Below are 399659 nucleotides of genomic sequence, written 5' to 3' on the forward strand. Positions count from 1 at the left end.
GCGGCGCGCGCTTCCGCCTCGATCGCATCGCCCGGGGTCTGATCGTCGCTCTCGCCCTCGGGGCGGTTGTTGACGATCCGCACGATTCCCATTTCCTTCGCTTCGGCGATGGCTTCGGTGCCGATTTGCGGGCTGGCGAAGACGGAGTCGGTGATCTGGCGGAACATGAAAGCGAGTCTCCGGTATGAAACGGGCTGTTTGCGCCCCGGTTCGGCCTGAAATTCGTCCACGTCAAGCGCCCTGTTCCCGCTAAAAGCAAGCCGGAACGTCGTGAAAATGCGTTATTTCGTCGATTGGACGGGATTCTGGACCGTAATTGTGTTCGCCATGTGGCAGAACCTCGTGTATGACTGGAGATCGCAGGTAGGATCCGGCTTGTCCCGGCTGTCTTGCTTGCCTCCCGGCGCGGTTCGTCCACGTGACCGGGTTTATGCTTTTTGGGGCGCAGCGAAGGTACGTTCGTAGACATGGGTTTTGACAGAGGTCGTCGCGGAAGGGGACGCGACAAGCGCGATGGTGGTTTTGGTGAGAACGAGTTCGATCCGTTCTTCGCCGGCCAGGATCGTTTCGGTGGCGGTGACCGTTTCGGTGGCGGCGGCGATCGCTTCGGCGGTGGCGGTGGTGACCGCGGTGGTTTCGGCGGCGGTGACCGCTTCGGCGGCGGCGGCGGTGATCGCGGCGGCTTCGGCGGCCCGCGCGGCGGCGGCGGTGGCGGCTTCGGCGGACCCCGCGGTGGCGGCGGTGGCGGCGGAATGCCTGCCCAGGTCGTCGGCCAGGGCAAGGGCGTCGTAAAGTTCTTCAACGGCGCCAAGGGCTTCGGTTTCATTCAGCGCGATGAAGGCGGCGAAGACGTCTTCGTGCACATCAGCGCAGTGGAACGTGCCGGCCTCGAAGGCCTGGCTGAAGGCCAGCAGCTCGAATTCCAGCTCGTCGACCGCGGCGGCAAGATTTCGGCCAGCGAACTCGTCGTCGTCGGCGACGTGATCCCTGTCGAAAAGCGCGAGCCTGCGCCGCAGCGTCAGCTGACCGGCGAAAAGGCCACCGGCACCGTGAAGTTCTTCAATTCCATGAAGGGCTTCGGCTTCATCACCCGTGATGACGGCCAGCCGGACGCATTCGTTCACATCAGCGCTGTCGAGCGTTCGGGCCTTGGCGCCCTGAACGAAGGCGATCGCGTTGAGTTCGACATCGAGGTCGATCGACGAGGCAAGTACTCGGCGGTCAACCTGGCGCCGCTCCAGGGCTGATCAGCCTGCAACGCTTCCGGTGTTTGACCGGGAGCCTGCAAACACCTAAAAGCGCGCAAATGGCGGTCCGGATAGGGCCGCCATTTGTCGTTTGCGATTCCCGTTTTCACTTCACTGTTTCGTTATCGAGGAATTCCGTCATGTCGATCACTCCGCTGATGCCCGTGTACCCCCGGTGCGGCGTTCGGCCCGTTCGCGGCGAACACTGCCACCTCATCAGTGAAGACGGTCGCCGATTCCTCGATTTCGCCAGCGGCATTGCCGTCAACCTGCTGGGCCATTCGCATCCCGGCCTGATCGGCGCGATCCAGAAGCAGGCCGAGACGCTGATGCATGTCTCCAATCTTTACGGCAGCCCGCAGGGCGAGGCGATTGCCCAGCGCATCATCGACCTGACTTTCGCCGATACCGTGTTCTTCACCAATTCCGGCGCGGAAGCGGTGGAATGCGCGATCAAGACTGCGCGCGCTTATCACCAGCACGTCGGCAACGACCACAAGTACGAGCTGATCACGTTCAACAACGCCTTCCACGGCCGGACCATGGCGACGATCAGCGCCTCCAACCAGGAAAAGATGCACAAGGGCTTCTTGCCGCTGCTGCCTGGTTTCAAGTACCTGGACTTCAATGACCTGGAAGCGGCCAAGGCTGCGATCGGCCCCAACACGGCCGGTTTCCTGGTCGAGCCGATCCAGGGCGAAGGCGGCGTGCGCATCGCCTCCGACGAATTCCTCCAGGGCCTGCGCCAGCTTTGCGACGAGCATGACCTCATGCTCGTCCTCGACGAAGTGCAGAGCGGCGTCGGCCGCGCCGGCACGCTCTATGCTTACGAGCAGTTCGGCGTGGTGCCGGATATCATGTCCACCGCCAAGGGCATCGGCGGCGGCTTCCCCGTCGGCGCCTGCCTCGCCACCGAGAAGGCCGCGCGCGGCATGTTGATCGGCGCGCATGGCTCGACTTATGGCGGCAATCCCTTCGCCATGGCCGCGATCGGCGCGGTGCTCGACGTGGTTTCGGACGAGGCCTTCCTCGCCGATGTCCGCGCCAAGGGCGAACGCCTGCGCGCACGGCTGGAACAGTTCATCGGCAATTATCCCGAGCTGTTCGAATCGGTCCACGGGCGCGGCCTGTTCATCGGCATCAAGCTGAAGAGCGAACCGCGCGCCTTTGTGGCCCACATGCGCGACAATCATCAGGTGCTGACCGTTTCGGCGGGCGACAACGTCGTGCGCGTGCTGCCGCCGCTGGTGATCGACGACAGCCACATCGACGAGTTCATGGACCGGCTTTCCGCGGCTGCGGCAAGCTACCAGCCTGAAGGGGTGGCCTGATGAGCCGGGATTTCGTAGACCTGAGTGACGCCGGCGGCCCCGTCCTGGCGGCGATGATCAACGATGCCATAGACCGCAAGGCGGCACGCAAGGGTTGGCCTAAGGGCAAACCCGATGCCGACGCCCCGCTGGACGGTCATGTGCTGGCGATGATCTTCGAGAAGAACTCGACTCGCACCCGCGTCTCTTTCGACATGGCCATGCGCCAGCTCGGCGGCAGTGCGTTGATCCTCGAATCGGGTTCGACGCAGCTCGGCCGCGGCGAAACGGTGGCGGATACCGCCCGCGTGCTCAGCCGCATGGTCGATGCGATCATGATCCGCACCGACGATCACGCCAAGATCGAGGAACTGGCGCGCCATGCCGACGTGCCGGTCATCAACGGACTTACCGACCTTTCGCACCCCTGCCAGATCGTGGCCGATCTGCTGACCATCGTCGAGCGCGGCTTCTCGCTGCCCGGGCTTCAGCTTGCCTGGCTGGGCGATGGCAACAACGTGGCCAACTCGCTGATCGAGGCGGCAGGGCTGATGAAGTTCACCATCCGTATCGGTGGTCCGGCAGGCTATGAGCCCGATGCCGGCTTCGTCGAGCGCGCCCGCGCAGCGGGCGGCGAAGTGATCTTCACGCAAGATCCGGTCGAGGCCGTTCGCGGCGCGCAAGTGGTCGTCACCGATACCTGGGTCTCGATGGGCCAGGCCGGCGGCGAGGTGCATGTCGCGGCGATGCAGCCCTACCAGGTCAACCCGGCGCTCATGGGCGCTGCGGCCGACAATGCCATGTTCCTGCACTGCCTGCCCGCGCACCGCGGAGAGGAAGTGACGGACGATGTGATCGACGGACCGCAGTCCGGCGCCTGGGACGAGGCCGAGAACCGCATCCATGCCCAGAAATCCGTCTTGCTCTGGGCGCTGGGCAAGCTGTGATCGACGATACGCTGCGAAGCGACGACACCGGGTTCGATCGCGTCCTGGCCTTCACGGTTCCCGCGCGCCACGCGCGCGGGCGTGTCGTGCGGCTGGGGCCGGTGCTGGAAACGGTGCTTTCCGCGCATAGCTATCCCAAGGTCGTCAAGCACGTCCTGGCCGAGGCGCTGGTGCTGACCGCGTTGATGGGCTCTCTGCTCAAGGAGGACGGCGCGCAGCTGACTTTCCAGGCCCAGGCCGAGGGCGGCGCGGTGGATCTGCTCGTCTGCGATTATCGTAACGGGGAACTGCGTGGCTACTTGCGCCACGATCCGGACCTGGTCGAGCGGCTTGAGGAAGATTGCTCGCTGGAGGCGATCTTCGGCGCCGGTTACCTGGCGATCACTTTCGATCTGGAAGCCTCGAACCAGCGCTATCAGGGCGTGGTGCCGCTGGAAGGCGCCTCGCTGGCGGAAGCCTGCGAGAACTATTTCGCGCAGTCCGAGCAGTTGCCTACCGTCATCCGCGTTTCGGTTCGCTCCAATGAACTGCGCTGCGTGGCCGGCGGACTGCTGGTGCAGCACCTGCCGGACGGCGAGGAAGGCAAGGAGCGGCTCCATGCCAAGGAGACGCATCCGGATTGGGAGCATGTCTCGATCATGACCCAGAGCGTCCAGCCGGCCGAACTGGTGGATCCGGTGCTGAATCTGGAGCAGCTCGTCTGGCGGCTTTTCCACGAGGAAGACGAAGTCCGGGTCGAGCCGCTGGAGCCGCTGGAGCGCGGCTGCCGCTGTTCGGTGGAATACTATCGGAACATCCTTGAACGCTTCCCCGAAAGCGAAAAGGCCGACATGCGAGACGAAACGGGTATGGTTCCCGTGGATTGTGCTTTCTGTTCCAAGATCTTGCACGTCCCCGTGTAGTAATTTTCATCCCGCCGACCGGCTTGTCTTGTCGGCGGGGAATGACGATATGGGGCCCATGACCAAGCCCCAGGCACGAAATACCTCCCGTTCGGCCCGCAAGGGCTCCCCTGTTTTACAACTGCGGATGCGGACGGCCCTTATCGTCCTGACTGTCGGCGCGGCGCTTGGCGCCGGGTCGGGGGTGATGGGACAGAAGCGGTCTCTGGACATGCTGGACCAGCTGGAGTCGGGCTCCTGGGAGCTGCGCGAGCGGGGGCAGGGCGGCTCCGTCAACGATGTCTGCGTTCGCAGCGGGCGTCAGTTGATCCAGCTCCGCCATGCCGGCCTGGCCTGCAATTCCGTGGTCGTCGAAGATTCGCCCGCCGAAGTCGTGGTGCAATATACCTGCGCGGGCCAGGGTTACGGCCGCACGCGCATTCGCCGCGAGACCGATGCCCTGGTGCAGATCGACACCCAGGGCATCGTCAATGGCCTGCCCTTCGCTTATGCGGGTGAAGGTCGCCGGCTGGGTGCCTGCCGCAACTAGGGTAAGCACATGGTTGTCATCGCTCCGGCGAAAGCCTAGCGCAGGGCCATGCAGCTTTCTCAAAATACCGAAGGCCGGAAGGCGGTCGTGCTTCTTTCCGGCGGTCTCGACTCCATGGTGGCGGCCGGCATAGCCCGCGAAACGGGTTTCGCCGTGAACGCGCTGACCATCGACTACAACCAGCGTCACCGCTGCGAGATCGACTCCGCGCGGACGATTGCCGCGTTCGTCGGGGCAGAGCGCCATGTCATCCTTCCGCTCGACTTGCGGCAGTTCGGCGGCTCCGCGCTGACGGACGATATCGATGTGCCCAAGGACGGCGTGGGCACCGACGTGCCGGTGACTTACGTTCCGGCGCGCAACCTGGTGTTCCTTTCACTGACCCTGGCATGGGCGGAAGCGATCGGCGCCTCGGATATCTTCATCGGGGTGAACGCGCTGGATTACTCGGGTTATCCCGATTGTCGGCCCGAGTTCATCGCCGCGTTCGAGGATATCGCGAAGCTGGCGACCAAGGAAGGCGACCAGGGCACGAACTTCCGCATTCACGCACCGCTGCAGTACATGGGCAAGGCGGACATCGCGCGCGAGGCGGCGCGGCTGGGCATGGATGCCGGAATGAGCTGGTCCTGCTACGATCCGCAGCCGGGTGACCTGGCCTGTGGTGCGTGTGACAGCTGCCGTTTGCGCAAGGCCGGTTTCGCCGATGCCGGGCTCATCGATCCGACGCCTTACGCGATCTGACCACTCTTTATTTCTGGAAACACACGAACGCCCCGCGCAAGCGGGGCGTTTTTTTGTGCCCTCAATAGAGGGCTTCATCCGGACCAGCCGTCTGAAGCAGGCAAAAGAAAAGGGGGCCGGATTGCTCCGACCCCCCAATCTGTAACCGTTGCCGGTTCGCTTACATGCCCGAACCCGGACCGTAAGTGATTTCGACGCGACGGTTCTGCAGCTCGCGCACGCCGTCAGCAGTCGGAACGCGCGGGTTGGCTTCACCGAAGGCCTGGCTCGAGATCGAGCCGTCCGGAATGCCGTGGCTGGTCAGGTATGCACGAACCGAGTCGTTACGGCGTGCCGACAGACCCATGTTGTACTTCGGGCTACCCGAACGGTCGGTGTAACCGGCCAGCATGATCGGAACGCTGTTGCAGTTGCCATAGGCACTGACGGCGCTGTCGAGGATGGTGGCGGCTTCCGGCGTGATGTCCGACTTATCCCAGTCGAAGAACACGATGTACGGACCCTTGTTGCATTCCACAACCGGCGGCGGCGGCGGCGGCGGCGGCGGCGGCGGCGGCGGCGGCGGCGGCGGCGGCGGCGGCGGCGGAGCTGCCGGTTCGCCGAAGTTGTAGCCCAGGGTCGCCATCAGCGAGTGCGAGCGCCAGCGGGTGCTGATCTCGTTGCCGGCAACATCGACGAAGTCGAGGTTGTTGACGTTGCTGAAGCGGTACTTCAGGCCGACGTCCACGTGGCTGCTGATCGGCGCGCGGATACCCGCGATTGCCTGCCAGGCGAAGCCCGTGTCCGAATCGTCGAAGATGTCGTAGTGAACGCGGCCAACGCCGGCGCCACCACCGACGTAGCCCTGAAGGCCATCATCGGGACCGAAGTCGAGCAGACCGTTGACCATGAAGGTCAGGTTGCTGGCATCCGGGCCATTGCTGCCCATGAACGAAGCCTGGCGGTAGCTGGCTTCGGTTTCCAGACGGAAGGGACCGAAGTCGTAACCGAGAGCAACGCCACCGTCGAAGCCGGTGCCGAATTCGGCGGTCGCGACGTTGTTCACGCCGTTCACGTCGAGATCGGCGTCTTCGACGATCATCGCGCCGGCGTCGAGTTCAAGATACCACGAGTTGTCGCGCGCAAGCGCGGGCGTGGCGATAGCTGTAGAAGCCAGCGCCAGGCCAAGGACGAGTTTCCTCATATGTTTCCCCTACTAAGAGATTTGGAGCCACCGAGTGCCTCGAGTGTCTACCCCCTCAGCTTTACGTGTGCAAGCGCACATTGAACGCGACTGTTGCAGAAATGTCGCGTTTTCGGGGGGTTGGTGAAGCGTGTGACCCCTTTATTGGAAATCGACTGCACCGTATTACCCCTGTTCAATGCCACTCATTATGCTGAAGGAACGATACCCAAGGCTTGCAGAACGACAATCACTTCAGCGATCGCCGCCCGAGCCTGAACATCAACTGTCATTCCGCCAAGTGGTTCCACGGGAAGGGAAGCTTTTCTCCAAAAAATGTCGAAGAGGCGTTCCTGGCGGGTGGATAAGTCGTAAATCCTGAGCCCTTCGCAGGGTTGCGCGAAGAGCCAGTTGCCGCCGTGAAAGCCGGCCAGACAGCCCTGCTTGCCGGACCACTCGCCCGTTGCGCCCTCCGCAACCAGCCAGGTCTCTCCCGCGGCGGGATCGCCGGGCGGATCGGCACGCTCGCCCGACACGGTGCCGTGCAGCATCATGTCGCAGCGCGACAGCGCTTCGTTGACGAACGCTTCCTTCTGGGCCTGACCCACCTGGAGAAGCGGCAGGGCGAATCGCGGGGTGGTGTTTTCGAAGGTAATGGAATCGCTCATCTAATGAGTCCTCGTACTCTGGTAGGGGCGGTGTTCAGGGCAGGCGGAAGAGAGGGAGCGGATCGGACAGGGCGTAAGTCCCCTGCTGGCGCACCCTCAGGATCTCACCGGGGGCAAGCGCCGCGAGATGGGCAAGCGTGCCGGGCGGAATGTCGAGGCGGGACGAGGATACGGTCCAGCTCGCCAACGGTGCTGCGAGGGGCCCGGCAGTGACCAGGTAGCTTTCCGCGTGTTCCATGAGAGGCACGTCGATGCCGTCCTGCCACACCCAGTTCCCTCGCGCGCGCCGGGTCCATTCCAGGCGCAGTGTGCCGTCCTGCAGCATGGCCGGGCGGGGATGGACGGGCGCCAGGGGGCGCAGGGTCAGGCCGCTTGCCTGTAGCGGAGCCGTGACAGGTCCCGCATCGCCGCGCCCCAGCGCAACGACTTTCCGGTTCATCGCCGTGCCGACCAGCGCGGGATCGAGCGCGACGGCGCTGCCGTCCAGCAGGACGAAATTCTCGCCGGCGACATGGCCTGACACCGCCCCCTCGGTGCCGCCGCGCCCGCGCAGCAGGCCCTCCAGGCGCCACCGGCCATTGCCGAGCGACGTGGCCCGGGCGAACTGGATCATTTCCTCGCCGAGGAATGCGAGGTTGGCCCCTTCTGCGAGCTGGCGGGTCGTGGCGGCAACAAGCTGCATCGCGGCATCCACCAGAGTGACCTCCAGGCGCGAGCGGCGATCGAACAGGAGCGGACTCATCGGCGGCAGCGCGTCTGTCGCCCTGCCCATAGTCGCCCGCTTGCGCCCGCTCGGTCCCAGCGGGTGAAGCGCGCCGTCGCCCCGGTCGGCGAACAGGGCCGCGCCGCTCCAGTTGCTGCCGGCCGAGGAAAGCGCGGCGAAGAGACGCGCCTCGCCCGTACCTGCCGTTGCCGGATCGCAGGGCAGTTCGAAGGCGGCCAGGACAGTGGGCATGGCCGGCAGGTCCTGCGGAGCATTGAGCCGCCCCGGATCGGCGGCCGACTGCTCCGGATTGTCGGCCCGGCCCGGCGCCAGCCGCTCGGCCGAGAGTTCGATATGATCGCAGCCTTCGCGCAGGAACGCCCGTGTGCCGGGGGGTGGTTGCCGGTCGAGCGGATCGCCGAGCGTCAGGCGGTCACCCATCCACCCGGCGATCTTCATCGTCATGCCGGCATAAGGACCCTCCAGCCAGCGCAGGCTGCCGCCTGCGAACAGGGCGGGATCGACGGTGGTGCCGAGCAGAAGCGAGGTGTCCTCCGCGTCCACGGCCGCGATGCTGACCTCGCGGGTGAAGCGCTGGGGATCGAGATTGCAGCCCGGTCCGCAGAAGGATGCGCGGCACGAGGGGCTGGTGCGCGGCACGGGATCCCGCGCAAGCTCTTCCTTGCGCGATGCCAGTTCGGCCGAGAACGTGCCGTCCTCCTGCGACACGGCGCCGATCGTGCCGGTGTAGAGCGTGGTGCGCTCCCGCGTTTCCCAATCGACCAGGCCGATGCGGACGAAGGCACCATCGAAGCGGCCCCCGGCCAGGTCCTCGGCCGAGATCGCCTCGTGAGTGAGCGTGCCGCGCACTTCGGCGCTATCGGCCTCGAACCCGGCGGACTTGCGGATCGACGAGGGCACCATGCCGGGCGCGGCCCGGTGGAGCAGCCCGTCGAACCAGAGGTCGGCGTCATGCGTGGTGAAGCCCAGCGTCACGCCGTCTCGGCGGTCGATGCGCCAGAAGGCGGCGGCGGTTTCGAGGTCGCCTGAAAACCAGATGCGGCTCATGACGCCTCCCGGATCTCTACGACAGGCACGCTGGGTGCTTCACCGGCGGCGAAAGCAGAGCCGGTGATTTCGAGCCGATCCTCGGCGAAGCGCACCGGGACGTCGAACAGATATCCCGCGCGGACGACGGCGCCTGCAGCCGGGGCATCGTCGAACAGCACGATACCCATCGGCTCCAGCGACCAGTTCCCCTCCTGCTCCGTGCCGCCGACCGAGACGCGCAGGGTGCCGGGCTGCGGCCGGGTGATGCGGCGGACCTGGCCAAGATCCTCCTGTCCTTCCGCGTCTCCGTAGCGCTTGACCAACGGGAAGCCGGCGCGGGCGCCGTCGCCGGTGCCCAGGTACTGGTCGTGCGGCGTCGGCGCGGCGACCATGTCGTTCGAGCTGAAGTCGCTGGGATCGCGCAGGCGGAAACCGCGTGCGGGGCCGCGGCGAGCGCGGAAGAAGGCGATCAGCGCGCCCAACTCGGCCTCGGATCGGACGCCCGGCCCCACGTCGAAGCGCAGGCGGGCGTTCGACCACAGACTGTTGCGCCGCTCGAAGCCGGAGGCAGTCACGGAGATCGAGGTGGAGAATTCGGGAATGACGGCAGCATCCCGGCCAAGCGCGAGGGGGTAGGGCACGTCGTCGAAAGCCTGCATGGGTTCGGCTCCTGAAGGCTGGAACGGTGGGGGGAGGCGGACGAAGCCGTCGCGGGCGACTTGCGGCAGAGCCCAGACGACCACCTCGTGCGGGGACCGGGCCAGGGCCTCGTCGATGCCCGCGTCGATCCGCCGCCAATGGTCGCTCTGCGCGGCGGTCAGCACGAAGCCGGCGAGATAGTCCTGGTCCTCGGGCGGGTAGCCGAGGCGCTCGTTCACCGTGGCATAGGCGCGGCGGCGCAAGACGTCGGCACCGGCGGTGAGCCAGTCGTAGTCCTCCACCTGCAGCCGGTCGAAGGCGGGCGCGGCCCAGCCCACCGGCAGGTTGGCGCGCCGCATCTCGGGCATCGCGGCGTCGAGCACGGTGGGCGTGAAGACCAGCGCCAGCGCTTCGGCCGCCGCGGGCGCCGCGGCGGCGCGCACGGCGGAGACCAGATCGGCGGTGGACCTGGCCAGCACCGCGCCGGCCGTGTCGAGCAGGGCCTGCTGGGCAGCGTCCAGCGGCGCGCGCATGTCGGGAATGACGGCGGGCGTGCCGCCAAAGGTGGCGAGAGCCTCGGCATCGTAGAGACAGATGCGGCCGTCCGCGAAGCACCACCACCAGGGCTCGCCCACCTGGAAGCGCACCGGCGCACCGGCCTCGATCATGATCCGCGCAAAGGCGGCGCCGACCGATTGCAGCCAGGCCATCGCCGCGCGGTTCGCCGGCGAGAGCAGGGTGGAGGGCGGTTCCCATCCGGTGAGCGCGGGATTGCCCAGATGATCGCGCTGCTTCCATGCGGGAGGGCAATGCTGGTCGAGCAGTTCGTAGGACAGCGAGGCCACCGGGCTGAAGCCCAGGTCCATGCATTCCCGGAAGAAGGCGCGGTGCCAGTTGCGCGTCGGCGCATTGAGCGGGTCGGCGGCCGCGCCGGCCAAATAGCCGCCATCCGCCGGGGCAAGCCGGAAGTAATGGCTCATGCCGACATAGTGGATCACCGAGCCCCGGTAGCCGAGCTGGCGCACGTTTCGCAGTAGGCGCGCGGGCGTCTGCACGCCCTGATCGTCGAAGCCCGTCGCCATGGCGAGGCCGTTGGGCGGCAGGATCACGTCGCCGATTTCCAGCATGGCCCGCGCGCCATCGGTGCGGATCTCGCTCAGTTCGATCCAGCCTTCGGCCTCGGCCGGCAGGGGTTCGGCGCTGCCGTCATAGCCGGGCGGGCAAAACGAGATGAACATGCGGTCGATCGCATGGGGCCATACCCGGTCGGCAGAAGGCAGCGAGAAACCGGCATCGAGTTCGGAGAAACGCAAGTCGATGCGGGCGTCCTCGCCGGTACCTTCCGCATAGTTCCAAAGGCGGACGTACCAGACGCGCGCCGCGCCCGCGGCGTCCTTGCCCTCGACGGTCAGGGTGGGGCCGATGCCGGAATCGAGCGGGATCACGCCCGATGAGCGCCAGCGAAAGCTCAGCGCGGTATGGGCGTAGTCGCGGTCGGTCCGGTAGGCGAGAAGCGGGTGGTCAAGGCTGTCGACACTGTCCCAGATCAGCCCCCCGAGATCGCCCTTGCGCAGGAACGCTGCGTCGAGACGCAGCGAATCGGGGCCTGTCGATATGAGGGAGGCCATCATCGGTCGCGGAAAGTTGACGGTCCAGAAACGCGGGTCGAAGCGCTTGATCCAGTCGCTCGCCTGTCCGTTGCGCTTGCTTGCAAGCCAGAATGCCATGTCGGTTGCTCCGGTGGTGTCAGCGGGCGGCGATCGCGCGGCGAACGGCGCTGGCGACCTGGCGCGAGGAGCGCTGAAGCGATTGGGGTGCGCTGGATCCGCGCGGGGCGTTGAGGTGGATGGCGACTTTCACGTCGCGCGCGGGGGCGCCCGGCATTGCCCGATCCGGCATAGGCCTGGGTCAGCTCGGTCTTGAGCCGGTCGAACTGGTCACCCGTGAGCGTATTGCCCTCGCCCGCCTCGTAGACGAGCGCCCCGGACGGACGGGCCGCATTTTCCAGAAGCTGGCGGTTCCACTGCGAGGCGGCGTTGTGCGTGGCGATCGCCTCGTCGGCGGCGGCCAGGCACCCCGCGCCGTAATGGTCATCCGCCGGGTGGAAATGGCGGATGTGGATGACGTTGGGCGCGGCGTCCTCGTCAAGCAGCGGGATTGTCAGGCGCCGCCCGGCCACGTCGTAGGCGAAAGCAGCGGGCCAGCCGTCCTCGCCCGCGACGATGGAGACGCGCTCGGGCCGCAAGGCAAAGAGTTCCACCGGACGGCCGCGCGCGTCCTTGAGCACCTGCACATAGGCATTGCCGTGGAGCAGGAGGTGGCAGGCGAGCGTCTCCAGCAGCGACTGTCCCGCGCTCGTTTCGGTCACGAGAGAGACAAGCCGCGGATCGGCAGGGCGCAGCGGCGCGCCGCCGATGCCTTCCGCAACCAGACGCACCGCGCGCTGGGCCACGGGATTCTCAAGATAGGCCCGGCGCACGGCCGAGCCATATTCGAAGGGAGCACGCCCGCCGCCGCTCTCGGCGAAAAACCATGGCGAGGCCGGTCCGCGCGCCAGCGGCACGCGGGCACTCTCACCCTTGAAGGCGGCGACGAGCGTTTCGAGGAAGGACACTGCAGGGTTTCCTTTCAATGGGTTTTCACGAGCGGATCGCTCCGCAGGCCGCTGAGGCCCGAAATGGCGCAGGGAGGGTTCTGCCTGGCGTCCAGGATGTCCGCGCAAAGGCGCGCAGATCCCCGGTTCGATGCGGGAAGCTCAGGCCAGCCGCACGCGAGGCTCGCCGTTCCGGCCGAGCATCAGTTCGCTCAAGGCCCAGACCAGGGCGTCGGCGCGGTCCGGCGAGCGTCCCGGGCCCTGGTAGGCACCTCCGGCGATGAGGCCGCACATCTCGTCTTCCAGCGCGGGAAACAGCCCGGCATGGCGGACCCGCCCGGCCTCGTATAACGCGGCGACCGGCTCGGCGCGGGCGACTTTGCCGCGGCTGGCGTGGACCAGCCGCAAGGGCAGAGAGAGCTGGGCCGCGCGCAGTACCGAGGCGACCATGGCGCCGCCCTGGTTGGCCTCCGCGATCACCCGGTCGGCATGCCAGGCCTCGGCGGTGCCGGCGACGGCGCGGGCCCAGCGTTCGGGACCCGCCTTCTCCACCGAGGCATCGGCCATGACATGCGCCGTGCCGTCCTGCCCCATGCCCACGACCACGATCCCGCAGGCATCGCCCCCGGCCGAGGCCGGCGGATCGACGCCGACGACCACGCGGTCGCATGCGGGCGCGGCGTCCTCCCGGCAGCCTTCCAGCAGGGCACGGCTCCAGAGCGCGCCTTCGACATCGGCGATCAGTTCGCCGTCGATCTCCTGCCGTCCCAGCAGGCTTTGCGAAAACGTCCGGCGCATGGCCCTGAGGAAACGGGCGGGCAGGTTGGCCGCATTGTCGAAGGTGCTGCCGCGCGTCACGGCGACTTCGCCGTCCTGGCTTTCGGCCAGCAATCGCGTGACCAGGGGTACGCTTCGGGGCGTCGTCGTGGCCACGACGCGGGGGTCATGGCCCAGCCGGAGACCCATGAGCAGGTTGTCCCAGCTCGCGACGGCCCTGCCCGAGGCATTGTCCCATTTGGCCACTTCGTCGCACCAGGCGTGGCTGTGCTGGGGGCCGCGCAGGGCTTCCGGCTCGGCCGCGCAATAGAGCGTGGCCTGCGCGCCGTTCGGCCATGTCAGACGGCGCAGCGAAGGTTCGAAAAGGGGCCGTCTCCAGGGCGCGCCTATCGACAGCAATCCGCTTTCACCTTCCACCATCACCGAGCGCGCCTCGCCGAGATGCGCGGCGACGAGCGCGATGCGGGCATCGGGATGATGCTCGGCAACCTCGTTCACCCATTCGGCGCCGCAGCGCGTCTTGCCGAAGCCGCGCCCGGCCATGACCAGCCATACGCGCCAGTCTCCGGCGGGGGCGATCTGCGAGGGCCGGGCCCAGAGACGCCAGTCCCAGCGCCATTCGCGCTGTCCGGAGGCACCAAGACCCGTCATGAAGGATTCCAGTTCGCCGTCTTCGGCTTCGGCCAGCCAGTGCAGGGGATCGGCTTCAGCCATGATCGGCCTCCTTGCCGGTTTCGAGCGCGCGGCGCGCCGTGATCTGCTGGCGCAGCTGCGCCAGCTTGGCGTGGATCGAGGCGCGCACGGCGGCCAGATCCTCATTCTCCCGCGCCGCCCGCTCGCGCGCCACGGTTTCGCGGTGGAGGCCGAGGAGGCGAAGGGCGGTGGCGTTGTCGAACTTGACCTCGCCGTCCCGGGGATCGCCGAAGCGCAGCCGATAGAGCACTTCCATCTCGAGGTTCTCGTAGCCTTCGAGCAGGGCGACGTGCCAGTCCCGGGCGAATTCCGGGTCTGTCCGGCGCAGTCTATAGGCCTTGCCCGGCAGCACTCCGGCGGCGGTGCTGGCGGCACTGACGTTCGAGGTCTCGGCCAGCGCGGCGAGGAAATCCGCACGCCACCGCCGGTTGTTGATGGGGCGCTCGTCCCCGGGCTCATGCGCCGTGGAGACAGGGCTGATCGTCTTGCCACGCCGGCACCGTGCAGCGCCGGACGTAGCCCGTTTCGGCTCGACCATAGGGGATCATCCCGGAGTTGATGTGGTGCGGATCGAAAGGAGAGCCGGACGAATCGGCTGCTTCCCTTGTTCCTGTTTTGTACCAATCCAGCGCCGTAATGTCAAGCAGATATAACCAAATGGGTTATAGCTTGCCGCCTCCGCGCCGGCCTACTAAGCACGGCACGCGTGCCGCCTTCTTGCGGCGCCCGATCTCATGACAGCCGGAGAACTCGATGCTGCGCCGCCTCTACGACTGGACCATGGCCAAGGCGGCGCACCGCCATGCCGAATGGTGGCTGGCCCTGTTCGCCTTCATGGAAGCCAGCTTCTTCCCCGTGCCGCCGCATCCGCTGCTGGGGCTGATGTGCCTGGCCGAGCCGAAGAAGGCGATTCGCTTCGCGATGATCGCCACGCTGGCATCGGTCGTGGGCGGCCTGCTGGGCTATGCCATCGGCCACTTCGCCTATGCCGCTTTCGGTGAGGCGCTGCTTCACGCGCTGGGGCTGGCGGACAGCTTCCCCAAGGCGGCCTGCTACTTGCGGGAATACGGCGCCGAGATCATCGTGGTGAAGGGCGCGACGCCGATCCCGTTCAAGCTGCTGACGATCACGGCCGGCTTCATCGGCATGAACCTGGGCGTGTTCATCGCCGCCTCGGTCGTCTCGCGCTCGATCAGCTTCATGATCGTGGGCGTGCTGTTCCGCTTGTTCGGGGCGCCGATCAAGGCCGTGATCGACAAGCACCTCGGCAAAGTCACGGCGGCCTTCGCCATCGCCGTGGTCGCGGGCTTCCTGGCGGTCGCCTTCCTGGGCGGCGGCACCAAGGAAGCCAACCAGAAGTGCGACTTCGCCGCCGCTGCCAGGGCCTGACCCGGCAGCCGCGCGCGGGGGAAATGACGGCGCCGTCCGCGACGGCGCCCTTATCGGCCTAGCCCTCGATCACCCGCGCATGGGGGTGATGCTTGGCGATATGCTTGCGGACGATCTTCAGGTTGCGGCTGTTGGAGCGGAACACGAAGTCGAACAGATCGCCGGCCACCGGAACCGCGCCCAGCAGCGTATCGACGCCGACATTGACGGTCATCCGGGCAAGCTGCCACTTCGGCATGCCCAGCCGCCGGGCTTCCCACACGATATACATGCCGAGCGCCGCCGAAACGAGATCGCCGGCCACGGGAACCAGGCCCATCACCGCGTCCAGCCCCACCTTGCGGCGGATGCCGGGAAGCGAGATGGCGCGCTCCAGCACGTGCTCGAGCATTTCGATGCGGCGGGAGATGGAAACCGGATCGGACCCGAGCGGAAGTTCCAGGTCCATGCGCCGTGCGGAAGTCTGTCCAGTCGCCAAAGTCGTACCTCTCCTCGAAAGGGATAGGCGAATTATCTGGGGACCCAGGCCAATGGCATCAAGGGGTGCCAGCCCCAGGTATTGGGTGCGAAGCCCGCGACGCTGCCGCGTACCAGCGACCAGCGGATCGGAGTTCCGAAGGGAATGAACACGTTGGCGGCCGTGAGTTCGGCCTCGGCCTCGGTCAGAAGCGCGGACCTTTCCTCGGGCGTGGTGGCCGTGGTGGCTTCCTTCACCCGCGCATCGGCCTCGGTGGAACAGAGGCCCTGTCCGTCGCTGCAGGCCAGGCGGTTGAGAAACCAGGCAGCGCGGGGATAGCGGGCGACATCGTCCACCAGCCGCAGGTCCGCAGCTTCGATGTCGCTGCTGCGCAGGAGATGGACGCCGATGGCCGCGAAGTCTGCGGCGAGCTTGCCGAACAGGGTATCCGATCCGTCGCCGGCCGGGAGCCAGATCGACAGATGCGGGCCGTTGGCGGCGGGCGGAACCGGCGCGGGGGCTGCGCCGCGCGTTGCCTTGGTCGCCTGCTTCGGCGCGGCACCTGGTGGCTGGGCGGCGGCCGGAGCGGCCGGAGCCGGGGCGCGCTCGCCGGTCGATCCGCTTGCGCCCGATGCCCAGCGGCGCACGCGCGCAGCGGCCACCGCGCGCCGGTCGTCGAGCGACTGTTCGCTCCACCGTTCGCCGATCGTGCCAAGGTCGCCATCGAGGCTGGGCGAAACGAGCCGGGTCGTGGGCGACCATCCACCGAGGCTGAACGGCGCGATCAGGCCCTCCCGGTCGATCGCCATGGCCAGGGCCTCGCGATTGGCGGGGTCGGCCAGGAAACCCTTGTCGCGCATCACCTTGAGGCCGAACAGGCCGACCACGGGATCGAGCTGGATCGTCCCGCGCAGGATGCCGACCGAGCGGGTGAGGGGGAAGTCCTGGATCTCGCCGCCCATCACGATATCGACTTCGCCCGCGTTGAACGCCTCGACCGCGGCTGGACCGTCGAGCACCCGCAAGTCGATGCGCCGGCTGCGCTGCGGCCAGTTTTCCACCGCAGGCAGCCCCAGGCTGGCGGGATCGATGGGCACGAGGCGGGCCGCGCTACCGGCGCGTTCCAGGCGCATCGGCCCGGCACCGCGGTTCTTGAAGGCCAGGCCGAGTTCCGGTTGGGCCAGCAGTTGCAGCAGATAGGGCATCGGCCGGCCGAGCCGGATCTCGACGACCCGCCCCGCCATCGTGCGGATTTCATCGATACCGGCCAGATCGCGCGCGAGCGGCGTGCCGTCCAGCGCATCGAGCGCGGTCTGCAGCGCCTTTTTGGCCGATTCCGCCGTCAGCGGCTCGCCCGATGGCCAATCGCCGTCGCGCAGCCGGAAGATGTAGCTTTGCCCGTCGTCGGTGACGATCCAGCGATCCGCGAGCGCGGGAATGACGCGGCCCTTCTCGTCGAAGGCCACCAGGCCCTCGGTGGTGGAGGCGCGCAGGAGCTGCCCGGCCAGGGTGGTGCTTTCGCCAATGTCGAAGGGCGCGCCCGAAGTGCCGCCGGACCTGCCGAGCACGGCGACGCTCAAGGCCGAATTGTCCGGAGAACCGCAGGCGGCAAGCGCCAGCGCAGTGGCCAGAGGGATCAGGCGGAAGGGAACCGGAGTTCGAAAGGCATGGCGCTTGGCGAACATGGCCTTGGGACTAGTCGATTTGCGGCAGAGCGCAAATGGCTGGCGCGCCGCGGGGTCGATTTTTCGCCGGGCGCGCAGAAATCAGAGCTTGCGCAGGTTTTTCGCGGGCGTTGTGGGGGGCGAATATTGCGCTTCGTACGTGCGCACGAAATTCGGCTTGTCGTCCGGGACCGGGGTTACGGCGGCACGGGCCAACTTGGGGTCGATTTCCTCGGTGAAGGCCACGCCGAAGCGGTTTTCCTGCACCCAGGCGACCGAGCCTGCGACCCAACCGATGTTACGGATGTTCACCGCGACCAGCGTGCCGCGCATGACCTGGATTCCGCCTTCGCCCATCATGCCGCCGGCGGAGAGGTTGCGGACCTTGATCCGGTATTCGCCGTCCAGCCCGTCGATGCGCAGATCGGCCATGAGGAACAGGCTGTCGCGCGCAATCTGGCGATTTTCGATCTCGGTCATGCGTTCTCGTCCGGCATTCGGTCAGGCAGATGATATCACGAACCTTGGCCCGCGATAGCCATAGCCTCACGCGCGAAGCGTGCTTACCGTCGATACCTAGAGGCGAGTGGCAAAGAAAGCCTTAACGCCCCGTCCGCTGTGGAAGGCCCGGCTTTTCATCAACCGGGCATCCCGTTCGGGCGGGGCGAAAAAGCTGTATTTGCGAGGGGATCACTCCTCGCGGGAGACCTTTTCGCGGCGCTCGTGCGCTTCCTGTGCCTCCACGGTCATGGTGGCGATCGGACGCGCCTCGAGACGGCCGAGGCCGATCGGTTCGCCGGTCACTTCGCAATAGCCGTATTCGCCTTCCTCGATCCGCCGCAGGGCGGAATCGATCTTGGCGATCAGTTTGCGCTGGCGGTCGCGGGTACGCAGTTCGATACCCCAATCGGTCTCGCTGGAAGCGCGATCGTTGAGGTCCGGCTCGCGGATCGGACCGTCCTGAAGCTGTGCCAGGGTGCCGGCAGAGGCGTCGAGAATCGATTTCTTCCAGGCCAGCAGAAGCCGCCGGAAGTAGTCTTGCTGAGCCTCGCACATGTAGGCTTCGTTCTCTACGGGAACATAAGAACCACCAAGCATGCGCTTGGCTTTGGCGAGGACATCAATTTCGTCAGCTAGGGCCGTTGCCATCCAGAGAATCTCCGCACGAATCCCCCCGGTCTGCCTACGCCCTGCGACCCCGGATTTTTCCAGTGGCCTCCCGGCAAACCGCGGTGCGGCGGCCTATAGGGCCGCCCCTCACCCTGCACAAGGCTATAACCATGGCAGTCCACAAAAAACCTGAATGCCGTTTCGGACAGGCACAAGTTTCTCCCGCGAGCTTGTAGCGTAAACTTACAGGGAATGTTTCAGATCTATCCTTAACGCTTTGTTGACCATGTCGGTGCCAGCCTTGCAGCACTGGACCGAAAGGACCGTAAACCGGGGGTTAGCTGACTATGGACCATGTCTGGATATCTGGAGAACACTTCACCGAAGTAACGGAAGGTCTTTCGGGGGCCGCCGAGGACCTGTTCCTGGCAGAGCGCCTGGCCGCTGCTGCGATCGGTGATTTTTCCGCCTGCTTCGATCTGGGCGTGGCCTTTTCCACCGGCAGCCACGGCGCGGCTTGCGATCTCATCGAAGCGCACAAGTGGTTCAATCTCGCCGCGGCCCGGGGCGACGAGGAAGCGGCGACCTGCCGCACCGAAGTGGCCGAGGACATGACCGCGCGCGAAATCGCCGAAGCCCAGCGCCGCGCGCGCCAGTGGCTCTGCGCGGCAGGACGAAAGGCGGCCTGAGGCCCTTTCCGGCCTAGCTCTTGCGGAAGGGCGTCCGTCCGTCCAGCAGCAGCTGGTCGCCCGCGATGCCGGAGCGCTCCTGCGTGAGATAGTCCGCGATGGCGGCGCGCAGCCCCGGATGGACGATGTAATGGGCCGAGATCGTGCGCACCGGCTCATAGCCGCGCGCAAGCTTGTGCCCGCCTTGCGCCCCCGCTTCCACGCGCGAGAGGCCGAGCGCGATGGCCGCGTCGATCGCCTGGTAGTAGCAAAGCTCGAAGTGCAGGAAGGGCTTTTCCACCACGGCGCCCCAATAGCGGCCGTAGAGCGCCTCGCTGCCGATGAAGTTCAGCGCCCCGGCCACGGGCGTCCCATCCATATAGGCCAGGACCAGCAGGATGCGGTCGGCCATGGTCCGGCCCATGAGCGAGAACGCCTCACGCGTCAGGTAGGGCTGGCCCCATTTGCGGGCGCCGGTGTCTTGGTAGAATTCCCAGAACGCGTCCCAGTGTTCCTCGCGCAGGTCGTCGCCGGTGAGCCTGCGGATCTCGACGTCTTCCTGCGCCTTTTCGCGTTCCTTGCGAATGTCCTTGCGCTTGCGCGAGGAGAGGGCACCGAGAAATTCGTCGAAGCTGGCATAGCCCCGATTTTCCCAGTGGAACTGGATGTCCTCGCGCAGCAGCCAGTCGGCCGCCTCGAACAGCGGCACTTGCGCAGGTTCGATGAAAGTCGCGTGGGCAGAGGACAGGCCATTGTCGCGGCAGACGGTTTCGGCGGCGGCGATCAGGGCCGGGGCCAGTTCCGGGTGCGGCGTGAGCAGGCGCGGGCCGGTGGCCGGCGTGAAGGGCGCGGCGATCTGGAGCTTGGGGTAGTACGATCCGCCGGCCCGGTGCCAGGCATCGGCCCAGGCATGGTCGAAAACATATTCGCCCTGGCTGTGTTCCTTGAGATAGGCCGGAAGCGCCGCGGCCAGTTGTCCATCGGGCCCGGCGATGGTGATCGGCACGGGCGTCCAGCCGCTATCGCCGCCGACGCTTCCCGATTGCTCCATGGCTGCCAGGAAGGCGTGGGAAACGAAGGGGTTGCCGCCGCCCGTCAGGGCATCCCATTCCGCTGCCGGAAGTCCGTCGACGCCGCCGTGGATCCGGGCGACGAATTCGCCGCCGGGCTTGCGCTTGTCTTCCTCCTCGCCGGACCCGGCGCTCATGCCGGTTCTTCCGAAGGGCGCTCGAAAATCACGGCGTCCGCATGGATGCCGGCGCGCTCGCGGTGGTCCGGCCTGCGCACGGTCCAGGTTGCGACCGGCAGGCCGCGGCGGCGCTGGGCAGCGGCAAAGCGGCTGGGCAGGTCGCGGATGTCGTAGGCCAGGAAGTCCGGCCGGGCCTGCCAGAGCGCGAGTCGGCGGCGGATTTTTCCGGCCAGGGCGCGGTCCTCGCCCTCGGATACGATAAGCCCGCGCACGGTGTGAGGCGAATGGCGCCGGTACCAGCGCGAGACGCGCGGGTCGAAGCTCATCACGGCATGGGGGCCGGTATAGCCCTCCAGCACCCGCCGCACCGCCAGGCAGAGCGCGGCGACCCGGGTCCCGCGCGAGGATTTCAGCTCGATAAGCACCGGCTTGCGGCCGCCGATCAGGGTGAGCGCCTGGCGCAGGCTGGGAATGCTCTCGGCCGTGCCGCCCAGGGTGAACGCGGCCAGTTGCGCCGCGCTATGCCGGGAAACTGCGCCGGCCTCGTCGGTCAGGCGCTCCAGCGTGGAATCGTGGAACACGACGGGTGTGCCATCCCCCGCGCGCTGCACGTCGAGTTCGATGCCATAGCCTTCCTCGATCGCCAGCCGGAAAGCCGCGAGCGAGTTTTCGGGAATCACCGCGCCGTGCAGCCCGCGATGGGCATAGTCATGCCCGCCGATCCACCCGACCTTGCGCGGATCGGGCGGCGGCGAGCACCAGCGGTCAAGCAGGGCGAACGGCAACGATGGCGTCCACTTCGACAGCGGCACCCAGCGGTAGGACCGGCACGCCGACCGCGCTGCGGGCATGCTTGCCCGCTTCGCCGAACACCGCGACCATCAGTTCCGAAGCGCCGTTGGCGACTTTCGGCTGGTCGGTGAAGTCGCCGGCCGAATTGACGAAGGCGCCCAGCTTGACCACGCGCTCCACGCGGTCGAGCGAGCCGAGCGCGGCCTTGAGCTGCGCCAGGATCATCACCGCGCAGGCCTGCGCCGCCTCGACACCGGATTCCAGGTCCACGTCTTCACCCAGGCGGCCGGTCACCAGCTTGCCTTCCACGAAAGGCAGCTGGCCAGAGACATGGGCGAGGCCGCCCGCGACCACCACCGGCACATAGGCCGCGACGGGGGCGGCGGGTTCGGGAAGGGTCAGGCCCAGTTCGGCCAGGCGGGATTCGATAGCACTCATCGTCGGCGTCTTCCTTGTGAGAGGAGCGGGATCAGGATTCGGTCTTGGTAGCGTCGCTGCGTGTCAGCCAGTCGATCAGCCAGGGCGCGGCGTCCTGCCAGCGGTCGATTCGCGCATGGGCATGGCCGGCGACATGGGCGCAGGCGATATGCGGGGCGAGCAGCGGTTCGGCGCAGAGGTGCAGGCGCCCGATCTCCGGCGCCACGCCTGCCACGGAGCCGTGGTGCTGGGCCAGATCGTCCACGAAGACCGCCCGCGAAGGCGCGTACTCGTCGAGAATCGCCTTGAGAGCAGGGCCTTTCGGTCCCTGGTTGGTGAAGACGCGCACGTCGATCCCGTGCTCCAGCAATTGCTGACGGCGGGCTTCCTGGCGGAAATCCATGAGGTTGGTGAGCACCACCACGTCGGCATGATGCGCGATCTCGCGAATCGCCGCGACGGCGCCGTCCACCGGGGTCTGCCGATGCATCTGGCCGTCGAAGAACTTGTTCAGGAGCGACCACATTTCCGCCTGTTCGAGCAGGTCGCCGCCTTGCGTGCGCCGCATCGCGCCGGAAAATTCGCCGCGCTCCATGGCGAAGGTGACGCCTTCGTCCTCCGCCAGCCAGTCCCGGAAATGCGAGATCATGTAGAGAAGCACTTCGTCGCAATCGGTGATGAGCAGCGGCCTGCCGGTGCGATTCGTCATGTGCCGAGCCTTTCCCTTGCGCGGACCAGCATTTCCGGCGCGACGTCCAGCGCTTCGGCCGCGGCGACGAGGTCCGGTTCGTGCGAGCAGAGAAACTCCAGGACCGCCGCCATCGTGGCCTGCTGTCCCAGCGAGGCGCGTAGGACATCGGGCGTCAGGCCGGTCAGCGCCAGGAAACGCTCGGCGCGGTCCTGGTCTGCCAGCACCCAACCGAGGGCATTGAGCGCAAGGGCCTGCGGGTCCTGCGATGGGGATGGCGACTCTCGAAGAATTGTCAGTCTCGCTTGCCTGTCATAGAGCGGGTGTCCCCGCCCTTAGATGGTGATCACGCGTCGAATGGCAAAGCGTATCCTAGTTGTCGAGGACAACGACCTCAATCGGAAGCTCTTTTGCGATGTGCTCAGGAGCCAGGGCTTCGCCGTGGAGCCGGTGGCCGATGGCCTCGACGCGCTGGAGCGCGCCCGGGAATTCGTGCCCAATCTCGTTATCATGGATATCCAGTTGCCCAACGTATCGGGCCTGGACCTGATCGAGGCGGCCAAGAAGGATCCGGTGCTGCGCACGATCCCGGTGCTGGCCGTCACCGCTTATGCCGGCAAGGGCGACGAGGAGCGCATCCGCGAGGCCGGCGCCGAAGGCTATCTGGCCAAGCCGGTGTCGATCGGCCCGTTCATGCGCGCGGTCCGCGACTTGCTGTGATATGGCGGCGATGTCGCAACCGTCTTCGCGGCGGAAGCGACAAGTGTCGCGCCTGTGCTTGACTTTACCCCCCGTCGCCGCTTTTGCGCCGCAATTATCGGCCAGAGCGCCGCCCGAAATTACCGGAGTTGAAATGACCATGGACCGCGCAGAGACCTCGGCCCGCATCGCCGCGCTGATCGAGCCCTTCAACAAGAAGGGCATCGAAGTCGCCGACGCGACCCGCTTCACTGACGACCTCGAGTTCGACAGCCTGACCGTCATGGACTTCGTGGCCGCGATCGAGGACGAATTCGACATCATCATCTCGATGAACCAGCAGGCCGAGATCGAGAACTACGGCCAGCTCGTCGATGCCGTGGTCAAGCTCCAGGGCTGAGGGATCCATCGCGATGACCGATATGCTCAGCGAAAACGAAACCCAGGGCCACGCGGACCTGTTCAGCAAGTTCGATCCCCTGATCGAAATGCGCCGCGATCTGCTGTCCACCGGCGTCACCGATCCGTTCGGCCTCGTCATGGAAAAGGTGATCTCGCCCACCGTCGCCCTGTGCAACGGGCGCGAGACGATCCTGCTCGGCACTTACAATTACATGGGCATGACCTTCGATCCGGACGTGATCGCGGCCGGCAAGCAGGCGCTGGACGATTTCGGCGCCGGCACCACCGGCAGCCGCGTGCTCAACGGCACTTACGCCGGGCACAAGGCGGTCGAGGAAGCGCTATGCGACTTCTACGACATGAAGCACGCCATGGTGTTCTCCACCGGCTACCAGGCCAACCTGGGCATCATCTCGACGATCGCCGGCAAGGGTGACTACATCGTCCTCGACATCGACAGCCACGCTTCCATCTGGGACGGCTGCAAGATGGGCGACGCCGAAGTCGTGCCGTTCAAGCACAATGACATCGAGGCGATGGAAAAGCGCCTGCGCCGCATTCCCGAAGGCGCGGGCAAGCTGGTCGTGCTGGAAGGCGTCTACTCGATGCTGGGCGACATCGCCCCGCTCAAGGAGATGATCGCGGTTGCCAAGAAGTACGGCGCCATGGTGCTGGTGGACGAAGCGCACTCGATGGGCTTCATCGGGCCCAACGGGCGCGGCGTGGCCGAGGACCAGGGCTGCCTCGAAGACGTGGACTTCGTGATCGGCACGTTCTCCAAGTCGGTCGGCACGGTCGGCGGGTTCTGCGTTTCGAACCACCCCAAGTTCGAGATCATGCGCCTGGTCTGCCGTCCCTACGTGTTCACCGCCAGCCTGCCGCCGAGCGTGGTCGCCACCGCGACGACTTCGATCCGCAAGCTGATGACGGCCGCCGAAAAGCGCGCCCACCTCTGGGAAAGCTCGCGCACGCTGCACAAGGGTCTGACCGATGCGGGCTTCCAGCTCGGCACCGAGGAACCGCAAAGCGCGATCATCGCCGTCATCATGCCCGATCTCGAACGCGGCGCGATGATGTGGGAAGCGCTGCTGCACGAAGGGCTCTACGTGAACCTCGCAAGGCCGCCGGCAACGCCTGCCAACATGACCCTGCTGCGCTGCTCGCTCTGCGCCGAACACTCGGCCGAGCAGGTCCAGCAGATCATCGGCATGTTCACCCGCGCGGGCAAGACGGCCGGTATCCTCTGACAAGAACGTCGTCCCGGATCGAAGTCCGGGACGACGATCTGCCTCAATCCCGGTGGCGGTCCACCAGCGCGAGGAACGCTTCAAGCCAGCCGCCGACGAACCCGGCCGACTGCTCGCCCACGGTGCCGTCCGGGGTGAGCAGGCCGTCCTTCCACTGGATGAAGGCTTCCGGCGCGCCCAGGGTGGGCATGTCGAGGTAGGCCAGCACGTTGCGCAAGTGCTGCTGGGAAAGCGCGGTCCCGATCGCACCGATCGACACGCCGATCACGCCTGCCGGCTTGCCCGCCCAAGCGCTGTCGCCATAGGGACGCGAGGCGTTGTCGATGGCGTTCTTGAGCACGCCGGGGATCGAGCGGTTGTATTCCGGCGTCACGAAGATCACGCCGTCGCTGCTGCGCACCAGCGCCTTCAGATCCTTCACCGGCTGCGCCTGGTCGCCATCATGGTCCTGGTTGTAGAGCGGCAGGGACCCGATATCCGCGAACACGAAATCGTGGCCCGAGGCCGCCGGCAGCCGGGTCAGGGCTTTCGCGAATTGGTGGTTGTACGATTCGGCGCGAAGGCTTCCGACGACGACGACGATCTTCGACATGACGACTCCTCATGGCTGGTTGCTGCCGACGACAGGTATCGGGGCAAACGGTGTCAGTGGGAAGTCCGGGGAAGCCTCAGGGTTGCGAGGGTCCTGGTGCGATGCTTGATTTCAGGCGTTTGAGATGGCGGCCGCGCTGGGTTAAGCAGCCTTTATGAGAACGCTCTGCTTCCTGATCGCAACCCTGTCCCTGGCGGCTTGCGGACAGTCCGATCCGCCGGGCCCGGACGGCGTCACGGTCGGCGAGGCGCGGGCGCTGGACGAGGCGGCGGAAATGTTCGATGCCCGGCCCGAACCTGCCTCGACCTCGGCGCCCACGGGCGCTGCCGCCACGCAGGCCGAGTGAGCGTCAGTCGAAGCTGACCTTGCCCCGCCCGGCCTTCACCGAGCCGCGCAACTTCTTGCCCTTGAGCCGCTGCTCCTTGCCGACCCGGTTGAGGCGGCTCTTCGCGCGCTTTTCCGGCAGCTTGTGAGCATCGCGCAGCATGTCCGCCAGGCGGTCACGGGCATCGGCGCGGTTGGCTTCCTGGGTGCGGAAGCGGCGGGCGGTGAACATCAGTTCGCCCGCCGCGGTCATGCGGCTGCCCGCCAGTTCCTTCAGCCGCGCGAAGACCGGCGGCGTCAGGCGCAACGCATAGACGTTGAGCCGCAATTGAACGGCGGTCGCGACTTTGTTGACGTTCTGCCCGCCCGGCCCGGTCGAAGCGATGAAACTCTCGCTCGCCAGGGCCTGGGCGCGGCCGATGGTCTCCTCAACCTCGCTCATTCATCGCTGAAGCCGAAAGCGGCGAAATCGGCCGGGAGCGGCGCGACGGCCACGATCGGCTCCTTGTCGCCGCGCGGCACGGTGAGGCCGGCCGCATGAAGCATGGTGCGCGGTGCGCCCTTGCTGCTGCCGTAGACCGGATCGCCGAGCAGCGGCAGGCCCAGGCCGGAAGCGGCGTGGACGCGGATCTGGTGGGTACGGCCGGTTTCGGGGCGGAATTCCACCAGGGTCAAGCCGTTCTTCTCGTCCAGCTTGCGCCAGTGGGTGACGGCGGGCTTGCCCTTCTTCGCCGGGATCATGCGCCAGCCGTCCTTGACCGTGCTGACCTTGGAGAGGTTGAGCGCGATCGTGCCTTCCTCTTCCGACAGGGTGCCGGCGACGATGCCGAGGTAGCGCTTCTTGACCAGCTTTTCCTCGAAAGCGGCGGAAAAGCGCTTCAGGGCCTTGGGATTGCGCGCCAGCAACAGGCATCCCGACGTGTCGCGGTCAAGCCGGTGCACCGGCATGGGCAGCCGCTGGAAGCCCAGCGTCAATTCCTCGAGCCGGTCTTCGAGGCTGCGACCGCCCGCGCGGGGCGTGTCGAGCGGAAGGCCGCCGGGCTTGTCGATGACCAGCGCTTCGCCGTCCTCGAAGAGGATTTCCAGTTCCATGTTACGTCAATGCTTTCTCTATGCGCCGAAGCGCTTCTTCGAGCCGCGCGTCGTCCGCGGCGAAACTGATGCGGAAGCCGTCACGCCCGCCGAAGGCGGAGGCGGGAACCAGCGCCACGCCGTGTTCCAGCAGGTGCAGTGTGAGCTTCATGTCGTCCCCGAAGCGGCCCATCAGCGGGGCGGCGTCGATCATGCAGTAGAACGCGCCGTCCGGGGTCGGGGTGGAGAGGCCGGGGATCGCGTTGATCGCGGCCACCACCTTGTCGCGCCGCTGGCGGAACCGTTCCCGCCATTCGGCCAGGAAGTCCTGCGGCCCCGCGAAAGCGGCGACGGCGGCGGCCTGGCTGATCGAACAGGGATTGCCCGAGGAATGCGACTGGAGCTTTTCCATCGCCTTGATAAGCCACTGCGGGCCGGCCGCCACGCCGATGCGGAAACCCGTCATCGCGTGGCTCTTGGACACGCCCGAGACCGTCAGGATGCGGTCGGCAAGATCGGGGCAGAGGTTGGCCAGCGTGGCATGCGGACGGCCGCCATTACTGTCGATGGCGTAGTTGATCGGCGCGTAGATATCGTCGGACAGCACCATCACGCGCGGATGACGGCGCAGCACTTCGCCGATGCCGCGCAGCATCTCCTCCGGGTAATAGGCGCCGGTCGGATTTCCGGGGCTGTTGAGCAGCAACCAGAGCGTGCGCGGCCCGATCTGCGCTTCGAGATCGGCGGCGGTGAAGCGGAAGTTGTCCTTGGCCGAAGTCAGCAGCGGAACGACTTTGCCGCCCGCGAAGCGCACGATCTCGGGATAGCTCACCCACCAGGGCGAGGGCACGATTACTTCGTCGCCTTCGCTCACCGTGGCCAGCATGGCATGGAAGATCGCCTGCTTGCCGCCCGCGCTGACCGTCACTTGCGAGGCGGGAACCTCGATCCCCAAGTCGCGCGCGAAGTGCAGGGCGGCGGCCTGCTTCAGCTGCGAGGTACCACCGACCGCGGTATATTTCGTCTGGCCGGCATCGAGCGCGGCCTTGGCGGCTTCGATCACATGGGGCGGAGTGGGGAAGTCGGGCTCGCCCACCGAGAGCGAGATGATGTCGAGACCGGATTCGCGCAGTTCGATCGCGCGGTCGGTCATCGCGGTGGTGCCGGAAGGGGCGATGCGCGCAAGGGCGGCAGAACCGTGCATGGTGCCGCCCGTCACGCCAGCAGCCGCGCGGGGAGCAGCCCGCGCAGGGAATTGCCGATGAAGAAGCCTTCCGCCAGATCGTCCAAAGTCAGTTCGGCTTCCACCGCGCGGTCTTCCTCGATCAGCGAGCGGCGCAGCACGCCGGCGAGCAGGCCCAGCGCCAGTGGCGGCGTCAGCAGCCGGCCATCGCGTTCGACGAAGAGATTGGTGAAGGTGCCCTCGGTAACCAGCCCGTCGTCCCGCAGGAACAGCGCTTCCTGTGCGCCGGCGGCCTTGGCGGCGGCCAGGCCCGCCTCATAGAAGCCGCGGTCGCTGGTCTTGTGGCGCAGGCGCCAGTCGCCGCTGTCCACCGGCAGGCGCAGCACGCCCACGCTGACCGGCTCGCCCATCGGCTGCGGCAGTTCGGACAATTCCAGCGCATAGGCGCCGCTGCGCGAGGCGACGAGGCGCAGCTTCGAGGGGCTTTCCGCATCGAAGCAGAGCGCCTGGATGGCATTGCGCACCGCATGGCGATCGAAGCTGAAGCCCAGCGTCTCGGCACTGCCGCGAATCCGCTCGAGATGATGTTCGAGCAGCGGGATGCCCTTTTCGGGCGTGAAGCACATCGTCTCGATCAGGTCGAAACTGGCGGGCGAGGATGCCCCTGCCGACTCTCTCACGAAACCCCCTTTGATCAGGCATTCCCGCCATTCGGGAAGCGCTTTTGAATCGGCGACCACGGCCGAGCCGACGCCGAGGACCGCACGGCCGGCCCCGTTCTCGCCCGGCGCCAGGCGCCCCGTTAGATGCAGAGTGCGAATTGCCACATTGAAGGCGGCATCGCCAGTAGGATCGATCCGGCCGATCGAGCCGCAATAGGGGCCGCGGGCATGGGATTCCCCTTCGGCGATCAGCTCCATGGCGCGGATCTTCGGTGCGCCGGTGATCGAGCCGCAGGGAAACAGCGCCCGCAGGATATCGACGGCGCCCTTGCTCTCCGCCAGATCGGCGCGGACGGTGGAGACCATCTGGTGGACGGTGGGATAGCTCTCGATCGCGAAGGCATCCTCCACGCGGACACTGCCGGCTTCGGCCACGCGTGAGAGGTCGTTGCGCATCAGATCCAGGATCATGAGGTTCTCTGCCCGGTCCTTTGCGGAGCCGGCGAGTTCCGCGCGCAGGGCCTGGTCCTGCGCCGCATCCTGGCCGCGCGGGCGGGTGCCCTTCATCGGGCGCACCGTCACCCGGCCGTTTTCCAGCGCGAAGAACAGTTCGGGCGAGAAGCTCAGCAGGTACTGCGCACCGTCGCAGACCACGCCGCCATAGCCGGCCGCGGCGGAAGGCCGGATCGCGGCATAGAGCGCCAGTGGATCGCCATGCCAGGGACCGGCCAGCGGGAACGTGAGGTTCGCCTGATAGATGTCCCCCGCCTCGATGGCGCCGTGAATCCGGGAAAAGACCCGGTCATAGTCGCCGGTCGTGATCTGCGGTTCCAGCGGTCCGATGCCGACGCGGCCCGGCGGGGCATGGCGGGCGAGCCAGTCCGGCACGTCCAGCGCGGCGATCGTCTCGTATCCGGCAAAGGCGCCGAACCACACGAGCGGGCCGGTCACCCCGGTGCGTCCGGGCAGGCGCCCCGCCAGCCGCGGTTCGAGGGCCAGTCCGGCCTCGTAGGCCAGGTAGCCCGCCAGGTGCAGCCCTTCCGCGGCGAGTTGCTCGATCCGCGCGAGCGCCGGCACCACCTCTTCGGCGCTGCGGGCGATCACGATCTCGCTCGGCGCGCGGTAGAGCCGGGCGTCGCCGGCGCCTTCGCGGCGGGCATCATCGAGGAGGACGAATATTTCGGACATGGTCTTGCCGCGCCTTTAGCGAGGGTTCGGGAACCGCACCAGCCCATGCGGCGCGGACGGCCGGGGCGATGAGCGCGCGCGTTCCCAGAATCCCTCTCGCGCTGGCGCCAAGGCCGCTCTATCACCATGGCGGGTGCAAGGAGCGGTGAATGGACGAGATTTTCCTGGGACTCGGGGCCAATGGTGAACGTCAGGTGCTGCGGCTGGACCGCGCCAACCGTCACGGGCTGATCGCGGGTGCCACCGGCACCGGCAAGACGGTGACCCTGCAGACCATTGCCGAGCAGTTTTCCGCAGCCGGCGTGCCGGTATTCCTCGCGGACGTGAAGGGCGATCTTTCGGGCATCTCGATGCCGGGGAGCCCGCAGTTCAAGAACGCCGCCGTGCTGGAAACCCGCGCGCGCGAAATCGGCATGGCGGACTATGCCTATTCGGACAATCCCGCGATCTTCTGGGACATCTACGGCGAGCAGGGCCATCCCGTCCGCACCACGATCTCGGAAATGGGGCCGCTGCCGCTGTCGCGGCTGATGGACCTCAACGACACGCAGGAAGGCGTGCTCAACGTCGTCTTCCGCTATGCCGACGAGCAGGGGCTGTTGCTGCTCGACTTGCCCGATCTCCAGGCGATGCTGGCCCATGTGGCGGAAAATGCCGCGGCGCTCTCGGCCAGGTACGGCAATGTCACCAAGGCGAGCGTCGGCACGATCCAGCGGCAGGTCCTGGCGCTGGACAGCCAGGGCGCGGCGCAGTTCTTCGGCGAGCCGGCGCTGGAAATCGCCGACTTCATCCGCTGCGACGACAAGGGGCGCGGCTTCATCAACGTGCTCGCCGCCGACAAGCTGATGCGCAGCCCCAAGCTCTACGCCACCTTCCTGCTATGGCTGTTGTCCGAGCTGTTCGAAGTGCTGCCCGAAGTGGGCGATCCCGAAAAGCCCCGGCTGGTGTTCTTCTTCGACGAGGCCCACCTGCTGTTCGACGATGCGCCCAAGGCGCTTCAGGACAAAGTGGAGCAAGTGGTGCGCCTCGTCCGTTCGAAGGGCGTGGGCGTCTACTTCGTGACGCAGAATCCCATCGACATTCCCGAGGACATTGCCGGACAGCTCGGCAACCGCGTGCAACATGCGCTGCGGGCCTTCACCCCGCGCGACAAGCGGGCGATCAAGGCGGCGGCCGATACGTTCCGCATCAATCCCGCGCTCGACGTCGAAACGGCGATCACCGAGCTGAAAGTGGGCGAGGCGCTGGTCTCCACGCTCGACGAGGAAGGCGCCCCCACCGTGGTCCAGCGCACGCTGATCGCGCCGCCACGCTCGCGACTGGGGCCGATCGAGCCCAAGGAGCGGGCGATCATCCAGTCGATCAGTCCTTTCGAGGGCAAGTACGACAGCCCCGTAAACCGCGAAAGCGCCGAGGAAGTGCTTGCCGCCAAGGCCGCCGATGCTGCGGCGACGGCCCAGGAAGTGGCGGAAAAGGGCAAGGAGGAAGTCGGCCGGCAGGAGCGCAAGAACCCCAGCCTGTGGGGCGGGCTGGGCGGCAAGGTCGCCAAGGCGGCGGCCGGCGCGGCGGCTGCCAGCGCGGGGTCGATCCTGGCGCAGTCGATGCAGGGCAAGAAGAGCCGCGCGGATCCCAAGGCCTCGGCCGCCAGCGCGGCCGCCGGCACCGTGGGCGACGCCTTCGGCAAGGCCATCGGCTTTCCGGGGCTGGGCCGCTTCGCCCGCAACCTTATCGGGGGCCTGATGCGCTGACCCGATGAGGGTCGGTCTCCGCCCGGTCGTGTTTGCCGCGCTGCTGGCAGCGTCCGGGGCGGCGCGCGCGCAGGATGCGGCATCGGGGCCGGTCGCGGAAGCGTCCGGCATCCTCGTCTCGGCGGAAAGACCGGACCTTCCCTTCGGCCGCCTCGACGATTCCGTCAGGCCCCTGGCCTATCGGCTGGACATGACGCTCGATCCCGCGAAGCCGCGGTTTTCCGGCCATGTCGAGATCGACCTGACATTGGCCGCCGGAACCTCGCGGATCTATCTTCATGGCCGCGATCTCGATGTCACGCGTGCGGAAGCGCGGATCGGCGCGCGCGGTGTCTCGGCGCACTGGCGTCAGCTCGATGCGAACGGGCTGGCCGAAGTGCGTTTCGACGAGCCGCTGCCCCCCGGCCGGCTCACGCTTTCCTTCGACTATTCGGCGGCGTTCGGTCAGGGCCCCGCCGGTCTGTTCCGGGTGGAAGTGGAAGGCGCGTGGTATGCCTGGAGCCAGTTCCAGTCGATCGACGCGCGCGCCGTATTTCCCGGTTTCGACCAACCGGGCTTCAAGACGCCTTTCGCCGTCACCTTGCGCACCCCGCCGGGCCTCATGGCGATCAGCAATGGCCTGGAAGTGGGTACCGCGGCGATCGAGAATGGCCTGGCCGTTCACCGCTTCGCCCCCGGCCCGCCGCTGCCGACCTACCTGGTGGCGATCATGGCCGGGCCGTTCGCCAGCGTGTCCGGCGAAGTGCCGCCTTCGCCCCAGCGGGCAGAACCCTTGCCGCTGCGGATCGTCTCCACCCGCCAGAACGCGGCGAACCTCGCCTTCGCGCTGGAGGGCAGCAAGCGCATCGTCACCCTGCTGGAGGACTATTTCGGAGAGCGCTTTCCCTTCCCGAAGCTCGACCAGGTGACCAGCCCGATCCTGCCCGGCGCCATGGAGAACCCCGGCGCCGACCTCTACCGCGACGACATCCTTGTCATGGACGAGAACGCGCCGGTGGAGCAGCAGCGCCAGTTCGGCATGATCGTGGCGCACGAACTCGGCCACCAGTGGTTCGGCGATCTCGTCACGCCGGACTGGTGGGACGATCTCTGGCTCAACGAGAGCTTCGCCAACTGGATCGGCTACCGCGTGGGCGAGCAGTGGCGGCCGGACCTTGGCATTGCGGGCGATGCACTGGGCACCGGGTATCAGGCGATGGACATCGACGGCCTGCTCGCCGGCAGGCCGATCCGCCAGCCCATCGAAACCAGCGAACGGATCGATTCCGCTTTCGATTCGATCACTTACGGGAAAGGCGGTCATGTCGTGGGCATGATTGCGCAGTGGCTGGGAGAGGAGCGCTTCCGCCAGGGTGTGCGCCGCTACATCGACGCCCACCGGCAGGGTAGCGCCACCAGCGCCGATTTCTTTGCCGCCCTGGCCGACGTGGCCGGAGACCCTCGCCTGGTGCCGGCCATGCGCAGTTTCGTGGAGCAGCAGGGCGTGCCGCTGCTCGCCATGCGCCAGGCCGGGGACCGGGTCACGGTGACGCAGCTTCGTTATACCACGGCCGGTGTGGCGCCGCCCGAGGCGCGCTGGACGATCCCGCTCTGCTTTCACCGCGGGCCGCAGCGCCTGTGCACGATCATGGACCAGGGCACGCAGGCCTTCTCGGTGCCCGGAGAAGGGCCGGTGTTCCCCAATGCCGGAGGCAGCGGCTACTATCGCTTCGAACTCACCGCCAACCACTGGAAGGCGCTGATCGCCGAGGCCGACCGCCTGCCCGGCGGCGAGGCCCTGGCGCTTGTCGATTCGCTCGATGCCTCGATCCGGGCCGGGCGCGGCAACGTGGCGGAAATGGCGGGGCTGGCCCGCAAGCTGATCCGCCATCCGGACCCTCACGCCGCCGATGCGCCGGACAAGGCACTGGCCCGCTACATGATGGAAGGCTTCGTCGGCACTCCGGCGCGGCGCAGCTTCGGTCTCTTGCGCGAGCGACTCTATGCGCCGCTGCTCAAGGAACTCGGCTTCGACCCTCGCCTCGGGGTCTATGCCCATGAGGCGCCGGCGCGGACCCAGCGCCGCGTGCAAGTGGTGGCCGCCCTGCTCAACACCGGGCGCGGCGCGCGCCTGCGCGACCAGCTCGCCGATGCCATGGCGGCCTATCTGGCCGGGGACCATGCCGCGCTCGACCCTGCCTGGCTGGACCATGCGCTCGATCTCTACCTCTATCGGCGGCCTGCCGAAGCGGCGCGGGATCTGGTCGACCGGGCGCTCGCCTCGGAGGACCCGGTGTTCCGGCCCGCGGCGCTGGCGGCCGCCTCCCGCACCGGAGATGCCAGGCTCGCGGCCTGGCTGCTCGCCATGGACGACCCGCGTCTGCGTGAAAGCGAAAGACGCGACCTGCTGGACGGCGTGATGGCGCGCAGCGCCACGCGCGAACTGGGTTACGATTGGGCGCTCGCGCATCTGGACGGGCTGCTGGACGGCAGCGATGGGCCGTTCCTGGTCCGGCGCCTGCCGCAGATGCTCGGGCGGTTCTGCTCGGTGGATAAGGCCACCCGGATCGCGCGCGACTTCAAGGCGCGGTTGGCGGGAACGCCCGGAGCCCTCGAACTCGACCGCGCTATCGAGCGCGTGCGCAATTGCGGGTTGCTCGACGACATGCTGGGCGCTCAGATCGACGCCGAGTTCGCCAAGCTGAAATGACGGCCTGAAGCGCCGTCCGCTGTCTGGAATTAACCGCCTGCGCCGCGAACGTCAGCCCAGAGGCAGCTCCAGCCGGGCGTTCAGGCCCTCGACGGCGCCGCTTGCCGAGAGCCGGTTGGACAGAACCAAGGCGCCGCCGTGCTGGTCGGCAATGGCGCGGGCGAGCGCGAGGCCGAGCCCGGCGCCGCCCGTGGCGCTGTTGCGCGAGGGGTCGCCGCGGGTGAAGGGGTTCATCATGTCCGCGATCGCATCGTCGGGAATGCCGGGGCCATCGTCCTCGATCAGGATGACGGCGCGGCCCTCCGCGCGGGAGAGCGAGACGCGGGCGCGTTCGCCGTAGCGCAGCGCATTGCCGATGAGGTTGCGCAAGGCGCGGCGGATCCAGGTGGGGCGCAGTTCCAGCGCCATCCGCGCGGTGTCGCCCACTTCGACCGGCTCGCCCATGTCCTCGTATTCCTCGATCACCGAGAACATCAGCGCGGAGAGTTCGGTGCGTTCGAGCGGATCGCTGGGTCGGCCGACGCGGGCGAGGGACAGGATGTCGTCCAGGGTGTGGACGATGTCCTCGATAGTGGCTGCCATGCGGCCGCGCTCGACATCGTCCGTCACCGATTCGATGCGGACGCGCAGTGCCGCCAGCGGGGTCTTGAGATCGTGGCCGATGGCGCCCAGCATGACGTTCTTCTCGTCCAGCAGGGCGGCGATGCGCGATTCCATGGCGTTGTGGGCGATGATGAGGCGCTGCATGTCCTCCGGCCCGGAAGGGGCCAACTGGCCCTCCACGTCCTGCGTGGCGGCGAAGCGTTCGAGGCGGCGCGTCAGGGCGGCGAGCGGCCGGGTGATGCGGCGCAGGATCAGCGCCACGGCGGCCATGACGACGATGTAGATGATGATCGTCTGGACCAGCACCGGCGTCAGCAGGACGTTTTCCGGCCTCGGCGCGCGCACCCGCGAGATGATCCAGCTGCCGTTTTCTTCCGTGCGCACGCCGACCACCAGCAGGTTGGCCCGCATGATGCGGTCGGTTTCCTCACGCGCGAGGCCGTAATTGGCGGCGCGATCCAGCGCGTTGCGGCGGGCGACGCGGTCGCGGCCGACGTCGCGGTGGACCACGACGATGTCGCGCACCGGGAATTCCTGGTCGGCCAGGATCTTGGCCAGGCCCACTTCCGCTTCCCGGTCGCGCGTTTCTCCGGGACCGGCGGGGGAGCGGGTGCTGTATTCGAGGTGATAGCCCTTGGGCGGCGGGCCGGAGAGCGGCACGCGCGGCCCGTCATGCCGGCGCGACAGCGCGCGGGGGCCGCGCGTTTCCATGATGAGGCGGAACGCGGAGGCATTGAGCATGCTCGCCTCGTAGCCCTCGCGCTGGGCGCGATAGACCAGGAACGCGCCCAGGCCCTGCACGAGCATCAGCGCGACGGCCACTGCCAGCAGCATCTGGCCCATCAGGCTATGGGGACGCGGCATCTTCAGGCTCGACATCTTGCGGGTTCCGCTCAGTCCGCGTCCAGCGGCACGCGCCGGACGTCCGTGGCCAGCATGTAGCCGCCGCCCCACACGGTCTGGATCAGCTGCGGGTTGCGCGAATCGACCTCGATCTTGCGGCGCAGGCGGCTGACCTGGTTGTCCACCGCGCGGTCGAACAGATGCGCTTCGCGGCCCTGCACCATGTCGAGCAGCCGGTCGCGGTTGAGCACCTGGCGCGGGTGTTCGAGGAAGGCCATGAGCAGGCGGAATTCGACCGAGGAAATCGGCACGGTCGCGCCTTCGGCATCGGAAAGGCGGCGCTTGAGCGGATCGAGCAGCCAGCCTTCGAAAGCGAAGGCCTCGTTCTCCGGCGCCTGCGCAGGCATGCGGGCGGCGCGGCGCAGGACGGAGCGGATGCGGGCGACCAGTTCGCGGGGCTCGAAAGGCTTCACGACGTAATCGTCGGCGCCGATCTCCAGCCCGACGATCCGGTCGGTCGCCTCGCCGCGCGCGGTGAGGAAGATCACCGGAATGTCCTGCGCTTCCACGAAGTGGCGGCAGAGCGAGAGGCCGTCCTCGCCCGGCATCATGATGTCGAGCAGGACGAGATCGGGCCTGTCGTCGCGCAGCTTGCTGCGGGCTTCGGCTGCACTCGTGGCCGGGGTGACGGCAAACCCCTGGCGCGACAGGTAGTCGGCCAGGGGCTCGCGGAGTGCAGCTTCGTCGTCGACCAGCAGGATGCGGGCGGGCGAGATGTCGTTCATTCCAATCCTTTTCCGTCCGGTCGCGCGGGCGGGGTCTCGGGTTACTTCGTCGCGGGTGCAGGGGCCGGGGGCGGCGGCGGGGTATCGCCCCGGCCGCGCCGGGCCTCCCCACGCTCGCCCTTGCGGGCCTGCCACTCGGCACGCATCTTGTCATGCGCGGCACGGCGTTCCTCGGGGGTGACCTTGCCGTCCTTGTTGGTGTCCGCGGCATCGAAGCGCTGGAGGGCGGCTGCGACGAATTCGGCGCGGGTCACGGAGCGATCGCCATCGGCGTCCGCCTTGCCGAAGCCCATCATCGGACCCTTCATGCCGCCGCGCGGACCGTCGTGGCGGCCATGGCGATCCTTTCCAGGGCGCCCCGTGGGGCCGGCCATGTCGGGGGCACCGGGAGGCGGCGGCATTGCGCCTTCCGCGCCGGGGGGCGGTGGGGGCATGTCGGCCAGTCGGTCACCATGGGGTCGGTCACCATGGGGCCGGTCACCATCGGGCCGGTCGCCATCGGGTCGGTCGCCATCGGGTCGGTCGCCGTCACCGCGCGGTCCGCGATCGGCCATGAATTCGGCCTTGGAGATCGATCCGTCCTTGTTGGTGTCGAGACGGTCGAACGCGGCTTCGCGCATCTGCTGGCGGCGGGCCTCGCGGTCTGCGCGGTCGAGCTTGCCGTCCTTGTTCACGTCGAGACGCGCGAACATTTCCTCCGCCCGGCTCTGGGCTTCGGCGCGCGTTTCGGTGCGCGTTTCGGGACGGTCGCGCTGCGGACCGGCAGGAGATTGGGCAGGAGATTGGGCCGGAGATTGGGCACAGGCCACCCCGGCAACGGCCAGCGCAGCGGCGGAGATGCCTACGGCGATCTTGCTGAAGCGGTTCATCCTCTGGGCTCTCTTTCTTCGGGCGAATAGGGCGAAAGCCGGGGGACGGGGAAGGGAGGGGGAAGAACAGCCCCGCGGCTTTCTGAGATCCCGTCTAACGACCGCTTGTCGCGCAGTTGTGCCGCCTTGCGGCTTTATTGTCGCCAATTGTCACAGGCTTGGCACTCTATTCATGCGGAGGCAAGCCTTGCGCCGTTTCATCGCGGCCGGTGCTGCGTTCCCATCCCCGCCGTCACGAACAGCGCCGTCGCCCGGCCGTCGACATCGGCGGTATGCCAGGCGCCGGGCGGGTTGATGGCATATTCGCCGGGCTGGAGCGACACGGTGCGCGCCGTGCCGTCCGCCAGTTCCTGGTGCAGCGTGATCGCCCCGCCCAGGCAGACCACGAGTTCGTCGCCGGCGGGGTGCATTTCCCAGCTGTCCCAGCTTTCGTCGAAATCGTACATCGAGACGAGGCGGCCCTCGGCCCCGTCGGCGGCACTCCGCTCGATATAGTCGGCGTACCATTCCATCCCGGTGAAAGCGGGCTGCGCCCTGGCCACCGCGCCGAGGCCGAGATGGACCGGATGGGTCCTGAGATCCTGCACTGCGTCCGTCATCGGGCGACTCCTCCCGGCCAGCCTGTTTCCGGGAGGAGGTTACGCCTGAGCCCGCAGGCTCACAACATCGGAAGCCGCGCGCTCAGAACGGGCGGCACTGCGCGTCGAGCCAGTGCTTCACTTCGCCCTCGACTTGCGGGCCGATCACCTGGAGCACTTTGGCATGGTAGGCATTCCACCAGGCCACTTCCTCCGCGGTAAGCAGCGAAAGGTCGACGAGGCGGCGGTCGATCGGCACCAGGGTCAGCGTCTCGAAGCCGAAGTATTCGCCGTCCGCTCCGGCGAACTGGCGCGGTTCGACGAGGATCAGGTTCTCGATGCGGATGCCGTATTCGCCGGCCTTGTAGTAGCCCGGCTCGTCGCTGAGGATCATGCCCGCGAGCAGTTCCTGCGATGTGCCGGCCTGGCCGCCCGCCGGCTTGCCGATGCGCTGCGGTCCTTCGTGAACCGAGAGGAAGCTGCCCACGCCGTGGCCGGTGCCATGGGCGTAGTCGAGCCCGACGGCCCAGAGGAACTGACGTGCCAGCGCGTCGAGCTGGCCGCCGTTGGTGCCCTTGGGGAAGACCGCGCGGTCGATGGCGATATGGCCCTTGAGCACGCGGGTGAAGCGGTCCTTCACTTCGGCCGGCGGGGCGCCGCTCTCATTTTCCGGGTTGCCGATCCACACGGTGCGGGTGATGTCGGTGGTGCCGCAAGGATACTGCCCGCCCGAATCGACGAGGTAGACGCTTTCCGGCGCCAGGGTCAGGCTCGATTCGTCCGAGACGCGGTAGTGCGGGCTGGCAGCGTTGGGGCCGGCGCCGGAGATCGTGTCGAACGAGAGGTCGCGAAGATCGCCGCATTCCTGGCGGAAGGCGTGGAGACGGTCCGAAGCGCTCATCTCGGTCACTTCGCCCTTGGGGCCTTCGACCGAGAGCCAGTGCAGGAAGCGCGTGACGGCCACCCCGTCGATGGCCTGGGCCTTGCGGTGGCCCTGCTGCTCGACCGGGTTCTTCACCGCCTTGGGCAGGATCGTGGGATCGCGTTCCTCGACGATCGCGGCGCCGGCGGCGCGCAGTGTTTCGAACACGGCGGCCACGGCATTGTCGGGATCGACCGAGACGCGCTTGCTCGCCAGCTTCCCGAGGCCCGCGACGAAGGCATCGCGCGGCTGGATGCGAACGGCATTGCCAAGGTGCTGGCGCAGTTCGGCCGTCACCTTTTCCTCGGCGATGTAGAGATCGGCCGTGCCGTCGGCATGGGCGACCACGTAGGAGAGCGCCACGGGGGTCCGCTCCACGTCCGTGCCGCGCAAGTTGAGCAGCCAGGCAATGGAATCGAGCGCCGAGATCACGGTCGCGTTGAGACCGCGCGCGGTCAGCCATTCGGAGACGGCGGCGCGCTTGGCCTTGCTCGATTCGCCGGCGAAGGCATCGTCATGGACGATCGCCGCAGCGGGCGAGGGGGCGGGCTGGTCCTGCCAGACGGCATCGATCGGGTTGCCGTCCACCGCCACGAGCGTGCCGCCCTTGTGCGAAAGCGCGGCCTGGGCGGCTTCCACCCATCTGGAGCCGTGAAGCCAGGCGTCGTAGCCGATCTTCGCACCCTTGGGCGCATTCTCGCCAAGCCAGCGGGCGGCGCTGGTCTGCGGCACGCTTTCATAGGCATAGGCCTTGCCGTCCACCTGCTCGCGCACCTGGAGGGTATAGCGCCCGTCCACGAACATGGCGGCGGCGGGAGAAAGCGTGGGATCGGTAAGCACCACGGCCGTTCCGGCCGAGCCGCCGAAGCCGGTGAGCCAGGCGAGGCGCTGTGCATAGGCGCCGACGTATTCGCTCATATGCTCGTCGGAAATGGGGATCACGAAGCCGTCGAGGCCGCGCGACTTGAGTTCCTGGCGCAAGGCATCGAGCCGCGCTTCGTGGGTATTCATCAACATGAGGTGGGTATCCGGCTTGCGGGGGTCATGTGTGCAACATAGATGGAGGCAATGGCAGATTCCACCCAGGCCCTTGCAGGTCCTCCACAGGCGGCGAAGAAGCCGCATTCCTTCACTCACCACGGCCTGAGCGTGGAAGACGACTACGCCTGGCTGCGTGACGCGGGTTATCCCGAGGTCACCGACAAGGCGGTGCTGGACCATCTCGAAGCGGAAAACCGCTGGTTCGAGTCGCGCATGGAAGGCCGCCAGGGGCAGATCGACGCGCTGTTCAAGGAAATGCGCGCGCGCATCAAGGAAGCCGACAAGTCGGTGCCGCAGAAGGACGGCGATTTCCTCTACTGGATCGAATTCGAGGAAGGCGCCGAATACAAGAAGTGGTGGCGCCGCCCCGTGGGCGCCAGCGAAGACGGCAGCGCCGACGAGCTGATCCTGGACGAAGTGGCCCTGGCCGAGGGCAAGGAATACTTCAACCTCGGCGCGATCTCCACCAGCGCCAACGGCAAGCTGCTGGCCTATGCCTATGACGACAACGGTTCGGAGCGCTTCACCGCGCGGATCAAGAACCTGGAGACGGGCGAACTCCTGCCTGACGAAATTCCCGGCACGCTCTCGGCGCTGGTCTGGGTGGCGCAGGACAAGGGCCTCGTCTACTCGCTGGCCAACGAGCAGTGGCGTACCGACAATGCCCGCCTGCACTGGCTGGGGCAGCCGCTGGAAAGCGATGTCGAACTCTATCACGAGGACGACGAGGGCTTCCGCGTCGGTTCTTCGCTCTCCTCCAATGAGAAGTGGCTGCTGATCGGCGCCAGCGATCACGAGACCAGCGAATGCCGCATGGTCCTTGCCGACGATCCGCTGGGCCCGCAGATCCTGGTCAAGCCGCGCGTCAAGGGCGTGGAATACGACGTGGATGAGCGCGAGGGCGTGCTCTACATCCATACCAACGACAGCCACGAGAACTTCCGCCTCGCCACCGCGCCGCTGGATAATCCCGGCGAGTGGAGGACGCTGATCGAGGGGGCCGATGCCTTCTACCTCACGGGCGTGGACCTGTTCCGCGACTTCTACGTGGTCGAAGGCCGGAAGACGGCCGGGCGCGGGGCCGGGCTCGACCAGATCGAGCTGCGCTACTACGACGATTCCTCCCGCGTCGAGCCGATCGTCTTCCCCGAGGCCAGTTACTCGGCCGGGCTTTCCAACAACCCCGAATGGCACATGGACGTGCTGCGGGTGACGTACGAATCGATGGTCAGCCCCTCGTCGGTCTACGACTACGACGTGAAGGACCGCACGCTGGAGCTGCTGAAGGTCCAGGAAATCCCTTCGGGCTACGACGCCTCGCTCTATGCCACCGAGCGGCTGGAAGTGACCGCGCGCGACGGCACGGCGATCCCGGTCTCGGTCGTCTATCGCCGCGACCGCACGAGTGCCGGGCCGCTGCATCTCTACGGCTACGGCGCCTATGGCATCTCCATCGATCCGGGGTTCTCGACGGCGCGCCTCAGCCTCGTCGACCGTGGGTTCGCTTATGCCATTGCCCATATCCGCGGCGGCGACGATCTGGGCCGCGCCTGGTACAAGGCCGGCAAGCTGGAGAAGCGGGCCAATACGTTCAACGACTTCGTCGATGTGGCCAAGGGCCTGATCGAGCGCGGCTTCACCGAGGCGGGCAAGATCTCGATCTCGGGCGGCTCGGCGGGCGGCGAACTGATGGGCGCGGTCATCAATTCCGATCCCGACCTGTTCGGCGCGGTGGTGGCGCATGTGCCTTTCGTGGACGTGCTGAGCACCATGCTCGACGACACATTGCCGCTGACTCCGGGCGAATGGCCGGAATGGGGCAATCCCATCGAGGACCGCGCGGCCTTCGAGCTTATCCGCAGCTACTCGCCCTACGATCAGGTCAAGGCCCAGGCCTATCCGCCGCTGATGGTGACGGCCGGGCTCAACGATCCCCGCGTGACGTATTGGGAGCCCGCCAAGTGGGTCGCCCGTCTGCGCGAATTGAAGACGGACGGCAACGAACTGATCCTCAAGACCAACATGGGTGCGGGCCACGGCGGCAAGTCCGGCCGGTTCGAGAGCCTGAAGGAAACCGCGGAGGAGTTCGCGTTCATCCTCTGGCAGCTCGGCGTTTCCGAGTGAAGCCGCCCTTCACCCGGACATTCACGGCGCAGGCCCATGACATCGACGTCATGGGCCACGTCAACAATGCGGTCTGGGTGCAATGGATGGAAGCCATGGCCACCGCGCACTGGGAAGCGGTGGCCCCGCCCGAGCACCAGGCGCTCTACGCCTGGGTCGTGACCCGGCACGAGATCGATTATCGCGGCAATATCCGCGAGGGCGAAAGCGTGACGGGAGAGACCTTCATTCCCGAAGGTCCGAGCGGCGCACGCTTCGTGCGCCGCGTGGATTTCCGCAACGAAACGGGCAAAGTGCTCGTTTCCGCCCGGACGACCTGGGCCATGATTGACATCGCCTCCGAACGCCTCATGCGCGTGCCACCCGAGGTCGCGGCGCCCTTCTGGGACGGGTCTGACTGATCCCGCGCAACGTTCCGCTGAACCCTTGGTATGGTCCCGTAAGTTCGGGCGGCTCTCGTCCCGGGACAAGGCCGGGACGAGAGCCGCCAGATCATCAGCCCAGAACGTCGCTCACCGGCACGTAGTCGTACCCCAGCTCGGTCGCCACGGCCTCGAAAGTCACTTTCCCGGCGTGGACGTTGAGGCCCTCGGCCAGGTAAGGATCGGCCTGTAGCGCGGCCTTCCAGCCGAGGTTGGCGATCGCCAGGGCGTGGGGCAGGGTGACGTTGTTCAGCGCGTAAGTGCTGGTGCGGGCCACGGCGCCCGGCATGTTGGCCACGCAGTAGTGGACGATGCCGTCGACCACGAAAGTCGGCTCGGCATGGGTGGTGGCATGGCTGGTTTCGAAACAGCCGCCCTGATCGATGGCGACGTCCACCAGCACGGCGCCCAGCTTCATCGTGCCGAGCATGTCGCGGGTCACCAGCTTGGGAGCGGCCGCGCCGGGGATCAGCACCGCGCCGATCACCAGGTCGGCATCGGCCACGCTTTCCGCCAGGTTGGCGGTGCTGGCGAAGCGGGTCTTGGCGCGGGCCTCGAAATAGATGCCCAGCCGTTCGAGCACGTCGGGGCTGCGGTCGAGGATGGTGACGTCGGCGCCGAGGCCCACGGCCATCTGCGCGGCGTTGAAGCCGACCACGCCGCCGCCGATCACTGCGACTTTGCCCGGCATCACGCCCGGTACGCCGCCCAGCAGCACGCCGCGCCCGCCATGGGCCTTCTCCAGCGCGGTGGCGCCGGCCTGGATCGACATGCGCCCGGCCACCTGGCTCATCGGCTTGAGCAGCGGCAACTGGCCGCCGGGGCCGGTCACGGTTTCATAGGCGATGGCGGTGACGCCGGACTTCACCAGGTCGGCCGTCTGCTCGGGGTCGGGGGCGAGGTGCAGGTACGTGTAGAGGATCTGGCCTTCCCGCAGCATGGCGCGTTCGCTCGCCTGCGGTTCCTTGACCTTCACGACCATCTCGCAGCCTTCGAAGATCTCCCGCGCGGTCGCCACGATCTTCGCGCCCTGGCGGGTATAGTCGGCGTCGCTGGCGCCGATGCCCTGGCCGGCACCGCTTTCCACCCAGACTTCGTGCCCGTGAGTCACGAGTTCGCGGGCACTCTCCGGCGTCAGGCCGACGCGATATTCGTGGTTCTTGATTTCCCTGACCGTACCGACACGCATATTATCGACTCCGCGAAAAACTCTCCTGCCGATGAGATACACCCGGGCCCCTGCAATGTTTCACCGAATTGGGGCTTGTCAGAAAGCGAGGCAGGAATATTTCCCAGTCCTGAAACAAACGACAAGAGAATTTTCCATGGACCGGGCAGACCGCGCACTCCTCGAAGCGTTGCAGGCCGATTCCTCGCGCTCGATCGCCGAACTGGCGGCTCTGGTGAACCTGTCGTCCTCCGCCTGCCACCGGCGCATCCGCGCCCTGGAGGAGCAGGGCCTGATCCTGGGCTATGCCGCGCGGGTGGATGCCCGGCGGCTGGGCCTGTCGATGGAAGTCTTCGTCGAGATCACGCTGACCAGCCAGAGCCGCGAGGCCATGGAGCGTTTCGAGCGGGCGGTGGGAGACTTCGACGATATCCTCGAATGCCACCTGATGTCGGGCGCGGCGGATTATCAGCTGCGCGTCGCGGCCTCGGACCTGGATCACTACGACCGCATCCACCGCGACTGCCTGGCGCGGCTGCCGGGCGTATCGTCGATGCGAACAAGCTTCGCGCTGCGGCGGATCAAGCGGTTCGAGGGCTATTCGGTGCCGTGAGCGCCCGCGGGCAAGGCGTCCCCCGAAGGGGGCGTTTCCCGGATGGATGCCGCCCGCCAGCGTCAATGCGCGTCGCGCAGGTCCTGGGTCAGGATGCGGTCGCGGGCGGCGCGCAAATCGCCGGTCTCGTGCTGGATCGACAAGCGCTCCCGGTCGCTGGCGCGATAGGTTTCCTCGGCATTGTCGATCTGCTCGATGGAGAGGCCAAGGTCGTCCAGCGCCTCGCGGGCCAGGGCGACGGCCGATTCCATCACTTCGCGGACCATGAAGGTGACGGGGGCATCCATCAGCCGGATCATCGCGCGGCGGTCATAGACACGGGCGAGGATGCGGGCATCGGGGAAAGCCTCGTGGACGTTCTGGAGGAAGCTGTCCGAGAGCTGGTCGCCGTCGATGCAGAACACGATCATCTGCGCGCCGCCGGCGCCGGCCTGCCGCAACAGGTCGATGCGGGTGCCGTCCCCGAACCAGACTTTCGCGCCGAAACCGCTGGCGACGTCGATCATCTCGATGTCGGTATCGATCAGCGTCACCTGGATTTCGGCGGCGATCAGCACTTGCGCCACGGTCTGGCCGAAGCGGCCGTAGCCCACCAGCAGGGCCTTGGCGCCGTCCTTGCGGGGCCCTTCGCGGGTTTCCTTGCTGGTCGGCATTTCGCGGATGCGCGCGGTGGCCATCATCAGGAACGGGGTGGTGACCATCGACAGGGTGACGATGGCGCTGAACAGGCTGGCGGCGCGCGGTTCGATCAGCCAGGCGCTCTGCGCCTGCGCGAAAAGCACGAAGCCGAACTCGCCGCCCTGGCTCAGCAGCAGGCCGAGTGCCAGCGCACTGCGCCAGTTCATGCGGAACAGCAGGCCCAGCCCGAAGATCACCGAAGCCTTCACCGCGATCAGGGCCAGCGCCATGGTGGCGACGAACAGCGGGCGCTCGGCAATGGCGGAAAGGTCCAGCATCATGCCGACCGACATGAAGAACAGGCCGAGCAGGATCGAACGGAACGGCTCTACGTCGGCCTCCAGCTCGTGGCGGTAAGGCGTATCGGCGAGCATGACGCCGGCGATGAAGGCACCCAGCGCGGTCGAAAGGCCGAGCGATTGCATCAGCGCGGCAGAGGCGATCACGGTGAACAGCGCGGCGAAGACGAACATCTCGCGTTCGCCCAGATTGCCGATCAGGCGGAACAGCGGGCGGATCACGAAGCGCCCGGCCAGGATCAGGCCGGCGATGGCGGCCAGGGTCTCCAGCACCAGGATCCAGCCCGGAGGGCCTTCGGGCAAATGCGGGTTGCGGTTCATCGCCGCGATGATCGTGATCAGCGGGATGATCGAGAGGTCCTGGAACAGCAGGATTGCGAAGGAGCGTTCGCCGAAAGGCGTGTTCAGACGCCCGGCGCTCTGAAGCATCGGCAGGACCTGCGCGGTCGAGGAGAGCCCCAGCGGCAGCCCCAGCGCCAGCGAGGCGGCCAGGCTGAACCCGGCCGAATAATAGATCACCGCAGAGACCGCGAGGCCGCAGAGCGTCACTTGCAGGAAGCCGAGGCCGAAGATCTCGTTGCGCATCCGCCAGAGCCGCCGCGGCGCCAGTTCCAGGCCGACGATGAACAGCAGCAGGGTGATGCCCAGCTCGGCGATGCCCAGCTTGTTCTCCGGATCGCCGACCAGGCCCAGCGCGTAAGGCCCGAGGATGGCGCCTGCGAGCAGGTAGCCCAAGGTCGCACCCAGGCCGAGGCGGCGGAACAGCAGGACGAAGGCAAGCGCCGTGCCGAGCAGCAGGAAGCCGTCGCGCAGGAGGAATGCCTGGGTATGATCTTCCATCGGGGCCTTTCGGGCGGGAAGCGAAAATTGCGTGCGGACGGTCTTCTTAGGGCGTCACGCTGCGGTGCGGAACCCTAGACGAAGGGAGGGGCCAGAAAAGCCCAACCGATCCGGGTGGCGCCAACCGGGCCGCGCCGGACTGGGCGCGCCGATCGGGGGGCGCGCCTATCGGGGGCCGGGCCTGCGATGGCTCAGCGCGGGAGCACGCCGGTGCAGACATATTTCAGCACCAGCCCGTCCTCGCCCGCCCATTGCACGCCGGAGACGCTTGGGCTGGCATCGCTCCAGTCCCGCAGCACCGTGCCGTTCGGGCGGACGATGCGCCAGTGATAGGACAGGGCGCGGCTGCCGGTGCAGTCCACCGCGCGCTCGGTGTAGAGCACGGTGCCTTGCGGATAGCCGGCATGGGCGCGCAGCAGGACCTGCATCTGCCGGAACTGCCGCCCGATCATGCCGGCCTTCACGCTGGCCTTGTCGACATAGACGCTGCGGCCGAGCGTGTTTTCCACGCTGGGCACGAACAGACGCTGCCATCGCGCCGCCACGCCCGTCGCCGCCACGCCCGTCGCGGCCCCGCTGGTCGTGGCCAGGGCGGGCGCGGCCAGCAGGCCGAGCAGGGTCAGACCGCGCTTTCCGGCCCGCATCAGAGCGGGCTGCCGTTCTCGTCGCGGTAGATGTCGCGGCGGCCGACGTGGTTGGCGGGGCCAACGTAGCCGTCGTTCTCCATGCGCTCCACCCACTTGGCGGCGGTGTTGTAGCCGACGCCCATCTGCCGCTGGAGCCACGAGACCGAGACTTTCTGGTTCTCGAACACCAGCTGGCAGACCTGCCGGTACTTGCGCTCTTCCGGCTGGTCCGACGCGGTGGCGTCGAGGTCGTCGAAGCCGAACGAGCCTTCCTCCGGCTCCTCGGTGACGGCATCGACGTAGTCCGGCTTGCCCTGGCCGCGCCAGTGATCGGCAACGTGCTCGACTTCCTCGTCCGAGACGAAGGGCGCGTGGACGCGTTTGATCGGGTCGGTGCTGGGCTTGTAGAGCATGTCGCCCTTGCCCAGCAGCTGCTCGGCGCCCTGTTCGCCAAGGATGGTGCGGCTGTCGATGCGGCTGGTGACGGCGAAGGAGATACGGGTGGGCAGGTTGGCCTTGATGACGCCGGTGATGACGTCGACCGAGGGGCGCTGCGTGGCCATGATGAGGTGAATGCCCGCCGCGCGGCTCTTTTGCGAGAGGCGCTGGATCAGCACTTCGATTTCCTTGCCCACCGTGACCATGAGGTCGGCCAGTTCGTCGACGATGAGGACGATCTGCGGCAGCGTCTCGTAATCGAGCTGGCGGTCCTCGTAGAGTTCCTCGCCCGTTTCCGGGTCGAAACCGATCTGGATGCGGCGACCGAGCGGCTTGCCCTTGGCGGCGGCGGCGCGGACCTTCTCGTTGAAGCTGGCAAGGTTGCGCACCGAAATCTCGCTCATCTGGCGATAGCGGCGCTCCATTTCCTCTACCGCCCACTTCAGCGCGCGCACGGCCTTCGGCGGTTCGGTCACCACCGGCGAGAGCAAGTGCGGAATATCGTCGTAGCTCTTGAGTTCGAGAACCTTGGGATCGACGAGGATCAGGCGGCACTGCGCGGGGGTGAGGCGGTAGAGCAGCGAAAGCAGGATGACGTTGAGGCCGACCGACTTGCCCGATCCGGTGGTACCCGCGACCAGCAGGTGCGGCATGGTTGCAAGGTCCGCCACCACGGGCTCGCCGGCGATGTCCTTGCCCAGGATGATCGGCAGCATGCCCTTGTGGTTGGCGAAAGCCTCCGAGGCGACCATTTCCTTGAACGAGACCATCTGGCGATCGGCGTTCGGAAGCTCGATGCCCATGACCGTGCGGCCGGGGATCGAGGCGACGCGCGCGGAAATCGCGCTCATGTTGCGGGCGATGTCGTCGGCCAGGCCGATCACGCGGCTGGCCTTGATGCCGGGAGCAGGCTCCAGCTCGTACATGGTGACGACCGGGCCGGTGCGCACGGCCGTGATCTCGCCCTTGACGTTGAAGTCGTCAAGCACGGTTTCCAGCAGCCGCGCATTGCGCTCCAGGCTGAGCTTGTCGACCTTGGGCTGCGAATTGGGCGGCGGATCGGCCAGGATGTCGAGCCCGGGCAGTTCGTACTTGTCGAACATGTCCTTCTGGCGGTTGCCCAGGTTGAGCTGCGCAGGGGCGGCGCTGGCCTTGGGATCGCTGATTTCGGGTGCCTTGCGCGGCTTGTCGGCCGCGGCGTCGAAAGCGGCGGCGGGCGCACCGATGCGGGGCGCGGGCTTGGCCATTTCCTCGCCCGTGTCGCGCGCGCTTGTATCGCGTGCCCCCTTGTCGCGTGATTTGGTCTTTTCGGACATGGCGGGCGCTGCCTCGCCTTCGCCGCGCAGGCGGCCGATCCGGCCCGGCAATGTCAGCAGGCGCACCCAGTCGACCGCGAAGACCTGTCCGGCCAGGGCCACGCCGGCCAGCGCGCAGAGCAGCGCCAGCACGAGCTTGATCCAGCCCTGGACGACTTCGGGCGCGAAGGCCGCGATGCCGGTGATGCCCTTGGCGCCCAGCAGGCCGGTGATGCCGCCCATCGAGGCGGGCAGCACGCCGCCCGGCGCCGTGAAGACCAGCGACATGACCGTGGCGATCAGCGTCATGGCGATCGCCAGCACTGCCACCGGGCGCCACCAGCGCTGGTTGGAATGCTCGATCTCGTTGTCGTCCTCTTCCACCAGCAGCCAGAGCTTGCGGGCGAAGACGTAGAGCAGCGGCACGAACAAGGCCGAAACCGGGCCGAACAGCACCAGCGCGCGCTCGGCCACCCAGGCGCCGACGGAGCCCATCCAGTTCTGCGCCGGCCCCCCTGCGGCCGTGGAGGCGGAAGGGTCGGTCTGGTGATAGCTGACGAGTGCCAGGGCCAGGAATGCCATGGCCGCGAACAGCGTCAGCGCGCCGCTCAGTTCGGAGGCGCGGCGCAGGGAGCGCTTGAGAACGGCGCGCCAGTTCGGCTTGGCGATCCGCCGTCCTGGTGCGATGGGCCGGGTGGCCATTAAGAATTCCCCCTGGAAATCGGGCCTCTGATCAGGCCCGGATAATGCGCTCTGGCGGGACTCGCCGTCAAGAATGGATCGGGAACAGCCCTGTGGGCTAGCGGGCAAGGCCCTGAATCGCGGCCCATTTCCTCGACGGCAAAGTGCGCGCCCGATGCACTGTCATGCCGCCCAGCGCAATCACTGGAACGGCGGAACGGGCGGCGAGCAAGTGAAAATGCACGCGGCCGAGCGTCGCCCCGCCGGGATGAGAGCGGGTCGGGAAGACCGGCGAGAGCAGGATGGCGTCGGCGCGGGCGCGGTGAGCCCGGCCCAGTTCGCGCAGGGAATGGACGGTGACGAGGCGCGGGCAAGCGGGCCCCCGCGCCAGCCTTGCGGGCGCGCCATAAGCGCCGTCTGCACCCCAGCCCCGCGCCTCCCGTGCCGGGCCCGACAGGAACACTCTGTGTCCGAAGCGGCGGGCCGCGCGCGCAAGCGCTACAAACCGGGCGCGGCGCGCGGCAGGGGCCAGGTGATAGTGCCGATAGACCAGCCCCGATCCCCGCGGCAGGCGGGCGAGGGTGCGCTCCAGGGCTTCGTCGTTGCGGGCGTCGGTGATGAGCCAGATGTCGGGAAGAGGCGGGTGGCGGTTCGGCACGAAGCCGCTATAGCAGCGCGCCATGGATCAGCCAGTATCTCCTCTCGACGACATCCGTGCCCGCATCGCCCAGGCTGCCCGCATTGCCGGGCGCGAGGCCGAATCGGTGGAACTCGTCGCCATCTCCAAGACTCACCCCGCCGAGGCCATTGCGCCCCTGATCGCCCAGGGCCAGCGCGTCTTCGGCGAAAACCGCGTCCAGGAAGCCGAGGCCAAGTGGCCGGCCCTGCGCGGCGAGCACGAGGGCGTTTCGCTTCATCTCGTGGGGCAGCTCCAGTCGAACAAGGCCGAGGATGCCCTGAACCTGTTCGACTGCATCCATTCGGTCGACCGGCCCTCGCTGGTGTCCGCGCTCGGCAAGGCGATGGACAGGACCGGCCGCCGGGTGCCCTGCTTCGTGCAGGTCAATATCGGCGCCGAGGAGCAGAAGGGCGGCTGCGCCATTGCCGAAGTGCCCGCATTGCTGGCTTCCGCGCGCGAGGCCGCGCTTCCGGTCGCGGGCTTGATGTGCGTGCCGCCGCAGGGCATCGAGGCAGCGCCGTTCTTCGCGCTCCTGGCGAAGATCGCGGCGGACAACGGCCTGTCGCAGCTTTCGATGGGCATGAGCGAGGACTTCGAGACCGCCATCATGCTCGGCGCCACACATGTCCGCGTCGGCAGCGCCCTGTTCGGCGCGCGGGGCTGATCTGAACTTTAAAGCGGGCGCGTCCCGGACTTGATCCGGGACCGCTGGCGGCTTGTGACGCGCGAACTCTCCGTCGCGCGGGATCGGTCTAAAGTCGCGGCGACTTGCGCGTTTTGAGCGAGGGAAGGCGGCTGGCGACTTGTTGTTCCAGCAGCCCGTCCAGCAAGGCCGCGATGGCATTGTTCGGATTGTCGCCGCAGAAACCGCTGAGCCAGTGAGCCCGGCCTTTCGTAAGGCGTTCGGTCACGAAGCCGGGCCCGTCCATGCAGATCCAGCGAACCTGCCCTCGGCTTTCCGGAGTGCCTTGGGCGAGCAGTTCGTCGATCGTCCCTGCAAGATCATCGTAGGCATCTTCGGAAAGAGCGAAACGCATTTCACCGTCCGGATCCCATCGGTCGATCCCATGGCGGAAGAAGCGTGCAAGGACTTGAGGGCCCTGATCCCGCGTCTTGCCGTGCAGTTCGATGATGTATCCGGGCGCGCCCAGGGCGGGCGTGGAGCTGAAACGGATGACGTCGTCCGCGATTTTGCGCAGCGGTCTGCTTCCGGTTCCGTTCAGGACATCGCGATGTGCGGCGTAAATTCCTTCGCCCAGGTTGAGCGCGCTGGGCGTTTCCGACGCCGACGAAGGGCTTGCTCCGGCTGCAAGCGGCGAACCCAGAAATGCGAAGAACGCCAGCAACGCGGCGGTGCGGTGCGGCTTTCTTCGCATCTCCGGATCGAACCTCAGTTCGGCGTTTCCAGCTCGTTGCCGGTCAGCGTCACCACATGCAGCAGGTTCGTCGAACCCGGCGTGCCGAAGGGGACGCCGGCCAGTGCCACCAGGCGCGTGCCGGCGGCGCCGAAGCCATGGCGCAGGGCCATGCGCTTGCCCTTGGCGATCATCTCCTCGAAGCTGCCGATGTCTTTGGTAGTCACGGCATGCGCGCCCCAGAGCAGGGCCAGGCGGCGGGCGGTCTTCTGCGAGGGCGTGAGCACCAGCATCGGCGCGGCGGGACGCTCGCGGGCGACGCGGCGGGCCGAGCCGCCCGAACCGGTGAAGACGATGATGCCTTCGATCGGCAGGGTGTCGGCAATGGTGGCGCAGGAGGCGGAGAGCGCGTCGGCCGTGGTGGCGTCGGGCGGGGTCTGGGCAAGGTGGATGCGCTCGCGATAGGTGGAGTCGGTCTCCACCTTGATGGCGATGCGGTCCATGATCGTCACCGCTTCCACCGGCCACTGGCCCGCTGCCGTTTCGGCCGAGAGCATGACCGCGTCGGCGCCGTCATAGACGGCATTGGCCACGTCGGACACTTCGGCGCGGGTCGGCGAGGGGCTGGTGATCATCGATTCCAGCATCTGCGTGGCCACCACCACCGGCTTGCCGATGGCGCGGGTCTTGGCGATGATGTGCTTCTGGATCGGCGGCACTTCTTCAGGCAGCAGTTCCACGCCCAGATCGCCGCGGGCGACCATGATGCCGTCCGAAAGCTCGATGATCCCGTCGATGGAATCGACCGCCGCGGGCTTTTCGATCTTCGACATGAGCGCGCAGGCACCGCCGATCAAGCGGCGCGCTTCGGCCACGTCTTCGGGGCGCTGGACGAACGACAGGCCGATCCAGTCGGCGCCCTGCTCCACCGAGAAGGCGAGGTCGCGGCGATCCTTGTCGGTCAGCGCGGGCACCGGCACGATCGCGTCGGGCACGTTCACGCCCTTGCGGTCGGAAATGAAACCGCCGACTTCGGCGGTGCAAAGGATCGAATCGGCTTCCGGCTTGATAACCACCAGGCGCAGCTTACCATCGTCGATCAGCAGGCGCTGGCCCTTCTGGAGAATGCCGAAGAGTTCGGGATGCGGCAGGCAGACGCGGTTCTCGTCACCCGGCGTGGGATCGCGATCGAGCGTGAAGTGAGCGCCGTGGCGCAGGAACACCTTGCCCTCGGCGAAAGTGCCGACGCGCAGTTTCGGGCCCTGAAGGTCGCAAAGGATCGCCACGGGGCGCATCAGGTCCTTTTCGACCGCGCGGATATTGGCGATGGTTTCGCGATGGGTCTCGTGATCGCCATGGCTCATGTTGACGCGGAACGCATCGGCGCCGGCCTTGAGCAGCTTGGCGATGGTCTCCTTGTCGCGGCTGGCCGGCCCCAGGGTGGCAAGTATCTTCACCTTGCGCTGGCGCTTGATGCCGCGATGGTGCGGCGAACGACGAAACGGAGGGGTGGTGGCCAAAATCTGTCTGCCTCTCTTTCGATATTTCGGCGACATATGGCAAAGGCGGCATGACAAACCAAGGACGATTGCCAGAAATATGAACGGAAACGACCAGATCGACCAACTCGACGACGCTGTGGCGGCTGCGGCGTTCCGTCGCCTCGTGCGGCACCTCCAGACCCGCCACGATGCGCAGAACATCGATTTGATGGGGCTGGCCGGCTTCTGCCGCAACTGCCTGGCGGACTGGATCCGCGATGCGGGCTACGATGGCGACAAGGCCGCGGCGCGCGAAGTGATCCACGGCATGCCCTTTGGCGCCTGGAAGGATGCCTATCAGAGCGAGGCCACGCCCGAGCAGATCGCGCGGATGGAGGAAAGCCTGAAGAAAAACGGCGGATCGCACTGACGCCCCGGGGCGATGTCCCGGGGCCGGTTTCGGGGGCGTGCCAGCGCCCTCAGGAACTCGCGAGCTTCATCATGACCAGCCCGGCCAGGATCAGCCCGGCCGCGGCGAGGCGCATGGCGCTGGCCGATTCCCCGAGCAGGACGATGCCGACGATGAAGGCGCCCAGCGCGCCGATGCCGGTCCAGACCATGTAGGCGGTGCCCAGCGGCAGCACGCGCATCGCCCAGGACAGCAGGCCGAAGCTTGCCAGCATGGCCGCGATCGTGACGATGCTGGGCCAGAGGCGGGTGAAGCCGTTGGACTGCTTCATCGCCGAGGCCCAGACCACTTCGAACAGGCCGGCAATGACGAGAACGATCCAGGGCATGGCAGTGGGCATTGGGGGGCAACCTCCTGAAATGGTTGCCGGGCCGTCCCGGTCTTGATGCTCCCGGGCGCGAGGTCGGTTCGGCCGGGGAGGCGGGAACGTGGTCGCCGCTCGCGGGGCGAATAACGCGGGCCCGTCGGGGATGCAACGGGGAAGGGCCGGGCGCCCTTGCTGCGGATTACACACAGGATTTCCACAGGTCGGCGCTTTGCCCGAATCCGGCGCAGTCGCTATCAGCCGCCGCCAAACCGATTCACGATTCCTATTGGAGCACTACACCGATGGCCGAAACCACCGACGATCGCCTGCGCCTGCTGATCGAGCGCGTCGAGCGCCTCGAAGAGGAAAAGAAGGGCATCTCGGACGATATCCGCGACGTCTACAACGAAGCCAAGGCAGTCGGCTACGACGTCAAGATCATGCGCCAGATCGTGCGCATCCGTAAGATGAAGCCGGATGACCGCCGCGAAATGGACATGCTGCTCGACACCTACAAGACGGCACTCGGCATCGATTGATGCCGCGCGCCTTCGACATCCGTCGAAGTCGCACCGAACAAGGATTTGGGCCGGTGCAGCAAGCTCGTCACTTTCGTGGCGAGCGCACCCGGCGAAGACTCCGGCGTCTCGCCCCGCCCTTGCGGCCGGGCAGAAACGCGCGTCACGTCCCGAAATGCACCAGCAGCATGGTCGCCGCATTGGCGCCGGCGTGCTGGAGCATGGCGGCGTGCAGGCCCACGCGCTGGCGGGTGAAGCCCAGCAGCAGCGCCGCCCACAATTGCGGCAGCACCAGCGGCAGCGTCAGCACCGAGACGGCAGGGTAGTTCGTCAGGTGCACGCCTGCGAAGACCAGCGCCACGATCCAGAATACCGCCGGATAGGCCGCAAGGAATCCGGCCATGGGCGCGCGCCGCTTGCGCAAGGCGATCCAGCCGCCCAGCGCCGCGAGGGCCAGCGCCGCCAGCGCGCCTGCCAGCACCATCGGCGCCATGCCTTTCGCGCAGACCACCAGGATCGCCAGCACCACGGTGCAGGCCAATAGCCAGAGCGCGCGGGGGCGCCCCGTCTGCCAGCCGCGGAAAAGCGCCTCTTCAGCAATCGGGGCAATCAGGATCGTGAAGGGGAGCAGCCAGCCTCCCGGCAGCTTGTCGAAAGCATCGGGCGGGGAAAGGTGCATGGCCTGCTGCCAGATCCCGATGAGCGGCAGCACCACCAGGAAAAGCCCGGCGATGTGAACCGTTTCCAGCACGCCGAGCGCCGCCCAGCCTTCGCGCCTGCGCAGGCCGATCGGCGTCAGCACGGCGGGCCGCCGCAGGAAAGACGGCAGTTCGCGCAGCATGCCCAAGGGTGCGAAGGGCGGCGCGGAACGGGCGGGCGGGTGGGTTCGGGTAGCCATGTCCGTTCCTGATAGCCCCGTCATCCTTGCCAATTCGTTGTGCGATGCGGCGCATGATCGGCGTGCGGAGCGGGCGGTTGCCCTCGGGTGCCGGCCTGTTGTAAGGCGCGCCCTGCGTCAATTGGCACACAACATTCACCGGACCTCATTCTCCGGGCCTCGCGGATCAGTCCGCAGGCAGGCAGACGAGCGAAGCAAGAGCGGACCCATGGCAGGCCATTCCAAATTCAAGAACATCATGCACCGCAAGGGCGCGCAGGACAAAAAGCGCTCGGCGCAGTTCAGCAAGCTCTCCCGCGAAATCACCGTCGCGGCCAAGATGGGCATGCCTGATCCGGACATGAACCCGCGCCTGCGCGCCGCCGTCAACGCGGCCAAGGCGCAGTCGATGCCCAAGGACAACATCCAGCGCGCGATCGACAAGGCGAGCAAGGGCGATGCCGAGAACTACGAGGAAGTGCGCTACGAGGGCTACGGCCCCGGCGGCGTGGCCCTCATCGTCGAGGCGCTGACCGACAACCGCAACCGCACTGCCACCAACGTGCGCACCGCCTTCTCCAAGAACGGCGGCAACCTTGGTGCTTCGGGCGCGGTTTCGCACGGTTTCGAACGCCTCGGCCTGATCGAATACCCCGGCAGCGTGGGTGACGAGGACAAGGTCCTCGAAGCCGCCATCGAAGCCGGCGCCGACGATGTCGAAAGCGATATGGGCGATGGCGACGAGAATCCCGGCAGCCACCAGATCTGGGTCTCGGTCGATTCGCTTCACGAAGTCGCCCGCGAGCTGGAAAAGGTCCTGGGCGAAGCCGAGGGCGTGAAGCTGGCGTGGAAGCCCAACCTCACTGTCGACGTCGATGCTGACACTGCCGGCACGCTGATGAAGCTGGTCGACACGCTCGAAGAAGACGACGACGTCCAGACCGTCTGGGGCAATTACGACATCTCCGACGAAGTCATGGAAAAGCTGGGCTAAGCCCAGCCGTGATCATCATCGGCCTCGATCCGGGGCTTACCTGCACGGGCTGGGGCGTGGTCGCCAAGAGCGGCAGCCGCCTCAGCCACGTTGCCAACGGGCAGATCCGCACCGACGCGAAGGCCGGCATGGCCGAGCGGCTGGTCGAGCTCGATGCCGCGCTCACCGACGTGATTCTCCTCCACCGGCCCGATGCGGGCGCGGTGGAGGAGGTCTTCGTCAACGTGAACCCGCAGTCGACGCTGAAGCTGGGGCAGGCGCGCGGCGTCGCCATGCTGTCGATCGCGCGGGCCGGTTTGCCGGTGGCCGAATACTCCACCAAGGTCATCAAGAAGGCGCTCGTCGGCACCGGCGGCGCCGACAAGAAGCAGATCCAGCACATGCTGAAAGTGCTGCTGCCCGGCGTGAAGCTGGCGGGCGAGGACGCCTCCGACGCCCTGGCCGTGGCCATCACGCATGCCAACATGCTCGGGAGCCACCGTTAGGTCGGCGCGTTGTGCGCGTCATGGAACCGCACGGCGAAGAACGAGGCAGCGATGAAGACCGGGCCGATGCCCGCTGGATGGCCGAGGCGATCCGCATCGCCGTGGCCGAAAAGGGCACCGATCCCGCCGACACCCCGATTGCCGCACTCGTCGTGCGCGATGGAAAGCTGATCGCGGCCGGGGTCAACCGCACGGCCGAGCGCTGCGACGCCACCGCCCATGCCGAGATCGAAGCCTTTCGCCTTGCCGGCCGGGCCGTGGGCGCGATGCGCGTGGAGGGGGCGACGCTCTATTCCACGCTGCAACCTTGCGGAATGTGCACGATGGCGGCGATCTGGGCGGGGGTCGGCCGGATCGTCTACGGTGCCGGCCGGGCGGACGTGCATGCCATGTATTTCGAGGATCGCCACCTTTCGACACTCGATTTCGTGACCGACGCCTGGAAGGACGACCTGTCGGTGACCGGCGGCGTGATGGCGCAGGCCTGCGCAGCGCTCTATTACCGCCCGTGGGACCAGGTTTCCGAAGATCAACAGGCAAACACCTGAAGGCGCCCGGCGGGGCTGGCGTCGCGCGATCGTTCCTGCCATAGGAACAAACCATGATCGCCAAGCTTACAGGTCTGCTAGACGACACCGGCCCCGACTGGGCGATCATCGACGTGAACGGCGTCGGTTATCTTGTCCATTGTTCGGCGCGTACGCTCGACCATCTCGGCATCCGGGGGGACAAGGTCGTCGTCCATACCGAGATGCAGGTTTCCGAGACCGACCAGCGCCTCATCGGCTTCACCAGCGGTGCGGAGCGCAACTGGTTCCGCCTGTTGACGGCCGTGCAGGGCGTCGGTTCGAAAGTGGCGCTGGCGATCCTCTCGGCCCTGACGACCGAGGAACTGCAGCGCGCCTGCGCCGGCGGCGATTCCGCCATGGTCGCGCGCGCCAACGGCGTCGGGCCGAAGCTGGCCAGCCGCATCGTCAACGAACTCAAGGACAAGGCGGGCGGCATGCCCACCGCACCGGGCACGCCCGGTCTGGCCTCGGCCGCCGCACCTGCCGGTTTTTCCAGCGCGGATGCCGTTTCCGCGCTCCAGAACCTCGGCTTCAAGCCCGCGGTGGCCAGCATGGCGGTCGGCAAGGCCGTGGAGGAACTGGGCGAGGATGCGGGGCTCAACGACCTCGTTCGCGTGGCGCTGAAGAAGGCGGCGGGGTGATGGCTGCAATCCGCCAGGCGCGGCTCCGTAGAGAACTTCGTCACCCTGCACCCGTTTCAGGTTCCATTCCTCGTCAGATGCCCAACCCATGACCGATAACCCTATCCTTACCCCAACCCGCCAGCCCGAGGACGCAGATGCGGCCCTGCGGCCCAAGACTCTGGCGGAATTCGTCGGGCAGGCGGCGGCGAAGGACAACCTTCGCGTCTTTATCGAGAGCGCCAAGTCGCGGCGCGAGGCGATGGATCATACCTTGTTCTTCGGGCCTCCCGGCCTCGGCAAGACGACCCTGGCGCAGATTATTGCGCGGGAACTGGGCGTGGGGTTCCGCGCCACCAGCGGCCCGGTGATCGCCAAGGCGGGCGACCTGGCGGCGCTGCTGACCAATCTCGAGCATGGCGACGTGCTGTTCATCGACGAGATCCACCGCCTCAATCCCGTGGTCGAGGAAGTGCTCTACCCGGCGATGGAAGATCGCGCGCTGGACCTCATCATCGGCGAGGGGCCTTCGGCGCGCTCGGTGCGGATCGACCTGCCGCCCTTCACGCTGGTGGGTGCCACGACGCGGCAGGGCCTGCTCCAGACCCCGCTGCGCGATCGCTTCGGCATTCCGGTGCGCCTGCAGTTCTACTCCGTGGAGGAGCTGGAGAAAGTCGTCACGCGCGGCGCCAACCTGCTGGGCATCGGCATGGACAAGGGCGGGGCGACCGAGATCGCGCGCCGCTCGCGCGGCACGCCGCGTGTCGCCGGGCGCCTGATGCGCCGTGTGCGAGACTTTGCCCATGTCGCCGGCTCCGACGTCATCACGCACGAAATCGCCGACGATGCCCTGACCCGGCTGGAAGTGGATTCCATCGGTCTCGACGCGCAGGATCGCCGTTACCTGCAGATGATCGCCGGCATCTACAAAGGCGGCCCGGTGGGCGTCGAAACGCTGGCGGCGGGCCTGTCCGAACCGCGCGACACGATCGAGGAAGTGATCGAGCCCTACCTCATCCAGCTGGGCCTCATCGCCCGCACGGCAAGGGGCCGTTGCCTCAACGACCGGGGCTGGACGCACCTGGGCATGACGCCGCCGAATGGCGGCAGCGGACAGGGGCCGCAGGGGGCACTGTTCGATTCGGACGGGGACTGAACGCGCACGCGTTCCGCGCAACAAACTGTCGGGGGCGTTTACAGATGGGCCTTCGGATAGTCCCGGTTCGGTACAGCTTGCGCGTTACCTCCGAAAACTAACGCATTTTCTGCCTCGGCGCTGTCGAATCTCGGTAAATGCCATTGTTCCGTTAACCGCTCTCTGCGTTTGTTCAGGGCAAGTCGGCTCCCGTGTTCCCCTTTGGGCATATTCCCGAACGGGCAGGGCCGAACAGAACGAAGAGAGAGACGATCATGTCGGTTCGTATGGCCCTCGCTAAACTGTCTGCCTGTGCGGCAGGCTGCGCTATCATCGGCGGTGGCGCGGTCCATGTGGCCGAGACGCAGCGCAAGTCGGTCGAGTACCGCAAGGTCAAGATGGCCAAGACGGCGAAGCCGCGCCATCCGGCCAAGCGGATCGTCCGCAAGGATCCGCCGCGCGAAGTGAAGCGCGCGCGCCGCATCATCCCGCGGCCCGACGTGCCGCAGATGGTCTCCGTCCCGCTTCCCCCGCCCTATATCCCGCCCGCCCCGGCGCCGTCCTATGCGGGTGGCAGCGGCGGTGCCCCGGTGGTGGTCGGCGGCGGTGGCGGCGGCTTCGGCGGTTTCGGAGGCGGCTTCTTCGGTGGTTTCTTCGGCGGCGGCGGATCGGGCGGCGGCAACGTCATCATTTCGTCCACTTCCAGCGGCGGCTCCACTTCGGGCTCTTCGTCCACCGGCGGCCTGACCACCACCACGACGGGCGGTTCCACCTCGTCCTCCAGCTCGACCGGCGGCCTGACGACCACGACCACCACCGGCGGACTGACCACGACGACCGGGGGCATCACCTCTACGACGTCGGGGGGAATCACCTCCACGACGACATCGTCCAGCTCGGGTGACGTCTCGACGAGCACCAGCTCTTCCAGCTCGGGCAACGTCTCGACCAGCACAAGCTCGTCCAGCTCCACGTCCTCGTCGTCGAGCAGCTCCAGTTCGACGTCGTCCTCGACCTCCAGCTCTACCTCGACATCCTCGGGCGGCGACAATCCGCCGCCGACCACGCCGCCGACCGACGTTCCCGCCCCGCCCATGCTGATCCTGTTCGGCGCGGCTGCGGCAGCGGTAGTCGGCCGCCAGCGTCTGGTGCGCAAGAAGTCCGGCTGAGGGCAGCCAGCCAGCGCGCTGCGATACGCGGCCAGCTGGAGACGGGGGTGAGCGTCGGGGGGCGCTCACCCCTTTTTCGTGTGCGGGGCGGGCGTGTGGAAGCAAGCCGCTTCGCGCGCCGGAAATGCTCTCTGCGGCCTGGCGGAGAGGCCGGACATCTTCTCCCAAAAGAAAACCCCGCCCCGCGCGAACGCGGGACGGGGTTTTTCTCAGCCTTGCGGCTGGCTGCTTTTTAGGCGGCCAGCTTGCGCAGCACGTACTGCAGGATGCCGCCGTTGTTGAAGTATTCCACTTCGTTGGCGGTATCGATGCGGCACAGCGCGGTGAAGGTGAAGGTCGAGCCGTCCGGACGGGTCACTTCCACTTCCACGTCCTGGCGCGGCTTGAGGCTGGCGACGCCCTTGATCGTGAAGGCGTCGTCGCCGGTCAGGCCAAGCGACTGGCGGCTGTCGCCGTCCTTGAACTGAAGCGGAAGCACGCCCATGCCGACCAGGTTCGAGCGGTGGATACGCTCGAAGCTCTCGACGATCACGGCGCGGACGCCCAGCAGGTTGGTGCCCTTGGCCGCCCAGTCGCGCGACGAACCGGTGCCGTACTCCTTGCCGGCCACGACCACCATCGGCGTGCCCTGCTCCTTGTACTTCTGCGCGACGTCGTAGACCGGCAGAACCTCTTCACCGAAGCGGCTCATGCCGCCTTCGATGCCGGGGACCATTTCGTTGCGGATGCGGATGTTGGCGAAAGTGCCGCGCATCATGACTTCGTGGTGGCCACGGCGCGAACCGTAGGAGTTGAAGTCCGCCTTGGCGACCTGGTGCTCCATCAGCCACTGGCCCGCCGGGCTGTCGGCCTTGATCGAGCCGGCCGGCGAGATGTGGTCGGTGGTGATCGAATCGCCGAGGATCAGCAGGGGCTTGGCCTCGATGATGTCGTTCACCGGCGCCGGGGTCATTTCCATGCCCTCGAAGTAGGGCGGGTTGGCGACATACGTCGAACCGGCGCGCCACGAGTAGGTGTCCGAACCGACGACGTTGATCGCCTGCCAGTGCTTGTCGCCCTTGTAGACGTCTGCATAGCGGGCCTGGAACATGCCGCGATCGACGCAGGCGTTCATCGTGGTGCTGACTTCGAGGTTGGTCGGCCAGATGTCCTTGAGGAACACGTCCGTGCCGTCCTTGCTGACGCCGATCGGGGTGGTGGTGAAGTCTTCCACCACGGTGCCCTTCAGAGCGTAGGCGACGACCAGCGGCGGCGAGGCCAGGAAGTTGGCGCGCACGTCGGGGCTGACGCGGCCTTCGAAGTTGCGGTTGCCCGAGATCACGGCGCTGGCGACCAGGCCGTTCTCGTTGATCGCCTTCGAGATCGGCTCTGCGAGCGGGCCCGAGTTGCCGATGCAGGTGGTGCAGCCGTAACCGACGAGGTTGAAGCCGATGTTGTCGAGGTGCGACTGGAGACCGGCCTTTTCGAGGTAGTCGGTGACGACCTGCGATCCGGGAGCGAGCGAGGTCTTGACCCAGGGCTTGGGCTTCAGGCCCAGCTCGTCGGCCTTCTTGGCGACGAGACCGGCGGCAACCAGCACGCCCGGGTTCGAGGTGTTGGTGCAGCTGGTGATGGCGGCGATCATGACGTCGCCGTCACCGATGTCGAAGTCCTTGCCTTCCACGGGAACGCGGGCGGCGGTCTTCTTGTAGGTCTCGGCCATGTCCTTGTTGAACACGTCGTCGACGTCGGGAAGCGCGACCCAGTCCTGCGGACGCTTCGGGCCGGCGAGCGAAGGCACGACGGTCGACATGTCGAGTTCGAGGGTCGAGGAGAAGATCGGGTCGGCGGCGGCCGGGTCGATCCAGAAGCCCTGCTCCTTGGCATAGGCTTCGACGAGGGCGATCTGCTCTTCCTCGCGGCCGGTGAGGCGCAGGTAGTCGATCGTCTTGTCGTCGATGCCGAAGAAGCCGCAAGTGGCGCCGTATTCCGGGGCCATGTTGGCGAGCGTCGCGCGGTCGGCCAGCGACAGCGAGGCGAGGCCCGGGCCGAAGTATTCGACGAAGCGGCCAACCACGCCGTGCTTGCGTAGCATGGCGGTGCAGGTCAGCACGAGGTCGGTGGCGGTCACGCCTTCCTTCAGTTCGCCGGTCAGCTTGAAGCCGACGACTTCGGGGATGAGCATCGAGACCGGCTGGCCGAGCATCGCGGCTTCCGCCTCGATGCCGCCGACGCCCCAGCCCAGCACGCCCAGGCCGTTGACCATGGTGGTGTGGCTGTCGGTGCCGACGCAGGTGTCGGGATAGGCGACCAGTTCACCGTTCTGGTCTTCGCTGGACCACACGGTCTTGGCGATGTTCTCCAGGTTGACCTGGTGGCAGATGCCGGTGCCCGGGGGAACGGCATAGAAGTTGTCGAGCGACTTCGAGCCCCACTTGAGGAAGTCGTAGCGCTCCATGTTGCGCTGGTATTCGATTTCCACGTTCTCTTCGAACGCCTTGGGGTGGCCGAATTCGTCGACCATGACCGAGTGGTCGATCACCAGGTTCACGGGGACCAGCGGGTTGATCTTGCTGGTGTCGCCGCCGAGCGTGGCGATGGCGTCGCGCATCGCGGCCAGGTCGACCACGCAGGGCACGCCGGTGAAGTCCTGAAGCAGAACGCGGGCCGGGCGGTACTGGATTTCCTCGCCCGTGGCAGGGTTCTTCTGCCAGTCGGCAATCGCCTGGATGTCCTTGGTGGCAACGGTGAAGCCGCCGTCTTCGAAGCGCAGGAGGTTCTCGAGAAGGACCTTCATCGAGAAGGGAAGGCGCGAAACGTCGCCGATCTTTTCGGCGGCTTTCTTGAGGGAGTAGTAGGCGATCTGCTTGCCGCCGACTGTCATGGTGCTGCGGGTGCCGAGCGTGTCCTGTCCGACCTGGGTCATTTGGGTATTATCCCCTTCTGTATGGAGCGTGCCACGAGAAGAGCGGCTATTTCGCAACCCACTAGCCCAGGTTCCGAAAATGATCGCCGTGCTGCATCGCGACAAGCGGATTCTTCGGCCCCGCCGATGCGCGCTCGCGGCCCTCAGGTCAAGGGGGGCTTGCGTGGTACCTGGGACTCGACTCTTGCGTTGCGTGCACCTGTCCAGCAGCCGATAACGATCAGTATCGTGCCGGCAACAGTTGCGAGATCAAGGCGCTCTCCGAACATCAGCCAGCCAAGCAGGGCGGCCCAGAAAAAGCCGGTATACTCGATCGGCAGCAGCACTTGCGTCTCGGCGCGGGCATAGCCCCAGGACAGGAACAGCAGCGCGCATGTCGCCAGCACGGCGCCGGCCAGGATCAGCAGCAGGCTGCGGGGATCGGGCATGACCGCAAGCCAGGGGGAAAACACCAGGAAAATCAACGTTACCAGCAGGTTCTGGAACTGCGCGATCTCTACCGGCCTGGCCAGAAGCGCCTGCTTGCGCTGGAGCACCAGGTTCATGGCGTAGAACACGGCCGAGAGGAGGATCGCCGCCGTGCCCGCTATCGCTTCGTCAGAATAGGCGCCCGATCCGAGCCGGCCGGCAGTGATCACCAGCACGCCCAGAATGCCCAGCAGCGAAGCGACGACGGCGCGCGGCCGGATCGTCTCGCCCAGGAAAAGCGCTGCGAAATAGAGCGCAATGATCGGGGACACGAAGGAAATGGCGATTCCCTCGGCCATAGGAATTCGTACCAGGCCATAGAAAAAGAGTGCGGCCATGGCCGAAGTGATCGCCGCGCGCAGGGCATGGACCTTCAGCACCGCGCGGGAAGGCAGCGGTCGCCCCGCCGAGAGCCAGAGCGGGAACGTCAGGACCGTGCCGAAGAGATTGCGCAGCAGCAGCGCCGTATAGACGCCCACCGCGAGCCCGGCGCCCTTTATCATCGCGTCCATGGCGCTGAACGTGGCGATCCCGGCAATGACGGCCAGCACCGGCAGCGCCGAGGGGCGACCGGCGGGGTGCAGGCCGAGCGGCGAGCCGGGCGAAGACTCTATATCAGGGGCGGCAGGAGCGCTCATCAGGCCCCGGCTCTCGTCTCCCGCGCGGCCCCGCGCAAGCGCCAATGCAAGCAATTCATCGCAGGGACAGGCGAAATCCTTGAAGAAGGCACTATATGGGGGCAAAGCGGCAAGGTCTGCAGCCAGTTATCCTTGGCTGCGTTTCCCTCGATATCATTCCAGCATCACCAAGGGCAGGTTCAGATCACAATGGCGAGTTTCATGAGGTTCGGTTGCAGCGTGCTGGCGGTCATGGCGGCGACGGGTCTTGCAGCGCAGCCGGCTCTGGCCCAGAAGTCGGACGGAAAGACGGATACCAGGACCGCGTCCTCCAAGACCGATGCGGCGAAGAAGAAGACCGTCTCGGCGCCCACCTCTATTCTGCCGACCACGCAGGCGACCCCCACGCCCACACCAACGCCCAAACCCACGGCGACTGCGAAGCCCGCCGCCAAGACGGCCACGCGCCCGGCAGCGGTGCAGCCGGTGGTCCAGCCTGCCGTGGTTCCCACCGCGATCCCCACGGTTTCGCAGCCGGTGGTGCAGGACGTCGTCGTGGCCGAGCCGGTCATGGCCTGGTCCATGGCGGACGCCAAGGCCCTGCTCGCCACGGTCGAATATATCGGCAAGGAAGGTCTCGTGCCGGCCGACTACCAGCCCTCGGCCTTGCGCGCCGCGATCGCCAAGGGCGAAGGCGACGAGCTTGACGCGCTGGCAAGCCGCGTGTTCGGCTGGCTGATCGAGGATCTGCGCGACGGCCGCACCCCGATGAAGGCCCGCGTGCAGTGGTTTGCGGTAGACCCCGACCAGGACGTGATGCCCACCGCGCAGATCATGGCGCAGTCGCTTTCCGAGCATGACGTGGCCGGCGTGGTGGACAAGCTCGCGCCGACCAACCCCGACTATGCCGCGCTCAAGGCCGATCTCAACGCCACGCCCATGGCCAACAAGGCGCGCCGCGCGCTGATCCAGGCCAACATGGACCGCTGGCGCTGGCTCGCCCGCGACCTCGGCGACGTTTACCTGATGACCAACATTCCGGAATTCCAGCTCCGCCTGGTGGTCAAGAACAAGATCATCCGCAGCTACAAGACCGTGGTCGGCAAGCCCGGCCGCACGGCCACGCCGCAGTTGGCCGAGACGGTGAGCGCAGTGGTCTTCAACCCCACCTGGACCGTGCCGCAGTCGATCGTGAAGGGCGAAGGCCTGGGCGCCAAAGTGCTGAACAACCCCGGCTGGGCGCGTTCGGCAGGCTACAAGGCCACCAAGAACGGCGACGGCACGATCACCGTGGTCCAGCAGCCGGGCGCCAACAACTCGCTCGGCCTGATGAAGATCGACATGCCCAACCCCCACGCGATCTACCTGCACGACACCCCGTCGAAGCAGTATTTCAACTCGGACGTGCGCGCCTTCAGCCACGGCTGCATCCGCACCGAGCGCGCCGTGGAACTGGGCATGACCATGGCGATCCTCGGCGCCAAGAAGACCGCCGCCGAAGCCGCCGAGATCTCCCGCTCGGGCGACTATACCAAGGTCGAGATGACGCGGACGTTCCCGGTCTACCTCACCTATTTCACGTATGCCCGCTCGATCGACGGCCAGCTCAAGCCGTTCGACGATCTCTATGCCCGCGACAAGCCGGTGCTCGACAGCTTTGCCGGCCCGCGCCAGCTCAAGACGACCCAGCGTGCCAGTGAGGAAGAGATCATCAAGCTCGACAATCCTCTCTGACCTGAGGAATCCGCGTCGATCGCGGAAAGACGTTCCAGGGCCCCGGTTACCGCGAGAGCGATTGCCGGGGCCTTGCCTCTCTTGGTCCCGGTGGCCACCTAGTCGTCAGGCGACAAGAACTATCCGGGCGCGGGAGACCAGAGCATGAGCGAACAGGCCAGCGAAGAAACCGGCGGCGGCGCCGGCAGTTCTTTGGGCGGCAACTCCTTGGGCGGCAGCTCCTCGGGTGACGGCGCTCACGGCGATCGTATCGCGGAAGCCACCTCGCGCATTGCCGAGCTGGAAGCCGAACTCGAAGCATCCGGCACCACGACCCGCGAAGCCTCCGAACTCGCACGCGCCAAGGCGCTGCTGCACGCTTGGGTGGACAGTGTCGTCGCCGTTGTGGCGACGCCGGGCGTCGGACGGGCCGTCCTGATCCACGACAACGGCACGGAATCGCGCATCGCCTCCCCCGACCTGCCATTCCGCCTGGCCGTGCCGGTTTCCTTCGACGGCCGCGAGGACTAGGCCGTGACCGCATAAGCGGCGCAATCTTGGCGGGCGGTCCGGATTTGCCCGAAAAGGTCTCTCGCCACGCCGGGAGCCTCTGAACCACCGGGTTATTCCTGCGGCTTGCCGCCTGGCACCGAACCATTTCACCTCAAACCTCGATGGCGCTATTCATGCGATCACGACCTTGGACCGGTTCGCGGTTTCTTGGGGAGGCCGATCATGGTGTGGGATCTGCGGCGGGCGCTGCTACGCAAGGAAGAGTTCGAATCCGGCCGCCTTACCGATTTCGAATTTCGCGAAACCGTACGCACTCTCAAGTTGATGGCGCGGGCTTTCGAAACCGATGAAGCGGCGGTGCTGGATGCGCTCGTCGAACACGGATACGAGGCGGCGCTTCGCGGATTTCCCGAAAGGCTGGGCGAAGAGGCCCGTGAAGAAGTCTGCCTGCGCCTGCGCAAGGAAGCACGGCAGATGCTGATCCGTGAACGCGGCGATCCCACGCCCTACCGGCTCGGCTAGGCGATCGTTTTCCAGCCCGCGTACCGGCCGCCGCGAAGCGCGGACCCGGGGCGGGTAGCCGTCTCCCGGTGGTCCGTCATGAGCCCGCGCGGCCTAGAACTGGCGGCGCTGCAATCGCACCAGCGTCTCATCCAGACTGGAGAGGAAGCGCGATCGGTCGGTCTTGCTGAAGGGCGGCGGGCCTCCCACCACGTCGCCACCTGCCCTGAGGTCGGCCATGATCGCCCGCGTGGCGATGGCGCTGCCGATCGAGGACGTGGTGAAAGGCTTGCCGTTGGGCGCGACCACTTCGGCGCCGAGCTTGAGGCAGCGGTCGGCCAGCAGGATGTCGGCGGTGATCACGACCGCGCCCGGGCCGGTGTTCTCGACGATCCAGTCGTCAGCGGCGTCGAACGCGTCGCTCACCAGCTTGCGCGAGACCAGCGGGCCTTGCGGAACGCGGATGGGGCTGTTGCTGACGACGACCACTGGCACCTTGTGCCGGGCTGCGACCTTGTAGGTCTCGTCCTTCACCGGGCAGGCGTCGGCATCGATCAATATGCGGATCATGTGGGCCCTTTAGCGCTTTGGGCGGCAAATGGCGACCGGAGGCGCGATCGAACTGGTTCGGCGCGGAACGGGAAGGTTCAGAACTGCCGCAGGACTTCGAGGAAGGCCTCGCCATAGGCTTCCAGCTTGCGGGCGCCGACGCCGCCGATCTCTCCGAGCTGTGCCAGCGACGATGGGCGCGCGGCGGCCATTTCGCGCAAGGTGGCGTCATGGAACACGACATAGGGCGGCACGCCCGCTTCCTGGGCGAGATCGCGGCGCAAGGCGCGCAGGGCATCGAACAGGGGATCACCGACCGGGTTGGCGCCGCCGTCCGCCGCGCCGCGTCCACCGCGGCGCTTCTTCTCGCGCTTGGGTGGGACGACGATCTGCACCGAAGCCTCACCCTTGAGGATTTCGCGCGCGTCTCCGCCCAGCGAGAGGCCGCCGTGCTCGGTCGGCAAGAGGCTGCCGCGGGCCTGGAGTGCGCGGGCCAGCGGCTTGAGCAGCGGCTGCTCTTCCTCGGTGAGAATGCCGAAGACCGAAAGCTGGTCGTGCCCGCGCTGCAGCACGCGGTCGTCGCTGGCGCCGGTCAGGACCTTTTCGAGATGGCCCAGCCCATAGCTCTGGCCGGTGCGATAGACGGCCGAAAGCAGCTTGCGCGCCACTTCCGTCACGTCGATCACGCCTGCCGGCTCCAGGCAATTGTCGCAGTTTCCGCAGGAAGGCGCGGGCGTCTCGCCGAAGTGGCGGAGCAGGACCGCGCGGCGGCATTCGGCGGTTTCGACCAGACCCGCGAGGGCATCGAGGCGCTGGCGTTCGCTTTGCAGCCGGTGCGGTTCGATCTCGGAGAGGCGCTGGCGGGCGCGGGCGAAATCGTCGGCTCCCCAGAACATCATCGCCACCGAAGGGTCGCCATCGCGCCCGGCGCGGCCGGTTTCCTGGTAATAGGCCTCGATCGACTTCGGAATGCCGGCATGGGCGACGAAGCGCACGTCCGGCTTGTCGATGCCCATGCCGAAGGCGACCGTGGCCACCATGACCATGTCTTCCGAGGCCACGAAGGCGGCCTGGTTGCGGGCGCGCACTTCGGGATCGAGCCCGGCGTGATAGGGCAGTACGCGCCGCCCGGTGGCGGAGGCCAGAGTCTCGGCCAGTTGCTCCACGCGGGCGCGGGTGGGGGCGTAGACGATGCCCGGGCCCGGGTTCTCCTCCATCACCGCTTTCAGCTGCCGCATCGCATTGTCGCGCGGGCGGATCGTGTAGCGGATGTTCGGACGGTCGAACCCGGCGACGATCAGCCCTTCTTCGGCAATGCCGAGCTGGGCGAGAATGTCGGTGCGGGTATGATGGTCTGCCGTGGCCGTCAGGGCGAGGCGCGGCACTTGCGGGAAAGCGTCCAGCAGGGGCCGCAGCAGGCGGTAGTCCGGCCGGAAATCGTGGCCCCATTCGGAAACGCAGTGTGCTTCGTCGATGGCGAAGAGAGCGACGCGCGACTGTTCGAGCAGCTCACGGAAATGGGGCTGGCTCGCGCGTTCGGGGGCGATGTAGAGCAGGTCCAACTCACCCGCGCGGAAGCGGTCCATGGTGAGGCCGCGATCGGCATCGGCGCTGGTCAGCGTGGCGGCGCGGATGCCGTTGGCAGTGGCCGAGCGCAACTGGTCGTGCATCAGCGCGATCAGCGGCGAAACCACCACGCAAGTGCCCTCCAGCATCACCGCGGGCAGCTGATAGGTCAGCGATTTGCCCGCGCCGGTCGGCATCACCGCCAGGGTGGAGCGGCCCGAAAGCGCGCGCGTGACCACCTGTTCCTGCACGCCGCGAAAGGCGTTGAAGCCGAATGTGGCATGGAGCGCTTCGTGCGCGTCAGGCAGGAGATCGGCAAGAGGGTCAGCGTCTGGCACGGGGCGCTTATGGCAGAGCGATGGCAGGTCTGAAAACCGCCGAACCGATGATTTCCTCCGTTTCCGGCCCAATCGCTTGCGGTTTGGCCGCGCGAGTAGTCGAAATGGCGGCAACGAGAAGCGAGAGGAGCGTGAAGCATGGGGTCTGGAGCAGAATCAGGGCGCGTGGCGGTGGTGACGGGCGCCAGTTCGGGCATCGGCCTGGAGACGGCAAAGGCTCTGGCGCGGCAGGGCTTTCGCGTGATCGGCGTGGGCCGCGATGCCGGGCGCTGCGCCGAAGCCGCGGCGGCGCTTGCGGCCGAGATCGGCGCAGGCGGCGGCGAAGCGGAGATGCTCCGCGCCGATCTCTCGTTGCTGGCCGACGTGGACCGTCTGGCGGACGAGATCGCCAGAAAGGTCGACCGCGTGGACGTGCTGGTTAACAATGCGGGCGGAATGGCGCGCGAACAGGCCATCACGGCCGAGGGTTTCGAGGCGAACTACGCGGCGAATTTCCTGGGGCCTTTTGCCTTGACCGCAAGACTGCTGCCGCTGCTGCGCCAGGCAGCGGCCAGGAGCGGCGGGGCAGGGGCCGGCAGCGTCCGGATCGTCAACACCGCCTCGGACGGCAGCGAGATGATTCCCGCGATCAATCTGGAAGACCTCCAGAACCTGGACAACTGGAGCCCCGGCGCGGCCTATTGCAGCGGCAAGCTTGCCAATGTGCTGCACGCGCGGGCTTTGGCGCCCCGGCTGGCGAAGGATGGGATCGTCGCGCACTCGGTCCATCCCGGCACGGTGGGCAGCAACTTCTTCTCCCACACGCCGGAAAGCGTCCAGGCCGCCTATGGCGACGCGCCCAAGCTGTCGCCGGCGCAGGGCGCCGATACGGTGATCTGGCTGGCGACGGCGGCAGAACCGGGCGAATCGAGCGGCGATTACTGGTTCGAACGGGCGCGCCGAAAGCCCAATCCCCTGGTCGAGGACGCGGCTTTCGTCGAGGCGTTCTGGCAGGCGGCGGAGAAACTGTCCGGCCGGGAAGGCGTGGGCCAGGTCGTCAACGGCCCGGGGTGAAATCGGCTTCCGGTCAAACGGCCCCGTCCTGCCCCATCCGGGCAAGGCGGGGCTTGACGATGGGCACGGTCAGCATGGTGCTCATGACCGCCATCAGCAGCAGGGCGGTGAAGGTCTCGGGCGTGATGATCCGCTTGTCGAGCAGCACGTTGACGAAGATGATCATGATCAGGGCCTTGGTCTGGAGCATCCAGCCGATCACCGTGGCATCGCCCTTCTTCCATCCCAGCAGGCGGCCGGCCAGGTGTACGCCGGCCAGCTTGCCTGCCACCGAGGCCAGCAGGAACAGCAGCGCCGCGCCCATGACCAGCAGGCCGCCCATGCCCCAGTCGGTGCGAAGCCCCGTGCTGAGGAAGAATACCGGCATGACCGTGAGCAGCAGGAATTCGCGGAACAGGTCCAGCTTCTCGCGGCTGAACCAGCGGGCGTCGAGCACGACACCGGCGAGGAAGGCGCCGACCATGAAGTGCAGGCCGGACCAGTCTGCGGCGAAACTGACCAGCGCCAGCCAGATCAGCGATACGAACCACCGGTCCTGTTCGCCCAGGCGCTTGAACAGGGCGCGGACCAGGAACGAGGCCGCGGCGAAAGCGAGAAGGAACAGGCCCTGCCGTCCCACGCGCTCCCAATCGACGAGGATCAGGGCGAGCACGCCCCAGATGGCGATATCGTCCAGGCTGGCATAGCGCAGCAGCCGCTGGCCGAGCGGTTCGCGGAACACGCCCAGCTTTTCCATCAGCAGCACCAGGATCGGCAGCGCCGTGACCGCACAGGCCATGCCCACGCCGAGCACGGCCTGCGGATAAGTGCCCTTCGGCCCGATCCATCCGGGCGTGCGCAGCAGCAGGGCCGCGGCGATCGATCCGAACAGCAGCGGCGTCAGCAAGGCGCAGGCGGCGGTGAGCGTGGTCTCGCCGCGGTGCTTCCAGGCGTCGGAAAGATCGAGTTCCACTCCGGCGACGAAGACGAACATCATCACCGCCCACCATGCCACGCCGTTAAGCGCGGTCATGACTTGCGGATTGAAGACGAAGGCATGGAATGCGGGCGCGGCATGGCCGAGCACGCCGGGGCCGAGCAGGATGCCGCCGATGATCTGGACGACGACCAGCGGCGCCCAATGTTCCGTGCGGAGCAGCCGCCATACCAGGTACGGCGCGCCGAGGATGATCGTCAACGCGATCAGATAGATTTCGGTCGTCCCCATCGGGTCCCCATTCCCATGTTTCTTATCGGGGGGATGGATGCCTCGCCCGGTCGGAATGGACAATCGGGACCGCCGGGTTTTTCCGGGAGTTTTCCGGATTGCAATCGAATGAGTGTGTTGCCGGCCGCCCTCACGCCTCATTTCCTGGAGCGTGAGACCCCCATTTCGTCGGGCGACGAAAAGAAGGTCTCCCGCTCATGTAATTCGGGCGATGCCCTACCTTGTTGTCAGTCGAGGTTGGGGCGCAGCCAGCGTTCAGCCACGGCAAGGTCCACGTCGCGGCGTTCGGCATAGTCTTCGAGCTGGTCGCGGCCGATGCGGGCCACGCCGAAATACTGGCTTTCCGGGTGGCCGAAGTAGAAGCCCGAGACGGCAGCGGTGGGCAGCATGGCCTGGCTTTCGGTCAGGGTGATGCCTGCATTGTCCTGCGCCTTCAGCAGGTCGAACAGCATCGGCTTCAGCGAATGGTCCGGGCAGGCCGGATAGCCGGGCGCCGGGCGGATGCCGCGATATTCCTCGCGGATCAGGGCTTCGTTGGTGAACTGCTCGTCCGGGGCATAGCCCCAGAGCGTCGTGCGGACATGCTGGTGCAGGCGTTCGGCGAAGGCCTCGGCGAAGCGGTCGGCCAGCGCCTTGAGCAGGATGTCCGAATAGTCGTCATGCGCGGCCTGGAAGCGTTCGAGGTGCGGTTCGATGCCGTGGATGCCCACCGCGAAGCCGCCCAGCCAGTCGCCCGCCGGATCGACGAAGTCGGAAAGGCAGTAGTTGGCGCGGCCGCGGCTCTTCTTGAACTGCTGGCGCAGGAACGGCAGGCGGACGAAGTCCGGGCCTTCATGGACGCCCTGCTGGATGGCGTCGTAGACGACCTGCGGGTCCATACCGCCGGCGCCGACGATCACGTCGTCATCCTTGGTCGCGGCGGGCCAGAAGGCGCAGACGCCCTTGGCGGTGAGCCACTTTTCCTCGACGATCTGCGCGAGCATCGCCTTCGCGTCGGCAAACAGGCTGCGGGCGCTTTCGCCCACCACGTCGTCCTCGAGAATGGAAGGATAAGTGCCCGCCAGTTCCCAGGCGCGGAAGAACGGCGTCCAGTCGAACACGTCGACCAGTTCGTCGAGGCTCCAGTCCTCGAAGACATGGAGGCCGGGCTTCACCGGTGCACCCGGCTTCTGCGCGAAGTCGGCGGAGAAGCCGTTGGCGCGGGCGTCGGCGATGGAGAGCAGTTCGCTTTGACCCTTGCCTTCGCGGGCCACGCGGACTTTCTCGTATTCGTCCGCCGTCGAGGCGATGAAGCCGGTGGCCTGGGTGTCGGACAGCAGCTGCGAGGCGACGCCGACCGCGCGGCTGGCGTCGAGCACATGGACGACGGGGCCTTCGTAAGCCGGGTCGATGCGCAGGGCGGTGTGGACCTTGGAGGTCGTGGCGCCGCCGATCAGCAGCGGAATGGTCATCCCGGCGCGCTGCATTTCCTCGGCCACGGTCACCATCTCGTCAAGCGAGGGGGTGATGAGGCCCGAGAGGCCGATGATGTCCGCCTCGTGCTCGTTGGCGGCCTCGAGGATCTTGCTCCAGGGCACCATGACGCCAAGGTCGATCACTTCGTAGCCGTTGCACTGAAGCACGACGCCGACGATGTTCTTGCCGATGTCATGGACGTCGCCCTTGACGGTGGCCATGATGATCCGGCCCTTCGCCTTGGTCTTGGCGTCCTTTTCCGCCTCGATGAAGGGGATGAGGTGGGCCACGGCCTTCTTCATGACGCGGGCCGACTTCACGACTTGCGGCAGGAACATCTTGCCCGAGCCGAACAGGTCGCCGACCACGTTCATGCCGCCCATCAGCGGGCCTTCGATCACTTCGATCGGGCGGCCGCCGCGAGCCGCGATCGCGGCGCGGGCTTCCTCGGTATCCTCGACGACATGAGCGTCGATGCCGCGTACCAGCGCGTGTTCGATGCGCTTGACCACGTCCCAGCCGCGCCATTCCTCGGCGGCCTTTTCGGCCACGGCGTCCTTGCCCTTGAAGCTCTCGGCCAGTTCGATCAGCCGTTCGGTGGAGGTCTTGCCATCCTCGCCCACGCCGGGGCGGCGCATCATGATGACGTCTTCGCAAGCCTCGCGCAGGGCGGGGTCGATCTGGTCGTAGACGTCGAGCTGGCCGGCGTTGACGATCGCCATGTCGAGCCCGGCGGGGATCGCATGGTAGAGGAATACGGAGTGCATCGCCCGGCGCACCGTCTCGTTGCCGCGGAACGAGAACGAGAGGTTGGAAAGCCCGCCCGAGAAGTGGACGTGCGGGCAGGCCTTGCGGATTTCCACCACGGCCTCGATGAAGTCCAGCCCGTAGCGGTCATGCTCCTCGATGCCGGTGGCGACCGCGAAGACGTTGGGGTCGAAGATGATGTCCTCGGGCGGGAAGCCGATGCCGGTCAGCAGCTTATACGCGCGCGAGCAGATCTCGATCTTGCGTTCGCGGGTGTCGGCCTGGCCGGTCTCGTCGAAGGCCATGACCACGACGGCGGCGCCATAATCCATGCACTTGCGGGCCTGGGCCAGGAACGGTTCGACCCCTTCCTTCATCGAGATCGAATTGACGATCGGCTTGCCCGACACGCACTTGAGCCCGGCCTCGATGACTTCCCACTTCGAACTGTCGATCATCACCGGCACGCGGGCGATATCCGGCTCGGCGGCGATCAGCTTGAGGTAGGTGGTCATGGCCTCAACCGCGTCGAGCAGGCCTTCGTCCATGTTGACGTCGATCACCTGCGCGCCGTTGTCCACCTGCTGGCGGGCCACGTCGACGGCGGTGGGATAGTCGCCGGCCATGATGAGCTTCTTGAACTTCGCCGAGCCGGTGACGTTGGTGCGCTCGCCGATGTTGACGAAACGGGCGCCGGAATGAATCGAGGTCATGGTGTGTGGTTCTCGTTGAATCAGTTGGCCAGCGAATCAGTTCGCTAAATTGAGCGCGAGCACGAAATCGTCGTAGGTCTTGCCGCCCACGTCGAAAGTCCGGGTGCCGATCGTTTCGAAGCCGTGCTTGGCGTAGAAGGCGAGGGCGCGGTGATTGTCGTTCTTCACGCCCAGCAGCAGCCGGGAGTGGCTGGTCGCGGCAGCCTCGCGCACGATCCGCATCATGGTGCCGGCCATCATCGAACCCTGGAAGCGCGAGAACAGATAGATGCGCTTGAGTTCGAGGTCGCCTTCACCCGCCAGTTCCAGTTCGGGCCGGCAGAGCAGGGCATAGCCGACCGGGGCATGGCCCGGTTCGACTTCGGCCAGCCAGGCCCGCGCGCCATTGGCCAGGTATTTGCGGTAGTTCTCGGCCGAATGCTGCTTGAGGCAGTGGGCGACGATGCCCGCGCCGTCGACGAGGCCGGCGAAGCTCTCGAGGAACGTCGCGGCGGCCACGAGGGACAGCGCATCGGCATCGTCGGCGCCCGCCGGGCGAATGCGCCAGATCGGAAATTCGGTCATCCCGTTAGCCGACCATGGTGAAAGGTTCAAGGCCGGCAAGGCGCGTGACCGGGGCCAGGGCGGGCAGGTGGCGCGGGGGCAGGCCCGCCACTGTCCGCGCCATGGCGGCGATGTGGTCCGGCGTGGAGCCGCAGCAGCCGCCCAGCACGTTGACTTGTCCCGCCACGGCCCATTCGCCCACGAAGCCCGCGGTGGCCTCGGGCATTTCGTCGTAGGCGCCCAGTTCGTTGGGCAGGCCGGCGTTGGGATAGATCATGATCAGCGTGTCGGCGAGTTCGGACAGCGTCTTCACATGCGGGCGAAGCTGGGTGGCGCCGAACGAGCAGTTGAGTCCGATCGTCACCGGACGGGCATGGCGCACCGCGTGCCAGAAGGCTTCCACCGTATGGCCGGAAAGGTTGCGGCCCGACAGGTCGGTCAGCGTCATGGACATCATGATCGGCACTTCGCGGCCCAGTTCGGCTTCGAGGTGGCGCACGGCCATGATCCCGGCCTTGGCGTTGAGCGTGTCGAACACGGTCTCGATCAGGATGAAGTCCGCGCCGCCTTCCACGAGGGCCGCGGCCTGTTCCTTGTAGACGTCGACCAGCTCGTCCCAGTCGATCTCGCGGTAGCCGGGATCGTTGACGTCGGGGCTGAGCGAGAGCGTCTTGTTCGTCGGCCCGATCGCGCCGGCCACGAAGCGCGGGCGGCCGTCCCTGGTCTGGTACTCGTCGGCCAGGCGGCGGGCGAGCTTGGCCGATTCGACGTTGATCTCGCGCACGAGGTGCTCGGCGCCGTAGTCGGCCTGGCTGATGCGGTTGGCCGAGAAAGTGTTGGTCTCGGCAATGTCGGCCCCGGCCTCGAAATAGGCGCGGTGGATCGATTCCGGCACCTCGGGCTTGGTCAGCGCGAGGATGTCGTTGTTGCCCTTCTGGTCATGGGTAAGGCCGAGGTTGCCGGCATAGTCCGCTTCGCTGAGCTTCCAGCGCTGGATTTCGGTGCCGAAGGCGCCGTCCGTGATGAGGATGCGCTTGGCGGCTTCGGCGAGGAACTGTTCTCTGGCACTCATGGTTTTCGTCCTTACTCACCCGCACTCGGGGCCGGTTGTTCCGGGTCCGCTTCGGGCCGATCGCGCCTTGCTGCACGAACGGCCCGGAGACAAGTCTGCATGCTCGTCCGCGTTCAGGCGCCCGGTTTCGGACGCAGGCCGAGGAGCTGGCAGATCGCATAGGCCTGCTCGGCGCGGTTGAGCGTGTAGAAGTGAAGATCGCGCACGCCGCCTTCATAGAGCCTGCGGCACAAGTCTGCAGCGGCGACCGCGGCGACCAGCGCGCGCGGGCCGGGGCGCTCGTCCAGGCCCTCGAACATGATTTCGAGCCAGCCCGGGATCTCCGTATTGCCCGACATGCGGCGGATCGCGGCGAAGCTCGTCACCGGCATGATACCGGGCAGGATCGGCGCGGAGATGCCTGCGGCCAGCACTTTATCGAGGAACCGGAAATAGGCGTCGGTCGAGAAGAAGAACTGTGTGATCGCGCGATTCGCACCGGCATCCAGCTTGCGCTTCAGGTTGTCGAGGTCGGCATCGGCGCTTGCCGCTTCCGGATGGACTTCGGGGTAGGCCGCCACCGAAATGTCGAAATCGTGCCGTGCCTTCAGGCCCGCGACGAGGTCGGCGGCGCCGGCATAGCCCTGCGGGTGCGGGGTGAAGACACCGCCGCTGCTCGGCGGCGGATCGCCGCGCAGGGCAACGATGTGGCGTACGCCGGCCTCCCAGTACTGGTCGGCGATCTCGGCGATCTCGTCCTTGCTCGCGCCCACGCAGGTCAGGTGGGCGGCAGGGACCAGCTGCGTCTCGCGAACCAGCCGGGAAACGGTGGAGTGCGTGCGCTCACGCGTGGAACCGCCGGCGCCATAAGTCACCGAGACGAAGCTGGGGTCGAGCGGCGCAAGCTGGGTGATCGCGTCCCAGAGCTGTTCCTCCATTTTCTCCGTCTTGGGCGGGAAGAACTCGAAGGAAACGGAAATGTCGCCCGGCAGGTCCTCGAAAAGCGGGGCTGAGACCGGTCGTTCGGCGAAAGTCATGGGAGTTCGGTCTTTCTGTCTTGAGTCTCGGGATTCTCGAAGGGTTCGGCAGCGGGCAGGCGCCGCGCCGTCCAGATCTTTACGGTCAGCGCATCGCTGGGCAGCGCCACCGGCGGTTCCGGCGCGAAGCCCGCGTCGGCCAGCAGCGTCTCCATTTGCTCGTCGGCGAAACCGAGGCGGGCGTGGGCGTGGCGCTCGCGCAGATCTTCGCGTTCGTGCGCGGCGAAATCGACCACGGCGATGCGGCCGCCCTCGCGCGTGACGCGGGCGGCTTCGGTCAGGACGATGCCGGGGGCCTGTGCATAGTGGAGCACCTGGTGGAACAGCACGGTGTCGAAACTGGCGGGTACGAAGGGCAGGGCGGTGAAGTCGCCCTGCAGCAACGAAACCTTGTCCGCTGGCAAAGATTGCAACCGTGCACGAGCAATTCGCAACATGTCCGGGCTCTTGTCGAGCGCGGTGACATGGCCGGCCTTGCCCGCGAGCAGCTCGGCCATGCGTCCGGTGCCGGTGCCGACATCGAGCAGGGCACCCAGCTTCTGGCGTCCGAAGGCGGCGAGCAATGCCGATTCGACCGGGCCGTCCGCGCCATGAAGCTGGCGCAGCGAATCCCATTCCTCGGCATGGCTGGCGAAGTAGGCCTGGGCGCTGGCCTCGCGGGCCTCGCGAATCGCGGCAAGCTGGCGGCGATCCTCGTTGCAGCGCGCCGAAAAGGCCGGATCGTCGCGTTCGGCAATGGCAAGGAGCTGCGCGGCGGCGGCGCCCATCGGCGGCTCGCTTTTTTCCTTCACGGCCGTGCGCAGGAAGACCCAGCTACCTTCCTTGCGGCGCTGGGCGAGGCCCGCGTCGCACAGGATCTTGACGTGGCGGGATACTCTCGGCTGGCTCTGTCCGAGCACTTGCGCCAGCTCTCCGACCGCCAGTTCCATGTGTGCGAGCAGACGCATGATGCGTAGCCGTGTCGGCTCGGAAAGAGCCTTCAGAAGAGGGTCGATTTGCATGGTCTGGCATATAAAGATATCTTTATATGTGTGCAAGCCCTAGGATTTCTGCGGATTTCCGGTCCCTTACTTCCCGTTTGCGTTGCACCATTGTCTCGTCTAAAGAATGGCACCGCAGGCTTGCCTGCAAGCGTTGGCCTGTGCGCCAAACAATGCAAGGGGATTCGCATGAAGAAGATTGCTTTTGCCGCGTTCGCGTCGGCTGCCGCTCTGTCGCTCGCTGCTTGCGGTGGCGAAAAGCCCACCGAAGCTGCTACCGAGTCGGTTGAGACCCTGCCCGAGGAAACTCTGGCTGCTACCACCGAAGCGGCTACCGAAGAAGCCACCGCGGCTGCCGAGTAATCGGTTCGGGGGCCGCGCACCGACCTTCTTGGTCTGCCGGCCCCCAGTTGCTTTCCGCCTTTCTTGGAAATCAAGAGGGATCACGGAAAGTCCGTCCGAGACGGAAAAAGCCCTCCCCTCCGGGAGGGTTTTTTATTTGCCCGCACCGCGAAGGCGCGTTTGCCCCGGACGATAGGCATTTTGCACAGCATTATTTGCATGGCTGCGCTGCCCGATTCGTGCACGCCTTATTCCATTTCGCCCGATTTTCCAGGCAGACGCTCGGGAGCCCCGCAGCGCAAAACCCGCCTTGGAAACTCCCGGCGACATTCAGGTCACGGGCACTTGGTGAACTGACCCTTCTTGGCGCCCGAACTGAAGCGGCACTTGCCGTCCGTGCCCTTGACCACGCCGGGCGTGACTTTGGCTGTGGTGACTTTGGTGGTGGTCTTCTTGGTCGTCACGGTCTTGCAGGGCACGAACTTGCCCTGCGCATCGCGGCAGGAATTGGCTGCCAGTGATGGGGTGGCTGCCAGAACGCCGATTGCCGCGGCGACGGTCATCAACTTGCGAATCATGATCGCTCTCCCTTTCGCACCTTCGCACAATGCCTCTGTACTTGCCTGCGCCGGGCGAGATGTCGCCCGTATGAACCTGGCCATCTGAAGCTTTACGTGCTGCCGGACGGCTGTGCCCGCCCCGCTGCCGGTCGGCGCTTCCGCGCTCTTCGTTTCATGACCATTCGAACAACTTTCGAAACCCGTGAATGTTTCTCTTGTCAGATCGAAAAAGCCGATCTAGAGGGCTGCCTCCCACGCCGCTGCGCGCGGGACCGGATCGCCCGCCCAGGTGCGATCCGCTGAAATGGACGGGGCCTTAGCTCAGCTGGGAGAGCGCCTGCATGGCATGCAGGAGGTCAGCGGTTCGATCCCGCTAGGCTCCACCATTTCCCCGCGACATTCGCGAACTTCCCGATTTATCAGAGAGATGCTGTCAGGCGCATCGCCTGTCCGATGCTCATTGCCTGCCAGCTTCACGAGAAGTGCGAACGGGGTGCAGGCCATCGGGGTCCGGCAATGGCGCTGCACTGCAGGGCCGGGCCCAAGGTCTTCCCATCCCGGACAAACCTGCCCATAGCACCGCCATGCTTTCCCGTGTTTCTGCGTCATTGCCGCCGCTCGCTTCCTGGACTTCCGCGTTGATCGCCGCTCTGATCGGGTTCGGGGGCACCGTTGCCCTGGTGGTTCAGGCCATGCAGGCGCTGGGGGCCGAGGCCGGGCAGGTCGGCTCGGCAGTGACGGCGCTCTGCCTCGGCATTGCGGTGGCCGGGGCGATTCTCTCGCTGTGGACGCGCATGCCGGTGGTGCTGGCGTGGTCCACGCCGGGCGCGGCTCTGCTCGCCGCGAGCAACGGCGGCGCGGCCTGGCCGGTCGCGATCGGTGCCTTCATGGCGGCAGCGGCGCTGATGTGCCTGCTGGGGCTGGTGCCCGCACTCGGCCGGCTGGCCGCGCGCATTCCCGCCTCGGTGGCGTCGGCCATGCTTGCAGGAGTGCTGCTGCCGTTCTGCCTCCAGCTGTTCCGCACCCTGGAAACCGACGCGCTGCTGGTCGTGGTCCTGCTGCTGGTCTTCGTCATCGCCCGACAGCGTTTTCCGCTCTATGCCTTGCTGCTGGTGCTCGTCTCGGGCGTGGCGGTCGTACTGACGCGCGGTGATGTTGCCGGATTCGCGCCTCGCTCGCTGATCGGCGGGCTGGAGCCGGTCATGCCCGCTTTCGACCTCAAGGCCGTGGCCAGCATCGGCGTTCCGCTGTTCCTCGTCACGCTGGTCTCGCAGAACCTGCCCGGCCTCGTCGTGCTGCGGACCGCCGGTTACGAGCCTCGGCCGCAGCCCCTGCTGCTGGGCACGGGGCTGGCGACGATGCTGCTTGCGCCGTTCGGCGCTCACGGCGTCAACCTGGCGGCCATCACCGCGGCGATCTGCACCAGCTCCGACGCTCACCCGGATCAGGCGCGCCGCTGGACGGTGGGGTTGATCTACGCCGGATTCTACCTGGCCCTGGCGCTGTTCTCCGCGCCGCTCGTGCAGTTTTTCCTGACCATGCCCAAGGCCTCCATCGCCGCGTTCACCGGCATTGCCCTGATCGCGCCGCTGTCGGGGGCGGTCGAGAACATGCTCATCGAGAAGACCGAGCGCGATGCCGCGATCCTGACTTTCGCGGCGACGGCGTCCGGCGTTTCGTTGCTCGGCATCGGCTCGGCGTTCTGGGGGCTGCTGGCCGGCTTTGCGGCCCTGGCGGCCAAGGCGGTTTTCGCGCGCCGAAATTGACCTCCCGGCCGGCCCGCCGTAACGCGCGGGACATGACCGTAACCCGCTTCGCTCCCTCGCCCACCGGGCACCTCCACGTCGGCAACATCCGCACGGCGCTGCACAACTGGCTGCTGGCACGAAAGGGTGCCGAGGGGCAGGCGGGCGGCCGGTTCCTGCTGCGCATCGACGACACCGACGCCGCGCGCTCGAAGGAGGAATATGTCGAGGGCATCCGCGCCGACTTGTCCTGGCTCGGCATCGCGTGGAGCGGCGAGGAGCGCCAGTCGGCCCGTTTCGCGCTTTACGAGCGGGAATTCGAGAAGCTGAAGGCCGCCGGGCGCGTCTATCCTTGCTGGGAAACGCCGCAGGAACTGGAGCTGAAGCGCAAGGTCCTTCTCGGCCGCGGCCTGCCGCCGATCTACGATCGCGGCGCCCTGGTCTTGTCCGAAGCGGAGAAGGCGGCGCGAATCGCCAGCGGCGACCTGCCGCACTGGCGCTTCCTGCTCGACCGGGACGAACCCATCGTCTGGGAAGATGGCATTCGCGGCCCCCAGAAGTTCGATGCCGCGCAGATGAGCGACCCGGTGATTCGCCGCGCCGACGGTTCCTGGCTCTACATGCTGCCCTCGGCCATCGACGACGTGGACATGGGCGTCACCCAGATCCTGCGCGGCGAGGATCACGTTTCCAACACCGCGGCGCAGGTCCAGATGTTCACCGCGCTCGGCGCGCCGGTCCCCGCTTTTGCGCACGAGGCGCTGCTGGTGGGCACCGAAGGCAAGCTGTCCAAGCGCCTCGGCTCGCTGGGTGTCGCGCATTTCCGGGAAATCGGCATCGAGCCGCAGGCCGTCGTGGCGCTGCTCGTGCGCCTTGGCACCAGCGATCCGGTCGATCCCGCGCTGGATGCGGAAGCACTGGCGGCGGCCTTCGATCTTTCCCGCTTCGGACGCGCGCCCGCCCGTTTCGACGAGGTGGAACTGCAGCGGGTCAATGCCGCCGTGGTCCATGCGCTGCCTTTCGAGGCCGTCTCCGACCGGCTCCCGGATGAAATGGACGCCGGGGCGTGGGAAACGATTCGCCCCAACCTGTCATATGTCCACGAGGCGGCCGACTGGTGGACCGTCGTGATCGGCCCGATCGAGGCGCCCACGCTGGCCGGGGAAGACCGCGCCTATCTGGCCGAGGCCGTCGCCGTACTGTCGAAGCTCGAATGGAGCGACGGGGTGTGGAAGGCGCTGACCGGGGCGCTCAAGGATGCCACCGGGCGCAAGGGCAAGGGGCTGTTCCTGCCGCTGCGCCTGGCGTTGACGGGGATGGAGCATGGACCCGACATGGGCGCGCTCCTGCCGCTGATCGGGCGCGAAGAGGCTCTGGCGCGGCTCAAGGTCGTGGCGGGCTAGAGAAATAAAGAGGGTCTGGGGGATGATCCCCCAGACCCTCGGAATGGGTTCGCCGCGCGCCGCCTGACGCGGTGCGCTTCTTGCCTTACTCCATGAACCATCCGTGGCTCGCCACCAGCGACTGCCCGGTGAGCGCGTTGGTCTGGAACCCTGCGAAGAACAGCGCGACTTCGGCGATGTCGTCCACGGTGGTGAATTCGCCGTCGACGGTCTGGCCCAGCATCACCCGGCTGACGACTTCGTCCTCGGAAATGCCGAGTTCCTTGGCCTGCTCGGGGATCTGCTTGTCCACCAGGGGCGTGCGCACGAAGCCGGGGCAGATCACGTTCGAACGGACGCCCTTCTTGCCGCCTTCCTTGGCGATCACGCGCGCCAGGCCGAGCAAGCCGTGCTTGGCGGTGACATAGGCGGATTTCAGCGGGCTCGCTTCCTTCGAATGGACCGAACCCATGAAGATGATCGAACCGGAATTCTGCGCATACATGTGCGGCAGCACGGCCTTGGAGGTGAGGAAGGCGCCGTCGAGGTGGATGGCCAGCATCTTCTTCCAGTCGGAGAAGGCGAACTGGTCCACCGGATTGACGATCTGGATGCCGGCATTGGAAACCAGCACGTCCACGGTGCCCCAGGCCTCTACCACCTTGGCGACGCCGGCATTCACCTGATCCTCGCTGGTCACGTCCATGGCGACGGCGAGGGCGGCAGTGCCGTACCTGGCTTCGATCTCGTCGGCCGCCTTCTGCGCGGCGTCTATGTTGAGGTCGGCGATAGCCACTTTCCCGCCCTCGGCCGCGTACTTGTGGGCGATGGCATTGCCGATTCCGCTGGCGGCGCCAGTGACGATGCAGGCCTTGTCCTTCAGTTTCATCTACCTACTCCTCGTTGTTCGATCCCTGGGGGTGCCTGGGCCGGCGCTTGCCTGCGAGGTCGAACGTCATGATTTCGTCGGGCTTGAGGCGGCGTCCGGTCCAGCGGCCGTCACGCAGGGAAAAATGCGCGTCCGCCTTGCCGGCTTCCCAGTGCTCGGTCACCGTCATGCGCGAGAACTCGTAGTCCTTCGACATGGTTTCATAGCCGCGCGGGCGGTTGATGAGGTGGAGGACCGCCACCGCGCCGGCGGGGCGGCAGCCCAGCAACTGGCGCAAGTCCGGGTCGTCCTGCAGTTCGGGCGGCAGCTTGTGGCAAAGCCGCTGAGCGGCAGCGCGCATGTCCTGGAGGCGCTTGGACAAGTCCGTGTTCAGGCGCGTGCGGCTGGAGAAGCGGATGTCCTTCTCGCGCTGGGCGATGTCGGCCATGGTCTTGGGCACCGCCCCGCGCGAGGGGAAGAGGTCGACCTGGAACACCGTCATTTCGCAAGGGCTGCGATTGTCGAGCACGTATTGCAGCGGCGTGTTGGAGACGAGGCCGCCGTCCCAGTACCACTCGCCGTCGATCTCCACCGGGGGGAAGCCGGGAGGCAGGGCGCCGCTGGCCATGATATGCTCGGGGCCAATCTTGCGGTCGCTGGCGCCGGATCCCCTGGCATTGTCGAAATAGGCGAAGTTGCCCGTCATCATGTTCACGGCGCCGACCGAGAAGCGGGTCTCGCCGTGGTTGATGCGGTCGAAATCGACGAGGTCGAGCAGGGTCTGCCGCAAGGGGGTGGTGTCGTAGAAGCTGAGACGGCCGATTTCGTCAGGCCATTCCGGCAGAGGCGTGGGAATGCGCGGCGTGAAGAAGCCGGGGACGCCGAACGTCGCGGCCCAGGCGGCCGCAGTCTCGTTGAAGGCGCGGCGGGCGAAGCCGTTGCCCACGTCCAGCCGGTAGAGCAGCTCGTGGCTTACCCCGTCCCAGAAGCTGCGCAGTTTGCCGACCCGCTCTTCGGGCGCGTTGCCGGCGATGATTGCCGCGTTGATCGCGCCGATCGAGATGCCGGCCACCCAATCCGGCGCGTGGCCCTCTGCGGCCAGCGCCTCGTAGACACCGGCCTGGTAGGCCCCGAGAGCGCCCCCGCCCTGCAGGACGAGCACCGACTGCGGGGCGTCGGAAGACGAAGACGAAACGGCAGCGCTTTCGGCATTCATGGGCAGGGTCCTGCGCATGGGGATGTTGCGATGCAACAAGTGGGACCGTTGGGCCGGGCTTTCAATAGTTTATTCGGGGAGGATCTGGTGAGCGCCGCAACCTCGTCACGCCGCCACTTCGCTCAGGCTCCCTTCGCTCGCCGCTTCGAGCAGGCGGCGCTCCAGGGCCTTGATCCGGCTGGATGACGTCAGTTTCTCGCCGAGCAGATCGGTGACGTAGAAGGTATCCGCCGCGCGCTCGCCATACGTGGCGATGTGTGCGGAGTGGACCATGAGCTTCGATTCGAACAGCGCATGGGCCAGCCGGTTGAGCAGCGCCGGACGGTCGCGGGCGTTCACTTCCACCACGGTGAGGCGGTTGGAGGCCTTGTTGTCCACCAGCACGCGCGGGCGCACGTCGAAGGCATCGGCGCGGGGCCGCGCATCGGGACGGGCCACGAGTTGCGGCAGGATCTTGATGCGGTTGGCCAGCGCGTTCTCGATCGAGGAGCGCAGGCGGGCGAGCTGGGTCTCTTCCATGAAGGGCCGGCTGAGCGGGTCCTGCACCAGGAAGTTGTCCACCGCGCGGCCGGTGCGCGTCGTGTGGATGCGGGCATCGATGATGTTGCCGCCGGCCAGGTGGATGCCGCCGGCGATGCGGTAGAACAGGCCGGGATGGTCCGAGGCGATGACGGTGACGAGCGTCGCGCCGCGCGCCGGATAGTACTCGGTCGCGATCGAAAGCGGCTCTTCCTGCGAGGCGTGGAACTGCGCCAGGTTCTTGATGATGACGTCTTCGGGTTCGGCGATCCAGTAGGCGTCGGCGAACTGGGTGCCGAGTTCGTCGACCAGCGCGGCATTCTCGGCGGCGCTGTCGGCGACGATGGCCTTCTTGGCGGCCACGCGCTTTTCGCGGCCGAACTCGACGTGGCCAAGGCGCAGGCGTTCCTCGGTGGCACCGTAGAGTTCGCCGATGAGCTGGCGCTTCCATGAATTCCAGGTGCCGGGCCCCACCGCGCGAATGTCGACGATGGTGAGGAGCGTCAGCTGGCGCAGGCGGTCCACCGATTGCACGAGTTCGACGAAATCGGTGATCGTCTTGGCGTCGGACAAGTCGCGCTTGAAGGCGGTGGCGGACAGGATGAGGTGGTGCAGCACCAGCCAGGACACCAGTTCGGTCTCCTCCTCGTCCAGCCCGAAGCGCGGGCAGAGCTTCAGCGCGATCTCGGCGCCGATCTCGGAGTGGTCGCCCCCGCGGCCCTTGGCGATGTCATGCAGCAGCACCGAGGCATAGAGCGCGCGGCGCGAGCGGACCTTGTGGATGATCTCGTGGCTGAGCGGATGGTCCTGCTTCAGCTCGCCCTTCTCGATGCGGGCGAGCAGCCCGATGGCGCGGATGGTGTGTTCGTCCACCGTGTAGTGGTGGTACATGTCGAACTGCATCTGCGCGTTCACGCGGCCGAATTCGGTGACGAAACGGCCGAAGACGCCCGCCTCGTTGAACGAGCGCAGCGCCACTTCGGGATTGTTGCGGCTGGTGAGCAGTTCCATGAACAGCTCGTTGGCGCGCGGGTCGCGGCGCACGTCCTCGCGAATGAGGGCGGCATCGCGCGATACCAGGCGCATGGTCTCGGGATGGATCTCCAGGCCTTCGCGGTCGGCGATGACGAAGATCTCGATCAGGCGCACGGGATCGGCCTCGAACCAGGTCTCGCCCGGCGCCATGATGCGGCCGCCGAAGACCTTGTAGCCCTTCAGCGTGCGCGGACGGGCGCGGAAGCCCGCCAGCAGCCCGCGCGGCTGGCGCTTGGCGAACTGGTCGTCGAGCTGGGCCAGGAACACGCCGGTGAGGGTGCCGACCATCTTCGCCTGGAGGAAGAACATCTGCATGAACCGCTCGACCGCGCTCTTTCCGGGGCGGTCGGAATAGTTCATCCGCGCCGCGACCTCGCGCTGAAGGTCGAAAGTCAGGCGGTCCTCGGCGCGGCGGGTGATCGTGTGGAGGTGGCAGCGCACCGCCCAGAAGAAGTTCTCGGCCCGGCGGAAGGCGCGGTATTCCTTGTGAGTGAGCAGGCCCACGTCCACCAGTTCGCTGGGGTCGCGCACTTTGTGGATATATTTGCCGATCCAGTAGAGCGTGTGCAGATCGCGCAGGCCCCCCTTGCCCTCCTTCACATTGGGTTCGACCACGTAGCGGCTGTCGCCCATGCGCTTGTGGCGTTCCTCGCGCTCGGCCAGCTTCTCGACCACGAACTGGCGCTCGGTCCCGGCGACGACATCCTTCCAGAACCGCGCGCGGACTTCCTCGTAGAGGTCCTGGTCGCCCCAGACATAGCGGCCTTCCAGCATGGCGGTGCGAATGGTGAGATCCGAGCGGCTCATGCGGACCATGTCGTCCACCGAGCGGCTGGAATGGCCGATCTTGAGCCCCAGGTCCCAGAGGAAATAGAGCATCGCCTCGATCACCTGCTCGCACCAGGCGGTCTGCTTGATCGGGGTGAGGAAGGCGAGATCGACGTCGGAATGGGGCGCCATCTCGCCGCGTCCATAGCCGCCCACGGCGATGATCGACAAGCGCTCGCCCTTGGAGCGGTTCATCGCCGGATAGACGTGCGTGGAGACGTGATCGTGGATCACCCGCAGCAGCTGGTCGACCAGATAGGCCTGCGCTTCGGCCACCTCGTGCCCGGCGGAGGGCTTTTCCACGAGGCGGCGGGCGATTTCGGCCCGGCCCTGCTCCAGCGCCTCGCGCAGGAGTTCGACCACCTGCTTGCGGCCCTTGGCGGCCCCCGGACCGGCAACGACGGCTTCGATGGCCTCGACCAGCGCGCGGCGGTCGATCACGGAACGGGGCGAGGGAATGCGGATTACGCTCATGTCGGGCGATATCTAGACATTCAAAGGCTTGGGGGGAACAGCGACGTGTCGCATCCAGCAGATTTTGCGGCGTCCTGGGGGCGGCGACGCAAAATCCGGCCTACCATCGCCCCGCAGCCTATGCCAGAAGGCGCACAGCACGGGCGCCCAGCACCGCTGCACAAGCACGGGCGCCCAGCACCGCCGAGGCCGTCCGGCCCGGCGACCTTACGAGATTTACGAGGTCGAGCACTTGTCCCTGACAGCACTTGCCGCAGCCGCCGCCGCCGAAGTTCACCAGCCGATCTACTGGGTCAACCTGGGCCTCAAGAACTACCTGTTCCGGATCGGCAGCTTCGAGCTGCGCTGGTATTCGCTGGCCTATCTGGCGGGCATCATGCTCGGCTACTGGCACCTTTCGCGCATGATCAAGGCGCCCGGCGCGCCGCTGGCGCAGCGCCATGCCGACGACCTGTTCTTCTATTGCACGATCGGCATCATCCTGGGCGGCCGCCTGGGCTATGCGACGTTCTACACCGGCGGCGACACCGGCATTCCCAGCCTCTGGTCGGATCCGGGCGCGCTCCTGTCGCTGTGGCACGGCGGCATGAGCTTCCACGGCGGCCTGATCGGCGTGCTGCTGGCGATGGCCTGGGTATCCTGGCGCGGCAAGCTCGATTTCCTGCGAGTGGCGGACTATATCGCGGTCTGCGTGCCGTTCGGCATGATGTTCGGCCGCCTTGCCAACTTCGTGAACGGCGAACTCTGGGGCCGCGTGGTCACTAACCCGAACCTGCCCTGGGCCATGGTCTTCCCCGATGCCGGCCCGCTGCCGCGCCATCCCAGCCAGCTCTATGAAGCCGGCCTGGAAGGCCTGGCGATGATCGTCATCATGCTCACCCTGTTCTGGAAGACGCGGGCACGGTTCCGTCCGGGCCTGCTGGTCGGCGTGTTCACCACCGGCATCGCCTGCGCGCGCTTCACCGTGGAGTTCTTCCGCGAGCCCGACGCCCAGCTTCAGGACTTCGCCGCGCGCACCGGCCTGTCGATGGGCCAGTGGCTGACGATCCCGCTGATCCTGCTCGGCCTGCTGCTGGTCGCCCGCGCCCTGGCGAAGCCGGCGCTGGCCACCGTCCGTCCGGTCACCGCCTGATCCCGGCGCGATGACCGCAGACGATACCGGGGCGAGCGCCGAACCGCTCACGGCCATTTTCCGGCGCCTGATCGGGACTTACGGGCCGCTCTCCCTGCTGCACTACATGGGCGAATCGAACGCCCGGTACTATGCCGACAAGGACCCGCTCGGCACGGCGGGGGACTTCATCACGGCCCCCGAAATCAGCCAGATGTTCGGCGAACTCGTCGGACTCTGGCTGGCCGACGTCTGGATGCGCGCGGGCAGCCCCGTGCCGGTCCATTATGTCGAGCTGGGTCCGGGCCGCGGCACCCTGGCGCGCGACGCGCTGCGCACGATGAAACGCGTGGGCCTCGATCCGCAGGTGCATTTCGTCGAAAGCTCCCGCGCGCTCAAGGCGCTCCAGGCCCAGGCCGTGCCGCAGGCGCAATGGCACGACGACCTCGGCACCGTTCCCACCGACGTGCCGCTGCTGGTGGTCGGCAACGAATTCCTCGATGCCCTTCCGGTTCGCCAGCTGGTCAGGACGGCCAAGGGCTGGCGCGAACGCATGGTCGACTGGGCCGAGGACCGCTTCCGCCCGGTCGCGGGGGAAAAGCCGATGGACGCCGCGGTTCCGGGCGTGCTGGCCGATGCCGAAGAAGGCACGCTGCTGGAGACATGCCCCGGGGCCGCTGCAGTCATGCAGGAGCTTTCCGGGCGGCTTGCGAGCCAGGGCGGCGCAGCGCTGCTGATCGATTATGGCTATGCCGAGCCGCAGACCGGCTCGACGCTTCAGGCGCTGCGGGCCCATGCCAAGGTCGATCCCTTCACGGCCCCGGGCGAGGCTGACCTTACCTGTCTGGTGGACTTCGCCGTCCTGGCCGAGATCGCGGTGAAAGAGGGCGCGACATGGCAGGGCACCGTGACGCAGGGCGCCTTCCTGCGCGCCTTGGGGATCGATCTGCGCGCCGCCAAGCTGGCCGCCGCGGCGCCGCATCATGCCGATACTATTCAAAGGGCGAAGGATCGGCTTATCAGCGATGAGCAGATGGGAAGCCTGTTCAAGGTCATGGGCGTAAGCGGGCCGCAATGGCCGCAAGGCGCCGGATTCTAGAACGCGGCAGTGCTTCGCAGGTCCGGCGAAGGGGGACGCCGGGCCGATGACGGCCGGGCCCGTCGCGGAGTAAGATCGGAACAGGGGTTCAACAGGGAAACGGTCATGGCAGTGCAGGGGGCAGACATGGGCGAGGCGGCGATTGCGGGGGCAGGGCCTAAGCCTCCCAGAGGCCTGACGCCGCAGGACTTGCGCGGGCCGGACAGGCTGGAACGCGTGCTGGGCCTGCTGGCGCTGGTCATGCTGGGCTTCATCTTCGCTGCTCTGCTGCGCGGCCGGGACGAATGGGCGCGCGTGCCCTCGGTGGTCTGGGTCCATCTGGCCACCATCCTCGTCGCGCTGGTGCTGACGCCGGTGCTGCTGTGGCGCCGCCGGGGAGACGCACGGCACCGCGTCTACGGCTATGTCTGGAGCGGGGCGATGATGCTGACGGCGCTGGACAGCCTTTTCGTGCATTCGGGCGGGCCGGGGCGGTTCAGCCTGATCCACGTCCTTTCCGTGTTCGTGCTGGTCATGGTGCCGGTGCTCGTGCTGGCAGCAAGGCGGCACAACGGCGTCCGTCACCGCCGGACCGTTCGCGGCCTCATCATCGGCGCCCTGCTGATCGCGGGCTTCTTCACTTTCCCGTTCAACCGCCTGCTCGGCCACTGGCTGTTCGGCTGAGAAACGAAAAAGGGAGCAGGCATGGCCCGCTCCCTCTCGTTTTCCTGGACCCGGCCTCTGCCTCTCAGCGGGCTTCCGGCGTCCGGTCGTCCTCCGGCACCTTGCGCAGCGGCACGGCCGAGAGCCAGTCCTCCAGCGCTTCCAGGTCGATGGCCCCGCGCGTGCGCTCCGTGCCCTGGGCGAAGCCGCTGAAGCCGTCGCCGCCTTCGGCCAGGAAGTTCACCACGCTGACGCGGTAGCTCTTCGCCGGGTCGAGCGGCTTGCCGTCCAGAGTGATGCCGGTGATCCGCGCACCGGAGGGGCGGCGCATGTCGAAGGCCACGCGCATGCCCTGGCTGGGTGCCAGGATCTGCTTGTCGCCGCTATCGTCCAGCCCCTGCTCCAGGGTCGCGCGGATCTGCGCGCCGGTCAGCGACATCGTGACGATCTCGTTGTTGAACGGCTCCACCGCGTAGATCTGGCCGAACGTCACGGTGCCGTCGGCGGCGGGGATCAGCGAGGTGCGGATGCCGAAGGGATTGAGGAAGGCGATCTGCGCGCCGGCCTTGCGGGTGGCGGCAAGCTGCGAATCCGCGATCAGGTTGCCCAGCGCGCCGCCCTTGCCGACGCCGTTTTCCTCTTCCTTGGCGAGCGGGCCGGAAAGGCGGCCGACCGGACGCGCGACCAGATGCAGCGAAGCGTCCTTGTAGCGCTGGATATAAGCGGCCACGTCTTCCCGCGGCTGGAACCGGGGGAAGGCGTCGGAATTCGGGACTTCGCCCTTGGCCGACTTGTAGGCCGGCGACTGGACGATGAGATTGCTCGCCCGGCGGCCGAGCAGCTTGTGCGTCACCGGATCGAACCGCAGCGTGATGTCGGTCACCAGCTTGCCGTAGACGCCCGCGCTGGTCAGCAGGATCGGGCCGGTCCGGGTATTGGCGCCGTAGTCGCAGACATAGGCCCAATGCGTGTGGCCCGAGACGACCACGTCCACGCCGGGGTTCAGGCGATCGAGGATCGGCTGGATATCGCCGGTCATCTCGTTGCAGCCGTTGGGATCGGGCGTGCCCGCCGTGCGGCCGCCCTGGTGGATCAGCACGACCACGGCATCGGCGCCGGCAGCCTTGAGCTGGCCCGCCGCGCGGTTGATGGTATCCGCCTCGTCCGCGAACTTCAGCCCGGCCACCCGGTCGGGCGCGACGAGGGTGGGCACGGACTTGAGCGAGAGGCCGACGAAACCGACGGTGATCCGGTCCTTGCCTTCTCCGAAAGTCTTCACGCCGGTGGCGGGGAACAGCGGAGACCCGTCTGGCAGAGTGGTGCTGGCGGCCAGGTACTTGTAATTGGCGCCCTTGAACGGCTCCAGCTGGCACGGCTGGAGGCGCGTGTTCTTCTCGCACCCGCCGTTCTGCAGGCGGCGCAGTTCCTGCCAGCCGCGGTCGAATTCGTGGTTGCCCACCGCGTTGAATTCCACGCCGACGCGGTTCATCACGCCGACGGCCGGCTCGTCGAGATAAAGCGAGGAGGCGAGCTGCGAGGCGCTGGTGAGGTCACCCGCGGCCACGACGACGTTGTTGGCGTGACGGGCCTTGAGCGAATCCACGGCAGAGGCCAGCCAGGCGCCGCCGCCTGCGGGCACCGAGACTTCGTTGCCGTGGCCGTCGGGCGCGTCGACCGACTGGTTCGGCGGTTCGAGCGCGCCGTGGAAATCGTTGATCGCGATCACGCCGACTTCGATCGGCCCGGCCTGGCCGGAGGAGGCTGCCGGAGAGGCGGGCTGGCGGGTTCCGGGCGTGGTGGCGCAACCGGCGAGCAGGGCGGCCATCAGCGAGGTGGTCAGCAGCGGAAGGCTGCGGGTGAAGGGGAGAGTCATGGCAGCGTCCTATCGGATCGTTTCATGACGGGGCAATGGCTTTTCCTCTCCCGCAGAGCAGATTACGCTTCATCCTCCAGCCCGTGCATGTCCTCGTCCGAAAGGCCGAAATGATGGCCGACTTCATGCACCACCACATGAGTGACGAGGTCTTCCAGCGTCACCCCCGTCTCGCACCATTCGGCCAGCAGCGGTTGCCGGTAGAGCGTGATGCGCGGGCGGAATTCTCCGGCGACCCAGACCGATTCCTCGTCGAGCGGGCGGCCGTGGTAAAGGCCGGTCAGTTCCCAGGCGTCCTCCAGCCCCACGGCATGGAGGGTCTCCTCGTCCGCGAATTCCTCGACGTGGACGGTGATGCCTTCGAGGTGCCGGGCGAAGGGCTCGGGAATGCGCGCGAAGGCGGCATGGGCAAGCGCCTCGAACACGGCGGGGCCGGGGGCATTGCCGAAACGGCCCGGGGTGGGAGAAGACATGGCGGGGTTACTCCTGTGCTGCCCCCGCCGCGACGATCCGCGCGATGCCTGCGGCGGTGGAGGGATGGTAGGTCGGCCGGGCTTCCTCGAAGAAGGCGCGCGCCTTCGGCTGGCCCCATTCGTCCTGCTTCATCAGGCCCTTGTAGAGCGGATAGACCAGCAACCCGCGCCCGATCTGCGAAAGGTAGCGGCGCAGGAAGGGGAGGGCAGGATCGTAGCGGTTGGCGATGGCCAGTTCGAACCAGGCCGACTGGATATAAGCATTTCCCGAAGCGGAAAGCCCCAGCGTCTTGTCCAGTTCGGCCAGGCGCGCAGGCGTCTGCCGGCGGTCGATGCCGTTGAGGAAACGCAGCCATTCCTGCGTGGTCCAGCCCTTCGTCTCGACGGCGCTGGCCGGTCCGCCGCCATTGAAGGCCGCCAGCCGCGCGTCGACTTTCGCCAGCGTCTCGCTCTGCACATGGACCGCGTTGTCGGGAAGGCCCGCACCATAGGACCAGCGGTCGAGCTGGAGCGAGAGTTCCAGCTCCGGCTGGCCTTTCAGCAGGCGTTCGCGCAAGTCGGCGAGGAAGCCCGCAGTGGTCTGGGGCTGGAAGGCGTGGCGGTCGAAATAGGAGGTGAGATAGGCATCCCACTTCGCGCGGCCCACGGTATGCTCGATCATGCGCAGGAAGTTCGAGCCCTTGGTATAGTCCACCTCGCCCGCGCCGGGATCGCCGTGAAGACGAGTGACGGCGCCGGTCTGGCCGCCACCGGCCGCGATTTCGCGGCTCATCACGTCCCAGTCGAGGTCGGCATACGTGGCGGCCTGCTCCTTGCCGTAGAGCGACTCCATGATCCGGTTCTCGAAGTAGGTGGTGAAGCCTTCGTTCAGCCAGGAGTCCGACCAGGTCGCATTGGTGACCAGGTTGCCCGACCAGGAATGCGCCAGTTCATGAGCGACGACGTCGGTGTTCGAACGGTCGCCAGTGACGATCGTGGGGGTCAGGAACGTGAGCATGGGATTTTCCATGCCGCCATAGGGGAAGGCCGGGGGCAGCAGCAGCATGTCGTAGCGGCCCCAGCGATACGGGCCGTAGAGCTTGCTGGCGGCGTCGATCATCTTCTCCACATCGACGAATTCCCTGGCCGCCTTGTCCAGCATCGGCGCCTCGGTCCAGACGCCGGAGCGGGGGCCGAGTGTCTTGAACTTCAGGTCGCCCACGGCGAAGGCGATGAGATAGGGCGGCACCGGCTTGTCCATGCGGAAGCGGAAGGCGCGCCGGCCGTCGGAGAGCAGTTCGCCCTTGTCGCCCGAGAGCTTTTCCGCGCTCATCACCGCCACGAGATCGCCGGGGACGCGCAAGGTGGCTTCCCAGGTCTGGCGGATGCCGGGGCTGTCCTGCGTCGGCACCCACGAGCGGTTGAGAATGGCCTGGCCCTGGCTGAACAGGAACGGCTTCTTCTTGCCGAAGGTCATTTCCGGCGGCAGCCATTGCAGCGCAGTCGCGCCCGGCATGGAGCGATAGGTTATACGGATCCGGCTGGCCCCGGCGAGTTCGACGGTCAGTGCCGAGCCGATGTCCGCATTGTCCGCGTCCTTGCGGCCGAGCGTCCACCGGAGCGGCTTGCCCGCCTCGTCGGTGATCGCGGAAATATCGAGATCCCGTGCATCGAGCACGATCCGGGTGGCGCCCGGCGCCGCCAGGATGTCCAGCACGGCGCTGCCGCCCAGCGTCTTCGTCGCGAAATCGACGTCCAGGTCCAGCGCGACATGGGTGACGCGGGCCACTTGCGGCTCGGCATGCGTCCACACGTCCTTCGCCTCGGGCGTGGTGAGGATCGGGGCGGGCGGCGTGCCGGCTCCCGTTACGGTCCCCGACGCCTTCATCGGCGCATCGGCATTCGTGACGGTCTGGGCGAAAGCGGGGGCGGCGGTTCCGGCGAGCAGCGCGGCGACAAGAAGAATACGCATGGCCGCGACTTATGGTCACGCCCATGGCACTGTGCAAGCGAACCTGTCGTGCAAAGGCGCAAAGGCCGAACCTGCTAGAGCTTCTTGAGAACCCCGGTCACGGGAATGGCGATGCTCGATCCCCCGGTCACGGGATCGCCGTCGAAGCTGGCCTGGGTGCCGTCTTCGGCTGAGACGTTGACGATGCCGCCGGCCTGCGTGAAGGTCAGAGTGCCGCCGCCCAGGGTGGAGATCAGGACTTTGCCGTCCTTGCTGGACTTGATGGCGGCGGAGATGTCCTGCGGGGTCATGTAGCCGGTGAGCATGTGGTCCTTGAGCAGCGCCGCCAGTGCGGCGTGATCGTCGGCCTCGGTCAGTTGCTTGCCGGGATCGCCCAGCTTTGCGAAGGCGTCGTCCTCCGGGGCGATCAGGGTGTAGCTGCCCTTTTCCTGGAACACGCCCTCGATGCCGGTTTCCTTGAGCGCTTCGGCCACGGTCTGGAGGCCGGCGGCATTGTCGAGCGCCTGCGGCAGGGTCTCGGACACGGCGGCAGCCGCATCGGCGGTGGCGCTGGCCTGTCCCTCCGGGCTGTTCCTGTCGGAGCAGGCGGCCAGCGAGAGGCCGGCGGCGGCCAGCAGCGTGAGTGCGAGATCGGTCTTGCGCATGAATTCCCCTCCTGACGCCGTTCAGGCGATCAGTTCGATGGCGGCCCGCACCAGGCGTGTGGCGGGTTCGAGTTGGTAGATGTAGCCGTCGCTATATCGATAGAGTGCGTCAGGACCGTCGCGGTACTGGTCGCGGTAGCGGCCGGGGACATTGTAGACGTCGTAGCCGCCCGGCATGGGCTGGCCGATCCGGATCGTCTCGCCCAGCAGCAGGGCCGCTATGCCGGTGATGGTGGGATCGGCAGCGGCCGCATCGCCCGCATTCACGCGGTAGATCGTGTTGTCGTAGTAGCGATAGGAGCCTTCGCCGCCGAGCCCGTAGTAGCGGGTGTAGTAGCCGGGCAGCGCGACAGGCCGGTAAGTGCCGGGCCATGCGCGGCCCACGGTCAGCGCGCCGCCGAGCAGCGGCGTGTAGCCGACCACGGCGCTGCTTCCGCCGGGGGCGCCGCCACTCGCTCCGCCCAGGCGCAGCAGGTAGCCTTCGCTGTAGCGATAGCGGGTGTCGTCATCGAAATCGCGGGAGAACCAGCGCGGGTCGTGCCAGGCCTTTTCCGGCGGGTGCGTGCGGGGTGGCAGGTTGCAGCCCTGGTACTTGCCGGAAATGACGGCCGGGCAACCCTCGATCGCCTGACTCCTGCCCGGGGCGGTCCAGCTCGCGTCCTGCCGGCCGGTGACCACCTTCACGCGGTCGTTGGTGGGGACGCGGAATTCGTGGCCGCGCCCGTCCCTGTAGCTTACCTGCCGGACATCACCGCGCGGTGCGGGCGGGGTCAGGCCGGGATCGACGCGGGTTTCATGCGGGCGACCCTCGGGCGAGTCGGCCGGCGGCGTGCTGCCGCGCTCCTTCGGTGGGACCTGAGGCCGATCGGCGCGCCGGGCTTCGGGATCCTGCTGGGCGGGACGGTTCCCCTCTGCAGGCCGATCACCTTGTGTGGGCGCACGGCGCTCCCGGTCGCCCCGGTCCTGCTCGCGGCGGGCCGCTTCCTGCTGGCGCTGCTCGCGCTGGGCGGTTTCGCGGTTCTGGGCTTCGGCATGCGGCGGGACGCGGTCGCCGCCCGTCTGACGCTCCGGCTGGGTGCGCCGTGCCTGTTCGGCATGCTGCTGCTCCGACCGCGGCTGGTCGCCCTGGGGACGGCTCTCGCCGGGCCGGTCCTGCGCCGCTTGCGCGCTTGCCATGTGGCCGCCTGCGATGCCGATCGCCACGGAGGCGAGCAGGGCGGTTACCCCGGTGACGATCTTGCCGGTGCTTGGCTTGCGCGTACTGGGCTTGCGGGCACTGGGCCTGCGCGTACTGGGCCTGCGAGTCCTAGGCATCGCTGCTTCTCCTTTGCGGGGGCAACGCGGCGGGATGATAGCTGTTCCTGTCACGATTGTCGCCAAGCGTCGCGGCGGAACGTCGCGCGGCAGGAGCGGGCTGTCCGCCCGGTTTCGCACTGAGCGCAAAGGTTCTTTTTCGTGCGGGGTGAGGCGCGGTCGGTCGAGGGAGCCGGTCTCCGCCTGCTGCGGATGCGCTCGGACGGCCAACGAAAAGGGCGCCCGGATTGCTCCGGGCGCCCCACTCGGCGAACTGATGCTCCTTCCCCCTTTCCGAAGAAACGGGAGGAAGGAAGCGCGATCAGGCGCTGTAGTACATGTCGAACTCGACGGCCGACGGCGTGGTTTCCCAACGCAGCACTTCCGGCCACTTCAGTTCGAGGTAGGATTCGATCTGGTCCACGGTGAACACGCCGCCTTCGAGAAGGAAGGCATGGTCGGCCTGGAGCGAGTCGAGTGCTTCACGCAGCGAACCGCAGACGGTCGGCACTTCGGCGAGTTCGGCCGGCGGCAGATCGTAGAGGTTCTTGTCCATGGCTTCGCCCGGGTGGATCTTGTTCTTGATCCCGTCGAGGCCGGCCATGAGCAGCGAGGCGTAGCAGAGGTAGGGGTTGGCCATCGCGTCGGGGAAGCGGAATTCCACGCGCTTTGCCTTGTCGCCCGCACCGTAGGGGATGCGGCACGAGGCCGAGCGGTTGCGGGCCGAGTAGGCCAGCAGAACCGGGGCTTCGTAGCCCGGCACCAGGCGCTTGTAGCTGTTGGTGGTCGGGTTGGTGAAGGCGTTCAGGGCCTTGGCGTGCTTGATGACGCCGCCGATGAAGTACAGGCACATATCGGAAAGACCGGCATAGCCGTTACCAGCGAACAGCGGATTGCCCTTGTCCCAGATCGAGATGTGGGTGTGCATGCCCGAGCCGTTGTCCTTCATGATCGGCTTCGGCATGAACGTGGCGGTCTTGCCATAGGCCTGCGCGACCATGTGGACGACGTACTTGTAGATCTGCATGCGGTCGGCGGTGGTGACCAGCGTGCCGAAGGTCAGGCCGAGTTCGTGCTGGGCAGCCGCCACTTCGTGGTGGTGCTTGTCGCAGGGCAGGCCCATTTCGAGCATGGTGGTGACCATCTCGCCGCGGATGTCGACGGCCGAGTCGACCGGAGCGACCGGGAAGTAGCCGCCCTTGGCGCGCGGACGGTGGGCCAGGTTGCCCGTGTCGTACGACTTGTCCGAGTTGCCCGGCAGTTCGATGTCGTCCAGCTTGAAGCCGTTGCCTTCGTAGCCGTCATAGAACTTCACGTCGTCGAACATGAAGAATTCGGCTTCCGGGCCGACATAGACGGTGTCGCCGAAACCGGCCGACTTGACGAAGGCCTCGGCGCGCTTCGCGGTCGAGCGCGGATCGCGGGCGTAGAGATCGCCGGTCGAGGGTTCCACGATGTCGCAGAACAGGATGAGCATCGGGGTGGCCGAGAACGGATCGACGTAGACGGCGTCGAGGTCGGGCTTGAGGATCATGTCCGACTCGTTGATGGCCTTCCAGCCTTCGATCGACGAACCGTCGAACATCAGGCCGTCTTCCAGCTCGTCCTCGCCGAGGATCGAAGCGACCATGGTGAGGTGCTGCCACTTGCCCTTGGGGTCGGTGAAACGCAGGTCAACCCACTCGATCTCTTCGTCCTTGATCCTCTTGAGGACGTCCTTTGCACTAGCCATTAGAGTAGTCTCCAGTGATGCTCTTCCGATCCCGAAAGAGGCTTTGGTGTTGCATTGTCCACGGGAAGACCCGGCCCCCGCCGGTTCGTCCCGATCCGGCCCGGAGGATCATTTCGATCCTGCCGAAGCCGGGCAATCGAATTCCGGCACACGCCGGCTTGGATGCGACAGGCGGCGGGAAAGCCCGCCCTTCTGGTCCTGCGCTCTCGAAAATCCATCGCGGGCGAAGCCTTTTCGCTTCCCGTGATTTACAGGGCGTCGTCGTCCCGCTCGCCGGTGCGGATGCGCACGGCGGTTTCGACCGGCACGACGAAGATCTTGCCGTCACCGATGCGTCCCGTTTGCGCGGCGTCGGCAATGGCTTCCACCACGCGTTCGGCCAATGCGTCGGGAACGACCACTTCGAGCTTCACCTTGGGCAGGAAGTCGACGACGTATTCGGCGCCGCGATAGAGTTCGGTATGGCCCTTCTGGCGGCCGAAGCCCTTGGCTTCCGTGACGGTGATGCCCGAAACGCCAACTTCGTGCAGTGCTTCCTTCACTTCGTCCAGCTTGAACGGCTTGATGATAGCTTCGATCTTTTTCACGCCTGTGTTGACCCCTGCATGGTCCCGGATCTTTTTCCGAAGACAATTCCGGTCCGGGAACCAGATGCCTCGCGCGCGATTCCCATCAAGAATCGTGCCAATGCGGATGGCCCTCTCGTAGGCCAACTGTGCAGCCGCGAAAAGACCGGAATCGTAGGTTTCGACATCCCAAATGCTCTGAGTCATGCGAGCGGCGCCAGGTTGGCGACATTATGTGTTCAAGTTTCGGGCACGCCCTGCCTCAAAATTGTGCACGGGTGCTGTGGGGGCGAGGGAAGGCTTGCTTCGAACCCGTCACCCCCGTGCTGGCCCATGCCTACCTGCTCTGCGAGTGCAGCACCCACCTTCGTCATTGCGAGCGCAGCGAAGCAATCCAGAGTCGCGCCGCGCCGCCCTGGATTGCTTCGCTGCGCTCGCAATGACGAAGAGGTGGGGAAAGCTGGAGGAACGAACGGGGGAAGGGGCACGGGAAGGGGCAGGCGAAAAGCGAGGCCTATAAGCTAACGCAAGAAGGCGCCGGAAACCGCTGGGGCTTCCGGCGCCTTCTTTGCGCGGTCGACGTATTGGGGTTTAGAGTCTCAGCCCGGCGGTCTCGGGGAGGCCCGCCATGAGGTTGAGGTTCTGCACCGCAGCGCCGCTCGCGCCCTTGCCGAGATTGTCGAGCATGGCGACGAGGCGCGCCTGGGAACCGTCGCTGGCACCCAGTACGCGCAGCGTCAGCGTGTCCACCGGCGCCATCGAGGCGCGCAGCAGCAGCTCGTCGGGCTGGTCGTCGATCACGGAGACGATCGTGCTGTCCGCATAGAAATCGGCCAGGGCGGCGCGAAGATCGGCCGGCGATCCGGCCTTGGGCATGGCGGACAAGTGCAGCGGCACTTCCACCAGCATGCCGCGGTGCGCGGGGACGACGGCCGGCGCGAAGATCGGTTCGATAGACAGGCCGACATGAGCGACCATCTCAGGCACATGCTTGTGGCCGAGCGCCAGGCCATAGGCGCGGAAGGCCACGTCGCGGTCTTCCTCGAAACGGGCGATCAGTGCCTTGCCGCCGCCGGAATAGCCCGAGACGGCGTGGCAGACGTAAGGCCAGTCGGCAGGCAGCAGCCCCGCCTTCACCAGCGGCGCGACGAGGCCGATGAAGCCGGTCGGGTAGCAGCCCGGATTGCTGACGAAGCGGGCGGCTGCAACCGCGTCGCGGCCGATCACTTCCGGGAAACCGTAGGTCCAGTCCGGCGCCACGCGGTGCGCCGAGGACGCATCGATCACGCGGGTGGTCTCATTGCGGATCATGCCCACGGCAGCTTTGGCGGCATCGTCGGGCAGGCAGAGGATCACGAAGTCAGCCGCGTTCAGCGCTTCGGCGCGGGCCGTGTCGTCCTTGCGGCGCGCTTCATCGAGGACGATCAGTTCGAACTCGGCGCGGCCGGCAAGCCGTTCGGCGATCTCGAGCCCGGTGGTTCCGGCGGCGCCGTCGATGAAGACCGTCTTCGTCATCAGCTATGTGCCTTCAATGCGTCGAGCGCGACATAGCCGACCTGGCCGTCTTCGCCCAGCTGGCCCCAAGCCCAGTTGCCCGCCATGTCGAGCACGTTGAACGTGTCGCCCGAGGGCAGGTCGCGAATCGCTTCGGCATCGGCGCGGCTCATCACCTGCAGCACGGCGCCGTCCAGCACCACGTGCGGCATCGGCACGGCATAGTGCGGCACGAAGTAGAGACCGGCCAGCTTGATGTGCGCCAGATCGCCGCGCACGGGAAGGCATCCGGGATCCGCGGTCACACTCGGTCCGGTCATGGCCAGCAGTCCATCGATCCGGGGAGGGCGGGTATAGGAATCCTCAGTGGCCAACGCGGGTGCTTCTCCAAATGCAAAGATGCGCGCGCTTAGCGGGGGCATGGCCAAGACGCAAGTTCAGCGGCCGTCGCCGGTGTAGCGCCGCTGCAACATCAGCCACGCCGCCCGCAGGCCGAGGGCGTCTCCACCCTTGGGACGGCCGGGCTTGGCGGCGGGACGCCAGGCGAACGTGTCGAAGTGGGCCCAGTCCATGCCCTTCGGCACGAAACGGTCCATGAACAACGCCGCCGTGCTGGCCCCGGCGAAGCCGCTGGAGCCGGCATTGTTGATGTCGGCAATGTCGGACTTCAGGTATTCGCGGTAGCCATCGTAGAGCGGCAGGCGCCAGCAGGGATCGTCCACGGAAAGCCCGGCATCGAGAATGTCCTGCGCGGTCTTGTCATCGCGGGCGAACAGGGCGGGCAGGTCCGGGCCGACGGCGACGCGCGCGGCGCCGGTGAGCGTGGCGAAGTCGATCACCAGTTCAGGCTCCTTCTCGCCGGCGCGGGTCAGCGCGTCGCCCAGGATCAGGCGGCCTTCGGCATCGGTATTGCCGATTTCCACGGTGATGCCGGCGCGGCTGCGCAGCACGTCTCCGGGGCGGAAGGAATTGCCGGCGATGGCGTTCTCCACCGCCGGGATCACCAGATGCAGGCGCACCGGCAGGTTCGCGCCCATGATCAGGCGGGCGAGGGCAAGGGCGTGAGCGGCGCCGCCCATGTCCTTCTTCATCAGCAGCATTCCCGCGCCGGGCTTGATGTCGAGGCCCCCCGAATCGAAACAGACGCCCTTGCCGACGACGGCGATCCTGGGATGCTTGGGATCGCCCCATTCCAGCTCGATCAGGCGCGGTGCATGGGCACGGCCAGCCGCACGGCCGACGGCATGGACCATCGGGTATTCGCGCTCCAGCATTTCTCCGCGGGTGATCTTCACCTCCGCGCGGAAGGCCTTGGCGAGCGATTCCGCCTCGGTTTCGAGCTGGCCCGGGCCCATGTCCTCGGCCGGGGTGTTGACGAGATCGCGGACCAGCTCGATCGCCTCGCCCTCGGCGATCATCGCGTCGATCGCCTTGACCTCGGTGGTCAGGAGAATGCGCGGACCTTCCTCGGACGGCTCGGAGCGGTAGCGGTCGAAACGGTATTGCCCGGCGATCCAGCCCAGCGCGGCCTTGCCGATCTCGGCCTTGGCGCCCTCGCCGCCGGCGCGGCGATAAGTGCCGGCGGGCAGGACATCGGCCAGTTTCGCCAGGCACCAGGTGGTGAGCCTGGCCGGATCGGATACGCCTGCGGCCACAAGCCAGCCGTCACCATCGGGAAGGATCGCATGGCTTCCCGCATCGCCCACGAATTTCTGCGCTTCGAGCGCGGCGCGCTGCGAAACCGACAGGCCCTTGATGAATTGTTCCAGTCCATCCTTCTCCCCGTCCTTGGAAACGAGGTGGATGGCGACGGCCTTCTGGCCGCGATCGGGCTGAATCAATGCGTTCTTGTCGGTCATGGTCCCATTCTCTAGCCTTGCTGCGAGCATGAGCCGAGAGGAAAAATGATGCGATCTGGTGCCTGGTGTCTTGTCTCCGCTGCAACTGCGGCCCTGCTGCTGAGCGGCTGCAAGGGCGAAAAGTCCGCTCCTGCCCCGTCGGAAACCGCATCGGCCGGGATTTCGGCCCAGACCGAGAGCGCTACCGAAACGACGACGGAGACCAGCACCGAGGCCGGTGACCTCGTCGTGGGCGGCGGCCGCGCGGAGAAGACCGAGAACGATCTTTACGAATTCTCCTATTCCTATCCCGATGCCGCAGGCGCCATTCCGGGGCTCAAGGCCAATCTTGACCAGCAGCTCGACACGTCCCGCGCGGATCTGGTGAGCAGCGCCAGAGAAGGGCAGGCCGAAGCGAAGAAGAACGACTTCCCTTACCACGCCTACAGCTACGGCGAGGACTGGAAGGTCGTGACCAGCCTGCCGGGGTGGCTCTCGCTGTCCTCGGAATCCTACGTCTATTCGGGCGGCGCTCACGGCATGACCGCTTTCGACGGGCTTCTCTGGGATCGCCATGCCGAAACCGCGCGCAAGCCGAGCGACCTCTTCACCAGCAAGGAAGCCCTGTCCAAGGCGCTGCGCACCCCGTTCTGCGCCGCGCTCGACAAGGAGCGCGTCAAGCGCCGCGGGGGCCCGATCGACAAGAGCGACGAGATGTTCTCAGAATGCATCGATCCGGTGGAGCAGGTGGTGATCCTGGGCTCGACCAACCGGCAGACGTTCGACCGCATTGGGCTGCTCGTGCCGCCCTACAATGCCGGCCCTTATGCCGAGGGCAGCTATGAAGTGACGGTGCCGGTTACGGGCGCGGTCATGGCCGCTCTCAAGCCGCAGTATCGATCCAGTTTCTCGGTGGCGAAATAGCGAGGCGGAAAAGGCAATAGCGCGCGCTCACGCGTGATCTCGCATTTTGCGCGCGCAATTGTTATGTAGCCCTCATGACCGAATACCAGACCGTCGAACCCGGAAGCGAAACCGTCCTGCGCGACGGCACCATCAAGCTGCACGGCCCCGAGGGCTTCGAGGGCATGCGCAAGGCCGGCCGCCTTGCCGCCATGATCCTCGACGAGATCGCACCGATGGTGCAGCCGGGCGTGACCACGGCCGCCATCGACGACAAAGTGCGCGAACTTACGCTGGACGGCGCCGCCGTGCCCGCCACCCTGGGCTACCGCGGCTATGCCCATTCGTGCTGCATCTCGATCAACCATGTGGTCTGCCACGGAATTCCCTCCGACAAGGCGATAAAGGACGGCGATATCGTCAATATCGACGTTACGCCGCTGCTGGACGGCTGGCACGGCGACACCAGCCGCATGTACCTGGCGGGCGATGTCTCGCTGAAGGCGCGTCGCCTGGTCGAGGTGACGTACGAATGCCTGATGATCGGCATCGAGCAGGCCCGGCCCGGCAACCGCGTGGGTGACATCGGCGCGGCGATCCAGGCCTATGCCGAGTCGTTCCGTTACGGCGTCGTGCGCGAATTCTGCGGCCACGGCCTCGGCCGCCTGTTCCACGACGCACCCGAAGTCGTGCATGCCGGCCGCCCCGGCACCGGGCCGCTGCTGAAGCCCGGCATGTTCATGACCATCGAACCGATGATCAACCTGGGCAAGCCGCCGGTAAAGCTGCTGTCCGACGGCTGGACGGCAGTGACGCGCGACAAGTCGCTGTCGGCGCAGTTCGAGCATTCGATCGGCATCACCGAAACCGGCTGCGAGATCTTCACCACCAGCCCCCAGGGTCTTCACAAGCCGCCCTACGCCTGACGAGTCATCGCCCCGGCGTACGCGCCCGGGCGTGACCTGACGTCTTCGCCATGACAGCCTCCTTTCCCGACACAGGGAAGGGAGAGCCATGGCCACCGCAGCATTCGATCTCACCGGCGGCGTCCCGGAAGAACGCGAGTTCGTCGTCGCGGAAAAGCCCGATGACGGGCTGCGCGATGCCGTGAACGTGTGGATCGAGGAGGAGAACGGCCTCTTCGCCATGCGGATCGGCGTCGAGGCGGTCGGCAATGCCTGGGACAGGCACGAATTCTGGCTCGACGTTGCCTTTGCCGATGGCCGCCTGCTCTCGAAACGCGGGGACGGAGCGGTTCATGCACCTCATGGTGCCGATGGCCGCCCGACGGTGCGCGGTACCGGCCCGGTTCGCTTCGAATGCGAGGACCCCTTCCGCCGCTGGACCGTCTCCTACCGGGGGCAGGCGGCGGAAACTTCGGCACAGGCCATAATCGACGATCCCGATTTCAAGGAAACCCGCTGGAGCGACCTGGAGATCGCGGCCGAAATGGACATGGCCGCGCCGCCCTGGGTGCCGGGATCGCTCCTGCCCGAAGCGGCCGCAGCGCTTGGCGGCGAGCAGGGCAGCTTCATGAGCCCGCGCTACGAGCAGCTCTTTCGCTGCAGCGGCACGGTCACCGTCGACGGCGTGGGCCGCCCGTTCAAGGGCAACGGGCTGCGCATTCGGCGCACCGGCTTTCGCGCCTTCGCCGGCTTCTGGGGCCATTGCTGGCAATCGGCGGTCTTTCCGGATGGCCGCGCCTTCGGCTTCAATATCTATCCCCCGCGCGAGGATGGGGAGCCGAACTATGCCGAGGGCTGGATCATCGATACCGACGGTGTCCACACCCCGGCGCGCCCGGTGGAAGTGCCGTGGCTGCGCCGCTTCGTCACCGGCGGCGAGGATGTGTCCTGCGTGCTCGAAACCGTCGACGGCCGCCGCGTGGCGATCGCGGGCACGACATTCGTCAATGTCCGTTCGCGCGGCGGGTTCGCCAAGCCGGTGGATTGGCCCGCGGACTTCCCGCTCGTCCAGCAGAGCCACGCCTTCTATACGTGGGACGGGCAGAGCACGACCGGCATGATCGAGCGCTCCAGCAAGCCGAGTGTGATGGAGTCGTAGAGATGCATGAAGGTGGCGTGTTGCGGCTCTCGGCCGAGGGTTGCTGCCCCCGGGCTTCGCTCACGGCGGCGCGGCCTGCACCGGCTTGCTCAGAAGCGCGAGGAGCGAGATGCGGTTGAAGAACCACATCCTCTGCAATTCCAGGCCGCTGTATTTCCGCAGGGTATTGGCGAAAGTATAAGGCGTATACCAGACGTTGTGGTCCGGGTGGACGGCTTCCAGGAACGTCTCGGTTTCGGCCACGTAGTCGAAATGGCGCGACCGGCACTGGAAGGCGTCGGGCACGGAAATGAGGAAGAGATTGGCGTCCACCGCCGCGATCTCACCGAGGAACGCCTCGACATCCGCGACATGCTCCATCACTTCGGGAACGAGCACGACATCGTAGCTGTCAGTGACTTGCGCGAAGTCGGTGAACAGCCGTCCTGTCACGAACGGCCGCAGCTGTTCCAGCGCCTCGCCATGGGGATCGAGCCCATCGAGTTGCCGGCAATGCGCTTCAAGCTGGACATGAAGCGAGGTTCGCGGATCGGTAATCGGCCAGTCCGCGCAGCCCACATGCAGCACCCGCTGACCGGCGAGCAGGCTGGCGAGAACCTCCATCCTGCCGAGCGAGGCCAGTTCGGCGCCCACTTGCACGCGCTGCAGGAAGTACGGGGCGTGGATGCCTTCGAGCGGAGATGCGCGCGGCGGGGGTGGTGGCGATGGCATTGCCGGAGTGGGTGCTGTCACTGCCGGCGACGATGAAGGCGTCGTTTCCGGGGGCTGCCGGGACTGGCTTGCCATGGCGCCGATGTCGGTCCTGTGCATGTCCTCGTAAGTGCGCAGGGTGGAACCCCAGAGTTGATGGGCATAGACCGGGTCGCTGCCGCCATACGTCACGCCCGTGAAGTGGCGCGGGATGAACATGTGGCTCGGATAAATGCGCAGCGGGGTATAGGCGAACTTGCGGTAGCAGTCGGTCAGGCGCTGCGGACCCACGGTTTTCCAGGCCATGTCGCCGATAACCGAGGGGCTGGCGGCGATGTCCTCGACGATTTGCCGCACGAAGCCATTGCCGGCCTCGCATCCGAAATAGCCGGCGGCGATCAGGCCGGGACGGGCGATTTCGCTTTCCCAGCAGGCGAACGCCTCGCAGTCGAGCAGGGCTTCGTCGAGCGGGCGCAGGCAGATCGAATCGGCATCGAAAACCAGGCCGCCATGTTCGAGCAGGATTTCCCAGCGCATCATGTCTGCCACGCCGTTGAGTTCGCGCGGGGCCATCTGCCGCATGTGAGCCGCGTTCACCCAGTTGCGCCCGTCCAGTTCGGCATTGCCCCAGAGGCGGAACTGCCAATCGGGATGGGCCGCGCGCCAGGTCTCGATGCAATTGTCGGGGCGGCGGGCCTCGTCGCCCACCCAGATAAAATGGAAGCTCTTCGGAATCATCAGGCGGCTCCCGGCGGAAAAGGGCGTTGCTGCCGAGAGCTAAAGCGATGCGGTGTATCAAGTCCGAAGGGGGGCTAGGGAATTGTCCCGAGAAGGACCGGTCCGGGCCATGAGACAAGCGGGTAATGAAAGAAGCGGGCCTGCTCCGCGACATGCGAAGCAGGCCCATCCCCCACCGAGGGCGGGAGCATCAGCCGGAGCGGCACACAAAGTGCGGAAGCGGTGCCGCTCCGGGCGGGTGACCTCTGGGGGTTTCGAGGTCAGTCCCGCGGGATGATCCAGCGGATCGTCCCCAGGTAACTACCGGAGGCGGCCTGGCCTTCGGCATTGGTGGCCGGTTCGAACCGGGCACGCCTGCTGACGTATTTGCAGGTGGCCTCGTCGAGGCCGGTGAAGCCGCTCGACGCGACGATGGCGCATTGGCTGACGCGCCCGCGCGCATCGATGTCGAGCCTGAAATGGACGCTGCCCTGGTGTTCGGCGCGCAAATCCGCGGTGGGGTAGTCCTGCGTGGTGACCCAGCCCGATGCGGCATTGCTGGGAAGCGCCCCGCGCGGCTGGAACCGGGCCGGGGTCTCGGTTGGCGTGGGCAGCGCCACCGCGACTCTCTCCGTGGGTTCGAAGGAACTGGGCGTGGCCGTGGGCACCGTGGTGGAGACCTGAACCGGATCCTGGGCAGGAAGCTGGATTCGCGGCGTCGGGGCGGTCAGCAGCGGCTGATCCACGGGCCTATCGGGCTGCGCCTGGGGTTCGGGCGGAGGTGGAACCGGGATAGGTTCCAGCCTGATCTGGGTCGCTTCGGGGTTCTTCGGCGGATCGCTCCTGAGCAGGGTGACCGCGAAACCGTTGACCAGGGCGAGAACGAGTCCACCCTGTATCAAGGCCACGATGCCGCCGGTGAGCGCCTTCTGGCTTCCGTTGGCCAGACTTTTTGTGGAATGTCGATCGACGTAGGACATCGGCAATCCTCTCCATGGGTACACCGCGTTCTTGCGACGTCACGAGCTTGCGGTTGGTCGCAAGTCCGGTGCACTTCATGGAAAGAAGGCTATCACGAATCGAAACAATTCAAATAAAATTATACTAAGCACAACAAGCATTTAACATGTCTTGTTTATCATCTGCTTGCTTAGTTCTTACCGCACCGCAGCAATAGCCTTCTGGCGGCGGCGCTGCACCGAACTGCCCAGCCCGATGGCCTCGCGGTACTTGGCGACGGTGCGGCGGGCCAGTTCGAAGCCTTTGTCCTTCAGCAGGTCCACCAGGGCATCGTCGGACAGGATGGCTTTGGGATCTTCGGCGTCGACAAGGCGGCGGATGGCCGCCTTGACCGCTTCGGCCGAAGCGCCTTCCCCGCCGGCGGCGGCGACGCCCGAGGTGAAGAAGAACTTCAGTTCGTAAGTCCCGCGCGGACAGCTGAGATATTTGTTCGAGGTGACGCGGCTGACGGTCGATTCGTGCATGCCGATCGCCTCGGCCACGGTGCGCAAAGTCAACGGCCTGAGCTGCGATATGCCGCCGCTGAAAAAGCCTTCCTGCTGCTTCACCAGTTCGCTGGCGACTTTCAGGATGGTCTTCTGCCGCTGGTCCAGCGCCTTGATCAGCCAGTTCGCATCCGCCAGCTTTTCCGAGAGCCAGGCGCGCGAGCCCTTGTCGGCGCATGTGCCTTTCAATTCCACGTAGTAGCTGCGGTTGACGATCAGGCGCGGCAGGCTGGCCTGGTTGACGGCGACATTCCAGCCGCCGTCGCTGCGCGGCGTGACGAGGATATCCGGGGTGACCGCAGCGCTGGGTTCGCCGCCGAAGCGCAGGCCGGGTTTCGGGTCGTAGCCGCGCAGCTCGGACAGCATGTCGGCGAAATCCTCGTCGTCCACGCCGCAGATGCGCTTGAGCCGGGCCAGTTCGCCGCGCGCGAGCAAGTCGAGATTGTCGATCAGCCGCGCCATCAGCGGGTCGAGGCGGTCGGCCTCCCGCGCCTGGAGAGCGATGCATTCGGACAGGGTTCGCGCGCCGACGCCGGTGGGATCGAGCGAATGGACGACGGCCAGTGCCGCCTCCGCCTCGGCCTGATCGATGGCGAGGTCTTCCGCGATTTCCGCGAGCGCAACCGGCAGGTAGCCCGCTTCGTCCAGTTGCCCGATCAGGTAGCGGGCGATCCCGGCCAGCAGAGGGTCGCCGGTGGCAGCGCCGACTTGCGCTTCGAGGTGCTCCACCAAGGTCGCTTCGCCCCGGCCGCGTTCCTCGATGGCGGGCAGTTCCTCGCCGCCGCCGAGGCGCAGGTCGGCGGACCATTCCCCGGTGTCGCGGTCGCGATCGAGCGCGGAAGCGTCGATATCGAGCGGGCGGTCGTCCTCTCCCCGTCCTTCGCCGATGAGCCGGTCCACTGGCGATTCCTCAAGCGTGGTGCGGCGCGCTTCCTCGGGCACGTCGACGGTTTCGGAGGCCGGTGCAGCCGGTTCGCCGCCCACGTCGAGCAGGGGGTTGGCCTCCAGCGTTTCGCCGATGAAGGTTTCCACTTCGAGGTTGGACAGCGCCAGCAGCTTGATCGCTTGCTGGAGCTGCGGGGTCATGACCAGCGACTGGCTTTGCCTGAGGTCCAGGCGCGGTCCCAGGGCCATGGCCTAGCGGGCCTGCGTGAGCGGGCCTTTCGACAGGCATGAGCCTGCCGCGAGGGTCACAGCGTGAAGCCTTCGCCGAGGTACAGCCGGCGCACGTTTTCGTCCGCCACCAGGGCTTCGGGGCTGCCGGCGAACAGGACCTGGCCGCCGTAGATGATGCAGGCACGGTCGACGATGTCGAGCGTCTCGCGCACGTTGTGGTCCGTGATGAGCACGCCGATGCCGCGCGTCTTGAGATCGCGCACGAGGTCGCGGATGTCGGAGATGGACAGCGGGTCGATGCCGGCGAACGGTTCGTCCAGCAGCATGATCGAGGGCTTGGCCGCCAGCGCGCGCGCGATTTCGCAGCGGCGGCGCTCGCCGCCCGAAAGCGCCATGGCCGGGCTGGAGCGCAGGCGGGTGAGGCCGAATTCGTCAAGCAGGCGTTCCAGCTCGCTGGCGCGGACGTTCTTGTCGGGCTCGTTGAGTTCGAGCACGGCGCCGATGTTCTGTTCCACCGTCAGGCCGCGGAAGATGGAGGTTTCCTGCGGCAGGTAACCGAGGCCGAGCACGGCGCGGCGGTACATCGGCAGGCGCGTCACGTCGACGCCGTCCATCAGGATGCGGCCCGAATCGGGGCGCACCAGGCCCATGATCGAATAGAAACAGGTCGTCTTGCCGGCGCCGTTGGGGCCGAGCAGGCCGAGAACCTCTCCCTTGGCGACGGACAGCGAGATGTCGGTAAGCACCGCGCGCTTGTCGTAGCTCTTGGCGATCGAGATCACTTCGAGTCCGCCGGCTTCGGCGACGGTTGGCACGTGGTGGCCTGCACCTTGGCGGTCCGGCCCGGAGTCAGCCGGGTGCGGGGGGAGTTCGGTGGTTCCGGTCATGTTCAGAGCGGTTTACGCATGCCCCCGTTGCTCGGCAAGCGGGCAATTCCCGGATATGGAGGCAAATGGCAGGTTTCCTGCATGGTTCGGCGCATTTGCGGAACCGGGCAAGATTGTTGCGGGTTGTAGGGTAAACTTGAAATCCACGCGCTCAAGTGATCTAGTGGGTTCCAGGATAGATCAAAGGTCGCAGACAAGACGGGACAACCATGATGGACAGGATCGGCAAACAAGATACGGCGCCTCGCACCGGGATCCTGCCCCGGAACCGAACCCTGGATGCGCGCGGTTCCCTGCCCGATCCGCTTGCCGCATCGCGCGGCGGCCATCTTCCCGACAAGCCCGTGGCGCCCGAAGGCGGTTCCATGCACGACTGGTCGAAGACCGACTGGCGCCGCAAGATGAGCGACAACATCGCCTATGCCCTGCTGGTCTACACCGCATTGCAGATTTTCGTGACGGTGGGCGCGCTCAAGGCCCACGGCGAATCGCTGCTGCCCTATCTTGCGCTGGTGATCCTGGTGGTCGCGATCATTCCGGCCTGCCGCCGGTTCGAGGCGCGCTGGAACCGGCTGGACGACGAGCAGGCCCACGATCCCGTGCTGGGCCCTTATTTCCGCCGCGACCGCATACTCCTGTGGGTGCTGGCGATCGGGCTGCCTTTCGCGATCACCGGGCTGTTCAAGGGCCTTTCCCTGCTGACGGCGTGAACGATCCTCACGCGAGATTTGCGCTCGGCCGCCGCGGAGTTTAGGGCTGCGCTCCCCCTGTGCCGGTATCGCGCCGGTCTCGCAGGGCATGGAGACCCGAAGAGATGCTCAGCCCCCAGGAAGCGCTCGACCGCGCCCAGGACCTCGCCGACCGTGCACGCAAGGCCGGCGCCGATGCCGCCGACGCCGTGTTCGGCGCCAGTTCGTCCGAGGGGATCCAGGTGCGCCTGGGCAATCTGGAAGATGTCGAAAGGTCCGAAAGCGAGCATATTTCCCTGCGCGTCTTCGTCGGCAGGCGTTCGGCCAGCATCGGATCCTCCGATCTTTCCCCCCAGGCGCTCGACGAACTCGCCGCCCGCGCCCTGTCCATGGCCAAGGCAGCGCCCGAAGACGCTTTCGCGGGGCTGGCGCCTGAAGACCTGCTGACCCGCGCGCCCTGGCCCGAACTCGACCTGCTGGACCCGGCCGAGCCCAGCCCGCAGGCGCTGCGCGCCGCCGCGCTGGAGGCGGAGGAAGCCGCCCGCGCGATTGCCGGCGTCTCCAACTCCGATGGCGCCACCGCCAGCGCCGGCAGCGGTGTCTTCGCGCTCGCCACCAGCCATGGCTTTGCCGGCGCCTATGGCTCCACCAGCCACTCGGTCAGCGTGTCGATCGTGGCGGGAGAAGGTTCGGCCAAGCAGCGCGACTATGCCTGGCGCTCGGCGCATCACCGCGAGGATCTGCCGCCGCCCGCCGAGATCGGCGCGCTGGCCGGCGAACGCGCGGTGGCCCGCCTCAATCCGGGGCGCATGGCCAGCGGGCCAATGCCGGTCGTCTTCGACCCGCGGGTGGGCGGCTCGCTGATCGGTCATCTCACGGGCGCCATTTCCGGCAGCGCCATCGCGCGCCGCTCCAGCTTCCTGCTCGACCGCCTGGAAGAGCAGATCTTCGCGCCGGGCATCGTCCTGGTGGAGGAACCCCACACGCGGCGCGGCCTGCGTTCGCGCCCGTTCGACGGCGAGGGACTGGCCACGCGGACGCGCAACCTGGTGGAAGACGGCCGCCTGACCGGCTGGCTGCTGGACAGCGCCTCGGCCCGCCAGCTCGGGCTTGCGCCGACCGGCCACGCCGCGCGCGGCGGCGGCGGGGCGCCGGGCGTCTCGGTGGGCAACCTGCATCTCCAGCCCGGCACGGCGACGCCGGAAGCGCTGATGGCGGACATCGAGGACGGGGTCTACATCACCGAACTGATCGGCCACGGCGTCAACGGCGTGACCGGCGATTACAGCCGGGGCGCTTCGGGCTTCCGCATCGTCGGCGGTCAGATTGCAGGACCGATCGCGGAGTTCACGGTGGCGGGCAACCTGCTGGCGATGTTCGCGGGCCTCAGCGCCGCCAACGACCTGGAATGGCACCGCGCCATCAACGTGCCGACCTTGCGCGTCGACGGGATGACCATCGCTGGAGATTGAGCGGGCCGCAGGGCGTTTTCCCGTCGCGCGCAACTGGCCTGGCTAGGCGTCCCGATCCTTGCGGATGTGGATTTCGCGCTGGGGGAAGGGCATCTGGATGCCTTCCTTGCCGAACCGCTGGGCAATCGTGAAGCGGAGCTGCGAGGCGATCGCGGAACCATCCGTCGCATCGGGCACGAAGACGAGCAGGCGCAAGTTGACGGCGCTTTCCGCGAAGCCGTCCAGCGTCACCGTGGGCGCGGGCGATTGCAGCACGCCCGCATGGGTGGCGGCGATGTCGAGCAGGACGATGCGCACGTTCTCCAGGTCCGAGCCGTAGGCTACGTTCACCGGCACCACCACGCGGGCCAGGGCCGCGCCCAGGCTCAGGTTCTTGACGCTGCCGGTGATGAGCTGGGAATTGGGTATGATGATCTGGTGGCGGTCGAAGCTCTCCAGATGGGTGGACCGCACCGAGACCTTGCGCACGATGCCCGAGAAATTCCCGACCTCGATCCAGTCGCCCTCGCGGATCGGCCGTTCGACCAGCAGGATGATCCCGCTCGTGAAGTTCTCGACGGTGGACTGGAGGCCGAAGCCCAGCCCGACCGAAAGCGCCCCGGCCACGAACGTCAGGCTCGACAGGTCCAGCCCGGTACTGGCGATGGCGAGCACGGTGGCGAGCACGACGCCGACATAGCCGATCATCGTCACGATCGAGGCCTGCGAGCCGCGGTCCAGCCCGAACTGCGGCAGCACCGTCAGGTCCAGCACGCGCTTGAGCCAGCGGGTGATCGCGTAACCGCCCAGGAAAACGAAGAAGAAGGTCAGCACGTCTCCGGCAGAGAGGTTGACGCGGCCGATGGTCACGCCGCTGCGCAGCGCCACGATGCCGTCGCCGATCTCGCGGCTGTTGTAGCCCCAGGTCACGGCCAGCAGCGGCAGCGTGCCAAGCGTGAGCAGCAGTCCCGTCACCATCGGGATGATGTGCAGGGTGCGGTGATAACGCTTGAGCCGGCCCTGGGCGAGCATGTCCAGCACGGCGGAGATCAGGCGGTGGAGGAAGATGGCGATGGCGATGATGGCGATGGAGGCAACGACGTCGGAAAAGATCTCGCGCGCGAGCACGATGTAGCCGATCGCGGCGGCGCTCACGCTGCCGATCACCAGGAGCTTCAGGACACGGCTGAAAGGGGCGGCGAAATCGAGGGCATCGCCAACGGTGTGCTTTTCGTGCGCCTCTTCCTGGCGGCCGTCGCGCAGCAGGTTGGCCAGGGTCCAGATCAACCAGCCTCCGCCGATCAGCAGCAGGGCGGAGATCAGGTCGATCACGGTGCCGGAGGCGAAGCCGCCCTGCTCCAGCCCCTCCACCACGGCCTCCAGCGCCATGACGATGCCGATCCAGCGGACGGTCGAGACGCCCTTGTCCACCAGTTCCGGCCGCAATTGCACCAGTCGCAGTTCCGTGAAGGGGGATCGCAGCGTGCTGCGGCCCAGCCAGTGGGCGATGGCGACCATCAGCGCCGCCAGCACCAGCAGCACGCTCAGCGTGACCAGCGCGGGCATGGCCATGAACGGCTTCAGGACGAGGACGAATGCACCGATGGTGCAGCCGATGCCGAAGAACAGCACGATCGCGCCGGTCACGTCCTCCAGCACGACGAGAGGCAGGCGGCTTGAAAGCTGCTGGCTGGTGGGAATGCGCTTTTCCAGCGCGCGGCTGCCCGCGCGCAAGGCCCAGGTGGAGGCGAACGGCCCAAGCAGCACCAGCGCCGCGGCGCCCAGCAGGCGGCCGACCAGGCCGCCGAAGCCTTCCCTGGCGTAGGCCGCGGCCACGTTGTGAGCCACCAGGCTCATGCCGCGCGACACGTCCCAGGCAAAATCCACCCACAGCCGCGGGTCCAGCACCGAGCGGGCCCGCTCCCCCTTGCGCAGGCGTTCGATGGTAGAGATCCGGTTGTCGAGATCGGTCACCAACGTTGCCGCGCGCGCCTGCGCCTCTCGGGCGCGCAGCACCGGGGCGAGCGCTACGGAGAGCTTTGCGTCCAGTACCTTGCGCTGCTGGGTAATGGCCGAGGCCTCGGTCTTGCCGGTTTCGGGCAGCGGGCCGAGGGCATTGATCTGGGCCTGGATGATCCGCGCGTCCAGGTTGCTGCGATCGGCCAGTTCGCGCGCTAGGTCGCGGTCGGCGGCCAGACGGTCGCGCAGCAGGTTGAGCTTGTGCACTTCGTCGTAGTCGAAGCGGCTGGGGGGCTTGCGCAGGATGGCCTTGGCGCTGGCGGCATCGTTCTCGAAGCCGGCGGTGAGGGCGGGGTCGGAGGCGTCGTCGGCTTTGGGCGGCGGAGGGGGCGCGTCCTTCTGGCGCACGGCGGGGACGGCCGAGGCCAGCACTTCCGGGACGGAAGGGTGCTGCGGCGGCGCGGCACCGACGAGACAGCAGGCTGCGGCCAGCGCCATGCAGATGCGCGCCAACCAGGCTCGGCCCTGTCTGCGATCGGTACCGAAAGTGCGGGATGTCACGCCGGGCGGCTCAGAGCGGCGCGAGTTCGAAGATGCCGCCATCCATCTTGAGGGCAAGGAACAAGTGGCCGCCGCGCAAAGTATAGCTGGCCACGTCGGGCAGGCGGGCGGCAAGGGTCTGGCCGATGTCCGGCTGCGGGCAGAGCGCGCGCGTGGAGGCGACTGGACCGATCGACAGGGTGCCGCCTTCGCCGTTGGGCGCCGCCGTGTAAGTGGCGCGCCCGCGATTGCAATCCAGCTGCATCCCCAGCGCGCCGTCGGCGGCGAACTCCAGGGTATAGGTCCGACCCTCGCCCGGCGTACTGGTGCCCTGGGCGTCATCCGAGGACTGGAACTGCACGAGCTTCCAGGAGGTGCCTGCCAGAACGGCGGGGCTGGCGGAAGGCGTGGGTGCCGGGCCTGCAGCCGGCGGCGGGGCGCCGTCCGCCGCGCAGCCGGCGAGCGTGGCCAGCCCGGTCGCCAGGACCAGGGCGGCGGTTGGGGCGGTAACGGCGGTAAACCTGTTCATTGCCTGGCTCCCGGTGCTGTTGCGGTCAGTTGGTAAGGCCGATGTTCCAGCGAATGCCCAGACGGCCGACGAAGCGCTGGTAGTCGCGGGTCGGCACGTTGGAATCGATATCGGTATAGCCTGCAAAGCCATAAAACGAGAAGCGCTTGTCGATCGCGTGTTCCAGCCCGCCCGGAACGTCTTGCGGTTCGGGGGCAGCTGTTGATCGGAAACGTCCGTACCGATTCCCGTGCGTACCAAGGGTGCGGGCCTTGGAAGACGGCTTACGAGAGCAGCGCGCGCCGTTCCGGGGCCTGTCGTCCCGCCCGTAAAAGCCAGGCTCTCCGCCCTTCGATGGCCCCGGCTACCGCGCCAGGGGGCGCGTGCCGGTGAGGGGGAAGCTGCCGAAGGGGCCGTTGGCGTTTTCGCCGCTGAGCTTGCCTTCGCGCACCGTGACGTCGTAGCTCACGGTGATCGGCATGGGCATCGAGGCCTTGCCCTGGAATTTCGCGCGGCCGTCCTTCACGCCCCCCGCGACTTCCACCGTGCCCTGGTCGGCGCTGACTTTGCCCGTCACCACATTGCCCGCCACCTTCAGGACCATGACCGCCTTCTGCGCGCCGACCGGGGTCTGGATCACGATGTTCCAGGTGCCCGCGAAGTCCTGCGGCTTTGCATGGCTGGCTTGCGCGGTCCTGGCCTTGTCCAGCAGCGCCTTCTGCTCGGCCGGGGCGGCCTGGGCCCTGGCGCGCAAGTAGAAGCGCATGGTTTCCAGTTCCTCGTCGGTGAAGGCGGAGAACGGCGGCATGCCGTTCATCTTGAGGGCACCTTCCTTCACCACCTGCCGGAACGTGGCCGCATCGGTGATGATCGGGGAATAGCGCAGGTCCGGCGCGGCGCCGCCGCCCACGGCGTTCCAGCCGTGGCAGACCAGGCAGGCGCGCGTGCCGAACAGCATGGCCCCGGCCTGGGCGCGGGCGAGGTCCGGCTTGAAGTCCGGATCGGTGGGCGGGACGAGGTCCGGCATGACGAAGGGCGGGATCGTGTCCTGGCCGTCCAGCGCGAAAGTGAGGACCCGGCGCGGCAGGCGATAGTCGGTACGGAAGGCGGCGTTGCCGGGCGAATTGATCCCCGCGCCGTTGCCCCCGCTGCCGGTGATGACGGTGACGTATTGCCGCCCGTTCATGCGATAGGTAATCGGTGCGCCTACGATCGGGCTTTCGGTCTTGAACGACCAGAGCTGCTTGCCGGTCCTGGCGTCCCGCGCCACGAACCTGCCGTCGATCTGGCCCTGGAACACCAGGCCGCCCGCACTGGCCATGACGCCGCCCGGCCAGTTGCCCGGCAGCTCCACTTCCCAGGCGAGCGACTGCGCGACGGGGTTCCAGGCGCGCAGGAAGCTCTTGTGGCTGCCCGGCAGTTCCACTTCGGGGATCAGCGTCACGCCCATGCCTGCCGTGATCTCGCCGCCGCCCTTCTGGCCGTCGCCGATGAGCGCGCCCTGTTCGATGACCGGGAGATAGACCAGCCCGGTGAGCGGACTGTAGGCCTGCGGCATCCAGGAGTGCGCCCCGGTCGGTCCGGGCCAGAGTTCGAACAGGCCGGGCTTGCCGGCATAGCGGATTCCAGGATTTTCCACCGGGCGTCCGGTCTTGCCGTCGATATGGTCGGCCCAGGTGACCTTGGCGATCTTCTGCGCCGAGATGAACTGGCCGGTCGCGCGGTCGATCACGTAGAAGAACCCGTTCTTCGGCGCCTGCATCAGCACCTTGCGGTCCTTGCCGTCGATCTTCAGCGTGGCCAGCGTCATGTCGGTGGTGGCGGTGCAGTCCCACTGCTCTGCAGGGCAGACCTGGTAGTGCCACTTGTAAGCGCCGGTCTTCACGTCCACCGCCACGATCGAGGCGAGGAACAGGTTGTCCCCGCCGCCGGGGCTGCGCTTCGCCTGATTATAGGGAAAGCCGTTGCCGATGCCGAGGTAGATGAGGCCGAGTTCGGCATCGTAGCTGAAGGCGTTCCAGGCCGTGCCACCGCCGCCGCGGCGCGTGCCGTCGGGGTTTGTCCAGCCGCCGGGCCAGGTCTTGCGCATGACCGCTTCGGCTTTTTCGTTCCCGGGCGTCACCGGGTCTCCCGGCGTGGTGTAGAACCGCCAGGCGAGCTTGCCGGTTCGCGCATCGTAGGCGGAGACGAAGCCGCGCGCCGGGCTGATGTCCGCACCGCCGAAGCCGACGATCACCTTGCCGCCGAACACCCGCGGGGCGCCGTTGGAATTGCGCGGGGAATCGTCCGGGAAGTCGTATGTCTTCCAGACTTCCTTGCCGGTTCTTGCATCAAGGGAGATCACGTAGCCGTCAGTGGTGACAAGGAAGACGTGGCCCGTCCCGTTTTCGCCGGCCTCATAGGCGATGCCCTTGTTGCCCCAGGACATCTGAAGCGCCGAAGTCGCGCGCTCGCGCGTGCCGCCGTCGTATTCCCAGAGCTGCTTGCCGGTCACCGCATCCAGCGCGCGGATGTGGGAGTGGCCGGATGTGAGGAAAACCTTGCCCTCCGCCATCAGCGGCGTGCTGGCGGTATAGCCGGGTTCGAGGTCGAAGTGCCAGGCGAGCTTGAGCCGGCCTACCGTGTCGGTGTCGATCGCATCGAGCGGGGAATAATGGGCTTCGCTGCCGGTGCGGCCCCAGCTCGGCCATTCGTCCGGGTCAGTGACCATGGCCTGTTCGATCGGCTGGGCCGGCTTGTCGCAACTGGTCAGGGCGAGCGGCAGCAGGGCCGCGATCAGGAGCCGCAGCGCGGCAGTGCTTGGGCGTGCAATCACGGCTCTTCCCCCGTTACCTGTTATTCTGGCCCGTCTTCTGTTCTTGTTGCACGGGCTATCAGCCGCGCGCGGGCTTGGGAAGAGTTGCTAGCCTTTGTGTATCATAACTTGCGCGCCCATCGCCCGAGCGAAGAGCGGCGGCAGACGCAGGAACCCCGGCCGTCCGGGGGCGGGAGGCCGGGGTTCCGTCGGGAAGCGGGCGCGCTTCCCTTATCTGTCATCGAGGGACGAAGGCGTCAGTTGGTGCCGGCGCCCATGGGAATCGGCGTGCCTTCCTTCAGATAGACGCGGTTGTCCTCGATGCGGTCCACGTTGTCGAAAGCGATGAAATGATGGGCGCCATCGGAACTGTCGGACCGGGTCAGCTTGAGCTGGTCGTCCTTGACCTCGTCGATGGTCCCGACATGCTTGCCGGTATAATCGGTGACTTCCATGTGCTCACGGATGCGAAGCTTCTCGAACATGAGGGGTTCTCCTGTGCGGGTGAGAGTATCTGCCTTTCTAACGGCCCGCTTCGGCGCTTCGTTCCGGCATTTGGTCCCGTAGGCAAAACGGCTCGTGCGAGGCTGCGGCAGGGCGGATCAGGGTTCCCGCGCCCGGCGCGCTCAGGGCTCGGCCCCTAGCCCGAAGGTGGCATCGCCGCGCGGGGAGAGGAGGATCCTGTCGCCGTCGACACCGTCGATCTCCGACACCGCGATGAAGGACGAGCCTTCGCCTTCCAGCACCACTTCCTGCCCGTCGACATGATCGACCGTGCCGATCGCGCTGCCGTCCGCCGCGATCACCGTCATACCCTTTTTGACGACGCCCGATTCGGTGGGCCAGGAGGTCTGGACGGGGTCGAAGTCCGATGGTGAAGGGGGCATGGCTTATTCCTCCGTGAAGGGCGGGACGGGCTTGTCGATAAGGGAGAAAGCGCTGCAAACCGGCCCGGTTCCACGATTCGCCACTTACCGCTGGCCCACAAGCCCTTGCGTCCCCATATTGGTCAAGGCGCAAGATGTGCCTTTTTGCTGTGCAAACTTTTGCCAACCCGCTCCAAAAACGATCAAATTTGGGTATCGTGGCGGGCATCGGCCCCGGAGCTTGCTCCGGGCCTCCAAGATCATGCGCCGGGAAAGGCGCGAAAGGCCGCATATCGGCCTTTCGAATCGCCCGGCGCCCCATGCGAATCGAACCCCCGGAGTTGTCCGCCCATGTCCCTTCTCGAAGCCCGCAAGACCTACAAGCCCTTCGAATACCCCTGGGCTTACGACTTCTGGAAGACGCAGCAGCAGATCCACTGGCTGCCCGAGGAAGTGCCGCTGGGCGAGGATTGCCGCGACTGGGCGCAGAACATCTCGGAGCATGAGCGCAACCTGCTCACCCAGATCTTCCGCTTCTTCACCCAGGCCGACGTGGAAGTGCAGGACTGCTACCACGAGAAGTACGCGCGCGTCTTCAAGCCGACCGAGATCAAGATGATGCTCACTGCTTTCTCCAACATGGAGACGGTGCACATCGCCGCCTACTCGCACCTGCTCGACACCATCGGCATGCCCGAGAGCGAATACGGCATGTTCCTTGAGTACGAGGAGCTGAAGGCCAAGCACGATTACCTGCAGAAGTTCGGCGTCGACAATGACGAGGACATCGCGCGCACACTGGCCATGTTCGGCGGCTTCACCGAGGGCGTGCAGCTCTTCGCCAGCTTCGCGATGCTGATGAACTTCCCGCGCTTCAACAAGATGAAGGGCATGGGCCAGATCGTTTCGTGGTCCGTGCGCGACGAATCGCTGCACTGCGAGGGCATCACCCGCCTGTTCCACGCCTTCGTGCAGGAGCGTAACTGCCTGACCAAGGCCGTGAAGGACGACATCGCCGACCAGTGCCAGACCACGGTTCGCCTGGAAGACGCCTTCATCGACCTGGCCTTCGAGATGGGTCCGGTCCCCGGCATGACCGCCAAGGACATCAAGAAGTACATCCGCTACATCGCCGACTGGCGCCTCAGCCAGCTGGGCCTGAACCCGATCTACCTGATCGAGGATCACCCGCTGCCCTGGCTCCAGCCGCTGCTGAACGGCGTGGAGCACGCGAACTTCTTCGAAACCCGCTCGACGGAATATTCGAAGGGCGCGACGCGCGGCAACTGGAACGACGTGTGGTCGAACTTCGATTCGCGCCGCAAGGTGAAGGCCAACGACGAAGTGCTCGTGGCCGACGGCACCGAACCCGACATGTTCGGCGCGACCGAAGCGGCCGAATAAGCCGGTTCACAAAGAAACAGGAAAGGGCCCGGGAGCAGCGCTTCCGGGCCCTTTTCCATGCCGGTCCGTTTCCTGGGGGTGTGCCGATCAGCACCAGCTGCGGCGATGCCCCTGCCACTGCTCCGCCAGGCCTTCTTCCACCAGCGTCGCGCCCAGGCTGCGGCCTTTGCGGGTGACGATGCGCAGGGCGCGGCCGTAGCGGTCCTTGTCGCGGCCATCGCCGCCGGGCTGGAGCGTGAAGGGACCGGCGTTCAGCAGGGCGATCAGGCGGCGCGTCGCCTCCGCGCCGAGTTGCGCCTCGTCCCGGCACTCGGGCGTGCTGGTTTCGGGGGTGTTGATGTCGGCGATGCGGATCTTGGTGCCCTGGTACCAGAAGGTGTCGCCATCGACGACGCAGGTCTTGCGCACCGGACCCGAGCAATGGGCGAAGCGCGCGGTCTCGGTATCGGGCGCGGCGGGAAACAGGCCGCCGCCCAGCGTGGGCGCGCCGCTGCGCTGGTCGTGCCAGAGATAGAGCCCGGCCACGAGAACGAGCGGCAGCAGCAGCCAGATCGAAGCCGGGTGCCAGCGCCGGTGCGAGGGCCGGCGGTAAGGTCTTGGCATGGGGGAAGAAGTGTCCTCAGGTTCCGTATTCGCGCGCATCTGGGGCGTCGAATTCGCCCCGGCAAGTGCGAATCAGCCTGTCCAGCTCATGATGGTGGAAAGCGCGCAGGAGACGGAAGCCCAGTGTGCCGTTGCCGCTCCAGCGCACCCGCGCCTCGAATGGCTCCGCGCCATCCGGGGCGATGAGCAGCACTTCGCCGTTCTCGATGGGGTCGGGCAGCAGGTCGGCAGGCATGACGCAGCCGATCCGGCAGCCTTCCTGCGACACTTCTACAAGAAGGCCGGTGCCGATCCGGCGTGACCCACGCAGGATGCTCGCTTCGCGGCGAAGGGCATAGCGCTGATGCGCACGTATTCTGAGCATGTTCACAGGCAGTCGCCCCCCGGCATCCCTCTAAACGATATATGGCGTATCATTCTTATCATTCGGTTACCGACGCCGGCGGCGTTCAGATCCACAAAGTCGATGGATCGGGCATGGGCTCGTGCTTCTGCGCGTTGAGCAGGCTCATCACGCTGCGCACGATCACCAGCACGGCCACGGCCATGAGCACCAGGAAGCCGATCACCACGACCAGGAGCAGCACGCCCAGGACCGAGCCGACGAGGCCGATCCAGAATGTGTTGATCTGGTACTGGTAATGCGATCGTTCCCAACCGTCCCCGGCTTTTCCGCGCCAGACGTAGGCAAGGACGATGCCCACGATCGCCGTGACGCCGGTGATGCAGGACGCCAGGTAGAGCAGGCTGATGATCGTCGGGTGATTGAATTCGAAGCCGGGAGTCGTGCCGGGACCCCGTTCGGTATCCGGGCCGGAATTCGCCTTCATGCGGTCCAGGTCGTCCATGGCTTTCCTCCATGCTGTTCCCGGACCGGGATGCTGCCCGGTTTATGACAAGCGTGCAAGACTTGGATTTTCCCGCGTTCCCCGGCTGGGAGGACGCAGGTAGCTGGAAGGGGAAGGCAGGATCGGGCGCCGGGCCGCCATGGGCCCGGTCGCGCCCGGAATGCGGATCAGGCTGCGCGCTGGTCGGCGGGGCCGTTTTTCAGGACGAAATGGCGGTCGCAATAGCCGCAGTCGACATAGCCCTTCTCGTCGATCTCCAGCCACACGCGCGGGTGGCCGAGGGCGGCGGGCACATAGTTGCCGGCGGCGCGGATGTCGGTGGCCCCGTCGCAGGAAACGCGGTGGGAATCGGTGTAGACGGTTTCGGGCTGCGTGCTCATGGATCGGCCGATTACCAAGCCTTCACGGGAATTTCCAGCAAGTCTTTGCTTGGTGGGCTCATCACTTCCGAATGGCTTGCGGCACCGGCCCGGGTCAAACCCGGGCCGGTGCCGCTCAAAAACGGGCGGGCGCCCGTTTGTGCCCGGCCGCGCGGCCGGAAGTTGCCTTGGATGTCAGGCCGGGACAGCCAGGGTGCCGGCTTCGGCAAGGGCGTCGGCAAGCGCCTTTTCACGAACGTCGGGGCCGATGGCGATGCCTTCGGCGAGCACGAAGATGGGATCGGTGATGCCGATGAAGCCCAGGACCGCGCGCAGATAGCTCTCGGCATGCTCGACCGCGGCGCCGGGCTGGCCTTCGCCGTAGTAACCGCCGCGCGAAAGGGCGATGTAGACCTTCTTGCCGCCGGCCAGGCCCTGCGGACCTTCGGCAGTGTACTGGAAGGTCTTGCCGGCCACGAGCACGCGGTCGAACCAGGACTTGAGCTGGCTGGGGATGGTGAAGTTGTACATGCCCGCGCCGATCACGACCACGTCGGCAGCGAGGAATTCGGCCAGCTCGGGCGTGCCTTCAGGATTGCCGAGCACGTCGAGGGTGAGGTGCGGCAGGGCCTCGGCGGCGAGATCGCGGTAGGAAACCTCCAGCGAGGGATCGGCCTTGGTCAGCGAGGCGGTGATCGCGGCCGAAACGGCGCGGCTGACGGAATTTTCGCCGAGGATGCTGGAATCGAGGTGGAGAAGCTTCATGACGTTTGGCCTTTCTGGAAGGGCAGTCTGGAAAATGGCGTTGGTCTGGAATAATGACTGGCTCTAGCTATGTTGCACTGCGAAGAACGCCAAGAGCGCATTTTTTCAGGACCAGGTACCATGAAGATGACTACCCTTGAGAAGCCGGTTCCCGAAAAGCGGGCCTCCGAAAATCCGGTCTCTGCCGCCGCGCCGGACATGGTGCATTCCGCCGGCGCCTGCCGGGTGATCGGAGATATCCTCAGCCGGGTGGGGGACAAGTGGTCGATGCTGGTGGTCATGACGCTGCTGGAAGGCGACCGTCATTTCAACGAATTGAAGCGCGCGATCGACGGCATCTCGCAGCAGATGCTTTCGCGCACGTTGCGGGCGCTGGAGCGCGACGGGCTGGTGCTGCGCACCGTCCATCCCAGCGTACCCGTGCGCGTCGAATATGCGCTCAGCGATCTCGGCCGCTCGCTTTCGCTGCCGGTGAAGGAACTGGGAGCCTGGGCCTTCGCCAACCGTCCGGAGATCGAGGCGAGCCGCAACTTCTTCGATAGCCGCAGCGCGGACAGCTGATCCGGGCGCCGAGGGGACAGGACAAGGGGGCTCCATGGAAGCATTCGTCGTCCTGGGCACGGCGCTGGTTCTGCTGATCGCCATGCCGGCGCTGATCGGCCGGATGATGCGGCGCGCGCGGCGCAAGCGCCAGGACCGTGCGATCGGCATGGGGTTCGAGGGTGCTTTCGATGTTTTCGATCCCGCCCGGGCCCGCGCCTTGCAGACGATCCGGCAGCACCAGGAAATCGGCGAGGCGGACGAGGGCAACCAGGGCGAACTGATCGACCCGCCCCGGCACTGAGCGGCCGTTTTTCGGAACTTGAAGGGCCGGGCAGCGCATGCCGGGCCTTTACTGGGACGCCGTCCTGCCCCACATGCGGGCCATGACCAGCACGACGTCCGCCGCCATCTCGATCCGCGACCTCAAGAAGCGCTACGCCCCCGCCGGAAGCGGAGAGGGCAAGCTGGCGCTCAAGGGCGTATCCTTCGACGTTCCGGAAGGCGGGATCTTCGGGCTGCTCGGCCCGAACGGCGCGGGCAAGTCCACGCTGATCAACATCATGGCGGGGCTCGTGCGCAAGACCTCGGGCTCGATCGATATCTGGGGCTTCGATATCGACAGGAACCAGCGCAACGCCAAGCGCTCGATCGGCATCGTTCCGCAGGAAATCGTGTTCGACCCGTTCTTCACGCCGTTCGAGGTGCTGGAGAACCAGGCCGGACTCTATGGCATCACCAAAGCGCTGCGCCGCTCGGAAGAGCTGCTGCGCGCGGTGCACTTGTCCGACAAGCGCGACGCCTATGCCCGCACGCTTTCGGGGGGCATGAAACGCCGCCTGCTGATTGCCAAGGCGCTGGTCCATCAGCCGCCCGTGCTGGTGCTCGACGAGCCGACCGCCGGCGTGGACGTGGAACTGCGCCGCCAGCTCTGGGAACTGGTGAGCGAACTCAACCGCGAAGGCGCGACCATCGTGCTCACCACGCATTACCTCGAAGAGGCCGAGGAACTGTGCGACCGGATCGCCATCATCAATCACGGCGAACTGATCGCCAACAAGCCGACCCGCGAACTGGTGGGCATGGCACGCGAGAAGATCCTGGTGCTGACGCTGGACCGCGACGTTTCGGCGCTGCCCAGCCACCCCGGCTTCCTCAAGTGCGAGATGACCGGGGAGCGCGTTCTCCAGATCACTTACGACAAGGACCGCAGCAACGCGGGCGAGATCCTCTCGGCCGTACAGGCGCAGGGCTTCGCCATCATCGACGTGACCACGCGCGAGGCGGACCTGGAGGACGTCTTCGTCAGCCTCACCAGTTCGGTCGCGGCGTGATCGCGCCGCCGGTAGGGTGCTGCCGTCAGGGATCGGCCTGGTGAGCTACCTCTACCTGGCGGTCGCCATCGTCGCCGAAGTGATCGCCACGTCGTTTCTCAAGCAGTCGAACGGGTTCACCCGGCTGGTGCCGACGCTGATCATGGCGGCGGGCTATATGGTGGCGTTCTATTGCCTGTCGCTGGCGCTGCGCGGCATGCCGACCGGCGTGGCCTATGCGATCTGGTCCGGGGCGGGGATCGTGCTGATTGCCGGGATCGCGTGGATATTCCAGGGGCAGAAGCTGGACTTGCCGGCGATCCTGGGCATGGCGCTGATCATTGCCGGGGTGATCGTGATGAACTTGTTCTCCCGGGCCGCAGCACACTGACCTCAGGCGCGGCCTTCGGGGAATTCCTTCCAGACCCTGTGTGCATGGCGGCGGATCGTCCGGCTGCAGAGGCTGCAGATCGCCGCGTAATGCGTGCCGTCCCAATGCACGGAATCGCGGTCCGGCGCGTGCCGGTCGAAACGGCAGAACATGGTCTGGAGGGGGTGTCGGTAAAAGGCAGTCATCCCGGCATGCTCCCTACAGAAGCTTCTTGAAGAATGCGGATCCGAAAAACGCGGGCCCGGAGAAGCTGACCTTGAAGAAGTCGGTCGAGAAACGGTCCGGCTTTCTCTGCGCGGGCCGGTTTGGGGCGACGTTACCCTCTTAATGAATATCCGGCGAGTTTAGAGACTGTAACGCTGCACTGCAACATGATTGCGGGCGGGCTTGGCGGGCAAAGCTAAATATTGCGTGACGCGCCCAGTCCCGGCATGGAGCCGGAATGGTTACGAATATTGATCCCGTCCCCGCGCAAGACCCTTCCCCGTCCGATTGGCCGCAACACGATGTGATCGTGATCGGCTCCGGCGCGGCTGGGCTGACCGCGGCTCTGGAACTGGCCGACAAGCTGAAGGTCCTGGTCCTGGCCAAGGGCGGGCTGACCGGTGGCTCCACGGCCTGGGCGCAAGGCGGGATCGCCGCTGTGCTCGATGCGGGCGATACGTTCGACGAACATATCGAGGATACCATGGTGGCCGGCGCGGGTCTCAACCGGCGCGAAACGGTGGAGTTCGTGATCGAGCGCGCACCCCATGCCATCGAGCGGCTGGTCGAACTGGGCGTGCCGTTCAACACCGAGGGCAGCGAGCTTCACCTCACGCGCGAGGGCGGCCATTCGCATCGCCGCATCGTCCATGTCGCCGATGCTACCGGCTGGGCGGTGCAGAGCGCCTTGCTCAAGGCCGCGGAAGACCATCCCAACATCACGCTGCTGCCCGGGCAGTCGTGCATCGACCTGATCACCGGCCGGCACGAACTGCGCTATTCGGGTTCGGGGCGGGTCTGGGGCGTCTACGCGCTCGACGAGAAATCCGGCCGGGTCGCGGCGCATACCGCCCGCGCGACGATCCTGGCGACAGGCGGCGCGGGACGCGTCTACCAGTTCTCCACGGCGCCGCGCGGGGCCACGGGTGACGGGATCGCCATGGCCTGGCGCGCGGGTGCGCGCGTCTCCAACATGGAGATGATGCAGTTCCATCCGACCTGCCTCTACAATCTGGAGGTCAAGAACTTCCTCATCACCGAGGCCGTGCGCGGGGAGGGCGGGCACCTGCTCCACCCGGTCACCGGCCACCGCTTCATGCCGGACTACGACGAGCGCGCCGAACTGGCCCCGCGCGATGTCGTGGCCCGCGCCATCGACGACCAGATCAAGCGCTCCGGGCTGGACTACGTTCACCTCGATATCAGCCACCAGCCCGAGGAATTCATCCGCGAGCACTTCCCGAACATCTACGAGAAGCTTCTGGGCCTGGGCATCGACATGACGAAGGAGCCGATCCCGGTCGTGCCCGCCCAGCACTACACCTGCGGCGGCGTGCTGATCGACCTTGACGGCAAGACCGACCTGCCGGGGCTCTATGCGGCGGGGGAATGCACCGAGAGCGGGCTTCACGGCGCCAACCGGCTTGCGTCCAATTCGCTGCTCGAATGCTTCGTCTTCGGCGAATCCTGCGCGGCCCATATCCTGGACCACTGGGACGCGTTCGACAGTCCGCCCCCCGTCCGCGCCTGGGACGAAAGCCGGGTGATCGATTCCGACGAGGAAGTCGTCATCAAGCAGAACTGGACGGAAATCCGCCGGTTCATGTGGAACTATGTCGGCATCGTGCGCACCACCAAGCGGCTGGAACGCGCCATGCACCGCATCCAGATGCTCAACGGCGAGGTCGAGGAATACTACCGCCACTTCCGCGTTTCGACCGACCTGATCGAGCTGCGCAACCTGCTTCAGACGGCGGAACTCATCGTCCGCTCGGCGCTGCACCGGCACGAGAGCCGGGGACTTCACTTCACGCTGGACTATCCCCGGGCCGAGGCCGAGCCGCACGATACCGTGCTGGTGCCCTGAAGCGGCAATTCCGGCATGCCATGACCAAGGGTCAGGACGAGAAAGCGGCTCGGAAACGAGCCGGCCAACGCCGTTTTTCCGCGGAGCAAGGGACCGGCACCTCCTGCAGGAGGTCCTGGACCTTCAGCCCTCGACAGGTGCCGTCGTGACGCCAAGATCGGGCAGGCCTACCGAGCGCTTGCCGGAGAAGTCCGTGCGGACCACGATCAGCCCATCCTTCTCCAGGTAGTCGAGCAGGCGCGCGACGCGGCGGGGGCTGCTGGTGCCGTAGATCCGGGCCAGGGTCATGTCGTCAGGGCAGGGCAGCCCGTCCATCGCGGCGCGGGCGATCATGTAGAACGGCGCCAGCGCATCGTCGGGGACGTGCTTGGCCAGGTTCACGAGATCGAACCAGCGCTCGTCGTCGGGATCTTCGATACCGGCCATGGCGGCCGCGAAGCCGCGGCGGAACATCGTGGCGTCCACGCCGCGCACCGAGATGCCCTTCATGCGGCAGCGGATCGTGAAGTCCTGGAACAACGTGGTCGAGGACTGGAACGTGCATTCCGGGTCCTGGGCCATGGTGTTGAGGATTTCGAGCATCGCCGCGCGGTTTTCCTCGGGCTCGGGTTCCGGGCGTTCGAGGCGCGGGGGCGCCGCGGCGGATGCCGGCTGGCCATGGGCGATCGTTTCGCTCAACGCGTCGACGTCCACTGCCGGGCGCGGTGCGGGGCGGGCGAATTCGGGGCGGTCCGGCTCGACGTGCAGATTGTCGTGCAGCAGTTCGCGCAGCTCGTCGGTCGAGGCGGTGGGCAGCGGCATCAAGCCGGGCGTGACCGACTTCGCGCCGGTCAGCACGGAGCCGATGTTGACCGCCACCGGGCGGCGGCTGATCGCCGGGCCGAGGCCGAGGAACTGGCCGCGTGCGAGGTCGCGGATCGATTCCGCCTGGCGCCGTTCCATGCCCAGCAGGTCGGCCGCGCGCACCATGTCGATGTCGAGGAACGTGCGTCCCATCAGGAAGTTCGAGGCTTCGGCCGCCACGTTCTTGGCCAGCTTGGCGAGGCGCTGGGTGGCGATCACGCCGGCCAGCCCGCGCTTGCGTCCGCGGCACATGAGGTTGGTCATGGCCGCCAGGCTGACCCGGCGCGCTTCTTCGGACACTTCGCCGGCCGCGGCGGGCGCGAACATCTGCGCTTCGTCCACCACCACCAGCGCGGGATACCACTGCTCGCGCGGGGCATCGAACATGGCATTGAGGAACTGCGCGGCGCACTTCATCTGCTGGTCGATTTCCAGCTCGTCCAGTGCCAGGACGACAGAGGCGCGGTGCTCGCGGATGCGCGCGCCGAGGCGGACGATCTCGCTTTCGGCATAAGCGGCGCCGTCGATCACGACATGGCCGAATTCCTCCGCAAGGCTGACGAAGTCGCCTTCCGGGTCGATCACCACCTGCTGCACGACCGAAGCGCTCTCTTCGAGCAGGCGGCGCAGCAGATGCGACTTGCCGGACCCGGAATTGCCCTGCACCAGCAGGCGGGTCGCGAGTAGTTCCTTGATGTCGATCTCGATCGACTCGCCCTGCGGGGTCTGGCCGATCACGATATTGGCGCTCACGTCTGCTGCCTTGGGCAAGCGGGCGGCGAGAGGCAAGCCGAAGCGGGCGCGTTATCCATAGCTTGAACATGCGGCGGCCGATCCGCCTGCGAGAATCGCGGAGTTCTGCGGCCGGCGCGCGGCAGGGCGGTGGCCGAAGTCACGGCGCTGTCACAAGTACGGGGCATAGCGTCAGGGATCATGACTCCTCCGGTTTCTCCCGATATCGACGACATCGAACACCCACCCCTCCGCCTGGTCGTCCTGGCCGGTCATGGGCTGGGCCCGGCGGGCGTCGACCCTCTGGCGGAACGCTTCGGAGAGAAGCACCGCTGCCTGATCCCCTTGGCGGGTCGGCCGCTGATCGCCCATGTGCTGCAGACCGCCGCGCAGCATCCGCGCGTCGCCAGCCTGGCCGTCTGCGTCGAGCGTGAGGCGTTCGATCCGATCTGGGACGTGCTCACCCGCCTGCCGGGCCGGGGCACCATTGCGCTGGTCGAAGCGAAAGAGGACATCGCCGAAAGCGTGCGCGCCGCGGCGGAAGACTGGGACGGGCCGCTGCTCGTCACCACGGCCGATCATGCGCTGCTCAGCCCGGAATCGATCGATGCCATGGCCGACATGCTGGTGGGCTGCGACGTGACGTTCGCGCTTGCCCGGCGCGATGCGGTGGAGGCGGCGCATCCCAGCGCCTTGCGCAACTATATCGCGCTGCGCGACGGCGAGTTCGCGACATGCGATCTCTACGGCATGGCGGGGGCCCGCTTCGTGGATGCCGTGGACGTGTTTCGCGGCGCCCGCATCGGCGGACGGGAAAGCGCTCGCATCCTGCGGGCGATCGGCCTGGTCGGGCTGGTGATGATAAAGTTGGGCATGGAATCGCTGTCCGGCGCCGTCGTGCGCGCGTCGCGCCGCATGGGCCTGCGGGTGCGCGCCGTCATCATGGCCGACGGCACCCAGGCCATCGATGTCGACAACGACCGGACTTACGCGATCGTGCGCGACCTGCTGGGCGACAGCACGCCTGTCTCTCCCGACGAACTCGGCAAAGGCGTGGCGCGCGCCGTCGCCTGAGGCATCCTGCTGCACTGAGGGCAGCGGCGCCGCGATCTGCTTATAGAGAGGGAATGGAAGCCTGGACGGGCAGTCCGCCATGTCGGCTACGCGGCTGGCGAGGCAACGATTCTCAGGAGCCCAAACGACTTTCGGGCCCCCTTGCGGGGGCCCGAAGGCTTTGTCCAATCTTGATCTACAAGAGTGATGGTGCGGTCAAGAAGACTCGAACTTCCACGGGCTTTCGCCCACAACGACCTCAACGTTGCGCGTCTACCAATTCCGCCATGACCGCTAAATCACCGGGGGGCTTCGAAGCCGCCCCTTGGCAGGAGCGCGCCACTAGCAAAGGGTTCCGAACCCGGCAAGTGGCTTCCGCCAATTATTTTCAAAAAGATCGAATTATTTTGCAGGTCACCGATTTTGTGGCGGATTCGCGTGACCATGCAGAAACGCGCCCAGGCCTTGCGGCCGGGCGCGCTGTAAAGCCGGCAGCGGAGTGCCGGCCGATGCTGCGAAAATTATTCGGGCTTCCAGCCGATTTCGGCGGCGGCAGCGGCCTTGGGAATGTCCGTCAGGGCCTCGTTGACGGTGATCGCTTCTCCGGGGGCCAGCTTCCGCTTGGAAGGGACCACTTCCTTTTCGTAGACGATGCGGTCCCGCTTGTCGCGCAGCACCACCAGCAGGGAGGGCACGTTGCGGGCCACGCTGCCGATATTGCTGATCGTGCCGCTGACCGAGAAGAACTCGGTGCCGTCGGGCAGGGGCTTGCGGTCCTGCCGCTTGCGCGGAAAGTCCAGCTGGAGATCGGGCTGGGCCTGCGAAAAGGTCTGGTGCGGGATCGGCAGCCAGTCCGGCAGGCCGCCCCATGCCACTGCGCCCGTCAGCCCCAGGGCGACGACGGCAAAGAGCGCCGAGCCGAACGTGGCGATCCGCGTCCAGTTGCGGCGCGGGCGGAACGGCGGGGCGAAGTCGAAGCTGGAATGGCCCTCGTCCGCATAGTGGACGGCGGTGGTGTCGTCGTAGACCGCGCCGGACTTGCGGGTGCTCCGTTCACTGTCGCCGGCAACGGCGGCGGGCGGCGATACCGGTTCGGTCTCGCGGGAAGCCTCGCCCTGGCGGCTTGCCGATGTGGGGGGCGGTGCCGGTTCCGGCGCGGCTTGGGCGGCGGTGCGACCCGGAACGCGGATCGCTTCGCGCGGCGCGGCCGGCTGCACGGGCACGGCGGGAGCCGGTTGCGCGGCGGGGGTCGGTCGCGCGGCAACAGGCGCGGGTTCCGCGGGCCAGGTTTCCGCGGGCGGCTGTTCAACCGGCCGTTGTTCAACTGGCCGCTGTTCAACTGGCCGTGGTTCGGCGGGGCGGGGCTCTGCCGCGTAAGTCGGCGCGTCCTGAACCGGGGCGGGTTCGGCCGCAGCCTCGGGGCCTTCCTGGAACCAGCTGTGGCGGCACTTGGCGCAGCGTACCGTGCGGCCGTCGATGCCGATCGCGCTGTCCGGCACGGCATATCGTGTAGAGCAAGCTGGGCAGGCAATGATCATGATAACAAGCTAAAGCACGAGTGACTCTCTTACGACAAGGCATCGACCTGTGGGCACAAGCCGGAACGCCCTTTTTTCCACATTCAATGCTCGCTATAGCGCATCGGGTCGCCCGTTCGGACCAGACGCAGCATAGATTATACGAGCATGATCGCCGACGGGGAAATCGTTCATTTCGACAATGTCGGCTTGCGCTACGGTACGGAGCGCGAGGTGCTGTCCGATTTGACCTTCACGCTTTTCGCGGGGCGGTTCTATTTCCTCACCGGGGCGAGCGGCGCGGGGAAGACCTCGCTGCTGCGGCTGCTCTATCTGGCGCAGCGGCCGTCGCGCGGGGCGATCCGCATGTTCGGGACCGACGCCATAACCCTGCCGCGCAGCCGTCTGCCGGGGCTGCGGCGGCGGATCGGCGTGGTGTTCCAGGATTTCCGCCTGATCCCGCATCTCTCGGCCTTCGATAACGTCGCCCTGCCACTGCGTGTCGCCGGCCATCAGGAGCGCGACATCGGCGGCCCCGTGCGGGACATTCTCGAATGGGTCGGCCTGTCGGACAAGATGGACGCCCGCCCGGCGACGCTTTCCGGCGGTGAGCAGCAACGCGTGGCCATAGCCCGCGCGGTGATCGCGCGCCCGGCGATCCTGGTGGCGGACGAGCCGACCGGCAACGTCGATTCCGAGATGGCGCTCAAGTTGCTGCGCCTTTTCGAGATGCTCAACCGGCAGGGCACGACCGTCGTCGTCGCCACGCACGATCTCGACTTGCTGCGCAAGGTGCCGGACAGCCTGATCATGCGGCTGGACCGCGGACGCCTGGCCGATCCCACCGGCGCCTTGCGCTATCCCCCACGGCGGCCGTCATGAGCGGGGACGACATCTCCGGGGCGGGTCGGTCCCGCCGAGGGGGTGAACAGGGTGCGGGTTCCCGTTGGAGTTGGGGCTGGCGGCGGCTGGGCGTCCGCGGCGCGGAGCTGATCCCGCAGACGCGCATGTCCGGGCCGATGCCCTGGGTGATCGCGATCATGGTGGCGATGACCGCCATCGCGCTCGCGGCCGGGCTTGCGCTCGGCAATGCGATTTCCTCGGCCCGGGCCGAGATCGAGGGCGGAGTCACCATCCAGGTGATCGAGCCGCGCGACGATATTCGCGCAAGGGAAGCCGCCGCGGCGGTGGAGGCGATCAAGCGCCTGCCGCATGTCGCGGGCCTGCGCCAGGTGCCCCAGGCCGAGCTGGACGCCCTGATCGAACCCTGGCTCGGCACCGGCATTGCCGCTGCCACCGGCGCGGCGATTCCCGTGCCTTCGCTGATCGACGTGCGGCTCAAGGGGCCGGCGACGCCGCAGCAGCTCGGCGCGATCGAACAGGCCATCGCCCGGGTCGCGCCTTCGGCCAAAGTCGATGCCCAATCCACCTGGCTGAAGCCGGTGTTCGACGCGATGGTATCCTTGCAGGTGCTGTCGATCTCGCTGGTCGTGCTGCTCGCCGGCGCCCTGGCCGCGGCGGTGTTGCTGGCGGCGCGCTCGGCGCTGGGCGCCAATCGCGATGTGATCGAGATCGTCCACTTGCTGGGCGGAACGGATACCCAGGTCGCCCGCGTGTTCCAGCGCTCCATCGGCTATGACGCGGCGGGCGGCGGTACCGTGGGACTGGCCCTGGCGATGGTGGTGATCCTTTCGCTGGGCCGTCGTTTCGCGAGTCTCGGCGCCGGGCTGGTGGACAGCGGCGCCCTGGTCTGGAGCGACTGGCTGCTGCTGGCGCTGGTCCCGCTGCTCTCCACCCTGCTCGCCATGCTGACGGCACGCCTGACGGTGCTGCACGCATTGCGCAAGATGCTATAGTCTACGCAAGTCGCTATAGATCGCTCATGTTCCGTCGCACCGCCGCCTTCCTCCTGCTGATCTGGCTTTTCGGGTTCCTATGGTTCGCGGTGACGCTTCCGGGGCCGCTGGACGATGCCGTGCGCACGGATGCCGTGATCGTGCTGACTGGCAGCAAGGGGCGCATCGAACGGGCGCTGACCGTGCTCGATGCGGGCCGCGCGCCGCGCCTGCTGATCTCCGGGGTCGACCGCGAGGTGAAGCCGCGCGAACTGGCGGCGGAGTTCCGCATCCCGGACCGGCTCATGAAATGCTGCATCACGCTGGGCTACGAAGCTTATGACACGCGCTCGAACGCGGTGGAGGCGGCGAACTGGCTGGCCCGGCGCAAAGCGCGTTCGGTGCGGCTGGTCACGGCCGACTGGCACATGCGCCGCGCCGCTTACGAGCTGGCGCGCGAACTGCCCGACCATATTGCCATTCTCGAGGATGGGGTGCCCTCCCGTCCGAGCCTGAGCACGCTTTTCCTCGAGTACCATAAGTATTTTGGGCGTATGGCACTCGACCTCTGGAACCGGCCCCCCTGGAAAGCCAATTGATGCGCGCTACCCCGCTCGACGTCGTTCGCAGTCTTCTGTTCTACCTGGTGTTCTATCCCGGAACCCTGTTCTTCGTCACCGGAGTGGGGCTGACATCGCTGATCGGCACCGAGCCGATGCGGCGCACGGTGCGCGGCTGGAGCCAGTTCCACCGCCTCTGCTGCCGGTACCTGCTGGGGATACGGCTCAGGATCGAGGGCACGATGCCCGAGGAAGGCGTGCTGGTGGCATTGAAGCACGAGAGCTTCTACGAGGCGATCGACTTGCCTGCGCTGATGAACTTCCCGGCGCCTTTCCCGAAGGCCGAACTCGTCGGCCTGCCCGGCTGGGGCTGGGCGGCGCGCAAGTACGGCGTGGTTTCGGTGGAGCGCGACCAGGGCGCCAAGGCCCTGCGCGCCATGGTCAGTTCCGCGCGCGGCTTCGCGGCGCTGGGGCGGCCGCTGGCGATCTTCCCCGAAGGAACGCGCATTCCCCATGGCGAGCAGGCCCCGCTTCAGTCTGGCTTTGCCGGGCTCTACAAGCTTCTGGCCCTGCCCGTGGTCCCCGTGGCGGTGGACAGCGGGCGGCTCTATCACCGCCTCTGGAAGAAGCCGGGCACGATCGTCATGCGCGTCGGCCAGAGGATCGAGCCGGGCCGCCCGCGCGAGGAAGTGGAAGCGGAAGTCATCACGGCGATCAACGCGCTCAACACCTGACGTTCAGGGAACCTCGCGCACTTCCACCGACTGGGCCTGCAGTGTGACCGGCTCGTAGCTGGTCAGGAAAGCGACGCCGGCGGCGTCCGGCCCGACGCCGATCTTCGCCATGGCTTCCGGCCGGGTCATCCCGGTCGCGTCGACGAGGTGCCAGGCCCCGTCGAGGAACACTTCGGCCACGGCATGAAAGTCCTGCGGCTCCACGCCCAGCCCGTAGACGCTGACGAAGCGCGCGGGGATGGCGCTGGCGCGGCAGAGACTGATCATCAGGTGGGCATAGTCCCGGCAGACGCCTTCGCCCGAATCAAAGCTGTCCGCCGCCGTGGTCAGGGAATTGCTGGAGCCGGGGACGTAGCGCATGTGGCCGCTCACCCAGTCCCGCATGGCCGCGACCCGCTCGCCGCCAGCAAGAGTGCCGAACATGTCGAGCGTGAACTGCAGGAACGTGTCCGAAGGGCAGTAGCGCGAGGGCAGGAGGTAATCCACCGTCTCGCCGGGCAGCAGATGCGGCGGCATGGCGGGCAGACCTTCGATCGGCGCGAGATACCGCCGCGGCTCGACGACGGCCTCGTAGCGGACGGTCAGCCGGTCGGTGACGTGGAGCCAGATGCGGTCGCCGATCTGGTCATGGCCCGGCAGGCGCGCGAAATGCTCGAAAGGCGGCAGGGTGATATGGGCGCGGTGCACGATCTGCTCGGGCAGCAGCGCCGCCTCCAGCTGGAGGAGAACGTCGGTGGGACCGGCCAGGGAGTAGTCGAGCAGCGCGGAGATCGAGAGCTTCATGAGGCGTCGGAAGTCCCTTGCGCCGGTTGACGCGTCTGAACGAGGAGTGGTGCCTGAACGAGGAGTGGTGCCTGAACGAAGATTGGTGCCTGAACGGAAATTCGCGTTCGAACCGCATTCCGATCAAAGCGCGAACCGGGCCTTGGCTCCCGCCCGGTCGTCACGTCTTCTGTTCGCCCTCATGGTCGCCGCGGCCGAAGTCGGGGCGGGAATCGTCCTGGCCTTCCTCGATAATCGAGCGGCGGATGGCCCGGGTGTGCGTGAACTGGTCGAACAGGGCCTGCCCGTCGCCCACGCGGATCGCGCGTTGCAGCGCGGTCAGATCCTCGGTGAAGCGCTGGAGCATGGTCAGCACCGCGTCCTTGTTGGACAGGAAAACGTCGCGCCACATCGTCGGGTCGGAGGCGGCGATACGCGTGAAATCCCGGAAGCCGCCGGCCGAATACTTGATGACTTCGCCCTGCGTCACGTCCTCCAGGTCGGACGCGGTGCCGACGATGGTATAGGCGATGAGGTGCGGGACATGGCTGGTGACGGCCAAGACGAGATCGTGATGCTCGGGCGTCATGATCTCGACATTGGCGCCCAGCGCTTCCCAGAAGCCGACGAGTTCGCTGAGCTTGACCAGATCGGTCCGCGCCGCGGGGGTGACGATGCACCAGCGGTTGCGGAACAGATGCGCAAAGCCGGCGTCGGGGCCGGAGTTCTCGGTGCCGGCCACGGGGTGCGCGGGGATCACCATATGATCGGGCAGGGCCGTGCCGAGGGCCTTGGAGATGGCCTGCTTGCTGGAGCCGACATCGCTGACCAGCGCGTTGAGCGGCAGGGCTTCGCGCACTTGTTCGGCGGCGATGCCCATGACGCCCGGCGGGACGCAGAAGATCACCAGGTCTGCCGCGGCCACCGCTTCGGCTGCCGTGTCGCAGACTTTCGCGACAAGGCCGCGCTCGGCGGCGCGCTGGCGGTGGGCGGGGCTGAGGTCGTAGCCGGTGGTCGCCACGCCGGGCAGGTATTCCTGCACCGCAAGGCCGATCGATCCGCCCTGCAGGCCCAAGCCGATGATGGCGACGTTCTGGAAGCTCATTGCGCGGCTTCCGCCATTTCGCGCAGGGCCTCGGCGATCGTGTCCATGTCCTGCGGCTTGCCGATGGTGAAGCGCAGCGCCTGGGGCAGGCCCTGCCCCGGCAGCCAGCGAACGATATAGCCGCGATCGGCCAGACCCTCGAAAGCGGCTTCGGCCGTCAGCGCGCCTTCGAACAGCACCAGCACGAAATTGGCCTGGCTCGGCAGCGGCCGCAACCCGTGGTTGCCCAAGGTGTCAAGCTTCGCGACGAAGCGGGCGCGTTCGTCCCGGTTGTGGATGCGGCTGGCCTCGACGAAGGCGGCATCGCCCAACGCGGCCAGCGCCATGGCCTGTCCGGTGTTGGAGACGTTGAAGGGCCCGCGGATGCGGTTGAGCGTGGCGACGATGCCCGGCGCGCCGGTCGCCCAGCCGATGCGCTCTCCGGCGAGGCCGAAGATCTTGGAGAACGTGCGCGTCACCAGCACGTTGTCATGCGCTTCGGCCAGGGCCAGCGATCCGTCGTCATCCTCGGGTGCGACATATTCGCCGTAGGCCTGATCGAGCACCAGCAGGACGTCGGCGGGAAGTCCGGCGTGGAGCCGCGTGATCTCGCCGCGGGGCAGGTAGGAGCCGGTGGGATTGTTCGGGTTGGCGACGAAGACCACGCGGGTGCGCTCGGTGACGAGGGCCAGCAGCGCATCGACATCGGTGCCGTAATCGGCGTCCGGCGCCACCACCGGCACGGCGCCGCAGCGGCGCGCGGCGATGTCGTAGACCGAAAAACCGTAGCGGACGTAGATCACCTCGTCGCCCGGACCGGCGTAGCCCTGGGCCGCAAGGTTGAGCAGCTCGTCGGAGCCGGTGCCCATGACCACCCGCGCGGCGGCGAGCCCGTGCTTCGCCGCGATCGCTTCGCGCAGGGCGGTGCTGTCGGGATCGGGATAGAGCGCGGGAGCCTGCGCGCGGGCCGCGAGGGCGTCCTCGCTGGTGCCGAGCGGGTTCTCGTTGGCCGACAGCTTGATCAACGGCCGCCCGTCCTTGCCCTTGGACTTGCCCGGAACATAGGCATGGATCGCCTCGATCCATGGCTTGGGCTGCGGGGCTTGCTTGCTGGTGATCTGGCTATCGGTCATGACGCGCCGGCCTTAGAGCATTTTCAAGTCAGATGGAATCATCTGACGGCTCGGAAAATGCGGCAAAGAGGCGCTGCATTTTCAAGTCAGATGGAATCATCTGGCGACTCGGAAAATGCGGGAGAAGGACGCTGCATTTTCTTCCCGGATGACCTCCTTCCTGCGACCGTCCTGACGATCAGCCCGCAGGCAGGGAACTAACCTCACCGGGGCGGGCACGATTGACAGGTCTGCGCCGCTCCCCCACCTCTCTTCCTGCACTATGTCTACCAGCACCGACACCAGCCAGTTCCTAGACCTTGCCCAGCCGCTGGCGCTCGACGGCGGCCAGAGCCTTCCCGGCGTGCGCATCGCCTACGAGACGCAGGGCACGCTCAATGCGGCCCGCGACAATGCGATCCTGATCTGCCACGCCCTGACCGGCGACCATCATGTGGTTTCCGACCACCCCAAGACCGGCAAGCCCGGCTGGTGGGTGCGCATGGTCGGGCCGGGTAAGCCGATCGACACCGACCGCTTCTTCGTGATCTGCGCCAATGTCATCGGCTCCTGCATGGGTTCGACCGGGCCGGCCAGCCTGGCCGGGGACGGCAGGCCCTGGGGCATGCGGTTCCCGGTCATCACCATTCGCGACATGGTGCGCGGCCACGTCGCCCTGCTCGATGCCCTTGGGATCGAGAGCCTCCATGCCGTCGTCGGTGGGTCCATGGGCGGGATGCAGGCGCTGAGCCTGGCCTCCAACTTCGCGGACCGCACCCGCGCGGCACTGGTGATCGCCTCCACCGCGCGGCATTCGGCGCAGAACATCGCGTTCCACGAAGTCGGCCGCCAGGCGATCATGGCCGACCCGGAATGGCGCGAGGGGGCCTATTACGAAGCCCGGGAAAGCGGCGGGAAGGGCCCCGAAAAGGGCCTCTCCGTGGCGCGCATGGCGGCGCATATCACTTATCTGTCGGAAGCGGGGCTGACCGAGAAGTTCGGCCGCCGCCTGCAGGACCGCGAGGAAAAGACCTTCGGTTTCGACGCCGATTTCCAGATCGAAAGTTACCTGCGCTACCAGGGGCTCGCCTTCACCGACCGCTTCGACGCGAACTCGTACCTCTACATCACCCGCGCCATGGACTATTTCGACCTGGCCGAAGAGCATGGCGGCCTGCTGGCCCATGCCTTTGCCGCGTCGAAGGCGCGCTTCTGCCTGGTCAGCTTCGATACCGACTGGCTCTACCCCACCGCCGATTCCCGCAACGTCGTCCACGCGCTGAACGCGGCGGGCCTGCCGGTGAGCTTCGTCGAGCTTTCGGCGCCCTATGGGCACGATTCCTTCCTGCTGGACGTGCCCGCGCTGGACCGTGTCGTCGAAGGCTTCCTGGGAGAAGGACATTGAACGCGGCGCCGATCCAACTCAGCGACGACGCTGCGCGTCTGGACATTGCGCGCGTCCACGGCTGGCTGGCGTCGAGCTACTGGACGCCCGGAGTCGAGCGTGCGCAGGTCGAGCGCCAGATCGCCGGTTCGCATTGCCTGGGCGCCTATCTGGCCGATGGCACGCAAGTGGGCTTCGCGCGGGTCATCTCCGACCGCGCGAGCTTCGCCTGGCTGGCCGATGTATGGGTGGACGAAAGCGTGCGCGGACAGGGGCTGGGGCGCCGTATGGTCAATTGGTTCCTCGATAACCCGGACTATACGGACATTCGCCGCTTCATGCTGGCCACCAAGGACGCGCACGGCGTCTATGCGCGGCTCGGCTTTACCCCGCTGGTGCGGCCGGACCGGCTAATGGAGAAGCTGTCGGGGCCGTTCGCCGCGATCCTGGAGGCGGGTTCGTGAGCCTGCTGCGGCCCGATCTTGCCGTCATCGCCGCCAATGTCGCCCCCGGATCGCGCGTGCTGGACGTGGGCTGCGGCGACGGCACGCTGATGCTGGCCTTGCGCGACAAGGGCTGCGACGCGCGCGGCATGGAACTCGATTCCGCCAATGTCGGCCTTTGCGTGGGCAAGGGCCTCTCGGTGATCCAGGGCGATGCCGACAGGGACCTTGCCTTCTATCCCGACCAGTCGGTGGACTATGCGATCCTGTCGCAGACCCTGCAGACGACCATGCGACCCGACAGGGTGCTGGAGGAACTCCTGCGGATCGGCCGCCGCGCCTTCGTCAGCTTTCCGAATTTCGCGCACTGGCGCGTGCGGCTCTCGCTGCTCTGGGGCGGGCGAATGCCGGTGACGCGCCTGCTGCCGGTCGCCTGGTACGAGACGCCGAACATCCACCACCTGACGGTCGACGATTTCCGGGAACTGGTGCGCTCGCGCGGGATCACGGTGGAGGGCGCGTGGTTCCTTTCAGGCGACCAGACCTGCAGTCCGGCAGCGGCCAATTTCCGCGCCGAGCATGCGGTGTTCCTGCTGACGCGCTAGGCCGGGGGGGCGTTCCGAGGCGCCCGTCCCGGCCGCGGTCACTTCCGCGGCCCGGTTACCGTCGCCCCGGTCAGCCGCCCATCGTCAGGCCGCAGTAGATGCCGAGCTTGTTGCCGTCCGGATCGCGCATATAGGCGCCGAAGGCATTCCGGGCCTGGGGCTTGGGTTCCGGCTGGCCCTCGCTGGTGCCGCCATTGGCAAGGCCCGCTGCGTGCCAGGCGCGGACGGCGTCTTCGTCGGGCGCCTCGAAGATGATCGTTCCGCCATTGGCATGGGTGGCGGGCTGGCCATCGCGGGCGGGGCCGAGGAGAAATTTGAAGCCGTCGAGGTCCCACAGCACGATCGGATATTCGCTGGACGCGGCGCAGGGCGCGACGCCCAGAGCGGCGAACGTCGCATCATAGAAGGCACGGGCTTTGCCGAGATCGTTGGTGCCGAGGCGCAGGCTCTTCAGGATCATCTTCTTCCTCCTCCGATTGTCGCACCGAGCCGGGTCGGTGCCGCCATTTGGGCCTTTTCACCCTGAACTGGCCTTCCGCCCGGCCGCGTCACGATGGGCGCGGTGCAGCGAACGCCAAGGGTGTGGATCGCGGCCCGCGCCCGGTCAATCGCGGCTTCTCCGCCGCCACGATGATTACGGGAGATGCGGCGAAGGCGGGACTTATCCACGCGTTTCGCCCCCCTCTCCGGGCGGGGCCCATGCTTCGGGTGGACGCTCGCGGGCAGGTTTGGCATTCGAAATCGCCATGTGGCACATCTTCCAGTTTCCGCTCTGCCCCTTCAGCCGCAAGGTCCGGCTGCTCATGGCCGAAAAGGGCATCGCCTACGAACTCCAGACCGCGCGTCCCTGGGAAGGCGAGGACCGGCTGTTCGAGATGAACCCGGCAGGCCGCACGCCGGTGGTCAAGGAAACCGAACGCGGCACCGTGGTCGTCGACAGCCGCGCGATCTGCGAATATTTCGAGGAAACGGTCGATCGTAACCCGCAGATCAGCGGCACGGCCGTCCAGCGCGCGGAAATCCGCCGCCTGATCGCGATGTTCGACGAGAATTTCTACAACGACGTGTCCGGTCCGCTGCTGCATGAGCGGATGAAGAAGCGTCTCGTGCTGCGCCAGTCGCCGGATGCCAAGATCCTGCGCGAATCGATGAAGCTGGCGCACGACTACCTCGACTACATCGATTACCTGATCGACAACCGCCCCTGGCTGGCCGGTGCGACCATGACGCTGGCGGACCTCGCCGCCGCGGCGCAGATCTCGGTGGCGGATTACCTGGGCGGGCTCGACTGGTCGAGCCACGAACAGGCGCGGGGCTGGTACCTGGTGATGAAGTCGCGCCCCTCGTTCCGGCCGCTGCTGAGCGAGCGGATGGAAGTGATCCAGCCGCCCAGCCACTATGCTGAAGTGGATGCCTGAGGCTTTTTGCTACCGTCGTCCCGGTTCAAGTGCGGGACGACGGTAGAATTATCCCTCAGGACGCGGCGCGGTAGCTTTCCAGAATGTCGCGGCGCAGGGCTGCGCCGCTGTCGGTGCGGGAATAGAACATGTGCCCGCCGGGATAGACGTGCAGGCGCACGCGGTCCGGGCGGCCGAACTGCGGCATCTGCGCCATGATCAGCCGCGAGCCGAAGTAGGGGCACGAAAGGTCGTCCCAGCCGTGGACGATGTCGACGGTCATCTTCGGGTCGATGGAGATCGCCTGGCGCAAGTCCTTGACCGGGTTGTCGCTGTCGTCGCGGGTCCAGGCCTCGTTCACTTCGTAGGACAGCGCATTGTAGCGCGCGTCGATCTTCCAGCCGACCTGCCGGGTCACGAAATCGACCATGGCCGAGGTCGTCGGCGCGATCAGCGTGGTCAGCAGCGGGTCGCTGTACTGCGGACGGGCGCTGGCCGGGAAAGGATCGTAAGCGGTGTAGTTGGAATCGTAGACCGACCCCACGAGGCCCTGATCGCGGCGGATCTCGCGCAAATACGTCGCGATGTCGACGCGGCCGTCCATGCGGCGCACCAGCGCGGGGTCGAGGCCGGTCAGTTCCGCGACTTTGGCGGAAAGGCGGTCGGTGGCTTCCTTGTCCTGCGGGCCGGCGAGGAAGTCCTGCACGTATTGGGTGCGGATATACTGCTCGACCGGGGCCATGCTCGCCTCGCTCAGGTTGCCCTGGCGCTCGAAGTGGCCGGCGACCATGGCCGGCAGGTTGATCATCCAGGGCAGCGGCGAAAGCGCATCGTCCTCGCCGATGGCCGGCGGATCGAGATAGGGCGAAACCAGCGTCATGCCCGAAATGCCCACGCCCATCTGCGTCTGGAGATTGTAGGCCAGGCGCGGCACGCGGTAGCCGCCGTAGCTTTCGCCGGCGAGATACTTGCGGCTGGTCAGGCGGCCGTTCTGGTTCAGCCAGTCATAGACCACGCGGCTGAGGTACTTGATGTCGTTCTCGGAGGTGTAGAACGCCTTCTTGGTCGCCTCGGCATCGACGCGGCTGCGCGAGAAGCCGGTGCCGATCGGGTCGATGAAGACGAGGTCGGTGAAGTCCAGCCAGGAGTTCGGATTGTCGCGCAGCACCGCCGGGTCGGAGGGCGCGTCGCCCTGTGCGCCGAACTGCACGCGCTTCGGGCCGATGGCGCCGAGGTTCAGATAGACCGAGGCCGCGCCGGGGCCACCGTTGAAGGCGAAGGTGACGGGCCGCGCGGTGGGGGCGCCGGGCACGGTATAGGCAGTGTAGACCACCTCGCCGATGGTCTTGCCCTTCTCGTCCTTGATGGGCAGCGCGCCGACGGTGGCGACGTAGTTGACGGTCTTGCCGCCGATCACCGCGCTCTGCTTGATCGACTTGGCCGCGGGCAGCAACGGGATTTCGTCGCCCTCCGCGTCCTTCTTCGCTTCGGCGCTGTCGGCAGGCTTGTCGGCGGCGAAGGCCGGAACGGAACAGGCGGCGAGCACCATGGCCAGGCAGGCCAGCGAAACTTTGCGCATGGAAGGAACGACCCCTTTTATCGATGCGTCCGAACGGACGTCAGGGGCGATCAGTAGAACCTTGAAATAGTATACGACAAGGGTCCGAGCGGGAAAAAGGTGCCTGGCCCGTCCTGCCTTCCGGAGATCGGGCCATGGGAATGGTCCATCGGAAGGCAGGGCAGGTCAGGCGTTCGGACGGCTCGGGGGTGCCGCCCGAATTCTTCAAGGCAGCATCGAACCCGTATCGATGAAGCGCTGGTGCCAGGACAGCGCCTCGCCCGGCAGCGAGGGCGACTGCAGGCCGTAGGAGCCTTTCAGCGCGCGGGCGTAGTAGTCTTCCAGCAGCGGGCGATAGTCCGGGTGCGCGCAGTTGGCGATGATGACATGCGCGCGTTCCTTGGGGCTGAGGCCGCGCAGATCGGCCAGGCCCTGCTCGGTGACGATCACCTGCACGTCCTGGTTGATGTGATCGACATGGCTGGCCTGAGGCACGATGGCCGAAATCTTGCCGCCCTTGGCGGTGGAGGGCGTCATGAAGATCGAGATATAGGCATTGCGCGCGAAGTCGCCCGAACCGCCGATGCCGTTCTGGATGCGCGAGCCCATGACATGGGTGGAATTCACTGCGCCGTAGATGTCCGCCTCGATCAGTCCGTTCATGGCGATGCAGCCCAGGCGGCGGATCAGTTCGGGGTGGTTCGAGATTTCCTGCGGGCGCAGGATCATCTTGTCGCGGTAGCGGTGCATGTCGGCATTGACGCGCGCGGCGGCCTCGGGGCTGAGCGAGAAGGCAGTGGCGGAGGCCATGCGCAGCTTGCCGGAATCGAGCAGGTCCAGCATGCCGTCCTGGATCACTTCGGTATAGGAGGTCAGGCTGTCGAACGGCGAGTCGACCAGGCCGGTCAGCACGGCATTGGCGATATTGCCCACGCCCGACTGGATCGGTAGCAGCGCTGAGGGCAGGCGGCCCAGCTTCACTTCGTGGTTCAGGAATTCCAGGATGTGGCCGGCGATGGCCTTGGCCTTCTCGTCCGGCGGGCTGAAAGGCGCGTTGCGGTCTGGCCGGTCGGTTTCGACGACGGCGACGACCTTGGCGGGATCGACCTTGAGGTAAGGCTCGCCGATGCGGTCATCGGGCTTCACCAGCGGGATCGGCACGCGCGAAGGAGGCAGGGCGGTGCCGTAGTAGATGTCGTGCATGCCCTCCAGCGCCTCGTTCTGCCACGAATTCACTTCGAGGATCACCTTGGAAGCGCGGTCCAGCCAGGTCTTGTTGTTGCCGACCGAGGAGGAGGGGATCAGGCTGCCGTCGGCGCGGATGCCCGAGACTTCGATCACCGCCGTGTCGAGCGGACCGAGAAAACCCTGCCAGGCCATCGGCGCCACCTGCGAAAGGTGCATGTCGAAGTAGTTCATCTCGCCCTTGTTGATGCGTTCGCGGGCGATGGGATCGGAGTTGTAGGGCAGGCGGAATTCGATGCCGTCGGCCTTGGCCAGCGCGCCGTCGAGTTCGGGGCCGGTCGATGCGCCGGTCCACATGCGAACCTTGAAAGCGCGGCCGGCGGCGTGCTCGGCCTCGATCTGCGCGGCCAGAGCCAGCGGCACGGCCTTGGGATAGCCCGATCCGGTGAAACCGCTCATGCCCACGGCGGTGCCGCTTTCGATCAGGCGCGCGGCCTCTTCTGCGGGCATGACCTTTGAACGAAGCTCAACACTCTCGATGCGCATGGCAACCTCATCCTTTCTGACTGACCTTTGCTGCGCCAGTCGGCCTCCGGGGGCGGCGAATCCAGTGCAAAGTCCAACCAGACGGTTGCGGCGGATGCATGACAAAATGGCCCTGCGGCCGATGCTCCGCGCCCTTTTCCGGCCTTATCGCGAGGCCATTTCTATCACCGTTCGGGCGATCGCCACCAGTTCCGCCTCGCGGTTGACGCCGCACTTCTGGAAGATGGTGCGCAACTGCGCGACGACGGTCTGGACGCTGACCTTGCGCATCTGCGCCACGGTCTGGCGCGAATGGCCCTGGGCCAGCAACATCACGACTTCCGCTTCGGCCGTGGTCAGGTGCAGTGCCTCGGCCAGTCTCCGCGCAGGGACGTGGCTGGCAGCAAGCGGTGCGCGCAAGGTGACCAGCACCCGCGGGGCGAAGCCGAAGGACCAGTCCTGCCGCGGCAGGGTGCGCACGTCGATGAGAATCAGGCTGTCCTCGCTCCGCAGCCACAGATCGGCGGGGCCGGTGTCCAGACCGGCCAGCGCGGCGGCGATCCGGGCCTGGAGCCGCTGGTCGATATCCTGCCGCACCGCATGGAGCGCGGCGGAGCGGACCTGGAGCGTCCAGGGCCCGAGCAGGGCCTGCGCGGCGGATGTCATGCCGCAGACCTTGCCGACTGCGTCGAGCAGGATGGCCGCGCTGCTCATCGATTCGAGGGAGCCCTTCAACAGCGCGGCGCCCTGGTGCTCGATCGCGTCCTGCAGCCGGATCGCATCGAGCACGGTTGGTCCGATCCGGCGGAATACTTCGCGCTGGGTCTCGGTCGTATGCCCTTCGGCCTGGCCATGAAGCGCGGCAAGCCCGAAGAGCACGCCGGGGCGCTGGCTGAGCACCATCTGCACCCCGAATTCGGCATCGTGGCGGCGCACGTAATCGAGGTAGGCCTCGTTCGTCGAAATGGCGCGTGCTGCGGTGTAATGAACTTCCCAGGTCAGTTCCAGCGGCGCGCGCGTGGTGGCGACCCGGTAGTTAACGTCAGGCCGATATCCCCCGATCGTGTCGAATTCCGTCAGGAATGTGGGATTGGCGTCCGTCACCCAATTGAATGCGGCGTGCCGTTCGCCCAGCGCCAGCAATTGCGCGCGGGCCGAGCCGGTGTGGCTGGCGAGCGCTTTCAGCGCCGTGTCCCAGCCATTGGCCTCGAACGGCGCGCGCGCGAAAAGGCCAGCCAGATCGTCCGCGCGCGTCTCGTCCCTGTCCCTGCCCACGAATCCGTCATGGAACGGCCGGGCGTGCTTAACAAGTCCTGTTATCGAACGCAGCTTCCGGGCGGCTACCATGAACATGGTATGCCCTTGATCCGAAACGGGTCCACAACCGAATCGCGACCCGAGGGATCGGCGACAAGCCATCCTGAGATAACTGCCCGAGGCCTGCACCGCAGGTCTCGGGCTTTTCTTTTCGCGGGGACGGGCGCGAGGCCGCCAGATCGGCCGGCCGCGTGGATGGACGGGTGGCAGCGCGGCTCGGGGATCGGCATGCCGTGTTCGGCCGAAGCCTTCAGGCAGCCTTTGGCAGCCAGCTCGACATCTGGAGCTGATTTACGCCTGGAAGCCGGTTATTTGCCCCACTTTCGCTGCACTTTCCCATAGCGCGTCTTGCGGGTTCCCGGCTTGCCTTCGTTGCTGCGGCCGACGATCGGCGCTTTCTTGTGCTCGTCGGGGATGCCCAGTTCGCTGGCTTCCATCTTCCTGATCTCGTCGCGCAGGCGGCCGGCTTCTTCGAATTCCAGATCGGCAGCGGCAGCGCGCATCTTCTTTTCGAGGTCCTCGATATAGGCGCGCAAGTTGTGGCCTACGAGGTTGTTCTGGCCCTCTGCGTCGATGTCCACCAGCACGCCGTCGCGGCTGGCGGTGTCTGCCACGATGTCGGCGATGCGGCGCTTGATCGTCTGGGGAGTGATGCCGTGCTGGGTGTTGTATTCTTCCTGGCGGGTGCGGCGGCGGTCGGTTTCCGCGATGGCGCGCTCCATCGATCCGGTCATGCGGTCGGCATAGAGGATCACCCGGCCATCGACGTTGCGCGCGGCGCGGCCGATGGTCTGGATCAGCGAGGTTTCGCTGCGCAGGAAGCCTTCCTTGTCGGCATCGAGAATGCAGACCAGCCCGCATTCCGGAATATCGAGACCCTCGCGCAGGAGGTTGATGCCCACCAGCACGTCATAGACGCCCATGCGCAGATCGCGGATCAGTTCGATGCGCTCCAGCGTCTCGACGTCGCTGTGCATGTAGCGCACGCGCACGCCGGCCTCGTGCATGAACTCGGTGAGATCCTCGGCCATGCGCTTGGTGAGCGTGGTGACGAGGGTGCGATAGCCCTTCTCGGCGGTGGCCTTGCACTCGACGATGCAGTCCTGCACCTGGTCCTCGACCGGGCGAATCTCCACCGGAGGGTCGATCAGGCCGGTGGGGCGGATCACCTGTTCGGCGAAGACGCCGCCGGACTGGTCCATTTCCCAATGGCCGGGCGTGGCGGAGACGGCGATGGTCTGCGGCCGCATCGCGTCCCACTCGTTGAAGCGGAGCGGGCGGTTGTCGATGCAGCTCGGCAGGCGGAAGCCGTATTCGGCCAGCGTGATCTTGCGGCGGTGATCGCCCTTGGACATGGCGCCGATCTGCGGCACCGTCTGGTGGCTTTCGTCCACGAACAGCAGCGCGTTGTCCGGCAGGTATTCGAACAAAGTCGGCGGCGGTTCACCCGGCAGACGGCCGGTGAGGAAGCGGGAATAGTTCTCGATCCCCGCGCAGCTGCCGGTGGCGGCGATCATCTCAAGGTCGAAATTGGTGCGCTGTTCCAGCCGCTGGGCTTCCAGCAGGCGGCCCTCGGCTTCCAGCTCCTTCAAGCGCTCGGTCAGTTCGAAGCGGATCGCCTCGCTCGCCTGCTTCATCGTCGGGCCGGGCGTCACATAGTGCGAATTCGCATAGACCCGCACCTTTTCGAGCGCGGAGCCCTTCTTGCCGGTGAGCGGATCGAACTCGGCAATTTCCTCGATCTCGTCCCCGAAGAACGAGATGCGCCAGGCGGTATCCTCAAGGTGGGAAGGGAACAGTTCCAGATTGTCGCCGCGCACGCGGAAGGTGCCGCGGGTGAAGGCGGCGTCGTTGCGCTTGTACTGGAGGGCGACGAGTTTGCGGATGATCTCGCGCTGGTCCTGCGTGTCGCCGGTCTTGAGGTCGAAGATCATGGCCGAGTACGTCTCGACCGAGCCGATGCCATAGAGGCACGAGACCGAGGCGACGATAATCACGTCGTCGCGTTCCAGCAGCGCGCGCGTGGCCGAGTGGCGCATGCGGTCGATCGCCTCGTTCACCGAGCTTTCCTTCTCGATGTACGTGTCCGACCGGGCGACATAGGCTTCCGGCTGGTAGTAGTCGTAGTAGGAGACGAAGTATTCCACCGCGTTCTCGGGGAAGAAGTCCTTCATCTCGGCATAGAGCTGGGCGGCCAGGATCTTGTTCGGCGCCAGGATCAGCGCCGGGCGCTGCAGTTCCTCGATCACCTTGGCCATCGTGAAGGTCTTGCCCGATCCGGTGACGCCCAGCAGCACTTGCGTCTTCTCCCCGTCGCCCGCCGTGGAAACGAGATCGGCGATGGCCGTCGGCTGGTCGCCGTTCGGTTCGTATTCGGAAACGACCTTGAAGGGCCGGCCGGGCATCGACTTGTCGGGTCGCTGCGGCTTGTGGGGGACGAACGTGCCCGAGGTGTCCGGTTCCTCAAGGCCCCGGCGAATGATCAGCTCTGCCATGGCAGAACATATGGGGTATGTGCCACGGGCCCGCAATGGGAGTCGGGTTCTATGGGGATCCGGCCCGGCAGTCGGGCGAAAACGGCGGTTCGGCTGTTTTTGTACGGCACCGGCGCGCGCCCCCACCCTGCACCCCCTCCGGTATGGTGGCGGGGACGGGCCGGTGATACGTCTTGGGTCACGAAACGGTGCGAAGGAAGGTGCTGATATGAAGCCATATATGACCCTTGCAGCGATGGGCCTGGCGTTTCTGGCGGCCGGCTGCGGATCGAAGGATAAGTCCGGCGAGGCGGCGGGCGCACCGGGCAAGTCGCAGGAAGAAGTACGACAGGAAGCCGCCAAGCTCGACAAACCGCGCCCTGGACAGTATGCGCAGACCAGCGAAGTGAAGCAGATCGACGTTCCAGGGCTGCCCAAGCAGATGGCAGACCAGATGAAGTCGACGCTTCAGAAGTCTCAGGTCAGCAACTTCTGCCTGACGTCCGCCGAAGCCGAAAAGGGCTATCGCGACATGTTCCACGATGTGGGGCAGGGCCGGGAATGCACTTATTCGCGCTTCGACGTTGATGGCGGGAAGCTGGATGCCCAAATGGAATGTGCGTCGAAGGAAGGCGGCAAGGCCGTTCTGACGCTCGACGGCACGGTGGCCGAGGACAAATCGGACATCACCGTGAAGATGGATATGAGCGGTGGGCCCCAGATGGGCTCCCAGCCCGGTGGGCAGATGAAGATGACGATGCATGTCACCACGAAACGCATCGGAGATTGTCAGGGATAAGGCCCCGTTTCGGCAGGGCCCGACCGTACAGGAGTTAGAAGGGTAAAGTGAACGGTCAGGCCCCGCGCCAACTCGACATGATGCGCAGCGCCATCGTGCGCCGCGCTGCGCTTGCGCGCGAGCCGCATCCGGAGGGTGTCCGCAAGCCGTCGCTGCGGCTGTTCTTTGCCGAACTGGCCTCGCTGCGCCGGGGCGGCAAGAAGCTGCTCGGGATCGAGACCGCGCTTCACCCGCAGCCCGTCATGCTCCTGCCCGGTTTCGGCGCTCATCCCAACCGGATGAAACCGATGGCCGAGGCGCTGACCCAGGCCGGGCACGAAGTTCACGAGTGGGGCCTTGGTTTCAACTTCGGCCCCAACCAGCACAATTTCGAGTTCCTGATGCGCCGGGTCGGCGCGCTGGCCCGGCGGCACCGCGCCCCGATCACCCTGGTGGGCTGGAGCCTCGGCGGGCTGTTCGCGCGCGAAATCGCCCGTCGGCAACCCGCAAGCGTGGGCAAAGTGGTGACGATGGGCACGCCGTTTTCCGGTGATCCCAGGGCCAACAATGCCTGGCGCGCCTATCAGGTGGTGACCGGGCACTCGGTTGACGCGCCGCCGATCGACTGCGACTTCGCCGAGAAACCTCCGGTGCCGACAGTGGCGTTGTGGAGCCCGCGCGACGGGGTGATCCACCCGCGCTCGGCCTGCGGCTGGCCGCATGAACGCGACCGGGCCGTGCCGATCCGCTGCTCGCACCTGGGTTTCGCCAGCGATCCGCGAGTCATCGCCGAAGTGCTCCGGCAACTCGACATCGAGGACTGAGCGGGTCGACGCTGGCTTGCGAATGCCCCGATGCGGGCTTCCGTTCAGGCCATCACGTCGTCGCGCGCCTTGGCCACTGGCGCTCTTGCGCCGAGGGAGCACCCGGCGCTTGCCGCGATCATCATCGCCACGGCCAGCCATTGCAGCGCCGTCAGCCGCTCGTCCAGCACCATGAACCCCACTATGGCGCCGAGCGCGGGCGCCATGCTGCTCAGCAGGCCGACGATTCGGCTGGAGAGCTGCCCCATCGCGCGCATCTCCAGCATGTAGGGCAGGGCGCTCGACAGGATCGCGACGACGATGCCCAGGCCGAGCGCGTGAAGCGGAAGGCTCGCGGGTGCCGAGGCGATCCCAAACGGCACGGTGACGAGACAGGCCACGGTCATGCCGATCGAGACCGCCGTCGTGCTGCCCACTTCGGCGGCGCGCTTTCCGCAGAGAATATAGAGTGCCCAGCAAGCCGCGGCGGCCAGGGCGAAGCCGATTCCCGCCAGGTCGAGCGGCTGCGCCCGGCCGGGCCAGGGTATCAGCAAGGCCAGTCCGCCAAGCGCCAGGGCGAGCCAGAGGAAGTCGCGCAGCGACCGCGAGGTCGCCAGGACCACGGCCAGCGGTCCGCAGATCTCGATGGCGACGGCGATGCCGATGGGGATGCGGCGGAAGGCCCAATAGATCATCAGGTTCATGCCGCCGAGCACGAGGCCATAGACCAGCAGCCAGCGAAGCTGCCGCCCGGTCACGCGGCTGCGCCAGGGGCGGGCAAGGACCAACAGGATCACGGCCGAAATCGTCGTGCGCAGGGCCGCGACGCCTTCCGGCCCCACGACCGGAAACAGGCTCTTGGCAAAGGCCGCGCCCAGATTGATCGAGGCTTGCGCCACGACGATGGAGAGGCCGGCAAGAAGTACGGTGCGGTCGGTCGTCGCGGTCATGCCCCGCGCGATGCCTGCACTGGCGACGCGGGGCAAGCCGATAGTGGGGAGGGCAGGATTTCCGCTGCTCTCTTTGTGGTGTTGCCTATCGCTGCTCCGGTGAATCCGCCCGAACTTGAGGCGCAGACCCGTGGACCGATCCCAGCCAGAAAAAGCCGTCAAAGCCTGCTCTCGGCGCTTCTCCCGGAAAGGCTCCCAGTTGCATGAAGGGCGCGCGTTTCAGATCGACGTCGCTTTCGGCGGGATGGTTGCCGCACTCGATCGCGTCCTTGGGAATGGCCTGTCCAGGTTCGAAACGACTGCCGGGCTTGGCCATGCAGTTCCATGCGCTGCCGGCAGCGAAGCGCATTTTCAGGCTGACCACGCGGCCGGTCCGGGCGAGGCGTGCTGCCATCGGGTCGAAGCTCTTTGCGCCTTCGCCGTAAGGAACCGTTTCGGCATGAAACCCGCCGACCAGAACCAGGACGCGGTCATAGCTGCCGTTGCTCGCGGCATTGTGAATATTCTCCGCCTGGGCGGCCTCATGCGGACCTTGCCCCGCAAGATGGGCGAAGCGCTTGCGCTGGGATTCGTCGCGCGGGCCGTTGAACGCCGCCACGTCGATCGGGCGGCCTGCATCCTTCAGCCGGTGAAGACGAACCAGCATGGCGAACATCGCCTCGCTGGCGACGCCATCCGTGCGGCCCTTCCATCCGAACTTCTGCAAGGCTTGCGCGAACTGGTTCGCAGGTAATCGCCAAGCGTCCTGCAAGGCGGCATCGGCGCCCGAGTCAAATTCGATGGCAAGGAGAACGCGCTGGTCTTGCGCGGCGAGCGCGCACGCCAGATCACCGACGAATGCAGGGCTTTCCTGCGTTCCATGAAGCTCCCCGAAGACGATATAACGCGGCTGCAGATTCGCGATTTCGGCCCAACCTTCCGGCACCGGGCAGGTCTCGGCAGCAGGTGTGATCGAGGGCGGTTCGCTTCGCCCGGGCGTTGCTCCGAGCGATAGGGGCAGGCAAGAAACCAGGATTGTCGGCATCGAAGGCATGCGTCATCCTCCTGCTCAGCCCGTCGGTGGCCGCCGACGATAGCTGAGCGCCTCCGCAACGTGGATACGCTTTACCTGTTCCTCTCCCGCCAGATCGGCGATCGTGCGCGCAACCCGGAGGATGCGCGTGTAGCCTCGTGCAGAGAGATGCATCGCCTCGGCCGCCTGCATGAGCAGCTTGCGGCCGGCCTCGTCCGGCGTGGCGTAAGTCTCCAGAAGGTCGCCGTCGAGTTCGGCGTTGGTGCGGTTGCCTGTTCCCGCCAGGCGTGCGGTCTGGACCGCCCGGGCCTGGCCGACCCTGGCGGCAACTTGTGCGCTGCCCTCGCTGGGCGGAGGAAGCGCAAGGTCTACCGCGCGCACCGGGTCCACTTCCACATGAAGATCGATACGGTCGAGCAGGGGGCCGGAGACCTTGCTCTGGTAGTCGGCCGCGCACTTGGGCACGCGGGAACAGGCGAGCGCGGGATCGCTGAGATATCCGCAGCGACAGGGGTTCATGGCGGCAATCAACTGGACCCGGGCCGGATAAGTGACATGGGCATTGGCCCGCGCGACGGTGACTTCTCCGATCTCCAGGGGTTGGCGCAGCGAATCGAGCACGGCGCGCTGGAATTCCGGCAGTTCGTCCAGGAACAGCACGCCGAGATGGGCCATCGAGACTTCGCCGGGGCGCACTTTGAGGCCGCCGCCGGTCAAGGCCGCCATCGAGGCGGAATGATGCGGCGATCGAAACGGCCGGGCGCGGCTGATGCGGCCTTCCTCCAGCGTCCCCGCGACGGAAGCGATCATCGAGACTTCGAGCGCCTCTGCGGCCGTGAGTTCGGGCAGGATTCCGGGCAGGCAGGCGGCGAGCAGCGACTTTCCCGCGCCCGGAGGGCCGCTCATCAGCAGGTTGTGCGATCCGGCCGCAGCGATCTCCAGCGCCCGGCGAGCGACCTCCTGCCCTTTGACCTGTTTCAGGTCCGGTCCGCGCTTGGGCGGATCGGCACGGCCGGGTTCGGGCTGCGGCAGCACTTGCGTGCCCTTCAGGTGATTGAGCAGGCTGACCAGGTTGGGCGCGGCCACCACCGGAATGCCGTCGGCCCAGCGTGCCTCGCTGCCCTGCGCCGCCGGGCAGATCAATCCGAGGTCGCGCTCACTGGCGTGAAGCGCGGCTAGCAGGACGCCGGGAGAAGGGATCACCCGGCCATCGAGCGCGAGTTCGCCCACCGCCACGAAGTCGGCCAATTGCTCGCTGTCGACGATGCCCATGGCCGCCAGCAGGGACAGCGCGATGGGCAGATCGTAGTGCGAGCCTTCCTTGGGCAAATCGGCCGGGGACAGGTTGATGGTTATACGCTTGGGCGGCAGGGCCAGGCCCATGGCCGTCAAGGCCGCGCTCACGCGCTGGCGGCTTTCTCCCACCGCCTTGTCCGGCAGTCCGACCAGCGCGAAACCCGGCATTCCGGGCGCGACCTGGCACTGGACCTCAACCGCACGCGCTTCCAACCCCAAGTAGGCGACAGTGGAAACGAGAGCGACCACGCAAGCAATTCCTTGATGCAATCGTAATCAGAGCGGCGGCCGTAATCAAAATATTAAGCGCGTTGTATAACGAAATTTGACCCAAGTAATTGCAGTTGCCCATTAGGTTAAAGTGTTTTAACCTTAGCTCTAGTGACTTGAGTAAGCAGATGGACTGCATCTCATGGACATGCGCGCATTTGCCTCCATTTCCGCTCTGGCGATCCTGACCTCCGCCTTGTTCGGAGCAGGCCCGGTCGCGGCGCGGGATGGCAGGATTTCCTACGAATTGGTGGAGGCCGGGACCGGCTCCGGCCCTGCCGGGCTGGTCGATCCCAGCTATGCCGAACAAGTCGCTCTGGCGGCGGCTGACAAGGAACAGGGCCTTGCGCAGGATGCGCAGCAGCAGGCTGCGTTCTGGCAGTCCGCGCCTGCCGGCATTCCGCGCGGGATCGCCCGCTACGGCCCGTTTCGCGTGATCGATGGCACGCATGCCGCACTCGTGGATGCCACGGATTCGCGCAGCCCCGAACAGTTCGCGGCGCTGCTGTGGGACTATCCGAATATCTCCGAACTGGACATGATTGAGTGCCCGGGGACCGAGGACGATCTTGCCAATCTGCGGCTGGGACGCATGATCCGGGCGCGCGGGCTTACGACTCATGTACCCACCGGTGGGTCGGTGCGATCCGGCGCCGTGGAGCTGTTTCTGGCTGGGCGGCTTCGCTATGCCGATCCGGGGTCGGAATTCGCCGTTCATGCCTGGCTCGACGATACCGGGCGCACCCCGCGCGACTATGCGGCCAATGCACCGGAAAACCGCCGATATTTGGACTATTACCAGCAGATGGGAATGGATCTTCGCGAAGCGCAGGCATTCTACGCGATGACCAATGCCATTCCTTTCGAATCCGCGCGCTGGTTCGGGGCGGAAGAGATGGCGCGCTGGGTCAGGCTGGACCGGACGCGCAGCTGGACCTCCACGCAACTTACCCTGTTGCAACGATAACGGACCTGTCTTCCTTTGGAGGAGAGCTGATATCCGCATCATGATCGATCCGTTGCGCGGGCGGGGGGCTGGCGCGGAATGCGGGTCGATGCAATGGATTTGGGGGAGAACGGCGCGGGCAACCGACACGGGCAAAAGCGTCTGAACAGGACCGACGCGGCCGATGGCGGCGCTTCGGGTTCGCTGGTCGGGCTTCAGGTGGCAAGGGCGCTGGCCGCCCTGTCAGTCACTTTTCACCATGCTCTGGAAACGTCGAATGGGGTCCCCGGCGCTTTCAGTCCGGACTGGCTCACTACGGGGGGAGCCGGCGGAGTCGACATCTTCTTCGTCATCAGCGGCTTCATCATGGCTCATACCAGCCTTGTTCCAGGGCGCCCCGCGCCTTCGCCAGCCGCTTTCCTGCAAAGGCGCGCCACGCGGATCTATCCGCTCTACTGGCTTGCCTGCCTGGCGATGCTGTCGCTCATGGCCCTGGGGTTCTTCCAATCGCGCACGCTCTCGGCCGGAGACATCGTGGCCGGCCTGGCGCTGCTCCCCGGCGGACAGCCGATCATCGGGGTGGCCTGGACGCTCGTCTACGAAGTGTACTTCTATCTGGTCTTCGCGGTCTGCCTGATGGCGGACTCTCGCAGGGCCACGCTGCTGGGGGCGGGCGGGATCATCGTCTCGGTCCTGCTGCTGGCTCATGGCCTGCCGGAAAGCGAGATCCGGCGCTTCCTTACCGATCCGATCCCGCTCGAATTCCTGCTGGGCCTGGGGTTGGCGCAGTTTCATTCGGGGCTGATCGCGGGCCTGCGCGGCACCCGGCCCGCGGCCTTGCTCGTCCTTTGCGGTTTCGCCCTGCTCTATGTCGCTCCGCTGTTCGTAGCCCACGAGACGACGCATGGCCTCAGCGGATGGGGCAGGGTTGCTACCTGGGGCACGGCGGGAGCGGTGATCGTTGCCGGCCTGCTGGGAGTGCGAGCAAGTAGTGGCCGCGGCTGGTTTGGGCGCGTCGTGCAGCCGCTCGTTGCCTTGGGCAATGCTTCCTACGCCCTCTATCTGTCTCATTTCTTCGTCTTGATGGCTTACGGCCTGGCCCTGAGATCTCCGGAAGTGGCGCGGATACCGCAGTATCTGCTGGTGCTGCCCGTGGTCGTCCTTGCCTGCTTCGTGGGCGGCGTGACGCACCTCATGGTCGAGCGGCCCCTGCTGCGATTCTGCCGCCGCCTGACGGGATCTGCAGAAGGAAAGAGGGCAATGCCCTTCTCACGCCGGAGCGAATCGAATCCCTTTGCCCAAGCGCCTTGGCGCTGACCGTTCGCGCGCAAGGGGGCGGATCCGGGCAAATTGGCAGAAGGTGCGGCCTGCGAGGCGTTCTATTTGAAGAGCGAGCCGAGCCAACCGCTGCGCCGCGCGGGCCGCTGTGCCCCGCTGACCTGAAGCAGGTGATTCGCCAGGACCGCGGCCTGGCTGCGGGTCAGGAAGAATCGGGCGTTGTCGGGCTCGTCGCCGGAGTCCCAGCCTTCCTTTTCGAAGGTTTGAAGTTCGAGCAGGATGTTCGGGCCAAGGTCGCGCGAGGCCCATCCTACCAGCACGCTGATACGCTCTTCCATCGCCATCGCTTCGCCGCACCCACCGTTTCTGCCGCCGAAAACCGGCCTTCGGCCGCGATGCTAACATGGATGGAGAGGCTCGGGACGTGGCGCTCCAGTAGACGCGCGGGGGCATTGTGGGTAATGGCGAAGGCGATCCAGGCAGGGCAGCCTCGGTGCGCCGGAGGCATCTTCGGATCTGCCGTTTCATGTGCCTTTGCCTTGACTCTCCCGCACCGGTCCAGTAACGGCGCGCTTCTGTTTTGCGGTCGACCTTCTTTGGGCGGCCCTTTTTGTTCGGGTCCTTCGGGGCCGTATTTGAATTTCGAGGACCGTCATGAAGCGCACTTTCCAGCCCAGCCGCCTTGTTCGCGCCCGCCGTCACGGCTTCCGCGCCCGCACGGCGACCGTCGGCGGCCGCAAGGTGCTTCGTGCGCGCCGCGCTCGCGGCCGTTCGAAGCTTTCGGCCTAAGTCTTCCAGCCTCACGGCTGGATGCGGCACGGCCCGTGCCGCCATCCGAGTTCCCCTGCCTTCGGGGATTCGGGTGGCGGCACGGGCCGCCGCCGTATGGGGCGGCCGCAATCCGGCGCCGCGCGCGGCTCACGATCGCTTGTTCTGGCGATCCCTGCCATTTGCGAAGGCGCCGTTTGTGATCGAGAGCCGTCGCCCCTATCTTCGACCGCAATGACCAGCGCCTATTCCACGATGACCAGAAGGGCCGACTTCGTTGCGGCCAACGGCGGTCTTCGAGTCGCGCGCGCCGGTTTCGTGCTCCTGGCCAAGCCGAATGGTGGGCAGGGCATGCGGGCGGGGATTACCGTCACCAAGAAGATCGGCAATGCCGTCGTGCGCAACCGCATGAAGCGGCGCTTTCGGGCGTTGCTGCGCGAGATGCTGCCGGAGCACGGTCTGGCCGATACCGATCACGTCCTGATCGGCCGCGAAAACGGCGTCGAGCGGGACTTCACCTTGCTTCGCGACGAATTGCTGGCGGCGCTCGGCCGCGCCCAGGCCGGCAAGGGCGATCCGCCCCGTAGCCATCGCGGCCGCAAGCGTGGCCCGGGCGGCAAGGGCAGCCCGCCCAAAGGCGGTCCCGGCAAGATTAATGGACACGGCACTGGCGGGGGCTCCGGAGCCTCGAACAAGGATGCGCGGCCGTGAAAAGGGCGCTCGCCATCCTGGCTTCCGTGCCTGGGCTCCTGCTGATTCTGGTGGCGCGGGCCTGGCAACTCGGGCCCTCGCGTCTGATGCCGCCGACCTGCCGCTATGCGCCGTCCTGCTCGCAGTACGCCATCGTGGCGGTCCGCAAGCATGGTGCGATTAAGGGTGGCTGGCTGGCGTTCAAGCGTATATTGCGCTGCCAACCTTGGGGTGGGCACGGCTACGACCCCGTCCCTGACTGAATGAAATCGAGGCAGCCCTGGTCGCTGCCGCGGACGCGAATACGACAGGAAAACCTTCGTGGATAAGCAGCGCAACATCATCCTGGCGGTCGTCCTGACCGCGCTCGTGCTCTTCGGCTGGGAAGCCGGGATGGGGTACTTCTATCCGCAGGCCAACAAGCCGGCGCCGGTCGCCCAGAATGCTGGAAACCCGACCGATGCGGCCGCCAGTGCCGGCAAGCCCACTCGTGAAGGCGGCCTGCGCGATGCGGCCGACCTGGCGCTGGAGCAGAAGGACCTGAAGACCGCGCTCGCCGCTCCCGGCCGCGTTCCCATCGCCGCGCCCGGCGTCTCGGGCTCGATCAACCTTACCGGCGCGCTGCTCGACGACCTCGTCCTGAATCGCCACCGCGAAACGGTGGAGAAGGATTCGGGTCCGGTCCGCATGTTCTCGCCTTCGGGAACGCCGGCGCAGCAGTATGCCCAGTTCGGCTGGGTCGGCGAAGGTGTGGCCGCGCCGACCGCGCAGACGGTATGGACCGTGGCGCAGGGCGCCCGGCTCACGCCGTCGACGCCTGTCGTCCTCACCTGGGACAACGGCCAGGGCCAACTCTTCTCCATCACCCTCAAGGTGGATGAGAACTATCTGATCACGGCCGACCAGCAGATCCAGAACCGTGGCTCGGGCGCCGTGGCGATCCAGCCCTTCGCGCTGGTAAACCGTACGGACCGCACCGCGGCGGCCTATGCCTGGACGCTGCGTACCGGCGGCGTGGGCGCGTTCGACGGTTCGGTCGCTTTCGGTCCGAAGTATGACGCGCTGGCCAAGGACGGCACGATGCCGCAGCCGGGCAACACCGACTGGATCGGCTTCACCGACGTCTACTGGATGTCGGCCGTCATCCCGGTCAACGCCAAGGCCCAGGGCACCTTCCGTTCGCAGGGCAACGGCATTTTCCGCGCCGACGTCGTCTATGACAAGTCGGTGATCCAGCCGGGCCAGAGCCTGACCCGCGAAACCAAGCTGTTCGCCGGCGCCAAGGAGCACAAGGTGCTCGACGCCTACGAGAAGTCGGGCATCGCCAACTTCGGGCTGGCGATCGACTGGGGCTGGTTCCGCTGGTTCGAAAAGCCGATCTTCTGGCTGCTCACCAAGCTGTTCAGCCTGGTCGGCAACTTCGGCGTGGCCATCATCCTGCTGACTGCGATCGTTCGCGGCATCATGTTCCCAGTGGCCCAGCGCGGTTTCGCCTCGATGGCCGCCATGCGCGCGATCCAGCCGAAGATGAAGGCGATCCAGGAGCGCTACAAGGACGACAAGCAGAAGCAACAGCTTGAGATCATGGCGCTCTACAAGCAGGAAAAGGTGAACCCGCTTGCCGGCTGCCTGCCCATGTTCCTGCAGATCCCGGTGTTCTTCGCGCTTTACAAGGTGCTGATGCTGGCGATCGAGATGCGCCACCAGCCCTTCGTGTTCTGGATCAAGGACCTTTCTGCGCCCGATCCGCTGCACATCCTGAACCTCTTCGGCCTGCTGCCGTTCAACCCGCCGGGCTTCCTTGCCATTGGCGTGCTGGCCCTGCTGCTGGGCGTGACGATGTACTTCCAGTTCAAGCTGAACCCGGCCCAGATGGACCCGGCCCAGCAGCAGGTCTTCGCGCTGATGCCGTGGTTCATGATGTTCGTGATGGCGCCGTTTGCCTCGGGCCTGCTGGTCTACTGGATCACCTCGAATATCCTGACCATTGCGCAGCAGCAGTTCCTTTACAGCCGTCATCCGCAGCTGCGGGCGCAGGCCGAAAAGGACGCGCAGGACAAGGCGCGCACCGCCGGACGCAAGGCCTGAGACTGACATGGAAGAAGAAAACACAGAATTGATGGAGCAGGCGCGCAAGCTCTTTTCGGGACCGGTAACGTTCCTGAAGAGCGCGCCGGCGCTCAAGTTCCTCCCCGATGGCGATTCGCCGGAGATCGCCTTCTGCGGACGGTCGAACGTCGGCAAGTCGTCGCTGCTTAATGCGCTGACCGGCCGCAAGTCGATCGCGCGCACCTCGGTGACTCCGGGGCGCACGCAGGAGCTGAACTTCTTCGAAGTGGGCGAGCCGCTGCAGTTCCGCCTCGTCGACATGCCCGGCTACGGCTTCGCCAAGGCGCCGCCTGCGGTCGTCGAGACCTGGCGGCGCCTGGTGCGCGATTATCTGCGCGGCCGCGTGGCGCTGAAACGCACGTTGCTGCTGGTCGATGCGCGCCACGGCGTGAAGACCGTCGATGCCGAAATGATGAAGATGCTGGACGAAGCCGCCGTCGGCTATCGGATCGTCCTGACCAAATCCGACAAGATCAAGGCGAGCGAACTGGAAAAGGTTCACGCCGAGACGATTGCCGAGGCGCGCAAGCACCCGGCGGCCTATCCCGAAGTGCATGTCACTTCTTCGGAGAAGGGGCTGGGCATCGCCGAGCTTCGGGCTGCAGTGCTCTCCGATTCGCAAACCTGAACCGTATGGGCGGGATCGGGGCCTTCACGGCGCCGATCCCGCCCGCTCTTGTCGATACCCCTCTGTCGCCCGGCTTGTTTCGCGGCAGAGACAGGCGTGATCCGCGGGGCGCAATAGGCGCCCGCCGATGCCCTGGTCCCGCTTCGGGACGTGCGGCGATAGCTCCGCAATGACCCTTTTCTCCTTTGATATTCACGGCTTGCCGGGCGATGATCGCTGCGGACCAGACGGACTTGCACGAAGCATCCGGAAAAGTGCGAATGTGACGATTGCGTGACGGTGATGGTTCGCCTAGAGGCGCTCGGTCGCGTCAATGAGAAGAAGGAGTCTCGCCATGCGCCAGATTGCCGTTCTTCCCTATCGCGCCACCGGGCCTTCGGTTGATGCGCCGATTCAGATTCTTCTGATTACCTCGCGCCAGACGCGCCGCTGGGTCATTCCCAAGGGCGGGCTGATGAAAGGCCTCCCTCCGCACGCGGCGGCTGCCGTGGAAGCAGAGGAAGAAGCCGGCGTTCGCGGCGCGGCCTGCCCCATTCCGCTGGGCTCCTATCGCTATCGCAAGCGGCGCGCCTCGGGCGCATCGGTGTGGGCGGATGTGGATGTATTTCCTTTTGCAGTCACCGAGGAACTTGACTCCTGGGACGAACAGCATCAGCGCGAACGCCGCTGGTTCTCGATGGCGGAGGCCGCTAAGGCGGTCGACGAAGAGGACCTGCGCGCGCTGATCCGTTCGTTCGGCGCGCGCGAGTTTCGCGCCGCGGCCAGTCCCGCCCGCCTCATCGGCGCGGTGGCTGACCGGATGGCGGACAAGACAGGGATCAATACCATGTTTGCCTGGTTCCAGAAGTTGCTGCCGCAGCAGGGCGACTTCTTTGAGTTGTTCGAGCGGCAGGCCGCCACGCTTGTGGCCGGTGCCGACGCTCTCGCCCGCCTGGCGCAGGGCGGGGCCGGCCGCGCCCAGCACATCCGCGAAGTGGGTGAGCGCGAGCACGATGCCGACGAAATCACCCGCGAAGTGCTCCAGACGGTGCGCCGCACGTTCCTGACCCCGTTCGACCGCTCGTCGATCACCAGCCTCATCACCACGATGGACGATGCCATCGACGAGATGCAGCAGGTGGCGAACGCCGTGAACCTCTATGAGGTCGCGGAGTTCGAACCGGAGATGATCGACATGGCGGCGATCATCGTCGACGCCGCGCGTCTGACGGCAGAGATCATGCCGCTCCTGCGCAAGATCGCGGACAACGGCAATCGCCTGCACGAGCTGACCGAGCGCCTGGTGCGCATGGAAGGCCATGCCGACGAGATCCACGCGGCCGGCCTGAAGCGGGTTTTCAAGGCCGATACCGGCCCCAATGGCGAAAAGGGCGATGCCCTGCACTTCATCGTGCGCCAGGAAATGTTCCGGCGCCTCGAACGCGTGGTCGACCGTTTCGAGGACATCGCGAACGAGATCGACGGTCTCGTGATCGACCACGCCTGACCGGCGGCCTTTCACCATGGATCATACGCTCGCACTGCCGCTGTTGATCGGCCTCGTCGCGCTCGCGCTGGCGTTCGACTTCCTCAACGGCCTTCACGATGCCGCCAACGCCATCGCCACTGTCGTGGCGACGCGCCTGCTTTCGCCGGTCGTCGCCGTGCTGTTCGCCGCATTCGGCAACTTCGCGGCTTACTGGATCATGGGCCTTCATGTCGCCGAGACGGTGGGCAAGGGCATCATCGACAAGGACGCCGTGACGCCCGCCGTGGTGTTCGGAGCGCTGGTAGGCGCGATGTTCTGGAACGTGCTGACCTGGATCAAGGGCATCCCTTCCTCGTCCAGCCACGCGCTGATCGGCGGCCTGCTGGGCGCCGGTGTAGCGGCGGCGGGGCCGGGGGTCATCGAATCCGAAGGCACGGTGAAGACGGTGATCGCCATCGTCGCCTCGCCGGTGCTCGGCTTCCTCATTGCCATGGCGATGATGCTGCTGACCTCCTGGCTGTTCAAGGGCACCACGCCGCGCGCGTCCAACGGGATCTTCAAGACCCTGCACTTGTTCTCCTCGGCCGCCTATTCGATCAGCCACGGCGGTAACGACGCCCAGAAGACGATGGGCATCATCGCCGTCCTGCTCTATTCGACGGGGCATCTGGAGGGCGGTTTCCACGTTCCCGATTGGGTTGTGATCAGCTGCTACGCGGCCATTTCCATCGGCACGCTCTCGGGCGGCTGGAAGATCATCAAGACGATGGGGTCCAAGCTGACCAAGCTCAACCACCACTCGGGCTTCTGCGCCTCGACCGCGGGCTCGATCGTGGTCTTCGGGGCGAGCGCGATGGGCATTCCGGTCTCGACCACCCATGCCATCACCGGCGCCGTCGTCGGCACCGGCGCCGCGCGCAGGGCCAGTGCCGTGCGGTGGTCGGTCGCGAGCCGCGTGATCGTGGCCTGGTTCGTGACGATCCCGGCCAGCGCGATCGTCGGCGCCCTGTTCTTCGAACTGACGCGGCTGTTCTGACCGGACAGGAGCGGTCCAGGGGGATGACACCCAGGCGCGCGGAACGCCGATGCTGCTTGGCGCCCGGCGCCGTGGGCCTCTTACGGGGCTGCCGATAAGTCCTGCGGTGCAAGGCGCGAGACTAAGGTATTGGCGGCGCAGGAGGTCGGCGATCTCCGGCCGTCATGCTCGCTCTCCTGCGACATCTTGCGACGCCGTTCATCCTCGACTTTGCCAGTCTGAACCGATAGGCCCGATGATCGACCTACGGGGAACTGCGCAGTGAAGCTTATTATCGGCAACAAGAACTACTCGAGCTGGTCGCTGCGCGGCTGGCTGGCCTGCAAGCAGTCGGGCCTGGCCTTCGAGGAGATCACGGTGCCGCTGTTCGGCGACGACTGGGAGGCCAAGCGCAGCTCCGACGATCTCGCGCCCAGTCACGGCAAAGTGCCGATCCTGTGGGACGGCGAAGCCGTGGTCTGGGACAGCCTGGCCATCATCGAATATCTTGCCGACAAGGTCGGCCGCGACCGGTTCTGGCCCAAGGACGATGCCGCGCGCGCCATGGCCCGTTCGATGGTGGCGGAAATGCACTCCAGCTACATGCCGCTGCGCCGGGCCTGCCCGATGAATATCCGCAGCCGGGTTCAGGGCGTCTCGCTGGGCGACGACGTGCGCGCCGACGTGGTGCGCATACTCACGCTCTGGGCCGAGGCGCGAGCGCGGTTCGGCAAGGGCGGTCCCTTCCTGTTCGGCACGTTCGGTGCGGCCGACATCATCTATGCGCCGGTCGTCAGCCGGTTCCTCACGTATGGCATCGGCGTTCCCGGCTTCGCGCAGGCCTATATGCAGGCGGTGTGGGAGCACGAATGGATGCAGCAGTGGATCAACGCTGCCGAGGCCGAGGACTGGGTGATCGAACAGTACGAGAACCCGGTCGAATAGCCGATCAGCGGCCGATCAGCGGGGGCGAGCCGTGCGATACGGCCTGCCGTCCCGGTGATGATAGCCCTCGGCATCGAACGTCATGTCGATGTCCGGATAGGCGCCGGAACCGTCCGGGTTGCCGGCGCTGATGGCCACGAACACGCAATCCGCATCGCTCTCGTTGATGAGGTGATGGCCGTTGCGGACGCCTTTGGGCCAGGCGCAGATCTCGCCCGCCCGGACCGGGGTGCGGCCGCCGTCCTCCACCAGCACCGCTTCGCCGGCGATCATGACCAGAAGCTCGTCCTCGTCTTCGTGCCAATGGCGCTGGCTCGACCAGGCGCCGGGCTTGAGGACGACATGGCTGGCGCCCATCTCGCTGAGTCCGCCGGCCGGAGCGAGCCGCCGCCACCATCGTCCTTCAACCGCCGCATCGAACGGCTCCGGATATCCGGTGCGATTGGACGCGGCGATGGTCTCGACATCGATCTTGGGCATGGCGATCACTCCCCGAAACGGCCGTTCCGCTATGGTCTTGGGCGCGGTCCTGTGCAATGGCCCGCGGCATGACCGAAGCCGTTGAGACCCCCGCGAGTGTCCTGGCACTCACCGAAGCCCTGCTTGCCTGCCCCAGTGTGACGCCCGCCACCGGCGCGGTGTTCGATTGCCTGGAGGGCCAGTTGGCGCCGCTCGGCTTCCACGTCCACCGTTTCCTGGCGGGAGAAGCGCCGGACGGTCCGGTCGAAAATCTCTTCGCGATCCGCAAGGGCCCCGAGGGCTCGCGCCACTTCGCTTATGCCGGGCACCTCGATGTGGTGCCCCCGGGCGAGGGCTGGAGCAGCGCGCCTTTCGCGCCCGAAGTGCGCGGCGAACTGCTCTACGGCCGCGGCGCGGTGGACATGAAGGGGTCGATCGCCGCGATGGTCGCGGCGGCCGCGCAGATCCCGGCGGATGCGGGCACGATCAGCTTCATCATCACCGGTGACGAGGAAGGCCCCGCGCGCTTCGGCACCCTGGCGCTGATCGATCATATGCGCGCGGTGGGCGAAATCCCCGACCTCTGCCTCGTCGGCGAGCCGACTTCGGTCCACCGCCTCGGCGACATGATGAAGATCGGCCGCCGCGGTTCGGTGAACATCTGGCTGGAGGTCGAAGGCGTGCAGGGCCACGTCGCCTATCCGCACCTGGCCGACAATCCGATTCCCAGGCTGGTCGCCATGCTGGCCGAACTCGATGCCCTCGTACTCGACGAAGGCACCGACTGGTTCCAGGCCAGCAATCTGGAGGTGACCGACCTCACCGTGGGCAACGTTGCCACCAACGTGATCCCGGCCCGGGCCTCGGCGCGTATCTCGATCCGGTTCAACGATCTCCACACTGGCGAGAGCCTCTCGGCCCGCGTGGCCGAGATTGCGGAGCGCCACGGCGGCACCGCGCGCCCGGTGATCTCCGGCGAGGCTTTCCTCACCGAGCCCGGCGCCTTTTCCGCCATGCTCGCCGAAGCGATCCGCGCCGAGACCGGGGTGGAGCCCGAGCTTTCGACCAGCGGCGGCACCTCCGACGCGCGGTTCCTCAAGGACCTATCCCCGGTGATCGAGTTCGGCCTCTCGAACGCGACGATGCACAAGCGCGACGAGGCCGTGGCGATCCCCGATCTCGAAGTGCTGGTCCGCATCTTCCGCCGCGTGACCGAAGCGGCGCTCGCAAAGGGCTGAACGCCGGCTCCTGCGGGAGCAGCCCGGTGGCTGGAACTGACGGTAAGTCCGGCCGGCGACGTTGACCGCACGGGTCACGCTGTTAGTCTTGCCAGCAATTTTGTTGCGAGGTGGGAATGGGCAGGCGCCTGACGCTTTATATCTTGGTCGGCATGGTGCTCGGCATTCTCGTGGGCTGGGCGCTTCATGCCACCCTGGCTGCCGACGATCCACGCCTGTTGCAGTGGTCGGACTACTTCCGGCTGCTGCCGGACGTCTTCCTCAAGCTCATCAAGATGATCATCGCGCCGCTGGTCTTCGCCACGATCGTCACCGGCATCTCGGGCATGGGCGACAGTGCGGCACTGGGCCGCATCGGCGGCAAGGCGCTGGGCTGGTTCATCTCGGCCAGCCTGATCTCGCTGGGCCTCGGCCTGGTGCTGGTCAACCTGTTCAAGCCGGGCGTCGGCGCCGGGCTGGATACCGGGGCCGACCTCGGCAAGCTGGACGTGGGCGAACTGACGCTGCGCCACTTCATCCTGGAGATCTTCCCGAGCAGCGCCGTCGACGCGATGGCCGAAAACAACATCCTGCAGATCCTGGTCTTCTCGCTCTTCGTCGGCGTGGGCCTCACGGCCATCGGCGAGCGCGGGGCTATCATCGTCAAGGTGAGCGAAGCGTTGTCCGAGCTGATGTTGCAAGTGACGGACTACGTGATGCGCTTCGCGCCTTTCGCGGTGTTCGGCGCACTGGCCAGCGTGATCGCCACGCGCGGCCTTGGCATCATCGTCACCTACGGCGTGCTGGTCAGCGAATTCTACTTCGCGATGCTGCTGCTGTGGCTGCTGCTGTTCCTGATCGGCGGGATCTTCCTGCGCGGGCGGATCGTCACGCTGTTCCGCTATATCCGCGAGCCGCTGCTGCTTTCGTTCTCCACCGCCTCTTCCGAAGCCAGCCTGCCCAAGCTGTTCGAGCAGCTCGACCGCTTCGGCGTGCCGCGCCGTATCTCGGGCTTCATCCTGCCGCTGGGCTACAGCTTCAATCTCGACGGCTCGATGATCTATATGAGCTTCGCCTCGATCTTCATCGCGCAGGCTTACGGCATCCATGTGCCGATCGGGACGCAGATCCTGATGCTGCTGACGCTGATGGTCAGCTCCAAGGGCATTGCCGGCGTCCCGCGCGCCAGCCTGGTGGTAATCGCGGCCACGCTCACGCAGTTCGGCCTGCCGGTGGAAGGCATCGCGCTGCTGCTGGGCATCGACACTTTCCTCGACATGGGCCGCTCGGCCACCAACGTGGTGGGCAATGCCGTGGCAACGGCGGTGATTACCCGCAGCGAAGGCATGCTGCAGCCCCTGGTCGATCCTGAAGAGGAAATGCCCAGGGCGCCGACGCATTCGTCGTCCGAAGGGCGCCGGGGCCTGAATATCGACCCCGAGCAGTACGAAGGCTGACGGGGCGCGGAGGGACGCGGTTTGCGTCCCCCCGCACGTCGCCGCTCTACTGCGCGAGCTTCACAGGGGTGAAGGGCGCCAGTCCGCACCCGGCTCCGCGCTGGAATCCGCCCCCCACGCGGTTGAGCGGATAGACGATGTCATTCCGGCAGAGCTGCGAGAGCGAGGTCGCATACGTAAAGCTGTCGGCGGATTTCAGGCCCGAACAACGGTTCGGCAGCGTCACCCGCCAGACGCGGTTGCCGGCGCCGCCGATGAAATCGATGGTCCAGTCGTCGCGGATGCGGGTGTTGGAGAACTGCACGAGCGACAGGCAGTCCTGCGCAGGGCCGATCGCCTCGGCCGCGGGACTGACCGGCGGCGGCGGTTTGGCCGGTTGCTGCGAGCAGGCGGCGAGGGCGAGCGGCGCGGCGGCGAAAGCGAGGGCAGGGGCAAAGCCAATGCGACGGCGGAGCATGTACGTCCTCCCGATCAGGCAGCCTTGCGAGCGGCTCCCTTTTGCAGAACCTTGTCCTTGTAGTCGCACAAGTCAACGACCGGGCAGCGCCAGCACTCCGGCGTGCGCGCCTTGCAGATGTAGCGGCCGTGCAGGATCATCCAGTGGTGCGATCCCACGCGGAACGGCTGCGGCACGCGCTTCTCCAGCTGCTTCTCCACCGCCAGCGGGGTCTTGCCCTTGGCGATGCCGGTGCGGTTGCCGACGCGGAAGATATGGGTGTCCACCGCGAAGGTCTCCGCCCCGAATGCGCAGTTCATCACGACATTGGCCGTCTTGCGGCCGACACCGGGCAGTTCGACCAGCGCGTCGCGGTCTTCAGGCACTTCGCCGTCATAGCGCGCGACCAGAATCTCGGAGAGGGCGATGACGTTTTTGGCCTTGGAATTGAACAGGCCGATCGTCTTGATGTGCTGTTTGAGGCCTTCCTCGCCCAGCTCGACCATCTGCGCGGGCGTCTTCACCTCGCGGAACAGCGCGCGGGTGGCCTTGTTGACGCCCACGTCGGTGGACTGCGCCGAAAGCACCACGGCGACCAGCAGCTGGTAATTGTTGCCGAATTCCAGCTCCGTCTCGGGCGAGGGATTCAGCTCGGCGAGACGGCGGAAGAACTCGAAGATTTCGGCCTTGTTCAAAGGTCCAGAACCTCGGGCATGGTGTAGCGGCCGGCGGGCTTGTCCTTCAGCCACTGCGCGGCCTTGACCGCGCCCTTGGCGAAGATCGTGCGGTTTTCGGCCATATGCGAGAACGAAAGCCGCTCGCTGTCGCCCAGGAAGTGCACGGTGTGATCGCCTGCCACGGTGCCGCCGCGCAGCGCCGCGAAACCGATGGTCCCGGCTTCGCGCTTGCCGGTGATGCCGTCTCTTGCGCGCACGGCGGTTTCGGCCAGGCCGACCTCGCGGCCCTTGGCGGCGGCTTCGCCCAGCAGCAGGGCGGTGCCGGAGGGGGCGTCCACTTTCATGCGGTGGTGAGTTTCGACGATCTCGATATCCCAGTCCTCACCCAGCTTGCTGGCGGCTTCGCGCACGAGATGGGCAAGCAGCGTGACGCCGAGCGAGGTGTTGCCGGTCTGAAGCACGGGAATGTGCTGCGCGGCCGAATCGATCAGCCAGTGATGGCGTTCCTCCAGCCCGGTGGTGCCCACGACGATGGGAATGCCCGCATCCACCGCCGCATCGAGGTTGGCTTCGAGCGCGACGGGGGTGGAGAAGTCGATCAGCACGTCCGAATGGGCCGACAGTGCGCCGAGGTCTCCGTCGCGGCCGATACCGCCGGAAAGGTTCTCGCCGGCAGCCTCGATGGCCTGTGCGATCGCCTGTCCCATGCGCCCTGCGCTGCCGATAATTCCGATTCGTGCCACTTGCCGTCTCCGTTGAAGGCTGGTCTCATGGCGGGGATGAAGGACATCCGCAACATCGTCATCCTCACCGGCGCGGGCGTGAGCGCCGAAAGCGGCATCGATACCTTTCGAGACGGCGGCGGGCTGTGGGAGCAGCACCGCGTCGAGGACGTGGCGACGCCGGAGGCTTTCGCGCGCGATCCCGATCTGGTGCTGCGCTTCTACGACATGCGGCGAGAGGCGATCCAGACCAAGGAACCCAACGCCGCCCATGTCGCGCTGGCGCGGCTCGATCGCGAATGGGAGGGCGAATTGCTGATCGTCACGCAGAATGTGGACGACCTGCATGAGCGGGCCGGGGCCAAACGCGTGCTCCACATGCATGGCGAGCATCTCAACGCCTGGTGCACGGCCTGCGACGTGCGCTCGCCTTGGACCGGGCCGCTGCTCGATCGCCCCGCCTGTCCCCAATGCGGCGCGGCGGAACTGCGGCCCGACATCGTCTGGTTCGGAGAGATGCCCTACCGCATGGACGAGATCTTCGAGGCTCTGGAGCAGGCGGACCTGTTCGTCTCCATCGGCACGTCCGGCGCGGTCTATCCCGCAGCCGGTTTCGTGCGCAATGCGCGCGAATTCGGGGCGGAGACGCTGGAGTTGAACCTCGAACCTTCGCAGGGGACCGCTTGGTTCGATGCGGCGCGCCATGGGCCGGCCACCGCACTGGTCAGCGCCTGGGTAGATGAAGTGCTCGGCCTATGACGATGCACAAGGGGAGCTGTCACTGCGGCGCGGTCACGCTGGAACTGGCGGATCAGCCGCACGAGGTTTGCGATTGCAACTGTTCGGTCTGCCATCGGCTGGGGGCGCTATGGTCCTATCACAGCCCCGCGAAGGTGCGGATCGAGGGTCCGCTGGCGGGCTACCAGACCGGCGATAAAGTGCTCACCTTCTGGCACTGCCCGCACTGCGGTTGCACCACGCACTGGAGCCCGGTCGATCCCGCGCAGGACCGGATGGGCGTGAACATGCGCCTGTTCGATCCCGCACTGCTCGCGCGGCTATCGGTCTACACTTACGACGGCAGATCGGCCTGAACGGGCGCTGCGGTCCCGCAGGTGCGGCAGCCGGGATCCTTGGCGATCCTGAGCGGCCGTAGCGAGGGCGCCATGCCGTCGATCAGGTGAAGCGTGCCATATTGCGGAACACCCAGCGCGGCCTTGCCTTCCAGCAGGACGCGCATGGCATGCATGGCCGCAAACGTGCCGACCATGCCGACCATGGCCCCCAGCACACCGTCCGCCGCACAAGTATCGCAGTCCTGCGCATCGAAGGCATCGCCCACGAAACAGCGGTAGCAGGGCTGCTCCGGCAGGTGCCCGGCGAAATTGGCGACCTGGCCCTGGAATCGGCCAACCGCCCCGCTGGTGAGGGGAATGCCGAGTTTCACACAGGAATCTGACACCAGCAGCCGAGTCGCGAAGTTGTCACACCCGTCCAGTACCACGCTCGCGCCGGAGAGAATCTCTGCCGCGTTGTCACCCCCGAGACGCGTTACGGTCGGCAGGACCTCAAGGCCAAGATCAAAGCGCCGCACCCATTCGGCCGCCGCTTCCGCCTTGGGCTTGCCGATATCAGATGGCGTATAAATCGTCTGACGTTGCAGATTGCTGACGTCCACCGTGTCGTCATCGATCAGTGTCAGCCGTCCTATGCCGGCTGCGGCGAGATATTGAAGGGCAGGACTGCCTATCCCGCCGCAGCCGACAAGCACCACATGCGCCTCCGCCAGGCCGACCTGGCCGGCGCCGCCCACTTCGGGCAGCACGATGTGGCGCGCAAAGCGCTGGAGGCGTTCCGGGGAAAGGCTCATTCGCGGCCTGCTTCGCCGCCGGTCGCGCCGCCCGACACCCCATCGGGCTCGGCCGGGATCGGCAGGGGTTCCGGCCGTTCCTTGCGGAAACCGTGCATGCCGAACCACCACTGGGTAGCGATTACCGCGCCTTTGGCGGGCTGGAGCATGCCGATCATCATCGCCACGGCCAGGGGAATTAGGATCGCGAACATGGCCGCGGGGCCAAGGTGGAAGTCCTTGGACAGGGTGATGATCAGCGGCGCCATCAGGTGGCCGGTGACGATCATGGCGATATAGGCCGGAAAGTCGTCCGCCCGCTGCGGCGTCAGATCCAGCATGCAGACCGGGCAGCGTTCCAGCGGCTTCAGCCATTTGCGGAACAGGCGGCCTTCGCCGCAGCGCGGGCAGCGGCAACGCACGCCGCGCAGGGCGGCTTGCGAATAGGCTGCGGGAAGGGCGGGGCTCATGGCCGGGGCCTACAGCATCGGGGCCGGGTGGGGCAAGGCGGGCCGGCCTGTCTGAAATGCCTTGCCGGGCCGGCCGCGACCCGGCTTTCGCGCAGCGGCTATTCGTCCTTGGAGATCTGCACCCGGTTGCGCCCGCCGTTCTTGGCGGCATAGAGCGCGCCGTCGGCATTGCGCGTCGCCTGGTCGAGATGGGCGAAATTGCGGATCGGGGCGAGTCCGCAGGAGAAAGTCACCGGCCATTCGTCCCCGCGCAGGGTGGGGTCGAGCGCGATGCTGGCGCGCAGGCGCTCCATCACCACGCGCGCTTCTTCCAGCAGGGTATCCGGGAAGAGAATCGCGAATTCCTCGCCGCCCCAGCGGGCCACCACGTCCGACCGGCGCACGCCGTGTTCCAGCCGCAGCGCCACTTCGCGCAGCAGTGCGTCGCCGGTGGCATGGCCGAAGCGGTCGTTGATCGCCTTGAAGCGGTCGATATCGACCATCGCGAAGACCGAATTGCAATCGGCCGCGAGGATCCGCCGCGCCGAATCGAGGAAGCCGCGGCGATTGCGCAGGCCGGTCAGTTCGTCGCGTTCGGAAGCCTCGATCAGGCGCTCGATCCGTGCCGCCGATTCGTTGGCGGCCACGGCCACCCCGTGGAGCAGGCGGCCGACGAGGTCCTGGTTGCCCACGGGAACCATGCCCACGCGCTCCCCGGCCTGGATCGACCGGAGCATCTCCGTCGCGGTGGTGATGGGGCTGAGCAGCGCATGGATCGCCGCGATGCCGAACAGGGTCCCCAGCAGGGTGGCGGCCAGCAAAATCAGCAGGATCGCCGGCTGCCACTGTCCGGTAGCGGCCTGATAGGCGACGCAGGCGAGCAGCGGAACGTGCACCGCCCCGAAGCAGACGAGGAGGATGCGCCATTCGTAGCGCCGGGGGAACAGGAAAGTCGTGGCCTGATAGAAGCGCATGGGGAGCCTCTTCCGTCGGGCGAAGGCCGCCCGGGTCGCATGGAGACTACATCACTACGCTTATTCAGTGGTTAAATTTTTGCATCCCAGCCGGATAGAGCAGGTTGCGGGCCGAGGACGACAAGTCGGCAGTGCCGCAAGCCAAGACCGGCAGGCCCTTGTCTTCGTGGTTTTACTTGTCGCTCGTCATCGCGGAGGAAGTCCGGGTGAGGCAGCGCCTGTGCGTCTTTGCCGCGGCGGCCTGTGGGCAAGTTTGCGGACAAGCCCGCGGACAAGTTGGTGAGGCGCCGGGGGATAAGCCCCCGGCCACCTCTCATGCTTCGGACCGGATCAGGATTCGAGCTGGCGCAGCAGTGAGCGGACGTCGCCGTCCATGTCGGCATCGCGCGTGCGCAATTCTTCGATCAGGCGCACGGCGTGAATCACGGTGGAGTGATCCCGCCCGCCGAACTTGCGGCCGATCTCCGGGTAGGAGCGCGGCGTCAGCACCTTGGCGAGATACATGGCCACCTGGCGCGGACGCACGACGGCGCGGGCGCGGCGCTTGGAACTCATCTCGGTCCGGTCGATCCGGTAGAACTGGCAGACCGTGCGCTGGATCTCGTCGATCGTGATGCGGCGGCGGTTGGCCGAGAGGATATCGGTGAGCTGTTCCTCGGCAAGCTGGAGCGAGACGGCCTGCCCGGTGAGCTGGGCATAGGCGATCAGCTTGTTCAGGCCGCCGACCAGTTCGCGCACGTTGCGATTGATGGTGCGGGCCAGGAACTCGATCACATCGGCCGGCACATCGACCGAGGCGAAGCGGCCAAGGCGGTTTTCGAGAATCGAGCGGCGCAGTTCGATATCGGCCGGCTGGATGTCGGCGACAAGGCCCATCGACAGGCGCGACAGCAGGCGCGGTTCGACACCGTCCAGCGCCTGGGGCGCGCGGTCGGCGGCGAAGACCAGCCGCTTGCCTTCCTGGAGCAGGGCATCGATCGTGTAGAGCAGTTCTTCCTGCGCCGATGCCTTGCCGATGATGAACTGGATGTCGTCGACCAGCAGCAGGTCGAAACCGCGCAGGCGCGACTTGAACTCGATCATCTGGTTCTGGCGAAGGGCCTGGACGAATTCGACCATGAAGCGCTCGGCCGAGCAGTAGAAGATCCGCGCGTGCGGGTGGTTCGCCAGATAGGCGTGGCCGATCGCGTGCAGCAGGTGGGTCTTGCCCTGTCCCGTCGCGCCCTTGAGGTAGAGCGGCGAGAACTGCGGCGTCTCGGTGGCGGACATGCGCTGGGCGGCATTGCAGGCCAGCACGTTGCTCTGGCCGGTCACGAACGAGGTGAACGTCTGCGAGGCGTCGATGCCGACCGGGCCCTGGCCGAGCGCGGCGAAAGCCTCGCCCTGAAGGACGGCCGCGATCGAATCCGCCGAACCCTGGGCCGAATCGTTGGCCGGCGCGCTGTTCGGGCGGCCGCCGCTGCCGAGGCGCAGTTCGGGCAGCTGCCGGCGACCGGGGTGCACCAGGATGCGGACGTGGCGGACGTCGGGACGGGCGATCTTCCAGGCCAGCGACAGGCGATCGGCAAAGCGATCCGCCACCCAATTGGCCGAGAACTCGGTGGGCAGGTACAGATCGAGCGTACCGGTTTCCTTGCAGTAGTTGCCCGGCTGGATCGGCTTGATCCACTGGCTGTGCGCCTGATGGCCGAGATCCTTGCGCAGGCCCTGGCTGATGTCAGCCCAGTCTGCCGCCAGATTCACGGCTTCCTGATCCTCTTCCATCGCCACTCGTACCGCCTTCGATTTCTTAATCACGCCGTTTGCGCCCTGACTTGCCGGAGACCGACCCGCTGTTGAACCTGACACTGGACCAACTCCCCTCTGTTGGCAGCTACCCCGAATGTGGCCCAGCGGGCCGCGAAAATTGAATGCCATGCGTGGAACCGGTGCCCACGGGAGGTGAATCCCGATGTGAGCCCCCGTACGGAGCCGGAAAACGCGGACAAAACGACCCTCGACTGCAGGAGTGCCTGCAGCAGGAGTCTCGTCGCTGTCGATGTTCCCCAGCCGGTTTCCGCTCCGGCCTGTGGACTTCTTTTAGGAACGGGTTTGGCCGCCGTGCAAGACAGCACTCCCCAAATAAAAAAAAATATGGCGGTTGACTCGGCTTCAGTGCCCAATTTCCGTCATGATCTAAATTATCACATAAAAACAGATAGTTAGCGACGCGTTGCGATTCTCTTGTATGCGAATCGCAACGTTTCCGCGCCTTTCGCCCGCAAGGCGCGCAGCACCCTGTCAGGGTCCCGAAATGGGGCGCCCATGGCCTCGCTCCGGGCGTTCCTGTTACGTACTCACCGAAGCGGCAACTCTTGCCGGGCAGGGGGCGAATCGCTCCCGCGAATCCCTTCTGTGACATCCGCACGACTCACGCGGGCGATTCTGGATCAGCAGATCGGGCCGGCAGATCGGGGGCAGCAGAGTGAGGTCAGCAGAGTGGGTCGGCAGGCCGGCCATGAACTGGCCGGAGGGCACGGGAGGCCTATGCCGCTTGCTCTAAGCGAGGGGCGTGCTGGGCCCAAACGGGCGCGGCCCGCGCGGCTGCCTGAAATCTCGTCCGGCGGGACGGGAGTTCAGATAGCTGCGCGGGCCGGTGCCGCACGGTGGGCGCGCCTCAGGGGCGCGCCTGCCGGGTATGATCAGCCGAGCGAGGCGACGCGCTTGGTGAGACGCGACATCTTGCGCGAAGCCGTGTTCTTGTGAAGCACGCCGCGAGCCACGCCGCGAGCCAGTTCAGGCTGGGCTTCCTTGAGAGCAGCCGTCGCGGCGCCCTTGTCACCACCGGCGATCGCCGTCTCGACCTTCTTCAGGAAGGTGCGGATGCGGCTGATGCGGTTCGTATTGATCTCCGCGCGGCGCTCGTTACGGCGGATGCGCTTGCGGGCTTGCGGCGTATTGGCCATCGAATTTCCTCTGTCTGGCCCCCCCACAGCGGTGATGGCGGCCCAATTGCCTGATCGAATCTCTAGGCGAGCGGACTCGCCGGAAAGCGCGCCCCTTAACGGTGAAGCGCCGTTCCGTCAACCCGTGAGAGGCGCTGAAAACGGCCCGTTTCCGGGTTTCCGGGCGCGGAAAGGCGCTGTTTGAGCCATGCGGGCCCCGTCTATCTCTGGCAGCAGGCGCACCAGAACGTGCTGCGCCCGCCCTGGGCGAATCGCTGGACCGGGGCGCCGCAGGTACAGTCCTGCCCTTCGCGCCCGTATACCTGCCATGCGGCGGCGAAATATCCCAGTTCGCCGTTGGGCTGCGCGTAGTCGCGGATCGTCGAGCCTCCCGCCGCGATCGATTCTGCCAGGACCTCCCGGATCGCCGGCACCAGCTTGCGCAAGGCAGGCAGGGTGACGAGCCCGGCCTGCTTGTCGGGCCGGATGCCGGCCCGGAACAGCGCCTCGCATACGTAGATATTGCCTAGGCCCGCCACGATCGACTGGTCGAGCAGCATCTGCTTGATCGGCGCAATGCGCCCGGCAAAGGCCGCCTTGAGGTGCGCGGCGGTCAGGTCTTCACCCAGCGGCTCGGGGCCGAGCGCCGCGAAAGGACCCCAGGTATCGAGCGCCGGGGTGGCCACGAGGTCCACCGAGCCGAACCGCCGCGCATCGTTGAGCGCCAGGACATGGCCGGCCCCGGTTTCCATGACGAGGTGGTCGTGCTTCTCGGCTGTTTCGGGTTCGATGCGCCAGCGGCCGGACATGCCCAGGTGGAAGACCATCGTCTGTTCGCGATCGGTATGGATGAGGCCGTACTTCGCGCGGCGGCCGAGACCGGTGACCGTGGCGCCGGTGAGCACTTGCACCAGGTCGGGCGGAAAAGGACGGCGCAAATCTGCCCGGTTGAGCGTGATGCGGGCGATCCGCTCACCCTCCAGGTAGCGGGCGAGGCCGCGAACGGTGGTTTCTACTTCGGGAAGTTCTGGCATCGTGGAAGGGAGATAGGGGATGGGGGGAGGAAGAAAAGGGGAAGACCTGCAGGTAAGCACGGCGCCTGCATTTTCCCTTTTCTTCCGTCCGCTTCCGAAGCAAGCCAAGCGCATGGAAAACAACAGGTCTCACACGCGCGCGTTCCTTATGCTGGGGCTGGTCATGCTGTTCTGGGCAGGCAACTCGATCGTGGGACGGGCGGTGCGGGCGAATGTCCCGCCTTTCACCCTGGCCTTCGGGCGCTGGATGATCGCGGTGCTGATCCTGCTCCCCTTCGCGGCGCGCCAGCTCTGGAAAGAGCGGGCCGAGGCGCTGGCCGCCTGGCGATGGGTGCTGGCGCTCGGCTTCTTCGGGGTCGTGTGCTTCAACGGCTTTATCTACAAAGGGCTGCATTTCACCACGGCCGCCAATGCCCTGCTGCTGCAGGCAGCGATTCCGGCGACGGTCATGCTGCTGGACTTCGCGATCTTCAGGGGGCGTCCGGGGCGGATGCATGTGCTGGGAGTGGTCGTCTCCACGATCGGGGTCGCGGCCATCGTGTTCCGGGGCGATCCGGCGGCACTGGTGCAGCTGCGTTTCGGACCCGGGGACGGTCTGATCTTCTGCGCGGTAGCGGCCTGGTCGCTCTACACCGTGTTCCTGCGCAAGCGCCCGGCGATATCGGCCCCGAGCTTCCTGCTGCTGACGTTCACGATCGGCGCCTGCGCAATGGCGCCGCTGGCGGCGATGGAAACCATGCAGGGGCAGGTCGTGGCCTGGAGCCCGAAAGTCCTGGCCGCCTATGCCTATATCGGCGTGTTCCCATCGGTGATCGCGTACTTCATCTACAACCGCGCCACGCATGAGCTGGGCGCGGCGCGGGCGGGGCAGGCGATCACGCTGATGCCGCTGTTCGGCGCATTGCTCTCGGCCCTGCTCCTTGGCGAGGCGCTGCATCGCTATCATGTGGCGGGCATGGCCCTGATTCTGGGCGGCATCGTTCTTTCGGCTGTCGCCGCGCGTAACGCGGCCATCAAGACCGACCCGGTGCGCAAGAGTGCAATGGGCACCGATTAGGCGTGCCGGGCGGCGCAGCCGGCGGACACCCCGCGCAACGCGGCCCCCTCGGCAAAATAACCAAATCACCGGGTGGCGCAGGCGCGGCCGGACGGCTAGAGGACTGCGCCATGAGCGAAACGGTTTCCTTCGGCTACGAAGAGGTCAGCCCCGACGAGAAGGAAGGGCGCGTCGGCGCCGTCTTCTCCAGCGTCGCACGCAAGTACGACGTGATGAACGATGCCATGTCCGTGGGCATGCACCGGCTCTGGAAGGACAAGTTCGTGCGCCGCGTGAAGCCGCGCGAAGGCGAACAGATTCTCGACATGGCCGGCGGCACGGGCGACATCGCCTTCCGCATGGCGGCGGAGGGCGCCTCGATCACCGTGTCGGACATCAACCAGGACATGCTGGACGTCGGCATCGAGCGCGCGATGGAGCAGGGCATAGATGGCCTGGTCTGGTCGCGCCAGAACGCCGAGGTGCTGTCTTTCGGGGACCGGTTCTTCGACGCCTACACGATCGCTTTCGGCATTCGCAACGTCACCCATATCGACAAGGCGCTGGCCGAGGCGCACCGCGTGCTCAAGTTCGGCGGACGTTTCTTCTGCCTCGAATTCTCGACCACCGAATGGCCCGGCTTCAAGGAAGTCTACGATGCCTATTCGCACCATCTGGTGCCGAAGATCGGGCAGGCCATTGCCGGTGACGCCGAATCGTACCGCTACCTGATCGAATCGATCCGCCGCTTCCCGCCGATGCCGGAATTCGAACGGATGATCCGCGCGGCTGGATTCAAGCACACCAAGGTCGAGCCGATCATGGGCGGCCTCGTCGCGATCCACTCGGGCTGGAAAGTGTAACCGGACAAGTGACGGGTTCCACGACGCACGTCCTGCGCCTCCTCAAGTGGGGGCGCGTCCTCGCACGCCATGGCGCGCTGCGCGGGATCGAGAACGACCGCAATGCCCCGGCCCAGGTCAAGCGCCTCTCCCGGATCGCCCGCTTCGGCACCCGCCAGCCCGCCGAGCCGGACTATGCCGGCGCCTTCCAGGAAATCGGCCCGGCCGCGATCAAGCTCGGCCAGGCGCTGGCGACGCGGCCCGATCTCGTGGGCGAGGGGCCTGCGCGCAATCTGCTGACCCTGCAGGACAGCCTGCCGCCGGTGGCTTTCTCCGAGATCCGCCAGGTGATCGAGAGCAGCTTCGGCCGCCCGCTGGAGCAGGTCTTCGCCTCGATCGAGGAAGACCCGGTCGGCGCCGCTTCGATCGCCCAGGTGCACCGGGCGATCACGCCTGACGGCCGCACCGTGGCGGTGAAAGTGCTGCGCCCCGGCATTCGCGAGCAGTTCGCCCGCGACGTCGAGACGTATGAATGGGCCGCCGCCCATCTCGAGGCGCTGGGCGGGGAAGCCTCTCGCCTGCGTCCGCGCGCGGTCGTCGCCAACCTCAAGCGCTGGACCCTGCGCGAGCTGGACCTGCGGCGGGAAGCCGCCTCGGCATCGGAACTCTCCGATGCGATGAAGGGCATCCACGGCTACCGCGTGCCGCACATCGACTGGGACCGCACCAATGGGCAGGTCCTGACGATCGAGTGGATCGGTGCCACCAAGATGAGCGACCTCGCCGGTCTGCGCGCGGCGGGCCACGATCTGCCCCGGCTGGCGCACAAGCTGGTGATCACGTTCCTCACCCAGGCGATCTCCAGCGGCTTTTTCCATGCCGACATGCACCAGGGCAACCTGTTCGTGGAGAACGACGGCACTATCGTCGCCATCGACTTCGGCATCATGGGCCGCATCAACCGGCAGGCCCGGCTCTGGCTGGCGGAGATCCTCTACGGCCTCACCACCGGCAACTATCGCCGCGTGGCCGAAATCCATTTTGAGGCGCAATACGTCCCGAGCTACCACACCGTCGAAGAGTTCGCGACGGCGCTGCGCGCGGTGGGCGAGCCCATGCGCGGCAAGCCGGTTTCCGAACTGTCGGTCGGCCAGATGCTCGACGGGCTTTTCGCGATCACGCGCGATTTCGACATGGCGGTGCAGCCGCACCTGCTGCTGCTCCAGAAGACCATGGTCATGGTCGAAGGCCTGGCCACCGCGCTCGATCCCGACATCAACATGTGGGACGTTTCGGCGCCCTTCGTGAAGAGCTGGCTGCGCGACGAACTCGGCCCCGAGGCGGTCATTGCCGACCGCCTGCGCGAGGATCTCGGCACGCTGCTGCGCCTGCCGGCGCTGGTGCGGCGGATCGAGGAGAAGTTCCCACCCAAGGGCGGCGCGCCCGAACAGGCGCCGCTGCCCGATGTCGACCTCATCTGGGAGCGCCGCAGCAAGCACAAGCCCGAGGGCAACCCCTGGCTGGGCCGCGGCCTTGCAGCGGTGCTGGGCGGTGCGGCGGCCTGGGGGCTGACATATTGGGCGCTGATGGGATGATGCGCCGTTTTTGAGGCCGGCATTCCCAAACTGATTGCGCCCTCCGGCGCGGTGTTGCACAAGCCCCGAGCATGAGTGGACCACGCATTCTCCTGGTCGTGGGCGGCGGTATCGCCGCTTACAAGTCCTGCGAACTCGTCCGGCAGATCCGCAAGGAAGGCGGCGAAGTCACTTGCGTCCTGACCGAGGGCGGAGCGCACTTCGTCACGCCCATGGCGCTTGCGGCCTTGTCCGAAAAACCGGTCTACACCACGCTCTGGGACCTCAAAAACGAAGCCGAGATGGGGCATATCCAGCTCAGCCGGGAGGCGGACCTCGTCGTGGTCTGCCCGGCGACGGCGGATCTTCTGGCCAAGATGGCGTCGGGCATTGCCGACGATCTCGCCACGACCATGCTGCTGGCGACGGACAAGCCGGTCATGGCGGTCCCGGCGATGAACGTGCGCATGTGGCAGCACGCCGCCACCACGCGCAACGTCCAGGTGCTGCGCGATGCCGGGGTGGACGTGATGGAGCCTGACGAAGGCACCATGGCCTGCGGCGAATACGGCCCCGGCCGGCTGCCCGATCCGCTGGCGATCTGGCAGCGCATCGCCTGGGCGCTCGGCCTCGGCCCGGTGGAAGTCGCGCCGTTGCCGGGGGGCGATCCTTTCAGCTGGCAGCCGCAGTTCGCGACGCCTGAGCCCGAGCATTCGGAACCCGACGATATCGGCCTGGGCGGCCTTTCCGGCGGCCTGATCGCGCGCGGGCGGCAGAAGGGCAAGCAGGCCATCACCTTTGGCGACGGCGGAGGCGGCGGCCGGGACGCAGGCCTTGCCGCCAGCCATGAAGATCTCGGTTTCACGCCGGAAGAAGCCGCGCTGGCGGCCCGCAAAGGCGAGGCGCGCGCCGCGCCCGCCACCGATCCCGAAGCGCTGCAACTGGCGCAGGCGCCTTTCGAGGGGCCGCTTTCCGGGCGCCACGTCCTGGTCACTGCCGGGCCGACCTGGGAGCCGATCGACCCGGTGCGCTACATCGCCAACCGTTCCTCGGGCAAGCAGGGCTTCGCAATCGCTGCCGCCGCTGCCGAGGCGGGCGCGCGGGTCACCCTGGTGGCGGGGCCGGTCCACTTGCCCACGCCGCCCGGTGTCGACCGCGTGGATGTGGAAAGCGCGTTGCAGATGGCCGAGGCGGTGAAGCGCTCCATGCCGGCCGACATCGCCGTCATGGTCGCGGCCGTGGCCGACTGGCGCGTCGCCCATACGGCCGACCAGAAGCTCAAGAAGCGCGGCTCCGCGCCGCCGGCCCTCTTGCTCACCGAAAATCCCGACATCCTGGCCACGCTCGCGACCAGCCCCGAACGGCCACCGCTGGTGATCGGCTTCGCTGCGGAGACGCAGGACGTCATTCGCTACGCCACCGAAAAACGCAAACGCAAGGGTGCCGACTGGATCATCGCCAACGACGTGTCGGGCGATGTCATGGGCGGCGATGTGAATGCGGTCCACATCGTGCGCGCGGACGATGTGATCAGTCTTCCGGAAATGCCCAAGGAGGACGTCGCGCGCGCCCTCGTCGAAAGGTTCGCAGATGCACTCCCCCGCTGACGTCCCCGTTCCCGTCAAGATCCTGCCTCACGGCGAAGGGCTGGACTTGCCCGCTTACGCCACGAACGGTGCGGCGGGCATGGACGTGGTCTCTGCGGAAGACGTGACGCTGGCACCGGGCGGCCGTCATGCCGTTGCCACCGGCCTGGCCATGGCGATTCCGCCGGGCTTCGAGATCCAGGTCCGTCCGCGTTCGGGTCTGGCGCTCAAGCACGGGATCTCGGTACCGAATTCGCCGGGCACGATCGATTCGGACTATCGCGGCGAACTCAAGGTCATCCTGATCAACCACGGCGCGCAGGCTTTCGAGATCCGCCGCGGCGACCGTGTGGCACAGCTCGTGCTGGCGCCGGTGACGCGCGCCGCCTGGCTGACGGTGGATGAGCTGGAATCCACCGAGCGCGGTGAAGGCGGATTCGGTTCGACCGGCGGGGTCGTCGCCCTGGGAAGCTGAGGGACGTCCCGGGGGTTATACCCCGGACCCTCGATATTTCAGCTTTCTTGCGCGTTTCCTGCGGCGTGCCGGTCGGTCCCTGGAGGATGCGATGGGCGCGCCGGCGCCTGACTTCGGCCGTTTTGAAGGGGCAGGGGCAATGCTCCCCTGTTTTCCGTCAATCCTTGCGATCGAGTCGCGCGCGCTTGTCGCGGCGGCGCTTCAGCGAATACCAGCCCACTCCGCCGATCCCGGCGATCGCCGCGAGCCCTTTGGCAAGCGTTGAAAAGGCTGCGGAAAGAGCGCCCACGGTCACGCCCCAGAAGAGCTGCGACATGATGGCCATGAAGGTGTTCATTAGGCGGCGAGCATTCCCGTGCGGTTGGCGGCGGTCAACCGGAGCGGCTGCGATACGGGCCGGACCGGCAAAAAGAAAGGACGGGCCCGCATATTTCAGCGGACCCGCCCCTCGGTGCCTCCCTCTTCGCAGGGGGAGCCAATCAGCTCATTTTTCTAAAGATCACTTCTTTTCCGGCGCGACGGTAATGCGCACGGTCTCGCCCGAGTTCCCGGGGAAATTCGTGAACATCGATTCGACGAGGTTCGGAATGAGGTACTGCAGGTGGTTCGAAGCCGAAACGGCCTCGGCCTTGCCTTCGAACAGGCGCTGGTTGTCGGCCGCACGGTCGATCTTCAGCGTGATGCCGCTGGTGTAGACGGTGTAGGAATCCACGCCGCCATCGAAGAACGGATCGTACCAGCCATAGCGCCACGGGCCGCCCCAGCCCCAGCCGCCGCCCCAGCCACGACCGTAGTAGCCACGGCCGCCCCAGCCGCCGCCATACCACGGGCCCCAGTAGCCGCCGCCCATTGCGGGCGTCGAACGGACGCGCTCACGGCCGGTGTCGACGCCGTAGTCGAAGCGGGCGATCAGGGTTGCCTTCGAAGGATCGTCCACGGTGGCATAGCCCACCTTCTGCAGGCGATCGCTGACCAGACGGGCGTAAGTTGCGAATTCGAGGCCGCCCGCAAGCTTGGGATCGTCCGCCACGACGGCGACGGTCTGGCCGGACGGTGCCGGAAGCTGCGACTGGAAACGCGAAACGTCGGCCTTGAAGGGCGTTGCGCAGGCGGCGAGGGCCATCAGCATGAAAGCCACGGCTGCTAGCCTCAGCTTTCCGAGATGGGTTCCGGGATGTTCTGTCATCGGTTTCACTCCACGAACCTGCCAGGTCCGAAACGCCCTTCCCAAGCGCGGCCTGTGATTCCTTGCGACTCTGCCTTAATATCAATGCCCTGAATAGCGGTTGAATGGAGGCTAACCGGCGATAAGCCGTTTGATGTGGCCTTTGTCCATTCAGCCGTGAGTCACGGCCTGAGATCAGGGTAATCATGTAGGAAGCGCCGGCGATGTTGAACAGTTCCCCCGAGACGAATTCCATCGCGATTCTCTCCGTGCAATGCGGAAAAGTCAGCCCTTTTCGCGGCGCGGACGAACCCAGCGCCATCGGCAAGCTGGCGGTGGAGGGAGCGGTTCGCGTCCGTCGGCTGGGACTGGAGGGCGACGAGCAGGCGGATCTTGCGGTCCACGGCGGGCCGGACAAGGCGATCCATCACTATCCGCACGATCACTATGCCTTCTGGCGCGACTCGATCGGCGCCCATCCGCTTCTCTCGGACTATGGCGCTTTCGGCGAGAACATCGCCACCGAGGGCCTGACCGAGGACATGATCTGCGTGGGCGATCGCTGGCGGCTGGGCACGGCCCTGGTCGAGGTCTCCCAGGGGCGGCAGCCCTGCTGGAAGCTCGATCACCGCTTCGGCGGCTCGGCCGTCAACGCCGGCGTGGTGAAGTCGCGCCGGTCGGGCTGGTACTACCGGGTTCTGGAGGAGGGCGAAGTTGCCGCCGGGGACCGCATGGTGCTGGCCGAGCGGCCTTGGCCCGCATGGAGCGTCCGCCGGGTCTTCGGCCTGCTGATCGCCGGCGAGCACAAGAAGGACCGCGAGGGGCTGGACGCATTGGGCGAGGTAGGCGCACTCGCGGCGACGTGGATGCGGCGCCGGGCGAAGCTCCTGGGACTGGATTCCTGAGCGAAGCGTCGTCCCGGACCGGATCCGGGACGACGCCATGCTGTCCTCAGCGCACCAGGCCGAGCGCCTCGTAAGCCTTGTCCAGCGTCGGCACGGCGAGCGCGCGGGCCTTTTCCGAACCCTTGCGCAAGATGGCGTCGAGCGCGCCGCGGTCGCTGCGCAGTTCCACGAAGCGGGCGTTGATCGGTGCCAGCTTTTCCACCAGCAGCTCGCCCAGCGCCGGCTTGAATTTGCCGAAGCCCTCGCCGCCGAAGTCGGACAGGACCGCCTCCATCGTGGTGCCGGCCATCACCGCATAGATGCCCACGAGGTTGCGCGCCTCGGCGCGGCCTTCGAGGCCTTCCTTTTCGGAAGGCAGCGGCTCGGGGTCGGTCTTGGCCTTCTTGACCTTCTGCATGATCGTGTCGGCATCGTCGGTCAGGTTGATGCGCGCCATGTCCGAGGGGTCGGACTTGCTCATCTTCGACGAACCATCGCGCAGCGACATGATGCGGGCGGCCTCGGGCGGAATGATCGGCGCGGGCAGGGTGAAGACGGGGACGTCTTCCCCGTTTTCGTCCTTGGGCGCGAAGTCGTTGTTGAACTTCTGCGCGATGTCGCGGGCGAGTTCGAGGTGCTGCTTCTGGTCCTCGCCCACGGGGACGTGAGTGGCCTGGTAGAGCAGCACGTCGGCGGCCTGGAGCACCGGATAAGTGAACAGCGCCACCGAGGCGCCTTCGCGGTTCTTGCCCGCCTTGTCCTTCCACTGGGTCATGCGGTTCAGCCAGCCCATGCGCGCGGTGCCGTTGAGCAGCCATTGCAGTTCGGCATGCTGGGGAACCTGGGTCTGGTTGAACAGGATCGAGCGGTCGGGATCGACGCCGCAGGCGACCAGGGCCGCGACCATCTCGCGCGTGTTGGCGGAGAGGGTGGCCGGGTCGTGCGGCATGGAAATCGCGTGGAGATCGGCCAGGAAGTAGAGGCTGTCACCGCCCTGCGCGGCGACTTCGTCCTGCATCGAGACCCAATTGCGGATCGCACCGAGATAGTTGCCGAGATGCAGGTTGCCGGTGGGCTGGATGCCGGAGACGATACGCATGGACGCGTCCTTCGCGAGTTGTGAGTGGTCGGGGATCTAAAGGTGCGCCCGGGAGGGCGCCGATGCAGGCGGTGTCGGCGCGGCAGGCGCGCCCCGGTTCAGCGCGTCTTGCGCGCAGCGCCCCCCCATCGCCACGAGAGGCGACGGGATTCGGCAGACTTCGTGTGCGAAAGGCCGTGCATGGGCAGGGCTCATAGCACAGCTTTGCCGGGATGGAAGAGGGGGCCTCGGTCCCGGCGCGCCGCTGCTTGCCCGCGGGCGGCGGCGCTGGATTCGCGGATGCTGCGGCCCAGGGCGCCCATCGCCGGCTCAGCCAGCCTTGCGGCGGCGCAGCAGGGCGAGATCGTCTCGCGTGAAGGCGCCGGTCGCCAGGGTCGCCAGCGCATAGACCAAGCCGCCCGCCGAAACGAGCGCGGCCAGCGCGAGACCGCGCACCAGCCAGGTGCCGTGGAGATAAGGTGTCAGCAGGTCCTGCCCGAACCAGAGCACCACGCCCATCGCTCCGGCCGCAAGTGCAAGGCGCGGGGCGCGGCGCTTCAGGCGGGCATCGGACTGGAAATGCCCGCGCTTCACCAGCGTCCAGTAGAGCATAGCGACATTGGCGGTGGAGGCGATCGCGGTCGCCAGCGGCGGGCCCATGTGCTGCAGCGGCACGATCAGCGCGAGGTTGAGGACGAGGTTCACCGCCATCGACATCATCGCGTAGCGCACCGGCGTTTTCGTGTCCTGCCGGGCGTAGAAGCCGGGGGTGAGCACTTTCACGAGGATATAGCTGGGCAGGCCGATCGAGAAGGCGGCGAGTGCCTCCGCCGTGCGCGCCACGTCCACGGCGTCGAACTTGCCGTAGCCGAACAGCGCGGCGGCGATCGGCTGGCCGCAGACGATCAGGGCGACCGCCGCGGGCAGGGTGAGCAGCAGGGCCAGTTCCATGCCGCGGTTCTGGGTATCCATCGCCGCGGCCTCGTCACCGCCGCCAAGCTGGCGCGAGATCGTCGGCAGCAGCACGGTGCCCAGGCCGATGCCGATCAGGCCGAGGGGAAGCTGGTTCAGGCGGTCGGCCATGTAGATGTAAGTGACCGAGCCGTGCGCCAGCAGCGAGGCGGCGAGCGCAGTGGAAATCACGAGGTTGATCTGGACGGCACCAGCGCCGGCCGCCGCGGGCAGGATCAGCTTCATCAGCTGCTTCACGTCGGCATTCCACACCGGCATGCGCAGGCGCATCGACACGCCGTTCGCGCGGCAGGCCCACATCAGCCAGAGCAACTGGAGCGCGCCGGACACCGAGACGCCGATGGCCTGGTTACGCGCGGTCACCAGCGCATCGGCGGAATGGAAGCCCAGCAGCGCCACGATCAGCGTCAGGTTCAGCAGGATCGGTGCGGCCGCATTGACCCAGAACTTGTTCAGCGAATTGAGGATGCCGCCCAGAAGCGAGACCAGGCTGATGAGCGCCAGATAGGGAATCGTCAGGCGGCTGAGCTGCACCGCGAAAGCGAACTGCTCCTGCGAAACGCCGTTGAAATTGCCCGAAAGCAGGAACGTCACCGGCCATGCGAAGACTTCCAGCACCAGCGTCATCGCCAGCAGGATGGGCAGGAGCACGGCGAGCGCCTGTTCGGCGAAGGCGATCCCGGCGGGCAGGCCCGGACCGTCCCGGTTGGCGACCTTCTGGTTGAACATCGGGATGAAGGCCGAAGCGAAGGCCCCTTCCGCGAAGAGGGCGCGGAACATGTTGGGCAGGCGGAAGGCGATCAGGAAGGCGTCCGAGGCGAAGCCTGCCCCCACGAAGCGGGCGAACAGGCTGTCGCGGACCAGACCGAGCACGCGGCTGGCCAGAGTGAGGCCGCCGACACTGGCGAGCGCCTTGGTAAGGTTCATGCCCGGAACTTCCCGATGATCGCCTTGGTCCCGGTTCCAGAAATGCCGGTCCCGGAAAAACCAACGGCCCACGTCTCCAGGTCGGAGGCGCGGGCCGATAGTGCAGAAACGCGCGTCATGCGCCTTTCAAGCTGTGGCCTCAGGCGTGGCCGACCGGCTCGCCCTGGGCGGCGTCGGCCTGCTGCTGCGCCTGGATCTGCTGGATGTAGAGACCGTTGAAGTCGATCGGCTCCAGCATCAGCGGCGCGAAGCCGGCATCGCGCACGGCGTCGGCAACGACGCGGCGGGCGAAGGGGAACAGGATGCGCGGGGCTTCGGCGTAGAGGAACGCGTGGGCCTGGCTCTCTTCCAGGTTACGCATGCCGACGAGGGCGGCATAAGCGAGATCGACCACGAAAGCGGTGCCCTGCGGGCCCTTCGAGGCGCAAGTGATCTTCAGTTCGACTTCATGCACTTCGCCGTCGATCTGGCGGGCGCCGATGTTGAACTGCACTTCGATCTGCGGCTCGTCCTGCCAGGAGAAGCTCTGCGGTGCGTTCGGATTCTCGACCGAAAGGTCCTTGACGTACTGCGAGATGACGCCGGCGGCCGGCGCGGAATCCTCGCCGTTGCCGAGGTTGAGATCGGAGATGACGTTGCCTTCGTCGGCCATTTGGTGATTCCCGATAAATTGGCCCGTTACGGGCGCACGGATTGAAGTCTGGCCGCGCGCCTAAAGCATTTTGCGGGCCGGTGGAACACCCGAGAAGGGGTAAATTGTTGCAAACCGCCCTTGAGCGGGGGTGCAAAGGCACGCCGCCGGCCGATTCGCAGGCATAGCGGCATAACCGGGCATAGGGCGCGCGCGGGGGCGGCGCAGGGAGGACAGGGAACGCTTGCGGGCCGGGGGCGTTGGTCCGGTTGTAGCACTCGTAACGGCGGAAAAATCCCAGATACCGTTGCTCACGCGTTGTTCATTTGAAAACCGTACCTATCTGGGTCTATGATGGCGCCTTCGGGCGGATGGCGTGAAACGCTCCACCCGTATCCCAGAAGCGTCCAACACAAGGATGGACAAAGGAACGTGACACCGGAAATCGTGATCCTGGCCATGATCGCAGCCTTCCTTGGCCTGCGGCTCTATTCGGTACTCGGCCGCCGCGCCGAGCATGAGGAAGAGCCGATCCAGGGGCGCTTCGAAGGCCGCCAGGGCCAGCCCGGTGCGCCGCGCGTCCCTGCCCCCAAGGCGGACGGCAAGCCCGATGCGAAGGGCGATGCCAAGGGAGACGAACGCGGCCGGGTCGGCCAGCCCCAGCGCCTGCGCGAAAGGCCGCTTGCGCCGCCCTCCGTGGAACGCGGCCTGGCGGAGATTTCCGGCGCGGATCGTCGTTTCGACGCTTATGCTTTCCTGGAAGGCGCGCGCAGTGCCTATCGCCTGATCCTGGAGTCGTTCTGGAAGGGCGACAAGGCCGAGCTTCGCGCCCTCTGCGAAGGCGATGTGTATGACAGCTTCGCCGCCGCGATCGACGCGCGTGTTGCTGCCGGCGAGACCATGGACAACCGCCTCATCCGTATCGAGGATGTCGCGATCGTCTCGGCCGGGGTGGAAAGCGGCCTTGCCCGCATCACCTTGCGCTTCCGCTCCGATATCGCTGCCGTCACGCGCGACGCCGAAGGCCATGTGATCGCCGGTTCGCTCGACGATGCGATCGAGGCGGTGGACGTCTGGACCTTCAGCCGTCAGCTCAATTCGTCCGGTCCCGACTGGCTGCTCGACGAAACCGACGCCGGTTGATCGCCCCGCGCGGTTGATTTCGCGCCGATGATCCCACAAGGATCGACAGGCCGGGCCGAAAGGTCCGGCCTTGTTGTTATCAGGTTTCGGAGATCGATTTTGCGGGGAGGGAGCGTGTCGCGCCATCGGGAGTCGCGTTTTCCATGGCGCCGTATATCTGCCTTCGTATTGCCGGCGCTGCTGGCCGCCTGCGTGCAGGTCGTGCCCGGGCCCAAGGGGCCTTCGCGTCCGCCCGCCCGGCCGCCGGCACAGCAACCCCGACCGACCGCCCCGGCCCAACCGGCTGTGCCGCAGCCCGCCAGCGCTGTCGCTGCCGGGGTCAAGCAAGGGCCTTCGGTTTCTTCGCTGCCGATGAACGCGACCGATGCCGCCGCGGCGCTGGCCTCGTTCCGCGAAAGCTGCCCGCGCGTCACCGTGCGCGCCGATGCGAGCGGGCTGACTCGTCCGGCCGACTGGCGCCAGGCCTGTGCCGCCGCTGCGGCGTGGAGCGGCAAACCGGCCGCGCAGTTCTTCGCCGCCTATTTCGAAACCGCACGCGTGGGTGACGGCAAGGGCTTTGCCACCGGCTATTTCGAGCCGGAGATCGCCGGCTCCCGCTTGCCCGTTCCAGGCTATGCCGTCCCGGTCTATTCGATGCCGGGCGATCTGGTGCGCGCGAAGGCGGGCGATGCCGCGCCGACCTCCAGCGGGCGGATGCCGCTGGGGCGCTACGATGTCAGCGGTGTCTTCGTGCCCTATTACGACCGCGCCGCCATCGAGCAGGGCGTGCTCGCGGGCAAGGGGCTGGAGATCGCCTGGGTCGCGGATCCGATCGAGTTCTTCTTTCTCCAGGTCCAGGGATCGGGCCGCCTGCGCGCGCCGGACGGCAGCGTGATGCGGATCGGTTATGCCGGGCAGAATGGCCTGCCCTATACCGGGATCGGCGGCGTCATGCGCGATCGCGGCCTCGTTGGTTCGGCGCCGGGGCAATATTCGGGATCGATGCAGGGCATCATCCAATATATCCACGACCGGCCCGCCGATGGCGCGGCGCTGATGCGCGAGAACAAGTCGTGGGTGTTCTTCAAGGAACTCAAGGGCGATGGTCCGCTCGGCGCGCTGAACGTGCCGGTGCGTGCCCATGCCTCGGTGGCGGCCGACCCGCGCTTCGTGCCGCTGGGCGCTCCGGTGTGGCTGCGGCTGGACCGGCGCGAGGCGACCGGCCTGTGGGTGGCGCAGGACACCGGCGGGGCGATCAAGGGCGCCAACCGCTTCGACACGTTCTGGGGCTCGGGTGAGCAGGCGCGGCTTACCGCCGGTGGGATGAGCGGCCGGGGCGAGGCGCTGATCCTGGTGCCGAAGGGCACCCTGTCGCGCCTCGGCGTGCGGTAGAACGGCGATGCGGCGACCGGGGCGGCGACTGACAGCGGATGAAGCGGAAATCTGGGCGCAAGTCGCCCGGACCGTGACGCCGCTCGAAAAGCGCAGGCCCGTCGCCATTCCCACGGCTCTCATGGCGGCACCGGTGCGGACGGTGGTGCTTCCGCCCGCCTCTCCGCCCAAGAAAGTGAAAGGCCGGATACCGGCTCCCCTGCCGCCGAAGCCGGTTGCGACCAAGCCGAAGGCGGACGCGCCGCTGCACCTCGATGGCTCGTGGGAAAAGCGCATTTCCAAGGGGACGCTGGTTCCCGACTTCAGCCTGGACCTTCACGGTTCCAACCTCGACCAGGCCTATGTGCGGCTGATGCACGGGCTCACGCAGGCGAAGGCCATGGGCGCGCGGGTCGTGCTGATCGTCACGGGCAAGCCCCGGCCGGTCGATGCGATGGACCGCGCCACTGCGCGGGGCGCGATCCGCGCCAAGATCACGGACTGGCTCGCAGCCAGCGACCACGCGCTCGACATCGTCGCCATCCGCGGCGCGCACCGCCGCCACGGCGGACAAGGGGCGATCTACGTCGTTCTCAAGAAACGCAGGTAGCGTTCGCAGGCGGCGTCCCGAGGTTCAGGAACGCCTGCTCAGCGCCGGCAGATCGGCCCGATCAGCCGCATTGCCCCCGGTGCAGCAGCTTGTGATCCGCCAGGACCAGCGCCATCATCGCCTCGACCACCGGCACGCCGCGAATGCCCACGCAGGGATCGTGGCGACCCTTGGTGAGCAGTTCGGTGGCCTCGCCTTCGCGGTTGATCGTCGGCTGCGGGGTGAGGATCGAACTGGTGGGTTTGAAGGCCACGCGCACCACCACCGGCTGGCCGGTCGAGATGCCGCCAGCGATGCCGCCCGCGTGGTTGGCGCTGAATTCGGGGCCACCAACGCCCGGATGCATGGGATCGGCATTCTGCTCGCCGGTCAGGCGCGCGGCGGCGAAACCGTCGCCGATCTCCACGCCCTTTACCGCGTTGATGCCCATCATCGCGGCGGCAAGGTCGGCGTCCAGCTTGCCGTAGAGCGGCGCGCCCCAGCCGGCGGGAACGCCGGTGGCGATGCATTCGACGACCGCGCCGACCGAGGAGCCGGCCAGGCGTGCATCGTCGACGATCTTTTCCCAGCGCTTCGCGGCTTCCGCGTCGGGGCAGAAGAACGGGTTGTTGCCGATTTCCGCGGCATCGAACTGCGCCATGTTGATCGCATCGCCGCCGATCTCGGAGACATAGGCCAGGATCTGCACTTCGGGGATCACCAGCCGCGCCACGCCGCCGGCCGCCACGCGGCTGGCGGTTTCGCGCGCGGAACTGCGCCCGCCGCCGCGGTAGTCGCGGAAGCCGTACTTGGCGTCATAGGCATAGTCCGCATGGCCGGGGCGGTAGGCCTTGGCGACATCCGAATAGTCCTTGGAGCGCTGATCGACGTTCTCGATCATCAGGCTGATCGGCGTGCCCGTCGTGCGCCGCACGCCATCCTGGCCCTCGAACACGCCCGAAAGGATGCGGACCTGGTCCGGTTCCTGGCGCTGGGTCGTGAACTTCGACTGGCCGGGGCGGCGCGCGTCGAGGAAGGGCTGGAGCGTGCTTTCGTCTATCGCCAGGCCCGGCGGGCACCCGTCGACGACGGCGCCGATGGCCGGTCCGTGGCTTTCGCCCCAGGTGGTGAAACGGAAAAGGCGTCCGAATGTGTTCACGCTCATGGAGGCGCTTTGTCGCGCAAGGATCGGTTTGTCCAGCCTCGCGCACGCGACAGATGACATCTCGCGCACGGGGCAGATGACGTCCCGCGCACGGGACAGATCGCTCTTTTCGGATCGTGCCGATCCCTCCGCGGGGGCGAAATTCAGCAGAAGTGGTTGTTCCTGCGCTTGAATGGCGCGGGCGGACGGCTAGGAGCGGGGAAAATCGATAAGGGGTGCGCCATGTTTCTCGTCGTCTTCCGCAACCGAAAACGCGTCGACATCGATGCCGAGGCCTATGTCCACGATGCCGACCATATGGAGGAGCTCGCCCGAAACCAGCCGGGCTTTCTCTCCTTCAAAAGCTACCTCAGCGACGACGGGGAAGTGATCGCCATGTCCGAATGGGAAGACGAGCCGTCCGCACGGGGCTGGGCGCGCCATGCCGAACATATCGTCGTGCAAAAGCGCGGCCGGGAAGGCTACTACGAGAGCTATACCCTCTTCACCTGCGATTCGCCGCGGGTGCACCGCTTCCAAAGGACGTGAAGACGTGAGCCTCGAATTCTACGGCATTCCGAATTGCGACACCGTCAAGAAGGCAAGGAACTGGCTGGACGCCCGAGGCAGCAAATACACTTTCCACGACTACAAGAAGGAAGGCGCCGAAGCGGCCCGACTCGAGCGGTGGGTGGCGCAGGCCGGCTGGGAAAAGCTTCTCAATCGCGCCGGGACCACATTCAAGAAGCTGCCCGAGGCCGACAAGGCCGACATCGATGCCGCCAAGGCGGTTGCAATCATGGCGGCCAACCCAAGCTGCATCAAGCGGCCGGTCGTGGAATATCCCGGCGGACTGCTGGTAGGGTTCAAGGCGCCCGATTGGGAGGCGGCGCTGGGCTGACGGGCCGGCGGTGATGACCATGATGCAGGCCGGCTGAAGCGTCGCGATGGATCCGATCGAATGGGCAGCGGCGGCACTCGGGCTCGCCAATATCGCGCTCCTCGTGCAGCGCAGCGTGTGGAACTATCCGTTCGGCATGGCCATGGTCATGCTCTACTTCGTCGTGTTCTGGGACGCGAAGCTCTACGGGGAAGCGGGGCTGCAACTGTTCTTCTTCGCCGCGCAGATCTGGGGCTGGGTGCTCTGGGTGCGCGCGGGGGGCGGCGAAAGCCGGGTTCCGGTCCGCCGCCTGGGCAATTTCGCGCGGCTGCTCTGGCTGATGGGCACGGCGGCGCTGGCGCTGAACCTGGGCTGGGTCATGCACAAGTTCACCGACGCGTCGCTGCCCTATGCGGATTCCGCCATCGCCGGGGCCAGTATCGCCGCGCAGATCCTGCTGGGCTTCCGCCGCATCGAGAACTGGGTGCTGTGGATCATGATCGATGTCGCCTCGATCGGGGTCTATATCTACAAGGGGCTTTGGCCGACGACGGCGCTCTACGTGGTGCTGCTGGCGATGTCGGTACTGGGCCTGCGCGAGTGGATCGCGGCCGAGAAAGCCGAAGCGGCGTGATCACCTTGTGCCTCCACGGCGCGGAAAGCACCGGGAAGTCGGTGCTGGCGGAGCGGCTGGGCTATCCCTGGGTGCCGGAATACGGCCGCACGTATTGCGAGGAGCACGGCACCGACCTGACGATGGCGGACCTTCTTGCCATTGCCGAGGGCCAGGCCGAGGAAAATCGCAAGGCCATGGCCGCGCGCCCGCCGGTCCTGCTCCTCGATACCGACCAGCTCATGACCGCCGCCTGGGCGCAGATGCTGTTCGGCGACGTGCCGCCGGCGCTGCTGGCCTACCCCAAGGCGGACCACTACCTGCTCTTCGCGCCCGATGTGCCATGGCGTGATGACGGCACCCGTTTCTTCGGCACGGACGATAGGCGCGCGCGCTTCGCTGCCCTCGCGGAAGAGATGCTGGTGCGCGCAGAGGTGCCCTTCACGCGGATCGGCGGGTCCTGGCAGGAGCGCGAGGCGCAGGCCCGGCTCGCCATATCGGCTTTGGCGAGGACGCTCTAGCCGACATGGCGTCCTCGCCGGAGCGGCCGCCTATATCTTCCGTGCGGTCGCGATGAAGTTCAGCGAGAGATCGTCCGAAAGGTGCAATCCTGCCGTCGGCGACCAGGCGATGCCCTTGGGCTCGCCCAGCACCAGCCCGGCGCCTGCCGCCAGATCGCGCAATTCGTCGGGGGTGGCGAATTCCTTCCAGTCGTGCGTGCCGCGCGGCACTTTGCCCAGCCGCTCGGCCGCCTCGACCAGCAGCAGGCGCGAGGCCGGGGTGCGGTTGGGGCAGGAAAGGAACATCAGCCCGTCGTCCGCCATCGCCTCGGCAAGCTGGCCGATGAACAGCGCCTTGTCAGTGACGTGCTCGATCACTTCCAGCGAGCAGACGAGATCGAAGCCAGAGAGGCCGAGCTGGCCGAGTTCGCCGTGCCGGTACGCGATGGGTAGCCCCATGGCTTCGGCATGGCTGCGTGCCGAAGCCACGTTCTCGGCCGCTGCATCCACGCCCGTCACGGCCGCGCCCAGGCGGGCGAGCGGTTCGCAAAGCAGGCCGGCGCCGCAGCCCGCGTCCAACGCGCGCTTGCCCGCAAGAGGCCGCAGCATGCGCGAGTCGGTGGAGAAGTGGCGGTCGATCTCGGCGCGGATGAAGGCCAGGCGTACCGGGTTCAGCTTGTGCAGCATGGCCGAGGAACCCTTGGGATCCCACCATTCCGCCGCCATCGCGCCGAAGTGAGCGGCTTCCTTCGGATCGATTGTTGCGCGAGAAGGCGTGTTCGAAGCAGTTGCATTATCCATGACTCCCCCCTAACAGCCCGGCCGACTCTTATCCACACGCGCATCTCTCCTGCGCACAACCCGAAGGGGGCAACGGCACCTTGGCACGTATCGTGATGAAATTCGGCGGCACCTCGATGGCCGGCACCGAGCGAATCCGGCGCGTGGCGGGTATCGTCAAACGCCAGCAGGAAGCGGGCCACGAAGTCGCGGTCGTCGTTTCGGCAATGGCGGGCGAGACCGATCGCCTCGTCAACTTCTGCCGCGAGGCGAATGCGCTCTACGATCCCGCCGAATACGACGTTGTCGTGGCTTCGGGCGAGCAGGTCACTTCGGGCCTGCTGGCGCTGACGCTGCAGGCGATGGGCTGCAAGGCACGCTCGTGGCTGGGTTGGCAGCTGCCGATCAAGACCGACGACGCCCATGCCAAGGCCCGTATCGAGGAATTCGATTCGGAAGCGCTGCTGGCCTCGATGGCCGCGGGCGAGATCGCGGTGATCCCCGGTTTCCAGGGCGTTTCGCCGGACAATCGCATCACCACGCTGGGCCGTGGCGGTTCGGACACATCGGCCGTGGCCGTGGCGGCGGCGGTCAAGGCCGACCGCTGCGACATCTACACCGATGTCGACGGCGTCTACACCACCGACCCGCGCATCGTCGCCAAGGCGCGCAAGCTGCCGCTGGTGACTTATGAGGAAATGCTCGAACTGGCCTCGGTCGGTTCGAAGGTCCTGCAGACCCGTTCCGTCTCGCTGGCCATGAAGGAAAACGTGCGGGTTCAGGTGCTGTCCTCGTTCATCGACGAGAATGCCCCGGCCGCCGATACCTTGCCCGGCACGATGATCGTGAGCGACGAGGAACTGGCCAATGCCGAACAAGAAGGAAGCGACATGGAACGCCAGCTGATCACCGGCATCGCCGCCGACAAGAACGAAGCCAAGGTTACCCTTACCCGCGTGCCGGACCGTCCGGGTGCCGTGGCCGCGATCTTCGCGCCGCTCGCGGAATCGAACATCAACGTCGACATGATCATCCAGAACGTCGCCAAGGACAAAGGCGAGACCGACGTCACCTTCACGGTGCCGCAGGCCGATCTCGTCCGCGCGCAGGCGCTTCTGGAAGAACGCAAGGAAGCCATCGGTTACTACCGCATGATCGCCGACAGCAATGTCGCGAAGATCAGCGTCGTCGGTGTCGGCATGCGCAGCCACGCCGGTGTGGCCTCGACCATGTTCAAGACTCTGGCCGACCGCGGCATCAACATCATCGCCATCTCGACCAGCGAGATCAAGGTTTCGGTCCTGATCGACACGGACGAGACCGAACTGGCCGTGCGTGTGCTGCACACCGCTTACGGGCTCGACGCCGCCGCCTGAAGGCCCAGCACGACGGCCCAGCGCCGACGGCGCACCCGATTGGGTGCGAGACATCGAACAGGAAAAGGCGGCGCGGCGAGCGCCGCCTTTTTCGTTTCAGTCTTCGGCGCGCGGCTGGACGAGTTCGAGCACATGGTCCCTGAGGTCGGCAGGCCACGGCGCGAGCGCTGCGGCCAGTTCTTCGAGCTTGTCCGCGAAAAGTAGGCGTGAGGCTTCCTCGAAGCCGGGCAGGTCGCCGCCGAGCGCGGACATCACGCGGTAGGCCCGCTCCTGCGCTGTGCGGCGCGCGGTACGTCCGCCGTCGGCCTTGCGCGCTTCGTCAACGAGACGGCGCAGCGCCTGCGAGGCCCCGCCCGGCTGGCGGGACAGCCAGTCCCACTGCCGCGGCAGCAGGGTCACTTCGCGGGCGGTGACGCCCAGCCTGGGCCGGCCACGGCGCCGGGGCGCCTCTTCCTGCGCAAGCGCGGGAACGCCGCGCCAGTCGAGATCGACGGCCCTGCCATCCGCATCGTCGAACACGAGCAGTCCATCCTCGCGCCCGCGCAGCGCGGCGACGAGTTGGTCCGGGCTGCCGCGCGCTATGCGGGTCATGCCAAGAAAGGCAGTGCAGTTCCGTGTCATCGAGCCATCCTGAATGATTTTTACCCGGATAATTTGATTTTGCGGCCAAGTCAATTTATCCGGGTGAAAATATCGGGACTCGAGAAAGGGAAATCATGGATCGCAAGGCGGCAGTCGCGGCATATCGCCAGCGCAAACCGGAGCGGGGCATCTACGCGGTGCGCTGCGAGGCGGCGGCCCTGGTGTGGGTGGGCCGCGCGCCTGACCTTGCGACGATCGGCAACCGGATCTTCTTCAGCCTGCGCCACGGCGGTTCCCCGCATCCCGGCCTGCAGGCGGCGTGGGATGAACACGGCGCGGAATCCTTGGCCTTCGAAGTGCTGGAAGTGCTCGACAGCGAGGAAATCGGGCTCGGTTGGCAGCGGGAACTCAAGAGGCGTCATGCGGACTGGATCGTGCGACTGGGCGCGGCGGCGATCTAGGCTCCGGTGCTCCGACATGGCGCTGGATCGAATTTCGCAGCCAAGATCGCGGCGCGGCCTCAGGCGCGTCCTGCGGTGTGGGCGTTGACCGCGGCCTCTCTTGACGGCTCCCGTCAAAGCGCCTTGGCGAGTTCGTCCCGGAATCGAGGGTCCGCCAGGCCGATCAGCAGCGCGGCCCGTTCGCGCAGGCTCTTGCCGCGCAAGTTGGCGGCGCCGTGCTCGGTGACGATCCAGTGGACGTCGTTGCGGGGCGTCGTCACCGGGCCGTCGAGCCGCGGGACTATGCGGCTGACGGTGCCGCCTTTCGCCGTCGAGCGGCAGGCGATGATCGAGAGGCCGCCTTTCGATCCATAGGCGCCGCGCACGAAATCGAGCTGGCCGCCCGCTGCCGAGAACTGCCGCCCGCCCATGAATTCCGAATTGCAGGCGCCTTGAAGGTCGACCTGGATCGTCGCGTTGACGGAGACCACTTTGTCGTTCCGGGCGATCTCGGCGGCGTCGTTCACCACGTCGACCGGCAGCGAGTAGAGTTGGGGATTACCGTCCATCCAGCGGTAGAACGGGGCGTCGCCCATGGCGAAAGTATAGACGCTGCGGCCGGGATGAGTGGCCTTCAGCCGGTTGGAGACGGCGCCGGCATGGACCAGCCCCGCCATCGCCGGGGTGAGCAATTCGGTATGGATGCCAAGGTCGCGGCGGCTTTCGATGCGGCGGCAGACCGCCGCGGGAAGGTTGCCGATGCCCATCTGGAGGCAGGCGCCGTCGTCGATCATGTCGGCGATGCGCGCGGCAATGGCCTCGTCCTCGGGTGCGGAAGGCGCTTCGCCAAACGATAGCAGCGGGACGGCGTTCTCGACGATGGCGGCAACCTGCGAGACGTGGAGCGGCGTCGAACAGGCCACGCGGGGCATGGCCGGGTTCACTTCGACGATCACCGTCCGGGCGCAGTGCGCGGCAACGGAGGTATAGTCATTGGCCGCGCCGAAGCTGAAATAGCCGCTTTCGTCCATCGGCGAGACGGTGAGCACGCAGGCGTCCAGCGCGCATTCGTCGCGCAGCAGCCGGGGGGACCCGCTGAAGGCGCACGGCACGAAATCGATGAGCGCTTCCGCCGCGGGATCGGCCTTGACGAGGGCGCGCTCGACCCCGCCCATGAACAGGCAGCGCGGCCGGATCCGGTCGAGCAAGTCGCGGCGCAGGATCGTCGTTCCGGCATGGGTCTGCGAGAGGAGATACCAGACCCGCAAGTCGCGCAGCGTTCCGGCTTCGGCGCGCCGGGCAAGCGCGGCGAGGATCGCGGGCGGCTCGGCGACAGCCATGCCCATGGCAAGGTCGCTGTCGCTGGCGATGGCCAGGACCGCCTCGTCGGCAGAAGTCAGTTTGGCGGCGTAGATCTGCTTGGCGTCCATGATCCCACTCTTTCTTCTATGGGTCCGGGTGTGCCATCGGCAGGAAGCAAGGGGAAGACCGGAAGCGGGGCCTGCGCGCGACATGGCCGCGTCCCGCCGGGATTGCGTCTCGTTCTGCAGAAGAAAGATCCCGCCCCCTCGGGGGAAAGGGGGCGGGATCGGGGCCGTCGCAGGGCCGGGCGGGGGAACGTGCGACGGCCGGGAGGTCAGTCGGCGGTTTCGGGTACCGGCGAAAGCGCGGGGTTCACGCTCATGCCCAGTGCCTTGGCGACGCCCAGGCCATAAGCCGGATGGCAGCGGGTGCAGTTGTCGATGTGCCGCTGCTTGATGAAGTCCGGCGCGTCGCCCATGGCGCGGGCGGTGTTGTCGAACAGGCGCTGCTTCTGGTCGGCGTCGATGAGTTCGAACAGGGCGCGTGGCTGGCTGTAGTAGTCATGATCGTCCTCACGGAAGTCCCAGAAGTCGGCCCAAGAACCGCCAGCGCCGTCGATCTTCATGGGCGGCTCGCGGAACTCGGGCTGGCCCTGCCACTGGCCGAACGAGTTCGGGTGGTAATGCGGCAGGCCGCCATAGTTGCCATCGACCCGGCCCTGGCCGTCGCGGTGGTTGGTGAAGACCGGGCAGCGCGCGGCGTTCACCGGAATCTGGTGGTGATTGACGCCAAGGCGGTACCGCTGCGCATCCGAATAGGCAAAGAGCCGCGCCTGGAGCATCTTGTCAGGCGAGACGCCGATGCCGGGGACGAGGTTCGAGGGCGAGAAGGCGCTCTGTTCCACATCGGCGAAGAAGTTGTCCGGGTTGCGGTTCAGCTCCATCATGCCGACTTCGATCAGCGGATAGGTCTTTTGCGACCAGACTTTGGTCAGGTCGAAGGGATGGAAGCCGCAAGTTGCCGCTTCTTCCTCGGCCATGATCTGGACCATGACCTTCCACTTCGGGAAATCCCCGCGCTCGATGGCGTCGTAGAGGTCGCGCTGGTTCGATTCGCGGTCTCCCGCCACCACTTCGGCCGCCTCGGCGTCGGTCAGGTGGGCGTGGCCCTGCTGGGTCTTGAAGTGGAACTTCACCCAGAACCGCTCGCCCGCCTCGTTATAGAACGAATACGTATGGCTCGAAAAACCGTCCATGTGACGGTAGCTCTTGGGAATGCCGCGGTCGCCCATGACGTAGGTGACCTGGTGGAACGCCTCGGGCAGCAGGGTCCAGAAGTCCCAGTTGTTGGTGGCGCTGCGCATGTTGGTGCGGGGGTCGCGCTTCACGGCCTTGTTGAGGTCGGGGAACTTGCGCGGATCGCGCACGAAGAACACCGGCGTGTTGTTGCCGACCATGTCCCAGTTGCCTTCCTCGGTGTAGAACTTCACCGCGAAACCGCGAATGTCGCGCTCGGCATCGGCCGCGCCGCGTTCGCCCGCCACGGTGGTGAAGCGCGCGAAGATCTCGGTCTGCTTGCCGGCTTCACCCAGGAACTTCGCGCGCGTGTACCTGGAAACGTCGCCGGTGACGGTGAACGTGCCGAAAGCGCCCGAGCCCTTGGCGTGCATGCGCCGTTCGGGGATCACTTCGCGGTTGAGGTTGGCCAGCTTCTCCAGCAGCCACACGTCCTGCATCAGCAACGGACCGCGCGGACCGGCGGTCAGCGAGTTGGAATTGTCCACCACGGGCGCGCCGAAGGCGGTGGTGAGGGGGGTAGGAGTGAGCGAGGTCTCGCCATGGGCAAAGGGGCACTTGCCGCCATTGGGTGGGGTCTCGGTCATGGTCTCACTCCTTGTCTCATCGAAATCGGGTCGATTTTCTCGGCTATGCGAAGGGCTTAACGCCTGCATGGAGATCGGTGAAACTATACGAAGATGTAAGTGTGATCGGTCCAGGCGATTAGTTAGAGGGAAGCGTGCATCGGCGGCGGCGCTTGTGCACGGCCTTCCGCCCATCTATGGCGCACGCTCATTATGGAATTGCCGGCTATGGGAGCATCGATGGCCACCTCAAAGACCTCCGCACTGATGACGCGCGGACGCGAATTCTTCGGCACCGAATATGCCATCCTGTGCGGCGCCATGTCCTGGGTGTCGGAGCGTAATCTCGTGTCGGCGATCAGCAATGCGGGCGGCTTCGGCGTGATCGCCTGCGGTGCGATGAACCCCGAACTCCTCGACAAGGAGATCGCGGCCACCCGCGCGCTGACCGACAAGCCCTTCGGCGTGAACCTCATCACCATGCACCCGCAGCTGTTCGACCTGATCGCGGTCTGCGCGAAGCACAAGGTCGGCCATGTCGTGCTGGCCGGCGGCATTCCGCCTAAGGGCAGCCTGGAAGCGATCAAGGAATCGGGCGCCAAGGTCATCTGCTTCGCGCCGACGCTGGCGCTGGGCAAGAAGCTGTTGCGCTCGGGCGCGGACGCCCTGGTGATCGAGGGCATGGAAGCTGGCGGCCACATCGGCCCGGTCTCCACTTCGGTGCTGGCGCAGGAAATCCTGCCGGCGCTGGCCGAGGAGCACCTGGTCTTCGTGGCGGGCGGCATCGGCCGCGGCGAGGCCATGGCCGGCTATCTGGAGATGGGCGCTTCGGGCGTCCAGCTTGGCACGCGCTTCGCCTGCGCGAGCGAATCCATCGCCCATCCGGCGTTCAAGAAGGCCTTCTTCCGCGCCTCTGCCCGCGACGCCGTGACCTCCGTCCAGGTCGACCCGCGCCTGCCGGTGATCCCGGTGCGCGCGCTCAAGAACAAGGGCACCGAGGAGTTCACCGCCAAGCAGATCGAAGTCGCCAAGCGCCTTGACGCCGGCGAGGTCGACATGGGCGAAGCCCAGCTGGCGATCGAGCACTTCTGGGCGGGCGCCCTGCGCCGTGCGGTGATCGACGGCGACGTCGAGAGCGGCTCGGTGATGGCCGGCCAGTCGGTGGGCATGGTCAGCAAGGAAGAGCCGGTGACGGAGATCATTGCCGCGCTGATGGCCGAGTCCGAGGCCGCGCTTTCCAACCGTTCCGCCTGAGGACCGGGTCGATGGCCGAACCGCTGATTTTGGCATTGTCTTGCGCCGACCGTCCGGGGATCGTCGCCCGCGTCACGGGCTACCTTGCCCAGACGGGCGGCAATATCATCGAGGCGCAGCAGTTCAACGACCTTGAAGAAGACAAGTTCTTCATGCGCGTGGCCTTCGATCCCGGCTCGGCCGACCGCGAGGCGTTCGGCGAGGGCTTCGGGGCGATTGCCCACGAATATGGCATGGCCTGGTCGATGACGCGCCGCGACCGGCCGCGCCGCGTGCTCCTGCTGGTCAGCAAGTTCGACCATTGCCTGGCCGACCTGCTCTATCGCCAGCGCATCGGCGAAATGCCGATGGAAGTGGTAGGGATCGTCTCCAACCACCCGCGCGAGGCGATCAATTCGCTGATGATCGGGGACTTCCCCTTCCATCACCTGCCGATCACGCGCGAAACCAAGGCCGAGCAGGAAGCACAGATCCGCGCGCTGGTGGAGGAAACCCGCGCTGAGCTGGTGGTGCTGGCGCGTTACATGCAGATCCTCTCGGACGAGATGGCCGCGTTCCTCTCTGGCCGGTGCATCAACATCCACCACTCGTTCCTGCCGGGCTTCAAGGGCGCCAAGCCCTATCACCAGGCCCATGCGCGCGGCGTGAAGATGATCGGCGCCACCGCGCACTACGTGACCGGCGATCTCGACGAAGGCCCGATCATCCACCAGGATGTCGAAGCCGTGACTCACGCGGACACGCCCGAGGACATGGTGCGCAAGGGCCGCGACATCGAGCGCCGCGTCCTGGCCGAGGCCGTGCGCCTGCACCTGGAGGACCGCGTGCTGCTGAACGGTTCCCGCACGGTGGTCTTCCGCAGCTGACCCTTGCGGCGGGGCCCGCATCGGCCGATGGTGTGTGCGTTTACGAGTCTTTGTCCGAAAATGCCCGAAGGGGCCTTTTCGTGGGCGGGTGCCGCCAAATTCGCTTTCGGCGAATTGAAACCAGGGAGAGCGGCCATGCCTGTCAGCGGCGTCGATCACGTCAATATCCTCACTGACGATCTCGAGAAGACGGCCTCGTTCTACGAGCAGGTTCTCGGCCTCACGCGGAGCGACAACCCCACGATCGCCATGGGCATCGCCGGTTACTGGATGCGCGACGGGCAGGGCAGCGCGATCGTTCACCTGGTCGACCGCACGACGGCCGGAGACCGCTACGAGGCCTATCGTCCCGGCCAGCCGACCAATGCGCTCCACCACTTTGCCCTGCGCTGCACCGGCTTTGCCGAGACTGCGGCGAAGATCGAGGAACTAGGCCTTGCCCACCGCGTGAGCGACCATCCGAAGCTGGGGCTGCGCCAGATATTCCTGGTCGATCCCAATGCGGTGAACCTGGAACTCAATTTCCCGGGCGATTGAATCTGTCCCGCCCGGCGTAGCAAATGCTCGCCTTCCCGGTCCCGGTTGGGTAGCCTTGCCGCAACAACCTGATTTTCCAAGGACCGGAGCGCCTTTCGATGTGCGATGACTTCACGGCCGAAGCTGAAGATGGCAACCTCGCGCGCCGGGGATTGAACCGGCGCGAGTTCGCGGCGCTTGGCGCCAGCGCCGCGCTGGCAGGCTGCAGCACCAGCATCATGAAGACTCATCCTGCCAATTCCGTGCAGGAGCGGATGGTCTCGATCACGACGGCGGACGGCGTGGCCGATGCCTTCTTCGTCCATCCCGCCAAGGGTAGCCACCCCGGCGTGATCATGTGGCCGGATATCGCCGGCCTGCGCGAAGCGAAGAAGATCATGGCCCGCACTCTGGCCGCGGAAGGCTATGCGGTCCTTGTCGTGAACCCCTATTACCGCGGAGAGCCCGCCCCGGTGTTCGAGAGCTTCGCCGCATTCCGCACCCCGGAAGGGCAGGCCAAAGTCGAGCCGCTGCGCGCCGCGCTGACGCCCGAGGCGATCTCCCGCGATGCCGCCGCCTATGTCGCCTTTCTCGACGAGCAGAAAGCCGTGGACCGCAAGCGCGGCATCGGCTCGAACGGGTACTGCATGGGCGGCCCGTTCACCGTGCGCGCGGCCGCGGCCGTGCCGACGCGCGTGCGGGCGGCCGCCTCTTTCCACGGGGCGGGGCTGGTGACCGACAAGGCGGACAGTCCGCATCGCCTTCTGGCGCGGACCCAAGCGTCGTTCCTCTTCGCCATCGCCCGCAACGACGATGCCAAGCAGCCGGCGCAGAAGTCCGAGCTGAAGCAGGCCGCCGCGGCCGCGAGCCGCCCGGCGGAAGTCGAAGTCTATCCAGCCGATCACGGCTGGTGCGTGCCCGATTCCCCGGCGTGGGACCCGGATGCCGCGGACAAGGCCTGGCAGCGGATGCTGGCGCTCTACGCCACGCTGTGAAGCGGCGGCTCCATGGGCGGATGTCCAGATCGTCATTTGCCCGTTAACGCCGGGTTACAATAGGCGCGTCCACGGTGTAGGAAGCGCTCGGGCCGCTTGGCCCGCTTAAGGGATTTGTACCTAGAAAATGGCCAATGATTCCGGCCGGCGCCGCTCCACCAGCGGGCCTTCCTCTTCTGCCAAGAAAAAACCCCTCTGGCGCCGAATCGTTCGCGGCGTGTTGATATGGGGCTGCGCGCTTGTCGTCCTGGGCGTGATATTCCTGGGCACCGCCGTCGTCTTCACGATGAGCGAGCTGCCGGAATACAACGCGCTCAAGAGCAGTCAGAACGGCCAGATGATCGTGGTCCGCGCGCGCGACGGCACCGAACTCGTCTCGCTCGGGCCGAGCTATGGCAAGTGGCTGAGCTACGACCAGATTCCCGAAGTGATGAAAGGCGCCATGATTTCCGTGGAAGACCGTCGCTTCCATGAACATATCGGCGTCGACGCGCTGGGACTGCTGCGCGCCGTCTATGTTTCGACCACGACCGGCGGCCGGGCCAAGGCAACCTCGACGATCACCCAGCAGCTGGCGCGCAACGTCTTCCTGAACAACAGCCGCTCCTTCACGCGCAAGGCGCGCGAAGCGGTGCTGGCGCTGGCGCTGGAGCGCAAGTTCAACAAGGACCAGATTCTCGAACTCTACCTCAACAAGGTCTATTTCGGCGGCGGGGCCTATGGCATCGACGCGGCCAGCCGCAAGTTCTTCGGCCACCCGGCCACCGAGCTTTCCACCGGCGAGGCGGCGATCATCGCCGGCCTGGTGAAGGCGCCCTCCAACTATTCGCCGACCGCGGATGTGGAAGCGGCGAAGGATCGCGGCGAAGTGGTGCTGGGCCTCATGGTCAAGAACGGCGCCATCAGCCAGAGCGAGGCAGACCAGGCCGACATCGCCGATGTGAAGGTGGTGAAGGAAAAGGGCCAGAATGCGGTCCGCTACTTCACGGACTGGGCGCTGCCCCAGCTCGACATGCTGCTGCCCGACACCAACGAGCCGATCGAGGTCTGGACCACGCTCGACCCGAAGATGCAGCAGGCCGCGACGAGCGCGATCACCGCCAATGCCCCCAAGGGCGCACAAGGCGCGCTGGTCAGCCTGGACCGCGACGGCGCGGTGCTGGCGATGGTCGGCGGCACGGACTACGTGAATTCGAACTATAACCGCGCCACCACCGCGCTGCGCCAGCCCGGCTCGGCGTGGAAGCTGTTCGTCTACCTTTCGGCGCTGGAAGCGGGCTACACCCCCGACGACCGCGTGGTGGACGAACCGGTGACGATCGACGGCTGGAGCCCGCAGAACGATGGCCGCAACTTTGCCGGCCAGATCGATATCCGCACCGCCTTCGCCTATTCGAAGAACACCGTGGCCGCGCAGCTCGGCAATGAAGTGGGCTTCGGCACCGTCGCCTCCATGGCGCGCCGCTTCGGCGTTACCACCCCGATCAACACCAAGCCGGCGATGGTCCTGGGCACGTCCGAGGTCCACGTCATCGACATGACCCGCGCCTTCGCGGCGATCTCGGCAGGCGGCACTTCGGTGGAGCCTTATGGCATCGTCAAGGTGACGGCAGCCTCGGGCGACGTGCTCTACGAACACAAGTCCGCGCGCGGACAAGTCCTGGTGCCGCCCAATGTCGCGGCGGGCATTACCGACCTGCTGCAGACCACGGTGGCCACCGGTACCGGCCGCGCCGCGCAGATCGGCCGTCCCGTGGCCGGCAAGACCGGCACCACCAGCTCGAACAAGGACGGCTGGTTCCTCGGCTTCTCCAGCGGGATCACCACCGGCGTATGGATGGGCCGTGACGATGCCCGTCCGGTGCCCGGCCTTTCGGGCGGCCATGCCCCGGCGCGCGCTTTCTCGGACTACATGAAGGTGGCGGTGGCCAAGCGTCCGGTCGAGCAGTTCCAGACGGAAGTGAAGCTTCCCGAATGGCAGCTCGAACCTGACGACGAAGCCATGCAGGGCAATCCCAACGACTATTACTACGTCGATGAGAACGGCAACATCGTGCGCCCGGAAGACGGCGCAGGCGGCCAGGTTCCGGGCGCGCCGGGACCGGATGGCCAGCCGCGCTACGAGGATGGCTCGGTAGGACCCGGCGCCGGCCCCGGCCAGCCGCAGATGCCGGACTACGGCCCCGGCCAGACCCCGCCGGCAGCGAACGAGGACTTCCTCGACCGCGCCACCGGCCGCTCGCGCAGCGACGATCCGGGGCTTCGTGCCGGGCAGGGCCTGGGCAATGCTCCGGGGCAGCGGCAGACGGCGCCCGGCGCGCGGCCCGTCCCCGCCGGCCCGCGGCCCACGGCGACCCGCACGCCGGGCGACTGACCCCGCTTCCCGTAAGAACGAAAGAGCCCGCCGCGCGTTTCGGCGGGCTTTTTTGTGGCTGCGATGTCTGCCCACCGGCTCAGGACATGTCGCTGGAAGGAAGATGGAGCGCGGGCCTCATAGAGCCTGCCATCCGCTGCAGCGTGCTCACCGGATCTTACGCTGCCCTTCCTTCCCCCGAACGAAGCGCCCGAAGGCTAACGCGTCCTGCCCAAGAAAAAGCCCGCCGGATCGCTCCGGCGGGCTTTTCTGTTTTCGGCGGGGCCGGGTCTCAGCGCAGGCGCACCGGGACGTAGGCGGCGGGCTGGCCGCGGGGCTGGACCCGCAGCAGGATCGCGCTGCGACCGTCGGCCTTGGCGGCCTTGATCGCGTTCTCCAGGTCCGCCTGGGTGGTCACCGGGGCATTGTTGGCCGAGAGGATGATGAAGCCGCGGGCAAAGCCCTTCTGGCCGGCATCCGAGCTGGGATCGACGCCGACGATCACCAGGCCGCGGGTGCCTTCCGCCGCGCCGATCTGGCGGGCGATCTGCGGCGTCAGCGGGGTGACCGAGAGACCCAGCGACTTCTGCACCGCGCTGTCGGCCTGCTTGGGCGAATTGCCCAGCGGATCGCTGTCCTGGTCGGTGCCCGGATCGAAGGTCTGCTGAAGCTCGTCGTCGGTCGGGCGCTTGGCGACGGTGGCGGTCACCGTCATGCGGCGGCCGTTGCGGATCAGCTCGACCGGGATGCGCGTGCCGGGCGCCGTGTTGGCGACCAGGAACGACAGCGTCTGGTCGCGGGTCACTTCCTTGCCATTCACCTTCACCACGACGTCACCCGCCTGGATGCCGGCCTTGGCGCCGGCACCATCGGGAACGACGCTCTGGATGAACTCGCCCTTGTTGTGTTCCAGGCCCATCGAATCCGCGAGGTCTTCGTTGAGCTGCTGGATCGTCACGCCGAGATAGCCACGTTCGATCGCCTGGCCCTTCATCAGCTTCTCGACGATGGGCGAGGCGATCTCGGCCGGGATCGCGAAGCCGATGCCGACGCTGCCGCCGGTGGGCGAGAAGATCGCGTTGTTGATGCCGATCACCTGGCCCTTCATGTCGAACATGGGGCCGCCCGAGTTGCCGCGGTTGATCGAGGCATCGGTCTGCAGGTAGCGGTCGTAGGCGCCGCCGGCGCCGGTGTTGCGATAGACGGCCGAGACGATGCCCGCCGTGACCGTGCCGCCCAGGCCGAAGGGATTGCCGATGGCGATCACCCAGTCACCCACGCGCGCCTTGGAGCTGTCTCCGAACTTGACGTAGGGCAGGGCCTTCGGGGCGGTGATCTTGAGCACGGCCAGGTCCGATGCGGCGTCCTTGCCGATCAGCTTGGCGGGATATTCCGTACCGTCAGGCATGATGACGGTGATGGATTCCACCTCGCCCTTGCCCTCGGCCGTGATCACGTGGTTGTTCGTGACGATGAAGCCGTCCGCCGACACGATGAAGCCCGAGCCGAGCGACTGCGCTTCACGCGTCTGCGGGGTGGATCCGCCACCGCCGCCGAACAGCCCCTCGAAAGGCGTGCCCGCGAAGGGGTTGGCGCCGCCGCCCGCCACCTGCACGCGCTGGCGCGTGGAGATGTTGACCACGGCAGGCTGAAGCTGCTCGGTCAGGTCGGCAAAGCTGTCCGGCGCGCCGGCGCGGGGCACCACGCGGGCCATCTGGCTGGCTTCGTTCTGGGCAACCTGGGCTCCGGCGGGGAAGCCTGTCACCAAAGTGGCGGTCGCGCCCCCCAGCAGGAGCGCTGTGGTCAGTCCATAAGCGTATCGCACGGGCTTCACGTCCTTTAATTCCTCCGTCTTGGCGGTGCAGCGTCACCATCCGCCGACTTGTTCCGATTGAACCTGTGAGAGCTTAACCGGGTTTGAATAGGCGGCCTTTCAGCGCTTCGCGCCGGTCAGGGTTCCCTGAAGTGGTTCAGATAGGCGTTGTCGGGCGAAAGCAGGATGGTCTTCCCGTTGTCGCCCTTGGCGAATGTCACCGAATAGCTCTGCATGGAGCGGTAGAAGTCGTAGAACTGCGGATCCTTGCCGAAGCTGTCGGCATAGATCTTGGAAGCCTGCGCTTCGGCTTCGGCCTGGATGATCTGGGCGTCCTTCTGGCCCTGCGCGGCGATCGTACGCGATTCCTCGGTACGGGCCGCCTGCATGCGGGTGAAGGCGCTTTCCAGCGCGCCCTCGGGAAGGTCAGCGCGCTTGATCCGCACGTCGACGACCTGGGCGCCATATTCGCGGGCCTCGCGGTCGAGCCCGTCGCGGATGTTCTCCATGGCCTTGCCGCGCTCGGCCGTGAGCAGCGATTCGAACGTGCGCTTGCCCAGTTCCTGGCGCAGGACCGAGGAAAGGATCGGCTCCAACTGCTGCGTGACGTTTTCGGTCGTGCCGGCGGTTTCGACCATCTTCACCGGATCGATGATGCGGTAGCGGGCATAAGCATCGACGTTCAGGCGGAGCTGGTCGGTGGAGAGCACCTGCTGCTGCTGCATGTCCACCGAGAGCAGGCGCTTGTCGATGCGGATCACGCGGTCGACGAGGGGGATGCGGAAATGCACGCCCGCCCCGGTCTGCCCGTAGTCGGCCTTGGGCTTGAAGGGGTTGTAGACGGTGATCGGCCGGCCGGTGCGAACCACCACGGCCTGCTCGGTTTCGGGCACCACGATCATGCTCATCATGAGCGCGACCACGGCCACGCCGCCCAGCATGAGGGGAAGCTTGAAGTCCTGCCAGAAGCTGTTCATCACTGGCCTCCCTTGGTGGCGGGGGTCGCGGAAGCGGCGGCAGGGCCGGCGGGCACGGTCACGACGGTTTCGTCGCTGGCAGGCGGACGGCGCCGGACTTCGGGAAGGGGAAGGTAGGACGTCATGTTCTTGGAATCGCTGACGACCACGTCGTTGTCGCGCAGCACGCCCTCCATCGTTTCGTAATACATGCGGCGGCGCGTCACTTCGGGCGCCAGCTTGTACTGTTCGTAGACCTTGTCGAACGAAGCCGCGGCGCCTTGCGCGCGGGCCAGGGTCTGCTGCGCCCAGGCGCGGGCCTTGGACCGGTCGCGGTCTGCTTCCTGCTGGGCGACGTTGACCTGGTCGAAGGCCTCGCGGGTCTTGGCCGGCGGATCGGCCTTCTTCACTTCCACACCCTGGATCGAGACGCCGGAGCGGTAATAGTCGAGGATGCGCTGGGTGCGTTCGCGCACGTCCTGCTCCACGGTGGCACGGCCGGCGCCCGAGAGCGCCTGGTTCAGCGTGACTTGCGCGATCGAGGCGCGCATCGCCGCTTCGGCCACTTCGCGCACCGTCTCTTCCGGGTCGGCGAGACGATAGCTGTAGTCCTTCAGGTTCTTGATGTTCCAGCGGACCAGGTAGCTGAGGTCGACCAGGTTCTTGTCGCTGGTCAGCATCAGCTTCTCGCCGTCGCCGTCGGGGATCGAATAGACCTTGAAGCTGCGCACGTCACTGACGTCCACGGCCTCGATCGGCCAGGGCAGGCTCAGCGAGAGGCCGGAATCGATGGTCCGCGAATAGCCGCCCAGCCGGGTGACGATACCCTGGTCCTTGGGGCCGAGCATGTGGACGCTGCTCATGGCCAGCAGAGCGACCACGGCCACGCCGATGCCGAGCGGCAGCCACGACTTGCCGTCGGCGCGGCGCGGAATGTTGGGAAAGCCGCCGCCGGGACCGAACCCGCCGCCGCCACCGCCGCTGGTGCGGCGCGGTTCACGCGGGCGGAATATGTCGTCGAGACCGGCGGAGCGACGCGGCGGGGTATCGCCGCTGGGAAGCCAGGGATTGCGCGGGCCCTTCTTGTCGGCCGGACGGTCGGATGGGCGGGGCGGGGTGTCGCCGCGCGGACCTTTCGCCGCTTCGCCGTCTTCAGGGGCGCCCTCATCGGAGCCGCCGTCGTGGCCTTCGCCGGAATTGCCGGCCGGACCGTCGCCGGATCCGCCTTCGGACCCCTCCCGCGGGCCGTCGCCCGAGTTCCCGCCGTCACCGCCCCAGGGGCTTTGACGCCCGCTCATGGCAAGACCTTCGGGCGAGATTGCATCACCAATAGCTTTCATGCCCTTATCTATAGGTGCGCTATTCGCACAAAAACAGTGCCTCTCTTGCCCTTTTTCGCCCAGTGCTCCACCTGAACCGCAAATTCCCCCAAGCTTTGGAAAAGGATGAGATGACAAGTCCGGACGCCGATCGACTGAAAGCGCTCCTGCCGGCGGAGGTCGCCCAACGCGTCCAGTCGCTGCGGCTGGCCGAGGGCACGGCCAGCGTCGTGATCGATGCCACCGGCCTTTCGGTGCAGGACCGTGCCGGGCTGGAAGCCCGCGTCGCAGAGGCGCTGCAGGGCGCTCCCGGCGTTGCCGACGTGCGCGTGGCGGTGATGGCGGACAAACCCTCGCGGCGCATCCTGGCGGTGGGATCGGGCAAGGGCGGGGTCGGCAAGTCCACCCTGGCCGCCAACCTCGCGGTCGCGCTGTCCCGCATGGGCCGCAAGGTCGGCCTGGTGGACGCGGATATCTACGGTCCTTCGCAGGCCCGGTTGCTCGGCACCGAGGGGCAGCGGCCCGTGGCCCATGAAAGCCGGCTGGTGCCGGTGGCCAGCGCGTTCGGCGTGCCGGTGCTGTCGATGGCCAATCTGCTGGAGCCCGGCCAGGCGATCGCCTGGCGCGGGCCGATGGTGGCCGGGGCGCTGACCCAATTGCTGGAAGGCCACTGGGACAATGCCGAGATCGTCGTCGTCGACCTGCCGCCCGGCACCGGCGACGTCCAACTGACGATGCTGCAGAAGTTCAAGCCCGCCGGCGCGGTGATCGTCTCTACGCCGCAGGACTTGGCCCTGATGGACGCGACCCGCGCGATCGAGCTGTTCGAAAAGAGCGGCGTGCCCATCGTCGGGGTGGTGGAGAACATGGCGGGCTATGCCTGCCCCCATTGCGGAGAAGTGAGCGATCCCTTCGGTGCGGGCGGGGCCGAGGCGGCCGCGCGGGACATGGGCCAGGCTTTCCTGGGCCGCATCCCGCTCGACATCGTCATCCGCCGCGACAGCGATGCAGGCACGCCCCCGGCCGCCGGAAACGGACCGCAGGCGGAGGCGTTCGCCGCGCTTGCCGCGCGCGTTTCGGATTGGCTGGACAGCCACTGATGGACGGGCCGCGCCTCTCTGTTTCCGGGGGGCATGCTTCTGAGCGCTCAGTGTCCGGCGCGCGGATCTCGCGCCGGGGGATCCTGATTGGCGCGCTCGCGGGCGGCGGGCTGGCGGTGGGCTACCTGCTGCGCCCCCGCCGCTTTCCGCTGCCGCTCGAACCCGGCCGCGACGAATATGCCTTTGGCGCCTGGATCAAGATCGCGGCGGACGGCGTGGTCAGCGTGGCGGTGCCGCAAGTGGAGATGGGGCAGGGTGTCACGACGCTGCTGCCGCAGATCGTCGCGCACGAACTCGGCGCGGACTGGCGGCAGGTGGCGGTCGAACCCGCGCCGGTCAGCGCGCTTTATGCCAATGCCGTGCTGGCCGCGAAGTGGGCACCCTTGTGGATGCCCGCCATGCCCGGGCTGGCCGAAGCGCCGGACAGCTTCGCCGCGCGCCGCTGGGCCGAGGATCACCGCTTCAATGCCACGGCAGACGGTACCGCGGTCGCCGCCTATGAAGGCCCCGCCCGCGCCGCTGCCGCTTCGGCCCGCGCCTTGCTGGTCCAGGCCGCTGCCGCGCGCTGGAACGTCGCGCCCGAGGCGTGCGAAGTGTCCGGTGGCCTCGTCCTGCACGAGGGCAAGCGTCTGAATTTCGGACCATTGGCAGCGGAAGCGGCGACTTTCTCGCCGCCCGACCCGCCCCCGCTGCGGGCCGAGGCCATGGCCGAGAAGCCCGGCGAATTCCTGCCCGGCGCCCCCTTGCGCTACCCGCGGCTCGACCTTCCCTCGAAAGTGGACGGATCGTGGACTTTCGCCGGCGACGTCCGCCTGCCGGACATGGTCCGCGCCGCGATCCGTCAGGCGCCGATCGGCAAGGCGAGCCTCTCGGGCCTGGACGATGGCGCGGGCAAGGACCTGCACGGCTTCCTCCGTTTCGTCAAAGGGCCGGACTGGGTGGCGGCGCTGGCCGAGGACTGGTGGACGGCCGAAACGGCGCTGACCCGTGCCAGCCCCCGTTTTCGCGTCGCCCGGGGCAGCGACAGCGGCGATGTCGACAGTGCGTTGGACGAGGCGATGGCGATGGGCTCGCCCAACCGCCTCCATATGGTGGGCGATGCGGACGCCATCGCGGGCGCGCTGCCGGTCCAGATCCGCTACGAGGTCGCTCCCGCCGTCCATGCCACGATCGAGACGGCCAGCGCGACCGCGCGCTACGAGAATGGGCGCCTGGAACTCTGGATCGGCACTCAGGCGCCTGAGGCCGCCCGCGTGGCTGCGGCCAGTGCGCTGGGTCTGCAGGCGGTCGATGTCGTGCTCTATCCGATGCCGATCGGCGGCAGTTTCGACCGGCGCCTGGAATGCGCCCATGCCGCGCAAGTCGCGGTTCTGGCCCGCGAGGCCGGGCGGCCGGTTCAGCTTACTTTCTCGCGGCGGCAGGAGCATTTCACCACCTTGCCGCGGGCGCCGGCCGTTGCGGTCATGGCTGCCCGCCCCGATGCGGAAGGGCGGCCGACCGGCTGGCGCGCAAGGATCGCCGCGCCGGCCACGGCGCGCGCGTTCGGTCGGCGCTTCTTCTCGGGAGAGTCCGCGTTCGATGCGCTGGACGCCGTGGCCGAGGCTGCCGATCCGATGGCGGTGGAAGGGGCGGTTCCGGCCTATGCGGTACCGAACCTGGCCGTCGACCACATTCCGGCCGCGATCGACCTGCCGACCGGCCGGATGCGCGGCAACGCCCATGGCTACACCGCGTTCTTCAACGAGAGCTTCGTGGACGAACTGGCGCACCGGGCCGGGCGCGAGCCGCTGTCGTTCCGCATGGCGATGCTGGGGCATGACCCGCGCCTGGCCGAATGCCTCCAGCGCGCGGCGGGCCTGGCGCAGTGGGGCGGCGGCGGGGACAACAGCGGGCAGGGCATTGCCTGCCACGTCATCGGCGAGGGCCGGATCGCAGTGGTCGCCAGCGCCCGGCGCGACGAGAACGGCGTGCGCGTGGACCGGCTGAGCGCCGTGGCGGACATCGGCCGCATCGTGAACTACGATGTGGCCCGCCAACAGGTCGAGGGCGGGCTCGTCTTCGGCCTGGGCCTCGCGCTGGGATGCAGCCCGAACTACGCGGGCGGCCGGCCCGATGGGGAGCGCCTCTCCGACCTTGCCTTGCCGACCCTTGCCGATTGCCCGGCGATCGAGGTCGACTTCATCGAGAGCACGGAAGACCCCGCCGATCCGGGCGAACTGGGGGTTGCCGTGGTTGCCCCTGCGGTGGCCAATGCTCTCTTTTCGGCGACGGGGCTCCGCTTCCGCCGCCTTCCGCTCTTTGCCGAGGATATGTAATGGCCACCAGAGACCGGCAATCGGCCGAACCGCGCCGCGCCGAACAGGCCGATGGCGGGATCGGCGTGCTCCTCGTGAACCTCGGCACGCCGGATGCGCCCACTGCCCCGGCGGTGCGGCGCTACCTGGCCGAATTCCTGTCCGATCCGCGCGTCGTGGAGATTCCGGCCATCGCCTGGAAGCCGATCCTCCACGGCATCGTCCTGCGCACCCGTCCGGCCAAGTCCGCCCATGCCTATCAGCAGGTCTGGACTGCCGACGGCTCCCCGCTGGCCGCGATCACCCGGGCCCAGGCCGGGCGGTTGCAGGAGCGGCTGGGTGCGCGCGCGCGCGTGGACTGGGCCATGCGCTACGGCAATCCGTCCTTGCCCTCGCGGCTTGAGGCGATGACGCAGGCCGGCTGCGAGCGCATCCTGATCGCGCCGCTCTATCCGCAATATTCCGGTGCGACCACGGCCTCGGTCATGGACAAGCTGAGCGAGGCGCTGGGCACGATGCGGGCGCAGCCCGCGATCCGCACCCTGCCGCCCTATTTCGACGACCCCGCCTATATCGATGCCCTGGAGGCCGACCTGCTGGGCCAGGTGGAGGCGTTGGACTTCCGGCCCGAAGTGCTGTTGCTCTCTTTCCATGGCATGCCGCAGCGCACGGCCGACCTGGGCGATCCATACTATCCGCACTGCCTCGAAACCGCCCGCCTGCTGACCGAGCGCCTGGCCCGGCGCCGTCCGGACTTGCGGATCGAGACGAGCTTCCAGTCCCGCTTCGGCCGCGCCCGGTGGCTGGAACCCTCGACCGAAGACGTGCTGGCGGCCGAGGCGAAGGCCGGAACACGGCGCCTTGCGATAGCAGCGCCCGGCTTTTCGGCAGACTGCGTGGAAACGCTGGAGGAACTGGCGATTCGCGGGCGCGAAGTCTTCGAGGAAGCGGGTGGGGAGACGATGGCCGTGCTCGGCTGCCTGAACGACGGGGCCGCGGGCATGGACATGCTCGAAGCCCTCGTCAGGCGCGAGCTATCCGGCTGGTAACAAGGATTTAACCTTAGTTCGCGTTGACTCCCCCGGGCTTCGACCTACCCGTTGTCGGCAGGTTTCGGAGCGGGGGCGAACGAAGATGCGGGATAGGGACTTCGCCGATTTCACCTATGGCGGGCAGCAGGACGCATCCGGCGGCCGGGCGGTCTCGCTGGCGATCTTCGCGGACCGACCGCATCTGCGCGCGACCATGCGCGAGGATGCCGTGGGTGCCGGGCTCGATGTTGCCGTGGCCGCCCCTCTCGATGCGCTTTTCGGCAATGCAGGAAAGCCGCAGGCCGACGTGGTCCTGCTCGATTGTCCCCTGGTCGATGCCGCTACGATGGCGGCGCTCGCCCGGCTGGACATGCAGGCGGCCGGCGGGGGTACGCGGCTGATCGTCTCGACCTCGGTGGACGCGCTCGACGACGTCTTCGCCTGCATGGACATGTCGGCGCCCCTGCTGCTGGTCGATCCCAACCGCGCCGAGCGGGTGATCGCGCTGGGGCAGGTCCTGGCCGGTTTTCCCGCCGCGCGCCTGAGGGAACTGTCCGAAGACGACAGGCTGATGCTGCTGCGCCTTACCGAACAAGTCGGCCAGATCGCCGGTCATATCGACCGCCTGGCCCCGCGCGAGGCCGAATCGCCTTTCGCGAGATCGTCCGGTTCCGCGGGCGCCGTCACCGCGCCGCGCGGCGCGGCGCCGTCAGGCCAATCACCGCGCGACATGGCGGCAGGACGCGCGATCCCCCTTGCCGGCACGGCGGCGCTGCCCGAGGCCCGGTCGATCCGCCGCGTGATCCGCCAGCGCCAGCTGCGTTCGCGATTCATCGACGGCGAGTTCTTCGCGGACCCCGCCTGGGACATGCTGCTCGATCTCGCGGCGGCGCGGGTGGAGGGCAAGCAAGTCTCCGTCACCTCGCTCTGCATCGCCTCGGGCGTTCCGCCAACTACGGCGCTGCGCTGGATCGGGGCGCTCGTCCAGGCCAACCTGTTCCAGCGCGTCTGCGACGAAAACGACCGCCGCCGCGCCTTCATCGAACTCACGGGCGATGCCGCAGACCGCCTGGCCGCCTACTTCGGCGAGATCGCCTCGATGGGCGCGCTCCCGGTCTGAAGCCGCGGCTTTCGTTGTTTCGAAGGATGTCGGGAAGTGGTGCCGGCTACAGGATTCGAACCCGTGGCCCCCTGATTACAAATCAGGTGCTCTACCAACTGAGCTAAGCCGGCCCGGCGCATCGGCATGGGCGATGCGCGCGACAAGTCCGGCGCCCTTACCGCGAGGGAGGGGCGCCGGTCCAGTTGCTTTTATGAAATATCCGCTCAGAAAATCGCGTGGGGCGCATCTTCCTGCATCATCGCCTGCCGCACGAGGGGGATCGGCGGGCCGCCGTGGCTCAGGAACTGGTCGTGGAACGGCTTCCAGGCCGCGCGGCCACCGCGCGAGGCGGTCCAGTCGTCGCGCAGCTTGCGGATCATCAGCTTGCCCAGCGTATAGTTGAGATAGGCCGGATCGTAAGTGCCGCGCGCGGCCTGCTGCTCGGCCGTGCCTTCGTCCTGATAGCACTCGTCCATGAACATGCGCTTGGACTGTTCCTGCGTCATGCCGCGCGCGTGGAGACCGATGGCCGAGAGGTAGCGGCAGTTACGCAGCAGCGCGTTCGACAGCTGGCCGACATGGACGCCGGCATCACCGTTGCCCAGGCCCGCGTCCCACATCATTTCCTCGGCATAGTGCGCCCAGCCTTCGGCATAGGCGTAGCCCACCCAGAGGCGGCCCACCCAGGAGGGCGAGCGGTTCGAGTGGAGGAATTGCAGGAAGTGGCCGGGCATGACTTCGTGCACCGAAGTGAACAGCAGGTCATTCTTGCCGGGGATGTAGTCCTGTTGCATCTGCTGCGACCACGCAGGGTCCGGCGGCGAGATGTAGTAGACCGAGGAAATGCCCTTCTCCAGCGGCCCGGCGGGATCGATATAGGCCGAGTTCTGGCGGTTGTAGGGCGGGCTTTCCTCCACCAGCGCCTGTTCGGTGCCGGGGATCGTGGCGATGTCATGCTGGCGCACGAAAGCGGTCAGTTCCGGGATCTGCAGGCGCGCGGCGGCGACGGGGCCGCCTTCCGGCTTGTCGGCGCGCATCTTGTCGAAGCAGGCCTGGATGTCCTTGCCGGGGGCATATTCGGCGCAAGCGGCCTTGAGCAGGTCCTGGTTGCGCTTGAGGTCGGCGCGGCCCACGGCTTCCAACTCGCTGAGCGGGGCATCGACGGCCTCGGTGGCGGCGAGCATGCGCGAGAAGCGCTCAGCCCCCATCGCGAAGTCCTGGGTGGGCGTGGCCTTGCCGAGCCAGTCGGAAAGGTCCTGCATGGCCTTGGCCGCGCTTTCCGAGCTGGCCTTGAACTCGGCCTGGAGCGCGGCGTCCTTCACATCGGCAAAAGCGGTGCGGGCGTCGCCGCGGTAATATTCCGCAAAGCCCGAGAAGCCCGCAGTGCCGAGCTTGATGAAGCTGGCGGGCATCGCCGTCTTCAGGTTGCCGCGGATCTGCGCGGCGGCGGTGGGCACGGCCTTGAAGAAGGCGATCATGGCCTTCATGCGCGTCGGCTTGTCGGCATAGGCGCGGCTGACGTAGACGTTCGGGTCGAGGCCGTTCTCGATGTAGAAGCCGGGATTGTTGTGCGGCTTGTCGGCGTCTTCCAGCCAGAACAGCTGGCCCTTGGCGACTTGCACCAGGTAGTCGCGCTCGAAGCGGTCTTCGGCGGAAAGGCTGGCGAAGGCGCCGGCATCGGCGATCACCTTCTTCAGGAATGCCCCGCGCGCCTTGAGCCCGGCGGGGCTCCAGTCGGGCAGCTTGCCGTCGAACTGGTGCGCGCCCTGATAGACCGCGAAGGAGGGATCCTGCGCCATCCAGCTCTCTATCGTCCGGTTCACGAAGCTCTTCCACGGCGTGGCCGGCTTGCCGAGCGCGACCGATACCGGGGTGGCGGCGGGAGCGGATGGGGGAGCGGATTTGGGCGCGGGGGCCGCATTCGAGACGTGTGCTCCCAGACCGAGAGCAAGGCAGGCGATCCCCGCCAGCAGTGCATGTTTCATAGCCGAACTGTCCCTGTCAGTCATGTTGGAGGCCGGTTGTTCACGGCCTCAATGGGGACAGGTTCTGGGCTATGGCGCGCCGAAGGTCCAGCCCTCGGTCCTGGCCAGTTCCGGTGTGAGATCAAGGGGTTTCCACAGGTCTTCGCGCGGGGCCGCCGTGCGCAGCCAGGCCGCGGTGAGGAGGGCATCCGCGCTGTGATCGTCGATCGGGCCGGTTCCCCCTGTCGGCGGCGAACCCAGTGCGGCGAGCGCGGTATCGAGCGCGGCATGGTCGGTCATTTTCGCCCGCCCGGCAGAGCGGCCCGCCGCGACGGCGGCAAGCGTGGTGTAGATCTCGGTCACGACCGAGCCGGATACGGGGAGGGGATCGATCGGCCAGACCGGAACCGCGCCGCGCAGGCGGTGCAGCAGGCGCATACCGGTGAGGCTGGACTTGCCCACTTGCGCGGCGCCCACGAGGTTGAAGTTGGAATAGGGTCTGCACCCGGCGCGGGCCTGCGCCTGTTCGGTCACGCGCAGGCGTCCGCGGCGGTGGCCTGCGCCGGGAAGGTGGAAACGCAGGCCTTCGCGGCCGCCGTGACGCCGGAAGTAGGCACTGATTTCGGGATGGTCGACGAAGCTGGCCGCGGCCAGATGGGCGTCTTCGGCGCAGACCCTATCGATCAGTGCCCAGAGCGCGCGGGCGTCCTGGGGACTGGCCGGCCAATCGGGGAAGAAAGCCCCGGCATCGGCGAAGGGCAGCGAGATGCCGAGGTCCAGCCCCACCAGCGTGTCCTGCGGCAAGTCGTCCCGCAGCAGGTGCAACACCGCCTCACGCGACCAGTGGCGATGATCCGCAGGGTGCAACAGCCGCGGCGCGCCCTCCAGCCCGCAGAGAGCGACGGCGATGCCCTTCTGGCGCGGGCCGAGGGCGCCGGACCAGTCGATGGCCATGAAGTGCCGGAAACGGGCCGGGGCGCCGGACAAGTGACGGGGCAAGGCCTAGACCCGTTCGTCCATCAGGTCTGCCCCTGCCGCTCGGCCCGCTTGCGGTCCCACCATTCGAGGCGCTTGCGAATCTCGCGTTCGAAGCCGCGCTCGACCGGCTCGTAGAAGCGTTGCGGCTCCATGTCCTCGGGCCAGTAGTCGTCGCCGGAGAAGCCGTCCGGCGCATTGTGGTCGTAGGCGTAGTCCTTGCCATAGCCGATGTCCTTCATCAGCTTGGTCGGCGCGTTGAGGATATTGGCCGGCGGCATCAGCGAACCGGTCTCGCGCGCGGAGCGGGCCGCGGCCTTCCAGGCCACATAGGCGGCATTCGATTTCGGCGCGGTGGCGACATAGAGGCAGGCCTGCGCGATCGCCAGTTCGCCTTCGGGCGAGCCGAGGAACTCATAAGCCTGCTTGGCCGCCAGACACTGCGCGAGGGCCTGCGGATCCGCCAGGCCGATGTCCTCGCTGGCCATGCGGACGAGGCGGCGCAGCAGGAACAGCGGCTCCTCGCCGGCGGTCATCATGCGTGCCAGATAGTAGAGCGCGGCCTGAGGGTCCGATCCGCGCACCGCCTTGTGAAGCGCCGAAATCAGGTTGTAGTGCCCGTCGCGGTCCTTGTCGTAGACGGCCACGCGCCGCTGCAGGAACTGGCCGAGCCCGGCCGGATCGAGCGGCTCCGGGATCTGCGCGGCGTAGAGTGTCTCGGCCTGGTTGAGCAGGAAACGCCCGTCGCCGTCGGCAGAGGCGACCAGGGCCGCGCGGGCGTCGTCATCGAGGGGCAGCGGGCCTTCCAGCGCCTCGGCCTTGCCGAGCAGCGTGTTCAGCGCCTCTGCGCCGAGGCGGTGCAGGATCAGCACCTGGGCGCGGCTGAGCAGGGCGGCGTTGAGCGCGAAGCTGGGATTCTCCGTCGTCGCGCCGACCAGGGTGACGGTGCCGCGCTCCACGAAGGGCAGGAAGCCGTCCTGCTGGGCGCGGTTGAACCGGTGGATCTCGTCCACGAACAACAAGGTCCGCTGGCCGGCGCGGGCGGCCAGGTCGGCCTCGGCGAAAGCCTTCTTGAGGTCGGCCACGCCCGAAAACACCGCCGAGACCGCCGTGAAGCGCATGCCCACCGCATCGGCCAGCAGCCGCGCGGTGCTGGTCTTGCCCGTGCCGGGGGGCCCCCAGAGGATCATCGAGGAAAGCCGCCCCGCCGCCACCATGCGGCCGATCGGGCCTTCCGGCCCGGTGAGGTGCTCCTGTCCGACCACGTCCTCCAGTGTGCGCGGGCGGAGGCGATCGGCAAGCGGGGCATCCTCCCGCGGGGTGTCGGGCGTGGGGGACGGGGGAAGGTCGTCGGCAAAAAGGTCGGCCATGGGACCTATCTAGCCATTGTCCCGCAGAATTGCATCGTCTGGCCGAGGCGCGTATCCTTGCGGGCTTGAAGCAGGCAGGGAGGCACAGCGATGATCGGAACCTTGCGCGTCAGGGCCCCGCGCCACCTGTGGATCGTCGGCGTGCTGGCGCTGGTGTGGAACGCCTTCGGTTGCACCGATTTTTCCATGACGGTGACGCGCAATCCGGCATGGATGGCGCCGCTTTCGCCCGAGATGATCGACTGGCTGGACGCTGCGCCAAGCTGGACCGTGGCGACCTGGGCGCTAGGGGTCTGGGGCGGACTGGCGGGATCGCTGCTGCTGCTCCTGCGCTCGCGCTGGGCGGTGGCGGCGTTCACGATTTCGCTGCTGGGGCTGGCGGTGAACCAGATCTATCCCTTCGTCTCCCGGACGCCCGCCATGCTGACCAGCCCCGCCAGCATCGGCATTACCCTGGCGATCTGGGCGATCGCGGTGTTCCTGCTCTGGTACGCGATCCGGCTGCGCCGCAGCGGCGTGCTGCGCTGAAGGGCGAGCGGAAAGAGGCTGAGCGGAAAGAGGCTGAGCGGGAAGAGGCTGGCCGGGGACGCGCTCAGCGGCGCAGGCGCTGGCGCACGAGGCGCAAGTAGGTATCGGCCACGTCCTGGTTGATGCGGTCCCAGCTGAAATCGAGCGCCCGGTTTTCGCCTGCCAGGCCGTTGCTGGCGCGCAGGGCCGGGTCTTCGATATAGGCCTTCAGCGCTTCGGCGAACTGGTGGATGGCGCCCGGCGGGATCAGCCTGCCCGAGACATGGTCGTCGACCAGGCTCTGGCTGCCGGTGGCCGCGGCCGCTACCACCGGGAGGCGGCAGGCCATGGCCTCCAGCGTGACATTGCCGAACGTCTCGGTGACGGAGGGGTTGAACAGCACGTCCATGCTCGCGACCGCGCGGGCGAGACCCTCGCCTTGCTGGAAGCCGACGAAGGCCGCCTGCGGCAGGCGGGCCTGGAACCATTCGCGCGCCGGACCCTCGCCCACGACGAGGACCCGGTGAGCGACATTGCGGCGGCGCAGGTCGTCCAGCGTGTCGGAGAAGACGTCGAGGCCCTTTTCCATGACCAGGCGGCCCAGGAAGCCGACGACCACTTCATGGTCCGCGATGCCCTGTGCGCGGCGCCAGGCCAGGTCCCGCCGTTCGGGATGGAAGATGTCGCGGTCGACGCCGCGCGACCAGATCGAGACGTCGTAGTTCATGCGCTGTTCGCGCAGGAGCTGGGCCATCGATTCCGAAGGGGCGACCAGGGCGTCGCAGCGGCGATAGAAGCGGCGCAGCATCGCTTCCACCACCGGTTCGCCCCAGGCCATGTTGTAATAGCGCAAGTAGGTTTCGAACCGGGTGTGGACCGAGGCGAGTACCGGCAGGTTGCGCGCGCGCGCCCAGGACACGGCCTGATGGCCCACGGGGTCGGGCGAGGATACGTGGACGACATTCGGCGCGAAGGCCTTCAGGTCGCGCCGCGCCTTGAACGAGATGGCCAGCGGAACGCGGTATTCGGGGCGGTTGGGGATCGGCAGCGAATGAATGCCGATCAGGTCTCCGGTCGGCTCGAACGCGGGCTTCTTCACCACTGGCGCATAGACGCGCACTTGGGCGCCCTGGCGCAGCAGATAGCCGACGAGGCGGTTCAACGCCTGGTTGGCGCCGTCTCGGACATAGTTGTAGTTGCCCGAAAACAGGGCAATGCGCAGGTCGGCGGTTTCCATGGTGGGCAGCCCCATAGCGTTCCCCGCCGAGATTGGCGAGTGGGCTTCACAGATGCCGCGCCGTTCCTGAGGAAAACCGCTGCTTCGGCGCGCCGGATAGGCGCAGATGGCCGATAAACGGTCTTCTGCGCCGAAGGCAGGACGCCGCCGGACTGCGGTTCGGCAGTCCGGCGGCGTCCCCTGGTGGATGGTCCCGTCTTCGGGGTCAGCCCTTAGCGACGCCAGTCACGGCGGTGATCGTCGCGCCGGTGGTCGTCGCGGCGGTAGTCGTCATGGCGGCGATCGCCGCGCCAGCCGTCACGGCCGCGGTCCCACCGGTTGCGGTCGTCGCGCCAGCCACGGCGGTCGTCGCGCCACGCATGGCGGCCATCGCGCCAGCGGTCACGGCCGCCCCAGCGCTCGCGATAGTAGGGCGCATAGTACCGGTCGTAGTAGCGATCGCGGTAGTAGCGGTTCGGCGCGCCCTGGTAATAGTAGTAGTAACCGGGCCGGTCGCGCACGGTGACGTAGCGGCGGGAGCCGTAATAGCCGCGATCGTAGTAGCGGCCGTCGTCGCGGTCTGCGAGCGCGGCGCCGAGCGCCAGGCCGATCACGCCTGCACCGATGGCGATGGCGGCATCGTTACCGCCCCGGTCGTAGTAGTCCCGCGCCATGGCAGGCGCGGATGCCGAGAGGGCCGATGCGGCCAGAGCCGTCGCCAGCCCCAGGGACTTCCAGTTCAGTTTCATCTTATCGCACTCCTATCCGGGCCAACCAAGTTACGGCGGAATCGGCGGGCATGTCGGACCCCGAGATTTCGCCCTGGCCAGTGAACTTCGCGTGAACTTGACGTCACATGCGACGAGCCGCGCGGCGCCGTCGCCATGATGCTGCCGCCGAAACAAGGACGCCCGGCCGTAGGGGTGGCCGGGCGTCTCGGTTTCCCGATTTCCCGGGGCCAGGCGGAGAGGGGTTTATCCGCGAGGCCCCGATCGTCGGGGGCTTTCAGCGATCAGTAGCCGCGGCGGTAGTCGCCGCGATCGTGGTCGTAGCCGCGGCGATAGTCGCCGCGCTGGTAACGGTCGTAGTCGTCGCGGCTGTGGCGGCCGCCATTGCCGTCCCAGTACCAGCCGTCGCGGTACTGCCAGTTGCTGCTATAGGCCGGACCGTAAGAGTAGCCGCTGTTGTAGTAGCGATCGTCGTTGCGATAGCGGTCGTTGTTGCTGCTGGAAGCGATGATCGCGCCCAGGGCCACGCCGATCACGCCGGCGCCGATGGCCACTGCGGCGGTATTGTCATTGTGGCGATAGTGGTCGCGGGCCATGGCCGGAGTTGCCGTGGCGAAGGCGGTGGCAGCGAGGGCAGTGGCAAGCGTGGCGTTGCGGAAGAATGTCATTGTACGAAACTCCTTGCTGGGCAGGGGCTCCGGTGGGGCCGGGGTCTCGTCCCTTGTTGAGTTTCTTCTACGCCTGCCTGGCTGAACCGCATCGAAGCGACATCGGCAGATTCCGTTCAGGTTTGTACGACTTTGTATGAATCGATTGGAACGCCCCCGCGCCTTTTGCTCGGCCCATCGGAAAGCGCTCCTCACTTCATCGCAGAAAAGGAAACAAAAACGGCAGCTTGGACTTCGGGGAGGGCCAAGTACGAAATTTGACAGGGAAATTACCAAATGAACACTGCCCGCCTCCTCTCGTCGGCGATCGGCCTCGCGGTCGCCGTCGCGGCCTTCCCGGCCATGGCGCAGGACAGCGATGCTCCCATCGCCACCGACACCCCCGCTCGCGACAGCCACTTCGACGGCCCCTATGTTCAGGCCTTCGGCGGCCTTTCCACCCGCGGCAACGATGGCGGCGACAGCCTGCGCTTCGATACGGACGGAGACGGCCGCTACGACAACACCGTGAACACCGCGGCCGGCGCCAATGCCTTCAGCCCCGGCTTCTGCAACGGCCGCGCCCTGGGCGCCACGCCGGACGGTGGCTGCCGCAGCGACAAGGACGGCGCCGAATACGGCGTGCGCTTCGGTTACGACAAGCGCATGGGCAACAACTTCGTGCTCGGCGGCCTCGTCGAAGGCGTGAAAAGCGACGCCAAGGACGCGACCTCGGGCTACAGCACCACGCCTGCCAGCTACACGATCCAGCGCAAGCTGGACTACGGCCTCTCGGCCCGCGTCCGCGCCGGCTATACCCCGGGCGGCGGCGCGCTGTTCTATGTGACCGGCGGCGGCGGCGTGGCCAAGCTGGACCACAGCTTCCTCACCACCAACACCGCCAATTCCTTCGACCCCCAGCGCAACAACAAGCTGGTCTGGGGCTGGCAGGCCGGCGGCGGCGGCGAGATCATGGTGGCCCGCAACGTCAGCCTCGGCCTCGAGTATCTCTACAACCGCTACAACGACAACAAGTACAACGTGGAAGTCGGCCCCGGCACTGCGCCGGCGACCAACCCGTTCCTGATCGATTCGGGTTCGACCAACATCAAGGGTTCGAACAAGGACTTCTCGTATCACTCGCTGCGCGCGACGGTGGGCTTCCAGTTCTGACCGCGCATTCTTGAGATTGCCCGAGATTGGGAGAGGGCCGGCACAAGGCCCCACATAAAGAAAGGGCGGCAACCGCGAGGTTGCCGCCCTTTCCATGTTCGTCTCAAGAGAGCCTGAACTGCGGCGCCGAAGCGCCGAGGGATCAGGAATCCTTCTTGCGGCTCTGCTTCTTGCGCTCGTTCGGGTCGAGGAAGGCCTTGCGCAGACGGATCGACTGCGGGGTCACTTCGACCATTTCGTCGTCGTCGATATAGGCGATCGCCTGCTCCAGCGTCATCACGCGGGGCGGGGTGAGGCGGATGGCGTCGTCCTTGCCGGTCGAACGGAAGTTCGTCAGCTGCTTCGACTTCATCGGGTTCACTTCGAGATCGTCGGGCTTGGCGTTTTCGCCGATGATCATGCCCTCGTAGATCTTTTCCTGCGGCTTCACGAACAGGATGCCGCGATCTTCGAGGCTGTTCAGCGCGTAGCCGACGGCTTCACCGGTGCCGTTCGAGATCAGCACGCCGTTCTGGCGGCCTTCGATCGGACCCTTGTGGCTGTCGTACTTCTCGAACAGGCGGTTCATGATGCCGGTGCCGCGGGTGTCCGAAAGGAACTCGCCGTGGTAGCCGATCAGGCCGCGCGAAGGGGCCGAGAAGGTGATGCGGGTCTTGCCGGCGCCCGAAGGACGCATGTCGGTAAGCTCGGCCTTGCGGCGCTGCATCTTCTCCACGACGGTGCCCGAGAACTCGTCGTCCACGTCGATCACGACGGTTTCGTACGGTTCGGTGCGGCCACCGTTCTCATCCTTGCCGAACAGCACGCGCGGGCGGCTGATGCCCAGCTCGAAGCCTTCGCGGCGCATCGTTTCGATCACGACGCCCAGCTGAAGTTCGCCGCGACCGGCGACTTCGAAGCTGTCGCGGTCGGCCGATTCGGTGACGCGGATGGCCACGTTGGTTTCCGCTTCGCGCATCAGGCGATCGCGGATCATGCGGCTGGTCACCTTGTCGCCTTCACGGCCCGCGAGCGGCGAATCGTTGACGGCAAAGCGCATCGCCAGGGTCGGCGGATCGATCGGCTGGGCCTGGATCGCCTCGGTGACCGAAGGATCGGCGATGGTGTTCGACACGGTGGCCTTTTCGAGGCCGGCCAGCGCGATGATGTCACCGGCGCGGGCTTCTTCCACGGGCACGCGGTCGAGGCCGCGGAACGACAGCACCTTGGTGGCGCGGCCGACTTCGATGACCTTGCCGTCCATGTCGATGGCGCGGATCGGGTCGTTGACCTTCAGCTTGCCGGACTGGACGCGGCCGGTGAGGACGCGGCCCATGAAGTTGTCACGGTCGAGCAGGGTGGCGAGGAACGAGAACGGCGCGTCCTGGTCGAGGTCGGGCGCGGGAACGTGCTCGACGATCTTTTCGAACAGCGGCGTCAGGTCGCCTTCGCGGGCGTCCGGATCGTAGCCGGCGTAGCCGTTACGGCCCGAAGCGTAGAGGGTCGGGAAGTCGAGCTGCTCGTCATTGGCGTCGAGGCTGACGAAGAGGTCGAACACTTCGTCCAGCACTTCGGCGTGACGGCCGTCGGGACGGTCGATCTTGTTGACGACCACGATCGGCTTCAGGCCGAGGCCCAGCGCCTTGCCGGTGACGAACTTGGTCTGCGGCATCGCGCCTTCAGAGCTGTCCACCAGCAGGACGACGCCGTCGACCATCGAGAGGATGCGTTCGACTTCGGCACCGAAGTCGGCGTGGCCGGGGGTGTCGACGATGTTGATGCGGTAGCCGTTCCACTCGATCGAAGTCGGCTTCGCGAGAATCGTGATCCCGCGCTCCTTTTCGAGGTCGTTCGAGTCCATGGCGCGCTCTTCGATGCGCTGGTTGTCACGGAAGGTACCGGACTGGCGGAAGAGCTGGTCGACAAGAGTGGTCTTGCCGTGGTCGACGTGCGCGATAATCGCGATATTGCGCAAGGGAAGCGGGGCGGACATGCAGTGCCTATCGGTTCGAGGAGTTGGCCAGCGGCGCATGCTGCACCGCAAAATTGGCGCGCCATTAGCCGATCTATGCAAATCCGGCAAGCGCGGAGCGGCCCTGCGCAATTGTTGCGCCTGTGTCACAATCGAACGGGAAGCGGAGGATCAGCCGCATGAGTGATTGTTTTGCCCGCTTTATCCTTTTAGGGTCGGCTTTGTAATCAGGGTGAGACGGTGACCGAAAAGAGCACCGCCGCCGGGAGAGGAATGCCGAAGGCTCCCCCAGCAAGGGCGGCTTCGCCAGACCGACGATAAGGAATCCAGCTGCGCCTCTACGGGCGCGGCGGCGCGTTACCGGCACACAGCCGGAGCGTGACAAGGCGAACCCGTGCGGCAGGGAGGAGACGCAAGGGAACGCAAACTCAGCCAGGGGCGCCGGGTCTTGCCCGAGCGCCCCTTTTCCTTTGGCGTTCCTTGACCGCAGCGGCTGTTCGCAGGGCCTGCCATGCGCGGCTTGCCGTCCCGAAGCGGGCGTCTATAGTGCAAGTCCTTGAACACGCTGTCGAACCTGAGGGGGAAAACATGTTCGAATACATGATCATGCCATTCAAGCGTTATGCCGACTTTTCGGGCCGTTCGCTTCGCATCGAATATTGGGGCTTCGCCTTGCTCAATTTCATCGTCTTCGCGGTGATTTTCGGCATCTCGATGGGGCTCGGCCTGTCCTTGGGCGCGTTCCAGCAGATCGAGCAGGGCGGCGATCCCTCGTTGCTGTTCGGCACCGGATTTTTCGTCCTGATCGGCCTGGCCGGTCTCTACAGCCTTGCGGTCTTCATTCCGAGCATCGCCGTTGCCGTGCGCCGATTCCACGACCGTGACATGAGCGGCTGGTGGTATCTCGGCTTCATCGTGCTGGGGCTGATTCCCTTTGTGGGCTGGATCGCGACCATCGCTTCTTTCGTAATCACCTGCCTGCCCGGCACGCCCGGTCCCAACCGTTTCGGCATGGATCCCCGCGATCCCACCGGCGCCGAAGTCTTCGCCTGAGGCGGCGCCGGTCGTCCGGCGCTAAAGCTCCCTCAGGGCCCGTGCCGGTTTCGCTCGCAACAGCGGCAGCGAGCCGGCCAGGGCGAAAGTCAGGATCACGATCAGGCCGGCGCCCAGCACCATCAGGATGCGCGGCCAGTCCGGCAGCCAGTCGAACTCGAAGAGCTTGACGATCACCGCCCAGGCCATGGCGCTGCCCGCGGCCAGTGCCACAAGCGCCAGCACGGCGGCGATCAGGCCGTATTCGGCAAGCTGGAGCAGCAGGAGCTGGCCCCGGCTGGCGCCCAGCACGCGCAGGATCACGTTGTCGTAGGTCCGGCTGGCGCGCGCCGCGGCGATGGCGCCGAACAGCACGGCCAGCCCGGCCAGCACCGCCACCGAAGCGGCCGCGAGGATGGCCAGGGTCATCTGGTCCAGCAGTCCGCGCGCATCGCGCAGCAGGGTGCCGGTTTCGATCACCGAGCTGGACGGAAAGGCACGGGCCAGTCGTGGCAGCAGCCCGCGCGTGGAATGGCCCGGCGGCACTTCGATCGTCGCGGCCAGGTTGTGCGGCGCTCCGGCCAGGGTATTGGGCGAGAAGACCAGCACGAAATTGAAGCCCAGGGTGTCCCAGTCGATCCGGCGCAGTGCAGCCACCCGCGCGGTCCGCTCGACACCGAGCACGCCCACCGTCACATAGTCACCCACCTTCAGCCCCACGGTCCGGGCGAATTTCTCGTCGAGCGACACGAGCGGCTCGCCGCGGTGGATCTCGGGCCACCACCGGCCGGACGTGACGGTGCTGCCTTCAGGCACGCCGACCGAATAGGTCAGCCCCCGCTCGCCCTTCAGCGCCCAGGCGTCCTCGGGGATTTCCTTCAGGTCGGACACGCGCGTCATGTGGTCCCGGGGGCCATAGGCGAGGATGCGGCCGCGCAAGTTTGGAACCATCTTCACAACTGCGCCGGGAACCTGCTGCGCGACGATGTCCTGGAATGCTCCGGCTTTGTCCTTGGGCACGTCGAGCACGAAGAAGTCCGGCGCGCGGGCGGGCACGGTCTTGCGGATATTGGCGTCGAGGCTGGTCTGGACGGCGGCGATCAGCACGAAAGCGGAGAGGCCGAAGCCAAGGGCGGTCACCAGGGCGCCGGTCTGGGCGCCGGGGCGATAGAGGTTGGCGAGGCCGGCGCGCAGCATCGGGTCGCGCGGCCTGGGCAAGTGCGCGGCGGCCCGGCGAATGCCCAGGCCGATCAGTGCGAGCAGGCCGAGCATGAGCGCGGCGCCGCCGAGGAAGCCCAGCGTCACCAGCGGCTGCGCGGCATTGAGCAGGGCGAGAGCGACGATGGCGGCGAGTCCCAGTCCGACGGGGAGCAACCAGGTCCGGCGCGGGGCCATGAGCGGCGAGACTTGCGCGCGCATCAGCGCCATGGCGGGGAAGCTGCGCGCACGGGCCAGCGGCGGCGCGGCGAAGACGAGCGCGACCAGCAGGCCGTAGCCTGTCGCTGTCAGCAGGGCCGCAGGAGAGACCGTGAAGCCCGTGTCGACAGGCAGGAGCGAGCCGAGAGAGCGCGCCAGCAGCGGGGTTACCAGCACGCCTGCCAGCAGTCCGGCCAGGCTGCCGACCAGCGCTGCCGCGCCGACTTGCAGGAGGTAGATGCGGGCAATGTCGCGGCTCGTCGCGCCCAGCACCTTGAGCGTGGCGATCGAGGCGCGCCGCGCTTCGAGATAGGATGACACGCCGCCGCCGATGCCGATCCCGGCGATGACGAGCGCGGCCAGACCGACAAGCGCGAGGAACTGGCCCATGCGGCTGACGAAACGCTGGGTGGAGGGCGAAGCGGCCTTGCGGGTGCGGGTGTCGAAGGCATCGTCGCCGAAACGCTTCTTCAGTGCATCGACCACGGCGTCCGGGTCGCGCATCGCATCCGCGAACCGGACGCGCGTGGCGCTGCGGTACATGGCGCCGGGGGCGGTCAGCCCGGCGCGCGAGGGCAGGTCGAGCGCGGAGATCGCGGTGTCGCCCAGCGCGAAGCCTTCCGAAAGCTTCTCCGGGTCGCTGGCGATCACCCCGCCCACCCGCTGCTCCACGCCCCCGATCGAGACGCTGTCGCCCCGGCTTACGCCCAGGCGCGCGGCGGTTCCTTCCGAAAGCCAGACCGATCCGGCAGGCGGTGCGCCGACCTTGCGGCCGTCCTGGAGTTCGAGCCGGCCATAGAGCGGCCATTTTGCGTCGACGGCCTTGAGCGCGACCGGGGCCGTCAGATCGCCCTTGCGGGCTATGGCCTGAAGGCGAAAGCCCGGCGAGACCTGGCCGTAGCGGGAAAGCGCATTCAGTTCCTTGTCCGAAAGGCTGCGCTGCCAGGTCTTCAACTCGATATCGCCGCCCAGCACTTCGCGGCCGCGCGTCGTCAGTTCGCGCTCGATCGAACCGGTGAGAGTGCCGATCGCCGCGATCGCGCCAACCCCCAGGAACAGGCAGACGAGCAGCAGCCGCAGGCCCTTGAACCGCGCCGAAAGGTCGCGGCGGGCGAGTGTCCAGGCGGTGCGCCAGGGCAGCGTCGGCGCGGAGGCGGGGTCAGGCAAGACCAGCGCTCGCGCCTTGCGCCCGGAACCGGTCGCTGGCGATCCGGCCGTCCGCCAGCGTCACCACGCGTTCGCAATGGTCGGCAAGGCTTTCATCATGAGTGATGATGAGCAGGGTGGCGCCCGCTTCCGCGCGGCGGGCGAACAGCAGGTCGACGATGGTGGCGCCGGTGGCAGCGTCGAGATTGCCGGTCGGCTCATCCGCGAAGACGAGTGAAGGGCGCGGCGCCAGCGCGCGGGCAATGGCCACGCGCTGCTGCTCGCCGCCGGAAAGCTGGGCCGGATAGTGTGACAGGCGGTGCCCCAGCCCCACCGCGGCAAGTTCCGCCTCGGCGCGTTCGCGGGCATTGTCCATCCCGGCGAGTTCCAGCGGCGTCGCCACGTTTTCAAGCGCCGTCATCGTCGGCAGGAGATGGAAGGCCTGGAGCACGACACCGATCCGGCCGCGCCGGGCGCGGGCGAGGGCGTCCTCGTCCATGGCCGAAAAGTCCTGCCCCGCCACGCTCAGCGCACCGCTGCTGGCACGCTCCAGCCCGGAAAGCACCGACATCAGCGAAGATTTGCCCGAACCGGACGGGCCAAGCAGCGCCAAGGTCTGTCCTTGCGGTACGGAAAGGTCGATGCCCTTCAGGATTTCGACGGCGCTGTCGCCGCTGCCGAGGGTCAGGCGCAGGTCCTGCGCAAGAATTGAGGGGGCGGGGGGCTGGGAAGGATTGCTCACCGGTCCCATATGGGTGGGCAAAGCCCCGTAGTTCAAGGAGAAAGCCTTGCGCGTTCACGCGAAAGCCCTGCTCGTCCCTTCGCTCTTGCTGCCACTCCTGCTCGGCGCCTGCGACAAGGCCGCGCCGCCCGCGCCTGACCGGACGCAGAGCGCCGTCGATGCACCGCCGCCGATTCCGGCCATGGGCCCGGAGCGGCCGATCCTCGCCTTCGGGGATTCGCTGCTGGCAGGCTATGGCCTGGACGACGGCGAAAGCTACCCGGACCGGCTGGAACAGGCGCTGCGCGTGCGGGGCGTCAACGCGAAGATCGCCAATGCCGGGGTCTCCGGCGATACCACCGCGGCGGGTCTGGAACGGCTGAACTTCACGCTGGAAAGCCAGTCTCCCAAGCCGGAACTGGCCATCGTCAGCCTGGGCGGCAACGACATGCTGCGCTCGCTGCCCCCGGCGGAGACGCGCAGGAACCTTGAGGAAATCCTGAAGCGCCTGAAGGGCGACAATATCCGCGTGGTGCTGCTTGGCATGATGGCGGCGCCCAATCTGGGCAAGGACTATGCCGCGACCTTCAACCCGATCTATCCGCAACTCGCGCAGAAATACGGGGCGACGCTGGTGCCGTTCTTTCTCCAGCCGGTGATCGACAAGCCGGACCTGATGCAGAAGGACCACGTCCATCCCACTGCGCTGGGCATCGATGCCATCGTCAGCGCGACGGTGGACGACGTGGTGGATGCCTTGCCGAAGCAGGGCGGCTGACGATACCCGCAGCGCAAGGGGCGGGGGGCTATCCCCACGGGGGCTATCCCAGCAGGGGCTAACCCAGCCGGTGCACCGCGCCCGAACGCACTTCCCAGATGGCGGCCTCCCCGGCGATGGCGTCGAAGGGGGCGAGTTCGGTACCGGTCAGCCAGACTTGCGCCGAGCCCGCGCGCAAGCGGTCGAACAGGGCTTCGCGGCGCACGGGATCGAGATGGGCGGCGACTTCGTCCAGCAGCAGCAGACGGGGACGCTGTTCGGCCCCGGTTTCCAGCAGCTGCGAATGGGCCAGCGTAATCGCGATCAGCATCGCTTTCTGCTCGCCGGTGGAGCATTCGGCGGCGGCCTGGCCCTTGCCCGGCCCTTTGCCGGCCATGGTCACCAGGATCTCGTCGCGATGCGGGCCGGTCAGAGTGCGCTGCGCGGCGCGTTCGCGGGCGCGGCCTTCGCGCAGGGCACGGGCGAGGCCCTCGGAAGAGATCGGTCCACCCGGCTGATAGGCCAGCGAAGGACGCGCGAAAGGCGAATCGGGCAGGGCGGCAAGAGTCTGCTCCAGTCGCTCGACCAGTTCGGCGCGGGCGGCGGCGACCATCGATCCGGATTCCGCCAGTTGCAGCTCGATTGCGTCCAGCCAGCGCCGATCGGGCGGCATGTCGTCCGAGAGCAGGCGATTGCGTTCGCGCAGCGCGTTTTCGAGCCGGGTGGCATGGCTGGCGTGGTCCGGCCGCACGGCGAGCACCAGCCGGTCGAGGAAACGCCGCCGGGCGCCGGCCCCTTCCACGAAAAGCCGGTCCATGGCCGGGGTCAGCCAGCCGATCGACATCCATTCCGCCAGGCGCACGGCCGGGGCTTCGGCGCCGTTGATCTGGACCAGGCGGCGGCCGGGACGCTCAGGCAGGACGCCGGTTCCCAGCTGCACCGGCTCCTCGTCCGCCACGAGCAGGGCCGCGCTCACCGCGAAGCCGCCGTCGAAATCCTGCCCCGGCATGTCGGCAAGCCCGGCACGGCGAAGACCGCGGCCAGGCGAAAGCAGCGAGATCGCCTCCAGCACATTGGTCTTGCCCGCGCCGTTCTCTCCCACCAGCAGGTTGAACTGCGCCGTGCCTTCCACCGCGGTCTCGCGGTGGTTGCGGAAACGGGACAGGAGGATGCGATCGAGCATGGTCGCCGGCGGGCCTACCGGCGCGGGCCGGTCATGCCAAGCGGGAGGCGCGGTTTATTCGGAGCCTTTATTCGGCGTGTGCCGCCGCCCTGCGGGTCTTGGCGAAAGGAGAGAAGTCCACGTTGCTGTCGAACACATCCACGCCTTCGCGCCGCTTCAGCCAGCCGACGACCAGGTACGTCACCGGGGTGAGCACCACTTCCCAGCCGGTCTTGATCAGCCACTGGGTCAGCGCGAGCAAGGCGATCGAGTGCGGGGTGAAGCCGGCCACGCCGAGGAAGGCGAGGGGGTAGAACAGCGCGCTGTCCACGCCTTCGCCGAAGATCGTCGAGCCGATCGTGCGGGTCCAGAGATGCTTGCCCTGAGTCATGACCTTCATGCGCGCCAGGACGAAGGAATTCACGAACTCCCCGGCCCAGAAGGCGCAGACGGAGGCGAAGACGATGCGCGGGGTCTGGCCGAAGATCGCGTAGTAGGCCGCCTGGTTCGGTGCGGTCACCTGCTTGCCGGCGACGGTGTAGGTCGCGGAGGCGAGCGCCCAATCCGGGCTGGCAGGAATTTCCACCACGACCACGCTCATCACCACCATGAACAGCAGCGCGAAGAAGCCTGCCCAGATGCAGCGGCGGGCATTGGCATAGCCGTAGACCTCCGTCAGCACGTCGCCGATGATGTAGGAGACCGGGAAGAACAGCACGCCCGCGCCGAACGTGACCGGGCCGATGACGGGGAAGGAGACTTCCGCCTGCTTGGCTGCGCCGATCAGGTTGGAGAGCAGCAGGATGACCACGAAAGCCACCAGCATATAGTCGAAATAGCGGAAATGACGCCGGGCGCCGGCCATCCCGTCGATACGCGAGAGGCCCGCGTCGGAAAATGCGGGGCTGGAAGAGGCTGGGCTGGAAAGGTCTGCTTCGCTCATCGGCTGTGCGTAACCTGCCGCCGCAACGGGGCAAAGCACAAGTTGCGCCCATAGCGCGGTTTGCCTCCGCGGCGAACCGCGCTATGGGGAGCGCGACGCGCGCCCGTAGCTCAGCTGGATAGAGCACGAGCCTTCTAAGCTTGGGGTCACAGGTTCGAACCCTGTCGGGCGCGCCATTTCCGTTCAGCTTTGGGCACCATGGCCCCGAGCGTCTGCGAGGCCACAAGCGCGCGTTGTAAAGCTGAATTTTGCCCGGATATCCGGATATCGCGATCCCCCACCTCGACGCGGTCGACCAGCAGGTGGACATATTCGCGGCGGAGTTTGGGATCGGGACCGGACAGCTTTCGGCGTAGCAATTCACCAAACTGGGAGACGATGGCTGGCGTGATTCTCCGGTCGCCGATTTCGAGCTGCCTCTCCAACACAGCGATGTCGGCCTCTGCGCTGGTGCGCTGGGCTCGGATGTTGTTGAGCTCAGTCGCTATCTGGGGATCGTCTGGACTGCAAATACCATTCCGCACCAACTTGATGACACTCGCGCTCTCGCCTTCGAGCTGAGTGATGCGTGCACGGAGCCGCTTGAGCTGATCTTCGCGCTCCGCAACGGCGGTGGCGGAACGATCCAACCAGGATTGCAGAAGGGCATGAAGCCGCTCCGGTTGGGTCAGCTGCTCGGCTACGGCTTCGAGGACGATACCGTCGAGCAGTTCCATAGGCACTCTGCGGCCCTGGCAGGCATCGGGCCCCTGTTTCACCCTGGCGGCGCAGCCGTAATAGGCGTAGCGACCAGACTTCCCAGTGACCGTCATCATGCCCGCTCCGCAACCGTCGCCGCCACAGCCGCAGACGGCGAGTTTGGTCAGCAGCCTGGTGTTTGTTTTGACCGCGGCCTCGCCCATGCGTGGATCGCGGTCCGCCATCTGTTTGCGCGCGGCATAGAACACATCCTCTGTCACGATCGGCGGGACGGGAATGGGTACCCATTCGCCCTCAGGACGGGTTTCGCCGGTGCGGGAGTCGCGCCGGTTGAACATCACATAACCGATGTAAGCGGTGTTGGTGAGGATCGCATGCAGGTTTGAAATGCTGAACCGCTTGCCGCGAATGCGCTCGCCGCGCTCATTGAGGTACTGCGCGAGCCCGGTAATGCCGATCGGCCCCTCAGCAGTACCATGCAAATACGTATCGAAGATGAGGCGCACCAGATCGACGGTTTCAGGATCGTGCTCAAGCTTCTTGCGATCCTTGCCGCGCGGTTGAGGCACCACGTAAGTGCGGAAACCCAAGGGCGGCGTCTGTCCGTTCCAGTAGCCTGCTGCCGCATTCGCGATCATTGTTCGGCGGACGTGCTTGCCGTTTTCGGCCGAATGATACTCGTCGAAGAGGGCGAGCATGCCCACGGCCATGTCGGCTGCGGGATTGTCGCCAAAGGCCTGGGTAATCGAAACTATGCGAACTTTACGGCGCCGTAGACGCTCGCGATACTGCATAAAATCGAGCGCGTTCCGAAACAAGCGCGACAGTGAGTGGACGAGAATAATGTCGACCGGGTGCTCGTCGGACTCGGCGAGCGCGATCATTTGGCGAAAGGCGCGTCGATCATCATCGGTCGCGCTGCCGGCCTCGGAAAAGACGCGCACGCAGGCCGCGCCGTTTTCGTCGATCCAGCGTTCGGCACTGGAAATCTGATCGGGCAGCGAGAGGTCGTTTCGTTCCTGGCGGGTCGTCGAGACGCGTGCGTAGACGAAGACCTGCTTGCCTTCAAAATCGTTTTGCATGCGTCCCCCTTGTGGTCCGCTGCGGTTCAACCGTTGAAGAGAGCGGAGATTTCAGTGCCGAGAAGACGGTCGATCAAGGCGACTTCTTCATCAAGAACGAACATAGAACAAGAGAGAGGTTTGCACCCGATATTCTCGATGCCTGCCTAGGCCGACCAGTGCCTTCCTCATGCCGGGAAGGGGAAAGCTATCTGTTTCCTGAGAAAGATCGGGCGGTGTTGGCATGGATCATTCCATGCTCATTTCGCGCCTCGGCTGCCTCGCGACCCATGTGCACTTTGTACCGCGGTCTTACATCCTAGCGCGATTTAGGCGCAGTTCGGGCAGCACATCGAGAAGATGAAAGGTGCGACGCTCACAATTGATGTCGCCCTCATCGTCGCGCGTCAATCGCGCGCCCATGAGTGTTAGCCAGGCAATAGCGGCGTTAACTTCATTTTTGCCCTGATTGTCGAACCTGGCGATTTCTTCTTTACGTCCTGACTTTGATCCGAACGCCGCATCTTCCAAAATGACACGGCGAAAAGAATCGAGCAGCATAATGATATGGGTTTTCGACCCGGCCGGCATTTTCGACATATCGAAGGCGGGCAAGTGTCCACCGAAATTGTAAGGCAGCCTCCCATGGGCCTCGTAAGCCCGCTCAGCCCTTTTGAATTGTTCCGACAGCCAACCAGCCGACTGCACGAAGCGACAAATGCTGACAGATGCGCATTTCAGCGGTCCCATTCCTGAATAGCGCGCCGCCGCCGCCAGCTTGGAGGTGGTTTCGATTTCCGTTCTGGGCTCATTACGCTGTGAGGTTCCCAGAATGGCCTTAGGCATCGTCTGCAAATGATTCGGCTCGTTTTCGAGCGCGGTGCGAGCGAAGTCGGTAAAACGGTCAACTTGCCGGCGGAGTTTGACGAGCTGGCGAGGCGGTAGTTTCTCGAGCCGAGGAGATATCAAATGCTCCACGATCTTGGCGACGCTGCCGGACACCTTCGCATATCGAGGTGGCGCGACCGGCTTTCCCGGCGTCCTGGCCGCGATCCGATCGCGGCGATGGGCGTTTCGCTCGGGTGAATTCATATATCCGCTGAAGCAGGACCGGGCAGTGTCCGCGACCTTCGCAAAAATCCGGTTTAGGCCGCTCGCCCTGATATAGCCGTCCATGTGGGCAACCAACCCATGCGCGGGCTCAGTCAGGCTGAGCGAAAGGTCAGCAATGGTGGCCTGCACCTCGCGCGCGTTGAGTATCAAAGTCTGCACGAGGACAAGATCCAGGCATTGCTTCATCGTCAACTGGGCGGGCGATACACGCTGCCGGTTGTCTCAAGCTCAGTGCCCACCGCCATGAAAGCGTGCGACAGAACGAAGTGCGCCGCCATTTTCTGGCGAGACGTTCCCTCAAAACGGTGACGACGCGCGTTGCTGAATTTCGTTCCAGTCTTGCCACATGGCGTGAAATTGGAACCGAGATCGGACGCGTCGCAGCGTTTAGGATTGCACTCGCCAATCATTTGGTACTGTTTCCACACGCGAAAAGCGCCTTGGTAATTCACCGTGACAAACGGCGGAAGGCGGAAATGGCCGCCATCAACAATCTGAGGTCGATGGACCCCGAACGCCGCGCGGCAATCGAGGACGCTGTTCGAGCTCTTGAACGACGGACTTACGTTCCGCTGGTTCGCACTGATGTAGGGCTGTCCATTCATCCGGCGCATGAGCACGACCCGCATCTGCGCGCGGCCAGCCTCTTTGAAGCCGAGCCGGTCATACAGGATGCATTTCGCCAAAAATGGCAGGCCCTCATCTCAGCACTATCCTGTCTCAAAACAGACCGCCCGGATGGTCCTGTCGTCCTGAGGGAAAAGGGGCTGGCGCCTGTGAACATCTCACCTGACATGCAGGCTGCGGTAGAGCCGGTAATCGCAGAGGCCGATGTCCAGGCAGCATTACAGCAGGCGAGCGAATCGTGGCGAGCGCAAAATCTGGCGGCCGAGCGAGATTGGCAAAACCGGGCAGAGGAAAAACGCCGGAAAAAGGCCGAGCGCGTCAAAGCCATTAATCAGGCGCTATCTGAAATTCGCAGCCGCGTCGCCAACGATCCCCGCTTCCGCCAGGCGGTGGAGCCAATCTACACCGAAATCAATGTGATCGTGAAGGCCTTGGCAAACTCGGCTCTCACATACCGACGCGACGAGGGCGGATTTGTTTTTCGCGCACCCGATGTCAGCGTCCGCTTTGCGACGGGAGCACTGGCATCGACGCCGGCGGGAAGGCTTGTGTTGAATCTTCTGCATAAGTGCGTCCAGGCGCCTGATGATCTCGGCTTCGGTTGGGCGTCCTGGCAAGTTGAAATACCTTCGCGCGCTATTTCGAAAGGGCCCTCCGCTGCTCCGATCGAGTGGCCGCCAATGGATCGCGGCAATGGCCGCGAATGATAGCCATACGCGGACTCTTGGTTTCCGATTGCGTCGTCAGCGGGCCCACCTCTGAGCCAGGGAAAGCTTGAAGAGCAGCAGATGGCTGCAATTTCTGAAATGAAAAAACTCATCCTCACCCTGACGGCCGCAGCCGCCGCAGGGCGGAGAGAAAGACCCAATCTCAAATGATCTACGTCAGTGCAGAAGACCGCAAGCGCAGCGCGCTTGCGAAGCAAGCCGCTCGCCCATTAGCGCGAATGGTCGACTGGACACCCGAGCCTTGCACATCGATCATGCCGCCTGCGTTGACCGGCTTCGAATATGTGGACCGCGTTAACATCGTGATCGCGCATTGGCACAAGAGGCTGTCGCTCGCGGCTCTCATCAGAGCGGTTGCCGAATGCCGGTCCGATCTCCTCCTCGTGGAGCAGCCCCATGTCGTTGATCCGCAAGCGAACATCTACATGACCCTCTTGTTGTGCCGCGACGGTGAGGTTCAGGTCTTTACGGCCTCCGCCTCTGGCTCCACAAGCCTGATACTTCAATTCACCTCATCACGGATCCCGAGAGCGGCGACGAGGTGCGGGCATTTCTGGTCGATCAACGCGGCCTCCATCAGTGACCTTCGCTGCCCTGGGCGACGACAGAGATGGAAAGGATCGGCTCTAGGGCAGCCCCGCGCCGTTGGCAGTTTGTCGGTCGGAGGCGATTTTGCATGACCAAGTACGATAACCTCTATTGGTTGGACAATCTGCCGACCGGATGGGCGCAGCTCTATCGCGATCTTCTCGAAGATCTGGCCGCGGACGGCATCAGCGTCCGCGTAGCGGAGGCCAAAGAGAAATTCGGATCGCTCCGAATCTATCTCCAACCCGGAACTCCGGAAGCCAAAGCCTATATCGCTGCCGCCGAGTTGCGGTCGAAGGCGACCTGCCAACATTGCGGCGATGCCGGCGAGCTTCTGGTTCGCGACCATCTCTACGCCACACTGTGCCCGGTGCATGGCCAAGGCTTTTCCAAGCCTTCTGGAGAACCAGTCGTTTCGCTGAACATCCGATTTCTTGATCTCAGCGGCGAAGGCGAAGTTTGAAGTAGCTCAGGTAGCTGAGCGAATTGGAATGAAAAATTGGGCAAGGCGCGGCACCGCTCGGCTGCCGCGCGGCCTCAACGCGAAAGTCTCTCACATGCAGCATCTGAAAATACCGCGCCCCGCCGGGAGCGCGGACGGCTTGCCGTGGACAAAGGCTGCGACGCATCGCGCCGCCATGATGCTGGCGGTCGACATCGGCGGGCCTATCGATCTTTTCCCTGAACAGCGCTTTTCGGGTACACGTCATACGGTTCTTCTGGAGGTGCCAATCTTCTGATCGCGGCGACAAGGACGGGGTCCGCAATCGGACTGTATGACTACCAGCAGGTCGCCAGACAGCATGGCAGGGACTTGCTGCTAGCGCGCATGGCTGCTCCTGTTGCGAAGTGTGACATCTACCTGTGCCACGACGACCGGTGGGTAACCGGCTATCAGCGCGCGTGGTCGGAAGACCGCTTCTGGTTCTGCCCGCCAGACAACGCCGATAAGCCGTTCATCCGCGTGAGCAGGCACGGCCTGCAGTTCACCACACATTCGCCTCTCGCCGATGCCCGGGGGTTGGATGGTGGGCTTTATCTGGCGAACCCGCCCCACGCGCAATGGCAGGAGGCCGCATGAGCAAGGTTAAAATGAAACCTGCCTCGGCAGACAGGCCTGAGGCGCTGTCCTGCTTCACACTGGATCCTGCCGACGACGGCAGCTTCAAGTATATTCGCTACTTCTACAAGCAGGACGCTCATCGTGATGGCATCACAGACATGGTGATAGCGAAGCTGACGCCAGCTGGACACAAAGCGGCGCATCATGACCTGTTACTGCCCGAAGCAGCCAGTGGTGAATATATGGATCTCAGCTATCTGCTGCAGCGCTATGATGCCATGCTGCCTGGCTCAGAGCGCACCGGCTATGCCCAGTTTACGCTGACGCTACCGTCAGAACAGCCCCCGCATGTAGGCTGGGAGCAGGTTCGGGCCTGGGTCCGGTCCTACTTTGTCCGTCAGGAGCGCTTGGCCGCTTTGATGGTTCTCCATCTGCCCTACCTGGCAGGCTCCTCGAATGCCAATCACATCCATGTCGTGATACCGGCACGCAGGCTATCGGTGAACGGCTTCACCGGGCATGCCAGAGACATTTGCTCGGACAGCGGCTGTCATGACGCGTCGGCCTCGTGGCTCAGCTTTCAGAAGGAGGAGGGTTCATGCGCAAAGTGACCATGATCGATCCGCCCAGTGGCTGGCGCTATGGCTTTCCCAAGCCTCTCCTCCTTGGGGAGGGGCAGAGCCTGCAGGACTGGTTGATCGAGAACGATTATCCGCAGGCTGAAATCGATCTCTTCGGAAGAGACAATCTCCCTTGCCGGCGATGGAAGCGGGAAATTGAAGAGCCACCAACTAATGAACTCAACGCACATGACATCGTTGAGAGGATGAAGCTTATCCTTGCTCGCCGCCATGTTGCAGCAATCCGCGCCGATCCGAGCCTCATCATTCAGGCTCAGTCGGAGAATGAACGTCAGTTAGCCAGCCACCGTGCGACAATCGGGAATAGGGGATGGCGCTTGCTACTTCAGCGCTCAGTCGTTGAGATCATCGCCTATATGCTTCAGAAATCACCAACTGAAGCGACGCTGCGCTCCACCAGCCCATTCTCGATGATCCTGCCGCCCGAGCCAGAGGCAGAACGCAGGCGGATGTGGAGAGCAGCCAAAGCTGAGTTAATAGCAGAAACGGATGCGCAGTTTGGGTGATTCCTCCACCAAGTGGCTGAAGGTTTCAATGCTCCTCGTTTTTCCACCAATAAGACATTCTTGCCACTTCCGCAGAAATCCTCATTCATACCGAAGGAAGAAACCGTGGGGACGTCAAAGTACGCAAAAAGAACCCTCCATCTGCGATGAACCCCCGCCGCACGGAAACCTTTCGGCAGGGGGTTCAAAACAACTGGAATCCTGAATTGTAATCGACTGTTGTCGCTTTACGCTTTTACCGTTTGCGCCAGATACCAAGGGATGGCGACACCGATACCTTCTCCGATGGTGTGCGTGGGATGATAGCCCAAAAGTGCTGCAGCGCGGTCGATGGACGCCAGCGAATGGCGAACGTCGCCGCGCCGAAATTCAGCATACATTGCGTCTTTATCATAATAACACTGGTGTAACGCCAGCCGTTCTTTAATCAATGCAAAGAGTTCATTAAGCGACGTTTGTTCGCCAACAGCGACATTGAAGACCTCGGATTGCTTTTTATTTTGCGCAATACCTGCACGTAAGTTCGCCTGCACAGCATTGTCAATGAAACAGAAGTCGCGGCTCGTAAGCCCGTCGCCATTAATGGTTACAGGCTTATTAGCGATTATCCGATCGGTCCACTTCGGGATAACTGCAGCGTACGCACCATTCGGATCTTGCCGCGGTCCAAAAACATTGAAATATCGAAGCCCGATGGACCCAAAACCGTAGGTACGGGAAAATATCTCCGCATAAATTTCATCAAAAAGCTTAGTCCCTGCGTAAGGGGATAATGGCCGGCCGATACGTTCTTCTATTTTTGGTAAATTCGGTTCATCGCCATATGTGGAGCTAGAGGCAGCATATACAAAATTTTCCACATTTCGACGGCGCGCTTCGTCTAGGATATTGATAAATCCGGTTACATTCACATCATGGCTTGTTCTGGGATCTTCAATTGAACGGGGTACTGACCCCAGTGCCGCCTGGTGCAATACGATCTCGACCCCGTCCATGATATCGGCGCAAGCATCGCGATCGCGAATATCACCTTCCAAAAAGGTGAATGCACCATCTGCAGCGGCAGTCTTGGCGACAATATCTTCAATATTCCGCGGATGACCCGTTGAAAAATTGTCAAAACCGATCACCTTTTGCCCTAAGTGAAGAAGCGATTCGGCGATGTTAGAACCAATAAAGCCCGCAACACCAGTCACAAGCCAAGTTCTTCGTTTAGAAGTTATAAGTTTTTTTAAAATTTTCTGAGATTCATGGTCAAACCAATATGACATGCTGTAAATTTTGCCTTTATTGAAGAATTTTAATTATATGGATTAATTTACAAGAATGCAGTGTTTGGTAAGCCCCGTCTTAATGATCATTAAGCCACTCAAAATGTGGGTAAGTTCTCCAGCCTTCGGCAAAACCTGCATGGGAGTTGCGATTTGCAAGCTGCCCAGAAGGCAACGAAATCGCCCATGACAGTTTTTGGTTATCCCGACCGCTCGGATCGCCTATGCTCCACGAAATTATGCGGTGCAAGAAAGTTAATTGCAATTTCTGTTTGAGGCGGTATGGCCCTTGCGGGGTTTTGCGGATCACTATATTTCTTTTAATTATATAATGTTGCGCTGCAAAAGATTGCTGAAATTGCGGCATTCTAGATTTATTCTAGCTACGTTAGGCTATTCGAGCGATAAAATGATCCAGCAATTTGACTAAAAAATTAACTAAGTTCGAAAATTTACCGTTAACATTGTTGAGGTGCAGTACTAATCGTGTCGTCATCAATATGCGTTGTGGGCCTCGGTTACGTAGGTCTTCCGGTCGCCCATGCTTTTGCTGGAAAGTTTGAAAAAGTCATCGGATTCGACGTCTCTCAGCGAAGAATTGCCGAATTACGTGACGGGCACGATAACACGGGGGAATTGACGTCCGAGCAGCTGGCCAACGTCAACATAGATTTTACTGACAACCCGGAACATATCAAGGCAGCAGACTTCATCGTTGTTGCAGTGCCAACGCCAGTCGATCACAATCGGGCTCCAGATTTTGCCATTTTGCGCGCTGCGTGCCGTACTGTCGGGGCGAATCTTCAGTCAGGTGCTATCGTGGTATTCGAATCTACTGTTTATCCCGGTGCCACCGAGGAGATATGCGCCCCTGAACTCGAAGCGGCTTCCGGCCTAAAAGCTGGCACCGATTTCAAACTGGGCTACAGCCCAGAACGCATCAACCCAGGTGACAAGGAACATCCGATCGAGGCCATCGTTAAGGTGGTTTCCGGTCAAGACAGCGAGACGTTGGAAATCGTCGCCGCCAAATACGAAGCCATTATCGATGCAGGTGTGCATCGGGCCTCGTCAATCAAGGTCGCCGAGGCGGCAAAGGTCCTCGAGAATACGCAGCGTGACGTGAACATTGCGCTGATGAACGAACTGGCGAAAATCACTCGACTAGCGGGAATCCGAACGGCAGACGTACTCGAAGCAGCCGGCACGAAATGGAATTTCCTTCGTTTCAACCCCGGACTCGTCGGCGGTCACTGTATTGGCGTTGATCCTTATTATCTGACTTCTAAGGCAGAACAGCTTGGATACCATCCTGAAGTAATTCTTTCAGGTCGGCGCATCAACGATGGCATGCCACGCTATATCGCCACCGAAGTGTTGCAATTGCTAGCCACGCACGGTTTTCCCATCCGTCGTGCACGCATCGGAGTGCTGGGCGCAACCTTCAAGGAAAACGTTCCTGACGTGCGCAATAGCAAAGCGGCAGAACTTGTTCTCGAACTCAAGAAGTTCGGCATGCAAGTAATGGCCAGTGATCCCCATGCCCCCATAGAGCAGATGCATGAGGAATACGGCATCGAGTTGGTCGATTGCGATCAAGTCAAGGATCTCGATGCAATCATCATTGCGGTGCCGCATCACGCCTACCTCAACGACCTGCCGGCGCTCATTCGCTCCAAATTAAATCCGCGCGGCCTGCTGGTCGATCTCAAGTCGGCGCTCAACCCGGCAGATTTCCTTGGAGAGTATCAGTACTGGTCTCTCTGATGAGAGACCCTGGCAGATGACGTGATGATCCATCCTAACAGGTCCGACGTGCAGCGCGACGGACCTGTCAGGTGCAAGCAGGTTCAGTAGCCGAAAAAAGTCTGATAGGTCGTGCATTCGGCTGCGATGCGTTCCGCAAAAGCACGTTCGAGAGGGTGAAGCGTGCGCTCCTCCCACCGGCGGGAAGCAGCATTGATGGCGTTCCCGTGGCGTTCAGTTTCGAAACCGCGACCCAACTGTGTAAGATGGCGGCCAACTTCGCCTCCCCCGGGCCAACCGACAAACTCCGCCAATGATGCCCGATCCGCGTCCGATCTTATGAAATCTTCATACCGTACCACGCGCCACCGAGTCCCTCTGCTACTGAGGAATTCACACAATTCGACGATCTCTTGCGCTTCGCGCAGGCAATAGGAAAGCACCCACGTATCATCAAAGCGGTGAAGGTTGTCCTGAATGCGATGCTTTTCCATGAAGCTTGCAGCAATGTCCCGCATATCGCGAACAGTCACGACTACGCAGGGGGGGGCAAAATACTCAAGCACAGGGCGATGTTCAGCCGCAAGGACTTCCTTCAATGCCCATCGGCGGCCAGCAAGGCGCGGAGCAAGCAAGCGGCGGAAGCGGCCCCGCCAAGTGGTGTCAGCGAAACCCCATTCCGCGTCGGTAGCGCCAAGGCCGAGATTCTCCAGTTGAGTACGCAGCATCGTCGGGTTCTTGAGCGCGAAAAGGAAGGGTTCGATGAGTACAATCTGCTCGGGCGGCAGGGTCAGCCAGTTGGCAATCATGGTGCTGCCGGTACGGCCCATCGACGCGATATAGAAATCCGGCCGAGGCAGGTCACTACCCAGATCGTCACCGGTTACGGCGTTCAATTCAGCGATGTGCATCGACGGCCTGCTGCATCCATTCAAGGTCGCGCGGAATAACCAGCGCCTGCGCGGATTGTGCACGGACGCGCGAAGCTGCAGCGCGGCTGCGCGCCAGAAAGACCTCAGGCTGATCGATCATGCAGGCAATTTCATCGGCCATACTTGCCACATCTTCGGGAGCGGCCAGACCAGCGCACGTGCCGTCGACAAATTCCGGGATAGCATGAATGCGGTTGGTGACGGGTACAAGCCCAGACGACATCGCTTCGTCGCGTGAAACCCCTTGCGTGTCGAGCCGAGAGGGAGCCAGAAAGACACCGTGCGTGGCATGTTCCAACGGGATATCCTGCTGCCGCAGAAAGCCACGCCTAATAGTAACATTAGACAAGTGCTGCAAAGGAGCAAAAGTTTCATCAAACAGCGGGCCATCGCCCACGAAAGTGAAACGCATCTCGGTAAATCGAGAGTGCCGCTGCAGTACAAGTACGACCTTCACCGCCAAGTCGTTTGCATAAGCCCAGGAATCGTGCGGGCGGATCGAAAGAATGCGCAAAGCATCTTCCGGCATCTTGCGCTTTGCGGGAAACAGGATGGTGTCTATTGGATTTGAGATTACTTTTGTTCGATCGCCTCTCATCCCCGCCCCGACATCTTCGGCGAAAAGTGCTGCCGCACTCTGGGAAGGGAATGCGAAGCGCAGTCCAGAAGGCCAGGGGGAAAGGGCAGCCTGCCAGAACACAGTACGTTTTCTGGTCAGTTCCAGCGCGTGCTCGCGTTCGACCTCTTCTGTAAGCAGCAGCGCCTTGGCGCGCAGGATGCTGGGGATTTCCGATCCATGCAGCCATGCGCAAACTGGCAAACGGCCGTTCAATGACGCGATCGCCGGCCATTGCATTTCGTCGAGACCATGAACGGCTACGACATCAGGGGCAAACCCGAATACCGCAGAGTCGAAATCGACAGGGCGTACGGTAAGGCATTCAACGCCTTCGAAGACATGCACAGATGCGGCCGCGCCCAACCGCACGACCCTCACATCATGGCCCGCTGCCTTGTAGGCCAGCACGCGGCGATGAACGAACGGATATTTATAGAGATCGTCGTCCGCAGGATAGGACCGGGTCAATAGGGCAATGCGCAAAGGTCTGGCCTCTATCGGATGTGGCGCCAAATGCCGCCAGCAATGCGTAGGTTCTCAGGCTTGGTCGCAAGGAAGGCACGCAGGCAGCGGAGATAAGCGCTACGCCAGCGCTGCGCGTAATCATCCGCAGTCTCGCCATCATCAGGCATCGGGAGATGCTCCAGAACAAAGCCGAGACGGTTGTCGTCCCGCCAAACCGGCGCGACGAACGCGGAAGAGGAGCCCATCCGGTGCGCAGTACGCGCTGCAAATTCCGAAAAGGTGATGTCCCATCCTTCAAACGTAATACGCGGCGCAGCAAGATTGATGGCGCCATCAGCCGCGATAACCACGATGTAGTCCTGGCGAAGGGATTGCATAAATGCTCGGGCGACTTGGGTGTCTGTCTGATCGCTAGTAGAGATCAGGTTCTCCGTATAAGCGGTACGAGCGACACTGGGCGTCGATGCAACCCACCGCGATCGGGCGCCAATGAGTTCCAGAGCCAGCGGTCCGAAGTACATGGCGCCGACATGGGCGGAGGCGAAGACCACGCCCTTGCCTGGAGCACGGGCACGCGCTTCGATAATGAATGCTTCGACGTGCTCAAGCTCTTCCGAGAGGTGCTGCATCGCCTCATCGACTTGGTCGTCCCGACATTCCAGCCAGTCGAGTAGGTAGAGGTCGGCCAGATGCCCCCATTTCGCGCGACGGTCGAATTCAGCCCTATCATGCGGGCAATCGGGGGACCGCAAGCCCCAGGCCCAGTTCAAACGCGCTTCGGGAATGTGCACATCATCCACTCTGTTCCACAAGGCTGCGAGGCCGGCATCGAAGGATGCAGGCAAGGTAGCAGAGCGCTGCGCTACCCAGGCATCGAACAGATCGCCCGCTTCTTCAACGCGGCCAGCCTGTGCCATGGCCCCGGCGACATACCGGTGCCACCGCCCGCTGCTTTGAGGACTGTTGCGCATTACAGCTTCGAACTGTTCGGCTGCGGCCATGTAGTCGCCAAGCTGCTTGAGCGCACGTGCATAGAGCGCGCGAAGTTCGGCCATGGCGGGCTGCATCGCTACGGCCTGCTCCAGATAAGGCAGAGCACGACGGGTATTGCCATTGCGCAACAGAACCTGGCCCAGCAAGGATACCATCCTGAGGTTTTCGGGCTGCTGCCTGACGCCGACCTCAAGGTGTGCGATGGCCTTGCCGAAACGTTGGTCGCCTTGCTGCCCTTCGTACCAGGCCTGTGCCAGATGGCTACGGAGCACCGGCCCATCAATGCCAAGCAGGACAAAGGCTTCTCCTGCCGCTATCGCCGCGTCATAGTGGCGTGCTCGGAACAGGGCCTGTACGATGTTTCCAGCAAGCAATGGACTCTCGATCCGAGACGTATCGAGGCGCGTTGCCAGTGTCGCAGCGCCATCGTAATCGCGCTCGCGCAGAAGCGAAAGGAGCATGACGTTGACCAAGCGTTCATCGCCTGGCACGTGTTCCATCGCGCGCGTGATAGCGCCAGCTTCTTTCTGTCGACCGGCGGAAAGGCGATATTGTATCTGAGAAGTGCGCAGGGAGATATCGTCTTCGCACTCCACCAGAAGGTCGTCGATCAACGCGATCGCCTCGTCCCAGCGCGACACGCGGGCCAGCAACCCAGCCCTCTGTTGGCGTTCGGCCCGAGCAGGGGGCAAAGCAAGGGCGATCGTGGCAAGGACGTCGGCAGCTTCTTCGAGGCACTGGTTTTGGATCAACGGCGTAACCAGAAGGCGTCGCAAGTCCGCTGATTGCCCTGCAGCGCGAACCATGTCGGTGTTGATGCTGGACACGGTAGCTTCACCCAGCCTTATGCGGGCCAGCGTTAACAACACGAAAGTCTCGGGACCCGGGCCCACATCCGGCATAGACAGCGATGCCGCAAGATCGAGCCCTTCCCTCCACCTGCCTTTGCGAATGGCATTCGCTGCCTGCGCAAACCTTTGCGCGGCCTCATTCGGTAATAGGGCAATGTCCATCAGCCAGCGGCCTTGCAAGCCACACGCAGGAAAGTTTCGAGCATTCCGGAAACAGCGAAGTTCTTCTCTAGAAAATAGCGTGATGCCGGTTCAAAAATCGCTGGATCTTGTGCCCGCCCGCGCAAAGCCGCAACCTTCTCGCACGCCTCTTCGAGATCGGTTTTGTTGGCAGAGCCCAGAAGATGGCCGGTGACGCCTTCGATGAAGCACTCCGAGGCACCCCCGGCAGGGGTAGAGACGACTGGCACGCCCAGATACTGCGCCTCGATCAGAACGTTGGGCAGGCCTTCGAAGCTGGACATGAGGACGAGCACATCCATCCGCTTCATCCAGTAGCCAACGGCCACAGACCTCCCGACAAAATGGATGCGGTCCGCAACGCCCAGCCCGCGAGCCAGATCCACCGCTTCATCAAGCAAGCGGCCACCACCCACGAGCAAGAACCGCGCATCAGGATATCTGCGGATGTAGCGGGCGGCAAAACGGATCCAGGTCAGCGGGCGTTTGTCTGTGTCGAAGCGAAACACGCCACCGATAGTATGGGTCGCATCCGCCGTCTTTTCTGCGAAGTCCTGCCATTCGGTCTCAAGATCGGGCGTGCCTGTCGTGTCCATACGTGGCACGCCGTTATAGACGATCTCGAAGCGTTCGAGAGGCTGATCCAACCAGTGTGCATAAGCGGCAGCCGCCGCTTTGCTGTTGCTCACGAATTCAACGCCGGGAATTTCCGCCAGCGCACGGTACATAGTTTCGTATTCCGGCTGGAACATGTGCTTGCGCACTACCGGTGGCAGGCCGCGAATGACCAGTTGTATCCGGGGGATACCCGCCACGACCGCCGCCAATCCGGCAAACAGGCATGCTCCATCCTGCCAAATGGAAACCACATCCGTGTCGCGTTGACGAAAATGAGGCACCAGACGGCGAAGGCCGTAGGCTACCTTTGCCGGAAGATAATCCAGCAGCAGGGCAAGGTCGGCATCGTCGATTGCGAGATCGGCCGCTGCCGTAGGGTCCATCTGATCAATCTGCGACAGTTTGACGCCTGCGGCGACAAGATCGGGCAAATAGAAATCGTGCTGACGTTCGGGGCCATGAGAGCGGACGATAACTTCGACCTGCGCGTCGATAGGTATTCCGCCGACATGTCCATCGCGGCAGCGCGCCAGTTCCAGTTCCGCCGCCGTACGCGAAAGCTGCCGTTCGGCGCCGCCCGGACCAAGGCTGCCGGTTATGAGTGCAAGCCGGCCCATGCGATCTTTCGGCAATGCGCGCACTGAACGGTCGCGATAGCTGATGATGGCATGCTTCATAGCCAAGATCCGGCAATCTTCATCGATGCCAAGTTCGCGCCCTTCATGACGCGAAATCAAATCGATCATCCGGAAAACCCGTGCAGCAAATGCGTTTTGTGCAAGGTTTCGAGCGGGAACCGGAGCTTCCCGCAGGACTTTAGCCGCACGCATCAGAAGCCCACGACCATTAAGGCGACGCGCATACGTAAAGAACAGCTTGCGCTCGCTTGGGTGATGGCTCATCAGCCGCTCGAACAATTCATCGGCAAGTTTGTAGGGCGGCATCTTTGCCAACGTTTCCGCCCACCCGATTGCCAGTTCGACGGGGGCGTCAGCGGGCAGGAATGTCAGATCAAGCCAACGTTCCGCCTCGTCAAACGCTCGCCGTGCCAAGGCATCTTTTGCGAGCACGAGCCTATCCGCTGTCGGCATAGGACCGACCAGCATTTCCATTTCGTGGTTGGAAGCGGGAGCGACATCCTCGCTCGGGACTTCAAGCACAAAGGGGTCGGCGAGGCTCTGGTCTGCCTCGACCGTATCCTTGTAGTTCATCGGCACTTCCTTCAAGGGATTGCTGGTGTGGTCCGTCAAGTCGCCAAGGACGGCGAACTGGCTTGGCGCCGCGCTGCACGCGCCGCCTGCCTCCCTGCAAGGACGTTACAGCGTTCGATATTGGCGGCAGTGCTGGGAATGCCGGGAGAGACCTGATCGAGACGCTGCCATTTCGCGACCGCTTCATCGAAGGCTTCAGCGCGCATGGCTTCAAGCGCCGCACGGCGCAGAACCGACGGCTGATCGGGGTTAATCAGCAGCATGAGCTTCACGATCTCGTGAGGCGGCTCAGATTCACCACCTTCGGCGTCAATTTCGCGCAGACGGGTGCGTAGGCGGCTCATAATCCGCAGCGCTTCTGTATCAATCACATCAAGCCGGTCGGAATATCGCCGCAAAAGCTGCCAGACATCAACGGCATTTGCATAATGACCTGACCCAAGCAGATTGCGGATATGCCTGACACCCACGGTCGGAGCTTTTTTCAGGAAACGGGTCAGTCGAACCGAATACCGCTCAATGTCGGCTTCGCGTTCTTCGGAAAGCGCACCGTAAGTCCCCAAGGCCAGAGCGAACTCTCCTGCCAGTCCGGCCATATGCGCCAGATCGGCGCGCAGGCTTAGATCATCAGGGTAGAGCGCCACGGCGCGTTTCAATACCGACAATGCCTCCGCATGGCGATCCAGCGCGCCAAGTGCGCGGGCATAGAGCAGTACGGTAGCTTGCTGCTCAAAAACTGCTTCGCCTGCATCGCGACATACTGCGACGACGCCCGCGTCATCGGATGCATCCCGCGCCTTCTCCCTGAGACTATTGGTAGCCATGCGCTTCACGCGAACGGCCTTGCGCAAGTCCGGCGTTACTGCGAGCGACGCCCTGGCAAGACCGAAGGCCTCGCCCAGCAGTTCCTGCTGCAGCAACAGTTCGGATCGTTCGCTCCATTCAGACGCGAGCAAACGCAGCGCCTTCACCGTCTTGTCGCTGAGATTGGGCATCGCCATGATGACTGGGGCGATATTTGCCAGCGCCATTTCCATCCCGTTGTGGACAGCCTCGTCAAGCAAAGCGGGAACCGAACCACTGTCAATCCGCGCCAAGGTCGCCAAGGCCCGAGTGAGGGCTTGTGCATCACGGTTGGCAATTGCCCATTCCGACACCGCACGGCCCAGCCCCGGAGTCTGGCGGCTGTCGAGGATGTCCAACATCTCCTCCAGCCAGCCTGCTGCCTGATCAGTGTTACCTAAAGTCCCATATTGATCGAGCACCCACACGCCTGCGGCATGGTTAGCGGGATCGAGGCGAAAGGCCAGCTTGCGGTAACGCAGGGCCTCTTCCATTCGCCCAAGCCTATCAGCCGCGAGACCAGCGATATGATAAATATGTTCATTTTCGTATTCGTTGGTCAGTAACTGGTATGCAAGGTTTAGCGCCCCTTCCCAATTTCCGGTTTCGAGCAGAGCTTTCGCAAGAGCCTGGCGAATTTCGGGGGTCATTTCAGGAGAGTCGACGTGCCGGAACAGGGTATTGGCTGCTCCTTGATGGTCACCGATTTGCGAAAGCACCATGCCGTGCAACAATTGCAAAGCGACGCTGTCACCATGCTTCTTCAAGGCGGCGAATAATTGGCGCGACGCTAAAAAGAAGTCATCATATTCGAAGGCTGCAGCGATATTCTCTGCAAGAAGCGTGGCTTCCGATGCACCATCGTCAGTGGCATCGAGATCGCCTTCTGCAATACGCGGAAGCACATGGTGCTGTTGGACCCAGCCATACCACTTATCGCTGAAAGGGTTGGTGAAATGCGTCAAGTCGAGGCCATCACGCTCCATGGCGCGTTCTTGTCCAAATTCGCGCATCAGTTCGGTGGGGTCGAACAGCGCCGTGTCTAGATGCTGCGCAGCCTTCTTAACCCAGCGGATGAGCTGGTTTCGAGCCGGCACGATGTTACCATCGGGCAGCACTCCATTGACATGGGTTACAAAGAGCAGGCGATCTTTGCCAACGACATCTACCAGTCTCGCCATGTCGGCCAGTATTTCATCGTAGCCTTGCTGCGTCACCGAAAGGCGTTCGAGAAGGCTGCGATCGTTTTCGGACAGATGACTCACTGCACGATCGCGGCTCAGGAAAACGCGCAGAGCCTCGCGATCTGCCCCACCTGCAAGGCTCCAGAACTTACGCGCGCGGGCCGCCGATGCGAAAATATCGCCAAAATGCCGCATTAGGTAGTTCGCCTGAACCGCCACGCCATCGATGCGATAAGCCTTGGCAGAACTGATTTCCACAATGGTTAGGTCTGCCAAAACGGTTTCTGCAGCAGTGGCGCTACGCGGTCCACCTGGCCTGAACAGGATCGGCTCGACTTCTTGAGGAAACGTGCGCTCACCAAGTCGATAGCTAAGCTGCTGTACGGCTTCTTCACTGGTATGGGTAAAACCATAGATCCGCTGCAGGTCCAAACGAATGGGATAGCGTGCTGCACCACGTTTCAAAGGCGTGTTGATGCGGCAGGTACCAATCGGAGTAATGGAAATTTTACTTGAGGTCATAGTTTCGCAGTTGAATATATTCAAATCAAAATCAGATTACCGTGGCATTTCCTTGCAGGAAATGCGGAGGAAATATCACGAGGCCCACCAACAAAGGGTTTGGATGTAGGACATGGCGCCACGCAAGCGCCATCGTTCTTATCCGTTACTACTTTGTTTAGCTTCTCTAGCGAGAGCTAATAGGGTCATCGCGTCGATCGTCAAGGAATTTCACTGCCAACTAGGCCTTCGCTCGAATACCTTGCCTCATAAGCGGAACTGGCACCCAGGGGGACTTGAAGGGCTACCTTCGCCCGCCACGAAACAGGCTGAGACCAAGCATCAACAGAAAAGTCAGCACACCCCCTGCCAGTAATGCTTCGATCGCGACCATCGGCAAATCGGGGCTTGTTGGCCTATCGGAAGCCACAGGACGAGCGATGACAGTCAGGTAGCGACGGAGGCGCGTCGTTTCACGGTAGGCCTGCTGATAGGCGTCCCTGGCCGCGGCAAGATTGTTGTCAGTAAAGGTCTGGGCGTTCTTGAGTTCTGTATATGTCCGCAGCCGCGCTGCCTGCGAAGTGCTGCTACCCGCCAATCGTTGGCGCGCCTGCTCCAGTTGAGCCTCAAGTGCTGAAACCTGCATTCGCGCAGTCTGGAGCATCGGATGATCAGGATTGTCGAACGCCTTCACCTTTGCATAGTTGATGCGCGCAGTATTCAATTCCTGTTCGATTTGACCGATCATGGTCATTACCATGGAGGCTTCGGCTTCGGGGTCTATATTGTGATTTTCTGCTCGCCATGCCGCAACAGCATTGGCTGCGGCAATCGCCTTGTCCTGTGCTGCACCCAATTGCCGAGCGTCGACGTCTAAAGTATTTTGCACGCCCTGATCGTCCATCCGGGATACGAATAGCTGTGCCTGGGCAAGAAGTGCCTCTGCCATACGACGAGAATCACCTGGCGAGTAGGCAGAAACTTCGACGACGTTCTCCTGCTCCACCATTTTGAATTTGACTGATACTGCCTCGCCGTAAGCACGGTAAAGCACATCACTTCCCGCGGCAGGATCCACATGCAAGATGCGGGGCAAATCAACGCGTTTTGCAAGCTGTAGCATACTATCGCGAGACTTAAGAAAGTCATTGACGGCGAAACCGTCCACAAAGCCCGCACCGGCTGCCCCCGAACCCGTGGCAAGGAAGCCGGTCGCACCAGCTGCACCGGCTTGCATGACGTTGGTGCCGCGAACCGAGAAACGTGATTCTGCGGCAAAACGCGGCTTTTCAATCAATGTTGCCCATCCCATCGCCGCCACAAACGTCCCGATAAGGAGCACCCCGATAAGGCAGTTCCGATTACGCCGCTCGCGCGAGGCCCTTGCACGAACCTCATGGGCCAGAACGAGAGCGCGTGACTGGGCTGGAGTGGCAACTTCCTGCCCGTTAGAAAAAGAATTCTGCGTCATCGCTGCTTCCTGCACTCGCGCTCGTCCCCATTTCTTCCCTGACCGAATGCGCAGGATAGCGTTCTATGCATGATTCAAGGTCATCATCGACGGTGAAATCCATGCCATCGTAAATTAAAGCTTTCGTGCAATAGTCCAGCATTTGCTTTTGCCTTGGCGTCGACAGGATCAAAGACTTGCCGACCAGCCTATCTTCAAATAGCGACTGCCACATTCGAGTAAATCGTGATTCCTCGAATGGAATTGCTCCATCAATCACATAAAGATCAAATTGCGGCAATAACCCTAAAGCGAAATTAAACTCCTGCTTTACGTATTGCGGCCAAGTATTGAATGGCTCATCGAGATAGTCAGGTCTGGGCACCAACAAGCTCACCAATTCGCAGGCTCGGGGATATTCCAAACCATGAATTGCGCTGATCAGTTCGATGGCGTCTTGCCCGGTGGCCTTACCGCTGGCGATACCATTGCGCCCGATCGGCCATGATACTGAACCCGTGCATCGTACATGGCCCCGGCGCGGCGGCCGAAGACCGGCCAGCACATCCAGTACGGAACGGCGAAGCTCAGGCGTGGTTGAAAGCAACGCATAGCGCCCTGGCTCCAGATGGAAATCCAGATTGTCGAATAAATGAATCGATCGACCATGAACGGTGACGTCGTCCGATAGGGAAAGCAGGTCTATCATGATCAGGCCGGGACTACCCGCGAACGCACGATCCATTGCGACATGAAGGCGATCAGAATCGTTATTGCCAATCCTGTAAAGAAGTAGACGGGACTAGCATCATCAGAAGTGTAGTTCTCAAAATAGGCTTGCCGCATGAGTTGCATTGCGTGAGCGAGAGGAGAACCAAGAGCGATGGGTCGATAGCTGTCGGGTAATTGTTCAGATACTAGGATGACACTGGAGAATATTTGCATACAGCGTTCGATTGCCGGAGCGAAACGGGGAAAATAGTGCCAGACTACGGCAAGGGCGCCGAAGATAATTCCGATCGCTTCGGCAGCGATCCCCATACAAACGATCCAGAACGCAACGGCCAGTGGTTTATGGGGAAGGCTAAACAAACCGGCCAAATATCCTACGCCGATCAGGACCACGAATGCACCCGCGTAGGCCAGCATCTGCACCAGGCCCTGCATTAATCCGATCATCGATGGCGTGATCGGGTGAATGTTCAGCAAAGCTCGATGAGCGTGAAACGACATTGAACTGCGGAAAATCACCGTTCGGAACATGATCCACGTCGTAGCCCCGGTCATGGCAAAGGTCGCGACATCCATGTTGAGGACCGAAGATATTCCGCTGAGGAAATAGCCTGCAGAGATCAAGCCCATGAGTACTGCTGGCCCCACCATCGTCCACACGATTGCAAGACGGCTTTCTGCCCGCAACAATGCAAATTGGTAACGTAGCACGGCGATCCATGCGCGCATCTTCATGTGCATGGGGTGGCTGGATCGAGGCGCCCGCGCGGCATCGATGCGGACCATCAGGTCGCGGAGATGCATGAGGTCACCTTCCTCGTCCTCCGGAATGGCGATAGTATAGGCTTCGTCCGCCAGTAAGGCTTCACGCCGCGCGCGGCTGATCTTCTCCGCATCGCTGCGTACTTTACGCCGCTGGTAGCCGGTCAATAGCGGCGTGACGCCTTCAGTAAAACCAGTCGGACGGAAGCCTGCCACATAGATATCGATTCCACTGCGCGTATCCGCTTCCAACAGACGGATGATGGTGCGCAATTGCCGGCGGCGCAGTTCGGCATAATCCGGGTGAGGATCTATCTGCTCAATCCCACGCTCGATACCGCGCGCGATCGCATCGTAGATCTGACGGCGGTCCCCCACCGTTTCATGCGGAAGGCGCCGCAGGCTATCCAATGCAAACGTGAGCACTGTGTCGGATTCCAGATCGCCGCCGGACACGAGAGGTTCGGCAGTCGCCGCCACCAACGCCAGTTCCGTAGGCAGATCGCCGTGAGTGGCTTTAGCAGCCCTTTCCGCTTCGCGGCGGGCACGCCACTTGGCTATGCGGTCGTCATTGCTCACGGTGCCGAACTCAGGGCGCTACGTAGGTCGCTGACCGTGCGGTGCTCATGACGCTGCTGAACGCGGACAGGATCTTGTGAGACTGCGCGAACGGTGCGTTCGACAACAGCAATGCATCGCCATCACGGACAGCAAATGCGCTCGCCACCGCAATCTGCGCCGGGTCGCGAAAATCAAAATGATAGACATGAGGTATCATCGTGGTTGTGCCAAACGCTTCTCCCAACCGCATCAGATAGACGCCCCCTGGACTTGCCGCCGAGTCGTTCAACCCCCGGGCATCGGCCACCGCATCCGCTAGGCTGTAATTGCGCCGCGTGATCCGCACGCGACCCTGCATTCCAGCTGCACCTAGCACGTTCACCATGGCCGGAGTGTATCGAACGATCACGACATCACCCGATTGCATGGCGATATCCTGCGCAGGTCTTTCATAGATGTCTACCAGCGGAACAGAGCTGCTAACAGAACCTCGGCGCACTGTGACCGTTGCCAATTCCTGGTTGGCCGGAGCAGCCCCTGCTATACTGAGCAATCGGCTCAGACGAGTGGTTTCCGGCCCGAGCGGCACTATTCCGGGATGCGTCACGTCGCCCTGCACGGAAAGCAGGCGGCTGTGCCTTTCCTTCACAACGACGGTCACGTCCGAACTCAACACGATGCGGCGAAGTCGCTTCAGGATTTCCGCTCGGGCATCCAGTGGGGTCAACCCGGCAACACGCACCTGCCCAACATAAGGCAACTGGATTGCACCAGACGGATCGACCGGCAAGCCATCAAAGCGAAACGTGCCTTGCCCGTTGGACGGGAACAAGTTGAGTCCATCATTTTCCGATAAGCCAATCGACAGCAGATCCCCAGCACCGATAAGATCGGTTTGCGCTTCTGGCGCCGCGATCCAATCAGGAACGAAGCTCGCATCAACATTGCTTTGGCTTGCGGCGGCGTCTGCCATGGTCGCTTCGACGAGACGAATAGAGCTTTCACGTTCGGCGCGGGCGAAATCGGCGGAGGAGGGTCCACTGCGCGGGAGGGCACAGGCTGCAAGCAGAATTGTCAGCGCGACAATGACGCTCCAACACATTCTGCGAGTTTTCACCTGCGCGCCGCCCGTTGGCCGCATGATCGGCAAGGAGGCTTGAGGTAATGTACGGGGAGTGGCTGTGGCGACACAATCGAAACGCGCAGACATGTGAATTGTATCAGAATCCCGGGTTGATCGAGCCACGGCCCTCACAGGTCCAGCCGTATCCGCTGCAGAAAATTGCGTTGCCGCATCGCAAGACCAGCCCCATAACCACGACAAACCCCTTGCGCAATGGACAAGGTGCATCAAGTATGCCCGCTCAAGGGCAGGCTTGGAGGGATCAGGGCCAATGATCAATTCGACGATTGGCAAGATCGGAAACGGCAAATAGGCAATCAGCTATATTCGAGTTTCCTTCCGACATTCGGCAGAAACCGTCGAGGCCCTTTAGGCAGTCCGTCAGAAATTTCGAAAGCCAAGATCAAGGTGTCGCGAAGGTTTGCTCTTATTAGCCATGCGATGATGATGCTGGCCGGTTTTTGCATATCGCCTGCTGGCGCCAAACAAACTGCCAATAGCGCCGAAGATCGGCTCCAGACGTTGCCCACAGAATGGATTTTGCCGTTACCGACACAGGATGGTGTGACATTCGCCCAGATAACGGAAAAAAGGCCTATAGACCTTACCCGTAGTGGTGGCAGCATAGCATTCATTTGGGGCGGGAAGAGCGGCAAAGGGTGGCTCGGCAGCAGATACTACCCAATGGATCGGGATTTAAATCGAGACCACGATATAACATGGTTCCAAAGTAACCTTGCAGATGCCGTGGCCTATCGGTGTGATGGAAAGACCCCTGCAACGACCTACACTTATAGATGGGGTAGTTACATGCCGGTTGATGTCACGAACCCCCGCGTCCGCGATTATCTGTTCAAAACGTACATGATGCCTGCGCTTGCAGGAGGGGAAAAGGTTATTGCGCTCGACAATGTGAGCCTACGCAACCTGGGCGGCCGTTGCGGAGCCTACCGAGAAGGACACTGGTCACCGTTTTTTAGCGGCAAAACCATCGATCCTGACTATGCGACCTCCGTGCTGGATTGGGTTGCATGGCTACGCGACCGGCTCCATCGCGAAGGTGGCAGATTGGCTCTCAACGCAAAGATCGACGGCGACGATGCCAGAAGCGTCCGGCAGCTGGTGGCGTCGGCGGACATATGGCTGCTGGAAGCGGGCTTCACGCGAAATTGCAAGGAGCGGGTAAGCGATGATCGTTGGCACAGCAGAATGGATTTGGCACGTTGGGCAGCAGCGCGCATACCATGGGTGGATCTCGACAAAAGCTGTGCCCCCCCGGATCTGCTGGACGATGACGAGGCTCAATGGATCGTCGCCAATTTCCTGCTGGCGAAAGGTTCGCAGAGTGTTCTGGGCGTGATTCACGATGGCGATCCCAGTCGGCAGTTACGTTATCCTGCTACTCTCAATCCGCCCGTCGGGCATCCGGTGGCGGAGGCGGTACAGATAAACACCGCCGCAATGATGCGAATGTACAGCAAGGGGTTGGTAGTTGTGAACGCTTCATCCAAAGCTGTGCTGCGGTTTAAATTACCTCAAGGTGTTTGGACCGACATTCACGGGAAACCAATATCCCGCACTCTCATTCTGTCGCCGACAGCAGCGGCGGTACTTCTGCACTAAAAGATGCTCCTTACAGATCGCTGAGGTCTTGTGTCGGATAATCAAAGGCAAAATGCCCGCCCCTTCACGCTTCAGATATTCTCAGAGCCTCAGAGGCCTCTCTGATTGGGGCCTAGTGGATCAAGCTACTTTTGCGACTTTTTGATCATTCCCATGGATCACTGGCTTCTCTCCGCAGTCAGCTCAAGGCCGTCGCTTAATGGGGTCATGGAGAACAAGACGTCTCAATCTGCTTCGCGACCTTCAGCTAAGCTTAAGTGTGCAGGGCGGTGACAAACTAGGCCAATGGAGCGCCAGAAAATTGCTGAGCGCGGCGGGGTAAAACCCAGCCATTGGTAAGGTTGGCCTTTTGGAGCGGCCGAGGATGTTTGCTGTGGAGAGCTATGCAGCGGTACGCCGCTTTGTGTTTGTCGAAGGGAACAGTTAGCGGGATGCAGCGAAGGTTATCGGCTTGACCCGAGAGATGATCGCGAAGATGTACCGTTTCTCGCTGCCGTCGGGCTACACGCGCTTCAAGTCTGTTGCCAAGCCGAAGCTGGGATCGTTGCTGCCGGTGATCGACCGAATTTTGGCTGAGAATTATGTTGCGCCGGTAAATCAGCGCCACACGGCCAAACGCATCTTTGAGCAGTTGCGCGATGAACATGGCTACGGCGGCGGTTGTACGGTGGTGAAGGATTACGTGCGCCGGAGCCGTGTGCGCAGCCGTGAGACGTTCGTGGCGCTGGCGCATCCGCCCCGAGCACGCACAGGTGACTTTGGCGAAGCGGTGGGCGTGATCGGCGATGTGCGGCAGAAGGCGCATTTCTTCTGTATGGACGTTCCGCAATCCGATGCCTGCTTTGTGAAGGCCTATCCTTCCGAGACGATGGAAGCCTTTCTAGACGGGCATGTTTGCGCGTTTGCCTTCTTTGGCTGGGTGCGGCTTTCGATCCTGTACGACAAGACGAGGATCGCGGTCGCCAAGATCTGCGGGGATGGCAAGGGCAACGACGAGGGGAAGGTCGAAGAACTGGTGAAGTGTGTGCGCTCACACTTCATGGTGCCGATCCCGCGCACTGCAACCTATGACGACTTCGACGCAGAGCTGGAACGGCGGTGCCGGGCCCGGCAGGAGGAGCGAGCCGGGCATCATACAGAGACGATCGGAGAGCGCCTTGCAGCCGATCTGGCGGGGGACTGTCAGGAACTCCGTGTACAGAAACGCCTGTGGTGTCGCCTCAATGAATGGCGACGCATCGCAACCCGTTACGACAAACTTGCCACCAACTACATGGCCGGCGTCTTCCTAGCCGCAACGATTATCTTCTGGTGCAATTGAGTCCGGACCCTTAGCACGTTATCGAGCCAGCGAAATTTCCCAGCAATCTGAGTGCCCATCGCTTTCATGTCGGGCGCGCCAATTCCTCCCTCTTCACGCATGCCTTGCCGGGGTCAGGCCGGTACCAGGGGAGCGTTCTCAAGTTTTTGTGCGTCCACGGCGCACTCCGGGGGCTTTTGCCGCGCGGCCTGCCGCCCTAGAGAGGGCGGCATGAACCGCCTTCTCGCCCGCCTGAACCTCGACCCCTATCTTCTCATGCTGCTTGCGACCGTCGGCCTGGCCTCGGTACTGCCGGCGCGCGGCATCTGGGCGGGCATTGCCGGCGGCGTTGCCGACGCGGCCATCGCGCTGCTGTTCTTCCTGCACGGCGCCAAGCTTTCGCGGGAAGCGATCCTCGACGGCGCGCGGGCGTGGAAGCTGCACCTGACCGTGGCGAGCCTGACGTTCGTGATCTTCCCGCTGTTGGGTCTGGGCATCCGGGCCATTCCCGGCCTTGAGCCTTCCCTGGCGACCGGCGTGCTGTTCCTGACGTTGCTGCCCTCCACCGTGCAGTCCTCGATCGCCTTCACGGCCATTGCGGGCGGGAATGTGGCGGCGGCCGTGTGCAGCGCCTCGTTCTCGAACCTGGCGGGCATCTTCATCACGCCGGTGCTGACGGCGCTGCTTATCACCGGCAAGGCGCAAGGTTTCTCCACCGACCCGATCGTCTCGATCTCGCTGCAGCTCCTTCTTCCCTTCGTGGCAGGACACTTGCTGCGGCCGTGGATCGGCGGCTTCGTGCAGCGGCACAAGAAGATGCTAGGCTACACCGATCGCGGCTCGATCCTGCTGGTGGTCTATACCGCTTTCGGCGCCGCGGTGCTCGACGGGCTTTGGCAGAAGGTGACGCTGGGCGAACTGGCCCTGATCGCGCTGCTCTCGCTGGGCCTGCTCGCCGCGATCATGGTGATCGGCAACCTGCTGGGCCGGATGCTGGGCTTTTCGCACGAGGACCGGGTGGTGATCCTGTTCTGCGGCTCCAAGAAGAGCCTGGCCACCGGCGTTCCGCTCGCGGGCGTGCTGTTCCCGGCCGCCCAGGTTGGCGCGATCATCCTGCCGCTGATGTTCTTCCACCAGATCCAGCTCATGGTCTGCGCCGTGCTCGCCCGGAGACTGGCGGCGCAAGGACAGGAAGAAAAGCGCGGCGTCGAGGCTCCGGCCTGAGGCGATTTAAGGGTTGATCAACCGGTTTGCGCCATAACCGGATGATGAACCGCCCCTTCCTGCAGCGCCGATCCAGACGACAGCCGATCTCGCTGGCAGCACAATGCCGCACTGCCAATGGCTTGCGTGACGAAGGCGAGATTTCGGACATCACGGCAGAGGGCTGCTGCGTGGCGACGACGGGGCTGCTTTTCCGCGTGGGCATGCGCGTGGTGATTCGTCCGCAGGCGCTGGAAGGGCTGACCGGCATCATCCGCTGGATCAGCGGAGACTGCGCCGGCGTCGAGTTCGACCGGCCGCTCCACGGGCCGGTGGTGGACCATCTGGTGCGTCTGCACGCCACTTTCACGCCGGAGTGGCGCGCCGTCGGCTAACCGCCGCTTTTACCCTCGCCGCCCTTTTCCGACTGTCTCTCTTCAAGCGGGCAGGCCATCACCTTTTCGCCGGGGCGGTATTTCCCGGCGGCGCGGCCAATCTCCTCGCCAGCGTCCCGCACCCACGTATCCTCCCGGCAAAGACATGCACGGCGAAAAGCCGGCACATCGCCATCCGGGAGAGAACCATGGCCCATGCAGCCGGCAACACGCCGGATATTCCCAACCACCCCAAGGCCGTCCGAATGGGCGTGATCGCAGGGGTTTCGCATAATCTGGTGATCGGCACCGTGATGGGGTCCTTCGGCATCCTGCTGGCGTCGGTCGAGCAGCGCCTGGGCGTCAGCGCAGAGGCGGCGGCGGCGGGGATTCCGCTGGTCCTGGTCGGCTCGTCGATACTCGCGCCTTTCGTGGGCGTGCTGATCGCGAAAGTCTCGCTGCGGCTGCTCCTGCTGGTGGGCGCCCTGCTGACGGTGGGCGGCTATCTGCTGCTGGCCTTCACGCAGAGCTATGCGCTCTACCTCGTCGCCTACGGCCTGTTCTTCGGCCCCGCCCTGAGCCTGGCCGGATCGGTGGGCCCGGCCACCCTGGTGACGCGCTGGTTCCATCGCAATCGCGGACTGGCGCTGGGCGTCGTGCACTTGCCGGTGGTGATCGCGATCATGCCCTGGCTGCTCCACGAGACGCTCGACGGCGTGGCGCCCACCACCATCTACCTCGCGATCGGACTGGTGGCCGCGGCGGTCATGATCCCGCTCAGCCTGATGACCATCGACCATCCTCCCAGCGGGGAGACCGCCGCGCCCGCCGCCGGCAGCCGGCGCACGTCGGACGGCTCGCTCAGCGTGGCGCAGCTCCTTGCCAGGCCGCGCTTCTGGGCGCTGTGTCTTGCGGGAATCGCCAGCATGACGAGTTCGGTGATGCTGGGTTCGCTGCTGGTGCCCATGGGCGAATCCTGGGGCTTCACCCGGGCCGAGTCGGCGCAGCTCCAGTCGATCATGTCGCTGGCCGGGATCGCCGGATCGGTGATGTTCGGCTGGATTGCCGACAAGCTGGGCGGCGGACGCTCTCTGGCGCTGATCGGCTTCGATTGCGCGCTGCTGTGGCTGGTCCTGCTGCTGCACCCGCCTTTTGCCATGACCGCGGTGGTAGTGGCGCTGATCGGCATGCACGGCGTGGGCGCGATCCCGACGCTGGGCCGCGGCTTGTCAGACAGCTTCGGCCAGGCCAGCTACAGCCGGGGCTTCGGGCTCAACACGCTGATCGGGCTGCCGTTCATCGCTTCGGCGGTGATCGGTTCGGCCAAGGCCTTCACACTTACCGGCAGCTACGATGCTGCGATCAAGGGCATGGTGGTGTTCTTCGCACTCGCGGTCGCTTTCGGGCTCTACGGAGCGACCGGCCCGAAAGTCGAAGGCCCGCGCGCCTCGCTGGAACCCGAGCCGGAGCTGGCCTGAGCCTGCCTGAACCGGGCCTCTGGCCGATCGCGGATCAGCCGCGGTCGGCAGCGGCCTTGAGTTGCCCGCGCACCGGATAGCCGTGGCCGTCGGGGATCATCAGCCATTCCTCGCCCTCGATCGTCTCGATCCGGGGGTGGATGCGCTCCACGGGATGGCGCTGGATATCGGCTAGCGCCTCCGCGTGACTGGCAAAGCGGGCAAGGCGCTCCAGATTGCGGCGGGTGGGAAAGATCACCGCGATCTCGCCGCGCGCGGTCATGTCCAGCGCCTGGGCCGCGCTCGTCCAGAACAGGCGGGTATTTTCGGTGGCATCGACCGTGACGTCCACCGCGCCGGTGCCGAGGTCGGTGACGAAGAAGCGCGTGTCGAAGCCCTTGTCCCACGGCGGACACCAGTGCGCGTAGAGCACGAGGCGTTCGGGGGCGAGGTCCCAGCCGAAATGTTCCAGCACCGGCGCCAGCGTGCCGCGTTCCAACAGGAGCAGGCGGCCCTGGGCGGCTTCCTCGGCACTGACGGGCCGGTGCGTGGCGACCATCAACCCCGTCTCTTCCAGGGTTTCGCGAATGGCGGCGATGCGCGCGGAGGCGAGTTCGATGGGTTCTGAGGGCAGGAGCGCGGCGGCCAGCTCGCGGTCGGCCGGGTCGACGCGGCCGCCTGGAAACACCGCGGCCCCTCCGGCGAAACGCATTTCGCGGGCGCGCTGGACCATCAGCAGTTCCGGTGGGCCGCCGTCGGCCGCGTTGCGGAAGATCACCAGGGTCGCTGCCGGCACCACTTTGGGGCCATCCGCCGGCATCGGATCATTGCTGGGAGCATAGAGAGTCATGCCCGCGAGTTTGCGTGCCCTAGGCGGAGAGGCAAGCGGAATTGTCATGCCGGCCTTGCGCGGCGATCCGGCTGAAAACTGTCGGGCGGCTTTACACTTGCAGGGTTCCTGGAAGGCGCGGGTGCATGGTCATTGGCGGAAAACCGGGAGATTTGCCATTTGGCACGGCTCATGCTCATAGGATAACGTACCCTCGAGTAGTCTCGAACGAGACGGGGCCGAATGTCTCCCGGCCCCGTCTCCCCGAGCCCTCCACCCCCCGAAATCGCCCCTCCGAAGTTTGCACGCCCCGGGCGGGGTGCATCTGCGAAGGGAGGGCGCGCACGAAAAAGCGCCCGGAGTTGCCCCCGGGCGCCTTTGGCATTCGATCGATCCGGGATCAGCCCTGGGTGGCGAGGCCGGTATCGATGAAGAGCTGGTGCAGTTCGCCAGCCTCGTACATTTCCATCATGATGTCGCTGCCGCCGACGAATTCGCCCTTTACGTAGAGCTGCGGGATCGTCGGCCATTCCGAATAGGCCTTGATGCCCTGGCGGATGTCCATGTCCTGCAGCACGTCGACGCTCTCGTAAGGCGCGCCGAGCTGTTCGAGGATGGCGATCGCGCGGCTGGAGAAGCCGCACTGCGGGAACAGCGGGGTGCCCTTCATGAACAGGACGATGTCGTTGTTCTTTACAATCTCGTCGATGCGCGCGTTGACGTCGGACATTTCAATAAACCTTCAGACTAGACCATGAACGTATCATGCTCTGCGTTTCTTTTGTTCGCCGCATTTTCCGGGCCGTCGGGTGATTTCACCTGACTTGAAAATGCTCCGATGCCGGCTTCAGTTGGGGACGGCGGTGGTGAGTTGCAAGGCGTGGAGCACGCCGCCCATGCGGCCGCCCAGGGCTTCGTAGACCATCTTGTGCTGGGCCACGCGGGGCTTGCCCGCGAAAGCGGCGCTGGTGACGCGCGCGGCATAATGGTCGCCGTCACCGGCAAGATCCGTGATCTCGACCGATGCGTCGGGCAGGGCGGTGCGGATCATGGCTTCGATTTCGCTGGCGGACATGGCCATGGCCTGGTTCCTTTCGTTCGGCTCTTGGCCGGGGCATCTTCAGGCCGGACCGGAATGTCCGGCGCGGCCCGAAAACGACTGTTCAGCCCAGGAAGGCGCGGCGCGCCTCGACCTGCTTGGCTTCGAGTGCGGTGCGGATTTCGTTTTCGGACGCGTCCACACCGGCAGCAATGAGATCGCCCAGCAGCTTGCGGATCACGTCCTCGTCGCCGGCTTCCTCGAAGTCGGCCTGGACGACGGCCTTGGCGTAAGCCTCGGTCTCGGCGGAAGAAAGCCCCATGCGCACGGCGGCCCATTCGCCCAGCAGGCGGTTGCGGCGCGCCTGGATGCGGAACTGGGTGTCTGCGTCATGCACGAACTTGGCCTCTTCGGCGCGTTCGCGGTCCTGGAAACTCGTCATCGGATAACCTCGATCTAGGGCTTATCCTGCCGATAGGGCGCGAAGCGGGTCGGGGCAATGGCGATTTGCGATGCGTCGTCCCGGACCGGGTCCGGGACGACAGCCGGTTCAGGCGCTCGCCGGAGTCTTCGCCAGGAACGGCAGGTCGCTGCGTGCCCTGGCCTCGTGGGCCGAGATGGCATCGCCCTGCGCCATGGTCAGGCCGACTTCGTCGAGCCCGCCCAGCAGGCAGTGCTTGCGGAACGGGTCGATCTCGAAACCGTAGCGATCCTGGAAGCGCGTGGTTACGGTCTGGGTCTCCAGGTCGATGTCGATCGGATCGGTCTGCGCCACTTCCATCAGCCGGTCGATCGCCGCCTGCGGCAGCGCCACGGTGAGGATGCCGTTCTTGAAGGCATTGCCCGAGAAGATGTCCGAGAAGCTCGGCGCGATCACGCAGGTCACGCCCATGTCGAGCAGCGCCCAGGCGGCATGTTCGCGGCTGGAGCCGCAACCGAAGTTGTCGCCCGCGATCAGGATCGGCGCGCCTGCGAACTCGGGGTCCGCAAAGACGTTGTCCGGTTCCTTCTTCACCGCCTCGAACGCGCCCTTGCCAAGGCCTTCGCGGGTGATGGTCTTGAGCCAGTGGGCCGGGATGATGACGTCGGTGTCGACGTTCTTGCGGCCGAACGGGATGGCCCGTCCGGCGACGTGGGAAATGGCCTGCATCAGTCGGTCTCGGGCGCCTGTTCGGGGTGCAGCGGCTTTTCGTTCGCGCGGGCCTTGCGGCGCTTCACGAAGAGCAGGGCCGCGGCGATCGCGGCCGAGCCGATGGCGGCGCCGGCTGCCAGAGCGGCGCGGCCGGCGAGGTTGTTTTCGGAATCGTTGGACATGTCGTTCTTATCCTACCAGTTCGCGCACGTCGGTGAGCTTGCCGGTCACCGCGGCGGCGGCGGCCATGGCCGGGCTCATCAGGTGGGTACGGCTGCCGGGGCCCTGGCGGCCGGTGAAGTTGCGGTTGCTGGTCGAGGCGCAGCGTTCGCCTGCCGGCACTTTGTCGGGGTTCATGGCGAGGCAGGCCGAGCAACCCGGTTCGCGCCATTCCAGGCCCGCTTCGATGATGATCCTGTCGAGCCCTTCGGCCTCGGCCTGGGCCTTGACCAGGCCCGAGCCGGGGACGACGATCGCCCACTTCACGTTGTCTGCCTTGTGGCGGCCCTTGAGCACTGCGGCGGCGGCGCGGATATCCTCGATGCGGCTGTTGGTGCACGAGCCGATGAAGACGTTCTGCACTTCCACTTCGGTGAGGCGGGTGCCGGGGGTGAGGCCCATGTAGTCGAGGCTGACCTTCACCGCGTCGCGCTTGGAGGCGTCGGCGAAGTCTTCCGGCGCGGGAACGACGCCGCCGATGGCCGACGTGTCCTCGGGGCTGGTGCCCCAGGTGACGGTCGGCTGGATATCCTCGGCGCGGATCGAGACGGTCTTGTCGAACGTCGCGCCTTCGTCGGTCGCCAGGTTCTTCCACCAGGCCAGGGCCTTGTCCCAGTCATCGCCCTGCGGGGCGTAAGGGCGGCCTTCGACATAAGCGAACGTGGTCTCGTCCGGAGCGATCAGGCCGGCACGGGCGCCGCCCTCGATCGCCATGTTGCAGACGGTCAGGCGGCCTTCGACGGACATTTCCTCGAAGACGTTGCCGCGGAACTCGATCACGTAGCCGGTGCCGCCGGCCGTGCCGATCACGCCGATGATGTGGAGCACCACGTCCTTGGGAGTGATGCCCGCGCCCAGCTTGCCGTCGACGCGGACTTCGAAGCTCTTCGACTGCTTGAGCAGCAGGGTCTGCGTGGCGAGGACATGTTCGACCTCGCTGGTGCCGATGCCGAAGGCCAGCGCGCCGATGCCGCCGTGGCAGGCCGTGTGGCTGTCACCGCAGACGATGGTGGCGCCGGGCAGCGAGAAGCCCTGCTCGGGTCCGACGACGTGGACGATGCCCTGCTCGGCATCGGTGGCGTCGATATAGCGAATGCCGAATTCCGGCGCATTTCTCTTGAGCGCGGCCAGCTGCTGCGCGCTTTCGGGGTCGGCGATGGGCAACACATGCCCCTGCGCATCCTTGCGCGCGGTGGTCGGCAGGTTGTGGTCGGGAACCGCAAGGGTAAGATCGGGGCGCCGCACCGGGCGGCCGGCCACGCGTAGGCTTTCGAAGGCCTGCGGGCTCGTCACTTCGTGGACGAGGTGCCGGTCGATATAGATGAGGCTGGTTCCGTCGTCTCGCGTGTCGACGACGTGGGCGTCCCAGATCTTCTGGTAGAGGGTGCGCGGTTTCGTGGTCATGGTGAAAGCGCGATTAGGCCCGCCCGCCCCGCAATTCAAGGGGAACGGGCGTGCCTTTTCGCGCAACATTATTCGCTAAGCGGTCAACCGGGGCTTCTCGCCCCGGCTGCCTGCGCGTCGCGGTCTTCAGCGGCGGTGGCCGTTGCGGTCGTTGCGTTCGGCATGGAGCGCGGCGTGGACGCGGTCGATCCGGCCCTGCAGGGTCTGCATCTCGCGCGGGCTCAGGCCGCCGCGGGCGTAAGTCGAATGGAGGCGCTGGATCTGGACCGCGTCGTTGCGCAGGCCGGTGGCTTCACGCTGGCTGATCGTGCGGCGGGCGGCGGCGCGATCGATCTCGCCGCGCAGTCCGGCGATGTCCGAGCGGATCTTCGCTTCGCGATTGGGCGTGATGCGCGCGGCTTCGCGGTGCGGCGCGGCCGCTTCGGCAATGCCCGGCGCGACGGCCGAGAAACCCAGGGCCGCGACAAGGGCGGGAGCGATGAAACGGGTGATCTTGCGCATGGGACTTTCCTTCTTTTTCCGGGATTTGTTCCGTGCATTCAGATTTAGAAGTCTCAACATGAACGGCAGAAGACTCACCGGTCACAGTCCTGTCGGCATTTGTAACTAAGTGTCGCAGCCACGAGACTGTAGACGGCCTCTGCGACCCGACGGGAGAGGCCGCCTGAAAGATAAGGAATGCAGGGCAGCCGTACCGGCCCCGCGCCTCTGCGGCTGCATCTGCATTCCAAACTTTCCCCTCCTGGCTGCCCGCCGCGCGGCACATTCTGCCGACACCGTCATTTGACCATCCTCGGCACCTGACAAGGCGCAGCCAAGCGACTAGAACGGGGATCATGTCGTTTCTCTCCGCCGCCCTGATCGTGCTCGCTTCTGCCGCAGCGATGGAATTCGTCGCCTGGGCGAGCCATAAGTACATCATGCATGGGTTCGGCTGGGCCTGGCACCGCGACCATCACGAGCCGCACGACAACCTCCTCGAAAGGAACGATCTCTACGCGCTGGTCGGCGCGGCGATCAGCATTTCGATGTTTGCGCTGGGTTCGCCGCTGGTCATGGGCGCCGGGGCATGGGCGCCGGGAACCTGGATCGGGCTGGGCGTACTGCTCTACGGCGTGATCTATACGCTGATCCACGACGGTCTCGTCCATCAGCGCTATTTCCGATGGGTGCCCAAGCGCGGCTATGCCAAGCGGCTCGTACAGGCGCACAAGCTGCACCATGCGACCATCGGCAAGGAGGGCGGGGTGAGCTTCGGCTTCGTGATCGCGCGCGATCCGGCCGTGCTGAAGCAGGAACTGCGCCGCCAGCGCCAGCAGGGAATCGCCGTGCTGCGGGACGCGGTGGAGTAGCGCTGCGAGACCCTCTTCCCGGATCAAGTCCGGGGCGACGTCGTGGCTATTCCGCGCGCGTCCAGATCCAGGGGCCGATCACCAGCAGCACTCCGGCCGGGATCAGCACCCAAGGCCAGCCCACCGTGAACCATGTGAAGGGTATCGAAGCGCTCATCGCCAGGATCGCGGAGACCTTGCCCTTGCGGCTGATCGCGCGCCGGTCGCGCCAATCGCGCAAGTGGCGACCGTGGGTAGGGTGGTTGTAGAGCCGCTCGGCCCATTCGGGATGGCTCTTGCCGAAGCACCAGGCAGCCAGCAGGTAGAACACCACGGTCGGCATGACCGGGAGGAAGATGCCGATCGTTCCAAGCGCGACGAAGAACAGCCCCGCTGCCATCCAGAGCGGGCGGCTGGCCTTCTTCAAGTCGTGCTGCCTGCGTTCTGTCCGGAGGCGTAGCGGGCGGCCGTCTCGCGGATCAGCGCGATCATGTTCGGCACGCCCTGCGTCCGGTTGGACGAGAGCTGGTTCTTGAGGTCGAACGGCGCCAGGGCGGCGGCGATGTCGGTTTCCGCGACTTCGGCGGCGGGTCGGTCCTGCACGGCGGCGATCACCAGCGAGACGATGCCCTTGGTGATTGCCGCATTGCTGTCTGCCAGGAAGTGCAGCGTGCCGTCCTCCCGCGCCATCGGATAGACCCAGACGCTGGCCGAGCAGCCGCGCACCTTGGTGGCGTCCGTCTTCAGCGCGTCGGGCATGGGATCGAGTTCGGCGCCAAGGCCGATCAGCAGGCGATAGCGTTCATCGCCTTCGGAAAACTCGTATTCTTCGCGGATGTCGTCGAGGCTGCGCATCTCTCGCCATTTAAGCGCGGCACGGGGGAGGGCAAGGGGAAGTTGCCTCACGTCGCGGTTCCTGTCAGGGATTTGCCCATGAGTGCACATCCTTTCTACGCCCTGCACGAACACGGCTTCGTGCGCGTCGCCGCCTCCACGCCCAAGGTCCGCACTGCCGATGTCGCCTTCAATCGCGACGCCGTGCTGGCGGAGGCGCAGCGCGCGCATGAGGCGCATGTCGACCTGGTGGTCTTCCCGGAACTTTGCATTTCCTCCTACGCGATCGACGACCTGCACTTGCAGGGGGCGATGATCGAGGCGGTGGAAGCGGCCGTGGCGGAGATCGTGCGGGCAAGCGCCGATCTCTCCCCCGTGCTGCTGGTCGGCGCGGCGCTGCCCAACAAGGGGCGGCTCTACAACTGCGCGCTCGCCATCGCGCATGGACGGCTGCTGGGCGTAGTGCCCAAGTCCTACCTGCCCAATTACCGCGAGTTCTACGAAAAGCGCTGGTTCGCCAGTGGCAAGACGATCAAGGGCCAGACCATCCGCGTGAACGGGCAGGACGTGCCCTTCGGCGTCGATCTCGTCTTCGCGTCCGAAGTGCTGCCGAACTTCCGCTTCGCCGTGGAGATCTGCGAGGATATCTGGGCCGCCACCCCGCCAAGCTCGCTGGGTGCGCTCGCCGGGGCGACGATCCTGTGCAACCTCTCCGCCTCCAACATCGTGATCGGCAAGTCGGACGAACGGCATCTGCTCTGCCGCTCGCAGTCCGCCCGCGCGACGGCGGCCTATATCTATTCCGCTGCCGGGCATGGCGAGAGCACGACCGACCTGGCGTGGGACGGGCAGGGCATCGTCTACGAACTGGGCGACCTGCTGGCAGAGAGCGAGCGCTTCTCGCTGGAAGCGGAACTCTGCATCGCCGATGTCGATGTCGATCGCATCATGATGGACCGTATCCGCGTACCCACGTTCAACGACGCGGGTGAAGTGGCAGGCCGGCCGGACGAGACCTTCCGCACCGTGCCTTTCCGCCATGCCCCGGCGGGCGGCGATATCGGCCTGATCCGTCCGGTCTCGCGCTTCCCCTTCGTGCCTTCGCGCGCCGACAAGCTCGATGCCGACTGCTACGAGGCGTTCAACATCCAGGTGGGCGGGTTGATGCGCCGCATCGAGGCGACGGGCGCCAGGTCAATGGTCATCGGCATCTCTGGCGGGCTCGATTCGACTCACGCGCTGATCGTTGCCGCGCGCGCCTGCGACCGGCTGGGCCTGCCGCGCACGTTCATTCGCGGCTACACGATGCCCGGTTTCGCCACCAGCGAGGGCACAAAGTCCAATGCCTGGACGCTGATGAAGGCGGTGGGCATCCACGCCGAAGAGATCGACATTCGCCCCGCCGCCACGACGATGCTCAAGGATATCGGCCATGCCTTCTCGAATGGCGAGCCGGTCTACGATGTGACGTTCGAGAACGTGCAGGCGGGCCTGCGCACCGATTACCTGTTCCGACTGGCCAACCAGAACGACGGCTTCGTGATCGGCACCGGCGACCTCTCCGAACTGGCGCTGGGTTGGTGCACGTACGGCGTCGGCGACCAGATGAGCCATTACACGGTCAACGCCGGCGTGCCCAAGACGCTGATCCAATACCTGATCCGCTGGTGCGCCACCACCGACCAGTTCGGCGCCGCGACCGAAGAGGTGCTGCTGGCGATTCTCGGCACCGAAATTTCGCCCGAACTCGTGCCGGCCGGGGCGGACGGCGCGATCCAGAGCACCGAGGCGAAGATCGGGCCTTACGAACTCAACGACTTCTTCCTGCACCACATCGTGCGCTTCGGGCAGAAGCCGTCGAAAGTGGCGTTCCTGGCGCTCCACGCCTGGCAAGATGCGGCGGCGGGCACCTGGCCTGCGGGCTTCCCGGACGATCGCAAGAACGCGTACGACCTTGCCACGATCCGTTCCTGGCTGGAGAAGTTCCTGCGCCGCTTCTTCGCGTTCAGCCAGTTCAAGCGCTCCGCCGTGCCGAACGGGCCGAAGGTGTCCTCCGGCGGTGCGCTGTCTCCGCGCGGAGACTGGCGCGCGCCGTCCGATGCCAGCGCGGCGGTGTGGCTGGCGGAACTGGATGCGAAGGTGCCGTGAAAGAAGGCTTCGTCCCGGCCTTGAGCCGGGACGACGTACTCTCAATCCCGCAGCGACTCGATTTCGCGTGCGAGATCCTTTTCGCGGCGCTCGTCGGTGGCGATGCGTTCGAGCACGGCGATGCGCTTGCGCAATTTCTCGACTTCGGTTTCCAGTTCGTGCTCGCGCTCGCCATGGCCGTCCAGTCGGAAGCCCGGCTTTTCTCCGCGCAGTTTCTGGGCACGGAGCCAGGTTACCGCGGCGATCGCGAAGATGACGACTACGGCAGTCCAGAAGCTCATTGGGTCACCTCGCGGCGGGCATCGTGGCGAGCCTCTCGCAGGCTCTCGATCTGACGGGCTACATCATAACCCTGATCCGTGACAATCCGCTCCACGCTGGCGAGACGGTCCTTGATCGAACCGATCTCTGCGCGAAGCTGGGCGTTTTCCTGGGTGATCAACTGGACACGGGCCTGCGCTTCGGCGTCGTCCTTGGGATAGACGGCCTTGCCCCAGGAATTCTCCAGCGGATAGCCGTGGCGCATGCGCAGCCAGTTGTTGAAGATCCAGCCGCCGATGCCCAGCGCCGTGGCCGTGACCAGGACGGGCATGAGCATTTCGAGCGTTGAGTAATCCATGTTCTTCCGGCCCCCCGTCAGTTCGCGCGCGGCTCGCCGTCCGGGGCGCGCAGCGATTCGATCTGGCGCGCGGTGTCCCAGGCGCCGTCGGTGATGATGGTTTCCAGCACGCGCAGGCGGTTCTCGATCGCGGCATTGGGGGCGGCGTGGCGGGCGGCCTTTTCGGCCGTTTGCCCCGCCGCGATCTCCAGCTTGCGTTCGAGGAAGGCAAGGCGGCGCTTGTAGGCTCCGGCCAGGATCGCCGCTATCGCGACCATCCCGCCCATGAAGGTGGCCAGCCCGACGAAGTCCCCGAAGCTCATTGCCGGGTCGCCTTGTCAGTGGGGGCCTTTTCGGTTTCGCGCACGTCGCGCAGGGCCTCGATCTGGAGCGCGGTATCGTAGCCGCCGTCAGTGATGATCCGTTCGAGCACCCGCACACGCTCTTCCAGCTCGCGGGAGTGGGAAGCGTATTGCGCGGCCTTTTCGGCGGTGGCCGTCACCTGCAGTTCGGCCATGCGGCGCTGGTGCCGGGTCCAGATCGCGAAGCCCGCAATCATGAACGGGGCCAGCGGGATGAGGAGGGCGAGAGTGTGAGAATCCATCTTGGGCTAATCCCTGTTACCCGGTGTTGGCAGCCTGCGTATCAGCGGAGGCTGTCGATTTCGGCGGCGAGGCGCGAATTGCTGCTGGTGTAGTGCGCTTCCATCTCGGCGACGCGGCGGTCGATGTCCGAAAGTTCGCTGCGCAGGCGACCAGAACGGTTCGGTGCCGAGCGCATCAGGTTGTGTCCGAAGCCCTGGCGATTTCGGCGGCGTTCCATCCGGCGCAGCAGGCGCTCTTCCTCGTCCTCGCTGTAAAGACTCATCGGCCGCTTGTCCGCCATGAAGGCGACGGCGATGTAGATCGGGATCGTCACGAAGGAGACGAAGAAGGTCAGCAGCACGGCTGCGATGCGAATCCAGAGCGTGTCGACGCCGGTATAGTCCGCAATGCCGGAGCAGACGCCGGCCAGCTTGGCGTTCGACTTGTCGAGATAGAATTGTCCGCGTGACACTGGTTGTTCCCTTTCCCTCGGGCTGCCCGGCGTGGATCCGGGCTTGCCCGTTATGACAGTGGTCGGGTCGGCAGACCCGGGTTCCCGGTCATGGCCCTTCGCGGGCGGCATGTACGTTTCGGCAAGACACCTGCCGGGATGTCAGGTGTGCCGCTGTCATTCCGGCGTCGACTGGCCTGCGGTCGGCTGGCCTGCGGTCGATTGGCCATTCCCCATCGCGCGCTTCATCTCGGCGAGTTCGGCGTCGATCGTATCGCCGTCCTGCAAGGCAGCGATTTCCTCGGCGAGCGTCGGCTGGCGGCTGTCGCCCAGGCTCATCGCCTCGGCACGGCCTTCGGCATAATCGACGCGCCGCTCGAGCTGGTCGAAGCGCACCAGGGCCTCGTCCACGCGCTCGCTCGACAGCAAGGTCCGCAGTTTGACGCGATTCTCGGCGCTCTGCAAGCGAGCGGCGATCGAGGATTGGCGGCTGCGGGCCTCGCGCAGGCGGTTCTGCAGCTTTTCGATGTCCTCCTCGTAAGCGCGCAGGGCGTCGTCGAGCACGGCGATCTCGGCACGAAGCTGCTCGGCCATGTCGCCGGCCTTCTTCTTTTCGAGCAGGGCGGCGCGGGCCAGGTCCTCGCGGTCCTTGCTGAGCGCGAGCTGGGCCTTGTCGCCCCAGTCGTGCTGAAGCTGGTCCAGCTTGCCGACATGGCGGCGCAGTTCCTTCTGGTCGGCAATGGTGCGCGCGCTGCTGGTACGCACTTCGACGAGGGTTTCCTCCATCTCCAGGATGATGAGGCGGATCATCTTCCCGGGGTCTTCGGCCTTGTCCAACATGTCGTTGAAATTGGCGGCGATGATGTCGCGGGTGCGGGAGAAGATGCCCATCCTGGCGGTTCCTTTGATCGAGGTGGGATTGAACTTGCGGGCCTGGCTGAAGCGCGGCTCCCGGAAGAAGGAGCCTTCGCCCGAACCGGAGGCGGTGTCGAACGGGCGGGCGCGCCTTTCCTGAAAGCGAGGAGCGTCCTGCTCCGATGCTTGCAGGATTTCGATTTCCGCGTCGAGCCTGCTCACTGCAGCGGTGCTCCGCAAACGGGAGCGGCATGGGCCGGCGGGGCGATGCGGTCGCTCATGGCGAAGAGGTTCAGCGTGCCCATGGCGAGCACCGCAGCGATGATCGCCCAGTCGAGCTTGCTGCGTTCCCGCCCATTGGCCTGGAAGCCGGCCGGCTGCTTGCTCGGGTGGCTGCTGGCAACGATGCTGGCGTTCTGGAAGGACATCCTGGTGTTCCTCTGTCGGATCTCGTGAATTTGCCCATGTCATCGCAAGGGGCGTGCCAAACTCGAAAACATGCGGTTTTCTGCGATTTCAGACGCTTGGTGGGGGAGGGCGCAAAAGATGAATTGCCAATGAATGGTGAAATTCGCTAAGAGTTGGGAATGGAGCGAGACGTTCAGTTCATCGGTCAATCCACCGCCTTCCTCGACGCGGTGGAGCGCGCCAGTCGGGCCGCGGCGGTGCGGCGCCCGGTGCTGGTCATCGGTGAGCGCGGGACCGGCAAGGAACTGATCGCCCAGCGGCTCCATCACCTCTCGCCGCGCTGGGGCGAGCCGCTGATCACCATGAACTGCGCCGCCCTGCCGGAAACGCTGATCGAAGCGGAGCTGTTCGGGCACGAGGCCGGGGCTTTCACCGGCGCGGTGCGGGCAAGGGCCGGCCGGTTCGAGGAAGCGGATCGGGGGACGCTGTTCCTCGATGAGCTGGGCACTCTGTCGATGGCCGCGCAGGAGCGGCTGCTTCGGGCCATCGAATATGGCGAGATCGCGCGAATCGGTGCCTCGCGCCCGGTGCAGGTCGACGTGCGCGTGGTTGCCGCCACCAATGCCGATCTGCCGCGCATGGCCGAGCAAGGCACGTTCCGCGCCGACCTGCTCGATCGCCTGAGTTTCGAGGTCATCAACCTGCCGCCGCTGCGGGCGCGGGAAGGCGATGTCTACGAACTGGCCGACTATTACGGGCGGCGCATGGCGAGCGAGCTGGAGTGGGATACCTGGCCCGGTTTCTCGCCGCAGGCCATGGCGGTGCTGGAGGCGCATGACTGGCCGGGCAATGTGCGCGAGCTGCGGAACGTGACGGAGCGGGCGGTCTATCGCTGGGCTAACGAGCACGCGCCGATCGCCGAAATCGTCTTCGATCCTTTCGAGAACCCCTGGATGCCCACCGCCGCTGCCGAGCCTTCCCCCGCGCCGATTCCGGTGGCCGCCGTCCCGGCCAGGCCGGCGCCGGCTGCGCCCGTGGAAGCGGGCGCCGGGCTGCGGGCTTCGGTCGAGGCTTACGAACGCGGGCTATTGGTCGAGGCGCTCGACCGGCATCGCTGGAACCAGCGCCGCGCGGCGTCGGCTATGGGATTGTCCTATGACCAGTTGCGCCATTGCATGAAGAAGCACCGTCTGTCGGAAGGCGGGCAGGCACCCTCCGCGCCGCCATCGGCCCAGTCACGGCCGCGAAATCTCGGTGAATAACAAGCATTAAGTGGCCGTTTAGGAAAGCCTGTCTGCCGTTTTGCTTTAATTTTCCCTAGTGGGATTTGCCGTTATAGTGCACGGAAGGCGCGAATGAGGGCCGATGTGCAAGAGATAACCGACATTTCCGAAGCAACAGGGTTGTTGGAAAACTTGACGTCCAAGCAGGTCGAAGTTCTCGACCTGCTGCTGATGCACCGTACCACCAAGGAAATCGCCCGCGAAATCGGCATCGCGCCGAACACGGTGGACCAGCGCATCAATGCCGTGCGCGACAAGTGGGGAACCCTCAACCGCAAGGATACGGCGCGCCTTTATGGGCAGCTCGTGGAGCTATGTGGCAAATCCACATATGGCTTTTCCCGTATCGACGCGGGGTCGGGAGAGGGGGATGAGAGCGATCAGGATCTGACGGCGGATCCGGTCTTCGTCCTCTCCGATGCACGGCCCATGGCACGGCATCCCGATTGGTTCGATGCCCGGGTTGCCGAGCCGGCAGGCCTGGAGGCATTCGATGCAAGGTTCGGAAGGGCGGGGCGCGTAGGGGCGGTTTTCTTGCTGGCGTTGATCATGGCGGTGACCCTTGCGGCCACCCTGGCGATCGCCGAGGCTCTGGAAAAACTGCTTTAGCGGCGCGCTGGTCCACCGATCCGGCCCACCGACCCGGTGGTCCTTCTTGCCGGATGCCTTCGATCTCGGAATTCCCAGTGGGAGGCGACGAATATGACACCGGATATTGTCGGAATGCGGATCACCCGGAGCATCCAGTCGGTCGAGAACGACATGGATGAGCTTCTCGCCAAGGCCAGCGAACTCATGGCGGAAATCGCTCGCGGTCGCCTTGCGATCGTCGATAACGCCCATAGCACCCAGCGCCCGATGGCGCGCGTTGCAGCCATGCAGCGCAGCCTGATCGAGGCCCGCTCCGAACTGGTGCGTGCGCATAGCGACCTGTCGAAGCTGGCAGAGACGATGGATATTCCGGTCCGCTGCCCGGACAAGGCCGAAGGCGAGCATCAGCCGCTCGCCGAAATCGCGGCCTGATCGGGGACTCGTTCGAAATGGGGAGCGTCCTTGGGAAACTCTGAACAGCTTGCTTTCTTCCTGCTGCTGGTCGTCGCCGTGGCGCTGGCCTTCTGGCAGGGCGGCGCGCCCGAACGGTGGGGCGCCGCGATCATCCTGACGATGGTCCTGCTGCAAGTCGGCGGAGAAAGCCTGCTGCCCAGTCGTTTCAGGAGCGTGGATCCCACGTCGCTGCTGACGGATGCCGTGGGAACGGCCGGTTTCGGCTATCTCGCGCTCCAGGCCCGAAGGATTTGGCCGCTATGGGCAACCTCGTTGCAGTTGTTGAGCCTCAGCGCGCATTTCGCACGATGGGCGGACATCGGAATTCCGCCAACGGTCTACGCCGTGATGCGGGGGACGCCCACGTTCCTGGCGCTTTCGGCGATAGCGATCGGTACGATCCTGCATGTCTGGCGCAAGCAGCGGCTTGGCAACGATCCCTCGTGGCAGGACTGGTCCCGGGTTGCAGTCGCATCCGGCCGCTCTCGCGAAGTCTCCTCGAAACGCTGGTAACCCACCTGGGCTGCCTTCGCCGCGAGGTGATGCTTGAACTGCCTTTCGATGCCGAAGGGCGGCTGGTGGGACAAGTGGCCTGCACGACAGGCTGCGAGGCCACGATCAGGGCCGGCTCCCGGTCGCTTTTGCAACGTGTGCTGGAGCATCGGGCCGTCGGCCTGGTGCTGGTGCACAACCACCCTTCCGGCGATCCGCTGCCCAGCCGGGCGGACGTGATCGCCACGCGCCGGCTCTCCGCCTTGTGCGAGACCGCGCGAATCGAGCTCCACGACCACCTCGTGGTCGGAGGACGCAGCGCGGTCTCCATGCGACGGGCCGGGCTGATGAGTCGCGCCGTGACGTGACTCCCAACTTACCGGCGGGCGGCCCTCCCCCCGCTGGACGCAGGCCGGGCGAGCCCCCCCCCACCCGAACACTCGCCCGGCCTGCACTTTTTAATCGACCTTTCCGATCGGCAAGAACGGGCGCCCGTCCGTTTTCAAGCGGCACCGGCCCACGCCCCGGCAATGCCTTGGCCCGAAGCCGCGGACATCGGTTTCGCCCGACCGGCAGGCCGGAATCCTCTCTCTTGCTTTTTACCGGCGATGCGCTTATCTGCGCCTCATCCCGACATTGGTGACACAAGGTTCGGGCTGGCGCCGGAAGGGGCCGGCGCGAAACTGCGTTGCCGAACAGCACGATTTTTACCGGAGATACGGCTTGGCCGACATTGCACGCATTACCGAAGTCATCGAACCTGAGGTCAACGCCCTCGGTTTCGACCTGGTGCGCGTGCGAATCTTCGGCAAGAGCGAAGTGGGCGACGATGAGATTGCCCTGCAGATCATGGCCGAGAACCCGGCCACCGGCCAGCTCGTGCTGGATGACTGCGTGAAGCTTTCGCACCGCATCTCCGACCGCATGGACGCGCTGGAAGAAGCCGGCGAAACGCTGATCGAGGAAGCCTATCGCCTCGAAGTCAGCTCGCCCGGCATCGATCGTCCGCTGACCCGCCCGAAGGATTACGCCAACTGGGCCGGGCACGAAGTGAAGGTAAGCCTGACCGCACCCGTGGAAGGCAACCGCAAGGGGCTGACCGGTGACCTGGTCGGCATCGACGGCGATCAGATCACGATCGACGACAAGAAGTCCGGCCGGGTGACTTTCCCACTCGGCGACATTCATTCCGCAAGGCTGGTCCTCACGGACAAGCTGATCGCAGCAACCCGCCCGCTGGATGACAGCGGGGCCGACGAGATTGTCGAGGAACAGGAAGACTAAGCCATGGCCAGTGCGATTTCCGCCAACCGCGCCGAGCTGCTCGCGATCGCGAACTCCGTCGCTTCGGAGAAGATGATCGACAAGTCGATCGTCATCGAGGCGATGGAAGAAGCCATCCAGAAGTCAGCCCGCAACCGTTACGGTGCGGAAAACGACATTCGCGCGAAGCTCGATCCGCGCACCGGCGACCTGCGTCTGTGGCGCGTCGTCGAAGTGGTCGAAGAAGTTGAGGACTACTTCAAGCAGGTGGACCTCAAGCAGGCCGACAAGCTTCAGAAGGGCGCGGCCCTGGGTGACTTCATCGTCGACCCGCTGCCCCCGGTGGACCTCGGCCGCATTGACGCGCAGTCGGCCAAGCAGGTGATCTTCCAGAAGGTCCGCGATGCCGAGCGTGACCGCCAGTACGAAGAATTCAAGGACCGCGCCGGCGAAGTCATCACCGGCGTGATCAAGTCGGTCGAATTCGGCCACGTCATCGTCAATCTCGGCCGCGCCGAAGGCGTGATCCGCCGCGACCAGCAGATCCCCCGCGAAGCCGCCCGCGTCGGCGAGCGCGTTCGCGCGCTGGTCATGCGTGTCGAGCGCCAGAACCGCGGGCCGCAGATCTTCCTTTCCCGCGCGCACCCGGACTTCATGAAGAAGCTCTTCGCGCAGGAAGTGCCCGAAATCTACGACGGCGTGATCGAGATCAAGGCTGCCGCCCGTGACCCGGGTTCGCGCGCCAAGATCGGCGTGATCAGCCATGATCACTCGATCGACCCGGTCGGCGCCTGCGTCGGCATGAAGGGCAGCCGCGTTCAGGCCGTCGTGCAGGAACTGCAGGGCGAAAAGATCGACATCATCCCCTGGAGCGAAGACACCGCGACTTTCGTGGTCAACGCCCTCCAGCCCGCGACCGTCAGCCGCGTCGTCATCGACGAGGAAGAAAGCCGCATCGAAGTCGTCGTGCCCGATGACCAGCTTTCGCTGGCGATCGGCCGCCGCGGCCAGAACGTGCGCCTTGCCTCGCAGCTGACGGCCTCGCAGATCGACATCATGACCGAGGCCGAGGCTTCGGAGAAGCGCCAGAAGGAATTCACCGAGCGCTCGAAGATGTTCGAGGAAGAGCTCGACGTGGACGAGACCCTTTCGCAGCTGCTGGTGGCCGAAGGCTTCAGCGAGCTTGAGGAAGTCGCCTATATCGACCTCAACGAACTGGCCGCCATCGAAGGCTTCGACGAAGAACTCGGCCAGGAACTTCAGAGCCGCGCCCAGGAAGCGCTCGAGCGCCGCGAAGAAGCCTCGCGCGAGGAACGCCGCGGTCTCGGTGTCGAGGACGCCCTTTCCGAACTGCCGCACCTCACCGAGGCGATGCTGGTGGTTCTCGGCAAGGCCGGCATCAAGACGCTCGACGACCTGGCGGATCTCGCCACCGACGAGCTGATCGCCAAGAAGCGCTCAGAGCAGCGCCGCCGCGACGGTTCGGTGAACCGCCGTGCGCGTGACGAAGACAAGGGCGGCGTGCTCGGCGAGTACGGCCTGAACGAAGAACAGGGTAACGAAATCATCATGGCAGCCCGCGCTCACTGGTTCGACGAAGAACCGCAACCCGAGGAGGCCGCCGATGCGGAATCCTCGCAATGAGCGCGTAAGCTCCGACATCGACGGCGCCGGGCCGGAGAGGAAATGCATCCTCTCCGGGGAGGTCGGTGCGCGTGAAGACTACATCCGTCTGGCGATCTCGCCGGACGGACTCGTTCTTCCCGACATCCACGCGCGTGCCCCCGGGCGCGGCGCGTGGATCGGCGTTTCTCGTGACACTCTTGAAAATTCGCTCGAGAAGGGCAAATTAAAGGGAGCGATGGCGCGCGCCTATAAAGGAGCCGCGCTCACGATCCCGGAAGACCTCGCCGAACGGATAGAACAGGCGCTGATCCGCGCACTGACTCACCGGCTGGGCCTCGAACTGAAATCGGGCAAGTTGCTTATGGGCTCCGACCGTATCGCGCAGAACGCGCGAGAGGGCCGGGTCACATGGCTTGCCCATGCCGCCGATGCGAGCGAAGACGGCTCGCGCAAGCTCGACCAGGCCTGGAGAGTCGGGAGCGAGGCGGAAGGAAGCGGTCTCAAGGGCACACGCTTGCCTCTGGACCGAGAGACGCTGTCTGTGGCATTGGGCCGCGACAACGTCGTTCACTTGGCGCTGAATGATCGTGGCGCGGCTCAACGAGTCGCTTCGCTGCTGCAGCGCCTTCTGCATTTCCAGGGGCAGCCCCGCACCGAGACGGACGGGGACGGTATGGATGGTAGCAACGGGCCGGCACGCAGCGCCGCGCCCGAGGCGACGAATTGAGACTGAAGGGCACGACGAGAGATATGAGCGAGACCGACAACAAACCGACCCTGGGCCGCAAGCCATTGGGGCTTAAGCGTTCCGTGGAAGCGGGTGAGGTCAAGCAGACCTTCAGCCACGGCCGCACCAACAAGGTGGTGGTCGAGGTGAAGCGCCGCAAGGTGCTCGGCAAGCCGGGCTCCGAAGGCGCTGTCGAGGCCGCTCCCGCGCCCCAGGCTCCCGCCCCGGCTCCGCAGGCCGCTGCCCCGGCCCCGTCGGCTCCCCAGCCCGCACCGCAGCGGGCTGCGCCGCCGCCGGCCGCGCCCCGCAAGCCGATTCCGTCGAACGAGACGCCGCAGGAGCGCGTCGCCCGTCTTCAGCGTGAGGCCGAGGAAGCCCGACTCGCCTCGCTTGAGGAATCGAACCGCCGCGAGCACGAGGAAAAGGTGCGCGCGATGGAAGAAGAAAAGCGCCGCGCCGAAGAAAACCGCGCCCAGGAAAGCAAGCGCGCCGAAGAGGAAGCTGCCAAGGCTCGCGAAGCCGAGGCTGTCCAGAACGCTCCGGCCCAGAACGCTCCGGCCCAGGATACTGTGGCTCCCGTGCAGGAAGCGCCTGCCGAGACGCCTGCCGCTGCCGAACCGGCTGCGCCTGCCGCCGAAGCGTCGGCTCCAGAAGCTGCCGCGCCTGCCGCCAAGGCGGCTGAAGCCGCTGCGAAGCCGGCTGCTGCCGCGCCCGTGGCCGCTCCGGCTCCCGCGCCGCGCCGCTTCACCCCGGTTGCACGTCCTCAGCCCCGCAAGCCCGAGGCTCCGGCCGCCGCCGCCGGCAACGCTGCCGCAGGCAACGCCGCCGCTGGCAATGCCGGTAATGCAGCTGCCGCAACCACCGGCAATGCCGGCCCCGCCAGCAGCGGCACTGCCGCCGCACCCAAGGGTCCGGCTGCAGCCAAGAAGGGCGCTCCGCCGCCGCCGCCGCGCAGCACGCCGGATCGCGACCGCAAGGGCGGCGACCGCCGCCAGTCGGGCAAGCTCACGGTCAACCGTGCGCTCAACGACGACGAGGGCGCCCGCGCCCGTTCGCTCGCCGCGCTCAAGCGCGCCCGCGAGAAGGAACGTCGTGCCCACTTCGGCGGCCAGTCGCAGCAGCGCGAGAAGCAGGTCCGCGACGTGATCGTCCCCGAGGCGATCACCGTTCAGGAACTCGCCAACCGCATGGCCGAAAAGGGCGCCGACCTGGTGAAGGCGATGTTCAAGATGGGCATGATGGTCACCGTCAACCAGACGATCGACCAGGATACCGCTGAACTGCTCGTCACCGAATTCGGCCACAACATCCAGCGCGTGTCCGAAAGCGATGTCGACATCGACACCTCCATCGACGTCGATGCCGAAGAGACGCTGAAGCCGCGTCCCCCGGTCGTCGCCATCATGGGCCACGTCGACCACGGCAAGACCTCGCTGCTCGACGCGCTTCGCGGCACCGACGTGGTGCGCGGCGAAGCCGGCGGCATCACCCAGCACATGGGCGCGTACCAGATCAAGACCAAGGGCGGTGACCTCGTCACCTTCCTCGACACGCCTGGTCACGCCGCCTTCACCCAGATGCGTATGCGCGGTGCGAACGTCACCGACATCGTGATCCTGGTGGTCGCTGCCGACGACGGCATCATGCCGCAGACGATCGAGGCCATCAATCACACGAAGGCCGCGGGCGTGCCGATGATCGTGGCCATCAACAAGATGGACAAGCACGAGGCCAATCCGCAGAAGGTGCGCGAGCGCCTGCTGGAGCACGAAGTCATCGTCGAGGCCATGTCGGGCGATGTCCAGGACGTGGAAGTCTCGGCCAAGACCGGCGCGGGTCTCGACGATCTGATCGAGAAGATCCTGCTCCAGGCCGAACTGATGGAACTGAAGGCCAACCCCGACCGCGAGGCCGAGGCGACCGTGATCGAAGCCAAGCTCGACAAGGGCAAGGGTCCGCTCGCGACCGTGCTGGTCAACCGCGGCACCCTGAAGGTCGGCGACATCTTCGTCGTCGGCACCGAGAGCGGCCGCGTGCGCGCCATGCTCGACGACAAGGGACGCCAGGTGAAGGTCGCTCCGCCCTCGATGCCGGTGGAAGTCCTCGGTATCGGCGGCGTGCCGATGGCCGGTGACCTGCTCAGCGTCGTGGACAGCGAACAGCGTGCCCGCGAGGTTTCGGCCTACCGTCAGGAACAGGCGACTGCCAAGCGCACCGCCATGGCGCCGGCCAGCATCGACACGATGTTCTCGGCGCTTGCCGCCAAGCAGAACGTCATCGAGTACCCGGTCGTGGTCAAGGCGGACGTGCAGGGTTCGGTCGAGGCGATCAACGCCGCGCTCCATGCCCTCTCGAACGACGAGATCAAGGTGCGCATCCTGCACTCGGGCGTCGGTGCCATCACCGAGACCGACGTGGCCCTGGCTTCGGCCTCGGGCGCGCCGATCGTGGGCTTCAACGTCCGCCCGAACGCCAAGGCGCGCGAGCAGATCGAGAAGACCAAGACCCCGATGATGTACTACGACGTCATCTACGAGCTGACCGCCGAGGTCGCGAAGCAGATGGCCGGCATCTGGGGTCCGGAGCGCATCGAAACCGTGGTCGGCCGCGCCGAAGTCAAGCAGGTCTTCCCGGCCGGCAAGCGCGACAAGGCCGCCGGTCTGCTGGTCGTCGAAGGCTTCATCCGCAAGGGTCTCAGCGCGCGTCTTACCCGCAACGACGTCATCGTTTCGGCAACGACGATCTCCTCGCTGCGCCGCTTCAAGGACGACGTGGACGAAGTCCGCGCTGGTCTGGAGTGCGGTGTGGTCCTGGCCGACACCAACGACATCAAGGCGGGTGACCACCTCGAAGTCTTCGAAGTCAGCCACCGCGAGCGTACCGTCGGCTGATAGCTGCCGGTTTCGGTTGAAAGACCATGAAACGGCCATCGTCGGGGAAACCCGGCGGTGGCCGTTGCCGTTTGTGCCGCCTCGTCGGATGACGGCGCCTTGCGGCGACAGATGGCGGCTCGCGGGATGACTTGCAGCCTCTCCGCGGCTCGTGCAGGTGAGGAAGCGCCGGGCAGACATGCCCGGCAGCCATTCAGCTTATGGAATCGATGACCCTGCCATGACCCGCTATTGCGCCTTTTTCGAGTCCCTGATCGTGGGCGGCGATCGTCTGTCGATGGCGGACTTGCGCTACGCCTTCGCGCGCGAGGAACTGGAGAATGCCGAAACGGTGATCTCCAGCGGCAATGTCCTGTTCGATTACGAGGACCGTCCGACCGAGGGTCTGGAAGACCTCCTGGCCTACCTGATGCGCGATCGCTTCGACATGGGCGCCTTCGTCGCGGTGCGCAGTCGCGCGGAGATCCGCGCGGCCGTGGAGGAAAACCCGTTCGTGGGCAGCGAGGACACTTTCGTCCATAGCGTGCTGCTGGAGCGGCAACCGACCAAGCAGCAGTTCGGCCGCCTCGTGGGCGACCACGGCAGCATCGGCGCCGAGCGACTGGCGCTGGGCGATCGCTGCCTTTTCGTGGATTTCGGCGGGCCGATGAGCGAAAGTCCGCTGACGATGGCCTTCATCGAAAAGCGCCTCGGCAGCCGGGGTGCGGCGCGCAATGTGCGAACGCTGGCGCGGATCGTCGCGAAGATGTGATGCGCAAAGGGCGCCGCGCTCCGCCAAGCGCGACGCCCCATTGGCCGGTTTCGTCTATCCGGGAGGTGTCAGCGGAACATGCCGCTCGTCACGGCGGCAACGATGCCGCTGGTGATGCCGACGAGCAGCAGGTCATTACCCGAACGCACGTAGTGATAGCCGCGCGGCGGGGCCTTCACATTGCGGTACTTGCGGTAGTCCACGGCCTGGTAGTGCGTGGCGCGGCTCTGGTCGAACTTCTCGCCCTTGCGGAACTGGTGCGGGCTCTTGTCGGCATGGCCGTTACCCGAATGAGAAGTGTCCGCATGCGAAGAGGTGTGGCGGTCCGGCGCGGCCATGGCCGGTGCGGCGACGGTGGGGGCGACGAGCGCCGCAGCAAGCAGGGTGGCGGTGAACTTGTGCATTTCCGGTTCCTCGAAATGGTGGTTTCACAGGGCTAAACCACACAAATGGGCCTTGGAGCCGTAATCAATTGTTGCAAATTGTCGTCGTCCGCCCACATGGAACAAAGCCATGGTACGCCAGCAAGTCACATCCGAACAGCACTCCGTCCGCCTCCTGAAGGTGGGTGAGCAGGTGCGCCACGTCCTTTCCGAGATCCTCACGCGCCAGCAGGTTCACGACGATACGCTGAGCACGCATTCGGTCTCCGTCACCGAAGTGCGCATGACGCCGGACCTGCGCATCGCCACCGTCTTCGTGAAGCCCCTGCTCGGCGAACATGAGGAAATCGTGCTGAAGGCGCTGCAGACGCATACCGCGTTCTTCCAGCGCGAAGTGGCGCAGCGGCTGAAGCTGAAGTTCGCTGCCAAGATCCGTTTCCGCACCGATGATACTTTCGAAGAGGCGAGCCGGATCGACGCGTTGCTCAACGATCCGCGGGTCAAGCGCGACCTCGAGGACTGATCCGCCCGGTCAGCCGGGTTCGAACGTCAGCGAAACCCGGTCCCATCGGCGCCGCGCCAGATCGGGCGGGCTGATCCAGAACTGGTAGAGCCCCGAGGCTCTCCCCGTATCGCCTCCCGACTCTCGCCAATGCCATCCCATCATGTCGTCGCTGGCGAGCTGCAGCAGCAGGATCTCGCCCCGATGGTCGTCGCGCGCCGCACGGTGGCAGCCGCCGGGGCCGAAGACTTCGTGCTGGTGGGCATTGGCGAGCCGGTAGCCGGCATTGATCCGCGCGAGTTCCGCATCGGACACTTGCGCCAGAGCTTCCGGCGGCCCTGAAACCATCGCCCGCAGCGAGAATGCGGAGAGTTCCGCCATCGTCGCCGGCGCGCGGTTCCGCACGAGGTCGGCGCAATCACGAGCCACATGGGCCAGGACATCCTGAAGCACGGCGAATTCGTCGTGGGTCAGCGGCGTCCAGGGATCCCGCTCGCTGGTGAAGCCGTCCATGGCCTGCGTGACTTGCGCGAGCGCGGCCTGCTGCTCACATGTGGCGTGGAGTTTCGCGTCCTCCCGGTCGAAGGCGCGCTGGGCGGCTTCCAGGCGCAGCGACGTCGTGCCCGGATCGGCGCCCAGCAGTTCGACATCCTCGCGCGCGTCGGCGGTCCTGTCGGTACGTCTGTCCACCAGACGCGAGGCTTCGTTCATGGCGGCATGGAAACGCGCGGCCAGGTGGATCGCGCCATGCCACCAGACCCGCTCCACCGGCTCGCGCACGGTCAGCGGCCCGTCGCGCAAGGGATAGCGCATGGCGAGCCACTCGGTCATCGCCTGCTCGACGGCTTGCTCGTTGCCGAGTTCGTGCCGGTCGCGCAGCTCTTCGGGCAGCGGGACGGCAACGGCTTCCACCGGCCAGAAGGGGTAGAACGCGTCATCCGGGGCCTGGTCCGCCGCGGCCAGTGACAGGCCGCCCTCGCTGCCTGCGGGAGGATCGGTGAACTCGTGCGCTCCGGCCGGGACCGGCACGACGGCGCCGGTCCCAACGAAGAAAGCCAGGGAGCCGGACTTCGGCAGCGGCGTCTCCGGGCAGGCGGCGGCGATCTCGGCCAGGTCGATCTGCGCGGCGAAAGGCAGCGCCGCACCGCCGCTGCCGCGCGGCCAGGGAATGCCGGCCAGCTTCGGCAGGCCGCCGAACCAGCTGGCATCGCCGAACCAGTCCCGCGATCGCGACCGGGCCTTGCGGATCAGCACGACCGGGCGGGGCAGGGGCGCTTCGGGGTCGAAGATGTCGGCGCCCATCGGCTGTTCGACGCTCAACGGGTCCGCGGTCAACGGCTCGGGCCGCCAGACCGGGCCGGGGAGCGCCTTGAGCGCCGGCGTTCGGGGCCAGAGCAGCAGTATCGGCGCGCAGAGCAGGGCGCCCAGCACCAGCGGGGCAGCGATGGCGCCGCCGCGTCCCAGAGCGGCGACCAGCGCCGCGGCGGCGCTATCGAACAGGGCGGCGGTCTGTCGGGAGGAGGCGGCGACGTGCGGGGCGAAGGGGGCATCGACGACATATCCGGCCGCCGCTCCGGCGAGCGCGATGATCACGACCAAGGCGATCCATCTCTTCATGCCCAACTCCCTGCCTAGAACTTCGGGCCTCTCGAACTTCGGGGCCTTCTAACTTCGGGGCCTGTCTAACTTCGGGGCTGTCTAACTCCAGCTCAGCCTGTTTCCGGCCCTGCCGAGACTCCAGATGCCCGGACGCCGGTTTCGGCTGACGGGATTAGATAACGGCAGGGGCTTTCATTCAAGCGGGGACAATCGCGAGGGACGCCGTGCGGGCGGCCGAGGGGCATGTTATCCCCAACTCCGATGGCTAAACTCTATTTCTACTATGCCAGCATGAATGCCGGCAAATCGGCGACTTTGCTTCAGGCCAACTTCAACTATCACGAGCGCGGCATGCGCACGATGTTGTGGACTGCGGCGATAGACGACCGCAGCGAGTCCCGCGGCGGCGACCATGCGATCGAAAGCCGCATCGGCCTGCACGCATCGGCGCACCGTTTCCTGCCCGATACCGACCTCGTCTCGCAAGTGAGAGCGGCCCATTCGGTGGAGCCGCTGTCCTGCGTTCTGGTGGACGAAGCGCAGTTCCTCACCCCGGCGCAGGCCTGGCAATGCGCCCATGTTGCCGACCGGGAAAACATCCCTGTGCTCTGCTACGGCTTGCGCACCGATTTTCGCGGGGAGCTGTTCCCCGGGTCCGCTGTCCTGCTGGGCATTGCCGATGCCCTGATCGAGCTGAAGGCGGTGTGCCACTGCGGCCGCAAGGCGACGATGAACTTGCGCGTCGATGCCGCCGGAGCGGCGGTGCATGAAGGGGCGCAGACGGAAATCGGCGGGAACGATCGCTATGTCGCGCTCTGCCGCAAGCATTTCGGCGAAGCCATGGCCCGGTGATGCCGGGGCCCCGAATTGGCCGGGCGAGATGGCCTGCACAATGCCCTTGGGTGGATTTTCGTAGCGGCATCCGCCTCGCCCGGTCCTGCTCCATTGCAGGCGGGGGCGCTCGCCCCTAGATCAGCGCCATGAACCAGACCCTGCTGCAGGCCGCGGCGCTCATCATCCCCCTCATCATCGCCATCGTCTTCCACGAGGTGGCGCACGGATGGACTGCTCTCGCGCTCGGCGATCCGACCGCGCAGGAGCAACGGCGGCTGTCGCTCAACCCGCTGCGGCACGTCGACCCGATGGGTACGATCGCGCTGCCGGGGTTCCTGGCGCTGACCGGGCTGCCGATCTTCGGATGGGCCAAGCCGGTGCCGGTCAACCGCTGGCGGCTCAACGATCCGCGCCGGGGCATGATGGTGGTCGCCGCCGCCGGACCGGGCACCAATCTGGTGCTCGCCGCTGTCGGCGCGTTGCTGCTGGGGCTGCTGGTGCGCTTTGCCGGGAACGCCGAAGGCGCCGGACTGACCTTTGCGGCGATGAACCTCAACAACTTCATCACCATCAACGTCTTCCTGGCCCTGTTCAACTTGCTGCCGATCCCGCCGTTCGACGGATCGCACATCGTCGAGGGCCTGCTGCCGCGCGCCGCAGCGGCGCAATACGAGCGGTTCCGGCCCTACGGTTTCCCGCTGCTGATCGTGCTCCTGCTGGTGGTGCCCTACTTCTTCCCGCAATGGGGCGTGGTGCGGCGCCTGGTCCTGCCGCCGGTGATCTGGGCGACCGATCACTATTACGCGCTGGCGCAGTTCGTGGCCGGGGCCTGAGCACCCGGCCGTCCGGGCGTTGACAAACCGGCCTCGCGGGCCTTGGGGGATGCCATGAATTCCACCGTTCCTCCCCGCCCGGCCCCTCATGGCTGGATCGTCCTCGACAAGCCGCTCGGCCTTGGCTCCACCCAGGCCGTCGCCGCCGTGAAGCGCAACTTGCGCGAGGCGGGTTACGGCAAGAAAGTGAAGGTCGGGCATGGCGGCACGCTGGACCCACTGGCCACGGGTGTGCTGCCGATAGCGCTGGGCGAGGCGACCAAGCTGGCCGGACGCATGCTCGATGCCAGCAAGACTTACGAGTTCACGGTTCAGTTCGGCCGGCAAACCGACACGCTCGACCTTGAAGGCAAAGTCGTGGCTATCAGCGACGTCCAGCCGGGTTTCGGCGCTGTCGAATCGATATTGCAGGAGCGCTTCACGGGCGAAATCGACCAGGTTCCACCCAGCTACTCCGCCATAAAAATCGATGGCGAGAGGGCTTACGATCTGGCGAGGGCGGGTGAGGACGTGCAACTCAAGTCCCGCAGAGTGACGATTTTCGGCTGGGAGTACCTTGCCGAGGGCTTCGTCGGCGAGTGGGATGCAAGCGAGCAATACGTTACTTTGCGGGTGAAAGTTTCTAAGGGAACCTATATTCGCAGCCTTGCCCGTGACATTTCATTGGCCCTCGGCACCGTCGGTCATGTGACCATGCTACGCCGCTTGAAGGCCGGCCCGTTCGACCTGTCGCGGGCGATTTCGCTGGACAAATTGAACGAAATCGGCAAGGGCGCGACGCTTGAACAGATACTCTTGCCACTGGAGGTGGGGCTGGACGACATCCCGGCCATCGACCTCGGTTCGGAGCAGGCAAGGGCGGTCCGACAGGGCCGCGTTCTGACCGAACTGCCCCACGATGACGGGCTCTACTGGGCGCGGGAGGGAACCATTCCCGTCGCGCTCGTGGAGCTTTCGAGCGGAGAAGTCCGCGTTGTCAGGGGGTTCAACCTATCGGATGTCGCGGAGTAAAGTACTATGTCGGTTACCGCTGAAAAGAAGCAGGACATCATTTCGGATAACGCACGCGTCGCTGGCGACACGGGCAGCCCGGAAGTTCAGGTCGCGATCCTCACCGAGCGCATCCGCAACCTGACCGAGCACTTCAAGGCTCACCACAAGGACAACCACTCGCGTCGCGGTCTGCTGGCCATGGTCAACAAGCGCCGCTCGCTGCTCGACTACCTTAAGAAGAAGGATGTCGCGCGGTACAACTCGCTGATCCAGAAGCTGGGTCTGCGTAAGTAAGAACTAACGGGAAGCGGCCCCTAGCGGGCCGCTTCTTGCATTAGAGCGTCTTCCAATCGGGTGGGATCACCTGATGACCCGGAAAACGCGGTAAAACAAAACCAAGGGTCCGTCCGCAATTCGGCGGCAGACCCAGGAGCCCCGAAACGGCTCCACACCGGACCGGGACGGCATACCCGGCAGTAAACCCCGCTGTTGCAATAGGGCCGGCGGGCTGAGGAAAACCTCTTATGTTCGACGTCAAAACCGTAAGCATGGAGTGGGGCGGCAAGACGCTCACTCTCGAAACCGGCCGCGTGGCCCGTCAGGCCGACGGCGCCGTCCTTGCCACCTACGGCGAAACGGTCGTGCTCTGCGCGGTGACCGCCGCCAAGTCGGTGAAGGAAGGCCAGGACTTCTTCCCGCTGACCGTGCACTACCAGGAAAAGTTTTCGTCCGCAGGACGCATCCCGGGTGGCTTCTTCAAGCGTGAACGCGGCGCCACCGAAAAGGAAACGCTGACCAGCCGCCTGATCGATCGCCCGGTCCGCCCGCTGTTCCCCGAAGGTTTCTACAACGAAATCAACGTTATCTGCCAGGTCCTGAGCTATGACGGCGAAACCGAGGCCGACATCGTTGCGATGATCGCCGCTTCGGCCGCGCTCACCATCTCGGGCGTGCCCTTCATGGGCCCGATCGGCGCCTGCCGCGTCGGCTTCGTCGACGGCGAATACACGCTGAACCCGAAGCAGAACGCTGCTCTCGAAGACGGCCGCCTCGATCTCGTCGTCGCCGCTACCGGCAACGCCGTGATGATGGTGGAATCGGAAGCCAAGGAACTGACCGAGGAAGAGATGCTCGGCGCCGTCATGTTCGCGCATGACGAATGCCGCAAGGTCGTCAACCTCGTGATCGACCTGGCCGAGCAGGCCGCCAAGGAACCTTGGGAAATCGACCTGTCGGACAACACGGCCGACATCAAGGCGAAGCTCAAGAAGGCCGTCGGCAAGGACGTTACCGCTGCCTACAAGCTGACCGACAAGTCGGCCCGCTCGAACGCGCTGAACGCAGCCCGCGCCAAGGCCAAGGAAGCCTTCTCCGGCGAGACCCCGCAGCTTCAGATGGTCGCCATCAAGACCATGAAGAAGCTGGAAGCGGAAATCGTGCGCGGCGCCATCCTCAAGGACGGCAAGCGTATCGACGGCCGCAAGCTCGACCAGGTCCGCCCGATCGAATCGATGGTCGGCTTCCTGCCCCGTACCCATGGTTCGGCGCTGTTCACCCGCGGTGAAACGCAGGCGATCTGCACCACCACGCTGGGCACCAAGGACGCCGAACAGATGATCGACGGCCTCGAAGGCCTGTCGTACTCGTCGTTCATGCTGCACTACAACTTCCCGCCCTACTCGGTCGGCGAAGTGGGCCGCTTCGGCGCTCCGGGCCGCCGCGAAATCGGCCACGGCAAGCTGGCATGGCGCGCGCTGCACCCCGTGCTGCCCGCCAAGGAAGACTTCCCCTACACCATCCGCATCCTGTCGGACATCACCGAGTCGAACGGCTCGTCCTCGATGGCGACGATCTGCGGTGGCTGCCTTTCCATGATGGACGCGGGCGTTCCCGTGATCCGTCCGGTTTCGGGCATCGCCATGGGCCTGATCCTGGAAGGCGAAGACTTCGCCGTCCTCTCGGACATCCTGGGCGACGAGGATCACCTCGGCGACATGGACTTCAAGGTGGCTGGCACCGAACTCGGCATCACCACGATGCAGATGGACATCAAGATCGCCGGCATCACCAAGGAAATCATGGGCAAGGCGCTCGAGCAGGCCAAGGCCGGCCGCGCGCACATCCTGGGTGAAATGACCAAGGCCCTCGGTTCGGCTCGCACCGAACTCTCGGCCCACGCTCCGCGCATCGAGACGATCCAGATCGACAAGTCGAAGATCCGTGACGTCATCGGCACCGGCGGCAAGGTCATCCGCGAGATCGTCGCCGAAACCGGCGCCAAGGTCGACATCGACGATGAAGGCGTGATCAAGATCTCGTCGTCCGACATCGCCCAGATCGAGGCCGCCAAGAAGTGGATCCTCGGCATCGTCGAGGAAGCGGAAGTCGGCAAGATCTACGACGGCAAGGTCGTCAACATCGTCGACTTCGGTGCTTTCGTGAACTTCATGGGCGGCAAGGACGGTCTCGTCCACGTCTCCGAAATGAAGAACGAGCGTGTCGAAAAGCCGACCGACGTCGTCAAGGAAGGCCAGCTCGTCAAGGTCAAGGTCCTCGAGATCGACCCGCGCGGCAAGGTTCGCCTGTCGATGCGCGTCGTCGACCAGGAAACCGGCGCCGAGCTGGAAGACACCCGTCCGGCCCGCGAACCGCGCGAACCGCGCGGCGATCGTGGTCCCCGTGACGATCGTGGCGGCGACCGTCGCGGCCCGCGCCGTGATGGCGGCCGTGGCGGCAACGATCGTGGTCCGCGCGGCGAAGGCCGTGGCGATCGCGGTCCCCGCGGTCCGCGTGACGGCGGCAACGGTGGCGGCGATCCCGACCACCTGCCGGCCTTCCTCAAGGAAGACTGATCGGCTCGGGTCTCGCGACCTGAACGAAAAGAAGAAGGGGCCGCAGCGATGCGGCCCCTTTTTTCGTGGGGTTTATGATCCGGTACGGGGGTGAGACGGCGGGCTGCCATCGATCGGCATGGCGTCTTCCTCGTTCTTGTAGGGCCTCGTTCGCGTCAGGCGTCGCCATGTGGAGGCGCGACGCAGCCATCCTGCACGGCCAGACGCGACATCGGATGGCAATGACCGGAAGCTGGAAGGCTGTCCCGCTCGTCCTAGGGCCCGGCAGCGGTGAGCAGCGGCATGGCCTTGTCGTCGCTGCGGGCACGGCGCGGGGCGGTGACCACGCGGTTCTTGCCGGATTGCTTTGCGGCATAGAGCGCGCTGTCCGCCATCGCCACCACGTCGCTTGCGCCGGTCGCGGTCTCGGGCACCGTGGCGATGCCGAAGGAGGCGCTGACCGGGGTGCCGTGCGCAGCCGAGAGCGCTTCGACCCGCTGGCGCAGCAGTTCGGCCTTGGCCGCGGCATGGTCGAGGCTGCACTTGGGCATGATGACCAGAAGCTCCTCGCCGCCATAGCGCGCGATCACGTCGGAGGGGCGCAGGGTTTCCACCAGCTGGCCCGCGACATCGCACAGCACGGCATCGCCCTTGGCGTGGCCGTGATCGTCGTTGAGGCGCTTGAAGTTGTCGAGGTCGATCATCAGCACCGAGATCGGCGTGCCGGTGCGCTGGGCCAGATTGATGTAACGCTCCAGCGCGTCTTCCATGTAGCGCCGGTTGTAGAGCCCGGTCAGCGGATCGCGCAGGGACTGGGTGCGCAGCTTCTCGCGCAGGGCGATGTTGGACAGGGCCAGCGACATCGAATCCGCCAGGGCGCGGACCACCCGCGTCACGTCCAGCAGCCTTGCCGAGGCATCTTCCGCCTCGCTGGCGATGACGAGCAAGCCGAACACCTGGCCGCGCGCCATCATCGGGACTTCGATGGTGGAAGCGCCGCCGATCGCGTGCTGGCAGCACAGCGATCCTCCCAGCCTGTCGTTGACATGGGGCTTGCCGCGCTTGAGCGCCCAGCAGCTCCCCGGGAACAGCGTGGCGGGCGGCGCGAAGCCGTCCTTCCGGCTCCACGACCGCGCGAGGTCGAGCCGGTCGCGCGAATTGTTGAAGACATAGAGTGCGCCGTCGAATTCCGGCAGCAGCCGTTCCGCGCTGGCCATGAGCACGGCGCCGGCATCCTCGTGGTCGTCTGCGGCCTGGAGCATGTCCGCCATGGCGAAGAGTTCTTCAACTTGCGCGCGGGCGGCGCCCGTCTGGGCGACCAGTGTGAGATGCCCGTCGAGTTCGGCCACTGCGCGGCGTCCGTAGCGGATGCCGACGCCCAGCGTGAACAGCGCCGTTGCCGCTGCCATCCCCGCCAGGATGCGGGCGGTCGTGCCCTCTGCCAGAACGCTGGACACCGCGCAGACCGCGCAGCAGGCCTGAACGGCATGGACCGACAGGCGCCGTGCTGCTGTCATCGCCTTGTTCGGCGAAAGTATACTATCGCGCTTCTGCATCCGCACCCTGCTTCGTCGAAACACGCAAGCTAACGCGTGACGACTAAGGAAGCGTAACAAACACCATTAAGATGGCGTTATTGCCTATTAACTTGAAGTAATTACGTGGAAAAATCGGCAATGCGATCCGGCACGCCCCGGCAGCGTTCCCGCAACATGCGCAAGGACGCCCGCCTTGCCGCAGCAAGTGGTGAAAGGTGTGGGATCTGGGAAGATGCTGCGCCTGGATAACCAGGGAGCAAGATGGAGGCCCGAGCCGGAATCGAACCGGCGTGCAAGGATTTGCAGTCCTCTGCGTCACCACTCCGCCATCGGGCCATCCGTGTGGAGAACCGCGCCCCTAACAACGGATCGGGACTAGCGCAACGCCCATTTTCCGATCCGGCGAATTTAATCGACAAGTTCGAAGGACAAGGCGCCCTCGGCCGGGTCGGCGCGGACGAGACGCAGGGTGACCGGGCTTCCGGGAAGCACATCGGTGGCGGGGGCAGGGGGAATGGAGATCGAGGCGATCACCGGCAGTTCGCAAAGCTGCACTTGCGCCTTCTTGTCCCGCACATCGGTGATCACGGCCGGGAAAGCGGTGCCTTCCTGGCCATGAAGCATGGTCGCTTCGGCCAGATCGATCACCGAGCGGTCGACCTGGGCATCGCGGGAAGCGGCCCGAGCCATGACGCGGGGGATTTCCGGGAAGGCGGAAAGCACCGCTTCGGGCACGGCCTCGCCCTGTGCAAGGGCCAGCACGGTGCGCAGGACGTAGCGGTCGGCCAGGCGGCGCAGCGGGGCCGTGGCATGGGCGTAGGGCGCCGCCACGGCGGCGTGCCATGGCAGTTCCGCCTGATCGGCCCTGGATGGGTCGTAAGGGCGATAGCTCGCGCCGGAGCCCGAGCGGCGGATCGCCAGCATGAATGCCGCTTCGGCGGCCCTGCGCGGATCGAGCCGCCGCTGGAACTGCGCGAGCGGCATGGTGGCGGGCCATTCCAGCCGCAGGGCCAGGGCCGTCGCCCGCAGGCGTTCCTCGGCCCTGGCATCGGGCATGGCCATGACGCGGAACAGCCCGGTCTGCGCGTCGAGCATGGTTTGCGCCACCGCGAGATTGGCGGCGAGCGACAGGGCGGCATTGCGGCGCTCGGAGGGGAGCTGCGGACGGAAGCCGAGCGAGAAACGACCTGCCGCGTCCCGTTCCACGACTTGCTCGGGCGGATCGACGCGCTGGGCGCCGCGGCGGTCCTCGGCCCGCTCGATCCGGCGGGCGATCTCCAGGAAGCCGTCCGGAAGATCCTCGTCCCTGACCGTCTCGTAGGCGAGCTTGGCCTGGCTGCGGATCACGGCGCGCTCCACGCCGTCGAGGCGCGAGAGGCCCGCCGGGTCGATGCGGACACTGAGAACGACTGCGGGGCGATCGACGTTCGGCAGCAGGCTGGCGCCGCCTTCCGACAGGACGGGCGGATAGAGGCTGGCCTTGCCGCCTGGCAGATAAGTCGTCGTCCCCCGGCGCCAGGCTTCCTTGTCCAGCGGATCGTCGTCGGCGACGAACCAGGCGACATCGGCAATGGCATAGCGCAGCAGCCAGTCCGCTCCGCTCGCCTCGATGGCGAACGCCTGGTCGAGATCGGTCGAGCTTGCCGGGTCGAGCGTCACGAAGGGCAAGGCAGTGCGGTCGGCATGGCGCTCCGGCGGGCGCCTGACGGCTTTCTCGGCGGTATCGAGCACTTCGGGCGGAAAGGCCTCGGGGATGGCGAAGCGGGTGCGCAGACGGGCGAGGCCCTGGTCCAGCAGGCGATCGGGATCGACAAGCGTCTTCATCGGGCGGATTGGAGGGCAGGTCGCCGCGAATTGCAAGCGGCGCGGCCCTCCGCCATCATCCCCGCGAAACGACCGCTTGCCCGAGGGTAGCGGAACGCGTCCAGGCGAGGATCGTTAGTCATCCCGATTGTTCGAAAAGGTCACAGCATGATTCTCGGAGCCGTTCTTGCCGGTGGACTGTCCAGCCGGTTCGGAAGCGACAAGGCCCTGGCCGAATTCGGCGGGCATACGCTGATTTCGCTGGCGGTGGACGCGCTCTCGGGCTGGTCCGAGAAAGTCGTGGTGGTCGGGCGGGAAACCGCGCCAGCGCCCACCCTTCCCGACTGGCCGCGGCCGGGCATGGGGCCGCTGGGCGGATTGGCGGCCGCGCTGCATGCCGCCCTCGACGAAGGCTATGACACGGTGCTGACTTGCGGCGTCGATGCGGTGCTGCTGCCGGATGACCTGCCGGGCCTGCTGGGACCGGCACCGGCCTGTCTGGCGCAGCAGCCGGTGATCGGTATCTGGCCCAGTTCGGCCGCGACGGCGCTGGAGGCGCTCCTCCACAGCGATGAGAGCCATTCGGTGCGCCGCTTCGCCGAAAGCCTGGGCGCGCGTCTGGTGGAGATCCCGGCGCTGGTCGCCAATGTGAACACCCCCGGCGATCTGGCCGCGCTCGCGGGCAGGCGCCCGGCCCGCGACTAGCGGAGCCGGGGCCGGTTCGGGGAGGGGCTAGTGCGCCAGAGAGGCGTTACGGCCATCCCCCGGGCGGGGGGCCGAGGAGTCGGCGGTGAGAAGGGTACGGTCCGCCAGCGGCACGTCGTCCGGCATGTGGAGGCGATAGCCGCCGGTGGGCGAGGTCTCGATGATCCCGGCAAGCCCCACGAAGGCCAGCTTGCGGCGCAGGCGCGACATATGGACGGCCACGCTGTTGGTTTCGGGCACAAAGCCCATCCGCCAGACATCGTAGATGAGCGCCTGCTTGCTGACGAACTGATCGATGGAATCCGCCAGACGCCAGATCAGCGCGAATTCGCGCGGATTGAGATTGAGCGGCTTGCCATCGCCGAACGCCTCGCGCGAAAGCAGGTCCAGCGTCAGCCGGCCGACGCGGCGGGTGCGGGGCAACCAGTCGGTGAACTGCGCGAGGCGACTGGCGCGTGCACCGAGTTCCTCGATCCCGATCCGCTCGGTAACGACGTCTCCGAATCCGATCTGCAGCAGCGACGTGCGATCCTGCGCTTCGCCCACGCCGGCCACCAGGACGCAGCGCCGCGCTTCTGACGGCAGGAAGGACAGGACCTGCATCCACCCCACGCTGTCGAGATCGGCAGCGTCGATCAGGCCGACGCAGTTCGTGGCCGGCACGCCTTCCGGATCGAGGATCCAGCCGCAGCGTTGCAGGTCAAGCCGTTCGGACATCTTCTCGGGTGCCAGCCATCGAAACCGTGGTGCGTGGCACTCGCTCTTTCCCAGATAGGTCATTCCCCCCCCCAATCTGTTTCGCCAGTGGTGAAAACATGGCCTATATACTGGGACATCCCCCCTAGGGGACAACACCTAAATTCTTACAGGCGGGCTATGAAATGTCTGTAATAGCCCGCCTGGAAGCCTGAATTTTACCCCGCAGGCGTATTCACGCCTTTGGAAACGAGGAAGCGCTTGATGTTACGGGCGGCCTGGCGAAGGCGCTGTTCGTTCTCCACCATGGCGATGCGCACGTAGCCTTCGCCGTCCTCGCCGTAGCCCACGCCCGGTGCCACCGCGACTTCGGCCTCGGTCAGCAGCTGCTTCGAGAATTCCAGGCTGCCCATTTCCTTCAGCGCCGGCGGCAGAGGCGCCCAGGCGAACATCGAGGCCTTGGGGCTCGGGATGTCCCAACCGGCGCGGCCGAAGGCTTCCACCATCACATCGCGGCGCTTCTGATAGAGCGCGCGGTTCTTCTCGACGATGTCCTGCGGGCCGTTGAGCGCGGCGCAGGCCGCGGCCTGGATCGGCGTGAAGGCGCCGTAGTCGAGGTAGGACTTCACGCGCTTCAGCGCCGCGATCAGCTTGGCATTGCCCACCGCGAAGCCGACGCGCCAGCCGGCCATGGAGAACGTCTTCGACATCGAGGTGAATTCCACCGCCACGTCCTTGGCGCCCGGCACTTCGAGGATCGAGCGCGTGGGGTTGCCGTCGAAATAGAGTTCCGAATAAGCCAGGTCGGACAGGATCCAGACCTTGTTCTCCTTCGCCCAGGCGACGAGGCGCTCGTAGAAGGCCAGGTCCACCGTCTCGGCCGTGGGGTTCGAGGGGTAGTTGACGATCAGGATCGAGGGGCGCGGCACCGTGAAGGCCATCGCGCGGTCCAGCGATTCCCAATAGCGTTCGTCCGGCGTGGTCGGCACCGAGCGGATCGTCGCGCCGGCGATGATGAAGCCGAAGGTGTGGATCGGGTAGCTGGGGTTGGGCGCCAGCACCACGTCGCCCGGCGCGGTGATCGCAGTGGCGAGGCTGGCAAGCCCTTCCTTCGAACCCATCGTCATCACCACTTCGGTCTCGGGATCGAGATCGACGTTGAAGCGGCGGCCGTAGTAGTTGGCCTGGGCGCGGCGGATGCCGGGAATGCCGGAGGAGGCCGAATAGCCGTGGGCGTCTTCCTTGCGGGCCACTTCGCACAGCTTGTCGATGACGTGTGTGGGCGGCGGCAGGTCGGGATTGCCCATGCCGAGGTCGATGATGTCCCTACCCGCCTGGCGTGCCGCATGACGCATCGCGTTGACTTCGGCGATAACGTAGGGCGGCAGTCGCTTGATGCGGTAGAACTCGTCTTCCATGACCTCTGTGAATCCATAAAACACGCGGCGAAAGTGCCGCGCGGGTTCCTGTAGGGGAATAAAGCCCGAGCGCAAATGGCCGATGCGCAATTGTGAGAGGCGCGCGCGGTGGAATGCGCAACTTTTGTCTGGTTGGCGATTGCCCGGGCAGTCGATAGGAATGAGGCAATAGGAAAAGGGAGCGGGGATTCGTCCGGCTCCCCTGCACGCAGCGGAGTTGCACTGCCCATGGCGACCGATGCCACCGAACTGTTCACCGAAATGTTCCGCAACCAGTCCCAGCAGGTCATGGGCCAGACCATGGAGCAGATCACGGGCCTGTTCGGCCAGCTCGTTCCCGGAAAAGGGTCTCCCGAGGCGGAAAGCGCGGTACAATGGGCGCAGATCGCCAGCCGGATGCACACGATCTGGACCGAGTATCAGGTCGAGCAACTCGGCAAGACCCATGAGAGTCCGCCGCACTATGCCGATCCGATGAAATGGATCGCCACGGGCGAAGGGGTCATGCGGCAATTGCCTTTTGCCAGTCCCGAAGTGCAGCAGCGGCTGTGGAACGGGATTTCCGCCCTGATCAACACGGTGCTGGGGCAGTATGGCCTGGGGCCCCAGGCCGGCCTGCAGGCCGCTGCCGGCGATACTTCCGAGGCCGGACCGCAGCTGCCGCTGCGCGACCGCCGCTTCGCCGATCCCGAGTGGCGCCGCCAGCCGTTCTTCGCGGTGCTGCATCAGGTCTATCTGCTGCTCTCGGCCGAGATCATGGGCTTGGCCGAAGCGACCGAGGGGCTGGAACCCGCGAAGAAAGCGCAGCTTCTTTTCGCCACGCGCGCCATCGTCGATGCGCTGAGTCCGGCGAATTTCCCGCTCACCAACCCGGTGGCGCTGGAAGCGGCGAACCGCACCCGCGGCGAAAGCCTGGTCCGCGGCTTCGAGAACCTGCTCGACGACATGCGCAAGGGCCAGCTCACGCACACCCGCCCCGGCGCCTTCGTGCTGGGCGAGAACATCGCCGTGACGCCCGGCAAGGTGGTGTTCGAAACGCCGCTCTATCAGCTCATCCAGTACACGCCGACCACCGACAAGGTGCTGGCCACGCCGCTGCTCATCTTCCCGCCCTGGATCAACCGTTTCTACATCCTCGACCTCAACGCCAAGAAGAGCTTCGTGCGCTGGGCCGTGGAGCAGGGGCTGACGGTGTTCATGGTCTCGTGGAAGTCCGCCGATGCCTCCATGGCCGACATCGTGTGGGACGATTACATCGCCGCGCAGATCGAGGCGATCGACGCGGTTCGTGCGCGGCTGAACGTGCCTTCCGTGCATACTATCGGCTACTGCGTCGCGGGAACGACGCTGGCGGCCACGCTCGCCGTGCTCGCGCGCAAGGGCGAGGCGGACAAAGTCGCCAGCTCCACCTTCTTCACCGCCCAGGTCGATTTCGAGGAAGCCGGAGACCTCAAGAACTTCGTCGACGACCAGCAGATCGAGACGCTCGGCAAGCTCTCTCCCGAGGGTTATCTCGACGGGCGCTACCTCGCGGCGACGTTCAACGTGCTGCGCGGCAACGACCTGATCTGGAGCTACGTCGAAAAGAACTACCTCAAGGGCGAGGACTATCCGGCCTTCGACCTGCTCCACTGGAACGGCGACGTCACCAACCTGCCTGCGCACTGGCATCGCGCCTACTTGCGCGATCTCTACCGCGACAACCGGCTGGTCGTGGCGGATTCCATGCACGCATGCGGCGTGCCGATCGACCTGCACCGGATCGCCACGCCGGTCTACATCCAGGCCGGGCGCGAAGATCACATCGCGCCGCCGCAGAGTGTGTGGAAGCTCACGCATTATCTGGCCGGGCCATGGACGTTCCTGCTGGCCGGTTCCGGTCACATCGCCGGCGTCGTCAACCCGCCCAGCTCGAACAAGTATCAGTACTGGGTCAACGACGCCCGGCCCGACAGTCTCGATGCCTTCGTGGACGGTGCCCAGGAGCATGCGGGAAGCTGGTGGCCGCATTGGGCGGAATGGATCCGCAAGCTCGACGCTGCCGAAGTGGCGGCACGGGGCAAGCGGCGGCCCGGCGGCCGCGGCGACAAGGTGATCGAGGACGCCCCCGGCCGCTACGTCGCCATGCGTTGAACCCGGCAATACTTGCGCCGAAAATTTGTCTCCGGATCGGTGGTTTCCAAACGGCCGATCCGGACATGACGCCGGCCATGGAGGGCCTGTGTCCGCAGCCGGTGCGAGGCGCCGGTGATTTCGCGACTGCCGCAAGAAGGGCAGGCGCCTTCAGGTTTTTCCGTATTTTCCGGAACTTCCGCAAGCGCTAAGGCGTTGGGGGAAAGGGGCGCTACCTCTTTCGGGAAGGATGGCCGTCACGGCGCGCAAGCCTAGGTTTGCGGCAGGAGGAGCGCTTGCTCGACTATGTTGCAGTGCAGCATAAGCCCGTTGACTTCGCTTTTGCAAACCCATATTGTGCATCGCAGCAAAGACGAATTCCGAATCGCAGACGGGTGGGGATGAACTGAACGCGGAACGACAACGTCCGCTCGTCCCCCTGCCCAGCCTGCGATCCGCCCGAGACACGATTGCCAGCAGAAAGCAGGAAGTCACATGGCCGGCCAGGAAGAAACGAAGGACGAAGCGCTCGCTGAAAAGGCCTATGAGGCTGCAGCGGCGAAAACCCCGGTTGCACCCCTCAAGGCTGCCGACGCGAAGGCGGACGACGCAGCTGAAAAGGCCTCCGATTCCAAGCCCGCGGTCGCTGCGGCCAAGCCGCTTCCCGGCCTGCCGCAGCCTGTGAAGGCTTCGGCGCCGGCTGCCCCGGCGCCCGTATCCAAGCCGGCCCCGATTTCCACGCCGTCGGTCAAGCCGGCTGCCGGCAAGTCGATCAAGCCCAAGGTCGCCCAGTCGGCGATCAAGCCGGCGATCAAGTCAGCTCCGGCCGCCAAGGCTCCGGAGGTCAAGGCGCCTGTGGTCAAGACCACCGCGCCCAAGGCCGCCGCACCGAAGGCCAGCGTAGCCAAGGCGCCTGTCCCGGCCGCCAAGCCGCCGGTGATGGCCAAGCCCGCTCCGGCTGCGAAGGCAGCCAAGCCGGTGCCGGCCAAGAAAGTTGTTCCAGCTTCTTCCGTCTCGGCCAAGGCTGCCACGGCGAAGCCGGTCATCGATGTTGCCACGCCTGCCGCGGCAGCCATGAAGGCGGCAGAAAAGATCGCCGACCCGAAGACGAATACGTTTGCAGGACTGTTTAATCCCTTCATCCTCGAGGAAAAAACGATGGACATTAGCGCTAACTTCGCCGGTTTCCAGGGTGCCGTGACCGAAGCCCAGGCCAAGGCCAAGGCCGCTTTCGAAAAGAGCTCGGTTGCATTCGGCGAAGCCGGCGATTTCGCCAAGGGCAACGTGGAAGCGGTTCTCGAATCGGGCAAGATCCTTGCCGAGGGCCTTCAGGGCTTCGGTTCGGAAATGGTCACCGAAGGCCGTACTGCCTTCGAAACCTTCACCGGTGACATCAAGGAACTCGCAGCGGCCAAGTCGCCGACCGACTTCTTCAAGCTCCAGGGCGACATCATGCGCAAGAACTTCGACAGCGCCGTCGCTTACGGTTCGAAGAACAGCGAAGCCGCTCTCAAGCTCTTCAGCGACACGATGGCGCCGATTTCCGGCCGCGTCAGCGTTGCCGTCGAGAAGGCCCGTCACGTCGCGGCCTGAGCCGCACCGGACGGTCCTGACGGACTTTCCTGACGTCTAGCAGACGGCCGGGTGGATCTCCCACCCGGCCGTTTTGCCGTGATCGGGACCTGTTCCGTCCTCAAAACTACCCCCGATCTGGACAGGGCATCTTGTTTCCAGGCGCTGCAATACGATATTCTGTCATCATGCTATCTCTCGCTGCCGATTCCAGACTGCCCCGTCCCATGCTCGCTCGAAGCGCATATCCGTGCCTGTCGCAGGCTCCGGATGCTTCCATCCGTGCGGCTGGCGACCAGGATTCCGACGATGGGGGCAACCATGGCAATGACGGCGGAACCGATGGCGACGACCAGCTCGGGGTCGCCACCAAGACCCGTGCCAAGCCCAAGAAGCCCAGCCAGTTCAAGGTGCTGATGCTCAACGACGACTATACGCCGATGGAGTTCGTCGTCCTCGTGCTCAAGCGCTTCTTCCATATGGACCTGGAGCAGGCGACGCGCGTGATGCTGCACGTCCACCAGAAGGGCGTCGGCGTCTGCGGGATTTTCCCTTATGAAATCGCGGAAACCAAGGTGAACCAGGTGATGGACTTCGCCCGGCAGAACCAGCATCCGCTGCAGTGCACGCTCGAAAAGGCCTGAGCGCTAGCTGATGATCGAGGCCGCCATCGCGGCCCGCACTGCCAAAGGCCTGGACCCGAGCCTCGGCCAATTCACGATCTCTATATCGCACCAAGGCCATAGGGTTCGAACCTCGATGGCAGCGGCCGTGAATTCGCGCCTCAGCGCTGAATTTCAGGCTCTTTCGCCCGCTCGTCTTTCCCGTTCACGGCCTCGCCAAGCCGGATGGCTTGCGCGATGGCTTGCAGCTGTGCGGAAACCAGCGCCGCGGCGATGGAATGGGCGGTCGCTTCGGTCCTGATGCCCAGTTGAGGCACCGTCACACTTGCCCAGTCATGCAAGGGGCTGAGAGTCTCGACCTCATAAGTGACGCCGCGCGGCAGCAGCGTGACCGCGGCGCGTCCGCAAATCCCGTCGTTCAGCAATTGCGTGGCCCGCTCTTCGCGCGCCTGCCAGCAACAGGCATCGATCGCGCGGCCCCAGCGGCCAAGTACCAGCAGCGCCTCGCGCACGATCCTGGGGGCTTCGCCGCGCGTGGCGGCGCGGGCGCGACGGGCGAAGCTCAGCAATTCCCGTTCGAGCAGCGGATCTGCGAAATCGGCGATATTCCGGCAGGCAGCCAGCAGCGCCTGCGCATCAGGTTCTTCCAAGAGGGCAATCTTCTTCGAGGGAGCCAGGGTTTTCGGGGGGCCGAGGCTTCTTTCGGGGGGAGGGTCCGGCGCCCGCATTCGGTGTTCGCGCCATGTGACCGTCTTTCGCCATGCAGGACGCGGCGCCGGGAAGGCAATGGGTGCACGGCGCATGTAACTGTGACATAGGGTGAAACGGCGGCGGTCCCTCAGCCTGGGCCTCCGGTCATTCCCGCACCTTTCGGCGCGGCCCGGCTCCGGCTGGTCGTTTTGCCGGGGATGACTTTCGCGCAAGGTGGAACCCGGCAAGACAATTCGCTTTGCCCCTAGGCGCCAAGCCGTTAAGGGCTTGTGGAGCACGGTTTTATGACGACGCCCCCGGTGAACCTTTCAGCGTGAAATTCCTCAGCGCCATCGATCGCTACATCTTTCGCCTCGTGCTGATGCCGATGCTCGGCATCTTCGTGCTCGCGGCATCCCTGCTCGTGCTCGACAAGATGCTGCGGCTCTTCGACTTCGTGGCGACGGAGGGGGGGCCGATCGGCGTGGTCTTCAAGATGCTGGCCAATCTCCTGCCGGAATACGCCAGCCTGGCGATTCCGCTGGGCCTGATGCTGGGAATCCTGCTCGCCTTCCGCAAGCTGGCCACCTCCAGCGAGCTGGACGTCATGCGCGCCGTGGGGCTCAGCTACACGCGGCTCCTGCGCGTGCCTTATATCCTGGCGATCCTGCTGGCGGGGCTGAATTTCGCGATCGTCGGCTATCTCCAGCCGCTGGCGCGCTACTATTACGAGGAACTCAACTACGAGCTGAAATCGGGTGCGCTCGGCGCCTCGATCAAGGTCGGGGAGTTCACCTCGCTCAAGGACCGCATCGCCCTGCGCGTGGACGAAAGCCGCGACAACGGCCGCAGCCTGATCGGCATTTTCGCGCGCGTCGCGAATGAGAAGGGGCAGGTGCTGTCCATTTCCGCGCGGCAGGGGCAGTTCCTCGCGCTCAAGGGCGCGCCGGACACGATCATCCTGCGACTCGACCAGGGCCAGATCATCCAGGACATGCCGGGCAAGCAGCCCCGCGTGTTGTCCTTCACGCGGCATGACCTGCCCATCGAGCTTCCGCAAATCGAGAAGTTCCGCAAGCGCGGCGGCACCGAGCGTGAATATCTGCTGCCCGAACTCGCGAACCTGGGCTGGAACAAGAACCTGCCCAAGGAAGAGCGCATTTCGAGCCAGGCGAATTTCAATTACCGCATGGTCGAAGTCATCATGATGCTGCTGCTGCCGCTGATGGCGGTGGCGCTGGCGATCCCGCCCAAGCGGTCGACTTCGGCGCTGGGCCTGTTCGTCTCGATCGTCATGGTCGTCGCCTATCACAAGGTGAACCAATACGCGGCCGACGTGGCCTCGCTCGGCAAGATGAACCCGATTCTCGGCCTGTGGGGACCTTTCTTCGTCTTCGCCGCGCTGATTCTCTGGATGTACTGGCGCGTCGCCTACGTTCCGGGCGGTCAGGCAATCGGCTGGCTGGAGAAGGGCGCAGAGATCGTCGTGAAGCGTTTCAAGTCGCTGCTCAAGCGCAGCAAGCGCGGGCCGCTCCTGCCCGAACCGGCGGACCCTTCCTGAGATGCAGTTCGAATTCTTCCCTTCGCGCACGCTGACCTGGTATCTCGCGCGGCTGTTCATCACGCGCATCCTGGCGGTGCTGCTGATGCTGGTCCTCGTGCTCCAGATGCTCGATCTGCTGGGCGAAAGCGGCGACATCCTCGCCTATCCCGGCAATGGCCAGGAGCAGCTGCTCTACTACGTGACCTTGCGCGTGCCGCAGCTGATCGCGCGGTTCCTGCCCTATTCGGTGCTGCTGGCGACGATCATCACTCTCGCCACGCTGAACCAGAACAGCGAGGTCATCTCGATGAAGGCGGCGGGGCTTTCGGCGCATCAGGTGCTGGCGCCGCTGATCCTGACGGCGCTGGCGATCTCGCTGGCCAGCCTCGCCTTCAACGAGCGTGTCGTCACCCGGTCCACCGCCACCCTCAATGCCTGGCAGGCGGTGAAATACGGGCCGATCCCCAAGGACCCCGGCGTCAAGGCCAACCTCTACCTGGCGGACGGGCGGGACCTGCTGTTGGCCTCCAGCCTGGAAGGCCAGAACAACCGCATGGTGCTGCGCGGGGTGACCTATTACCGCCGCGATGCCAACGGGATCATCGTCGAGCAGCTGCGGACCGACCGCGCGGCTTTCGCCAATCCGGGCTGGCGTTTCGAGAATGCCACCCGATTCGACGTGGCGACCACGAGCACCACCAAGCTGGTATCCGCCACGGTCGCTCCCGGGATCACGCCGGCGAAGATCATGATCTCGAACGTCGATGCCGATTCGGAGAACCTGTTCCAGCTTTCATCCTCGATCGAGGCGATGAAAGTGGCCGGGCGGCGTACCAGCGAACTGGAGGCGGCATGGTGGCACAAGCTCTCCGGGCCGTTCTCCTCGATGCTGATGCCGCTGCTGGGCGCGGTTGCGGCCTTCGGCCTGGCGCGTTCCGGCCAGCTTCTGATTCGCGCCGTGATCGGCATGGCGCTGGGCTTCGCCTACTTCGTGCTCGACAACGCGGCGCTGGCGATGGGCAATTTCGGCGGTTATCCGCCGCTGGTCGCGGCCTGGGCGCCTTTCGTGCTCTTCGCCCTGATCGGCGAGACGGTGCTGATCCGCACCGAGGAATAGATCTCGGGATCCGCAATCCGCTCTTCCGGACAAACGAAAAAGGGCCCGCGTTTCCGCGGGCCCTTTTTCGTTGTCGAATTGTCGCGGGCGCCGTCAGCGGCTCCGCATGGTGCTTTCGATCAGGCGGCCGACCAACGGCAGGAGGCCGGGATAGTTGGCCTTGGCATATGTCGAATCGGTGCCGAGATGCCGGGCAAGGCGGCGGTGAGCCTCTGCCAGCGAGTGATAGGGCACTGATGGCAGCAGGTGGTGCAGCGCGTGGTAGCGCAGGCCCACGGGGGCCCAAAGCTCCGAGAAGCGAGCCGGCGGCGGCACGTTCACCGAATCGAGGTACTGCGCCGTCACCGTCATGGCGTCGCCGTCGTTCTCCCAGAGGTGAGCGACGAGGGTGCGGACCTGGTTGAGGAAGGCGGTGAGCGAAACCACGCAGAGCGCGATCAGCAGGGGCCGCCAGCCATAGACATAGCTCGCCGCGAGCACCGAGATCGCCCAGACCGAGCAGCCCAGTTCCTGCCAGAACACCATGCGGGCGAAAGCGCCTTCGGGCGGACGGCGGCTGAACTGGGGGTTGATGGCCAGCGCCGAGGCGCGGCCCCATACCAGCTTGCGCAGCGGCGGGATCAGGGCGCCGAGCGGTATCAGCACGGCCGAGCGAATCAGCAGGGCCACCGGCAGCAGGATCGCGGTGAGCGCGAAGACCGGCAGGCTCCATGGCTTCATCAGCGCCAGGGGCAGGTATTCCGGGTCTTCCACCGTGCCGTAGCGGGTGCGGGTGTGGTGGATCGTGTGAACCCCCTCATACATCAACGAAGGGATCAGCATGGGAATGCCGACCAGCACGTTCCAGGCGAAGCGGAAGCCGGGCAGGGCATCGCGGTGGATATGGGTCAGTTCGTGGATGAACAGCAGTGCGCGATAGAGCGCCAGGGCCGAAAGCAGGCCGAAAGCCACGCTGGCCCAGACGCCGTCGACGAGAATCGCGGCCGCCAGCGCGGCATAGCCGACCGCGGCCGAGGCCAGCATGTCCGGCCAATAGATTTCCGGACGGGCGTGCGAGATGTCGCGCGTCAGTTCCACCGCGGCGCGCAGCATCGCCTTGTCGTCGGGAATGTCCGACGAACGCGGGCGAGCCGCTTCTCTGGCGAAAGCGGCCGGACGGGTCGCCGAGGGCGACAGATCGATGGCTTCCTGGGCAGTCATACTCTTCAAGTCCAAAGTCCCCGGGCATAAACGGCCCGCTGCGTGTGTTGTGGGCGGCCCTGCCACGCGGTCCGGCTTGACAAGGTGCCGGGACCGACCGCAGGTCGCGATCCAGCAATTCCCATAAAGCGGAACAAAGGCAGGATCGTGGCCAAAGCCGAACTAGTCATCACACCCGTGTCCAGCAAGGCCGACAGGAGCGCCTTTGTCGATTACGCTTATCGGCACAATGCGTCAGATCAAAACTGGGTGCCGAACTTGCGCTCGGAAGAGATCTCGAAGTTCACCCCGGGCAAGAATCCCTTCTGGGACCATGCCCGCGGCCAGCTTTTCCTCGCCAAGCGGGGCGATCTCATCGTTGGACGCATATCGGCCCACATCGATGAACTGGCGCTGAAACAGCCGGCGGAGCAGGGCATGGGTCCCGGCACCGGCAATTGGGGCGCGATCGAGGCCGAGGACGAAGACGTCGCCAGGGCCCTTATCGCCGCGGCCGAACAGTGGCTTCGCGAAGAGGGCATGACCCGCGTCCTGGCGCCGATGAACCTTTCGGTATGGGAAGAGCCGGGCCTGCAGGTTAGCGGATTCGACCACGCGCCGATGGTGATGATGGCGCACCACGATTCGGCCTATCAGCCGTGGATCGAGGGTGCCGGATACGACCGGGTGAAGACGCTCTACACCTACGACATCGACGTGCGGAAGGAATATCCGCCGCTGATCCAGCGCATCATTTCCTCGGGCGAGAAGAACGCCAAGATCCGCATCCGCGAGGTCGATCCCAAGCGGTTCGACGAAGAAGCGGCGCTGATCTGCGACATCCTCAACGATGCCTGGTCGGACAACTGGGGCTTCGTGCCCTTCACCGACCGCGAGATCGAATATACCGGCAAGGCCCTGAAGCCGCTGGTCCATCCCGAACTGATCCGCATCGCCGAATATGAAGGCGAGCCGGTGGCCTTCATGATGACCTGGCCGGACCTCAACCAGGCGCAGAAGCGTTTCAACGGACCGAAGGGCAAGCCGTCGATCCTGGGATTGATTCGCCTGCTGCTCTGGCTGCGCAAGCCCAAACCGGCGGACATGCGCGTGCCGCTGATGGGCGTGCGCAAGAAGCTGCAGTCCTCGCGTCTCGCCAGCCAGCTGGCTTTCATGATGATCGAATATATCCGCCGTGCGGCCGTCAGCAAGTTCGGCGCCAGGCGCGGCGAGATCGGCTGGGTGCTGGAGGACAACCAGGGCATGGTGGCCATTGCCGGCGCCATCGACAGCAAGATGAACCGCGAATACGCGATCTACGAAAAGGCGCTCTGAGCGGCGCGAGCGGCGCGAGCGGCCCCCGGGGGGGGGCGTTCGGGCGGGAGCGATCCGGGCCGCGACTTCGGTCGCGCCCGGATCCTGCCCCGGTCAGGGTTGCGGGGAAGGCTGCGCGGCTGCGGCCTCGACATCCGCTGCGGCCGCCGCGGCGGCATCGGCAGCGGTGTCTTGCGGCAGTGCCGCCTCGCTGGCACTGCTGCTGGTTGCGGACCGGCCGCTGCGCGTTTCGGCCACCGGCGCTGCCATCGGCGATTGCGAGCGGACCGTATCGTACGGCAGCATGTCGTCACTCACCGAGCGCGGCAGGATCTTCGCGCCGGTAGCCGCATTCTGGGCCGGAGCCTCTTCCTTCTTGCAGGCGCCGAGCGACAGGCAGGCGGAAGCGGCGAGCAGCAGGGTCAGCCTGGTGGCGTGGCGGGCCGGGGTCATGCGGGCTTCTCCGGGGGGCAGGGGCGGTCGAGCGCCGCAAGAAAGGCAGGGGCGCGGGCGATCAGCGCCTCGTCCCAGGTTTCGAATTCGACCTGGCGGCCAAGGCGGGCGAGGCTGGTGACGCCGAATTCCTCGATCCCGCAAGGTACGATGCCGGTGAAATGCGCGAGGTCCGGCCGGATGTTCACGGCGAATCCGTGCATCGTCACCCATTTGCGGATGCGCACGCCGATGGCGCCGATCTTCGCTTCGCGGCCGTCGACATCCTGAGTCCAGATGCCGATGCGGCCTTCGCTGCGGAAGCTGTCGACACCGAAATCCTGGAGCGTGTCGATCACCCAGCCTTCGAGGCCATGGACGAAGCCGCGCGCATCGCGTGCCCGCTTGCGCAAGTCCAGCAGGACATAGGCAACGCGCTGGCCCGGCCCATGGTACGTGTAGCGCCCGCCGCGTCCGGCCTCCACCACTTCGAAGCGGGGATCCAGCAATTCGCCGGCCACCGCGCTGGTGCCGGCGGTATAGACGGGCGGATGTTCGAGGAGCCAGATCAGTTCGCGCGCCTCTCCGGCGGCGATGGCGGCATTGCGCTCGGTCATTTCCTCGAGCGCGGCGCGGTAGGGCACCGGTTCGGCGCTGACGCGCAGTTCGATATCACCCGGAAGCGTGGAGGGAACAGTCATGCCGCGTTGCGTGGCGTCATTCCCTGCGGTTATCAAGTCACTTTGAGGGTCGTCTTTCACTTCGGCTCTCACTTGGCCCCTCATTTGGCGGCATCAGGAGCAGTTATGAAGTTCGACAGCAACAGGGCCTGGAGCCAGGCGTCCCAGGCGGTCTCCGCGAACAGGGAGGTTGTCCTGGCGCTGGCGGGGGTGTTCTTCCTGCTGCCGCAGCTGGTTTTTGCGATCTTCTTCCCGCAGCCGGACATGGGCACCGGCATGAACGAGCAGCAGGTCATGGCGGCGGTGAAAAGCTATTACAGCTCCATCCTGCCGATCATGATTCCCATCGCCCTGCTTCAGGCGCTGGGCACATTGTCGCTGCTCTGCCTGCTGGACACCGACCGTCGGCCCACCGTGGGGGAAGCCATCCGGGCGGGCGTGAAGGGGCTGGTGCCCTATCTGGTCGCGCAGATCGTGATCGGCCTGGCGCTGGGGCTGTTCGCCCTGGTCGTCGCCGGAGGCCTCGGCGCGGCGGGCGGCGCGATCGGCGCCACCATCGGCCTCTTCCTCGCGCTGGTGCTGGGTCTCGTCATCTTCGTGCGCTTTTCGGTGACGGCGCCGGTCGTGGCCGTGGAGAAGACGCTCAACCCGATCTTTGCCCTGGGCCGGTCGTGGACTCTCACCAAGGGCAATACGGCGCGGCTCCTGGGCTTCTATGCCTTGCTGATGCTGGCGATGATCGTGCTGATGATCTTCGGCAATATCCTGACCCTGCCGGTCACGCTGCTGGCCCCCGGAGAAGTGGTGCGGGTGGTTGCGGCCATTGTCGAATCGGTCATGGCGACGATCATGGCGCTCTATTTCGTGGCGGTCGTGGCGCAGGTCCATCGCCAGTTGGCGGGCAGGGGCGAGGAAAGCCCGGCGCGGCCTTTCGAATAGGACCGCCAAGCGAATCGCGCCGGGTCTGGGTCGATCCGGCCCTGGCGCGTTCGGACTCCCGGCGGATCGGGACGCACAACGAAAAAGGCCGGCGCTGGGCGCCGGCCTTTTTCATATAGGGAGACGTGAGAAGGCGTCAGCGCCAGCTCAATCCTCGTCCTTCCAGCCCCAGAACAGGAAGCAGGGCGGGACGTTGATCGGCTCCATGCCGTTGTCGATCCGCTTGAAGTGGCGCGCCATGAATTCGCGCGCCTTGGGCGTGAACTGGTAGACCAGGAACGCGCCGCCCTTGCGAATGACGCGGTAGGTGGCGGAAGCGATTGCCGGGCCGACGCCGTCGGGCAGCGTCGAGAACGGGAGGCCGGACAGGACATAGTCCGCCTTGTCGTGGCCATGGGCACGCACGATGTCCTCGACATCGGCCGCCGAGCCGAGCACCGCGATGAAGCGGCTGTCGGTGATGGTGCGGCGCAGATAGTCGATGAACAGCGGGTTGGTGTCGATCACGATCAGCTGGCCGTCGCGACCCAGACGGTCGAGCACCGGGCGGCAGAACGTGCCGACTCCGGGGCCGTATTCGACGAAGAGCTTGCAATTGGCCCAGTCCACCGGGCCAAGCATGCGATTGATCGTGAAGCGCGAGGACGGAACGATCGAACCGACCATCACGGGATTGCGCAGGAAGCCTTCGATGAACACGCCCCAGGGTCCAAGGCTATGTTTGATCTTCCGCTTGATCCGCTGGGGCAGCGCCTCTCGGGCAAGCTCGGTACTGGTCATGCTGGAGGAAGCTCTCGCTTTTGTTGTCGTCCGGCGAAGGGCGATTCGGTGACAGATCGAGGCCGACAATGCAAGCGAGCGTCGGCCAATGTTACGTGGGGATTACAGAATCTCGTGGACCTTTTCCTGAGGACGACAAAGCCTGGCGCCCCTTTCGGTTTCCACGAGGGGACGTTCGATCAGCGCCGGCTCGGCGGCCATGGCCGCCAGGACGGTGGCATCGTCGGCATCGGGAAGGCCGCGCTCGGCCGCATCGGTGCCGCGCAGGCGCAGGCCCTGCTGCGGCGTGATGCCGGCATCGCGGTAGAGTTGCGCCAGCTTTTCCGCCGAGGGCGGGGTCTTGAGATATTCGATCACCGCGACCTCGACGCCCGGCGTTTCCTCAAGGACGGCCAGGGTCTTGCGCGAAGTGCCGCATTTCGGGTTGTGCCAGATGGTTGCCTTCACGGGCGCTTCTCCTGTTGTGCCTGGGATGTCGGTGTGGACGCCGGTTTCAGGGGCGCCATGGCCGGAACCGCCCGCGCGGCATCCCGCGGGGCGATGCCGGGGGCCGGGGCGGCGCTGATGGTTTCCTCGCGCCGCATGACCCGGCCGGCGCGCTGGACGGCGGCGACGAGGCGCGGATAGACGCCGCACCGGCAGAGATTGGGGAGCGCCTCGCGAATCTCCGTCTCGCTGGGATTGGCATTGCGGGCGAGCAGCGCGGCGCCGCCGATGACGATGCCGGGCGTGCAGAATCCGCACTGGATCGCCTGTTCGGCGACCATGGCCTGCTGCATCGGGTGCGAGCGGTCGGCCGAAAGCCCTTCGATGGTGGTGACGAAGCGCCCCTCGCACTCGCCCAGTGTCACGAGGCAGGCGCGCAAGGCGCCGCCATCGACCAGGACCGTGCAGGCGCCGCAGTCGCCCACGCCGCAGCCATATTTCGTGCCGGTCAGATTCGCTCCGTCGCGCAGCGCCCAAAGAAGCGGGGTCTGCGGGTCCATGGCGATTTCGACCGGGTGATCGTTGACGGTCAGGCGCGGCATCCGGCCTCCTTATGCGTGCAGGCGCCGCTGCGCCAGTGCGCGCCGTGCGACGGGCCGGTGCTCATGCACGGCCTGTCGTGCCGATTGCGAATCGCGCCGCACCGATCGCCTTCAACGAAGCGCCACGCGGACACCCGCCCAGAACGTGCGCGGGGTGCCGAGATCGATCGAGCCGTCCTGGTTGCGGGTGACGATGGTCTCGTCCGTCAGGTTCTCGGCGCGCAGCACCACGGAGACGGGACCGGCCACGGGCAATTGCACATAGCCGTCCAGCGTGGTCGCGGCCGGAAGCACGTATGTTTCCAAATCGTCCTCGTACTGCGCGCCGACATGGCGCAGCGTCGCCGCCAGGCGCCAGCCCTCGCGCGGGAGCCAGGCGAGCGTGGCGCTGGCGGCGAATTTCGGGGTCTGGGCGGGCCGCAGGCCGTCGAGATCGGGATCGTCCGCCCTGACCTTGGCGTCGGTCCAGGCCAGCGAACCGTCGAAACGCACCGTGCCGAGATCCAGCGCCGCGCTGGCTTCCAGCCCGCGTGCCTGGACCGCGTTCACGTTCTGCCGCTCGCGCGTGTTGGTGGCCACGGTGACGTTGGCGACGGCGTCCTTCACCTTGTTGTCGAAGGCGGTGAGCGACAGGGTCAGCGCCGCAAGCGGCTGGATGTCGATCCCCGCTTCATAACCGCGCAGGCGTTCGGGCTTGAGAGCCGCATTGGCCTCGGTGGTGACCGGGAAGACCACGAAGGGGCGGTAGAGTTCGTTGAGCGTGGGCAGGCGCATGCCGGTATAGGCCGCGGCGCGCAGGCTCACGGCCTTGCTGGCGTGCCAGACCAGACCGGCGCGGCCATTGCCCATCCAGCCGGAGCGATTCGCATAGGAATCGTTCTCGGTCACGGCGCCGGTGGGGCTGACCGAGCGGTAGAACCCGTTGCGGATCGTCCAGCGGTCGGCGCGGCCACCCGCGGTGAGCACGAGCTTGCCCAAGGTCCAGTCGTCCTCCGCATAGAAGCCGAGGTCGGACTGGTTGCCGCCGGCGCGGCGCACCGCCGTGAAGGCGCCGCTGGCGTTATAGGGCAGTTCCAGCAGCTTGCCCTCGGTCAGGCGCAAGTCGCTGCCGATTCGCAGGACGTGATTCTCGCCCACCGGCGGGCGCAGTTCGGCCTTGCCGCCGATGGCCGTGGTGGGGGTGCGATGCTGGTCGAGCGTCTTGCGATAGGTGCTCGAACTGATGACCACGTTCGAGAAGTCCTGCGCCTGAACGTAGCCGATCACGTCGAACTGCCACGCGCCCCGGCCGACCAGCCGCAGCGAGGCCTGCTGGCCGTCCGAGGTGGAATCCGCCCCCTTGAAGCGGAGCGTGCGCGCATCGCCATAGGCCAGCGCGGCGGCCTGCAGTTCCACCGTATCGCTCATCGGCGTGACGGCGCGGAGCGAGGCGGACCAGCTATCATAGGCGGCGCGGGCGGAAGCGGGGACGCGCTGGTCGCGGGGCGTGGTCCAGAAGCCTTCGCCCCGGTCCCACTGCACGCTGGCGACGAGGAAGCCTGCGCCCAGTTTCGGTGCGACCGTGGCCGAAGCCTGGGTCTCGCCGCGATCGTTGACGAGCGCCGAGCCCTGGAACATGCCGATCTGGTCGGGACCCGCACTGGTCATCTCGATGGTGCCCGCCACCGCGCCCGATCCGAAGGCACCCGATCCGCCGCCGCGCGTCACCCGGATCGCGGAGAGCCGCTCGGGTGCGATGGCGCTGAAGGGAATATAGCCGAAGAACGGGTTCGCGATCGGTACGCCGTCCAGCAGCACGAGCGTGCGGCTGGAGGCATTGCCGCCCAGCGCGCGCAGCGTGGCGCCTTGCGAGGAGGGATTGGCCGAGCGGCTGTCCGAGCGGCGGAACTGCGCGAAACCGGCGACCGCGTTCAGCACGTCCTCGATCCGGCCCGACGCGCTGGAAATCACCGCGTCGCGCTCGATCGTCTCGACATCGTAGGCCGGGGTCGCCGGCCCCGATTCGAGGCCGTGGCCGGTGACGACGATCGGCGTGCCGGCCGTCTGGCCGGCGTCGGCGGCCTCTTCGGCCATGGCGGGGGCGGCGAACAGGACGGCGCAGCCCGCCAGCCATGCGGCGCGGTGGTGAGGACGGGTCACGTCAGGCGGGATCGATCGCGAGCACGACCGGCTCCAGTCCCTCGACGCGGCCTTCCAGCCGGTCGCCCGGCGCGACGGGGCCGACACCGGCAGGGGTGCCGGTGTAGATGAGGTCGCCGGGGGCGAGGTGATAGAGGCGGGAGAGGTCGGCGATCAGCTCGGGCAGGCTCCAGATCATCTCGGAGAGCGGGGCTTCCTGCTTCGTCTCGCCGTTCTTCGCGAGCGAGATGCGCTGCTCGCCCGGTTGGCCGAAGGCGTCGGCGCGGGTGATCGGGCCGATGACGGCGCCGTTCTCGAAGTCCTTGCCGGTATCCCAGGGATAGCCCTTGGCCTTGGCGGCGTTCTGGAGGTCGCGCCGGGTCATGTCGAGGCCGCAGGCATAGCCGTAGACCAGGTCCATGGCCTGTTCGGCCGCCAGTTCGAAGCCATGGCCGCCGATGGCGACGACGAGTTCCATCTCGTAGTGGCAGTCCTGCGTGCCGGGCGGATAGGCGATGGCCGTGCCGGAATGGCAAAGCGCGGCCGGGGCCTTGGTGAACCAGATCGGCGCCTCGCGGTCCACGGCATTGCCGAGTTCGCGCGCATGGGCGGCGTAGTTGCGGCCGACGCAGAAGATGCGGCGCACCGGGTAGCGGGCTTCTTCCCCGAGAACGGGGACGGCGGGGACTTCGGGCAGTTCGAACAGCAGGCTCACTCGCGATTTCCTCCCTTGCTTGGCGGCGAGGCATAAAGCGCGATTCCCGCCGGGAAAAGTGCAAGCGGCTTGCCGTCCCCTGCGAAGGGCTTACATTTGCCCCTGTGACCGAGAAACAATTCCTTGCCGGGCGACTCCTTCTGGCGATGCCGGGCATGTTCGATCCCCGCTTCGACCATAGCGTGAGCGTACTTTGCGTGCATGACGAGAACGGCGCACTGGGCATCGGCATCGGCCGGCTGCGCGAAGGCGTCCGCTTCCACGAAATCCTCGACGAACTGGGCATCGACCCTGGCGTCGCGCCGGATTGCGAAGTGCACGAGGGCGGACCGGTGGAGCCGGGGCGCGGGTTCATTCTTCATTCCACCGAATGGGGCGGCAGCGATACGATCGAGGTGCATCCGCTCTGCGCCTTGTCCGCCTCGATGGATGTGCTGCGCGCGATCGCCGAGGGGCGGGGGCCGGAGCGCTGGCTGATGTCCCTGGGCTATGCCGGCTGGGCGCCGGGCCAGCTCGAAGGCGAGATGCGGCAGCACGGCTGGTATGCGGCCGATCCGCATCCGGAGATCCTGTTCGATACCGCGGTGGATGACCGCTGGACCGCGACCTGGCGGGCCGAGGGTATCGATCCCGCGCTGCTGTCGAGCCAGACCGGCAGCGCCTGACCATGGGATGGCGCGGCCTGATCCGCGCCGTTCCCGTATCAGGTGCCGTATCAGGTGCCGGGTGAGGGCCTGACCGGCCGGCTCGTCAGCGCCGAAAGATCTTCCGGGCGATCGATGTCGAGATGGATCGCGGCATCGTCGCTCTCCACGAACACCACGTCGTCGAGTCCAAGCCGCAACCGGTCCCGCAGCAACCGGCCAGCGCCCTGATCGCCCGTAAGCGCGGCGATTTCGGGAAACAGGCGGGAAGACAGCAGCGCCGGATGACCGGGCCGACCGCCGTGACGGGGCAGGGCGGCAATGCCCCCTCCGATCGCCGATGCCAGTTGCGATGCCGTGCCGTGAGGCACGCGCGGCATGTCGCCCAGGAACACGAAGACCTGCTCGGCCTCGTCCAGCGCGGCGATTCCCGCCTTCAGCGATTCGGACAGCGCGTGGCTGTCGATCCGCAGCACTTCCACCGGCGGTCCTTCCGGCCAGGCGCCGCAGTCCAGCCCCGGTCGCGCCACGACGAGGACGCGGGCCACCGGCGCGGCGCGGGCGGCGCGGATGGCGTGGAACAGCAGCGGTTCGCCATCGAGCGGGGCCGAGAGTTTGTCGCCGCCGAACCGGCGCGAGGCCCCGGCGGCCAGCACCAGTGCCGCCAAAGTGCCGGGGCGCTTCACGCGCGTTCGTGGGCGGGGTTCAGCGCCTGCATGATTTCCGCGACGATCCCGGTGGCCACTTCCCAGGGCGATTTGCCGAGCCCGGCGACCCCCGGCGAAAGGTTCAGCCTTGCCAGTTCCCCGGGCGTTGCGCCTGCCGCTTCCAGCGCGGCCAGACGCGCCCCGGCGCGGGACCTGGCGCCGATCATGCCCACATAGCCGGCCCCGCCCCGGAGCGCAGCAAGGCAGCCGCCGAGGTCGTGATGATCCTCGTGCGTGGCGCCGAGATAAGCGGTCCAGCGGTCCACCCCAAGCTCGGCCAGTGCCGCTGCCGGCTCGGTGCGCAGATAGCGGGAGACCGCGAAGGGCGGCGGTTCGTGCGGGCCGTCCGGGCGCAGAAGGATCGTCTCGAACTGGGAAAGTGCGGCCAGTTGCGCCGCGGCCAGGGCGCCGGGGTCGCCGCCGGAGACGATCAGCCGGCGTGGCGGATCGTAGCGGCGCGCCAGCGAGAACGGGGCCTCGTGCAAATCGAGCAGGGGGCCGCGGTCCGGCGTGACCTGCTGCGTCTTGCCGTCGCTGTGCCAGCGGCAGGCGCTGCGCGCTTCGGCATGGTGCAGCACATCGCCGGCCGCGGCCGAGTCCGGCGCGAGCCGCTCGACCAGGACGTGGAGGGCGCCGCCGCAGCGCAGGCGAATGTCGATCCAGGGGCTGCCCGCCCCGTAGTGGAGGTGCCGGGGCATGCCGTCCGCCAGCACATGCGCGGCATGGCTGGCGACATCGCCTTCGATGCAGTCTCCCGAGAAATAGCCGCTGGCGGCGATCGCCTCTTCCGGTCCGCCCGGCTCCACGAACAGCATCTGCGCGCCGGGACCGCGCGGGGCGCTGCCTTCGACTTTGTAAAGCGTGGCGAGGGCGGCCGGGCGGCCGCGGCGGCGGGCTTCCGCCAGCGGCGCGCGGATATCGTCCACCCAGCCGAAGAGCGGCCAGTCCGCGCCTTCGATCTCGCCGCTCATGGGATCATCCCAGTGTCGTCATTCTGCTGCCGCCGCCGGGCGCGCCCGTGTTTCGACATGGTCGCCGACCAGCGGGGCGATGACCAGCCTGTGCAGGATGCGGCCGACATCCGCGGCGCTCTGGTCCTGGCCCTTGGTGAGCCACCAGGCGAGAATGTCTATGGTGGAGCCGGTGCCGTGCACCACGCCCAGGTCCTGCGGCAGCCAGTCGGCCGGGCGGGCCACGCCTTCGATCAGGCCGCGCGCCTGGCGAATGAATTCGTCGCGCACGATGGCCGCCGCGCCGCCGCCCAGGAGGGCAGACCACAGCGCCTTGTGCTCGCCGACGTAAGTGCAGAGCGCCAAGGTGGATTCGTAGCTGTTGGCATTGTGAAGGAGCGGGATGGAGAGTGCCAGCAGACCGGCGATCTCCTCGGAGGCGACATCGCCCAGCAGCGCTTCCTTGGTGGGGTAGTGCCGGAAGAAAGTGGCGTAACCGGTTCCCGCCCGCGCCGAAATCTCGCGGATGGTGATCTGGTCGAAGGCCTTTTCCTCCAGCAGGCACAGCATGGCTGCGTTGAGCGCCTTGCGTGAGCGCACCTGCCGCGCATCGGTGGGCGCGTCTTTCCTGAATCCCGCGAGATTTCCGTCCATGAACGACCCGTAACACCCTGCCTCAAGGGTGTCTAATCCACCGCACCCGACTTCGGTATGGCGGATTTCGGCATGCCGTGATGAACGGGATTCAGTATTCGCCGATTCGGTCCGCGAAGAGCAGGCGGCCGCCCGAAAGGTGCCAGAGCGCCTCGTTGAAGTCGGTATTGCTCATGGCGAAGCAGCCCTCGCTGCGGCCGAGCTTGCCCCACTTCTCGATCATGGCGGCATCGACGTACCAGGCCGGATGCATCACGATCGCGCGTTCCAGCGCCATCGAGTTGTCGTTGTCCAGCCCCTTGAGGCGGATCGAGGTGCCGTATTTGCCCGAATACCACTCGCAAGTGAGGAAGGCCCCGCGCGAGGTGGCTTCGGAGCCGGGCATGTTGGAAAAGCTCTGCAGCCAGCCGCTGTGCATCGGGTCCGAGCCGCGGCCATGGGCAAGCAGGAACGAGCGCACGGTGCCCGCCTCGATATTGGCGAAATGAAGACGCGGCTTCCAGGAGGGCTGGGCGAAATCGGCGATGCCGACCAGGTCATGGCGCCAGATCTGCGTGCCAAGGCGCTGCACCTGGCGGGATGCCACGTCCAGCACGCGGCGTTGGTAGGGCGTAAGGGCGCTCGGCACTGCGCCCATGCCGATCGGAGCTGCTCCCGCAGGGCCGATTTGCACTCCGGCAGGACCGATCTGTCCTGTCGCTGTTCCTACCAGATTTTCTGCTGCCAGCACACGCGATGGCAATGCAAGGCTTGCGCCTGCCACCAACCCGCCCATGAGGACAGCACGCCGACCCAACGTCTGTTCCATACTGGTAAGTTAACCTAATCGCGGGGAACTTTCCAGCGCGATTGTCGGATCGGTTCCCGCCAGGGGTGCGGGTTGCCGCAAGCGCCAACCGCCTTGTCGTTAAGGACGATTCGCGCTGTGGATAGGGCGGGGAACCGAAGTCCCCCGCCCTTCAAACGTTTTGAACGGGTTCGCGAACCAGCCCTGAAAGCGGGCCCGCGAACCCGCGATTCGTCAGGCTGCGGTCTTGGCCGGCTTGCGCGCGTGCTGGCGCATCCAGTCTTTTAGCACCGGGGCGATGCGGGTGCGCCACTTGCTGCCGTTGAAGATGCCGTAGTGGCCGACATTCTCGGCCAGCAGGTACTTCTTGCTGTCATCGGGCAGGTGGGTCGCCAGCTTGAGCGCGGCCTTGGTCTGGCCGATGCCGGAAATGTCGTCGCGCTCACCCTCGACGGCCAGCAGCGCCGTGTCGCGGATTGCCGAAGGATCGATCCGCTCGCCGCGATGGACGAATTCGCCCTTCGGCAGCGAGTGCTTCTGGAAGACGTGCTCGATGGTCTGGAGATAGTAGTCGGCGGTCATGTCGCAGACCGAGCGATATTCGTCGTAGAAGGCCTTGGTGGATGCCGCGCCTTCGCCGTCGCCGGAAACCAGGTGTTTGAACATGCCGTAATGGCTCATCATGTGGTTGCCGAGGTTCATGGCCATGAACCCGGCGAGCTGCAGGAAGCCCGGATAGACCCGGCGTCCGGCGCCCGGATAGTTCAGCGGAACGGTGGCGATGACGTTGTTCTCGAACCACGAGAGCGGCTGCTGCATCGCCACGTCGTTGACGCTGGTGGGCGCCTCGCGGGTGTCGACCGGGCCGCCCATCATGGTGAGCGTGGCGGGGCGGCAGGGATGCTCCTGCTTGCCCATGATCGCCGCGGCCGCGAAAGCCGGAACGGAGGGCTGGCACACGGCGAGCATGTGCGCGCCGGGGCCGATGTGTTCGAGGAAGCCGATCACATAGTCGATGTAATCGTCCAGATCGAAGCGGCCGGCTTCGGCCGGCACCAGCTTCGCGTCGGCCCAATCGGTGATGTAGACCTCGCAGCTTTCCAGCATGCGGGCGACGGTGCCGCGCAGCAGGGTGGCGAAGTGGCCGCTCATCGGCGCGACCACCAGCAGCTTCGGGGCGTCCTTGGCGAGTCCGGGGTGCGTGAAGCGGATCAGGTCGCCGAAGGGGCGGCGCAGCACGATCGATTCGGTGACGGGGTAGGACTTGCCCCCCGTGGTCACGTTCTCGATATCGAAGGCCGGCTTTCCGCGCGGGGCGGCGGCATGGGCGAAGACGTCCAGCGCCGAGGCCATGACCGGGCCGAACCCGAAATAGCCCATCGGCAGGGCGGGGTTCGAGAGAAGTTCGGCACCTACCGAAGCCCAGGCGGCGGCCCCGCTCAGCATGGTGCGCTGCAATTCGTAGGCGTTGTAAAGCAAAGTGCGTCTCCCGGACGGCGAAGCGACCCCGGCCATCCTGCGTGGTTATCAACGCCATTTGATACCGAATCGTTGCTTGTGCAATGCGGCATAAACGAAATCGCGCGCAGCCAGGTGGCCCGGCGCGGCGATCATGCTGATCGTAAAGGCGCATTTCATACACCTTTTCCTCAAGCCGGGGACGCGATAAGAGCCCGTTCGACCATTCCGGCACCTGCCGGTCCGAAAACGCTCCGGTGGGGACGTTTTCCAAGGAAAAGTTAAGGGCGCGCATGGATGCCAACGCGGGGCAGGCACGGCCGCCCGAGAACGAGAACGCTGCAACGGGCCAGGCGACCCCCGCCGCAGGGGCCGGCAGCGCCGAAGCGCGCGGTCCGGAGGCAGGCAAGCGCCCGCGCAGTCTGGGCGCCTTGCGCATGGTCTGGCGCGAACTGTTCCACTACCCCGGCCGCATGGCCGTGGCCGGGCTTTCGCTGCTGACCACGGCCACTTCGACTCTCGCGATCCCTTACGGTTTCCGCCAGATCGTCGACCAGGGTTTCGCGGAAGGCGCGGATCCGGCGGCGATCCGCTGGTGGTTCATCATGCTGCTGGGCGTGGTGATCGTGCTTTCCGTGGCCACGGCGGTGCGCTTCTACAGCGTCTCCTGGCTAGGCGAGCGCGTCGTGGCCGACGTGCGCCTGCGTGTGCAGCGCCATCTGCTGACGCTCTCGCCCAGTTTCTTCGAGGAAAACAGCCCCAAGGAAATCGCCTCCCGCATGACGGCCGATACCGCCATCGTCGAGACGGTGGTGAGCACAACGGTCTCGGTGGCGCTGCGCAATGCGATCATGGCAGCAGGCGGAGTGGCCTATCTCTTCGTGCTGGCCCCGCACCTGACGCTGGGCCTCGTCGTCGCGATCCCGGTGGTCATCCTGCCCATCGCCGCCTTCGGCCGCCGCCTTCGCGCCGTCGCCCGGCAGAGCCAGGACCGCGTGGCCGATATCGGCGCCACCACCAGCGAAGTCTTCGGCGCCTTGCGCGTGGTCCAGGCCTTCAACCAGGAAGGGCGCGAGATGGAGCGCTTTTCCGGCGCGGTTGAACGCACGTTCGAAACCGGCAAGCGCCGCATCGCCTTGCGCGCGGTGATGACGGCGGTGATCATGTTCCTGATCTTCGGTTCGATCACCGTCATCATGTGGCGCGGCGCGATCGGCGTGGCCGAGGGGTCGATCACCGGCGGCACGATCGCCGCCTTCGTGGTGACGGCGGGCATCGTGGCCGGCGCTTTCGGCTCGCTCACCGAAGTCTACGGAGACCTCGTGCGCGGGGCCGGAGCGGCCAGCCGCCTGGCTGAGCTGCTGAGCGAACATCCCACGATCTCGGCGCCCGCGCGTCCGCTGACGCTGCCTTCGCCGGGCCGCGGCAAGCTCGCCTTCGAGCGCGTGACTTTCCGCTACCCCTCGCGCCCGGAAATGGCGGCGCTGCACGATTTCACCCTGTCGATCGAGCCGGGCGAGACCGTGGCCATCGTCGGCCCCTCGGGCGCCGGCAAGTCGACGCTGTTCCAGCTGGCCGAGCGGTTCTACGATCCCCAGAGCGGGGCCATCAAGATCGACGGCGTGCCGCTGACCTCCGCCGATCCCTCCGAGATCCGCCAGCGGATCGCGCTGGTGCCGCAAGAGGGCGTGCTCTTCGCCGCCTCCGCACGGGACAACTTGCGCTACGGCAACTGGCAGGCCGACGATGCGGCCATCTGGCAGGCGGCCGGCGCCGCCAATGCGGAAGGCTTCCTGCGCGAGCTGCCGCAAGGGCTCGATACGTTCCTGGGAGAAGACGGCGCGCGCCTCTCCGGCGGCCAGCGCCAGCGCATCGCCATCGCCCGCGCGCTCCTGCGCGATGCGCCGATCCTGCTGCTGGACGAGGCGACCAGCGCGCTCGATGCCGAAAGCGAGCGGCTGGTGCAGGACGCGCTCGAACGCCTGATGGAGCACCGCACCACCCTGGTGATCGCGCATCGCCTGGCCACGGTGCGCAAGGCCGACCGGATCGTGGTGATGGACGGCGGGCGCATTGCCGAGCAGGGCACGCACGAGAGCCTCAGCCAGGCCGGCGGCCTCTACGCCCGGCTGGCGTCGCTCCAGTTCGATTCCGACGCAGTGGCCGCTTTCTCCCGTTCGACGAACGGCTGACTCACCCCGACGAACTGCATTTCAGGGCTGGCGTTGCCGAATATGGCAATTATGTTGCGCCATCATCGGTGGGCCGTTCCGGCCTGTCGCCAGACCGTTCGTGTCATGCAATTCAGAAAGGGTGGGACCATGACCCGCATTCTCGGCCGGGTGCTCGCTTCGACGGCGCTCGCTACCGCACTCAGCTTTTCCGCCATGCCGGCCCTGGCCGATGCACCGGCCTCCTCGGATCCGATGCAGATCGATCCGGCGAAGATGGACTGGGGCAAGTCCGGCATCCAGACCCAGTGGCAGGACCCTGCCGCCAAGGCCGGCGCGGACTTCGACAAGTTCGTGAACGGCAAGTGGGAAGCCGCCGTCGTGCTGCCGGCAGACCGCACCAACTGGGGCTCGTTCACGGCGCTGCGCGACCTTTCGGAACAGCGCGTGCACGGCATCATGGACGGCCTGATCGCCTCGAAGCCCGCCGCCGGCACCGATGCCGCCCGTGTCGAGGCAGCCTATGCCGCCTTCATGGACGTGGATGCCATCAACAAGGCCGGCCTCGCCCCCGCGCAGCCTTACCTTGAGCGCATCTTCGCCGCCAAGACACCTGACGACCTGATGAAGATCTTCGCGGCGCCCGGCTATGCCTCGCCGCTCGGCGCCTATGTGACCGCCGATGCGAAGCAGAGCGACGTCAATGCCTTCGAAGTCGGTGTCGGCAGCCTCGGCCTGCCCGACCGCGACTACTACCTGAAGAACGATGCCCGCTCGCAGGACTTGCGCGCGAAGTACCTCGATTACCTGACCTTCGTGCTCGGCAAGGCCGGTTATGCCGACGCCGGATCGGCCGCGAAATCGGTGCTCGCGCTCGAAACCCGCCTGGCGAAGGCCCAGTGGGACCGCGCTGCCAGCCGCGACCCGGACCTCACTTACAACAAGCTGACGGTCGCCGAATTCGAAGCGCTCGCCGCGCCCGGCCTGATGCGCACTTTCGTCGAGACCATGGGCGCCGGCAAGGCTGCCTATATCATCGTCGACCAGATGCCGCCGACGGCCGAAGAGCTGAAGGCCGCCCGCATCGATCCCGCCAAGGCACAGACGCTGTTCGGCGGCGGCGTGCCGGAAGTGGGCAAGCTGATCTCCGAAGTGCCGGTGGCCACCTGGCAGGCCTGGCTCGCCGCGCATTTCCTGCGCAGCAATGCCTCGGTCCTGCCCACCGACATCGATGACGCCACTTTCGCCTTCTACGGCAAGACCATGAGCGGCCAGCCGGAGCAGCGGGCTCGCTGGAAGCGCGGCGTTGCGGCGGTGGAAGGCATGGCCGGCGAACTGGTCGGCAAGATCTACGCCGAAAAGTACTATCCGCCCGAAGCGCAGGCGGCGATGACCGACCTCGTCTCCAACTTGCGCAAGGCCATGGCGGTGAACCTCCAGAGCCTCGCCTGGATGGGCCCGGAAACCCGCAAGGAGGCCGAAGCCAAGCTCAACGCCTTCACGCCCAAGATCGGCGCCCCGGCGAAGTTCAAGGAATACGAAGGCCTGACCTTCTCGGCCACCGATCCGCTCGGCAACGCCATCGCCGCGGGTTCCTGGGAGAACGACGACCAGATGAAGCGCATCGGCCAGCCGGTCGACAAGACCGAATGGTTCATGCTGCCCGAGACGGTCAACGCCTACTACAACCCGCCCTATAACGAGATCGTGTTCCCGGCCGCCATTCTCCAGCCGCCGTTCTTCAACGTCTCAGCCGACCCTGCGGTCAACTATGGCGGCATCGGCGCGGTGATCGGCCACGAAATGGGCCACGGCTTCGACGACCAGGGCGCCAAGTCCGACGGCACCGGCAACCTTCGCGACTGGTGGACCCCGGCCGACAAGGCCAACTTCCAGAAGCTGCAGGACAAGCTGGAAGCCCAGTACAACAGCTTCTGCCCGTTCGACGATGGCAAGACCTGCGTCAACGGCAAGCTGACCATGGGCGAGAACATCGGCGATCTCGGCGGCCTCAGCCTGGCCTACCGCGCCTACAAGCTCTCGCTGAACGGCAAGGAAGCCCCGGTGATCGACGGCCTGACCGGCGACCAGCGCTTCTTCATGGCCTGGGCGCAGGTATGGCGCAGCAAGTACCGCGAGGAATCGGTACGCCAGCAGCTCATCACCGACCCGCATTCGCCCGCCCATTACCGCATCAACGGCATCGTTCGTAACTTCGACGAATGGTACAAGGCCTTCGGCGTGAAGCCCGGCGACGCTCTTTACCTCCCGCCCGCCGAGCGCGTGCGCATCTGGTAAGGAAACTGTAAGAAAACAGGGCTCGGTCGGATAGCGACCGGGCCCTGAATTCTTCTGGCGAACTTCGCCGTGCGCTGCATTTGGTCCAAAACGCGCCAAACCGTATTTTCTGAACGACTATAGGTACTAGAGAGCCGCGCAGCGGGTTGACTTGGCCGGTGCGTCCGGCATGACCTGCGGCCCATGAGCCTCACCCTTACCGCGATCCTCCTCGGCATTGTCGAGGGCCTCACCGAGTTCCTGCCCGTCTCCTCGACCGGCCATCTCATCCTCGCCACCCGCCTGTTCGGCTATGACGCCTCGCAGTGGGCGACCTTCAACATCGTCATCCAGCTCGGCGCGATCCTGGCGGTCATCGTCCAGTTCTGGCGCACGTTCTGGGCCGTGGGCATGGGCCTGCTCAAGCTCAATCCCAACTCGATCCGTTTCGTGCGCAACGTGCTGCTGGCGTTCATTCCCTCGGCCGTGCTGGGCCTGCTGCTCAATAATTACATCGAGGGACTGCTGGGCGAACCTGCCGTGGTCGCCTGGGCGCTTATCATCGGCGGCATCGCCATCCTGGGGATCGAGAAAGTGGCCAAGCCCGGTCCGCTGACCGGCGTTTCCGAGCTTCCCGCCATCAAGTGCATCGGCGTAGGCTTTGCGCAGTGCCTGGCGATGGTTCCGGGCGTCAGCCGTTCGGGCGCGACGATCATGGGCGCGCTGTCGATGGGTATCGAGCGCCGCACGGCGGCCGAGTTCAGCTTCTTCCTTGCCGTGCCCACGATGGTCGGCGCGACGACGCTGGAACTGCTCAAGCACCACGAGGAGCTGATGGCCGGCACCGGCCCGGTGGGCTGGGGAGAGATCGGCGTCGGCTTCGTCGTCTCGTTCGTGGTGGCCCTGGTGGTCATCAAGGCCTTCATGGCTTTCGTGAGCCGCTCGGGCTTTGCACCGTTCGCCTGGTATCGTATCGTGGCGGGCGCACTCGCACTCTTCCTGCTTTCGCGGGTCTGATCAGGGATTTACGCCATGGCCGAGGACGATCACAAGAAACTCGGCCAGAAACTGGGGCGCAAGGACTACGAAAGGCAGCTTGAGCCGATGCTGGAGGAGCTGGTGGGCATGGCCCGCTGGGCGTCCGCCACCGGCGCCCGCATCGTCGTCCTGTTCGAGGGACGCGATACGGCGGGCAAGGGCGGGGCGATCAAGGCCGTCGGCGGCCAGCTCAATCCGCGCCAGTGCCGCACCGTGGCGCTCACCGCGCCCAGCGAGCGCGAGCAGGGCCAGTGGTACTTCCAGCGCTATGTCGAGCATCTGCCCACCCGCGGCGAGATCGTGCTGTTCGACCGCAGCTGGTACAACCGCGCCGGCGTGGAAAAGGTCATGGGCTTCGCCACCGGCTCCGAAGTGAAGCGCTTCCTCAAGCAGGTCCCGGTGTTCGAGCGCATGCTCGTCGACGATGGCGTCCTGTTGTTCAAGTACTGGCTGTCCTGCGACCAGGAGAAGCAGGAGGAGCGACTCCACGAACGTCTCGACGATCCGCTGAAGCGCTGGAAGCTCTCGCCGATCGACGTCGCCGCGCGCGAAAAGTACGAGGAGTACACCAAGGCGCGCGAGGCGATGCTCAAGGCCACGCACAAGAAGCACGCGCCGTGGACGGTGGTGGACTTCAACGACCAGCGAATCGGCCGCCTCACCCTCGTGCGTGACCTGCTGGACCGGCTGCCGGACACCAAGGTCGAGCCGCAGACGATCAAGATGCCGAAACTGAATCACGCGCCGTATAACGAGAAATTTGGCGTTCTGAAGCCGATCGAGCCGTTCGACACGGAGTGAATCAAGCCTCTTCCGCTTGACTTTGGCCTGTCACTATCGCATGGGCCGCAACCTTGAGGGGCGGCGCTCGATTGCCGCCCTGAAATTTTTCAACGGAACGCCGGCCGGCCAGGGCGGCTGAAACGAGAGATACAGGAAACCGCCATGGCGAAGCCCGCAACCGTCAAGATCCGTCTTGTCTCGACCGCCGACACCGGCTTCTTCTACGTCACGAAGAAGAATCCGCGCAACACGACCGAGAAGATGAACTTCCGCAAGTACGATCCCGTCGTGCGCAAGCACGTCGAGTTCAAGGAAGCCAAGATCAAGTAAGGTTCTTCGGAACCTTACAATTCAGGGGCGGTTCAAGCCTGCAAACCCAATGGGAGCATTATGAACCGCACCTTCAAGATCTTTCGCTCTTGCGTAGGCGCGGCCAGCCAGGTTTTTCTTGGCGCGGCCGCGTTTTCCGTTCCTGCCCTCCTTCCGGCGACGCCCGCGCTTGCGGCTCCGTCCGCCGATGCGGCGCAGTTGAGCCAGGCCGTCGAAGCGCTGCGCGCGATCTCGACGATGAAGGCCAACTTCGTCCAGACCGACCGTAACGGCCAGAGCCTGACCGGCGAACTGACGCTCATGCGTCCCGGCAAGATCCGCTTCCAGTACGAGAAAAGCGCCCAGATGCTGATCGTCAGCGACGGCAAGGCGCTGACCATGATCGACTACTCGGTGAAGCAGGTGCAGCGCTGGCCGATCAGCAACAGCCCGCTCGGCGCGCTGCTCGATCCCAAGCGCGATGTCGCCAAGTACGGTTCGGTCAAGCAGACCGGCAATCCCAATGTCGTCAGCATTGAGGTCCGCGATCGTTCGCATCCCGAATATGGCGTCATCACTCTGATCTTTACCCGCAAGGCGTCCGCGCCCGGCGGGCTTGAGCTGACCTATTGGGTCTCGCTCGATTCGCAGAACAAGCGCACCACGATCTCGCTGTCGAATCAGCGCTACGGCGTTCCGGTCTCCGACAACGATTTCCGCTGGAACGATCCGCGTCCCCGGACGCGCCGATAGCTCTCGTCGATAAGGGGGAACGCTTGGTCGCGAGTTGCCCGCTGGCTGCGACGGAATGCGACACTTTTCTGAATTCCGTTCACTTGGCAGCAAGCCAACAGCGCCTAGATTGAAATGGTCAGAGCGGCTCGAGGCGGGTTTCCCCCCTGTTGCCCACGCCTCCACAAGGGTCCTCTGATTTAGCGTGACGAACGCTTACATGAACCCTCGGTCCTCTGCCCCCGGACCGAGGGTTTTTGTTTTTTCGGGCTGCCTTTTCCGCCCGGCGGGGCTGCGAATGCTACCGCTCTGCGCTTCCGGTGCTCACGGCCATTAAGGCCGCTGCGCTCCGGTTCTCGATCGGCAGCATTCTCGCTCCCGCCGGACGAAAAAATCAGCCCGAAAAAGCGACGCAATTTTCTCTTTCGATGGAAGGCGGCAGCAGTGTTTTCGCTGGCGCCTCTGGCAATTGCGGGGCGCCATGCCTAAAGCCTGCGGCATGAAGATTGCCACCTGGAACATCAATTCGGTCCGCCTTCGCATCGATCAGGTCGAGCGGTTTCTGACCGAACAGTCGCCCGACGTGCTCTGCCTTCAGGAGATCAAGGTCGCCGAGCACCTCTTCCCGCACGATATGTTCGAGCGACTCGGCTATACCCACCGCGCGATCCACGGGCAGAAGGGCTACCACGGCGTGGCCACCGTCAGCCGCGTACCGTTCACAGAGTTCAGCCGCTACGACTGGCAGGACAACGGAGAGGCGCGCCATGTGGGCGTGGAGCTTCAGGGCGCCGGGCAGGGCATGATCCTGGAGAACGTCTACATCCCCGCCGGCGGCGACATCGCCGACCGCGAGGTGAACCTGAAGTTCGGCCAGAAGCTGGACTTCCTCGAACGCATGACGCGCTGGGCCGACAAAGTGGACCGCCCCACGCTGATCGTGGGCGACTTCAACATCGCCCCGCTCGAATCGGACGTCTACAACCACAAGGCGCTGCTCAAGGTCGTCAGCCACACGCCGATCGAGGTGGAGACACTGGCCCGCTTCCGCGATGCCCATGGCTGGGTGGACCTCGGCCGTGAATTCATTCCCGCGCCCGAGCGTAACTACTCCTGGTGGTCCTACCGCAGCTACTGGCGCCAGAAGGACCAGGGCCGCCGGCTCGATCACATGTGGGCCTCACCCGACCTGGCGAAGCAGGCCCGCGCGCACAGCTTCGTCGAGGAAACGCGCCGCTGGGAGCAGCCGAGCGACCACGTCCCGCTGATCACCGAGTTCGAACTCTGAGCGCCGACGCACCCGGGAAGGCGCTGCCTTCCGCAGGTGCCCGCCGCGTGGCGCTGGCGCTCGATGCGCTGCGCCATGGCTGGCCGGTGCGGATGGGGCCGGAAGGCGAGGGAAACGGCGCCGTCCTGCTTCCCGCCGAGACCGGCTTCGCGCCGGGTGTCACGGCGCCGCGCATGCTGATCTCCGCTGCCCGCGCCGTCACGCTCAAACTGGCGAACCAGCGCGAAGCGGCCGTGCCCGAGGCGCCGGTGCTGATCCGCGCGGCAGAGCCCTTCGATCTCGAGACCGCCCGCGCCGTGGCCGACCCCGCGCTTGACCTTGCGCATCCCATGAAGGGGCCGTTCGCGGCCGAGCACATCGGCGACATGGACATGGCGCGAACCGCCATGGAGCTGGCGCGACTCGCCGGCATCCTGCCCGCGTTCCTCGTGGCGCCCGACATCGGGGGGGAAGCGCAGACGGTTGCTCCCGCCGACCTGGCCGAGTGGAAGGACACCAGCCGGCTGGTGGTGGCCTCGCGCGCGCGCCTGCCGGTGGCGGCCTGCGAAGAGGCGGAGATCGTCGCATTCCGCGCGCTGGATGACTTGCGCGAGCATGTCGCCTTGGTGATCGGTACCCAGGACGGCGACCGGGCACCGCTGGTCCGGCTCCACTCGGAATGCCTGACCGGCGACATTCTCGGCAGCCTCAAGTGCGATTGCGGCCCGCAGCTGGACGCCGCGCTGCGCGCCATGGCCGAGGAAACGAAGCAGGGCGGTTGGGGCGTGCTGCTCTATCTGCGGCAGGAAGGCCGCGGCATCGGCCTCGTCAACAAGCTGCGGGCCTATAGCCTGCAGGACCTCGGCTACGACACGGTGGACGCCAACAACCGCCTGGGCCTGCCCACGGAGGCGCGCGATTTCCCGGTGGCGGCCCGGATGCTCGAACTGCTGGGCGTCTCGGCGATCCGGCTCATGACCAACAACCCGGCTAAAGTCGCGGCGCTGGAAGGTGTGGGCGTTGAGGTGGTGGAGCGCGTACCGCACCAGCTGCCGCCGAACCCGCACAATGCCCGCTACCTCGACACCAAGCGGGACCGGACCGGGCATATATTGTAAGCGTCCGGAGCACGCGCTCCGTTACCTGCGAACGGAACCTGGGCCAGCGGCCAGCACAACCCGACGCGCTCGAAAATGACGGATCGAGGCGCGCGCTTGTCCGTCCGGTCGCCGGTCCAGCGCAGATGGCGTTCAGCGCTTCTCGAACCCGGCGATTCCCGTGCCCAGGGTGTTGCGGCCGATTTTCAGCGGCTCGCCGGACCAGTCCGCCACGAAGGCGCTGTTGCGGTCGATGCCGGGCGCGAAACGGGCGTTGTTTCCTTCCACCGTCAGCCCCGCCGAAGGGTGGCTGCGGTGCTCCGCGGCTACGGCGATGAAGGCGGAGTAGTTCTCCTTGTCGCGCCCCTGCACGAACCAGTTGCCGGCAATGCGCCCGGTGGCGCCTTCGGGAAGGTCGATCATGTAATTGGTCGCGCGGCCGGCGGCATCGTCGAAGCTGGAATCCGTGATCTCGACGTGCGCCGCGCGGCTCTTGACATAGTGGCCGCCGGTTCCCGCCTCGAAGCGGCTGCGGGTGATCGTGAGCGCGCCGTAATTGCCGATATAGACCGCGTGCGCGCAGCCCGAACCTTCGCAGGTCCCGAGGCGGGTGAACGTGGACTTGTCGATACGGATCGAACCCTGGGGATCCTCGCCGCTGAGCAGGCCCTGTTCGCTGTCGCGGAACCAGGCCTGCGACACCGAGAGGTCGCCGTGTTCGAGCCGCACGCCCGCGCCGTTCTTGTCCGGCACGCGGATATTGGCGAAGACCATGCCCTCGATCCGGGCGCCGCGCCCGCGCAGCACCAGCGCCGCCTTGTCTTCGCAGGCCTTGCCGTCGAGCACGGACTGGCCGGGGACCTGGGCCTGGTACGTGATCTCGCCCTTGCTCTGCACCGCGCAGTCGGAAAAGCGCAGCGAGGCGAAGCGGATCGTGCCGCTGCCGTCGCCGATGGCATCGACCGCGTCCTGCAGGCGGGTGAAGCCGCGCCCGGTTTCCGCCACCGTATAAGGCGCATGGTCGGCAGCCTGCCCGAACGAGACGGCGGCGGGAGCGGCTGCGAGCAAGGGGATGCCAAAGGCGAGGGCGAGTCGGGCGGAACGGTTCATGCGGGAGGTCTAGCGTCTTCGCGGGGCAACGCAGGCGCCCGTTTCGCTGCGTCCCACAGCGGGACAAGCCCCGGGGCTATCGTTGCCCCGGTCCGCGCTTGCCCCGGCGGGGTGGTTTCGGCAGCGCCTTCAGGTCGATCATCTCGCTGCGACTGAGGATCCAGAACACCATGACCGCCGACCAGAACAGCACGATCAGCGAAAAGCCGATCCCGATCGGCAGGACGCTTTCCGGAAAGCGCAGGAGCAGCCAGGCCAGGCAGAGGCTCATCGGCAGGAGGGGAAGCGTCCAGGCAGCGAGTGCGAACCATCCGGCCCGGCCGCGCGGCTGGCAGGTGAATTTCAAGCCGCTTCGATAGCACAGGAACAGCGTGTCTTCATCGGATGTCCTCGCCGCCTCCGCCAGCCTGGCCTCGGCCGTGGCTGAGACCGTCCTGCGGCGCGTATGCCGGTGCGACACGACCAGGAAGACGGCAGTGGCGGCCAGAAACAGCGCGAAGGCCATAGGCCGGCTGCCAGCCAAACCGGAATGCATGAGCACTTTAGTCCCCGCCAGCGCCCCGAAATAGGTGGCCAGCAACAGCCAGCCCTGCCAGGCGATCGGCAGGCCGACTCCGATGCCGAAGCGCTTGGGTGCGAACCAGGCGCCGTCGTCGAGCGATTCGTGCATCATGCCTCGTCCTCCGTTTCTTCCGTCGCCGTCGGCGGGCGTCCCCGGCGTGCGGGCTCGCTGACATCCACTTTGAGACCGCGCCGGGACAGCGCCTCGCGCAGGAGCACTTCGACCTGGGCGTTGACCGAGCGGAAATCGGCCGCGGCGCAGCGTTCCAGCGCTTCGTGAAGCGCTGGATCCAGCCGCAGGGCGAACGCTTTCTTGCCGGGACTCGCCATCCGCCCGGTCGCCTTACTGGTAGAGCGTGCCGGTATTGACGACCGGCTGGGTGTCGCGCTCGCCGCAGAGCACGACCATCAGGTTCGAGACCATGGCGGCGCGGCGCTCGTCGTCGAGTTCGACCACGTTCTTTTCTGAGAGCTGCGAAAGCGCCATCTCGACCATCGAGACCGCGCCTTCCACCAGCTTGCGGCGCGCGCCGATCACGGCTTCGGCCTGTTGGCGGCGCAGCATGGCGCCGGCGATCTCGGGCGCGTAGGCCAAGTGGGTGAGGCCGCATTCGTCCACCGTGATACCGGCCACGCGCAGGCGTTCGATCAGTTCGGCGCGCAGTTCCGCGTTCACTTCGGCATGGCTGCCGCGCAGGGTGATCTCGGCATCCTCGACATCGTCATAGGCATAGCGCGAGCCGATCGAACGCACGGCGGCCTCGATCTGCACGTTCACGAAGGCCTTGTAGTCGTCCACGTCGTAAAGCGCCTGGGCCGTGTCGGCGACGCGCCAGACCACATTGGTGGCGATCTCGATCGGATTGCCGCGCAAGTCGTTCACCTTGAGCTTTTCGGACACGACATTGTTGGCGCGCACGGAGATCTTGCGCTTTGCCATCCATGGCCAGACCCAGCGCAGCCCTGCAACCCGGTCCGTGCCGCGATAGGAGCCGAACAGGGTGATGGCCGCCGCCTGATTCGGCTGGATCATGTAGAAGCCCGCGGCGATCAGCACTTCGGCGGCGATGGCCGGGACGATGAAGGCGAAAATACCCAGGACTCCGCCCGGTGACGGGTCGATGCCGGCCAGCGAGAACAGCGCCAGCAGGATCGCGGCCATGATCCCCAGGAAGATCAGCAGCATGAAGTAGCCGTTCATGCTGGAGCCTGTGGATTCCCGGGAGGAATTCATCGGAAGGTGCGACTCGGCCATCGGGCGTGTCCTTGTTTAAAGTGATATCACATTAATATCAAAAGCGCACAATTGGTCAAGCAGGGTTGAAAATCGCCCGGGCGGCGTCTATGTCGGGATTGCGGGCCGGGCCCCTCTGGCGCGGCGTTCCTGTCCTGGAACGCCTCGTGATGTCGGACCGCATCGGGTGAAACCGATGCAGGTTCCAGGGGCTCAATCCAGCCCGTACAGCTCAGGCAACAGGATACCTGTCAGGCTCACCCGATCGAACCCATTTCCGTTCGATAGGGATTTTACGATGACCGACATTATGTTCCGTATGCTCGAGCGACACCAGAAGCTCGACGCCCTGCTGCGCCTCGCGCAGGGCAGACGCTCTCCCGATCCTTTCGAGATCGCGAAGCTGAAGAGACTGAAACAGGAGTTCAGGGGCAGACTCGCGCGGTTGCTACTCCCCCCAGCAACCGTTGCAGGCAGTCTGTAACCCTCGCGCCGGCGCGTTTCCCCCCATTTTCGCGCCGGCGCTTCCTGTTTTGCCCAGGTTTGGGCCGCGTTTCGGGAGTGTCCCGTGGATTTTCTCTTTTATGACCTGCTGGGTACGCCGGCGTGGTTCTGGCTGGCATTCGCCGGCCTCGTTTTCGTACTGACCGCCTTCGACCTCGGCTTCCTGCACAAGGAGGACCGGGAAATGGGCATTGGCGAATCGCTGAGGCTCTCGGTGTTCTACATCGCCATCGCCATGGCTTTCGGCGGCTGGGTGTGGTGGGCCAAGGGTTCCGAGGACGGCATCGCCTATTTCACCGGCTATTTCATCGAGAAGGCGCTTTCGATCGACAACGTCTTCGTGATCTCGATGATCTTCGGTTTCTTCGCGATCGCGCCCAAGTACCAGTACCGTGCCTTGCTCTGGGGCATCATGGCGGTGATCGTGCTGCGCGGCCTGATGATCGCGGGCGGCGTGGCGCTCGTTTCCCAGGCGCACTGGGTGATGTATATCTTCGCCGCTTTCCTGGTGTTCACCGGCGTGAAGATGCTCTTCGCCAAGGAGCAGGACCCGGATATCGGCAACAACCCGGCGATCCGCTGGATCTCGCGCCACATGCGCGTGACCAAGGCGCATCACGGCGAGCACTTCTTCGTCCGCGAGCACAATGGCGCGGGCAAGCTCGTCTGGGCCGCGACCCCGCTGTTCCTGGCGCTGGTGGTGATCAACCTGGCCGACCTGGTGTTCGCGGTGGATTCGGTGCCGGCGATCTTCTCGATCACCACCGATACCTTCATCGTCTACACGTCCAACATCATGGCGATCCTGGGCCTGCGCGCGCTCTATTTCGCGCTGGCGGCGATGGTGCACCGCTTCCACTACCTGAAGTATGCGCTGGCCCTGGTGCTGGTGTTCATCGGGGCGAAGATCCTGGTTGCGGACTTCGTGCTGGGCGGGGCCAAGTTCCCGCCGCTCATCAGCCTGGGCGTGACGCTGGCGCTGATCGCGGGCGGCGTGGGCTGGTCCTTGTGGAAGACACGCGGCGAACTGCCGAGCGCCTAGTCCGGATGGTCGGATCCCCGCCGGCCGCCGTCGGCCGCATGGTCGGCCGTATGGTCGGCGGGGCCGGTTGGGGGGCGGGGCAGGGTGCCTTTTGCGAAGGACTCCGGCCCCGCTCGCTGCTAGAGCGCCGCGATGGCCCGCCTCATTCTCTTCAACAAGCCTTATGATGTCTTGTCGCAGTTCACCGATGCCCGCTCGCCCACGCCGCGCGCGACGCTGTCTGACTTCATCGACGTGCCGGGCGTCTATCCCGCCGGGCGGCTCGACCGCGACAGCGAGGGACTGATGCTGCTGACCGACGACGGCCGGCTCCAGTCGCGAATCTCCGATCCGCGCTTCAAGATCACCAAGACGTACCTGGCGCAAGTCGAAGGCGAGCCCGATGAGGCCGCGATCGCGGCGCTGTGCAAGGGCGTGATCCTGAACGACGGTCCGACTCGGCCCGCGCGGGCGCGCCGTATCGATGAGCCGCAGCTCTGGCCGCGCAATCCGCCGGTCCGGTTCCGCAAGACGGTGCCGGACTGCTGGATCGAACTGACCATCGCGGAAGGCCGCAACCGCCAGGTTCGGCGCATGACCGCCGCGATCGGCCATCCCACGCTGCGCCTCGTGCGGGACAGGGTGGGGGACTGGGCGCTTGACGGCCTGGCGCCGGGCGAGTGGCGCGAAGTCACCATTTGACGGTTGGTGTTGCAATTTCGCCGATATAGTCTATATCGGCCGAGCTACGTCGCCTGCGACGGGAACTTGCGGCTGCATTCCGGCAGCCACTCCTCCCCTTTACAGCTGCCTGGCCCTCAAGGCCGAAGCGTGCTTCGCGCGCGGCAGACTTGGGGCAACCCTTTTTTCGGACAGGATGCATTGGCCAAGGAAGAACTGCTGACCATGGAGGGTTTCATCGAAGAAATCCTTCCCGACGGACGTTTCGCTGTGGTGCTCGATAATGAGCATCGCATTATCGCTTACACCGCGGGCAAGATGCGCAAGTTTCGCATCCGCTCGGTCGTGGGCGATCGCGTGCACGTTGAAATGACGCCCTACGATCTGACCAAGGGTCGGATCGTGTTCCGCGAACGTACGCCTGGTCAGACCGGCGGCCCGCCGAAACGGCGCAGCAATTTCAAAAGATGACAGATGCGGCAGTGAGCCGCGAACAAGGAATACATGAACTACCATAAAGCGGACGCATTTGATCGCGTCCAATCCGTACCCCACCGCTTCTCGCTTCCTACCGTCGGTTTCCGGCGTGACGTGGAACCGGGAGCGCTCTCCAGGCAGGACCTGCGGCGCCTCGTCGCCGCCATGGTGGACTGACACCGCCCGACCTGGAGCACAGGAAAAAACCCCCGCAGGCCGAAGCCTTCGGGGGTTTTTCATGTCTGGGGGGGCATGTCTGGGACAGGCGTGCGGGCAGGGGAGAGAACCGGCTCCGCGGTCTCAGGCCGAGGCAAGGCTCTCGGATTCGTTCGAGCGGGTGTCCGCGCGAATCCTGCAGAGAGGCGGACGCGCAAGGCCGCGAACCGATATTGCCTGCCGCTTTCGAAGTGCGTTCGCTTCGAGGCGTGTTCAAACGACAGAGCTGGCATCTGCTGAACCTCGCGCGACGGCGCTGTCAGGTCGGCCGGTCAGAACGCAGGTTTGCGCCCTTCCTCGATGCGTCGGATCTGGTCGGACATGGCGCGCCAGGCGGCTTCGGAGCGAAGCTCGCGATCGCGCACATTGGCGAGTTTCGCGATGGAGGCGGCCTCGGCTGCCTCCTGGGCGCGCGATTCGCAGAAGTCACGGGTAAATGCCATCTGCTTGCTCGCTATGTATCGGCGCCTTGGGGCAAGGCACCGGGAAGAAGCGCGCGGCGGCGGACCGAAGCCCGGCCGCCGCGCACCTCTGAAAATCAGGCCGACTTCAGGTTGACAGCCGATGCCTTGCCATTGCGGCCGACTTCGACGTCATACGAGAGGCGCTGTTCCTTCTCGAGGGTGTGCATGCCGGCGTTCTGAACGGCCGAGATGTGGACGAAGCTGTCCTGGCCGCCGTCTTCCGGAGCGATGAAACCGTAGCCCTTGTCGGTATTGAAGAATTTCACGGTGCCGATCGGCATATTAGGTTCCTTTCAAGAAACGAATTTTGGATCCTGCGAAATTGCGGGATCCGGTCGTGCGTCAGTTCGTCAATTGAAAGGAAATCGTCCCAACCCGTTCTTGCGCGGAAAAATTTCCGAACCCGAACGAAGATTGGCGACACCCGTCGCAAATTCGACATCAGCCACGCCGATATAACACGCTCCGTTGCGAATACCTAACGGCAACGGGATGGAGGCGCGAAACGGCGGCATTGCGCCATTGCCGGGGCTATGGCGGCAGTGTGCAATCGTGAACAGTCGGGGGTCGGGCGCGCTCAGCGCGTGCCCAGATCACCCTTGCCCAAGGTTCCGCTTGCCATGTCCAGCATGCGGTCGAGGCTCTTCTTGGCATCGAGGCGCAGCTGCTCCTCGATCTCGATCCGCGGCTCCAGGTCGCGCAGGGCGACATAGAGCTTCTCCATGGTGTTGAGCGCCATGTAGGGGCAGATATTGCAGTTGCAGTTCCCGTCCGCCCCCGGCGCGCCGATGAAGGTCTTGTTCGGGATCGCCAGCTGCATCTGGTGGATGATGTGCGGCTCGGTGGCGACGATCAGCGTGTCGGCATCCGTGGTCTTGGCATATTGCAGGATGCCGCTGGTCGAACCGACATAGTCCGCGTGATCGACGATATGCGGCGGGCATTCCGGGTGCGCGGCGATCGGCGCGGCGGGATGCTGGGCCTTGAGCTTGAGCAGCTCGGTTTCCGAGAACGCCTCGTGCACGATGCAGACGCCGGGCCAGAGCAGCATCTCGCGGCCGAACTTGCGGCTGAGATAGCCGCCCAGGTGGCGGTCCGGGCCGAAGATGATCTTCTGGTCGGCAGGGATTTGCTGGAGGATCGTCTCGGCGCTGGAACTGGTGACGATGATGTCGGACAGTGCCTTCACCTCGGTCGAGCAGTTGATGTACGTGAGCGCGATGTGATCGGGATGCGCCTCGCGGAAAGCCTTGAACTTTTCAGGCGGGCAGGAATCTTCCAGGCTGCAGCCGGCTTCGACGTCGGGCAGGACCACGATCTTGTTGGGCGAGAGGATCTTGGCGGTTTCCGCCATGAACTTCACACCGCAGAAGGCGATCACTTCGGCGTCGGTCTCGGCGGCCTTGCGGCTGAGTTCCAGGCTGTCGCCCACGAAGTCGGCAATGTCCTGGAGTTCCGGGCGCTGGTAATAATGCGCGAGGATGACCGCATTGCGTTCCTTGCGCAGCCGCTCGATTTCGGCGCGCACGTCGATACCGGAAAGGTCGGCGGGCATTACGGTCATGGTGTCCCTCTGTCTGGTCGCTCCGGCGTTTTACCGGCCTTCCCCGTCTGGGGTTGGCCGGCTGCCGGGATTTGGGGCCTATCTAGGGACGCTTGCGGCAATGCCCAAGGAAAATATGCGCCGCGTTCAGGCGGCCGAGGCCCTTGTCGCCAGATCGATCCACCAGGGCGTGATCGCCAGCAATTCGGTCAGGACATGGGTGAGCAGCAGGGCGATCGTCGCGGCGATGGTGGCGGGGTGGGCATGGCCGATGGTGCGGCGGTCATGACGCAGGATCAGCGCGACGAAGCCCAGCTGAACCACCAGAGACACCCATTCGCCCCAGGGCATGATCAGCGGCATCGGCAGCACCCGGCCCAGCGCCGGGTCGGTCAGCAGGATCGTCGAGCCCAGCATCAGCCGGCGGTGCCAGTCCGGTTGGCGGCGGTGGGACACCGCCAGCGCCACCAGCAGCGCGAAGAACGCCGCGCCGATGTGCACGGTGGCCAGGAAGTAGGCGGGCGTGAAGAACGGCGGCTGGGCGTGGGCGCGCAGGGCGGTGATGCAGAGCGCGCTCATCGAGACGACCATGAGCGGCACCATGACCGCGCTCGCCCAGCCGAGCCGGCGGTGGATCGCCAGTCCGCCCCGTCCGGCCAGCAAGGATTGAGTCACCAGCAGCCCCAGCCATGTCAGCATGATCAGGCCGTGCAGGTGCATGACGAGCGGCGCGCCGCGATAGTCGACAAAACCCCGCATTGCGAATTGTCCGAAAGCGAAGACGATGAACAGCGAAAGGCCGATCGCCATCTTCTGCCAGAACGATAGCGCGCCAAGGCGGGCCAAAGGCAATGTTGCCATGAAAAATCCCCTCACCCCATGAGTGGGGCGGGGTATACTCTTCATCGCCAAGTAGAGATACAGTAATTCGGTAAATTATTGTTCCGTAAGGGCCAGTGACCAATCGTCATCATGCCGCGTTACCAGGCTTCTTCTTTCCAGATCAAGAAGATGAGCCAATACCGATCGGCCCGCGGCAGGCCAGAGCCGCTTGTCCACGCCTTTGTACATTTGCGGCACCATAGCGGCCACGGTGCCATGGCCTGCCTCGATCTGCTTCAGGATCTGGCGTTCGCGCTGGCGGCGGTGGCCGATCATGCCGCGCACCAGCTGGCGCGGTTTCTCGACCGCGGGGCCGTGGGCCGGGAAATAGACGCTGTCCTGTTCGCGCTCGTAGAGTTTCTGCAGGCTGGCGAGATAGTCCGTCATGTCGCCGTCCGGCGGGGAGACCACGCTGGTGGACCAGCCCATGACGTGGTCGCCGGTGAACATCGCCCCGGTTTCGGGCAAGGCGAAGCAGACGTGGTTGGAGGTGTGGCCGGGCGTGACAACGGCTTCGAGCGTCCAGCCGTCTCCGCCGATCGTCTCGCCGTCTTGCAGCACGCGGTCGGGGCGGTAGTCGGGATCGAAGGCTGCATCCGCGCGGGGGCCGTCGTCCTCCAGCGTCAGTGCCGCGCAGCCGACCACCGGCGCGCCGGTCAGGGCCTGCAGAGGCGCCGCGGCGGGCGAATGGTCGCGGTGGGTATGAGTGCAGCAGATCGCGGCGATTCGCGCTTTGCCGACCGCGCTCAGGATCGCGGCGATATGCTCGTCCTCGGCCGGGCCAGGATCGATCACCGCCACGTCCGCGCCGTCTCCGACGATGTAGGTCTGCGTGCCGGTATACGTGAACGGCGAGGGGTTGCGGGCCAGCACCCGGCGGACGAGCGGCGCGATCCGCTCGGCTTCGGCATAAGGCTTGTCGATGTCTTTGAGCGCGTCCATTCGGCCGATATGGGCATTCGCGAGGGGCCTGTCGAGCGCGGCCTTCCAGGCAGGCGCGTGCGCGGAGCCCCTGTGCTTCAGCTCGCCAGTCGCCGCTCGATCCGTTCGCGCAGGCGTTCGATCGCGCTTGGCTGAATGTCGTCGCGCAGGCGCCAGCGGCCGTCGATCCGGAGCAGGCGGTCGTAGAAGCGCTGCGTCGTTTCCACCAGGTCGACGATCTCCGGTTGCAGGCGGGCGAGCTGCGCGACTTCCGAATGGCGCAGGAGCGGCGAAAGACGGCCATTGCGACGAAGCTGGAACTGGCTGATCTCGCCCATGATGAAGGCGCGCTGGTTCAGCAGCCAGGCGATCGCATGCATCATGCGCGTGGTCGTGCGCAGGCCCTCGCTCGACAGGGCGATACGCTCCGGCTCGTCACCCGTTTCCAGCGTCTCGCTCAAACCTGCTTCCGCCGCGGCTTCCCGCGACGGGCCGGGCAGGGCGAACGCCTCGCGCACCTCGTCCGCGAGCAGAAGCGCCTCGCAATAGAGCGCCTCGACGATGCGCGGGTTTATGGTCGCGGAGTTGGGCATGCGCTGCCCATATTTCTTACCGGCGAGTCCGCGGCAACTGCCCTTAAGGCATTTTCCGAAACGAATCCGGTGCTTGTCCCCTATCGGTACGTTTTACGCGGACGTGCGGTCAGGCAAAAGCGGGGGTGCCGCAAGCTCGCCGCGGACGTGACGAGCGCACCCGGCACTCCTGAAGCACCATCCTGCGCAAGAAATCAGGCGATGATATCGGGGATCAGGAAGTCCTGGATCACCGCGATCTGATCCTTGAGTTTCAATTTGCGCTTTTTCAGGCGCGCGATCTGCAACTGGTCGCCGGCGCCGGGCACGGTGAGCGCATCGATAGCCGCATCGAGATCGCGGTGCTCGATCTTGAGGATTTCGAGGCGCTTGCGCATTTCCTCTTCGGTCACGCCAGGATTTCCTACTCTCGAATGACAGTCTGCGGATGCGAAATTCACATGCCCCGCTCGACGCAGCAGGCACGCGATTCACCGATATGAACCATTCGCGGTCTTCGCAAGATGGGCAGGATGTGGTTCCATCCGTTTTGCGCCGGATTGCCCATGCCGAGTCGCCAAGAGAGGTCGCAGGCAAAGGGGCCGGCCCACCCCCCGAACAAAGAGGAGAACCGTCCATGGATAGTTCGCACGTCAGCGCTTTGCAGCTCAAGCATGCCGGAATTGAAAGGCAGATTCATGACGAATTGTGCCGTCCGATACCTGACGCAGCCATGATCCAGGCCCTCAAGAAGCGGAAGCTCAGGATCAAGGAAGAAATCTCTCGTCACTGACCTGTCGCTGACTGGGTCAGTACCAGAGCAGCCATCCCCCGTGGCGATCCCTCGGTCTCCCTTGCATCGAGGCCGATTTCCCGGGCGGTGAAGCCGCTCCCTCAGGCGCCCTCGGTGCGGCAACGTGCCGGGGGCGGCCTTGGAGGTATCCGCTTTTCGCGCGGACGTTTTTCCCGACACATCTTTTCACAACGGCCGCGTTTCCAAAGCGCTCGCTTTGGGTTACTCGGGTTTCATGACCAGCGGAGCCGTAGAAGCAGCACGAACCATCCTCACCCGCCTCCACGAGGTCATGGCGTCGCGAAATCACGCCCAGGCCAAGCTGAATACGGTGGTCGAAGTGATCGGCGAATGCCTCGATAGCGAGGTCTGCTCGATCTATCTCCTGCGCGAAGGCATGCTGGAACTGTTCGCGACGCGCGGCCTGGCGCAGGAAGCCGTCCACGTCACCCGCATGGCGGTGGGCGAGGGCCTTGTCGGCAGCATCGCCGACCGGATCGAGACGCTGAACCTGGCCGAAGCGGCCGCCCATCCTGACTTCTCCTATCGCCCGGAAACCGGCGAAGACCGCTTCCACTCCTTTGCGGGCGTGCCGATCGTGCGCCGGGAGCGGGCCGCCGGCGTGCTCTGCGTGCAGCATGTCGAGCCGCGCCGCTATGAGGAAGTGGAGATCGAGGCGCTGCAGACGGTGGCCATGGTCCTGTCCGAACTCATCACCAATGCCGACCTGATCGACGAAGTGGACGTCCATGCCCTGGGCGCCGCACAGACCGGGCCGGAGCAGCTTCGCGGTCTGACGCTGGTGAAGGGCCTGGCCTCGGGCCAGGCGGTCTATCACCAGCCGCGCGTCAATATCGAGCATATCGTCGCGGAAGACACCGAGGCCGAGCGCCAGCGCGTGATCCATGCCTTCGACAAGATGCGCGAGCAGATCGACCGCATGGCCAGCCAGGCCGAATTCGGCATGGGCGGAGAGCACGAGGAAGTGCTCGAAACCTACCGCATGTTCGCTTACGACGAAGGCTGGACCCGCCGCATCAACGAGGCGATCGATTCCGGCCTCACCGCCGAAGCCGCCATCGAACGCGTGCAGCAGCGCACCCGCATGCGCATGCGCCAGATCGACGATCCCCTGCTGGCGGATCGCATGCACGACCTGGAGGATCTGGCCAACCGCCTGCTCAGGATCGTCTCCGGCCAGATGGGCACGGCGGCCTCGCTGGGGCTGCGCAACGATGCGATCCTGATCGCCCGCAACCTCGGCCCGGCGGAATTGCTGGAATACGACAAGCGCCGCCTCAAGGGCGTGATCCTGGAGGAAGGGTCGCTTACCAGCCATGTCGTCATCGTGGCGCGGGCGATGGGCATTCCGGTGCTCGGGCGCGTGCGTGGTCTGCGCGGCGTGGTGCGCGAAGGCGACCAGCTCCTGCTCGATGCCGACCAGGCCACGGCGATGGTGCGCCCGCCGGCCGGCGTGATCGAGGCTTTCGAAGCGCGTTTCGCCAAGAGCCGCCAGCGCCAGGCCGCCTATGCCGCCCTGCGTGAAGTGCAGCCGACCACGCTGGACGGCACCCGCATCCAGGTCATGATCAATGCCGGCCTGCGCGACGACATCGCCAACCTCAGCATGACCGGGGCGGACGGCATCGGCCTGTTCCGCACCGAATTCCAGTTCCTGGTCTCCGCCACGCTCCCTTCGCGCGAGCGCCAGACCCGCCTCTACCGCGACATCATGGAAGCCGCGGGCGACAAGCCGGTGAAGTTCCGCACGGTCGACATCGGCGGCGACAAGACCTTGCCCTACTTGCGTCACGACGACGGCGAGGGTGAGGAAAATCCGGCGATGGGCTGGCGCGCCCTGCGCGTCGCTCTCGAGCGCGAGGGCCTGCTCAAGGTGCAGGCGCGCGCGCTGCTGGAAGCGGCGGGCGGGCGCACGCTCCACGTCATGTTCCCGCTGGTGGCCGAGCCCTGGGAGTTCGACCAGGCCAAGGCGGTCTTCGAAAAGCAGTTCGCATTCCTGCGCAGCCAGAAGAAGCTTCTTCCAGAGGCGATCCACTACGGCATCATGCTGGAAGTCCCGGCCCTGGCCGAGCAGCTCGACCTGCTGGCGCCGAAGATCTCCTTCCTGTCGATCGGCACTAACGACCTGACCCAGTTCCTCTTCGCGGCGGACCGGGCCAATCCCAAGCTGGCCGAGCGCTACGACTGGGTGAGCCCGGCGATCCTGCGCTTCCTGCGCCGGGTCATCCGCAGCGTCGATGGCCACAATGTCGAGATCGCCGTCTGCGGCGAGATGGGCGGGCGCCGGCTGGAGGCGCTGGCGCTGCTCGGCCTGGGTATTCGCCGCCTGTCGATCACGCCCGCCTCGGTGGGGCCGACCAAGGACCTGGTCGGCCAGGTCGACTTGCGCGAAATCGGCGCCGCCATGGACCAGTGGCTGGCCCATCCGCCGGCGGACATGCGCGCCGCGCTGACCGCCTGGGCGGCCGAACGCGACATTGCAGTGGATTGATCCCCGTGTTTTCGGGGATCGGGCGTTTCAGCCCCGGCGCCCCGATTGACATAAAGCAGACTTGCGCGGATGTTACTCGCCGTGCACGGGGTCGCATCCGCCGCAAAGTATTCGAGTTATCTGCCTTGTCGTGATTGACTTTGGATTCTCGCGCGGTTTGGTGGATTCCCGTCAGGTTCAGTTACCATCCCTTCGGGAGCGGAATGGAAAACGTTGAAAATCAGGGGCCGTCCGAAGGTTTGGCCAATGCTGCGGCCGGAAGTTCTTCGTCCACGGTCGGTGCGACCTTGCGCCGGGCGCGTGAAGCTGCGGGGCTGAGCCTCGCGCAGATCGCCGTCCAGACGAGAATTGCCGAGCGCCATCTCTCCGCCATCGAGGAAGACCGGCTGGGTGACCTCGCCGCGCGCACGTATGCGGTGGGCTTCTCGCGGACTTATGCCCGGGCATTGGGGCTGGACGAAAAGGCGATCGCCGAACAAGTGCGCCGCCAGCTCGATGCCGAGGGTGCGCGCGAACCGGTGGTGGTCCCGCATTTCGAGCCCGGCGATCCCGCCCGCGTTCCGTCGCTGCGCCTTGCCTGGGTTGCCGCGGCCGGCGCGATCGTGGTGATCGCGGTGCTGCTGGTGTTCTGGAGCAACTACCTCTCGCCGGAGGGCAGGCTGCCCGATCTCACCTCCGATACGCCCAGCGCCGCGCCCAGTGCCGCCGCGCCGCAGGCTCCGGCGCCCGCGCCGCAGCCGACGAACGGCCCGGTCGTGTTGACGGCCACGGTCGACGGCGTCTGGCTGCGCGTCACGGATACCACCGGCAAACTGGTGGAAAAGACCCTGAAGCAGAACGAGAGCTGGACCGTGCCCCAAGGCGCGCAGGCGCCGCAGCTTCGGCTCGGCAGGCCGGACGGTCTGGCGATCACGGTCGGCGGCAAGGCCATCGCGCCGCTCGCCACCAAGCCGATGGTCATGTCCGGCGTTTCGCTGGTTCCGGCGGACCTGCTGGCGCGGGGCCAAACGGGGGCAGGCGCGCCTGCGTCGGGAGCACCCGCTCCGGCAGCACCCGCGACGGTCCCCACGGCCGGGGCTTCGGCTCCGGCGCCGCTTTCCACCACTTCCAACTGAGCCTGCCTCGACAAGGGGGCAGCGTTTGCGGCAATTCCGCCCGCAAGGCATTTCTGGTTAACACGCGGTTCCGTTTCTCCTGTCCATGGCGTCCCGGAACCCGAGAGGGCGCACGGCGCGCCCTGGCACGGAGTAGACTTGGCGATGAACCGTTTTTCCATGGAAGTGCGCCGGATGCGGCTGGCCGCAACGGCTGTCGTGGCCCTGGCGCTGGTCGGCGCGAGCATGCCGGCCCAGGCGCAGGACAATACCGGTGCCCGCCTGAACAAGGTGGAATCCGAAGTGCGCGCGCTGCAGCGCAAGGTTTTCCCGGGCGGTGACGGCAAGTTCTTCGAGCCCGAAATCAAGCCGGCCACGCCGACGCCCACGCCGGCCCCCGGCCAGCCCGCCTCGACGCCGATCAGCGACATGCTGCTGCGCATCGATGCCGTAGAAGGCCAGCTTCGCCAGTTGACCTCGCAAGTCGAGCAGAACACCAACCGCATCAACCAGCTTGAGGCCCGCCTGGCGGCGAGCGCTCCGGCGGCGGCGATGCCCGGTGCCATGGCGCCGGAGCAGGGCCAGCAGCCCGGATCGTTCTCGCCGTCTCCCGGCAAGGCACAGACGCCCGGCGCGACCCCGGCGCCCACGGCAACGCCCGTCGCCGCCACGCCCGCGCGCCCGGCCGGACCGTCGAATTCGCGGATCGAGGCCGTTCGCGCCATCGTCAAGCCGCAGACCGCCGATGCCGCGGATGACGAATACAGCTATGGCTACCGCCTGTGGGAAGCGAAGTTCTACCCCGAGGCGCAGCAGCAGCTGAAGCTCTACCTTGAGAAGTATCCCAAGCACGCCCGTTCGAGCTGGGGCCGCAACCTGCTTGGCCGCGCTTATCTGGACGATGGCAATCCGCTGGAGGCGGCCAAGTGGTTCGTCCAGAACTACCAGACCGACAAGCGCGGCGATCGCGCGCCGGACAGCCTGCTGTACCTCGCGGTGTCGATGAAGCAGCTCAAGGACAACAAGCGGGCCTGCATCGCGCTGGCCGAATTCAGCGAAACTTATGCCAGCGAGGCCGCCGGCCGCCTCAAGGGCACTTACGATTCCACGCGCAGTGGACTGGGCTGCGCCTGATCCCGAGCTGACGCCCGCGCCCGAAGCCGTCGAACGGTTCCGGGCAGGGCTGTCGGCGCTCTGGCCCGAAGGCGTCGACGCGCCGGAGGCCCGGCTCGCCGTGGCGGTGTCGGGCGGGCCTGACAGCACGGCGCTGCTCCTGCTGGCCCAGGCGGCCCTGCCGGGGCGGGTGGAAGCGGCCACCGTCGATCATGGCCTTCGCCCCGAAAGCGGGCAGGAGGCGGACCATGTCGCCGCGCTCTGCCTCCGCCTGGGTGTCCCGCATGAAACGCTGAAGGTGTCGCTGGCGCCCGGCAATGTCCAGGCCGAGGCCCGCGCGGCGCGCTATGCGGCGCTGGCGGAGTGGATCGAGCGGCGCGGTCTTGCGGCCCTCTCTACCGCCCACCATGCCGACGACCAGGCCGAAACCCTGCTCATGCGCCTCAACCGCGCCAGCGGCGTGGCCGGGCTGGCCGGCGCGCGCAGCCGCGGCCATGTGCCGCTGACGGCGATACCACTGCTGCGCCCTGTGCTGGACTGGCGGCGCAGCGCGCTTGCCGAAGTCGTCGCGGGGATCGGCACGGTGCAGGACCCGAGCAATGCCAATGACCGTTTCGACCGCGTGCGCATCCGCAAGGCGCTGGCCGGGGCCGACTGGCTGGACGTGGCTGCGATCGCGCGCAGCGCCGAACATCTCGCCGAAGCCGATGCCGCGCTGGACTGGATGGCGGCGCTCGAATGGCGCTCCTGCGTGAGCAAGGAGCCGATGGGCCTGCGCTATCGTCCCCAGGCTCCGCGAGCCGTCGCGCTGCGGGTGCTGGCGCGCTGCATCACCGAACTCGGCGGCGAGGAACCGCGCGGCAGCGCCGTGGCGCGCCTGCTGGAAAGCCTGCGCGAGGGACGCCCCGCTTCGATCGGCGATCTCGTGGTTCGCCCCAATGCCGGGGGCTGGAGTTTCGCCCGCGCGCCGGTTCGCGCGGCCCGCAAGACCAGGCCCTAGCCTCCCGGTCCTTGCGCCGCCCCAGGACCGCGAGGGCATGTCCGGGCGGCGCTCTCGCTCCGCCGCTCCGCAAACCCGTGGCGTCGCGGCGCGAACGGGTATAAGGGCGCGCGGATGCTACGCTTGTCCGACCTTGCCCTGCCGCTCGACCATGCTCCCGAGGATCTCGATGCCGCCGTCTGCGCGCGGCTGGGTCTGGAGCCCGGCGAACTCGAGCGCGTCACCGTGGTGCGCCGCGGCAATGACGCGCGGCGCAAGAACGCGATCAAGCTGGTCTATACTCTCGACGTGGCGGTCAAGGACGAGGCGAAAGTCCTGGCCGCACACCACGGCGACCAGCACGTCCGCCTGACGCCGGATACCTCCTACAAGTTCGTCACGCATGCGCCCGCAGGCTTCGACGGCCCGCGCCCGGTGGTGATCGGGGCAGGGCCCTGCGGCCTGCTCGCGGCGCTGGTCCTGGCGCAGATGGGCTTCCGGCCGATCATCGTCGAACGCGGCAAGGCCGTGCGCGAGCGGACCAAGGACACGTTCGGCCTCTGGCGCCGCTCGGTGCTGGATACCGAGAGTAACGTGCAGTTCGGCGAGGGCGGCGCGGGCACGTTCTCGGACGGCAAGCTCTACAGCCGCATCAAGGACAGCCGCCACCTCGGCCGCAAGGTCCTGACCGAATTCGTGAAGGCCGGCGCGCCGGACGACATCCTCACCGAGGCCCATCCCCATATCGGCACGTTCCGTCTGGTGACGATGGTGATGTCCATGCGCGAGACCATCGAGCAGCTCGGCGGCGAATATCGCTTCGGCACCCGTGTCGACGACTTCGAAGTCGAGGAGGGCGCGGACGGGGAACGCCGCATCACCGGCCTGCACCTCTCCACCGGGGAGCTGCTGCCCGCAAGTCACGTCATCATGGCGGTGGGCCATTCGGCGCGCGACACTTTCGAAGTGCTGCACAAGTGCGGGGTCTACATCGAGGCCAAGCCCTTCGCGATCGGCGTTCGCATCGAGCACCCGCAAAGCTGGATCGACACCGCGCGCTACGGCGACAATGCGGGCAACAAGATCCTGGGGGCGGCGGCCTATTCGATCGCGCACAAGGCCTCGAACGGCCGCACGGTCTACAGCTTCTGCATGTGCCCGGGCGGGCGCGTGGTGGCGGCGGCCAGCGAGCCGGGCCGCGTCGTCACCAATGGCATGAGCCAGTATTCGCGCGCGGAATTCAATGCCAATTCCGGCCTCGTCGTCGATATCGATCCCGATAAAGACTATCCGGGAGACCCGCTGGCCGGCATCGCCTTCCAGCGCAAGTTCGAGGAGCTGGCCTACAAGGCGGGCGGCGAGAACTACAAGGCGCCGGGGCAGAAGCTGGGAGATTTCCTTGCGGACCGGCCTTCCACCGAATTCGGCGAAGTGATCCCAAGCTATCAGCCGGGCGTTCACCTCACCGAGTTGAAGACCTGCCTGCCGGACTTCGTCGTCGACGCCATCCGCGAGGCGCTGCCGGTCTTCGGACGGCAGGTGCCGGGTTACGACCATCCCGACGTGGTGATGACGGGCGTGGAGACGCGCACGTCCTCGCCGGTGCGAATCACCCGCGGCCGGGACCTGCAGAGCCTCAACACGCGCGGGCTCTATCCCGCGGGCGAGGGCGCGGGCTATGCCGGCGGCATCCTCTCGGCAGCGGTGGACGGCATCCGCGTGGCGGAAGCGCTCGCGCTGGAGCTGGCTCCGGTTGCGGCAGGGGATGGGGGCAAGGCCGGCCAGTGATCCTTTCGCACCCGGCGCAGGAGCGGGCTTTCTCCAAGGCTCCCGCGATCCCCACTGCTCGTCCGCTGTCAGCCGAAAGGCCCATGCCTTGAAAGACGCCTACGACGCCATCGTCCTTGGCGCAGGAGCCGCCGGGCTGTTCTGTGCGGCCTCCGCCGGGCAGCGGGGCAAGCGCGTGCTGCTGCTCGACCATGCCGACCAGCCGGGCAAGAAGATCCTGATTTCAGGGGGCGGGCGGTGCAATTTCACCAATCTCGACACGGCGCCCGATCGCTATCTTTCCAGCAATCCGCACTTCGCCAAGTCGGCGCTGAGCCGCTACACACCGGCCGATTTCCTCGAACTGGTGGAGGCCTACGGCATCGCCTGGCACGAGAAGACGCTGGGCCAGCTGTTTTGCGACGGATCGGCGCGGCAGATCGTCGACATGCTGCTGGAAGAATGCGCCAGGGGCGGGGTCGAGGTGAACTGCGGCGATGCCCTGGGTGAGATCGCCCATGCCGACGGCCTCTACCGCGTGGCCTTCGGCGGCCGCGTCGCCGAGGCTCCGGCGCTGGTGATCGCCACCGGCGGGCCTTCGATCCCGAAGATGGGCGCCACCGGCTTCGCCTACGATCTTGCACGGCAGTTCGGCCTCAAGGTCGTGCAGCCGCGCCCGGCCCTGGTACCGCTGACGCTGGCCGGGGACGAGGCGCTGTTTCGCGAGCTTTCGGGTGTTTCGACGGAAGTGATCGCGCGGGTCAGCGGCAAGGAGGCGGGGAAGGCGGCCTTCCGGGAAGCGGCGCTGTTCACCCATCGCGGGCTGTCCGGTCCGGCGATCCTCCAGATTTCGAGCTACTGGCAGCGCGGCCAGACGGTGACCACGCAGTTCATGCCCGGTCGGGCGGAAGGCTGGCTCAAGGACGCCAAGCGCGAACGCCCGCGCACCAGCTTGCGCAAGGTTCTCGCCGAGGCCTTGCCGGACCGCCTGGCGGAAGCGCTCTGCGAGAGGCTGGCCCTCCCCGGCGAACTCGGCGCCATGTCCGACAAGGCGCTGGGCGCCGCCGAAGCAAAGCTGGCGCGCTGGCCATTCGTGCCGGACGGTTCGGAAGGGTTCGCCAAGGCCGAAGTGACGGCGGGCGGGATCGATACCGGCGCGCTTTCGTCCAAGACCATGGAAGCGCGCAAGGTGCCGGGGCTCTACGTCATCGGCGAGGCGGCCGACGTGACGGGCTGGCTGGGCGGCTACAACTTCCAATGGGCCTGGGCCAGCGCTCGCGCCGCCGGACTGGCACTCTAGCGGCCTCGGGTGTCTCTGGCGCGGGCCTGGCGAAATTCTGCCCGGGCACCGCGTCACAGCGTCATCAGGATCTCGCGGCGGTTCGCGCCCTTCCAGGCCAGGGTGCGGTCCAGCAGAGCGATCGTGACGGCGCAGCCGGTGGCATCGTCGCCCTTGCCCGACATGGCCTCGCGCACTTTGTCATGGCTCAGGCGAGTCGTGTCGACCACTTCGTCGATCAGTTCGCCGGGCACCATGGCGGTCCGCTCGCCGTGGTCCTGCGGGCGACCGAGCTTGCCGGTTTCCGCGAGGTGCGCCGCGAACTCACGCTCTTTCCCGCGCAGTTCGGGCGGGACCGGGGTGATCCCGTCGAGCACGCCGGAATTGCGCAAGTGGATGCAGGCCGCATCGCTCTGCGCCCGTGCCGCGCGCAATTGGGCAAGGCGCAGGGTCATGGCGGTGTCGAGGTCTGCGCCCGGCAATTCGCGGCCATTGAGGAAGCTGCGGCCGCGCACGATCTCCACGGACTTGCGCACGACGGCGGACTGGTCCTGCCCGTTCTCCAGCAGATCGCGCGCCTGCGCATTGAGCAGCCCGGCCAGTTCCGGCTGACGGTCCCATAGCCAGGACGGGTCGTGGCCTTCTCCGAAGGTCTCCTCGACGGCGGCCTGCATGGCGGCCCAGCTATCGTGCTCCAGCGTGGAGCGACGGCCCGAAGGGCTGTCCGCCAGTGCCAGTACGACCCCGAGGGCGATCACGCCCAGCAGCACCAAAAGACCGGCGGCGAAAGGATTGCCGCCCTCCCAGGAGGCGACGCGGTCCGGCGCGAAATGGGTTTCCAGCTCGGGGAAGTTCTTGCGCACGCCGCGCAGCAGGCCGTCCACGTCGCCTTGCGCGGGCTTGCGGAGCATGCGGAACAGGCCGGCCTTGCCGGGTCGGGCCAACTCGTTCCACGCCTTGTGATAGCGGTGGCCGGGCTGGAGCACGTTCTGCTGGAAGCGATAGCCCCGCAGGCGCGCGCCGAGGAAGGCGACGCCGGGGCGCGCGTCGTGAGCGGCCCATTCCCGTTCCCAGCCGAAGGCGGCATTGGCATCCTCCAGCAACGGCGCCGAGCGGGGCCATCCGCGGGCGAGGACTTCGGCCAGCCAGTCCTCGATCTGCTGGGCGCGGGTGATATGGGCCTGCGCGGCATCGTCCAGGATCTTGCGCAAGGCGCGCGTGGCTTGCCGTGCCTCGGTTTCGGAGAGCGGCTCGCTGGCTGCCGCGCTCTCGGGATCGAGCAGGATCGCCAGTCGCTCGGCAGGGCTTTCGCCGGGCCGCAGGCCCAGCGCATCGTCGGCGGCGTGGTTGCCCGGCAGGAAGGGTGCGGTGAACGGATCGATGGTGGTAAGCGGAATGCCCGCGCCGCTCACGCCCTCGCGCGCGGCGGCGGCGGCCCAGGCCATGCGGCCGAGCATGGTGGTGTCGTCCGGCTCGCCCGGGCGGGCGGCCAGCGGCTGGGCGCCGCTCCATTCGCCCGGCAGTTCCGGCGCGGCGTAAGTCCAGCGCGCGGGCGCTTCGGGAGAAGGTCCGAATTCCGGCTCGAACTCCGCATCCTCGTCGATCGGTTCCGCCTCTTCGGTCGCGGCGGCGGCCATGCCCCGCGCCAGGCGCAGCGCGTGGTCGCGGGCCTCGCGAAGCTGCGCGAATCCTTCGACGTCCCGGTCCACGTCCATGGCCTTCAGCCGCGCGGCATAGGCCTTGCGGATGGCGGCGGTGTCGGCCGTCATGCCGATGCCGAGGATCGACCAGGGGGCGCTCATAAGGGGCTGCTCCCTTCGACTTCGTCCAGCCGGGCGGCGAGCACGGCGCGGGCATCGGCGATGCTTCGCGGGTCCTGGGTATCCAGCGCACCGGCGAACAGCGTGATCCAATGGCCGATCGCCTGGCGGACGTCGCCGATGTGATCCTCGTAGCAGCGTTCGGCGCGGGCCATCAGCGCGACGTGAGCGGCATCCTCGCGCGGATGGAACTTGAGCCTGGCCAGGGCCGCGCGGCGCTCGTCCAGTTCCTTGCGACCCGGCCGGTCCTCCTCGTCGACGATGACGAGGTTGCGCTCGGTGCCGTTGACCGGGATGTGGACGTCGATCTCCAGCAGCCCGGAACTGTCGTAGGAGAAGCGCACTTCCGCCGAGACTTCGCCGGCCGGGCGCGGCGGCACGGGGATGGCGATGTGGCCCAGCTTGACGTTGCCGCGCACTTCGCGGGCTTCGCCTTGGTAGATGCCGAATTCCAGCGTCTTCTGGTTGTTGCCCAGAGTGGAATAGGTATTCACTCGCGAGACCGGCACCGGCGTATTGCGCTCTATCACCGGCGAGAACAGCCCGCGCTGCAAGCCGCCGTGGCCGTCCTGCTCCGCCACTTCGACGCCGAGCGTGAAGGGGCAGACGTCAGTGATGCGGATCTCGTCCAGCGCGGCGTCGCGGCCCAGCAGCGCGGCCTGCATCGCCGCCCCCAGCGCGACGGCGTGGTCGGGATGGACCGAGGCATTGGGGAACCGGCCGAACAGGCGGGTGATGGCCCGGCGTATCACCGGCATGCGCGTTGCCCCGCCGACCAGCACGATCTCGGAGAGTTCCGAAGCGTCGATCGCGCAATCGCGCAAGGCCCGGACGACGGGTTCGCGCAGCCGGCGCAGCAGCGGTTCGCAGGCGCTCTCGAACTCGGCCTCGGTAATCGTGCCGGTGAGGCGTTCCTCGCCCAGAACTACTGCGAATTCCGCCTCGGGCGCTGTGGTCAGGGCGCGGCGGCAGCTCTCGGCCGCGCGTTTGAGCAGCGCCTCGCGCCGGTCTGCGGGCAAGGCGTCCAGCCTGGCTTCCGGATCGATGCGCGGCTTGGCGAAGGCGGCCAGGGCATGGTCGAAATCGTCCCCGCCCAGCCGGTTGTCCCCGGCCGAGGCGCGCACTTCGACGATGCCGTCGAACATCTCGACCACCGAGACATCGAACGTCCCGCCGCCGAGGTCGAAGACGAGGAACGGTTCGCGGTCGCCCTTGTCCTGAAGGCCGAAGGCAAGAGCGGCGGCGGTCGGTTCGTTGATGAGGCGGCGCACGGCAAGCCCGGCCAGTTCGCCCGCACGGCGCGTCGCCTTGCGCTGGCGGTCGTTGAAGTAGGCGGGGACGGTGATGACGGCCTCGGTCGGGCGTTCGCCGGTCAGCGCCTCGACATCGGCGGCGAGCGCGCTCAGCACCAGCGCCGAGAGATCCTCGGCAGCGTAGTCCTTGCCGCCGAGCTGGCTTCCCAGCCGGGCGGTGGCGGCGGTGCCCATCAGGCGCTTGAAGCTGGTGGCGGTATCCTGCGGATGCGCGGCAAGGCGGTCCAGCGCGGAACGGCCGATCCATGCCTGGCCGCCGGCTGCGACGGAGACGGCGGAAGGGGTCAGCAATTCGCCCAGGGCATTGGGCACGAGCACGGCTTCGCCGTCCTGCCAGATCGCCACGGCACTGTTCGTCGTCCCCAGATCGATCCCGATCAGCATCCCGCCGTGCCGCTCACTTCCCGGACCACCGAAAAAACCCCCTCATCTTCGCACTTTGTCCCGCCGGGCGTGATTCCACCGGCGAGGCAATCGTTGCCTAGAGCATTTTCGGCGCAGGTGGAATCACCAGAAGGCCGGGAAATGCCCAGGCAGGAAAAAGAGCGGGAAACGGGCGGATGGAGACGAAAGCCGGCGGCGATCAGCTCTGCGTGGTCTGGCGCACGACGAGGCGGGGCGGCATGACCAGGCTCTGCGTGGGCAGCCCTTCGATCCGGGCCCTGAGCTTTTCGACCAGCGCCCGCGCGCCCTCGGCGATTTCCTGTCGGATCGTGGTGAGCGGCGGCGTGGTCTGCGCGGCCAGCGGCAGGTCGTCGAAACCGACGATCCGCACCTGTCCGGGAACCGCGCGGCCCATGTCGTGCAGGATGCGCAGGGCCGACATGGCAATCAGGTCCGACGCGGCGACAATACCGTCTATCGGGCCATCGATCGCGCGACCGGCCGTGGCGAGCGCCTGTTCGATCTGTGGTCCCATCGATTCGTCCGCCAGTTCGACCGGGAGATGGACGAAGGGCGCGCCGGCCGCCTCGGCCGCCATGGCGGCGCCGCGATAGCGGGTGGCGATCTCGATCCCGCCGGTCTGGCCCAGGAAGGCGAGATTGCGGGCGCCCGCAGCCAGCAGATGCTCCACGGCGATGCGGCCGCCCAGTTCGTTGTCGGTGCCGACCACGCAGTGGCTCTGGCCGCTGCGATAGTGGCCCCAGACGACCATGGGGCGGTAGGTCTGCGACACCTGTTCGATCACCGGGAACTGGTCCGACTGGCCGATCACGATGATCCCGTCGACCATGCCCGACCCGCTGAGACGCTCCAGCCAGTCCGTCGAGCCGTCCGGCATCGCGCGGCTGAGCATGACGTCGTAGCCGCTCTCGGTCAGTTCGTCCGCCAGATGGCCCAGCAGCGTCAGGAAGAACGGGTCGGAGATGTGCTGGCGCTTTTCATGGCCGAGCGGAATGACCACGCCGATCACCCCGGTACGCCCGGTGCGCAGCTTGCTGGCCATCTGGTTCGGCTTGAATCCGTGCTGGCGGGCCAGCGCCTGGATGCGATCGCGCGTCTCGGCATTGACCAGGGCCTTGCCGGCCAGGGCGCGCGAGACGGTTCCTGCCGAAACGCCGGCGATGCGGGCGAGATCGGCCAGGGTGCGGACATGGGGGCGGTCGTCATGCCCAGCCCCGCCATGCCCAGCCCCGCCATGCCCAGCTCCAGCATGCAGGCCCCCTTCTAGCAGGCCACCCTCATTCGGCGCGGCTTCGGTCCCTTCAAGCGGGCCGGGCGCCGGCATGTCCATCAGCTGATCGTCGTTCCCCGCCATCCATCTTCCTTTTTCCGGCCGGCTAACTGTTCGAATCCCGCGGCGGAAACGGGTGGTCCGTTTGATATCTGTGTGTTCCACGCTGCGGCCGGCGCGGACTGCCAGAAGCGTCGCGCCTGCACCGGCCAGCATCAGGAACCCGGCCAGGACCAGCGCATTGCGCGGATCCGAAGCCAGCAGCGATTTATAGATCAATGGCATCGTCACCGTCTCGATCAACATGGGCGCCACGATTAAAATATTGAAAAGACCAACGTAGAGCCCGGTCCGTTCGGGAGGGATCGCGCTGGCGAGAATGATGTAGGGATTTGCCATCATTCCGGCCCAGCCGAGGCCAAGCCCGATCATCAGGGGCGCCAGGGCGGCCATCGAATTGGCCTGGGGTATCAAGCACATGGCCAGCCCCGAAGCGGCGAGGCAGGCCATGTGAATCCATGCCGCGCCGAATCGCCGCACGAGGGGGATGAGCGCCAGCGCCGCGGCGAAGGCGATGGCGTTGTAGAGTGCGCCGAGTTGCTGGGTCTCCAGGATCGCCGCGCGATAGGCGGGCGTGGCGGGGTCGGACGTGCCGTGGATCGAACGGGCCAGCGCGTCGGTTATGAACTGCCAGTAGACAAACATCGCATACCATTGGCAGAGCATCGAAGGCGCCAGCCGCCGCATCGGCGTCGGCATTTCCCGCAAGGCCGCGCCAAGCTCGCGCAGCAGTGCGCGCGGGGCCAGGGAGGTCGCGGTTTCGCCGCCGGTTTGCAGCGCGCCATCCGCTTCTGCAAGCGGCAGTTCCGGCACGCGCAGGAGCGACCACACCACGGTGGAAAGCGAGAGCACGGCGCCGATCGCGAAGGCCACGCGCACGATGGCGGGAATGCCGTTGGCGTCCAGCAGGTCGCGGTCGATCGTGGCGGCCAGCAGCGAAGGCGCAAGGTAGGACAGTGTCTGGGCAAGGCCGGTGAAGGCGCTTTGCGTGAGAAAGCCGGTGGCCCGCTGCGCGGGACGCAGCCGGTCGGCCACATAGGCGCGGTAGGGCTCCATGGTCACGTTGTTGCCCGCGTCCAGCAACCAGAGCAGGGCCGCGGCGGCCCAGAGCGAGGGCGAATAGGGCATGGCGAGCAGGCACAGCGAGCAGATCACCGCGCCGATCAGGAAGTAGGGCGTGCGCCGCCCGAAGCGGGACCGGGTACGATCGCTCATTGCGCCGACCAGGGGTTGCACGATCAGCCCCGTCATCGGCCCGGCCAGCCAGAGCAGCGGCAGGATCGCCTCGGTAGCGCCGAGCGTGCGGTAGATCGGGCTCATATTGGCCTGTTGCAGACCGAAGCTGAACTGGAGACCGAAGAAACCGAGGTTCATTTCGCAGATGCGCAGCAGCGAGAGTTCGGGCTTTGCGCCTGGCTTCATGGGCTCCTCCGAACTTGCGGCCGTGCCTCGTTCTATCGCGAAACCGGTGCGCTTCAAATCCGTCGATCTACCGCCCTGGCATGGGGCCGGGGTTTTAGCGGCGATTTCCTAGGTTTAATTGCGGAATTGACGAAAAGTCACGGATACCCTGCAATCCATTGCTCGCTGCCGAGCCGTGAAGCTCCGAGTCTAAAGTCCTCGATTGCAGGGATATTCGCGCATGCCCGAAACCGAACTGGCCCTCTCGCCGCTGCCGTGGACGGCCCGCGATCTCGCGCGGCTGGAAGCAGGCGCTTTCGACAGGGCGCCGCGGCTGGAGGACGCGGACGTCCGCCGCATTTCGCGCGATCTGGACGTGTGGGATGCCTGGCCGCTGGCCGATATCGATGGTACGCCGCGGCGTTGGCGCAGCGGCGAACTGTGGTTCGCACTCGCCGCTCCGGCCTTTGCCGACCCCGAGATGCGCCATGCCCACGCGCGCATCCACCACTTCCATCGCAAGGACGGACGCTTCCGCCATCTCGGCGCGACGTTCCCGGACGGGTTCACGCCCGGCAGCCGTGAATGGTCCGGTTCCGCCACGGTTGAGGACGGGGTGGCGACACTGCGCTTCACCGCGGCGGGGCAGCGGGGGGAGCGCGATCCCTCGTTCCGTCAGCGCCTCTTTGCCAGCAGGGCGCGGCTGCCGGAGAGCGGAGAGGCCTTTGGAGACTGGTCCGAGCCGGAGGAAATCGTCGCGCCGGCGGACCTCCACTACATGACCCGGCACGAGGGCGGCGGCCGGGCCGGGGCGATCAAGGCGTTTCGCGATCCCAGCCTGTTCCGCGCGCCGGACGGTACGCGCTACGTGCTGTTCACGGCGTCTTCGGCCGTGCGGCACGGCGCCCATAACGGGGTGATCGGTCTGGCGCGGCAAGAGTCGGACGGCATGTTCGCCAAACTGCCGCCACTGGTCGACGCGGCAGGCGTGAACAACGAACTGGAGCGGCCGCATATCGTGAGCCATGGGGGGCTCTGCTATCTCTTCTGGTCGACCCAGGCAGGTGTCTTCGCGCCGGGGATCGCCGCGCCCACGGGGCTTTACGGGGCGGTCTCCACCGGGATCGGCGCGCCGTGGCGTCTGCTCAACGGGCACGGGCTGGTTTTTGCCAATCCCGAGGACGCGCCGTGGCAGGCCTATAGCTGGTGGGTGCTGCCAGACCTGCAAGTCGCCAGCTTCGTCGATTACCGGGGGCCGGGGGAAGGGCCGAAGCGGGGCAAACCTCGCGGGAGAGCGCACTTCGGGGGCACTTTCGCGCCCTTCCTCCAGCTTCGGCTGGACGGTGCCAGGGCCGGGCTCGGCTAGGCGGCAATTCCCTCCGTCGCCGAAGTGCAAATAAATCAATTTCGCACCGTTAAACGAATGTTGCGTGACAGAGAAATCACGTTACAACCTCGCCATGCCGACGAGACCGGCCGGTCGCTTCGGGTCGCCGCATCGTCATGTGTGTGGTTGAAAAGGCCCTGCCGTCATCTTTCGCCCGAGGCGGAAAAGCGGAAGGATGCCGGATCGCTGGACCGGCCCTATATTCGTCGTCTGGCAGCAGGCGCACTGCGACGCCTCGCCTGCCGTTGATATGCGGGAGAATGCAATGAGCGCAGACGATCTGACCGCCGCCCCCAAGACCCGAACAAAGCCGAGTCGCAAGGCCTCCGCGCTGCAGCCCGCCATCGTGGCGCGCATCCGCGATTCGCTGCTGCCCGGCGACGCGCCCGATGAAGGCGCCTGGGTCGAGGAAGCCGCGCACGTCCTGCTCGAACTGGCCGCGCACCGCCCGCCCGAGACTCCGGTGATCGAGATCGCTTCGGAGAACGACGAGCGCCGCTATCTGCGCATCGCCATCGTCAACGACGACATGCCCTTCCTGGTCGACTCGGTCGCCGCGGTCATTGCCGAGGCGGGCCTCGTGATCGACCGCCTGGCTCACCCGGTCGTTCGCGTGGAGCGCGATGCCAAGGGCGACCTCGTCGCTCTTCCGGAAGAGGCCGGCGAAGGCGCGCGCCGCGAATCGATGATCTACATCGAGACCGCCCGTGCCGATGCGCGCCAGCGCCGCGATATCCAGGCCGCGCTGGAAACCACGCTGGCCGACGTGCGGATCGCCGTGGCCGACTGGCCGAAGATGGTCGAGGCGATGGACGCCGATGCCGACCGCGTCGACGATGCCGAAGGCGCCGAGCTTCTGCGCTGGTTCGCCGGCGGCATGCTCACCCAGCTGGGCCATGTCACCCGCCGCCGCGACGGCAGCCATGCCGACCAGCTCGGCGTGTGCAAGCGCGAGGCCCGCGACCTCCTGTCCGACGCCAGCTACGACCGCGCCTTCGAGACTTTCGATGCGCAGCTTGCCGCGGGCGAGGTGCGTGCGCCGATGGTCATCAAGGCCAATGTCATTTCCACCGTCCATCGCCGCGTACCGCTGGACCTGTTCCTGGTGCCGGTCATCGAGGGCGGCAAGATCGCCGCGCTTTCGGTCCATGCGGGCATGTGGACGAGCGCCGCGCTGGCCGTTGCGCCGGACCGGGTTCCCCGCCTGCGCCGCCTCCTGGCCGGGCTTGGCAGCAAGCTGGGCTTCGACCCGGGCGGCCACACCGGCAAGGCCCTGGCCCATGCCATGACCAGCCTGCCGCACGACCTGGTGCTGGGCTTCGGCGAAGCCGACGTCGAGCGCCTGGCGACGACGATGACCGCGCTGGTCGACCGTCCGCGCCCGCGCCTGGTGGTCACTGCCTCGCCACTGTCGCGCCACCTTTTCGCATTCGTGTGGATCGCCCGCGACACGCTCTCCACCCAGATGCGCAAGCGCATCCAGGCGATGATCGAGGAAGCCGCGCAGGCCCCCACGCTGGATTGGGCGCTCAGTGTCGAGGCGGGCAACCTGGCCATGCTGCGCTATACGCTCGACATTCGCGAGGGCACCCAGGCGCTTGACGAGGAAGCGCTCGACCACCGTCTGCAGGTCATGCTGCGCGGCTGGGGCGAGGCGGTGGAAGCCGCGCTGGCCCAGTCGCTCGAACCCGGCCGCGCCGCCGCCATCGCCACCCGCTATGCCGAAGGCTTCCCGATGGCCTATCGCAGCGACTACGGTCCGGGCGAGGCCGCCATCGACATCGGCCACATGCGCGGACTGGTGGTCGGCGATGCCGGTACCGAAGCGCGCGGCAGCCGCGGGGTGCGCCTCTACCAGCACGATTCGGGCGAAGCGCCGCAGCTTCGCCTCAAGATCTACCAGGCCGAGGGCAGCCTGCCCCTCTCCGACGCGGTGCCCGCGCTGGAGAACTTCGGCTTCCGGGTGCTGGCGGAAATGCCGACCCCGCTCGACCGCGGCCGGATCGGCACGATCCACGATTTCACGCTCGCCCTGCCGACCGGCAGCGATGCGCGCGAGGTGCTGAAGCTGGCGCCGATGATCGAGGACGCCCTGGCCGGCGTGCTCAACAACCAGGCCGAGAACGATCCCTTCAACCGCCTGGTCCCCGGCCTCGGCCTCTCCAAGCGCGAGGCCGACTGGCTGCGCGCCTGGTATCGCTACTTGCGCCAGGCGGGCATGCACTTCGGTATCGGCACCGTGGTCGATGCGCTGCTCGGCGCTCCGGCCGTGACGCTGGGTATCATCGACTTGTTCCGCGGCATTCACGATCCCGCCTTCAAGGGCGACCGCGCCCAGGCCAAGGCTCAGGCGCAGGAAGCCATCCGCGCCGGCCTGGCCGAGGTCAACGCCATCAACGACGACCGCGTCCTGCGGGCCTTCCGCGATGTCGTGGCCGCCATGCTGCGCACCAATGCCTTCGCGCCCGCCGGTGAGACCGCGCTGGCCTTCAAGTTCGATTCCGCGCTGGTCCCGGGCCTTCCCAAGCCGCTGCCCTGGCGCGAGATCTTCGTCTATTCGCGCCGCGTGGAAGGCATCCACTTGCGCGCAGGCCCCGTCGCGCGCGGCGGGCTGCGCTGGTCCGACCGCCGCGACGACTATCGCACCGAAATCCTGGGCCTGATGAAGGCGCAGCGCGTGAAGAACGCGGTGATCGTGCCGACCGGCGCCAAGGGCGGCTTCTATCCCAAGCAGCTTCCCGATCCCGCGCTCGACCGCGCCGGATGGGCGGCCGAGGGGCAGGCGAGCTACGAGATCTTCATCGGCACCTTGCTCTCAATCACGGACAATATCGTCGCGGACAAGGTCGTGCACCCCAAGGGCGTGGTGATCCTCGACGGCGAGGACCCCTATTTCGTGGTCGCGGCGGACAAGGGCACCGCCAAGTTCTCCGATGTCGCCAACGGCATCGCCGAATCGCGCGACTTCTGGCTGGACGACGCCTTCGCCAGCGGCGGCTCCAACGGCTACGATCACAAGGCCATGGGCATCACCGCGCGCGGCGCCTGGCTTTCGGTGCAGCGCCACTTCCTGGAAATGGGCGTCGACGTGCAGAACGACCCGGTCCGCGTGATCGGCTGCGGCGACATGTCGGGCGACGTGTTCGGCAACGGCATGTTGCTCTCCCGCTCGCTCAAGGTCGTGGCCGCTTTCGACCACCGCCACATCTTCCTCGACCCGGACCCCGATGCCGCGAAAAGCTGGGCCGAGCGTCGGCGCATGTTCGACCTGCCGCATTCGAGCTGGGAAGACTATGACAAGGCGCTGATCTCCAAGGGCGGCGGCGTGTTCTCGCGCAAGTCGAAGTCGATCGCGCTGACGGACGAAGTGCGCGCCGCCCTGAGCATCGAGGCGAACGAGCTGGACCCCGAATCGCTGATCTCGGCGATCCTCTGGGCGCCGGTCGACCTGCTGTGGTTCGGCGGTATCGGCACTTACGTGAAGTCCTCCGGCGAGAACAACGCCACTGTGGGCGATCCGGCCAACGATGCCTTGCGCGTCAGCGCCAACGAACTGCGCGTGCGGGTGATCGGTGAAGGCGCCAACCTGGGCGTCACCCAGGCGGCGCGCATCGAATTCGCCTCCAGAGGCGGGCGCATCAACACCGACTTCATCGATAACTCGGCGGGCGTCGACTGCTCGGACAACGAGGTCAACATCAAGATCGCGCTGGCCGCCGCCAAGCGGGCCGACAAGCTCACCGAGGAAGAGCGTGTCGAACTGCTGCGCGAGATGACCGACGAAGTGGCGGAGCTGGTGCTGGAGGACAACCGCCTCCAGGCCCTGGCGCTTTCCATCGCCGAGCGCGGCGGGGCGACGGCCATGCCTTCGCATATCCGCCTGATCGAGACGCTGGAGGAAGGCGGCAACCTCGACCGCAAGACCGAGGGGCTGGCCGACAACGAAACGCTCGGCCGCCGCGCGCAGGACGGACGCGGGCTGACCCGCCCCGAATTGGCGGTGCTGCTGTCCAGCGGCAAGCTGGTGCTTCAGGCGGCGATCGAGAACTCGGCCCTGGCGACGGATGCGACGCTCCAGCCCATGCTGCTGGCGGCCTTCCCGCAGCCGATGCAGGCCAGGTTCGCCCGCTTCATCGAAGGCCACCGCCTGGCCGGCGAGATCATCGCCACCAAGCTGGCCAACCGCATCGTCAATCGCCTGGGCATCGTCCATCCCTTCGAACTGGCCGAGGAGGAGGGCGCGGACCTTGCGCAAGTCGCCGCCGCCTTCGCGCTGGCGGAGCAGCTCTTCGATCTCGACGCCCTCTGGGAACGCCTCGAAGTGGCGCCGATGAGCGAAGACGCCCGCATCGCGTTGTTCGACCGCACGGCCGGCGTGGTGCGCGGGCACATGGCGGACCTGCTGCGGGCGGGCGCGGGACAGGCCGTGCCGTCCGAAGTCATGGCCCGGATCGGCAAGCCGGTGGCCACGCTCTCGGTCGATACGCACGAGCTGCTGGGCGAACGCATCGTCGCGCATTCGAAGAAGCTGCGCAGCGGCCTGCTCGAACTCGGCGCGCCCGAGGACGAGGCGGGCATGGTGGCCAACCTCTACGACCTCGACGGGGCCGTAGGCATCGCCGCGCTGGCGGCCGATGCCGGGATCGATCCGCGTCAGCTGGTGGGGGCCTTCACCCGCATCGGCGCGGGACTGGGGCTGGACTGGGCGCAGGCCAGTGCCTCGATCATGAACCCGTCTGACCCGTGGGAGCGCCTGCTCGTCGCCGGTCTTGCCCGCGACTTCCAGCAGATGCGCCTCGACTTCCTGAAGCGCCTGGCCGCGACCAAGGCCGGCAAGTCCGACCCGGCCGCCGCCGCCGAGGAATGGGGCCGCGCGCATATCGCCGCGATCCAGACTTTCCGCGCGATGGTCCAGCGCGCGGAAAACACCGTGCCGCTGAGCCCCGCCATGCTGGCGCAGATCGCCAGCCAGGCAAGGAACCTGCTCGGGCGGTAAGTGGAGACGGGGCAGGGGTTTTCTCCTGCCCCGTCTCCATTCCTTTCGTCATTGCGAGCGGAGCGAAGCAATCCAGAGTCGCGCAGAGCCGCCCTGGATTGCTTCGTCGGCTTCGCCTCCTCGCAATGACGAAGGTGGGGGGCAGGGGCGTAGGAGTGTGGGAGCGTGAGGACGACGGGCGTAGGGGCGAGTTGATGGCCGGACACGGCCCATCATCAGCGCGCAGGTCGGCCGAAATCTCACTCGTCATCCCGAAACAGGTTCAGGATGACGAGCATAGCGGGGCAGGCCGAGTGCCTTGCCGCACCTCCATCCCCGCCACACCCAAACCACCCCTCACTCCAGCGGCAGGGTGCGCGGTTCCTTGATCGCCTCCAGCACGATGCTCGACTTCACGTCGCGCACGCCGGGAATGCGCACGAGCGTCTTCAGCGTGATCTGCGACAAATGCTCCACGTCGCGGGCGATGATGTGGATGATGTAATCCATGTCGCCGGTCACGGCGTGGCAGGCGATGACATAAGGATTGTCGCGGATCGCCTGTTCGAAGCGCGTGATGTTCTCGTCGATATGGGCGTTCAGGTTTATCAGCACATAGGCTTCCAGTTCGAAGCCGAGCTTGCGCGGGTCGAGCACCGGCGCGTAGCCCAGGATCACCCCGTCGTCCTCCAGCCGCTTGATGCGGCGGCTGACCGGCGTGGCGGAAAGCGCGGTGCGTTCGGCCACTTGCGCCACCGGCATGCGCGCGTCTTCCTGCAAGGACGCGATGATCTTGCGGTCGAATAGATCCAGCTGCATGAATCCCCTGCCTTGAGCCGACTTCCTGGTGGAATCCCCTTTTACAGACCGCCAGCGCGCGCGCAATCGCACGAATCTGCCATGAGACTTGTGGTATTCTCTAGGGAATGAAGAAGCCCTCCACCGAGACATCGACGAGCGAGCTTCGGGGAGAGTATGAAGGCGCTGCCGCGGACTACACGGTCGGGCAGGACTGGCATGCCTACACCCCCGAAATGCACGAACGCTGGCGCCGCCTTCATGCGCGGCAGTCGGCGCTTGTCGAGACATATGCCTGCCGCGCCTTCCGCGAGGGCCTGGCGCGGCTGGACTGCGCGGACGGCATCCCACGCTTCGAGGATGCCAACGCGATTCTCGGCGCTGCCACGGGCTGGGAGTTGGTGGGCGTTCCGGGCTTCATTCCCGATGCCGTGTTCTTCGACCACCTTGCCCATCGCCGCTTCCCGGTAACCCGCTGGCTGCGCGAGGAGCATGAGCTGGACTATCTGGTCGAGCCGGACGTGTTCCACGATTTCTTCGGCCATGTGCCGATGCTGCTCGATCCCACCATCGCCGATTTCCTGGAGCTTTACGGCAAGGCCGGGGCGCGGGCCATGGCGATGGATGCGCTGGGGATGCTGGCGCGGATCTACTGGTACACCATCGAATTCGGGCTGGTCCGCGAGGACGGCGCGTTGAAGGTCTTCGGCGCCGGCATCATCTCCTCGGCCAGCGAAACCCGCTTTTCCATCGAGGATCGCGCGGTCCTGCGGCTGCCCTTCGATGCCGTGCGCGTCATGCGCACCGGTTACATGATCGATGCTTTCCAGAAGACCTACTTCGTCCTGGAGAGCCTGCCGCAGCTGATCGAGGATCTGGTCGGGCTGGATTTCGGCCCCGTCTACGAAACCTGGCGCGCGGCGCCGCCCATTCCTGCCGGAGAGACGCTTTCCGGCGAAATTCCTTTCGGAGAAACGCTTCCATGACCGACCTTCTCGAAACCTCCATCGAGCCAAATCCCATCGGACTGGACGGCTTCGAGTTCGTCGAGTTCTCGGCGCCGGAAAAGGGCGTGCTGGAGCCGGTGTTCGAGGCGATGGGCTTCACGAAGATCGCCCGTCACCGCTCGAAGGACGTGGAACTCTGGCGCCAGGGCGGCATCAATTTCATCACCAATTACGAGCCGCACAGCCCGGCCTGGTTCTTCAGCCGCGAGCATGGCCCTTCGGCCTGCGGCATGGGGTTCCGCGTTCGCGACGCCCGCGCCGCCTATGCCGAACTGCTGGCCCGCTCGGCCGAGCCTGTTTCGGTCGAGACCGGACCGATGGAACTGCACCTGCCGGGCATCCGCGGCATCGGCAACTCGATCATCTACCTGATCGACCGCTACGAGCGCGCCGATGAAAACGGCGAAAGCGACGGCGCCCTGTCGATCTACGACATCGACTTCGACTATCTGCCCGGCGTCGATCGCCACCCGGTCGGCGCCGGCTTCGACGTGATCGACCACCTGACCCACAACGTCTACGGCGGCCGCATGGCCTATTGGGCGGATTACTACGAGAAGCTCTTCAACTTCCGCGAGATCCGCTATTTCGACATCAAGGGCGAATACACCGGCCTCACCTCCAAGGCGCTCACCGCGCCGGACGGCAAGATCCGCATCCCGCTCAACGAAGAGGCCGAGGGCGGGAAGGGCCAGATCGACGAATTCCTGCGCGCCTTCAACGGTGAGGGCATCCAGCACATCGCGCTGATCTGCGACGATCTCGTCGGCGCGTGGGACAAGCTCAAGGCGCTGGGCGTGCCGTTCATGACCGCGCCGCCGGAAACCTACTACGAGATGCTCGAAGAGCGGCTTCCCGGCCATGGCGAGCCTGCCGACCAGCTCAAGATGCGCGGCATCCTGCTCGACGGCACCACCGATGAAGTCGGCGCGGATGGCCAGCCGCGCCTGCTGCTGCAGATCTTTGCCGAGGCCCGCGTCGGGCCGGTGTTCTTCGAATTCATCCAGCGCAAGGGCGACGACGGTTTCGGAAACGGCAATTTCAAGGCACTGTTCGAAAGCATGGAGCGCGACCAGATCCGCCGCGGCGTGTTGAAGGTGGAAGAGCCCGCCGGATAAGCGGCGCGGCGCACACGAAATTGGGAGAGACGGGCGGGCCCACGCAGGCTCGCCCGCAATTCCCGGGAGACCTAAGATGACTGACGAGAGCCCGATGCCAGCCCCGATGCCCGACGCGACTTTGGCGCCGAAACTTGGTGGGATCCACCATGTCGCCTACCGTTGCCACGACGCGAAGGAGACCGTCGCGTTCTACCGCGAGGTGATGGGCATGGATTTCATGCTGGCGATCGCCGAGGACAAAGTGCCCTCGACCGGCGCCCCCGATCCCTACATGCACGTCTTCCTCGACTGCGGCGGCGGCAATGTGCTGGCCTTCTTCGAGCTTCCGAATTCACCCGAGATGGGGCGCGACGAGGCGACCCCCGCCTGGGTCCAGCACATCGCCTTCAAGGTGGAGGGCGAGCAGGACCTCCTTTCGGCCAAGCAGCGGGCCGAGGCGCGGGGCATTTCGGTGGTCGGCCCGGTCCATCACGGCGTCTTCAAGTCGATCTACCTGTTCGATCCCAACGGCCACCGCCTCGAACTCGCCTGGCAGTTCGGCAGCTCCGGCCAGATGGCCCAGCTCAAGGCCGTGGCCGACGACATGCTGGAGGAATGGGCGCGCACCAAGAAGGCCCCGCGTCACGCGGCCTGGCTGCACGAGAAGATCGCGGCGGAGACGTGAGGCTCCACGGCTACTGGCGCAGCTCCACCAGCTACCGCCTGCGCATCGCGCTGGGTCTCAAGGGGCTTGAATACGAGCAGGTTGCGGTCAACCTGCTCGACGGGGAGCAGCGCTCCCGGGAGTACCGCCGCCTCAACCCCTACGGCGGTGTTCCGGCGCTGGAGATCGATGGGCGCATCTATGCGCAGTCGATGGCGATACTGGAATGGCTCGACGAGAGCTTTCCCGACCGTCCGTTGCTCCCCCGCGATATCGAGGACCGCTTCGCGTCGCGCGAACTGTCGTTGGCGATCGCCACCGAGCTTCATGCGCCGCTCAACCTGCCGGTGCTCAAGTACCTGAAAAACGACCTCGGCCATGCGCAGGATGAAGTGGACGACTGGTATCGCCACTGGATCGCCCGCACGTTCGAAAGCGTCGAGACGCGACTGGCGCAGCGTCTGGAGGCGTCACGCGGGGCAGGAGATTTCCTGTTCGATGCGCCGGGGCTGTTCGAATGCGTCCTGGTGCCGCAGCTCTACAATGCGCGGCGGTTTTCCTGCGATCTGTCGGCCTATCCGCACCTGACGCGGATAGATACGGCCTGCCGGGAGCATCCCGCCTTCATTGCCGCGCATCCCGACCGCCAGCCGGACCGAAACTGACCGCGTAAGGTTCCCGTCGGCGGAGACGCAGAGAATCCGGCGCTTTCCCTGCGTCCCGATGGGAAAAGACTACCTGACAGGCGCCCTCAGGCCTTCGGCGTGACCCAGACTTCGACGGGCGCGGCGAACTTTCCCGGCGCAGGCTTGCCCACATGGACGCGGTCGGCGGTGACGAGTTCGCCGGTGGCGAGGTTGAAGCTCGCCCAGGGCTTGGGCATGCGGCCGAACGTCATCTTCTGGATGGGTTGGCCGGTGGTCGAATTCATGATGGTGGCGATAATGCTCATCCGCCCGCCCGTAGCGAGATCGTGGCGGGGCGGTCCAGCGGGCGGGGCAAGCTATGCACCGCCCAATTCGCTCAGCTTTCGGCAGGCGCCAGCAGCAGGTCGCGCAAGGCGTGGAGGCTGGGCAGCACTTGCGCGCAGAGCAGCGTCTGTTCCTCGGTGGCGGGCAGCAGGTCGGGCACCATCACCGTGGCAATCCCGGCCGAAGTCGCCGAGCGGACGCCCGCGGGGCTGTCTTCGATGGCGACGCAATGCGCCGGATCGACACCGAGGCGGCGGGCGGCCAGCAGGTAGGGTTCGGGGTGGGGCTTGGCCTCGGTCACGTCGTTGCGGGTGACCACGAGATCGAAATAGCGCAGCAGGCCCGCCTTTTCGAGGCGTTGCTGCGCATAAGGCGCTTCCGAGGACGTGGCGATGGCCATGGGAATGCCGGCCTTGGCGAAGTGCTCCAGGATCACCTCGGCGCCGGGCCGCAGCGGTATTCCGGCATCGAGCATGGCTGCGAAGGCCCGGTCGCTCTCCTCGAAGAAGCGGTCCAGCGGGAAGTCCGGGCCCATGTGGTCGGCCACCAGGCGGCGCGAACCGTCGCGGTGGATGCCGACCATCGAATTCTGCAGCTCCGCTGCGAGCGGATAGCCCATCGCCTTGCCGGTCTGCGCGAAAGCGCGGCCGTGGGCGGCTTCGGTATCGAGCAGCGTCCCGTCCATGTCGAAGATCGCCGCGCGGATCGGGTCGGGCAGCACGGGGGAGCGAAGCGTTTCGGGCAGGGAAGTCATCGGCTCAATATGCGCCCTGACAGTGTCGGGACCATTGCAAAGGGCGAATGTGCGGTTGCGAAAAGCGCCCGTCGTCCCGGATCGTGTCCGGGGCGACGGGGACATCATGCGTTGGCGTAAGTCACCGTATCGCCCACCTCGACACCGAGCAGTGCCGCCGCTGCGGCGTCCAGCGTCACGCCGCCGTCGGCAGCGTCCACTTTGCCGAGGCAGGCCCGGAACCGTGCGAGGCGGCCGGTCGCCACGAGGTGGCTGGCTTCCGTATCGTCCGCCTTGGTCAGGGCGGTAATCATGCCGGTGCGGGCGTCCTGCACGGTGCGGATCTGGTCGGTCCGGGCGAGCATGGTCGGGCCGCCGTCGAAGATGTCGACGTAGTTCTGGAAGGCGAAGTTCTCGTTCTCCAGCATCCGCATCGCCGGGCGGCCGGAGTAGTGCGGCTGGCCCATCACCTGGCGCGCCGCCTCGGAGAGCAGGGCGCAGTAGATCGGGTGCTTGGGCATCAGGTCGGCGATGAACTGGTTGCCGTGCTTGGCGTTGAATTCGTCGGCATCGCGGAAGCTCATGTCGAAGAAGCGGCCTGCAAGACCGTCCCAGAACGGCGAGTTGCCGGCATCGTCGATGGCACCGCGCAGTTCGGCCAGGGTGGTATCGCCAAAGCGCGCGCGGTGCGTCTTGATGAAGAGGTAGCGGCTGCGGGCCAGCAGCTTGCCCACGCCGGCCGAGCGTTCGGTGGCGTCCAGATAGAGCCCGCCCACTTCGCTGGCGCCGTCGAGATCGGTGCAGAGCGTCAGCATTTCGGCGCGGAAGGTGCGTCCCAGTTCCTGCGAGTGCTGCGTGATCCGGCCGATCCGATAGGAATAGAAGGGAAACTCCGTGCCCACTTGCGAGAAGGCCTGGCAGGTGCCGCGGACTTTGCCCGTGGCGGTATCTTCCAGGATGAACACGAAGAGGTCGTTGGCGATGTCCTCGCTTTCCCGCGCGAAGCTCTTGGCCGTGCGCTTCAGCTTGGCGCCCAGCGTGGGCTTGTCCGGCGGCAGGTTGGTGAAGCCGCCGCCCGTGCCCTTCGCCATGCGATAGAGCGCGTCGAGGTCCTTTTCCTGTGCGGTGCGCAGGAGAAACGTCATGCGGGCAAAACTCCGTGGCGGTCGATCCGGTGAAGGACGAGAGCGGTGAGGCGGGCGCGGGCATCGAGGGAGTCGGCCAGCAGGAATTCGTCCGGCGAATGGATCGACCCGCCCAGCGCGCCCATGGTGTCGAGCACCGGAACGCCGCAGGCGGCGATGTTGTTGCCATCGCAGACGCCGCCGGTGTCCTTCCAACTCATCGGCTGGCCAAGATCGGCGGCGGCCTTGCTGACGGTGCCGTAGAGCGCCTCGGTCTCGGCCGAGATCGCCTTGGGCGGGCGCGAGACGTGGCCGTGGACGTGCATGTGCACGTCATGCGCGGCGGAGACTTCGGCCACGGCGGCCTTGACCAGCGCCTGCGCCTCTGCCGCCAGCTCGGGGGTGGCGGGGCGCATGTTGAAGTGGAGGATCGCCAGGTCCGGCACGGTGTTGTTGGGCGCGCCGCCTTCGATCCTGGCCGGATTCACCGAGAGTCCGGGACGGCGCATCGCGGCGAGGCGCAGGGCGAGATCGCCCGCTGCCACCACGGCATTGCGGCCCTCCTCGGGATTGCGGCCCGCGTGCGCGGAGCGGCCGTGGATCACCACGGCATAGTTTCCCGATCCCGGCCGCGCGCGGGCCATCTGCCCGCCGGGAAGCGCCGGTTCGTAAGTCAATGCTGCCAGTTTGCCGCGCGCCAGATCGGCGATCAGAGCGGCCGAGGACAGCGAGCCGGTTTCCTCGTCGCTGTTGATGAGGACGTCGTAACCGAGGGTCGGGCCGGAGCGCTCGTAAGCGGCAAGCCCGGCCAGCATCAGCGCGAGGCCGCCCTTCATGTCGGCCGTGCCGGGGCCGTGCAGCCTGTTCTCGTCCAGCCAGTCGCAGGTCTGGAAGGGGTGTTCGCGCGGGTAGACGGTGTCCATGTGCCCGGTCAGGATGACCCGGCGGGCCGCCTCCGGCCGCACCGAAAGCACGAGGTGGCGGCCGTGGGCCACGGCGCGGGTCTGGCCCTGGCTGTCGACTTTCTCCACCGGGGCAGGATCGACCAGCCGCACTTCCCCCGGCAGCGCCGCGAAAGCCTGGGCGAGCTGCCCGGCCACCGCGGCCAGCCCCTCGACATGCGCGGTGCCGCTGTTGATCGCCGCCCATTCGAGCGTGTGGGCGAGGATCGGCGCCCGCTCGATCGGGGCCAGAAGGTCCTGTTCCTCGGCGGTGAGAGCGCTCATCCGCCCAGTTTGCCGTTCAGCTTGCCGTTCAGGGCGGCGCTGTTGCCCTGCGCGTCTGCCGCCTCGAAGCTGGCTACCGGATAGGCGCAGTAATCGGCGGCATAATAGGCGCTGGGGCGGTGGTTTCCGCTGTCGCCAAGGCCGCCGAAGGGCATCGATCCGGCCGCGCCGGTGGTCGGGCGGTTGCGATTGACCACGCCCGCGCGGCTCTCCAGCACGAAGCGGTCCCACAAGCCGTCGTCGGCGCTGACGAGCCCGGCGGAAAGGCCGAAGCGCGTGGCGTTGGCAGCGGCGATCGCGGCGTCGAAGTCCGGAACCCGCGTGACCTGGACGATGGGGGCGAACACTTCCTCGTCAGGCACGTCCACGCCGGTCACGTCGAGAATGCCCGGCGTCACGAAGGCGCCGCTGCGGCCCTCGATCCCGCCGAAAGGCCGCACGACCCGCGCGCCGCGCGCGACCAGTTCGTCGTAACGCTCCGCAGCGGCCTCGGCCGCGCGCTCGGAGATCAGCGGGCCGATCCACGGTTCGGGGGTCTCGTTCCAGGCGCCCACGGTGATCCGGTCCGCCAGCGCGGCCACGGCATCGACCAGGGCCGCGCCGAAATCGTCGTCCGGCACGATCAGGCGGCGCGCGCAGGAACAGCGCTGGCCGGTGGTAATGAAGCTGGACTGGACGACGACCGAGGCGGCCTCGTCGAGATCGCCGTCCCATACCACCAGCGGGTTGTTGCCGCCAAGTTCGAGCGCGAGGATCACGTCCGGCCGATCCGCGAAGATCCGCCGGAAATGCGCGCCGGCGCCGGCCGAGCCGGTGAACAGCAGGCCGTCGATATGGCCTGCCACCAGCGCCTCGCCGGTGGCGCGGGCGCCGTGAACGATCTGGAACACGCCTTCGGGAAGGCCCGCTTCGAACCAGGCATCGGCCATGGCCTGCCCGGTCGCGGGAGTCATCTCGGAGGGCTTGAACACCACCGTGTTGCCCGCCAGCAGGGCCGGGACGATGTGGCCGTTGGGCAAGTGGCCGGGGAAGTTGAAAGGCCCGAGCACGGCCATGACGCCGTGTGGGCGGTGGCGCAGAACGGCCTGTCCGAACGGCATGTCGCTGCGTTTCTCGCCCGCGCGCTCGGCTTGTCCGGCGATGGAGATGCCGATCTTGCCGATCATCGAGGCGAGTTCGGCGCGCGTCTCCCAGAGCGGCTTGCCGGTCTCGCGCGCGATGACCTCGGCCACGGCGTCCTTGCGGGCTTCGAGCACGGCCTTGTAGCGTTGCACCGCCTCGACCCGGGCCGCCACGGGCAGCGCCGCCCAGCCGGGGAAGGCCGCATGGGCGCGTTCCAGCGCGGCGTCCACGGCCGCGGCGTCCGCGATCGGGCCTTCCCAGACGAGGGCGCCGCTGGCGGGATCGTAGGACCTCAGCTGGTTCATGCGTTCCTCGTGACGGCGAAGATGCCGGTGGCATTGCCTGAATCGAACGTGAGATCGAGCTTGCCGGTCTCGGGATCGATGTCGCGGGTGATGAATTCGTAGAAGGAGCCCGGCACCGGCAGCGGCACTTCGCTGCCGTCGGCCTCGCGGAAGGGGCGCACGACCTTGTCCGCCAGGATCGCCGTCTGGCGGACGCGGCCGTTCTGCGAGATCTCCACCGACGGCTTCATCGGATAGCCGTCTTCCTTCAGTTCCTCGGCCAGGATCATGACATTGGCCGTCCGGGTCGTGGCATGGTTGAAGGCATTGCCCTCGGTGGCGATCCAGGCGCCTTCGCGGGTTTCCGGCAGGAGCACTTCGTAATCCGCCAGCGCCGGGGGCTGATGCTGCCGCTCGAAACAGGCGAGCGCGCCCTTGAGCGCGGTGACGCCCTGCTCGAAGGCGCAGGCGGCCTTGGCGGAAAGCGCGTCCAGCGCCGCCCATTCCGCTTCGCCGAGCGGATCGACGGAAGTGCCGAAGACACTGGCGCAGGCGGCCCGGGCCGCTTCGGCCAGCTGCTCGACATGGAGTTCGGACACGAAGAACTGCGGGATCGTCTCGGGCAGGTCGCGCTGGACATAGGCGCGGCCGGTCATCTTCAGCTTGGGCAGCGGATAGAGCCCGCCCACTTCATAGCCGAGCGGGATCAGAAAGCGGCCGAAAGCCTCGTGGCCGGCAGGCAGGTCGCCGGTTTCGCCGTCGATGGTGCGCAGGGCGCCGTGGTCGAAGACGATCGTCTCGCCCGCCTCGCGCACGGTCTGGACGTAACGCGCCGCGGTGGGCACGCGTACCAGCAGGTCTGCGAAGAGCGCAGCGTTGAGCGCCATCGCGACTTGTGCGCGGGACACGGTGTCTCCCGAGCCGGCAAGGGCTGGGTCTATGGTCAGAACGGTCAGGGCCGAAGTCGCGGCATCGTCGCCCACGGCGGCTGACAGCAGCCGGTAGAGCGTCTGGTCCCGATTCGCGAAAGGGGTGGAGGCGGAGGGCATGGTGTTCCCGTCGTTTCTCAGTTTGCGCGTTCGACGGACATAGGAAAGCCCCGGAGCCAAGTCCATGCCGGGCAGGGGTGGGCCTATGCTTTTTTGTCTATACTAAATCGCGACCTGCTTGCGCCTCCGTCGTGCCGCCATCTCCCGATTCGCAACTGCACAAATGTGAACTTAACGCGTTTCCGGCCTCTGCACGGCCTTCGCGGCGGGCGCTTTGCCGCGACATGTCAGTTTTTTTGCAGTGCAGCGGGAAACTCATGGCACTCTTGGGCTTTCATTGAGCATTCTCCTCCACCTTCTGCGGGGTGCGCATGAACCTGATGCCTCGTGACGAAGAACCCGGCCGGAAATCGGGTTCGGACAAAGTCCGTTCGATCTTCGACGTGATCCCCTCCAGCGGCGACGCCGAGACGGGGCCTCTCGAAGCGAACAGGCCCGAAGCGGATCGGCCGGCACCGCGGCCCCTGCACATCGCGCTTGTCGGCAACTTTGCGCCGCGCAAGTGCGGCATCGCCACTTTCACCACCGACATCTTCGAGAAGCTGCGGGAATTCCATCCCGAGATCACGCTCGACGTGCACGCGCTGGACGATCCCGACCACCGGCTGGACTATCGGGAGGTCACGGGGACGATCGCTTGCAACGATCCCGAGGACTACGCCCGCGCCGCACGCCAGATCAATGAAGCCGGCGTCGATGCGGTCTGGGTCCAGCATGAATACGGCATCTTCGGCGGCGAGGATGGCGAGATGGTGCTGGACTTCGTGGACCGTCTGGCCGCGCCGCTGGTGCTCACGCTGCACACCGTGCTGTCCGATCCTTCCGAGCGCCAGCGCAAGATCCTGCGCCACCTGATCGCGCGCGCCTCGCGTATCATGGTCATGTCGCATCATTCGCGAAACCTGCTGGAGAGCGAATACGACGCCCCGCCGCGCATCCTCGAAGTGATCGAGCACGGCGCGCCGGACCGTCCCTTCGGCCGCCAGGACGAATTCAAGGAGCAGCTGGGTCTCGACGGCCGCAAGGTGCTCATGACGTTCGGCCTGCTCAGCCGCGGCAAGGGGCTGGAACACGCGATCCGGGCGCTGCCGGCCATCGTCGCGCGCCATCCCGAGGTGATCTACCGCATCGTCGGCGCCACGCATCCCAATCTCGTCGCTTACGAGGGCGAGGCCTATCGCGAGGAATTGCAGGCCCTGGCCGATCGGCTGGGCGTGCTCTCGCACATCGCCTGGGAAAACCGCTTCCTCGAAACCGACGAACTGCTCGACCAGCTCGAAGCCTGCGACATCTACCTGACGCCCTATCTGGGGATGCAGCAATCGACGTCCGGCACGCTCAGCTATGCCGTGGCGGTGGGCAAGGCCGTGGTGTCCACGCCTTATGTCCATGCCCGCGAATTGCTGGGCGAGGGGATCGGCCGCCTGATCGAGCCGGGCTCCAGCGAGGCGATCGCCGAAGCGGTCAACGCCCTGCTCGATCGTCCGGCGGACCTCACCGCCATGCAGCGCCGCGCCTGGGCGCGGGGCCGCGAGATGATCTGGCCGCGCTTCGCCGACGCCAGCCTGCGCCTTGTCGACCGGGCCCGCGCGCCCGATCCGGCGATGCCGCCGATTACCGCGACGCCGGGCCTCGCCGCCGTGCTGGCGATGAGCGATGCCACCGGCATGCTCCAGCACTCGGTGGGCGTGGTGCCGGACCGCCGCCACGGGTATTGCCTGGACGACAATGCCCGCGCGCTCATGCTGATGAACGTCGCGCGCGGCCTGCCGGTGGCCGAGCGGATGAAGTGGAGCCTTGCCTACGCGGCCTTCGTGCAGTCGGCATGGAACCCGGACCTTGCGCGCTTCCGCAACTTCATGCGCTTCGACCGGGGCTGGTGCGAGGACGAGGGTTCGGAAGATTCCAACGGTCGCGCCATCTGGTCACTGGGGCACACATACGAACGGGCGCCGGACCAGAGCCTTTCGGAATGGGCGCTCCAGCTGTTCGAGGACGTGCTCCCCCGGCTGGCCACGATCGAGGCGCCCCGCGCCCGCGCTTTCGCCATGCTCGGCGCCTGCGCGGTGCTGCGGCGCGATCCCCGCAATACGGCGGCGCTGGAGTGTGCGCGGGAGGGGGGCGACTTCCTCATGCGCCTGCTCGGCCATGGGCGCCGTCCCGACTGGGCCTGGTTCGAGGCCGTGCTCGGCTATGACAACCCCCGGCTGCCGCAGGCCCTGATCGAAGCGGGCCGCGCGCTGGACCGGGAAGCCTGGATCGGGGCCGGCCTGGAAACGCTGGAATGGATTTGCCGCCAGCAGGTCTCCGCGCGCGGCCAGTTCCGCCCGATCGGCTCGGAAAGCTTCGGCAAGCCGCATGGCTACCTGCCGTTCGACCAGCAGCCACTGGAAGCCCAGGCCGCCATCGAGGCAGCCTGCTCCGCCTGGACCGCCACGCATGGTGCCTTCTGGGTGGAACATGCGCTGACGGCATGGCGCTGGTTCTTCGGCGGCAACGATCGCGGCGTCATTCTGGCGGACATTGCGACGGGCCGTTGCCGGGATGGGGTCACACCGAGGGGAGTCAACGCCAATTGCGGTGCGGAATCCATTCTCGCCTTCCAACTTTCGCACTATGCTCTGGCCGAGCTTGCCGTGTCGGCACCGCTCGGACGTGGAGGAGGATTGCTTGAATCGGCCCGAGAACGTCTGGTCTGAACCGCTCCATGTTTTTGAGACTCGCCTTTACGCCGATCCGGCGCGAGTCGTGCTGCGCCCGTTCCACCTGGGCTGGCAGGGCAAGAACGCGCCCGGCGGCCGTGCGAACAAACTCGTGGAGGATATCGCCGGCCTGAGCGAAGAGCAGGTGGCCTCCGAGTACGAGCGCGTGCTGCGCGACTTCAAGGAGCGGCACTGGCAGACCGAGAACATATTCGCCGACCGCTTCCTGGAAGTTGCGTCGAATCTGGATCTTGATCCCACCCAGTTTTCCGAGACGCGCCAGCGGCTGATCGGGGCCTATTTCTGCCACGAATATACGTTCGCGGCAGCGGCCCTGATGAACCCTTCGATCGTGCCTGCGCCTGACCAGTCTGGAATGCAGGACGGCGCGGTGCGCTTCATCATGTCGCTGCGGGCCGTGGGCGAAGGGCACATCAGCTCCATCGCCTTCCGCGAAGGCATAGCCGAGGCCGACGGCACGTTCTGCCTCTGGCCGCAGGCCTCCTTCGCGACATCCGTGGAACTGGACGAGGAAGGCGAAGTCGATGCCGACGGCGCCGTCTCGGTCCACCGCCATCCCGAATCGAGCCTGTCCAACACCGTGATCTTCCCGATCACCGAACAGCAGCGCGGCGGGCTGGAAGACTTGCGCCTCGTGCGGTTCGACCATGGCGGCGGCGACTTCGAATGGGTGGGCACCTACACGGCCTACTCGGGCAGTTCGATCCGCTCCGAACTGCTGCGCACGCGCGATTTCCGGGCGTTCGAGCTAGAGCCTATCCGCGGCCGTGCCGGTCGCAACAAGGGCATGGCGCTGTTTCCCGAGAAGATCGACGGCCAGTTCGCCATGGTCGGGCGCCAGGACGGCAAGAACCTGTTCCTGCTCCGCTCCGACTCGCTCGACATGTGGGACGACGATGGCGTGCTGCTGATGGAGCCGAAATACCCCTGGGAATTCATCCAGATCGGCAATTGCGGCAGCCCGATCCCGACCGAGCACGGCTGGCTGCTGTTCACGCACGGCGTGGGCGCCATGCGCAAATATGCGCTCGGCTGCGCCTTGCTGGACCTGAAGGACCCCTCGAAAGTCCTTGCCCGCACGGTCGAGCCGGTGCTGACGGCGGAAAATGCCGACCGCTCGGGCTATGTGCCGAACGTGGTCTATACCTGCGGCGCCCTGAAAGTGGGCGAGCGGCTCCTCCTGCCCTACGGCATTTCGGATAGCACCGTGGGCTTCGCCACTTGCGAGATCGACGGGCTGCTGAAGCTCATGGCCTGATCGCCTCAGGTCCCCAGGTGCCCGGTCGTGTCGTAGCGGATCGACGTGTAGGGCACCTGGAAGTAGTCCAGCACCGTGTAGCCCGCCTTGCCCAGCCTTGAGCGGGAGCGGCCGAACAGCAGTTCGCCGAGGTTGAGGCCCAGGCCCACGAACAAGTGGCGCTTGGGTTCCTTGCCGGCCAGGCGGTCGTCGATCATGAAATCGCTGCCGTAGTAGCCCACCTGCAGGTCCACGAAGCGCAGCGGCGTGCGCTCCAGCGCTTCGAAACCCGCCCCCTTGAACGAGAGCATGTAGCGTTGCTGGGCATAATGGGCCTAGCCGCGATAGCTGTAGATATTGTCGTCCGGGATGATCTCGATCTTGAAGGCGACTTTCTCGCGCATGCCGGGCACCGTGTTGCGCAGGACCGAAAAGCCCGCGCCGACCAGGTTCATCGTGATGTCCTGCATCGAATAGCCGCTGTCGGTCTCGATCCCGTCCGAAATCTCGTTGAGCGCCATGAAAGTCGAGGCGAGGATCGCCGCCGTCACCGCGTCGCCTTGCGAGGCATGAGTCTTGTCGTGGAGCCGCATGTGCAGGATTTCGGCGATCAGGTACGTGTCGAAGGCATGAGTGAGCTTGTCGATGCCGAGGTTGGTGGTGTCCTTCCCGAACCAGCCCTCGTTGTGGAAGTGGAAGCTGGTGGTCTCGCGGAACAGCTTCTTGCCGCTCTGGAGGCTGAAATAGCCGAGCAGGATCAGGGTCTCCCACTTGATCGTGCCGAGCTGGCTGAGGAAGTCGGGATTGGCGGCGTAAGCGCGCGGCACATGGTCCGACCAGCGGCGCGGCTGCAGTTCGGCAGGGAGCATGGGCGGCAGGCGATCCCCCGGACCGGCGCCGGGTTCGCCGCTGGGCCTGACGAGCGGCGCATCACCCGGGTCCTCCAGCGAAACCTGGCCGGTTTCCGCGCCGGAAGGCGGCGTGTCGAACGGGCTGCGCGGGCGTTCCCGAGCTTCGGCCAGATCGGCCAGATCCCACTGCGCCAGGCTGGCGTCTGCCTCGGCGTCAGGGGCGAGATCGGGCCATTCGCCGAAGCCATGGGCCCTGGCGGGCGCGGCGAGGAAAGCGGTCAGGACCAAGGAACCGAGAAGCAAGTTGCGCATGCATCATCCCCGGCCCCCCGGAGCAGACGTGATGTGCGACCAACCGGGTGCGAGTAGGCGCCCGAAAAACCGGAAATTCAACTAGGACTTTCATGGATATGCCGGGCGGGGCGAGAGAGCATCGCCGCTCTCCCGCCCCGCCCGGCGGAACCCTGGCCGGATCAGCCGTGCGCGCCGAACTCGTTCGCCAGCGCCGTGGTGATCCGCAAGGACAGGGCATAGGAGCGGGCGATCGGGTCGATGTAGTCGCTGTGGATGCGGGTATAGCCGGTCGCGCTCGAGTCCGGGTAGTCGCTGGGGCAATCCACCTTGAAGTCGTCGATCGAGGGGAAGCTGGTGGGGAAGGCGCGGCGCAGCTGGGCCAGGCCATCCTCGACGCGCAAGGTGAAGAACATCTCCAGCACGTCGTCGCGGCTGATGTCGTTGGCGCGGCTGAAGGGCGGGACCATCACCGCGCGCAGGAACATGTGCTTGAACAAGGCGATGCGCAGGGACTGGAGCACGCCCAGGCTGCGGCGAGTGTGCTCGCGGTCCGGCAGCGGGGCTTCGTCCGGCAGCAGGTCGAGCAGGAAGTGCAGCTTCATCGCGTCGACGCGCAGGCGCGAGGCGAGGCGGCGGAACACGCCGGTGCGATCGTCCTTGGTCAGGTATTCGGCCAGCTTCAGGCAGGCCTCGGCGATGTACTGTTCGTCGCCGCGATAGGGGCGGCTCGCCCAGTAGGCGGAATTGAACAGCTCGCCATAAGCCGCCACGGTCTTGATCGAGGCCAGCGCATTGGCACTGCGCGCCAACCGCATGAGTTGCTGGCCGCGCTCGCTTTCGCGCAGGAGCACGGCAATTTCCTCGCGGTTGCCGTCGGAGGCGGTGCCGATCCCGGCGATCACGTTCACCGGGTAGCCGAGCTGCTGGAGGATGGCGTTGTGCGGGATCGCGCGGATCTGCCGCAGGCTCATCGAACGGTCGGAAGCGAGGTCCGACTGGCGGCGCGACTTGCGGCTGCCGGTATCGTTGAGCAGGCCCAGCCCGAAAGCGGTGATCGCGCGGCTATAAGTCGCGCTTTCGAGATGCTCGTGCTGGACGCCGCGGATCGCCCGGTAGAAATCGAGGCTGAGATCGGTGCGGCGGTAGAACAGATCGGTGGGCGCATCGGCATCGGCGCCCCAGAGCGGCATTTCGGCCATGCGCGTGAGCGTGGCGAGGGCCAGTTCGTCCGAGCCGAACCAGAGGTAGCCGTCCCCGCCCTGGAACGAGACTTCCGGTTCCAGCCGGATGCCGGCGCGCAGGAAGCGGCGGCGTGCCCAGGGCGACATCGGCCACTGGAAGCGGTCCTTGATGCTGGAAGGATGAGCGCCGCGGCCCATCGATTCGCCGTGGGTGTTGAAGATCAGCGCCGAAACGTCGGTGAGGCCGTTGGCCACCATGGCTTCGGACAAGCGGCCCTGAAGACGCTCGATGGCGAGCGCGGCGGGCACTTGTCCCACGAACCGGCCTGCGTCCGAGAAGCCGGTCTGGATCGAGACGCGGCCGCGCTTGCGCGCATAGTCGCGGTAGGCAGGCTCTGCCAGCACGGCATCGACGAAGCGGCCGCCATGTTCCAGCGCGCTTTCGGTCTCGAACAGCGGCGAGACGTCCACCTTGTCGTCGATCCCGAACATGCGCGCGAAATAGAGCGCGGCCAGGATCGTCGTCGGTTCCTCGCACTCGGCCACGAGCATGCGGATCGGCGCATCGGCGTCGATATGGGCCAGGATCTGCGCCATGGCCAGGAACTGGCGCACGGCGGTGGAATTCTCGATGGCGAGCGCGGCGAAGTTGGACTTGAGCGGCACGACTTCGGCCAGCAACTCGCGCATGCGCACCAGCGCGGCCTGGCTGGCGAGCGAAAGTTTGCCTTCCGGGTCGATGCGCAGACGGATCGCGTTCTGGAGCTGGGAGGCGTTCACCCGGAAGTGGATCCAGCCCATGCCCAGGCCGTCCGCCCGCATGGCGGCGGCGGTCACGAGCAGGGTGCGCGCGATTTCCTGATCGGCATGGCGCGCTTCGTTTTCCAGCGCGGTGATGACCCCTTCCAGGCTGACCAGCCGGTCGGCATGATCTGCGGTCAGCGCGTTGGCGGCTTCCGAAAGCGCCTCCGGCGAGGAAAGATCGGCGGCGAAACGGGCGACCATGTCCTCGGTCAGCTTGCCCGCGCGGGCCAGCTTCTGCGCGATGTCCGGCGCGGCCTGCATGAGGCTTTCCGCATAGCCGGCGAGGCGCAGCGCCTTTTCCTGAAGGCGGTAGCGGATCGAGGTGGACCAGCCGATATCGGTGCGGCCGTCCATGTCGTAGCCGACCCAGGAGGCGAAGCGCGCCGGCATCGGGTTCAGCCCGCGCCAGCGCTTCGGCCAGCGGGCGGCGGCAATGTCGAAGAGGCGGGCGTTGATGCGGTCGCGGGCCTTCTGACCGCGCGCGATCGCTTCCATCGCCTTGTCATGCTCGTAGTCGAGCGTGATCTGGTCGCGGTCGGAAGATGCCGCACAGACCGTGGCGTCGCTGAAATCGCCGTTCGAGGCCGAAACGGCCACGGCCTCGGTCTGCGCGGTGGAGAGCAGGAACGTGGGGTGCGCGGTGAAGACCACATGGGCGGCCGGGCGCTGCCAGCGGACGGCGAAGGCGGTGAAGTCGTCCTCCTCGGCCGCCGCGTCGATCCGTGCGTCGTTCTCGGCAAGGCCGACGGGGGCGAGCAGCCGGTCGAGACGGGCGGCACGGGCGCGCAGGCCCTCGCACTCCATCTCGGCGACGAGAGCCTCGATATGATCGAGGCTCATCTCGCCGGTTTCCAGCCGCCGCGACAGTTCGAGGCCGAGCTGGAAGACCGGGTTGTAGAGCGGCGTCTGGGCCGTGAGGACGTGCAGTTCCTGGAGCCGCTTGTCGAGGTCCTCGACGGTGGTCAGAGCCGCCCCGCTCACTGGGCGAGCCCTGCTGCCGCGCGGGCCGCCGTCTCGATCGCGGCGACGTCCGGCTTGCCCTTGGGAACCATCCAGCTGCCGCCGACGCAGAGCACGGCATCGAGGGCGAGCCATTCCGGCGCGTTCTGGGGCGTCACGCCGCCGGTGGGGCAGAACTTCGCCTTGAACAGCGGCGCGGCGATCGCCTTCAGCGCCGAAGGTCCGCCCGCCGCCATCGCGGGGAAGAACTTCAGCCGGTCGAACCCGCATTCCAACGCGAACATCACGTCGCTGGCATTGGCGGTGCCGGGCAGGAACGGGATCTGCGACTTGTAGGCGGCTTCGGCCAGCATCGGCGTGAGGCCGGGCGAGACGATGAACTCGGCGCCCGCATCGATCGAGCGCTTGAGGTCGTCGGGCGAAAGCACGGTGCCCGCGCCGACCACGGCGCCGGGAACCTGCTTCATGATCTTGATCGCCTCGATCGCGCATTCGGTGCGCAGCGTCACCTCAAGCGCGGGCAGGCCGCCGGCGACGAGGGCTTCGGCGATCGGCAGGGCGTGTTCGATATCCTCGATCACCAGCACCGGGATCACCGGGGCCAGACGCATGACCTTTTCGACGGCTTCGGACGGGCTGCTCATTGGACGTGCTCCCTGACATAGGCGGCAGCCGCGCCGTAGAGGCCGGGCTGCGGGTGAGTGATGAGCTTGACGGGGATCTGCGCCATCATCGAGGCAAAGCGCCCCTTGGCGCGGAAGCGCTCCGAAAAGCCCGAGGACAGAATGGTTTCGCGGATACGGTAGCCGAGGCCCCCGGCGATGACGACGCCGCCGGCGCCATGCGCCAGCGCATAGTCGCCCGCCGCGCTGCCCAGCGAGAGGCAGAAACGGTCCACGGCGGCGGCGGCCAGCGGGTCTTCGTAGTTGGTGCCGGCGGTCCAGATCTCCACGTCGGTCAGGTCGTGGACGGCGCGGTTCTCCATGGCGGCGAGCGTCTGGTAGATGTCGACGATGGCCGGGCCGGAGACGACGCGCTCCACCGAGACGCGGTTGTGGCGCTTGCGCAGGCGCGCGAGCACGGCATCCTCGATCAGGTCGAGCGGGGCATAGTCGACATGGCCGCCTTCGGTGGCCTGCACATGGTAGAATCCGCCCTGGCCGTGCGGCAGCCCGTTGCGCCACAAGTGCGCGACGCCGAGCCCGGTGCCCGGGCCGAGCACGCTGAGCGTGCCGGTGGCGGGCAGCGGCCCTTCCGGCCCGGCCAGGTGCAGGAACTGGTCTTCCGGCGCCAGCGCCACGGCATAGGCGACCGCCGCGAAGTCATTGACGACGGTATAGTGTTCGACGCCCATCTTCTCGGGGATCATCGCGGGGCGAATGATCCAGGGGTTGTTGGTGAAGCGGATCACCTCGCCGCCGACCGGGCCGGCTATCGCGATCGAGATGGCATCGGGCAGATGCCCGCCATTGCGCTCGCGGAAAGCCTGCCAGGCCAGCTGGAAGCTGCCGTGTTCGCTGGTGTGCAGGGTGACGGGTTCGCCCAGCGTGATCCGGCCCTGGCCGTCTACCGAGGCCAGCGCGAAGCGGGCGTGCGTCCCGCCGATATCGACGGCGACGAGTTCGGTTGTCTCAGCCGCACTCACAGGCCCGCGACCTCCAGCATCGAGGAACCGCCCTGTTCGGCGCCGCCCGCATTGATGCGGAACATCGCGAAGAGTTCGCGGCCCATGCCCTCGGCAGGCGCGGGCAGCGGCGCGGGGGTGCGGCCCGAGAGGTCGGCGGTGGTGGAAAGCGTGCCGTCCTCGGCCGAGAGGCGCACGATATCGCCGTCCTGGAGATAGGCGATGGGGCCGTCCGCCAGGGCTTCCGGGGTGACGTGGATCGCGGCAGGAACCTTGCCCGAAGCGCCCGACATGCGGCCGTCCGTGACCAGTGCCACCTTGAAGCCGCGATCCTGCAGCACGCCCAGCGGCGGCGTCAGCTTGTGCAGCTCGGGCATGCCGTTGGCGCGCGGGCCCTGGTGGCGCACGACCACCACGACATCACGGTCAAGCTCGCCCGCCTTGAAGGCGTTGATGACGGCTTCCTGCGTTTCGAACACGCGGCACGGTGCCTCGATGGTCCAGCGCTCCTGGTCGACCGCGCTGGTCTTGAACGTGGCGCGCCCGACGTTGCCGGAGACGAGGCGCATGCCGCCGTCGGGCAGGAAGGGCTTTGCCACCGTGCTCAGCATGGCATCGTCGCCGCTGATGGTCGGGGCGGGCTTCCACTTGAGTTCGCCGTCGTCGAGCGTCGGCTCGGTGGCATAGGCGCGCATGCCGTCCTTCGAGACGGTGAGGATGTCCTCATGCGCGAGCCCCGCATCCAGCAGTTCGCGCACCACCCAGCCCATGCCGCCGGCGGCGTGGAAGTGGTTCACGTCGCCCGAACCGTTGGGGTAGACGCGGGTGATGAGCGGGACGGCGGCGGAAAGCTCGTCGAAGTCCTGCCAGTCGATCTGGATGCCGGCGCAGCGGGCCATGGCGGGCAGGTGGATCGCGTGGTTGGTCGATCCACCGGTGGCGAGCAGGCCGACGATGGCGTTGACGATCGCCTTTTCGTCCACGAGGTGGCCCATCGGCCGGAAGTCGTCGCCCTTGCGGGTCATCTCGGTCACGCGGTGGACGGCGGCGCGGGTCACGGCCTGGCGCAGCGAGGTGCCGGGCGGCACGAAGGCGGCGCCGGGCATGTGCAGGCCCATCATCTCCATCATCATCTGGTTGGAGTTGGCCGTGCCGTAGAACGTGCAGGTGCCCGCCGAGTGATAGGAGGCGCTTTCGCTGGCCAGCAGCTCCTCACGCCCGACCTTGCCCTCTGCATAGAGCTGGCGGACCTTCTGCTTTTCCTTGTTGGAAATGCCGCTGGGCATCGGGCCCGAAGGAATGAACACGGCGGGCAGGTGGCCGAAGCGCAGCGCGCCCATGACCAGGCCCGGCACGATCTTGTCGCAGATGCCCAGCAGGGTCATGCCGTCATACATCGCGTGGCTGAGCGAGACGGCGGTGGACAGGGCGATGGTGTCGCGGCTGAACAGCGAGAGTTCCATGCCGTCGAAGCCCTGGGTCACGCCGTCGCACATGGCGGGCACGCCGCCCGCGACTTGCGCGGTCGCGCCCACTTCGCGGGCGTAGAGCTTCATCTGCTCCGGATAGCGGCCATAAGGCTGATGGGCCGAGAGCATGTCGTTGTAGGCGGTGACGATGCCGACGTTGATCGCCTTGCCGGTGGCGATGGCGGGCTTGTCTTCGCCGCTGGCGGCAAATCCGTGCGCGAGGTTCGAGCACGAAAGGAACGATCGGTCCGAATGACGGCCGGCTTCGCGCTCGACCAGGGCGAGGTAGCGGGCGCGGCTGGGCTTCGATCGTTCGATGATGCGATCGGTCACGCGGGCGACCACCGGGCTGAGGTTGCTCATGGGGTTACTCCTGCACTTTCCGTCTGTCTTTTTTGTCTCAGCCTCCCGAAGCCGCCGCTTGCGGGTTCTCCCGAGCGGGGCTTGAAGGCATTCAGGTAACCGGTGTCAACACATATCTTCCACCGGTTTGCGGGGGAATTTCACGCGGCCGGGCATGGAGGACCGTTCACGCACCCGGTCATATAGGGTGCGTGCCGGGTTCATGCCCGCGCCGGCTGCCTTGCTGGAGCCCGATCACGCATGCGCGATCACTCGTGCCAAGTGACGCCGTCGCGCTCGGCGAGGGCGATGGCGGCGGAGGGACCCCAGCTTCCGGCGGTATAAGTCTTCGGCTCCTGGCCCTGGTCTTCCCACTCGGCGCGGATGGCGTCGATCCACTCCCACTGCGCTTCCACCTCGTCACGGCGGACGAACAGCGTCTGCTCGCCCTCGATCAGGTCGAGCAGCAGGCGCTCGTAAGCGATGCGGCGCTGCGGGCCGGCGAAAGCGTCGGGCATGGTGATGGCGAGCGGGATGGAGCGCAGGCCGAAGCCGTTGCGGTCCAGCCCCGGCACTTTGGCCATGAGCGAAAGCGTGATGTTCTCGCTCGGCTGGATGCCGATGACCAGGCGGTTGGGCACCGTGCGGGCGCCGCGGCCGTGGAAGATCGAGTGCGGCACGTCGCGGAACTGCACGACGATCTCGGTCGTGCGCTTGGGCAGGCGCTTGCCGGTGCGCAGATAGAAGGGCACGCCCTGCCAGCGCCAATTGTCGATATGCGCCTTGATCGCGACGAAAGTCTCGGTGTTCGAATCCTTGCCGAGTTCGTCGTCATAGCCCGGCACGGCCTGGCCGCCGATGGCGCCGGCGCGGTACTGGCCGGTGACCGTCTCGTTGGCGGCAACCTTGCGCAAGCTGCGCAGGATCTTCACCTTCTCGTCGCGCACGCTGGTGGCGTCGTAGCTGACCGGCGGCTCCATCGCGACGAGCGCGAGCAGCTGGAGCATGTGGTTCTGCACCATGTCGCGCAGCGCGCCCGAATCGTCGTAATAGGCCACGCGCGATTCAAGGCCGACGGTCTCGGCCACGGTGATCTGCACATGGTCGATATGCGCCGCGTTCCACAGCGGTTCGAACATCAGGTTCGCGAAGCGCAGCGCCAGCAGGTTCTGGACGGTTTCCTTGCCCAGGTAGTGGTCGATGCGGAAGATGCGGTCTTCCGGGAAAGCACGGGCGACGGCGTCGTTGATGACCTTGCTGGAGGCAAGATCGATGCCGAGCGGCTTTTCCAGGCCGATGCGCACGTTCTCGCCGGCCAGGCCGCTGGCCTGAAGGCCGCGAATGGTCGGCTCGAACAGGCTGGGCGCCGTGGAGAGGAAGATCGAGAGGCCGTCCTGCGGCTGGCCGACTTTGGCGGCCAGGGCGTTGAAGCCTTCCATCTGGTTGGCGTCCAGCGTCTGGTACGACAGCCGGTTGAGGAAGCGCGCCATGCCGCCGCGCCGTTCGGCGGGCAGGAACTGTTCGAGCGAGGCCCGCGCGAAATTGCGGAACTCGGCGTCGTCATGCTCGGACCGGGCCGTGCCGATGATCTCGACCTTGGGGTCCAGCAGGCCCTCCGCATCGAGGGCGCAGAGCGAGGGAAGCAGCATGCGGCGGGAGAGATCGCCCGTCGCGCCGAACAGGAGCAGTCGGTCTGACGTGAATGGAGCGGAAATGGAATTGGTCACTTGGCGCTGTCCACCTTCTGGGGGTTTATCCACCTATAGGGTCATTTTCCGCCGGGGATCGACGGGCTCCTCCTCCTGCGTTCCCTGTCATACCTTCCCGCGAGGAAGAGCTGCCTCTCTTCGCGGTTGCAGCATGACACGGACTGCGTGCGACGTGCTAGGCGAGAGCGCGCAAAACCTCAACCTCGTTTGCACGGATTGAACAGGAGAAGTGGCCGCAAGCGCATTTGGCATCGGGTGATCCCGGTATTTTCCGCAAGTTCGTTGCGATGGCGTCTTTGTCCTGTCGTCAGGTAAGGGCATGGAGAACGATCAGCAGCCGCGCTAACGGCCTCGACAGTCCGCATCGGAGAGGCAATCCGGGCGAAGAACAGGAAGCACGATCATGGCCGGTGACGGCACCCACCTCCTCGAACACCTCCAGACCCCGGCGATGATGGTCTCGCGCGGGCAGGTCCGCTTCGCCAACAGCGCCGCCCGGGCGCTTCTGGGAGCGCATATCGTGGGGCAGGACGTGCGTATCGCCATTCGCGAACCGCGGGCCGTGGGCGCGATTCTCAGCGAGGAGGGCGGTATCGCCCGCGTCTCCGGGCTTTCCACCGGCGGCAGCGTCTGGGAAGTGGATTGCCGCGTGGTTTCGGCGACGGACCGCCTGGTCAGCCTCTACGACCTGTCGGAACGCGTCAGCGTCGCCAAGTCGCACGCCGATTTCGTCGCCAATGCCAGCCATGAACTGCGCACCCCGCTCGCCAACGTGCTCGGCTATGTGGAGACGCTGCACAATCCCAAGGCCGGCGGCGACGAGAGCGTGCGCACGCGCTTCCTCGACACCATCCGCCACGAGGCGCAGCGCATGCAGGCGTTGATCTCGGACCTGATGTCGCTCTCGCGGATCGAGGCGGTGAAGCACGAGGTTCCCTCGGAGCGGGTGGAGATGGTGGCGCTGGCGAAGGAAATCGCGGGCGAGGCGCGGGGCGATGCGCAGATCACCGTCCATTCGAACGGGGACAACGCCGTCGTCACCGGCGATCGCGGGCAACTGGCGCAAGTGCTGCGCAACCTCATCGACAACTCGCTCAAGTACGGCAAGCAGGGCGGTCCGGTGGACGTTGGCCTCGAATCGACGCCGACCGGCTGGCTGCTCGTCACTGTCAGCGACCACGGCGACGGCATCTCGCCCGAGCACCTGCCCCGCGTGACCGAGCGCTTCTATCGGGCGGACACCAGCCGCAGCCGCATGGTCGGTGGGACCGGGCTGGGGCTGTCGATCGTCAAGCATATCGTCGAGCGCCATCGCGGCCGCTTCGATATCGACAGCCGCCCCGGCATGGGCACGACCGCCTCGCTGATGCTGCCGCTCCGCAAGGAAGAGGCCGGCGCCTGAGGCGTCTGGCCGGCTGGTTGACCGGCTGGCCAGGCCAGGCAAGTTCGGCCTTTAGAAGTCCAGTTCGAACCGCGTGCCCACGACCTGTGCGTCGTAGTCGGTCTTGCCCGAAGTGGTGGGCGTGGCGCCGGTATAGGCCAGGAGCGCGTAGTTCACGTTGAAGCGCAGGTTCTGGATCGGTTCCCAGACGAGCGCGGCGATATAGCCGTTCTGGGTGCCGCCGCGAATGTCGCGGTCGTTGAGGTCCAGCCAGTCGTAGCGCACCGTGAGCAGGACCGAGCCGAAGCCGTCCTGGCCCAGCGGGTGGGCAGGCTTCTCGACGCGGAAGATGCCCTCCTTGAAGCCCCGGTGGTCGCCCTTGGTAAGGAAGATGCCGGTCTCGGCATAAGCGCCCTGGAAAGTGACGGTGGAAGCGTCGAGGCGGTCGGCGGTGAGCACGTGATACTCGGCCGCCGCATGCCAGCGGCCCCGGATCGCGGCGAATTCCAAACCGTAGTGATCTTCTTCCGAGACGTTCATCGCCGGGGTGCCGATCACGCGGGTATTGGTGGAATGCACATAGGGCCGCTGGCGGTAGCGCGTGTCGCTGTCCGCCAGGCGCCCGAGCCGGCGCCAGTGGGCCGAGCCGCCGAAGTGGAGCTGGAAGTCGCCCACCTTGGGCGAAAACGCCAGGCGCCCGTCGAGGCCGAAGCTGTTGTTCTCGTCGCCGCCGTTCTCGCCGTCGTTGCTGTTGGAGAGTGCGCCGATATCGTCAGTGAAGACGCCCGCCTGCGCCAGCCAAGGGCCCTTGTTGTACTGGAACGCCATGCCCAGGCGGCGCTCGAAGTTGAAGGCGTCGGTAAAGGCGGCGCGTTCCATCACGCTGCCGCTGGTGTCGCCGGTCAGTTCGTCCAGCGACTGGAACGAGTTCTGGTTGCCCAGCCGGATCTGCCAGGGGCCGGTGTGGTATCCGACATATGTGTCGACGAGGTCGACGGCGTTGTCGGAAAGTTCGAGTTCCAGCTTGTAGTCGAAGCCCGCGCCGATGGCGCCTTCCGCGCCGAGGCGGATGCGGCGCATCTCGCTGGAGAAGCCGAGGCCCTTGTCGTGGAGGCCCTTCGGCGCGCCCACGTAGTTGGCGTCCGCCTGGATGCGGCCCTTGACCTTGAAGAGGTTGTCGCCCTTGGCGAACTGGGGGCTGCCCTTCCACTCGATGGCGGTGTCGTCCTTGGCCTTGGCCGTGCCGGCGGATCCTGCAGTTCCGGCAGCGAGCGCCGCGGCAGGGGCCGGCTGCGATCCTGGACCGGCGGGGGATCCGGCAATGGTGGCTGCGTCGGGGGCGCCGCCGCCGGGCGCGGCGGCGTTGAGCCGCGCTTCCATGGCTTCCATCTGCGCCTTCATCGTGCGGATCTGCGCCCGCAGTTCCTCGGCCTCCTGCGCCGAGATGGCCTGGGCATGGGCGCCCGGTGCGGAAAGAACGACGGCGACCGCGGTCGCGCTGGCCATGATGAGACGCATATCAGGCATTCTCCTAAGCGCTGCACCGATGTGCCGGGCGCGACGAGGCCGATTATTGCCGTTCAATGACAGTTTGATGACTAATGTGACGGTGAATGTGACGAATATGACGATCAGTATCAGCGCTTCGTCCGGGCGATTCGACCGCCCGTTACAGGTTAGTGTGCCCAAGCCCCCTGACCCGGTGAATTCCGCAAGTCCGAATCGAGACAGGCGCAAGCCAGTCCCCGAAACGACCGGCATCCGCAGGGGCGGCGCCGGAGCGATCCGAGTCGCGGCAAAGTTTCTCATCGACATGGCCGGGAAACAATCCCGACACACCGCGCACGGAGGGCGCCGGGTCGCAACCCGACTCCATGAAGCGGGAAGGTGGGGCCGTCCGCGGACGCTTTCATGACATTACCCGGTCGGGCGGCATGGCCACGCCCGACAGGAGGGACCTGGGCGCAAATGGGGTTTGGCCAAGCTCGCCCGAAAGAGGTATGGAGCTGCGAACCGCCCGGATTTGCGTGACTTGGCGAGTTATGTCACTTCATTGTCATGGAAGTGTCATCCTACCCCAATAGGGGCGTCGGAGAATGAAAGCCCAAGGGGTTAAAACCATGCGTTCGACCAAGACCATCATCTTCGCCGCTGCCTCCGTCCTGGCTCTGAGCGCCTGCGGCGGATCGGGCGGCTCGACTGCGGGCTCGCGCGATTTCGTGCGGGCCGTGGGTTCCTCCACCGTCTATCCTTTCGCCACCGCCGTGGCCGAGCAGTTCGCCAAGGCCGGCGGCAAGTCGCCGGTCATCGAATCGACCGGCACCGGTGCGGGCATGAAGCTGTTCTGCGCCGGCGTCGGCGCCCAGCACCCTGACATCGAAGACGCCTCGCGCCGCATGAAGAAGTCGGAATACGACGAATGCGTCAAGAATGGCGTGACCGAGATCGTCGAGATCCAGGTCGGCATCGACGGCATCGCCTTTGCAGAAGGCAAGAGCGGCCCGAACATGAAGCTGACGCCTGCCGACATCTACAAGGCGCTGGCGGCCAATCCCTTCGGCAAGCCGAACACCGCCAAGACCTGGAAAGACGTGAACCCCTCGCTTCCGGCCGAACCGATCCTCGTCTACGGCCCGCCGTCGACCTCGGGCACGCGCGATGCGCTCAAGGAACTGATCCTTGAAGCGGGCTGCAAGACCGATGCCGCCACCGCCGCGCTGAAGGACAGCGACAAGGACAAGTACGAGGCGACCTGCCACGACATCCGCGAGGATGGTCCTTATGTCGACGCCGGCGAGAACGACAACCTGATCGTCCAGAAGATCTCGCAGAATCCCAAGGCGATCGGCATCTTCGGCTTCTCCTTCCTCGAAGAGAACGCGGGCACCATCAAGGGCATCCCGATGTCCGGCATCGTGCCGACTTACGCCTCGATCTCCGACTTCTCGTACCCCGGCGCGCGTCCGCTCTACATCTACGTGAAGAAGCAGCACCTCGCCCCGATCAAGGGCCTGCAGGGCTACGTGGCCGAATGGGCCAAGTCCTGGGGTCCCGATGGTGCCCTGAAGGCCAAGGGCATGGTGATCTCGCCTGACGACGTTCGCGCCAAGAGCGCCGACATCGTCGCCAAGATGACTCCGCTCGATCCCTCGGTTCTGAAGTAATCCCCTTAGCGGGCAGGGACGCGAAGGGCGGCCATACATGATTCTTACCGGAGTACTTCTGGCCGTCCTCGGCCTCGGTCTCGTCGGCTGGTTTGCCGCACGGGGCCGGGCCCGGCTGCTCCATACCGGCCGCGGCACGATGCATTCGATGCCCGGCTATCACGCATGGCACGTCGCCCTGTGGATCGTCGTCCCGGCGCTGATCGCCTGGGGCGCGTGGCAGGCGATCATGCCGGGTCTTGTCGACGGGGCGGTCATGGCCGACCCCGCGGCAGCCCAGCTTCCCGCAGACCCGATGAGCCGCGCGGCGATCCTCGCCGAAGCCAAGGCCATTGCCGACAATCCCGACACGGTGGCGTTCAACCCGCTGTCGAACGCCATGTCCGTGCCGGTGCGCGACGCCCATTCGCGCTTCGGCCTGATCGGCGCGCTCCTGGTGGCGATCGTTGCCCTGGCCGGCGGCGGCTGGGCCTTCACCCGCATCCGGGCGAACTTCCCGGCGCGCACCCAGGTGGAGCGCGGCATTCTGGCGCTGCTGCTGATCGCCTCGCTGATGGCGATCCTCACCACGTTCGGCATTGTCGGCTCGCTGCTGTTCGAGGCCGGACTGTTCTTCCGCGACGTCTCGCCGATCGATTTCCTCACCGGCATCCACTGGTCGCCGGGCAATGCGCGCAGCGATAACCTTGCCGACAGCTTCGGTGCGGTGCCGCTGTTCTGGGGCACGATCTACATCGGTGCGATCATCGCCATGATCGTGGCGATCCCGCTCGGCCTGATGAGCGCGGTCTACCTCACGCAATATGCCTCCAGCACCGTGCGCAAGTGGCTCAAGCCCATGCTCGAGATCCTGGCCGGCATTCCCACCGTGGTCTACGGCTACTTCGCCGCGCTGACGGTGGCGCCGATCTTCCGCGACTTTGCGGGTTCGCTCGGCATGGCCAACCCCTCGACCGAGAGCGCGCTGGCGGCCGGCGTGGTGATGGGGGTGATGATCATCCCCTTCGTTTCCTCGATGGCCGACGATGCGCTCGCCGCCGTGCCCCGCGCCATGAGCGACGGTTCGCTGGCGATGGGCGCCACCCGGTCCGAGACCATCAAGAAGGTGCTGCTCCCCGCCGCGCTGCCCGGCATCGTCGCCGGCGTGATGCTGGCGGTCAGCCGCGCCATCGGCGAGACCATGATCGTGGTCATGGCCGCGGGCGCCGCCGCGCGGCTCTCGCTGAACCCCTTCGATTCGATGACCACGGTCACCTATCAGATCGTCCAGATGCTGACCGGCGACCAGGAGTTCAACAGCCCCAAGACGCTCTCCGCCTTCGCGCTGGGCCTGGTGCTGTTCATCGTCACGCTGATCCTCAACATCATCGCGCTCCGCGTCGTGAAGCGCTTCCGGGAAGCTTATGAGTAACGCAGGTCTCAGTAACGCGCGCTCGGGCATCGAGCCCCTCGGCAACGCGCGGTGGCAAACGCCGGAGGCCAAGCGGCGGATCGCCCGTCGCAACGCCGCCGAACGCCGCTTCAAGCTGATCGGCCTCGGCGCGATCGCCCTCAGCCTCGCCTTCCTGGCGCTGCTGCTGGTGATCATGCTGAAGAACGGCCTCGGCGGTCTCGACTGGAATTTCCTGTCCGGCTCCGACTCGACCGATCCCGACATCGCCGGCGTCTGGGGCGCGGCCAAGGGCTCGCTGCTGACGATGCTCGTCACTTTGCTGCTCTCGTTCCCGATGGGCGTGCTGGCGGCGATCTACCTCGAGGAATTCGCCCCGCGCAGCCGGTGGATCGAATGGATCGAAGTGTCGATCAACAACCTGGCGGCCGTGCCCTCGATCATCTTCGGCCTGCTCGGCCTGGCGGTGTTCATCAACACCCTGGGCATGCCGCGCAGTTCGCCGCTGGTCGGCGGCCTGACCCTGGCGCTGATGACGATGCCGGTCATCGTCATTTCCGGCCGCAACGCGATCAAGGCGGTTCCGCCCTCGATCCGCGACGCGGCCCTCGCGATCGGCGCCAGCAAGATGCAGACCGTGTTCCACCACGTCCTGCCGCTCGCGCTGCCCGGCATCCTCACCGGCACGATCATCGGCATGGCCCGCGCCCTGGGCGAGACGGCGCCGCTGCTGATGATCGGCATGCGCGCCTTCGTCGTGACGCCGCCGGGCGGGATCACCGATCCCTCCAGCGTGCTGCCGATGCAGATCTTCCTGTGGTCTGACGAGATCAAATCCGGTTTCGTCCAGAACACATCCGCGGCCATCATCGTCCTGCTGATCTTCCTGCTGGCGATGAACGGTCTGGCCATTTACCTTCGAAACAAGTTCGAAGTCCGCTGGTAGGGACATGACAAAAGCCAAACTCACCGCCCGCAACGTCGACGTCTTCTATGGCCCCAAGAAGGCCATCAACGACGTCTCGATCGAAATCGACAACGGGCTCGTCACTGCCTTCATCGGGCCTTCGGGCTGCGGCAAGTCGACCTTCCTGCGTTCGCTCAACCGCATGAACGACACCATCGCCGACGCCCGCGTCACCGGTGAGATCCTGCTCGACGGCGAGGATATCTACGCCGCCGCGATGGACCCCGTTGCCCTGCGCGCCCGCGTGGGCATGGTGTTCCAGAAGCCGAACCCGTTCCCCAAGTCGATCTACGAGAACGTCGCTTACGGTCCGCGCATCCACGGCCTGGCGCCGTCGAAGGCGGACATGGACGGGATCATCGAGAACGCCCTGACCAAGGCCGGCCTGTGGGACGAAGTGAAGGACCGCCTGCATGATGCCGGCACCGCCCTTTCCGGCGGCCAGCAGCAGCGCCTCTGCATTGCGCGCGCCATTGCCGTCAGCCCCGAAGTCATCCTGATGGACGAGCCGTGCTCCGCGCTCGATCCGATCGCCACCGCGCGTATCGAGGAACTGATCGACGAGCTGAAGGACACTTACGCCATCGTCATCGTCACGCACTCGATGCAGCAGGCGGCCCGCGTGTCGCAGCGCACCGCGTTCTTCCACTTGGGCAACCTGGTGGAATACGGCGACACCAGCCAGATATTCACCACCCCGCGCGAGGAAAAGACCAAGGACTACATCACCGGCCGCTACGGCTGAGGTCGGTTCGAAATTCGCCGCAAGGCGCGTTTCGCGGCCGGCGCCGGGACGAAAAGGCCCAGCGGGCATTTTCCGAACAGACTGCGAAGCCGGTGCTATAAGTCAGGGACACTCAGGGAAGACACCAAATGGTCGATCATACAGTCAAGGCCTTCGACAGCGAGATCGGGCAGCTTCGCGGCCTGGTCGCCGAGATGGGCGGCCTCGCCGAAGTCGCCATCCGCGACGCCATCATCGCGCTGTCGCATCATGACGAGGAACTGGCCGCGCAAGTCGTCGCCGCCGACGCCCGCCTCGATGCGCTGGAGGCCGAAGTGGACCGCCTGGCCGTCCGCACGATCGCCCTGCGCGCACCCATGGCCGACGATCTGCGCGACGTGATCGCCGCGCTGAAGATCTCGGGCGTGATCGAGCGCATCGGCGACTATGCCAAGAACATCGCCAAGCGCGTCAATGCGCTGGAAAACCGCGGCAAGATCGAGCCGCTCGAACTCGTGCCGATGATGGCCGAGATCGCCGAGGGCATGGTCCGCGACGTGCTCAATGCCTATGGCTCGCGCGATGCCGCGCTGGCGCAGGAAGTGATCCGCCGCGACGAGAAGCTGGACCAGTTCTACAACACGCTGTTCCGCTCGCTGCTGACTCACATGATGGAGAACCCGGCGACGATCTCCAGCGCCGCGCAGCTCCTCTTCATCGCCCGCAACCTCGAACGCATCGGCGATCACGCGACCAACGTCGCCGAAATGGTCTATTATGCCGCGACCGGCGAATACCACGCCGAGCGCGACAGCCAGACCGACGATACAAGGGACCTGCCGTGAACCCCTCCGTTCTCGTCGTCGAAGACGACCGCGCGCTCTGCGAACTGCTCACCTGGAACCTCAGCGCAGAAGGCTATCAGGTGCGCAGCACCAGCGATGGCGAGGAAGCGCTGCTGATGGTGCAGGAACAGGCGCCTGACGCCATCATCCTCGATTGGATGATCGAGCATGTGCCGGGCATCGAAGTCTGCCGCCAGCTCCGCAAGGACAAGGACACGGCGCAGATCCCGATCCTGATGCTGACCGCCCGCGGCGAGGAAGAGGACCGCATCCGCGGCCTCAAGACCGGCGCCGACGATTACGTCACCAAGCCGTTCTCCCCGCGCGAGCTGCTTGCCCGCATCGAGGCACTGCTGCGCCGCGCACGGCCCTCGCTGGCCGGCAACGTGCTCCAGTGGGGCGATATCGAGCTGGACGCCACCAGCCACCGCGTCCGCCGCTCGGGCGAGGCGCTGCACCTCGGCCCCACCGAGTTCCGCCTGCTGCGCTACTTCATGGAACGTCCGAATCGGGTGGTCTCGCGCCAGCAGATCCTCGACGGCGTCTGGGGCATGGATTCCGACATCGACGAGCGCACCGTGGACGTTCACATCCGCCGCCTGCGCAAGGCGATCAACCGCGACGGCGACACCGATCCCATCCGCACCGTCCGCGCCGCCGGCTACGCGATGGACGTGACCTGATCGGGCGGGGCAGGGCGGCCATCGACAGCCGCTCTGCCCGCCGCCTGGTCCCGCCGTTCCTGCGAGGGCAGGCGGCTTCGCGGATCACCGCGGAAAATGCCGGGGCATCTGCGTCCGCGAGCAATCGGACGCTGTCTTCGGCGATGGGCGGACTTGGCCCGAGCCGATAAGCTGCTCCCCATAAACCGCGCGCGGCCTGCGGACTCATCGCCCCCGCGCCTTGCCGCTGCGCCGCCCCTCGCTAGGCTTGTGCCCGGAACGGACGGGACAGGACGCGATGGGCGAGCTAGGCTTCGGCTACTTATACGACTTCCGCAATCCGGCGCCCTGGCGCCGCGCGCCCGAGGCGCTTTACGCCGAGACGCTGGACGTCATTGCCGAGACCGAAGCGCTCGGTTTCGATGGCGCCTGGGTGCCCGAGCATCACCTTGCCGAAGATGGTTACATGACCTCGCCGCTCGTCGTGCTCGGCGCCATAGCGGCGCGCACCAGGCGGATGCGGATCGGCGGCGGCATCGCGCTCGGCCCGCTCTACGAGCCGCTGCGCTTTGCCGAAGACTGCGCGGTGCTCGACACGCTCTCCGGCGGGCGGTTGGCGATGGGACTGGCAATCGGCTACCGCGCCCGGGAATATGCGGCGCACGGCCTGGACTTCACCCGCCGCGGCGCGCGGTTCGACGAATTCCTGCAAGTGGTGCGCCGGCTCTGGGCCGGCGAGACGGTGGATTTCGAAGGCCGTCATTTCCGGCTGGAGGGGGCCCGCGTGGCGGCGCTGTCCAGCCGCGGGCAAGTGCCGCTCTACATCGGCGGTTTCGCGCCCAAGGCCGTGGAACGGGTGGCCCGCTATGGCGATGGCTACTTCGGCAACCCCGATATCTGGCCGCTGTACCGCGCCAAGCTGGAAGAGCAGGGCAAGGATCCGGCGGGGGCCAGGATCTGGCTGCAGGAACTGATGCTCGTCGTCGCGCATGACAAGGCGGCGGCGATGGAGGAACTGGCGCCCTATTACCACCATGTGAGCAATAGCTACGCGGCCTGGATGGCTGAGGACAGGGCCCTCGGTATCGGGGGCAGCGCCGAGGATGCGGTGATGAAGCCGATGGACCTCGATACCTTCAAGCGCAGCGGCGCACTGCAGATCCTCACCCCGGCCGAAGCGGTGGAGCGCTTCCGGGTGATACGGGCCAAGGCGCCGGTCGAGCATTTCACCATGATGATGCCGCCCGGGCTTCCGGCCGAGCGCTTCCTTGCCTATGCCCGGACCTTCGCGGATGAAGTGATCCCGGCATTTCGGTGAGGGCAGGCTTGAACACGGTTACGCATCAGGACGCAGCAGTTCCCGAAAGCGCGGCGCGCGCTGCTTCTCCCCAGTCGGTCACGCGCGTGGTCCGGCTGCTGGAGGCGCTCTGCGCCAGCAGCGAGCCGGTTTCGCTGGCCGACCTCAGCCGCCGCCTCGCCACGCCGAAAAGCAGTCTGGCAGCGCTGCTGCGCGGGCTGGCCGACGAGGATTTCGTGATCGCCGCCGAAGGCTCCTGGCGGCTTGGCCCCGGCGCCTTCGGGCTGGGCAGTGCGCTCACCGAGGCGCGGCGGCGCCTGCAAAGCTCGGACCTGATTCGCGACGGCATGCGCCGCCTTTGCGCGGAAACCGGGGAGACCGTGCTGTTCGCCGTCGGCGACGCCCAAGGCGACCAGCTGACTTATGTGGACATGATCGAAAGCCGCAATGTCGTGCGCTATTCGGTCAGCGTGGGCGACCGGCGGCCGCTCTACGCCACGGCCGGGGGCCGTGCGCTGCTGGCGACATGCTCGCCGGAAGCGGTGGAGAGCTACTTGCGCCGCTTCGAAGCGGAGGCTTTCACGCCGGCTACGCTGGTCGACCCGCTGGCTCTGGGCGAGGCGGTGGCGACGGCCCGCGATCAGGGCGTGGCCCAGACGGTCGACCAGGCGGCGGAAGGGGTGACCGGCACTGCGGCCGCCATCCGCGATGCCGCCGGGCTGGTGCTGGGCGCACTGGTGGTCGCAGCGCCCACGCCGCGCGCGCAGCACAGGCTGGAAGACCTCGCCGTGCGCGTGCGCAAGGAAGCTGCCGACATATCGCGCAGCCTGGGGTTTCGCTGAACGGGCCGGCCGGGCCGAAGCGGGTTCGCCGGGGAAGCCGGTCTTCCCGGAACTGTCGCGCTGTCAGGCCGCGGCGCGGGTCGGGCGTTCCGAGGCTTCCAGCGCGCCCTGGATGGTCGTGAGGAACTGGTCGGTCGCGCGCTGCCAGGAGAAGCGCGCGCCCAGCCGGGCGGCATCTTCGCGGCGCACTGCCAGTGCGGTTGCTATGGCGCGTTCCAGCACCGTGTCTACCGCGCCGGCCGGCGCTTCCAGCCCCTCGTCCACGCCGCAGCCGTCGCGGCCCAGGATGTCGACCGGACCCGTCACCGGGAAGGCCGCAACCGGGGTGCCGCAGGCCAGCGCCTCGATGACGACGAGACCGAAAGTATCGGTAAGGCTGGGGAACACGAAGCAATCGGCGGCGCGATAGGCGCTTGCCAGTTCCTCGCCGGACAGCGCGCCGAGGAACAGCACGTCGGGATGGCGGCGCTTCAGGCTTTCGAGCGCGGGGCCATCACCCACCACGACCTTGCTGCCCGGCACATCGGCGTCGAGGAAGGCGTCGAGGTTCTTTTCCGGGGCCACGCGGCCGACGTTCAGCAGCACCGGGCCGGGCAGGGCGGCCATGGCCGGGTGCCGCGCGCCTTCGGGCTTGAACTGCGCCTGGTCGATGCCGCGGCTCCAGCGGCGGGTATGGCCGATGCCGCGTCCCGCCAGTTCCTCGGCCAGGCTGTCGGTAGAGACGAGCACGGCCTGGCTGGGCGCGTGGAAGCGCTGCATGATCGGCCAGAAGCGCTCGGCGCTGAGGCCGGTGCGCACGGCGGCATACTCGGGAAAGCGCGTATGGAATGCCGAAGTGAACGGCACCCCGCGCGAAAGGCACCAGCCGCGCGCCGCCCAGCCGATCGGACCTTCCGTGGCGATATGGACGATCTCCGGCTGCGCCTTGTCGAGCATGCGGCGCACCCCGAAGCGCGGTGCCATGGCCAGCCGGATCGAGGCGTATCCCGGCATCGGTACGGTGAAGAAGCGGTCCGGCGTGAGCGTTTCCACCTCATGGCCGCGCCGGGTCAGCTCGTCGAGCGTGGCCGAAAGCGAGCGGACGACGCCGTTGACTTGGGGAAGCCAGGCGTCGGTCGCCAGGGTCAGCTTCACTCGGCGGCCTCGTGATGGGCGGCTTCGTGGTGGATCGCCTCGACGCCTTCCGCGGTGTTGCCGCCGGTTTCCGCGATCCAGTCGATGATCGCGATGTGGCCCTGAAGATCCTCGACCAGCGCGGTGCAGCTTTCCACCCAGTCGCCGTCGTTGTAGTAAGTGATGCCGCCGAACTGGCGGATTTCCGCGCAATGGATATGGCCGCAGACCACGCCGTCGAACCCGCGCGAAATCGCCTCGCCAGCGACCGCTTCCTCGTAGCTGCAGACGTATTGGACGGCGTTCTTGACCTTTTTCTTCATGTAGGCCGAGAGCGACCAGTACGGCATCTTCAGCTTGCGGCGCACCGCGTTGAAGATGATGTTGGCCCGAAGCAGCGCGCCGTAGGCCTTGTCGCCCAGGAAGGCGAGCCACTTGGCATAGAGCACCACGCCGTCGAAGGCGTCGCCATGCGTGACCAGCAGGCGGCGGCCGTCGAGCGTTTCGTGCACCGCTTCCAGCACCAGTTCCACGCCGCCGAAAGTGAGCCCGGCATAGTCGCGCAGCATTTCGTCGTGGTTGCCCGCGACGAAGACCACGCGGGTGCCGCGATGTGCCATCTTGAGGATGCGGCGGATCACTTCGTTATGGGCGTCCGGCCAGTACCAGCCCTTGCGCAGCCGCCAGCCATCGACGATGTCGCCGACGAGGTAGAGCGTCTTGCATTCCACCGAGCGCAGGAAGTCCACCAGCATCTCGGCATTGCAGCCGCGCGTGCCCAGGTGCACGTCCGAGATCCAGATGGTTTCGTACTTGCGCTTGGGGCGGAAGCCCTTGGGATCCGGCAAGTCGAGCCAGGCCGGGATGTTCGTTCCGGCAAAGCCCGTATTGTTTCCGCCATTTCCGGCAGTGGCGTGTTCGAGAAGGGTGTCCACGTCTTTCCGCATCGTTGCGCCCCCGTTCCAGTTGCCGGGATAATGGCATTTTCCCGTTGCGCGCCCGTGACGGTTGCGGGTCACTTCCGTGACAGGTGCCGAAGGGGCCGGCGCGATGTTTTCGCTGCTCGATCTTTTCCGCCGCAAGTCATCGATATGTCACTTGTTCGTCACACTGGCGCGGCAATTAGCCGCGCGTAGTCCCGGTTTGGGGGTAATCAGGCAGGGGGCCATGCGGCGGATCGACATATTGCTGGCGAGTGAACTTTCGGGTGGTCTCGCGGCGTTCCGGCACGACGATTTCGATGTCGTCCTTCATCGCTGGACCGACTTTGCCGAATTGCCGCTGATCGAAGGGGCGCTCTGGGTCTTCATCGACTGGGTGCTGCCCGAGATGTCGGGGCTGGAACTCTGCCGCCGCCTGCGCGCGGATAGCCTGACCAGCCACGCCCACGTCACGATCGTGCTGGAAGAGGACAATGTCGACGACCGCAAGCGCGCGCTGCGCATGGGCGCGGACGACTACATGGTCGGCCCGCTGACCCGCTCGGCGCTGCTCGACCGCGTGCTGGGCGCGAATATCAGCGAACAGGACACCGCCAACGGCCGCGTGCTGGCGCAAGGCGAGCTTTCCGTGGATGTCGCCGCGTTCCAGGCCCGCTGGCAGGGCAAGCCGATCTCGCTGATGCCCAACGAACTGCGCCTGCTGCGCTATTTCATCGAGCATCCCGGCCGCGTCTTCACCCGCACGCAGCTCATCGCGGCACTGGGCAAGCAGGAACCCGCCGTCGACGAACGCACGGTGGACGTCTGGATCGGCCGCCTGCGCCGCGCGCTCAAGGGCGTGGGCGCGGGCAATCCCCTGCGCACCGTGCGCTCGCTGGGGTATGTGTTCGACGCGATCTGAGGGTTCGGCCAGGCCACCTGACGCGCCGCTTTCGTCTATTCCGTTCGCTCCGAACTTGCCCCCCGGGTGGGGCCATCGCGCTGGGTTCAGCGGGCGTCCGACCCCCTCACGCCAAAGGGTGAGAGGGCCGCTTTGGGTGGGAAGCTGACATCAGCGTTTGGCTGTTCGCAGCATCACATCGGGGTGGGGCTGGCCGATGTAGGATCGCCCGATGTTTCCCACCGAATGTTCTCGATTGACTGCGCGCGAAGCCAGTCATCGACCTGCCATGCAAGACCCTGAGCGGCTATCGTCCATCGTAAGTAGGCCACAATCCTCCCTTGCCCCGCATCGGCGAAGCGCACGAGGTGAAAGCGGTTCCGAAACCACGACACCCATACGGATCGCTTTCCGAGCAGAGCAGGAAGGACCTTGTTACCCTTGGCGCGCATATCGTCGCGAAAAGCGGCAGCGACCTGATCGGCGTTTGTGAGCCTAGCGCCATCCGGCATTTCAAAGATCGCTTGATCTCGCAGGCGAACCGACACGCTCGTCGCGTTGCCGTGGTCTGCTTGACTGGTCATTCCTGCCCGCGCTAGCCGTTCAAGAATGGTCGCATCGCGACCGCCGTACCGGACACAATCGACTTCACTCGACCACATTGCGCGTATCGTTCTATCGACCTCGTTCCTCGAACAGGGTTGCCGGACAATGAAACAGTGATGCTCCCCAGTGTGGAATATTTCCGGCGCGATGTCCTCGGGTACTCCGCATAGTAGGCAGCAGTCGGGTTCGACATAGAAGTCGCCCTGACCACGGACGGCCTCATTCGCAGATAGCGGCGGCATTTCCATTCCGTGTCGATACCCTCCGTTTCTGTATAAGGCCACCATTGGCTGTATTGACGTTGCCCCAGCAATGTCGGCTTTGGGGGGTGGGTTCAACGGGTGGCGGCAACACTTTAATCTTTTGAGGAAGATGGAGTGTCGCGATGAAGCAGCGTCGTCGGATCTATTACACGGCCAGCCAGCGAGCGGAGATATGGGATCGTTGGCAGCGCGGGGAATCGATGAGTTCGATTGGGCGAAGGTTTGATCGAGAGTCATGGTCGGTATTTTCGGTGATTTCGCCGACCGGCGGTATCAGGCCCACCGATCGCAAACGTGGCCGCCTTGCGCTGAGCCTTGCCGAACGGGAGGAGATATCCCGGGGCCTGAGCGTCAGTGAACCCTTGCGTGCGATAGCACGGCGACTGGGCCGCGCGCCTTCGACGATCAGTCGCGAAGTCAGGCGTAACGGCGGCCTTGCACGCTATCGGGCGACCGCGTCCGATCAGGCGGCATGGGATCGTGCCTTGCGGCCCAAGCCCTGCAAGCTGGCTTGTTCGCCGCAACTGGCGCAGGCAGTATCGGCCAAGCTGCGCCGTAAATGGTCTCCGGAACAGATAGCGGGGTGGCTCAGGCGCAGCTTTCCCGAGGAGC

General features: G+C 66.0%; 382 protein-coding genes, 5 tRNA genes and 4 pseudogenes (1 of these 391 cut by a window edge). 182 read left to right on the plus strand and 209 right to left on the minus strand.

Features of this window, described 5'->3' with window-relative positions:
• Positions 1-167: the start of a TIGR01244 family sulfur transferase gene (locus EDF58_RS08950; protein ID WP_132264635.1), read on the minus strand. It extends 262 nt beyond the left edge of the window; 167 of the gene's 429 nt are visible here — the first part of the coding sequence; its start codon is at positions 165-167; the stop codon falls past the left edge of the window.
• A gap of 300 nt (positions 168-467) precedes the next feature.
• Between EDF58_RS08950 and EDF58_RS26620 the strand changes: the two genes are divergently transcribed.
• From EDF58_RS26620 to queC, 6 genes are all read left to right on the plus strand, one after another.
• On the plus strand, positions 468-1247 hold the full coding sequence (locus EDF58_RS26620) for a cold-shock protein (RefSeq protein ID WP_132265300.1): 780 nt from the start codon (positions 468-470) through the stop codon (positions 1245-1247).
• A gap of 140 nt (positions 1248-1387) precedes the next feature.
• A complete protein-coding gene (locus tag EDF58_RS08960) occupies positions 1388-2578 on the plus strand; it encodes an aspartate aminotransferase family protein (protein ID WP_132264637.1) in 1191 nt (396 codons plus the stop codon).
• On the plus strand, positions 2578-3504 hold the full coding sequence (gene argF, locus EDF58_RS08965; RefSeq protein ID WP_132264638.1) for an ornithine carbamoyltransferase: 927 nt from the start codon (positions 2578-2580) through the stop codon (positions 3502-3504). Before EDF58_RS08960 ends, argF begins: the two co-directional genes overlap by 1 nt.
• Positions 3501-4406, plus strand: coding sequence for an Hsp33 family molecular chaperone HslO (locus EDF58_RS08970; protein ID WP_132264640.1), 906 nt, complete (start codon positions 3501-3503; stop codon positions 4404-4406). The genes argF and EDF58_RS08970 overlap by 4 nt, the downstream gene beginning before the upstream one ends.
• Positions 4407-4464: 58 nt before the next feature.
• Positions 4465-4935: a hypothetical protein gene (locus tag EDF58_RS08975; RefSeq protein WP_243654144.1), complete on the plus strand. Its 471-nt coding sequence runs from the start codon at positions 4465-4467 to the stop codon at positions 4933-4935.
• A 48-nt stretch (positions 4936-4983) separates the two neighbouring features.
• Positions 4984-5679 carry a 7-cyano-7-deazaguanine synthase QueC gene (gene queC / locus EDF58_RS08980; protein ID WP_132264642.1) on the plus strand — a complete coding sequence of 232 codons (696 nt, stop codon included), beginning with the start codon at positions 4984-4986 and terminating at the stop codon, positions 5677-5679.
• A gap of 160 nt (positions 5680-5839) precedes the next feature.
• Here queC and EDF58_RS08985 read toward each other — a convergent pair whose 3' ends face one another.
• The 7 genes from EDF58_RS08985 to EDF58_RS09020 form a co-directional block, all read right to left on the minus strand.
• Positions 5840-6862 (minus strand): OmpA family protein, encoded by a 1023-nt coding sequence (locus EDF58_RS08985; protein ID WP_132264644.1) that lies wholly within the window; start codon positions 6860-6862, stop codon positions 5840-5842.
• Between the two features lie 188 nt (positions 6863-7050).
• On the minus strand, positions 7051-7509 hold the full coding sequence (locus EDF58_RS08990; protein ID WP_132264645.1) for a DUF2793 domain-containing protein: 459 nt from the start codon (positions 7507-7509) through the stop codon (positions 7051-7053).
• Between the two features lie 34 nt (positions 7510-7543).
• Positions 7544-9280 (minus strand): DUF2163 domain-containing protein, encoded by a 1737-nt coding sequence (locus tag EDF58_RS08995; protein WP_132264647.1) that lies wholly within the window; start codon positions 9278-9280, stop codon positions 7544-7546.
• Positions 9277-11628, minus strand: a complete 2352-nt coding sequence (locus EDF58_RS09000) for a DUF2460 domain-containing protein (RefSeq protein WP_132264648.1) — start codon at positions 11626-11628, stop codon at positions 9277-9279. Before EDF58_RS09000 ends, EDF58_RS08995 begins: the two co-directional genes overlap by 4 nt.
• The gene (locus EDF58_RS09010; RefSeq protein WP_243654145.1) at positions 11529-12515 is read right to left on the minus strand and encodes a phage portal protein; all 987 of its coding nucleotides are present in this window, start codon (positions 12513-12515) and stop codon (positions 11529-11531) included. Before EDF58_RS09010 ends, EDF58_RS09000 begins: the two co-directional genes overlap by 100 nt.
• A gap of 141 nt (positions 12516-12656) precedes the next feature.
• Complete coding sequence (locus EDF58_RS09015) at positions 12657-13922, minus strand: terminase family protein (RefSeq protein WP_243654176.1); 1266 nt, start codon at positions 13920-13922, stop codon at positions 12657-12659.
• Between the two features lie 55 nt (positions 13923-13977).
• Positions 13978-14502, minus strand: a complete 525-nt coding sequence (locus tag EDF58_RS09020) for a hypothetical protein (RefSeq protein WP_132264652.1) — start codon at positions 14500-14502, stop codon at positions 13978-13980.
• Between the two features lie 215 nt (positions 14503-14717).
• Here EDF58_RS09020 and EDF58_RS09025 point away from each other — a divergent pair, with 215 nt between their 5' ends.
• Positions 14718-15353 carry a YqaA family protein gene (locus EDF58_RS09025; RefSeq protein WP_132264654.1) on the plus strand — a complete coding sequence of 212 codons (636 nt, stop codon included), beginning with the start codon at positions 14718-14720 and terminating at the stop codon, positions 15351-15353.
• A 58-nt stretch (positions 15354-15411) separates the two neighbouring features.
• On the opposite strand, the gene EDF58_RS09030 is transcribed toward EDF58_RS09025, so the two are convergent.
• From EDF58_RS09030 to dksA, 4 genes are all read right to left on the minus strand, one after another.
• Positions 15412-15801, minus strand: coding sequence for a DUF4112 domain-containing protein (locus EDF58_RS09030; protein WP_132264655.1), 390 nt, complete (start codon positions 15799-15801; stop codon positions 15412-15414).
• Positions 15802-15863: 62 nt separating this feature from the next.
• The gene (locus tag EDF58_RS09035; protein WP_132264657.1) at positions 15864-17495 is read right to left on the minus strand and encodes an ABC transporter substrate-binding protein; all 1632 of its coding nucleotides are present in this window, start codon (positions 17493-17495) and stop codon (positions 15864-15866) included.
• A gap of 81 nt (positions 17496-17576) precedes the next feature.
• Positions 17577-17954 (minus strand): PilZ domain-containing protein, encoded by a 378-nt coding sequence (locus tag EDF58_RS09040; protein ID WP_132264659.1) that lies wholly within the window; start codon positions 17952-17954, stop codon positions 17577-17579.
• A 210-nt stretch (positions 17955-18164) separates the two neighbouring features.
• Positions 18165-18623, minus strand: coding sequence for an RNA polymerase-binding protein DksA (gene dksA / locus EDF58_RS09045; protein ID WP_132264661.1), 459 nt, complete (start codon positions 18621-18623; stop codon positions 18165-18167).
• Between the two features lie 308 nt (positions 18624-18931).
• Here dksA and EDF58_RS09050 point away from each other — a divergent pair, with 308 nt between their 5' ends.
• Positions 18932-19273 carry a sel1 repeat family protein gene (locus tag EDF58_RS09050; protein ID WP_132264662.1) on the plus strand — a complete coding sequence of 114 codons (342 nt, stop codon included), beginning with the start codon at positions 18932-18934 and terminating at the stop codon, positions 19271-19273.
• Between the two features lie 13 nt (positions 19274-19286).
• Here the strand turns inward: EDF58_RS09050 and EDF58_RS09055 are convergent, their stop codons facing one another.
• The 5 genes from EDF58_RS09055 to EDF58_RS09075 are packed head-to-tail and all read right to left on the minus strand — an operon-like array spanning position 19287 to position 22637.
• Positions 19287-20459 (minus strand): GNAT family N-acetyltransferase, encoded by a 1173-nt coding sequence (locus EDF58_RS09055; protein WP_132264664.1) that lies wholly within the window; start codon positions 20457-20459, stop codon positions 19287-19289.
• Entirely contained in the window at positions 20456-21226 is a 771-nt protein-coding gene (locus EDF58_RS09060) for a glycerophosphodiester phosphodiesterase family protein (protein ID WP_132264666.1), read from the minus strand. The genes EDF58_RS09055 and EDF58_RS09060 overlap by 4 nt, the downstream gene beginning before the upstream one ends.
• Positions 21207-21671: a RidA family protein gene (locus EDF58_RS09065; protein ID WP_132264667.1), complete on the minus strand. Its 465-nt coding sequence runs from the start codon at positions 21669-21671 to the stop codon at positions 21207-21209. The genes EDF58_RS09060 and EDF58_RS09065 overlap by 20 nt, the downstream gene beginning before the upstream one ends.
• A gap of 31 nt (positions 21672-21702) precedes the next feature.
• A complete protein-coding gene (locus EDF58_RS09070) occupies positions 21703-22359 on the minus strand; it encodes an HAD family hydrolase (RefSeq protein ID WP_132264669.1) in 657 nt (218 codons plus the stop codon).
• Positions 22356-22637 carry a DUF3572 domain-containing protein gene (locus EDF58_RS09075; RefSeq protein WP_132264671.1) on the minus strand — a complete coding sequence of 94 codons (282 nt, stop codon included), beginning with the start codon at positions 22635-22637 and terminating at the stop codon, positions 22356-22358. Before EDF58_RS09075 ends, EDF58_RS09070 begins: the two co-directional genes overlap by 4 nt.
• A 58-nt stretch (positions 22638-22695) precedes the next feature.
• Here EDF58_RS09075 and EDF58_RS09080 point away from each other — a divergent pair, with 58 nt between their 5' ends.
• From EDF58_RS09080 to EDF58_RS09090, 3 genes are all read left to right on the plus strand, one after another.
• Positions 22696-23058 (plus strand): response regulator, encoded by a 363-nt coding sequence (locus EDF58_RS09080; protein ID WP_132264672.1) that lies wholly within the window; start codon positions 22696-22698, stop codon positions 23056-23058.
• Between the two features lie 139 nt (positions 23059-23197).
• The gene (locus tag EDF58_RS09085) at positions 23198-23437 is read left to right on the plus strand and encodes an acyl carrier protein (RefSeq protein WP_132265304.1); all 240 of its coding nucleotides are present in this window, start codon (positions 23198-23200) and stop codon (positions 23435-23437) included.
• Between the two features lie 13 nt (positions 23438-23450).
• Complete coding sequence (locus EDF58_RS09090) at positions 23451-24686, plus strand: aminotransferase class I/II-fold pyridoxal phosphate-dependent enzyme (protein WP_132264674.1); 1236 nt, start codon at positions 23451-23453, stop codon at positions 24684-24686.
• Between the two features lie 43 nt (positions 24687-24729).
• Here EDF58_RS09090 and EDF58_RS09095 read toward each other — a convergent pair whose 3' ends face one another.
• Entirely contained in the window at positions 24730-25278 is a 549-nt protein-coding gene (locus EDF58_RS09095) for an NAD(P)H-dependent oxidoreductase (protein WP_132264676.1), read from the minus strand.
• A gap of 154 nt (positions 25279-25432) precedes the next feature.
• Between EDF58_RS09095 and EDF58_RS09100 the strand changes: the two genes are divergently transcribed.
• Positions 25433-25624 (plus strand): hypothetical protein, encoded by a 192-nt coding sequence (locus EDF58_RS09100; RefSeq protein WP_132264678.1) that lies wholly within the window; start codon positions 25433-25435, stop codon positions 25622-25624.
• A gap of 3 nt (positions 25625-25627) precedes the next feature.
• Here EDF58_RS09100 and arfB read toward each other — a convergent pair whose 3' ends face one another.
• The 4 genes from arfB to pabB are packed head-to-tail and all read right to left on the minus strand — an operon-like array spanning position 25628 to position 29706.
• On the minus strand, positions 25628-26044 hold the full coding sequence (gene arfB, locus EDF58_RS09105) for an alternative ribosome rescue aminoacyl-tRNA hydrolase ArfB (RefSeq protein ID WP_132264680.1): 417 nt from the start codon (positions 26042-26044) through the stop codon (positions 25628-25630).
• Positions 26041-26694, minus strand: coding sequence for an RNA pseudouridine synthase (locus EDF58_RS09110; RefSeq protein WP_132264682.1), 654 nt, complete (start codon positions 26692-26694; stop codon positions 26041-26043). Before EDF58_RS09110 ends, arfB begins: the two co-directional genes overlap by 4 nt.
• 1 nt (position 26695) lies before the next feature.
• Positions 26696-27877, minus strand: a complete 1182-nt coding sequence (locus EDF58_RS09115; RefSeq protein ID WP_132264684.1) for a pyridoxal phosphate-dependent aminotransferase — start codon at positions 27875-27877, stop codon at positions 26696-26698.
• An 11-nt stretch (positions 27878-27888) separates the two neighbouring features.
• Positions 27889-29706, minus strand: a complete 1818-nt coding sequence (gene pabB, locus EDF58_RS09120; protein ID WP_132264685.1) for an aminodeoxychorismate synthase component I — start codon at positions 29704-29706, stop codon at positions 27889-27891.
• A gap of 149 nt (positions 29707-29855) precedes the next feature.
• On the opposite strand from pabB, the gene EDF58_RS09125 reads away from it, so the two are divergent.
• Both EDF58_RS09125 and EDF58_RS09130 read left to right on the plus strand, forming a co-directional pair.
• Complete coding sequence (locus EDF58_RS09125; RefSeq protein WP_132264687.1) at positions 29856-31454, plus strand: helicase HerA-like domain-containing protein; 1599 nt, start codon at positions 29856-29858, stop codon at positions 31452-31454.
• Between the two features lie 4 nt (positions 31455-31458).
• Positions 31459-34143: a M1 family metallopeptidase gene (locus EDF58_RS09130; RefSeq protein ID WP_132264688.1), complete on the plus strand. Its 2685-nt coding sequence runs from the start codon at positions 31459-31461 to the stop codon at positions 34141-34143.
• Positions 34144-34194: 51 nt separating this feature from the next.
• Here the strand turns inward: EDF58_RS09130 and EDF58_RS09135 are convergent, their stop codons facing one another.
• The 5 genes from EDF58_RS09135 to EDF58_RS09155 form a co-directional block, all read right to left on the minus strand.
• Positions 34195-35625 carry an ATP-binding protein gene (locus EDF58_RS09135; RefSeq protein WP_243654146.1) on the minus strand — a complete coding sequence of 477 codons (1431 nt, stop codon included), beginning with the start codon at positions 35623-35625 and terminating at the stop codon, positions 34195-34197.
• Between the two features lie 14 nt (positions 35626-35639).
• Complete coding sequence (locus EDF58_RS09140; RefSeq protein WP_132264690.1) at positions 35640-36374, minus strand: response regulator; 735 nt, start codon at positions 36372-36374, stop codon at positions 35640-35642.
• 41 nt (positions 36375-36415) lie between these two features.
• Positions 36416-37243 carry an EF-hand domain-containing protein gene (locus tag EDF58_RS09145; protein ID WP_132264692.1) on the minus strand — a complete coding sequence of 276 codons (828 nt, stop codon included), beginning with the start codon at positions 37241-37243 and terminating at the stop codon, positions 36416-36418.
• 197 nt (positions 37244-37440) lie between these two features.
• The gene (locus EDF58_RS09150) at positions 37441-37842 is read right to left on the minus strand and encodes a cupin domain-containing protein (protein ID WP_132264694.1); all 402 of its coding nucleotides are present in this window, start codon (positions 37840-37842) and stop codon (positions 37441-37443) included.
• Between the two features lie 82 nt (positions 37843-37924).
• A complete protein-coding gene (locus EDF58_RS09155) occupies positions 37925-39760 on the minus strand; it encodes an aminopeptidase P family protein (protein ID WP_132264695.1) in 1836 nt (611 codons plus the stop codon).
• Between the two features lie 42 nt (positions 39761-39802).
• Between EDF58_RS09155 and EDF58_RS09160 the strand changes: the two genes are divergently transcribed.
• Both EDF58_RS09160 and EDF58_RS09165 read left to right on the plus strand, forming a co-directional pair.
• A complete protein-coding gene (locus EDF58_RS09160) occupies positions 39803-41908 on the plus strand; it encodes a S9 family peptidase (protein WP_132264697.1) in 2106 nt (701 codons plus the stop codon).
• A complete protein-coding gene (locus EDF58_RS09165; protein WP_132264699.1) occupies positions 41905-42309 on the plus strand; it encodes an acyl-CoA thioesterase in 405 nt (134 codons plus the stop codon). The genes EDF58_RS09160 and EDF58_RS09165 overlap by 4 nt, the downstream gene beginning before the upstream one ends.
• A 94-nt stretch (positions 42310-42403) precedes the next feature.
• Here EDF58_RS09165 and ald read toward each other — a convergent pair whose 3' ends face one another.
• Complete coding sequence (gene ald, locus EDF58_RS09170) at positions 42404-43519, minus strand: alanine dehydrogenase (RefSeq protein WP_132264701.1); 1116 nt, start codon at positions 43517-43519, stop codon at positions 42404-42406.
• 136 nt (positions 43520-43655) lie between these two features.
• Between ald and EDF58_RS09175 the strand changes: the two genes are divergently transcribed.
• On the plus strand, positions 43656-44111 hold the full coding sequence (locus tag EDF58_RS09175; RefSeq protein ID WP_132264703.1) for an Lrp/AsnC family transcriptional regulator: 456 nt from the start codon (positions 43656-43658) through the stop codon (positions 44109-44111).
• Between the two features lie 62 nt (positions 44112-44173).
• On the opposite strand, the gene EDF58_RS09180 is transcribed toward EDF58_RS09175, so the two are convergent.
• The 4 genes from EDF58_RS09180 to EDF58_RS09195 form a co-directional block, all read right to left on the minus strand.
• Positions 44174-45928 carry a cation:proton antiporter gene (locus tag EDF58_RS09180; RefSeq protein WP_132264705.1) on the minus strand — a complete coding sequence of 585 codons (1755 nt, stop codon included), beginning with the start codon at positions 45926-45928 and terminating at the stop codon, positions 44174-44176.
• A gap of 191 nt (positions 45929-46119) precedes the next feature.
• Positions 46120-46572, minus strand: coding sequence for a hypothetical protein (locus tag EDF58_RS09185; protein ID WP_132264707.1), 453 nt, complete (start codon positions 46570-46572; stop codon positions 46120-46122).
• Positions 46572-48989: a DNA translocase FtsK 4TM domain-containing protein gene (locus tag EDF58_RS09190; RefSeq protein WP_132264709.1), complete on the minus strand. Its 2418-nt coding sequence runs from the start codon at positions 48987-48989 to the stop codon at positions 46572-46574. The genes EDF58_RS09185 and EDF58_RS09190 overlap by 1 nt, the downstream gene beginning before the upstream one ends.
• A 97-nt stretch (positions 48990-49086) precedes the next feature.
• A complete protein-coding gene (locus EDF58_RS09195; protein WP_132264711.1) occupies positions 49087-49650 on the minus strand; it encodes a thiamine phosphate synthase in 564 nt (187 codons plus the stop codon).
• Here EDF58_RS09195 and EDF58_RS09200 point away from each other — a divergent pair.
• On the plus strand, positions 49649-50311 hold the full coding sequence (locus EDF58_RS09200) for a YggS family pyridoxal phosphate-dependent enzyme (protein WP_132264712.1): 663 nt from the start codon (positions 49649-49651) through the stop codon (positions 50309-50311). The two genes, EDF58_RS09195 and EDF58_RS09200, sit on opposite strands and share 2 nt — an antisense overlap.
• A gap of 88 nt (positions 50312-50399) precedes the next feature.
• On the opposite strand, the gene EDF58_RS09205 is transcribed toward EDF58_RS09200, so the two are convergent.
• Together EDF58_RS09205 and pyk are read right to left on the minus strand one after the other, a co-directional pair.
• Positions 50400-51023, minus strand: coding sequence for a hypothetical protein (locus tag EDF58_RS09205; protein WP_132264714.1), 624 nt, complete (start codon positions 51021-51023; stop codon positions 50400-50402).
• Between the two features lie 14 nt (positions 51024-51037).
• On the minus strand, positions 51038-52522 hold the full coding sequence (gene pyk / locus EDF58_RS09210) for a pyruvate kinase (protein WP_243654147.1): 1485 nt from the start codon (positions 52520-52522) through the stop codon (positions 51038-51040).
• A gap of 79 nt (positions 52523-52601) precedes the next feature.
• On the opposite strand from pyk, the gene EDF58_RS09215 reads away from it, so the two are divergent.
• Entirely contained in the window at positions 52602-52913 is a 312-nt protein-coding gene (locus tag EDF58_RS09215) for a DUF1244 domain-containing protein (protein WP_132264717.1), read from the plus strand.
• A gap of 49 nt (positions 52914-52962) precedes the next feature.
• Here EDF58_RS09215 and sugE read toward each other — a convergent pair whose 3' ends face one another.
• Positions 52963-53280 (minus strand): quaternary ammonium compound efflux SMR transporter SugE, encoded by a 318-nt coding sequence (sugE, locus tag EDF58_RS09220; RefSeq protein ID WP_132265308.1) that lies wholly within the window; start codon positions 53278-53280, stop codon positions 52963-52965.
• A 281-nt stretch (positions 53281-53561) separates the two neighbouring features.
• Here sugE and EDF58_RS09225 point away from each other — a divergent pair, with 281 nt between their 5' ends.
• Positions 53562-53798 carry a DUF2312 domain-containing protein gene (locus tag EDF58_RS09225; protein ID WP_086492369.1) on the plus strand — a complete coding sequence of 79 codons (237 nt, stop codon included), beginning with the start codon at positions 53562-53564 and terminating at the stop codon, positions 53796-53798.
• Between the two features lie 142 nt (positions 53799-53940).
• Here the strand turns inward: EDF58_RS09225 and EDF58_RS09230 are convergent, their stop codons facing one another.
• Positions 53941-54675, minus strand: a complete 735-nt coding sequence (locus EDF58_RS09230; RefSeq protein WP_132264719.1) for a CPBP family glutamic-type intramembrane protease — start codon at positions 54673-54675, stop codon at positions 53941-53943.
• Positions 54676-54883: 208 nt separating this feature from the next.
• Between EDF58_RS09230 and EDF58_RS09235 the strand changes: the two genes are divergently transcribed.
• The 6 genes from EDF58_RS09235 to EDF58_RS09260 all read left to right on the plus strand — a co-directional run bounded on the left by EDF58_RS09235 (position 54884) and on the right by EDF58_RS09260 (position 59626).
• A complete protein-coding gene (locus EDF58_RS09235) occupies positions 54884-55648 on the plus strand; it encodes a YebC/PmpR family DNA-binding transcriptional regulator (RefSeq protein WP_132264720.1) in 765 nt (254 codons plus the stop codon).
• 8 nt (positions 55649-55656) lie between these two features.
• Positions 55657-56133, plus strand: coding sequence for a crossover junction endodeoxyribonuclease RuvC (ruvC, locus tag EDF58_RS09240; protein WP_132264722.1), 477 nt, complete (start codon positions 55657-55659; stop codon positions 56131-56133).
• Between the two features lie 20 nt (positions 56134-56153).
• Positions 56154-56681 carry a nucleoside deaminase gene (locus EDF58_RS09245; RefSeq protein WP_347812884.1) on the plus strand — a complete coding sequence of 176 codons (528 nt, stop codon included), beginning with the start codon at positions 56154-56156 and terminating at the stop codon, positions 56679-56681.
• Positions 56682-56734: 53 nt separating this feature from the next.
• Positions 56735-57343, plus strand: coding sequence for a Holliday junction branch migration protein RuvA (gene ruvA, locus EDF58_RS09250; RefSeq protein ID WP_132264723.1), 609 nt, complete (start codon positions 56735-56737; stop codon positions 57341-57343).
• An 88-nt stretch (positions 57344-57431) separates the two neighbouring features.
• Complete coding sequence (ruvB, locus tag EDF58_RS09255) at positions 57432-58478, plus strand: Holliday junction branch migration DNA helicase RuvB (protein ID WP_132264725.1); 1047 nt, start codon at positions 57432-57434, stop codon at positions 58476-58478.
• A gap of 254 nt (positions 58479-58732) precedes the next feature.
• Positions 58733-59626, plus strand: coding sequence for a PEP-CTERM sorting domain-containing protein (locus EDF58_RS09260; protein WP_132264727.1), 894 nt, complete (start codon positions 58733-58735; stop codon positions 59624-59626).
• 232 nt (positions 59627-59858) lie between these two features.
• On the opposite strand, the gene acnA is transcribed toward EDF58_RS09260, so the two are convergent.
• The gene (acnA, locus tag EDF58_RS09265) at positions 59859-62531 is read right to left on the minus strand and encodes an aconitate hydratase AcnA (RefSeq protein ID WP_132264729.1); all 2673 of its coding nucleotides are present in this window, start codon (positions 62529-62531) and stop codon (positions 59859-59861) included.
• A 143-nt stretch (positions 62532-62674) separates the two neighbouring features.
• Positions 62675-63637, minus strand: a complete 963-nt coding sequence (locus EDF58_RS09270) for a DMT family transporter (protein WP_132264730.1) — start codon at positions 63635-63637, stop codon at positions 62675-62677.
• 201 nt (positions 63638-63838) lie between these two features.
• Here EDF58_RS09270 and EDF58_RS09275 point away from each other — a divergent pair, with 201 nt between their 5' ends.
• The 3 genes from EDF58_RS09275 to EDF58_RS09285 all read left to right on the plus strand — a co-directional run bounded on the left by EDF58_RS09275 (position 63839) and on the right by EDF58_RS09285 (position 66364).
• Entirely contained in the window at positions 63839-65350 is a 1512-nt protein-coding gene (locus EDF58_RS09275) for a L,D-transpeptidase family protein (RefSeq protein ID WP_243654148.1), read from the plus strand.
• A 144-nt stretch (positions 65351-65494) separates the two neighbouring features.
• Entirely contained in the window at positions 65495-65860 is a 366-nt protein-coding gene (locus EDF58_RS09280; RefSeq protein WP_243654149.1) for a hypothetical protein, read from the plus strand.
• A gap of 204 nt (positions 65861-66064) precedes the next feature.
• A complete protein-coding gene (locus EDF58_RS09285) occupies positions 66065-66364 on the plus strand; it encodes a hypothetical protein (protein ID WP_132264734.1) in 300 nt (99 codons plus the stop codon).
• 93 nt (positions 66365-66457) lie between these two features.
• Here EDF58_RS09285 and EDF58_RS09290 read toward each other — a convergent pair whose 3' ends face one another.
• Both EDF58_RS09290 and recQ read right to left on the minus strand, forming a co-directional pair.
• On the minus strand, positions 66458-66913 hold the full coding sequence (locus EDF58_RS09290; RefSeq protein WP_132264736.1) for a YaiI/YqxD family protein: 456 nt from the start codon (positions 66911-66913) through the stop codon (positions 66458-66460).
• A gap of 77 nt (positions 66914-66990) precedes the next feature.
• Complete coding sequence (gene recQ, locus EDF58_RS09295; protein ID WP_132265313.1) at positions 66991-68766, minus strand: DNA helicase RecQ; 1776 nt, start codon at positions 68764-68766, stop codon at positions 66991-66993.
• 168 nt (positions 68767-68934) lie between these two features.
• On the opposite strand from recQ, the gene EDF58_RS09300 reads away from it, so the two are divergent.
• On the plus strand, positions 68935-69849 hold the full coding sequence (locus tag EDF58_RS09300) for an SDR family NAD(P)-dependent oxidoreductase (RefSeq protein WP_132264738.1): 915 nt from the start codon (positions 68935-68937) through the stop codon (positions 69847-69849).
• Positions 69850-69862: 13 nt separating this feature from the next.
• Here EDF58_RS09300 and EDF58_RS09305 read toward each other — a convergent pair whose 3' ends face one another.
• From EDF58_RS09305 to EDF58_RS09330, 6 genes are all read right to left on the minus strand, one after another.
• Complete coding sequence (locus tag EDF58_RS09305) at positions 69863-71056, minus strand: cation:proton antiporter (protein WP_132264740.1); 1194 nt, start codon at positions 71054-71056, stop codon at positions 69863-69865.
• A gap of 227 nt (positions 71057-71283) precedes the next feature.
• Positions 71284-73971 carry a methionine synthase gene (metH, locus tag EDF58_RS09310; RefSeq protein ID WP_132264742.1) on the minus strand — a complete coding sequence of 896 codons (2688 nt, stop codon included), beginning with the start codon at positions 73969-73971 and terminating at the stop codon, positions 71284-71286.
• Positions 73972-74007: 36 nt separating this feature from the next.
• Entirely contained in the window at positions 74008-74535 is a 528-nt protein-coding gene (locus tag EDF58_RS09315) for a GNAT family N-acetyltransferase (RefSeq protein WP_132264743.1), read from the minus strand.
• 4 nt (positions 74536-74539) lie between these two features.
• A complete protein-coding gene (locus tag EDF58_RS09320) occupies positions 74540-75586 on the minus strand; it encodes a homocysteine S-methyltransferase family protein (protein WP_132264745.1) in 1047 nt (348 codons plus the stop codon).
• Positions 75587-75699: 113 nt separating this feature from the next.
• Positions 75700-76602 carry a methylenetetrahydrofolate reductase [NAD(P)H] gene (gene metF / locus EDF58_RS09325; RefSeq protein ID WP_132264747.1) on the minus strand — a complete coding sequence of 301 codons (903 nt, stop codon included), beginning with the start codon at positions 76600-76602 and terminating at the stop codon, positions 75700-75702.
• Positions 76599-77603: a metalloregulator ArsR/SmtB family transcription factor gene (locus EDF58_RS09330; protein WP_132264749.1), complete on the minus strand. Its 1005-nt coding sequence runs from the start codon at positions 77601-77603 to the stop codon at positions 76599-76601. Before EDF58_RS09330 ends, metF begins: the two co-directional genes overlap by 4 nt.
• 168 nt (positions 77604-77771) lie before the next feature.
• Here EDF58_RS09330 and EDF58_RS25820 point away from each other — a divergent pair, with 168 nt between their 5' ends.
• Positions 77772-77945: a hypothetical protein gene (locus tag EDF58_RS25820; RefSeq protein WP_021232409.1), complete on the plus strand. Its 174-nt coding sequence runs from the start codon at positions 77772-77774 to the stop codon at positions 77943-77945.
• Between the two features lie 314 nt (positions 77946-78259).
• Here EDF58_RS25820 and EDF58_RS09335 read toward each other — a convergent pair whose 3' ends face one another.
• Complete coding sequence (locus EDF58_RS09335; protein ID WP_132264751.1) at positions 78260-78502, minus strand: hypothetical protein; 243 nt, start codon at positions 78500-78502, stop codon at positions 78260-78262.
• Between the two features lie 292 nt (positions 78503-78794).
• Here EDF58_RS09335 and EDF58_RS09340 point away from each other — a divergent pair.
• From EDF58_RS09340 to EDF58_RS09350, 3 genes are all read left to right on the plus strand, one after another.
• Positions 78795-78870, plus strand: a tRNA-Ala gene (locus EDF58_RS09340).
• A 198-nt stretch (positions 78871-79068) separates the two neighbouring features.
• Positions 79069-80250 carry a benzoate/H(+) symporter BenE family transporter gene (locus tag EDF58_RS09345; protein WP_132264753.1) on the plus strand — a complete coding sequence of 394 codons (1182 nt, stop codon included), beginning with the start codon at positions 79069-79071 and terminating at the stop codon, positions 80248-80250.
• 32 nt (positions 80251-80282) lie between these two features.
• Entirely contained in the window at positions 80283-81632 is a 1350-nt protein-coding gene (locus EDF58_RS09350) for a glutamate--tRNA ligase (RefSeq protein ID WP_132264755.1), read from the plus strand.
• Positions 81633-81717: 85 nt separating this feature from the next.
• On the opposite strand, the gene EDF58_RS09355 is transcribed toward EDF58_RS09350, so the two are convergent.
• From EDF58_RS09355 to EDF58_RS09365, 3 genes are all read right to left on the minus strand, one after another.
• Positions 81718-82500, minus strand: a complete 783-nt coding sequence (locus EDF58_RS09355) for a 3-hydroxybutyrate dehydrogenase (RefSeq protein ID WP_132264757.1) — start codon at positions 82498-82500, stop codon at positions 81718-81720.
• A gap of 4 nt (positions 82501-82504) precedes the next feature.
• The gene (locus tag EDF58_RS09360) at positions 82505-83695 is read right to left on the minus strand and encodes a patatin-like phospholipase family protein (protein WP_132264759.1); all 1191 of its coding nucleotides are present in this window, start codon (positions 83693-83695) and stop codon (positions 82505-82507) included.
• A 105-nt stretch (positions 83696-83800) separates the two neighbouring features.
• Entirely contained in the window at positions 83801-86551 is a 2751-nt protein-coding gene (locus EDF58_RS09365) for a [protein-PII] uridylyltransferase (protein WP_132264761.1), read from the minus strand.
• Positions 86552-86783: 232 nt separating this feature from the next.
• On the opposite strand from EDF58_RS09365, the gene lgt reads away from it, so the two are divergent.
• The 3 genes from lgt (at position 86784) to EDF58_RS09380 (ending at position 89424) form a co-directional block, all read left to right on the plus strand.
• On the plus strand, positions 86784-87683 hold the full coding sequence (gene lgt, locus EDF58_RS09370) for a prolipoprotein diacylglyceryl transferase (RefSeq protein ID WP_132264763.1): 900 nt from the start codon (positions 86784-86786) through the stop codon (positions 87681-87683).
• A 10-nt stretch (positions 87684-87693) separates the two neighbouring features.
• Positions 87694-88761, plus strand: coding sequence for an SAM-dependent methyltransferase (locus EDF58_RS09375; RefSeq protein ID WP_132264765.1), 1068 nt, complete (start codon positions 87694-87696; stop codon positions 88759-88761).
• Positions 88762-88866: 105 nt separating this feature from the next.
• Positions 88867-89424 (plus strand): hypothetical protein, encoded by a 558-nt coding sequence (locus EDF58_RS09380; protein ID WP_243654151.1) that lies wholly within the window; start codon positions 88867-88869, stop codon positions 89422-89424.
• 64 nt (positions 89425-89488) lie between these two features.
• Here the strand turns inward: EDF58_RS09380 and EDF58_RS09385 are convergent, their stop codons facing one another.
• The 10 genes from EDF58_RS09385 to EDF58_RS09435 form a co-directional block, all read right to left on the minus strand.
• Positions 89489-91276 (minus strand): bifunctional metallophosphatase/5'-nucleotidase, encoded by a 1788-nt coding sequence (locus tag EDF58_RS09385; RefSeq protein ID WP_132264767.1) that lies wholly within the window; start codon positions 91274-91276, stop codon positions 89489-89491.
• A 62-nt stretch (positions 91277-91338) separates the two neighbouring features.
• Positions 91339-91749 carry a metallopeptidase family protein gene (locus EDF58_RS09390; RefSeq protein ID WP_132264769.1) on the minus strand — a complete coding sequence of 137 codons (411 nt, stop codon included), beginning with the start codon at positions 91747-91749 and terminating at the stop codon, positions 91339-91341.
• Positions 91750-91756: 7 nt separating this feature from the next.
• The gene (locus tag EDF58_RS09395) at positions 91757-93700 is read right to left on the minus strand and encodes a M1 family metallopeptidase (RefSeq protein ID WP_132264771.1); all 1944 of its coding nucleotides are present in this window, start codon (positions 93698-93700) and stop codon (positions 91757-91759) included.
• Positions 93701-93774: 74 nt separating this feature from the next.
• Entirely contained in the window at positions 93775-94344 is a 570-nt protein-coding gene (locus EDF58_RS09400) for a fasciclin domain-containing protein (protein WP_132264773.1), read from the minus strand.
• A gap of 21 nt (positions 94345-94365) precedes the next feature.
• Complete coding sequence (locus EDF58_RS09405; RefSeq protein WP_132264775.1) at positions 94366-95658, minus strand: hypothetical protein; 1293 nt, start codon at positions 95656-95658, stop codon at positions 94366-94368.
• Between the two features lie 301 nt (positions 95659-95959).
• A complete protein-coding gene (gene glnA / locus EDF58_RS09410) occupies positions 95960-97369 on the minus strand; it encodes a type I glutamate--ammonia ligase (RefSeq protein ID WP_132264777.1) in 1410 nt (469 codons plus the stop codon).
• Between the two features lie 248 nt (positions 97370-97617).
• A complete protein-coding gene (locus EDF58_RS09415; protein WP_008832116.1) occupies positions 97618-97956 on the minus strand; it encodes a P-II family nitrogen regulator in 339 nt (112 codons plus the stop codon).
• 570 nt (positions 97957-98526) lie between these two features.
• Entirely contained in the window at positions 98527-99450 is a 924-nt protein-coding gene (gene argC, locus EDF58_RS09425) for an N-acetyl-gamma-glutamyl-phosphate reductase (RefSeq protein WP_132264781.1), read from the minus strand.
• Positions 99450-99749 carry an SH3 domain-containing protein gene (locus EDF58_RS09430; protein WP_132264783.1) on the minus strand — a complete coding sequence of 100 codons (300 nt, stop codon included), beginning with the start codon at positions 99747-99749 and terminating at the stop codon, positions 99450-99452. Before EDF58_RS09430 ends, argC begins: the two co-directional genes overlap by 1 nt.
• 117 nt (positions 99750-99866) lie before the next feature.
• Positions 99867-101288 (minus strand): leucyl aminopeptidase family protein, encoded by a 1422-nt coding sequence (locus EDF58_RS09435; RefSeq protein ID WP_132264784.1) that lies wholly within the window; start codon positions 101286-101288, stop codon positions 99867-99869.
• 48 nt (positions 101289-101336) lie between these two features.
• Here EDF58_RS09435 and EDF58_RS09440 point away from each other — a divergent pair, with 48 nt between their 5' ends.
• From EDF58_RS09440 to EDF58_RS09450, 3 genes are all read left to right on the plus strand, one after another.
• Positions 101337-102191, plus strand: a complete 855-nt coding sequence (locus tag EDF58_RS09440) for a DUF4163 domain-containing protein (protein WP_132265317.1) — start codon at positions 101337-101339, stop codon at positions 102189-102191.
• Between the two features lie 74 nt (positions 102192-102265).
• Positions 102266-103096 (plus strand): type I methionyl aminopeptidase, encoded by an 831-nt coding sequence (gene map / locus EDF58_RS09445; protein ID WP_132264786.1) that lies wholly within the window; start codon positions 102266-102268, stop codon positions 103094-103096.
• A gap of 88 nt (positions 103097-103184) precedes the next feature.
• The gene (locus tag EDF58_RS09450) at positions 103185-104234 is read left to right on the plus strand and encodes a hypothetical protein (protein WP_132264787.1); all 1050 of its coding nucleotides are present in this window, start codon (positions 103185-103187) and stop codon (positions 104232-104234) included.
• 60 nt (positions 104235-104294) lie between these two features.
• Here the strand turns inward: EDF58_RS09450 and EDF58_RS09455 are convergent, their stop codons facing one another.
• From EDF58_RS09455 to lptB, 4 genes are all read right to left on the minus strand, one after another.
• Positions 104295-105662, minus strand: a complete 1368-nt coding sequence (locus EDF58_RS09455; RefSeq protein ID WP_132264789.1) for a glycosyltransferase — start codon at positions 105660-105662, stop codon at positions 104295-104297.
• 260 nt (positions 105663-105922) lie between these two features.
• Positions 105923-106621: an energy transducer TonB gene (locus tag EDF58_RS09460; RefSeq protein ID WP_132264791.1), complete on the minus strand. Its 699-nt coding sequence runs from the start codon at positions 106619-106621 to the stop codon at positions 105923-105925.
• Between the two features lie 177 nt (positions 106622-106798).
• Positions 106799-108280 (minus strand): RNA polymerase factor sigma-54, encoded by a 1482-nt coding sequence (rpoN, locus tag EDF58_RS09465; protein ID WP_132264793.1) that lies wholly within the window; start codon positions 108278-108280, stop codon positions 106799-106801.
• Between the two features lie 56 nt (positions 108281-108336).
• On the minus strand, positions 108337-109149 hold the full coding sequence (gene lptB, locus EDF58_RS09470; protein WP_243654152.1) for an LPS export ABC transporter ATP-binding protein: 813 nt from the start codon (positions 109147-109149) through the stop codon (positions 108337-108339).
• 209 nt (positions 109150-109358) lie between these two features.
• Between lptB and EDF58_RS09475 the strand changes: the two genes are divergently transcribed.
• Together EDF58_RS09475 and EDF58_RS09480 are read left to right on the plus strand one after the other, a co-directional pair.
• Entirely contained in the window at positions 109359-109859 is a 501-nt protein-coding gene (locus tag EDF58_RS09475; RefSeq protein ID WP_243654153.1) for a hypothetical protein, read from the plus strand.
• 104 nt (positions 109860-109963) lie between these two features.
• Positions 109964-111310, plus strand: a complete 1347-nt coding sequence (locus EDF58_RS09480) for a TldD/PmbA family protein (RefSeq protein ID WP_132264797.1) — start codon at positions 109964-109966, stop codon at positions 111308-111310.
• 42 nt (positions 111311-111352) lie between these two features.
• Here the strand turns inward: EDF58_RS09480 and EDF58_RS09485 are convergent, their stop codons facing one another.
• From EDF58_RS09485 to EDF58_RS09505, 5 genes are all read right to left on the minus strand, one after another.
• On the minus strand, positions 111353-113746 hold the full coding sequence (locus EDF58_RS09485; protein WP_165921363.1) for a mechanosensitive ion channel domain-containing protein: 2394 nt from the start codon (positions 113744-113746) through the stop codon (positions 111353-111355).
• Between the two features lie 73 nt (positions 113747-113819).
• Positions 113820-114317: an META domain-containing protein gene (locus EDF58_RS09490; RefSeq protein ID WP_165921364.1), complete on the minus strand. Its 498-nt coding sequence runs from the start codon at positions 114315-114317 to the stop codon at positions 113820-113822.
• A 343-nt stretch (positions 114318-114660) separates the two neighbouring features.
• Positions 114661-117111, minus strand: coding sequence for a PQQ-binding-like beta-propeller repeat protein (locus EDF58_RS09495; RefSeq protein ID WP_243654154.1), 2451 nt, complete (start codon positions 117109-117111; stop codon positions 114661-114663).
• Between the two features lie 236 nt (positions 117112-117347).
• Positions 117348-117575, minus strand: a complete 228-nt coding sequence (locus tag EDF58_RS09500) for a DUF2171 domain-containing protein (protein ID WP_132264803.1) — start codon at positions 117573-117575, stop codon at positions 117348-117350.
• A gap of 141 nt (positions 117576-117716) precedes the next feature.
• A complete protein-coding gene (locus tag EDF58_RS09505; RefSeq protein ID WP_132264805.1) occupies positions 117717-117977 on the minus strand; it encodes a DUF2171 domain-containing protein in 261 nt (86 codons plus the stop codon).
• A 330-nt stretch (positions 117978-118307) separates the two neighbouring features.
• Here EDF58_RS09505 and EDF58_RS09510 point away from each other — a divergent pair, with 330 nt between their 5' ends.
• Entirely contained in the window at positions 118308-119360 is a 1053-nt protein-coding gene (locus EDF58_RS09510; RefSeq protein WP_132264807.1) for a ribonucleotide-diphosphate reductase subunit beta, read from the plus strand.
• 87 nt (positions 119361-119447) lie between these two features.
• Here the strand turns inward: EDF58_RS09510 and EDF58_RS09515 are convergent, their stop codons facing one another.
• The 5 genes from EDF58_RS09515 to EDF58_RS09535 form a co-directional block, all read right to left on the minus strand.
• Complete coding sequence (locus EDF58_RS09515) at positions 119448-119963, minus strand: thermonuclease family protein (protein ID WP_243654155.1); 516 nt, start codon at positions 119961-119963, stop codon at positions 119448-119450.
• A gap of 16 nt (positions 119964-119979) precedes the next feature.
• Positions 119980-120327, minus strand: coding sequence for a hypothetical protein (locus EDF58_RS09520; RefSeq protein ID WP_132264811.1), 348 nt, complete (start codon positions 120325-120327; stop codon positions 119980-119982).
• Between the two features lie 85 nt (positions 120328-120412).
• Positions 120413-120811, minus strand: coding sequence for a hypothetical protein (locus tag EDF58_RS09525; protein WP_243654156.1), 399 nt, complete (start codon positions 120809-120811; stop codon positions 120413-120415).
• Positions 120812-120978: 167 nt separating this feature from the next.
• Positions 120979-121191: a zinc-finger domain-containing protein gene (locus EDF58_RS09530; RefSeq protein WP_132264813.1), complete on the minus strand. Its 213-nt coding sequence runs from the start codon at positions 121189-121191 to the stop codon at positions 120979-120981.
• Between the two features lie 174 nt (positions 121192-121365).
• On the minus strand, positions 121366-121935 hold the full coding sequence (locus tag EDF58_RS09535; protein WP_132264815.1) for an FMN-dependent NADH-azoreductase: 570 nt from the start codon (positions 121933-121935) through the stop codon (positions 121366-121368).
• A 198-nt stretch (positions 121936-122133) separates the two neighbouring features.
• On the opposite strand from EDF58_RS09535, the gene EDF58_RS09540 reads away from it, so the two are divergent.
• The 4 genes from EDF58_RS09540 (at position 122134) to EDF58_RS09555 (ending at position 124179) form a co-directional block, all read left to right on the plus strand.
• Positions 122134-122496 carry a helix-turn-helix domain-containing protein gene (locus EDF58_RS09540; protein WP_207912894.1) on the plus strand — a complete coding sequence of 121 codons (363 nt, stop codon included), beginning with the start codon at positions 122134-122136 and terminating at the stop codon, positions 122494-122496.
• Positions 122497-122530: 34 nt separating this feature from the next.
• Complete coding sequence (locus EDF58_RS09545; RefSeq protein WP_132264817.1) at positions 122531-122779, plus strand: hypothetical protein; 249 nt, start codon at positions 122531-122533, stop codon at positions 122777-122779.
• 82 nt (positions 122780-122861) lie between these two features.
• Complete coding sequence (locus tag EDF58_RS09550; protein ID WP_132265326.1) at positions 122862-123809, plus strand: ABC transporter ATP-binding protein; 948 nt, start codon at positions 122862-122864, stop codon at positions 123807-123809.
• A gap of 37 nt (positions 123810-123846) precedes the next feature.
• Positions 123847-124179, plus strand: coding sequence for an SMR family transporter (locus EDF58_RS09555; RefSeq protein ID WP_165921378.1), 333 nt, complete (start codon positions 123847-123849; stop codon positions 124177-124179).
• 2 nt (positions 124180-124181) lie between these two features.
• Here EDF58_RS09555 and EDF58_RS09560 read toward each other — a convergent pair whose 3' ends face one another.
• Entirely contained in the window at positions 124182-124364 is a 183-nt protein-coding gene (locus EDF58_RS09560; protein WP_132264821.1) for a hypothetical protein, read from the minus strand.
• 257 nt (positions 124365-124621) lie between these two features.
• Between EDF58_RS09560 and nadB the strand changes: the two genes are divergently transcribed.
• Positions 124622-126250 (plus strand): L-aspartate oxidase, encoded by a 1629-nt coding sequence (gene nadB / locus EDF58_RS09565; protein WP_132264823.1) that lies wholly within the window; start codon positions 124622-124624, stop codon positions 126248-126250.
• A gap of 123 nt (positions 126251-126373) precedes the next feature.
• Here nadB and EDF58_RS09570 read toward each other — a convergent pair whose 3' ends face one another.
• Positions 126374-127846: an ATP-binding protein gene (locus EDF58_RS09570; RefSeq protein WP_132264825.1), complete on the minus strand. Its 1473-nt coding sequence runs from the start codon at positions 127844-127846 to the stop codon at positions 126374-126376.
• Positions 127847-128026: 180 nt separating this feature from the next.
• Between EDF58_RS09570 and EDF58_RS09575 the strand changes: the two genes are divergently transcribed.
• A complete protein-coding gene (locus tag EDF58_RS09575; RefSeq protein WP_132264827.1) occupies positions 128027-128899 on the plus strand; it encodes an NTP transferase domain-containing protein in 873 nt (290 codons plus the stop codon).
• Positions 128900-129086: 187 nt separating this feature from the next.
• On the opposite strand, the gene EDF58_RS09580 is transcribed toward EDF58_RS09575, so the two are convergent.
• From EDF58_RS09580 to EDF58_RS26625, 3 genes and pseudogenes are all read right to left on the minus strand, one after another.
• Positions 129087-129173, minus strand: a tRNA-Leu gene (locus EDF58_RS09580).
• A gap of 226 nt (positions 129174-129399) precedes the next feature.
• Complete coding sequence (locus EDF58_RS09585; protein WP_243654184.1) at positions 129400-130101, minus strand: DUF3426 domain-containing protein; 702 nt, start codon at positions 130099-130101, stop codon at positions 129400-129402.
• Positions 130102-130320: 219 nt separating this feature from the next.
• A pseudogene (locus EDF58_RS26625) lies at positions 130321-130416 on the minus strand (MJ0042-type zinc finger domain-containing protein); the annotation flags it as partial.
• A 147-nt stretch (positions 130417-130563) separates the two neighbouring features.
• Between EDF58_RS26625 and ftsE the strand changes: the two are divergent.
• The 4 genes from ftsE (at position 130564) to EDF58_RS09605 (ending at position 133524) form a co-directional block, all read left to right on the plus strand.
• Positions 130564-131277, plus strand: coding sequence for a cell division ATP-binding protein FtsE (gene ftsE, locus EDF58_RS09590; protein WP_132264831.1), 714 nt, complete (start codon positions 130564-130566; stop codon positions 131275-131277).
• A 125-nt stretch (positions 131278-131402) separates the two neighbouring features.
• Positions 131403-132251 (plus strand): cell division protein, encoded by an 849-nt coding sequence (locus EDF58_RS09595; protein ID WP_243654178.1) that lies wholly within the window; start codon positions 131403-131405, stop codon positions 132249-132251.
• Positions 132252-132277: 26 nt separating this feature from the next.
• Entirely contained in the window at positions 132278-132829 is a 552-nt protein-coding gene (locus EDF58_RS09600; protein ID WP_132264833.1) for a YdcF family protein, read from the plus strand.
• Positions 132829-133524 (plus strand): 1-acyl-sn-glycerol-3-phosphate acyltransferase, encoded by a 696-nt coding sequence (locus tag EDF58_RS09605; protein WP_132264834.1) that lies wholly within the window; start codon positions 132829-132831, stop codon positions 133522-133524. Before EDF58_RS09600 ends, EDF58_RS09605 begins: the two co-directional genes overlap by 1 nt.
• Before the next feature lie 3 nt (positions 133525-133527).
• Here EDF58_RS09605 and EDF58_RS09610 read toward each other — a convergent pair whose 3' ends face one another.
• The 3 genes from EDF58_RS09610 to hisC form a co-directional block, all read right to left on the minus strand.
• Positions 133528-134307 (minus strand): transglutaminase family protein, encoded by a 780-nt coding sequence (locus tag EDF58_RS09610; RefSeq protein WP_132264836.1) that lies wholly within the window; start codon positions 134305-134307, stop codon positions 133528-133530.
• A 160-nt stretch (positions 134308-134467) separates the two neighbouring features.
• Complete coding sequence (locus tag EDF58_RS09615; protein ID WP_132264837.1) at positions 134468-135391, minus strand: prephenate/arogenate dehydrogenase family protein; 924 nt, start codon at positions 135389-135391, stop codon at positions 134468-134470.
• Positions 135388-136503, minus strand: a complete 1116-nt coding sequence (gene hisC, locus EDF58_RS09620) for a histidinol-phosphate transaminase (RefSeq protein ID WP_132264839.1) — start codon at positions 136501-136503, stop codon at positions 135388-135390. The genes EDF58_RS09615 and hisC overlap by 4 nt, the downstream gene beginning before the upstream one ends.
• Positions 136504-136765: 262 nt before the next feature.
• On the opposite strand from hisC, the gene EDF58_RS09625 reads away from it, so the two are divergent.
• Genes EDF58_RS09625 through metW form a run of 3 tightly spaced genes read left to right on the plus strand, consistent with a single transcriptional unit; the run spans position 136766 to position 138914 of the window.
• Positions 136766-137887 (plus strand): homoserine O-acetyltransferase, encoded by a 1122-nt coding sequence (locus tag EDF58_RS09625; protein WP_132264841.1) that lies wholly within the window; start codon positions 136766-136768, stop codon positions 137885-137887.
• On the plus strand, positions 137884-138330 hold the full coding sequence (locus tag EDF58_RS09630; RefSeq protein WP_165921365.1) for a GNAT family N-acetyltransferase: 447 nt from the start codon (positions 137884-137886) through the stop codon (positions 138328-138330). The genes EDF58_RS09625 and EDF58_RS09630 overlap by 4 nt, the downstream gene beginning before the upstream one ends.
• Entirely contained in the window at positions 138327-138914 is a 588-nt protein-coding gene (metW, locus tag EDF58_RS09635) for a methionine biosynthesis protein MetW (RefSeq protein WP_132264843.1), read from the plus strand. Before EDF58_RS09630 ends, metW begins: the two co-directional genes overlap by 4 nt.
• A gap of 70 nt (positions 138915-138984) precedes the next feature.
• Here metW and EDF58_RS09640 read toward each other — a convergent pair whose 3' ends face one another.
• A complete protein-coding gene (locus EDF58_RS09640; protein WP_132264845.1) occupies positions 138985-139374 on the minus strand; it encodes a VOC family protein in 390 nt (129 codons plus the stop codon).
• A 286-nt stretch (positions 139375-139660) separates the two neighbouring features.
• Between EDF58_RS09640 and EDF58_RS09645 the strand changes: the two genes are divergently transcribed.
• The gene (locus EDF58_RS09645; protein WP_132264847.1) at positions 139661-140332 is read left to right on the plus strand and encodes a glutathione S-transferase family protein; all 672 of its coding nucleotides are present in this window, start codon (positions 139661-139663) and stop codon (positions 140330-140332) included.
• Between the two features lie 55 nt (positions 140333-140387).
• Here the strand turns inward: EDF58_RS09645 and EDF58_RS09650 are convergent, their stop codons facing one another.
• From EDF58_RS09650 to uvrB, 4 genes are all read right to left on the minus strand, one after another.
• Positions 140388-141890 (minus strand): peptidase S10, encoded by a 1503-nt coding sequence (locus tag EDF58_RS09650; protein WP_132264849.1) that lies wholly within the window; start codon positions 141888-141890, stop codon positions 140388-140390.
• A gap of 204 nt (positions 141891-142094) precedes the next feature.
• Positions 142095-143600 carry an acetyl-CoA hydrolase/transferase family protein gene (locus tag EDF58_RS09655; RefSeq protein WP_132264851.1) on the minus strand — a complete coding sequence of 502 codons (1506 nt, stop codon included), beginning with the start codon at positions 143598-143600 and terminating at the stop codon, positions 142095-142097.
• Positions 143601-143744: 144 nt separating this feature from the next.
• Complete coding sequence (locus EDF58_RS09660) at positions 143745-144854, minus strand: helix-turn-helix transcriptional regulator (RefSeq protein WP_243654157.1); 1110 nt, start codon at positions 144852-144854, stop codon at positions 143745-143747.
• 350 nt (positions 144855-145204) lie between these two features.
• Complete coding sequence (uvrB, locus tag EDF58_RS09665) at positions 145205-147391, minus strand: excinuclease ABC subunit UvrB (RefSeq protein ID WP_132264852.1); 2187 nt, start codon at positions 147389-147391, stop codon at positions 145205-145207.
• Positions 147392-147554: 163 nt separating this feature from the next.
• Here uvrB and EDF58_RS09670 point away from each other — a divergent pair, with 163 nt between their 5' ends.
• Positions 147555-148169 carry a DUF3617 domain-containing protein gene (locus EDF58_RS09670; protein ID WP_243654158.1) on the plus strand — a complete coding sequence of 205 codons (615 nt, stop codon included), beginning with the start codon at positions 147555-147557 and terminating at the stop codon, positions 148167-148169.
• Positions 148170-148246: 77 nt separating this feature from the next.
• Positions 148247-148972 carry an alpha/beta fold hydrolase gene (locus EDF58_RS09675; RefSeq protein ID WP_132265334.1) on the plus strand — a complete coding sequence of 242 codons (726 nt, stop codon included), beginning with the start codon at positions 148247-148249 and terminating at the stop codon, positions 148970-148972.
• Positions 148973-149016: 44 nt separating this feature from the next.
• On the opposite strand, the gene EDF58_RS09680 is transcribed toward EDF58_RS09675, so the two are convergent.
• The 3 genes from EDF58_RS09680 to EDF58_RS09690 form a co-directional block, all read right to left on the minus strand.
• Complete coding sequence (locus EDF58_RS09680; protein ID WP_132264856.1) at positions 149017-149901, minus strand: EamA family transporter; 885 nt, start codon at positions 149899-149901, stop codon at positions 149017-149019.
• Between the two features lie 85 nt (positions 149902-149986).
• Positions 149987-150826: a hypothetical protein gene (locus tag EDF58_RS09685; RefSeq protein WP_165921366.1), complete on the minus strand. Its 840-nt coding sequence runs from the start codon at positions 150824-150826 to the stop codon at positions 149987-149989.
• A 123-nt stretch (positions 150827-150949) separates the two neighbouring features.
• Positions 150950-152458: a YifB family Mg chelatase-like AAA ATPase gene (locus EDF58_RS09690; protein WP_132264859.1), complete on the minus strand. Its 1509-nt coding sequence runs from the start codon at positions 152456-152458 to the stop codon at positions 150950-150952.
• A 169-nt stretch (positions 152459-152627) separates the two neighbouring features.
• On the opposite strand from EDF58_RS09690, the gene EDF58_RS09695 reads away from it, so the two are divergent.
• Together EDF58_RS09695 and EDF58_RS09700 are read left to right on the plus strand one after the other, a co-directional pair.
• The gene (locus EDF58_RS09695; RefSeq protein WP_243654179.1) at positions 152628-153446 is read left to right on the plus strand and encodes an alpha/beta hydrolase; all 819 of its coding nucleotides are present in this window, start codon (positions 152628-152630) and stop codon (positions 153444-153446) included.
• 78 nt (positions 153447-153524) lie between these two features.
• Positions 153525-154742 (plus strand): acyltransferase, encoded by a 1218-nt coding sequence (locus tag EDF58_RS09700; protein WP_132264861.1) that lies wholly within the window; start codon positions 153525-153527, stop codon positions 154740-154742.
• 62 nt (positions 154743-154804) lie between these two features.
• Here EDF58_RS09700 and EDF58_RS09705 read toward each other — a convergent pair whose 3' ends face one another.
• Positions 154805-155047, minus strand: coding sequence for a hypothetical protein (locus EDF58_RS09705; RefSeq protein ID WP_243654159.1), 243 nt, complete (start codon positions 155045-155047; stop codon positions 154805-154807).
• Between the two features lie 310 nt (positions 155048-155357).
• On the opposite strand from EDF58_RS09705, the gene rpmH reads away from it, so the two are divergent.
• The 8 genes from rpmH (at position 155358) to EDF58_RS09745 (ending at position 162326) form a co-directional block, all read left to right on the plus strand.
• On the plus strand, positions 155358-155492 hold the full coding sequence (rpmH, locus tag EDF58_RS09710; RefSeq protein ID WP_086494189.1) for a 50S ribosomal protein L34: 135 nt from the start codon (positions 155358-155360) through the stop codon (positions 155490-155492).
• 213 nt (positions 155493-155705) lie between these two features.
• A complete protein-coding gene (rnpA, locus tag EDF58_RS09715) occupies positions 155706-156182 on the plus strand; it encodes a ribonuclease P protein component (RefSeq protein ID WP_132264862.1) in 477 nt (158 codons plus the stop codon).
• Positions 156183-156208: 26 nt separating this feature from the next.
• Entirely contained in the window at positions 156209-156424 is a 216-nt protein-coding gene (yidD, locus tag EDF58_RS09720; RefSeq protein WP_132265338.1) for a membrane protein insertion efficiency factor YidD, read from the plus strand.
• A gap of 58 nt (positions 156425-156482) precedes the next feature.
• A complete protein-coding gene (gene yidC / locus EDF58_RS09725) occupies positions 156483-158249 on the plus strand; it encodes a membrane protein insertase YidC (RefSeq protein ID WP_132264864.1) in 1767 nt (588 codons plus the stop codon).
• 7 nt (positions 158250-158256) lie between these two features.
• Positions 158257-158898 (plus strand): ribosome biogenesis GTP-binding protein YihA/YsxC, encoded by a 642-nt coding sequence (yihA, locus tag EDF58_RS09730; RefSeq protein WP_132264866.1) that lies wholly within the window; start codon positions 158257-158259, stop codon positions 158896-158898.
• A gap of 334 nt (positions 158899-159232) precedes the next feature.
• A complete protein-coding gene (locus EDF58_RS09735) occupies positions 159233-160384 on the plus strand; it encodes a DUF47 family protein (protein ID WP_132264867.1) in 1152 nt (383 codons plus the stop codon).
• Positions 160385-160400: 16 nt separating this feature from the next.
• Positions 160401-161402 (plus strand): inorganic phosphate transporter, encoded by a 1002-nt coding sequence (locus EDF58_RS09740; protein ID WP_132264869.1) that lies wholly within the window; start codon positions 160401-160403, stop codon positions 161400-161402.
• A gap of 261 nt (positions 161403-161663) precedes the next feature.
• A complete protein-coding gene (locus EDF58_RS09745; protein ID WP_132264871.1) occupies positions 161664-162326 on the plus strand; it encodes a glutathione S-transferase family protein in 663 nt (220 codons plus the stop codon).
• A gap of 15 nt (positions 162327-162341) precedes the next feature.
• Here the strand turns inward: EDF58_RS09745 and EDF58_RS09750 are convergent, their stop codons facing one another.
• A complete protein-coding gene (locus tag EDF58_RS09750; protein ID WP_132264873.1) occupies positions 162342-162806 on the minus strand; it encodes a cupin domain-containing protein in 465 nt (154 codons plus the stop codon).
• Between the two features lie 68 nt (positions 162807-162874).
• Here EDF58_RS09750 and dapE point away from each other — a divergent pair, with 68 nt between their 5' ends.
• Positions 162875-164023, plus strand: a complete 1149-nt coding sequence (gene dapE / locus EDF58_RS09755; RefSeq protein WP_132264874.1) for a succinyl-diaminopimelate desuccinylase — start codon at positions 162875-162877, stop codon at positions 164021-164023.
• Between the two features lie 116 nt (positions 164024-164139).
• A complete protein-coding gene (locus EDF58_RS09760) occupies positions 164140-165459 on the plus strand; it encodes a dicarboxylate/amino acid:cation symporter (protein WP_132264876.1) in 1320 nt (439 codons plus the stop codon).
• Positions 165460-165505: 46 nt separating this feature from the next.
• Here EDF58_RS09760 and EDF58_RS09765 read toward each other — a convergent pair whose 3' ends face one another.
• Genes EDF58_RS09765 through dapB form a run of 3 tightly spaced genes read right to left on the minus strand, consistent with a single transcriptional unit; the run spans position 165506 to position 167315 of the window.
• Complete coding sequence (locus EDF58_RS09765) at positions 165506-165916, minus strand: hypothetical protein (protein WP_132264878.1); 411 nt, start codon at positions 165914-165916, stop codon at positions 165506-165508.
• Between the two features lie 14 nt (positions 165917-165930).
• Positions 165931-166590 (minus strand): endonuclease III, encoded by a 660-nt coding sequence (nth, locus tag EDF58_RS09770; RefSeq protein ID WP_132264879.1) that lies wholly within the window; start codon positions 166588-166590, stop codon positions 165931-165933.
• Positions 166587-167315: a 4-hydroxy-tetrahydrodipicolinate reductase gene (gene dapB / locus EDF58_RS09775; RefSeq protein WP_132264881.1), complete on the minus strand. Its 729-nt coding sequence runs from the start codon at positions 167313-167315 to the stop codon at positions 166587-166589. Before dapB ends, nth begins: the two co-directional genes overlap by 4 nt.
• A gap of 36 nt (positions 167316-167351) precedes the next feature.
• Here dapB and EDF58_RS09780 point away from each other — a divergent pair, with 36 nt between their 5' ends.
• Together EDF58_RS09780 and EDF58_RS09785 are read left to right on the plus strand one after the other, a co-directional pair.
• Positions 167352-168053 carry an NAD-dependent deacylase gene (locus tag EDF58_RS09780; protein WP_132265340.1) on the plus strand — a complete coding sequence of 234 codons (702 nt, stop codon included), beginning with the start codon at positions 167352-167354 and terminating at the stop codon, positions 168051-168053.
• On the plus strand, positions 168050-168388 hold the full coding sequence (locus EDF58_RS09785) for a GFA family protein (protein WP_207912878.1): 339 nt from the start codon (positions 168050-168052) through the stop codon (positions 168386-168388). Before EDF58_RS09780 ends, EDF58_RS09785 begins: the two co-directional genes overlap by 4 nt.
• Here EDF58_RS09785 and EDF58_RS09790 read toward each other — a convergent pair.
• From EDF58_RS09790 to mutM, 6 genes are all read right to left on the minus strand, one after another.
• Positions 168367-169164, minus strand: coding sequence for a HesA/MoeB/ThiF family protein (locus EDF58_RS09790; protein ID WP_132264883.1), 798 nt, complete (start codon positions 169162-169164; stop codon positions 168367-168369). The two genes, EDF58_RS09785 and EDF58_RS09790, sit on opposite strands and share 22 nt — an antisense overlap.
• Positions 169161-169613 (minus strand): DUF983 domain-containing protein, encoded by a 453-nt coding sequence (locus EDF58_RS09795; protein WP_132264885.1) that lies wholly within the window; start codon positions 169611-169613, stop codon positions 169161-169163. Before EDF58_RS09795 ends, EDF58_RS09790 begins: the two co-directional genes overlap by 4 nt.
• A 98-nt stretch (positions 169614-169711) precedes the next feature.
• On the minus strand, positions 169712-170566 hold the full coding sequence (locus EDF58_RS09800; RefSeq protein ID WP_132264887.1) for a GGDEF domain-containing protein: 855 nt from the start codon (positions 170564-170566) through the stop codon (positions 169712-169714).
• 330 nt (positions 170567-170896) lie between these two features.
• Positions 170897-172330: a chromosomal replication initiator protein DnaA gene (dnaA, locus tag EDF58_RS09805; protein ID WP_132265344.1), complete on the minus strand. Its 1434-nt coding sequence runs from the start codon at positions 172328-172330 to the stop codon at positions 170897-170899.
• 917 nt (positions 172331-173247) lie between these two features.
• Positions 173248-173511, minus strand: a complete 264-nt coding sequence (rpsT, locus tag EDF58_RS09810; protein WP_132264889.1) for a 30S ribosomal protein S20 — start codon at positions 173509-173511, stop codon at positions 173248-173250.
• 200 nt (positions 173512-173711) lie between these two features.
• Positions 173712-174524, minus strand: a complete 813-nt coding sequence (mutM, locus tag EDF58_RS09815; protein WP_132264891.1) for a bifunctional DNA-formamidopyrimidine glycosylase/DNA-(apurinic or apyrimidinic site) lyase — start codon at positions 174522-174524, stop codon at positions 173712-173714.
• A gap of 112 nt (positions 174525-174636) precedes the next feature.
• Here mutM and EDF58_RS09820 point away from each other — a divergent pair, with 112 nt between their 5' ends.
• From EDF58_RS09820 to dut, 5 genes are all read left to right on the plus strand, one after another.
• Positions 174637-175581, plus strand: a complete 945-nt coding sequence (locus EDF58_RS09820; protein WP_132264892.1) for a DMT family transporter — start codon at positions 174637-174639, stop codon at positions 175579-175581.
• 110 nt (positions 175582-175691) lie between these two features.
• Positions 175692-176423: a class I SAM-dependent methyltransferase gene (locus tag EDF58_RS09825; protein WP_132264894.1), complete on the plus strand. Its 732-nt coding sequence runs from the start codon at positions 175692-175694 to the stop codon at positions 176421-176423.
• Between the two features lie 8 nt (positions 176424-176431).
• Complete coding sequence (ubiB, locus tag EDF58_RS09830; protein ID WP_132264896.1) at positions 176432-177997, plus strand: 2-polyprenylphenol 6-hydroxylase; 1566 nt, start codon at positions 176432-176434, stop codon at positions 177995-177997.
• Between the two features lie 71 nt (positions 177998-178068).
• The gene (locus tag EDF58_RS09835) at positions 178069-179583 is read left to right on the plus strand and encodes a bifunctional phosphopantothenoylcysteine decarboxylase/phosphopantothenate synthase (protein ID WP_132264898.1); all 1515 of its coding nucleotides are present in this window, start codon (positions 178069-178071) and stop codon (positions 179581-179583) included.
• Entirely contained in the window at positions 179567-180037 is a 471-nt protein-coding gene (dut, locus tag EDF58_RS09840; protein WP_132264900.1) for a dUTP diphosphatase, read from the plus strand. Before EDF58_RS09835 ends, dut begins: the two co-directional genes overlap by 17 nt.
• A gap of 157 nt (positions 180038-180194) precedes the next feature.
• Here the strand turns inward: dut and EDF58_RS09845 are convergent, their stop codons facing one another.
• Both EDF58_RS09845 and EDF58_RS09850 read right to left on the minus strand, forming a co-directional pair.
• Positions 180195-180362 carry a hypothetical protein gene (locus EDF58_RS09845; protein ID WP_243654160.1) on the minus strand — a complete coding sequence of 56 codons (168 nt, stop codon included), beginning with the start codon at positions 180360-180362 and terminating at the stop codon, positions 180195-180197.
• Between the two features lie 174 nt (positions 180363-180536).
• A complete protein-coding gene (locus EDF58_RS09850; RefSeq protein ID WP_132264904.1) occupies positions 180537-181223 on the minus strand; it encodes a DUF4136 domain-containing protein in 687 nt (228 codons plus the stop codon).
• A gap of 203 nt (positions 181224-181426) precedes the next feature.
• Between EDF58_RS09850 and EDF58_RS09855 the strand changes: the two genes are divergently transcribed.
• Positions 181427-182107, plus strand: a complete 681-nt coding sequence (locus EDF58_RS09855; protein WP_132264905.1) for an MOSC domain-containing protein — start codon at positions 181427-181429, stop codon at positions 182105-182107.
• Between the two features lie 46 nt (positions 182108-182153).
• Here the strand turns inward: EDF58_RS09855 and trpS are convergent, their stop codons facing one another.
• The 3 genes from trpS to secB form a co-directional block, all read right to left on the minus strand.
• Positions 182154-183185: a tryptophan--tRNA ligase gene (trpS, locus tag EDF58_RS09860; protein ID WP_132264907.1), complete on the minus strand. Its 1032-nt coding sequence runs from the start codon at positions 183183-183185 to the stop codon at positions 182154-182156.
• A 309-nt stretch (positions 183186-183494) separates the two neighbouring features.
• Positions 183495-185063, minus strand: a complete 1569-nt coding sequence (murJ, locus tag EDF58_RS09865) for a murein biosynthesis integral membrane protein MurJ (protein WP_132264908.1) — start codon at positions 185061-185063, stop codon at positions 183495-183497.
• 139 nt (positions 185064-185202) lie between these two features.
• Positions 185203-185715: a protein-export chaperone SecB gene (secB, locus tag EDF58_RS09870; protein ID WP_132264910.1), complete on the minus strand. Its 513-nt coding sequence runs from the start codon at positions 185713-185715 to the stop codon at positions 185203-185205.
• 411 nt (positions 185716-186126) lie between these two features.
• Here secB and EDF58_RS09875 point away from each other — a divergent pair, with 411 nt between their 5' ends.
• The 3 genes from EDF58_RS09875 (at position 186127) to EDF58_RS09885 (ending at position 188797) form a co-directional block, all read left to right on the plus strand.
• Entirely contained in the window at positions 186127-186837 is a 711-nt protein-coding gene (locus tag EDF58_RS09875) for a Tim44/TimA family putative adaptor protein (RefSeq protein ID WP_132264912.1), read from the plus strand.
• Between the two features lie 153 nt (positions 186838-186990).
• Positions 186991-188208: a murein transglycosylase A gene (locus EDF58_RS09880; RefSeq protein WP_347812886.1), complete on the plus strand. Its 1218-nt coding sequence runs from the start codon at positions 186991-186993 to the stop codon at positions 188206-188208.
• Between the two features lie 7 nt (positions 188209-188215).
• Positions 188216-188797, plus strand: coding sequence for a Smr/MutS family protein (locus EDF58_RS09885; RefSeq protein ID WP_132264916.1), 582 nt, complete (start codon positions 188216-188218; stop codon positions 188795-188797).
• A gap of 61 nt (positions 188798-188858) precedes the next feature.
• Here the strand turns inward: EDF58_RS09885 and aroC are convergent, their stop codons facing one another.
• The gene (gene aroC, locus EDF58_RS09890; RefSeq protein ID WP_132264917.1) at positions 188859-189941 is read right to left on the minus strand and encodes a chorismate synthase; all 1083 of its coding nucleotides are present in this window, start codon (positions 189939-189941) and stop codon (positions 188859-188861) included.
• 222 nt (positions 189942-190163) lie between these two features.
• Here aroC and EDF58_RS09895 point away from each other — a divergent pair, with 222 nt between their 5' ends.
• Genes EDF58_RS09895 through EDF58_RS09910 form a run of 4 tightly spaced genes read left to right on the plus strand, consistent with a single transcriptional unit; the run spans position 190164 to position 191934 of the window.
• Positions 190164-190469 carry an antibiotic biosynthesis monooxygenase gene (locus tag EDF58_RS09895; protein ID WP_132264919.1) on the plus strand — a complete coding sequence of 102 codons (306 nt, stop codon included), beginning with the start codon at positions 190164-190166 and terminating at the stop codon, positions 190467-190469.
• Between the two features lie 4 nt (positions 190470-190473).
• Entirely contained in the window at positions 190474-190821 is a 348-nt protein-coding gene (locus EDF58_RS09900; RefSeq protein ID WP_132264921.1) for an arsenate reductase, read from the plus strand.
• Positions 190822-190867: 46 nt separating this feature from the next.
• Entirely contained in the window at positions 190868-191434 is a 567-nt protein-coding gene (gene pnuC, locus EDF58_RS09905) for a nicotinamide riboside transporter PnuC (RefSeq protein WP_132264923.1), read from the plus strand.
• Positions 191431-191934, plus strand: coding sequence for an ATP-binding protein (locus EDF58_RS09910; RefSeq protein ID WP_132264925.1), 504 nt, complete (start codon positions 191431-191433; stop codon positions 191932-191934). The genes pnuC and EDF58_RS09910 overlap by 4 nt, the downstream gene beginning before the upstream one ends.
• A 30-nt stretch (positions 191935-191964) precedes the next feature.
• Here the strand turns inward: EDF58_RS09910 and ubiG are convergent, their stop codons facing one another.
• Positions 191965-192714, minus strand: coding sequence for a bifunctional 2-polyprenyl-6-hydroxyphenol methylase/3-demethylubiquinol 3-O-methyltransferase UbiG (gene ubiG, locus EDF58_RS09915; RefSeq protein ID WP_132264927.1), 750 nt, complete (start codon positions 192712-192714; stop codon positions 191965-191967).
• A 95-nt stretch (positions 192715-192809) separates the two neighbouring features.
• Between ubiG and EDF58_RS09920 the strand changes: the two genes are divergently transcribed.
• The gene (locus tag EDF58_RS09920; RefSeq protein WP_207912896.1) at positions 192810-194069 is read left to right on the plus strand and encodes an aspartate kinase; all 1260 of its coding nucleotides are present in this window, start codon (positions 192810-192812) and stop codon (positions 194067-194069) included.
• Positions 194070-194165: 96 nt separating this feature from the next.
• Here EDF58_RS09920 and EDF58_RS09925 read toward each other — a convergent pair whose 3' ends face one another.
• Positions 194166-194690, minus strand: coding sequence for a DUF2239 family protein (locus EDF58_RS09925; RefSeq protein WP_132264930.1), 525 nt, complete (start codon positions 194688-194690; stop codon positions 194166-194168).
• 95 nt (positions 194691-194785) lie between these two features.
• Here EDF58_RS09925 and EDF58_RS09930 point away from each other — a divergent pair, with 95 nt between their 5' ends.
• Positions 194786-195112 (plus strand): GIY-YIG nuclease family protein, encoded by a 327-nt coding sequence (locus EDF58_RS09930; RefSeq protein WP_132264932.1) that lies wholly within the window; start codon positions 194786-194788, stop codon positions 195110-195112.
• 113 nt (positions 195113-195225) lie between these two features.
• On the opposite strand, the gene EDF58_RS09935 is transcribed toward EDF58_RS09930, so the two are convergent.
• On the minus strand, positions 195226-196521 hold the full coding sequence (locus tag EDF58_RS09935; protein WP_132264934.1) for an acetyl-CoA hydrolase/transferase C-terminal domain-containing protein: 1296 nt from the start codon (positions 196519-196521) through the stop codon (positions 195226-195228).
• 206 nt (positions 196522-196727) lie between these two features.
• A complete protein-coding gene (locus EDF58_RS09940) occupies positions 196728-198275 on the minus strand; it encodes a catalase (RefSeq protein WP_132264936.1) in 1548 nt (515 codons plus the stop codon).
• Between the two features lie 219 nt (positions 198276-198494).
• Here EDF58_RS09940 and EDF58_RS09945 point away from each other — a divergent pair, with 219 nt between their 5' ends.
• From EDF58_RS09945 to EDF58_RS09965, 5 genes are all read left to right on the plus strand, one after another.
• A complete protein-coding gene (locus tag EDF58_RS09945; RefSeq protein WP_132264938.1) occupies positions 198495-199508 on the plus strand; it encodes a nitronate monooxygenase in 1014 nt (337 codons plus the stop codon).
• Positions 199509-199519: 11 nt separating this feature from the next.
• The gene (gene purU, locus EDF58_RS09950; protein ID WP_132264940.1) at positions 199520-200374 is read left to right on the plus strand and encodes a formyltetrahydrofolate deformylase; all 855 of its coding nucleotides are present in this window, start codon (positions 199520-199522) and stop codon (positions 200372-200374) included.
• A gap of 135 nt (positions 200375-200509) precedes the next feature.
• On the plus strand, positions 200510-200911 hold the full coding sequence (locus EDF58_RS09955; RefSeq protein ID WP_132264942.1) for a VOC family protein: 402 nt from the start codon (positions 200510-200512) through the stop codon (positions 200909-200911).
• Between the two features lie 98 nt (positions 200912-201009).
• Positions 201010-201885 (plus strand): dienelactone hydrolase family protein, encoded by an 876-nt coding sequence (locus EDF58_RS09960; RefSeq protein WP_132264944.1) that lies wholly within the window; start codon positions 201010-201012, stop codon positions 201883-201885.
• Positions 201886-202012: 127 nt separating this feature from the next.
• Positions 202013-204259, plus strand: a complete 2247-nt coding sequence (locus tag EDF58_RS09965; RefSeq protein ID WP_132264946.1) for a PBP1A family penicillin-binding protein — start codon at positions 202013-202015, stop codon at positions 204257-204259.
• Positions 204260-204530: 271 nt separating this feature from the next.
• Here the strand turns inward: EDF58_RS09965 and EDF58_RS09970 are convergent, their stop codons facing one another.
• The 3 genes from EDF58_RS09970 to EDF58_RS09980 form a co-directional block, all read right to left on the minus strand.
• Positions 204531-206063: a Do family serine endopeptidase gene (locus tag EDF58_RS09970; protein ID WP_207912900.1), complete on the minus strand. Its 1533-nt coding sequence runs from the start codon at positions 206061-206063 to the stop codon at positions 204531-204533.
• A 125-nt stretch (positions 206064-206188) separates the two neighbouring features.
• Positions 206189-207028: a protease modulator HflC gene (locus EDF58_RS09975; RefSeq protein ID WP_132264948.1), complete on the minus strand. Its 840-nt coding sequence runs from the start codon at positions 207026-207028 to the stop codon at positions 206189-206191.
• A complete protein-coding gene (locus EDF58_RS09980) occupies positions 207028-208305 on the minus strand; it encodes a protease modulator HflK (protein WP_132264950.1) in 1278 nt (425 codons plus the stop codon). Before EDF58_RS09980 ends, EDF58_RS09975 begins: the two co-directional genes overlap by 1 nt.
• Positions 208306-208457: 152 nt before the next feature.
• On the opposite strand from EDF58_RS09980, the gene EDF58_RS09985 reads away from it, so the two are divergent.
• From EDF58_RS09985 to EDF58_RS10000, 4 genes are all read left to right on the plus strand, one after another.
• A complete protein-coding gene (locus EDF58_RS09985) occupies positions 208458-209426 on the plus strand; it encodes an Mrp/NBP35 family ATP-binding protein (protein WP_132264952.1) in 969 nt (322 codons plus the stop codon).
• Between the two features lie 50 nt (positions 209427-209476).
• Positions 209477-211741 carry a molybdopterin cofactor-binding domain-containing protein gene (locus EDF58_RS09990; protein ID WP_243654161.1) on the plus strand — a complete coding sequence of 755 codons (2265 nt, stop codon included), beginning with the start codon at positions 209477-209479 and terminating at the stop codon, positions 211739-211741.
• Positions 211741-212769, plus strand: a complete 1029-nt coding sequence (hemH, locus tag EDF58_RS09995) for a ferrochelatase (protein WP_132264956.1) — start codon at positions 211741-211743, stop codon at positions 212767-212769. The genes EDF58_RS09990 and hemH overlap by 1 nt, the downstream gene beginning before the upstream one ends.
• A gap of 85 nt (positions 212770-212854) precedes the next feature.
• Positions 212855-213871, plus strand: a complete 1017-nt coding sequence (locus tag EDF58_RS10000; protein WP_132264958.1) for a MarR family transcriptional regulator — start codon at positions 212855-212857, stop codon at positions 213869-213871.
• Between the two features lie 37 nt (positions 213872-213908).
• Here EDF58_RS10000 and EDF58_RS10005 read toward each other — a convergent pair.
• The 4 genes from EDF58_RS10005 to EDF58_RS10020 form a co-directional block, all read right to left on the minus strand.
• Positions 213909-213984: transfer RNA gene (locus EDF58_RS10005), tRNA-Thr, on the minus strand.
• A 93-nt stretch (positions 213985-214077) separates the two neighbouring features.
• Positions 214078-215838, minus strand: a complete 1761-nt coding sequence (locus EDF58_RS10010) for a DUF885 domain-containing protein (RefSeq protein WP_132264960.1) — start codon at positions 215836-215838, stop codon at positions 214078-214080.
• Positions 215839-215907: 69 nt separating this feature from the next.
• Positions 215908-216771, minus strand: coding sequence for a hypothetical protein (locus EDF58_RS10015; RefSeq protein WP_132265348.1), 864 nt, complete (start codon positions 216769-216771; stop codon positions 215908-215910).
• Positions 216772-216836: 65 nt separating this feature from the next.
• Positions 216837-218162 (minus strand): replication-associated recombination protein A, encoded by a 1326-nt coding sequence (locus tag EDF58_RS10020; RefSeq protein WP_132264962.1) that lies wholly within the window; start codon positions 218160-218162, stop codon positions 216837-216839.
• Between the two features lie 90 nt (positions 218163-218252).
• On the opposite strand from EDF58_RS10020, the gene EDF58_RS10025 reads away from it, so the two are divergent.
• Positions 218253-218690, plus strand: a complete 438-nt coding sequence (locus EDF58_RS10025; RefSeq protein WP_132264964.1) for a hypothetical protein — start codon at positions 218253-218255, stop codon at positions 218688-218690.
• A 64-nt stretch (positions 218691-218754) separates the two neighbouring features.
• Here EDF58_RS10025 and EDF58_RS10030 read toward each other — a convergent pair whose 3' ends face one another.
• From EDF58_RS10030 to EDF58_RS10040, 3 genes are all read right to left on the minus strand, one after another.
• Positions 218755-219906, minus strand: coding sequence for a glycosyltransferase family 1 protein (locus EDF58_RS10030; protein ID WP_132264966.1), 1152 nt, complete (start codon positions 219904-219906; stop codon positions 218755-218757).
• Positions 219907-220118: 212 nt separating this feature from the next.
• Entirely contained in the window at positions 220119-220634 is a 516-nt protein-coding gene (locus EDF58_RS10035) for a hypothetical protein (RefSeq protein ID WP_132264968.1), read from the minus strand.
• A gap of 263 nt (positions 220635-220897) precedes the next feature.
• Positions 220898-221281, minus strand: coding sequence for a hypothetical protein (locus EDF58_RS10040; RefSeq protein WP_132264970.1), 384 nt, complete (start codon positions 221279-221281; stop codon positions 220898-220900).
• 276 nt (positions 221282-221557) lie between these two features.
• Between EDF58_RS10040 and EDF58_RS10045 the strand changes: the two genes are divergently transcribed.
• A complete protein-coding gene (locus tag EDF58_RS10045) occupies positions 221558-222433 on the plus strand; it encodes a porin family protein (protein WP_132264972.1) in 876 nt (291 codons plus the stop codon).
• Positions 222434-222575: 142 nt separating this feature from the next.
• Here EDF58_RS10045 and typA read toward each other — a convergent pair whose 3' ends face one another.
• A complete protein-coding gene (typA, locus tag EDF58_RS10050; protein WP_132264974.1) occupies positions 222576-224405 on the minus strand; it encodes a translational GTPase TypA in 1830 nt (609 codons plus the stop codon).
• A 567-nt stretch (positions 224406-224972) separates the two neighbouring features.
• Here typA and EDF58_RS10055 point away from each other — a divergent pair.
• Positions 224973-225437 (plus strand): DUF805 domain-containing protein, encoded by a 465-nt coding sequence (locus tag EDF58_RS10055; protein WP_132264976.1) that lies wholly within the window; start codon positions 224973-224975, stop codon positions 225435-225437.
• A gap of 21 nt (positions 225438-225458) precedes the next feature.
• Here EDF58_RS10055 and EDF58_RS10060 read toward each other — a convergent pair whose 3' ends face one another.
• Entirely contained in the window at positions 225459-227999 is a 2541-nt protein-coding gene (locus EDF58_RS10060; RefSeq protein WP_132264978.1) for an FtsX-like permease family protein, read from the minus strand.
• A complete protein-coding gene (locus EDF58_RS10065) occupies positions 227992-228729 on the minus strand; it encodes an ABC transporter ATP-binding protein (RefSeq protein WP_132265349.1) in 738 nt (245 codons plus the stop codon). The genes EDF58_RS10060 and EDF58_RS10065 overlap by 8 nt, the downstream gene beginning before the upstream one ends.
• A 37-nt stretch (positions 228730-228766) precedes the next feature.
• Between EDF58_RS10065 and EDF58_RS10070 the strand changes: the two genes are divergently transcribed.
• A complete protein-coding gene (locus EDF58_RS10070; protein WP_132264980.1) occupies positions 228767-229477 on the plus strand; it encodes an arylesterase in 711 nt (236 codons plus the stop codon).
• 58 nt (positions 229478-229535) lie between these two features.
• Here the strand turns inward: EDF58_RS10070 and recF are convergent, their stop codons facing one another.
• The gene (recF, locus tag EDF58_RS10075) at positions 229536-230639 is read right to left on the minus strand and encodes a DNA replication/repair protein RecF (protein WP_132264982.1); all 1104 of its coding nucleotides are present in this window, start codon (positions 230637-230639) and stop codon (positions 229536-229538) included.
• A 67-nt stretch (positions 230640-230706) separates the two neighbouring features.
• Positions 230707-231561: a queuosine precursor transporter gene (locus EDF58_RS10080; protein ID WP_132264984.1), complete on the minus strand. Its 855-nt coding sequence runs from the start codon at positions 231559-231561 to the stop codon at positions 230707-230709.
• 99 nt (positions 231562-231660) lie between these two features.
• Here EDF58_RS10080 and EDF58_RS10085 point away from each other — a divergent pair.
• Positions 231661-231737, plus strand: a tRNA-Arg gene (locus tag EDF58_RS10085).
• Here the strand turns inward: EDF58_RS10085 and EDF58_RS10090 are convergent.
• Both EDF58_RS10090 and EDF58_RS10095 read right to left on the minus strand, forming a co-directional pair.
• Complete coding sequence (locus tag EDF58_RS10090) at positions 231708-233342, minus strand: recombinase family protein (protein WP_132264986.1); 1635 nt, start codon at positions 233340-233342, stop codon at positions 231708-231710. The two genes, EDF58_RS10085 and EDF58_RS10090, sit on opposite strands and share 30 nt — an antisense overlap.
• Positions 233343-233633: 291 nt before the next feature.
• A complete protein-coding gene (locus EDF58_RS10095; protein ID WP_132264988.1) occupies positions 233634-234626 on the minus strand; it encodes a hypothetical protein in 993 nt (330 codons plus the stop codon).
• A 59-nt stretch (positions 234627-234685) separates the two neighbouring features.
• Here EDF58_RS10095 and EDF58_RS10100 point away from each other — a divergent pair, with 59 nt between their 5' ends.
• The 7 genes from EDF58_RS10100 (at position 234686) to EDF58_RS10125 (ending at position 238587) form a co-directional block, all read left to right on the plus strand.
• On the plus strand, positions 234686-235768 hold the full coding sequence (locus EDF58_RS10100; RefSeq protein ID WP_132264990.1) for a hypothetical protein: 1083 nt from the start codon (positions 234686-234688) through the stop codon (positions 235766-235768).
• A gap of 167 nt (positions 235769-235935) precedes the next feature.
• Entirely contained in the window at positions 235936-236469 is a 534-nt protein-coding gene (locus EDF58_RS10105) for a hypothetical protein (protein WP_132264992.1), read from the plus strand.
• Entirely contained in the window at positions 236466-236840 is a 375-nt protein-coding gene (locus EDF58_RS10110; RefSeq protein WP_132264994.1) for a hypothetical protein, read from the plus strand. The genes EDF58_RS10105 and EDF58_RS10110 overlap by 4 nt, the downstream gene beginning before the upstream one ends.
• Before the next feature lie 28 nt (positions 236841-236868).
• On the plus strand, positions 236869-237117 hold the full coding sequence (locus EDF58_RS26095; protein ID WP_207912880.1) for a hypothetical protein: 249 nt from the start codon (positions 236869-236871) through the stop codon (positions 237115-237117).
• An 89-nt stretch (positions 237118-237206) separates the two neighbouring features.
• Positions 237207-237458 (plus strand): hypothetical protein, encoded by a 252-nt coding sequence (locus EDF58_RS26100; protein ID WP_207912881.1) that lies wholly within the window; start codon positions 237207-237209, stop codon positions 237456-237458.
• On the plus strand, positions 237455-238051 hold the full coding sequence (locus EDF58_RS10120; RefSeq protein WP_132264996.1) for a hypothetical protein: 597 nt from the start codon (positions 237455-237457) through the stop codon (positions 238049-238051). The genes EDF58_RS26100 and EDF58_RS10120 overlap by 4 nt, the downstream gene beginning before the upstream one ends.
• Positions 238039-238587: a hypothetical protein gene (locus tag EDF58_RS10125; RefSeq protein ID WP_165921367.1), complete on the plus strand. Its 549-nt coding sequence runs from the start codon at positions 238039-238041 to the stop codon at positions 238585-238587. Before EDF58_RS10120 ends, EDF58_RS10125 begins: the two co-directional genes overlap by 13 nt.
• Positions 238588-238814: 227 nt before the next feature.
• Here EDF58_RS10125 and EDF58_RS10130 read toward each other — a convergent pair whose 3' ends face one another.
• Positions 238815-239858 carry an SDR family oxidoreductase gene (locus EDF58_RS10130; protein WP_132264998.1) on the minus strand — a complete coding sequence of 348 codons (1044 nt, stop codon included), beginning with the start codon at positions 239856-239858 and terminating at the stop codon, positions 238815-238817.
• 507 nt (positions 239859-240365) lie between these two features.
• On the opposite strand from EDF58_RS10130, the gene EDF58_RS10135 reads away from it, so the two are divergent.
• The gene (locus EDF58_RS10135; protein WP_243654162.1) at positions 240366-241625 is read left to right on the plus strand and encodes a nucleotide sugar dehydrogenase; all 1260 of its coding nucleotides are present in this window, start codon (positions 240366-240368) and stop codon (positions 241623-241625) included.
• A gap of 83 nt (positions 241626-241708) precedes the next feature.
• Here the strand turns inward: EDF58_RS10135 and EDF58_RS10140 are convergent, their stop codons facing one another.
• From EDF58_RS10140 to EDF58_RS10180, 9 genes are all read right to left on the minus strand, one after another.
• Positions 241709-242515, minus strand: a complete 807-nt coding sequence (locus tag EDF58_RS10140) for a hypothetical protein (RefSeq protein WP_132265002.1) — start codon at positions 242513-242515, stop codon at positions 241709-241711.
• Positions 242502-243638, minus strand: coding sequence for a glycosyltransferase family 4 protein (locus tag EDF58_RS10145; RefSeq protein ID WP_165921368.1), 1137 nt, complete (start codon positions 243636-243638; stop codon positions 242502-242504). Before EDF58_RS10145 ends, EDF58_RS10140 begins: the two co-directional genes overlap by 14 nt.
• Positions 243639-243649: 11 nt before the next feature.
• Entirely contained in the window at positions 243650-245626 is a 1977-nt protein-coding gene (locus EDF58_RS10150; RefSeq protein WP_132265005.1) for a tetratricopeptide repeat protein, read from the minus strand.
• On the minus strand, positions 245626-247473 hold the full coding sequence (locus EDF58_RS10155; RefSeq protein ID WP_132265007.1) for a glycosyltransferase: 1848 nt from the start codon (positions 247471-247473) through the stop codon (positions 245626-245628). The genes EDF58_RS10150 and EDF58_RS10155 overlap by 1 nt, the downstream gene beginning before the upstream one ends.
• A 35-nt stretch (positions 247474-247508) precedes the next feature.
• Positions 247509-250022, minus strand: a complete 2514-nt coding sequence (locus EDF58_RS10160) for a hypothetical protein (protein ID WP_132265009.1) — start codon at positions 250020-250022, stop codon at positions 247509-247511.
• Positions 250023-250305: 283 nt separating this feature from the next.
• Positions 250306-251472 carry a sugar ABC transporter gene (locus tag EDF58_RS10165; protein WP_132265011.1) on the minus strand — a complete coding sequence of 389 codons (1167 nt, stop codon included), beginning with the start codon at positions 251470-251472 and terminating at the stop codon, positions 250306-250308.
• Positions 251450-252160 (minus strand): ATPase, encoded by a 711-nt coding sequence (locus EDF58_RS10170; RefSeq protein ID WP_165921369.1) that lies wholly within the window; start codon positions 252158-252160, stop codon positions 251450-251452. Before EDF58_RS10170 ends, EDF58_RS10165 begins: the two co-directional genes overlap by 23 nt.
• A gap of 2 nt (positions 252161-252162) precedes the next feature.
• Positions 252163-253524 (minus strand): ABC transporter permease, encoded by a 1362-nt coding sequence (locus EDF58_RS10175; protein WP_132265015.1) that lies wholly within the window; start codon positions 253522-253524, stop codon positions 252163-252165.
• A 10-nt stretch (positions 253525-253534) separates the two neighbouring features.
• The gene (locus EDF58_RS10180; RefSeq protein WP_165921370.1) at positions 253535-254716 is read right to left on the minus strand and encodes a polysaccharide biosynthesis/export family protein; all 1182 of its coding nucleotides are present in this window, start codon (positions 254714-254716) and stop codon (positions 253535-253537) included.
• A gap of 126 nt (positions 254717-254842) precedes the next feature.
• On the opposite strand from EDF58_RS10180, the gene EDF58_RS10185 reads away from it, so the two are divergent.
• From EDF58_RS10185 to EDF58_RS10205, 6 genes and pseudogenes are all read left to right on the plus strand, one after another.
• Positions 254843-256252, plus strand: coding sequence for a hypothetical protein (locus EDF58_RS10185; RefSeq protein ID WP_132265019.1), 1410 nt, complete (start codon positions 254843-254845; stop codon positions 256250-256252).
• A 364-nt stretch (positions 256253-256616) separates the two neighbouring features.
• A pseudogene (locus EDF58_RS10190) lies at positions 256617-257420 on the plus strand (IS21 family transposase); the annotation flags it as partial.
• A 42-nt stretch (positions 257421-257462) separates the two neighbouring features.
• Positions 257463-257573 (plus strand): annotated as a pseudogene (locus tag EDF58_RS26330) (IS5/IS1182 family transposase); the annotation flags it as partial.
• 210 nt (positions 257574-257783) lie between these two features.
• On the plus strand, positions 257784-258776 hold the full coding sequence (locus EDF58_RS10195; protein WP_132265021.1) for a bile acid:sodium symporter family protein: 993 nt from the start codon (positions 257784-257786) through the stop codon (positions 258774-258776).
• 44 nt (positions 258777-258820) lie between these two features.
• Positions 258821-259150 carry a PilZ domain-containing protein gene (locus tag EDF58_RS10200; protein WP_243654163.1) on the plus strand — a complete coding sequence of 110 codons (330 nt, stop codon included), beginning with the start codon at positions 258821-258823 and terminating at the stop codon, positions 259148-259150.
• A gap of 188 nt (positions 259151-259338) precedes the next feature.
• Entirely contained in the window at positions 259339-260607 is a 1269-nt protein-coding gene (locus EDF58_RS10205) for an MFS transporter (RefSeq protein ID WP_132265022.1), read from the plus strand.
• A gap of 34 nt (positions 260608-260641) precedes the next feature.
• On the opposite strand, the gene EDF58_RS10210 is transcribed toward EDF58_RS10205, so the two are convergent.
• From EDF58_RS10210 to EDF58_RS10240, 8 genes are all read right to left on the minus strand, one after another.
• Positions 260642-261436, minus strand: a complete 795-nt coding sequence (locus EDF58_RS10210; protein WP_132265024.1) for an NUDIX domain-containing protein — start codon at positions 261434-261436, stop codon at positions 260642-260644.
• A 379-nt stretch (positions 261437-261815) separates the two neighbouring features.
• A complete protein-coding gene (gene grxD, locus EDF58_RS10215; RefSeq protein WP_132265026.1) occupies positions 261816-262145 on the minus strand; it encodes a Grx4 family monothiol glutaredoxin in 330 nt (109 codons plus the stop codon).
• 117 nt (positions 262146-262262) lie between these two features.
• Entirely contained in the window at positions 262263-262496 is a 234-nt protein-coding gene (locus EDF58_RS10220; RefSeq protein WP_132265028.1) for a BolA family transcriptional regulator, read from the minus strand.
• An 82-nt stretch (positions 262497-262578) separates the two neighbouring features.
• Positions 262579-262896, minus strand: coding sequence for a DUF1476 domain-containing protein (locus tag EDF58_RS10225; protein WP_132265030.1), 318 nt, complete (start codon positions 262894-262896; stop codon positions 262579-262581).
• 108 nt (positions 262897-263004) lie between these two features.
• Positions 263005-263604 (minus strand): 3-isopropylmalate dehydratase small subunit, encoded by a 600-nt coding sequence (gene leuD / locus EDF58_RS10230; RefSeq protein WP_132265032.1) that lies wholly within the window; start codon positions 263602-263604, stop codon positions 263005-263007.
• Positions 263604-263768: a hypothetical protein gene (locus EDF58_RS25825; protein WP_165921371.1), complete on the minus strand. Its 165-nt coding sequence runs from the start codon at positions 263766-263768 to the stop codon at positions 263604-263606. Before EDF58_RS25825 ends, leuD begins: the two co-directional genes overlap by 1 nt.
• A gap of 7 nt (positions 263769-263775) precedes the next feature.
• The gene (gene leuC / locus EDF58_RS10235; protein WP_132265034.1) at positions 263776-265209 is read right to left on the minus strand and encodes a 3-isopropylmalate dehydratase large subunit; all 1434 of its coding nucleotides are present in this window, start codon (positions 265207-265209) and stop codon (positions 263776-263778) included.
• Between the two features lie 126 nt (positions 265210-265335).
• Complete coding sequence (locus tag EDF58_RS10240; RefSeq protein WP_132265036.1) at positions 265336-265710, minus strand: hypothetical protein; 375 nt, start codon at positions 265708-265710, stop codon at positions 265336-265338.
• A 335-nt stretch (positions 265711-266045) separates the two neighbouring features.
• Between EDF58_RS10240 and EDF58_RS10245 the strand changes: the two genes are divergently transcribed.
• Positions 266046-266561, plus strand: coding sequence for a sterol desaturase family protein (locus tag EDF58_RS10245; RefSeq protein ID WP_132265038.1), 516 nt, complete (start codon positions 266046-266048; stop codon positions 266559-266561).
• A 46-nt stretch (positions 266562-266607) separates the two neighbouring features.
• Here EDF58_RS10245 and EDF58_RS10250 read toward each other — a convergent pair whose 3' ends face one another.
• On the minus strand, positions 266608-266967 hold the full coding sequence (locus EDF58_RS10250; protein ID WP_132265040.1) for a YbaN family protein: 360 nt from the start codon (positions 266965-266967) through the stop codon (positions 266608-266610).
• The gene (locus EDF58_RS10255; protein ID WP_132265355.1) at positions 266964-267395 is read right to left on the minus strand and encodes a SufE family protein; all 432 of its coding nucleotides are present in this window, start codon (positions 267393-267395) and stop codon (positions 266964-266966) included. Before EDF58_RS10255 ends, EDF58_RS10250 begins: the two co-directional genes overlap by 4 nt.
• A gap of 78 nt (positions 267396-267473) precedes the next feature.
• Between EDF58_RS10255 and EDF58_RS10260 the strand changes: the two genes are divergently transcribed.
• Positions 267474-269522, plus strand: coding sequence for an NAD(+) synthase (locus EDF58_RS10260; RefSeq protein WP_132265042.1), 2049 nt, complete (start codon positions 267474-267476; stop codon positions 269520-269522).
• 41 nt (positions 269523-269563) lie between these two features.
• Here the strand turns inward: EDF58_RS10260 and EDF58_RS10265 are convergent, their stop codons facing one another.
• The 7 genes from EDF58_RS10265 to EDF58_RS10295 form a co-directional block, all read right to left on the minus strand.
• The gene (locus EDF58_RS10265) at positions 269564-269803 is read right to left on the minus strand and encodes a hypothetical protein (RefSeq protein WP_132265044.1); all 240 of its coding nucleotides are present in this window, start codon (positions 269801-269803) and stop codon (positions 269564-269566) included.
• On the minus strand, positions 269800-270141 hold the full coding sequence (locus EDF58_RS10270; RefSeq protein WP_132265046.1) for a hypothetical protein: 342 nt from the start codon (positions 270139-270141) through the stop codon (positions 269800-269802). Before EDF58_RS10270 ends, EDF58_RS10265 begins: the two co-directional genes overlap by 4 nt.
• Before the next feature lie 17 nt (positions 270142-270158).
• A complete protein-coding gene (locus EDF58_RS10275; RefSeq protein ID WP_132265048.1) occupies positions 270159-270443 on the minus strand; it encodes a hypothetical protein in 285 nt (94 codons plus the stop codon).
• Entirely contained in the window at positions 270440-270724 is a 285-nt protein-coding gene (locus EDF58_RS10280; protein WP_132265050.1) for a hypothetical protein, read from the minus strand. The genes EDF58_RS10275 and EDF58_RS10280 overlap by 4 nt, the downstream gene beginning before the upstream one ends.
• 41 nt (positions 270725-270765) lie before the next feature.
• Positions 270766-271176, minus strand: coding sequence for a PspC domain-containing protein (locus EDF58_RS10285; protein WP_132265052.1), 411 nt, complete (start codon positions 271174-271176; stop codon positions 270766-270768).
• Positions 271177-271332: 156 nt separating this feature from the next.
• Positions 271333-272232 carry a phage shock protein PspA gene (gene pspA / locus EDF58_RS10290; RefSeq protein ID WP_243654164.1) on the minus strand — a complete coding sequence of 300 codons (900 nt, stop codon included), beginning with the start codon at positions 272230-272232 and terminating at the stop codon, positions 271333-271335.
• Positions 272229-272438: a hypothetical protein gene (locus EDF58_RS10295; RefSeq protein WP_132265054.1), complete on the minus strand. Its 210-nt coding sequence runs from the start codon at positions 272436-272438 to the stop codon at positions 272229-272231. The genes pspA and EDF58_RS10295 overlap by 4 nt, the downstream gene beginning before the upstream one ends.
• 159 nt (positions 272439-272597) lie before the next feature.
• On the opposite strand from EDF58_RS10295, the gene pspF reads away from it, so the two are divergent.
• The 10 genes from pspF to EDF58_RS10345 all read left to right on the plus strand — a co-directional run bounded on the left by pspF (position 272598) and on the right by EDF58_RS10345 (position 282495).
• On the plus strand, positions 272598-273680 hold the full coding sequence (gene pspF / locus EDF58_RS10300) for a phage shock protein operon transcriptional activator (RefSeq protein ID WP_132265056.1): 1083 nt from the start codon (positions 272598-272600) through the stop codon (positions 273678-273680).
• Positions 273681-273773: 93 nt separating this feature from the next.
• Entirely contained in the window at positions 273774-274310 is a 537-nt protein-coding gene (locus EDF58_RS10305) for a LuxR C-terminal-related transcriptional regulator (protein WP_132265058.1), read from the plus strand.
• A gap of 93 nt (positions 274311-274403) precedes the next feature.
• Entirely contained in the window at positions 274404-274724 is a 321-nt protein-coding gene (locus tag EDF58_RS10310) for a hypothetical protein (RefSeq protein ID WP_243654165.1), read from the plus strand.
• Positions 274725-274754: 30 nt separating this feature from the next.
• Positions 274755-275258 (plus strand): hypothetical protein, encoded by a 504-nt coding sequence (locus EDF58_RS10315; protein ID WP_132265060.1) that lies wholly within the window; start codon positions 274755-274757, stop codon positions 275256-275258.
• A gap of 29 nt (positions 275259-275287) precedes the next feature.
• Positions 275288-275605: a JAB domain-containing protein gene (locus EDF58_RS10320; RefSeq protein ID WP_243654166.1), complete on the plus strand. Its 318-nt coding sequence runs from the start codon at positions 275288-275290 to the stop codon at positions 275603-275605.
• 355 nt (positions 275606-275960) lie between these two features.
• Positions 275961-276521: a ribosome maturation protein RimP gene (gene rimP / locus EDF58_RS10325; RefSeq protein ID WP_132265064.1), complete on the plus strand. Its 561-nt coding sequence runs from the start codon at positions 275961-275963 to the stop codon at positions 276519-276521.
• A gap of 3 nt (positions 276522-276524) precedes the next feature.
• Positions 276525-278144, plus strand: a complete 1620-nt coding sequence (gene nusA, locus EDF58_RS10330; RefSeq protein WP_132265066.1) for a transcription termination factor NusA — start codon at positions 276525-276527, stop codon at positions 278142-278144.
• A complete protein-coding gene (locus tag EDF58_RS10335) occupies positions 278125-278853 on the plus strand; it encodes a DUF448 domain-containing protein (protein WP_132265068.1) in 729 nt (242 codons plus the stop codon). The genes nusA and EDF58_RS10335 overlap by 20 nt, the downstream gene beginning before the upstream one ends.
• A gap of 23 nt (positions 278854-278876) precedes the next feature.
• On the plus strand, positions 278877-281744 hold the full coding sequence (gene infB / locus EDF58_RS10340) for a translation initiation factor IF-2 (protein ID WP_132265070.1): 2868 nt from the start codon (positions 278877-278879) through the stop codon (positions 281742-281744).
• 220 nt (positions 281745-281964) lie between these two features.
• Complete coding sequence (locus tag EDF58_RS10345; RefSeq protein ID WP_132265072.1) at positions 281965-282495, plus strand: DUF1697 domain-containing protein; 531 nt, start codon at positions 281965-281967, stop codon at positions 282493-282495.
• Between the two features lie 68 nt (positions 282496-282563).
• Here the strand turns inward: EDF58_RS10345 and EDF58_RS10350 are convergent, their stop codons facing one another.
• Entirely contained in the window at positions 282564-282899 is a 336-nt protein-coding gene (locus tag EDF58_RS10350) for an RcnB family protein (protein WP_132265074.1), read from the minus strand.
• A 109-nt stretch (positions 282900-283008) separates the two neighbouring features.
• Between EDF58_RS10350 and rbfA the strand changes: the two genes are divergently transcribed.
• Positions 283009-283401 carry a 30S ribosome-binding factor RbfA gene (gene rbfA, locus EDF58_RS10355; protein WP_132265076.1) on the plus strand — a complete coding sequence of 131 codons (393 nt, stop codon included), beginning with the start codon at positions 283009-283011 and terminating at the stop codon, positions 283399-283401.
• 9 nt (positions 283402-283410) lie between these two features.
• Here the strand turns inward: rbfA and EDF58_RS10360 are convergent, their stop codons facing one another.
• A complete protein-coding gene (locus tag EDF58_RS10360; RefSeq protein ID WP_132265078.1) occupies positions 283411-284997 on the minus strand; it encodes a DUF1963 domain-containing protein in 1587 nt (528 codons plus the stop codon).
• A 243-nt stretch (positions 284998-285240) separates the two neighbouring features.
• Here EDF58_RS10360 and EDF58_RS10365 point away from each other — a divergent pair, with 243 nt between their 5' ends.
• From EDF58_RS10365 to pnp, 5 genes are all read left to right on the plus strand, one after another.
• A complete protein-coding gene (locus tag EDF58_RS10365) occupies positions 285241-285831 on the plus strand; it encodes a thymidine kinase (RefSeq protein WP_132265080.1) in 591 nt (196 codons plus the stop codon).
• 128 nt (positions 285832-285959) lie between these two features.
• Positions 285960-286646 carry a site-2 protease family protein gene (locus EDF58_RS10370; protein ID WP_132265082.1) on the plus strand — a complete coding sequence of 229 codons (687 nt, stop codon included), beginning with the start codon at positions 285960-285962 and terminating at the stop codon, positions 286644-286646.
• 54 nt (positions 286647-286700) lie between these two features.
• Positions 286701-287657: a tRNA pseudouridine(55) synthase TruB gene (gene truB, locus EDF58_RS10375; protein ID WP_132265084.1), complete on the plus strand. Its 957-nt coding sequence runs from the start codon at positions 286701-286703 to the stop codon at positions 287655-287657.
• Between the two features lie 6 nt (positions 287658-287663).
• Positions 287664-287933 carry a 30S ribosomal protein S15 gene (gene rpsO / locus EDF58_RS10380; protein ID WP_132265086.1) on the plus strand — a complete coding sequence of 90 codons (270 nt, stop codon included), beginning with the start codon at positions 287664-287666 and terminating at the stop codon, positions 287931-287933.
• Positions 287934-288163: 230 nt separating this feature from the next.
• Complete coding sequence (gene pnp, locus EDF58_RS10385) at positions 288164-290491, plus strand: polyribonucleotide nucleotidyltransferase (protein WP_132265088.1); 2328 nt, start codon at positions 288164-288166, stop codon at positions 290489-290491.
• 254 nt (positions 290492-290745) lie between these two features.
• Here the strand turns inward: pnp and EDF58_RS10390 are convergent, their stop codons facing one another.
• The 3 genes from EDF58_RS10390 to EDF58_RS10400 form a co-directional block, all read right to left on the minus strand.
• Positions 290746-291987 (minus strand): sensor domain-containing diguanylate cyclase, encoded by a 1242-nt coding sequence (locus EDF58_RS10390; RefSeq protein WP_165921372.1) that lies wholly within the window; start codon positions 291985-291987, stop codon positions 290746-290748.
• A gap of 283 nt (positions 291988-292270) precedes the next feature.
• A tRNA-Cys gene (locus EDF58_RS10395) sits at positions 292271-292344 on the minus strand.
• 72 nt (positions 292345-292416) lie between these two features.
• Complete coding sequence (locus EDF58_RS10400) at positions 292417-293832, minus strand: RNB domain-containing ribonuclease (RefSeq protein ID WP_132265091.1); 1416 nt, start codon at positions 293830-293832, stop codon at positions 292417-292419.
• 147 nt (positions 293833-293979) lie between these two features.
• Here EDF58_RS10400 and EDF58_RS10405 point away from each other — a divergent pair, with 147 nt between their 5' ends.
• Entirely contained in the window at positions 293980-294516 is a 537-nt protein-coding gene (locus EDF58_RS10405) for a molybdenum cofactor guanylyltransferase (protein WP_132265093.1), read from the plus strand.
• 27 nt (positions 294517-294543) lie between these two features.
• On the opposite strand, the gene EDF58_RS10410 is transcribed toward EDF58_RS10405, so the two are convergent.
• Positions 294544-295296 carry a winged helix-turn-helix domain-containing protein gene (locus EDF58_RS10410; protein WP_132265094.1) on the minus strand — a complete coding sequence of 251 codons (753 nt, stop codon included), beginning with the start codon at positions 295294-295296 and terminating at the stop codon, positions 294544-294546.
• Positions 295297-295430: 134 nt separating this feature from the next.
• Complete coding sequence (locus EDF58_RS10415) at positions 295431-296630, minus strand: LL-diaminopimelate aminotransferase (RefSeq protein ID WP_132265096.1); 1200 nt, start codon at positions 296628-296630, stop codon at positions 295431-295433.
• A gap of 228 nt (positions 296631-296858) precedes the next feature.
• On the opposite strand from EDF58_RS10415, the gene phaC reads away from it, so the two are divergent.
• From phaC to clpS, 3 genes are all read left to right on the plus strand, one after another.
• On the plus strand, positions 296859-298763 hold the full coding sequence (gene phaC, locus EDF58_RS10420) for a class I poly(R)-hydroxyalkanoic acid synthase (protein WP_132265098.1): 1905 nt from the start codon (positions 296859-296861) through the stop codon (positions 298761-298763).
• 474 nt (positions 298764-299237) lie between these two features.
• Positions 299238-300335, plus strand: coding sequence for a phasin family protein (locus EDF58_RS10425; protein ID WP_132265100.1), 1098 nt, complete (start codon positions 299238-299240; stop codon positions 300333-300335).
• A gap of 206 nt (positions 300336-300541) precedes the next feature.
• The gene (clpS, locus tag EDF58_RS10430) at positions 300542-300958 is read left to right on the plus strand and encodes an ATP-dependent Clp protease adapter ClpS (RefSeq protein WP_243654167.1); all 417 of its coding nucleotides are present in this window, start codon (positions 300542-300544) and stop codon (positions 300956-300958) included.
• Between the two features lie 140 nt (positions 300959-301098).
• Here the strand turns inward: clpS and EDF58_RS10435 are convergent, their stop codons facing one another.
• Positions 301099-301665: a hypothetical protein gene (locus tag EDF58_RS10435; RefSeq protein ID WP_132265102.1), complete on the minus strand. Its 567-nt coding sequence runs from the start codon at positions 301663-301665 to the stop codon at positions 301099-301101.
• 296 nt (positions 301666-301961) lie between these two features.
• Between EDF58_RS10435 and lptF the strand changes: the two genes are divergently transcribed.
• On the plus strand, positions 301962-303188 hold the full coding sequence (lptF, locus tag EDF58_RS10440; protein WP_132265104.1) for an LPS export ABC transporter permease LptF: 1227 nt from the start codon (positions 301962-301964) through the stop codon (positions 303186-303188).
• A 1-nt stretch (position 303189) separates the two neighbouring features.
• The gene (gene lptG, locus EDF58_RS10445; RefSeq protein WP_132265105.1) at positions 303190-304287 is read left to right on the plus strand and encodes an LPS export ABC transporter permease LptG; all 1098 of its coding nucleotides are present in this window, start codon (positions 303190-303192) and stop codon (positions 304285-304287) included.
• A 93-nt stretch (positions 304288-304380) separates the two neighbouring features.
• Here the strand turns inward: lptG and EDF58_RS10450 are convergent, their stop codons facing one another.
• Positions 304381-305487 (minus strand): fatty acid desaturase, encoded by a 1107-nt coding sequence (locus EDF58_RS10450; RefSeq protein ID WP_132265363.1) that lies wholly within the window; start codon positions 305485-305487, stop codon positions 304381-304383.
• A gap of 147 nt (positions 305488-305634) precedes the next feature.
• Between EDF58_RS10450 and EDF58_RS10455 the strand changes: the two genes are divergently transcribed.
• Entirely contained in the window at positions 305635-306801 is a 1167-nt protein-coding gene (locus tag EDF58_RS10455; RefSeq protein ID WP_132265107.1) for a GNAT family N-acetyltransferase, read from the plus strand.
• 93 nt (positions 306802-306894) lie between these two features.
• On the opposite strand, the gene EDF58_RS10460 is transcribed toward EDF58_RS10455, so the two are convergent.
• Both EDF58_RS10460 and lipB read right to left on the minus strand, forming a co-directional pair.
• A complete protein-coding gene (locus tag EDF58_RS10460; protein ID WP_132265109.1) occupies positions 306895-307233 on the minus strand; it encodes a hypothetical protein in 339 nt (112 codons plus the stop codon).
• Complete coding sequence (gene lipB, locus EDF58_RS10465) at positions 307230-307913, minus strand: lipoyl(octanoyl) transferase LipB (protein ID WP_132265110.1); 684 nt, start codon at positions 307911-307913, stop codon at positions 307230-307232. The genes EDF58_RS10460 and lipB overlap by 4 nt, the downstream gene beginning before the upstream one ends.
• A gap of 105 nt (positions 307914-308018) precedes the next feature.
• Between lipB and EDF58_RS10470 the strand changes: the two genes are divergently transcribed.
• A complete protein-coding gene (locus EDF58_RS10470) occupies positions 308019-308831 on the plus strand; it encodes a hypothetical protein (protein WP_132265112.1) in 813 nt (270 codons plus the stop codon).
• Between the two features lie 147 nt (positions 308832-308978).
• On the opposite strand, the gene EDF58_RS10475 is transcribed toward EDF58_RS10470, so the two are convergent.
• From EDF58_RS10475 to EDF58_RS10495, 5 genes are all read right to left on the minus strand, one after another.
• Entirely contained in the window at positions 308979-309611 is a 633-nt protein-coding gene (locus tag EDF58_RS10475; protein WP_132265114.1) for a methyltransferase domain-containing protein, read from the minus strand.
• 102 nt (positions 309612-309713) lie between these two features.
• The gene (gene arsC, locus EDF58_RS10480) at positions 309714-310058 is read right to left on the minus strand and encodes an arsenate reductase (glutaredoxin) (protein WP_132265116.1); all 345 of its coding nucleotides are present in this window, start codon (positions 310056-310058) and stop codon (positions 309714-309716) included.
• Positions 310055-310639 (minus strand): (2Fe-2S)-binding protein, encoded by a 585-nt coding sequence (locus EDF58_RS10485; protein ID WP_132265117.1) that lies wholly within the window; start codon positions 310637-310639, stop codon positions 310055-310057. Before EDF58_RS10485 ends, arsC begins: the two co-directional genes overlap by 4 nt.
• Before the next feature lie 111 nt (positions 310640-310750).
• Positions 310751-312712, minus strand: a complete 1962-nt coding sequence (locus tag EDF58_RS10490; protein ID WP_132265365.1) for a TonB-dependent receptor — start codon at positions 312710-312712, stop codon at positions 310751-310753.
• A 67-nt stretch (positions 312713-312779) separates the two neighbouring features.
• Positions 312780-313472 (minus strand): fumarylacetoacetate hydrolase family protein, encoded by a 693-nt coding sequence (locus EDF58_RS10495; protein ID WP_132265119.1) that lies wholly within the window; start codon positions 313470-313472, stop codon positions 312780-312782.
• Positions 313473-313627: 155 nt separating this feature from the next.
• On the opposite strand from EDF58_RS10495, the gene EDF58_RS10500 reads away from it, so the two are divergent.
• Complete coding sequence (locus EDF58_RS10500) at positions 313628-314137, plus strand: YqgE/AlgH family protein (RefSeq protein ID WP_207912882.1); 510 nt, start codon at positions 313628-313630, stop codon at positions 314135-314137.
• A 50-nt stretch (positions 314138-314187) separates the two neighbouring features.
• Here the strand turns inward: EDF58_RS10500 and EDF58_RS10505 are convergent, their stop codons facing one another.
• The 5 genes from EDF58_RS10505 to phaZ all read right to left on the minus strand — a co-directional run bounded on the left by EDF58_RS10505 (position 314188) and on the right by phaZ (position 318693).
• The gene (locus EDF58_RS10505) at positions 314188-314802 is read right to left on the minus strand and encodes an NTP transferase domain-containing protein (RefSeq protein ID WP_132265123.1); all 615 of its coding nucleotides are present in this window, start codon (positions 314800-314802) and stop codon (positions 314188-314190) included.
• Positions 314799-315794: an XdhC family protein gene (locus tag EDF58_RS10510; RefSeq protein ID WP_132265125.1), complete on the minus strand. Its 996-nt coding sequence runs from the start codon at positions 315792-315794 to the stop codon at positions 314799-314801. Before EDF58_RS10510 ends, EDF58_RS10505 begins: the two co-directional genes overlap by 4 nt.
• 18 nt (positions 315795-315812) lie before the next feature.
• The gene (locus EDF58_RS10515; protein ID WP_132265127.1) at positions 315813-316427 is read right to left on the minus strand and encodes a TetR/AcrR family transcriptional regulator; all 615 of its coding nucleotides are present in this window, start codon (positions 316425-316427) and stop codon (positions 315813-315815) included.
• Positions 316428-316518: 91 nt separating this feature from the next.
• On the minus strand, positions 316519-317064 hold the full coding sequence (locus tag EDF58_RS10520; protein ID WP_243654168.1) for a murein L,D-transpeptidase catalytic domain-containing protein: 546 nt from the start codon (positions 317062-317064) through the stop codon (positions 316519-316521).
• A gap of 384 nt (positions 317065-317448) precedes the next feature.
• Entirely contained in the window at positions 317449-318693 is a 1245-nt protein-coding gene (gene phaZ / locus EDF58_RS10525) for a polyhydroxyalkanoate depolymerase (protein WP_132265129.1), read from the minus strand.
• A gap of 272 nt (positions 318694-318965) precedes the next feature.
• Between phaZ and EDF58_RS10530 the strand changes: the two genes are divergently transcribed.
• The 8 genes from EDF58_RS10530 to ribA all read left to right on the plus strand — a co-directional run bounded on the left by EDF58_RS10530 (position 318966) and on the right by ribA (position 328367).
• Positions 318966-320864: an ABC transporter transmembrane domain-containing protein gene (locus EDF58_RS10530; protein WP_132265131.1), complete on the plus strand. Its 1899-nt coding sequence runs from the start codon at positions 318966-318968 to the stop codon at positions 320862-320864.
• A gap of 129 nt (positions 320865-320993) precedes the next feature.
• Positions 320994-323141: a M13 family metallopeptidase gene (locus EDF58_RS10535; RefSeq protein ID WP_132265133.1), complete on the plus strand. Its 2148-nt coding sequence runs from the start codon at positions 320994-320996 to the stop codon at positions 323139-323141.
• Between the two features lie 183 nt (positions 323142-323324).
• Positions 323325-324137, plus strand: coding sequence for an undecaprenyl-diphosphate phosphatase (locus EDF58_RS10540; RefSeq protein ID WP_132265135.1), 813 nt, complete (start codon positions 323325-323327; stop codon positions 324135-324137).
• A 15-nt stretch (positions 324138-324152) separates the two neighbouring features.
• On the plus strand, positions 324153-324959 hold the full coding sequence (ppk2, locus tag EDF58_RS10545) for a polyphosphate kinase 2 (RefSeq protein ID WP_132265137.1): 807 nt from the start codon (positions 324153-324155) through the stop codon (positions 324957-324959).
• Positions 324960-325103: 144 nt separating this feature from the next.
• The gene (rpmG, locus tag EDF58_RS10550) at positions 325104-325271 is read left to right on the plus strand and encodes a 50S ribosomal protein L33 (RefSeq protein ID WP_039391223.1); all 168 of its coding nucleotides are present in this window, start codon (positions 325104-325106) and stop codon (positions 325269-325271) included.
• A gap of 60 nt (positions 325272-325331) precedes the next feature.
• The gene (locus EDF58_RS10555; RefSeq protein ID WP_132265139.1) at positions 325332-326003 is read left to right on the plus strand and encodes an outer membrane lipoprotein carrier protein LolA; all 672 of its coding nucleotides are present in this window, start codon (positions 325332-325334) and stop codon (positions 326001-326003) included.
• Positions 326004-326481: 478 nt separating this feature from the next.
• Positions 326482-327270, plus strand: a complete 789-nt coding sequence (gene xth, locus EDF58_RS10560; RefSeq protein ID WP_132265141.1) for an exodeoxyribonuclease III — start codon at positions 326482-326484, stop codon at positions 327268-327270.
• Positions 327271-327317: 47 nt separating this feature from the next.
• Positions 327318-328367, plus strand: a complete 1050-nt coding sequence (gene ribA, locus EDF58_RS10565; protein ID WP_243654169.1) for a GTP cyclohydrolase II — start codon at positions 327318-327320, stop codon at positions 328365-328367.
• A gap of 132 nt (positions 328368-328499) precedes the next feature.
• Here the strand turns inward: ribA and EDF58_RS10570 are convergent, their stop codons facing one another.
• From EDF58_RS10570 to EDF58_RS10585, 4 genes are all read right to left on the minus strand, one after another.
• Positions 328500-329456: a right-handed parallel beta-helix repeat-containing protein gene (locus EDF58_RS10570; RefSeq protein ID WP_132265143.1), complete on the minus strand. Its 957-nt coding sequence runs from the start codon at positions 329454-329456 to the stop codon at positions 328500-328502.
• A 76-nt stretch (positions 329457-329532) separates the two neighbouring features.
• Positions 329533-330129, minus strand: a complete 597-nt coding sequence (locus tag EDF58_RS10575) for a hypothetical protein (RefSeq protein ID WP_132265145.1) — start codon at positions 330127-330129, stop codon at positions 329533-329535.
• Positions 330126-330347 carry a toxin-antitoxin system HicB family antitoxin gene (locus tag EDF58_RS10580; RefSeq protein ID WP_132265147.1) on the minus strand — a complete coding sequence of 74 codons (222 nt, stop codon included), beginning with the start codon at positions 330345-330347 and terminating at the stop codon, positions 330126-330128. The genes EDF58_RS10575 and EDF58_RS10580 overlap by 4 nt, the downstream gene beginning before the upstream one ends.
• Before the next feature lie 13 nt (positions 330348-330360).
• Positions 330361-331272 carry an SPFH domain-containing protein gene (locus tag EDF58_RS10585; protein WP_132265149.1) on the minus strand — a complete coding sequence of 304 codons (912 nt, stop codon included), beginning with the start codon at positions 331270-331272 and terminating at the stop codon, positions 330361-330363.
• A gap of 277 nt (positions 331273-331549) precedes the next feature.
• Between EDF58_RS10585 and EDF58_RS10590 the strand changes: the two genes are divergently transcribed.
• From EDF58_RS10590 to EDF58_RS25830, 5 genes are all read left to right on the plus strand, one after another.
• Positions 331550-331735, plus strand: coding sequence for a DUF465 domain-containing protein (locus EDF58_RS10590; RefSeq protein WP_132265151.1), 186 nt, complete (start codon positions 331550-331552; stop codon positions 331733-331735).
• Between the two features lie 84 nt (positions 331736-331819).
• Positions 331820-332797, plus strand: a complete 978-nt coding sequence (locus tag EDF58_RS10595) for a TerC family protein (protein ID WP_132265152.1) — start codon at positions 331820-331822, stop codon at positions 332795-332797.
• Positions 332798-332929: 132 nt separating this feature from the next.
• On the plus strand, positions 332930-333478 hold the full coding sequence (locus tag EDF58_RS10600) for a pseudouridine synthase (RefSeq protein ID WP_132265154.1): 549 nt from the start codon (positions 332930-332932) through the stop codon (positions 333476-333478).
• A gap of 180 nt (positions 333479-333658) precedes the next feature.
• Positions 333659-333928 (plus strand): translation initiation factor IF-1, encoded by a 270-nt coding sequence (infA, locus tag EDF58_RS10605; protein WP_132265156.1) that lies wholly within the window; start codon positions 333659-333661, stop codon positions 333926-333928.
• Positions 333929-333961: 33 nt separating this feature from the next.
• The gene (locus EDF58_RS25830) at positions 333962-334111 is read left to right on the plus strand and encodes a hypothetical protein (protein ID WP_165921373.1); all 150 of its coding nucleotides are present in this window, start codon (positions 333962-333964) and stop codon (positions 334109-334111) included.
• A gap of 311 nt (positions 334112-334422) precedes the next feature.
• Here EDF58_RS25830 and EDF58_RS25835 read toward each other — a convergent pair whose 3' ends face one another.
• From EDF58_RS25835 to EDF58_RS10635, 7 genes are all read right to left on the minus strand, one after another.
• Entirely contained in the window at positions 334423-334593 is a 171-nt protein-coding gene (locus EDF58_RS25835) for a hypothetical protein (RefSeq protein WP_165921374.1), read from the minus strand.
• A gap of 95 nt (positions 334594-334688) precedes the next feature.
• Positions 334689-334895: a cold-shock protein gene (locus EDF58_RS10610; RefSeq protein ID WP_132265158.1), complete on the minus strand. Its 207-nt coding sequence runs from the start codon at positions 334893-334895 to the stop codon at positions 334689-334691.
• Positions 334896-335191: 296 nt separating this feature from the next.
• Positions 335192-336178: a quinolinate synthase NadA gene (nadA, locus tag EDF58_RS10615; protein WP_132265160.1), complete on the minus strand. Its 987-nt coding sequence runs from the start codon at positions 336176-336178 to the stop codon at positions 335192-335194.
• 126 nt (positions 336179-336304) lie between these two features.
• On the minus strand, positions 336305-337018 hold the full coding sequence (locus EDF58_RS10620; protein WP_132265162.1) for a hypothetical protein: 714 nt from the start codon (positions 337016-337018) through the stop codon (positions 336305-336307).
• Positions 337019-337093: 75 nt separating this feature from the next.
• A complete protein-coding gene (locus EDF58_RS10625) occupies positions 337094-337981 on the minus strand; it encodes an MBL fold metallo-hydrolase (protein WP_132265164.1) in 888 nt (295 codons plus the stop codon).
• Positions 337982-338058: 77 nt separating this feature from the next.
• Positions 338059-338553, minus strand: coding sequence for a DUF1465 family protein (locus EDF58_RS10630; protein ID WP_132265166.1), 495 nt, complete (start codon positions 338551-338553; stop codon positions 338059-338061).
• Positions 338554-338747: 194 nt separating this feature from the next.
• Entirely contained in the window at positions 338748-338945 is a 198-nt protein-coding gene (locus EDF58_RS10635; RefSeq protein ID WP_132265168.1) for a DUF465 domain-containing protein, read from the minus strand.
• A 224-nt stretch (positions 338946-339169) separates the two neighbouring features.
• Here EDF58_RS10635 and EDF58_RS10640 point away from each other — a divergent pair, with 224 nt between their 5' ends.
• The 7 genes from EDF58_RS10640 (at position 339170) to EDF58_RS10670 (ending at position 348090) form a co-directional block, all read left to right on the plus strand.
• Positions 339170-339325 (plus strand): DUF465 domain-containing protein, encoded by a 156-nt coding sequence (locus EDF58_RS10640; protein WP_132265170.1) that lies wholly within the window; start codon positions 339170-339172, stop codon positions 339323-339325.
• A gap of 235 nt (positions 339326-339560) precedes the next feature.
• Entirely contained in the window at positions 339561-341837 is a 2277-nt protein-coding gene (gene ptsP, locus EDF58_RS10645; RefSeq protein WP_132265172.1) for a phosphoenolpyruvate--protein phosphotransferase, read from the plus strand.
• A gap of 203 nt (positions 341838-342040) precedes the next feature.
• Positions 342041-342952, plus strand: coding sequence for a helix-turn-helix domain-containing protein (locus EDF58_RS10650; RefSeq protein WP_132265174.1), 912 nt, complete (start codon positions 342041-342043; stop codon positions 342950-342952).
• A 144-nt stretch (positions 342953-343096) separates the two neighbouring features.
• Positions 343097-344065: a hypothetical protein gene (locus tag EDF58_RS10655; protein WP_243654170.1), complete on the plus strand. Its 969-nt coding sequence runs from the start codon at positions 343097-343099 to the stop codon at positions 344063-344065.
• Positions 344046-345044, plus strand: a complete 999-nt coding sequence (tilS, locus tag EDF58_RS10660; RefSeq protein ID WP_243654171.1) for a tRNA lysidine(34) synthetase TilS — start codon at positions 344046-344048, stop codon at positions 345042-345044. Before EDF58_RS10655 ends, tilS begins: the two co-directional genes overlap by 20 nt.
• Before the next feature lie 114 nt (positions 345045-345158).
• Positions 345159-346811, plus strand: coding sequence for an NAD(P)/FAD-dependent oxidoreductase (locus tag EDF58_RS10665; RefSeq protein WP_132265178.1), 1653 nt, complete (start codon positions 345159-345161; stop codon positions 346809-346811).
• A gap of 88 nt (positions 346812-346899) precedes the next feature.
• Entirely contained in the window at positions 346900-348090 is a 1191-nt protein-coding gene (locus EDF58_RS10670; RefSeq protein ID WP_132265180.1) for an NAD(P)/FAD-dependent oxidoreductase, read from the plus strand.
• A gap of 53 nt (positions 348091-348143) precedes the next feature.
• Here EDF58_RS10670 and EDF58_RS10675 read toward each other — a convergent pair whose 3' ends face one another.
• The 4 genes and pseudogenes from EDF58_RS10675 to EDF58_RS10690 form a co-directional block, all read right to left on the minus strand.
• Positions 348144-349871, minus strand: a complete 1728-nt coding sequence (locus EDF58_RS10675; protein WP_132265182.1) for a hypothetical protein — start codon at positions 349869-349871, stop codon at positions 348144-348146.
• Positions 349868-351586, minus strand: coding sequence for a molecular chaperone HscC (locus EDF58_RS10680; RefSeq protein ID WP_132265184.1), 1719 nt, complete (start codon positions 351584-351586; stop codon positions 349868-349870). Before EDF58_RS10680 ends, EDF58_RS10675 begins: the two co-directional genes overlap by 4 nt.
• Positions 351587-351785: 199 nt before the next feature.
• Positions 351786-352787: a LacI family DNA-binding transcriptional regulator gene (locus tag EDF58_RS10685; RefSeq protein WP_243654181.1), complete on the minus strand. Its 1002-nt coding sequence runs from the start codon at positions 352785-352787 to the stop codon at positions 351786-351788.
• A gap of 261 nt (positions 352788-353048) precedes the next feature.
• Positions 353049-354359: pseudogene (locus EDF58_RS10690) on the minus strand (MFS transporter); the annotation flags it as partial.
• A 220-nt stretch (positions 354360-354579) separates the two neighbouring features.
• On the opposite strand from EDF58_RS10690, the gene EDF58_RS10695 reads away from it, so the two are divergent.
• Together EDF58_RS10695 and EDF58_RS10700 are read left to right on the plus strand one after the other, a co-directional pair.
• On the plus strand, positions 354580-355704 hold the full coding sequence (locus tag EDF58_RS10695; RefSeq protein ID WP_132265186.1) for a glycoside hydrolase family 68 protein: 1125 nt from the start codon (positions 354580-354582) through the stop codon (positions 355702-355704).
• 286 nt (positions 355705-355990) lie between these two features.
• Positions 355991-360721 (plus strand): NAD-glutamate dehydrogenase domain-containing protein, encoded by a 4731-nt coding sequence (locus tag EDF58_RS10700; RefSeq protein WP_132265188.1) that lies wholly within the window; start codon positions 355991-355993, stop codon positions 360719-360721.
• Positions 360722-361057: 336 nt separating this feature from the next.
• Here the strand turns inward: EDF58_RS10700 and EDF58_RS10705 are convergent, their stop codons facing one another.
• Positions 361058-361519 carry an Lrp/AsnC family transcriptional regulator gene (locus EDF58_RS10705; protein ID WP_132265189.1) on the minus strand — a complete coding sequence of 154 codons (462 nt, stop codon included), beginning with the start codon at positions 361517-361519 and terminating at the stop codon, positions 361058-361060.
• A gap of 107 nt (positions 361520-361626) precedes the next feature.
• Between EDF58_RS10705 and phhA the strand changes: the two genes are divergently transcribed.
• The 4 genes from phhA (at position 361627) to maiA (ending at position 364934) form a co-directional block, all read left to right on the plus strand.
• Positions 361627-362484, plus strand: a complete 858-nt coding sequence (gene phhA, locus EDF58_RS10710) for a phenylalanine 4-monooxygenase (protein ID WP_132265191.1) — start codon at positions 361627-361629, stop codon at positions 362482-362484.
• Complete coding sequence (hppD, locus tag EDF58_RS10715; RefSeq protein WP_132265193.1) at positions 362481-363623, plus strand: 4-hydroxyphenylpyruvate dioxygenase; 1143 nt, start codon at positions 362481-362483, stop codon at positions 363621-363623. Before phhA ends, hppD begins: the two co-directional genes overlap by 4 nt.
• 106 nt (positions 363624-363729) lie before the next feature.
• The gene (locus EDF58_RS10720; protein ID WP_132265373.1) at positions 363730-364290 is read left to right on the plus strand and encodes a VOC family protein; all 561 of its coding nucleotides are present in this window, start codon (positions 363730-363732) and stop codon (positions 364288-364290) included.
• On the plus strand, positions 364287-364934 hold the full coding sequence (gene maiA, locus EDF58_RS10725; RefSeq protein ID WP_132265195.1) for a maleylacetoacetate isomerase: 648 nt from the start codon (positions 364287-364289) through the stop codon (positions 364932-364934). Before EDF58_RS10720 ends, maiA begins: the two co-directional genes overlap by 4 nt.
• Positions 364935-365020: 86 nt before the next feature.
• Here the strand turns inward: maiA and EDF58_RS10730 are convergent, their stop codons facing one another.
• From EDF58_RS10730 to EDF58_RS10755, 6 genes are all read right to left on the minus strand, one after another.
• Positions 365021-365221: a hypothetical protein gene (locus tag EDF58_RS10730; protein WP_132265197.1), complete on the minus strand. Its 201-nt coding sequence runs from the start codon at positions 365219-365221 to the stop codon at positions 365021-365023.
• Between the two features lie 71 nt (positions 365222-365292).
• Positions 365293-365994, minus strand: coding sequence for an HAD family phosphatase (locus EDF58_RS10735; RefSeq protein ID WP_132265199.1), 702 nt, complete (start codon positions 365992-365994; stop codon positions 365293-365295).
• A gap of 104 nt (positions 365995-366098) precedes the next feature.
• Positions 366099-367118: an arginine N-succinyltransferase gene (locus EDF58_RS10740; RefSeq protein ID WP_132265200.1), complete on the minus strand. Its 1020-nt coding sequence runs from the start codon at positions 367116-367118 to the stop codon at positions 366099-366101.
• Positions 367115-368323 (minus strand): hydrolase, encoded by a 1209-nt coding sequence (locus EDF58_RS10745; protein ID WP_132265202.1) that lies wholly within the window; start codon positions 368321-368323, stop codon positions 367115-367117. The genes EDF58_RS10740 and EDF58_RS10745 overlap by 4 nt, the downstream gene beginning before the upstream one ends.
• Entirely contained in the window at positions 368320-369750 is a 1431-nt protein-coding gene (gene astD / locus EDF58_RS10750) for a succinylglutamate-semialdehyde dehydrogenase (RefSeq protein WP_132265204.1), read from the minus strand. Before astD ends, EDF58_RS10745 begins: the two co-directional genes overlap by 4 nt.
• Positions 369747-370778 (minus strand): DUF1338 family protein, encoded by a 1032-nt coding sequence (locus EDF58_RS10755; protein ID WP_132265206.1) that lies wholly within the window; start codon positions 370776-370778, stop codon positions 369747-369749. Before EDF58_RS10755 ends, astD begins: the two co-directional genes overlap by 4 nt.
• A 311-nt stretch (positions 370779-371089) precedes the next feature.
• Between EDF58_RS10755 and EDF58_RS10760 the strand changes: the two genes are divergently transcribed.
• Positions 371090-373477, plus strand: a complete 2388-nt coding sequence (locus tag EDF58_RS10760) for a glycosyltransferase family 4 protein (RefSeq protein WP_243654172.1) — start codon at positions 371090-371092, stop codon at positions 373475-373477.
• Complete coding sequence (locus EDF58_RS10765) at positions 373449-374759, plus strand: glycoside hydrolase family 130 protein (protein WP_132265208.1); 1311 nt, start codon at positions 373449-373451, stop codon at positions 374757-374759. Before EDF58_RS10760 ends, EDF58_RS10765 begins: the two co-directional genes overlap by 29 nt.
• Positions 374760-374764: 5 nt before the next feature.
• Here EDF58_RS10765 and EDF58_RS10770 read toward each other — a convergent pair whose 3' ends face one another.
• The 7 genes from EDF58_RS10770 to zwf form a co-directional block, all read right to left on the minus strand.
• Positions 374765-375049 (minus strand): hypothetical protein, encoded by a 285-nt coding sequence (locus EDF58_RS10770; protein ID WP_132265210.1) that lies wholly within the window; start codon positions 375047-375049, stop codon positions 374765-374767.
• Between the two features lie 24 nt (positions 375050-375073).
• The gene (locus tag EDF58_RS10775; RefSeq protein WP_132265212.1) at positions 375074-375901 is read right to left on the minus strand and encodes a DUF2279 domain-containing protein; all 828 of its coding nucleotides are present in this window, start codon (positions 375899-375901) and stop codon (positions 375074-375076) included.
• Between the two features lie 161 nt (positions 375902-376062).
• Positions 376063-378849, minus strand: a complete 2787-nt coding sequence (locus tag EDF58_RS10780) for a phosphoenolpyruvate carboxylase (RefSeq protein ID WP_132265213.1) — start codon at positions 378847-378849, stop codon at positions 376063-376065.
• Complete coding sequence (eda, locus tag EDF58_RS10785) at positions 378846-379472, minus strand: bifunctional 4-hydroxy-2-oxoglutarate aldolase/2-dehydro-3-deoxy-phosphogluconate aldolase (protein WP_132265215.1); 627 nt, start codon at positions 379470-379472, stop codon at positions 378846-378848. Before eda ends, EDF58_RS10780 begins: the two co-directional genes overlap by 4 nt.
• Positions 379469-380473 (minus strand): glucokinase, encoded by a 1005-nt coding sequence (locus EDF58_RS10790; RefSeq protein ID WP_132265217.1) that lies wholly within the window; start codon positions 380471-380473, stop codon positions 379469-379471. The genes eda and EDF58_RS10790 overlap by 4 nt, the downstream gene beginning before the upstream one ends.
• Positions 380470-382284, minus strand: a complete 1815-nt coding sequence (edd, locus tag EDF58_RS10795; RefSeq protein ID WP_132265218.1) for a phosphogluconate dehydratase — start codon at positions 382282-382284, stop codon at positions 380470-380472. The genes EDF58_RS10790 and edd overlap by 4 nt, the downstream gene beginning before the upstream one ends.
• A gap of 248 nt (positions 382285-382532) precedes the next feature.
• Positions 382533-383990 (minus strand): glucose-6-phosphate dehydrogenase, encoded by a 1458-nt coding sequence (gene zwf / locus EDF58_RS10800; protein ID WP_279388319.1) that lies wholly within the window; start codon positions 383988-383990, stop codon positions 382533-382535.
• Positions 383991-384375: 385 nt separating this feature from the next.
• Between zwf and EDF58_RS10805 the strand changes: the two genes are divergently transcribed.
• On the plus strand, positions 384376-385374 hold the full coding sequence (locus tag EDF58_RS10805) for an ATP-binding protein (protein WP_132265220.1): 999 nt from the start codon (positions 384376-384378) through the stop codon (positions 385372-385374).
• A gap of 51 nt (positions 385375-385425) precedes the next feature.
• Here EDF58_RS10805 and EDF58_RS10810 read toward each other — a convergent pair whose 3' ends face one another.
• Positions 385426-386880 carry a porin gene (locus tag EDF58_RS10810; protein ID WP_347812885.1) on the minus strand — a complete coding sequence of 485 codons (1455 nt, stop codon included), beginning with the start codon at positions 386878-386880 and terminating at the stop codon, positions 385426-385428.
• A 593-nt stretch (positions 386881-387473) separates the two neighbouring features.
• Between EDF58_RS10810 and EDF58_RS10815 the strand changes: the two genes are divergently transcribed.
• The 8 genes from EDF58_RS10815 to EDF58_RS10850 all read left to right on the plus strand — a co-directional run bounded on the left by EDF58_RS10815 (position 387474) and on the right by EDF58_RS10850 (position 395244).
• Positions 387474-388517 (plus strand): substrate-binding domain-containing protein, encoded by a 1044-nt coding sequence (locus EDF58_RS10815; protein ID WP_132265222.1) that lies wholly within the window; start codon positions 387474-387476, stop codon positions 388515-388517.
• A 37-nt stretch (positions 388518-388554) separates the two neighbouring features.
• Positions 388555-389928 carry a phosphate ABC transporter permease subunit PstC gene (gene pstC / locus EDF58_RS10820; protein ID WP_132265224.1) on the plus strand — a complete coding sequence of 458 codons (1374 nt, stop codon included), beginning with the start codon at positions 388555-388557 and terminating at the stop codon, positions 389926-389928.
• Positions 389921-390853, plus strand: coding sequence for a phosphate ABC transporter permease PstA (gene pstA, locus EDF58_RS10825; RefSeq protein ID WP_132265225.1), 933 nt, complete (start codon positions 389921-389923; stop codon positions 390851-390853). Before pstC ends, pstA begins: the two co-directional genes overlap by 8 nt.
• A gap of 4 nt (positions 390854-390857) precedes the next feature.
• Positions 390858-391619, plus strand: a complete 762-nt coding sequence (gene pstB / locus EDF58_RS10830; RefSeq protein ID WP_132265227.1) for a phosphate ABC transporter ATP-binding protein PstB — start codon at positions 390858-390860, stop codon at positions 391617-391619.
• A gap of 128 nt (positions 391620-391747) precedes the next feature.
• On the plus strand, positions 391748-392443 hold the full coding sequence (phoU, locus tag EDF58_RS10835) for a phosphate signaling complex protein PhoU (RefSeq protein WP_132265229.1): 696 nt from the start codon (positions 391748-391750) through the stop codon (positions 392441-392443).
• Positions 392440-393126, plus strand: coding sequence for a phosphate regulon transcriptional regulator PhoB (gene phoB / locus EDF58_RS10840; RefSeq protein ID WP_086490131.1), 687 nt, complete (start codon positions 392440-392442; stop codon positions 393124-393126). The genes phoU and phoB overlap by 4 nt, the downstream gene beginning before the upstream one ends.
• A 277-nt stretch (positions 393127-393403) precedes the next feature.
• Entirely contained in the window at positions 393404-394423 is a 1020-nt protein-coding gene (locus EDF58_RS10845; RefSeq protein WP_132265231.1) for an LLM class flavin-dependent oxidoreductase, read from the plus strand.
• 8 nt (positions 394424-394431) lie between these two features.
• On the plus strand, positions 394432-395244 hold the full coding sequence (locus EDF58_RS10850; RefSeq protein WP_132265233.1) for an IclR family transcriptional regulator: 813 nt from the start codon (positions 394432-394434) through the stop codon (positions 395242-395244).
• 63 nt (positions 395245-395307) lie between these two features.
• On the opposite strand, the gene EDF58_RS10855 is transcribed toward EDF58_RS10850, so the two are convergent.
• Positions 395308-396378, minus strand: a complete 1071-nt coding sequence (locus tag EDF58_RS10855) for a glycosyltransferase family 1 protein (RefSeq protein ID WP_132265235.1) — start codon at positions 396376-396378, stop codon at positions 395308-395310.
• Positions 396375-397304 carry a UDP-2,3-diacylglucosamine diphosphatase gene (locus EDF58_RS10860; protein ID WP_132265237.1) on the minus strand — a complete coding sequence of 310 codons (930 nt, stop codon included), beginning with the start codon at positions 397302-397304 and terminating at the stop codon, positions 396375-396377. Before EDF58_RS10860 ends, EDF58_RS10855 begins: the two co-directional genes overlap by 4 nt.
• Positions 397305-397524: 220 nt before the next feature.
• On the opposite strand from EDF58_RS10860, the gene EDF58_RS10865 reads away from it, so the two are divergent.
• Complete coding sequence (locus EDF58_RS10865; RefSeq protein ID WP_132265239.1) at positions 397525-398199, plus strand: response regulator transcription factor; 675 nt, start codon at positions 397525-397527, stop codon at positions 398197-398199.
• 173 nt (positions 398200-398372) lie between these two features.
• Here the strand turns inward: EDF58_RS10865 and EDF58_RS10870 are convergent, their stop codons facing one another.
• Positions 398373-398762, minus strand: coding sequence for a hypothetical protein (locus EDF58_RS10870; protein ID WP_132265240.1), 390 nt, complete (start codon positions 398760-398762; stop codon positions 398373-398375).
• Positions 398763-399169: 407 nt separating this feature from the next.
• Between EDF58_RS10870 and EDF58_RS10875 the strand changes: the two genes are divergently transcribed.
• On the plus strand, positions 399170-399659 hold a 490-nt coding region (locus tag EDF58_RS10875), incomplete at its 3' end, for a helix-turn-helix domain-containing protein (RefSeq protein WP_132265242.1).

It is taken from the genome of Novosphingobium sp. PhB57, from assembly GCF_004342985.1.
Lineage (GTDB): Bacteria > Pseudomonadota > Alphaproteobacteria > Sphingomonadales > Sphingomonadaceae > Novosphingobium.

Bases quoted from the DNA above. Each gene is read 5' to 3' on its own strand.
- EDF58_RS09760 (WP_132264876.1), top strand. From the start codon at position 164,140: ATGGGCAGGCGCCTGACGCTTTATATCTTGGTCGGCATGGTGCTCGGC.
- ppk2 (WP_132265137.1), top strand. From the start codon at position 324,153: ATGGCCGAGGACGATCACAAGAAACTCGGCCAGAAACTGGGGCGCAAG.
- EDF58_RS09115 (WP_132264684.1), bottom strand. From the start codon at position 27,877: ATGCACGGTTCTGCCGCCCTTGCGCGCATCGCCCCTTCCGGCACCACC.
- EDF58_RS09460 (WP_132264791.1), bottom strand. From the start codon at position 106,621: ATGTCCTACGTCGATCGACATTCCACAAAAAGTCTGGCCAACGGAAGC.
- EDF58_RS09790 (WP_132264883.1), bottom strand. From the start codon at position 169,164: ATGAGCCTTTCCCCGGAACGCCTCCAGCGCTTTGCGCGCCACATCGTG.
- EDF58_RS10460 (WP_132265109.1), bottom strand. From the start codon at position 307,233: ATGACCCCGGCCCGCCACGCCACCAGGCTGACCCTGCTGCTCGCCGCT.
- EDF58_RS09785 (WP_207912878.1), top strand. From the start codon at position 168,050: ATGACGATGCACAAGGGGAGCTGTCACTGCGGCGCGGTCACGCTGGAA.
- EDF58_RS09190 (WP_132264709.1), bottom strand. From the start codon at position 48,989: ATGGCCACCCGGCCCATCGCACCAGGACGGCGGATCGCCAAGCCGAAC.
- EDF58_RS10405 (WP_132265093.1), top strand. From the start codon at position 293,980: ATGATTCTCGGAGCCGTTCTTGCCGGTGGACTGTCCAGCCGGTTCGGA.
- EDF58_RS10450 (WP_132265363.1), bottom strand. From the start codon at position 305,487: ATGACTGCCCAGGAAGCCATCGATCTGTCGCCCTCGGCGACCCGTCCG.
- EDF58_RS10665 (WP_132265178.1), top strand. From the start codon at position 345,159: ATGCTACGCTTGTCCGACCTTGCCCTGCCGCTCGACCATGCTCCCGAG.
- metF (WP_132264747.1), bottom strand. From the start codon at position 76,602: ATGACTTTCGCCGAACGACCGGTCTCAGCCCCGCTTTTCGAGGACCTG.
- EDF58_RS09490 (WP_165921364.1), bottom strand. From the start codon at position 114,317: ATGAACAGGTTTACCGCCGTTACCGCCCCAACCGCCGCCCTGGTCCTG.
- EDF58_RS09795 (WP_132264885.1), bottom strand. From the start codon at position 169,613: ATGAGCCCCGCCCTTCCCGCAGCCTATTCGCAAGCCGCCCTGCGCGGC.
- map (WP_132264786.1), top strand. From the start codon at position 102,266: ATGACCGAATACCAGACCGTCGAACCCGGAAGCGAAACCGTCCTGCGC.
- EDF58_RS10265 (WP_132265044.1), bottom strand. From the start codon at position 269,803: ATGAGCTTCTGGACTGCCGTAGTCGTCATCTTCGCGATCGCCGCGGTA.
- pstC (WP_132265224.1), top strand. From the start codon at position 388,555: ATGATTCTTACCGGAGTACTTCTGGCCGTCCTCGGCCTCGGTCTCGTC.
- EDF58_RS10410 (WP_132265094.1), bottom strand. From the start codon at position 295,296: ATGACCTATCTGGGAAAGAGCGAGTGCCACGCACCACGGTTTCGATGG.
- EDF58_RS10195 (WP_132265021.1), top strand. From the start codon at position 257,784: ATGAACCGCCTTCTCGCCCGCCTGAACCTCGACCCCTATCTTCTCATG.
- EDF58_RS10865 (WP_132265239.1), top strand. From the start codon at position 397,525: ATGCGGCGGATCGACATATTGCTGGCGAGTGAACTTTCGGGTGGTCTC.
- EDF58_RS09405 (WP_132264775.1), bottom strand. From the start codon at position 95,658: ATGCCTAGGACTCGCAGGCCCAGTACGCGCAGGCCCAGTGCCCGCAAG.
- EDF58_RS10760 (WP_243654172.1), top strand. From the start codon at position 371,090: ATGAACCTGATGCCTCGTGACGAAGAACCCGGCCGGAAATCGGGTTCG.
- EDF58_RS09040 (WP_132264659.1), bottom strand. From the start codon at position 17,954: ATGACCGAGATCGAAAATCGCCAGATTGCGCGCGACAGCCTGTTCCTC.
- EDF58_RS09450 (WP_132264787.1), top strand. From the start codon at position 103,185: ATGGCCACCGCAGCATTCGATCTCACCGGCGGCGTCCCGGAAGAACGC.
- astD (WP_132265204.1), bottom strand. From the start codon at position 369,750: ATGAACCAGCTGAGGTCCTACGATCCCGCCAGCGGCGCCCTCGTCTGG.
- EDF58_RS10260 (WP_132265042.1), top strand. From the start codon at position 267,474: ATGAGTGCACATCCTTTCTACGCCCTGCACGAACACGGCTTCGTGCGC.
- mutM (WP_132264891.1), bottom strand. From the start codon at position 174,524: ATGCCAGAACTTCCCGAAGTAGAAACCACCGTTCGCGGCCTCGCCCGC.
- EDF58_RS10540 (WP_132265135.1), top strand. From the start codon at position 323,325: ATGAGCCTCACCCTTACCGCGATCCTCCTCGGCATTGTCGAGGGCCTC.
- EDF58_RS08975 (WP_243654144.1), top strand. From the start codon at position 4,465: ATGACCAAGCCCCAGGCACGAAATACCTCCCGTTCGGCCCGCAAGGGC.
- EDF58_RS09125 (WP_132264687.1), top strand. From the start codon at position 29,856: ATGGACGAGATTTTCCTGGGACTCGGGGCCAATGGTGAACGTCAGGTG.
- sugE (WP_132265308.1), bottom strand. From the start codon at position 53,280: ATGCCCTGGATCGTTCTCGTCATTGCCGGCCTGTTCGAAGTGGTCTGG.
- EDF58_RS09475 (WP_243654153.1), top strand. From the start codon at position 109,359: ATGATGGACAGGATCGGCAAACAAGATACGGCGCCTCGCACCGGGATC.
- EDF58_RS10105 (WP_132264992.1), top strand. From the start codon at position 235,936: ATGATCTACGTCAGTGCAGAAGACCGCAAGCGCAGCGCGCTTGCGAAG.
- EDF58_RS26100 (WP_207912881.1), top strand. From the start codon at position 237,207: ATGGCTGCTCCTGTTGCGAAGTGTGACATCTACCTGTGCCACGACGAC.
- recF (WP_132264982.1), bottom strand. From the start codon at position 230,639: ATGCTCGATCGCATCCTCCTGTCCCGTTTCCGCAACCACCGCGAGACC.
- truB (WP_132265084.1), top strand. From the start codon at position 286,701: ATGAATTCCACCGTTCCTCCCCGCCCGGCCCCTCATGGCTGGATCGTC.
- EDF58_RS09525 (WP_243654156.1), bottom strand. From the start codon at position 120,811: ATGGACGACCTGGACCGCATGAAGGCGAATTCCGGCCCGGATACCGAA.
- EDF58_RS10775 (WP_132265212.1), bottom strand. From the start codon at position 375,901: ATGCGCAACTTGCTTCTCGGTTCCTTGGTCCTGACCGCTTTCCTCGCC.
- EDF58_RS09530 (WP_132264813.1), bottom strand. From the start codon at position 121,191: ATGAGCACGCAGCCCGAAACCGTCTACACCGATTCCCACCGCGTTTCC.
- phoU (WP_132265229.1), top strand. From the start codon at position 391,748: ATGGTCGATCATACAGTCAAGGCCTTCGACAGCGAGATCGGGCAGCTT.
- EDF58_RS09440 (WP_132265317.1), top strand. From the start codon at position 101,337: ATGCGATCTGGTGCCTGGTGTCTTGTCTCCGCTGCAACTGCGGCCCTG.
- EDF58_RS09975 (WP_132264948.1), bottom strand. From the start codon at position 207,028: ATGAACAGCTTCTGGCAGGACTTCAAGCTTCCCCTCATGCTGGGCGGC.
- EDF58_RS09015 (WP_243654176.1), bottom strand. From the start codon at position 13,922: ATGACGGGTCTTGGTGCCTCCGGACAGCGCGAATGGCGCTGGGACTGG.
- EDF58_RS09560 (WP_132264821.1), bottom strand. From the start codon at position 124,364: ATGACTGCCTTTTACCGACACCCCCTCCAGACCATGTTCTGCCGTTTC.
- EDF58_RS09195 (WP_132264711.1), bottom strand. From the start codon at position 49,650: ATGGCGCGCTGCTATAGCGGCTTCGTGCCGAACCGCCACCCGCCTCTT.
- EDF58_RS09285 (WP_132264734.1), top strand. From the start codon at position 66,065: ATGGTGTGGGATCTGCGGCGGGCGCTGCTACGCAAGGAAGAGTTCGAA.
- EDF58_RS09535 (WP_132264815.1), bottom strand. From the start codon at position 121,935: ATGAAGCTTCTCCACCTCGATTCCAGCATCCTCGGCGAAAATTCCGTC.
- dapE (WP_132264874.1), top strand. From the start codon at position 162,875: ATGACCGAAGCCGTTGAGACCCCCGCGAGTGTCCTGGCACTCACCGAA.
- EDF58_RS10275 (WP_132265048.1), bottom strand. From the start codon at position 270,443: ATGAGCTTCGGGGACTTCGTCGGGCTGGCCACCTTCATGGGCGGGATG.
- EDF58_RS10365 (WP_132265080.1), top strand. From the start codon at position 285,241: ATGGCTAAACTCTATTTCTACTATGCCAGCATGAATGCCGGCAAATCG.
- hppD (WP_132265193.1), top strand. From the start codon at position 362,481: ATGACCGACCTTCTCGAAACCTCCATCGAGCCAAATCCCATCGGACTG.
- EDF58_RS10500 (WP_207912882.1), top strand. From the start codon at position 313,628: ATGTTCGATCCCCGCTTCGACCATAGCGTGAGCGTACTTTGCGTGCAT.
- EDF58_RS10200 (WP_243654163.1), top strand. From the start codon at position 258,821: ATGAACCGCCCCTTCCTGCAGCGCCGATCCAGACGACAGCCGATCTCG.
- EDF58_RS10065 (WP_132265349.1), bottom strand. From the start codon at position 228,729: ATGGGACCGGTGAGCAATCCTTCCCAGCCCCCCGCCCCCTCAATTCTT.
- EDF58_RS10620 (WP_132265162.1), bottom strand. From the start codon at position 337,018: ATGGCAACATTGCCTTTGGCCCGCCTTGGCGCGCTATCGTTCTGGCAG.
- EDF58_RS10350 (WP_132265074.1), bottom strand. From the start codon at position 282,899: ATGCACAAGTTCACCGCCACCCTGCTTGCTGCGGCGCTCGTCGCCCCC.
- acnA (WP_132264729.1), bottom strand. From the start codon at position 62,531: ATGACCCAGGTCGGACAGGACACGCTCGGCACCCGCAGCACCATGACA.
- EDF58_RS25820 (WP_021232409.1), top strand. From the start codon at position 77,772: ATGAAGAAGATTGCTTTTGCCGCGTTCGCGTCGGCTGCCGCTCTGTCG.
- EDF58_RS09595 (WP_243654178.1), top strand. From the start codon at position 131,403: ATGTCCGGGCCGATGCCCTGGGTGATCGCGATCATGGTGGCGATGACC.
- EDF58_RS10705 (WP_132265189.1), bottom strand. From the start codon at position 361,519: ATGCAGCTGGATCTATTCGACCGCAAGATCATCGCGTCCTTGCAGGAA.
- EDF58_RS10400 (WP_132265091.1), bottom strand. From the start codon at position 293,832: ATGAAGACGCTTGTCGATCCCGATCGCCTGCTGGACCAGGGCCTCGCC.
- EDF58_RS09215 (WP_132264717.1), top strand. From the start codon at position 52,602: ATGAACGGAAACGACCAGATCGACCAACTCGACGACGCTGTGGCGGCT.
- EDF58_RS09200 (WP_132264712.1), top strand. From the start codon at position 49,649: ATGGATCAGCCAGTATCTCCTCTCGACGACATCCGTGCCCGCATCGCC.
- EDF58_RS10000 (WP_132264958.1), top strand. From the start codon at position 212,855: ATGCGGGATAGGGACTTCGCCGATTTCACCTATGGCGGGCAGCAGGAC.
- EDF58_RS09070 (WP_132264669.1), bottom strand. From the start codon at position 22,359: ATGACGAATCGCACCGGCAGGCCGCTGCTCATCACCGATTGCGACGAA.
- EDF58_RS10155 (WP_132265007.1), bottom strand. From the start codon at position 247,473: ATGAACTACAAGGATACGGTCGAGGCAGACCAGAGCCTCGCCGACCCC.
- dut (WP_132264900.1), top strand. From the start codon at position 179,567: ATGCACTCCCCCGCTGACGTCCCCGTTCCCGTCAAGATCCTGCCTCAC.
- EDF58_RS09335 (WP_132264751.1), bottom strand. From the start codon at position 78,502: ATGATTCGCAAGTTGATGACCGTCGCCGCGGCAATCGGCGTTCTGGCA.
- EDF58_RS09330 (WP_132264749.1), bottom strand. From the start codon at position 77,603: ATGCAAATCGACCCTCTTCTGAAGGCTCTTTCCGAGCCGACACGGCTA.
- EDF58_RS10185 (WP_132265019.1), top strand. From the start codon at position 254,843: ATGGACAAGGTGCATCAAGTATGCCCGCTCAAGGGCAGGCTTGGAGGG.
- EDF58_RS10570 (WP_132265143.1), bottom strand. From the start codon at position 329,456: ATGAACCGTTCCGCCCGACTCGCCCTCGCCTTTGGCATCCCCTTGCTC.
- rpmG (WP_039391223.1), top strand. From the start codon at position 325,104: ATGGCGAAGCCCGCAACCGTCAAGATCCGTCTTGTCTCGACCGCCGAC.
- murJ (WP_132264908.1), bottom strand. From the start codon at position 185,063: ATGAACCTTACCAAGGCGCTCGCCAGTGTCGGCGGCCTCACTCTGGCC.
- EDF58_RS10650 (WP_132265174.1), top strand. From the start codon at position 342,041: ATGGAAAACGTTGAAAATCAGGGGCCGTCCGAAGGTTTGGCCAATGCT.
- eda (WP_132265215.1), bottom strand. From the start codon at position 379,472: ATGAGCAGCCCGTCCGAAGCCGTCGAAAAGGTCATGCGTCTGGCCCCG.
- uvrB (WP_132264852.1), bottom strand. From the start codon at position 147,391: ATGGCAGAGCTGATCATTCGCCGGGGCCTTGAGGAACCGGACACCTCG.
- EDF58_RS09925 (WP_132264930.1), bottom strand. From the start codon at position 194,690: ATGACACGGAACTGCACTGCCTTTCTTGGCATGACCCGCATAGCGCGC.
- EDF58_RS09080 (WP_132264672.1), top strand. From the start codon at position 22,696: ATGGCAAAGCGTATCCTAGTTGTCGAGGACAACGACCTCAATCGGAAG.
- EDF58_RS10640 (WP_132265170.1), top strand. From the start codon at position 339,170: ATGGATAGTTCGCACGTCAGCGCTTTGCAGCTCAAGCATGCCGGAATT.
- EDF58_RS09545 (WP_132264817.1), top strand. From the start codon at position 122,531: ATGGAAGCATTCGTCGTCCTGGGCACGGCGCTGGTTCTGCTGATCGCC.
- ruvA (WP_132264723.1), top strand. From the start codon at position 56,735: ATGATCGCCAAGCTTACAGGTCTGCTAGACGACACCGGCCCCGACTGG.
- EDF58_RS09320 (WP_132264745.1), bottom strand. From the start codon at position 75,586: ATGAGTGCCAGAGAACAGTTCCTCGCCGAAGCCGCCAAGCGCATCCTC.
- EDF58_RS09275 (WP_243654148.1), top strand. From the start codon at position 63,839: ATGAGGTTCGGTTGCAGCGTGCTGGCGGTCATGGCGGCGACGGGTCTT.
- EDF58_RS10810 (WP_347812885.1), bottom strand. From the start codon at position 386,880: ATGCCTGATATGCGTCTCATCATGGCCAGCGCGACCGCGGTCGCCGTC.
- lptG (WP_132265105.1), top strand. From the start codon at position 303,190: ATGCAGTTCGAATTCTTCCCTTCGCGCACGCTGACCTGGTATCTCGCG.
- EDF58_RS10390 (WP_165921372.1), bottom strand. From the start codon at position 291,987: ATGACAGCAGCACGGCGCCTGTCGGTCCATGCCGTTCAGGCCTGCTGC.
- EDF58_RS09025 (WP_132264654.1), top strand. From the start codon at position 14,718: ATGCTGCGCCGCCTCTACGACTGGACCATGGCCAAGGCGGCGCACCGC.
- ubiG (WP_132264927.1), bottom strand. From the start codon at position 192,714: ATGGATAATGCAACTGCTTCGAACACGCCTTCTCGCGCAACAATCGAT.
- ftsE (WP_132264831.1), top strand. From the start codon at position 130,564: ATGATCGCCGACGGGGAAATCGTTCATTTCGACAATGTCGGCTTGCGC.
- EDF58_RS09050 (WP_132264662.1), top strand. From the start codon at position 18,932: ATGGACCATGTCTGGATATCTGGAGAACACTTCACCGAAGTAACGGAA.
- EDF58_RS10280 (WP_132265050.1), bottom strand. From the start codon at position 270,724: ATGGATTCTCACACTCTCGCCCTCCTCATCCCGCTGGCCCCGTTCATG.
- EDF58_RS10610 (WP_132265158.1), bottom strand. From the start codon at position 334,895: ATGCCGATCGGCACCGTGAAATTCTTCAATACCGACAAGGGCTACGGT.
- EDF58_RS10510 (WP_132265125.1), bottom strand. From the start codon at position 315,794: ATGAGCGGCGAGATCGAAGGCGCGGACTGGCCGCTCTTCGGCTGGGTG.
- EDF58_RS09385 (WP_132264767.1), bottom strand. From the start codon at position 91,276: ATGACTCTCCCCTTCACCCGCAGCCTTCCGCTGCTGACCACCTCGCTG.
- EDF58_RS10140 (WP_132265002.1), bottom strand. From the start codon at position 242,515: ATGCACATCGCTGAATTGAACGCCGTAACCGGTGACGATCTGGGTAGT.
- EDF58_RS09500 (WP_132264803.1), bottom strand. From the start codon at position 117,575: ATGTTCGAGAAGCTTCGCATCCGTGAGCACATGGAAGTCACCGATTAT.
- EDF58_RS10475 (WP_132265114.1), bottom strand. From the start codon at position 309,611: ATGACCAGTACCGAGCTTGCCCGAGAGGCGCTGCCCCAGCGGATCAAG.
- EDF58_RS09515 (WP_243654155.1), bottom strand. From the start codon at position 119,963: ATGCCAAGACCTTACCGCCGGCCCTCGCACCGGCGCTGGCACCCGGCT.
- EDF58_RS09825 (WP_132264894.1), top strand. From the start codon at position 175,692: ATGAGCGAAACGGTTTCCTTCGGCTACGAAGAGGTCAGCCCCGACGAG.
- EDF58_RS09110 (WP_132264682.1), bottom strand. From the start codon at position 26,694: ATGGAACTGGAAATCCTCTTCGAGGACGGCGAAGCGCTGGTCATCGAC.
- EDF58_RS09300 (WP_132264738.1), top strand. From the start codon at position 68,935: ATGGGGTCTGGAGCAGAATCAGGGCGCGTGGCGGTGGTGACGGGCGCC.
- EDF58_RS10165 (WP_132265011.1), bottom strand. From the start codon at position 251,472: ATGACGCAGAATTCTTTTTCTAACGGGCAGGAAGTTGCCACTCCAGCC.
- EDF58_RS10700 (WP_132265188.1), top strand. From the start codon at position 355,991: ATGAGCGCAGACGATCTGACCGCCGCCCCCAAGACCCGAACAAAGCCG.
- EDF58_RS25830 (WP_165921373.1), top strand. From the start codon at position 333,962: ATGAACTACCATAAAGCGGACGCATTTGATCGCGTCCAATCCGTACCC.
- EDF58_RS09835 (WP_132264898.1), top strand. From the start codon at position 178,069: ATGAGTGGACCACGCATTCTCCTGGTCGTGGGCGGCGGTATCGCCGCT.
- EDF58_RS09820 (WP_132264892.1), top strand. From the start codon at position 174,637: ATGGAAAACAACAGGTCTCACACGCGCGCGTTCCTTATGCTGGGGCTG.
- EDF58_RS09935 (WP_132264934.1), bottom strand. From the start codon at position 196,521: ATGGACGCCAAGCAGATCTACGCCGCCAAACTGACTTCTGCCGACGAG.
- EDF58_RS10845 (WP_132265231.1), top strand. From the start codon at position 393,404: ATGGGCGAGCTAGGCTTCGGCTACTTATACGACTTCCGCAATCCGGCG.
- EDF58_RS09655 (WP_132264851.1), bottom strand. From the start codon at position 143,600: ATGCGCATCGAGAGTGTTGAGCTTCGTTCAAAGGTCATGCCCGCAGAA.
- EDF58_RS09360 (WP_132264759.1), bottom strand. From the start codon at position 83,695: ATGAATGCCGAAAGCGCTGCCGTTTCGTCTTCGTCTTCCGACGCCCCG.
- EDF58_RS10170 (WP_165921369.1), bottom strand. From the start codon at position 252,160: ATGATAGACCTGCTTTCCCTATCGGACGACGTCACCGTTCATGGTCGA.
- argC (WP_132264781.1), bottom strand. From the start codon at position 99,450: ATGACGAAGACGGTCTTCATCGACGGCGCCGCCGGAACCACCGGGCTC.
- EDF58_RS09235 (WP_132264720.1), top strand. From the start codon at position 54,884: ATGGCAGGCCATTCCAAATTCAAGAACATCATGCACCGCAAGGGCGCG.
- lipB (WP_132265110.1), bottom strand. From the start codon at position 307,913: ATGACTGTTCCCTCCACGCTTCCGGGTGATATCGAACTGCGCGTCAGC.
- EDF58_RS09175 (WP_132264703.1), top strand. From the start codon at position 43,656: ATGGACCGGGCAGACCGCGCACTCCTCGAAGCGTTGCAGGCCGATTCC.
- EDF58_RS09400 (WP_132264773.1), bottom strand. From the start codon at position 94,344: ATGCGCAAGACCGATCTCGCACTCACGCTGCTGGCCGCCGCCGGCCTC.
- EDF58_RS10150 (WP_132265005.1), bottom strand. From the start codon at position 245,626: ATGGACATTGCCCTATTACCGAATGAGGCCGCGCAAAGGTTTGCGCAG.
- EDF58_RS09180 (WP_132264705.1), bottom strand. From the start codon at position 45,928: ATGGAAGATCATACCCAGGCATTCCTCCTGCGCGACGGCTTCCTGCTG.
- EDF58_RS10305 (WP_132265058.1), top strand. From the start codon at position 273,774: ATGAGGGCCGATGTGCAAGAGATAACCGACATTTCCGAAGCAACAGGG.
- EDF58_RS10735 (WP_132265199.1), bottom strand. From the start codon at position 365,994: ATGACTTCCCTGCCCGAAACGCTTCGCTCCCCCGTGCTGCCCGACCCG.
- EDF58_RS09645 (WP_132264847.1), top strand. From the start codon at position 139,661: ATGTGGCACATCTTCCAGTTTCCGCTCTGCCCCTTCAGCCGCAAGGTC.
- pnuC (WP_132264923.1), top strand. From the start codon at position 190,868: ATGGATCCGATCGAATGGGCAGCGGCGGCACTCGGGCTCGCCAATATC.
- ptsP (WP_132265172.1), top strand. From the start codon at position 339,561: ATGACCAGCGGAGCCGTAGAAGCAGCACGAACCATCCTCACCCGCCTC.
- EDF58_RS09920 (WP_207912896.1), top strand. From the start codon at position 192,810: ATGAAATTCGGCGGCACCTCGATGGCCGGCACCGAGCGAATCCGGCGC.
- EDF58_RS10255 (WP_132265355.1), bottom strand. From the start codon at position 267,395: ATGCGCAGCCTCGACGACATCCGCGAAGAATACGAGTTTTCCGAAGGC.
- EDF58_RS10590 (WP_132265151.1), top strand. From the start codon at position 331,550: ATGACCGACATTATGTTCCGTATGCTCGAGCGACACCAGAAGCTCGAC.
- EDF58_RS10225 (WP_132265030.1), bottom strand. From the start codon at position 262,896: ATGACGAGTTTCCAGGACCGCGAACGCGCCGAAGAGGCCAAGTTCGTG.
- EDF58_RS09430 (WP_132264783.1), bottom strand. From the start codon at position 99,749: ATGACCGGACCGAGTGTGACCGCGGATCCCGGATGCCTTCCCGTGCGC.
- EDF58_RS09885 (WP_132264916.1), top strand. From the start codon at position 188,216: ATGCGGCGACCGGGGCGGCGACTGACAGCGGATGAAGCGGAAATCTGG.
- EDF58_RS10530 (WP_132265131.1), top strand. From the start codon at position 318,966: ATGGATGCCAACGCGGGGCAGGCACGGCCGCCCGAGAACGAGAACGCT.
- EDF58_RS09095 (WP_132264676.1), bottom strand. From the start codon at position 25,278: ATGTCGAAGATCGTCGTCGTCGTCGGAAGCCTTCGCGCCGAATCGTAC.
- EDF58_RS09135 (WP_243654146.1), bottom strand. From the start codon at position 35,625: ATGTCGAGCCTGAAGATGCCGCGTCCCCATAGCCTGATGGGCCAGATG.
- EDF58_RS09020 (WP_132264652.1), bottom strand. From the start codon at position 14,502: ATGGTCGAGCCGAAACGGGCTACGTCCGGCGCTGCACGGTGCCGGCGT.
- EDF58_RS09510 (WP_132264807.1), top strand. From the start codon at position 118,308: ATGTCCCTTCTCGAAGCCCGCAAGACCTACAAGCCCTTCGAATACCCC.
- EDF58_RS09230 (WP_132264719.1), bottom strand. From the start codon at position 54,675: ATGGCTACCCGAACCCACCCGCCCGCCCGTTCCGCGCCGCCCTTCGCA.
- EDF58_RS10435 (WP_132265102.1), bottom strand. From the start codon at position 301,665: ATGCGGGCGCCGGACCCTCCCCCCGAAAGAAGCCTCGGCCCCCCGAAA.
- EDF58_RS10470 (WP_132265112.1), top strand. From the start codon at position 308,019: ATGAAGTTCGACAGCAACAGGGCCTGGAGCCAGGCGTCCCAGGCGGTC.
- trpS (WP_132264907.1), bottom strand. From the start codon at position 183,185: ATGCGTATCGTCTCCGGCATCCAGCCCACCGGCAACCTGCATCTCGGC.
- EDF58_RS08990 (WP_132264645.1), bottom strand. From the start codon at position 7,509: ATGAGCGATTCCATTACCTTCGAAAACACCACCCCGCGATTCGCCCTG.
- EDF58_RS09435 (WP_132264784.1), bottom strand. From the start codon at position 101,288: ATGACCGACAAGAACGCATTGATTCAGCCCGATCGCGGCCAGAAGGCC.
- EDF58_RS09315 (WP_132264743.1), bottom strand. From the start codon at position 74,535: ATGACCGAATTTCCGATCTGGCGCATTCGCCCGGCGGGCGCCGACGAT.
- rbfA (WP_132265076.1), top strand. From the start codon at position 283,009: ATGGTACGCCAGCAAGTCACATCCGAACAGCACTCCGTCCGCCTCCTG.
- ruvB (WP_132264725.1), top strand. From the start codon at position 57,432: ATGACCGATAACCCTATCCTTACCCCAACCCGCCAGCCCGAGGACGCA.
- EDF58_RS10125 (WP_165921367.1), top strand. From the start codon at position 238,039: ATGCGCAAAGTGACCATGATCGATCCGCCCAGTGGCTGGCGCTATGGC.
- EDF58_RS10740 (WP_132265200.1), bottom strand. From the start codon at position 367,118: ATGACGTTTCTCCTGCGCACCGCACAGGAAAAGGACCTCGACGCGCTC.
- EDF58_RS09675 (WP_132265334.1), top strand. From the start codon at position 148,247: ATGATGCGCAGCGCCATCGTGCGCCGCGCTGCGCTTGCGCGCGAGCCG.
- infB (WP_132265070.1), top strand. From the start codon at position 278,877: ATGAGCGAGACCGACAACAAACCGACCCTGGGCCGCAAGCCATTGGGG.
- leuC (WP_132265034.1), bottom strand. From the start codon at position 265,209: ATGACCACGAAACCGCGCACCCTCTACCAGAAGATCTGGGACGCCCAC.
- queC (WP_132264642.1), top strand. From the start codon at position 4,984: ATGCAGCTTTCTCAAAATACCGAAGGCCGGAAGGCGGTCGTGCTTCTT.
- EDF58_RS09245 (WP_347812884.1), top strand. From the start codon at position 56,154: ATGGAACCGCACGGCGAAGAACGAGGCAGCGATGAAGACCGGGCCGAT.
- EDF58_RS10130 (WP_132264998.1), bottom strand. From the start codon at position 239,858: ATGTCATATTGGTTTGACCATGAATCTCAGAAAATTTTAAAAAAACTT.
- EDF58_RS09090 (WP_132264674.1), top strand. From the start codon at position 23,451: ATGACCGATATGCTCAGCGAAAACGAAACCCAGGGCCACGCGGACCTG.
- nadB (WP_132264823.1), top strand. From the start codon at position 124,622: ATGGTTACGAATATTGATCCCGTCCCCGCGCAAGACCCTTCCCCGTCC.
- EDF58_RS09610 (WP_132264836.1), bottom strand. From the start codon at position 134,307: ATGAAGCTCTCGATCTCCGCGCTGCTCGACTACTCCCTGGCCGGTCCC.
- clpS (WP_243654167.1), top strand. From the start codon at position 300,542: ATGCTCGCTCGAAGCGCATATCCGTGCCTGTCGCAGGCTCCGGATGCT.
- EDF58_RS10555 (WP_132265139.1), top strand. From the start codon at position 325,332: ATGAACCGCACCTTCAAGATCTTTCGCTCTTGCGTAGGCGCGGCCAGC.
- EDF58_RS10860 (WP_132265237.1), bottom strand. From the start codon at position 397,304: ATGCGGAAAGACGTGGACACCCTTCTCGAACACGCCACTGCCGGAAAT.
- EDF58_RS10485 (WP_132265117.1), bottom strand. From the start codon at position 310,639: ATGCCGCGCCTGACCGTCAACGATCACCCGGTCGAAATCGCCATGGAC.
- EDF58_RS09390 (WP_132264769.1), bottom strand. From the start codon at position 91,749: ATGTCTTCTCCCACCCCGGGCCGTTTCGGCAATGCCCCCGGCCCCGCC.
- EDF58_RS09365 (WP_132264761.1), bottom strand. From the start codon at position 86,551: ATGAGCGTAATCCGCATTCCCTCGCCCCGTTCCGTGATCGACCGCCGC.
- EDF58_RS10515 (WP_132265127.1), bottom strand. From the start codon at position 316,427: ATGGACGGAAATCTCGCGGGATTCAGGAAAGACGCGCCCACCGATGCG.
- leuD (WP_132265032.1), bottom strand. From the start codon at position 263,604: ATGCAGGCCATTTCCCACGTCGCCGGACGGGCCATCCCGTTCGGCCGC.
- EDF58_RS10675 (WP_132265182.1), bottom strand. From the start codon at position 349,871: ATGAGCGCCCCCTGGTCGATCCTCGGCATCGGCATGACGGCCGACACC.
- EDF58_RS08960 (WP_132264637.1), top strand. From the start codon at position 1,388: ATGTCGATCACTCCGCTGATGCCCGTGTACCCCCGGTGCGGCGTTCGG.
- grxD (WP_132265026.1), bottom strand. From the start codon at position 262,145: ATGTCCGACGTCAACGCGCGCATCGACGAGATTGTAAAGAACAACGAC.
- rpsO (WP_132265086.1), top strand. From the start codon at position 287,664: ATGTCGGTTACCGCTGAAAAGAAGCAGGACATCATTTCGGATAACGCA.
- EDF58_RS26620 (WP_132265300.1), top strand. From the start codon at position 468: ATGGGTTTTGACAGAGGTCGTCGCGGAAGGGGACGCGACAAGCGCGAT.
- purU (WP_132264940.1), top strand. From the start codon at position 199,520: ATGGCCGAACCGCTGATTTTGGCATTGTCTTGCGCCGACCGTCCGGGG.
- EDF58_RS09855 (WP_132264905.1), top strand. From the start codon at position 181,427: ATGTTGAACAGTTCCCCCGAGACGAATTCCATCGCGATTCTCTCCGTG.
- EDF58_RS09600 (WP_132264833.1), top strand. From the start codon at position 132,278: ATGTTCCGTCGCACCGCCGCCTTCCTCCTGCTGATCTGGCTTTTCGGG.
- EDF58_RS09930 (WP_132264932.1), top strand. From the start codon at position 194,786: ATGGATCGCAAGGCGGCAGTCGCGGCATATCGCCAGCGCAAACCGGAG.
- EDF58_RS10360 (WP_132265078.1), bottom strand. From the start codon at position 284,997: ATGAAGAGATGGATCGCCTTGGTCGTGATCATCGCGCTCGCCGGAGCG.
- EDF58_RS10055 (WP_132264976.1), top strand. From the start codon at position 224,973: ATGTTCGAATACATGATCATGCCATTCAAGCGTTATGCCGACTTTTCG.
- EDF58_RS10025 (WP_132264964.1), top strand. From the start codon at position 218,253: ATGATCGGAACCTTGCGCGTCAGGGCCCCGCGCCACCTGTGGATCGTC.
- EDF58_RS09290 (WP_132264736.1), bottom strand. From the start codon at position 66,913: ATGATCCGCATATTGATCGATGCCGACGCCTGCCCGGTGAAGGACGAG.
- EDF58_RS10720 (WP_132265373.1), top strand. From the start codon at position 363,730: ATGCCCGACGCGACTTTGGCGCCGAAACTTGGTGGGATCCACCATGTC.
- EDF58_RS10320 (WP_243654166.1), top strand. From the start codon at position 275,288: ATGCTTGAACTGCCTTTCGATGCCGAAGGGCGGCTGGTGGGACAAGTG.
- EDF58_RS09700 (WP_132264861.1), top strand. From the start codon at position 153,525: ATGCGGGTCGATGCAATGGATTTGGGGGAGAACGGCGCGGGCAACCGA.
- EDF58_RS10090 (WP_132264986.1), bottom strand. From the start codon at position 233,342: ATGCAAAACGATTTTGAAGGCAAGCAGGTCTTCGTCTACGCACGCGTC.
- EDF58_RS09895 (WP_132264919.1), top strand. From the start codon at position 190,164: ATGTTTCTCGTCGTCTTCCGCAACCGAAAACGCGTCGACATCGATGCC.
- EDF58_RS09625 (WP_132264841.1), top strand. From the start codon at position 136,766: ATGTCTACCAGCACCGACACCAGCCAGTTCCTAGACCTTGCCCAGCCG.
- dnaA (WP_132265344.1), bottom strand. From the start codon at position 172,330: ATGGAAGAGGATCAGGAAGCCGTGAATCTGGCGGCAGACTGGGCTGAC.
- EDF58_RS10015 (WP_132265348.1), bottom strand. From the start codon at position 216,771: ATGGCCATCGACTGGTCCGGCGCCCTCGGCCCGCGCCAGAAGGGCATC.
- EDF58_RS09505 (WP_132264805.1), bottom strand. From the start codon at position 117,977: ATGCCCCCTTCACCATCGGACTTCGACCCCGTCCAGACCTCCTGGCCC.
- EDF58_RS10770 (WP_132265210.1), bottom strand. From the start codon at position 375,049: ATGCTCTCGTTCAAGGGGGCGGGTTTCGAAGCGCTGGAGCGCACGCCG.
- EDF58_RS09965 (WP_132264946.1), top strand. From the start codon at position 202,013: ATGGCCAATGATTCCGGCCGGCGCCGCTCCACCAGCGGGCCTTCCTCT.
- EDF58_RS09270 (WP_132264730.1), bottom strand. From the start codon at position 63,637: ATGAGCGCTCCTGCCGCCCCTGATATAGAGTCTTCGCCCGGCTCGCCG.
- EDF58_RS10870 (WP_132265240.1), bottom strand. From the start codon at position 398,762: ATGACCAGTCAAGCAGACCACGGCAACGCGACGAGCGTGTCGGTTCGC.
- pstA (WP_132265225.1), top strand. From the start codon at position 389,921: ATGAGTAACGCAGGTCTCAGTAACGCGCGCTCGGGCATCGAGCCCCTC.
- EDF58_RS09800 (WP_132264887.1), bottom strand. From the start codon at position 170,566: ATGCGCTTCTATCAGGCCACGACTTTCCTGTTCCCCCGGCGCTACGAA.
- EDF58_RS09735 (WP_132264867.1), top strand. From the start codon at position 159,233: ATGCGCCAGATTGCCGTTCTTCCCTATCGCGCCACCGGGCCTTCGGTT.
- nadA (WP_132265160.1), bottom strand. From the start codon at position 336,178: ATGACCGTAATGCCCGCCGACCTTTCCGGTATCGACGTGCGCGCCGAA.
- EDF58_RS09280 (WP_243654149.1), top strand. From the start codon at position 65,495: ATGAGCGAACAGGCCAGCGAAGAAACCGGCGGCGGCGCCGGCAGTTCT.
- EDF58_RS10630 (WP_132265166.1), bottom strand. From the start codon at position 338,553: ATGCCCAACTCCGCGACCATAAACCCGCGCATCGTCGAGGCGCTCTAT.
- EDF58_RS10730 (WP_132265197.1), bottom strand. From the start codon at position 365,221: ATGAGCATTATCGCCACCATCATGAATTCGACCACCGGCCAACCCATC.
- phhA (WP_132265191.1), top strand. From the start codon at position 361,627: ATGAAGAAGCCCTCCACCGAGACATCGACGAGCGAGCTTCGGGGAGAG.
- EDF58_RS10210 (WP_132265024.1), bottom strand. From the start codon at position 261,436: ATGACTCTCTATGCTCCCAGCAATGATCCGATGCCGGCGGATGGCCCC.
- EDF58_RS10270 (WP_132265046.1), bottom strand. From the start codon at position 270,141: ATGGATTACTCAACGCTCGAAATGCTCATGCCCGTCCTGGTCACGGCC.
- arfB (WP_132264680.1), bottom strand. From the start codon at position 26,044: ATGAGCGAGGTTGAGGAGACCATCGGCCGCGCCCAGGCCCTGGCGAGC.
- EDF58_RS09955 (WP_132264942.1), top strand. From the start codon at position 200,510: ATGCCTGTCAGCGGCGTCGATCACGTCAATATCCTCACTGACGATCTC.
- EDF58_RS10815 (WP_132265222.1), top strand. From the start codon at position 387,474: ATGCGTTCGACCAAGACCATCATCTTCGCCGCTGCCTCCGTCCTGGCT.
- yihA (WP_132264866.1), top strand. From the start codon at position 158,257: ATGGAAGAAGAAAACACAGAATTGATGGAGCAGGCGCGCAAGCTCTTT.
- EDF58_RS09355 (WP_132264757.1), bottom strand. From the start codon at position 82,500: ATGAAACTGAAGGACAAGGCCTGCATCGTCACTGGCGCCGCCAGCGGA.
- EDF58_RS09375 (WP_132264765.1), top strand. From the start codon at position 87,694: ATGACCGCAGACGATACCGGGGCGAGCGCCGAACCGCTCACGGCCATT.
- EDF58_RS09145 (WP_132264692.1), bottom strand. From the start codon at position 37,243: ATGAACCGCTTCAGCAAGATCGCCGTAGGCATCTCCGCCGCTGCGCTG.
- EDF58_RS09550 (WP_132265326.1), top strand. From the start codon at position 122,862: ATGACCAGCACGACGTCCGCCGCCATCTCGATCCGCGACCTCAAGAAG.
- EDF58_RS10205 (WP_132265022.1), top strand. From the start codon at position 259,339: ATGGCCCATGCAGCCGGCAACACGCCGGATATTCCCAACCACCCCAAG.
- EDF58_RS10425 (WP_132265100.1), top strand. From the start codon at position 299,238: ATGGCCGGCCAGGAAGAAACGAAGGACGAAGCGCTCGCTGAAAAGGCC.
- EDF58_RS09605 (WP_132264834.1), top strand. From the start codon at position 132,829: ATGCGCGCTACCCCGCTCGACGTCGTTCGCAGTCTTCTGTTCTACCTG.
- pnp (WP_132265088.1), top strand. From the start codon at position 288,164: ATGTTCGACGTCAAAACCGTAAGCATGGAGTGGGGCGGCAAGACGCTC.
- EDF58_RS09615 (WP_132264837.1), bottom strand. From the start codon at position 135,391: ATGAGCTTCCAGAACGTCGCCATCATCGGCTTGGGCCTGCAGGGCGGA.
- EDF58_RS10755 (WP_132265206.1), bottom strand. From the start codon at position 370,778: ATGCCCTCCGCCTCCACCCCTTTCGCGAATCGGGACCAGACGCTCTAC.
- EDF58_RS10220 (WP_132265028.1), bottom strand. From the start codon at position 262,496: ATGGCCATGTCCGCCAGCGAAATCGAAGCCATGATCCGCACCGCCCTG.
- EDF58_RS09205 (WP_132264714.1), bottom strand. From the start codon at position 51,023: ATGCGAAGAAAGCCGCACCGCACCGCCGCGTTGCTGGCGTTCTTCGCA.
- EDF58_RS09695 (WP_243654179.1), top strand. From the start codon at position 152,628: ATGCGCGCATTTGCCTCCATTTCCGCTCTGGCGATCCTGACCTCCGCC.
- EDF58_RS10415 (WP_132265096.1), bottom strand. From the start codon at position 296,630: ATGGAAGACGAGTTCTACCGCATCAAGCGACTGCCGCCCTACGTTATC.
- EDF58_RS10520 (WP_243654168.1), bottom strand. From the start codon at position 317,064: ATGGGCGCAGTGCCGAGCGCCCTTACGCCCTACCAACGCCGCGTGCTG.
- EDF58_RS09030 (WP_132264655.1), bottom strand. From the start codon at position 15,801: ATGGACCTGGAACTTCCGCTCGGGTCCGATCCGGTTTCCATCTCCCGC.
- EDF58_RS09640 (WP_132264845.1), bottom strand. From the start codon at position 139,374: ATGATCCTGAAGAGCCTGCGCCTCGGCACCAACGATCTCGGCAAAGCC.
- EDF58_RS10585 (WP_132265149.1), bottom strand. From the start codon at position 331,272: ATGGCCGAGTCGCACCTTCCGATGAATTCCTCCCGGGAATCCACAGGC.
- EDF58_RS10575 (WP_132265145.1), bottom strand. From the start codon at position 330,129: ATGATGCACGAATCGCTCGACGACGGCGCCTGGTTCGCACCCAAGCGC.
- EDF58_RS09350 (WP_132264755.1), top strand. From the start codon at position 80,283: ATGACCGTAACCCGCTTCGCTCCCTCGCCCACCGGGCACCTCCACGTC.
- EDF58_RS10625 (WP_132265164.1), bottom strand. From the start codon at position 337,981: ATGGACGCGCTCAAAGACATCGACAAGCCTTATGCCGAAGCCGAGCGG.
- EDF58_RS09000 (WP_132264648.1), bottom strand. From the start codon at position 11,628: ATGGCATTCTGGCTTGCAAGCAAGCGCAACGGACAGGCGAGCGACTGG.
- EDF58_RS09480 (WP_132264797.1), top strand. From the start codon at position 109,964: ATGCTCAGCCCCCAGGAAGCGCTCGACCGCGCCCAGGACCTCGCCGAC.
- aroC (WP_132264917.1), bottom strand. From the start codon at position 189,941: ATGAGCGTGAACACATTCGGACGCCTTTTCCGTTTCACCACCTGGGGC.
- EDF58_RS09740 (WP_132264869.1), top strand. From the start codon at position 160,401: ATGGATCATACGCTCGCACTGCCGCTGTTGATCGGCCTCGTCGCGCTC.
- rpsT (WP_132264889.1), bottom strand. From the start codon at position 173,511: ATGGCCAATACGCCGCAAGCCCGCAAGCGCATCCGCCGTAACGAGCGC.
- rpoN (WP_132264793.1), bottom strand. From the start codon at position 108,280: ATGGCCCTGGGACCGCGCCTGGACCTCAGGCAAAGCCAGTCGCTGGTC.
- glnA (WP_132264777.1), bottom strand. From the start codon at position 97,369: ATGGCTAGTGCAAAGGACGTCCTCAAGAGGATCAAGGACGAAGAGATC.
- EDF58_RS09035 (WP_132264657.1), bottom strand. From the start codon at position 17,495: ATGTTCGCCAAGCGCCATGCCTTTCGAACTCCGGTTCCCTTCCGCCTG.
- EDF58_RS10370 (WP_132265082.1), top strand. From the start codon at position 285,960: ATGAACCAGACCCTGCTGCAGGCCGCGGCGCTCATCATCCCCCTCATC.
- EDF58_RS10535 (WP_132265133.1), top strand. From the start codon at position 320,994: ATGACCCGCATTCTCGGCCGGGTGCTCGCTTCGACGGCGCTCGCTACC.
- EDF58_RS09980 (WP_132264950.1), bottom strand. From the start codon at position 208,305: ATGAGCGGGCGTCAAAGCCCCTGGGGCGGTGACGGCGGGAACTCGGGC.
- EDF58_RS10655 (WP_243654170.1), top strand. From the start codon at position 343,097: ATGAACCGTTTTTCCATGGAAGTGCGCCGGATGCGGCTGGCCGCAACG.
- EDF58_RS09085 (WP_132265304.1), top strand. From the start codon at position 23,198: ATGGACCGCGCAGAGACCTCGGCCCGCATCGCCGCGCTGATCGAGCCC.
- EDF58_RS09260 (WP_132264727.1), top strand. From the start codon at position 58,733: ATGTCGGTTCGTATGGCCCTCGCTAAACTGTCTGCCTGTGCGGCAGGC.
- EDF58_RS10030 (WP_132264966.1), bottom strand. From the start codon at position 219,906: ATGGAAACCGCCGACCTGCGCATTGCCCTGTTTTCGGGCAACTACAAC.
- nusA (WP_132265066.1), top strand. From the start codon at position 276,525: ATGGCCAGTGCGATTTCCGCCAACCGCGCCGAGCTGCTCGCGATCGCG.
- EDF58_RS09055 (WP_132264664.1), bottom strand. From the start codon at position 20,459: ATGAGCGCCGGGTCCGGCGAGGAGGAAGACAAGCGCAAGCCCGGCGGC.
- EDF58_RS09650 (WP_132264849.1), bottom strand. From the start codon at position 141,890: ATGCGCAAAGTTTCGCTGGCCTGCCTGGCCATGGTGCTCGCCGCCTGT.
- EDF58_RS10680 (WP_132265184.1), bottom strand. From the start codon at position 351,586: ATGCTGATCGGGATCGATCTGGGGACGACGAACAGTGCCGTGGCGATC.
- EDF58_RS10120 (WP_132264996.1), top strand. From the start codon at position 237,455: ATGAGCAAGGTTAAAATGAAACCTGCCTCGGCAGACAGGCCTGAGGCG.
- EDF58_RS10160 (WP_132265009.1), bottom strand. From the start codon at position 250,022: ATGACCTCAAGTAAAATTTCCATTACTCCGATTGGTACCTGCCGCATC.
- EDF58_RS09485 (WP_165921363.1), bottom strand. From the start codon at position 113,746: ATGGCGCTGGCCGCAGCCTGCTGTCTCGTCGGTGCCGCGCCGCCGCAG.
- EDF58_RS09100 (WP_132264678.1), top strand. From the start codon at position 25,433: ATGAGAACGCTCTGCTTCCTGATCGCAACCCTGTCCCTGGCGGCTTGC.
- pstB (WP_132265227.1), top strand. From the start codon at position 390,858: ATGACAAAAGCCAAACTCACCGCCCGCAACGTCGACGTCTTCTATGGC.
- EDF58_RS09185 (WP_132264707.1), bottom strand. From the start codon at position 46,572: ATGCGGGCCGGAAAGCGCGGTCTGACCCTGCTCGGCCTGCTGGCCGCG.
- typA (WP_132264974.1), bottom strand. From the start codon at position 224,405: ATGTCCGCCCCGCTTCCCTTGCGCAATATCGCGATTATCGCGCACGTC.
- EDF58_RS25825 (WP_165921371.1), bottom strand. From the start codon at position 263,768: ATGTCCAACGATTCCGAAAACAACCTCGCCGGCCGCGCCGCTCTGGCA.
- hemH (WP_132264956.1), top strand. From the start codon at position 211,741: ATGGCCACCAGAGACCGGCAATCGGCCGAACCGCGCCGCGCCGAACAG.
- EDF58_RS10805 (WP_132265220.1), top strand. From the start codon at position 384,376: ATGGCCGGTGACGGCACCCACCTCCTCGAACACCTCCAGACCCCGGCG.
- metH (WP_132264742.1), bottom strand. From the start codon at position 73,971: ATGACCTCGATTCATTCCGGCGCCCGTTTCGTCAACATCGGCGAGCGC.
- EDF58_RS10080 (WP_132264984.1), bottom strand. From the start codon at position 231,561: ATGAGCGAAGCAGACCTTTCCAGCCCAGCCTCTTCCAGCCCCGCATTT.
- EDF58_RS09455 (WP_132264789.1), bottom strand. From the start codon at position 105,662: ATGATTCCGAAGAGCTTCCATTTTATCTGGGTGGGCGACGAGGCCCGC.
- pabB (WP_132264685.1), bottom strand. From the start codon at position 29,706: ATGTCCGAAATATTCGTCCTCCTCGATGATGCCCGCCGCGAAGGCGCC.
- dksA (WP_132264661.1), bottom strand. From the start codon at position 18,623: ATGGCAACGGCCCTAGCTGACGAAATTGATGTCCTCGCCAAAGCCAAG.
- rnpA (WP_132264862.1), top strand. From the start codon at position 155,706: ATGACCAGCGCCTATTCCACGATGACCAGAAGGGCCGACTTCGTTGCG.
- EDF58_RS09680 (WP_132264856.1), bottom strand. From the start codon at position 149,901: ATGACCGCGACGACCGACCGCACCGTACTTCTTGCCGGCCTCTCCATC.
- EDF58_RS09345 (WP_132264753.1), top strand. From the start codon at position 79,069: ATGCTTTCCCGTGTTTCTGCGTCATTGCCGCCGCTCGCTTCCTGGACT.
- edd (WP_132265218.1), bottom strand. From the start codon at position 382,284: ATGAGCAACCTCAGCCCGGTGGTCGCCCGCGTGACCGATCGCATCATC.
- EDF58_RS10580 (WP_132265147.1), bottom strand. From the start codon at position 330,347: ATGGCGAGTCCCGGCAAGAAAGCGTTCGCCCTGCGGCTGGATCCAGCG.
- EDF58_RS10600 (WP_132265154.1), top strand. From the start codon at position 332,930: ATGGCCCGCCTCATTCTCTTCAACAAGCCTTATGATGTCTTGTCGCAG.
- EDF58_RS10040 (WP_132264970.1), bottom strand. From the start codon at position 221,281: ATGACATTCTTCCGCAACGCCACGCTTGCCACTGCCCTCGCTGCCACC.
- EDF58_RS10045 (WP_132264972.1), top strand. From the start codon at position 221,558: ATGAACACTGCCCGCCTCCTCTCGTCGGCGATCGGCCTCGCGGTCGCC.
- EDF58_RS10695 (WP_132265186.1), top strand. From the start codon at position 354,580: ATGCCCGAAACCGAACTGGCCCTCTCGCCGCTGCCGTGGACGGCCCGC.
- EDF58_RS09850 (WP_132264904.1), bottom strand. From the start codon at position 181,223: ATGACAGAACATCCCGGAACCCATCTCGGAAAGCTGAGGCTAGCAGCC.
- EDF58_RS09160 (WP_132264697.1), top strand. From the start codon at position 39,803: ATGGAGGCAATGGCAGATTCCACCCAGGCCCTTGCAGGTCCTCCACAG.
- EDF58_RS09540 (WP_207912894.1), top strand. From the start codon at position 122,134: ATGGTGCATTCCGCCGGCGCCTGCCGGGTGATCGGAGATATCCTCAGC.
- EDF58_RS10245 (WP_132265038.1), top strand. From the start codon at position 266,046: ATGTCGTTTCTCTCCGCCGCCCTGATCGTGCTCGCTTCTGCCGCAGCG.
- EDF58_RS09945 (WP_132264938.1), top strand. From the start codon at position 198,495: ATGGCCACCTCAAAGACCTCCGCACTGATGACGCGCGGACGCGAATTC.
- EDF58_RS09305 (WP_132264740.1), bottom strand. From the start codon at position 71,056: ATGGGGACGACCGAAATCTATCTGATCGCGTTGACGATCATCCTCGGC.
- hisC (WP_132264839.1), bottom strand. From the start codon at position 136,503: ATGACCGATAGCCAGATCACCAGCAAGCAAGCCCCGCAGCCCAAGCCA.
- pspF (WP_132265056.1), top strand. From the start codon at position 272,598: ATGGAGCGAGACGTTCAGTTCATCGGTCAATCCACCGCCTTCCTCGAC.
- EDF58_RS10240 (WP_132265036.1), bottom strand. From the start codon at position 265,710: ATGCGCAAGATCACCCGTTTCATCGCTCCCGCCCTTGTCGCGGCCCTG.
- EDF58_RS09140 (WP_132264690.1), bottom strand. From the start codon at position 36,374: ATGAACGACATCTCGCCCGCCCGCATCCTGCTGGTCGACGACGAAGCT.
- ald (WP_132264701.1), bottom strand. From the start codon at position 43,519: ATGCGTGTCGGTACGGTCAGGGAAATCAAGAACCACGAATATCGCGTC.
- EDF58_RS09155 (WP_132264695.1), bottom strand. From the start codon at position 39,760: ATGTTGATGAATACCCACGAAGCGCGGCTCGATGCCTTGCGCCAGGAA.
- EDF58_RS10295 (WP_132265054.1), bottom strand. From the start codon at position 272,438: ATGTCCTTCCAGAACGCCAGCATCGTTGCCAGCAGCCACCCGAGCAAG.
- EDF58_RS09520 (WP_132264811.1), bottom strand. From the start codon at position 120,327: ATGCTCAGAATACGTGCGCATCAGCGCTATGCCCTTCGCCGCGAAGCG.
- EDF58_RS09130 (WP_132264688.1), top strand. From the start codon at position 31,459: ATGAGGGTCGGTCTCCGCCCGGTCGTGTTTGCCGCGCTGCTGGCAGCG.
- EDF58_RS10310 (WP_243654165.1), top strand. From the start codon at position 274,404: ATGACACCGGATATTGTCGGAATGCGGATCACCCGGAGCATCCAGTCG.
- EDF58_RS09065 (WP_132264667.1), bottom strand. From the start codon at position 21,671: ATGAGTGCTATCGAATCCCGCCTGGCCGAACTGGGCCTGACCCTTCCC.
- EDF58_RS10345 (WP_132265072.1), top strand. From the start codon at position 281,965: ATGACCCGCTATTGCGCCTTTTTCGAGTCCCTGATCGTGGGCGGCGAT.
- EDF58_RS09395 (WP_132264771.1), bottom strand. From the start codon at position 93,700: ATGCGTATTCTTCTTGTCGCCGCGCTGCTCGCCGGAACCGCCGCCCCC.
- EDF58_RS09780 (WP_132265340.1), top strand. From the start codon at position 167,352: ATGAAGGACATCCGCAACATCGTCATCCTCACCGGCGCGGGCGTGAGC.
- EDF58_RS10490 (WP_132265365.1), bottom strand. From the start codon at position 312,712: ATGGCCGAAGAGGCCGCCGACGCCGGCCAGACGGCCGGCACGCCGATC.
- EDF58_RS08985 (WP_132264644.1), bottom strand. From the start codon at position 6,862: ATGAGGAAACTCGTCCTTGGCCTGGCGCTGGCTTCTACAGCTATCGCC.
- phaC (WP_132265098.1), top strand. From the start codon at position 296,859: ATGGCGACCGATGCCACCGAACTGTTCACCGAAATGTTCCGCAACCAG.
- EDF58_RS08995 (WP_132264647.1), bottom strand. From the start codon at position 9,280: ATGAGCCGCATCTGGTTTTCAGGCGACCTCGAAACCGCCGCCGCCTTC.
- EDF58_RS10020 (WP_132264962.1), bottom strand. From the start codon at position 218,162: ATGGCCGACCTTTTTGCCGACGACCTTCCCCCGTCCCCCACGCCCGAC.
- EDF58_RS09960 (WP_132264944.1), top strand. From the start codon at position 201,010: ATGTGCGATGACTTCACGGCCGAAGCTGAAGATGGCAACCTCGCGCGC.
- EDF58_RS09940 (WP_132264936.1), bottom strand. From the start codon at position 198,275: ATGACCGAGACCCCACCCAATGGCGGCAAGTGCCCCTTTGCCCATGGC.
- EDF58_RS09985 (WP_132264952.1), top strand. From the start codon at position 208,458: ATGACAAGTCCGGACGCCGATCGACTGAAAGCGCTCCTGCCGGCGGAG.
- EDF58_RS09225 (WP_086492369.1), top strand. From the start codon at position 53,562: ATGGCCGAAACCACCGACGATCGCCTGCGCCTGCTGATCGAGCGCGTC.
- EDF58_RS09575 (WP_132264827.1), top strand. From the start codon at position 128,027: ATGACTCCTCCGGTTTCTCCCGATATCGACGACATCGAACACCCACCC.
- EDF58_RS09380 (WP_243654151.1), top strand. From the start codon at position 88,867: ATGGCAGTGCAGGGGGCAGACATGGGCGAGGCGGCGATTGCGGGGGCA.
- lptB (WP_243654152.1), bottom strand. From the start codon at position 109,149: ATGACCGGAACCACCGAACTCCCCCCGCACCCGGCTGACTCCGGGCCG.
- EDF58_RS09765 (WP_132264878.1), bottom strand. From the start codon at position 165,916: ATGCTCCGCCGTCGCATTGGCTTTGCCCCTGCCCTCGCTTTCGCCGCC.
- EDF58_RS10745 (WP_132265202.1), bottom strand. From the start codon at position 368,323: ATGAGCGCTCTCACCGCCGAGGAACAGGACCTTCTGGCCCCGATCGAG.
- rpmH (WP_086494189.1), top strand. From the start codon at position 155,358: ATGAAGCGCACTTTCCAGCCCAGCCGCCTTGTTCGCGCCCGCCGTCAC.
- EDF58_RS10035 (WP_132264968.1), bottom strand. From the start codon at position 220,634: ATGAAACTGAACTGGAAGTCCCTGGGGCTGGCGACGGCTCTGGCCGCA.
- EDF58_RS10010 (WP_132264960.1), bottom strand. From the start codon at position 215,838: ATGAAACATGCACTGCTGGCGGGGATCGCCTGCCTTGCTCTCGGTCTG.
- secB (WP_132264910.1), bottom strand. From the start codon at position 185,715: ATGGCCGACGAAGGCAACGTCATCTCCGATCTCAACCTCGGCAACGGC.
- EDF58_RS09705 (WP_243654159.1), bottom strand. From the start codon at position 155,047: ATGGCGATGGAAGAGCGTATCAGCGTGCTGGTAGGATGGGCCTCGCGC.
- EDF58_RS09750 (WP_132264873.1), bottom strand. From the start codon at position 162,806: ATGCCCAAGATCGATGTCGAGACCATCGCCGCGTCCAATCGCACCGGA.
- EDF58_RS09845 (WP_243654160.1), bottom strand. From the start codon at position 180,362: ATGGCCATCATGTCGCAGCTCTTCTGGGGCGTGACCGTGGGCGCTCTT.
- EDF58_RS09150 (WP_132264694.1), bottom strand. From the start codon at position 37,842: ATGACGGACGCAGTGCAGGATCTCAGGACCCATCCGGTCCATCTCGGC.
- EDF58_RS10335 (WP_132265068.1), top strand. From the start codon at position 278,125: ATGCGGAATCCTCGCAATGAGCGCGTAAGCTCCGACATCGACGGCGCC.
- EDF58_RS26095 (WP_207912880.1), top strand. From the start codon at position 236,869: ATGAAAAATTGGGCAAGGCGCGGCACCGCTCGGCTGCCGCGCGGCCTC.
- EDF58_RS10110 (WP_132264994.1), top strand. From the start codon at position 236,466: ATGACCAAGTACGATAACCTCTATTGGTTGGACAATCTGCCGACCGGA.
- argF (WP_132264638.1), top strand. From the start codon at position 2,578: ATGAGCCGGGATTTCGTAGACCTGAGTGACGCCGGCGGCCCCGTCCTG.
- xth (WP_132265141.1), top strand. From the start codon at position 326,482: ATGAAGATTGCCACCTGGAACATCAATTCGGTCCGCCTTCGCATCGAT.
- EDF58_RS10180 (WP_165921370.1), bottom strand. From the start codon at position 254,716: ATGTCTGCGCGTTTCGATTGTGTCGCCACAGCCACTCCCCGTACATTA.
- EDF58_RS25835 (WP_165921374.1), bottom strand. From the start codon at position 334,593: ATGGCATTTACCCGTGACTTCTGCGAATCGCGCGCCCAGGAGGCAGCC.